Annotated in this window: 421 protein-coding genes, 2 tRNA genes, 4 pseudogenes and 1 riboswitch (2 of these 428 only partly in view); of the genes and pseudogenes, 185 read left to right on the top strand and 242 right to left on the bottom strand. The window is 67.9% G+C overall.

Annotation, left to right across the window (positions count from 1 at the left end; translation table 11 throughout):
• A protein-coding gene (locus KU887_RS30060; RefSeq protein WP_058902879.1) for a protease pro-enzyme activation domain-containing protein crosses the window boundary here: on the top strand, positions 1-309 show its end. Its footprint begins 1524 nt before the window's first position; only the last 309 of its 1833 coding nucleotides appear in the window; the start codon falls outside the window, past its left edge; the stop codon is at positions 307-309.
• A gap of 148 nt (positions 310-457) precedes the next feature.
• Here the strand turns inward: KU887_RS30060 and KU887_RS30055 are convergent, their stop codons facing one another.
• Positions 458-1108: a pyridoxamine 5'-phosphate oxidase family protein gene (locus KU887_RS30055; RefSeq protein ID WP_258256741.1), complete on the bottom strand. Its 651-nt coding sequence runs from the start codon at positions 1106-1108 to the stop codon at positions 458-460.
• 233 nt (positions 1109-1341) lie between these two features.
• On the opposite strand from KU887_RS30055, the gene KU887_RS30050 reads away from it, so the two are divergent.
• Positions 1342-2823, top strand: coding sequence for a PLP-dependent aminotransferase family protein (locus KU887_RS30050; RefSeq protein WP_258256739.1), 1482 nt, complete (start codon positions 1342-1344; stop codon positions 2821-2823).
• 7 nt (positions 2824-2830) lie between these two features.
• Here the strand turns inward: KU887_RS30050 and KU887_RS30045 are convergent, their stop codons facing one another.
• The 7 genes from KU887_RS30045 to KU887_RS30015 all read right to left on the bottom strand — a co-directional run bounded on the left by KU887_RS30045 (position 2831) and on the right by KU887_RS30015 (position 11539).
• Positions 2831-4378 carry a phospholipase D family protein gene (locus tag KU887_RS30045; RefSeq protein WP_080324271.1) on the bottom strand — a complete coding sequence of 516 codons (1548 nt, stop codon included), beginning with the start codon at positions 4376-4378 and terminating at the stop codon, positions 2831-2833.
• A gap of 314 nt (positions 4379-4692) precedes the next feature.
• Positions 4693-4771 (bottom strand) — tRNA-Ile (locus tag KU887_RS30040).
• 138 nt (positions 4772-4909) lie between these two features.
• A complete protein-coding gene (gene rpoD, locus KU887_RS30035) occupies positions 4910-7327 on the bottom strand; it encodes an RNA polymerase sigma factor RpoD (protein ID WP_077020949.1) in 2418 nt (805 codons plus the stop codon).
• Positions 7328-7415: 88 nt separating this feature from the next.
• Positions 7416-9290 (bottom strand): DNA primase, encoded by a 1875-nt coding sequence (gene dnaG / locus KU887_RS30030; protein ID WP_258256736.1) that lies wholly within the window; start codon positions 9288-9290, stop codon positions 7416-7418.
• A gap of 70 nt (positions 9291-9360) precedes the next feature.
• The gene (locus tag KU887_RS30025) at positions 9361-9807 is read right to left on the bottom strand and encodes a GatB/YqeY domain-containing protein (protein WP_006489061.1); all 447 of its coding nucleotides are present in this window, start codon (positions 9805-9807) and stop codon (positions 9361-9363) included.
• Positions 9808-10001: 194 nt separating this feature from the next.
• Positions 10002-10214 (bottom strand): 30S ribosomal protein S21, encoded by a 213-nt coding sequence (gene rpsU / locus KU887_RS30020; protein ID WP_006479415.1) that lies wholly within the window; start codon positions 10212-10214, stop codon positions 10002-10004.
• 104 nt (positions 10215-10318) lie between these two features.
• Entirely contained in the window at positions 10319-11539 is a 1221-nt protein-coding gene (locus KU887_RS30015) for an NAD(P)/FAD-dependent oxidoreductase (RefSeq protein ID WP_006496002.1), read from the bottom strand.
• 130 nt (positions 11540-11669) lie between these two features.
• Between KU887_RS30015 and tsaD the strand changes: the two genes are divergently transcribed.
• On the top strand, positions 11670-12710 hold the full coding sequence (gene tsaD, locus KU887_RS30010; RefSeq protein ID WP_006496003.1) for a tRNA (adenosine(37)-N6)-threonylcarbamoyltransferase complex transferase subunit TsaD: 1041 nt from the start codon (positions 11670-11672) through the stop codon (positions 12708-12710).
• Positions 12711-12798: 88 nt separating this feature from the next.
• Here the strand turns inward: tsaD and folE2 are convergent, their stop codons facing one another.
• From folE2 to KU887_RS29990, 4 genes are all read right to left on the bottom strand, one after another.
• Entirely contained in the window at positions 12799-13608 is an 810-nt protein-coding gene (gene folE2, locus KU887_RS30005; protein WP_006486446.1) for a GTP cyclohydrolase FolE2, read from the bottom strand.
• Positions 13609-13762: 154 nt separating this feature from the next.
• Entirely contained in the window at positions 13763-15667 is a 1905-nt protein-coding gene (gene dxs / locus KU887_RS30000) for a 1-deoxy-D-xylulose-5-phosphate synthase (protein WP_006486458.1), read from the bottom strand.
• Positions 15668-15748: 81 nt separating this feature from the next.
• Positions 15749-16633: a polyprenyl synthetase family protein gene (locus KU887_RS29995; protein ID WP_006486453.1), complete on the bottom strand. Its 885-nt coding sequence runs from the start codon at positions 16631-16633 to the stop codon at positions 15749-15751.
• On the bottom strand, positions 16630-16923 hold the full coding sequence (locus KU887_RS29990) for an exodeoxyribonuclease VII small subunit (protein WP_006479428.1): 294 nt from the start codon (positions 16921-16923) through the stop codon (positions 16630-16632). The genes KU887_RS29995 and KU887_RS29990 overlap by 4 nt, the downstream gene beginning before the upstream one ends.
• A gap of 270 nt (positions 16924-17193) precedes the next feature.
• Between KU887_RS29990 and KU887_RS29985 the strand changes: the two genes are divergently transcribed.
• Together KU887_RS29985 and KU887_RS29980 are read left to right on the top strand one after the other, a co-directional pair.
• Complete coding sequence (locus tag KU887_RS29985) at positions 17194-18300, top strand: aromatic ring-hydroxylating dioxygenase subunit alpha (RefSeq protein ID WP_006486437.1); 1107 nt, start codon at positions 17194-17196, stop codon at positions 18298-18300.
• Positions 18301-18417: 117 nt separating this feature from the next.
• Positions 18418-19287 carry a sulfurtransferase gene (locus KU887_RS29980; protein WP_006486463.1) on the top strand — a complete coding sequence of 290 codons (870 nt, stop codon included), beginning with the start codon at positions 18418-18420 and terminating at the stop codon, positions 19285-19287.
• Positions 19288-19341: 54 nt separating this feature from the next.
• Here KU887_RS29980 and KU887_RS29975 read toward each other — a convergent pair whose 3' ends face one another.
• The 3 genes from KU887_RS29975 to polA all read right to left on the bottom strand — a co-directional run bounded on the left by KU887_RS29975 (position 19342) and on the right by polA (position 24944).
• On the bottom strand, positions 19342-20217 hold the full coding sequence (locus KU887_RS29975; protein ID WP_006486435.1) for a dienelactone hydrolase family protein: 876 nt from the start codon (positions 20215-20217) through the stop codon (positions 19342-19344).
• A gap of 360 nt (positions 20218-20577) precedes the next feature.
• Positions 20578-21912, bottom strand: a complete 1335-nt coding sequence (locus tag KU887_RS29970; RefSeq protein ID WP_006486476.1) for an NAD(P)/FAD-dependent oxidoreductase — start codon at positions 21910-21912, stop codon at positions 20578-20580.
• Positions 21913-22190: 278 nt separating this feature from the next.
• Positions 22191-24944: a DNA polymerase I gene (polA, locus tag KU887_RS29965; protein ID WP_077190784.1), complete on the bottom strand. Its 2754-nt coding sequence runs from the start codon at positions 24942-24944 to the stop codon at positions 22191-22193.
• 1 nt (position 24945) lies between these two features.
• On the opposite strand from polA, the gene KU887_RS29960 reads away from it, so the two are divergent.
• Entirely contained in the window at positions 24946-25704 is a 759-nt protein-coding gene (locus KU887_RS29960) for a TIGR00730 family Rossman fold protein (protein WP_006486470.1), read from the top strand.
• A gap of 380 nt (positions 25705-26084) precedes the next feature.
• Positions 26085-26375 carry a hypothetical protein gene (locus KU887_RS29955; RefSeq protein ID WP_258256706.1) on the top strand — a complete coding sequence of 97 codons (291 nt, stop codon included), beginning with the start codon at positions 26085-26087 and terminating at the stop codon, positions 26373-26375.
• Positions 26376-26489: 114 nt separating this feature from the next.
• Here the strand turns inward: KU887_RS29955 and KU887_RS29950 are convergent, their stop codons facing one another.
• On the bottom strand, positions 26490-28016 hold the full coding sequence (locus KU887_RS29950) for an AMP nucleosidase (protein ID WP_012493190.1): 1527 nt from the start codon (positions 28014-28016) through the stop codon (positions 26490-26492).
• 129 nt (positions 28017-28145) lie between these two features.
• Between KU887_RS29950 and KU887_RS29945 the strand changes: the two genes are divergently transcribed.
• From KU887_RS29945 to KU887_RS29925, 5 genes are all read left to right on the top strand, one after another.
• Positions 28146-28541, top strand: coding sequence for a hypothetical protein (locus tag KU887_RS29945; protein ID WP_006486478.1), 396 nt, complete (start codon positions 28146-28148; stop codon positions 28539-28541).
• 97 nt (positions 28542-28638) lie between these two features.
• Positions 28639-29637, top strand: a complete 999-nt coding sequence (locus KU887_RS29940) for a homoserine kinase (protein ID WP_163125161.1) — start codon at positions 28639-28641, stop codon at positions 29635-29637.
• Complete coding sequence (locus KU887_RS29935) at positions 29628-30437, top strand: BPSS1780 family membrane protein (protein WP_006486425.1); 810 nt, start codon at positions 29628-29630, stop codon at positions 30435-30437. Before KU887_RS29940 ends, KU887_RS29935 begins: the two co-directional genes overlap by 10 nt.
• Positions 30438-30626: 189 nt before the next feature.
• Complete coding sequence (locus KU887_RS29930) at positions 30627-31079, top strand: MarR family winged helix-turn-helix transcriptional regulator (protein WP_006496011.1); 453 nt, start codon at positions 30627-30629, stop codon at positions 31077-31079.
• Between the two features lie 154 nt (positions 31080-31233).
• Complete coding sequence (locus KU887_RS29925) at positions 31234-31653, top strand: organic hydroperoxide resistance protein (RefSeq protein WP_200062395.1); 420 nt, start codon at positions 31234-31236, stop codon at positions 31651-31653.
• A gap of 109 nt (positions 31654-31762) precedes the next feature.
• Here the strand turns inward: KU887_RS29925 and KU887_RS29920 are convergent, their stop codons facing one another.
• Together KU887_RS29920 and KU887_RS29915 are read right to left on the bottom strand one after the other, a co-directional pair.
• Positions 31763-31939 (bottom strand): DUF3563 family protein, encoded by a 177-nt coding sequence (locus KU887_RS29920; protein WP_006486452.1) that lies wholly within the window; start codon positions 31937-31939, stop codon positions 31763-31765.
• A gap of 80 nt (positions 31940-32019) precedes the next feature.
• Positions 32020-33129: a PHB depolymerase family esterase gene (locus tag KU887_RS29915; RefSeq protein WP_034202635.1), complete on the bottom strand. Its 1110-nt coding sequence runs from the start codon at positions 33127-33129 to the stop codon at positions 32020-32022.
• A 258-nt stretch (positions 33130-33387) separates the two neighbouring features.
• On the opposite strand from KU887_RS29915, the gene KU887_RS29910 reads away from it, so the two are divergent.
• From KU887_RS29910 to KU887_RS29895, 4 genes are all read left to right on the top strand, one after another.
• Positions 33388-34086: a phosphatase PAP2 family protein gene (locus tag KU887_RS29910; RefSeq protein WP_058902873.1), complete on the top strand. Its 699-nt coding sequence runs from the start codon at positions 33388-33390 to the stop codon at positions 34084-34086.
• Between the two features lie 137 nt (positions 34087-34223).
• On the top strand, positions 34224-35018 hold the full coding sequence (gene modA, locus KU887_RS29905) for a molybdate ABC transporter substrate-binding protein (RefSeq protein ID WP_006486460.1): 795 nt from the start codon (positions 34224-34226) through the stop codon (positions 35016-35018).
• A 10-nt stretch (positions 35019-35028) separates the two neighbouring features.
• On the top strand, positions 35029-35706 hold the full coding sequence (gene modB, locus KU887_RS29900) for a molybdate ABC transporter permease subunit (protein WP_006486472.1): 678 nt from the start codon (positions 35029-35031) through the stop codon (positions 35704-35706).
• 64 nt (positions 35707-35770) lie between these two features.
• Entirely contained in the window at positions 35771-36472 is a 702-nt protein-coding gene (locus KU887_RS29895) for a sulfate/molybdate ABC transporter ATP-binding protein (RefSeq protein ID WP_060212585.1), read from the top strand.
• 174 nt (positions 36473-36646) lie between these two features.
• On the opposite strand, the gene KU887_RS29890 is transcribed toward KU887_RS29895, so the two are convergent.
• From KU887_RS29890 to KU887_RS29880, 3 genes are all read right to left on the bottom strand, one after another.
• Positions 36647-37483 carry a TOBE domain-containing protein gene (locus tag KU887_RS29890; protein WP_043205172.1) on the bottom strand — a complete coding sequence of 279 codons (837 nt, stop codon included), beginning with the start codon at positions 37481-37483 and terminating at the stop codon, positions 36647-36649.
• 53 nt (positions 37484-37536) lie between these two features.
• A complete protein-coding gene (locus KU887_RS29885; protein WP_059722575.1) occupies positions 37537-39162 on the bottom strand; it encodes a CHAD domain-containing protein in 1626 nt (541 codons plus the stop codon).
• A 139-nt stretch (positions 39163-39301) separates the two neighbouring features.
• Positions 39302-39685, bottom strand: coding sequence for a tautomerase family protein (locus KU887_RS29880; RefSeq protein WP_006486465.1), 384 nt, complete (start codon positions 39683-39685; stop codon positions 39302-39304).
• A 113-nt stretch (positions 39686-39798) separates the two neighbouring features.
• Here KU887_RS29880 and KU887_RS29875 point away from each other — a divergent pair, with 113 nt between their 5' ends.
• The 5 genes from KU887_RS29875 (at position 39799) to KU887_RS29855 (ending at position 44491) form a co-directional block, all read left to right on the top strand.
• Positions 39799-40656 (top strand): LysR family transcriptional regulator, encoded by an 858-nt coding sequence (locus tag KU887_RS29875; protein ID WP_012493188.1) that lies wholly within the window; start codon positions 39799-39801, stop codon positions 40654-40656.
• A 37-nt stretch (positions 40657-40693) separates the two neighbouring features.
• Positions 40694-41617 (top strand): DMT family transporter, encoded by a 924-nt coding sequence (locus tag KU887_RS29870; RefSeq protein ID WP_034202638.1) that lies wholly within the window; start codon positions 40694-40696, stop codon positions 41615-41617.
• Between the two features lie 67 nt (positions 41618-41684).
• Entirely contained in the window at positions 41685-42464 is a 780-nt protein-coding gene (locus KU887_RS29865; protein WP_006493112.1) for a sensor histidine kinase KdpD, read from the top strand.
• Positions 42465-42540: 76 nt separating this feature from the next.
• A complete protein-coding gene (locus tag KU887_RS29860) occupies positions 42541-43884 on the top strand; it encodes a hemolysin family protein (protein WP_006486244.1) in 1344 nt (447 codons plus the stop codon).
• A 22-nt stretch (positions 43885-43906) separates the two neighbouring features.
• The gene (locus tag KU887_RS29855; protein WP_034178569.1) at positions 43907-44491 is read left to right on the top strand and encodes a thiamine phosphate synthase; all 585 of its coding nucleotides are present in this window, start codon (positions 43907-43909) and stop codon (positions 44489-44491) included.
• A 69-nt stretch (positions 44492-44560) separates the two neighbouring features.
• Here the strand turns inward: KU887_RS29855 and KU887_RS29850 are convergent, their stop codons facing one another.
• Entirely contained in the window at positions 44561-46213 is a 1653-nt protein-coding gene (locus KU887_RS29850; RefSeq protein ID WP_258258457.1) for a DUF3459 domain-containing protein, read from the bottom strand.
• A gap of 318 nt (positions 46214-46531) precedes the next feature.
• Between KU887_RS29850 and KU887_RS29845 the strand changes: the two genes are divergently transcribed.
• Together KU887_RS29845 and KU887_RS29840 are read left to right on the top strand one after the other, a co-directional pair.
• Complete coding sequence (locus KU887_RS29845; protein ID WP_048988747.1) at positions 46532-47239, top strand: class I SAM-dependent methyltransferase; 708 nt, start codon at positions 46532-46534, stop codon at positions 47237-47239.
• A gap of 97 nt (positions 47240-47336) precedes the next feature.
• A complete protein-coding gene (locus tag KU887_RS29840; protein WP_012493186.1) occupies positions 47337-48005 on the top strand; it encodes a glutathione S-transferase in 669 nt (222 codons plus the stop codon).
• Between the two features lie 6 nt (positions 48006-48011).
• Here the strand turns inward: KU887_RS29840 and KU887_RS29835 are convergent, their stop codons facing one another.
• On the bottom strand, positions 48012-48665 hold the full coding sequence (locus tag KU887_RS29835) for a DUF1345 domain-containing protein (RefSeq protein WP_006486145.1): 654 nt from the start codon (positions 48663-48665) through the stop codon (positions 48012-48014).
• A 133-nt stretch (positions 48666-48798) separates the two neighbouring features.
• On the opposite strand from KU887_RS29835, the gene KU887_RS29830 reads away from it, so the two are divergent.
• A complete protein-coding gene (locus KU887_RS29830; RefSeq protein ID WP_006493108.1) occupies positions 48799-49530 on the top strand; it encodes a metallophosphoesterase in 732 nt (243 codons plus the stop codon).
• A 35-nt stretch (positions 49531-49565) separates the two neighbouring features.
• Here KU887_RS29830 and KU887_RS29825 read toward each other — a convergent pair whose 3' ends face one another.
• Together KU887_RS29825 and KU887_RS29820 are read right to left on the bottom strand one after the other, a co-directional pair.
• Positions 49566-50267, bottom strand: a complete 702-nt coding sequence (locus tag KU887_RS29825) for an RES family NAD+ phosphorylase (protein WP_006490695.1) — start codon at positions 50265-50267, stop codon at positions 49566-49568.
• Positions 50264-50683 carry an MbcA/ParS/Xre antitoxin family protein gene (locus KU887_RS29820; protein ID WP_006490694.1) on the bottom strand — a complete coding sequence of 140 codons (420 nt, stop codon included), beginning with the start codon at positions 50681-50683 and terminating at the stop codon, positions 50264-50266. Before KU887_RS29820 ends, KU887_RS29825 begins: the two co-directional genes overlap by 4 nt.
• 235 nt (positions 50684-50918) lie before the next feature.
• Here KU887_RS29820 and KU887_RS29815 point away from each other — a divergent pair, with 235 nt between their 5' ends.
• The 3 genes from KU887_RS29815 (at position 50919) to KU887_RS29805 (ending at position 53147) form a co-directional block, all read left to right on the top strand.
• The gene (locus KU887_RS29815; RefSeq protein ID WP_006490696.1) at positions 50919-51701 is read left to right on the top strand and encodes an ABC transporter substrate-binding protein; all 783 of its coding nucleotides are present in this window, start codon (positions 50919-50921) and stop codon (positions 51699-51701) included.
• Between the two features lie 197 nt (positions 51702-51898).
• On the top strand, positions 51899-52198 hold the full coding sequence (locus KU887_RS29810) for a hypothetical protein (RefSeq protein WP_171985195.1): 300 nt from the start codon (positions 51899-51901) through the stop codon (positions 52196-52198).
• Positions 52199-52763: 565 nt separating this feature from the next.
• A complete protein-coding gene (locus KU887_RS29805) occupies positions 52764-53147 on the top strand; it encodes a GtrA family protein (protein ID WP_012493184.1) in 384 nt (127 codons plus the stop codon).
• A gap of 28 nt (positions 53148-53175) precedes the next feature.
• Here the strand turns inward: KU887_RS29805 and KU887_RS29800 are convergent, their stop codons facing one another.
• Both KU887_RS29800 and KU887_RS29795 read right to left on the bottom strand, forming a co-directional pair.
• Positions 53176-54666 (bottom strand): sigma-54 dependent transcriptional regulator, encoded by a 1491-nt coding sequence (locus KU887_RS29800; RefSeq protein WP_020979476.1) that lies wholly within the window; start codon positions 54664-54666, stop codon positions 53176-53178.
• Between the two features lie 445 nt (positions 54667-55111).
• Entirely contained in the window at positions 55112-56029 is a 918-nt protein-coding gene (locus KU887_RS29795) for a metal-dependent hydrolase (protein WP_012493182.1), read from the bottom strand.
• Between the two features lie 581 nt (positions 56030-56610).
• Here KU887_RS29795 and KU887_RS29790 point away from each other — a divergent pair.
• The 3 genes from KU887_RS29790 (at position 56611) to KU887_RS29780 (ending at position 59387) form a co-directional block, all read left to right on the top strand.
• On the top strand, positions 56611-56952 hold the full coding sequence (locus KU887_RS29790; RefSeq protein WP_006479474.1) for an FKBP-type peptidyl-prolyl cis-trans isomerase: 342 nt from the start codon (positions 56611-56613) through the stop codon (positions 56950-56952).
• Positions 56953-56978: 26 nt separating this feature from the next.
• Positions 56979-57752 carry an AraC family transcriptional regulator gene (locus tag KU887_RS29785; RefSeq protein WP_006482167.1) on the top strand — a complete coding sequence of 258 codons (774 nt, stop codon included), beginning with the start codon at positions 56979-56981 and terminating at the stop codon, positions 57750-57752.
• A 126-nt stretch (positions 57753-57878) separates the two neighbouring features.
• The gene (locus tag KU887_RS29780) at positions 57879-59387 is read left to right on the top strand and encodes an MFS transporter (RefSeq protein WP_258256682.1); all 1509 of its coding nucleotides are present in this window, start codon (positions 57879-57881) and stop codon (positions 59385-59387) included.
• Positions 59388-59468: 81 nt separating this feature from the next.
• On the opposite strand, the gene KU887_RS29775 is transcribed toward KU887_RS29780, so the two are convergent.
• Positions 59469-59939: a helix-turn-helix domain-containing protein gene (locus KU887_RS29775; RefSeq protein WP_212111761.1), complete on the bottom strand. Its 471-nt coding sequence runs from the start codon at positions 59937-59939 to the stop codon at positions 59469-59471.
• Between the two features lie 154 nt (positions 59940-60093).
• On the opposite strand from KU887_RS29775, the gene KU887_RS29770 reads away from it, so the two are divergent.
• The gene (locus KU887_RS29770; RefSeq protein WP_212111750.1) at positions 60094-61329 is read left to right on the top strand and encodes an MFS transporter; all 1236 of its coding nucleotides are present in this window, start codon (positions 60094-60096) and stop codon (positions 61327-61329) included.
• Between the two features lie 338 nt (positions 61330-61667).
• Here KU887_RS29770 and KU887_RS29765 read toward each other — a convergent pair whose 3' ends face one another.
• The 10 genes from KU887_RS29765 to KU887_RS29720 form a co-directional block, all read right to left on the bottom strand.
• Positions 61668-62834 carry a glycosyltransferase family 4 protein gene (locus tag KU887_RS29765; protein ID WP_006482818.1) on the bottom strand — a complete coding sequence of 389 codons (1167 nt, stop codon included), beginning with the start codon at positions 62832-62834 and terminating at the stop codon, positions 61668-61670.
• Positions 62834-64018 (bottom strand): glycosyltransferase family 4 protein, encoded by a 1185-nt coding sequence (locus KU887_RS29760; RefSeq protein WP_258256681.1) that lies wholly within the window; start codon positions 64016-64018, stop codon positions 62834-62836. The genes KU887_RS29765 and KU887_RS29760 overlap by 1 nt, the downstream gene beginning before the upstream one ends.
• Entirely contained in the window at positions 64015-65481 is a 1467-nt protein-coding gene (locus KU887_RS29755) for an O-antigen ligase (protein ID WP_006482820.1), read from the bottom strand. Before KU887_RS29755 ends, KU887_RS29760 begins: the two co-directional genes overlap by 4 nt.
• Positions 65482-65491: 10 nt before the next feature.
• Entirely contained in the window at positions 65492-66637 is a 1146-nt protein-coding gene (locus KU887_RS29750) for a glycosyltransferase family 4 protein (protein WP_060268356.1), read from the bottom strand.
• Between the two features lie 43 nt (positions 66638-66680).
• Positions 66681-67640: a glycosyltransferase family 2 protein gene (locus tag KU887_RS29745; RefSeq protein WP_006482934.1), complete on the bottom strand. Its 960-nt coding sequence runs from the start codon at positions 67638-67640 to the stop codon at positions 66681-66683.
• A gap of 62 nt (positions 67641-67702) precedes the next feature.
• Entirely contained in the window at positions 67703-69928 is a 2226-nt protein-coding gene (locus KU887_RS29740) for a polysaccharide biosynthesis tyrosine autokinase (RefSeq protein WP_258256680.1), read from the bottom strand.
• A 50-nt stretch (positions 69929-69978) separates the two neighbouring features.
• The gene (locus KU887_RS29735; RefSeq protein WP_258258456.1) at positions 69979-71157 is read right to left on the bottom strand and encodes a polysaccharide biosynthesis/export family protein; all 1179 of its coding nucleotides are present in this window, start codon (positions 71155-71157) and stop codon (positions 69979-69981) included.
• Entirely contained in the window at positions 71151-71594 is a 444-nt protein-coding gene (locus KU887_RS29730) for a low molecular weight protein-tyrosine-phosphatase (RefSeq protein WP_006482944.1), read from the bottom strand. Before KU887_RS29730 ends, KU887_RS29735 begins: the two co-directional genes overlap by 7 nt.
• A 30-nt stretch (positions 71595-71624) precedes the next feature.
• The gene (locus KU887_RS29725; RefSeq protein WP_006497289.1) at positions 71625-73037 is read right to left on the bottom strand and encodes a UDP-glucose/GDP-mannose dehydrogenase family protein; all 1413 of its coding nucleotides are present in this window, start codon (positions 73035-73037) and stop codon (positions 71625-71627) included.
• 74 nt (positions 73038-73111) lie between these two features.
• Positions 73112-74485 carry an undecaprenyl-phosphate glucose phosphotransferase gene (locus tag KU887_RS29720; RefSeq protein ID WP_034203384.1) on the bottom strand — a complete coding sequence of 458 codons (1374 nt, stop codon included), beginning with the start codon at positions 74483-74485 and terminating at the stop codon, positions 73112-73114.
• A 431-nt stretch (positions 74486-74916) separates the two neighbouring features.
• On the opposite strand from KU887_RS29720, the gene KU887_RS29715 reads away from it, so the two are divergent.
• A complete protein-coding gene (locus KU887_RS29715; protein ID WP_034202645.1) occupies positions 74917-76473 on the top strand; it encodes a mannose-1-phosphate guanylyltransferase/mannose-6-phosphate isomerase in 1557 nt (518 codons plus the stop codon).
• A gap of 131 nt (positions 76474-76604) precedes the next feature.
• Here KU887_RS29715 and KU887_RS29710 read toward each other — a convergent pair whose 3' ends face one another.
• From KU887_RS29710 to KU887_RS29675, 8 genes are all read right to left on the bottom strand, one after another.
• Positions 76605-77546, bottom strand: a complete 942-nt coding sequence (locus tag KU887_RS29710; RefSeq protein WP_006482942.1) for a DUF6566 family protein — start codon at positions 77544-77546, stop codon at positions 76605-76607.
• Between the two features lie 735 nt (positions 77547-78281).
• A complete protein-coding gene (locus tag KU887_RS29705; RefSeq protein WP_006482947.1) occupies positions 78282-78863 on the bottom strand; it encodes a DUF3501 family protein in 582 nt (193 codons plus the stop codon).
• 29 nt (positions 78864-78892) lie between these two features.
• Entirely contained in the window at positions 78893-80230 is a 1338-nt protein-coding gene (locus tag KU887_RS29700) for a heterodisulfide reductase-related iron-sulfur binding cluster (protein ID WP_006482946.1), read from the bottom strand.
• Between the two features lie 123 nt (positions 80231-80353).
• Positions 80354-80776, bottom strand: coding sequence for a rubrerythrin family protein (locus KU887_RS29695; protein ID WP_006497294.1), 423 nt, complete (start codon positions 80774-80776; stop codon positions 80354-80356).
• A 251-nt stretch (positions 80777-81027) separates the two neighbouring features.
• Positions 81028-82296 (bottom strand): RNA polymerase sigma factor, encoded by a 1269-nt coding sequence (locus KU887_RS29690; protein WP_006482940.1) that lies wholly within the window; start codon positions 82294-82296, stop codon positions 81028-81030.
• Complete coding sequence (locus tag KU887_RS29685; RefSeq protein WP_125332125.1) at positions 82293-82709, bottom strand: VOC family protein; 417 nt, start codon at positions 82707-82709, stop codon at positions 82293-82295. Before KU887_RS29685 ends, KU887_RS29690 begins: the two co-directional genes overlap by 4 nt.
• A 25-nt stretch (positions 82710-82734) precedes the next feature.
• The gene (locus tag KU887_RS29680; RefSeq protein WP_006482945.1) at positions 82735-83154 is read right to left on the bottom strand and encodes a YciI family protein; all 420 of its coding nucleotides are present in this window, start codon (positions 83152-83154) and stop codon (positions 82735-82737) included.
• Between the two features lie 125 nt (positions 83155-83279).
• Positions 83280-83633 carry a YciI family protein gene (locus tag KU887_RS29675; RefSeq protein ID WP_006482933.1) on the bottom strand — a complete coding sequence of 118 codons (354 nt, stop codon included), beginning with the start codon at positions 83631-83633 and terminating at the stop codon, positions 83280-83282.
• A gap of 206 nt (positions 83634-83839) precedes the next feature.
• On the opposite strand from KU887_RS29675, the gene KU887_RS29670 reads away from it, so the two are divergent.
• The 4 genes from KU887_RS29670 to KU887_RS29655 all read left to right on the top strand — a co-directional run bounded on the left by KU887_RS29670 (position 83840) and on the right by KU887_RS29655 (position 88317).
• Positions 83840-85696, top strand: coding sequence for an ExeM/NucH family extracellular endonuclease (locus tag KU887_RS29670; protein WP_258258455.1), 1857 nt, complete (start codon positions 83840-83842; stop codon positions 85694-85696).
• Positions 85697-85993: 297 nt separating this feature from the next.
• Positions 85994-86380 (top strand): YqjD family protein, encoded by a 387-nt coding sequence (locus KU887_RS29665; RefSeq protein ID WP_006487804.1) that lies wholly within the window; start codon positions 85994-85996, stop codon positions 86378-86380.
• A 64-nt stretch (positions 86381-86444) separates the two neighbouring features.
• A complete protein-coding gene (locus KU887_RS29660) occupies positions 86445-87029 on the top strand; it encodes a YSC84-related protein (protein ID WP_077190794.1) in 585 nt (194 codons plus the stop codon).
• Between the two features lie 235 nt (positions 87030-87264).
• Entirely contained in the window at positions 87265-88317 is a 1053-nt protein-coding gene (locus tag KU887_RS29655; protein ID WP_058902853.1) for an AI-2E family transporter, read from the top strand.
• A gap of 46 nt (positions 88318-88363) precedes the next feature.
• Here KU887_RS29655 and KU887_RS29650 read toward each other — a convergent pair whose 3' ends face one another.
• The 7 genes from KU887_RS29650 to KU887_RS29620 form a co-directional block, all read right to left on the bottom strand.
• The gene (locus tag KU887_RS29650) at positions 88364-88876 is read right to left on the bottom strand and encodes a thioesterase (protein ID WP_258256662.1); all 513 of its coding nucleotides are present in this window, start codon (positions 88874-88876) and stop codon (positions 88364-88366) included.
• A gap of 196 nt (positions 88877-89072) precedes the next feature.
• Entirely contained in the window at positions 89073-90089 is a 1017-nt protein-coding gene (locus KU887_RS29645) for an NADP-dependent oxidoreductase (RefSeq protein ID WP_006487809.1), read from the bottom strand.
• Positions 90090-90126: 37 nt separating this feature from the next.
• Entirely contained in the window at positions 90127-90915 is a 789-nt protein-coding gene (locus KU887_RS29640; protein WP_006487835.1) for an SDR family oxidoreductase, read from the bottom strand.
• A 234-nt stretch (positions 90916-91149) separates the two neighbouring features.
• Complete coding sequence (locus KU887_RS29635; RefSeq protein WP_080331785.1) at positions 91150-91386, bottom strand: hypothetical protein; 237 nt, start codon at positions 91384-91386, stop codon at positions 91150-91152.
• A 9-nt stretch (positions 91387-91395) separates the two neighbouring features.
• On the bottom strand, positions 91396-91986 hold the full coding sequence (locus tag KU887_RS29630) for a phosphatase PAP2 family protein (protein WP_006487811.1): 591 nt from the start codon (positions 91984-91986) through the stop codon (positions 91396-91398).
• A gap of 80 nt (positions 91987-92066) precedes the next feature.
• On the bottom strand, positions 92067-93383 hold the full coding sequence (locus KU887_RS29625; protein WP_058902851.1) for an Nramp family divalent metal transporter: 1317 nt from the start codon (positions 93381-93383) through the stop codon (positions 92067-92069).
• Positions 93332-94408: a helix-turn-helix domain-containing protein gene (locus tag KU887_RS29620; protein ID WP_006487833.1), complete on the bottom strand. Its 1077-nt coding sequence runs from the start codon at positions 94406-94408 to the stop codon at positions 93332-93334. The genes KU887_RS29625 and KU887_RS29620 overlap by 52 nt, the downstream gene beginning before the upstream one ends.
• A gap of 496 nt (positions 94409-94904) precedes the next feature.
• Between KU887_RS29620 and KU887_RS29615 the strand changes: the two genes are divergently transcribed.
• Together KU887_RS29615 and KU887_RS29610 are read left to right on the top strand one after the other, a co-directional pair.
• On the top strand, positions 94905-95828 hold the full coding sequence (locus KU887_RS29615) for a LysR family transcriptional regulator (RefSeq protein ID WP_006487817.1): 924 nt from the start codon (positions 94905-94907) through the stop codon (positions 95826-95828).
• A gap of 98 nt (positions 95829-95926) precedes the next feature.
• Positions 95927-96328, top strand: a complete 402-nt coding sequence (locus KU887_RS29610) for an OsmC family protein (protein WP_058902850.1) — start codon at positions 95927-95929, stop codon at positions 96326-96328.
• 97 nt (positions 96329-96425) lie between these two features.
• Here KU887_RS29610 and KU887_RS29605 read toward each other — a convergent pair whose 3' ends face one another.
• On the bottom strand, positions 96426-97307 hold the full coding sequence (locus KU887_RS29605; protein ID WP_012493176.1) for a Dyp-type peroxidase: 882 nt from the start codon (positions 97305-97307) through the stop codon (positions 96426-96428).
• A 482-nt stretch (positions 97308-97789) separates the two neighbouring features.
• Here KU887_RS29605 and KU887_RS29600 point away from each other — a divergent pair, with 482 nt between their 5' ends.
• The 3 genes from KU887_RS29600 to KU887_RS29590 all read left to right on the top strand — a co-directional run bounded on the left by KU887_RS29600 (position 97790) and on the right by KU887_RS29590 (position 101158).
• On the top strand, positions 97790-99652 hold the full coding sequence (locus KU887_RS29600; RefSeq protein WP_163125142.1) for an ABC transporter ATP-binding protein: 1863 nt from the start codon (positions 97790-97792) through the stop codon (positions 99650-99652).
• A gap of 95 nt (positions 99653-99747) precedes the next feature.
• Positions 99748-100320 carry a GNAT family N-acetyltransferase gene (locus KU887_RS29595; RefSeq protein ID WP_006487806.1) on the top strand — a complete coding sequence of 191 codons (573 nt, stop codon included), beginning with the start codon at positions 99748-99750 and terminating at the stop codon, positions 100318-100320.
• A gap of 124 nt (positions 100321-100444) precedes the next feature.
• Complete coding sequence (locus KU887_RS29590) at positions 100445-101158, top strand: riboflavin synthase (protein WP_062909986.1); 714 nt, start codon at positions 100445-100447, stop codon at positions 101156-101158.
• Positions 101159-101176: 18 nt separating this feature from the next.
• Here the strand turns inward: KU887_RS29590 and KU887_RS29585 are convergent, their stop codons facing one another.
• The 12 genes from KU887_RS29585 to KU887_RS29530 form a co-directional block, all read right to left on the bottom strand.
• Complete coding sequence (locus KU887_RS29585) at positions 101177-101761, bottom strand: hypothetical protein (RefSeq protein WP_006497323.1); 585 nt, start codon at positions 101759-101761, stop codon at positions 101177-101179.
• An 88-nt stretch (positions 101762-101849) separates the two neighbouring features.
• On the bottom strand, positions 101850-103091 hold the full coding sequence (locus tag KU887_RS29580; RefSeq protein ID WP_006487801.1) for a voltage-gated chloride channel family protein: 1242 nt from the start codon (positions 103089-103091) through the stop codon (positions 101850-101852).
• 79 nt (positions 103092-103170) lie between these two features.
• A riboswitch (Fluoride riboswitch) is annotated at positions 103171-103274 on the bottom strand.
• Between the two features lie 79 nt (positions 103275-103353).
• Positions 103354-104373 carry a chemotaxis response regulator protein-glutamate methylesterase gene (locus KU887_RS29575; protein ID WP_006487831.1) on the bottom strand — a complete coding sequence of 340 codons (1020 nt, stop codon included), beginning with the start codon at positions 104371-104373 and terminating at the stop codon, positions 103354-103356.
• Positions 104370-106679 (bottom strand): hybrid sensor histidine kinase/response regulator, encoded by a 2310-nt coding sequence (locus tag KU887_RS29570; protein WP_006497326.1) that lies wholly within the window; start codon positions 106677-106679, stop codon positions 104370-104372. The genes KU887_RS29575 and KU887_RS29570 overlap by 4 nt, the downstream gene beginning before the upstream one ends.
• Positions 106676-107383, bottom strand: coding sequence for a chemotaxis protein CheW (locus tag KU887_RS29565; protein WP_006487850.1), 708 nt, complete (start codon positions 107381-107383; stop codon positions 106676-106678). Before KU887_RS29565 ends, KU887_RS29570 begins: the two co-directional genes overlap by 4 nt.
• A gap of 46 nt (positions 107384-107429) precedes the next feature.
• Positions 107430-108851, bottom strand: coding sequence for a protein-glutamate O-methyltransferase CheR (locus KU887_RS29560; protein ID WP_012493174.1), 1422 nt, complete (start codon positions 108849-108851; stop codon positions 107430-107432).
• On the bottom strand, positions 108848-109369 hold the full coding sequence (locus KU887_RS29555; protein WP_006490979.1) for a chemotaxis protein CheW: 522 nt from the start codon (positions 109367-109369) through the stop codon (positions 108848-108850). Before KU887_RS29555 ends, KU887_RS29560 begins: the two co-directional genes overlap by 4 nt.
• Positions 109366-111042: a methyl-accepting chemotaxis protein gene (locus tag KU887_RS29550; RefSeq protein ID WP_012493173.1), complete on the bottom strand. Its 1677-nt coding sequence runs from the start codon at positions 111040-111042 to the stop codon at positions 109366-109368. The genes KU887_RS29555 and KU887_RS29550 overlap by 4 nt, the downstream gene beginning before the upstream one ends.
• Before the next feature lie 124 nt (positions 111043-111166).
• Positions 111167-112300: a hybrid sensor histidine kinase/response regulator gene (locus tag KU887_RS29545; protein WP_006490975.1), complete on the bottom strand. Its 1134-nt coding sequence runs from the start codon at positions 112298-112300 to the stop codon at positions 111167-111169.
• Positions 112301-112776: 476 nt separating this feature from the next.
• Positions 112777-114360, bottom strand: coding sequence for a Na+/H+ antiporter (locus tag KU887_RS29540; RefSeq protein ID WP_006490983.1), 1584 nt, complete (start codon positions 114358-114360; stop codon positions 112777-112779).
• A gap of 242 nt (positions 114361-114602) precedes the next feature.
• Positions 114603-116036, bottom strand: a complete 1434-nt coding sequence (locus KU887_RS29535; protein ID WP_006490987.1) for an aldehyde dehydrogenase family protein — start codon at positions 116034-116036, stop codon at positions 114603-114605.
• A gap of 28 nt (positions 116037-116064) precedes the next feature.
• Positions 116065-117705, bottom strand: coding sequence for an acetolactate synthase large subunit (locus KU887_RS29530; protein WP_006490980.1), 1641 nt, complete (start codon positions 117703-117705; stop codon positions 116065-116067).
• A gap of 388 nt (positions 117706-118093) precedes the next feature.
• Here KU887_RS29530 and KU887_RS29525 point away from each other — a divergent pair, with 388 nt between their 5' ends.
• Together KU887_RS29525 and KU887_RS29520 are read left to right on the top strand one after the other, a co-directional pair.
• Positions 118094-118411 carry a type II toxin-antitoxin system RelE/ParE family toxin gene (locus KU887_RS29525; RefSeq protein WP_322035361.1) on the top strand — a complete coding sequence of 106 codons (318 nt, stop codon included), beginning with the start codon at positions 118094-118096 and terminating at the stop codon, positions 118409-118411.
• A 3-nt stretch (positions 118412-118414) separates the two neighbouring features.
• The gene (locus KU887_RS29520) at positions 118415-118714 is read left to right on the top strand and encodes an addiction module antidote protein (protein WP_006490972.1); all 300 of its coding nucleotides are present in this window, start codon (positions 118415-118417) and stop codon (positions 118712-118714) included.
• Positions 118715-118762: 48 nt separating this feature from the next.
• Here the strand turns inward: KU887_RS29520 and KU887_RS29515 are convergent, their stop codons facing one another.
• From KU887_RS29515 to andAc, 5 genes are all read right to left on the bottom strand, one after another.
• Entirely contained in the window at positions 118763-120049 is a 1287-nt protein-coding gene (locus KU887_RS29515; protein WP_125332129.1) for a DUF445 domain-containing protein, read from the bottom strand.
• 109 nt (positions 120050-120158) lie between these two features.
• Positions 120159-121379, bottom strand: a complete 1221-nt coding sequence (gene andAa, locus KU887_RS29510; protein WP_258256610.1) for an anthranilate 1,2-dioxygenase system ferredoxin--NAD(+) reductase — start codon at positions 121377-121379, stop codon at positions 120159-120161.
• A complete protein-coding gene (gene andAb, locus KU887_RS29505; protein ID WP_006496019.1) occupies positions 121369-121695 on the bottom strand; it encodes an anthranilate 1,2-dioxygenase ferredoxin subunit AndAb in 327 nt (108 codons plus the stop codon). The genes andAa and andAb overlap by 11 nt, the downstream gene beginning before the upstream one ends.
• 35 nt (positions 121696-121730) lie before the next feature.
• On the bottom strand, positions 121731-122207 hold the full coding sequence (gene andAd, locus KU887_RS29500; protein WP_006490977.1) for an anthranilate 1,2-dioxygenase small subunit AndAd: 477 nt from the start codon (positions 122205-122207) through the stop codon (positions 121731-121733).
• Positions 122208-122222: 15 nt separating this feature from the next.
• Positions 122223-123494, bottom strand: a complete 1272-nt coding sequence (gene andAc / locus KU887_RS29495; protein WP_077190813.1) for an anthranilate 1,2-dioxygenase large subunit AndAc — start codon at positions 123492-123494, stop codon at positions 122223-122225.
• Between the two features lie 212 nt (positions 123495-123706).
• Here andAc and andR point away from each other — a divergent pair, with 212 nt between their 5' ends.
• Positions 123707-124666, top strand: coding sequence for an anthranilate 1,2-dioxygenase regulatory protein AndR (andR, locus tag KU887_RS29490; RefSeq protein WP_034202656.1), 960 nt, complete (start codon positions 123707-123709; stop codon positions 124664-124666).
• Between the two features lie 156 nt (positions 124667-124822).
• Here andR and KU887_RS29485 read toward each other — a convergent pair whose 3' ends face one another.
• The 3 genes from KU887_RS29485 to KU887_RS29475 form a co-directional block, all read right to left on the bottom strand.
• Positions 124823-125134, bottom strand: coding sequence for a hypothetical protein (locus KU887_RS29485; protein ID WP_012493170.1), 312 nt, complete (start codon positions 125132-125134; stop codon positions 124823-124825).
• Positions 125135-125178: 44 nt separating this feature from the next.
• Entirely contained in the window at positions 125179-126855 is a 1677-nt protein-coding gene (locus KU887_RS29480) for a methyl-accepting chemotaxis protein (protein ID WP_258256601.1), read from the bottom strand.
• A gap of 165 nt (positions 126856-127020) precedes the next feature.
• On the bottom strand, positions 127021-127911 hold the full coding sequence (locus KU887_RS29475) for a LysR family transcriptional regulator (protein WP_062885376.1): 891 nt from the start codon (positions 127909-127911) through the stop codon (positions 127021-127023).
• Between the two features lie 91 nt (positions 127912-128002).
• On the opposite strand from KU887_RS29475, the gene KU887_RS29470 reads away from it, so the two are divergent.
• From KU887_RS29470 to catC, 3 genes are read left to right on the top strand one after another with little or no spacing between them, the layout of a single operon-like run.
• A complete protein-coding gene (locus tag KU887_RS29470) occupies positions 128003-129136 on the top strand; it encodes a muconate/chloromuconate family cycloisomerase (protein WP_058902842.1) in 1134 nt (377 codons plus the stop codon).
• Between the two features lie 32 nt (positions 129137-129168).
• Positions 129169-130071 (top strand): catechol 1,2-dioxygenase, encoded by a 903-nt coding sequence (catA, locus tag KU887_RS29465; RefSeq protein WP_006496024.1) that lies wholly within the window; start codon positions 129169-129171, stop codon positions 130069-130071.
• A gap of 43 nt (positions 130072-130114) precedes the next feature.
• Entirely contained in the window at positions 130115-130405 is a 291-nt protein-coding gene (gene catC, locus KU887_RS29460; protein ID WP_006484359.1) for a muconolactone Delta-isomerase, read from the top strand.
• Positions 130406-130585: 180 nt separating this feature from the next.
• Here catC and KU887_RS29455 read toward each other — a convergent pair whose 3' ends face one another.
• Positions 130586-131365, bottom strand: a complete 780-nt coding sequence (locus KU887_RS29455; protein ID WP_006496025.1) for an NAD(P)H-dependent oxidoreductase — start codon at positions 131363-131365, stop codon at positions 130586-130588.
• A gap of 86 nt (positions 131366-131451) precedes the next feature.
• On the opposite strand from KU887_RS29455, the gene KU887_RS29450 reads away from it, so the two are divergent.
• Both KU887_RS29450 and KU887_RS29445 read left to right on the top strand, forming a co-directional pair.
• Entirely contained in the window at positions 131452-132345 is an 894-nt protein-coding gene (locus KU887_RS29450; RefSeq protein WP_006484342.1) for a LysR family transcriptional regulator, read from the top strand.
• Positions 132346-132509: 164 nt separating this feature from the next.
• On the top strand, positions 132510-132914 hold the full coding sequence (locus KU887_RS29445) for a DUF2471 family protein (protein WP_006484347.1): 405 nt from the start codon (positions 132510-132512) through the stop codon (positions 132912-132914).
• A 187-nt stretch (positions 132915-133101) separates the two neighbouring features.
• Here KU887_RS29445 and KU887_RS29440 read toward each other — a convergent pair whose 3' ends face one another.
• Positions 133102-135135: an NADPH-dependent 2,4-dienoyl-CoA reductase gene (locus KU887_RS29440; RefSeq protein ID WP_006484351.1), complete on the bottom strand. Its 2034-nt coding sequence runs from the start codon at positions 135133-135135 to the stop codon at positions 133102-133104.
• A gap of 75 nt (positions 135136-135210) precedes the next feature.
• On the opposite strand from KU887_RS29440, the gene KU887_RS29435 reads away from it, so the two are divergent.
• On the top strand, positions 135211-136293 hold the full coding sequence (locus tag KU887_RS29435) for an AraC family transcriptional regulator (protein WP_258256592.1): 1083 nt from the start codon (positions 135211-135213) through the stop codon (positions 136291-136293).
• Positions 136294-136306: 13 nt separating this feature from the next.
• Here the strand turns inward: KU887_RS29435 and KU887_RS29430 are convergent, their stop codons facing one another.
• From KU887_RS29430 to KU887_RS29420, 3 genes are all read right to left on the bottom strand, one after another.
• The gene (locus KU887_RS29430; protein ID WP_058902840.1) at positions 136307-136756 is read right to left on the bottom strand and encodes an aconitase X swivel domain-containing protein; all 450 of its coding nucleotides are present in this window, start codon (positions 136754-136756) and stop codon (positions 136307-136309) included.
• Positions 136749-137996, bottom strand: coding sequence for an aconitase X (locus KU887_RS29425; RefSeq protein WP_258256590.1), 1248 nt, complete (start codon positions 137994-137996; stop codon positions 136749-136751). The genes KU887_RS29430 and KU887_RS29425 overlap by 8 nt, the downstream gene beginning before the upstream one ends.
• A gap of 202 nt (positions 137997-138198) precedes the next feature.
• Positions 138199-138627, bottom strand: a complete 429-nt coding sequence (locus KU887_RS29420; protein ID WP_006484349.1) for a MarR family winged helix-turn-helix transcriptional regulator — start codon at positions 138625-138627, stop codon at positions 138199-138201.
• Positions 138628-138719: 92 nt separating this feature from the next.
• On the opposite strand from KU887_RS29420, the gene KU887_RS29415 reads away from it, so the two are divergent.
• The 6 genes and pseudogenes from KU887_RS29415 to KU887_RS29390 all read left to right on the top strand — a co-directional run.
• Positions 138720-139640 (top strand): LysR family transcriptional regulator, encoded by a 921-nt coding sequence (locus tag KU887_RS29415; RefSeq protein WP_006491760.1) that lies wholly within the window; start codon positions 138720-138722, stop codon positions 139638-139640.
• A 109-nt stretch (positions 139641-139749) separates the two neighbouring features.
• Complete coding sequence (locus tag KU887_RS29410) at positions 139750-140181, top strand: MarR family winged helix-turn-helix transcriptional regulator (protein WP_006491751.1); 432 nt, start codon at positions 139750-139752, stop codon at positions 140179-140181.
• A gap of 64 nt (positions 140182-140245) precedes the next feature.
• Positions 140246-141340 (top strand): HlyD family secretion protein, encoded by a 1095-nt coding sequence (locus tag KU887_RS29405; RefSeq protein ID WP_034202668.1) that lies wholly within the window; start codon positions 140246-140248, stop codon positions 141338-141340.
• Positions 141341-141353: 13 nt separating this feature from the next.
• A complete protein-coding gene (locus KU887_RS29400; protein ID WP_258256586.1) occupies positions 141354-142928 on the top strand; it encodes a DHA2 family efflux MFS transporter permease subunit in 1575 nt (524 codons plus the stop codon).
• A gap of 18 nt (positions 142929-142946) precedes the next feature.
• The gene (locus KU887_RS29395) at positions 142947-144389 is read left to right on the top strand and encodes an efflux transporter outer membrane subunit (RefSeq protein ID WP_080322325.1); all 1443 of its coding nucleotides are present in this window, start codon (positions 142947-142949) and stop codon (positions 144387-144389) included.
• A 75-nt stretch (positions 144390-144464) separates the two neighbouring features.
• Positions 144465-144899: pseudogene (locus tag KU887_RS29390) on the top strand (transposase); the annotation flags it as partial.
• Between the two features lie 361 nt (positions 144900-145260).
• Here KU887_RS29390 and KU887_RS29385 read toward each other — a convergent pair.
• The 5 genes and pseudogenes from KU887_RS29385 to KU887_RS29365 form a co-directional block, all read right to left on the bottom strand.
• Positions 145261-145545, bottom strand: a complete 285-nt coding sequence (locus KU887_RS29385) for a PAAR domain-containing protein (protein WP_012338534.1) — start codon at positions 145543-145545, stop codon at positions 145261-145263.
• The gene (locus tag KU887_RS29380; protein ID WP_205672335.1) at positions 145542-146510 is read right to left on the bottom strand and encodes a DUF6708 domain-containing protein; all 969 of its coding nucleotides are present in this window, start codon (positions 146508-146510) and stop codon (positions 145542-145544) included. Before KU887_RS29380 ends, KU887_RS29385 begins: the two co-directional genes overlap by 4 nt.
• Before the next feature lie 12 nt (positions 146511-146522).
• Positions 146523-146981, bottom strand: coding sequence for a hypothetical protein (locus KU887_RS29375; RefSeq protein ID WP_233634008.1), 459 nt, complete (start codon positions 146979-146981; stop codon positions 146523-146525).
• A gap of 7 nt (positions 146982-146988) precedes the next feature.
• Positions 146989-147222, bottom strand: a pseudogene (locus KU887_RS29370) (glutathione S-transferase N-terminal domain-containing protein); the annotation flags it as partial.
• 44 nt (positions 147223-147266) lie between these two features.
• The gene (locus tag KU887_RS29365) at positions 147267-147677 is read right to left on the bottom strand and encodes a TIGR02594 family protein (protein ID WP_006496036.1); all 411 of its coding nucleotides are present in this window, start codon (positions 147675-147677) and stop codon (positions 147267-147269) included.
• 194 nt (positions 147678-147871) lie between these two features.
• Here KU887_RS29365 and KU887_RS29360 point away from each other — a divergent pair, with 194 nt between their 5' ends.
• From KU887_RS29360 to KU887_RS29350, 3 genes are all read left to right on the top strand, one after another.
• Entirely contained in the window at positions 147872-148783 is a 912-nt protein-coding gene (locus tag KU887_RS29360; protein WP_034178642.1) for a LysR substrate-binding domain-containing protein, read from the top strand.
• Positions 148784-148915: 132 nt separating this feature from the next.
• Positions 148916-150232 (top strand): MFS transporter, encoded by a 1317-nt coding sequence (locus KU887_RS29355; protein WP_258256572.1) that lies wholly within the window; start codon positions 148916-148918, stop codon positions 150230-150232.
• 12 nt (positions 150233-150244) lie between these two features.
• Complete coding sequence (locus tag KU887_RS29350; RefSeq protein WP_109342145.1) at positions 150245-151486, top strand: amidohydrolase family protein; 1242 nt, start codon at positions 150245-150247, stop codon at positions 151484-151486.
• 200 nt (positions 151487-151686) lie between these two features.
• On the opposite strand, the gene KU887_RS29345 is transcribed toward KU887_RS29350, so the two are convergent.
• Positions 151687-151983 (bottom strand): hypothetical protein, encoded by a 297-nt coding sequence (locus KU887_RS29345; protein WP_006496041.1) that lies wholly within the window; start codon positions 151981-151983, stop codon positions 151687-151689.
• A 657-nt stretch (positions 151984-152640) separates the two neighbouring features.
• On the opposite strand from KU887_RS29345, the gene KU887_RS29340 reads away from it, so the two are divergent.
• The gene (locus KU887_RS29340) at positions 152641-154389 is read left to right on the top strand and encodes a hypothetical protein (protein WP_212066393.1); all 1749 of its coding nucleotides are present in this window, start codon (positions 152641-152643) and stop codon (positions 154387-154389) included.
• A gap of 779 nt (positions 154390-155168) precedes the next feature.
• Here the strand turns inward: KU887_RS29340 and KU887_RS29335 are convergent.
• From KU887_RS29335 to KU887_RS29310, 6 genes are all read right to left on the bottom strand, one after another.
• Positions 155169-156572: a hypothetical protein gene (locus KU887_RS29335; RefSeq protein WP_212066395.1), complete on the bottom strand. Its 1404-nt coding sequence runs from the start codon at positions 156570-156572 to the stop codon at positions 155169-155171.
• A 443-nt stretch (positions 156573-157015) separates the two neighbouring features.
• Positions 157016-158878, bottom strand: coding sequence for a methyl-accepting chemotaxis protein (locus tag KU887_RS29330; protein WP_258256570.1), 1863 nt, complete (start codon positions 158876-158878; stop codon positions 157016-157018).
• A gap of 171 nt (positions 158879-159049) precedes the next feature.
• Positions 159050-159721: an OmpA family protein gene (locus KU887_RS29325; protein ID WP_258256568.1), complete on the bottom strand. Its 672-nt coding sequence runs from the start codon at positions 159719-159721 to the stop codon at positions 159050-159052.
• Positions 159722-159791: 70 nt separating this feature from the next.
• Complete coding sequence (locus KU887_RS29320) at positions 159792-160556, bottom strand: flagellar motor protein (protein WP_080322320.1); 765 nt, start codon at positions 160554-160556, stop codon at positions 159792-159794.
• A gap of 13 nt (positions 160557-160569) precedes the next feature.
• Positions 160570-161820 (bottom strand): Crp/Fnr family transcriptional regulator, encoded by a 1251-nt coding sequence (locus KU887_RS29315; RefSeq protein ID WP_034202675.1) that lies wholly within the window; start codon positions 161818-161820, stop codon positions 160570-160572.
• Between the two features lie 241 nt (positions 161821-162061).
• Positions 162062-162724, bottom strand: a complete 663-nt coding sequence (locus KU887_RS29310) for a glutathione S-transferase family protein (RefSeq protein ID WP_006496046.1) — start codon at positions 162722-162724, stop codon at positions 162062-162064.
• A gap of 289 nt (positions 162725-163013) precedes the next feature.
• Here KU887_RS29310 and KU887_RS29305 point away from each other — a divergent pair, with 289 nt between their 5' ends.
• Positions 163014-164369, top strand: coding sequence for a polyhydroxyalkanoate depolymerase (locus tag KU887_RS29305; protein ID WP_077020913.1), 1356 nt, complete (start codon positions 163014-163016; stop codon positions 164367-164369).
• Between the two features lie 107 nt (positions 164370-164476).
• On the opposite strand, the gene KU887_RS29300 is transcribed toward KU887_RS29305, so the two are convergent.
• From KU887_RS29300 to KU887_RS29265, 8 genes are all read right to left on the bottom strand, one after another.
• A complete protein-coding gene (locus KU887_RS29300; RefSeq protein WP_006496048.1) occupies positions 164477-164938 on the bottom strand; it encodes a DUF3761 domain-containing protein in 462 nt (153 codons plus the stop codon).
• A 62-nt stretch (positions 164939-165000) separates the two neighbouring features.
• Complete coding sequence (locus KU887_RS29295) at positions 165001-165138, bottom strand: HHHH-motif protein (protein WP_166677911.1); 138 nt, start codon at positions 165136-165138, stop codon at positions 165001-165003.
• Between the two features lie 294 nt (positions 165139-165432).
• Entirely contained in the window at positions 165433-165867 is a 435-nt protein-coding gene (locus KU887_RS29290) for a cupin domain-containing protein (protein WP_006488629.1), read from the bottom strand.
• A 79-nt stretch (positions 165868-165946) separates the two neighbouring features.
• Positions 165947-166927 (bottom strand): ABC transporter permease, encoded by a 981-nt coding sequence (locus tag KU887_RS29285; RefSeq protein WP_226245117.1) that lies wholly within the window; start codon positions 166925-166927, stop codon positions 165947-165949.
• A gap of 16 nt (positions 166928-166943) precedes the next feature.
• Positions 166944-167921, bottom strand: a complete 978-nt coding sequence (locus KU887_RS29280; protein WP_006488625.1) for an ABC transporter permease — start codon at positions 167919-167921, stop codon at positions 166944-166946.
• A 33-nt stretch (positions 167922-167954) separates the two neighbouring features.
• Positions 167955-169511 (bottom strand): sugar ABC transporter ATP-binding protein, encoded by a 1557-nt coding sequence (locus KU887_RS29275; RefSeq protein WP_258256564.1) that lies wholly within the window; start codon positions 169509-169511, stop codon positions 167955-167957.
• A 69-nt stretch (positions 169512-169580) separates the two neighbouring features.
• Complete coding sequence (locus KU887_RS29270) at positions 169581-170609, bottom strand: ABC transporter substrate-binding protein (protein ID WP_080403572.1); 1029 nt, start codon at positions 170607-170609, stop codon at positions 169581-169583.
• A gap of 133 nt (positions 170610-170742) precedes the next feature.
• Positions 170743-171660, bottom strand: a complete 918-nt coding sequence (locus KU887_RS29265; protein ID WP_059722512.1) for an aldose 1-epimerase — start codon at positions 171658-171660, stop codon at positions 170743-170745.
• 313 nt (positions 171661-171973) lie between these two features.
• On the opposite strand from KU887_RS29265, the gene KU887_RS29260 reads away from it, so the two are divergent.
• Both KU887_RS29260 and KU887_RS29255 read left to right on the top strand, forming a co-directional pair.
• A complete protein-coding gene (locus KU887_RS29260) occupies positions 171974-173014 on the top strand; it encodes a LacI family DNA-binding transcriptional regulator (RefSeq protein ID WP_006496055.1) in 1041 nt (346 codons plus the stop codon).
• Positions 173015-173392: 378 nt separating this feature from the next.
• Complete coding sequence (locus tag KU887_RS29255) at positions 173393-175711, top strand: PA14 domain-containing protein (RefSeq protein ID WP_258256560.1); 2319 nt, start codon at positions 173393-173395, stop codon at positions 175709-175711.
• A 77-nt stretch (positions 175712-175788) separates the two neighbouring features.
• On the opposite strand, the gene KU887_RS29250 is transcribed toward KU887_RS29255, so the two are convergent.
• The 4 genes from KU887_RS29250 to KU887_RS29235 form a co-directional block, all read right to left on the bottom strand.
• Positions 175789-176556: an ABC transporter ATP-binding protein gene (locus KU887_RS29250; RefSeq protein ID WP_006482526.1), complete on the bottom strand. Its 768-nt coding sequence runs from the start codon at positions 176554-176556 to the stop codon at positions 175789-175791.
• A 33-nt stretch (positions 176557-176589) separates the two neighbouring features.
• Complete coding sequence (locus tag KU887_RS29245) at positions 176590-177303, bottom strand: ABC transporter permease (protein WP_006482521.1); 714 nt, start codon at positions 177301-177303, stop codon at positions 176590-176592.
• Positions 177300-177989, bottom strand: a complete 690-nt coding sequence (locus KU887_RS29240; RefSeq protein ID WP_006482533.1) for an ABC transporter permease — start codon at positions 177987-177989, stop codon at positions 177300-177302. The genes KU887_RS29245 and KU887_RS29240 overlap by 4 nt, the downstream gene beginning before the upstream one ends.
• Before the next feature lie 173 nt (positions 177990-178162).
• Positions 178163-178936, bottom strand: coding sequence for an ABC transporter substrate-binding protein (locus KU887_RS29235; protein ID WP_006482536.1), 774 nt, complete (start codon positions 178934-178936; stop codon positions 178163-178165).
• Positions 178937-179461: 525 nt separating this feature from the next.
• Between KU887_RS29235 and KU887_RS29230 the strand changes: the two genes are divergently transcribed.
• The 3 genes from KU887_RS29230 (at position 179462) to hutC (ending at position 181918) form a co-directional block, all read left to right on the top strand.
• Positions 179462-179776 carry a hypothetical protein gene (locus KU887_RS29230; RefSeq protein ID WP_006496057.1) on the top strand — a complete coding sequence of 105 codons (315 nt, stop codon included), beginning with the start codon at positions 179462-179464 and terminating at the stop codon, positions 179774-179776.
• A gap of 136 nt (positions 179777-179912) precedes the next feature.
• Positions 179913-181040 carry a porin gene (locus KU887_RS29225; RefSeq protein WP_080322314.1) on the top strand — a complete coding sequence of 376 codons (1128 nt, stop codon included), beginning with the start codon at positions 179913-179915 and terminating at the stop codon, positions 181038-181040.
• A 182-nt stretch (positions 181041-181222) separates the two neighbouring features.
• Positions 181223-181918, top strand: a complete 696-nt coding sequence (gene hutC, locus KU887_RS29220) for a histidine utilization repressor (RefSeq protein ID WP_006482530.1) — start codon at positions 181223-181225, stop codon at positions 181916-181918.
• Between the two features lie 15 nt (positions 181919-181933).
• Here hutC and KU887_RS29215 read toward each other — a convergent pair whose 3' ends face one another.
• Positions 181934-183175, bottom strand: coding sequence for a glycosyltransferase (locus tag KU887_RS29215; RefSeq protein ID WP_059722508.1), 1242 nt, complete (start codon positions 183173-183175; stop codon positions 181934-181936).
• Positions 183176-183269: 94 nt separating this feature from the next.
• Here KU887_RS29215 and KU887_RS29210 point away from each other — a divergent pair, with 94 nt between their 5' ends.
• On the top strand, positions 183270-183890 hold the full coding sequence (locus KU887_RS29210; RefSeq protein ID WP_006482520.1) for a TetR/AcrR family transcriptional regulator: 621 nt from the start codon (positions 183270-183272) through the stop codon (positions 183888-183890).
• Positions 183891-184074: 184 nt separating this feature from the next.
• Positions 184075-184428, top strand: coding sequence for a hypothetical protein (locus KU887_RS29205; protein ID WP_006482519.1), 354 nt, complete (start codon positions 184075-184077; stop codon positions 184426-184428).
• A 40-nt stretch (positions 184429-184468) separates the two neighbouring features.
• Here the strand turns inward: KU887_RS29205 and KU887_RS29200 are convergent, their stop codons facing one another.
• The 4 genes from KU887_RS29200 to KU887_RS29185 form a co-directional block, all read right to left on the bottom strand.
• The gene (locus KU887_RS29200; protein ID WP_258256556.1) at positions 184469-185278 is read right to left on the bottom strand and encodes an alpha/beta fold hydrolase; all 810 of its coding nucleotides are present in this window, start codon (positions 185276-185278) and stop codon (positions 184469-184471) included.
• 109 nt (positions 185279-185387) lie between these two features.
• Positions 185388-186305, bottom strand: coding sequence for a LysR family transcriptional regulator (locus tag KU887_RS29195; protein WP_006482538.1), 918 nt, complete (start codon positions 186303-186305; stop codon positions 185388-185390).
• Positions 186306-186569: 264 nt separating this feature from the next.
• Entirely contained in the window at positions 186570-186815 is a 246-nt protein-coding gene (locus KU887_RS29190) for a DUF3717 domain-containing protein (protein WP_006482527.1), read from the bottom strand.
• Positions 186816-187078: 263 nt separating this feature from the next.
• A complete protein-coding gene (locus KU887_RS29185) occupies positions 187079-188614 on the bottom strand; it encodes an amino acid permease (RefSeq protein WP_060267776.1) in 1536 nt (511 codons plus the stop codon).
• A 586-nt stretch (positions 188615-189200) separates the two neighbouring features.
• Here KU887_RS29185 and KU887_RS29180 point away from each other — a divergent pair.
• The 4 genes from KU887_RS29180 (at position 189201) to KU887_RS29165 (ending at position 194338) form a co-directional block, all read left to right on the top strand.
• Complete coding sequence (locus tag KU887_RS29180) at positions 189201-190733, top strand: sensor domain-containing diguanylate cyclase (RefSeq protein ID WP_258256555.1); 1533 nt, start codon at positions 189201-189203, stop codon at positions 190731-190733.
• Positions 190734-190895: 162 nt separating this feature from the next.
• Positions 190896-191966, top strand: coding sequence for an FUSC family protein (locus KU887_RS29175; protein ID WP_012493157.1), 1071 nt, complete (start codon positions 190896-190898; stop codon positions 191964-191966).
• A 319-nt stretch (positions 191967-192285) separates the two neighbouring features.
• Positions 192286-193623: an argininosuccinate synthase gene (gene argG, locus KU887_RS29170; protein ID WP_006496064.1), complete on the top strand. Its 1338-nt coding sequence runs from the start codon at positions 192286-192288 to the stop codon at positions 193621-193623.
• Positions 193624-193840: 217 nt separating this feature from the next.
• The gene (locus tag KU887_RS29165; protein WP_006487487.1) at positions 193841-194338 is read left to right on the top strand and encodes a hypothetical protein; all 498 of its coding nucleotides are present in this window, start codon (positions 193841-193843) and stop codon (positions 194336-194338) included.
• 149 nt (positions 194339-194487) lie between these two features.
• On the opposite strand, the gene KU887_RS29160 is transcribed toward KU887_RS29165, so the two are convergent.
• Together KU887_RS29160 and KU887_RS29155 are read right to left on the bottom strand one after the other, a co-directional pair.
• Positions 194488-195798, bottom strand: coding sequence for an MFS transporter (locus tag KU887_RS29160; protein WP_077020905.1), 1311 nt, complete (start codon positions 195796-195798; stop codon positions 194488-194490).
• Between the two features lie 176 nt (positions 195799-195974).
• Positions 195975-197057 (bottom strand): tartrate dehydrogenase, encoded by a 1083-nt coding sequence (locus tag KU887_RS29155; RefSeq protein ID WP_058902809.1) that lies wholly within the window; start codon positions 197055-197057, stop codon positions 195975-195977.
• Positions 197058-197165: 108 nt separating this feature from the next.
• Here KU887_RS29155 and KU887_RS29150 point away from each other — a divergent pair, with 108 nt between their 5' ends.
• Positions 197166-198086, top strand: a complete 921-nt coding sequence (locus KU887_RS29150) for a LysR substrate-binding domain-containing protein (protein WP_006490478.1) — start codon at positions 197166-197168, stop codon at positions 198084-198086.
• A gap of 201 nt (positions 198087-198287) precedes the next feature.
• Here the strand turns inward: KU887_RS29150 and KU887_RS29145 are convergent, their stop codons facing one another.
• From KU887_RS29145 to KU887_RS29135, 3 genes are all read right to left on the bottom strand, one after another.
• Positions 198288-199289, bottom strand: a complete 1002-nt coding sequence (locus KU887_RS29145) for a LysR family transcriptional regulator (protein WP_258256548.1) — start codon at positions 199287-199289, stop codon at positions 198288-198290.
• Positions 199290-199389: 100 nt separating this feature from the next.
• Positions 199390-199809 carry an ATP--cob(I)alamin adenosyltransferase gene (locus KU887_RS29140; protein ID WP_006490454.1) on the bottom strand — a complete coding sequence of 140 codons (420 nt, stop codon included), beginning with the start codon at positions 199807-199809 and terminating at the stop codon, positions 199390-199392.
• Between the two features lie 120 nt (positions 199810-199929).
• Positions 199930-200730, bottom strand: coding sequence for a helix-turn-helix domain-containing protein (locus KU887_RS29135; protein WP_006490459.1), 801 nt, complete (start codon positions 200728-200730; stop codon positions 199930-199932).
• A 164-nt stretch (positions 200731-200894) separates the two neighbouring features.
• Between KU887_RS29135 and KU887_RS29130 the strand changes: the two genes are divergently transcribed.
• Both KU887_RS29130 and KU887_RS29125 read left to right on the top strand, forming a co-directional pair.
• Complete coding sequence (locus KU887_RS29130) at positions 200895-201521, top strand: LysE family translocator (protein ID WP_006490488.1); 627 nt, start codon at positions 200895-200897, stop codon at positions 201519-201521.
• A gap of 13 nt (positions 201522-201534) precedes the next feature.
• On the top strand, positions 201535-202287 hold the full coding sequence (locus KU887_RS29125; RefSeq protein ID WP_059722502.1) for a bifunctional 2-polyprenyl-6-hydroxyphenol methylase/3-demethylubiquinol 3-O-methyltransferase UbiG: 753 nt from the start codon (positions 201535-201537) through the stop codon (positions 202285-202287).
• Between the two features lie 24 nt (positions 202288-202311).
• On the opposite strand, the gene KU887_RS29120 is transcribed toward KU887_RS29125, so the two are convergent.
• The 4 genes from KU887_RS29120 to KU887_RS29105 form a co-directional block, all read right to left on the bottom strand.
• Positions 202312-203001 (bottom strand): DUF2848 domain-containing protein, encoded by a 690-nt coding sequence (locus KU887_RS29120; protein ID WP_006490484.1) that lies wholly within the window; start codon positions 202999-203001, stop codon positions 202312-202314.
• Between the two features lie 65 nt (positions 203002-203066).
• Complete coding sequence (locus KU887_RS29115; protein WP_006490483.1) at positions 203067-203453, bottom strand: hypothetical protein; 387 nt, start codon at positions 203451-203453, stop codon at positions 203067-203069.
• Positions 203454-203503: 50 nt separating this feature from the next.
• Positions 203504-204982 carry a 4-hydroxyphenylacetate 3-hydroxylase family protein gene (locus KU887_RS29110; protein WP_062910020.1) on the bottom strand — a complete coding sequence of 493 codons (1479 nt, stop codon included), beginning with the start codon at positions 204980-204982 and terminating at the stop codon, positions 203504-203506.
• Positions 204983-205018: 36 nt separating this feature from the next.
• The gene (locus KU887_RS29105) at positions 205019-205567 is read right to left on the bottom strand and encodes a flavin reductase family protein (protein WP_006496073.1); all 549 of its coding nucleotides are present in this window, start codon (positions 205565-205567) and stop codon (positions 205019-205021) included.
• A 254-nt stretch (positions 205568-205821) separates the two neighbouring features.
• Here KU887_RS29105 and KU887_RS29100 point away from each other — a divergent pair, with 254 nt between their 5' ends.
• On the top strand, positions 205822-207033 hold the full coding sequence (locus tag KU887_RS29100) for an IscS subfamily cysteine desulfurase (protein WP_258256546.1): 1212 nt from the start codon (positions 205822-205824) through the stop codon (positions 207031-207033).
• 19 nt (positions 207034-207052) lie between these two features.
• Here KU887_RS29100 and KU887_RS29095 read toward each other — a convergent pair whose 3' ends face one another.
• A complete protein-coding gene (locus tag KU887_RS29095) occupies positions 207053-207595 on the bottom strand; it encodes a MarR family winged helix-turn-helix transcriptional regulator (RefSeq protein WP_006490479.1) in 543 nt (180 codons plus the stop codon).
• Between the two features lie 128 nt (positions 207596-207723).
• Between KU887_RS29095 and KU887_RS29090 the strand changes: the two genes are divergently transcribed.
• Positions 207724-208320: a nuclear transport factor 2 family protein gene (locus KU887_RS29090; RefSeq protein ID WP_080322305.1), complete on the top strand. Its 597-nt coding sequence runs from the start codon at positions 207724-207726 to the stop codon at positions 208318-208320.
• Positions 208321-208332: 12 nt separating this feature from the next.
• Here KU887_RS29090 and KU887_RS29085 read toward each other — a convergent pair whose 3' ends face one another.
• Together KU887_RS29085 and rtcR are read right to left on the bottom strand one after the other, a co-directional pair.
• A complete protein-coding gene (locus KU887_RS29085) occupies positions 208333-208872 on the bottom strand; it encodes an SUKH-3 domain-containing protein (protein ID WP_006490472.1) in 540 nt (179 codons plus the stop codon).
• Positions 208873-208958: 86 nt separating this feature from the next.
• On the bottom strand, positions 208959-210575 hold the full coding sequence (rtcR, locus tag KU887_RS29080) for an RNA repair transcriptional activator RtcR (protein ID WP_060267754.1): 1617 nt from the start codon (positions 210573-210575) through the stop codon (positions 208959-208961).
• 338 nt (positions 210576-210913) lie between these two features.
• On the opposite strand from rtcR, the gene KU887_RS29075 reads away from it, so the two are divergent.
• The 6 genes from KU887_RS29075 to KU887_RS29050 all read left to right on the top strand — a co-directional run bounded on the left by KU887_RS29075 (position 210914) and on the right by KU887_RS29050 (position 217309).
• Positions 210914-210986 (top strand) — tRNA-Phe (locus tag KU887_RS29075).
• A 256-nt stretch (positions 210987-211242) separates the two neighbouring features.
• Entirely contained in the window at positions 211243-212382 is a 1140-nt protein-coding gene (locus KU887_RS29070) for a slipin family protein (protein WP_006496077.1), read from the top strand.
• A 61-nt stretch (positions 212383-212443) separates the two neighbouring features.
• Complete coding sequence (locus KU887_RS29065) at positions 212444-213673, top strand: RtcB family protein (RefSeq protein ID WP_034203389.1); 1230 nt, start codon at positions 212444-212446, stop codon at positions 213671-213673.
• 55 nt (positions 213674-213728) lie between these two features.
• Positions 213729-214544 (top strand): nucleotidyltransferase domain-containing protein, encoded by an 816-nt coding sequence (locus tag KU887_RS29060; protein ID WP_069353013.1) that lies wholly within the window; start codon positions 213729-213731, stop codon positions 214542-214544.
• A 258-nt stretch (positions 214545-214802) separates the two neighbouring features.
• On the top strand, positions 214803-215951 hold the full coding sequence (locus KU887_RS29055) for a DUF1176 domain-containing protein (protein ID WP_012493153.1): 1149 nt from the start codon (positions 214803-214805) through the stop codon (positions 215949-215951).
• Between the two features lie 62 nt (positions 215952-216013).
• Positions 216014-217309 (top strand): nitrite reductase, encoded by a 1296-nt coding sequence (locus KU887_RS29050; RefSeq protein ID WP_258256543.1) that lies wholly within the window; start codon positions 216014-216016, stop codon positions 217307-217309.
• A gap of 36 nt (positions 217310-217345) precedes the next feature.
• On the opposite strand, the gene KU887_RS29045 is transcribed toward KU887_RS29050, so the two are convergent.
• Complete coding sequence (locus tag KU887_RS29045; RefSeq protein WP_048988940.1) at positions 217346-218017, bottom strand: O-methyltransferase; 672 nt, start codon at positions 218015-218017, stop codon at positions 217346-217348.
• Positions 218018-218166: 149 nt separating this feature from the next.
• On the opposite strand from KU887_RS29045, the gene KU887_RS29040 reads away from it, so the two are divergent.
• Both KU887_RS29040 and KU887_RS29035 read left to right on the top strand, forming a co-directional pair.
• Positions 218167-219462, top strand: a complete 1296-nt coding sequence (locus KU887_RS29040) for an O-acetylhomoserine aminocarboxypropyltransferase/cysteine synthase family protein (RefSeq protein ID WP_034202699.1) — start codon at positions 218167-218169, stop codon at positions 219460-219462.
• 164 nt (positions 219463-219626) lie between these two features.
• A complete protein-coding gene (locus KU887_RS29035) occupies positions 219627-220349 on the top strand; it encodes a ZIP family metal transporter (protein ID WP_059722490.1) in 723 nt (240 codons plus the stop codon).
• Between the two features lie 25 nt (positions 220350-220374).
• Here the strand turns inward: KU887_RS29035 and KU887_RS29030 are convergent, their stop codons facing one another.
• Both KU887_RS29030 and KU887_RS29025 read right to left on the bottom strand, forming a co-directional pair.
• Positions 220375-220878, bottom strand: coding sequence for a hypothetical protein (locus tag KU887_RS29030; protein WP_006496083.1), 504 nt, complete (start codon positions 220876-220878; stop codon positions 220375-220377).
• 27 nt (positions 220879-220905) lie between these two features.
• On the bottom strand, positions 220906-221181 hold the full coding sequence (locus KU887_RS29025; protein ID WP_258256542.1) for a DUF4148 domain-containing protein: 276 nt from the start codon (positions 221179-221181) through the stop codon (positions 220906-220908).
• Positions 221182-221496: 315 nt separating this feature from the next.
• Here KU887_RS29025 and KU887_RS29020 point away from each other — a divergent pair, with 315 nt between their 5' ends.
• Positions 221497-222657 (top strand): porin, encoded by a 1161-nt coding sequence (locus tag KU887_RS29020; RefSeq protein WP_124633706.1) that lies wholly within the window; start codon positions 221497-221499, stop codon positions 222655-222657.
• 200 nt (positions 222658-222857) lie between these two features.
• Here the strand turns inward: KU887_RS29020 and KU887_RS29015 are convergent, their stop codons facing one another.
• The gene (locus tag KU887_RS29015; protein ID WP_226245100.1) at positions 222858-223301 is read right to left on the bottom strand and encodes a hypothetical protein; all 444 of its coding nucleotides are present in this window, start codon (positions 223299-223301) and stop codon (positions 222858-222860) included.
• A gap of 92 nt (positions 223302-223393) precedes the next feature.
• Between KU887_RS29015 and KU887_RS29010 the strand changes: the two genes are divergently transcribed.
• Entirely contained in the window at positions 223394-223681 is a 288-nt protein-coding gene (locus tag KU887_RS29010; RefSeq protein ID WP_006490475.1) for a DUF4148 domain-containing protein, read from the top strand.
• A 79-nt stretch (positions 223682-223760) separates the two neighbouring features.
• Here the strand turns inward: KU887_RS29010 and KU887_RS29005 are convergent, their stop codons facing one another.
• The 11 genes from KU887_RS29005 to KU887_RS28955 all read right to left on the bottom strand — a co-directional run bounded on the left by KU887_RS29005 (position 223761) and on the right by KU887_RS28955 (position 240066).
• A complete protein-coding gene (locus KU887_RS29005) occupies positions 223761-225185 on the bottom strand; it encodes a heavy metal sensor histidine kinase (RefSeq protein WP_059722486.1) in 1425 nt (474 codons plus the stop codon).
• On the bottom strand, positions 225182-225865 hold the full coding sequence (irlR, locus tag KU887_RS29000) for a heavy metal response regulator transcription factor IrlR (protein ID WP_006490455.1): 684 nt from the start codon (positions 225863-225865) through the stop codon (positions 225182-225184). The genes KU887_RS29005 and irlR overlap by 4 nt, the downstream gene beginning before the upstream one ends.
• Positions 225865-229077, bottom strand: a complete 3213-nt coding sequence (locus KU887_RS28995; RefSeq protein WP_258256536.1) for an efflux RND transporter permease subunit — start codon at positions 229075-229077, stop codon at positions 225865-225867. Before KU887_RS28995 ends, irlR begins: the two co-directional genes overlap by 1 nt.
• A gap of 128 nt (positions 229078-229205) precedes the next feature.
• Positions 229206-230672 carry an efflux RND transporter periplasmic adaptor subunit gene (locus KU887_RS28990; protein WP_258256534.1) on the bottom strand — a complete coding sequence of 489 codons (1467 nt, stop codon included), beginning with the start codon at positions 230670-230672 and terminating at the stop codon, positions 229206-229208.
• A 26-nt stretch (positions 230673-230698) separates the two neighbouring features.
• Complete coding sequence (locus tag KU887_RS28985; RefSeq protein ID WP_258256533.1) at positions 230699-232006, bottom strand: TolC family protein; 1308 nt, start codon at positions 232004-232006, stop codon at positions 230699-230701.
• Between the two features lie 241 nt (positions 232007-232247).
• Positions 232248-233438: a phosphotransferase enzyme family protein gene (locus tag KU887_RS28980; RefSeq protein ID WP_258256532.1), complete on the bottom strand. Its 1191-nt coding sequence runs from the start codon at positions 233436-233438 to the stop codon at positions 232248-232250.
• A 36-nt stretch (positions 233439-233474) separates the two neighbouring features.
• Positions 233475-234107, bottom strand: a complete 633-nt coding sequence (gene pnuC / locus KU887_RS28975; protein ID WP_034202705.1) for a nicotinamide riboside transporter PnuC — start codon at positions 234105-234107, stop codon at positions 233475-233477.
• A gap of 59 nt (positions 234108-234166) precedes the next feature.
• A complete protein-coding gene (locus tag KU887_RS28970; protein WP_060212705.1) occupies positions 234167-236398 on the bottom strand; it encodes a TonB-dependent siderophore receptor in 2232 nt (743 codons plus the stop codon).
• A 601-nt stretch (positions 236399-236999) separates the two neighbouring features.
• Positions 237000-237203, bottom strand: a complete 204-nt coding sequence (locus KU887_RS28965; RefSeq protein ID WP_006486164.1) for a DUF2970 domain-containing protein — start codon at positions 237201-237203, stop codon at positions 237000-237002.
• A gap of 120 nt (positions 237204-237323) precedes the next feature.
• Positions 237324-239387, bottom strand: coding sequence for a pyridoxamine 5'-phosphate oxidase family protein (locus KU887_RS28960; protein ID WP_058902788.1), 2064 nt, complete (start codon positions 239385-239387; stop codon positions 237324-237326).
• Positions 239388-239421: 34 nt separating this feature from the next.
• Positions 239422-240066, bottom strand: a complete 645-nt coding sequence (locus tag KU887_RS28955) for a glutathione S-transferase family protein (protein ID WP_006496096.1) — start codon at positions 240064-240066, stop codon at positions 239422-239424.
• Between the two features lie 126 nt (positions 240067-240192).
• Here KU887_RS28955 and KU887_RS28950 point away from each other — a divergent pair, with 126 nt between their 5' ends.
• Positions 240193-241146, top strand: a complete 954-nt coding sequence (locus KU887_RS28950) for a LysR family transcriptional regulator (protein ID WP_006486155.1) — start codon at positions 240193-240195, stop codon at positions 241144-241146.
• 15 nt (positions 241147-241161) lie between these two features.
• Here the strand turns inward: KU887_RS28950 and KU887_RS28945 are convergent, their stop codons facing one another.
• Together KU887_RS28945 and KU887_RS28940 are read right to left on the bottom strand one after the other, a co-directional pair.
• On the bottom strand, positions 241162-241647 hold the full coding sequence (locus KU887_RS28945; protein ID WP_006496097.1) for a hypothetical protein: 486 nt from the start codon (positions 241645-241647) through the stop codon (positions 241162-241164).
• 45 nt (positions 241648-241692) lie between these two features.
• Complete coding sequence (locus KU887_RS28940) at positions 241693-242346, bottom strand: TetR/AcrR family transcriptional regulator (protein ID WP_034178474.1); 654 nt, start codon at positions 242344-242346, stop codon at positions 241693-241695.
• An 88-nt stretch (positions 242347-242434) separates the two neighbouring features.
• Between KU887_RS28940 and KU887_RS28935 the strand changes: the two genes are divergently transcribed.
• From KU887_RS28935 to KU887_RS28925, 3 genes are read left to right on the top strand one after another with little or no spacing between them, the layout of a single operon-like run.
• Positions 242435-243337 carry an SDR family oxidoreductase gene (locus KU887_RS28935; RefSeq protein ID WP_258256524.1) on the top strand — a complete coding sequence of 301 codons (903 nt, stop codon included), beginning with the start codon at positions 242435-242437 and terminating at the stop codon, positions 243335-243337.
• Positions 243334-244917, top strand: coding sequence for an NAD(P)/FAD-dependent oxidoreductase (locus KU887_RS28930; RefSeq protein ID WP_258256518.1), 1584 nt, complete (start codon positions 243334-243336; stop codon positions 244915-244917). The genes KU887_RS28935 and KU887_RS28930 overlap by 4 nt, the downstream gene beginning before the upstream one ends.
• Before the next feature lie 7 nt (positions 244918-244924).
• On the top strand, positions 244925-245908 hold the full coding sequence (locus KU887_RS28925) for an alpha/beta fold hydrolase (RefSeq protein WP_258256517.1): 984 nt from the start codon (positions 244925-244927) through the stop codon (positions 245906-245908).
• Positions 245909-245980: 72 nt separating this feature from the next.
• Here the strand turns inward: KU887_RS28925 and KU887_RS28920 are convergent, their stop codons facing one another.
• Entirely contained in the window at positions 245981-246379 is a 399-nt protein-coding gene (locus KU887_RS28920; RefSeq protein WP_006486153.1) for a carboxymuconolactone decarboxylase family protein, read from the bottom strand.
• A 362-nt stretch (positions 246380-246741) separates the two neighbouring features.
• Here KU887_RS28920 and KU887_RS28915 point away from each other — a divergent pair, with 362 nt between their 5' ends.
• From KU887_RS28915 to KU887_RS28900, 4 genes are all read left to right on the top strand, one after another.
• On the top strand, positions 246742-249090 hold the full coding sequence (locus KU887_RS28915) for a collagen-like triple helix repeat-containing protein (RefSeq protein ID WP_212143718.1): 2349 nt from the start codon (positions 246742-246744) through the stop codon (positions 249088-249090).
• Between the two features lie 127 nt (positions 249091-249217).
• Positions 249218-250501 (top strand): isoprenylcysteine carboxylmethyltransferase family protein, encoded by a 1284-nt coding sequence (locus KU887_RS28910; RefSeq protein WP_258256507.1) that lies wholly within the window; start codon positions 249218-249220, stop codon positions 250499-250501.
• Between the two features lie 575 nt (positions 250502-251076).
• A complete protein-coding gene (locus tag KU887_RS28905) occupies positions 251077-251667 on the top strand; it encodes a hypothetical protein (RefSeq protein ID WP_006485515.1) in 591 nt (196 codons plus the stop codon).
• 54 nt (positions 251668-251721) lie between these two features.
• Positions 251722-252294 carry an NADPH-dependent FMN reductase gene (locus tag KU887_RS28900; RefSeq protein ID WP_059722470.1) on the top strand — a complete coding sequence of 191 codons (573 nt, stop codon included), beginning with the start codon at positions 251722-251724 and terminating at the stop codon, positions 252292-252294.
• Between the two features lie 33 nt (positions 252295-252327).
• Here the strand turns inward: KU887_RS28900 and KU887_RS28895 are convergent, their stop codons facing one another.
• From KU887_RS28895 to KU887_RS28880, 4 genes are read right to left on the bottom strand one after another with little or no spacing between them, the layout of a single operon-like run.
• Positions 252328-252957, bottom strand: a complete 630-nt coding sequence (locus tag KU887_RS28895; protein ID WP_124633537.1) for a DUF2894 domain-containing protein — start codon at positions 252955-252957, stop codon at positions 252328-252330.
• Complete coding sequence (locus tag KU887_RS28890) at positions 252954-253598, bottom strand: OmpA family protein (RefSeq protein WP_006491235.1); 645 nt, start codon at positions 253596-253598, stop codon at positions 252954-252956. The genes KU887_RS28895 and KU887_RS28890 overlap by 4 nt, the downstream gene beginning before the upstream one ends.
• A 3-nt stretch (positions 253599-253601) precedes the next feature.
• Entirely contained in the window at positions 253602-256649 is a 3048-nt protein-coding gene (locus tag KU887_RS28885) for a DUF802 domain-containing protein (protein ID WP_258256505.1), read from the bottom strand.
• Between the two features lie 10 nt (positions 256650-256659).
• Positions 256660-257457, bottom strand: a complete 798-nt coding sequence (locus KU887_RS28880) for a DUF3348 domain-containing protein (RefSeq protein WP_258256504.1) — start codon at positions 257455-257457, stop codon at positions 256660-256662.
• Here KU887_RS28880 and KU887_RS28875 point away from each other — a divergent pair.
• On the top strand, positions 257456-257770 hold the full coding sequence (locus KU887_RS28875) for a hypothetical protein (RefSeq protein WP_258256503.1): 315 nt from the start codon (positions 257456-257458) through the stop codon (positions 257768-257770). The genes KU887_RS28880 and KU887_RS28875 overlap by 2 nt on opposite strands.
• Positions 257771-257776: 6 nt before the next feature.
• Here the strand turns inward: KU887_RS28875 and KU887_RS28870 are convergent, their stop codons facing one another.
• Entirely contained in the window at positions 257777-258415 is a 639-nt protein-coding gene (locus tag KU887_RS28870) for a LysE family translocator (protein WP_012493146.1), read from the bottom strand.
• A gap of 149 nt (positions 258416-258564) precedes the next feature.
• Between KU887_RS28870 and KU887_RS28865 the strand changes: the two genes are divergently transcribed.
• The 5 genes from KU887_RS28865 (at position 258565) to KU887_RS28845 (ending at position 263299) form a co-directional block, all read left to right on the top strand.
• A complete protein-coding gene (locus KU887_RS28865; protein WP_006485921.1) occupies positions 258565-259029 on the top strand; it encodes a GNAT family N-acetyltransferase in 465 nt (154 codons plus the stop codon).
• Positions 259030-259076: 47 nt separating this feature from the next.
• A complete protein-coding gene (locus tag KU887_RS28860; RefSeq protein WP_006485913.1) occupies positions 259077-259655 on the top strand; it encodes a hypothetical protein in 579 nt (192 codons plus the stop codon).
• A gap of 169 nt (positions 259656-259824) precedes the next feature.
• Entirely contained in the window at positions 259825-261204 is a 1380-nt protein-coding gene (locus tag KU887_RS28855; RefSeq protein ID WP_006485924.1) for an FAD-containing oxidoreductase, read from the top strand.
• 79 nt (positions 261205-261283) lie between these two features.
• Positions 261284-262186: a LysR family transcriptional regulator gene (locus KU887_RS28850; RefSeq protein ID WP_062885324.1), complete on the top strand. Its 903-nt coding sequence runs from the start codon at positions 261284-261286 to the stop codon at positions 262184-262186.
• Between the two features lie 123 nt (positions 262187-262309).
• Positions 262310-263299: a zinc-dependent alcohol dehydrogenase family protein gene (locus tag KU887_RS28845; protein WP_200061612.1), complete on the top strand. Its 990-nt coding sequence runs from the start codon at positions 262310-262312 to the stop codon at positions 263297-263299.
• A 45-nt stretch (positions 263300-263344) separates the two neighbouring features.
• Here KU887_RS28845 and KU887_RS28840 read toward each other — a convergent pair whose 3' ends face one another.
• A complete protein-coding gene (locus KU887_RS28840) occupies positions 263345-264238 on the bottom strand; it encodes an SDR family oxidoreductase (protein WP_006485917.1) in 894 nt (297 codons plus the stop codon).
• Between the two features lie 95 nt (positions 264239-264333).
• Between KU887_RS28840 and KU887_RS28835 the strand changes: the two genes are divergently transcribed.
• Positions 264334-265191 carry a helix-turn-helix transcriptional regulator gene (locus tag KU887_RS28835; RefSeq protein ID WP_200061615.1) on the top strand — a complete coding sequence of 286 codons (858 nt, stop codon included), beginning with the start codon at positions 264334-264336 and terminating at the stop codon, positions 265189-265191.
• A 167-nt stretch (positions 265192-265358) separates the two neighbouring features.
• Here KU887_RS28835 and KU887_RS28830 read toward each other — a convergent pair whose 3' ends face one another.
• Positions 265359-265742, bottom strand: coding sequence for a hypothetical protein (locus KU887_RS28830; RefSeq protein WP_011548356.1), 384 nt, complete (start codon positions 265740-265742; stop codon positions 265359-265361).
• Positions 265743-265809: 67 nt separating this feature from the next.
• On the opposite strand from KU887_RS28830, the gene KU887_RS28825 reads away from it, so the two are divergent.
• Together KU887_RS28825 and KU887_RS28820 are read left to right on the top strand one after the other, a co-directional pair.
• Complete coding sequence (locus KU887_RS28825) at positions 265810-266541, top strand: GNAT family N-acetyltransferase (RefSeq protein ID WP_258256500.1); 732 nt, start codon at positions 265810-265812, stop codon at positions 266539-266541.
• 160 nt (positions 266542-266701) lie between these two features.
• Positions 266702-267649, top strand: coding sequence for a GlxA family transcriptional regulator (locus KU887_RS28820; protein WP_006485916.1), 948 nt, complete (start codon positions 266702-266704; stop codon positions 267647-267649).
• A gap of 100 nt (positions 267650-267749) precedes the next feature.
• Here the strand turns inward: KU887_RS28820 and KU887_RS28815 are convergent, their stop codons facing one another.
• From KU887_RS28815 to KU887_RS28800, 4 genes are all read right to left on the bottom strand, one after another.
• Positions 267750-268223, bottom strand: coding sequence for an SgcJ/EcaC family oxidoreductase (locus tag KU887_RS28815; protein ID WP_058902772.1), 474 nt, complete (start codon positions 268221-268223; stop codon positions 267750-267752).
• A gap of 68 nt (positions 268224-268291) precedes the next feature.
• The gene (locus KU887_RS28810) at positions 268292-269146 is read right to left on the bottom strand and encodes a DJ-1/PfpI family protein (protein ID WP_006485911.1); all 855 of its coding nucleotides are present in this window, start codon (positions 269144-269146) and stop codon (positions 268292-268294) included.
• A gap of 152 nt (positions 269147-269298) precedes the next feature.
• Positions 269299-270045: an SDR family oxidoreductase gene (locus KU887_RS28805; protein WP_006485909.1), complete on the bottom strand. Its 747-nt coding sequence runs from the start codon at positions 270043-270045 to the stop codon at positions 269299-269301.
• Between the two features lie 298 nt (positions 270046-270343).
• Positions 270344-271249 (bottom strand): IclR family transcriptional regulator, encoded by a 906-nt coding sequence (locus tag KU887_RS28800; RefSeq protein ID WP_034202722.1) that lies wholly within the window; start codon positions 271247-271249, stop codon positions 270344-270346.
• Positions 271250-271542: 293 nt separating this feature from the next.
• On the opposite strand from KU887_RS28800, the gene KU887_RS28795 reads away from it, so the two are divergent.
• The 8 genes from KU887_RS28795 (at position 271543) to KU887_RS28760 (ending at position 279898) form a co-directional block, all read left to right on the top strand.
• Positions 271543-272625 carry an ABC transporter ATP-binding protein gene (locus tag KU887_RS28795; RefSeq protein ID WP_006485925.1) on the top strand — a complete coding sequence of 361 codons (1083 nt, stop codon included), beginning with the start codon at positions 271543-271545 and terminating at the stop codon, positions 272623-272625.
• Entirely contained in the window at positions 272626-273618 is a 993-nt protein-coding gene (locus tag KU887_RS28790; protein ID WP_080322836.1) for an ABC transporter permease, read from the top strand.
• A complete protein-coding gene (locus KU887_RS28785; protein ID WP_048988333.1) occupies positions 273615-274409 on the top strand; it encodes an ABC transporter permease in 795 nt (264 codons plus the stop codon). The genes KU887_RS28790 and KU887_RS28785 overlap by 4 nt, the downstream gene beginning before the upstream one ends.
• Positions 274409-274756: a (2Fe-2S)-binding protein gene (locus KU887_RS28780; RefSeq protein ID WP_012493144.1), complete on the top strand. Its 348-nt coding sequence runs from the start codon at positions 274409-274411 to the stop codon at positions 274754-274756. Before KU887_RS28785 ends, KU887_RS28780 begins: the two co-directional genes overlap by 1 nt.
• Complete coding sequence (locus KU887_RS28775) at positions 274753-276195, top strand: NAD(P)/FAD-dependent oxidoreductase (RefSeq protein WP_200061623.1); 1443 nt, start codon at positions 274753-274755, stop codon at positions 276193-276195. The genes KU887_RS28780 and KU887_RS28775 overlap by 4 nt, the downstream gene beginning before the upstream one ends.
• On the top strand, positions 276188-277339 hold the full coding sequence (locus KU887_RS28770; RefSeq protein ID WP_200061624.1) for an FAD-binding oxidoreductase: 1152 nt from the start codon (positions 276188-276190) through the stop codon (positions 277337-277339). Before KU887_RS28775 ends, KU887_RS28770 begins: the two co-directional genes overlap by 8 nt.
• On the top strand, positions 277336-278382 hold the full coding sequence (locus KU887_RS28765; protein WP_258256483.1) for an ABC transporter substrate-binding protein: 1047 nt from the start codon (positions 277336-277338) through the stop codon (positions 278380-278382). Before KU887_RS28770 ends, KU887_RS28765 begins: the two co-directional genes overlap by 4 nt.
• A 175-nt stretch (positions 278383-278557) precedes the next feature.
• Positions 278558-279898, top strand: coding sequence for an MFS transporter (locus KU887_RS28760; RefSeq protein WP_006483609.1), 1341 nt, complete (start codon positions 278558-278560; stop codon positions 279896-279898).
• 11 nt (positions 279899-279909) lie between these two features.
• Here the strand turns inward: KU887_RS28760 and KU887_RS28755 are convergent, their stop codons facing one another.
• The gene (locus KU887_RS28755) at positions 279910-280920 is read right to left on the bottom strand and encodes a 3-hydroxybutyryl-CoA dehydrogenase (RefSeq protein WP_125332191.1); all 1011 of its coding nucleotides are present in this window, start codon (positions 280918-280920) and stop codon (positions 279910-279912) included.
• Positions 280917-282023: an NAD/NADP octopine/nopaline dehydrogenase family protein gene (locus KU887_RS28750; protein WP_006495631.1), complete on the bottom strand. Its 1107-nt coding sequence runs from the start codon at positions 282021-282023 to the stop codon at positions 280917-280919. Before KU887_RS28750 ends, KU887_RS28755 begins: the two co-directional genes overlap by 4 nt.
• Before the next feature lie 149 nt (positions 282024-282172).
• On the opposite strand from KU887_RS28750, the gene KU887_RS28745 reads away from it, so the two are divergent.
• Both KU887_RS28745 and KU887_RS28740 read left to right on the top strand, forming a co-directional pair.
• Positions 282173-283141, top strand: a complete 969-nt coding sequence (locus KU887_RS28745; RefSeq protein WP_258256477.1) for an AraC family transcriptional regulator — start codon at positions 282173-282175, stop codon at positions 283139-283141.
• Complete coding sequence (locus KU887_RS28740) at positions 283138-284175, top strand: LysR family transcriptional regulator (protein ID WP_060212741.1); 1038 nt, start codon at positions 283138-283140, stop codon at positions 284173-284175. The genes KU887_RS28745 and KU887_RS28740 overlap by 4 nt, the downstream gene beginning before the upstream one ends.
• A gap of 26 nt (positions 284176-284201) precedes the next feature.
• On the opposite strand, the gene KU887_RS28735 is transcribed toward KU887_RS28740, so the two are convergent.
• On the bottom strand, positions 284202-285320 hold the full coding sequence (locus KU887_RS28735; RefSeq protein ID WP_034202736.1) for a porin: 1119 nt from the start codon (positions 285318-285320) through the stop codon (positions 284202-284204).
• Positions 285321-285738: 418 nt separating this feature from the next.
• On the opposite strand from KU887_RS28735, the gene KU887_RS28730 reads away from it, so the two are divergent.
• Together KU887_RS28730 and KU887_RS28725 are read left to right on the top strand one after the other, a co-directional pair.
• Complete coding sequence (locus KU887_RS28730) at positions 285739-287136, top strand: MFS transporter (RefSeq protein WP_060267649.1); 1398 nt, start codon at positions 285739-285741, stop codon at positions 287134-287136.
• A 156-nt stretch (positions 287137-287292) separates the two neighbouring features.
• A complete protein-coding gene (locus KU887_RS28725; protein WP_212111456.1) occupies positions 287293-288282 on the top strand; it encodes a PDR/VanB family oxidoreductase in 990 nt (329 codons plus the stop codon).
• Between the two features lie 126 nt (positions 288283-288408).
• Here the strand turns inward: KU887_RS28725 and KU887_RS28720 are convergent, their stop codons facing one another.
• On the bottom strand, positions 288409-289326 hold the full coding sequence (locus KU887_RS28720) for a LysR family transcriptional regulator (RefSeq protein WP_062911376.1): 918 nt from the start codon (positions 289324-289326) through the stop codon (positions 288409-288411).
• Positions 289327-289466: 140 nt separating this feature from the next.
• Between KU887_RS28720 and KU887_RS28715 the strand changes: the two genes are divergently transcribed.
• From KU887_RS28715 to KU887_RS28705, 3 genes are all read left to right on the top strand, one after another.
• Positions 289467-290750: a Rieske 2Fe-2S domain-containing protein gene (locus KU887_RS28715; protein ID WP_006483596.1), complete on the top strand. Its 1284-nt coding sequence runs from the start codon at positions 289467-289469 to the stop codon at positions 290748-290750.
• Positions 290747-291250, top strand: coding sequence for an aromatic-ring-hydroxylating dioxygenase subunit beta (locus tag KU887_RS28710; RefSeq protein WP_112750750.1), 504 nt, complete (start codon positions 290747-290749; stop codon positions 291248-291250). The genes KU887_RS28715 and KU887_RS28710 overlap by 4 nt, the downstream gene beginning before the upstream one ends.
• A gap of 180 nt (positions 291251-291430) precedes the next feature.
• On the top strand, positions 291431-291817 hold the full coding sequence (locus KU887_RS28705) for a tautomerase family protein (protein ID WP_006493343.1): 387 nt from the start codon (positions 291431-291433) through the stop codon (positions 291815-291817).
• A gap of 44 nt (positions 291818-291861) precedes the next feature.
• On the opposite strand, the gene KU887_RS28700 is transcribed toward KU887_RS28705, so the two are convergent.
• On the bottom strand, positions 291862-293415 hold the full coding sequence (locus tag KU887_RS28700) for a sensor histidine kinase (protein WP_258256469.1): 1554 nt from the start codon (positions 293413-293415) through the stop codon (positions 291862-291864).
• A gap of 150 nt (positions 293416-293565) precedes the next feature.
• Between KU887_RS28700 and KU887_RS28695 the strand changes: the two genes are divergently transcribed.
• From KU887_RS28695 to KU887_RS28675, 5 genes are all read left to right on the top strand, one after another.
• Positions 293566-294759, top strand: a complete 1194-nt coding sequence (locus tag KU887_RS28695; RefSeq protein WP_006490498.1) for an acyl-CoA dehydrogenase family protein — start codon at positions 293566-293568, stop codon at positions 294757-294759.
• 102 nt (positions 294760-294861) lie between these two features.
• The gene (locus KU887_RS28690) at positions 294862-295239 is read left to right on the top strand and encodes a hypothetical protein (protein WP_006490490.1); all 378 of its coding nucleotides are present in this window, start codon (positions 294862-294864) and stop codon (positions 295237-295239) included.
• Positions 295240-295247: 8 nt separating this feature from the next.
• Positions 295248-295769 (top strand): nuclear transport factor 2 family protein, encoded by a 522-nt coding sequence (locus tag KU887_RS28685; RefSeq protein WP_205670657.1) that lies wholly within the window; start codon positions 295248-295250, stop codon positions 295767-295769.
• 31 nt (positions 295770-295800) lie between these two features.
• A complete protein-coding gene (locus KU887_RS28680) occupies positions 295801-296925 on the top strand; it encodes an amidase (protein ID WP_062885313.1) in 1125 nt (374 codons plus the stop codon).
• Between the two features lie 59 nt (positions 296926-296984).
• Positions 296985-297728 (top strand): SDR family NAD(P)-dependent oxidoreductase, encoded by a 744-nt coding sequence (locus KU887_RS28675; RefSeq protein WP_006495645.1) that lies wholly within the window; start codon positions 296985-296987, stop codon positions 297726-297728.
• Positions 297729-297740: 12 nt separating this feature from the next.
• Here the strand turns inward: KU887_RS28675 and KU887_RS28670 are convergent, their stop codons facing one another.
• A complete protein-coding gene (locus tag KU887_RS28670; RefSeq protein ID WP_006479687.1) occupies positions 297741-298373 on the bottom strand; it encodes a response regulator transcription factor in 633 nt (210 codons plus the stop codon).
• Between the two features lie 355 nt (positions 298374-298728).
• Here KU887_RS28670 and hpaC point away from each other — a divergent pair, with 355 nt between their 5' ends.
• Positions 298729-299274, top strand: coding sequence for a 4-hydroxyphenylacetate 3-monooxygenase, reductase component (gene hpaC, locus KU887_RS28665; protein ID WP_006490502.1), 546 nt, complete (start codon positions 298729-298731; stop codon positions 299272-299274).
• Positions 299275-299285: 11 nt separating this feature from the next.
• On the opposite strand, the gene KU887_RS28660 is transcribed toward hpaC, so the two are convergent.
• Positions 299286-300539 (bottom strand): YbfB/YjiJ family MFS transporter, encoded by a 1254-nt coding sequence (locus KU887_RS28660; RefSeq protein WP_058902754.1) that lies wholly within the window; start codon positions 300537-300539, stop codon positions 299286-299288.
• A gap of 121 nt (positions 300540-300660) precedes the next feature.
• Positions 300661-301209, bottom strand: a complete 549-nt coding sequence (locus KU887_RS28655; RefSeq protein ID WP_060267634.1) for an alpha/beta hydrolase — start codon at positions 301207-301209, stop codon at positions 300661-300663.
• A 115-nt stretch (positions 301210-301324) separates the two neighbouring features.
• Here KU887_RS28655 and KU887_RS28650 point away from each other — a divergent pair, with 115 nt between their 5' ends.
• The 3 genes from KU887_RS28650 to KU887_RS28640 all read left to right on the top strand — a co-directional run bounded on the left by KU887_RS28650 (position 301325) and on the right by KU887_RS28640 (position 303328).
• On the top strand, positions 301325-301780 hold the full coding sequence (locus KU887_RS28650) for an Lrp/AsnC family transcriptional regulator (RefSeq protein ID WP_006490496.1): 456 nt from the start codon (positions 301325-301327) through the stop codon (positions 301778-301780).
• Between the two features lie 413 nt (positions 301781-302193).
• Positions 302194-302316: a hypothetical protein gene (locus KU887_RS28645; protein ID WP_006479692.1), complete on the top strand. Its 123-nt coding sequence runs from the start codon at positions 302194-302196 to the stop codon at positions 302314-302316.
• Positions 302317-302374: 58 nt separating this feature from the next.
• Entirely contained in the window at positions 302375-303328 is a 954-nt protein-coding gene (locus tag KU887_RS28640; protein ID WP_058902753.1) for a hypothetical protein, read from the top strand.
• Positions 303329-303345: 17 nt separating this feature from the next.
• Here the strand turns inward: KU887_RS28640 and KU887_RS28635 are convergent, their stop codons facing one another.
• Positions 303346-303855, bottom strand: a complete 510-nt coding sequence (locus KU887_RS28635; protein WP_034202746.1) for a GNAT family N-acetyltransferase — start codon at positions 303853-303855, stop codon at positions 303346-303348.
• Positions 303856-303919: 64 nt separating this feature from the next.
• Positions 303920-304135 (bottom strand): annotated as a pseudogene (locus KU887_RS28630) (helix-turn-helix domain-containing protein); the annotation flags it as partial.
• A gap of 179 nt (positions 304136-304314) precedes the next feature.
• Here KU887_RS28630 and KU887_RS28625 point away from each other — a divergent pair.
• A complete protein-coding gene (locus KU887_RS28625; RefSeq protein WP_006490499.1) occupies positions 304315-304647 on the top strand; it encodes a type II toxin-antitoxin system RelE/ParE family toxin in 333 nt (110 codons plus the stop codon).
• A complete protein-coding gene (locus tag KU887_RS28620) occupies positions 304644-304973 on the top strand; it encodes a DNA-binding protein (protein ID WP_006479699.1) in 330 nt (109 codons plus the stop codon). The genes KU887_RS28625 and KU887_RS28620 overlap by 4 nt, the downstream gene beginning before the upstream one ends.
• Positions 304974-304997: 24 nt before the next feature.
• Here the strand turns inward: KU887_RS28620 and KU887_RS28615 are convergent, their stop codons facing one another.
• Both KU887_RS28615 and KU887_RS28610 read right to left on the bottom strand, forming a co-directional pair.
• The gene (locus KU887_RS28615; RefSeq protein ID WP_258256444.1) at positions 304998-307016 is read right to left on the bottom strand and encodes a VTT domain-containing protein; all 2019 of its coding nucleotides are present in this window, start codon (positions 307014-307016) and stop codon (positions 304998-305000) included.
• A gap of 108 nt (positions 307017-307124) precedes the next feature.
• Entirely contained in the window at positions 307125-307577 is a 453-nt protein-coding gene (locus KU887_RS28610) for a hypothetical protein (protein WP_006482104.1), read from the bottom strand.
• A gap of 325 nt (positions 307578-307902) precedes the next feature.
• Between KU887_RS28610 and KU887_RS28605 the strand changes: the two genes are divergently transcribed.
• Positions 307903-308550, top strand: coding sequence for a response regulator transcription factor (locus tag KU887_RS28605; protein ID WP_006495658.1), 648 nt, complete (start codon positions 307903-307905; stop codon positions 308548-308550).
• Positions 308547-310352 (top strand): sensor histidine kinase, encoded by a 1806-nt coding sequence (locus KU887_RS28600; protein WP_258256441.1) that lies wholly within the window; start codon positions 308547-308549, stop codon positions 310350-310352. The genes KU887_RS28605 and KU887_RS28600 overlap by 4 nt, the downstream gene beginning before the upstream one ends.
• Positions 310353-310388: 36 nt before the next feature.
• On the opposite strand, the gene KU887_RS28595 is transcribed toward KU887_RS28600, so the two are convergent.
• From KU887_RS28595 to KU887_RS28580, 4 genes are all read right to left on the bottom strand, one after another.
• Positions 310389-310688, bottom strand: coding sequence for a type II toxin-antitoxin system RelE/ParE family toxin (locus tag KU887_RS28595; RefSeq protein WP_060267626.1), 300 nt, complete (start codon positions 310686-310688; stop codon positions 310389-310391).
• Complete coding sequence (locus tag KU887_RS28590; protein WP_006482105.1) at positions 310685-310960, bottom strand: YlcI/YnfO family protein; 276 nt, start codon at positions 310958-310960, stop codon at positions 310685-310687. Before KU887_RS28590 ends, KU887_RS28595 begins: the two co-directional genes overlap by 4 nt.
• Before the next feature lie 107 nt (positions 310961-311067).
• The gene (locus tag KU887_RS28585) at positions 311068-312378 is read right to left on the bottom strand and encodes an MFS transporter (RefSeq protein WP_059722417.1); all 1311 of its coding nucleotides are present in this window, start codon (positions 312376-312378) and stop codon (positions 311068-311070) included.
• 129 nt (positions 312379-312507) lie between these two features.
• Entirely contained in the window at positions 312508-313533 is a 1026-nt protein-coding gene (locus tag KU887_RS28580; protein WP_112750757.1) for an ABC transporter substrate-binding protein, read from the bottom strand.
• A gap of 240 nt (positions 313534-313773) precedes the next feature.
• Between KU887_RS28580 and KU887_RS28575 the strand changes: the two genes are divergently transcribed.
• Positions 313774-314439, top strand: a complete 666-nt coding sequence (locus KU887_RS28575) for a response regulator transcription factor (RefSeq protein WP_006486117.1) — start codon at positions 313774-313776, stop codon at positions 314437-314439.
• Positions 314426-315850, top strand: coding sequence for a sensor histidine kinase (locus tag KU887_RS28570; protein ID WP_226245146.1), 1425 nt, complete (start codon positions 314426-314428; stop codon positions 315848-315850). The genes KU887_RS28575 and KU887_RS28570 overlap by 14 nt, the downstream gene beginning before the upstream one ends.
• 56 nt (positions 315851-315906) lie before the next feature.
• On the opposite strand, the gene KU887_RS28565 is transcribed toward KU887_RS28570, so the two are convergent.
• Positions 315907-316356 (bottom strand): hypothetical protein, encoded by a 450-nt coding sequence (locus KU887_RS28565; RefSeq protein WP_258256433.1) that lies wholly within the window; start codon positions 316354-316356, stop codon positions 315907-315909.
• Between the two features lie 43 nt (positions 316357-316399).
• A complete protein-coding gene (locus KU887_RS28560) occupies positions 316400-317086 on the bottom strand; it encodes a TetR/AcrR family transcriptional regulator (RefSeq protein ID WP_309138191.1) in 687 nt (228 codons plus the stop codon).
• Between the two features lie 67 nt (positions 317087-317153).
• Here KU887_RS28560 and KU887_RS28555 point away from each other — a divergent pair, with 67 nt between their 5' ends.
• A complete protein-coding gene (locus KU887_RS28555) occupies positions 317154-317717 on the top strand; it encodes a DinB family protein (protein WP_006486114.1) in 564 nt (187 codons plus the stop codon).
• Positions 317718-317732: 15 nt separating this feature from the next.
• Here the strand turns inward: KU887_RS28555 and KU887_RS28550 are convergent, their stop codons facing one another.
• The 4 genes from KU887_RS28550 to KU887_RS28535 are packed head-to-tail and all read right to left on the bottom strand — an operon-like array spanning position 317733 to position 322407.
• Entirely contained in the window at positions 317733-318497 is a 765-nt protein-coding gene (locus KU887_RS28550; protein WP_062885302.1) for an ABC transporter ATP-binding protein, read from the bottom strand.
• Complete coding sequence (locus tag KU887_RS28545; protein WP_034202754.1) at positions 318494-319351, bottom strand: ABC transporter ATP-binding protein; 858 nt, start codon at positions 319349-319351, stop codon at positions 318494-318496. The genes KU887_RS28550 and KU887_RS28545 overlap by 4 nt, the downstream gene beginning before the upstream one ends.
• 11 nt (positions 319352-319362) lie before the next feature.
• Positions 319363-321174 (bottom strand): ABC transporter permease, encoded by a 1812-nt coding sequence (locus tag KU887_RS28540; RefSeq protein ID WP_058902746.1) that lies wholly within the window; start codon positions 321172-321174, stop codon positions 319363-319365.
• Positions 321175-321213: 39 nt separating this feature from the next.
• Entirely contained in the window at positions 321214-322407 is a 1194-nt protein-coding gene (locus KU887_RS28535) for an ABC transporter substrate-binding protein (protein WP_048988388.1), read from the bottom strand.
• Between the two features lie 355 nt (positions 322408-322762).
• Between KU887_RS28535 and KU887_RS28530 the strand changes: the two genes are divergently transcribed.
• Genes KU887_RS28530 through KU887_RS28515 form a run of 4 tightly spaced genes read left to right on the top strand, consistent with a single transcriptional unit; the run spans position 322763 to position 326350 of the window.
• Positions 322763-323776 carry a LysR family transcriptional regulator gene (locus tag KU887_RS28530; RefSeq protein ID WP_034202756.1) on the top strand — a complete coding sequence of 338 codons (1014 nt, stop codon included), beginning with the start codon at positions 322763-322765 and terminating at the stop codon, positions 323774-323776.
• Positions 323773-325233 (top strand): NAD(P)-binding domain-containing protein, encoded by a 1461-nt coding sequence (locus KU887_RS28525; RefSeq protein WP_258256427.1) that lies wholly within the window; start codon positions 323773-323775, stop codon positions 325231-325233. The genes KU887_RS28530 and KU887_RS28525 overlap by 4 nt, the downstream gene beginning before the upstream one ends.
• A complete protein-coding gene (locus tag KU887_RS28520) occupies positions 325230-325760 on the top strand; it encodes a CMD domain-containing protein (protein ID WP_258256426.1) in 531 nt (176 codons plus the stop codon). Before KU887_RS28525 ends, KU887_RS28520 begins: the two co-directional genes overlap by 4 nt.
• Positions 325757-326350 carry a peroxidase-related enzyme gene (locus tag KU887_RS28515; protein ID WP_058902743.1) on the top strand — a complete coding sequence of 198 codons (594 nt, stop codon included), beginning with the start codon at positions 325757-325759 and terminating at the stop codon, positions 326348-326350. The genes KU887_RS28520 and KU887_RS28515 overlap by 4 nt, the downstream gene beginning before the upstream one ends.
• A gap of 35 nt (positions 326351-326385) precedes the next feature.
• Here KU887_RS28515 and KU887_RS28510 read toward each other — a convergent pair whose 3' ends face one another.
• Entirely contained in the window at positions 326386-326817 is a 432-nt protein-coding gene (locus KU887_RS28510; protein ID WP_006479718.1) for an Lrp/AsnC family transcriptional regulator, read from the bottom strand.
• Between the two features lie 294 nt (positions 326818-327111).
• On the opposite strand from KU887_RS28510, the gene KU887_RS28505 reads away from it, so the two are divergent.
• Positions 327112-328191: an ornithine cyclodeaminase gene (locus KU887_RS28505; protein WP_062885300.1), complete on the top strand. Its 1080-nt coding sequence runs from the start codon at positions 327112-327114 to the stop codon at positions 328189-328191.
• 58 nt (positions 328192-328249) lie between these two features.
• Positions 328250-329254, top strand: a complete 1005-nt coding sequence (ctlX, locus tag KU887_RS28500) for a citrulline utilization hydrolase CtlX (RefSeq protein WP_258256423.1) — start codon at positions 328250-328252, stop codon at positions 329252-329254.
• Positions 329255-329339: 85 nt separating this feature from the next.
• On the opposite strand, the gene KU887_RS28495 is transcribed toward ctlX, so the two are convergent.
• The 4 genes from KU887_RS28495 to KU887_RS28480 all read right to left on the bottom strand — a co-directional run bounded on the left by KU887_RS28495 (position 329340) and on the right by KU887_RS28480 (position 335222).
• The gene (locus tag KU887_RS28495; RefSeq protein WP_006495676.1) at positions 329340-332096 is read right to left on the bottom strand and encodes an Hsp70 family protein; all 2757 of its coding nucleotides are present in this window, start codon (positions 332094-332096) and stop codon (positions 329340-329342) included.
• A gap of 5 nt (positions 332097-332101) precedes the next feature.
• The gene (locus KU887_RS28490) at positions 332102-333943 is read right to left on the bottom strand and encodes an Hsp70 family protein (RefSeq protein ID WP_006484308.1); all 1842 of its coding nucleotides are present in this window, start codon (positions 333941-333943) and stop codon (positions 332102-332104) included.
• Positions 333940-334530 carry a DUF2760 domain-containing protein gene (locus KU887_RS28485; protein WP_012493132.1) on the bottom strand — a complete coding sequence of 197 codons (591 nt, stop codon included), beginning with the start codon at positions 334528-334530 and terminating at the stop codon, positions 333940-333942. Before KU887_RS28485 ends, KU887_RS28490 begins: the two co-directional genes overlap by 4 nt.
• Before the next feature lie 251 nt (positions 334531-334781).
• Positions 334782-335222, bottom strand: coding sequence for an Rrf2 family transcriptional regulator (locus KU887_RS28480; protein ID WP_059722406.1), 441 nt, complete (start codon positions 335220-335222; stop codon positions 334782-334784).
• A 141-nt stretch (positions 335223-335363) separates the two neighbouring features.
• On the opposite strand from KU887_RS28480, the gene KU887_RS28475 reads away from it, so the two are divergent.
• The gene (locus KU887_RS28475; protein WP_006495679.1) at positions 335364-336278 is read left to right on the top strand and encodes an NAD(P)/FAD-dependent oxidoreductase; all 915 of its coding nucleotides are present in this window, start codon (positions 335364-335366) and stop codon (positions 336276-336278) included.
• 19 nt (positions 336279-336297) lie between these two features.
• Here KU887_RS28475 and KU887_RS28470 read toward each other — a convergent pair whose 3' ends face one another.
• From KU887_RS28470 to KU887_RS28460, 3 genes are all read right to left on the bottom strand, one after another.
• The gene (locus tag KU887_RS28470; protein ID WP_034202764.1) at positions 336298-337743 is read right to left on the bottom strand and encodes an MFS transporter; all 1446 of its coding nucleotides are present in this window, start codon (positions 337741-337743) and stop codon (positions 336298-336300) included.
• Between the two features lie 15 nt (positions 337744-337758).
• Complete coding sequence (gene psrA / locus KU887_RS28465; protein WP_006495681.1) at positions 337759-338901, bottom strand: iron-containing alcohol dehydrogenase PsrA; 1143 nt, start codon at positions 338899-338901, stop codon at positions 337759-337761.
• A gap of 249 nt (positions 338902-339150) precedes the next feature.
• A complete protein-coding gene (locus tag KU887_RS28460; protein ID WP_006495682.1) occupies positions 339151-340026 on the bottom strand; it encodes a LysR substrate-binding domain-containing protein in 876 nt (291 codons plus the stop codon).
• Between the two features lie 155 nt (positions 340027-340181).
• On the opposite strand from KU887_RS28460, the gene KU887_RS28455 reads away from it, so the two are divergent.
• From KU887_RS28455 to KU887_RS28440, 4 genes are all read left to right on the top strand, one after another.
• Positions 340182-341141, top strand: coding sequence for a LysR substrate-binding domain-containing protein (locus tag KU887_RS28455; RefSeq protein WP_058902738.1), 960 nt, complete (start codon positions 340182-340184; stop codon positions 341139-341141).
• 101 nt (positions 341142-341242) lie between these two features.
• The gene (locus KU887_RS28450; protein WP_058902737.1) at positions 341243-342373 is read left to right on the top strand and encodes a DSD1 family PLP-dependent enzyme; all 1131 of its coding nucleotides are present in this window, start codon (positions 341243-341245) and stop codon (positions 342371-342373) included.
• Positions 342374-342482: 109 nt separating this feature from the next.
• Positions 342483-343454, top strand: a complete 972-nt coding sequence (locus KU887_RS28445; RefSeq protein ID WP_258258454.1) for an ornithine cyclodeaminase family protein — start codon at positions 342483-342485, stop codon at positions 343452-343454.
• Positions 343455-343478: 24 nt separating this feature from the next.
• A complete protein-coding gene (locus KU887_RS28440) occupies positions 343479-344201 on the top strand; it encodes an HAD family hydrolase (RefSeq protein WP_006495687.1) in 723 nt (240 codons plus the stop codon).
• A 60-nt stretch (positions 344202-344261) separates the two neighbouring features.
• On the opposite strand, the gene KU887_RS28435 is transcribed toward KU887_RS28440, so the two are convergent.
• Both KU887_RS28435 and KU887_RS28430 read right to left on the bottom strand, forming a co-directional pair.
• A complete protein-coding gene (locus tag KU887_RS28435) occupies positions 344262-344879 on the bottom strand; it encodes a glutathione S-transferase family protein (RefSeq protein ID WP_006488786.1) in 618 nt (205 codons plus the stop codon).
• Positions 344880-344972: 93 nt separating this feature from the next.
• Positions 344973-345341 (bottom strand): hypothetical protein, encoded by a 369-nt coding sequence (locus tag KU887_RS28430; RefSeq protein WP_006488774.1) that lies wholly within the window; start codon positions 345339-345341, stop codon positions 344973-344975.
• Positions 345342-345422: 81 nt separating this feature from the next.
• On the opposite strand from KU887_RS28430, the gene KU887_RS28425 reads away from it, so the two are divergent.
• The 3 genes and pseudogenes from KU887_RS28425 to KU887_RS28415 all read left to right on the top strand — a co-directional run.
• On the top strand, positions 345423-345890 hold the full coding sequence (locus tag KU887_RS28425; RefSeq protein WP_084751297.1) for a MarR family winged helix-turn-helix transcriptional regulator: 468 nt from the start codon (positions 345423-345425) through the stop codon (positions 345888-345890).
• 149 nt (positions 345891-346039) lie between these two features.
• Positions 346040-346801 (top strand): isocitrate lyase/phosphoenolpyruvate mutase family protein, encoded by a 762-nt coding sequence (locus KU887_RS28420; RefSeq protein ID WP_109341965.1) that lies wholly within the window; start codon positions 346040-346042, stop codon positions 346799-346801.
• Positions 346802-346829: 28 nt separating this feature from the next.
• A pseudogene (locus tag KU887_RS28415) lies at positions 346830-347027 on the top strand (transcriptional regulator); the annotation flags it as partial.
• A 7-nt stretch (positions 347028-347034) separates the two neighbouring features.
• Here KU887_RS28415 and KU887_RS28410 read toward each other — a convergent pair.
• Positions 347035-347934: a LysR family transcriptional regulator gene (locus tag KU887_RS28410; RefSeq protein WP_258256408.1), complete on the bottom strand. Its 900-nt coding sequence runs from the start codon at positions 347932-347934 to the stop codon at positions 347035-347037.
• Positions 347935-348038: 104 nt separating this feature from the next.
• Between KU887_RS28410 and KU887_RS28405 the strand changes: the two genes are divergently transcribed.
• A complete protein-coding gene (locus KU887_RS28405) occupies positions 348039-348917 on the top strand; it encodes an aldo/keto reductase family oxidoreductase (RefSeq protein ID WP_258256407.1) in 879 nt (292 codons plus the stop codon).
• A 49-nt stretch (positions 348918-348966) separates the two neighbouring features.
• On the opposite strand, the gene KU887_RS28400 is transcribed toward KU887_RS28405, so the two are convergent.
• Positions 348967-350169 (bottom strand): MFS transporter, encoded by a 1203-nt coding sequence (locus tag KU887_RS28400; RefSeq protein ID WP_006488787.1) that lies wholly within the window; start codon positions 350167-350169, stop codon positions 348967-348969.
• Positions 350170-350239: 70 nt separating this feature from the next.
• Between KU887_RS28400 and KU887_RS28395 the strand changes: the two genes are divergently transcribed.
• Entirely contained in the window at positions 350240-351289 is a 1050-nt protein-coding gene (locus tag KU887_RS28395) for an AraC family transcriptional regulator (RefSeq protein ID WP_258256404.1), read from the top strand.
• A gap of 43 nt (positions 351290-351332) precedes the next feature.
• On the opposite strand, the gene KU887_RS28390 is transcribed toward KU887_RS28395, so the two are convergent.
• Together KU887_RS28390 and KU887_RS28385 are read right to left on the bottom strand one after the other, a co-directional pair.
• Positions 351333-351497: a hypothetical protein gene (locus KU887_RS28390; protein WP_164530824.1), complete on the bottom strand. Its 165-nt coding sequence runs from the start codon at positions 351495-351497 to the stop codon at positions 351333-351335.
• A 69-nt stretch (positions 351498-351566) separates the two neighbouring features.
• Positions 351567-353483, bottom strand: coding sequence for a DUF3857 and transglutaminase domain-containing protein (locus KU887_RS28385; RefSeq protein WP_258256402.1), 1917 nt, complete (start codon positions 353481-353483; stop codon positions 351567-351569).
• A gap of 77 nt (positions 353484-353560) precedes the next feature.
• Between KU887_RS28385 and KU887_RS28380 the strand changes: the two genes are divergently transcribed.
• Complete coding sequence (locus tag KU887_RS28380) at positions 353561-353908, top strand: hypothetical protein (RefSeq protein WP_258256400.1); 348 nt, start codon at positions 353561-353563, stop codon at positions 353906-353908.
• A 267-nt stretch (positions 353909-354175) separates the two neighbouring features.
• Positions 354176-355039 (top strand): crotonase/enoyl-CoA hydratase family protein, encoded by an 864-nt coding sequence (locus tag KU887_RS28375; protein ID WP_006488766.1) that lies wholly within the window; start codon positions 354176-354178, stop codon positions 355037-355039.
• Between the two features lie 48 nt (positions 355040-355087).
• Here the strand turns inward: KU887_RS28375 and pdeR are convergent, their stop codons facing one another.
• The 4 genes from pdeR to KU887_RS28355 form a co-directional block, all read right to left on the bottom strand.
• Positions 355088-357091, bottom strand: a complete 2004-nt coding sequence (gene pdeR, locus KU887_RS28370; RefSeq protein WP_006495698.1) for a cyclic di-GMP phosphodiesterase — start codon at positions 357089-357091, stop codon at positions 355088-355090.
• A 569-nt stretch (positions 357092-357660) separates the two neighbouring features.
• Entirely contained in the window at positions 357661-361299 is a 3639-nt protein-coding gene (locus tag KU887_RS28365; RefSeq protein ID WP_258256398.1) for a hydantoinase B/oxoprolinase family protein, read from the bottom strand.
• 128 nt (positions 361300-361427) lie between these two features.
• Entirely contained in the window at positions 361428-362726 is a 1299-nt protein-coding gene (locus KU887_RS28360; RefSeq protein ID WP_058902728.1) for an MFS transporter, read from the bottom strand.
• 83 nt (positions 362727-362809) lie between these two features.
• A complete protein-coding gene (locus KU887_RS28355; protein WP_058902727.1) occupies positions 362810-363583 on the bottom strand; it encodes a putative hydro-lyase in 774 nt (257 codons plus the stop codon).
• A gap of 206 nt (positions 363584-363789) precedes the next feature.
• Between KU887_RS28355 and KU887_RS28350 the strand changes: the two genes are divergently transcribed.
• Both KU887_RS28350 and KU887_RS28345 read left to right on the top strand, forming a co-directional pair.
• Positions 363790-364722 (top strand): LysR family transcriptional regulator, encoded by a 933-nt coding sequence (locus tag KU887_RS28350; protein ID WP_006484336.1) that lies wholly within the window; start codon positions 363790-363792, stop codon positions 364720-364722.
• A 154-nt stretch (positions 364723-364876) separates the two neighbouring features.
• Complete coding sequence (locus KU887_RS28345; protein WP_258256395.1) at positions 364877-365767, top strand: hypothetical protein; 891 nt, start codon at positions 364877-364879, stop codon at positions 365765-365767.
• Positions 365768-365777: 10 nt separating this feature from the next.
• Here KU887_RS28345 and KU887_RS28340 read toward each other — a convergent pair whose 3' ends face one another.
• From KU887_RS28340 to KU887_RS28305, 8 genes are all read right to left on the bottom strand, one after another.
• The gene (locus KU887_RS28340; protein ID WP_006484329.1) at positions 365778-366104 is read right to left on the bottom strand and encodes an antibiotic biosynthesis monooxygenase; all 327 of its coding nucleotides are present in this window, start codon (positions 366102-366104) and stop codon (positions 365778-365780) included.
• Between the two features lie 63 nt (positions 366105-366167).
• Positions 366168-367154: a YkgJ family cysteine cluster protein gene (locus tag KU887_RS28335; protein WP_124550829.1), complete on the bottom strand. Its 987-nt coding sequence runs from the start codon at positions 367152-367154 to the stop codon at positions 366168-366170.
• Positions 367148-367960: a MetQ/NlpA family lipoprotein gene (locus KU887_RS28330; protein WP_006484322.1), complete on the bottom strand. Its 813-nt coding sequence runs from the start codon at positions 367958-367960 to the stop codon at positions 367148-367150. The genes KU887_RS28335 and KU887_RS28330 overlap by 7 nt, the downstream gene beginning before the upstream one ends.
• Positions 367957-369006 carry a formylglycine-generating enzyme family protein gene (locus KU887_RS28325; protein ID WP_006495704.1) on the bottom strand — a complete coding sequence of 350 codons (1050 nt, stop codon included), beginning with the start codon at positions 369004-369006 and terminating at the stop codon, positions 367957-367959. Before KU887_RS28325 ends, KU887_RS28330 begins: the two co-directional genes overlap by 4 nt.
• 16 nt (positions 369007-369022) lie before the next feature.
• Complete coding sequence (locus KU887_RS28320) at positions 369023-370993, bottom strand: arylsulfatase (RefSeq protein WP_077020833.1); 1971 nt, start codon at positions 370991-370993, stop codon at positions 369023-369025.
• A 136-nt stretch (positions 370994-371129) separates the two neighbouring features.
• Positions 371130-371849: an SDR family oxidoreductase gene (locus KU887_RS28315; RefSeq protein WP_258256392.1), complete on the bottom strand. Its 720-nt coding sequence runs from the start codon at positions 371847-371849 to the stop codon at positions 371130-371132.
• Positions 371850-372010: 161 nt separating this feature from the next.
• Positions 372011-373318, bottom strand: coding sequence for an MFS transporter (locus tag KU887_RS28310; RefSeq protein ID WP_006484317.1), 1308 nt, complete (start codon positions 373316-373318; stop codon positions 372011-372013).
• 170 nt (positions 373319-373488) lie between these two features.
• Positions 373489-374418 carry a LysR family transcriptional regulator gene (locus tag KU887_RS28305; RefSeq protein ID WP_124633562.1) on the bottom strand — a complete coding sequence of 310 codons (930 nt, stop codon included), beginning with the start codon at positions 374416-374418 and terminating at the stop codon, positions 373489-373491.
• Positions 374419-374554: 136 nt separating this feature from the next.
• Between KU887_RS28305 and KU887_RS28300 the strand changes: the two genes are divergently transcribed.
• On the top strand, positions 374555-375574 hold the full coding sequence (locus KU887_RS28300) for an NAD(P)-dependent alcohol dehydrogenase (RefSeq protein ID WP_006484330.1): 1020 nt from the start codon (positions 374555-374557) through the stop codon (positions 375572-375574).
• Positions 375575-375639: 65 nt separating this feature from the next.
• Here the strand turns inward: KU887_RS28300 and KU887_RS28295 are convergent, their stop codons facing one another.
• The 8 genes from KU887_RS28295 to KU887_RS28260 all read right to left on the bottom strand — a co-directional run bounded on the left by KU887_RS28295 (position 375640) and on the right by KU887_RS28260 (position 384753).
• Positions 375640-377955, bottom strand: a complete 2316-nt coding sequence (locus tag KU887_RS28295; RefSeq protein ID WP_006484324.1) for a TonB-dependent receptor — start codon at positions 377953-377955, stop codon at positions 375640-375642.
• A 197-nt stretch (positions 377956-378152) separates the two neighbouring features.
• Positions 378153-379370 (bottom strand): MFS transporter, encoded by a 1218-nt coding sequence (locus KU887_RS28290; protein ID WP_080332018.1) that lies wholly within the window; start codon positions 379368-379370, stop codon positions 378153-378155.
• Positions 379367-380431 carry an ABC transporter substrate-binding protein gene (locus KU887_RS28285; protein ID WP_258256391.1) on the bottom strand — a complete coding sequence of 355 codons (1065 nt, stop codon included), beginning with the start codon at positions 380429-380431 and terminating at the stop codon, positions 379367-379369. The genes KU887_RS28290 and KU887_RS28285 overlap by 4 nt, the downstream gene beginning before the upstream one ends.
• Positions 380432-380466: 35 nt before the next feature.
• Entirely contained in the window at positions 380467-380877 is a 411-nt protein-coding gene (locus KU887_RS28280) for a biopolymer transporter ExbD (RefSeq protein ID WP_006484323.1), read from the bottom strand.
• Positions 380877-381593, bottom strand: coding sequence for a MotA/TolQ/ExbB proton channel family protein (locus tag KU887_RS28275; protein WP_006484339.1), 717 nt, complete (start codon positions 381591-381593; stop codon positions 380877-380879). Before KU887_RS28275 ends, KU887_RS28280 begins: the two co-directional genes overlap by 1 nt.
• A 41-nt stretch (positions 381594-381634) precedes the next feature.
• Positions 381635-382450, bottom strand: a complete 816-nt coding sequence (locus KU887_RS28270) for an energy transducer TonB (RefSeq protein ID WP_006495713.1) — start codon at positions 382448-382450, stop codon at positions 381635-381637.
• Between the two features lie 33 nt (positions 382451-382483).
• Positions 382484-383530, bottom strand: coding sequence for an ABC transporter substrate-binding protein (locus tag KU887_RS28265; protein ID WP_006482991.1), 1047 nt, complete (start codon positions 383528-383530; stop codon positions 382484-382486).
• A gap of 50 nt (positions 383531-383580) precedes the next feature.
• Complete coding sequence (locus KU887_RS28260) at positions 383581-384753, bottom strand: LLM class flavin-dependent oxidoreductase (RefSeq protein WP_006482993.1); 1173 nt, start codon at positions 384751-384753, stop codon at positions 383581-383583.
• Positions 384754-385193: 440 nt separating this feature from the next.
• Between KU887_RS28260 and KU887_RS28255 the strand changes: the two genes are divergently transcribed.
• From KU887_RS28255 to KU887_RS28240, 4 genes are read left to right on the top strand one after another with little or no spacing between them, the layout of a single operon-like run.
• A complete protein-coding gene (locus tag KU887_RS28255) occupies positions 385194-386270 on the top strand; it encodes an ABC transporter substrate-binding protein (RefSeq protein ID WP_006495714.1) in 1077 nt (358 codons plus the stop codon).
• Between the two features lie 31 nt (positions 386271-386301).
• Positions 386302-387408, top strand: a complete 1107-nt coding sequence (locus KU887_RS28250; protein WP_069353474.1) for a PhnD/SsuA/transferrin family substrate-binding protein — start codon at positions 386302-386304, stop codon at positions 387406-387408.
• The gene (locus KU887_RS28245) at positions 387408-388226 is read left to right on the top strand and encodes an ABC transporter permease (protein ID WP_058902714.1); all 819 of its coding nucleotides are present in this window, start codon (positions 387408-387410) and stop codon (positions 388224-388226) included. The genes KU887_RS28250 and KU887_RS28245 overlap by 1 nt, the downstream gene beginning before the upstream one ends.
• A 22-nt stretch (positions 388227-388248) precedes the next feature.
• A complete protein-coding gene (locus KU887_RS28240; RefSeq protein ID WP_069353475.1) occupies positions 388249-389037 on the top strand; it encodes an ABC transporter permease in 789 nt (262 codons plus the stop codon).
• On the opposite strand, the gene KU887_RS28235 is transcribed toward KU887_RS28240, so the two are convergent.
• Both KU887_RS28235 and KU887_RS28230 read right to left on the bottom strand, forming a co-directional pair.
• Positions 389028-390155: a sigma-54-dependent Fis family transcriptional regulator gene (locus KU887_RS28235; RefSeq protein ID WP_012493122.1), complete on the bottom strand. Its 1128-nt coding sequence runs from the start codon at positions 390153-390155 to the stop codon at positions 389028-389030. The genes KU887_RS28240 and KU887_RS28235 overlap by 10 nt on opposite strands.
• A gap of 120 nt (positions 390156-390275) precedes the next feature.
• Positions 390276-390956: a class II aldolase/adducin family protein gene (locus KU887_RS28230; RefSeq protein ID WP_006491011.1), complete on the bottom strand. Its 681-nt coding sequence runs from the start codon at positions 390954-390956 to the stop codon at positions 390276-390278.
• Positions 390957-391341: 385 nt separating this feature from the next.
• On the opposite strand from KU887_RS28230, the gene KU887_RS28225 reads away from it, so the two are divergent.
• The 8 genes from KU887_RS28225 to KU887_RS28190 all read left to right on the top strand — a co-directional run bounded on the left by KU887_RS28225 (position 391342) and on the right by KU887_RS28190 (position 399053).
• A complete protein-coding gene (locus KU887_RS28225) occupies positions 391342-392625 on the top strand; it encodes a lipase family protein (protein ID WP_058903571.1) in 1284 nt (427 codons plus the stop codon).
• A gap of 142 nt (positions 392626-392767) precedes the next feature.
• Entirely contained in the window at positions 392768-393058 is a 291-nt protein-coding gene (locus KU887_RS28220; RefSeq protein ID WP_011694564.1) for a co-chaperone GroES, read from the top strand.
• A gap of 12 nt (positions 393059-393070) precedes the next feature.
• On the top strand, positions 393071-394711 hold the full coding sequence (gene groL / locus KU887_RS28215) for a chaperonin GroEL (protein WP_258256384.1): 1641 nt from the start codon (positions 393071-393073) through the stop codon (positions 394709-394711).
• 178 nt (positions 394712-394889) lie between these two features.
• On the top strand, positions 394890-395504 hold the full coding sequence (locus tag KU887_RS28210; protein ID WP_006495723.1) for a LysE family translocator: 615 nt from the start codon (positions 394890-394892) through the stop codon (positions 395502-395504).
• Positions 395505-395540: 36 nt separating this feature from the next.
• The gene (locus KU887_RS28205; protein WP_006491521.1) at positions 395541-396833 is read left to right on the top strand and encodes a hypothetical protein; all 1293 of its coding nucleotides are present in this window, start codon (positions 395541-395543) and stop codon (positions 396831-396833) included.
• A gap of 411 nt (positions 396834-397244) precedes the next feature.
• The gene (locus tag KU887_RS28200; protein WP_006491013.1) at positions 397245-397466 is read left to right on the top strand and encodes a hypothetical protein; all 222 of its coding nucleotides are present in this window, start codon (positions 397245-397247) and stop codon (positions 397464-397466) included.
• Positions 397467-397598: 132 nt separating this feature from the next.
• Positions 397599-398120, top strand: a complete 522-nt coding sequence (locus KU887_RS28195) for a PTS sugar transporter subunit IIA (protein ID WP_006491012.1) — start codon at positions 397599-397601, stop codon at positions 398118-398120.
• A gap of 48 nt (positions 398121-398168) precedes the next feature.
• Entirely contained in the window at positions 398169-399053 is an 885-nt protein-coding gene (locus KU887_RS28190) for an acetylglutamate kinase (protein WP_309138179.1), read from the top strand.
• A gap of 75 nt (positions 399054-399128) precedes the next feature.
• On the opposite strand, the gene KU887_RS28185 is transcribed toward KU887_RS28190, so the two are convergent.
• From KU887_RS28185 to KU887_RS28150, 8 genes are all read right to left on the bottom strand, one after another.
• Positions 399129-401129 carry a family 2A encapsulin nanocompartment cargo protein cysteine desulfurase gene (locus tag KU887_RS28185; protein ID WP_258256382.1) on the bottom strand — a complete coding sequence of 667 codons (2001 nt, stop codon included), beginning with the start codon at positions 401127-401129 and terminating at the stop codon, positions 399129-399131.
• Complete coding sequence (locus KU887_RS28180; protein ID WP_006479760.1) at positions 401104-402036, bottom strand: family 2A encapsulin nanocompartment shell protein; 933 nt, start codon at positions 402034-402036, stop codon at positions 401104-401106. Before KU887_RS28180 ends, KU887_RS28185 begins: the two co-directional genes overlap by 26 nt.
• A 136-nt stretch (positions 402037-402172) precedes the next feature.
• The gene (locus KU887_RS28175; RefSeq protein WP_006484517.1) at positions 402173-402394 is read right to left on the bottom strand and encodes a helix-turn-helix domain-containing protein; all 222 of its coding nucleotides are present in this window, start codon (positions 402392-402394) and stop codon (positions 402173-402175) included.
• 8 nt (positions 402395-402402) lie between these two features.
• Complete coding sequence (epsC, locus tag KU887_RS28170) at positions 402403-403341, bottom strand: serine O-acetyltransferase EpsC (protein WP_011694557.1); 939 nt, start codon at positions 403339-403341, stop codon at positions 402403-402405.
• A gap of 28 nt (positions 403342-403369) precedes the next feature.
• Positions 403370-403840, bottom strand: coding sequence for a rhodanese-like domain-containing protein (locus tag KU887_RS28165; RefSeq protein WP_059722368.1), 471 nt, complete (start codon positions 403838-403840; stop codon positions 403370-403372).
• A gap of 357 nt (positions 403841-404197) precedes the next feature.
• The gene (locus KU887_RS28160; RefSeq protein ID WP_006495731.1) at positions 404198-405598 is read right to left on the bottom strand and encodes an amidase family protein; all 1401 of its coding nucleotides are present in this window, start codon (positions 405596-405598) and stop codon (positions 404198-404200) included.
• 75 nt (positions 405599-405673) lie between these two features.
• The gene (locus KU887_RS28155) at positions 405674-406465 is read right to left on the bottom strand and encodes an alpha/beta fold hydrolase (RefSeq protein WP_006484617.1); all 792 of its coding nucleotides are present in this window, start codon (positions 406463-406465) and stop codon (positions 405674-405676) included.
• Positions 406466-406549: 84 nt separating this feature from the next.
• Entirely contained in the window at positions 406550-406897 is a 348-nt protein-coding gene (locus KU887_RS28150) for a DUF4148 domain-containing protein (protein WP_062910074.1), read from the bottom strand.
• A gap of 27 nt (positions 406898-406924) precedes the next feature.
• Between KU887_RS28150 and KU887_RS28145 the strand changes: the two genes are divergently transcribed.
• Positions 406925-407203: a hypothetical protein gene (locus KU887_RS28145; protein WP_143263640.1), complete on the top strand. Its 279-nt coding sequence runs from the start codon at positions 406925-406927 to the stop codon at positions 407201-407203.
• Here the strand turns inward: KU887_RS28145 and KU887_RS28140 are convergent.
• The 5 genes from KU887_RS28140 to KU887_RS28120 all read right to left on the bottom strand — a co-directional run bounded on the left by KU887_RS28140 (position 407184) and on the right by KU887_RS28120 (position 412267).
• The gene (locus tag KU887_RS28140; protein ID WP_012493119.1) at positions 407184-407726 is read right to left on the bottom strand and encodes a cytochrome P460 family protein; all 543 of its coding nucleotides are present in this window, start codon (positions 407724-407726) and stop codon (positions 407184-407186) included. The genes KU887_RS28145 and KU887_RS28140 overlap by 20 nt on opposite strands.
• Positions 407726-408769, bottom strand: a complete 1044-nt coding sequence (locus KU887_RS28135) for an alpha/beta fold hydrolase (RefSeq protein WP_006484595.1) — start codon at positions 408767-408769, stop codon at positions 407726-407728. The genes KU887_RS28140 and KU887_RS28135 overlap by 1 nt, the downstream gene beginning before the upstream one ends.
• Positions 408770-409025: 256 nt before the next feature.
• On the bottom strand, positions 409026-410405 hold the full coding sequence (locus tag KU887_RS28130) for a tripartite tricarboxylate transporter permease (protein ID WP_006484537.1): 1380 nt from the start codon (positions 410403-410405) through the stop codon (positions 409026-409028).
• Positions 410405-410902: a hypothetical protein gene (locus KU887_RS28125; RefSeq protein ID WP_006484516.1), complete on the bottom strand. Its 498-nt coding sequence runs from the start codon at positions 410900-410902 to the stop codon at positions 410405-410407. The genes KU887_RS28130 and KU887_RS28125 overlap by 1 nt, the downstream gene beginning before the upstream one ends.
• A gap of 78 nt (positions 410903-410980) precedes the next feature.
• Positions 410981-412267, bottom strand: a complete 1287-nt coding sequence (locus KU887_RS28120) for a hydroxymethylglutaryl-CoA reductase, degradative (RefSeq protein ID WP_077056700.1) — start codon at positions 412265-412267, stop codon at positions 410981-410983.
• 163 nt (positions 412268-412430) lie between these two features.
• Here KU887_RS28120 and KU887_RS28115 point away from each other — a divergent pair, with 163 nt between their 5' ends.
• The gene (locus KU887_RS28115; protein WP_006484635.1) at positions 412431-413816 is read left to right on the top strand and encodes a PLP-dependent aminotransferase family protein; all 1386 of its coding nucleotides are present in this window, start codon (positions 412431-412433) and stop codon (positions 413814-413816) included.
• An 89-nt stretch (positions 413817-413905) separates the two neighbouring features.
• Positions 413906-414310 (top strand): hypothetical protein, encoded by a 405-nt coding sequence (locus tag KU887_RS28110; protein ID WP_258256376.1) that lies wholly within the window; start codon positions 413906-413908, stop codon positions 414308-414310.
• Positions 414311-414427: 117 nt separating this feature from the next.
• Here the strand turns inward: KU887_RS28110 and KU887_RS28105 are convergent, their stop codons facing one another.
• Positions 414428-415705 (bottom strand): epoxide hydrolase family protein, encoded by a 1278-nt coding sequence (locus KU887_RS28105; RefSeq protein ID WP_258256375.1) that lies wholly within the window; start codon positions 415703-415705, stop codon positions 414428-414430.
• A 203-nt stretch (positions 415706-415908) separates the two neighbouring features.
• Entirely contained in the window at positions 415909-416613 is a 705-nt protein-coding gene (locus tag KU887_RS28100; protein ID WP_039354670.1) for an SDR family oxidoreductase, read from the bottom strand.
• 134 nt (positions 416614-416747) lie between these two features.
• Here KU887_RS28100 and gcvA point away from each other — a divergent pair, with 134 nt between their 5' ends.
• Entirely contained in the window at positions 416748-417638 is an 891-nt protein-coding gene (gcvA, locus tag KU887_RS28095) for a transcriptional regulator GcvA (protein ID WP_006495741.1), read from the top strand.
• A gap of 25 nt (positions 417639-417663) precedes the next feature.
• On the opposite strand, the gene KU887_RS28090 is transcribed toward gcvA, so the two are convergent.
• The 4 genes from KU887_RS28090 to KU887_RS28075 form a co-directional block, all read right to left on the bottom strand.
• Positions 417664-418251 carry a pyridoxamine 5'-phosphate oxidase family protein gene (locus tag KU887_RS28090; RefSeq protein WP_258256372.1) on the bottom strand — a complete coding sequence of 196 codons (588 nt, stop codon included), beginning with the start codon at positions 418249-418251 and terminating at the stop codon, positions 417664-417666.
• Positions 418252-418345: 94 nt separating this feature from the next.
• Entirely contained in the window at positions 418346-418537 is a 192-nt protein-coding gene (locus tag KU887_RS28085) for a hypothetical protein (RefSeq protein WP_200063268.1), read from the bottom strand.
• Positions 418538-418549: 12 nt separating this feature from the next.
• The gene (locus KU887_RS28080; protein ID WP_062885268.1) at positions 418550-419749 is read right to left on the bottom strand and encodes a PLP-dependent aminotransferase family protein; all 1200 of its coding nucleotides are present in this window, start codon (positions 419747-419749) and stop codon (positions 418550-418552) included.
• 236 nt (positions 419750-419985) lie between these two features.
• Complete coding sequence (locus KU887_RS28075) at positions 419986-422286, bottom strand: NADP-dependent malic enzyme (RefSeq protein ID WP_006484543.1); 2301 nt, start codon at positions 422284-422286, stop codon at positions 419986-419988.
• Between the two features lie 135 nt (positions 422287-422421).
• Between KU887_RS28075 and KU887_RS28070 the strand changes: the two genes are divergently transcribed.
• Positions 422422-423393 (top strand): LysR substrate-binding domain-containing protein, encoded by a 972-nt coding sequence (locus tag KU887_RS28070; protein WP_258256369.1) that lies wholly within the window; start codon positions 422422-422424, stop codon positions 423391-423393.
• A gap of 4 nt (positions 423394-423397) precedes the next feature.
• Here KU887_RS28070 and KU887_RS28065 read toward each other — a convergent pair whose 3' ends face one another.
• From KU887_RS28065 to KU887_RS28055, 3 genes are all read right to left on the bottom strand, one after another.
• A complete protein-coding gene (locus KU887_RS28065; RefSeq protein WP_125332260.1) occupies positions 423398-424075 on the bottom strand; it encodes a hypothetical protein in 678 nt (225 codons plus the stop codon).
• Positions 424075-424449 carry a VOC family protein gene (locus KU887_RS28060; RefSeq protein ID WP_048984307.1) on the bottom strand — a complete coding sequence of 125 codons (375 nt, stop codon included), beginning with the start codon at positions 424447-424449 and terminating at the stop codon, positions 424075-424077. Before KU887_RS28060 ends, KU887_RS28065 begins: the two co-directional genes overlap by 1 nt.
• Before the next feature lie 161 nt (positions 424450-424610).
• Entirely contained in the window at positions 424611-425303 is a 693-nt protein-coding gene (locus tag KU887_RS28055) for a glutathione S-transferase (protein ID WP_258256367.1), read from the bottom strand.
• Between the two features lie 145 nt (positions 425304-425448).
• Here KU887_RS28055 and KU887_RS28050 point away from each other — a divergent pair, with 145 nt between their 5' ends.
• The gene (locus KU887_RS28050; RefSeq protein ID WP_062885264.1) at positions 425449-426024 is read left to right on the top strand and encodes a TetR/AcrR family transcriptional regulator; all 576 of its coding nucleotides are present in this window, start codon (positions 425449-425451) and stop codon (positions 426022-426024) included.
• Positions 426025-426116: 92 nt separating this feature from the next.
• Here the strand turns inward: KU887_RS28050 and KU887_RS28045 are convergent, their stop codons facing one another.
• Positions 426117-426686 carry a YdeI family protein gene (locus KU887_RS28045; protein WP_062885263.1) on the bottom strand — a complete coding sequence of 190 codons (570 nt, stop codon included), beginning with the start codon at positions 426684-426686 and terminating at the stop codon, positions 426117-426119.
• 96 nt (positions 426687-426782) lie between these two features.
• Positions 426783-427910, bottom strand: a complete 1128-nt coding sequence (locus tag KU887_RS28040) for an aminotransferase class V-fold PLP-dependent enzyme (RefSeq protein WP_034202808.1) — start codon at positions 427908-427910, stop codon at positions 426783-426785.
• Between the two features lie 277 nt (positions 427911-428187).
• Between KU887_RS28040 and KU887_RS28035 the strand changes: the two genes are divergently transcribed.
• Positions 428188-429369 (top strand): serine hydrolase, encoded by a 1182-nt coding sequence (locus KU887_RS28035; RefSeq protein WP_258256364.1) that lies wholly within the window; start codon positions 428188-428190, stop codon positions 429367-429369.
• A 166-nt stretch (positions 429370-429535) separates the two neighbouring features.
• Here the strand turns inward: KU887_RS28035 and KU887_RS28030 are convergent, their stop codons facing one another.
• From KU887_RS28030 to KU887_RS28010, 5 genes are all read right to left on the bottom strand, one after another.
• The gene (locus tag KU887_RS28030; RefSeq protein ID WP_012493113.1) at positions 429536-429745 is read right to left on the bottom strand and encodes a hypothetical protein; all 210 of its coding nucleotides are present in this window, start codon (positions 429743-429745) and stop codon (positions 429536-429538) included.
• Positions 429746-429937: 192 nt separating this feature from the next.
• On the bottom strand, positions 429938-431110 hold the full coding sequence (locus KU887_RS28025; RefSeq protein WP_006484555.1) for an FAD-binding oxidoreductase: 1173 nt from the start codon (positions 431108-431110) through the stop codon (positions 429938-429940).
• A 165-nt stretch (positions 431111-431275) separates the two neighbouring features.
• Positions 431276-432427, bottom strand: coding sequence for a branched-chain amino acid ABC transporter substrate-binding protein (locus KU887_RS28020; RefSeq protein WP_006495757.1), 1152 nt, complete (start codon positions 432425-432427; stop codon positions 431276-431278).
• Positions 432428-432850: 423 nt separating this feature from the next.
• The gene (locus KU887_RS28015; RefSeq protein WP_006495758.1) at positions 432851-433042 is read right to left on the bottom strand and encodes a CsbD family protein; all 192 of its coding nucleotides are present in this window, start codon (positions 433040-433042) and stop codon (positions 432851-432853) included.
• Between the two features lie 143 nt (positions 433043-433185).
• Positions 433186-434718 carry a helix-turn-helix transcriptional regulator gene (locus tag KU887_RS28010; protein WP_048984293.1) on the bottom strand — a complete coding sequence of 511 codons (1533 nt, stop codon included), beginning with the start codon at positions 434716-434718 and terminating at the stop codon, positions 433186-433188.
• Positions 434719-435114: 396 nt separating this feature from the next.
• Between KU887_RS28010 and KU887_RS28005 the strand changes: the two genes are divergently transcribed.
• The 3 genes from KU887_RS28005 (at position 435115) to KU887_RS27995 (ending at position 435955) form a co-directional block, all read left to right on the top strand.
• On the top strand, positions 435115-435279 hold the full coding sequence (locus KU887_RS28005) for a hypothetical protein (RefSeq protein ID WP_006484627.1): 165 nt from the start codon (positions 435115-435117) through the stop codon (positions 435277-435279).
• Positions 435280-435353: 74 nt separating this feature from the next.
• A complete protein-coding gene (locus tag KU887_RS28000; RefSeq protein WP_006484592.1) occupies positions 435354-435704 on the top strand; it encodes a BON domain-containing protein in 351 nt (116 codons plus the stop codon).
• Positions 435705-435757: 53 nt separating this feature from the next.
• Positions 435758-435955, top strand: coding sequence for a CsbD family protein (locus tag KU887_RS27995; RefSeq protein ID WP_006479804.1), 198 nt, complete (start codon positions 435758-435760; stop codon positions 435953-435955).
• A gap of 239 nt (positions 435956-436194) precedes the next feature.
• On the opposite strand, the gene KU887_RS27990 is transcribed toward KU887_RS27995, so the two are convergent.
• Positions 436195-437223, bottom strand: a complete 1029-nt coding sequence (locus KU887_RS27990) for a DUF1338 domain-containing protein (RefSeq protein WP_048984289.1) — start codon at positions 437221-437223, stop codon at positions 436195-436197.
• A gap of 225 nt (positions 437224-437448) precedes the next feature.
• Here KU887_RS27990 and KU887_RS27985 point away from each other — a divergent pair, with 225 nt between their 5' ends.
• Positions 437449-438396, top strand: coding sequence for a LysR family transcriptional regulator (locus KU887_RS27985; RefSeq protein WP_006484618.1), 948 nt, complete (start codon positions 437449-437451; stop codon positions 438394-438396).
• 19 nt (positions 438397-438415) lie between these two features.
• On the opposite strand, the gene KU887_RS27980 is transcribed toward KU887_RS27985, so the two are convergent.
• Complete coding sequence (locus tag KU887_RS27980; RefSeq protein WP_258256357.1) at positions 438416-438871, bottom strand: hypothetical protein; 456 nt, start codon at positions 438869-438871, stop codon at positions 438416-438418.
• Between the two features lie 87 nt (positions 438872-438958).
• Positions 438959-441088 (bottom strand): TonB-dependent siderophore receptor, encoded by a 2130-nt coding sequence (locus KU887_RS27975; protein WP_258256356.1) that lies wholly within the window; start codon positions 441086-441088, stop codon positions 438959-438961.
• A gap of 805 nt (positions 441089-441893) precedes the next feature.
• On the opposite strand from KU887_RS27975, the gene KU887_RS27970 reads away from it, so the two are divergent.
• A complete protein-coding gene (locus tag KU887_RS27970) occupies positions 441894-443522 on the top strand; it encodes an NADP-dependent glyceraldehyde-3-phosphate dehydrogenase (RefSeq protein ID WP_059722335.1) in 1629 nt (542 codons plus the stop codon).
• A 91-nt stretch (positions 443523-443613) separates the two neighbouring features.
• Here the strand turns inward: KU887_RS27970 and KU887_RS27965 are convergent, their stop codons facing one another.
• The 3 genes from KU887_RS27965 to KU887_RS27955 all read right to left on the bottom strand — a co-directional run bounded on the left by KU887_RS27965 (position 443614) and on the right by KU887_RS27955 (position 445967).
• Entirely contained in the window at positions 443614-444657 is a 1044-nt protein-coding gene (locus KU887_RS27965; protein WP_059722333.1) for a T6SS immunity protein Tli4 family protein, read from the bottom strand.
• Between the two features lie 230 nt (positions 444658-444887).
• On the bottom strand, positions 444888-445520 hold the full coding sequence (locus tag KU887_RS27960; protein WP_006484586.1) for a LysE family translocator: 633 nt from the start codon (positions 445518-445520) through the stop codon (positions 444888-444890).
• Between the two features lie 297 nt (positions 445521-445817).
• Positions 445818-445967 (bottom strand): hypothetical protein, encoded by a 150-nt coding sequence (locus KU887_RS27955; RefSeq protein ID WP_006484525.1) that lies wholly within the window; start codon positions 445965-445967, stop codon positions 445818-445820.
• 141 nt (positions 445968-446108) lie between these two features.
• Here KU887_RS27955 and KU887_RS27950 point away from each other — a divergent pair, with 141 nt between their 5' ends.
• The 5 genes from KU887_RS27950 to KU887_RS27930 all read left to right on the top strand — a co-directional run.
• Positions 446109-446432 (top strand): hypothetical protein, encoded by a 324-nt coding sequence (locus tag KU887_RS27950; RefSeq protein ID WP_006484612.1) that lies wholly within the window; start codon positions 446109-446111, stop codon positions 446430-446432.
• A gap of 88 nt (positions 446433-446520) precedes the next feature.
• Positions 446521-446724, top strand: coding sequence for a hypothetical protein (locus KU887_RS27945; RefSeq protein ID WP_258256355.1), 204 nt, complete (start codon positions 446521-446523; stop codon positions 446722-446724).
• A gap of 82 nt (positions 446725-446806) precedes the next feature.
• Complete coding sequence (locus KU887_RS27940; RefSeq protein WP_060212864.1) at positions 446807-447292, top strand: hypothetical protein; 486 nt, start codon at positions 446807-446809, stop codon at positions 447290-447292.
• A 242-nt stretch (positions 447293-447534) separates the two neighbouring features.
• Complete coding sequence (locus KU887_RS27935) at positions 447535-449004, top strand: PepSY domain-containing protein (protein WP_258256353.1); 1470 nt, start codon at positions 447535-447537, stop codon at positions 449002-449004.
• A gap of 40 nt (positions 449005-449044) precedes the next feature.
• On the top strand, positions 449045-450573 hold the 5' portion of the coding sequence (locus KU887_RS27930; protein ID WP_258256352.1) for a TonB-dependent siderophore receptor. The gene runs 595 nt beyond the window's last position; 1529 of the gene's 2124 nt are visible here — the first part of the coding sequence; its start codon is at positions 449045-449047; the stop codon falls past the right edge of the window.

The raw sequence follows: 450573 nt of genomic DNA, 5'->3' as shown, positions 1-450573 counted from the left end.
GACACGCTGTGGGGGTCGGGCTACCTGAACAACGAAGGCGGCACGAGCCTCGCCGCACCGATCTTCACGGGCATCTGGGCGCGGCTGCAGTCGGCCAACAACAATGCGCTCGGGTTCCCCGCGTCGAGCATCTACAAGTACTTCCCGACCAACGCGGCGCTGCTGCACGACGTCACGTCCGGCAACAACGGCAGCGGCACTTACGGCTACAAGGCGAAGGCCGGCTGGGATGCGACGACGGGCTTCGGCAGCGTGAACATCTCGAAGCTGAACGCGTTCATCCAGAGCACGTCGGATTTCGCGCGTTGACGGGTCGTTGACCGAACCGGTTGCGTGAGCAGGCGCGCGACGTCTCTCACGCAACCGCGTCCGGCTACCCGCGAAGGCTGCGAAGCCGTCGCGGGTTTTCCGCATGCCGCGCCGTCTCGCCGCTCCGATGCAAGCCTCGCCGTGCCGCTCAATCGGCCCAGTTCCGGACGTAGTCCGGCACCGCCACGTTGCCGTCCGCATGGACCGGTGCGCCGCGTGTCGTCTTCAGCGGCAGGATCCCGGCCCAGACCGCCAGCCCGAGATCCTCGTCCTTGTCGGACGGCAGCGAATCGCTGATTTTCACGGCCGCTTCCGCCATCGAAATCCGCAGCACGCGGGTCGCGTCGAGTTCCTTCGAATTGCCCGGCCGCGCTTCATGCTTGCGGCCCGGCGCGATCTTGTCCATCAACGCATCCAGCGCGGCGCGCTTTTCCGCACTGCTGTCGATCACGTCGAACTGCCCGTAGATCACCGCGGATCGATAATTCATCGAATGGTTGAAGGCCGAGCGGGCCAGCACGAGGCCGTCCAGCAGCGTCATCGCGACACAAGCCTGCGCGCCGGCCGACAGTGCCTTGATCGTCCGGCTGCCGTTGGAGCCGTGGATATAGAGCGCGTCGCCCCTTCTCCAGTGCGCGGTCGGGATGCAGTGCGTGTTCTGCCCGTCGCCGAACGCGATGTGACAGACGTACGCGTCGTCCACGATGTGGTGGAGCATCGTGCGATCGTGGCTCGCCAGTTCGGACAGGCGACGAATGGTCGTACGCGAGGTGGAAGAGAGCGTGGTCTGGTCGTTCATATATCTGTACTGCGAAATTAATCGTATCGGCATCGTGCCGACTCCATGCCCGAGGCGCGATCGGGCCGCCCGTCGACAGTCGCCGGCCGAATCGAGCAAAATACGCGCGTACCGCAAGTCGCGCCGTCACTCAAAATCCGCGTGTACCGGCCTGCCCCGCGAGAACGTGAACGATACGATGCGCGCGGCGTCTTCGAAAGAACCAGCACAAGGAAAATTTCTGGAACCAGCCCATGGATCTCGCGCTGCTCATCTCGTCGCTTGCCGGACCGGACGGCGCGACCACGCATAGTCGGCAGGAAGCCCTCTACCGGAGCCTGCGCAGCATGCTGCTGGACGGACACCTGCCGCCCGGCACGCGGCTCGCGTCGACGCGCGTGCTCGCGGCCGAGCTGGGCATCGCGCGCAATTCCGCGGTCTATGCGTACGAGCGCCTGGCCGAGGAAGGCTTCGTGGCCGCCACGCGCAACGGCACGATCACGCGATGGGACGGCCGCACCGACCCGAGCGCCGGCCATGAAGACGGCTCCGCACCGGTCCGCCTGTCGGCGCGCGTGCACGGGCTGGAAAATGCCGATCCCGAGCCCGAGCGCATGCTGCCGTTCGTTCCGGGCCTGCCGTCGCTCGACGAATTTCCGGTTGCCCAGTGGCGCCGTTGCATCGAGCGCGCATGGAAGACCATCACGCCGGCCCGGCTCGCGTACGGGCCGGTCGAAGGGCTGCCCGAGCTTCGACGCGCGGTGGCCGCGTACATTCGCGTCTCGCGCGGCGTGCGCTGCGACACGGGCCGGGTATTCATCACCGACGGCACGCAGAGCAGCCTCGAACTGTGCGCGCGCATGCTCGCGAATCCCGGCGAAAACGGCTGGCTCGAGAACCCGTGCTACAACGGCGCGAGGACCGCGTTCCGCTCGACCGGCCTGAATCTCGTGCCGATCGAGGTCGATCGCGACGGCATGGCGCCGACCGACGAGCAGTGGCGCACTCTCCCGCCCCGGCTGATCTATACGACGCCGTCGCACCAGTACCCGCTCGGCGCGCTGATGAGCCCCGAGCGGCGCACGGCGCTCGTCGAGCGCGCCCGCGCCTGCGGTGCGTGGATCATCGAGGACGACTACGACAGCGAATTCCGTCACGGCGGCCAGCCGCTGCCCGCGATCCAGGGCCTGCATGCCGACGCGCCGGTGTGCTATCTCGGCACGTTCAGCAAGACGATGTTTCCGGCCCTTCGGCTCGGCTTCATGGTGGTGCCGCCGGTGCTGGTCGACCGCTTCACGAGAACGCTGCGCGAACTGGTCCATCGCGGCCATTCGGCCGACCAGCTGGCGATGGCCGAATTCATCGATACCGGCCTCTTTGCGCGGCACCTGCGGAAGATGCGGGCGCGCTACGCGGACCGGCGCAGCTGCCTCGAAGCGGCACTCGCGCGCCATCTCGGCACGTCGCTGAGCGTGCGGGAAAGCCCGGGCGGCATGCATCTCTCCGCGGATCTCGCCGCGCCGCTGCACGATACCGACGTCGCGCGGGCGGCAGCCGCGGAAGGCTTGCTGCTGCAACCGCTGAGCAGCTACTGCATCGGCGACGGCCGCCGCGGCGACGGCCGCCGGTACAACGGCTTCGTGCTCGGCTATTCAGGCCTGAGCGACGCGACGATCGAGACAGCGGCGATGCAGTTCGCGGCCGTCATCGACCGGCACCGCCGCGCGCGGCGCTGAATGCCGCTCACAGTTGCGATTCGATCGGAAACAGCCCGAGAAACCACACTTCCATCCGCCGCGCGGCGGACACCTCCGGCTCATGATCGATCTCGGTGACCTTCCCGCCATCGGTCTGAATCCACTTCAGTCGCCCTTTGCCGGCCGGATCGGTTCTCGGCTCGACACGCCAGGCGATCTGGTCGAGTCGCCCTTCCAGGTCGTTGGCGACCTGCGATGCAATCGCCGGGCTCTCGCAGTAAACGCCGATTTCCGTATTGAGGTTCAACGAGCGCGGATCGAGATTCATCGACCCGATGAAGATGCTCTTGTGATCGAACACGTAGGTCTTCGCATGTAGCGACGCGCGCGACGAGCCGATGATGACCTGCTTCGAAATGCTCTTGTCGCCCGATGGCCGGCGCTCGTAAAGCCGCACGCCGGCATTCACCAGATCGCTTCGATAGCGCCGGTAGCCGGCATGCACGGCCGCCACGTCGGTCGACGCGAGCGAATTGGTCAGCACCGTCACGCGCACGCCGCGCGCCGTCAGCGCGCGCAGCCGCTCGACGACGACCTTGCCCGGCACGAAATACGGCGACACGATCAGCAGGTCGTGCTGCGGCTGCAACGCGAGCGCACGCAACTGCGGCATCAGATGCCCGTCGCTGTCCTTTGGCGCGTGCGCGATCTTCGACGGATCGTCGTACAGCACCGTCGCATGCCCCCACGACAGCTCCGTGCCCTGCCCGTGGACGATCCGGTCGAGCCGCTGCCGGGCTTCCAGCACGTACGGATTGTCCTCCATGGCCCGCAGGTAGTCGCGCAGCCGTTCGCGCTCGCGGTCGAGCCCGCCTGGCGCCGCATCGTGGCCGACCAGCGTATCGACCGGATACGCGTACGGCGAATTCCAGAACGTGTCGAATTCGGTCGAGATGTCCTTCACGACCGGGCCGTGAACGACGACGTCGAGATCGCCGAATTCCAGCATCGACGACGCGCCGAAGTACTCGTCGCCGATATTGCGGCCGCCGACGATCGCCGCCTGGTTGTCCGCGATCATCGCCTTGTTGTGCATGCGCCGGTTGACGCGCGAGAACTCGAATACCGTGCCGAGCTTCTTGAACCGGCGCGTGGCCACCGGATTGAACAGCCGGATCTCGATGTTCGGATGCGCGCTGATCTCGAGCAGCTTGCGGTCGTCCGCGTTGGTGCCGAGATCGTCGAGCAGCGCGCGCACGCGCACGCCGCGATCGGCCGCGCGGATGACCGCATCGGCCAGTTCGTGGCCGGTCAGGTCGTCGTGCCAGATGTAGTACTGAAGGTCCAGCGAGCGGTCGGCGCGATCGGCGAGCAACACGCGGGCGTCCAGCGCATCGACCGGATCGGTCAGCAAATGAAATGCGTCCTGCCCGGGATGCGTACCGGCCTGCTGCCGGAACGCGGCGCCCAGCCGCGTATCGTCCGTATCGGTGAATGCGTGGGTCGGCGCGCGATCGGCCTGCGGCGGAAGACTGGCGCACGCGACGAGCGCCAGCGACGAGAGAATCGCACCCCACGAACGCAGCATGGTCATGATGGCCGCCCCTCACGGTCGGGCAAAGTTGGTTGGTGTTTGTTCTCGCTGCCCGATCGCGCGCGGCGCGGGTCGGCGGTCGCGCGCTCGACGGGAATCCGGTCGTGCGCGGCGGTCGCGCCACAGCATACTTCGATTGATAGCGGGACGGCACGCCCTCCGTGTTTCCCCGGTGGCGGCAATAAGACATGCGGCGCCGACGTGCACCCGTTCAACGCGTTCGACACATTCGGACCGCACACAAAGAAAAACCCGCGACGCATGATGCCATCGCGGGTTTTACGACGTTCCGCGATCGCTCGAGGAACGTAATCTGGTGGGCCCCCCGGGAGTCGAACCCGGCACCAACGAATTATGAGTTCGCTGCTCTAACCAAGCATGAGCTAGGGGCCCAGACGAGAAGCGCGGCGTGCTACACGCCACCCCGACAACGAAGCCGGGCCGGCATTGTAACAACAAAGACGACAGAGGGAACGAACGCCACCGGCATCATGCGAATACCGGCGGCGTTCGTAACGGAGACGCTGGAAATCAGTTCCCTTCGAGGAACGACTTCAGCTTGTCGGAACGGCTCGGGTGACGCAGCTTGCGCAGCGCCTTGGCCTCGATCTGACGGATCCGCTCGCGCGTGACGTCGAACTGCTTGCCGACTTCCTCGAGCGTGTGATCGGTGCTCATCTCGATACCGAAACGCATCCGCAGCACCTTCGCCTCGCGCGGCGTCAGCGAATCGAGCACGTCCTTCACGACGTCGCGCATGCTGGCATGCAGCGCGGCATCCGCCGGCGCGACCGTGTTGGTGTCCTCGATGAAGTCGCCGAGATGGGAATCGTCGTCGTCACCGATCGGCGTTTCCATCGAGATCGGCTCCTTCGCGATCTTCATGATCTTGCGGATCTTGTCTTCCGGCATCTCCATCTTCTCGGCGAGCGTTGCCGGATCCGGCTCGAGACCGGTTTCCTGCAGGATCTGCCGCGAGATGCGGTTCATCTTGTTGATCGTTTCGATCATGTGAACCGGAATACGGATCGTGCGCGCCTGGTCCGCGATCGAGCGCGTGATGGCCTGACGGATCCACCACGTCGCATAGGTCGAGAACTTGTAGCCGCGACGGTATTCGAACTTGTCCACCGCCTTCATCAGGCCGATGTTGCCTTCCTGGATCAGGTCGAGGAACTGCAGGCCGCGGTTCGTGTACTTCTTCGCGATCGAGATCACGAGACGCAGGTTGGCCTCGGTCATTTCGCGCTTCGCCTGACGTGCCTTCAGTTCGCCGGCCGCCATCTGACGGTTGGTTTCCTTCAGGTCCTTCAGCGGCAGCACGACGCGCGCCTGCAGGTCGAGCAGGCGTTGCTGCTGTTCGCGGATCGCCGGGACGTTACGCGACAGCACCGCGCTGTACGAATGGCCTTCCGCGGTGATCTTCTCGGCCCAGTCGAGATCCGTCTCGTTGCCCGGGAAGCGCGCGATGAATTCCGAGCGCGGCATGCCGCACTTGTCGACGACGATGTGCAGGATCTGACGCTCGACCTGACGCACTTCGTCCACCTGCGCACGCAGCGTGTCGCACAGGCGTTCGACGGTACGCGCGGTGAAGCGGATCGTCATCAGCTCGCTCTGGATCGTTTCCTGCGCCTTCAGGTAGGCCTTCGACTTGTAGCCTTCCTTCTCGAATGCGCGGCGCATCTTGTCGAACCACTCGCTGATCTGCGAGAACTTCTCGAGCGACGCGCGCTTGAGGGCTTCGAGCTGGGCGGCGTTCGCCGATGCCTGCGCGGCACCGTCGTCTTCCTCCTCTTCCTCTTCTTCCTCTTCCTCTTCGGCTTCCTCGTCCTCGTTCTCGATCGCTTCCGCTTCCTTCGCGGAGAAACCGTCCGTATCGGCGGCGTCCGCAGCATTCGGATCGAGCAGGCCGTCGACGAGCTCGTCGACGCGGATCTCTTCGTTCGCGACGCGTTCGGCCATCGCGAGGATGTCGGCGATCGTCGTCGGGCACGCGGAGATGGCCATCACCATGTGGCGCAGGCCGTCCTCGATCCGCTTCGCGATCTCGATTTCGCCTTCGCGCGTGAGCAGCTCGACCGTGCCCATCTCGCGCATGTACATCCGGACCGGATCGGTCGTACGGCCGAATTCCGAATCGACGGTGGACAGCGCGACTTCCGCTTCCTCTTCGACTTCATCGTCCGACGACGCGGCGGGCGCGTTGTCGTTCAGGAGCAGCGTTTCCGCGTCCGGCGCCTGCTCGTAAACCGCCACGCCCATGTCGTTGAACGTGCCGATGATGCCCTCGAGGGCTTCGGTCTCGGTGAAGTTGTCCGGCAGGTGGTCGTTGATTTCGGCATACGTCAGGAAGCCGCGCTCCTTGCCGAGCTTGATCAGCGCGCGCAGTTTCACGCGGCGCTCTTCGAGCTCCTCGGCCGTGCCCGGCGTGCTCGTCGCGAACGCTTCCTTCAGCAGCGCCTTTTCCTTGGCGCGACGATCGCGCACCTTGGATTTGCCCGGTGCAGCCGCGGCTGCGGGCTGCTCGTCGCTCTGATTTGCGTCGTCTTCGACGGATACTTCGTTCAGCTTTTTGGTCATGGAGTTCGCCGTACCGGCTATATCGACTCGCGGCTGCTGGACGACAGCCGGTTGAACCGTGGGTGCATGAGTAGTACGTACTGCCGTTTCGTCCGCGTCGGCAGTCGTGTCCCTTGCGCTTTTCGCACTTGCCCGCTTCGCCGCCGGCTTGGCCGGCCCGGAGTCGGGTCTGGCGGCAGCCCGTGTTCTGGCTGCCGGCGCCGGCGCAGCCTGAGCAGTGCCGGCCGCGGTTTTCTTTCCTGCAGGGGCTGACGTGGCTGAAGACGTTGTCCTGGTGGAAGAAGCAGACTTGGCCGCTGTGACCTTCTTGGTCGGCTCCGTCGAGCCCTTGCCTGTTGCTTTCTTTCCGCCTGTCGTCTTTGCCATCGCGATTCTCGCCTCTGCTTAGAAAACAAACCGCTGGAAACCTTATATTATAGCACGCTGGGGAGCCCTCTCTAAGCGCCCCGGCCGCCTACAGCCCGAGCCGACGCTTCATGTCGGTTCGCTGCTGGTTCAATTCCGTCAATTCGGCCAATTCCTCGGGGGTGAAGGTGGATTGCCGCGCCAGCCTGTCCAGCCGGTCGCAGCAGGCGTCATAGCGCATCTTGAGCACCGCTGCCTGCAGCTCCTCCCCCGCAATCCGCTCCTGCTCACGTTGCCGCTCGGGCACCGTCTCGTCTTCCGGATTCTGTAACAGCAAATCGCGGACGTTTTCATCATAGTCCAGAATTTCGCGGAAGATTTCCTCGTAAGTCGCCCCGTTCGAGGACGTCCTCAGGACATCCGACAGCAGCCGGAACTCCGCGCCGTCGCCCAGCGCACGCGCATGATCGACGACTTCCGCGAACAGCTCGCCGATGCGCGGCAGCGCGCGCAGGGTCGCAATCTGTTCGTCGTCGAGCTGCGATGCGACGCGCGGATGCATCACCAGCGTGCGCAGCGCGCGCTTTTCGCTGTCCGTCACGCGGCGCCGCTCGCTGCGCGCGGGCGCCTGGCGCGGCGGCGTCGCGATGCGCGTGTCGACGTCCGACAGCCCCGCGACCTCCTCGAACGGGATATCGAGGCGGTCGGCGAACATGTGCATGATCTGCGCGCGCAACGCGTTCGCGGGCAGCGCCTGCAACAGCGGCTTCGCATCGAACAGCGCCTTCGCGCGGCCTTCCGGCTGATCGAGCGCCTTGCCGGCAATCGCTTCGTTCAACAGAAATTGCGACAGCGGCATCGCGCGCTCGACCTGCTCGGAGAACGCCTCCGCGCCGAACTCGCGCACGTAGCTGTCCGGATCGTGCTCGGCCGGCAGAAAAAGGAACCGGATCGTCCGGTTGTCGCCCGCATGCGGCAGGCATGCCTCGAGCGCGCGCCTCGCCGCGCGCCGCCCGGCCGAATCGCCGTCGAAACTGAAAATGACCGTGTCGGTCTGGCGCAGCAGCTTCTGCACGTGAATCGGCGTGCACGCGGTGCCGAGCGTCGCGACCGCGTTCGGAAAGCCGAGCTGCGCGAGCGCGACGACGTCCATGTAGCCTTCGACGACCAGCACGTACTTGCGCTCGCGAATCGCGAGGCGCGCCTCGAACAGCCCGTACAGCTCGCTACCCTTGTTGAACAGCGGGGTTTCGGGCGAGTTCAGGTACTTCGGTTCGCCGCTGCCGAGCACGCGGCCGCCGAACCCGATCACCTGCCCCTTCACGTTGCGGATCGGGAACATGATCCGCTCGCGGAACCGGTCGTAGCGGCGCGCGACGCCCTGCGCGTCGGTTTTCTCGCTGACGATCACGAGCCCCGCCTCGACGAGCGACTCGTCGCGATAGTCCGGGAACGCGGCCTCAAGGTTCTGCCAGCCGTCCGGCGCATAGCCGAGCCCGAAGCGCGCGGCGATCTCGCCGGTCAGGCCCCGGTTCTTCAGGTACTGGATCGCAACGGTCGCGCCGCGCAACTGCTTGCGATAGTAGTCGCACGCCGCCGTCATCGCGTCGGACAGCGCGGTCGCCACCGATTTCGACACGGGCGCCGGATAGTCGCCGCCACCGCCGCCGCCCCCACCGCCGCGCATCGACGGCTCGTGCGGCACGGTCAGGCCGACGGACTGCGCGAGCTCCTGCACGGCCTCCGGGAACGTGAGCCCCGCATGTTCCATCAGGAAGCCGATCGCCGTGCCGTGCGCGCCGCAACCGAAGCAGTGATAGAACTGCTTGGTCGGACTGACGGTAAACGACGGGCTCTTCTCGTTATGGAACGGGCACAACCCCATGAAGTTGGCGCCGCCCTTCTTGAGCTGCACGTACCGACCCACCACGTCGACGATATCGACGCGGTTCAGCAAATCCTGCAGGAACGAATGCGGAATCACCGTGGGATCGAGCGAAAAAAGACAATACGACGCCCGGCGCACGCATCGCTGGGCGCGCCGGGAACGGGTTTTACTTCGTGAGCGCGGCCTTGACCTGCGCGGAAACGGCCGTCATGTCGGCACGGCCGGCGAGCTTGGCCTTCAGCACGCCCATCACCTTGCCCATGTCCTGCGGGCCGGCTGCGCCGGTTTGCGCGACCGCCGCCTGGACTTCGGCCGCCACTTCGGCGTCCGACAGTTGCGCGGGCATGTAGCCGCCCAGCACGGTCAGCTCGGCCTGCTCCTTCGCGACGAGATCGTCGCGGCCGGCCGCCTGGAACTGGCTGATCGAATCCTTGCGCTGCTTGATCATCTTGTCGATCACGGCCGTGATGCCCGCGTCGTCGAGCGTGACCCGGTCATCGACTTCGCGCTGCTTGATCGCGGCCATCAGCAGGCGAATCGTTGCCAGGCGCTCGCTGTCCTTCGCGCGCATCGCGGCCTTCATGTCTTCGCTGATCTGCTCTTTCAAACTCATCTTTCACCCGGGATGGAAACGTGAATCCGACGCCCGCGAACGGGCGTCAACACAAAAACCCGCTTGGGACAGTGTCTCAAGCGGGTTGCTCGAATCCGGCATCGGCGACTCGCCGCCTGATCGGTTGCGCGATCGCACCCGATCGCACGGAGTCGCCGGTGCGCCGCTCAGCGAACCGCGCGGCGCCCAATCGTTCAGTACAGCTTCTTCGGCAGCGTCTGGCTGCGAATACGCTTGTAATGACGCTTCACCGCAGCAGCCTTCTTGCGCTTGCGTTCTGCGGTCGGCTTCTCGTAAAACTCGCGCGCGCGAAGCTCGGTCAGCAGACCGTTCTTCTCGATCGTGCGCTTGAAGCGACGCATTGCAACTTCGAACGGCTCGTTCTCTTTAACGCGAATGATCGTCATGATCCGACACGAATAAAGGTTTGCAGGGAAAGACTACCGAGTATAGCAGAGCGATTGCCCAAAGGCACGGGGCCGGGCCCGCCAACCGGGCGCCGGCCGGCGCGTCAGGCGCCGCGCGCGTACTCGGCCGCGGCCTGCCCGGCCGCCGTGCCGGACGCCCATGCCCACTGGAAGTTGTAGCCGCCGAGCCAGCCCGTCACGTCCACCGCCTCGCCGACGAAGAACAGCCCCGGCACGCGCGCGCTCATCATCGTCGCCGACGACAACTCGCGCGTATCGACCCCGCCCTTCGTCACTTCGGCCTTCTTGTAGCCTTCGGTGCCATTCGGCGTCAGCGTCCAGCCGGACAGCGCGTCGCCGATCTGGCGCAGCGTCTTGTCCGGCAGGTCCGCGAGTCGCGCGTCGGCCGCGACGCGATGCGTGTCGAGCCACGCATGCGCGAGGCGCGACGGCACCCAGTCGGCGAGCAGCGAACCGATCTGACGCTTCGACGTGCGTTTCGCGTCGAGCAGGTCAGCCACCGTATCGCGCTGCGGCAGCAGGTCGACGCGAATCGGATCGCCGGGCTGCCAATAGCTCGAGATCTGCAGGATGCCCGGCCCGGACAGCCCGCGATGGGTCAGCAGCAGGTCCTCGACGAATTCGCCGCCGCGCTTCTTGTCGCCGGTCGAAACGCGCACTTCGAGCGATACGCCGGACAGCGGCGCGAACGGCGCCCAGTCCTGCGGCGCGAACGTCAGCGGCACGAGCGCCGGCCGCGTATCGACAAGTTTGTGGCCGAACTGCTTCGCGAGCCGGTAGCCGAAGTCGGTCGCGCCGATCTTCGGGATCGACAGGCCGCCGGTCGCGACGATCAGCGCGCGCGCACCGATCGGCCCCGCCTGCTGCGTGTCGAGCGTGAAGCCGTCGGATGGCGCATGGCGCACCGCGTCGACGACGACGGGCCGGCGCCACGCGATGCCGCCCGCGTCGCACTCGTGCTTCAGCACGTCGATGATCGCGTCGCTGCCGTGGTCGCAAAAAAGCTGACCCTTGTGCTTTTCGTGCCAGGTCACGTGATGGCGCTTGAGCAGCCCGAGGAAGTCGCGCGGCGTATAGCGCGCGAGCGCCGAGCGTGCGAAATGCGGATTCGACGACAGGTAGTTGTCGGGCCCGGCGTACAGGTTCGTGAAATTGCAGCGGCCGCCGCCCGAGATGCGGATTTTCTCGGCAAGCCGCGGCGCGTGATCGAGCAGCACCACGCGGCGGCCGAGCTGCCCGGCGACCGCGGCGCTCATCATGCCGGCGGCGCCCGCGCCGATCACGGCGATGTCATAGGTTTCCATGGCGCGGATTGTACCTGCCCGGCATCGGGCCCGGGCCGCCGCCAGCGGCCGCCTGCCCTCGCCTGCTATACTTTCCGGTTACGTTGACCTACCTGCGGCGCGTCCGAAACGGCGTGCCCCGCCCTCACCCATGCTCGTTCTCGGCATCGAAAGCTCCTGCGACGAAACCGGCCTCGCGCTCTACGACACGCAGCGAGGCCTGCTCGCGCACGCGCTCCATTCGCAGATCGCGATGCACCGCGACTACGGCGGCGTCGTGCCCGAGCTCGCGTCGCGCGACCACATCCGCCGCGCGCTGCCATTGCTCGAGGAAGTGATGGCCCAAAGCGGCACGCGCCGCGACGACATCGACGCGATCGCGTTCACGCAGGGCCCCGGCCTCGCCGGCGCGCTGCTGGTCGGCGCGAGCATCGCGAATGCGCTCGCGCTCGCATGGAACAAGCCGACCGTCGGCATCCATCACCTCGAAGGCCATCTGCTGTCGCCGTTGCTGGTCGACGCGCCGCCGCCGTTCCCGTTCGTCGCGCTGCTGGTGTCCGGCGGCCACACGCAGCTGATGCGCGTGACCGACGTCGGCGTGTACGAGACGCTCGGCGAAACACTCGACGACGCGGCCGGCGAAGCGTTCGACAAAACCGCGAAACTGATCGGCCTCGGCTACCCGGGCGGCCCGGAAGTATCGAAGCTCGCCGAAACGGGCACGCCGGGCGCGGTCGTGCTGCCGCGCCCGATGCTGCATTCGGGCGATCTCGACTTCAGCTTCAGCGGCCTGAAGACGGCCGTGCTCACGCAGATGAAGAAATTCGAAGCGGCGAAGCTCGACGGCGAAGCGCTCGAACGCGCGAAGGCCGACCTCGCGCGCGGCTTCGTCGATGCGGCCGTCGACGTACTCGTCGCGAAGTCGCTCGCCGCGCTGAAGAAGACGAAGCTCAAGCGCCTCGTGGTCGCGGGCGGCGTCGGCGCGAACCGCCAGTTGCGCGCGGCACTGTCGGCGGCCGCGGCCAAGCGCGGCTTCGACGTGCACTACCCCGATCTCGCGCTCTGCACCGACAATGGCGCGATGATCGCGCTCGCGGGCGCGCTGCGGCTCGGCCGCTGGCCCGAACAGGCGAATGCCGACTACGCGTTCACGGTGAAGCCGCGCTGGGATCTCGCATCGCTCGCGGGCTGACTCGCGTCACGCGCCACCACCGGCAGGAAAACAAAAAGGCCGCTCGTTCGAGCGGCCTTTTTCATTGGCGTGACAAAACGCCGCAGCGTTATGCAGCCTGCCGCTTGTCGCGCTCGATCAGCGCATACGCGCTGTGATTGTGGATCGACTCGAAGTTCTCGGCTTCGAGCACGTAGGCGACCACCCGCTCGTCCGCATCGAGACGCTGCGCGACGTCGCGCACGAGATCCTCGACGAACTTCGGGTTCTCGTATGCACGCTCGGTCACGAACTTCTCGTCCGGCCGCTTCAGCAGACCCCACAGTTCGCACGACGCCTCTTCTTCCGCGATGCGGATCAGCGCCTCGACCGGCAGATCCGCAGCCAGCTCCGCGTCGATCGTCACGTGCGAGCGCTGGTTGTGCGCGCCGTACTGCGAGATCTTCTTCGAGCACGGGCACAGGCTCGTCACCGGCACGAGCACCTTCAGGAACAGGCGCGTATCGCCGTTGCGGCTTTCGCCCGCGAGCGTCACTTCATAGTCGAGCAGGCTTTGCACGCCGGACACCGGCGCCGTCTTGTTCACGAAATACGGGAACGTGACTTCGATGCGGCCGGCCTCGGCCTCGAGCTTCTCGAGCATCGACGCGAGCATCGCGCGGAAGCGCTCGACCGTCAGCGGCGCGCGATTCTCTTCGAGCAGCGCGACGAAGCGCGACATGTGCGTGCCTTTCTGGTCGGCCGGCAGACGGACGTCGAGGTTCCAGACACCGACGGTCGGTTGCACGTCGCCGCTTTCGGTGCACACCGTCAACGGATGCCGGACCGCCTTCACGCCGACGCGCTGAATCGGGATCTGACGGGTATCCACCGTGCTCTGCACGTCGGGCATCACGAAGGCGGGATTCATCTGGTTCATCTTGTTCAATCCTTGTAAGCCGCGCGTCCGACGACGCGCATGCCGCATCATGCGGCAGCCGGAAAAGCAACATGGGCCCGCAGGCCCATGTTTTCCGCATCAATGAAGACCGGTTGCGCCAGTCGCACCGACGCCGCCCGCGGGCGGCGCCAGCTTACGCGACGCGCTTCGCCTGACCGGCGACATCGGCCGCCGGATTCAGAAAGCGTTCGCGAATCGATTTCGCGATACCCGCGCCGTCGAGGCCGCATTGCGACAGCAGCTTCGCGGGGTCGCCGTGATCGATGAACAGGTCAGGGAGGCCCAATTGTAGTACGGGTCGGATAACCCCACTCTCCATCAGGGCTTCCACGCAGGCCGAGCCCGCGCCGCCCATCACGCAGCCTTCCTCGACCGTCACGACGTAGTCGTGCGTTTCGGCGAGCTCGCGCACGAGCGCTGCGTCGACCGGCTTCACGAAGCGCATGTTCGCGACCGTTGCGTCGAGTTCCTCGGCCGCGGCGAGCGACGGTGCGACCATCGTGCCGAACGCGAGGATCGCGACGCGCTTGCCTTCCGGCTGCGACGTGCGGCGACGCACTTCACCCTTGCCGAGCGGGATCTCGGTGAATTCCTTCACCGTCGCCACGCCCGTACCCGCGCCGCGCGGATAGCGCACCGCAGTCGGGTTCGGCTGCTGCAGCGCCGTGTGCAGCATCTGGCGGCATTCGTTCTCGTCGGATGCGGCCATGATCGTCATGTTCGGGATGCAGCGCATGAACGCGAGATCGTACGCGCCCGCATGCGTCGCGCCGTCCGCGCCGACGAGGCCCGCGCGGTCGATCGCGAACACGACCGGCAGGTTCTGCAGCGCGACGTCGTGGATCAGCTGGTCGTACGCACGCTGCAGGAACGTCGAGTAGATCGCGACGACGGGCTTCAGCCCTTCAGTCGCGAGACCGCCCGCGAACGTCACCGCATGCTGCTCGGCGATGCCGACGTCGTAGTAGCGATCCTTGAAGCGCTTCTCGAACTCGACCATGCCCGAGCCTTCGCGCATCGCGGGCGTGATGCCGACCACGCGCGTATCGCGCTCGGCTTCATCGCACAGCCACTCGCCGAATACCTGCGTGTACGTCTTCTTCGCGGGCGTCGTCGACGGCTTGATGCCTTCGGCCGGGTTGAACTTGCCGGGGCCGTGATAGAGCACGGGATCCGCTTCGGCGAGCTTGTAGCCCTGGCCTTTCTTCGTCACGACGTGCAGGAACTGCGGGCCGCGCAGTTCACGGATGTTCTGCAGCGTCGGGATCAGCGAATCGAGATCGTGACCGTCGATCGGGCCGATGTAGTTGAAGCCGAACTCCTCGAACAGCGTGGCCGGCACGACCATGCCCTTCGCGTGCTCCTCGAGCTTGCGCGCGAGTTCGAGCACCGGCGGCGCGACGCTCAGCACGCGCTCGACGCCCGCGCGCGCAGCCGCATAGAAGCGGCCCGACATCAGGCGGGCGAGATGGCGATTCAGCGCGCCGACCGGCGGCGAGATCGACATGTCGTTGTCGTTGAGGATCACGAGCAGCTTCGCATCTTCCGACACGCCCGCGTTGTTCATCGCCTCGAACGCCATGCCGGCCGTCATCGCGCCGTCGCCGATCACGGCGATCGAGAAGCGGTCGTCGCCGTTCAGCTGGCTGCCGATCGCCATGCCGAGCGCCGCCGAGATCGACGTGCTCGAGTGCGCGGTGCCGAACGTGTCGTATTCGGATTCGCTGCGACGCGGGAAGCCCGAGATGCCGTCGTACTGACGCAGCGAATGCATCTGGTCGCGGCGGCCCGTCAGGATCTTGTGCGGGTAGGTCTGGTGACCCACGTCCCAGACGATGCGATCGTTCGGCGTGTTGAACACGTAGTGCAACGCGATCGTCAGCTCGACCGTCCCGAGGTTGGACGACAAATGGCCGCCCGTCTTCGACACGCTGTCGAGCACGAACGCGCGCAGTTCATCCGCGAGCGGTTGCAGTTGGCGACGATCGAGGCGGCGCAAATCCGCCGGGTCGTCGATGGTTTTCAGCAAGTCGTACATCGTCGTTCCATTGTAGGAAATCAAACGCGCCCGCATTCTTTTGCACGCACCGTAGCGTGTGCGCGGCGGCGGGCTTTCGCGTCAGCTGACCCGGTTCACTACCAGGTCGGCAAGTTCGGCCAGACGCTGTGCGCGTGCGCCGAACGGTTTCAGCGCATCGTGCGCTTCGGCGCGCAGCTGCGCTGCCAGCTCGCGCGACGCCTCGAGACCGAGGATCGATACATAGGTCGGCTTGTCGTTCGCCGCGTCCTTGCCGGCCGTCTTGCCAAGCGTCGCCGAATCGGTCGTGACGTCGAGAATGTCGTCGACGACCTGGAAGGCCAGACCCACGGCCCCCGCGTACACGTCCAGCGCAGCCATCGTTTCCGTCGAAGGCGTCTCGCCGGCCAGCGCACCCATCCGCACGGCCGCGCGCAGCAAGGCGCCCGTCTTCATCCGGTGCATCGTCTCGAGCTGTTCGCGCGTCAGCTTCAGGCCGACGCTCGCCAGGTCGATCGCCTGCCCGCCGGCCATGCCGATCGAGCCGCTCGCGAGCGCCAGCTCGCGCACGAGCGCCGCCTGCTGCACCGGCGACAGCGCGTCGGCGTCGGTCAGCGCGACGAACGCCTGCGATTGCAGCGCATCGCCGACCAGCAGCGCCGTCGGCTCGTCGTACTGCACGTGCACGGTCGGCTTGCCGCGACGCAGCGCGTCGTCGTCCATGCACGGCATGTCGTCGTGCACGAGCGAGTAGACGTGGATCATCTCCAGCGCCGCCGCCGCCGCGTTGCGTGCCGCCTCCGTCGCACCGGTCAGCTCGCCTGCTGCATGGCACAGCAGCGGGCGAACGCGTTTGCCGCCACCGAGGACCGCGTAGCGCATCGCCTCGTGAAGTTTCGCGGGCATCGCGGTTTCAGCCGGCAGATAGTGGCCGAGTGCGTCCTCGACACGGTCAAGCACGGACCGCATCCATTGTTCGAATGTCATAGATCGTCGTCTTCGCCGTCCGTGGCGGCCGTTCCGGACGAAAGCGGCTTCAGCGTCGCGCCGTCGAGCACGCGAACCTGCTGCTCCACTTTCTCGAGCTGCTGTTGGCAAAACGCAACGAGGGTCGCACCGCGGCGATACGCCGCCAGTGAATCCTCGAGGCTCAGCGCGCCGCCTTCCATCCGGGCAACCAGCGTCTCGAGTTCCGCGAGCGCCATCTCGTAATTGTCCGGCAACGGTTCGGTGCCATTGCCGGGCGGCGTGGCGCCTGGGGATGCGGTTTTCGCCATGGACGAGGGTGTCAAATTTCAAAACAAGTCGGACATTCTACGGCAAAAGAGAATTTTCCGACCTGCCGTCTTGGGCGCCCGCGCACAATCCCGGCCCCATCTTCGATGCACAGTGTGCGCCTTTCGACGGCCGCCCGACAAAAAATTGACACAAATCAGGCACTTAATCCTAGCCTTGCGAGGCGAACCGGGTATAATTCTCCGTTTCCCTAAATCGATTTTTCGATGGTTGGGTTGTTCACTGCTTTCACGCTAACACCGGGAGTGGGAATGTCCAATCTGAGCGATGCGCTTCAGTTGAAGTCGGCCCACAGCCAGCTTCCAGTCACTGCATATTTCGATGAGGCGCTACTCGAGCGCGAGATCGAAACCCTCTTCAAGAAAGGACCTCGTTACGTCGGGCACGAGTTGATGGTGCCCGAGGCGGGGGATTATTTTGCGCTGCCGTCCGAGAAGGAAGGCCGCGTGCTGGTCCGCAACCAGACGAACCAGATCGAACTGCTGTCGAACGTGTGCCGCCACCGGCAGGCGATCATGCTCAACGGGCGCGGCCACACGCAGAACATCGTGTGCCCGCTGCACCGCTGGACGTACGACCTCGAAGGCGAGCTGCTCGGCGCACCGCACTTCCCCGACAAGCCGTGCCTGAACCTCGGCAAGAGCCCGCTGCAGAACTGGCAGGGGCTGCTGTTCGAGGCCGAGGGCCGCAACGTCGCGCGCGATCTCGCCAACCTCGGCACGAAGCATCACTTCGACTTCTCCGAGTACCAGTTCGATCACGTCGAAGTGCACGAGTGCGATTACAACTGGAAGACGTTCATCGAGGTCTACCTCGAGGATTATCACGTCGTCCCGTTCCACCCGGGCCTCGGCAGCTTCGTGTCGTGCGACGATCTCAAATGGGAGTTCGGCGACTGGTACAGCGTGCAGACGGTCGGCGTGCACAACGCCCTCGCGAAACCGGGCAGCGCGACCTACCAGAAATGGCACGAGCAGGTGCTGAAGTTCCGCAACGGCGTGCCGCCGGAGTTCGGCGCGATCTGGATGGTCTACTACCCGGGCCTGATGATCGAGTGGTATCCGCACGTGCTGGTCGTGTCGTGGCTGATCCCGCGCGGGCCGCAGAAGACGACCAACATCGTCGAGTTCTATTACCCCGAGGAAATCGCGCTGTTCGAACGCGAATTCGTCGAGGCCGAGCGCGCCGCCTACATGGAGACGGCCGTCGAGGACGACGAGATCGCGATGCGGATGGACGCGGGCCGCCGTGCGCTGATGGCGCGTGGCGAGTCGCAGGTCGGCCCGTACCAGAGCCCGATGGAAGACGGGATGCAGCACTTCCACGAGTTCCTGCGCCGCCACCTCGGCGACCTCTGACAGCGGAGGCGGCGCGTTGCCGCCGCCCGGCCGCCGGCAAACGAAAAGACGGGCTTCGGCCCGTCTTTTTTTGTTTAGACTTGGAGTGTCAGGCCATTTGCACTCCAGGGAGCCGTCATGCCACACACTCATTACACCACGCTCATCTCCGCCGCCAATCTCGCCGAGCGCCTGGCCGCGGCGCCCGGCAGCGTGGCGCTGTTCGACTGCCGCTTCGATCTCGCCGATCCCGGCGCCGGCGAAGCCGCCTACGCGGCCGGCCACCTTCCCGGCGCGCAATACCTTCATCTCGACCGCGACCTGTCGGGCCGCAAGACGGGCACCAACGGCCGCCATCCGCTGCCGACCCGCGACGCGCTCGCCACGCTGCTCGCCAGCCGCGGCCTCAAGCAGGGCCAGCAGGTCGTCGCGTACGACGCGCAAGGCGGCGCCTATGCGGCGCGCCTGTGGTGGCTGCTGCGCTGGCTCGGTCACGATTCGGTCGCGGTGCTCGACGGCGGCCTGCAGGCGTGGGAAGCGGCCGGCCAGCCGCTGACGACCGACGTGCCGCAACCGGCCGCCGGCGACTTCCGCGCCGCAACGCCGCTCGAATCGACGGTCGATGCAGCGGCCGTGCTCGCAAACGTGTCGTCGGCCGCGCGCGTGGTGATCGATGCACGCGCACCGGACCGCTATCGCGGCGAGAATGAAACGATCGATCGGGTGGGCGGCCACATTCCCGGTGCGCGCAACCGCTTCTTCAAGGACAACCTGGCCGCCGACGGCCGCTTCAAGACCGGCCATGAATTGCGCGAGGCGTTCGCCACCGTACTGGCCGGCACCGAGCCAAACCGCGTGATCCTGCAATGCGGCTCCGGCGTCACCGCCTGCCACAACGCGCTGGCGCTGGAAGTGGCGGGCCTGCACGGCGCGTCGCTGTACCCGGGCTCGTGGAGCGAATGGAGCGCCGATCCGTCGCGACCGATCGCGACCGGCCCGACGCCGTAAGCGCGCGTACGGCGCGGCAGTCACGCAGCGGCGGCCTCGGCCGCCGCTTGCCGTTTACATCACGCCGAACTTGTGGAACCACTCGATCGCGCGTTTCCAGCCATCCTCGGCATCGGCCTTCACGTAGCTCGGCCGGTAGTCGGCGAAGAACGCATGGCCGGCATCCGGATACACGACGATCTCCGATTCGCGCGCGAGCTTCGAATCGCTCGCCTGGATCGCCTTGCGCATGTTCGCGAGCGACGCCTGCGTGATGTTCTGATCCTTCTCGCCGTACAGGCCGAGCACCGGCACTTTCAGCAACGACGCGTGATCGACCGGGTTGAACGGCGTCATCTCGTCGGTCTTGCCTTCGACGAACCCGTACCACGCCACCGCGGCCCGCACGTGCGGATTGTGTTCCGCATACAGCCACGCCTGGCGACCGCCCCAGCAGAACCCGGTCACGCCGAGGCGCGTCAGGTCGCCGCCGTTCTTGCCGGCCCACGCGACCGTCGCATCGAGATCCTCCGTCACCTGCCGGTCCGGCACCTTGCTGACGATGTTGTCGACCAGCGCCTGGATCGTCGGATATTTCGCCGCGTTGCCCTGTCGCGCAAACAGGTCCGGCGCGATCGCCAGATAGCCGAGCTTCGCGAAGCGCCGGCAGACGTCGGCGATATGCGCGTGCACGCCGAAGATCTCGTGAATCACGATGACGACCGGCAGGTTCGTCTTGTCGACCGGCTGCGCGCGATAAGCCGGCACGCTCGCATCGCCCGAGCGGATTTCGATGGTGTCGACGTCCAGGCCGGCGCTGTCGGTCGTGACCGTCTGCGCCGACACGGGCAGCACGGCCGCCGCGAAGGTGCCGCCGAGCGCAGCCTGCATGAACTTGCGGCGCGAGAACGGGACATGGGGGACCAGGCTGTCGACTTCGGGTTTCAACATGAATGCACTCCTCGATTGGGCGCCGCCGTCACGATCGCGGAGACGGCATGACGGGGCATCGCACCGGCGCGCGGCGCGGATGTTGCGGCGGTTGGCACCCCGCCGCAAACGAAAACCCGGACAAGATGCCCAATAATCCGTTGTCGCGTCAACTGTCAGATGTGTAAGACTCGATTACGACGCGGTGCGGCGATCGCATCGATCATCGCGCGGCAGCCTGGCGACGGCCTGCCGAATCACCGTGCGGCGGCGCGTAGCGACGATCGCCGCGCGACCGAATCCTTGCGAATCGAAAAGAAAAACGGGCGGGGAATACGCAGGACATTGCGCATTCCCCGCCCGCTCCGCACACGAGCGCGATCAGTGCAGCTTGACGCGCGGCAGCGTCGTGCGTCGCAGCCAGTGCGCAATCGTGTCGAGCATCATCCGCGGATAACCGTGCAGCGCGGCAATGTGCATCCGGTACAGCGACATGTACATGAAGCGTGCGAACAGCCCTTCGATCAGCATGTTGCCGCCGATCAACCCGCCCATCAGATTGCCGACCGCGCTGAAATGGCCGAGCGACACGAGCGAGCCCAGGTCGCGATACGTGAATTCGGGCAGCGGACGCCCTTCCAGCCGACAGCCGATCGCCTTCAGCAGGAAGCTCGCCTGCTGGTGCGCGGCCTGCGCGCGCGGCGGCACGTTGCGCTCGTTACCAGGCCATGCGCATGCCGCGCAATCGCCGAGCGCGAATATGTTGTCGTCGGTGAAGGTTTGCAGCGTGCGGCGCACGTCGAGCTGGCCCAGCTTGTTGACCTGGAGCCCATCGAGATTCGCGAGCACCGACGGCGCCTTGATGCCGGCAGCCCAGACCGTCAGGTCGGCACGCACGACCTTGCCGCTCGCCGTGTGGACGGCCCCGGGCGCCACCTCCGTCACGCGCTCGGCGAGCATCAGCCGCACGCCGATCTTTCCGAGCAATTCAGCCGTCGCCGACGAGACGCGCTCCGGCAGCGCCGGGAGGATCCGCGGCCCCGATTCGATCAGCACGATGCCGACGTCGTGCCGTGGATCGAGTTTGTGCAACCCGTAGGCCGACAACACCTGCGCGGTATTGCGCAGTTCCGCGGACAGCTCGACGCCCGTCGCGCCGCCGCCGACGATCACGACCTGGATACGCGGCTCGGCCGACTCGCCCGGCGCGGTCGGCGCCGGCGCCTGGTGCTCCGCGCGCATGCATGCCGCGATCAGCCGCTTGCGGAAGCGTTCGGCCTCCCCGACCGTGTCGAGCGCGATCGCGTTTTCCGGTGCGCCCTGCACGCCGAAGAAGTGGGTCGTGCTGCCGATCGCGATCACGAGCGTGTCGTATTCCAGCTCGCGTGCCGGCAACAGTTCCGCGCCGTCGCTGTCGTTGATCGGCGACAGCGTAACGCGCTTCGCCGCGCGGTCGAGCCCGGTCAGCTCGCCCTGCTGGAACTCGAAGCCGTGCCAGCGCGCCTGCGCCGCATATTCGAGCTCCTGCGTGAACGGGTCCATGCTGCCGGCCGCGACTTCGTGCAGCAGCGGTTTCCAGATGTGCGTCGGATTGCGGTCGACGAGCGTGACGAGCGCACGCGCGGGACGATTGCCGCGCGCGCCGTAACGGTCGCCGAGCCGCGTCGCCAGTTCCAGGCCGCCGGCACCTCCGCCTACGATGATGATCCGATGCATCCGATTCCCCCTTTGCGATTCGAAACTGCTGCCGCCGGATGAAGCAAACGCCGTGCACTCGCGCCGCCCGGTGGATTAACCGGTTCGGACATCATCGATGTGCAGTTCGAAGCACTTCGATGCATCCGATCCGGAACGCGGGGCGCGCCGCCCCGCGTCAATGACATGATTGACATGTATTGTCCGGGAGCTTGCGCGTTGACCACAAGCAAACCATCTCGATATTCAGCATCCCTGCAACAATATGCCGCGGGAAACGGGAATCGCTCGGGGGTGCGTCAGTGTGCCTCTTCCCAGTTCGCGCCGGCACCCACTTCGGCGACCAGCGGCACCTTCAGCTTCGCGACGCCGCACATCATTTCCGGCAGTTTCTCGCGCACGAGCGACAGCTCGCCTTCCGGCACCTCGAGCACCAGTTCGTCGTGCACCTGCATGATCATCCGCGATGCAAGCCCGTCGCGCGTGAGCCAGTCGTCCACCGCGATCATCGACAGCTTGATCAGGTCGGCCGCCGTGCCCTGCATCGGTGCATTGATGGCCGCGCGCTCGGCCGCCTGACGGCGCGGGCCATTGCCGCCGTTGATCTCGGGCAGCCACAGGCGGCGACCGAAAACGGTTTCGACGTAGCCCTTCTCCTTCGCGGTTGCGCGCGTGTCTTCCATGTACTGCGCGACGCCCGGATAGCGGGCGAAATAGCGGTCGATATAGAGCTTCGCCGCGTCGCGCGTGATGCCGAGGTTCGATGCGAGCCCGAACGCGCTCATCCCGTAGATGAGCCCGAAGTTGATCACCTTCGCGATCCGGCGCTGGTCGGAATTGACCTCCAGCGGCGTCACGCCGAACACCTCGGCGGCCGTCGCGCGGTGAATGTCCTCGCCCTGCGAGAACGCGCGCAACAGCGACGCGTCGCCGGAGATGTGCGCCATGATCCGCAGTTCGATCTGCGAATAGTCGGCCGATACGATCCGGTGGCCCGGCGATGCAATGAACGCCTCGCGGATGCGCCGGCCTTCGGCCGTGCGCACCGGAATGTTCTGAAGATTGGGATCGTTCGACGCCAGGCGGCCCGTGACCGCGACGGCCTGCGCATAGTTCGTATGCACGCGGCCGGTGGTGGGATTCACCATGCGCGGGAGCTTGTCGGTATAGGTCGACTTCAGCTTCGACAGCCCGCGATGCTCGAGCAGCAGCTTCGGCAGCGGGTAGTCCTCGGCCAGCTTCTGCAGCACTTCCTCGTCGGTCGACGGCGCGCCGCTCGGCGTCTTTTTCACGACCGGCAACTGCAGCTTCTCGAAGAAGATCTGCCCGATCTGCTTCGGCGAGCCGAGATTGAATTCGCCGCCCGCCAGTTCGTACGCCTGCCCCTCGAGTTCGATCAGGCGCGTCGCGATTTCGGTGCTCTGCGCGTGCAGCCGCGCATCGTCGATCAGCACGCCCGTGCGCTCCATTTTGCGCAGCACGAGCGACACCGGCATCTCGATCTCGCGGTACACGCGCTCGAGGCCCGGCTCGCGCGCGACCTGCGGATACAACGCGTGATGGAGCTGCAGCGTGATGTCCGCATCTTCGGCTGCGTATTCGGCGGCCTGCGCGAGCGCCACTTCGTCGAAACCGATCTGCTTCGCGCCCTTGCCGGCCACGTCTTCGTACTTGATCGTCTTGACGCCCAGATGACGCAGCGCGAGGCTGTCCATGTCGTGCGTGCGGTGCGATTCGACCACGTACGATTCGAGCAGCGTGTCGTGCTCGATGCCGTTCAGTTCGATGTCGTAGTTCGCGAGCACCTGTGCGTCGTACTTCAGGTGCTGGCCGACCTTCTTGCGATCGGCCGATTCGAGCCACGGCTTCAGGCGCGCGAGCACTTCGTCGAGCGGAAGCTGCTCGGGCATGTCGGGCCCGCGGTGCGCGACCGGCAGGTAGGCCGCCTTGCCCGGCTCGACCGAGAACGACAGGCCGACGAGCCGCGCGAGCATCGGATCGAGCGCGGTCGTCTCGGTGTCGAACGCGGTCAGCGCGGCCGCGTCGATCTTCGCGAACCACGCGTCGAACTGCTCCCAGGTCTGGATCGTGTCGTATTCGCGCACGACGTCGGTCGCGATCACCGGGGCCGGCTCGCCTTCCGGCGCATCGGCGCCACCGCCTTCCGCGGGTGCGTTCTCGACTTCGCGCAGCCAGGTCTTGAAGCCGTAGCGCGCGAAGATGTCGCGCAACAGCTCGCGCGCCTCGCCGTCGGTCTTCAGCGACGCTTCGATCGATTCGAGATGCGGCGCGAGATCGCATGACGTGTCGACGGTCACGAGCTTGCGGCCGAGCGGCAGGAAATCGAGCGCGCGGCGCAGGTTGTCGCCGACCACGCCCTTGATGTCGGCCGCGTGCGCGATGACGCCGTCGAGGCTTTCGTATTGCGACAGCCACTTCACGGCCGTCTTCGGCCCGCACTTCTCGACGCCCGGCACGTTGTCGACGGTGTCGCCGATCAGCGCGAGATAGTCGATGATGCGCTCGGGCGGCACGCCGAACTTCGCGAGCACGCCATCGCGGTCGAGCGTCTCGTTGGTCATCGTGTTGACGAGCGTGACGCGCTCGGTCACGAGCTGCGCGAGATCCTTGTCGCCGGTCGACACGATCACGTTCATCCCGTGCCGTTCGGCTTCGCGCGCGAGCGTGCCGATCACGTCGTCGGCCTCCACGCCTTCGACCATCAGCAGCGGCCAGCCGAGCGCGCGCACGGCGCCGTGGATCGGCTCGACCTGCAATGCGAGATCGGGCGGCATCGACGGACGGTTTGCCTTATAGTCGGCATAAAGGTCGTCGCGGAACGTCTTGCCCTTTGCATCGAACACGCAAGCGCTATACTCTGCACTGACTTCCTTGCGCATACGGCGCAGCATGTTGATGATTCCGTAGAGCGCTCCGGTCGGCTCCCCGCCAGGGCCACGCAAATCAGGCATCGCATGGTAAGCCCGATACAGATAGCTCGAACCGTCAACCAATAGCAGGGTCTTACCTTCCAGATTTCGTTCTTCAGGCATTATGAACAAGAGAAAAGTGATTCCGAGTCTGCGTTCGCTCGCAGATCAAGAACGCGCGACGGCCAAGAAGGCGCGCGCATCGTGGCAGATGTTCACGATTATGGCAGAGTTTATCGAGGCGACCGAGTACCTGTCGGAGATCCGCCCGGCTGTCAGCATCTACGGTTCTGCCCGCCTCAAACCCGATACCCCGCACTACAAGCTCGCCGCGCAGATCGCGCGCAAGCTGTCGGACGCCGGCTTCGCGGTGATCTCCGGCGGCGGCCCCGGCATCATGGAAGCCGCGAACAAGGGCGCGCACGCCGGCAAGGCGCCGTCGGTCGGCCTGAACATCGAGCTGCCGCACGAGCAGGCCGGCAACCACTATCAGGACATCTCGCTGCGCTTCCGCCACTTCTTCACGCGCAAGGTCACGTTCGTGAAGAACTCGGATGCGGTGATCGTGATGCCGGGCGGTTTCGGCACGCTCGACGAACTGTCCGAAGTGCTCACGCTGATCCAGACGAAAAAATCGCGCCTCGTGCCGATCATCCTCGTCGGCAGCGAATTCTGGCAGGGGCTGCTGCAGTGGTTCCGCGATCAACTGATTCCGATGGGCCTGATCAATCCGGAAGACATGGATCTGATGCAGGTGATCGACGACCCCGACCAGGTGCTCGACGCGGTGCTCGCGTTCTACGAGGACAGCGGCGAGGAAGAAGGTTCGGACGAGGAGGATCATCCGCCGCGCCCGGAAGAAGACCGGATGTTCTATCTGTAACCGGTCGGTGACGACAGCCGGCCGAGCGCCGGCTGTCGTGCTTTTCATGCGACGGAAGTGCGCTCCGGCGGCTCGCCGGGCGTGACTTTGTAACGCGCTGTTAATACCCGTTCACCGCCGCGCGCGGTCGAATGTCAAATCCCCGCAGCCGGCGCTGCACCATGCGGCGGGATCGGCCGCACCAGCCGGCCCCCAATGTCAAACGGCGGGCCCATCGCGTGCCTGCGCGCCGCCAATCCTCCGTAATAATCACGACTCGCCTTTTCCGTCGTGCCGCAGCACACTGCATTGTGTCGGCGCGGCGTTCCCCCGGTGGAACGGTCCCCCTCGCTTCCATCGCGTCGCGCCGGCCTATTCATCACGACACCACGGAAAAGAACATGCAACGCTCGCTGATCGCCCTCGCCTTTGCCGGCCTCGGCCTTTCGCTGTCCGGCCTCGCTCACGCCGTCAACGTCGACGTCAACATCGACACGCCCGCGCCGGTCGTCGTCGCCCCCGCGCCCGTCGTGGTCGCCCCGGCGCCGGCGATCATCGTCGGCTGGCATGGCGACCGCTACTGGGACGGCCGCCGCTACTGGGAGCGCCGCGAGTGGGAGGATCACCAGCGCTATCGCGGTCGTGGCGGCTATCACTGCCCGCCGGGACACGCGAAAAAGGGCGAGTGCTGAGCGCCTGAGCGAAGGCCCGTCGGGCCCGCACGCGGAAGCAGAAAAACGAAGGCCGCACGCGAACGAAGGTTCGCGTGCGGCCTTTGTCGTTGCGCATGCCGCTGCGCGGTGGCGTTACTGAAACGCCACTTCCGCAAAGCTCCGCAGCTTGCGGCTATGCAGCTTGTCAAGCCCGTTCGTGCGCAGGATCTCCATCGCCTTCACGCCGATCTGCAGATGCTGGTCGACCTGCCCGCGATAGAACGTGTCGGCCATGCCCGGCAGTTTCAGCTCGCCGTGCAGCGGCTTGTCCGATACGCACAGCAACGTGCCGTACGGCACCCGGAAGCGGAAGCCGTTGGCTGCGATCGTCGCGCTTTCCATGTCGAGCGCGATCGCGCGGCTCTGCGACAGCCGCTGCACGGGCTCGCGATGGTCGCGCAGTTCCCAGTTGCGGTTGTCGACGCTCGCGACCGTGCCCGTACGCATCACCCGCTTCAGTTCCGCGCCCTCCAGCCGCGTGACCTCGGCCACGCCGCGCTCGAGCGCGAGCTGCACTTCGGCCAGCGCCGGAATCGGCACCCACAGCGGCAGGTCGGCGTCGAGCACGTGATCTTCCCGCACGTAACCGTGCGCGAGCACGTAGTCGCCGAGGCGCTGCGTGTTGCGCAGGCCCGCGCAGTGACCGAGCATCACCCAAGCGTGCGGACGCAGCACCGCGATGTGATCGGTGATCGTCTTCGCGTTCGACGGGCCGACGCCGATGTTGACCATCGTGATCCCGCTGCCGTCCGCGCGCTTCAGGTGATACGCGGGCATCTGCGGCAGGCGCGGCGGCGCGGTGCCCTCGGCCGGCTCGCTGCCGAGGTTCGCGTTGTACGTGACGACGTCGCCCGGCTCGACGAACGCGCTGTACTCGCTGCGGTACGCGCGCACCTCGGGATCGTCGCTTTCGGTCATCAGCGTGCGGCCGAGCTTCACGAACTCGTCGATGTAGAACTGGTAGTTCGTGTAGAGCACGTAGTTCTGGAAATGCGTGGGCGACGTCGCCGTGTAGTGACGCAGCCGGTGCAGCGAGAAGTCGACGCGGGCCGCCGTGAACAGCGCGAGCGGATGCGGCTCGCCCGGCGCCGGCTCGAACGTGCCGTTGACGATGCGGTCATCGAGATACGACAGGTCGGGCGTGTCGAAGATGTCGCGCATCGCGAGCAGGCGGTCGCGATCGAGTTCGCCCTCGAGATGGATGCCTTCCGGAAACGCGAAATGGATCGGAATCGGCTGCGACGACACGCCGATCTCGATCTTGACATGGTGGTTCTTCGACAGCAGACGCAATTGCTCGCGGTAGTAGTTCGCGAAGAGATCGGGGCGCGTGACGGTCGTCTCGAATACGCCGGGACCCGCGACGAAGCCGTACGAGCGGCGCGAATCGACGTGCGTGTTGACGTCGGTCCGGATCCGCACGAACGGGTAGCACGCGCGCACGTGCTCGGTAATCGCTTCGTGGCGGCGATAGCGCGCGAACGCATCGCGCAGGAAGCCCGTATTCGTGTCGTAAATGGCGGACAGCCGCGCGACGGCGGCGACCGGATCGTCGAAAGCCTCGACCGACGGGCTTTCGGGCGACAGCACACGGTGCCGGCGGCTCAAATCGTTTTTCATTTTCATCACCTCGTCAGATCCGACGACATTACCACGGAACCCGGTCGCCCTTATGGCCGCCCCTGCGCACGCAGGGGCCGGATGGCGCGCAGTATTTGCTAAAATCGGTAGGTTCACTGGAGACTCATCATGAAGCCGCTCATTTTCGTCGCCGCTGCCGTCGCGTTTGCCGCCGCCGGCGTCGCTCACGCCGCCGGCGGCACGCCTGACGCCGACGCGCAGGCCCGGGCCGAGGCCAACGAAGCCGCCGGCCTGCCCGATCTCCGCAAGATCAACCGGCCGGGCGCCGAAGTCACGTCGAAAGTGGACTTCGCCGACATCCGCCGCACGCCGAGCTTCCACGAAAAGAGCAAGAACGGCACCGAAGTCACCGAGTACCGCGACCGCGGCAAGCCGGTCGAGATCGACGTGAAATCGAACTTCGGCACGCGCTACCAGATGAGCTCGACGCCCGACACGTCGCCGAAGCCGCACGATGCGGGCATCCCGATCACGCGCCTGCCGTCGCTGAACCTGCGCTACTGATTCCGTGGCGTGGCGCACCGGGCGCCGCGCCGCCCCTTCACCTGTTGTCGCGATGCACGCCGCCCGCGTGCCGACACCCTGACCTGACGCATCCCGCATGGCCGTTTTCACCGCTGTTTCCGACTCCGATCTCGCGCAATGGATGCGCCACTACGAACTGGGCGACGTGCTTGCGTTCCGCGGCATTCCGTCCGGTATCGAAAACAGCAATTTCTTCCTGACGACGACGCGCGGCGAATACGTCCTCACGATCTTCGAAAAGCTGACGGCGCAGCAGCTGCCGTTCTACCTCGACCTGATGCGCCATCTGGCCGCCCACGGCGTGCCGGTCCCGGACCCGATCCCGCGTGACGACGGCGCGCTGTTCGGCGAACTGCACGGCAAGCCGGCCGCGATCGTCACGAAGCTCGACGGCGCGGCCGAACTCGCGCCGGGGGTCGAACACTGCATCGAGGTCGGACAGATGCTCGCGCGCCTGCACCTCGCGGGCCGCGACTATCCGCGCAGCCAGCCGAACCTGCGCAGCCTGCCGTGGTGGCAGGAGAACGTACCGGCCATCGTGCCGTTCATCACGGACGCGCAACGCACGCTGCTCGAAGGCGAGCTCGCGCACCAGGCCGGCTTCTTCGCGTCGGACGACTATGCGGCGCTGCCGGCCGGGCCATGCCATTGCGACCTGTTCCGCGACAACGTGCTGTTCGCGCACGCGGCGCCCGGCACCGGTCACGACGTACGCCTCGGCGGCTTCTTCGACTTCTACTTCGCGGGCTGCGACAAGTGGCTGTTCGACGTCGCGGTGACCGTCAACGACTGGTGCGTCGACCTCGCGACCGGCGTGCTCGACGTCGCGCGCGCCGATGCGCTGCTGCGCGCGTACCAGACCGTCCGGCCGTTCACGACGGAGGAACGTCGCCACTGGAGCGACATGCTGCGCGCCGGTGCGTACCGCTTCTGGGTGTCGCGCCTGTACGATTTCTACCTGCCGCGCGCGGCCGAGATGCTCAAGCCGCACGACCCCGGCCATTTCGAACGCATCCTGCGCGAGCGTATCGCGCATACGCCCGCGCTTCCCGAGATCCAAACCGCATGCAACTGATCGAAGTGCCCGCGAAAACGGGCTATGTCTGGTTCCGTCAAGGCATCTGGCTGTTCCGCCGGAATCCGCTCGCGTTCATCACGCTGTTCTTCACGTACCTGCTCGCCATCACGCTCGTGTCGATGGTGCCGGTGATCGGCTCCGCGCTACCGCTGGTGTTCATTCCCGGCATCGCGGTCGGCTTCATGGCCGCGTGCCGCGACACCGTGGCCGGCAAGACCGTGATGCCGACGATCCTCGTCGACGGCTTTCGCTCGTACGGCACCGTCGCGACCCAGCGGCTGCTCGCGCTCGGCGTGATCTACGTCGCGTCGATGGTGCTGGTGTTCGCCGCTTCGTCGTTCGTGGACGGCGGCGCGCTGTTCCACGTGATGATGGGCGCGGCCGACGAAGCGAACACGACGCCCGAGACGCTCGCCGCGCAAGGCACGCTCGGCGCGCTGTTCTTCGCGACGCTGCTCTATCTGCCGGTCGCGATGCTGTTCTGGTTCGCGCCGGTGCTGGTCGCATGGCATGACGTCCCGCCGGCGAAGGCGCTGTTCTTCAGCGTCGTCAGCTGCTGGCGCAATCGCGGCGCGTTCGTCGTATACGGCGTGCTGTGGTTCGCCGTCGCGCTCGGCACGTCGCTCGCGCTGTCGCTGCTGCTGCAGGCGCTCGGCGCCGGCGCGTATGCGCTGACGATCATGATGCCGGTGACGATCATCATCGTCACGATGCTGTACTGCTCGTTCTACGCGACCTATCGCGGCTGCTTCGGCGTGCAGGAACCGGGCGCGCCGACGACGATGTCCGGCCGCTGAACCCGCTCTTTCGGCCGGCGCATGTCGCCCGCCGTCGCACTGTTTCGCGCCGGGTCGTCGCCCGGCGCGCTTCTTCTGCCCCCCCTTTCCCGTCTCGCTTTCCTCCAGCCGCCCCTGTTCAATCGAATCTTTTGCGCGCAAAATAATTTGCGTACAAATCGTTCGCGCATCCGCCGCGCTTCCCGAACCATGGATCGCCTGCCCCCGCTGCCCCAGACGCTCGACGAGCAATTGTGCTTCGCACTTTACGCGACTTCGCACGCGATGACGAAGGCGTACAAGCCGCTGCTCGACAAGCTGTCGCTGACCTATCCCCAATATCTCGCGATGCTCGTGCTGTGGGAGCGCGACGACATGGCCGTGAAGGACATCGCCGCGCGGCTCGACCTCGATCCCGCCACGGTCACGCCGCTGCTGAAGCGGCTGGAAGCGCTCGGCTACGTCGAGCGCGTGCGCAGCGCGGCTGACGAACGCGTCGTCAACGTGCGTGTGACGTCGGCCGGCCGTGCGCTGAAGGATCGCGCGCGCTCGGTGCCCGCCGAGCTCTTTTGCGCGATGCAGCAAACGCCCGAATTCCTGATCCGGCTGCGCGCCGATCTCCAGCAGTTGCGCGACGCATTGTCGGCGGCCAACGAACGCTGACGCGCCAAGCGCAGACGACCTCGCCCGGCGCTGCCGGGTTTTTCTCCAAAATTTCATTTGCACACTAATGATTTGTGCTCTATATTTCACTCGTGGCCGGCGACACCCGTCTGACCGGACCGCTTTTCTCCCTCTTCCCGACAGGAGCTGCACGATGAACATTCTGTACAAGACCAGCGCCACGAGCACGGGCGGCCGCGACGGCCGCGCGGTATCCGCCGACCACAAGCTGGAAGTGAAGCTGGCCGCGCCGCGCGAACTCGGCGGCACGGGCGCGGAAGGCACGAATCCGGAGCAACTGTTTGCCGCAGGTTACTCGGCCTGTTTCCTGAGTGCGATGAAATTCGTCGCGGGCCAGAACAAGCAGACGCTGCCGGCCGATACGCAGGTGACGGCGGAAGTGGGCATCGGCCCGAACGACGCTGGCGGCTTCGGGCTCGACATCGAACTGCGCGTGTCGCTGCCGGGGCTCGACACGGCCGACGCGCAGGCGCTGGTCGACAAGGCGCACCACGTGTGCCCGTACTCGAACGCCACGCGCAACAACGTGCCGGTGCGCCTGACGGTCGTCTGACGCGACGCAGGGCCAGGAAAAATACAAAAAGGGCGCGTGCGGCACATGCCGCACGCGCCCTTTTGCGCGATTCGTCGAAATGGCGGGCCGGCAGGCCCGCGTGCGCCGCTTAGCGCGCGCCGATCGAATACGGGCGGTTCAGCGCCGCGTCGCGATCGATCTTGCGCATGCGGAATTCGAGGTCGTAGATGTCGGTGGCTTCGGCCAGGTACGCGTCGGTGCGCTCTTTCGCGGCCTTTTCAGCGTTCTTGGTCAGCATCAGGAAGAGGTGGCTCAGCAGGTACATGTTCGATCTCGCTATTCAAAGGTTCTGGACTAGGGTTTTCCCGAATTATAGGGAAAACCCTAGTCTTTGACCAGCGTCGATCAAACGATGCGTCGTTCGGTCGCCACAGTGCGCTGATTGGCTTCGAAAAAGGCCCAGATCATCGCGCTTGCGTCGGGGCCGACTGCCGCATGAAACGGCACGGCTTCGTCGCCGCCGGCCCACGCGTGATCGAGCCCTTTCACATGGCACAGCCGCACCACCGGCTCGCCGTCGCGGCACACATCGGTGATCTGGGCGCCCGTGTCGCGCGTCTCGACCCGTTCGCCGCCGCGCAGCGCGCCGCGGCTGTCGGCGAGCCCGTTCAGACGCATGAACTGCACGGTCAGTTGATCGGCATTCTTTGGCGCGACGACATGATCGCCGTCGCCCTGGACGATCAGCGCGGGCATGCCCGGATACGCGCCGGCCTCGACCAGCGCATCGACCGCCGCGGCCGGGTTCTGCCGCAGGCCGCGCCGCATCACGTCCATCGCGGTGATGCCGGAATTCGCCTCGCCCAGCGCCGGCCCCGAGTGCAATGCGACCGCCGCGAAACGGTCCGGATGGTGCAGTGCAAGAAGCGACGCCAGACCGGCGCCGGCCGACAGCCCCGCCACGTAGACGCGCGACGCGTCGAAGCCGTGTTCGTCGACCAGCGCGTCGACCAGCGACACCACCGCATTCGCCTCGCCGCGCCCCGCGCGGTCGGTGTCCTCATACCAGTGCCAGCAGCCGTGCGCGTGCGCGCGCAGCGACTGTTCCGGATACAGCACCGCGAAGCCGTGCTTGTCGGCCAGCAGGTTCATCCGCGTGCCCTGCGCGAATTCGTCTACCGACTGCTGGCAACCGTGCAGCATCACGACGAGCGGCATCGCGCCGCGTCGGCGGCCGGGCGGCACGTAGAGCCCGTACGCGAGATTCTGGACGAGGCGGCCGAGCGCGGGCGCCATCGGATGCTCGCCGCGCGTCCATTCGCCCGCGGCCCACGCGGCCGCGCGCGGCCGCACGCGCGATTCGCGTGGCGGGGACAGATCGGATACGGCGGAAGAGGTGGCGGCCTCGAGTGCGTCGCGTGTGATGCGCTGCGCATCGCGCGCCGCGCGCTTGGCGGCCGGAGACAGCATGCGTTTCATGCCGCCCAGCCATACCTTGGTCAGACTTTTGGTCATCGATCGGGCTCGCAGTCAGGAAAAATAGGGGCGCCATGAAGGCACCACAACGGGTGCATCGTTCGACTTTGTGCAATGCACCATAACATTGTTTCTGGGATTTTTCCTGCGCGCCGATAGTTCCCGGCGGCGCAAAAAACGGGCCTCATGCGGACGCGGCGCTATACTGGGGTTTCGCCGCTTGTATCCGTTGTAGTCGTTCTTCCCGGCTCGCGCGTTGATTTAAGCATCCTCCCCGCCTTCGTTCGTCCCCTTCCGATGTTCGACCTGTCCTCTCACCTGTGGATCATGATCACCGCGTTCGGCGGCGCCGGCCTGACCTTGCCGCTCGCGATCACGATTGCCGTCTGGCTCGCGCTCGGCTACTCGTGGCAGCGCGCGGCCGCATGGCTCGGCGTGCTCGCGGCCGCGATCGGCGTGGTGGCGCTCACCAAGATCGCGTTCCTCGGCTGGGGCATCGGCATTCGCGCGTGGGATTTCACCGGGTTCAGCGGCCATGCGATGCTGTCGACGTCGGTGTATCCGGTCGCGATTTTCCTCGCGCTGATCCGCACGCGCACGCCGGTGCGGATCGCCGGCATCGCGCTCGGCCTGGCGGCCGGCATCGCGGTGGGCGTGTCGCGCGTCGCGCTCGACGCGCATTCGCCGTCCGAATCGATCACCGGCTGCATCGTCGGCGCGACCGCCGCGCTCGCATTCATCGCCGGCTCGTGGCGCGCGGCGCCGCACCGCTGGTCGGTGCCCGCGGTCGTCGCGAGCCTCGCGCTCGTCACCGTGGCGCTGCACGGCATCACGGTGCCGTCGCATCGCTGGGTCACGAAGGTCGCGCTGCAACTGTCGGGCCACGAGCGCCCGTTCGTCCGCGCGCGCTGGAAGGCCAACCCGAACTACCATCCCGCGTCGCAGCCGTCGTCGCTGCAGCGCACCGAATCGGCGCCGCGCACGCTTCACACGTGACCGGCAGCCCGGCCGTCACGCCCGCCCCTTTTCACGTCTGACCATTTCATGCGCACCGTCGCATGAACAGTATGTCGAGCGTTATAACCCGCCCTATATTACGATTACGGTTTCCACCCATTCGAAACGAATCCACCATGCGCTCAACCGTCCGTCCGCTTCGCCGCACCCTGCTTCGCCTGCTGCCGATCGCCACGCTTGCCGCCGGGTTCGCGTTCAGCGCGCCCGCTTCCGCCGCCGACGAACTGGTCGTGTCGGCCGCCGCCAGCCTGACGAACGCATTCAAGGCCGTCGGCGACGCGTACGAGAAGCAGCATCCGGACACCAAGGTGCTGTTCAACTTCGGCGCATCGGACGTGCTGATGCAGCAGATCGCCAAGGGCGCGCCGGCCGACGTGTTCGCGTCGGCCGACCAGAAGGCGATGGATCGCGCGGTGAACGAAAAGGTGATCGTGCCCGGCACGCGCCGCGATTTCGCGGCGAACTCGCTGGTGCTGATCGTGCCGGCGGACAGCCACGCGGCCGCGCCGACGTCGCTGAACGACCTGACCGCGCCCGGCGTGAAACGCATCGCGTACGGCGACCCGGCCTCGGTGCCGGTCGGCCGCTACACCGAGGGCGCGCTGCGCGCGGCCGGCGTGTGGGATGCGGTCAGCGCGAAGGGCGTGCTGGCCGCCAACGTGCGCCAGAGCCTCGACTACGTCGCCCGCGGCGAAGTCGACGCGGGCTTCGTGTTCGGCACCGACGCCGCGATCATGCCGGGCCGCGTGAAGGTCGCGCTGACGGTGCCGACCCGGACGGCCATCACCTACCCGATCGCCGTGGTCAAGGACAGCCGCCACGCCGCGCAGGCGCAGTCGTTCATCGATTTCGTCGCGTCGTCCCAGGGCCAGGCCGTGCTGTCGACGTTCGGCTTCAAGCCCGCCAAGTGAGCGACTCGCGATGCAAGACGCCTGGGTCCCGCTGCTGCTGTCGCTGAAGGTCGCCGGCTGGGCGACCGCGCTCGACATCGTGCTCGGCGTCGCGGCCGCGTTCGTGCTCGCGCGCTGGCGCTCGCCGTTGCGCGACGTCGTCGACTCCGTGCTGACGCTGCCGCTCGTGCTGCCGCCGACGGTGCTGGGCTATTACCTGCTCGTGCTGCTCGGCCGGCGCGGCGTGTTCGGCGCATGGCTCGACACGCTCGGCATCGAGCTGGTGTTCACGTGGCAAGGTGCGGTGATCGCGTCGATGGTCGTCGCGTTTCCGCTGATCCTGAAATCGGCGCGCGCAGCGTTCGAAGGCGTCGACCCGCATCTCGAGCGCGCCGCGCGCACGCTCGGGCTCGGCGAAGTCGCGGTGTTCTTCCGCGTGACGCTGCCGCTCGCCACGCGCGGGATTCTCGCGGGCGCGCTGCTCGCGTTCGCGCGCGCGCTCGGCGAATTCGGCGCGACGTTGATGATCGCGGGCAACCTGCCCGGCCGCACGCAGACGCTGTCGGTCGCGATCTACGCGGCCGTGCAGGCCGGCGACGACAACACGGCCAATTTCCTCGTACTGGTGACGTCGATCACCTGCGTGCTCGTGCTGCTCGCGACCGGCTGGCTCGTGCCGTCGCGCGCCCGGCGGAGCCAGCTGACATGAAGCACCTGTTCCATCCGTATCGCCGGCGCCGTCCGGCTACCGGCCTGCCGCGGCGGAGGCCCGCATGAGCCTCGTCGTCGACATCCGCAAGACCTACGCGAACGCCGAGCGGCGCTTCACGCTCGACATGTCGTTCACCGCGACGACGCAGCGCGTCGTGCTGTTCGGGCCGTCGGGCGCGGGCAAGAGCATGACGCTGCAGGCGATCGCCGGGCTGCTGACGCCCGACGCGGGCACGATCACGCTGAACGGCGAGCCGCTGTTCGACGCCGCGCGCCGCATCGACGTGCCGACCCGCGAACGCCGGGTCGCGTACCTGTTCCAGGACTACGCGCTGTTCCCGCATCTGAACGTGCGGCAGAACATCGCGTTCGGGCTCACGTCCGGGCTGCGCAACCCGCGCGCGAAGACGGTGCCGCCGGAGGTCGCGTACTGGCTGCGCGCGTTCGACCTCGAAGCGCTCGCGGGGCAATATCCGTCGCAGTTGTCAGGCGGGCAGAAGCAGCGCGTGGCGCTCGCGCGTGCGCTGGTCGCGCAGCCGCGCATCCTGCTGCTCGACGAACCGTTCGCGGCGCTCGACGGCGCGATGCGCCAGCGCATGCGCCACGAGCTCGCCGAACTGCAGGCGCGGCTCGACATCCCGATGGTGCTGATCTCGCACGACCCCGACGACGTCGCCGCGTTCGGCGACCAGGTCGTGCAGTTGAGCGAAGGACGCGTGCAGGCGAACCCGCCGCACGCCGAGTGGCCGACGCGCGTCACCTGAACGCGCGACGCCGTGGTCGTGAGCGTGGCGCCGGTCGCCACGTTGGAGCCTGAGAGAAGCCGCAGCGCGGCACATGCTGAAAGCGGACACGAAGCCGGTGCGATGCGGACGAACGCGGCACCGGCTTCGCGCCGTCACCGCACGCCGGCCACGGGAGCCGCGCGGGCGGCCGGGTCAGCCCGTCACCGCCAGGATCACGCTCGATGCCTTGAACAGCGCGATCGCCCGCCGGCCGGCGTCGAGCTGCAACGCATCGACGCTGTCGTTGGTCACGACGGCCGTCAGCGTCCCGCCGCCGTCGAGCGCGAGCGTCACCTCGCTGTTCACCGCGCCCGCCGCGACGGCGTCGACGCTGCCGTGCAGCCGGTTGCGCGCGGACACTTTCAGATCGGGCCCGCCATCGTCGACCGCGAGCACGACCCACGACGCCTTCACCAGCGCGCACGCGTCCGCCCCTTCCCGCAGCCCCAGCGCGTCGGCGCTTTCGTGCGTCAGCACGGCGACGACCGACTGTCCGCCGGGCAACGCAAGCGTCACCTCGTCGTTGACGGTGCCGCGCACGATCGACGCGACCTTGCCGAACAACTGGTTGCGCGCGCTGGTCTTCATCCCGATCCGGCCGATCAGCGCCCAGTCGACGTCGAAGCCGGCCACGGCCGCGCTCGCGGCCTCGATGAAGCGGCGATGCTCGCGCTCGATCGTGCGGAATGCGGCGATCAGCGACGTCGCGCGCGGCGTCAGCGTCGTGCCGCCACCGCCCTTGCCGCCCGTCGAACGCGCGACGAGCGGTTCGCCGGCGAGATTGTTCATCGTGTCGACCGCATCCCACGCGGCCTTGTAGCTGAGGCCGACGGCCTTCGCCGCGCGCGTGATCGAACCGGTGTCGCCGATCGCCGCGAGCAACGCGATGCGCGTCGCGCCGCCGAGCGTCTGGTCGCCGGCGCGCAGCCACAGCTCGCCGCCCAGTTCGAGCGGTTCGGCGGACGAGGAGGAATGCGGAGCGTCGGTCATCATCGGCATGCGTGCGGGAAACGGGCGGCCATTATAGGGTCGGCGCGCAGCGCTCAGCCCGGCTTGCCGTCGAGCTTCGGCGGCCGCAGGCTGGCCAGCAGCGTCTCAGCGTCGCGCGCCGCGCGCTGTTCGAGCGCGGCGCCGTAGCCGCGCACGAAACCGAGCTGATACGGCGGCGCCGCGAGTTGCTCGAGATGGTGCAGCGCAACCATCGCGTCGTTCGCTTCGCCGAGCACGCTCTGCACGCGCGTGAGCGTCTTGACCGTCTCGTTGCGCGTGCGGCGCGACGCGAGCGACGCGAAGAATTCGAGCGCGTAGCGCAGCCGCTTCGCGTCGATCCGCACCTGATGGCGTGCCGCCGTATCGAGCGACGTGAGCGACGGCGATCCATAGAGATCACCGAACAGCCGCCGCACGCGCTTGGTCGCGTGACGCCGCAGCGACGGTGCGTCGTCGTCGTCGGCCGCCGGCAGCGCGAGCGCGCTCAGCCATTCGAGCCAGCCGAGCGTCAGCCGCGCATAGCGGGCCGAATGCAGCGCCTGGCGCAGCTCGACGCGCGCGGCCATCGACTGCGCGCGGGCGGCGTCGAGCGTGCCGTCCCAGTCGCTGCCGCCGCCGTCGGCCGCGATCAGCGCGGGCAGGCTCTCGGTCGCGAACACGTCCCAATCGCGCACCGTGCCGAGCAGCGCGGCGAGCCAGCGCAGGTCGACGCCGAGCGTGTCCTTCCATTGATCGTCGGTAAAGCGCGGGAAGAAACGCATCAGCGTGCGCAGGCGGCGCAGCGCGACGCGCATCTGGTGCACGAATTCGGGATCGTCGCGCTCGAGCACGCCGCATTCGTTGCCGAGCCATTGCGCGGTGATGTCGCCGGACAGCGCGAACAACGCGGCGCGCTGCGTGCGGATGCCGGTCAGGTCGACGGACTGCGCCTTGACCAGCACGGCGGCCACCGGTCCGCCCGCACAGGTGCGGTCGATCACGCTCGTCAGTTGCACGAAGGCGGGCCACGCGCCGCTCAGTTCGCGCGCCGCGGCAAACAGCGCATGCAGCGCGGCCGTGCGCGCGGCGACGGTTTCCCAGTCGGGCGCGGCCAGGCGCAGCTCGACGTAGCGGCGCGGCGGCTCGCCTCCGCCATGCAGCGTGATGTCGTCGAGCGTCATCTCGACCACGACGCCGCTGTCGTCGGCCCAGCGCCCGCGCCGCCGCTCGCTGACGATGCGCAGCGCCGCCGCCTGGGCGCGCGCTTCGTCGGTGTCCGGTGCAACGCCGCCGGTTTCGGCAGCCGCCGCATCGGCCTCGGCCTCGGCTGCGGTACGTGTCGCGGGTATCGGCAGCGGCGTCGCGACGACGATCCCCGCGTGCTCCGCGTCGAACAGTTCACGCTGCGTGACGCCGGGAGCGAACGTCTGCGTGCGCGAGGCGACGACCCGCGTGCCGTGCGCGTTCGATTCGACCCAGGTCCACCAGTTCGCGCCGGGGCTCCGCTCGGCCTCCTCGATCTGGCACGGCTCGATCGTCACGCGCTCGTGGCCGCGCCGCATCCGGACCTGCGGGCAGATCCGCCACGCGCGCACGAGTTCGGCGCCGAACTCGCGCTGCGCGCCCCGGGCGCGGCTCGCGCCCTTGACCGGCCACCCTTCCAGCGACAGCGACAACACGATTTCCAGCACACGCGACATGGAGGCTCCTGCACATGAAGGACCGCCGGCGCATCGACCGCGCCGGCGTCGCTCGTGAAGCAGCTTCCATAGTACACGCCGCCCAAACGCGCAGGCGTCGATCCGGCCCCGCCGCCCTGTGGCAGGTCAAGCCGGCACGTCAGACCGCGTATTGCGCGATGCCGTTGCCGAACGACCAGTCCTCCTTCAGCACTTCGACCAGACTGATGAATACGTCTTCCTGCCGCACGCCGGGCTGCTGCGCGAGGTTCTCGGCGATCGTCCGGTACAGCGCCCGCTTCTGCTCGAGCGTGCGCGTGTTGTTCGCGGTGATCTGGATCATCACGAGATCGTCGCTGCGCTCGATATCGTAGTAGTGACGGCCGAACACGAAGTTCTCGGCCGCATGCTCGGTTACGACCATGAAGATGTCGTCCTCCGGCACGTTGAACGTGTGCATCAGCGCGCGGTGCACGCCGTCGACGAGGGCCCTGCGGTAGGCGGCCGGTTTGCCTTCGCGTACGGCGATACGGGTGAATGGCATGGTGCTGCTCCTGTCGGTGAGTGACGTTGAAGAACGAAAACACAGCGTCAGGTTAGGCGCGCCAACTTATAATGAACAGTCATTGATGAATATTTCATTCATTTTCATTTGAAATGAAAGTACTCGATCTCGATGCCGTCCGCGCGTTCGTGCTGGTCGCCGACCTCGCCAGCTTCACGCGCGCCGCCGATGCACTCGGCACCACCCAATCGGCCGTCAGCCTGAAGCTGAAGCGGCTGGAGGCGCATCTCGGCAAGCCGCTGCTGGCGCGCACGCCGCGCGTCGTCAAGCTGGCCGCCGACGGTGAGAATTTCCTGCCGGCCGCCCGCGCGCTGCTCGACGCGCACGAACATGCGCTCGGCGCGATCTCGACCGGCACGGTGCGCCTGTCGCTCGGCGTCAGCGAGCACGTCGCGGTGCCCGACCTGCCGGCCGTGCTCACGAGCCTGCACCGGCAGGATCCGGGCCTGTCGCTGGAAATGCATCTCGGGGCGTCGACGAGCCTGCTGCCGCAATACGACGAACGGCGGTTCGACGCGGTGATCGTCCGCCACGAGCCCGGCGAAGATCCGCCGCGCGACGACGGCACGCTGCTGTTCACCGAGCCGCTGACCTGGCTCGCCGCGCCCGACTGGGCGCCGCGCGCCGGCGAGCCGCTGCCGCTCGCGGTGCTGGCCGGCCCGTGCGGCGTGCGGGCCGCCGCGCTGCGCGCGCTCGACCGCGCGGGGCTGCCGTGGCGCGAGCGCTTCACGGGCGGCGGGGTCGCGGCGGTCACGGCCGCCGCCGCGGCAGGGCTGGCCGTGTGCCCGCTCGCGCGCCGCGTCGCGCCGCGCACGCTGGTCGACGTCGGCGCGAAATTCGGGCTGCCGCCGCTGCCGCAATCGCAGGTCGTGCTGTATTCGCGCGTACGCGACGCCCGCGCCGCGGCCGCATTGCGCAGGTTCGCCGACAGTCTTGCAATCTCGGCGTAAACTAGCGGGCTCCGCCGCAATCTCCAGACGAATTCCGATGAAGCCCGAAGCCCGCAAGCACCTCCGCGCCAACCTGCTGATGCTCGGCGCCGCCGCGATCTGGGGTTCCGCTTTCGTCGCGCAACGCCTGAGCCTCGACGTGATCGGGCCGTTCCTGTTCACGGGGCTGCGGTTCCTGCTCGGCGCGCTCGTGCTGGTGCCGCTGCTGATGGTCAATACCGCGTCGCGCGCGCAGCTCGCGGCGATCCGGCGCGAACCGGCTTTGCTGCTGCCGGGCGTCGCGCTCGGCGGGCTGCTCGCGGTGTCGATCTCGCTGCAGCAGTTCGGCCTGCAATACACGCGAATCGCCAACGCCGGCTTCATCAGCTCGCTGTACGTCGTGATCGTGCCGCTGATGGGCGTGTTCGCGCGCCACCGGATCGGCGCGGGCACGTGGTTCGGCGCGTTGCTGGCCGCGATCGGCCTGTATTTCCTCAGCATCGACGAGCACTTCTCGGTGCTCTACGGCGACTGGTTCCAGCTCGCGGGCGCCGTCATCATCGCCGCGCACGTGATGGCGGTCGGCCATCTCGCGAAACGTCACGATCCCCTCGTGCTCGCGTTCCTGCAGTTCGTCGTGTGCGGCGTCGCGTGTCTCGCGGTCGGGCTGGCCGTCGAACCGGTCAGCGTCGCGATGCTGCGCGGCGCGCTGCCGACGTTGCTGTACGGCGGGCTGCTGTCGGTCGGGGTCGGCTATACGCTGCAGGTCGTCGCGCAACGCGACGCGGCGCCCGCGCACGCGGCCGTGATCTTCAGCATGGAAGGCGTGTTCGCGGCGATCGCCGGTTGGGCCGCGCTCGGCGAAACGCTGACGCTGCGCGCGCTGGTCGGCTGCGCACTGATGCTCGCCGGCCTGCTCGCGTGCCAGTTGCTGCCGAACGGCGACGCACGGAAAAAGGACGAGGACGCGCTGCCGGCGTGACGCCCACCGTCCCTATAATGGCGATTCGCGTGACTTTCACGCCAACCGCTTCCGACAGGCCTGCTCCGTGACGTCCACTTCCGTCGATCCCGCCGCCGACCTGCTGCGCGAACGCGCAGCGCACTACGCCGCCCAGGCGGCGCTGTTCCTGCGCGACCAGGCGCTCTCCACCGCGTCGCACGACCTGCGCAGCCCGCTGAATGCGATGCACAGCTGGGCCTACGTGCTCGAGCGCCAGCTCGCCAATGCCGATCCGAACCTGCAGCGCGCGCTCGCGGGCATCCGCACCGGCATCGACCAGCAGGTCGCGCTGATCGACGGCGTGCTCGACGCGCCGCGCGCGGAAACGCGCACGCTCGCGCTCGCGCCGCGGCCGTTCGCGCTGCGTGCGCTGCTCGACGACACGATCGCGCTCGTGCGTGTCGCGCTCGCCGACGCACGCCAGGTCGCGCTCGACGCGACGCTGCCGGACGGCGAGCCGTCGCTCACGGTCGACCGCGAGCGCGTCGCGCAGGCGCTGTGGACCCTGCTGACGACGGCCGTCGAGGCCAGCGCCGCGGGCAGCCGTGTCGCGTTCGCGTGCACTCGCGACGGCGCGCAGTTCACCGCGCGCGCCACCTGCACGGTGAACGCCGACGTACTCGTCGACCCGGAACAACCGCACGCGTTCGAATCGTTCGCGCGGCGCGAAATGCTACGCGAGCGCGACGCGAAACGCAGCGCGTGGACACTCGCGCTGTGCCAGCGCGTCGCCCTGGCGCACGGCGGCACGTTCACGCACGACGTGTTCGCCGACGGCGCGACCGCCACGATCACCTTCTCGATTCCCTGCGAGGCGCCGGTGTAAGCAAGCGGTCGCCCGATACATTACGAATTCCTTTCTGGCTCTATACTGATGAGCCTGTCATAACCGGAGCGATTCTTTGTTACAGATCTTCGCGCTCATCGGCGCGTTGTTCCTGGTGGCCCTGAACGGGTTCTTCGTTGCGGCCGAATTCGGCCTCGTCAAACTCCGCGCGACGCGCGTCAAGACCCTCGCCCGCAAGCACGGCCTGCGCGGGCGCATCCTCGCCGTCGTCCACGGCCGGCTCGATGCGTATCTCTCCGCGTGCCAGCTCGGCATCACGCTCGCGTCGCTCGGCCTCGGCTGGGTCGGCGAACCGGCGTTCGCGCAACTGATCGGCCCGCTGCTCGACCTGATCGGCGTGCAGTCCGAACGCGTCGTGCATCTGATCTCGCTGGTGTTCGCGTTCTCGCTGATCTCGTTCCTGCATATCGTCGTCGGCGAACTGGCGCCGAAATCGATGGCGATCCGCCAGTCGGAGAAGGTCGGCCTGTGGGTCGCGCTGCCGCTCTACGCGTTCTACTGGGCGATGTATCCGGCGATCTGGGTGCTCAATACCAGCGCCAACGCGGTGCTGCGGCTCGCGGGGCTGTCGGCCGACCACGGCGGCGACGCGCACTATTCGACCGACGAGCTGAAGCTGATCCTGCGCAGCCGCCGCAGCGCGGCCGGCAATGCGGCCCAGCCGGCGCGCGGCACGTACAGCAACGACGAATGGAACACGCTCGCGCATTCGCTCGATTTTTCGTCGATGACCGTGTCGGACCTGATGCGGCCGGCCCATGAAATGATCGGCCTGCGGCGCGACCTGCCGCTGCCCGACAACATGGAGATCGTCGCGCGGCACCGTTTCAGCCGCTATCCGCTGTTCGAGGATGCGTCGCGCGAACAGGTGAGCGGGCTGATCCACCTGAAGGACCTGCTGCTCGCGCGTCACGCGGGCGCCGCGCTCGACGATCTGTCCGACTACGTGCGCCCGGTTCAGTACGTGAAGCCCGACACGCCGGCGCTGGAGCTGTTCCGCCGCTTCCGCAAGGGCGCCCCGCACTTCGCGCTGGTCGGCAACAAGGGCGAGAAGCCGATCGGCTTCCTGACGCTCGACAACCTGCTCGGCGCGCTGGTCGGCCAGATCCACGACGAGTTCCGCCAGGGCGATGCGGACTGGAGCCGCCTCGACGACGGCACGCTGATGGGCAAGGGCAGCCTGCCCGTCGTGTCGCTCGAGCAGGCGCTCGGCATCGACATCGACGAAGGCCGCGCGGAATCGGTCGGCGGCCTCGTGATCCAGGCGTTGAGCGACCTGCCGACCGAAGGGCAGCGCGTGTCGTTCGACCGCTTCGACGTCGTCGTGAAGAAGATGAACGGGCCGCGCATCGTGCTCGTGCGCGTCTATCCGAAGATCGCGAAAGAGGCCGACGAATGACGGCCGCACGTTGCGGCGCACGATGAACGCGCCGCTGCCGCGCTGCTGCGTGATCACGCCGGAACCGGCGTCCGCGTCGGCGGCCGATCGGGCCGCGTTCCTCGACCGGCTGTCGGCCGTGCTCGCGCGCGGCGAAACGCTCGTGCAACTGCGCGTGAAATCGCTCGACGCGGCCGCGTTCGCGGCGCTGGCCGCCGCGGCGCTCGCGCGCTGCGACGCCGCCGGTGCGCACCTGATGCTGAACGGCCCGATCGACGCAGCCGGCGTGATGCGGCTCGACGGCGCCGGCTGGCATCTGGACGGCGCCGCCTTGCGCGGCGTCACGCAGCGGCCGCTGCCGGCCGACCGGTGGGTATCCGCCGCGTGCCACTCGCAAGACGACCTGCTGCTGGCCGCACAGGCCGGCGCGGATTTCGTCACGCTGTCGCCGGTACTGCCGACGCTCAGCCACCCCGGCGCGCCGACGCTCGGCTGGGCGCGATTCGACACGCTGGCCGCCCAGGCCGCGATGCCCGTGTTCGCGCTCGGCGGCATGACGCGCGCGCATCTCGACGACGCGCGCCGTCATGGCGCGTACGGCATCGCGGGGATTCGCGGGTTCTGGTAATTCGGGGCCTGCCGGGCGCGCCGCCGGGTGCGACCGCGCGCGCTCCCGCCGCGTCACAACTTCATCGGCTCATGCATTCAGGTTCGCACGCATCCCGCGCCACGAACCGTCGTCGATGCGACGCACGTCGTGCGTCAACGCGTAGCGATTGACGTCGCCCGTCAGCCACGCGACGAGCGAATACGGCGGCAACTCGCCTTCATCGACCCGGTCGCGCGCGCGCGCCGGCGTCTCGAACACCACCCGCCCGCCCGGTGCGTCGAACGGCACCGCGTCCGGCGACAGGTTCAACGCGATCGTCAAGGTTTCGTCGTCGGCGAGCCGCCACGATGCGCACAGCGCGTCGGCATCGCCGTCGCCGTCCGCCTTCAGCGCGCGTGCGTCCTGCGGCCGGCAATCGGACAGCCTTGGCGCGATCAGCTTCGCGCGCACCGCGAGCGCCGACTGCACGAAATGCGCACGATCGACGTCGCGCGCGGTTTCGTCGAAGACCAGCGGGATCTGCGGCGTGAGCAACGACAGCGCGAGCGCGGCCAGTCCGGCCGCCTGCCCGTGATCGCCGGGGCCGCCGTCGCGCCATGCGCCATCGGACAGCACGAGCGACGTCAGCGACAGGCCGCCGTCGAAGGCCATCCCGTCCGCCGACGCGGCCAGCTGGTACGCCGCGCCGGCCGCGGTCAGCGCGCGGGCGAGCGTGTGGATCGACTGGTGCGTGGAAATGCCCTCGCGAGCCGACGTATCGCGCCCCGTGAGCCGGTGCAGCGCACGTTCGCCGCAGCCGTTCCACTGCGCGTCGAAATGGGTATCGGCCAGATGCGCGGGGTGCCGCTCGCTGCCGAGCACGAGATGGATCAGCCGGTCGGCCGGCACGGCCGCGCGCACGCGGTCCGCGATCTCGCGCAGCCACGACACGCCGATCCGGTCGGCTTCGCGCAGGCGCAGCCCGTCGCAACGGTATTCGTCGATCCAGTACAGCGCGTTGTCGCAGAAGAAATCGCACACTTCCGGATGATCGAGCGCGAGCGGCGCGGCCTGCAGCGGATCGTCGCGCGTATGGAAGAACGGCCCTGCGTAGTGGCGCAACGCATCGGTGCCGCTGCCGAAGCGCGCGTAGTCGAGCTCCAGCAGCACCGCGAGACCGTAGCCATGCGCGGCGTCGATCAGCGCCTTCAGCGCGTCGGGGCCGCCTTCGGCCGCGAGCGGCGCGAACGGCAGGCTGTCGTGCGGCGACGCGAGCAGCTCCAGCGCGGTCACGCCGAGGCGCGCGAGCTGCGGCAGGCGACGGCGCACGGCGTCGAAGCCGCCCACCGCGTGCGGGCGAATCGCGTAGAGCGCGATGTCTTCCCACGCGCGCCCGTGCCAGAACGTATTGCGCCACGTGAACGCGCGCGGATCGACGACCTCGCTGGGGCCGTTGAGCCCTTCGGGTTGCGAGCGCGACGCGGGATCGGGAATCGACACGGTATCGTCGAGCCGATAGCGGTAACGCGCACCCGCGCCGCAGTCGACGAAGACTTCGAACCAGTTCGGGCCGGCGCTCGTCATCGGCACGAGCGTCGGGCCGTAGCCGATATCGAGTTCGAGCTGGACGTGGGTGCTGCCCGGCGCCCACACGCGGAAATGCGTGCGCGGCGTCGGGCTGAGCGCGCCGCAGGGCTGCGCGCCAAACGGCAAGCAATGGATGTAGTGCTGCGCGTACGGATCGTGCGGACAATCGGACATCATGCGCTCCTCGTGCGTACCGAGCGGCATGGCCGCGCCACTGGCGCAGCGCATCGGGGCCCGGCATGCGACGGCCAGGCTGGGGAGAGAAACGAGTATGCGCCGGATTCGCCACCGCGATGCACCGTGGTCACACATTTTTAAATGCGAATCGACCCCGGCCAACCACCCGTGGAAACGGGCGACCGTCACGCGCCGGCGAGTCGGGTAGTCGGCATACCGGAATGATCGCTCGCCTTGTTGCGCCGGCCGCGCGCCCCTACGCTCTGCGTGATGCTCGCGGACACGTCGTCCGCGCACCGACCCGAGGACTCCGCCATGTCGCTTCCCGCCAGCGCCGCGAAATTCGATCCGTCACGCGCCCACGAATACGCCGAGCAATCGCGCATCGCGCTGGCCGGCTACGATGCCTGCCACGAACTCGCCGCGTGCATGCTCGCGTCAGTGATCGGGGCGGCCGATGCCCGGATTCTCGTCGCGGGCGCGGGCGGTACGGGGCAGGAAATCTGCGTCACGGCCGCGCTCGAACCGGGCTGGCGGTTCACGGCCGTCGACCCGTCCGCGCCGATGCTCGCGCTCGCGCGCTCGAACGTCGAAGCAGCGGGTTTCGGCGCGCGTACCGCGTTCGTCGAGGACGGCGTCGACGCATTGCCCGACGCGCCCGCGTTCGACGGCGCGACGCTGATCGGCGTGCTGCATCACGTGCCGGGCGACGACGCGAAAGTCGCGCTGCTGCACGCAATCGCGCGACGCCTGAAGCCCGGCGCGCCGCTCGTGCTCGCCGGCAACCATCGCCGCTACGCGGACCATCCGCGCCTGCTCGATGCGTGGCAGCAGCGCTGGCGCATGAAGGGTGCCACGCCCGACGCGGTGCGCGCGCAACTCGCGAAAATCCTGCAGGGCGCCGATCCGCCCGCATCCGAGGAAGCCGTGTTCGCGCTGCTGCGCGACGCGGGCTTCGACGCGCCGCTGCGCTTTTTCGCGAGCCTGTTCTGGGGCGCGTGGATCGCGGTGCGACGCGCGTGACGGTTCGATGCGGCCCGCGATGGCCCGCACCACGCGATTCGCGAACGCGCCGCAGGCACTCGGTATGATGTCGTTCCCGCCCCCTTCCGGCCTCGACATGCTCACCGTCCATCACCTGAACAACTCGCGTTCGCAGCGCGTGCTCTGGCTGCTCGAAGAACTGGATGTGCCATACGAGATCGTGCGCTACGCACGCGATCCGAAAACGATGCTCGCGCCGGCCGAATTGCGCGCGATCCATCCGCTCGGCAAGTCGCCCGTCGTGACCGACGACGGCCGCACGTTCGCCGAATCGGGCGCGATCATCGAATACCTGGTCGAACGCTACGGCAACGGGCGCCTCGCGCCGCCGCCCGGCTCGCCCGAGCGGCACGACTACACGTACTGGCTGCACTACGCGGAAGGGTCGGCGATGCCGCCGCTGCTGCTCAAGCTCGTCGCGCTGCGGATCGCGCATGCGCCGATGCCGTTCTTCGCGCGGCCGATCGCGCGCAAGATCGCCGCGACGCTGCAATCGGGTTTCGTCGATCCGCAGATCGATCTGCATCTCGGCCATGTCGACGGCGCGCTCGCACGCAGCGGCTGGTTCGTCGGCGACGGCTTCAGCGCGGCCGACATCCAGATGAGCTTTCCGCTCGAAGCCGCGACCGCGCGCGGCGGCGGCAGCCGGTATCCGGCGATCGCGCGCTTTCTCGACACGATCCATGCGCGGCCGGCGTACCAGCGGGCGCTGGAGCGCGGCGGCCGGTACGACCTGCTCAAGTAACCGGCGTCAGCTCAGCAGCCCCGCCGCGACGTTGATCGACAAGCCGAGCACGGCCATGTTGAAGTAGAACGACAGGATCGACTGCGCGAGCACCGAGCGCCGCGCGGAGCGGTTCGCGAGCGACACGTCGGCCGTCTGCGACGCGACCGCGAGCGTGAACGCGAAATACAGGAAATCCCAGTAATCGGGCTCCGGGTGTTGGTCCGGAAAGCGGAGCGCGCGATCGCTGCTCGGCGAGCCGTAATAGAGCCGCGCGTAGTGCAGCGTGAAGATGGTCGGGATCAGGAACCACGCGCCGAACAGCGTCGCACCCGTGATCGCGTAGTGGCTGAGCCCCGCGCTGAAGCCGACGCTCTTCGCGGTCGCGAGCTCGATCGCGATCGCCGCCACGCTCGCGACGGTCGCGAGGCACACGACGGTCAGCACGGTCGTCGCGTTTTCATCCTCGCGGATCGCGACTTCGCGCACCTTGTGATGATGCGCGGTGACCATGCGCACCCACATCAGCACGAGATACAGCCAGACCGCGCAGTCCCAGCCAATCAGTGCGCGCGCGGTCGGGCGCAGCGGAAACGGCAGCAGGACCGCGCACAGCACGCCGGCGACGAACGCCGCGACCATGCGCGGCCGGTTGCGTAATACCTGCGGATAAAGCGTCATCGTGTGATTCCGAAAGCGGATGGAAAGGATTCGGCCGGTGCGCGGGAAAGCCGCCGCGCCGGCGGGTAACGCGCCCCGATTATCGCCATTCCGTCGTCACGTGGCGATGGGCGCGAGCGCCTAAGATAAGGGGATGACTGCCCCCGCCCTGCTCTGCCGCCATCCCGCGAACCCGGCCGGCCGCGACTTCGTCGTCGGCGACCTGCACGGCTGCGTGGACGTGCTGCGCGCGCTGCTGCACGACGTCCGCTTCGATCCGGCGCGCGACCGGCTGTTCTCGGTCGGCGATCTCGTCGACCGCGGCCCGGCCTCCGACACCGCGCTCGACCTGCTCGACCGGCCGTGGTGTCACGTCGTGCGCGGCAATCACGAGGAAGTGCTGAGCCTCGTCGCGCGCGGCAAGCTGCCGCCCGACGCGTGGCGCAGGATCGGCGGCGACTGGGGCGCCGACCTGCCGCCGGAACGGCTGCGCGCGCATGCGGCGCGCGTCGACGCGCTGCCGCTCGTGCGGGTGATCGGCGACGGCCCGACGCGCTTCAACGTGCTGCACGCGGAATTCTTCGGCTCGGACGCGGAGCTCGATACCGGCAGCTATCCGCACGACGTGCGCGAGCGGCTGATCTGGGGCCGCGATCTGGTCCAGGGGCTCGCCGATCCGGCGCGGCAGGCTGGACTGTCGCTGACGTGCACCGGGCACACACCGGTGCGTGAGCCGCAACGGATCGGCGCGCAATGGTTCATCGACACGGGTGCGTTCGCGCCGGCCGGGCGGCTCACGCTCGCCGAGCCGCGCACCGGCCGCACATGGTCGATGACGCAGACCGAAGCGCGCGAACGCCACGCGGGCGACTGGCCGCTACCCTGACGCGCCGGCCGGCGCCTGCGTCCCCCACGCGAACGCTAGCCGACCTGATTCAGTTCGAACACCGCATCGACGGCCGAGCCGTTCCAGTTGTATTCGAGATAGGCCGCATGCTGGCAGTCGCGCAGCAGCGTCGTGCGGAACGCGGCGAGACACTCGCCGCGCGGATCGCGCACCGACGGATAGACGATTCCCGCGCCACCCGCGTTGCGCACCGCGCGACCGAAGGCCTGCCCCGCGCGGTAGTCGACCGGGTCCAGCAGCGCGGGATCGCGCTGCGGCCACGTGCGCACGTCGGCGACGTCGCCGTGCGCGAACACGGTATAGAGCCGCATCTGCTGGCGCATCGGCGGCTCCTTCGTCGCGGCGAGGAACAACCCGCTGTGATAGCGCGTTTCGGCAATCGCCGTGTCGCGCGAGCGGGTGCAGTAGAACACGCCGTAGCTGCCGTCCGAAAACCGGCTGCCCAGCGGATTCAGGTGCGTGAACGCGGCCATGATCGGCCCCCAGCCTTGCCCGTAGCGGCGTTCGGCGGGCGGCACGAGCTCGAGCGTGCCGACTTCGTTGCGGATGCGGTCGTTGGTCAGCGATTCGAGTGCATAGAGCGCGTCGAAATCCTCCGCGGACGCGACGCGGTCGAACAGGTTGATGGCAGGAAAACGGGTGGGAATCACGCGATAGGCCGGTGCCCAGTCGACGGTGGTCGTGGGCCACCGGGTGACGTCGGTCGGTGTCGTCACGCCCAGCCACCCCGCATCGCATCGAGATATTGGCGAACGGCCACCAGATCGCCGACGTTGCCGGCCAGCATCCGGTCGAGTGCGCGCTTGCCGCCGAACGGCGCCGCATCGTTGGGCCGCTTGACCCACGCATCGGCCGCGGCGGGCTGCGGCAACAGGATCTGCAACCCCTTGTAGATGCCGAGCAGCAGCGACAGGCGCTCGAGCGTATCGCGCGGCAGGCGCGCCGATTCCGGCGCGGCCTTCCACTTGAAGAACGTCGAGCGGCCGGGCGACCCGAGCAGCACGATCTGCTCGTCGATCGTCAGTTCCCAGTCGCGCGCGATGTTGAAAAACGCGCGCAGGCCGGCCGCCGACATCTGCGCGACCGAAGCGTGCGGCAAGGCGGAATGCGAATCGTAGGCGGGCTGTGACATGACGGTTAGTCTCGAAACGAATCTACTAACAAGATTAGTCCATTCTCGTATTTTTGCAAGGGTCGCACCCAGCGATCGCGCACGTCCATCCGACAAATCGATATTTTTTGTCCATTCTGGACTCTGATTTTATTTTCTGCGTTAATGGCCGTGCGGACCCCGCGTCACGGCGCGGATCGTGTCCGTGGAGACCGTGTCGCACAGAAACCGGATGCACCACGCCAAGGAACGCACCATGAAGAGACTGATTGCCGCTGTTTCGATCGCCCTGCTCGCGGTATCCGCAGGCCCCGCCGTCGCGAAGGACTGGACCACGATCCGCTTCGGCACCGATGCCAGCTACGCGCCGTTCGAGTCGAAGGCGCCCGACGGCAAGCTCGTCGGCTTCGACATCGACCTCGGCAACGAGATCTGCGCGCGCCTGAAGGCGAAATGCGTGTGGCTCGAGAACGATTTCGACGGGATGATTCCGGCGCTGAAGGCGAAGAAGTTCGACGCGGTGCTGTCGTCGATGTCGATCACGCCGCAACGCGCGCAGCAGATCGGCTTCACGACGAAGATCTACAACCAGCCGACGCGGCTCGTCGTGAAGAAGGGCTCGCCGCTGCTGCCGACCGCCGAATCGCTGAAGGGCAAATCGATCGGCGTCGAACAGGGCACGACGCAGGAGACGTATGCGAAGGCGTACTGGGGCAAGCAAGGCGCGAACGTCGTGTCGTACCAGAACCAGGACGGCGTGTATGCCGACCTGATCGCCGGCCGCCTCGACGCGGCGCTGCAGGATGAAGTGCAGGCCGCGATCGGGTTCCTGAAATCGCCGCGCGGCGCGAACTACACGTTCGTCGGGCCCGAGCTCGTCGACGAAAAGGTGCTCGGCATCGGCGCGGGCATCGGCTTGCGCCAGGAAGATACCGACCTGAAGGCGAAGATCGATCGCGCGATCCTCGACATGGTCAAGGACGGCACCTACAAGCGGCTCGCGTCGAAGTACTTCGACTTCGACATCTACGGCAGTTGAAAACGGCGTCGCGCGCGTACGGATACTGCTTCCGTCGCGCGCGTCCGACCGCCCCTCCCCTTGCAACCGGATGGCAACGGCATCGAGCGGTTCGCCGTTGCATCGAATGCGGGTCGTCTTGCGTCGTATGCGGCACGCGGCAGGACCCTGCATTATTGTTTGGACTGCAGATCGACTCCCTGAGACAACGACACGCCATGCGAATGGATGTCGTGCCGTTCTGGTCAATAGGCGAAGATCGGGCGTCGCGGTACCGGCGCCCGTGTGCACATGCCCATGCGGACCGGGTTCGCGTGCAGGAAAGTGCCGACCCGGCGCGGATGACCGGCAACCAGCCGGATCCGCCTCGCACCGGGCGCGGAGAGATGGCCTGTCGAGGCATGCCGGTCGGCCGCAAGCGCGACGTTCGAGCGGCGATGTCCCGAATCACGGCGATCGCGGCCAGCGGACCGCGGCGTGTGATGATCGATCATTTTTCTACCCCGTTTGCTGTCTGATGTTTGTTCCGGCAACCGGACGATGCCGATGCCCCGGCGATCAGGCGACGACGTCCCGTGCTCGCCGCGACGCGGCTGCTGCCCCGCGCGCGGCCGCCGCATCCCCGCGGACTGCGTCCTGGCCGGTACCGAAGGCTTGCGCCGCCTGACCGGACGGACCTCGCGTCGTCGACTCTCGCATGTCCCTCTTCGCAAGGACCGGGCCAGCGCTGCGCGAGCCCGGCCGGACAAGGCGATGGTCAGGCCGGCTGACGGCCGGCACGGGTGTGGCATACGGGAAGTTACGAAACTGAAACATCGGAGCCGCGGCGCGCGCCGGCCCTGCAACGGCGGGGCCTTGCGGAATAAGGCTGAACAATGGAGCGCGGAATTTTTACCGGCGACGGACCGGCCGACCGGACCGGTTCGGCGCGGCAATTCCTCCGGCGGCCGACGCGAAATGTTTCATGCGCTTTACATGCCGGCGCCGGCGACGCGTACCGTCCATCGCGCTGGACGCGGCGGCCGATCGCATGGCTATACTGCGACACCGCTTCACGCGACTTCACGCCGACCACTGCCCACGATGCTCCGTACCTTCGCCGCCGAACGTGCCAGACTGATCCGCTTCGGCGTGTCGGGCCTGGGCTCGACCGCGCTGCATGCGCTGATCGCCGCCGCGATGTTCGCGCTGTGCGACGCGACGCCCGTCGTCGCGAACGCGAGCGCGTTCGTCTGCTCGACGGCGTTCTCGTATCTCGCCAATACGCTGTGGAGTTTTTCGTCGCCGGTGACGTGGGGCAACTTCATGCGCTTTCTCGCGGTCGCGATGGCCGGCCTCGCCGTGACGATGCTGCTGGCGCACGGCACCGACGCACTCGGGCTCGCCCGCGCGTGGAGCATCGTCGCGGTCGTGCTGTGCGTGCCGCCCGTCACGTTCGTGCTGCACCGGCTGTGGACCTATCGCTGAGCCGGCCCGCACGCATCGCGCCCGCCGCTCAGCCGACCCGCTGATGCCCCGCGTCGCCCGACGGCGCGCCGTCGTGCCCGCCGCTATCGCCATTCCCGCCGCTGCCGCCGTTGTTGTCGTGATCGTTCAGCCCGTGCTCGATCATCATCCGGTAGAGCGTCACGCGTGAAATGCCGAGTTCGGCGGCGGCCTTGTTGATCCGGTGGTCGTTGCGCAGCAGCGCATTCTCGATCGCGGTGCGTTCGGCCAGCGCCCGCGCCTGTTCGAGCGTCACCGGTTCGGTTTCGCCGGGCGTATCGAGCCCGAGATCGTGCGGCGTCAGCAGCCGGCTCTCGGCCATCACGATCGCGCGCCGCACGCGGTTGATCAGTTCGCGTACATTGCCGGGCCACTCGTAGCGCCGCATCGCATCGAGCGCGGCCGACGTGAAGCCGCTGATCTTGCGGCCGCTGTCGGCCTTGAATTTCTGCAGCACGTAGTGCGCGAGGATGTCGATGTCCTTGCCGCGCGCGCGCAGCGGCGGCTCGTGAATGCGCAGCACGCACAGCCGGTGATAGAGATCCGCGCGGAAGCGCCCGGCCTCGACCGCGCCGTCGAGATCGACGTGCGTGGCCGAGATGATCCGCACGTCCACCGCGATCGATTCCTGCCCGCCGAGCCGCTCGATCTTGCCCTCTTGCAGGAAGCGCAGCAGGCTTGCCTGGCTTTCGACCGGCATGTCGCCGATCTCGTCGAGAAACAGCGTGCCGCCGTTCGCCGATTCGATCCGGCCCGCGCGCCGCTGGTTCGCGCCGGTGAACGCGCCGCGTTCATAGCCGAACAGCTCCGACTGCAGCAGGTGATGCGGAATCGCGCCGCAGTTGATCGCGACGAACGGCCCCTTGCCGCGCCCGGAGCGCTCGTGAATCGCGAGCGCCGTCAGCTCCTTGCCGGTGCCCGACTCGCCCGAGATGAACACGCTCGCGTCGGTCTTCGCGACCTTGCGGATCGTGCTGAACAGCTGCTGCATCGCCTCGCAATTGCCGATCATCCCGTGTTCGCCGATCGACGCCGCGTAGGCGGCGCCGTCGACGCGATCGAGCGCGGCCATCCCGCGCGCATGGCCGAGCACGTGCGAAATCCATTCGTACGGCAGCGGCAGCGTCACGTAATCGAAACAATAGCTGCGGATCAGTTCGCGCACGGCGGGGCCGATCGTGATGCCGGCCTGCGCGATGGAAATCCAGCCGATCGCCGGCTGGCTCAGACACATCTTCAGCGCGGGATAGTCGCGCGACGTGAAGCCGGTGAAATCGACGAGCCCCGCGGCCACGCTCACGCCGGAGGTCATGTTCTGCGCGGCGCCGGCCGTCTTCGCGACCGCGATCTCCCAGCCAAGCCCGCGCAGTTGTGCCAGCAACGGCTCGTCGGGCGTGCGCATGATCACGAACAGCTTGCGTCCGGCCTCGGGGGCGGTGACGGACACGTCCGTCATCTCGGGCGCCGCCTGCCCGTTTGCGTCGGGTGACCTTGCAACCATCGTTGTTCCCCGCTTGGCGTTGGTATCGCGCGCCGGCTCGCCGCCGCGTACGACGGACACGATCGAACCGACATATTGGCCGTATTTCCGTCCGAATAAAATCCCCCTGCGCATGAATCGCGCCGGAGGTCGACGTTGTCATGAACGGTATATCGATGCGGCCGGCCCGCGGCTAGATGGGTGTTATCCCGGTGGCGGGCGCCGCGCGCGACCGGAAAGGCCCGGCCCCGAACGCACAAAGCCGCGCCGGTGCTGGCGCACGGCGATCGTGGAGGACGCGGCGCACGCCCGATTCGTGCGCCGGCCCATGCGCGCGCAACCGGTCCGCCGGGCAGGCGGACGCCCGGGCAACCGGTTCCGGTTGATTTTCGTCAATCGTCGGAAGAAGCCGGCTGATGCACGAACGCAACATGCGCGGCGCCCCGCCGTGCGGCGGGGTGAGGGGTCAGCGGCCCGACGCGAGCGGCGCGGGCGTGTTCGCGCGGCCGCGGCCGGCCGGCGCGCCGCCGTGTTCGCCATAGGTGGCGGCCAGTGCATCGACCCGCGCGAGATGGTGGCGATTGTCGTGATCCCACGGGTGGAAGCCCGGCCGGAAAAAGCTCAGCCATTCGCCGGCGATGCGCGGGAACAGCCCGCGACGCGGCCCGTACAGGAACGCGATCATCCGCAGCATGCCGCGCACGTGATGGCCGGCGCCGCGATCGCGCCACAGCAGCGTCGCATGCATCAGGAACACGGTCGGCCAGAACGTCAGCGTCGTCAGCAGATACACGCCGATGCGGATCAGGTAGCGACGCAGCCCCGGCTTCATCGCGGCATTCCACACGTCGAACGACACGGCCTTGTGCTCGGTTTCCTCCAGCGCGTGCCAGATCCACATCTGCCGGTAGCCTTCGACCGAACCGTCGAGGCGCGTCGGGTCGCGCAGCAGCCAGTCGGCGAGCATCGCCGTGTAATGCTCGGCCGCCACCGTATGCGCGAGCTGCACCGAATGCGGCAGCTTGCGCTTCATGTAGCCGAGCACCGTCCATACGCGCTGGTCCAGCTTGCGCGCGGGTAGCCGGTTCGCCTGCATCAGCTCGTTGTATTCGATGTGCTCGCGCGTATGCATCGCTTCCTGGCCGATGAAGCCGAGCACCTGCTGCTTCAGCACGGGATCGTCGATCCGGTCGCGATAGTTGCGCACCGAATCCATGAAGAAGCGCTCGCCGGCCGGAAACAGCAGCGACAGCGCGTTGAAGAAATGGGTCACGTGCGACCCGAGGCCATGCCAGTCCTTCGCGCGTTCGACCGGCAGGTCGAAGCGCAGGTCGCGGCGCACCGGCATGATCCCGGCTGCGGTGGCGGAAGCGGCTGACTTCATGTTCATCGTTCTCCTGTTGCGGAGCCGTCCGGCGCATCGTCCGACGCGGCCGGCGCAAGCCCGGGCGGCGCATCGCGCGCCGCCAAAATCCTGACATCGACAGATGTAACGATAGGCCGCGCGCGCCGGCGCATGCAAGCCGCGCGGTAGATGCGCGCTTCCAAACAGGGCACGGTCGGAAAGACGGAAAAAACGGCGCTCGAACGACATTCGGCCGGGCCGCGATTCGAACGCGGGCGCGCGCGTCGGGGCGAGGCGCCGGATGCGGCGCGGCGCCCCGCTATCGGCCCGCAGGCCCCGTGCGGCGGGCCTTTCGCGGGATCGGGCAACGCTCGTGCAGCAGGCTGTCACGTGAGCCGTTCGCATCGATTCATACGCGCCGCGCACCGTCGCGGTGCACCCTCGCCCCCGCGGCTCGCGAAAAATTCAAACGCGCGTTCCAATTGCGTTCCGGGCGCTCACGCCGGCACGCCCCGCCACGCTGCGCCGCTCAGCGTGAAACGGCGCGAAATCCACGCGCGCCGGCCCGCTGCGCGCTCGCCTACAATAGCGGTTTCACGCAACCTCTTTCAGGAGAAATCATGTCCGTCATCACGACCGAATCGGGCCTCAAGTACGAAGACCTGACCGAAGGCACCGGCGCGGAAGCGCAAGCCGGCAAGACCGTCAGCGTCCACTACACGGGCTGGCTGACCGACGGTCAGAAATTCGATTCGAGCAAGGATCGCAACGACCCGTTCGCGTTCGTGCTCGGCGGCGGCATGGTCATCAAGGGCTGGGACGAAGGCGTGCAGGGCATGAAGGTCGGCGGCGTGCGTCGCCTGACGATCCCGCCGCAACTCGGCTACGGCCCGCGCGGCGCAGGCGGCGTGATTCCGCCGAATGCGACGCTCGTGTTCGAAGTCGAACTGCTCGACGTCTGACCCTGCACCCGGCCGTTTCCTTCCCGATGGAACGCATCGCCTCCCCCGCCATCGCGCTGCGCCGCTACGCCACGTGCGAAGCGTCGGACGTGCACGACTTCCACCAGGTCGTGCTCGGCGTCGATGGCGCGATGGTGATGGCGGTGGACGGAATCGGCCAGCGCATCGACCGGCACGCGGCCTGGCTGATTCCGGCCGGCGCGCGTCACGACTACGCGGGCCTCGGCGACAATCGCCAGCTCGTGATCGACCTGCCCGCCGCGTCGCTCGCGGTACCGCAGCGGCTGTTCGACCATGCACGGGCCGTGTCGATCGACCCGGCGCTCACGTCGCTCGTCGCGCAGGTCGCGGCGGCCGCCGCGCAACACGATGCGCCGGACGGCGACGCACGGCAGGCCGCCGCGCACCGCTTTCAGTGGCAGGCCGCGGCTCGCCTGTGCGACGCGCTGCTCGACGATGCGGGCATCGCCGCGCCTGCGTCGGGCCTCGATTTCGCGCGCATCGACCGCTGGCTGCGCGCGCGGCTCGCCGAACCGCTGCGCATCGCCGATCTCGCCGCGCACTGCGGCTACGGGATGCGGCGCTTTCATCAACTGTTCGTCGATGCATTCGGCGAAACGCCCCATCGCTACCTGCAGCGGCTGCGGCTCGACGCCGCGATCGTGCTGCTCGCCGACGGCCGGCATGCGCTCGTCGACATCGCGGGCAGCGTCGGCTTCGCGGACCAGAGCACGTTCACGCATGCGTTCACGAAGCGCTTCGGCGTGGCGCCGGGACGCTGGCGCGGCGAACGGCATTGAACGCATCGGCCTCGCTGAATACGCATCGACGCACGTAGCCAGCGGCACGCATTCGCGTCGGCATCCGTATCGACGCTTCGCGTCCCGCTGAAACATCGCCTGTCCGTCGCCGCCTACGATGGACGCATGGATACGACCACACCGTCCCCCGCTTTCCCGCCCGCGCTCGCGCGCGTCGTCGCCACCGTCAGCATCGGTTTCGTCGTCACGCAGCTCGACGTGACGATCGTCAATATCGCGCTCGCGCATCTCGCCGCCGACCTGCACCTGCCGGTCGCCGGCCTGCAATGGGTCGTCGATGCGTACACGCTCGCGTTCGCGGTGCTGATGCTGTCGGCCGGTGCGCTCGGCGACCGCTTCGGCGCGCGCCGCCTGTACGTCGCCGGCCTCCTGCTGTTCGCGCTCGCGTCGCTTGCATGCGGCGCCGCCGTCGCGCCCGCGATGCTGATCGCGGCCCGCGCGCTGCAAGGCGTCGGCGCCGCGGCCATGCTGCCGAATTCGCTCGCGCTGCTCAACGACGCGTGCCGGCACGACCCGCGCCTGCGCGCCCGCGCGGTCGGCGGGTGGACGGCGGCCGGGTCCATCGCGATCGCGGCCGGCCCGGTCGTCGGCGGCCTGCTGATTGCCGCATGGGGCTGGCGCGGCATCTTCCTCGTGAACCTGCCGCTGTGCGCGGCGGGACTCGCCGCTACGTTCGCGTGGGTGCCCGCGCGCCGCGAGCAGGCTGCCCCGGCACGCTCGGCCCGTTCGTTCGATCCGCGCGGCCAGTTCGTCGCGATCGCGATGCTGACCGCGCTGACCGGCGCCGTGATCGAATGGCGGCCGCTCGGCTTCACGCACCCGGTCGTGACCGGCGGCTTCACGCTGGCGGCGCTGGCCGCGCTCGCGTTCGTCGCGATCGAATCGCGCACGGCCACGCCGATGCTGCCGCTATCGCTGTTCCGCCACCGCACGTTCAGCGCGGCCGTGCTGTTCGGGATCTGCGTAAACCTCACGTATTACGGCACCGTGTTCATGCTCGCGCTGTACCTGCAACGCACACGCGGCCAGTCGGCGTTGCAGGCCGGGCTCGCGTTCCTGCCGCTCACCGGCGGGTTCCTGCTGTCGAATCTCGCGAGCGGACGCGTCGTCGCCCGCCACGGCCCGCGCATGCCGATGGTGGCCGGCGCGCTCGTCGCCGCGCTCGGCTACGGGTCGCTGCATGTCGTCGATGCAACGACGCCGCTCGTCATGGTGCTGGTGCCGTTCCTGCTGATTCCGTCGGGCATGGGCTTCGCGGTACCCGCGATGACGACGGCCGTGCTCGCATCGGTCGCGCCCGACCGGGCCGGCATCGCGTCGGCGGTGCTGAATACCGCACGGCAGGCCGGCGGTGCAATCGGCGTCGCGGCATTCGGTGCGCTCGCCGGCGACGGCGGTGCAGCGCAGGTCGTCAGCGGGTTGCGGATCGAAACCGCCGTGTCGGTCGCGCTGCTGCTCGCGGCCGCACTGCTCGCGACCCGTGTGCGGACCGATGCGGATCGCGGTGCCTCTCCCGCGCCTCGGGCGACGCCACCGGTCGATCGCACGCGTGCGGTCACGCGTCACCGAGGTGAGGCTGGATCAGGTAACGCCGACGAAAGAAGGTCTGCGTGAATCGACTCGCGTAGCCGGCAGTGCCGCGCTCGTGCTGTCGCGCCGAATGCCATCCGACGGCACGACCCTCGCGCATGACGCTCACCGACGCGCCGCGCCCGCTTCGTCATCGATCTTCTTCACGACCGTATCAGCCGCCTTCAAAGGCCGGCCGTCGTCGTGCCACAGCGCGAGCTTGCGGATCGCGCGCCCGGTGCCGCGATCGATCAGCACCGAATGCCGCTCGCTGCGCGCGAACAGGTTGGCCTCGCCCCACTGCCGCAGCATCACGATGACCGGAAACAGCCCCTCGCCCTTTTTGGTCAGCACGTACTCCTGATACGCGGTGCCGTCGGACGCCGGCACGACGTCGAACACGCCCGCGTCCACCAGCATCTTCAGCCGGTCGGACAGGATGTTGCTCGCGACGCCGAGGCTCGCGCGGAAATCGCCGAAGCGGCGCACGCCGTCGAACGCATCGCGCACGATCAGCAACGCCCAGCGATCGCCGACGATATCGGTCGCGCGCGCCACCGGGCACGGCGAATCCGCAAGACTTTTCTGCCTGGCCATGTTGCTCTCCGCAATCACGCCGGCCGCCTTCGCAGGCATGCCGGCCATCCGGGCACGGGCCGCTGGCCCGTCACCCAACAGGTTGCATTTTAAAACTACTTTCCCTACACTCCAAACCAGTTTCAAATTGCAACTACATTGCGTGAGGCAACCCATGGAATCGTCCTGCCATTCCGGCACCGTTGCATCGAACGCGCCAACCGGCGCGATCCATCCGGCTGAGGGCGCCCGCCTGTCGTCGGCGCGTGTCGTGCTGCTGGCCGTCTGCTGCGCGGCGAGCGTCGCGAACGTCTACTACGCGCAGCCGCTGCTCGATTCGATCGCGCAGGATTTCGGCGTATCGCTGGCCGCCGTCGGCGGCGTCGTCACCGCGACGCAGCTGGGCTGCGCGCTCGCGCTGCTGTTCGTCGTGCCGCTTGGCGACCTGCTGAACCGCAAGCGCCTGATCGCCGTGCAGCTTCTGCTGCTGACCGCGGCCTGTATCGGCGTGGCCGCCGCGTCGACACGCATCGCGCTGCTGGCGGGAATGGTGGCGGTCGGATTGCTCGGCACCGCGATGACGCAAGGACTGATCGCGTGCTCGGCCGCTCTCGCCGGCGCAGGCGAACGCGGGCGCGTGGTGGGCGCCGCGCAAGGCGGCGTCGTGGTCGGGCTGCTGGCCGCGCGCTCGCTGGCGGGTGTCGTCACCGACATCGCGGGGTGGCGGGCCGTCTATCTCGTATCGGGCGCCCTCGCGATCGCGATGCTGGTCGTGCTGTCGCGGCTGCTGCCCGCGATGCGCGAACCGCGCGAACGCATCGGTTACGCGGCGCTGCTGCGGTCGATGGTGGCGCTGCTGCGCGATGAACGTGTGTTGCGCGTGCGCGGCGCGATCGCGCTGCTGATGTTCGCGGCGTTCAGCATCTTCTGGAGCGCGCTCGTGCTGCCGCTGAGCGCGCCGCCGCACGCGATGTCGCACACGCAGATCGGTGCATTCGGCCTCGTCGGCGCACTCGGGGCGGCGGCCGCCGCCCGCGCGGGCCGGCTCGCGGATCGCGGGCGCGGCGAAGCGACGACCGGCGCCGCACTCGCGCTGCTCGCATGCGCGTGGCTGCCGCTCGCGTTCGGCAATACGTCGATCGCGCTGCTGATCGTCGGCATAGTGCTGCTCGACGTCGGCGGACAGGCCGTGCACGTCGTCAACCAGAGCATGATTCTCGGCGCGCGGCCCGACGCGCATGCGCGCCTCGTCGGCTGCTACATGCTGTTCTATTCGGCCGGCAGCGGGCTCGGTGCGATTGCGGCGACGATGATGTACGCGCGCGCCGGCTGGACCGGCGTCTGCGTGCTCGGTGCGGCGGTGAGCGTGGCCGCGCTCGGCGTGTGGGCCGCGACGCTGCGGCGTGCATGAGGCGCGACGGCCATGCTGATCGAGCGTCTGCGTGCTCTGCGTGGGGGCGAGCGTGGCCGCGTTGGGGGTGTGGGCCGCGACGCTGCGGCGCGCATGAGGCGCGACGGCCATGCTGATCGAACGGGAAACGCCGGTCCGCCCTCGGCGGGCGGCCGGCACGCGAACCGGCCGCGCACGCGCGTCGGTGGGGCTTTCGGTTCCGCTGCGATTCCGCTTCGGTTCGGCTTGGGGCACCCCCGCGGCGGAGAAGCTGGCGCGCCGGCAACGTCGCGGCGCATGTCGGTTCCGCTGCGGTTCCGCGTCGGTTCCGCTGCGGTTCGGCGGCGCGCCGCGGGCGTTCAGCCTGCTGCCTGAATCGCCTCCTCGTACACGCCGGCCACGCGGCGCGCGATCACCGCATTGTCGAAATGATCGCGTGCATAGCGCTTGCACGCGGCCTCGTCGGGCAGCGCGATCGCGCCCGACAGCGCACCGCCGAGCCCTTCCGCGATCGCGTCGGCGCCCGTCGACGGCAACACCAGATCGTTCGACAACCCGGCGACCGCCTCCGGCAGCCCGCCGACCGGCGTGACCAGCACCGGCGTGCCGGACGCCAGCGATTCGACGGTGATCAAGCCGAAGCCCTCAAGCGCGACCGTCGGCACGACGCTGACCGTCGCCGCACGATACAACGCCGCGAGATGATGATCGGGCACGAAACCGAGCAGCTTCACGTTGTCCTGCAGCCCCGCTTCGTCGATGCGCTGCTGCAGTTCCTCGCCGATCTTGCCCTTGCCGGCGATCAGCAGCAGCACGTCCGGGTGACGGCGCTTGACGAGGCCGATCGCATCGATCAGGTCCTCCAGCCCCATGCGCCGCACGAGCCGGCGCACGGCCAGCACGATCGGCCGGTCCTGCGGCAGTTGCAGCTTGTGCCGCGCCTCGGCGGGCGTGAGCGGCGTGTCGAACTGCGCGGTATCGACGCAGCCCGGGATCACACGCACGCGCGACGGATCGATCCCGTAGCGGTTCGTCAGGATCTGGCCGAATGCCTGCGACAGCACGATCAGCCGCGACGAGCGCGTATAGACGGCCTGTTCGAGATAGCGCTTCGCGCGCTGTCCGAGCGACGCGGCGCCCTCGACCTGGCTTTCGTCGGCCCACGGCCCCTGGAAGTGCGACACCTGCGGAATCCCGCGCGTCACGTCGAGCCCCGGGAACGTGTACAGCGCGAAGTGCGACGAAATCACGTCCGGCCGCGCGCTGCGGATCTCGTCGCGCAGCGCGCGCCGCGCGGCGAGCATCCGGCGCGCGAGCGGCTCCGACGCGGGACCGAAACCCTGGATCGCCCCGCCCGTGTCGTCGGCGACCTTCGGCGAGCCGGCGACGAGCCCGCGCACCTCGACGCCCGCGCCGGGCAGCGCGCCGACGAGCGAGTAGTACATCCGGTCGAGGCCGCCCGCGCGTTCGGGAAACCAGTGCATGCCGATCTGCAACGATTTGATCGGCCGGGAAGATTGGGACATCACGGTTGCTCCTGCGTGATTGCATGCTCGACCCGCTCGAAGGCGGACGGCTGCGTGGGTTGGCCGATGCGCCGGTAAAGCGCGACGTACTGGGCGCCCATGTGCGCCCAGCCGAAACGGGTCATCAGTTCGCGGGCCGCGTCGCCCATCGCGCGACAGGTGTCGCGCGATGCCGCGAGCGCGCCGATCGCCTGCGCGAGCGCGGCGGGATCGTCCGGGTCCTCCAGCACGATCCCGCATTCGCGCGTGATGATTTCCGCGCCGCCCGCCGTGCGCGCGGTGACGACCGGCAGCCCGGCCGCCATCGCCTCCAGCAGCGACAGGCTCATCGCTTCGTAGCGCGACGGAAACACATACGCGTCGACCGAGCGCATCAGCGTCGGCATGTTCTTCACGAGACCGAGGAAATGCACGCGCGAATCGATGCCGAGCGCGCGCGCTTCTTCCGGATACGGGCTGCCGGGCAGATAGCCGGCCACCGCCAGATGCACGTTCGCGGGCAGTTTCGTCAGCGCCTTCAGCACGGTGCCGAGGTTCTTGCGCGGCGTGCGCAGGTCGCCGACGAACAGCAGCAGGAACGCGTCGTCCGGCAGCTTGAATGCCGCGCGGTCGGCCTGCGCGCCCGCGAACGCGCTGCCGTCGACGCCGTTGTAGATCACGCTGATCTTGCGGCTGTCGATGCCGAGCCCGGCAATCTCGTCGGCCACCTTCTGCGACACCGCGGTAATCGCGCGCGAACGCTTGTACGCCCAGCGCTCGAGCACGGTATTCACGCGCGTATAGACGTACTGGTAAGCCGACCACAGCCCCTTGGTGGGCCCGAACGGATAGTACGGACTCTTGAACCAGCCGCCGTGCACGAAGTGCGCGGTATTCACGTCGGCCTTGATCCACGAGATGAAGCCGTTCACGTGCAGCACGTCGTATTCGCCGCGGTGCGCGCGCAGCCACGCTGCGCTTTTCACCGCGAACACCTGCTGCTTGACGAGATTCGACGGCCAGAAGCCGCCGACCTTCACCGGCACCCAGCGCACGCGCGGGTCGGCCAGCAGCTCGGGCGCGACGTGCGACGCGACCAGCGTGACCTCGTAGTTTTCGGCCAGCGCCGCGCGCGCGATTTCGTAATTGACGCGGCCCTGCCCGTCGTTATGTCGCACGACGTGCGTGACGATCGCGATTCTCAATGGTCGCCTCCCCGTGAACGCGCGGCGGCCAGCAGGCGTTGCGCCTTCTGCCAGTGCGCCGCGGCAAGTATCGAAAAAATGGCTGTGAACATCAGCAGGCCGCCGGTGCCGATCAGCGAGTTCGTGAACACGAGCATCGCGAAGGTCGACAGGCACAGGCTCAGGCATGCCGCGACGAATTTGTCCTGGCGCAACTTGAACGCCGCGCGCAGCGTGCGGCCGAACAGCATCACGACGCCGGCGAGATACAGCAGCGTGCCGGGCCAGCCGAGCACGAACGGCACGTTCATCACGCCGCTGTCGAAGCTGCCGTATTTGCCGAGTTCGCCGCTGTCGCTCGACAGCTTCGTGGACGCGCCGGTCGCGCCCATCCCTTCGCCGGCGACGTCGGTGAACGCCGTCTGCGCGAAGGTCGCGTAGAACTTGTTGCGGTCGTCGTAGCTGCGGTCGTCCTTCAGGTTCGTGATCGACTGCAGGCGCGCGCCGAGCCGGTCGGCCACCGGCCCGACGGTCAGCAGCGGCACGCACAGCCCGACCAGCACGACGCCGCTGATCAGGATCCGCATCCGCACGCGGTTGCTCGATTGCACGAGCTGGATCGCGAGCGCGATCACCCAGCCGCCCCACGTCGAGCGCACGAGACACAGCGCGAACGACACGAAGCCGGCCGCCCCGGCGAACCAGCGGATCTTCTGCGGCGCCGCGAACACGAACACCAGCGCGCCCATGATCGCGAACGCGAACGGGCCGGACGAGTTCATCGTGCTGAACACGCGCACGCCGTACGGCACCGGCTCGCCCTGCGAGCCCATGTCCGAGCCGATCATCCACAGCACGTCCCACTGCGGCATCACGAAGTACTGCACGATGCCGTACAGGCCCATCACGAGCATGCCCCACATGAACGTGGACAGCAGCACGTCGCGATACTCGGGATAGTCGCGCGCGTTGACCATGATGTGGAAGCCGATCAGCACCGGGTACACCCAGTTCGCGAGATCGTAGGTCGCGGCCATCACGCCGCTCGACACGATCCCGACGAGGTACGCATACGCGAGCCCGAACAGCATCAGCAGCACCGGGATGCCGCGCCGCTGCGCGAGCACGCGGTAATGCCTGAGCAGCCCCAGGCCGGCGATCATCGTCACCGCGAGCGGCGCCACCTGGATCAGGCTCGTCGGCGTGAACGCGCCCTTCGACCAGTCGGCCAGGCGACGCACCTCCGGGCTCAGGAACCACACCCACCACATGAAGCCGACATAGCGCGCCGGGCTCTTGAAATACAGCCAGATGCCGACCGCGATGGCCAGCACCGGGAACGCGAGCGTCAGCACCTTGCCCTGGTGGATGGCGATCAGCGCGGCGGTAAACGTCCACAGCCCGGCCTGGCCGGCCCAGTGCTTCGGCTCGGCGAACCAGCTGCGGGCGCGCGACGGCGCACGTTCGGCGGCAATCGTACTCATCGATCCGCTCTCAGCGCGACGACGGACGCGAATCCGCGAGCGGCATCGCGACGCCGGCCGCCGCGGGCGTGCGGCGCCGGCGCAGCATGTCGCGCGTGATCCGCACGTGCTGCTCGGCGAACGCCTGCGTGGTCAGGTCGCGCTCGCGCAGGCACGCGGCGGCCGCCCGCGCGCAGTCGAGCGCCGCCACCGGATCGGCGACGAAGCGATCGGCGGCCTGGCGCATCGCCTGCGCGTCGAACGCCGGCACGTAGGCGGCCGTATCGTGCGGGAAGTAGTCGCTCAGGCCGCCCACGTCGGACACGATCATCGGCTTGCCGACGGCTGCCGCCTCGAGCATCACCGTGATGCCGGACGCGTGGAAATTCGGCCGCAGCGGCACGACGATCACGTCGGCCCACGCGTACAGTTCATGCTGCTTCGCGAGCCCCGACGCGGGGCCGATCTTCACGTTCGGCGCGTGCCATTCGCGCGGCACGCGGCGGCGCGTCGCGAGCCGCACGTCGTAGCGCGCGTCGCCGCCGAACGCGGCGAGGAACGTGCGCCAGTCGCGGTCGCGGTCGTTACCGATCGCCGCGATCCGCAACGGCCGGTTCGGCGTCCATTGCTGCGGGTCGACCGGCGGGAAATCCTGCGTGTTCAGCCCGTAGTAGACGAACTCGGCGTCGCGTCCGAGATAGCGGCGGCACAGGTCGGCGTTGTCGCGGGCGAGCGTGGTCAGCGCGTCGGCGCGCGCGATCAGCTTGCGGTAGAGCCAGCGGCGCGGGCCGCCGAAGCTGCCCCACTTGTCGAACAGCCACACGCTCTGCGCGAGCAGCAGCGGGCGCTTGCCCTGCTCACCGGCGAGCTTCAGGATCAACGCGGCAGCCAGATGCTCCTGCTCGGTATGCGTCCAGATCACGTCGGTATCGAGCAACGCCGCGCGATTGCGCCACGCATGCACGACGTCGAAGCCGAGCGCCGCCTTCAGCGCGCGGCGCGCGACGCTCACGACGCGGTTTTCAGCGCCGTCCTGCGAATAGGTCAGCCGGAATTCGTCGGATTCGGCGTGGTGATAGCCGTACAGGCAGCCGATGTCGTCGCCTTTCCGGTAGGTACGCGGATCGGCGCCGTGGAACAGATGGACGTGGACTTTCGTTGCAGCCTTCGTGGTCATGCGAGCCCTCCGGAGGGGGCCGCGCGCGGTGCGCGCGGGCCGTTCAAGACGTCACCGGCGGCATCGCCGCACGGTGGGGGGCGAGATTCGTGCGGCGCGCATCGCGCGCGCCGCGGCGCACCGCGCGCCAGTGCGCGAGCACACGCTCGCGCCGGGCGCCAGGCAGCGACAGCAGCACGTGCGCGAAGCCGGGATAGACGCGCGTACCGACCAGCGTCCACCACCACCACGCGATCTCGCGCCGCAGCGGCGGCAGATGCTCGCGCAGGATCAGATGCAGGTTGTACGCGCCGTTGCTGATCGCGTTCAGCGACGCGGCATCGCGCCGGTCGTCGTCGAAGCGCTCGGCCGGGAAGTGATCGACCGCGATCGACGGGTCGTAGACGAGCTTCCAGCCTTCGCGCTGCACGTGCATGCTGAAGCCCATGTCGTTGTGCACCTGCGCGCCGGCGCCGCGCAGCCGCGTGTCGAAGCGCAGCCGTTCGATCGCCGCGCGCCGGTAGCTCATGTTGGCGCCCTTGAGCATGTCGACTTCGCGCGCGCCGCCGACGCCGAGGTGATGATTGCCGACGATCTTGCCGGACAGCGTGAGCTGGCCGACGAGCTCTCTCGATTCGTCGAGCACGCGGCCTTTCTCGTGCACCCAGTCGCGTCCGCCGACCGCGCCCACGCGCGGATCGGACAGGAACGCGGCTTCGATGCGCGCGAGCCAGTCGGGACGCGGCGCCGCATCGTCGTCGGTGATCGCGACGATGTCGCCGTTCGCCGAGTCGAGCCCCTTGTTCAGCGCGGCGACCTGCCCCGGCACGTCAACCGGCACGAGGCGCAGCGGCAGCGCGCCGCCGACCGCCGGATCGGCGAGCCGTTCGTGCGTGGCGTCGTCCTCCGGGCGCGCGACGACGATCACCTCGTCGGGCAGCCGCTGCTGCCGCTGCAGCGCCAGCAGGCAGCGCGCGAGGTCGGCGGGACGCCGATAGGTCGGAACGAGCACGGAAATTTTCATTCGAGGTTCTCCAGTCGGCCGGGTCGGCGCGCGTGGCGCCGGCCCGGTTTCGCGCGACCCGGTCACGCGCTCAGGTATTCGTGCACGGCCGCATAGCCGCGGCCGTAGCCGCGCGCCTTCGGCGGCACGCCATTGAAGATCCCGCCTTCCAGATCGACGCCCGCGGTGCGCAGGCGCTTGATCGCATCGGCGATCTCGCCTTCGGTATGCATGCCCGAGCGCAGCACGAGGAAGGTCGAGCCGGCCATGCGGCCGATGATGGTCGCGTCGGTCACCGCCAGCACCGGCGGCGAATCGATCAGCACGACGTCGTAGCGCTTGCCGAGCCCTTCGAGGTATTGCGGCAGGCGCGTCGACATCAGCAGCTCCGACGGGTTCGGCGGACGCGTGCCGGCCGCGATGAACGACAGGCCCTGCACCGGCGTCTCGCGGACCGCTTCCTCGAGCGGCGACTGATCGCTCAGCAGCTCGGACAGGCCCGGCTGCACGGTGAGACCGAAGTAGCGGTCGAGCATCCCGCGGCGCATGTCGGCGTCGATCAGCAGCACGCGCTTGCCCGAATGCGCGAGCAGCACCGCGAGGTTGACCGTCAGGAAGCTCTTGCCGATGCCCGGCGTCGGGCCGGTCAGCACGATCACGCGGTTCTTCGCGTCCATCATCGCGAACTGCATCGCGGTGCGCAGGCTGCGCATGCTCTCGACGCTGAGGTCCTTCGGACGCAGGCTCGCGAGGATCGGCCGCGCACGGCTGCCGCCCTTCTCCGCCGCCGCGTCGAGCTTCACCTGCTCGGCGCTTTGCGGCACCAGCCCGTACAGCGGCAGGTTGAACGCGCGCTCGATGCGGTCCGGGTCCTCGATGCCCTGGAACAGGTTGCGGCGCAGGAACACGACGCCCGTGCCGAGGATCAGACCGAGGAACACGGCGGCCGACAGGATCAGCACCTTCTTCGGCTTGACCGGCGCGCCCGGACGCAGCGCCGAATCGATCAGGTGGATGTTGCCGCCCGTGCCGGCCTTCTGCACCGACAGTTCCTGCACGCGGTTCAGCAGCAGCACGTAGATGTCCTCGGCGACCTTCGCGTCGCGCTGGAGCTGGACGGCCTTCACCTCGGTCGCCGGCAGGCTGCGGAAGCGGTTGCTGAACTTGTCCTTTTCGCCCTGCAGCTCCGCGAGCTGCTGCTTCGCGGCGATCACCATCGGGTGCGAATCGGTGAAGCGCTGCGCGAGCGACGCGAGCTGCAGGCGTTGCGCGGCGATCTGCTGCTCGTACTGCACGCTGCCTTCGAGGTAGACCTTCGCCTCGTCGCTCGCGTTGATCGAGCCCGACGTGCGCTGGTATTGCGTGAGCGCGGCCTCCGCGCGTTCGAGATCGGCCTTCAGGCGCGGCTCCTCGCCCTTCAGGAAGTCGAGCATCTTGGTCGCTTCGGCCTGCTTCGCGACCACGTGCTGGTTCAGGTACGACTGCGCGAGCGCGTTCGCGATCGCGGCGGTCTGGTCCGGGTCCTTGCCTTCGAGCGAGATCTGCACGACGCCGGTCTGCTTGCCCTGCTCGCTCACCTGGATGCCGGCCTGGAACCCGCTGATCGCGTCGAGATCGTTGTAGCGAACCACCGTGAATTGCGTGCCGGGGCGCGCGACGAGCTTCTGCACGAGCAGCGTCACGCCGCCGCCCTGCGCCGATTCGCCGACGCGGCCCGCCAGCAGCCGCGTGCCGTTCTCGTCGACCAGCGAATAGGTGCCGTTCGGGCCGGCCGTCAGCGTCAGCTTCTTGCCTTCGAGCGCCGGCACGACGTTGATCGTGTCGATGTCGGCGAGTTCGCCGCCCCACGCATACGATTTCAGGCCGAGCCACGGCCGCGACGGTTCGCCCGGCGTCGCGAGGCGCGCGGCGAGGCTGCCGATCACCGGCAGCGTCTTCGGCGCGACCGTGAAGTTCAGCTTGAACTGGTCGACGACCGGCGCGACGACGCCGCGGCTCTTGATGATCTCGATTTCCGCGTCGGTCGGCGCCTGCTGCGGGCCGCTGTTGATCGACGCGCCCGTCTGCGTCTGCGTGAGCGCCTGCGACGTATTGTCGTTGCCCTCGACCCGCACGTGCACGTCCGCCTGGTAGACCGGCTTCGCGATGAAGCAGTAGAGGCCGGCGAGCGCGACGACCGTCACCGCGATGCCGAGCAGCAGCCAGATGTCGTCCATGATGACCTGGAGCAACTGGCCGAGGACGACGTCCTCTTCCTCGGTCTTCGCGGTCAGGTCCGCGTAGGAGTGTTTCGCTTGCGTGTTCACCATTCGTTCCCGCTTGAGTGGTGCCGGGGGGCGGACGCCACCCCGGCGGGCTATCAGCGCGTGATTTGCCGCATGTAGAAGATCGTCTGGATCGTCGGCAGCACCTGCTGCAGCACGCGGTTGAACTGCACCGAGCTGGCCGTGCTGACGTAGACGACGTCGAGCGGTTGAAGCGGGAAGCGACTCGACAGCATCAGCGCGTCGGGCTGCGTCATGTCGAGACGGAACACTTCAGGCTTCGTCGGGTTGTCGCGCATCCCGCGCATCACGTAGATCTTGCGCGGGTTCGCATCGGTGTCGAGAATCCCGCCGCCCGCGGTCAGCGCATCGGCGATGGTCAGCCGGCCCTTGAGCATCGGCACCGTGACCGGCGTCTTGACCTCGCCCATGATGAACACGCGGCTGTCGCTGCGGTCCGGCACGTTGACGATGTCGCCCGGCTGCAGCATCACGTTCTGCTTCACTTCGCCGCGATCGAGCACGCCGTTCGCGTCGAGCGTGTACAGCTTGCCGTCGCGCGTCAGGCGCACGCGCTGCAGGTCGGCCTCGGCGGTCGAGCCGCCCGAGCGCGAGATCGCGTCGACGAGCGTGAGCGGCACGTCGCTCACCGCGAGCGGGCCCGGCTGCTTGACCTCGCCCGTCACCTGCACCTTCTGGCTGCGGAACGACAGCACGCGCACGTCGAGCTGCGGATTCTTCACGTAGCGCGCGAGGCTGGACGCCATCTCGTCGCGGATCTGCGCGACCGTCTTGCCCGCCACGCGGATGCGGCCGACGAACGGGAAGAAGATCGTGCCGTCGGCGGCGACCGTCTGGCCGTACGGATCGGCCTGGCCCGGCAGCGCGGTCGTATACGGCTGCTGCAGCGCGCCCGCGACCGATTGCGTCGTGTTGCCGCCGCTCGAGAACGACTGGCCCTGCGGCGTCGTCAGCTCCGGGTGATCCCACACGGTGACGCCGAGGATGTCCTGCGGGCCGACGCGATACGTGTACTGCGACGGATCGGTGTAACGTCCCGGCGGCAGCGGGTGATCGACCTGCGCTTTCTGCAGCTGGTCCATCACCACTTTGGCGTCGATGTAATGAACCGGATAGGTTTCGGCCGCTTCCTGCCGGCCTTCGTCCTTCAGGTTCGACGAGTCGAGGTAGTTGCCGGGCGCGGTTGCACAGGCTGACACGAAAGTCGTCAGCGCGACGGCAAGCGCCACCGGGCGCATCGGGCGTTTCAGCATAGTTTCTGTAGCCATCCTTGAACCAGACGTTCGATCAGTGAGTAGCTCTCGCGGTAGTCGGCCTCCGGGCCGCCGTGCGGGTCCGCAATCTCGGCCCCTTCCCACTTGCCGAGCAGGTGAACCTTGCCGCGCGCGAACGGATCGACCGCTTCGACGGCCGCGATCTGTCGGCGCTCGCTGACGAGAATCAGGTCGGCGTCGCGCACGATCCGGCGCGACAGCCGCCGCGAGCGGTGGGTCGTCGCATCGACGCCGCGCTCGGCCAGCAGTTGCCGCATCACCGGATCGATGCCGTCGCCGTCGTTCGCGTGCACGCCGGCCGAGTGGAACGTCGGACGCGGGCCGCCGCGCGACGCGGCGTGCGACTTGAACAGCATTTCCGCCGCCGGGCTGCGGCAGACGTTCGCGTGGCAGACGATCAGGATGTTCCGGAACATGGCGTCTCGTAACGAGTGACGGAAAGCGGGTTACGCGCTGGCGCGCGCAGCGCCCGGCACGCGGGCGGCGACTGCCTGGCGCGAGCCCGGCCGGCCGATCGGGTGGTACTCGATGCCCTGCTCGCTCATCGTCTCCGGCTCGTACAGGTTGCGGCCGTCGAAGATCACCGGCGTCTTCCACAGGCGGCCGAGCGCGACGAAGTCGGGGCTCTTGAACGCCTTCCATTCGGTGACGATCACGAGCGCGTCGGCGTCGCGCGCGGCCTGTGCCTCGTCGTCGACGAAGGTGAGGCGTTCGAGCCAGCTCGGGTGATCGGCCAGATCGAGCGCGATCACGCGGCGCGCTTCCTGCTGCGCGACCGGGTCGTACGCGGCGACGCGCGCGCCGCGCGACAGCAGCTCGGCGATCAGCTCGCGGCTCGGCGCCTCGCGCATGTCGTCGGTGTTCGGCTTGAACGCGAGGCCCCACAGCGCGAACGTGCGGCCGCTCAGGTCCTCGCCGAAGCGCGCGACGATCTTGTCGGCGAGCACGCGCTTTTGCGTCGCGTTGACCGACGACACGGCCTTCAGGATCTGCAGCGACTGGCCGTGCTCGTCGGCCGTGCGGATCAGCGCCTCGACGTCCTTCGGGAAGCACGAGCCGCCGTAGCCGCAGCCGGCGTACAGGAAGTGGTAGCCGATGCGCGGATCGGAGCCGATCCCGCGGCGCACGGCCTCGATGTCCGCGCCGAAACGGTCGGCGAGGTTCGCCAGCTCGTTCATGAACGAGATGCGCGTCGCGAGCATCGCGTTCGCCGCGTACTTCGTGAACTCGGCCGAGCGCACGTCCATGTACAGCGTGCGCTCGTGATTGCGGTTGAACGGCGCGTAGAGCTTCTTCATCAGCTCGCGGGCGCGCTCGCCCGGCACGTCGTCGTCGCAGCCGATCACGATGCGATCCGGCCGCGTGAAATCGTCGACGGCCGCGCCTTCCTTCAGGAATTCCGGATTCGACACGACCGAGAACATCTGGTCGCCGCCGCGCTTCGCGAGCTCCTCGGCGACCGCCGCGCGCACGCGCTCGGCCGTGCCGACCGGCACCGTCGACTTGTCGACGATCACCTTGAAGCCGGTCATGTAGCGGCCGATGTTGCGCGCCGCCGCGAGCACGTACTGCAGGTCGGCCGAACCGTCCTCGTCGGGCGGCGTGCCGACCGCGATGAATTGCACGTCGCCGTGCGCGACCGCGGCCTCGATGTCGGTCGAGAAGCGCAGGCGGCCCGCCGAACGGTTGCGCGCGATGACTTCCTTCAGGCCCGGCTCGTGGATCGGCACGCCGCCGTCGTTCAGGATGTCGATCTTCGCCTGGTCGACGTCGAGACAGAACACGTCGTGCCCGATGTCGGCGAGACAGGCGCCGGTGACAAGCCCTACGTAACCGCTGCCGATGATAGTCAGATTCATGATGTGTCGGACCCCTTGACCAATGATTCGAAATTCGTAAAACCGGAATGCCTGCGTGACGCAGCGCGTCGGTGTCAGTACGCGTTGCTGCCGGTGAACCCTTTCCACAGCGTCAGCACGACGATCTTGATGTCGAGCCAGAACGACCAGTTCTGCATGTAGTACAGGTCGAGCTTCACGCGGCCCATCATCTTCTCGATCTGGTCGGTTTCGCCGCGAAAGCCGTTGATCTGCGCCCACCCGGTGATGCCGGGCTTGATCCGGTAGCGGAACATGTAGCCCTTGACCAGATCCTTGTAGATGTCGTCGTGCGCGAGCGCATGCGGGCGCGGCCCCACCACCGACATCTCGCCCTTCAGCACGTTGATGAACTGCGGCAGCTCGTCGAGGCTCGTGCGGCGCAGGAACCGGCCGACCGGCGTCACGCGCGAGTCGTTCTTGGTTGCCTGCGTGACCTGCCCGGCCACTTCCTGATGCACCTTCATCGAGCGAAACTTGTAGATCTCGAACTCGTGCCCGTCGATGCCCTTGCGCTTCTGCCGAAAGAACACCGGCCCGCGCGAGGTCAGCTTGATCAGCGCCGCGATCAGCACCATCACCGGCGCGAGCGCCGTGAGCGCCGCCAGCGCGAACAGCCGGTCGAACACGAACTTCGGCAGGATCCGCACGTCGGTGATCGGCGACGCCGCGAGGTTGATCGCCGGCACGCCGAGCACCTCGACCACTTCCTGATTGAAGAACGACAGCGTGCGCACGTCCGGAATGAAGCGGATGTTCACGAAGTCGTGGCGAAACACCGTCACGATCTGGTGAATCCGGCGCTCCTCCGTGATCGGCAGCGTGAGCCACAGCTCGCTGATCGCGCGGCTGCGCACCAGCCACACCAGCGATTCGAACTGCCGCTCGATGCGCACGTCGTCGAGCGCGACTTCGCCCGGCGCCTCGCTTTCGTCGTACACGCACACCGGGTTGAAGCCGGCTTCCGGCCGCGCCCGCATCTGCGCGATCAGCCGCCGCGCCGCCGGCGTGCCGCCGACGATCGCGACCGCCTTCAGGTTGTAGCCGCCGCGGCGCAACTGCCGCAGCACGACGTGCACGCAGGCCTTCGAGCCGGCGAGCAGCGCCATCGTCACCAGCGCCCAGTAACCCAGCCACAGCCTCGACAGGTCGCCCGACTGGTGAAAGCTGAAGCTCATCAGGATGCCCGCGAGCTCGACCGCGAGCCACGCGAACGCGACACGCCCCATCAGCCCGACGAGACGTTTGCCGCGCCACGACTGGTAGATGCCGACGGCCGGAAAGAACACGACGACCAGCAGGCAGTCGAACAGCACCGTCGTGCGCTGCAGGTCGCTGAGCCCGATGCTGCCGTCGTGCAGCGCGGCCGCGATCAGCGCGCCCGTCACGACCATCGCGATATCGATGACTCTCGCCAGCACGCTCAACATGTCCGTTTCCTCTTCTTTGAACAGGCGTTTGCCGAACAGCTCCTCGTGCGACCCGTGCCGCACCTTCGATTCAAACGTTGCATGACGCTATTGAAGCGACAAGAAAATTCCCCCTCAAGCGCACAAGTATTTCGAAAAATAATCGGAAATTCTTGCCGCGATCTTTTTTAATTAAATCGGCAGGTTTTCCCGAATCGGGCAGAAACAGGGATTTTTTCAGAATCGTTACGCTTGCCGTGCACCCTTTGCGGGCGGGCACATCCGACCGGCGATCGGAATTATTTTTTATTTTTTTATTTCCAGCCGATGCCATCGAGGAAAATTCTTCCGGATGAATGCGTGGCGGATATTCGGCATTGGGTCCGGTTTTATTGTCGATTTACTTCATGCTACAACGACAGGCACTGACTTCAACCGTGGAGAGTGTCATCATGAATGCTCCGGCAGTGGCCGCCGAAACGCGCCATTCTTCTTCCGCCGCAACCGCCGTCGGCACGCCCGGCGCCGGTACGCCCGCCGTCGGTATGCGTCTCGCCGTGCAGCCCGTGATTCTTGCCGGCGGTTCCGGCACGCGCCTGTGGCCGATGTCGCGCGAGCGTTTCCCGAAACAGCTGATCGGCCTGCTCGGCGATCATTCGCTGCTGCAGTCGACCGCGCTGCGCCTCGACGGCCTGACGGCCGATCACCCGCTGAACGACGACGTGCTGATCGTATGCGGCGAGGATCATCGCTTCACGACCGCCGAACAGCTGCGTCTGACGGCCAAGCGCGCGACCATCATGCTCGAGCCGCTCGGCCGCGACACCGCGCCCGCGCTGACGCTCGCCGCGCTCCGGCTCGTCGCCGACGGCAACGATGCGGTGATGACCGTGATGCCGGCCGACCATGCGGTCGCCGACCTGCCGCGCTTTCACGCGGCCGTCGCGGCCGGCGTGCACTGCGCCGCGCAAGGCAAGATCGCGACGATGGGCATCGTGCCCAAGCACGCGGAGACCGGCTACGGCTACATCCGCGTCGGCGCGCCGCTCGGCGACGCCGGGACCGGCACCCTCGACGTGCGCCGCCTCGACCGTTTCGTCGAGAAGCCGCACCTCGAACTCGCGCAGCAGTACGTCGCGTCGGGCGAATACTGGTGGAACAGCGGCATCTTCATCGTGCGCGCGTCGGTCTGGCTGAAGGCGATCCGGCAGCTGGAACCCGCGATCTACGCAGCCTGCGAACAGGCCGTCGCCCAGGGCCGGGACGATGGCGATTTCTTCCGCGTCGATCGCGACGCGTTCGCCGCGTCGCCGTCGAACTCGATCGACTATGCGGTGATGGAGCCGCTCGCGAGCCAGCCGCAACTGTGCGAGAGCGTGGTCGTGCCGCTCGACGCGGGCTGGTCGGACGTCGGTTCGTGGGACGCGATCTGGCAGATCTCGGCGAAGGACGAGACCGGCAACGTCGGCCGCGGCCACGTGCTGTTCGAAGGCGCCGAATCGACGTTCGCGCATTCGGAAAGCCGCCTCGTCGCGTGCGTCGGCACGCAGAACCTGGTCGTCGTCGAAACGCCCGACGCCGTGCTCGTCGCGGACAAATCGCGCGTGCAGGACGTGAAGAAGATCGTCGGGCACATCAAGGCGCGACAAGGCACCGAAGCGACCGATCACCGCAAGGTCCATCGTCCGTGGGGCCACTACGACTCGGTCGACACCGGCGAGCGCTTCCAGGTGAAACGCATCGTCGTGAAGCCGGGCGCGCAACTGTCGCTGCAGATGCACCACCACCGCGCCGAACACTGGATCGTCGTGCGCGGCACCGCGCGCATCACGCGCGGCGACGAAACGTTCCTGCTGTCCGAAAACGAATCGACGTACATTCCGCTCGGCGTATCGCACCGCCTGGAGAACCCGGGCAAGATGCCGCTCGAACTGATCGAAGTGCAGTCGGGTGCGTATCTCGGCGAGGACGACATCGTCCGCTTCGACGATACCTACGGCCGGCAGTAACGCGCCATGCACCCACGGGCGCCGCTTCGACGGCGGCGCCCGGGCAATACGGACATGATGGAAAAACCGGACGGGCGCGCGGCGCGGGCATCGTGGCACACGACGGCCCGCGCGTCGCGCGGGGACGACGATCAACCGACGCGATACGCGTATTCGCGACGCTCCGACTGCACGGGATCGTTGCGGCTTTCCGACAACGCACCCGCGCGACGCTCGGCGATGAAGCGCTTGATGTCCGATTCCGCACGCGCCAGCGCCGACAAACCGGCCAGCACTTCGCCTTGCGGCTCGCGCGCCGGCGCGTCGCTCGCACCGTGGCGATCGATCCACTGACGCGCCCAGTCGAGCGCATACTGCTCGGCTTCCTCGGCATCGGTGAATCGCGGGCCGATCAGGCCCGAGCGTTCGACGCGCCGGTCGTCCTGCGAGATCTCGGCCCACGCGCGATACATCAGGTTCTGCACGGGCTGCGCGGTGCCGCTGATCGTATAGCCGCGATACTCGTCGATCTGCGGCTCGGCCGACGAGAAGCTCGCGGACGACGCCCGCGCATGGCGCAGTTCCGTGGCCGGCGCGCCGGGCACCGAGAACGACACGTCGGCGCGGCCGTCCACCTGGTCGGCCGACATCGTGCTCAACGACGCACCCTCGCCCTCCCAAACGTTTGCCTGCGCAACCGGCAATTGCCACGACTCGGGGTTTTGCCAGAACACGCCACGCAGACGATCGTTGTCGGGCACGGGCTCCGCGCGGCGAGCCGGCACGACGGCCTCCGGCGGCGGCGGAATATACGCGAACGTGCGCCCGCTGAACTGGGTCAGCACGTCGATCATCTGCAGCAGCGTGCCGTTCGCGAGCCACTCCTCGTAGCGACGACGGCACGTCGGCCCGGACGGATAGCGACCGGGCAGCTTGGACCAGGCTTCCCCGGTCGTCAGGATCCACAGCACCGCGTTGGCGACGACACGCGGTTCGGCGCGTGGACGCCCGCGACGGTTCAGCCGGATGGGTTCATCGGCGATCAGCGCTGAAAGGCGAAACCACTCTTCATCGTTAAGCTCATCGAAGAACATAGTCGATCTCTCCACGCAGCCAGGCCGGGGCTGCGATTGGCGGCGCCGTCGCGACACATCGCGTCGCGGGGCGGCCAGGTTGCACATTATGGTTATCCGGCGTTGTGCATACCGGGCGACACCGCACTTTCACGGTGCCGCGATTCCCGGCAATGGCGCACAAATCGCGGTCTCACTCCAATGTGGGAATTTTTGTGCACGAAGCATACCATCCCTAGGGTTTATCTCAATATGACAATGACTTAATGTTACGCACTGAAACAACCTGCCATGGGCGGGCAATCCATTTACGCTTGAATTTTTTTGCGAGATCTTTATGCCGATGGCTGCAAAGGCCCGTCCGGCGGGGCTCCGCAGCGTCTGAAGAATGCGCTGAAACAGGCGGTTTCGGGCTGCTCCGACCCCTGGCGGCAACACCGCCCGGAATAGCCTCAGAAAATCGGTAAATCAGGGGAAAATTCGTAACAAGATATTCACGAATCGGTAAATCATTCAAATTTCGCTGAATCAAATTATCTTCATGCACAATCTCTTTATTGTTTCTCTGCGAGTGATGAAAACACGCTGACGCCGCGCGCCCAATGTGTCCCCGCATGCAAATCCGTCACGCTTGTTACATTTTCGCGGCGAGCGCCGCACGGCCGCGCCGGACGGCGCGGGGCGCGGGTTTCCTCGGGTCGGAACGGAAAAGCGCAAGCCCGCGTGCGCGGCACGCGGCGCGGGGAGGCCCTGGCGCTAGCGCAGATCGCCGGCCAGCGACGCGGTCACGTCCGCGTCCACCCGCTGCGGCGGCATCGTGTAGGCCGGGTGATCGCAGCCGATCGACAGCGCCGCGCCGCCCTTGAGCGCCGCGCGCATCGGCGCATCGAACTCGAAGCGCACGAAGTGCACGGCCGACGTCTTCTCCGCGTTGTCGCGCTCGAGATCCTCGTCGGCGATCGCGTAGACGCTCGCGTGCCCGTCGACCCGCAGGTACACGCGATCCTCCACGCCGATCAGCCGCGCGAGCGCCGCGCGCCGTTCGATTTCATGCTCGTACTCGATCTGCATCGTCGCCTTCAGGTTGGTGCCGTCGGGCACCAGCGGCAGATACGCGTCGAGCTCCCCTTCGATGCCGGCCTCGTCGAAGATCTTCTCGATGTGCAGCATCTCCTGGATCTGATAGCGGATCGTCGTCTCGTCCTCGAACAGGAAACGCAGGTGGTTGCCAAGCGCCACCGCGCGACGGCGCTTGTACGCGACGAGCCGCGCGTGTTCGGCCTTGCGGATCTTCGCGTACGCTTCGAGCGTCAGCAGGGAGTCGCGGGTCAGCGTCATGGATGTCCTCGTGGATGGCCGGCAGCGGCTCAGATGCCGTACGCGCGGCGCAGCAGCGTCAGCGGATGCGCGAGCGGCGCGTGCGGCAGCCCCTTTTCGTCGATGCCCTGCACGATGTGATGGCCGGCGAGCGCGCAGTCGGACGACACGACGTCCGGCTGCGGCTCGGCCATCGCCTTGAACACCGGCGCGCCGATCCGCATCGCCTCCGCATGAAATGCCTTCTTCACGCCGAACGTGCCCGCGTGGCCCGAGCAACGCTCGACCACGTTCACGCGCGTATCGGGCACGAGCGACAGCGCATCGGCCGTCTTGCGGCCGATGTTCTGCACGCGCGCATGGCACGGCACGTGATACGACACGGTGCCGAGGCCGGTCTTGAAATCGGTCTTCAGCAGTCCGTCGCGATGCCGCGCGATCACGTATTCGAACGGGTCCCAGAACGCGTCGGCCACCGCGCGCACGGCTGCGTCATCAGGGAACATCAGCGGCAGCTCGCTCTTGTACATCAGCACGCAGCTCGGAATCGCGCCGATCAGCGCATAGCCGTCGCGCGCGTAGCGTTCGAGCACCGGGATGTTGACGGCCTGCTTCGCGGCGACGCCGTCGAGATTGCCCTGCTCGAGCAGCGGCATCCCGCAGCACGCTTCGCGCGCGACGAGTTCGTACGGGATCTCGTTGTGCGCGAGGATCGCGAGCAGGTCGTGGCCGATTCCCGGCTCGTTGAAGTTCACGTAGCAGGTCGCATAGATCGCGACCTTGCCGGGCGTGCGTTCGCCGTCGCGCACGGGCGGGTTGTCCGAACGTCTGGCGGCGCGCCGGAACTTGCGCGGCGCGAATTCCGGCAGCCACGCATGACGATCGACGCCGAGCGCCGCTTCGAGCGCGTGGCGCGCGGGCGGCGTGCGGTTCACCGCGTTGACCGCCTGCGTGACGACCGGAATGCCCGCGAAATGGCCGAGCGCATCGGTATTCGACAGCACCTTGTCGCGCAACGTCGCTTCGCCGCGTTTGTAACGCGCGGCCTTGCCGCGCAGCATCAGGTGCGGGAAATCGACGTTCCATGCGTGCGGCGGCACGTACGGGCATTTCGTCATGTAGCAGAGGTCGCACAGATAGCACTGGTCGACGACCTTGCCGAACGCGGCCTTCGGCACTTCCTCGATGTCGCCCGTCGGCGTGTCGTCGACCAGGTCGAACAGCGCCGGAAACGCGCCGCACAGCGACACGCAGCGCCGGCAGCCGGCGCAGATGTCGAATACACGCGTCATTTCCGCATCGATCGCGGCCTGGTCGTAGAACGCTTCGGACTGCCAGTCGAGCGGATGCCGGGTCGGCGCTTCGAGACTGCCTTCCTTGTGGGGCATGGGACGCTCCCGCGTGGCGCGCATGTGCGCAAGCGCACCGCCCGCGCGCTGCGGGCGGCGACGGAACGAACGGCCGGCTGCGGGCCGGTCGCACGGCGATGCCGTGCGGCCCGCGGCGGCTCGTCAGTCGACGAGACTGTCCAGCGCCTTCGTGTAGCGGTTCGCGTGGCTGCGTTCGGCTTTCGCGAGCGTCTCGAACCAGTTCGCGATTTCGTCGAAACCTTCGTCGCGCGCGGTCTTCGCCATGCCCGGATACATGTCGGTGTATTCGTGCGTTTCGCCGGCGATCGCCGATTCGAGATTCAGGCGCGACGAACCGAACGGCAAGCCCGTGGCCGGATCGCCGACGGCTTCCAGGTATTCGAGATGGCCGTGCGCATGGCCGGTTTCGCCTTCGGCGGTCGAGCGGAACAGCGCGGCGACGTCGTTCTGCCCCTCGACGTCGGCCTTCGAAGCGAAATACAGATAGCGTCGATTCGCCTGCGATTCGCCCGCGAATGCGGCCTTCAGGTTCTCTTCGGTTTTGCTGCCCTTGAGTTGAGCCATTTGCGCCTCCGTTCGAGTCGGCGCGGCCACGTGCGACGCCGGGCCGATCAGATATGTGGGGAACGATGCGTGCGCCGGGCGCGCATCGTGCTCTTCAATCTAGGCGCTCGCGTTCGCATCACCCAATAGGCTTTTTCAATGCGGACGATAGTGTCGGGTGCGGGGTGCGAGGCGGACGGTCGGGAAGACGGAGCGCGCGCGTCATGCGTCATGCGTCACGCGTCATGCGTCACGCGTCATACGGCAGCGCGTCACGCATCCATCGCGCGCTTGAGCAGCAATTCGCGCTCACGCTCGTTGCGCGTCAAATCCGCCGCGCGGCGGAACTCCAGCTTGGCCTCGTCGGCGCGGCCGAGCTTCGCGAGCAGATCGCCGCGCACACTCGGCAGCCAGTGATAGCGCGCGAGCGCCGGATCGTCACGCAGCACGTCGACGAGTTCGAGCGCCGCGGCCGGACCGAACGCCATGCCCACGGCCACCGCGCGATTCAGTTCGACGACCGGCGACGGCGCGACTTCGGCGAGCGCGTCATACAGCGCGACGATCTGCGCCCAGTCGGTGTCCGCCGCCTGCCGCGCCCGCGCGTGGCAAGCCGCGAGCGCGGCCTGCAGCGCATACGGCCCGCGCACGCCGCCGAGCTTCGTCGCCCGCTCCAGCGCCGCGAGGCCGCGCCGGATCAGCAACGGATCCCAGCGGCTGCGGTCCTGGTCGAGCAGCAGCACGGGCCGGCCCTGTGCATCGACGCGTGCATGCATGCGCGACGCCTGTAGCTCCATCAGCGCGACGAGCCCGAGCACTTCGCTTTCATCCGGCGCGAGCCCGGCCAGCACGCGGCCGAGCCGCAACGCCTCGTCGCAGAGCGCCGGACGCATCCAGTCGTCGCCCGCCGTCGCCGCATGGCCCTCGTTGAACACGAGGTAGATCACTTCGAGGACCGACGCGAGCCGCGCCGGCCGCGCATCGGCGGCCGGCACCTCGAACGGCACGTGCGCCGCCGCGAGCGTGCGTTTCGCGCGCACGATCCGCTGCGCGATCGTCGGCTCGGGCGTCAGGAACGCCCGGGCGATCTCGCCCGTCGTCAGCCCGCCGAGCAGCCGCAGCGTCAGCGCGACACGCGCGTCGGTCGACAGCACCGGGTGGCACGACGTGAAGATCAGCCGCAGCAGGTCGTCGCCGATGTCGTCGTCGCTCGCGTCGGCGAGCGCGTCCGCGATGTCGGGGACGACGTGCGCTTCGAGCGCGTCCATCTCGTGACCGAGCTGGTCGCGCTTCGCCGCATGAAGCGACTCCTGCCGGACCCGGTCGAGCGCGCGGCGCTTCACGGCCGTCATCAGCCAGGCGGCCGGGTTGTCGGGCACGCCGTCGACGGGCCAGTGCTCGAGCGCCGCGACGAGCGTGTCCTGCGCCAGTTCCTCGGCCACGCCGACGTCGCGCACCACGCGCGCGGCGCGCGCGATGATCTTCGGCGCCTCGATTCGCCAGACTGCCTCGATCGCACGATGCGTGGCCTCATGCGTCACGACGCCTGCCCCTGGGCGGACGCATCCAGCGGCATGGCCATCAGCTCCCACGTATGACCGTCCGGATCGGTGAACCCGTGGCCGTACATGTTCGGATACTCGCGCGGCGCCTGCGGCGCGGCCCCGCCGGCCGCCAGCGCCTTCGCGACGAGCCCGTCGACTTCGGCACGGCTGTCGCACGACAGGCACGACAACACCTGGATATGCGTGGCCGGATCGATGATCGTCTTGTCGGTGAAGGTCTGGAAAAACGACCGCACCAGCAGCATCGCGAAGATCGTGTCGCTGATCTTGATGCAGGCGGCCTGCTCGTTGGTATAGGCCGGCACGACCTCGAAGCCGAGCGCCTGGTAGAACGTCTTCGCGCGCGGCAGGTCGGCTACCGGCAGGTTGATGAAAACCATCTTGTGCATGACGGATACTCCGGTGAGGTGAGATTCAGGCGTGGCTGCGGCCGACGTGGAGATCGCGGAACCGCTCGACCGCGTCGCTCGGCGTGAGGTCGTCGAGCTCGAACAGCGGCCGCACCTCGATCTCGCAGTCGAGTTCGGCGCCGAACGGCGCGGGGAACCGGCGCGTCCATTCGAGCGCCTCGTCGCGCGAGCGCACCTGGATCAGCGTATAGCCGGCGATCAGTTCCTTCGTTTCGGCGAACGGGCCGTCGATCACCGTGCCCTTGCCGCCCGTGTAGCGCACGCGCCAGCCGTGGGCGCTCGACCGCAGGCCGTTGGCGTCGAGCAGCACGCCGGCTTTCGCCAGCTCCTCGTGATAGACCGTCATGGCCTCGACCAGCCGGTTGTCCGGCAACGCGTCGGATTCGCTGACGGCGTTCGCCCGGATCATGATCATGAATCGCATCGTTTACTCCTTGTCGTCGGTGGAAGGCGGCGCCCGTTCCGCGGCGCCTTATCCGGACGACGGGCGGAAGATGGCCCGATCGACATGCGCCACGACAAATCAGGGTAAATACCGAGTCGCGACGTTCACAGGAAGCACGGGCCGACCGCGCGCACCTCGACCGTGCACCATTGCGCGGCCGGGCACTGGCGCGCGATTTCGATCGCTTCCTCGCGCGTGTCGACGTCGACGAGGAAGAAGCCGCCGACCATCTCCTTCGCCTCGGCGAACGGGCCGTCGAGCAGGCGCGTCTCGCCGTCGCGCACCTGCACGCGCGTGCCGCGCTCGGACCGCTCGAGCGACTCGACGCCGCGCAGCACGCCGCGGGCCTTCAGCGACTCGGCGAAATCGACCATCCGCGCATAGAGCGCCTGACCTTCGTCGAGGGTGCGCTCGGCGCGCTGTTCGGTCGGTTCGACAATCAACAGCATGTAAGACATGGATTTCTCCTGTGGGGACGGGGCGCGGCGGCATGCGCCGGGCGAGCGGCACGCGGCGCCCGGTGCGAAAGCGTAACAGCCGCGAGGCGGCTTGCCGCATCGTTGGCCAATCGGTACTGGCCGGACGGCCATTTCGGCCGCAGCCTGACATTTTGCCTTCAAGATGCGGTCCCGAACTGTCGGATTTTGATCCTGTGGACCGTCTCATGTCACGCCCGCTTCCCCTGTTTGCCGTCGCGCCGTTCGTGGCGTCGTCCGTCGGGCTGTCCGTGGCCCTCTGTGCCCGGCCCGCCGCCGCGCTGCCGGTCAGCAGCGGCTGCGGCGGCGCGGCCACGGCGATCGCCGAGATCCGTCGCGCCGGCGGCCCGTCGCCGCTCGCCGGGCAAACGACGTCGATCGAAGCGGTCGTCACCGCGGCGTTCGGTGGCGCCGACGGCCTGGGCGGCTTCTTCGTCCAGCAGGCCGACGCGCAGCGGCGGCGCCGGCCGGGTATCCCGGAAGGCCTGTTCGTCTACGCACCGAACGCGCGCGCGGCGCCCGGCGATCTCGTGCATCTGACGGGCAAGGTCGACGAGCAATACGGCCGCACGCAATTCACGCTGACGGGCGGCATGGCCGTCTGCGCGCGCGGGCAGACGGTCACGCCGGCGATGCTCACGCTGCCGGTCGCGTCGCCGGCCGTCCTGGCCGCGCACGAAGCGATGCGCGTACGCCTGCCGCAAACGCTGACGGTCAGCGATACCCACGAACTCGGCCGCTACGGCAGCATCGTGCTGAGCAACGGCCGGCTGCGCACGCCGACCCAGGTCGCGCCGCCGGCCGACGCCGCCGCGCACGCCGCGGCCAACGCACTGAACCGCATCGTGCTCGACGATGGGTCGAACCGGCGCGACCCGGCGACCGTCCGCTATCCGCCGCCCGCGCTGAGCGCCGCCAACACGCTGCGCGCGGGCTATACGGTACGCGGCGTCGAAGGCGTGCTCGAATGGCGCTACGGCACCTGGCGGCTGCAGCCGGTGGCCGGCGCGGCGCCCGTCTTCGATGCCGCCGCGAACCCGCGTCGCGCGGCACCGCCCCGGCATCCCGATGCCGACGTGCGCGTCGTGTCGTTCAACGTCTTCAATTATTTCAACGGCGACGGCCATGGCGGCGGATTCGACGCGCCGGGCAACCGCGGCGCGAAAACGCCCGCCGCGTTCGCGCGGCAGGAAGCGAAGATCGTCGCGGCGTTGCGCGCGCTGCGCGCCGACGTGATCGGGCTGATGGAAATCGCGAACAACGGCCACGGCGACGCGAGCGCCATCCGGCGGCTCGCCGAGCAGCTCGGCGACGGCTGGCGCACGGTCGACCCCGGCACCGCGCGGCTGGGTCGCGACGCGATCGCGGTCGCACTGCTGTACGACAGCCGCACGGTCGAGCCGGTCGGGCGCGCCGCCACCGTCGCCCTCGGCGGCCGCCATCGCCCGCCGCTCGCGCAGACGTTCCGGCGCATCGGCGGCACGCACGCTTTCACCGTCGCGGTCAATCACCTGAAGTCGAAGAATTGCCCGCACGCGAGCGGCGCCAATCTCGACCAATCCGACGGCCAGGGCTGCTGGAATGCGGCGCGCACGCGGGCCGCCGCGCGCGTCGCCGACTGGCTCGCCACCTCGCCGACGGGCGTCGCCGCTGGCGGCGTGCTGCTGATCGGCGATCTGAACAGTTATGCGAAGGAAGACCCGGTTCGCGCGCTCGAGGCGCGCGGCTATGCGAACCTGGTGGCGCGCTTCGTCGGCGATGCTGCGTACAGCTACGTATTTCGCGGCGAAGCCGGCAATCTGGACCATGCGCTGGCCACGCCGCCGCTCGCCGCGCGCGTGAAAGCCGTGCGGTTCTGGCACATCAACGCCGACGAACCGCTCGTTCTGCAACCCGTGCCCGATTACAAAACGTCCGCGCGCCGGTCGACTTATTACGCACCCGACGCCTACCGCTCGTCGGACCACGATCCTGTCGTCATCGACGTCGCGCTGGACGACCCCGCCGCGCAACCGGCACCGGGCACAAATCGTGCGCATCGATGACGCGTCGAGTAGTGCATTTGCATCAACAACCAACCTGCAACGGCACTATTTACCTGATGCCCCTGGCGACGCCATATTTACCGGACCTTCACTGCGCCCCGCTGCTCGACACGCTGTACCGCCCCGACACGCGAAATTTTTTCAACCGCTGCGCGGCCCCGCGCGACGGGGCTCCCCGGCGATCCTGCCGACGCATTGAAAATTTGTCTCGAAACTCAATCGGATCAAGTGAATCACATCAGTTGCTGCGATTCGTCTTATCTTCAAATTGCCTGGAATCAAAGGAGGATAAACACCATGGCGCTTACCGACTCGATCGAACACAAGCTGGACCGCGGCCTGTCCGACATCCGTCGCACCGGCCGGCGCGTGGGCCGCACGACGCGCTCGGCGGCCCGCGACCTGCATGCCGACGTGACCGACGATCTGCGCGGGCTGGTCGACGAACTGGAAGATCTGCTGAAGAACGATGGCGATGGCGATATCGCCGCCCTGCGCAAGCGCGTGCAATCGCGGCTCGATGAAGCGCGCAGCGCGCTCGACTACGCGTCGGGCAGCGCGGCCGCCCGGCTGCGCGATTCGGCCGAACGCGTATCGCAGGCCGTGCACGACAACCCCTGGCAAACCGCCGGCGTCGTCGCGGGCCTCGCGTTCGTTGCGGGCCTGCTCCTTTCCCGCCGTTGAACGGGGCCGCGTGCAACGCCGCCCGCCCCGCCCGTCATCCATCTGACAACGAAGGAGAACCGCCATGCAGAAGTCCCTCGCCATGAAAGCCGCCGCCGCCGTGATGCTGGGCAGCCTCGCCCTCGCCGGCTGCACGACCACGTCCGGCAAACCCGATAGCGCCACGGCCAGCGCGTCGAAGCGTCAGTCGATCGACGCCAGCGTGAACGCCACGTTGTCGCGCCTGTATTCGACGGTGCCGGGTTCGCGCGACCTGGTCTCGAAAGCACGCGGCGTCCTCGTGTTCCCGAACGTGCTGCAGGCCGGCTTCATCGTCGGCGCCCAGTCCGGCAACGGCGCGCTGCGGGTCGGCGGCAGCACCGTCGGCTACTACAACACGTCGTCGCTGTCGGTCGGCCTGCAGGCCGGCGCGCAGTCGAAGGCGGTCGTGTTCCTGTTCATGACGCAGGATGCGCTCGACTCGTTCCGCAAGTCGGACGGCTGGTCGGCCGGCGCCGACGCATCGGTCGCGGTCGTGAAGGTCGGCGCGAACGGCGCGGTCGACTCCAACACGGCTACCGCACCGGTGGAAGTGCTGGTCCTGACCAACGCGGGCCTGATGGGCGACCTGTCGGTGAACGGCACGAAGGTCACCAAGCTCAACATCTGACGACGCGGTACGCGGCCTCGCGCCGCGTTCGCTTCCCGGCAGCGCCGCGGCCCCGGCCGCGGCGTTTTCGCATGTGTCTCACGCAGCGGCTATGATGGCGGCACCTTTGCGGGCATACTCCGCATGGGCCGCCCGGCGGCGCATTGCGCCGCGAACCCGTGACGTTCGCGAACCGATCGCGCACGGGACAACGAGATTCAATCAAACCACGCATCAATCTGCGCGAATGTCACCCATGGATAGCGGACACGACCACCAAAAATTCTTCTACTTCCTGCTGTTCGCGGTCACCGTCGGACTGTGCTGGATCCTCGCGCCGTTCTCCGGCGCCGTGTTCTGGGGCACCATTCTCGCGATCCTGTTCCAGCCCGTGCAACGCTGGCTCGCCGCGCGCTTCGGCAAGCGGCGCAACCTCGCCGCGCTCGTCACGATGTCGCTCATCATCCTGATCGTGATCCTGCCGCTCGTGTTCGTCACGGCGACGCTCGTGCAGGAAATCGCGTACGTGTACCAGGAGCTCAAGGACGCGCAGCCGAATTATTCGCAGTACTTCCACGACATCATTCACGCGCTGCCGACGTCGATCCAGAACCTGCTGCAGAAATACGGGTTGACCAACATCCCGGGCATCCAGAAGAAACTGACCGACGGCGCCGCGCAGATCAGCCAGTTCGCGGCCACCCAGGCGCTCAGCATCGGCCAGAACACGTTCCAGTTCGTCGTGAGCTTCGGCGTGATGCTGTACATGGTGTTCTTCCTGCTGCGCGACGGCGGCGAGATCGGCCGGCGCGTGCGCCGCGCGCTGCCGCTCGACGAAGAGCACAAGAACCTGCTGCTCGCGAAATTCACGACGGTCGTGCGCGCAACGGTGAAGGGCAACATCGCGGTCGCGCTCGTCCAGGGCGCGCTCGGCGGGCTGATCTTCTGGATCCTCGGGATCGAGGGCGTCGTGCTGTGGGGCGCGCTGATGGCGTTCCTGTCGCTGCTGCCCGCGATCGGCGCGAGCCTCGTCTGGGTGCCGGCCGCGCTCTACTTCCTGATGATCGGCGCGGTCTGGAAGTGCGTGATCCTCGTCGCGTTCTGCGTCGGCGTGATCGGCCTCGTCGACAACCTGCTGCGCCCGATCCTCGTCGGCAAGGACACGAAGATGCCCGACTGGGTCGTGCTGATCTCGACCCTCGGCGGAATGGCGCTGTTCGGCATCAACGGCTTCGTGATCGGGCCGCTCGTCGCCGCGCTGTTCATGGCCAGTTGGGACATCTACGCACGCTCCGAACAGGGCGAATGACGCACGTCCGGCCGCCGGCGCTCCGCACGCCTGCGGAAAGCGCCGGTCAAGGATGACGGATATGGATCAGGACGGGCGCCACGGCGCTCGTTGCTTCATCCGCCGCGACCGTCATCACGCCGCCATACGGGCCGACGCGCTGCACCCGGCCCGGCGCCAGCAGCACGCTTTGCCCGGTATGCGCATCGCGCCACGTGGCACGCACCGCCGTGCCGCTCTCGGGCGCGAACGGCGCGCCGTCGGGCCCGACCAGCGCCACCTGCGCACCGGCCAAACGCCGGCCATGCGCATCGAACCGGACCGTGGCCGTTGCTCTGCCGTCGACCGCCTGCTCCGCGTCGACGGGCACACCCGCCGGGGCATCGAGCGTCACGTCGTAGAGATCGACGAGCGAGCCGGTAAACCGGACGACGCCATCCGACGCGGGCTGCCCAGCCGCCATCGCGTTCGACGTGGCAGCCGACATCGCGAGTACGACACCGAGCCCGAACAGCATCTTCCGCACGACGCCGGCGCCTCCTGCCGTTGCCGTTGCCGACCGCTTCGCGTTGTTCCGCATGGTTCCTCCCCTCTACCGCGTCACCAGAAAAACAGGCGGCGTGACGCGTCGGTCACGCCGCCTGTGTGCTGGCAATCACTGTAGGGAGAGCGGCCCGAATAATATATGGGACAAGTCCTAAACTGCAGCCGAATTGATCGAACTCAGCGCGGCCGGCACCGCCCCGCTGCGCGGTGCGACCGAGGTCGCACGCCCGTCACGCGTGCGGATCGACGCGCAGCACGAGCTTGCCGCGATGGTCGCCGTCGAACAGGCGGTTCAGCACGTCAGGGGCGTTTTCGAGACCGTCGGCCACGGTTTCCTCGGCCTTGAGCCGGCCGTCGCGCAGCCAGCCCGCGAGCGTCTGCACGGCTTCGCGGCTCTTGCGGTAGTCGAGGATCAGAAAGCCGCGCATCGTCAATCGCTTCGAGATCAGCACGCCGACGTCGTCCGCCGCGCGGCCGCTGTTGTAGTTCGAGATCACGCCGCACAGCGCGACGCGCCCGCCGATCACCATCCGCGACAGCACCGCCCGCATCACCTCGCCGCCGACGTTCTCGAAGTTCACGTGCACGCCGTCCGGCGTCGCCGCCTTCAGTTGCTGGCGGAAATCGTCGGCCTTGTAGTCGACGGCCGCATCGAAGCCGAGCGTGTCGGTCAGGTAGCGACACTTGTCCGCGCCGCCCGCGATGCCGACCACCCGCGCGCCGTGGATCTTGCCGATCTGCCCGGCGATCGAGCCGACCGAGCCGGCCGCCGCCGACACGACGAGCGTTTCGCCCGGTTGCACCGGCGCGATATCGGTCAGCCCGTAGTACGCGGTCAGCCCGCTCATCCCGCACGCGCCGAGCAGGGTCGGCAGCGGCAGGCCCGACTGCGCGGGCAGCTTCACGAGTTGCGCGGCCTGCTCGGCCGGCACGACCGCGTAGTCCTGCCAGCCGACCAGCCCCTGCACGAGATCGCCTTCCGCGAAACCCGCATGGCGCGACGCGACCACGCGGCCGATCCCGAGCGCGCGCATCACCTCGCCGATCGCGACGGGCGGCAGGTACTGCGGCACGTCACTCATCCACACGCGGTTGGTCGGGTCCATCGACAGGTACAGCACGCGCACGAGCACCTCGCCGTCGGCGAGCGCCGGCACCGGCGTCTCGACGAGCGAAAAATGGTCGCGGCCGACCCGCCCTTCCGGGCGCGTCTTCAGCAGCAACTGGCGGTTCACGGGTGTCGACATGATGTTCTCCTCCAATCGTTGTAATTCGGGATGCGCGTCAGACCGCGCACATGCCGCCGTCGATCACGAGTTCGGCGGCCGTCACGAAACGGCTCTCGTCGGACGCGAGATACACGGCCGCATGCGCGACGTCGTCCGGCTCGCCGAGCCGGCGCAGCGGAATGCCGCGCGCGAGCTTGCGCGTCGCGTCGCGTTCGCCGAGCGACTGGAACAGCGGCTCGACGATTCCCGTGCGAATGAACGCCGGGTGAATCGAATTGCAGCGCACGTCGATCTCGCGCCGCGCGCAGTCGATCGCGATCGACTTCGTCAGCGACGCGACCGCCGCCTTCGATGCGTTGTACGCGGTGAAATCCGGCTCGACCTTGAACGCGGCGACCGACGAGATGTTGATGATCGACGCGGGATGGCTCTCGGCCAGATACGACAGCGCGTGCTTGCAGCCGAGCACGATGCTCTCGACGTTGATCGCCATCACGCGGCGCCATTCGTCCAGCTCGATTTGCGCGGGCGAGCCGATCGAGCCGACGCCCGCATTGTTGACGAGCACCGACAGAGCGCCCATCGCATCGGTCGCCTGCGCGAGCAGCGCCTGCCAGCGCGCTTCGTCGCGCACGTCCTGGGTCGCGGCGAACGCGACCGGCGTCGCGTGGCCCGCGTTGAGTTCCTGCGCGAACGCGTCGAGGACCGCCGCTTCCGCGATGTCGGTCAGGAACACGCGCGCGCCCTGCTCGACCATCCGGCGCGCGATCGCGCGGCCGAGGCCGCCGGCGGCGCCCGTGATGTATGCGCACTTGCCAGCGAGGCGCGGAGAAACGATTGTCATGTGACCTGCTCCTGTCGTGAATCGTCGTCGCGGAACGCTGCCGCGACGGGGTTTCCGTGTCGCTGCCAACCGACGTGCGCCGGTCGCCGATGCGCCGACATGACGGCGCGCCGCACGGATTCCGGGAGTATATCGAGATGAACGCGGCGCGCGCCGGACCGGCCGAGCGGCGCGCCCGCGCTCGAACGACAGCCAGCGTACGCGAATGCCGCCGATCGATGAAATGAATATTCGTTATGCCCGGTCATAGGCACCGTTCATGAGCTGAACGTACCGGCGCCCATGCGCGAACACCACGGCGCGACCGGTCGGATGGGCTGCGTCGGCTCGTCGATTATCGGGATAACGGGTGGTGCGTTCCGCGTGGGCGAGGAAGCCATCGAGAAGATGATCCGGCGTCGAATCCTGCACCTCGCCGGAAAGCGCCGGACGAACGCCGGCGGCAGGAAAGCGGGCCGCAGCGCCCGCCATCGGCAACCGTCAGAAGCCGTCGCCCGACGGCGCGCGCACGAACGCGCAGAGTTGCGGCGAATGCGTGTCGATCATCTGCTGGAACGGCGCACGGTGCCCGTACGCGATACCCGACACGAGCAACAGGCAGACCGCCGCGACGCGCGGCGAGAACGCGCGCTGCCGCACGCCGTCGTAGCCGCGCAGGAACATCAGCGCGACCAGCGCGCCGAGCACCCAGCCGACGACGACTTCCGGCACGCTGTGCGAGTGATCGAATACGCGGGCAACGGCCGTGATCGCGCCGATGGCCAGCCCGGCCGCGATGCCGGGCGCCTTGCCGTGCCGGAACGCCTGCCACAGCATCGACAGCGCGACCGTCCACACGGACGTCGACAGCATCGTATGGCCGCTGATCACGCGGAAATCGAACTGCGCAAGCTCGATGCCGCAGCCGGCATACAGGATCTTCGTGGCGCCGACGACGCCCATCCCGGCGGCCAGCAGCACGCCCCAGCGGGCGGCGAGGCGCCAGTCGGTCAGCGCGAGCCACGCCGCGCAGGTCAACGCGATCGGCAGGGTCAGCGCGGCATCGCCGATGTTGCTGATTTCACTCCACATGATGGACTTCGGAGACGATCGAAAGACCGCAGTTTACCGCAGGCACGCAACGTGCCTGTGTCAGCCTGTGACAGGCTGTATCAACCGGCGACACCGGTAATCAACAGCAGGTTCGTGCCGGTGATCACGGCGAACAGCGTCCACGCGGCCACCTGCATCCCGCGCCCGATCGCGTGCTCGCCCATCGTGCGGCGATCGCTGACCGAGCGGATCAGCGGCCACATCGCGAACGGCAATTGCAGGCTCAGCAGCACCTGGCTCCACACGAGCAGTTGCCCGACCGAGCCGTCGCCGAGCCACAGCACGCCGATCAGCGCCGGCACGAGCGCGAGCCCGCGCGTGATCAGCCGGCGCTGGTAACACGGGATCTTCGTATGCAGGAAGCCATCCATGATGACCTGGCCGGCGATCGTGCCGGTCAGCGTCGAGCTTTGACCCGACGCGAGCAGCGCGATGCCGAACAACAGCGCGGCCGCACCGCCGGCGATCGGCGTGATCAGCCGGTACGCCTGCTCGATGTCGGTCACGTTGTGCTGGCCCGTCGCATGGAATGCCGCGCCCGCGACGACGAGGATCGCCGCGTTGACGAGCATCGCGACGAACAGCGACACGCAGGTATCGATGCGCACCAGCGCCAGCGTGTCGCGGATCACGCCGCGCGCACCGCCGACGACGTGCCGCGTCTGCACGACCGACGAATGCAGATACAGGTTGTGCGGCATGATCGTCGCGCCGACGATGCCGAGCGCGAGCACGATCGCGTCCTTGCGGTCGTGACCGGGATCGCCGGGCACGAGCCCGCCGACCACCGCATGCCAGTCGGGCGGCGTGATCGCCACCTGCGCGACGAAGCAGAACGCCATCGTCGCGATCAGCCCGAGCACGATCGCCTCGATCTGCCGGAACCCCTTGCCCTGCAGGCCGAGCACGATCACCGTGTCGAGCGCGGTGAGCACGACGCCCCACGCGAGCGGCACGCCGAGCAGCAGCTTGAACGCGAGCGCGCAGCCGAGCACTTCCGCGATGTCGCACGCGATGATCGACACCTCGGCCGTGATCCACTGCACGACGCGGCCGAACCGGCCGTAGCGGTCGTAGCTGGCCTGCGCGAGATCCTTGCCCGCGACGAGACCGAGCCGCGCCGCGAGCATCTGCAGGAAGATCGCCGCGAGGCTCGAGAACGCGACGACCCACAGCAGCGAATAGCCGAACTGCGAGCCGGCCTGGATATCGGTCGCCCAGTTGCCGGGGTCCATGTAGCCGATCGCGACCAGCAGGCCGGGGCCGAAGAAACGCCTGAGCTTCTGCCAGCGCGGCGCGGCGGCGTCGATCGTGATGCTGCCCTTTACTTCCGACGGGCAGAAAGGGGCGGTGGCGGTAGTGGGGAGGAAGGGCATGGAAACCGGGAATCGAGATCGCGATCCGTCGATTTTACGGGTATCCGTCCCGTTTTATCGTGCGCGACCACGCACGCGTCGCACCCCGCTCCGTCAACGTCGCCGTCGCCGTCGCAACATGCGGCGGCTCGTCCTTCGTCCGGAACGGGCGACGCCGCGCCCTGCGCGAGGATCTTTTCCCGCTCGGCGACGCGAAACTCGGTCGGCGACATCAGCAGCCGCTGCCGAAACAGCTTCGCGAGCCGCTCGCCGCTGCCGAAGCCGGTGCGCCGCGCGACCTTGTCGGCCGGCAGCGTCGTATGGATCAGCATGTGGCACGCCCGTTCGAGCCGCACGTGCTGGACGAACTCGGTCGGCGTCACGCCGATTTCCTTCTTGAAGCGCCGCAGGAAATTGCGCTCGCTCATCGCGGCCGCCTGCGCGGCGCTCGCAATCGAGATGCGGTTCACGCTCTGCGCGCGCAGCCGTTGCGCGGACATCCGGATCGACGGGCTCGCACTCAGTTCGCGGAACGCCCACATCGACTGCGCATAGCGCTGCTCGACCGGCCGCATCATGTTGCTGGCGATCTCCTGCGCGGCGCTGTCGCCGAGGTCGACGCGGAACATGTCGAGCGCGGCGGCGAACACGTCGGTCTCGCCGGCCTGCAATTCGATCGTCGTGGTGGCGCGGCGCGCGGCCCTGCCCGGCCGCACGTCGATCGCCGACGACGGCCGTCGCGTGGCGGCGAGCGCGGGCAGATCCATCGCGTCGACGATCCAGCGCGCATGCCGGCGAATGTCGGTCAGGCGCCGCTGCAAGGCGTCGTCCCAGTTGACGGCCGCGCGCTCGCCATGAAGATGAAAGAACGCGAGCGCCCGGCGGCTGTGTTCGTCGCCGAGCGGATCGGCCGCGATGCGCACGCCGGACGACGACTGCAACAGTCCCCCGCTTTCGGAGACGTACTTCAGCTGGTAATCCGCGCTGTACGCATGCAGGCGATTCGCCAGATTGAAAGCTTCGCCGAGGCGCGCGGCCTGGGCCAACGAAAACCCCGTACTCAAATAGATAACGACCCACCGCTGATCTGCTGCATTCACTGGCCAAGCCCCCGACTTGTTCGACTTCTTCTAATACCGTCGAACTGTCAGGCTTATATTTGGTTTGAATGCGTGCGACAGGACGGCTATCCCGAAATATGAAGCGACGGCATCTTAGCCGAACGGGTAGCGCCTTTGGCGCGAAATGGCCGACGGGGACAGCATGATGGCGGATTACTACAGGCTGCTGCCCGCCGCTGGTATGCCGGCACAGAATCGCGTATGCGATGCGGTCGATTATTGCGGCCGTCATGCGCAATGACGGGTGTAATGACAGGCGTATTCGAGAGCGATGTCCATCGGCAAAACAGACGTTCGCGTATCGGCCCGAACGGCATCGACACGCATCGAACGCGCGCGATCGCCGCGCATGTCAACCGGCGCATCCGTTGCCTGCACATCCTTTAGAATCGATCGTCCTTCACCACGCCGCCCGCGCTCCGTGCCCGCCGCTCACCGTCTCGACCTGAACCTGTTTCGCGTGCTCGACGCCGTCTACGTGCACGGCGGCATCGGCGCGGCCGCCCGCGCGCTGCATCTCACGCAGCCGGCCGTCACGCATGCGCTCAACCGGCTGCGCGCGCATTTCGACGATCCGCTGTTCGTGCGCCAGGGCAACCGTGTGGTGCCGACCGAACGCACGCGGTCGATCATCGCGGACGTGCAGCTGCATTTGAAAGGCTTGCAAGGCACCGCGCGCGATCCGGCCGCCTTCGATCCCGCGACGCTCGACCTGAGCATCGCGGTCGGCATTCGCGACGTGCTCGAATCCATCGCATTGCCGCGCATCGTCGCCGCGTTCGCCGACGAAGCGCCGGGCCTGCGGCTCGTCAGCCGGCGCATCGCGGTATCCGACATCGAGCGCGAGCTCGCTTCGGGCAATCTCGACCTCGTCGTCGACCGGCGCGTACAGACCGGCCCGCGCATCGCCACCGAACACCTGCTCGACGATTCGCTCGTCGTCGCGCTGCGCCGCGATCATCCGCTCGCGCGCGACGCGCTGCGACGCAGCGACTATTTCGCGGCGCAGCATATCGCCGTGTCGTCGCTCGGCGAGCCGCAATCGCTCGACGTCCTGCTCGGCAACGACGGACGCTTCCGCGACATCCGGCTTACGTGCCAGCACTATTTCGCCGCCTGCCAGATCGCCGCGGCCGGCGACCTGCTCGTTACGCTGCCGCACACCTATGCGCTGCGCATGGCCGCGCTGCTGCCGATCGTCGTGCGACCGCTGCCGCTGCGGCTCAAGCCGTTTCCGCTGCTCGCGTACTGGCACGAATCGCGCGACACCGATCGCGCGCATCAGTGGGTGCGCGAACGCATCGCCGCGCTCGTGCGCAGCAGCGCCGGCATCGCCGACGCGTAGCAGCGCAGCAGGCGCCCGCGCGAACGGGACGGTATGCTGACGGCTGCACGCCGCCATGCGGCGCCCGCTTTCCTTGATCCGCTTACCGGAGACTTGCCATGTCGCTCATCCACGCCGCCGCCGTCCTCGATGCCGACGCGCCCAACTACGTCGTCCAGTTGCAGGCCGGCACGCATGCGCTGACCGGTGACGAAGCGCCGCGCGAAGGCGGCCAGGATCGCGGGCCGGCGCCATACGAATTCGTGCTGGCCGGGCTCGCGCAATGCACGGCCGCGACGCTGCGCATGTACATGCAGCGCAAGACGTGGCCGGCCGCGCGCATCGCCGTGCGCACCGAGCTGCATGCCGATCGCGAAGGTGTGCAATACGTGCGCCGCGTCGTCACGCTCGACGGCCCGCTCGACGATGCGCAACGCCAGCGTCTCGCGGAAATCTGCGAGAAAACCCCGGTGACGCAGTTCATCAAGCGCGGCACGCGGATCGAAACGACGCTGAACTGACGCACGCGGCGGGCCGTCCGGTCTGCCGCCTGACAAACGAAACGGGCGGGGCGCGCATCCGTGCGCGCCCCGCCCGTTCATCGATCCCGCCCGGCGCTTACAGTCCGAGCGCGGACAGGTCCAGCTTGCCGTCCTTCATCGGCGGGCACCAGAAATACGCGCCCGTCAGCGGCCGCGTGAAGCGGAACAGGCCGTCGACGATCCCGTCTTCCGCGCCGCTCATCCGGCGCATCTGCACGTCGAACGCGCGGAACGAGCAGCCGAACGCGACGAAGTAGAGGCCCGCGCGACGCGCGTCCGACCACGGCGACGAACGGCGCAGCATGAACGCCTCGGGCTCGAAGCTTTCCTGCGCGGTGCGCTTCACGTGCGCGAATTCGGGTGCGTCGTCGAGTTCCTCGTTGTCCGACCGGCGGCGCCCGATGATGTGGTCCATGTCGCCCGACGCAATGCGCTCCATCTGGTCGAAGTCGTGCAGCCACTGCTGCACCGCGACGAAGCTCGCGCCGTCGAGCCCCGCGCCCTGCCCCGTCACGATCGCCGCGGCCACCGCGTCGTCGCCTTCCGGGTTCTCGGTACCGTCCTCGTAGCCGGACAGGTCGCGATCGTTCGAATAGCGGAAGCCGTCGACGGCCTCCTGCAGCACGAACGCCGGCGCCAATGCGCGCTCGATCGCCCGCGCGCGCAGCACGATCTCGCCGCGATCGTCCGAGCGCAGCCAGACCCATACGTCGGCCGGCGTCATCGGCAGCGTGCGGTCGTTCACCGCGAACGCCGGGTAGTCGGTCAGGCCCGGCACCGGATGGCCGAGGTATGCAGCCAGCGCGTGCCCGAAACCGACGACCGTGTCGCGTCCGTCGACGATCTCGCGCAGCGCGGCCAGCGCCGCCGCGACATTGCCGTCGTTCGACATCGTGAAAGTGAGGTATCGCGCTGCCGTATCGATCGGAGCCAGGATGCCTTGCTGAACGTCGCTCATCGTTTCCTCGGGAATGGTTCGAAGTGAATCTGTACGGGCCGCCTCGTCGCGCGCCGCGGACGCGCAAGTGTAATCGATGCGCGCGCCGGCCCCGGTCTGCCAGCGCACAACGTCCGCGAAAAGGGGCCAAAACCCCGAATACTAACCGTATCGACGCTGCAACGCCGCATTCGTCGGACGTTGCAGCGTGCGCGACTGTCCTGATAGAATCCTTGCACGTCTTTTCGGCGTCCTTTCAACCGTTCACTTCAGGGAGGTGCAGATGTTCCGAATGCCAGCCACCTTCCCGAACGTGGTCCCACGGCGCAGCTGATCCAGCCCGCCGTCCGCGCCGGCTCCCGAGTTTTCCGCTGACCCGTCAGCCGCGCTTTTCCCGACAGCCCGTTTCGTTCCGCCCGCGTGTTTCGCGCGGCCCGGCTGTTGCGTTTTCGACGTTCTCCGAACCGGAAAGCCCCGTCGCGCGATGCGCCGGGCAACGATACATGACCAGAAAAACCTCCCATCTGGGCGGCCATGCATTCCAGGCCGTCTTCGGCTTCACCATTCGTTACTGGCGCAAGCAGCCGGCGCGCATCGCCGCGGTCGCGAGCCTCGCGCTGCTCGCCGCGCTCGCCGACGTCCTGACGCCGTTGTTCGCCGGCCGCCTCGTCGACGCGCTGTCGACCGGCCTGACCGACCGCGCCGCCGCGTGGCATTCGGCCCTCGCCGCGTTCGGCACGCTCGCCGCGCTCGGCATCGGCGCGACCGTGCTGCGCCAGGGCGTCTACCTGAACATCATCACGCTCACGCTGAAGATGATGAGCGAGATCGCCGCCGCGTCGTTCCACCGCGTGCAGCGCTTCTCGACCGACTGGCACGCGAACAGCTTCGCGGGCTCGACCGTGCGCAAGATCACCCGCGGGATCTGGGCGCTCGACCTGCTCAACGACACCGTGCTGATCGCGCTGCTGCCGTCGGTCACGATGCTGGTCGGCGCGACCGTGCTGCTCGGCACGCACTGGCCCGTGATGGGGCTCGTCGTCGGCGCGGGTTCGCTGCTGTACATCGCGGTGACGGTCGCGGTGTCGCTCGGCATCGTCGCGCCGGCCGCCCGGCTCGGCAACCTGTGGGATACGCGGATGGGCGGCGCGCTCGCCGACGCGGTGAGCTGCAACGCGGTCGTCAAGGCGTTCGGCGCGGAAACGCGCGAGGAAGCGCGGCTCGCGCGCGTGATCGGCAAGTGGCGGCAGCGCACGCGCCGCACGTGGGTGCGCGGCACGTTCAACGGCGGGCTGCAGGGTGCGATGCTCGTCGCGATGCAGGCCGCGATGATCGGCGTCGCGCTGCGGCTGTGGGTGAACAACGAAGCGAGCGTCGGCGACATCGCATTCGCGCTGACGATGTTCTTCATGCTGCAGGGCTATTTGCGCGACGTCGGCATGCACATCCGCAACCTGCAGCGCTCGGTAAACGACATGGAAGAACTCGTCGCGCTCGAACGCCAGCCGCTCGGCATCGACGATCGCCCCGGCGCGCCGGCGATCCGGATCGGCCAAGGCGAGATCCGCTTCGAGCACGTGACGTTCCGCTACGGCAACCATCCGGTGCCGCTGTACGACGATTTCTCGATGCGGATCGCGCCCGGCGAACGCGTGGGCCTCGTCGGCCATTCGGGGTCGGGCAAGACGACGTTCATCAAGCTGATCCAGCGCCTGTACGACGTGTCGGGCGGCCGCATCACGATCGACGGCCAGGACATCGCGCAGGTGCGGCAGGATTCGCTGCGCAGCCAGATCGCGATCGTCCAGCAGGAGCCCGTGCTGTTTCACCGCACGCTCGCGGAGAACATCGCGTATGCACGCCCCGATGCGAGGCGCGCGGACATCGAGCGCGCCGCGCGCCTGGCCAGCGCGCACGACTTCATCGTCGCACTGCCGGACGGCTATGACACGCTGGTCGGCGAACGCGGGATCAAGCTGTCGGGCGGCGAACGCCAGCGCGTCGCGATCGCGCGTGCGTTCCTCGCCGATGCGCCGATCCTGATCCTCGATGAAGCGACGTCGAGCCTCGACAGCGAAAGCGAGCTGCTGATCCAGCAGGCGATGGAGCGGCTGATGGTCGGCCGCACGACGCTCGTCGTCGCGCACCGGCTGTCGACGGTGCGCTCGCTCGACCGGCTGCTGGTGCTCGATCGCGGCAAGGTGATCGAGGAAGGCAATCACGACGCGCTGATCCGCATCGACGGCGGCATCTACCGCCGGCTGTTCGAGCGGCAGGCGCTGGAGCTGGCGAAAGGGCTCGCCGATTCGCCGCGGCGCGTGGCCGATCGCGATGCCGGGCCGTTGGGAGAGCCGGCGGAGGTTTGATGCAGGCAGGTCGTCACATGACCCGGCGACATGGCTTCAATCGCCGGGCCATGCCGGCGATCCGATTGGCGTGATCGACGCACGACGAGGAAATGATGTTTCAACCGGACGAAACCCGTATCGAATCGAATCGCCTTTCGCTCGCACCGTTTTCGGCGAACGACGCGGATGCGACGCTTGCATGCATTACGCCGTCGCTGACTCGCTATATGGGCTGGGACCCTCCGGCGAACAGGGAAAGTTTCGATCGCGTCTGGCAGACGTGGCTGCATGCACAAACCGACGGCACAGACTACGTGTTCGTGATTCGACAACGCGACGGTGGAACCTTCCTCGGCCTGGTGGGGATTCATCACGTCAAGCAGGCCATCCCGGAACTGGGCGTCTGGATCCGCGAAGATCGGCATCGCGAAGGGATCGGACGAGAGGCGGTCAGGCTCGTCGTGGAATGGGCGTGCGTGACGCTCAACGTCCGGCGCTTCAACTATCCCGTTGCCGAGGAGAACCATCCGAGCCGACGTATCGCCGAGTCCCTCGGCGGCACTGTAACGGGCCGTGGCGAGACCCCGAAATTCGTGTCGGTCGTTTATCAGATACCGGCACCGGTGACCTGCGAAAGCCCGGGCAGGCATAGGCGGCAAACTCGCGACGATCGACCTTGTTCGTAGTGATCCGGCCCATGGCGGGGACTTCCATGAAAGCGGCCTGCCGCCGTCAGACCGCCGCGGACACGCGCCCCTCCCGTGGATCACTTATCATGTCGGCCAGGCAATTCGCGACGAAAGGCAGACCATGTTTACAGGCATTGTTCAGGGTGTTGGCACCATCAACGCCATCAAGGATCACGGCGAGCTGAGGACGTTCAGCATCGCATTCCCCGAGCGGTTCACCGACGATATCGAGATCGGTGCGAGCGTGTCGGTTGACGGCGTGTGCCTGACGGTGACGACCATCCATTCGCCGGTGCTGATCGACTTCGACGTGATGCTGCCGAGCCTGCGGATCACCACGCTGGCCGACCTCACGACCGGCGCGCGCGTCAACGTCGAGCGGGCCGCGAAGGACGGCGCGGAGATCGGCGGGCATCCGCTGTCCGGTCACGTCGATTTCACGGGGACCATCATGCACATCGCATCGTCCGAGCACAACCGGATGATCCGCATCGGCGTGCCGGCCGAGTTCAAGCGCTATGTGTTCGCGAAGGGCTACATCGCGATCAACGGCTGCAGCCTCACCGTGTCGGACGTCAATCGCGACGAAGGCTGGTTCGAGGTCTGGCTGATTCCCGAAACGCGCCGCGCGACCACGTTCGATGCGAAGGGCGTCAACGACAAGGTCAACATCGAGATCGAACGCAGCACCCAGGTCGTCGTGGATACGATCCGGGAATCGGTCAAGGAGACGCTCGGCGAATTGAACGGCGTCGTCACCGCGCTGCTGGCGGAAAAAGGCATCGATATCGAGGAATTGCTGGCGCGCAACGTCGCGCGGCTGCCGAAGCAGTAACGGCGAATTTCCACCGTGCTAGGTGATCCGCTGGATCACCGAGAACCGGGTGCCGTCGGAAAACACCTCGATCCACGGCTCCGACTCCTCGAATGTCCAGAGGACGAGGTCGAGGTCCGTCAGTTCATGCCAGTCGTCGTCGGGCCACGGCATGTTCCATCCGCCCGTGACGGCCACCACCCCGCCCGTGTAGAGCGGGCATTGCGCCATCCATTCGCGCGCGTAGTCGTGCGCGGCCGCGCCCTTGAAGTTGTCGTTGAATCCCCAGTCGCGCTGCCAGCCGTGTGCGTCGAGGTACGCGCCGATCGCGGCCGAGCCGAAGCGGAACACCGCATCGACGGGCGGAAGCGACGTTGCACCGGATCGGCACAGCGGGTGATCCGAGCGGACAGGTTGCGTGGAAGTCTCCACGCGGCCGCCCGTACCGCTTTCGTCGAGATACACGTTCAGCCAGGCGCCGTCGCGCTCCACAGAGATGCACGACGCGCCGGCGTCGATCCCATGCCAGTAGCCGGTGACGGGTTCGCCGCCGGCCGCGAAGCGGTACGCGTGGCACGGCCTGGCGAGGCGCTTCGCTTCGGTCAGAAAGTCTTCCAGTGTCATTGAGCGTCCGTCAGTCGATTCTTGTACTCCGGATATCGCACGGGGCCGCCGCGCTCGAACGACTTCGCACCACGGCTGCCACCCTGCGTCACTCCGCCTCCACCTGCGCGCCCTTCCCTACCGCCACACGCTGTGCGCGATAAATCCCCGCGTGTCCCGAAAACAGATACGCGACGACACAGGCGACGATCGCATACACGCCGATATCCGCGCCGAACAGTTCGATCGCCATGATCGTCGACGCGATCGGCGTGTTCGCCGCGCCCGCGAACACCGCGACGAAGCCGAGCCCCGCGAGCACGGGCGCCGGCAGCGCCAGCACCTGGCCGAGCGCATTGCCGAGCGTCGCGCCGATGTAGAACAGCGGCGTCACCTCGCCGCCCTTGAACCCCGACGCGAGCGTGACGACGGTGAACGCGAACTTGCCCGCGAAATCGTAAAGCGGCAGCGGGCCGTGGAACGCGGCCTCGATCGTCGGGATGCCGAGACCGAGATACTGCGGCACGTTCAACACGGTCGCGGCCACGGCGACCATCAGGCCGCCGAGCACGGGCTGCAGCGGCGCATAGCGGATCACGCGGCGAAACCACGCGGTCAGCGCATGCGTCGCAAACGCGAACAGCCGCCCGACCACGCCGAACGCGATGCCCGCGACGACCGTCACGGCCAGCCCGGTCGCCGATACGGCCGGCACGAACGGAATCGCATAGGCCGTGTGATGGACGCCCCACGCGCGGCACACGACGTCCGCGACGATCGCCGACGCGACGCAGGTCAGCAGCGCGTCGTACCGCACGCGCCCGATCGCGAGCACCTCGAGCCCGAATACCGCGCCCGCGAGCGGCGTGCCGAACACCGACGCGAAACCGGCCGCGATACCGCCCATCAGCAGCACGCGGCGATGTTCGCGATCGAGACGGAACACGTGCGTGACGCGATCGGCGAGCGCGCCGCCCATCTGCACGGCCGTGCCCTCGCGGCCGGCCGAGCCGCCGAACAGGTGCGTGACGACGGTCGCGACCAGCACGAGCGGCGCCATCCGCTTCGGCACGAGCGCCTTCGGGTCGTGAATCTCGTCGATCAGCAGGTTGTTGCCGCGCGCGACCGACTGGCCGAATCGATGGTAGACCCAGCCGGTGGCGAAACCGGCGGCCGGCAGCCCCCACAGCAGCCAGGGATGCGCGACGCGCGTACCGGTCGCCCAGTCGAGCGCGATCAGGAACAGCGCGGAAGCCGTGCCGGCCAGCGCGCCGAGCAGGGCTGAAAGCGCGAGCCAGCGGCACACATAGCGCACGGTCGCGAACAGATCGGCAGAAGTCGTGAAAAACATGATTTCCAGATTCGACGGAACATCAAAACCTGGGCGGCAGAATACCGCGTGGACGGCCTGCGACCTCCTGACGACCCAGGAACACGCAGGCATCATCAGCCGGGCAAACCGGCGGTTGAGGGCCGCACCGCGCGCTACGCGCCGGCAACGACCGCAGGGAGGCATGCCATCTCCGCAGGCCGCCATTGTACGCGACGCCGCGCCACGCACGCAATGCAGGCGCCGCGCCGCCACGCAGCGACGGTGCGTGCCCGGCGCGCGGTCAGTCGCGCGGCGCGAGCGCGATCCGCGCGATCAACTGGGGCGCGATCTGTTCGAGCGGCAGGATCGCCGACGCCGCGCCGATCGCCGCCGCCGCCTTCGGCATCCCGTACACGGCGCTGGTCGCTTCGTCCTGCGCGATCGTGTAGCAGCCCTTCGCCCGCATCGCCTTCAGGCCGAGCGCGCCGTCGCGCCCCATGCCGGTCAGCAGCACGCCGAGCGCATCGCTCTGCCAGCCGTCCGCGACGCTGTTGAAGAACACGTCGATCGACGGCCGGTACGGCGTTTCGGCCGGATGCCGCGTATAGCCGAGCACGCCGCGCGGCGACAGCGTCAGATGGTCGTTGGTCGCCGCGAGCAGCACCGCGCCGGCCTCGGGCACGCTGCCCTGCCGTGCGACGCGCACCGGCAGCCGCGTATAGCCGTCGAGCCATTCGGCCATGCCGTACGCGAATGCCTGGTCGACGTGCTGGACGATCACGATCGCGGCCGGGAAATCGGCCGGCAACGCGCGCAGCAGCGCGGTGAGCGCGGTCGGCCCGCCCGCCGACGCACCGATCGCGACGAGCGTCGGCTGTCCGCGCGTGGGCGCCGGCCCCGGCGGCACGAGCGCCACGGAGCGGCTTTCGAGCAGCCGGCCGATCTGGTCGATCTTCGCGAGCAGCGCCTGCGGCGATGCGTCGGTCGACAGCCCGAGCGCGAGCGTCGGCGTGTCGACCGCATCGAGCGCGCCGGCGCCCATCGCCTCGTACACCGACGACGTGTTCGCGCTGACGCTCGCCGTCACGATCAGGATCGCGCACGGCGCGCGCGCCATGATCCGGCGCGTCGCGGCGACGCCGTCGACTTTCGGCATCACGAGATCCATCAGCACGACGTCGGGCGGATGCGCGACGCAGAAATCCACCGCCTCGTCGCCATCGGTCGCGACCCACAGCACGCGATGGTCCGCACGCAGCGCGATCACGCGGCGCAGCGCCTCCACGGCCAGCGGCAGGTCGTTGACGATGCCGATGTTCATCCGCGCGCATCTCCGATCAGGTCGTGCACGGCATCGAGCAGCGCCTCGTCGTGGAAGCTGCTCTTCGCGAGGTAGTAATCGGCGCCGGCATCGAGCCCGCGGCGGCGATCCTCGTCGCGATCCTTGTACGACACGATCATCACCGGCACGCGCTTGAGCATCGGGTCGCTCTTGATCAGCGTGACGAGTTCGATGCCGTCCATGCGCGGCATGTCGACGTCGGTCACGACGAGATCGAACGCATCGCTGCGCACCGCGTTCCAGCCTTCCATCCCGTCGACCGCGACCGTCACGTCGTAGCCGCGCTTTTCCAGCAGCTTGCGTTCGAGCTCGCGCACCGTCAGCGAATCGTCGACGACGAGCACGCGACGGCGCCGGTCGGCGAGCGCGAGTTGCGGATCGCGCGTGAGCCGCGCGAGCTGGCCGCCGCGCACGAGCTTGTCGACCGAGCGGATCAGGTCCTCGACGTCGACGATCAGCACCGGGTCGCCGTTCTCGAGCAGCGCGCCGGCCGCGATGTTCTGGATCTTGTGCAGGCGGCTGTCGAGCGGCTGCACGACGAGCATCCGCTCGCCGAGGAAGCGGTCGACCGCGACGCCGTACAGCTCGGGTTCGCCGCCGACGACCACGACCGCCGTGCTGGCGCGCGCCACGTCGGGCTCGCCCGCGTCGAGCAGCTGGTGCGCGGCGACGAGGCCCGCGCGCCGGCCGTCGAACGGAAAATGCGGCTGCCCTTCGAGCACGTCGATGTCGTCGTGCGCGAGTTCGAGCGTGCGGCGCACGTGCGCGAGCGGGAACGCATACGGCTCGCCGCCGACCTCGACGAGCAGGCTGCGGATCACCGACAGCGTGAGCGGCAACTGCAGCACGAAGCGCATGCCGGCGCCCGGCTCGTTGAAGATCCGCACCGCGCCGCGCACGCCGCGCACCATCTCCTGCACCGCGTCGAGGCCGACGCCGCGCCCCGACACGTCGGTCACCGCATCGCGCATCGAGAATCCGGGCAGCAGCAGGAATTCGAGCAATTCGGGATCGGACAGCCGCGCGGCCGTCTCGTCGTCGGTCAGGCGCTGGCGCACGACGGCCGCGCGCAGCGCGTCCATGTCGACGCCCGGCCCGTCGTCGATCACGCTGACGAGCAGCGAGCCGGCGCTGTGACGCGCCTCGAGCGTGACGCTCGCCTCGGCCGGCTTGCCGCGCGCGTGGCGCGCGTCGGGCGAATCGACGCCGTGGTCGATCGCGTTGCGCAGCAGATGGCCGAGCGGCGCGTCGAGCAGGTCGAGGATGTCGCGATCGACCTGCGTGCCTTCGCCGACGATCGAGAAACGCACCTGCTTGCCGAGCGAGCGCGCGAGATCGCGCACGATGCGCGGATACGCGCGGGTCGCGTCGCCGAACGGGCGCATCCGGCACTGCAGCGCCTCGTCGTACAGCTGCTCGGCGATATGCGTGCTGCGCCGCTCGAAGCGGTCGAATTCGTCCATGCGCTCGGCGAGCGAGCGCTGCAGGTCGTTGAGCATGTGCCGCACTTCGTTCATCGACGCGAGCATGCCGGCGTCGAGATCGTCGGCGAACTGCTCGTACATCAGGTCGAGCGAACGGGCCGCGTCGCGCTGCGCACGCTTCACGCGCAGCATCGATTCGGCGAAGGGCTTCAGCCAGCGCGATTCGACCAGCGATTCGCCGGACAGGCTCAGCAGCCGGTTCAGCGTATCGGCGCGCACGCGGCGCATCGCGCCGGCACCCGCCACGCGGCCGGCCTGGGCCGGATCGGGCACCGTGCCCGACACGGCGAGCGGCGGCACCGCGGCACTCGCGCCGACCGGCTCGTTGGCGGCGCCGTCGTGATCGCGATACGGCACGACCGACGGCGGTATCGGCGGCGGCACGGCGGCCGGCGCCTGCATCGTCTGCGCGCCGTCGGCGCCCGTCAGCGCCGCCGCGAACACGTCGATCTCGGTCTGCGATACGGGCGGCCCTTGCGGATCGCCGACGCGCACCAGCAAGTCGACGCCGGCCAGCAGCACGTCGACGTGCGTGGCCGTCAGCGCGATCGTGCCGGCCTGCGCGGCGACGAAGCATTCTTCCATCCGCCCGGCGATGTCGACGCCGAGCGGCACGCCGACGATCCGCGCGGCGCCCTTCAGCGAATGCGCGGCGCGCATGCATGCTTCCAGCGCGACGGAATCGGGCTCGCCCGATTCGAGCGCGAGCAGCCGCTCCGACAGCGCCTGGGTCTGCGTGCGCGTCTCCTCGCGATACAGTTCGAGCAGCGACAGGTGGCTCAGGTCGTCATCGCCGCTCATCGCATGCTCCGTGTCACGGCGTCGAACAGACGATCGTCGTCGAGCAGCCCCACCGACTTGCCGCGCCACGCCAGCACGCCGCGCGACAGGCCGGCGCTCGCGCGCCCGACCGTCGCGGGCACCGGCACCCAGTCGGACGCGCCGAAGCGCAGCACGCCCTCGACTTCGTCGACCGGAAACACGACCGGTTCGCCCTGGTGCGCGGCCACCAGCAGCCGCGTGAACCGGCCGTCGTCGCTGCCGCTGCCCGCCTTGCCGGCATCGAGGCCGAGCAGCGCGCCGATCGAGATCGCGATGCGCAGCGTGCCGCGGATGTTGACCACCCCGCGCACGGCCGAATTGCGGCGATGCGGCAAGGAATGGATCGGGCGCGTGCCGGCGATCTCGCGCAGCACGCCGATCGGCAGCGCGAGCCATTCGTCGGCCACCCGGAACGCGAGCGCCGCATGGCGCGTATCGCCGTCGTCGTCGCCCGCTTGCGCGGTGCCGAACGCGCTCATCCGGCGCGTGACGTCGGTCATCTCGGCCACGTCGAGCGGACGCTCGAGCAGCTTCGCCGCGTGCGACGCGTAGACCGGGCAGTTCAGGCAGCGCAGGCAGTCGTTCAGCCGCTCGCACGAGCGGTCGCCGCGCGTGCCGATCCGGTTCCAGCAATCGTCGACGTCGAGCGTCGCGTCGTCAGTGGCAGCGGCGTCGCGGTTCATGAATTCCTCTGGTCATCGCGGTGTCGATCCCGTTTCCGTCATCGTGTCAGCCGGCCGAACGCCGGGCGCGTTCGAGCAGCCATTGCGCGCCCGCACGATCGCCGCCGACGTCGAGCAGCGTCGCGAGATGCGTCAGCGCCTCGTGATGCGTGGGGCGCAGGTACAGCGCCTTGCGGTAGAAGTCGCCGGCTTCCGCGGCGCGCCCGCGCGCATCCGCGATCAGTCCGTTCAGATAAAACGCATCGGCATGCGGGCCGACGCGCGCCGAGAACTGCGCGAGCACACGCTCGGCCTCGTCGAACGCGCCCGCGTTCGCCAGCGCCTGCGCATCCTCCAGCGTCGGAGCATCGTCGAGCGCCGCCGCGATGCCGTCGTTGGCCGGGGCGGCCGTCCCGGCGGTTGCCAGCGCGAGGTCGGCCCGGGCGTCGATCGCGGCCGCCGGCACGACCGGCGGCGGCACCGCCGCGAACGGCTGACGCACGTCGCCGAGCCAGGCGGGCGGCGCGACGGCCACCACCGGGCGCGGCGCGGCGAGCGGTGCGATCGTGAAGCGCTCCGCGCCCCGATACGGCGCCGCCGCGGACAGCGGCGCGACCGGTCGCGCCGCGCCAGCCTCGGCCGCCGCGCCGGCCGGCTCGCGATGAAACGCGAACGCCAGCGGCACCCGCGCCGAGCGCATTCCGTGCCGCATCGCGACACCCGTCTCCGCCGGCCCGACGAACAGCACGCCGTCGTCGGCAAGACGCTCGTCGAGCGAGCGGATCACGCGATCCTGCGCGTCGCGGTCGAAATAGATCAGCACGTTGCGGCAGAACACGAAGTCGTAGCGAATGCCGGTATCGGCCAGCGGTTCGACGAGGTTCGCGTGACTGAACTGCACGCACGCGCGCACGCGCTCGTCGAGCAGCCAGCCGTCGCGGGTCGGCGTGAAGTAGCGCGTACGAAACTCCGTCGCCGTCCCGCGGAACGCATTGCGCCCGTAACAGCCGAGCCGCGCCTGCTCGATCGCGCGCGGGCTGAGGTCGATCGCGTCGATCGCGAAGCTGGCCGGTTCGAGCCCCGCATCCAGCAGCGCCATCGCCGCCGAATACGGCTCCTCGCCCGTCGAGCACGGCGCGCTCAGCACGCGGATCACGCGGCCAGGCATCGCGGCGAGCCGTTCGGCGGCCAGCCGCGCAAGCGTCGCGAACGCCTCGCGGTCGCGAAAGAACCACGTTTCCGGGACGACGAACAGCTCGATCAGCGCGCGCCGTTCGTCGGCCGACGCATTGAGCTGCTGCCAGTACGCGTCGAGCGCTTCCGGCGTCACGGGCGGCCGCGCGGCCGACGGCACGCGCTCGCCGTCCGCCTGCCACGCATGGATGCGATCGGTCAGCGCGCGCATCAGGAAATCGTTGCCGAGCGAATCGGGGTCGATGCCGGTCTCGCGCAGCAACCAGCCGCGAAATCGCGATTCGGACACGTTCATGCGGACTCCTCCCCGTGGCCCGGCAGGCCGTCGAACAGAGACAGGCGTGCGACGTCGTCGATCAGGTCGGACACCGACACCTGCTGCACGACGCCGTCGGGCGTGTTCGCGACCCGCCCGAGCCAGCGCGTGCGCGCGGTCGCGATGCCGCTCACGCGGAACGCCGCGCGGTCGATCCGCATCGTCTGCGTCGCGCGCTCGACGATCAGGCCGATCGTGCGTTCGCCGTCGGCGTGGCCGGCGTGACTCGCGCGACAGCGGACCATCACGAGCCGCGTCGAGCGCAGCGCCTGCGCGCGCCGCCCGAGCGCCAGCATCGGCAGGTCGATCACCGGCACCGGCTGCCCGCCGCGCATCAGCAGCCCGGCGATCCAGTCCGGCGCGCCGGGCACCGCCTTCATGACGGCGAGCGGCAGCACCTCGTCGATGCCGGCCGCGTCGAGCGCATAGCGCTCGCCGTCGAGCTCGAACATCAGGAACAGCGCGTGGGCGCCGTTCTGCGGATCGGCGCGCGTCACGCGTCGACCTTGAAGCGCGACACGCTGGTGCGCAGCTGGTTCGCGACGAGCGTCAGGTCGTCGATCGCCTGCGACGACTGGCGCAGCGATTCGGCCGTCTGCTGCGCGGCCTCCGACAGTTGCGACAGCGCCTGCGTGATCTGCTCGGCGCCGTTCGCCTGCGTCTGCATCCCTTCGTTGACCATCTGGAAGCGCGGCGCGAGCGTCTGCACCTCGGCGATGATCTGCGACAGCTGCCCGCCGACCTGCTGCACGTCGAGCATCCCGCGGCGCACTTCCTCGGAGAACTTGTCCATCCCCATCACGCCCGCCGACACGGCCGACTGGATTTCCTTGACCGTCTGCTCGATGTCGTAGGTCGCGACGGCCGTCTGGTCGGCCAGGCGGCGGATCTCGGTCGCGACGACCGCGAAGCCGCGGCCGTACTCGCCGGCCTTCTCGGCCTCGATCGCCGCGTTCAGCGACAGCAGGTTGGTCTGGTCGGCCACCTTGGTGATGGTCGCGACCACCTGGTTGATGTTCAGCGCCTTCTCGTTGAGGATCGCGAGCTTCGCGTTCACCGAGCCGGCCGCATCCATCACGCTGCGCATCGTCTCGCCCATCCGCGTGAGCCCGCTCTGGCTCACGCCCGCGAGTGTCGCCGACTGCTCGGCCACGCCGGCCACCTCGTTCATCGTGCGCAGCAGGTCGCGCGACGTCGCGAAGATCTCGCGCGAGGTCGCGCCGATCTCGGTCGTCGTCGCCGCGGTCTCGTTCGCGGTCGCCTGCTGCTCGCGCGACGTCGCGGCGATCTCGGCCACCGACGTCGTCACCTGCAGCGACGACTGCTGCGCGCGCGAGACCAGCTCGGTCAGCTCGTCGGCCATCCGGTTGAAGCCCGTCTCGAGCGTGCCGAATTCGTCGCGACGGCGCAGATCGAGGCGACGCGTCAGGTTGCCGGTACGCATCACGTCGTGCACCTCGACGAGCCGCGCCATCGGCACGGTGACCGAACGGTACAGCACGTACCCGAGCCCGAGCGCGGACAGCAGCACGAACGCCAGCGCGGTCGCGAGCACGATCTCGGTGTCCTGCACCGATTCGCGGATCAGCTTCGCGGATTGCTCGGCGAACTTGCGGTTCTCCTGCACCAGCACGTTCGCGTTGCGCACGACCTCGGTCCACGCGGGCAGCACTTTCGCGTACGCGGCGACCGCTTCCTCGTGCGACACGCGGCCCTTCTGCACCGCTTCGTTCAGCAGCGGCGCGTAATGATCGTAGGCGCCGCGGAACGCCACGAAGCGCTGCCGGTCGTCGTCGCGGAACGTCGTGTTCTGGTAGTCCACCGACAGCGACTCGATGTCCTTCAGCACGTCGGGGATCTTCGCGAGATCGCGCTGCACGGTTTCGGGTTCGGTATCGACGAAGGTCGCCTGCTGCAGCAGCGTGAACGATTCGTTGACCGAGCCGCGCAGCGTCGACGCGAGGTAGACGCCGGGCAGCGAGTCGCGCTCGATGCTGATGGCTTCGGCGTTGATCGCGCGCAGTCGCTCGTACGACACGCCGGCGGTCACCAGCATCAGCACGAACAGCACGCCGAAGCTGAGCAGGATGCGATTGCCGAGCGTCAGCCGGCCAGCGCCGATGGTCGGATGCAGGCTTTCATTGGTCGCGCGGGGCGTCACGGTGGCCATGTTCGTTATGGGCTTTCTAAATTCAGCGTTGAAAAAATCCGCGTCCGCATGCGCGCCGGGTGGCGCGCCACGAGCGCATCGGGGTCTCGCGAGCGGCGCGGCGCCGGCAGGCCGCGCCGCGAAATCACCGCTCCGCTTGCGCCGGCAGCCGAAGCGCGACCATGAAGCCGCGCGCCGTATTGCGCATCAGGATCTGGCCGCGATGCCGCGCCGCCGTCGCGCGGACGAACGCGAGCCCGAGGCCGAAGCCGCCGCGCGCCGCGCCGTGCGCGGATTCGAGCTGCACGAACGACTCGGTCGCGGCCGTGCGCTGTTCCGGCGCGATGCCCGCGCCGGCGTCCTCGACGCCGATCAGCCAGGCGCCGTCCTCGCCGCCCAGCGTGCAATGTACGTCCATCCCGGCCGGCCCGTATTTCAGCCCGTTGTCGACCAGGTTCGCGACCGCGCGCGTCAGCATCATGCGGTCGCCCATCGTCACGCACTCGGTATCGGGCACGTGCGCGATCACCCGGCAGCCGAGCCCGGCCGCCTTCTCCCACAGCTGGTCGACGGCGTCGAGCACGATCTCGTTGAGACTCACGACCTCGTGCGCGCGGCGCTCCGACTGTGCGCGGGTCAGGTGGATGAAACCGTCGGCGAGCGCGAGCGCGCGCCGCGCATGGCCGGCGATGCGCTCCATGATCGCCGGCATGTCGCCGTGTTCGGTCCGGTAGACGTCGAGCAGCGCGAGGATCGACGTCTGCGGCGAACGCATGTCGTGCGACAGGAAATCGAGCGCCTCGTCGCGCTGCCGCGACATCAGGTAAGAATTCGAGTGATAGCGGATGCGCGCGGTCAGCTCCATCGCGTCGGGGAGCTTCACCAGATAGTCGTTCGCGCCGGCGATGAACGCCTCGCGCTTGACGATCGGCTCCTCCTTCGCGGACAGCACGATGATCGGCACGCGGGCGGTGCCGGCGTCGGCGCGCCACGCGCGCACGAGATCGAGGCCGTCGATCTCCGGCATCACGAGATCCTGCAGGATGACCGTCGGCTTCACGTCGCGCGCGACCGCCATCGCCCGGTGTGCGTCGGTGCACACGTGCAGGTCGATGTCGTGCTCGCTGCGCAACGCGCGGCGGATCACCTCGCCGACGAACGGCTGGTCGTCGACCAGGAGGACCGATAACCCCGATTCGAGGTAATCCGAGGCATTATCACTGCTCGATTCTTTCATAAATACAGTTTCAAACGCCGAATCTCCAATCGATTCTTTCATAGGAGTTGTTTATCCGACTTGGACGCTATCTTATATTGGCAGTTGAAAAACCCGCCTGATTCCGCCGATTTGGCCTGTCGGCACTGCCTTGCGGGGCTTTGGACGCCGCTTGTTCCCCCGTCGACGACCGCATTACCTCCGCATTCTTTCTCTCAATAAACATAACCGGCTGATTCTAAATGAAATTAGAACACAGCATCTATCTCCTTCCGGTTTAGTTTTGCCAAATATGCAGAAAGAGACGGAAACAGTTAAATCAGATCATTTCCGGATTCGAGAGACGATAACGTTTGCGAGACCGGCGCCATGAGGTTTGCATGCGCTGCAAGGCTCGGGATCGGTCATATTGAGGGCCGGATTCAGATACTCCGAATCGGCAGGCGGGAGGGGAAAAATCGCGCGACGGGGGTGGCTCGCCCCGCGCGCGGGTCAGGGCCGGCAGGGCGCCGGCCCGTGCGATTCGCGAGCCGGGCGCCCTAGCCGCGCGCGTGCTGCGCGGATACTTCCTGCAGATCCAGGTCGCGTTCGAGCGCGTGCAGCATCTCGTCGTGGATGCGCCCCGACCGGTGCAGGCGCAACAGTTCGGCACGCCCGGCCCGGATCGCGGCCAGCACCACGTCGTAGTGCGCCATGCGCACTTCCGCCGGATACGCGGGCTCGTTCTTCGAGCGTTCGGTCAGCTCGGCGCGATACGTGTATTGCTCGAGCAGGCGCGGATGGATCACGACGCCGTTCTCGTCGCGCACGAGCGGCTGGATCGCCGCGAGCTGCGCGGCCTCGACGTACGCCCACGTCTGCGGCTCGGTCAGATGGTGCGCGGCCCGCTCGTCGCGCTGCGGCAGGCGCAGCAGCCGGATCAGCGGCCCGATCGTCGTGCCCTGCAGCAGCACGGTGACGAGGATCACCGCGAACGACGCGACCAGGATCACGTCGCGGCCAGGCAGCGCCTCGGGCAGCGACAGCGCGATCGCCAGCGTCACCACGCCGCGCATGCCGGCCCAGCTCATGATCGTCGCGGCCTTCCAGTCGGGCGCCTCGCCGCGCCGTACGACGCCGCGCACCGGCCACTTCAGCGCCTCGACCGCGTAGATCCACACGAAGCGCGACACGATCACCGCCGCCAGCACCGCGAGCACCGGCGGCACCATCGTGCCCAGCACCTGTTCGAAACCGCCGAGCCGATGGATCGCACCGCGCAGCGACAGCCCGATCAGCACGAACACCATCGCCTCGAGCAGGAACACGATGACCTGCCAGAATGCCGTGCCACGCGTGCGCACGGCCGCCGAGAACACCTCGTGCTGATGCCAGCCGACGATCATGCCGGTCGTGACGGTCGCGATCACGCCCGACACCTCGACCATTTCGCCCGCGATGTACGAAATCCAGCCGGCGATCACCGCGACGGTGATCACGAGATAGTCGTCGTCGAGCAGCTTCAGGAACCACACGACGAGCTTGCCGACCACGAAGCCGACCACCACGCCGCCGAGCCCGAGCTCCGCAAAGCGCACGACCGCGTGCTCGAGGCTGAACGCGCCGGTGAGCGCGGCCGCGACCGCGAAGCGGAACAGCACGAGGCCGGCCGCGTCGTTCAGCAGGCTCTCGCCTTCGAGCAGCACCATCAGCCGGCGCGGCAGCGCGACGCGTTCGAGCACGGCTTTCGCCGCGACCGCATCGGGCGGCGACACGATCGCGCCGAGCGCGAAACACGCGGCCCACGGCAGCGCCGGCACCACCCAGTGCACGGCGAAGCCGACCGCGAACGTCGTGAACACGACCGCGCCGATCGCCAGCATCAGGATGCCGCCGACGTTGCGCTTGAACTCTTCCCACACGGAGAAGTACGCGCCGTCCATCAGCAGCGGCGGCAGGAACACCAGCAGCACCAGCTCGGGATCGAGGTTGATCGGCGGCAGGCCGGGAATGAACGCGATGCCGATGCCGCCGATCAGCAGCGCGGCCGCGGGCGGCAGCCGCAGCCGCTTGGCGATGCATTCGAGCGCGACGATCGCGAGGAATGACAACAGAACCAGCTTGAATGCCGAGACGGGGGACATGAATCGACCTCGTGAAGAATGAATTCGCGCGTTCCGGCGTCGTACCCCGGTCGGCAGTTTCGCGCGATTACATCACGAGGCGAGGCCCGCAGTCGAGCCTGTTTCAGGCGGCCCGCGGCGCGGCACATGCAGGGCACCTGCGCGGCGCCGTGCCGCTCCACGCGCCGCCATGCAAAACGGCACGCAGGCCGGCCCGATCGCCCGCCCGCGTGCCGCCGCGGCGCCGCGCTGCCTGCCGCGCGTTACCGGCGCCGCACCACCATCAGCCGCGGCTCGGTCATGTCCTCGATCGCGTAGCGGATCCCTTCCCGGCCGAGGCCCGAATCCTTCACGCCGCCGTACGGCATGTTGTCGACGCGGAACGACGGCACGTCGTTGATCACGACGCCGCCGACCTCCAGTTCGTCCCATGCGCGGTGCGCATGCGCGAGCGAATCGGTGAACACGCCGGCCTGCAGCCCGAAGTCGCTGTCGTTCACGCGCGCGAGCGCGTCGTCGAAGCGGTCGAACTTCTCGAGGATCGCGACCGGGCCGAACGCCTCCTTGCGGTACAGGTCCTGCTCGCGCCCGACGTTCTCCAGCAGCGTCGCCTCGAACATCGCGCCGTCGACCTTGCCGCCCGCGACGATCTTCGCGCCTGCCGCGACGGCCGCATCCATCCAGCCCGACAGCCGGCGCGACTCGGATTCCGAGATCATCGGGCCGACGAACGTCGACGGATCCTTCGGATCGCCCATCTTCAGCGAACGCGTCTTCGCGATCAGCTTCTCGCGCAGCGCGTCGTAAAGATCGGCATGCACGAGGATCCGCTGCACGCCAATGCAGCTCTGGCCCGACTGGTAGTACGCGCCGAACGCGAGCCGCTCGACCACGTAGTCGAGCCGGTCGCGCTGGTCGGCATCGACGATCGCGGCCGCGTTGCCGCCGAGCTCCAGCACGACTTTCTTCTTGCCGGCCTTCTCCTTCAGCGCCCAGCCGACGGCCGGCGAGCCGGTGAACGACAGCAGCTTGAAGCGCTCGTCGGTCGTGAACAGGTCGGCGCCGTCGCGATGCGCGGGCAGCACCGAGAACGCGCCCTTCGGCAGGTCGGTCTCCGCGAGCACCTCGCCGATGATCAGCGCGCCGATCGGCGTGCGGCTCGCCGGCTTCAGCACGAACGGACAGCCGGCCGCGAGCGCGGGCGCGACCTTGTGTGCGGCGAGGTTCAGCGGGAAGTTGAACGGCGAGATGAACGAGCACGGGCCGACCGGCACGCGCTTCGTGTAGCCCGTATAGCCCTGCGCACGCGCGGAGATCTCGAGGTTGACGATCTCGCCGTCGATGCGCACCGATTCCTCGGACGCGACGCGGAACGTGTCGATCAGCCGCGTGACTTCGCCCTTCGAATCGTTGATCGGCTTGCCGGCCTCGATGCACAACGCCTCGGCCAGCTCGTCGAACCGTTCGCGAAAGCGCGCGACGCAATGATCGAGCACGGCCTGCCGCCGGTAGGCCGGCATCTCGCGCATCGGCTTCGTGGCGTCGACGGCGGCGGCGATCGCCGCATCGATCGCCTTCGCGTCGGCCAGCGCGACGCGCGTGGCGACCTTGCCGCTGAACTTGTCGGTCACCTCCAGATCGGTGTTCGCGTAGACGGCTTCGTTGGCGAGGTAGTACGGATAGGTTTCCTTCAACATGGAACGACTCCTTCCTGTGAACGGGTATTCAGAGTTGCGCCGACAGGCGCTTGATCTCGCGGTTCAGCACGCGCTCGTTGTCCGAGTAGTCGATCGGCACGTCGATCACGTGCACGCCCGGCGACGAGAAGCACTCGCGCAGCAGCGGCTCGAGATCGTCGGCCGACTCGACGCGATGCCCGTGCGCGCCGTAGCTTTGCGCGTACGACACGAAATCGGGGTTCTGCAGCGTCATCGCGAAATCGGGGAAATTCATGTTCTCCTGCTTCCAGCGGATCATCCCGAACGCGTCGTCGCGCAGGATCATCACGACGATGTCGAGCTTCAGCCGCACCGCCGTTTCGAGCTCCTGAGAATTCATCATGAAGCCGCCGTCGCCGCACACGGCGATCACCTTGCGCTGCGGATGCACGATCTTGGTCGCGATCGCCGACGGCAGGCCCGCGCCCATCGACGCGAGCGCGTTGTCGAGCAGCAGCGAGTTCGGCTCGTGCGCACGCCAGTAGCGTGCGAACCAGATCTTGTACATCCCGTTGTCGAGACAGACGATGCCGTCCACCGGCAACGCGTTGTACAGGTCGTTGACGATCCGCACCGGGTACATCGGGAACCGCGGATCGTGCTGGCCCTTTTCCAGGTGCGCGTCGAAATGCGCCTTGATCATCTTGAAGCGCTCGAAATCCCAGTGCGATTGCGGCGTCAACGCCTCCTTCATCTGCCACACCGCGTTCGCGATGTCGCCCACCACCTCGATCTGCGGGAAATAGACGGGGTCGACCTGCGCGCCGAGGAAGTTCACGTGGATCACGGTCTTGTCGTCGGTGCGCATGAAGAACGGCGGCTTCTCGATCACGTCGTGGCCGACGTTGATGATGCAATCCGCGTGCTCGATCGCGCGATGCACGAAATCGCCGTCGGACAGCGTCGCGTTGCCGAGCCACAGCGGGTGCGTCTCGTCGATCACGCCCTTGCCCATCTGCGTCGTGAAGAACGGAATGCCCGTCTTGTCGACGAACTCGAGCAGCATCTTGCAGGTGGTCTTGCGGTTGCCGCCCGCGCCGATCATCAAGAGCGGATGGCGCGCGGCCTGGATCGCGTCGACCGCGTGTGCGACCGCCTTCTCCTCGGCCACCGGCCGCCGGCTGTAGCTGCGCGGGATCGGCTTGCCGTCGCCCTCCTCGTGCGCGATGTCCTCAGGCAGTTCGAGGTGGGCGGCGCCCGGGCGCTCCTCCTCCGCACGGCGGAACGCCTCGCGCACGGCCGACGGGATGTTGCCGATCGACACGATCTGCCGCGTGAACTTCGTGAGCGGCTGCATCATGTCGACCACGTCGACGATCTGGAAGTGGCCCTGCTTGCTGGACTTGATCGGCTTCTGCCCGGTGATCATCAGCATCGGCATCCCGCCGAGCTGCGCATACGCGGCGGCCGTCACGAAGTTCGTCGCGCCCGGCCCGAGCGTCGCGAGACACACGCCGGTGCGGCCCGTGAGACGGCCGTAGGTGGCGGCCATGAACCCGGCCGCCTGCTCGTGCCGGGTCAGCACGAGCTTGATCTTCGATCGCCGCAGCGATTCGAGCAGATCGAGGTTTTCTTCTCCTGGAATGCCGAACACGTACTCGACGCCTTCGGCTTCCAGCGCCTTCACGAACAGATCCGATGCTTTCATGGGGACTCTCGGTTATGCCGCCTGCCCGGCCTACGGACACGCGGCGTTCATGACGCGCGCCGGCCTACGGCACGCGGACGCCTTACCTACTGGACACTGACCACGGCACTGCCCGCCGCGCACGACGCGATGCGTGATGCGCGGCGACGCCCCCGAACACCGGAGGACGGACGGACCCGCCCGCACGCGGCAAGCACGCGCAGGCGGCAAAGACGTTTTTGATTGTAGACGGATTCGCGCAACTCCGGCTTCGACCGGATGGCCGGCTCCGGCAGCGGAAAGATCGGCCTGACGGCAAGTCGACACCCGGTGACGCGACCGGCGGGCTGTCATGGCAACGATGTTCCATTCAACAGACATGTGAACCATGGTTGACACATTGCAATGCATGCCCTACAGTCCTCCTTCATTCGGCATCCGGACCATCGACGTCTTCGACGCCTGGTTTGCCGGCCTGCCCGATCGCCTCGCCAAACGCCGCATCCAGGCGCGCATCGACCGCCTGTCGATGGGCAATCCGGGCAACTGGAAATCCGCCGGCTCCCCCGTCGTCGAAATGCGTATCGACCACGGCCCCGGCTATCGCGTCTATGACGTGAGGCGCGGAACGATATGGGTCATCCTGCTGTGCGGCGGCGATCAATCGACGCAACAGGCCGACATCCGCGCCGCGCACGCAATGCTCGCGCACCTCGACATGGAGTGATCGATGGACAAGATCAAGACGCGGCCGTGGGATTCGGCCGAACACCTGAAAACCGAAGACGACATGGCCGACTACTTCGACGCATGCCTGCAGGAGGCCGGCGACGATCCGGCCTTCATCGCGCATGCGCTCGGCGTGATCGCCCGCGCACGCGGCATGTCGCAGGTCGCACGCGATGCGGGCCTGTCGCGCGAAGGGCTGTACAAGGCGCTGTCGCACGACGGCAATCCGAGCTTCGGCACGATCCTGAAAGTCATCAAGGCGCTCGGCCTGCAATTGCACGGCGCCAAGGCTGCCGCGTGATCCGGCGGCGCACGGCATCGCGCCGCGTGCGCAACGCCCGTGCCCGTGTCAGTGCAGCCACCCGGCCGCCCAGCGCGGCACCAGCGACACGAGATACAAGCCGAGCCCGATCAGCCCGCCAACCAGCGTGCCGTTGATGCGGATGTACTGCAGATCCTTGCCGATGTTCAGCTCGATCTGTCGCGACATCTCGCGCGCGTCCCAGTTGCGCACCGTGTCGCGAATGTGACGCATCAGGAAATCGGCGAAATCGGGCGCCATCTCGTGCACGGCCCGCTCCACATGTTCGTTGAGCGACGCGCGCAGCGCCGGGCTCTCGGCGAGCCGCGCGCCGAGCCAGCCGCCGAGCGTCGCGGCCTGCCGGTGCAGCGCCGAATCGGGGCGCGCGAGATCGGCCTTCAGCCACGCACGCAACTGGTCCCACAAGTCGCGCACGTACTCGTTGAACGCGTCGCCGTCGCGAATATAGCGCTTGATCTCGTCGCCCTTCGCGAGGAACGCGGGGTCGTGCTTCAGCCGCTCGGTCAGCCGCACGACCGTCCGGTCGAAGCGTTGCCGCAGCTCGTGCTCGGGGTCGGCCGCGACGCCTTCGAGCACGCGGCTCACCGCGCTGGCGAGCATCCGCGCGCCGTTCTCGCCGAACCATTGCGTCGGCATGATCTTCTCGACCTTCGGGTATTGCGTCTTCAGCCATTCGACGATGAAGCCCGCGATCACCTCGCGGTTCTCTTCCTTGTCGAGCACGTCGACCACCTGTTCGATCGCGTCGTCGAGCAGCGTCTGGTGGCGGCCGTCCTTCGTCAGCGTATCGAGGATCGCGCCGGCCGATTGCGACAGGTCGACCCGGTCGATCACCGCGCGGAACGCATCGTGGACGAACGACTGGATCCGCGCGTCGTCGGTCATGTCGAGCGCGAAACTCATCAGCTTCGTCACGTAGCCGCCGAGCGCGTCGGTGTTCGCCGGCTCGCCGAGCCATGCGCCGAGCTTCTGCGCGGGATCGTGCTGGCGGATCTGCGCGGCGAGCGCGTCGGGGCCGAGGAATTTCTCGCGCACGAACACCGCGAGGTTGTCGGCGATCTTGTCCTTGTTCTTCGGGATAATCTCGGTGTGGCGCGACACGAACGGGATCGGCACGCGGCGGAACAGCGCGACGACCGCGAACCAGTCGGCGAGCGCGCCGACCATCGCGGCTTCCGCGACGGCCTTGAAACCGTCGACCCACGGGCCGCGCGGCAGCACGATGGTGGTGACGAACACCGCGACGGCCGCGAGCAGCAGCCACAGCGCACGGCGCTTGCTTCGTTTCAGTTCGAGGGCTTTGTCTGGCGTCATGGAGGACGAGCGGATCGGCGATGCCGCTAATATCCCCGATTTCGCCGCAGCCGACAAATCCGCGGCCCGCGCGGGCACGCACCGCGCATACGCACCGCGCGCACCGCTGCTACATGAACGTCTTCAGGTTGACGGCCGGATCGGCCAGCTTCACCGGATCGGGCACCGCCCCTGCCCCGATCAGCCGGCGCGACGCGCCGATGTCGCGTCCGAGGTTCGCCGCGGCCACCGCGACGATCCTGCCGTCGTCGCCGAGCGCGAACACCGTGAACGGCCCGCTCGCCGGCTCGCCGCGCACGACGATCGTGCGCTCGCTGCCGAACAGCCCGAGCATCTGCAGGTTGCAGTCGTACTGATCCGACCACAGCCACGGCAGCTCGGCATAGGTCTCGTCGGCACCGAGCAGGTTCGCGGCCGCGACGGCCGGCTGGTTTTCGGCCACCTGCCACGATTCGATCCGCACATGCCGCCCGAGCAGCGGGTTGAAGTGCATCGTCACCTCGCCCGCCGCGAAGATCGCGGCGTCGGCTGTGCGGCAGCCCGCGTCGACGCGTATCCCGTTGTCGACGTCGAGCCCGGCCGCCTGCGCCAGCTCGACATTGGGCACCACGCCGATGCCGACCACGACGATGTCGGCCGGCACGTCGCCCTGATCGGTCTCGACGACCGCGCCGCCGCCCGGCGCGCGCCGGATCGCGCGCGGCAGCGTCGCCATCCGGAACAGCACGCCGCGCGCATCGTGCAATTGCCGCGCATATGCGCCGACGACTTCCGGCAGCGCGCGCTTCAGCAACCGCGGCGCCGGATCGATCACCGTCACGTCGCAGCCGAGCTGACGCGCGGCCGCCGCGACCTCGAGACCGATGAAGCCGCCGCCGAGCACCGCCACGCGGCGCCCGGGCGCCAGTTGCGCCCGCAACGCACGCGCATCGTCGACCGTGCGCACGTAATGCACCGCGACACCTTCGTCGATCGCCCCGCCGAACGTGCGCACACGCGAACCCGTCGCGAGCACGAGCTTGCCGTACGGCAACGTCGCCCCGTCGTCGAGCCGCACACGCTGCACATCGCGCTCGATCGCGTCGACGCGGGTGCCGAGCCGCAACGCGATGCGCTGCGTGTCGTACCACGCGGCATCACGGATGAACGCGCGCTGTTCGCCGCCGTCCGTCAGCAGCGCATCCTTCGACAGCGCCGGCCGGTCATACGGCAGCTCGCGCTCCGCGCCGATCATCACGATGCGCGCCGCCGCATCGCGTGCGCGCAGCGCTTCGGCCGTACGCCGCGCCGCGTGGCCGGCGCCGACGATCACGAACGGATCAGCCGACATTGACTTCCACCTGCCCGTCGACGATCCGGATCGGATAGGTCTGCACCGGCTCGGTGATCGGCGCGCATTTCGGCGCGCCGGTGCGAATGTCGATCAGCCCCTGATGCAGCGGGCACTCGACGCAGCCATCCTCCACATAGCCTTCGGACAGCCGCGCATGGCCGTGCGTGCAGAGGTCATGCATCGCGAACAGTTCGTCGCCGATCCGGAACACCGCGATCGGCTTCTGGCCGGCGACGCGCGCCGCCGGTTCGTCTTCGGAGAATTCGTCGAAAGCGCCCAGCGGATGCCATTGGGCGAGCGTTGCTTCAGTCATGTCGATTCCTTGCTTCGTCAGATCGATCAGAGCGGTCAGATCGGCGTCGCGAGCAGCGTCTGCACGCGCGACGTGTCGTAGATCACGCGCTTGGTCTTGTAGCGCAGGCCGTCGGGCGTGCGCACGACCGTGTCGTAGTACTTGCCGGCCTGATACACGTTCGATTCGCCGTTGCTGCGCGTCTGCACGACCACGTAGTTGCTCTCGGTATCGATTTCGCCGTCGCGCTCGGCGACGATCGTCAGGCCCGACGTCATGTGCCGGTACGTGTGCTCCTCGTAGATGTTCGCGTGCCGCAGCGACACCACGCGGTCGCGCAGCATCCGCTGGTTCGTGCAGTGGACGATCCCGACCGGCAGCCCGAGATCGGCGTTCTCCTTCGGCACGATTTCGTACGTGCAGTCCTCGGTGAACATCTCCGGCCAGTGTTCGAGCCGGTCGTTGTCGAGGTGCCCGATGTAGCGGTTCTGGAGCATGTAAATCTCGAACCACGTCTTCATGTCTTCCGTCATTTTCCTGCTCCCGCCTCAATAGCCCATCAGCTTCTGGTAGCCGACCCAGAACTTGCGGATCAGGCTCTCGGTGATCACCGTGTCCTGCTGGTCCGGATTGCCGCGCGACATCTCGATCACCGACGTCGCATCGGCGTCGCGCACCGTGCCGCGCTGCACGAGCTCGGTCGCTTCGGTATCTTCCATCGAGATGTAGCCGGCCGGCCCGACGAGGTTCGCCTGCTTGATGCGCAGCGCGCGCAGCTCGGGCGTGTCGTCCGCATAGCCGAAGAAGTGGAAGATCAGCTCGAAGTTGTCGGGCCCTTTCGGCAGGATCTGCCGCGCGACCAGCGTGTTGTGGATCTGCTGGATCACGAGCTGCGGGAAGATCGGCTGGATATGGTTGGTGCAATCCTCGTCGTATTCCGATACGAGATCGAGGATCGATTCGTCTTCCAGATGGAAGCCCTCGTCGAACGAACGGATGTTCTGCTGCTTGTATGCGGCCGACGTGTCGTCATTCGTCTTCGTCACCGTGATGATGCTGTGCAGCCCGTGATTCGCATCCGGAATCGAGCGCGCCTTCATGCCGACGCGGAAGATGTTGAAGGTCGTATGGAACAGGTGCAGCATGCTCGCGTGATACGGGTCCTTCACGTTCTCCATGTACAGCTTCCAGTTCGACTTCGAATACTGGCGCGTGCAGCCGAGATACTCGATCGGCTTGTGGAAGATCCGGTCGATCCACGGACGCATCTGCTCGCCCAGATACTCGGGCAGCGGCGCGACCGCGTCGCTGAAGGTCGCGAACACGAGCCCGCGATAGCTGTCGACGCGCAGCTTGCGCAGCCCGTGCTGCTTCGGATCGAAATCGGCCGGCATCCCGGTCATCCCCTTCTGGCCGCGCCGGAACGGCACGCCGAGCAGGTTGCCCTGGTTGTCGAAGCTCCACTGGTGATAGACGCACGTGTGCGAACTCGCGTTGCCGCGCGACTTGCGGCACACCTGCGCGCCGCGGTGCGCGCAGCGGTTCACCCACGCGGACAGCGTGCCGTCCTCGGCGCGCGTGACGACCACCGGCGTGTCGCCGACGAACGTGCTCTTGAAATCGCCGACGTTCGGGATCTCCGCTTCGAGCGCGACGAAGTTCCACGTCGGCCCGCGGAAGATGCGTTCCTGCTCGCGATCGTAGACCGCCCGCGAGCTGAACACCTTGTACGGCACGCGCGAGCCGTCGTCGTGCGGAAAGGTCACGTCGGATGCGTCGCCGCGCTCCGCGAAAACGACGGGCGATTCTGTCTGCTCCATGTCGGACTCCTTGTCGATCCGTTGCGTTGAATGCATGGAGCCGATTTTTGAAAAGCTAATATTCAGCGTCTATCCGGAAAGTGCGATTGCGGCGGTGCAATATCCACTTTCGGCGGATTTCTGCGCTAGCATGACGGCACACGCGACCCGTCGCACGATCGCGACCCATTCGTCGGATCGAAGCGCGCGTCGCCCTACCAAGGCTGAGGCCCATGTCCCCAACGTCGTTCGAGCCGCTCGCGCTGCGCGCGCACCGGCTGTTCGAATCCCGCGATCTCGACGAAACGCGCGAGCGGATCTCGCGCGTGATGCAGCCGCACGCGCTGCTGCCGAGCGGCCGCGTGCAGGGCGCGTCGCACATGGATTTCGTCAAGCTGGGCGGGCTCGGGATCGGCACGATCGCGTTCGGCGACGCGATGCGCGTGCAGGTCGATGCCGTCGACGGCTACTACCTGCTGATGTTCTGCCTGTCCGGCCAGGCCGAAGTGCGCGCGATGGGGCGGCAGCTCGGCGTCGACGGCCAGACCGGCGTGCTGTGCGCGCCCGGTGAACGCTTCGACGCGGTGCTGTCGGCCGATTGCGAGCAGTTCGTGCTGCGCATCGACGCGGCGACCGTCGGCTCGCTGACCGGCGACCCGCGCGCGACGCTCGACCCCGTGCTGCACGTCAGCGACGCCGCGCTCGCCGCGTGGCGTCAGCAACTGATGCTCGTCGCGCGGTCGCCCGAGCTGCTCGAACGCGCGAACGCGAACCCGCGGGTCGCGTCGCAGCTTGAGCATCTGCTGATCGACCTGCTGATCGAAGGCCATCCGCCGTCCGTGCCGCAGGCGTCGCATCGCGACCCGGCGCCGGGCTTCGTGCGGCGCGCGCAGGAGTTCGTCGATGCGCACTACGCGCAGCCGCTGCAGCTCGCCGATATCGTCCAGGCCGCCAACGTGCCCGAACGGACGCTGCGCGACGCGTTCCTGCAATTCCGCGGGATGAGCCCGATGCAATATCTGCGCGCGACGCGGCTCGACCATGCGAGGGAGTTGCTGCGTGGGTCGACATCCGAGCGACGGATCGCCGATATCGCGCTCGATTGCGGGTTTACCCACCTGGGCCGGTTCGCGATCGCGTATCGGGAGAAGTTCGGCGAATCGCCGTCGGAAACGCTCGACGCCAGGCGCTGAAGCAGCCGTCCGCACACGCACTGCCGCACGGCCGTAGGCTGCATTTCGCGCGCCGTCCTGCCGATCGCCGTTCCCACCCTTCGCGCCTTCCGCGCGTGAGCGAGGTCGCCCCAATCGACGGCCGGTCGCACTCGCGCAACGACCTCGCGTCGCGATCTACGCCGGCGGGCCGCGCCGCGGCACGGCGTTGCTCGCCGCATCCGCGGATGGCCGGCGCGCAGGGTCGAGCCGTGCCGCCGCGCACGCCAGCGCCCCTTCGATCCGTTCGAGCATCGCGCGCGTGGCCTCGCTGCGCGGGCTCGCGCGCAGCAACAGCCCCAGCCACTTCAGCCGCCGCGCGAGCATCGGCACGACCAGCGTCCGGACGATCAGCCGCTGATCCCGGTCCAACGGATCGAAACGCACGCATGCGTCGACGAGCGCATCGAGCGTGAGTACCACGTGAGCAGAACGCGTCGAGCCATTCAAGGGCCGATACTCCCGTCGCAGCAGGCTGCGAACCGTTATCCCGATCAAAACGCCTTCCAGTCGACGGCGCCGCCCGCGACAGGGGCGCTCAGCCCCGCCGCCAGCGGTTTCGTCGGTGCGACGGCGAGCGCGGATGCAGGCGCCGACGACGCCATGACCGGCGCATCGTCGGCATTCGGCGCGAGCTTGAACGCCGCCATCGCCGCCTGCAGGCGGCCGGCCTGCGCCTCGAGCGAATGCGCCGCCGCGGCCGCCTGCTCGACGAGCGCCGCGTTCTGCTGCGTCACCTGGTCCATCTGCTCGATCGCCAGATTGACCTGCCCGATCCCCTGGCTCTGCTCCCGCGACGCGGCCGCGATTTCGGCGACGATATCGGACACCTGCTTGATCGCGAGCTTCACCTGCTCCATCGTCGCGCCGACGCCCGTGGCCTGCCGCGCGCTGTCGCGGATCATCGACACCGACGCGCCGATCAGTTCCTTGATCTCCTTCGCAGCCGCCGCCGAGCGCTGCGCGAGGCTGCGCACCTCGCTCGCGACCACCGCGAAGCCGCGCCCCTGCTCGCCGGCGCGCGCGGCCTCCACCGCGGCGTTGAGCGCGAGGATGTTGGTCTGGAACGCGATGCTCTCGATGACGCCCGTGATGTCGGCAACCTGGCTGGAACTGCTGCTGATCTGCCCGATCGTCGCGACCATGCTCTGCACGGCATCGTTGCCGGCATCGGCCATGCCGGTCGCGCGCGTCGCCAGCGTATTGGCCTGCTGCGCGTTGTCGGCGTTCTGCTTCACGGTCTCGGTCAATTGCGTCATGCTCGATGCGGTTTCCTCGAGCGACGCGGCCTGCTCTTCCGTGCGGGCCGACAGATCGGCATTGCCGCTCGCGATCTGGCGCGACGCAACCCCCACCGCTTCCGCGCTGCGCTTGATGCCGCGCACCGTCGCACCGAGTTGCCGATCCATCGTCGCCAACGCACCGAGCAACCGGCCGAATTCGTCGTGCGAGTCGACGTCGATCCGGTTGTCCAGCGACCCGCCGGCGATCTCGTCGGCCACGCGCACGGCCTTGCCGAGCGGCGTCGAGATGTGCCGCATCAGGTGCGCGGATACCCACGCCGCGACCAGCACGCCGATACCGATCAGGCCGATCGCGATCCACAGGATCATGACGAAGGTCGACGCGCTGTCGTCGACGAACGACTTCGCCTGATCGATGTTCAGTGCGATGTCGTCGTCGAGCGCCTGCTTGAGCGCGCCGGCGGCGGGCGCCAGCCGGTCGATCGCCGCGGCGGCCGCGTCGCGGTCCCCGCCGCCCACCGCCGCGAGTGCCGCGTCCACGCCGGCCCGGAACCGCGGCAGCACGTCGCGAATCCGGGCCGCGATGCGGCGCTCCTTGTCGCTCGTGATCGATTGGCCGTAATAGCGGTTCCATATCGTGTCGAGACGGCGTTGCCCGGCACGCGTCTCGTCGATCCCGCTGCGAACCCGCGCGGGATCGCGCTCGGACAACACCCCGCGCATCCGAAGCTGCGTCTCGAAGGTCGCGGCGCGAATTTCCGACAATTCGCTGATCGGCAAGGTGTTGTCCGTATAAGCATCATGGACGTTCGAATTCAGTCTCGACAGACCGAACAGGCCGAACACGCCGATGGCGACCATGAGCGCGACACACGCGGCAAGCGCGAAAAAGATCCTGAACTTGATGCTTTTCCCCAATCGGCTCACGCTGCTCTCCTCCACTGTTCCAGGGCGATGCGGAACGGGAAACCCCGCGTCCAACCCTGTTTACGGAGAGCGACATGGCCGATTTATCGGCTGCCGGCAGGATAGAAAAAACCATGTGCGGCAATAATCGGCATGCGGCGATCGTTTTGTGTCGGCCGTCAGCCATCACGCCGACGGCACGATCATCTCCCGCGCAATCGCGCAGAACGCCGCCGTCGCGGCGCTTTCGCCGTGCAGCCGGCGGCTCATGATGATCGGCGACGTCGCGCCCGGCTCCGGCAGCCGCCGGTAGACCACGCCCTTCACGCGTACGCCCTCCACGCTCTCGGGCACCAGCGACACGCCGACCTGCGCGGCGACGAGCCCGAGCGCGGTCTGCAGCTCGCGCACCTCGTGCACGGCCGCCGGCACGACCGCGCCGTCGCGCAGCGCGGACAATTGCTGATCGGCGAAGCTCGGCCGCGGCGTGCTCGGGTAGACGATCATCGTCTCGTCGGCGAGATCCGCGAGCGTCAGCGGCCGGCCCGGATCGGCGAGCCGATGCCCGGCCGGCAGCGCCGCGATCAGCTTTTCCTCGATCAGCGCCTCGCGCACCAGCTGGTCGTCGTCGAAGCGCAGGCGGCCGAACCCCACGTCGATCCGCCCGCCCTTCAGCGCACCGAGCTGTTCGAGCGTGAACATTTCGATCAGCGACAGCTCGACGTCCGGCTGCGCCTCGCGAAACGCACGGATCACGTCGGGCAGCGCGCCGTACAGCGTCGACGGCACGAAACCGATCACGATCCGCTCCGACAGTTGCGCGAGCCGCCGCGTCAGCGGCCCCAGTTCGTCGGCCTGGTCGACCAGACGCTTCGCCTGCGCATGGAACACGCGCCCGGCATCGGTCAGTTTCAGCGGCCGCGCGCCGCGTTCGAACAGCGGCAACCCGATCTCCTCCTCGATCGCCTGAAGCTGGCGGCTCAGCGGCGGCTGCGTCATGTGCAGCCGCTCCGCGGCCCGCGTGATGTTCATTTCCTCGGCGACGGCGATGAAGTAACGGAGCTGACGCAATTCCATTTCATGCCTCAAAGGTATGGAAGTAGTCGGAAAGAGTGTTGGACGACGCGGGGCGGGAATTCCTACCATGTGCACCAACAGGAGGAATCGCATGATAGCAACTGCCGCCACCATCGAACGCATCGACACGCTGCTGGTCGACGTGCCGACGATCCGGCCCCACAAATTGTCGGTCGCGACGATGAATTGCCAGACCCTCGTGCTGGTCCGCGTTCGATGCACGGACGGTATCGAAGGCGTCGGCGAGGCGACGACCATCGGCGGTCTCGCGTATGGCGAGGAGAGCCCCGAAAGCATCAAGGTCAACATCGACACCTACTTCGCGCCGCTGCTGCAAGGCATGGACGCGACGCGCCCGGGCGCCGCGATCGCGCGGGCGCGCAAGCTGTTCCAGGGCAACCGTTTCGCGAAATGCGCGATCGAGACCGCGCTGTTCGACGCGCAGGCGCGGCGCCTGGGCGTACCGCTGTCCGAGCTGTTCGGCGGCCGGCGGACCGATGCGGTCGATGTCGCGTGGACGCTCGCGAGCGGTGATACCCAACGCGACATCGCGGAAGCCGAAGCGATGCTCGACGCCCGCCGCCATCGCGCGTTCAAGCTGAAGATCGGCTCGAACGCGGTCGCCGACGACGTGGCCCACGTGGTCGCGATCAAGCGCGCGCTCGGCGAGCGCGGCGACGTGCGGGTCGACGTGAACCAGGCCTGGAGCGAAACCGATGCGATCTGGGCCGGCGCGCGGCTGGCCGACGCCGGCGTGAGCCTCGTCGAGCAGCCGATCGCCGCGACCAACCGCGCGGGGCTCAAACGCCTCACGCAGCTCGCGCAGGTGCCGATCATGGCCGACGAGGCGCTGCACGGCCCCGTCGATGCGTTCGCGCTCGCGCAGGATCGCGCGGCCGACGTGTTCGCGGTGAAGATCGCGCAGTCGGGCGGCCTGCAGGGCGCGGCGAGCGTCGCGTCGATCGCCGCGGCGGCCGGCATCGAACTGTACGGCGGCACGATGCTCGAAGGCGCGGCCGGCACGATGGCGTCCGCGCAACTGTTCAGCACGTTCGACTCGCTGAAATGGGGCACCGAACTGTTCGGCCCGCTGCTGCTCACCGAGGAGATCCTCGTCGAGCCGCTGCGCTACCAGGATTTCAAGCTGCATCTGCCGGCGACGCCCGGCCTCGGCATCACCTTCGACTGGGCCCGCATCGAACGGATGCGACGCGACGCCCGCTGATCCCCACACGACAACCGACACCGGAGACACAGATGAACAAGCAAGCCATCGACGCCCTGCTGAAGACCTTCGACGACGCCGCGGAAAAGCCCGGCAACCCGCGCGTGCGCGCGATCGTCAACCGGATCGTGAAGGACATCTGCTACACGATCGAGGACTTCGACGTGCAGCCGAGCGAATTCTGGACGGCCCTGAACTACCTGAACGAAGCCGGCCGCGAATTCGGGCTGATCGCCGCGGGCCTCGGCCTCGAACGCTTCCTCGACGTGCGGATGGACGAAGCCGAGGCCAAGGCCGGCATCCAGGGCGGCACGCCGCGCACGATCGAAGGGCCGCTGTACGTCGCCGGCGCGCCCGAATCGGTCGGCCACGCGCGGCTCGACGACGGCACCGATCCGGGCCAGACGCTGATCATGCGCGGCCGCGTGCTCGGCCAGGACGGCGCGCCGCTCGCGAACGCGCTGGTCGAGGTGTGGCACGCGAACCATCTGGGCAATTACTCGTACTTCGACGCGTCGCAGCCGGCGTTCAACCTGCGCCGCTCGATCCGCACCGATGCCGAAGGCCGCTACAGCTTCCGCAGCGTGCTGCCGGTCGGCTACAGCGTGCCGCCGGGCAGCAAGACCGAGCAATTGCTCGACCAGCTCGGCCGCCACGGCCATCGTCCGGCGCACATTCACTTCTTCGTTTCGGCGGACGGTTATCGTAAGCTGACGACGCAGATCAACATCGACGGCGATCCGCACCTGTGGGACGACTTCGCGTTCGCGACGCGCGACGGGCTGATCCCGCCGGTCAAGCAGGCGGAGGGCGCGGAAGGCAAGCCGTATGGCGTCGACGGGCAGTTCGCGCTGATCGACTTCGACTTCACGCTGCTCAAGGACAAGCAGGACGTGCCGGGCAGCGAAGTCGAGCGGGCCCGCGCGCAGGCGTGAGCGCCCTTCCCGTTCGACGAATCGACAACGCAAGGAGTGCAGGATGCTGTTTCATGTGGAAATGACCGTTCGCCTGCCGGCGGACATGGATCCGGTCAAGGCGGCCACGCTGAAGGCCGAAGAAAAGGCGATGTGCCAGCGGCTGATGAACGAAGGCACGTGGCGCCATCTGTGGCGGATCGCCGGGCAGTATGCGAACGTCAGTATTTTCGACGTCGAAAGCGTACAGCAGCTGCATGACGTGCTGAGCCAGCTGCCGCTGTTTCCGTATATGGAGATGGAGGTGCGGGCGCTGTGCCGGCATCCGTCTTCGGTGCGGGACGACGATCGGTAAGCAGCGATGAATCGCGGCCGTGCCCCACGGCCGCCAAATGGCACGAGATGCCACGAGAAGCACGACCCGGGCGGCCGCCGATGTCACGCAGGCCGCCCGGGTCGTTTGCATTCCGCGTCCGGCATCTTGCGTATGGCGGCGGTTGTCCGTGCCGCCCCGCGTCGGGGTGTGCAGCAGCCGTCAGGCGGTCACGTGTGCGGCGAACCCCACCTTCCCCGGCGCGATGTCCTCCTTCAACGTCAGCGCCGGAATCTCGTAATCGCCCGCGTTCTGCCGGCGAAACGGAATCGGCGGCGTGGTCCACAGAGCGTCGAGACGCTGGCCGAGCGCCGTACAGGTTTTGTCGAAGCGCGCGGCGTTCATCTTGCCCGTCTGATAGATCACGAACGGCGGCAGCACGTCGAACCCCGGGTAATACAGCACGCCGTGCTGGATCGGAAACAGCAAGTCGTCGATCGGCCCGTTGATGCCGCGCGGGCTGTAGTGCGACTCCCACCCGCCCGTCGTGACGACGATCATCGCGCGTTTGCCGGCCAGCGAACCTTCGCCGTAGCGATCGCCCCAGTGCGTATCGGAATGCTCGCCGACGCCGTACGCAAAACCGTACGCGTACACGCGCTCGAACCAGCCCTTCATGATCGCCGGCATCGAGAACCACCACAGCGGAAACTGCAGGATCACCGCGTCGGCCCACTTCAGCTTGTCCTGCTCGCGCGCGATGTCGTCGCTTTGCGTACCCGCCGCGAACGCGCGCCGCGAATCGAGCGACGGATCGAACCGCGCGTCGGGCGCGCGATCGGTCACGTCGTTCGCGTCCAGCACCGCCTTCCAGTTCATCGCATACAGGTCGCTCACCTGCACCGCGTGGCCGGCCGCTTCGAGATGCGCGACGGCGAAATCGCGCAGCGCGCCGTTCAGCGAACGCGGTTCGGGATGGGCATACACGATCAGCACATTCATCTTCGTCACTCCGCGGATTGAATGACTGCAGGATGCGGCCTCCGACGGTATATTTGAAATGAATTCCTGATATTCCAGGTATAGCCATGAATAATCTCAGAAGGCTCGATCTGAACCTGCTCGTCACGCTGGACGTGCTGCTCGCCGAGCACAACGTCACGCGCGCGGCCGAGAAGCTGAACATGTCGCAGCCGTCGGTCAGCGTGCAGCTGCAGAAACTGCGCGACGTGTTCGGCGATCCGCTGCTGCTGCCCGGGCCGCGCGGAATGCGGCCGACCGCACGCGCGGAAGCGCTGCGCGAGCCGTTGCGCGATGCGCTCGAAGCGGTCGAGCGCGCGGTGATTCCGGCCACGCCGTTCGATCCCGCGACCGCAACGAACACGTGGCGCGTGGCCGCGACCGACTACGGCGAATCGACGATCGTGCTGCCCGCGCTGCACACGCTGCGTTCGGCCGCGCCCGGCACGCGGCTGGCCGTCGTCGAACTGGTGCCGCCACGCATCGAACAGGATGCCGAACGAAACGGCATCGACCTGGCCTTTCATACGACCGAAGGGTCGCCACCGGACATGCGGCGCCTGCCGCTGTTCGTCGAGCGCTACGTGCTGATCGGCCGCGCCGGCCACCCGAAGCTGAAGCGGCGCCCCACGCTCGCGCAGTTCGGCACGCTCGAGCACGTGATCGTGTCGCCCGACGGCGGCGGCTTCTTCGGCGTGACGGACGAAGCGCTCGCGAAGGTCGGGGCCACGCGGCGCGTCGTGCTGTCGGTGCCGCACTTCCTGTTCGTGATGTCGGCCGTCGCGAGCACCGATCTCGTCGCGATGCTGCCCGAGCGGCTGGTGCGCGACGTGCCGGCGCTGCGCGTGGTGGACGCACCGGTCGAGGTGCCCGGCTATGAAATGTCGATGCTGTGGCACGAGCGCGTGCATCGCGATCCCGCGCATCGGTGGCTGCGGGAGACGATCGCGGCGGCGGTGTAGATCGTCCGCCCGATCCATGCGATCGCCCGCATCGATCGCCGATGCGCGAAATCCTGCATTCGGGGCTTGAAACCGCGCCGAACACTGTATATATTTACAGTGCTTTTGCACCATTTGACCCGAATTCCGTCATCCACAGACGAACGGACTTTTGTGAGGCGACCATGTTCCAGGCTTCCGCATTCGATCCCGAGCAACCCGGCTTCAATCCCGTCCACTTCGAGCGCGCCGCGCAGCGGGCGGTCGTCGATCTGCAGCGTGTCGTCGGCGGCCCCGCGCAGCGGGCGCTGGGCCTGCGCCGCCGCACCCACCCGGCGGCCGTGCGCACGATGAGCTGGCAGGCGCTGCTGAACGTCGAGGAGCTGGCGTTTTCGAATGCCGGGTTCCTGAACCGCAACGATCCGACCGTCGTCGACGCGTTCATCCGGCTGCGCGACAGCCGGCTGGTCGCCGCGGACGTCGAGGAACCGGTCGACTGGCACCGCGACGACGACGATCTGCCGGCCGTCTACCTGATCGTCAAGGCAATGCTCGAAGCGGAAGCGGAAGAGCGGGCCGAAGCGGCCTGAGTCGCGCCGGTCGATCGCGGGCACGGTCTGCGGGTGCGCGCCGCCACGTTGCGTGGTGGCGCCATCGGCGCCGCGGTTCGTCATGGTTGCCGCGCCCGCGAATGGGCGCATCAGTCCGCCAACCGTCGCGCACACTGATCATCGCCACGCGACGATCATCCGAATCGACCGCCGCAACGGCCGCCCGTTACAACCGCGCCGCCAGCCGCGCACCCTGATCGATCGCACGCTTCGCATCGAGTTCGGCGGCCAGCTCCGCGCCGCCGATCAGGTGCACCGAGCGCCCGGCCGCCTGCAGCGGCGCCAGCAACGCGCGCTGCGGCTCCTGCCCCGTGCAGAGCACGATCGTATCGGCTTCGATCAGTTCGTGATCGGTGCGCTGCTCGCCGTACGACACATGCAGCCCGCGCGCGTCGATCCGTTCGTAGTTCACGCCGCCGATCATCTTCACCTGTTTCATCTTCAGCGTCGCGCGGTGAATCCAGCCGGTCGTCTTGCCGAGCCCCTTGCCGAGCGGCGCGGCCTTGCGCTGCAGCAACGTCACTTCCCGCGCGGGCGCCGACACCTGCGCCCGCGTCACGCCGCCGCGCGTCGCGGCCGGGTCGGTCACGCCCCACTCGGCCTTCCATTCGTCCAGATCGAGCGCCGGCGACTCGCCGTCCTGCACCAGATATTCGGCGACATCGAAGCCGATCCCGCCCGCGCCCACCACCGCGACCCGCCGGCCGACCGGCTGCTTGCCCGCGAGCACGTCGATATAGCTGAGCACGTTCGGCCCGTCCTGCCCCGGAATCTTCGGGTCGCGCGGCGCGACGCCGGTCGCGAGCACGATCTCGTCGTAGCCGCCCGCGATCAGGTCGCTCGCGTCGACGCGGCGGTTCAGGTGCAGCTTCACGCCGGTCAGCTCGACTTGCCGACCGAAGTAATTCAGCGCTTCGTGAAACTCTTCCTTGCCCGGAATCCGCTTCGCCATGTTGAACTGGCCGCCGATCTCGGCCGCGCCGTCGAACAGGTCGACCTGATGGCCGCGCTGCGCGAGCACCGTCGAGCACGCGAGCCCGGCCGGCCCCGCGCCGACCACCGCGATACGCTTCGGCTGCGACGCAGGCGTGTATTTCAGCTCGGTCTCGTGGCATGCACGCGGATTCAGCAGGCACGACGCAATCTTGTTCTTGAACGCATGATCGAGGCACGCCTGGTTGCAGCCGATGCAGGTATTGATCTCGTCGGCCCGGCCCTGCGCGGCCTTGACGACGAACTCGGCATCCGCGAGCAGCGGCCGCGCCATCGACACCATGTCCGCGCAGCCGTCCGCGAGAATCTGCTCGGCCACTTCGGGCCGGTTGATCCGGTTGGTCGTCACGAGCGGGATGCCCACTTCGCCCTTCATCTTCTTCGTCACCCACGCGAACGCGCCGCGCGGGACCGACGTCGCGATCGTCGGCACGCGCGCCTCGTGCCAGCCGATCCCGGTGTTGATGATCGTCGCGCCCGCGCGCTCGACCGCCTTCGCGAGCTGCACGGTTTCGCGCCAGTCGCTGCCGTCCGGAATCAGGTCGAGCATCGACAGCCGGTAGATCAGGATGAAATCGCGGCCGACCGCTTCGCGCGTGCGCTCGACGATCTCGATCGGCAGGCGGATGCGGTTCTCGTACGCACCGCCCCACTGGTCGCTGCGCTTGTTCGTATGCATCGAGATGAACTGGTTGATCAGGTAGCCCTCGGAGCCCATGATCTCGACGCCGTCGTAACCGGCTTCGCGGGCCAGCTTCGCGCAGCGCACGAACGCGCGGATCTGCCGCTCGACCCCGCGCGCGCTCAGTTCGTGCGGCGCGAACGGCGAGATCGGCGACTTGATCTTCGACGGCGCGACCGCGAACGGGTGATACCCGTAGCGGCCCGTATGCAGGATCTGCAGCGCGATCTTGCCGTCCTCCGCGTGCACGGCGCCGGTGATCTCGCGATGCCGGCGCGCGGCGGCCGACGTCATCAGCGTGCCGCCGAACGGCTTGGTCCAGCCGGCCACGTTCGGCGCGAAGCCGCCCGTCACGATCAGGCCGACCCCGCCGCGCGCGCGTTCGGCGAAATATTCGGCGAGGCGCGGCAGCGTCTTGCGGCTGTCCTCGAGGCCGGTATGCATCGAGCCCATCAGCACGCGATTCTTCAGCGTCGTGAAGCCGAGATCGAGCGGGGCGAGCAGGTGGGGAAAGGGTGTCGTCATGATGAGTCGGCCAATAAGCGATGGCTGCCATCGTAGGCGCGCGCTGCCTTGAACGTGAGGGGGCAAACAGCCATAATGCTTGTCATTTCCGGCCAAATCGACATGACTTCCCCGTCTCGCAAGGATCGCCTCGGGCTACGCCGGCCGACGATTCCGGTCGCCTATACGCGCCTGCTGCTGCAGGCGCTGGCCGCGCGCGGCGTCGACCTGGCGGCCGTGCGCGCCGGCACGGGCCTGCGCGACGCGGTGCTGGCCGAACCGGACGCGCGCGTCGCGCCGTCGCAATGGGGGCGGCTCGTGCTCAACGCGATCGAAATCGGCGGCGATCCGGGCATCGGGCTCGCGTTCGGGCTGCTGCTGAAGCCGACCGTGCACGGCTTTCTCGGCTATGCGACGTTGACCGCGCGGGACATCCGTGAAGCGCTGTCGGTCACGCAGCGCTACTTCCGGATGCGCAATCGCCAGTACCGGCTGACCTATGCGGAAGACGAACGCGGCGCGACGCTCGAGTTGCACGGCGTGCAGGCGAATCCCGTCCTCCAGCATCACGTGATGTTCGAATTCGTGCTGACCGGGCTCGCACAGAACATCTCGCAATGGTCCGGCCGCGCGTCGCCGCCGATCACGCTGCAATTCGCATGGCCGGAACCCGCGTATTTCGCGCGCTATCGCGACCAGTTGCCGCCGGTGGCATTCGGCTGCGCGGCCAACGCGCTGTGGATCGCGCGCGATGCGCTCGACTGGCCGCTACCGCTCGCCGACGAGGTCGCGCACCGGCAGGCGCTCGTGCAGGTCGAGCGCGAATATGCGCAGGTGCGGCAGGAGGAAGGCGATCTGGTCGAGCGCGTGCGCGCGGAGCTGGCGCGCGCCGCCGGCGATTATCCGGGGCCGGACACGCTCGCCGATGCGCTGCTCGTGTCGACGCGCACGCTGCGGCGCCGGCTGGAGGAAGCCGGATCGAGCTATCGGAAATTGCTCGATGAAGCGCGGTTTCGCGACGCGAAGCAGTTGCTCGCCGCGTCGGATCTTGACCTGAAGACGATCGCCGAGCGGCTGCAATTCACCGACCCGGCGAACTTCACGCGCGCGTTCCGGCGCTGGGCCGGGCAGACGCCGAGCGCGTACCGGGAAGCGGCTGCGGGAGCGGCACGCGAATGATGCGCACCGCGCGTCAGCGGCCGATATGAATCCGCGCGCCGCCGTCGCCCTCGCCCGCTTCGATCCGCACGTCGCCGGTTGAAGCGACGATCGCGTCGTACACATCGTCGCCCACGCACACCACCGGCACCGCGATCGCATACAGCTCGGCGGCCACGATCGCGCCGATCGAGATGATCAGGTCGCGCTCCTTCAACACGATCCCGACCGGCCCCGTACCGTTGCGCACCGCTTCCGCGAGCACGCTGCTGCTCGAACTCGAGCCCTTCGCGTGCGGCATCACCATCACCTTGCCGGCGAGGCTCGCGCCGGCCTGCGGATGCCCGCGGTCGACGATCCGGCCCGCGCCCGAGTCGTAGCCGCCCCAGAAGCTCAGCGGCTTGTCGAGGATGAACGGGCGCGCGCACGCGCTGCCCGGCACGAGCGTGTCGCCCGTCAAGAATGTACCCGTCGTTTCAGTCATCGAATCGCACCTTGCCTTCGTACGCGGAGCGCACGCATTCGCGCATGCTGCCGTACGCGACCGTCACGCCGATGTTCGCGGGCGCATACGACGCCCATTTCCCCGAGTTGGTCATCACCAGCCCCGACAGTTGCTTCATCACCGGCGTGATGTACGTGCAGGTATCGACGACGATCTGGATGCCGCGCGCGGCGAATTTCTCCACGAGGCCGGCTTGCTCCAGTTCCCACAGAATGAAGCGGCTCGTGTTCACGTAGAAGTCGCACGCCGGCTTGCCGTCGAACGCGTCGAGCAACGTGTCGAGCGTGCGGAATTCGGCCAGCGAAAAATGCGGCGTGCCGAGCGCGACCGCGACGAGCGCGTCGCCGGCCGCACCGTGATTCAGCGTGCGGCGAATCTCGTCGAGATCGGCCATCGCGATATCGACCGTGCGCTGCGCGGCGCGGCCGTGCAACGCGGCGTCGAGCGTCGGCGCCTCGGGCGTCACGCCGACCGCATGGAACAGCGCGACGGCCCCGCTCGACGCGGCGGCCGCGCCGAGCGCCTTGAGTTCGTCCTCGGTGGTGTCCGCCGGCAACCCGACGATCGCCGGCACGACCGCGCCCGCGACCTTGCCGACCGCCAAACCGAGCGCGGCGAAATAGATGTCGCGCGACGGCAAGCGGCTGAAATCGGGCGCATTGAACACGATCCGCGCGGCGCGGTTCGCGTCGACATGCAGCCCCGCATACGGCGCGCGCCCGGTGATCGCGGCGGCCAGATCGAGAAAATCGCCGTAGCGGCTCGTGCACGCGCCGAGCACCGAGTTCGCGAACACGATCGCATTCGACTCGGCCCACGCGATCTGCTCGCCCTTCGCCGGACGATTCTTCAGCTGATACGGCGCGCACGTGAAGCTCGATTCGCAGCCGAGTTGCAGATGCGCGTCCATCAGGCGCTGCGCATCGCGCTGGATCGTGCGGTCGCCGTGGTACAGCTCGGGATGGATCAGGTCGAGCGACCCGACGTTCAAGGTGGTCGGCACCGCGACCTTCGCGCCCGTGTCGACGAAATAGTCGACGAAGTCGAGGCTCGTCTGGCCGTGATACAGACAGCCGTCGATATGGGCGGACGTAATGTCGATCAGGTGCGGCGCGGACATCACCTGCGCGGTGCGCGCAACGATCCGCATCGCGCGGGCGACGCCGTCGCCGAAATCCCCGCGCAACATGGCGTCGTCGCGGTCACTCAACTGCAGCATCGGTTGCTCCTCGTGACGCGTACCGGCGGCGGCGCCGGTTCGTGAAATCAGTCAGAGGACTCTACAACTGGAAATAAAAACTGTCCAGATAACCATCAAACCGGACATCATTAAAACCAATTCCAGCAATCGACTACTTCCAAGCCGACCAATGGCCTGAATTTCGCGCCAGTTGATCGCCACACCGCCACGCCAGCCCCGCCTACCGTTCCGCCGTCAGGCTGAACAATTCATTGCGCAACGCCTTCGCGCGCTCGCGGCCGAACTGCGTGTCGAATTCGTCCTGCGCGGCCTGCCACGCGACTTTTGCCTGCGCGAACGTACGCTCGCCGAGCTTCGTGAGGTGCAGCGCATGCGCGCGTGCATCGTGCTCGGACGCCGCCGTCGAGACGAAACCGTCGCGCTGCAACGGCTTCAGCGCACGCAACAAGGTCGTGCGGTCCATCACGAGCATGTCGGCAAGTTCGCTCATCAGGAGGCCCGGGTGGCGCGTGAGGTTCGCCATGATCGAGAACTGGGCGGGCGTGACGCCGACCGGGGCCAGATGGCGTTCGTACAGTTGCGTGACGAAGCGCGCTGCCTGACGCAGCGCGAGACAGTTGCACGCCTGGGCAATCGAGGTGTCGTTCATGTTCGGCAATTTATATGTGCATATGCATAAAGTCAATGTACACTCCGCCGTAACAGCGGCCGGCGGCCGGCCATCGCGTCAAGGAGACCGACATGGACTACATCGACAAGCTGCGCATCTTCCGGTCGGTGGTGGAGATGCGCAGCTTCACGCGCGCCGCCGACATGCACGGCCTCGCACGGCCGGTCGTATCGCGTGCGGTCGCGGATCTGGAGGCGCGTTTCGGCAGCCGGCTGCTGCACCGGACGACCCGCCAGGTGTCGCTGACCGAAACGGCCGAGCGCATCTACGAGCGTTGCGCGGCCGTGCTCGACGAACTCGACGCGCTGGAAGTGGAAGCGCAGACGCACACGCGCGAGCCCGAAGGCCTGCTGCGCCTCGTCGCGCATACGACGGCCGCGCTGAACCGGCTCGTGCCGCTGATCGCCGGCTTCAAGCGCGCGCATCCGAACGTGCGCCTCGACGTCACGCTGACCGAGCGCCCGGTCGATCTGGTCGGCGAAGGCTACGACATCGGCATCGTCGTGCCGTACATGCTGACGAGCGAATCGACCGTCGTGCGGCTGGTCGAGCGCATTCCGGTCGTGATCGTCGCGACGCCTGCGTATCTGCAGACGCATGCGCGCCCCGAGACGCCGGCCGACCTCGCCGATCACGCGTTCGTGCCGATCTCGCCGTCGCTGCGCCGCCCGGCGCTGTCGTTCCGGGTCGACGGCGACATGCTCACCGTGCCGTTCCGTTTCGACATCTCGTCGAACAGCCCCGTGTTCAACCGCGAAATGGTGATGCACGACTTCGGCATCGGCGTCGTCCCGAAGACGCTCGTCCAGGCCGAACTCGCATCGGGCGCGCTCGTGCAGTTGCTGGAAGAAGCCGATCTCGTCGACGCGTTCGTCGAAATCAAGCTCGCGTACGCGAACCGCGCGCTGCTGCCCGCGAAGGTGAAGGCGTTCATCGACTACACGGCCGCGTACTGCGACCGCGAAGGCTGGATCGTTCCGGCGGCGGCGTGACGCCGGGCGCGCGAATGCGCGTTTCCGACGCCGATTGATACAGCCACGACACCAATCTGATCCCGCCGCGCCCCTCGCTTCGCGCCGCGTCGCCACCTAACATGTGCACATGCACAAGACCACGCTCACCGATGACGATTGCTTCGCGGTCCGGCAAGCCGCCCGGCGGATCTCGCAGTTCTACGAGCGCTACCTGTCGCGGGCGGGCGTCACGCCGTCGCAGTACAGCATCCTCGCGCTGCTGCGCGAGCGGCCCGGCCTGACGATGGCGACGCTGTCGAACGTGCTGGTGATCGAACGCACCGCGCTGTTGCGCGCGCTCAAGCCGCTCGTCGGCGCGGCGCTGGTGACGGGGCGGATCGAGCCGCCGTGCCGCGGTCAGACCTTCGCGCTGACCGCGCACGGCGAAACGAAGGTGGCCGATGCGCACGTGCACTGGCTCGCCGCGCAGGAAGCGTTCGAGCGGTGCTTCGGGTCGGTGCAGGCGGCCCGACTGAGAGACGAATTGTTCCGCATCACGCACAACCTGCCGGAACGCTAACCCTTTCCCCGATCGACGTCGTGCCGTCGATCGCTTTAATAAGTGCATATACATAGGTGAATCGATGGATACGACCCAAGACGCTGCCTCGTCACGCGAAGCAGCCACAACCGAGCGGCCCGCCAAGCAGCAACGCCGCGTACCGTGGATGCGCATCGCGGTGGGCGCCGTCGTCGTCGTGGTCGCGGCCGCCGCGCTCGACTGGCTGTTCGTGCTGCGCTTCCAGGAAAGCACCGACGACGCGTACGTCGGCGGCGACGTGACCGTGCTCGCACCGAAGGTCAACGGCTTCGTCGACAAGATCCTCGTGACCGACAACCAGCGCGTGAAGGCCGGCGACGTGCTCGTGCAGCTCGATGCGCGCGACTACGACGCGAAGCTCGCGCAGGCCAGCGCCGAAGTCGACAGCGCGCGCTCCGCCGTGACCGAACTCGAAGCGAAGCAGCAACTGCAATACGCGGTGATCGGCCAGCACGCGGCCGACAAGAACGCGTCGTCGGCCGAGCTGACGCGCGCTGCGTCGGACCGCGTGCGCTACCGCGAATTGGTGAAGTCGGACGCCGTATCGAATCAGATCGTCGAGCGCGCGGATGCCGATTACTCGAAGGCCGGCGCGGCCGTCGAACGCAGCGACGCCGCGCTGCTCGCATCGAAGCGGCAGCTCGACGTGCTCGGCGCGCAGCTCGCCGATGCGCGGGCCCGCGTGAACACCGCGCTCGCCGCGCAGCGCGTCGCGGCGCTCAACGTCGAATACACGACGATCCGCTCGCCGGTCGACGGCTACGTCGGCAACCGCACGGGGCGCGTCGGGATGCTCGCGAACGTCGGCGTGCCGCTGCTGACGGTCGTGCCGGCCTCCGGCCTGTGGATCGACGCGAACTTCAAGGAAGACCAGTTGCGCAAGATGCGCGCGGGAGACCGCGTCGACGTCGCGCTCGATGCGTCGAGCACGCGCCTGCACGGCCGCGTCGACAGCCTGGCGCCCGCGACCGGCGCCACCTTCAGCGTGCTGCCGCCCGAGAACGCGACCGGCAACTTCACGAAGATCGTCCAGCGCGTGCCGGTGCGCGTGCATCTCGATCCGCAGCCCGGTATCGAGCAGGTGCTGCGCCCCGGCCTGTCCGCGGTCGTGACCGTGCATACCGACCACCAGCACTGAGCGGGAGCCGACGATGACCACCGCGTTTTCCGGCGACCCCGCGTCGCAACCGACCAGACAGCGCGTGTTCGCGTTCGCGCTGATGTGCGTCGGCTTCTTCATGGCGACGCTCGACATCCAGATCGTCGCGTCGTCGCTGCGCGACATCGGCGGCGGGCTGTCCGCGAGCCAGGACGAACTGTCGTGGGTGCAGACCGCGTACCTGATCGCCGAGATCATCGTGATCCCGATGTCGGGCTGGCTGTCGAAGGTGATGTCGACGCGCTGGCTGTTCGCCGCGTCGGCCGTCGGCTTCACGATCACCAGCATGCTATGCGGGCTCGCGTGGGACATCAACTCGATGATCCTGTTTCGCGGGCTGCAGGGCGCGCTCGGCGCCGCGATGATCCCGACCGTGTTCACGACCGCGTTCGTGCTGTTCCCCGGCAGGCAGCGGCTGATCGCGTCGACGACCATCGGCGCGCTCGCATCGCTCGCGCCGGCGATCGGCCCCGTGATCGGTGGCTGGATCACCGATCAATGGTCGTGGCACTGGCTGTTCTACCTGAACCTCGTGCCGGGCATCGCAGTAGCCGCGCTGGTGCCGCGCTACGTGCATATCGACGCGCCCGATCTCAGCCTCATCAAGCGCGGCGACTATCTCGGCATCGTGCTGATGTCGGGCTTCCTCGGCTGCCTCGAATACGTGCTCGAGGAAGGCCCGCGCAAGAACTGGTTCGGCGACGACGCGATCGTGATCTGCGCGTGGCTCTCCGGCATCTGCGGCTTCCTGTTCATCGTGCATGCGCTGACCGCGAAAGACCCGATCGTCGACCTGCGCGCGCTCGCCGTGCGCAACTTCGGGATCGGCAGCCTGCTGTCGTTCGTGACCGGCATCGGGATTTTCGTGACCGTGTTCCTGACGCCGCTGTTTCTCGCGCAGGTGCGTGCGTTCAGCTCGCTGCAGATCGGTATCGCGCTGCTGTCGGTCGGCGCGTTCCAGTTGATCGCGCTGTGCGCGTATGCGTTTGCCGCGCGCTACGTCAGCATGCGTGCGCTGCTCGTGTTCGGGCTCATCTGCTTCGGCCTCGGCTCCTACCTGTACACGCCGATCACACACGACTGGGGCTGGCAGGAATTACTGCTGCCGCAGGCGCTGCGCGGCATCGGCCAGCAGTTCAGCGTGCCGCCGATCGTGACGATGGCGCTCGGCTCGCTGCCGCAATCGCGCCTGAAATCGGCGAGCGGGTTGTTCAACCTGATGCGCAACCTCGGCGGCGCGATCGGCATCGCGGTGAGCGCGACGATGCTCAACGACCGGCTGAATTTTCATTACCTGCGGCTGAACGAACACGTGAGCGCCGGCGAACCGCAGGTCGCATCGCTGCTCGATCGTCAGGCCGCGTACTGGGGCTCGGTGGCCGGCAATACGCTGAACACCGCTCAGGCCGGGCTCGCGAACCTGCATCGGCTGATCTATCGCGAAGCGCTGACGCTCACCTATGCGGATGCGTACTACGCGCTGTCGCTGTGCTTCGTCGTCGCACTGCTTGCCGTCGTGTTTTCCAAACCCATTACGTTGAACGCGCCGCCGCCGGACGCGCACTGAGGCCCAGGGATCATCATCATGAAGAAGCTACTCGTCGCGCTGGCCGTCAGCGCATTCGCCGCCGGGTGCGCGGTGCAGCCCGCGCAGCATCCGGCGCTGAACGACTCCGTTCAGACGCTCGCGCCCACCGCGTGGGATACCGACGTGCCGCGCGCGGACATCGATGCGGCCACCTGGTGGGCGCAGTTCCACGACCCCGTGCTCGACCGGCTGATCGCGACCGTCCTCGACGGCAACCTCGATCTGCAGGCCGCCGCCGAACGCGTGAAGCAGGCGCAGGCGCTGACCGTGCAGAAACGCGCGGTGCTGCTGCCCGAACTCGACGCGACCGCGCATGCGGCCGACGCGCGGCAGAACACGCCGCCGCCGCTCGGTTATGTGCGGCAGGCTGGGGCCGGGCTCGCGCTGAGCTGGTCGCCCGATGTGTTCGGCGGTGAACGGCTCGATTTGCTGGCCGCTCAAGCGGAGTTGGTCGGGCAAAAGCACGCGGAAGATGCGATGCGCCTCGCTCTCGCGGCCGACGCGGCATCCGCGTATGTCGATCTGCGCTGGGCGCAGCAGGAACTGAAGATCCTGCAGGACAACGCGAAGATCCGCCAGCATGCGCTCGAACTCACACGCAAGCGGCAGGCGTTCGGGCTGTCGACGGAGCTCGACGTGACACGTGCGCAGAACCAGCTCGACGCGCTCGAGGCGCGGATTCCGCCGACGCAGGCGCAGATTTCGCATCAGCTCAATCTGATCGCCGTGTATTCGGGGCGGACGCCGGAATCGGTCGATCGGCTCGTGTTGGCGCAGGCCGGGGAGATTCCCGCGCCGCCGATTGGCGCGCCGGGGACGTTGCCTTCGCAGGCGTTGTTGCGGCGGCCGGATGTGCTGACTGCCTATGCACAGGTCGAGCGGCGTGCAGCGCAGGTGGGCGTGGCGAAGGCCGAGCGGTATCCGAAGTTTTCGTTGAACCTGACAGACGGGATTCTGGCGGCTTCCTATCTCGGGCTGCCGACGTTGACCGATAACCTGTTCAGCGCGGCACTGAGTGCGACGAGCCCGATCTTCAACGCGGGGCGGATTACCGCCGATATCTCGCAGAGCGAAAGCCGGATGCGCGAGTCGGAACTCGGGTTACGGCAGACGATGCTGCAAGCGCTGCGGGAAGTCGAGGATGCGCGTGCGAATCTCGTCAGTTCCGATGAGGCGACGCGAAGGCTGGGTAGCGCATTGGCGGCTTCCGATAAAGCGCTCGGGCTGGCGAATCAGCTCTATAAGGGCGGCGCGACGGATTTTCTGGATGTGCTGTCGGCGCAGGAGGTTTATTTGCGGGATTCGGACTCGCTCAATCAGGTCAAGCGCGAACATGCGCTCGCGGCGGTGGCGTTGTATCGGTCGCTTGGGGGTGGGTGGAGCAGGAATGAGGCGGCGGGTGGACCGCGGGCGGAAACCGAAGCTGTGGCAAAGAACTAGGTGGGATCACGATGCGGGAGCCTGTCAGACTTTTAGTGTGCCGAGGTCATGAAACGATAACGGAACTAACGTCCTATGACCGATGCAACAGTGATCAAGAAAAGCAAGAATCCGAAGGCGCCGAAGGTGTTTCCCGACGAACTGACGATCAGTTGCTTGCCCAGGTTCAGGGCAAGAACGCCGAGTCGATCCTGGGGCGAATCGGGGCTTGGCCGGCCAGCTCGGGAAGCGGTTGGCCGAGCGCATGCTCGCGGCCGAGATGAGCCACCATCCGGAAGCCGGGACCGAGCAAGGCAAGGCCGGCAACCGCAATGGCACCCGCACCAAGACGTTCCTCACGCCCCAACGGCGAACTGAAGCTGGATATTCCGCATGACCGGCAGGCAACGTTCGAACGGCAATTGACCGGCAAGTATCAATGCCGGCTGCCCGGCTTCGACGATCACGTCATCAGCATGTATGCACGCGGCATGAACGCACGCTTGATTCAGGGCCATCTGCTGCGACTGAGCTTTGCGGACGTCGATTTCCTGAACCCGAATCTATCGAAGAGACCGCGGGACAAACTCGCCCGTACGTTGACCGCGGAGCAGGCTCAGGCGATTCACTCCTTTGCCGAAGCCCTACCGATAGAAATCGTATCGATGGTCATCCACTGCGAAGGTGGCCATCACGGTCATGCGCCGTCGCCTTGGCGCGCCATCGGCTATATGGCTATCAGGCGGATCGTGCATCTTTCGCACGCCAACCCTGCAATCGTCCGCATCATGATAGGAAATGACCGTACAACTCATCGCGAGCGGCAACGAGCCCGTGATTGATACGTTTCAACAACCGCGCCCGTTGCCCTGCAACAGGCAGCGACGCACCGTCATGTCTTTATTGAACCGAGAGTCTGGGACGACATCAGCTTCGGCAATGGCTCACATTTACATTGACACAAATCGTTCTCTAATGCGACCTGCTTACCCATCATCGTCATCGCACGTGGCGAGCCGTCGCTTATGATGACACCCGTCGTGCCACAGGCGGGACATTGAACCGGGGCGCCCAGATAAGCGAAAGGTTGGCCTTGCAATGAGGTCCCGGCGATACCGTCGACCACAACACCGTTGCGATCGGTCTTATCGCCCTGACGAATGAACCGTCGGCTCATGCTGTAAGGCCGTTGGACGGCGTCGCAGCATTGCACGCCCGCTCGATATCGTCCGGCCATACCGGTTCGCGGCAAGTCAGTTGGGCGAGCCAATGCAATAGGGATTGAGAGAATGCGGGAAGTGCCCCGACCGCCACCACCAGCCACACTATCGGATTGCCCGACTTAAGTAGGCCCGAGGTTCCGTCGAAATTCAACCTCAGCGAATTGCGCAGGGAGGCTCCCTTCGGCAGGAACTCGGTCACCGGGGGCAGCGAAGCGGGGCCTTCTTCCATAAATCGCCGGTAGAACTCAAAGTCCTGGTAGAGGACTTTCATGACCTCCTGTCCCCCGACGCTTCCCTCATCGGACGACAGGACAACTCGCGTTCCCATCGAGAATGTATCCTTGACCATCCCCTTGTCGTCAAGAACCAGGCAACGAACCACGCGCGGCGCCGTGCGCGTGGGGCCGCTTCTGGGCTTGCGTTCGACGTACAGGAAGGCGCTATCCCAGGGTACCGATACAACCCCGCCAGGGCCATTGTGCTTGAACGCGTAAATCATCCGGTCACGCCGGTTCAACCGGACGGGCTTGCAGGTGTAATTGAAACAGTCGCGTGTCAATGCCCAAATGCCAATTCCCGAGAAACCGAGCGCGACAAACAAGAAAAACGCAAGCACTCCATAAATGAGCCCCAGTTGTCCCCGCTGCTCGTAGATAGGAGGTACATGAGTCATCATCCAAAGAAGGGCCGCCGTGAATGCCAACGAACCGAGCCCCGGTAACATAAACGCAAAGACCCCCCAGCCCTTCTCCGAATAGTTTCCGTCTCGGACCTCTAGGCAAGTATCGCTCATCGAGAATACTGAACGCTCATCCTTAGCCGTGTCAGACGCAGGCTGTCCGATTGCGAGGCGGGCAGCCTGCTCCTCCTCGCTGACCGGCCGGTTCAGGCGGTACCACGAGAGTCCGTCAAATGCCATCTCTTTTCTCCATCACGAAAGCATTGCCGTAAATGCCTTTTGGTCTTCGGCCAGAGTGGGGAACCGCTCTTTGGCCTCTTTCAGCCCAAAAAAACATCGTTCAAGCCACTCATCCACTTCCTTACCCTTGAAGTAGTTGATGAGGATACCAATAAGGGCAGCGATAAGCAGAAGCGGCAGGGCCACGACCGCTGCAGCGGATGCCGAAAGGAATATGACAGAGTAAGCGAGAGCAAGACCGACAACCGCTGATGCGGCATCCAGGATAAACATCGTCACATTACCTTCCTTGAAATCCTGCACGGCATGATAGATGTCAATCGCAGCAGACACGAGCCCAACCACCGCGCCGCCGTACCTCCCCGCGACGTTGAGGAAACGTTCTAGTCGAAGCCAGCCTGTACCCAACTGAGCCCCAGCCTTTCCGACGGTGTCAATTGCAGCCGAACCATATTGCGCAACACTCGCCACGAGTCCACCACTCGGTGATCGCCGACGATTCCGACAGCGCGAAGTCGTCGTGCACGAGCGTCGGCACGCGTTGCGTCAGCGACGTCGCCGCATAGTCCGGCGCGAAATGCGCACGGTTGCCGAGATCGACAGTCACCAGTTCGTACGGCAGCGACTTTTCCTCGAGCGCGACGAATACCGACATCGCATAAGGGCTCGTGTATTGCGCATCCGCGTAGAGGCGGAGATTGCCGGTTTGCACTGCGGGCTCCTTGTTCTGGATTGTTGTGTGTTACCGCTGCCCGGTCATTCGGTGGCCGGCCAACGATAGCCGATCACCTCATGCAACGGATACGCAAGTTCCCGAACCTCTTCCAGCTGGTTGCCGCCAAACAGATGCACGTGTTCGGCGTCGTGCCGCAGATAGAAACCGACGTGCCCTTTCCAGCTCGTCGGATCATCCCGCGTCAGGATCGCGATGCAGCCGTAGACCGGGCGCTCCAGCGGTTTGCCCCATTCGAGCCACGAGCGCGCGAGCGCGGAGCCGGTGCCGCGGAATCCAGCGTGCGCCATGCACCAGTTCACGAACGACGAGCACCAGGAAATCTTGTCGTCGTAGCCGACCAGGTTCGTCTGGTTGTTGTATTCGACGATGCGCGGGTTGATGCTGCCCGGCGGGTGGCGGCGGATGCCGAGTTCGGCCAGCGCGACGGGCATCCAGGGTGGGTGGGCGGCTTTCACTTTGCTCTCAGGGTTCGATAGGGGTCACGTCGTTCTCGGATACGTGTCGGTATTGTTTCGCGCAATCTTCGCACGAATAGGGCGAATCCACAGCCCCGTCACGAGTGGCGATTTTCGTCAGGTCCGCCCGTATCATGGAGGCAGCGCCTCCCCTGACTCCCCTGCCCGCCATGCGCATCACGCCCCTGCCGCCCCTTCAGTGCCTCATCGCGTTCGAAGCCGCCGTGCGGCACGCGAGTTTCACGAAAGCCGCCGCCGAACTGCACCTGACCCAAAGCGCGATCAGCCGCCAGATCCAGCAGCTCGAGGAATTCCTCGGCCGCTCGCTGTTCGTGCGCGAACACCGTTCGCTGCGGCTGACGATCGCCGGCGAGCAATACGCGGCGCAAGTCCACCGTCTGCTCGTGCAATGCGCGGAAGCCACGCACGACGTCATGAAACCGTACGGCGATCTCGAACTGACGATCGCGTGCTCGTCCGGCGTCGCGCTGCTGTGGCTCACGCCGCGGCTGCCGGACTTTCGCGCCACCTATCCCAACATCAAGCTGCGCCTGATCGTGCGCGACGGCCTTGCGTCGATGTCGCCCGCGGAATTCGACGTCGGCGTCTACTACGTGCGCCAGCAGGCGCCGGCCGAATACACCGCGCGCCGGCTGTTCGACGAGGAAGTGTTCCCCGTCTGCGCGCCCGGCTATCTGGCCGGCCGCACGCTCGACGCGGCCGATCTCGCGAACGAAACGCTGCTGCGCCTCGAAGACGGCCAGCGCCAATGGATGTCGTGGTCCGAATGGTTCGACCTGAACGACGTCGACCGGCAGAAGGCGCAGCCGCAGGACATCACGATCAACTCCTATCCGCAGATCGTGCAGATGACGATACTCGGTCAGGGCGTGTCGCTCGGCTGGCGCTACATGATCGACGCCTGCATCGAAGCCGGCCTGCTCGTGCGCGTGACGGAAGCGTCCGCGAGCCACGGCGGCGGCTATTACGTGATCTCGCCGAACGACCGCGCGCAGAACCAGGCCGCCCGCCTGTTCACCCGCTGGCTGTTCGAACAAGCGGAGCAGCAAACCGGGGCCTGAATACCACGCGCCCGATCCATGCGTGCAGCGCATGCAGGCATGCGAATCTTTCGTTTCAGAAAAAATTGCAGCTGTCCTTAGCATGGGATTCACGCGGGGCAGCCGCCCCGTCTTCTGACCAAGGAAGAGACCATGCAAGGAACGCTCTCCCCGCGCGCCGCGCCTGCCGTCGATGCAGCGGCGCAACAGCGCCGCCGCGCCATCGTCGCGACCGTGATCGGCAACGGTCTCGAATGGTTCGACTTCACCGTCTACAGCTTCTTCGCGGTGATCATCGCGAAGCTGTTCTTCCCGACCGGCAACGAACTGACGTCCGTACTGCTCACCGTCGCGACGTTCGGCGTGGGCTTCTTCATGCGGCCGGTGGGCGGCATCGTGCTCGGCGTCTATGCCGACAAGGTCGGACGCAAGGCCGCGCTGTCGCTCACGATTCTGCTGATGGCGGCCGGCACCGCGCTGATCGGGATCGCGCCGACCTACGAACAGGCCGGCATCGCCGCGCCGCTCCTGATCGTCGTCGCGCGGCTGTTGCAAGGCTTCTCGGCCGGCGGCGAGATGGGCGGCGCCACCGCGTTCCTCACCGAATACGCGCCGCCAGAGAAGCGCGCGTATTACTCGAGCTGGATCCAGTCGAGCATCGGCTTCGCGGTGCTGCTCGGTGCGGCGACCGGCACGTTCGTCACGACGTCGCTCGACACGCAGGCGCTGCATAGCTGGGGCTGGCGGCTGCCGTTCCTGCTCGGGATCATCGTCGGGCCGGTCGGGTACTTCATTCGCAGCCATATCGACGAGACGCCCGCGTTCAGCGCCATCGAATCGCAGGCGAAGGAAAGCTCGCCGCTGAAGGAAGTGCTGCACACGTATCCGCGCGAGACGTTCGCGAGTTTCTCGATGGTCATCCTGTGGACGGTCTGCACCTACGTGCTGCTGTTCTACATGCCGACCTATTCCGTGCGCACGCTGCATCTGCCGCAATCGACCGGCTTCACGGCCGGCATGGTCGGCGGGCTGATGATCATGTGCTGCTCGCCGATCGTCGGGCGACTCGCCGACGCGTGGGGACGCCGCGTGTTCCTGTCCGGCTCGGCGCTCGCGATCCTCGTGCTCGCGTGGCCGATGTTCTCGTGGATCAACCATGCGCCGGGGTTCGCGTCGCTGATCGTGTTCCAGGCCGTGTTCGGCGTGCTGATCGCGGCCTATACGGGGCCGATCCTCGCGGCGTTCGCGGAGCTGTTTCCGACCAAGGTGCTGTCGACCGGGTTGTCCGTCGCGTACAACTTCGCGGTGACGATCTTCGGCGGGTTCGCGCCGTTCCTGATCACGTGGCTCATCGCCCGCACCGGCAGCGACATGGCGCCCGCGTTCTACGTGATGCTCGCGGCGGCCGTCAGTTTCGTCGGCACGCGCTTCGTGAAGGATGCGAAGCGTGCGGCCGCAACGACTCGATAAGGATTTTTGCTCATGACCATTACCGTGCTTCAAGGCGGCAACGTGCTCGACCTCGAACGAGGCGTGTTGCTCGAACATCATCATGTCGTGATCGAAGGCGAGCGGATCGTCGAAGTCACCGATCGGCCGGTGGATTTGCCGAATGCGCAGGTGATCGACGTGCGCGGCAAGACCGTGATGCCGGGGTTCATCGATTGCCATGTGCATGTGCTGGCGTCGAATGCGAATCTCGGCGCGAATGCGACGCAGCCGAATATTCTCGCGGCGATTCGGTCGCTGCCGATTCTCGATGCGATGTTGTCGCGGGGGTTTACCAGTGTGCGGGATGCGGGGGGCGCGGATTGGAGTTTGATGCAGGCCGTTGAGACGGGGCTGATTCCGGGGCCGCGGATTTTTCCGTCGGGGAAGGCGTTGTCGCAGACTGGTGGGCATGGGGATTTCCGGCCTCGTGGAGATTTGCTGGAGCCTTGCTCCTGCTGCTTCAGGACGGGGGCGATTGCGCGGGTTGTCGATGGCGTCGAAGGCGTGCGGCTCGCCGTGCGTGAGGAGATTCAGAAAGGCGCGACGCAGATCAAGATCATGGCGTCAGGCGGCGTGGCTTCGCCGACCGATCCGATCGCGAACACGCAGTATTCGGAGGATGAGATTCGGGCGATCGTCGACGAGGCCGAGGCCGCGAATACTTATGTGATGGCGCATGCGTATACGGGGCGGGCGATTGCGCGGGCTGTGAGATGCGGTGTGCGGACGATCGAGCATGGGAATCTTGTGGATGAAGCGGCTGCGGCGCTGATGCATGAGCGGGGAGCGTTTGTCGTGCCAACGCTGGTGACTTATGACGCGCTGGCGAAACATGGGGCGGAGTTTGGGATGCCGGCGGACTCCATCGCGAAGGTGGCCTCCGTGCAGCAGAAAGGACGCGAGTCGCTTGAGATCTATTCGAAAGCTGGGGTGAAGATGGGGTTCGGGTCGGACTTGCTCGGCGAGATGCATGCATTTCAGTCTGGGGAGTTTCGGATCCGGGCGGAGGTGCTTGGGAATCTGGAAGCGCTCAGGTCGGCGACGACGGTGGCGGCGGAGATTGTGAATATGACGGGGGAGCTTGGGGTGGTTGCCGTGGGAGCGATCGCCGATCTCGTCGTGCTGGATGGAAATCCGCTTGAGGATATCGGGGTTGTGGCCGATGAAGGCGCGCGGGTCGAGTATGTGTTGCAGCGGGGGGCGGTTGTGAAGCGGCGGGTTGGCGGGCAGTGATTTGACGCCATTCGGCTATTTCAGCAGGCGCGGCGCGGCCTCACGGGCCTTGCGGTCGTGACAGTTGTTGACGGTGGCTACAGGTGTGATTCGAGGCGTTCGCGGCAATGGCCGGGGCGGTGTCGCCCCGGCGGTCAAGCGCATTCGGGAAACGCCTGCGTTCCACTCGCTAGAGCCGCATCAAGCGGCCCTTGCAGACGTTACAGCGGCGGCGGTACCCAATCAGGATCGTGGTACGGCTGCTCTCGCAGCGCCAACTGGCCGTAGTCCGGAGTGATCGTGATCTGCCGGGTCACGTAGTTGGCGTTCAGATATATGCGGTCGCCCGGCTTGAATCCGAAGATCTTGAAATCAATGTCGATCGCCTGCATCCACGGCAGGTACGGCCAGCCTCGTTTGGGAAGGTCCGGGTAGTTGCGCAGGACCAGCTCAAACCTCTTCTGCATGTTGACGGGTTTGTTCTTTCTACGACGTGGCTTAGTATTGGCGTCAGCCATTTCCGACTCCTGTGTCGAGTTGGTGGTGGTCAGCGGGTCGTATGGGTTGCCGCCCATGCGGCCCGCGCTTTTTTGGTCCCTCGAGTTTCCCCTTCTTTCTCCCCTCTTCGCTGGGTCTTGTTGGGCAAGACGGCTTTCTTTCGACCATCGGGGCGGAGGGGACTGCGGTCAACTTCCGATGGCGAGAAGCAATGCTTCATGACCAGTGTAGTCGGGCTGGCATCTCAGAAATGGGGAAATGAGGGGATTGGCCGTTCGGTATAGGGATGCGCAACACAAGGCAGATGTTGCGAATTCGGCAGGTTACGTTCCCGGGTGTTCGACAAATCGCTAAACCAAAGAGAGCAGCTACGGTTGACCTTCACCGACCCAATGCCGCCGCCCGAGTCAGCTTCGCCTCTATGGCAACTTTCGAGTGCGAATTCAACCCGTCAATGCTTGAGGCTGCATAGCAGCGAGGAGTGTTGCGATGAAACGGACACGGCGGATGATCGGCCGTAGCAAACAGAAAATTGAGCAAGCGGGCACAATAAGGGCACGCTTGACCGATGGGCGGCTATTCCCTGTGTCATTCACTCGTTTGGCAAACGAGGGGAGTGTATGATTTTGCATGAATGCCTTCAGAACTAAACACAACATTTACAGCGAGATGCAGACATGACCATTCTTCGAATAAAAGTAGAAAACGTAAAAGGGGCTAAAATTCGAGATGTCGTGGCCGAAATCATCCCCAATAAACCATCCCTGTTGGTTGCGCCTAATGGCTTTGGGAAAAGCTCGATAACAGCAGCGTTCGCAAGTTTAAACCAAGCAAGGCTTAAGTTGGATGACGACCACCTTCACGAGGCCAGCAAAATCCATAAGCCGAGGTTAACTATCGAGTTGCGGGACGTCGCAGGAAAAATAAGCGTTCTGACGGCAGACGAGACGAAAAATGACATCTCCAAGGTCTTGGATGTCTATGTGATAAACAGTAGACTTAAAGCCAAAGCCGTGAAAAATAACGTTGGCGGGTTCACGACCGCGTCTGCCTCGTTAAAAATAAATGAGATTGTGCTGGTTGACAAGATTCCCCCAACCACGCACTTCGATTATGGTATCGCGGAGATCCGAAAGGCGTTCGGGAAAAATGGAAAAATTCTTACCGGAATCGATTGTATTTTAAATAATCCGACTGCAATCGACGCACTTTCTGAGGAATTCTCGACGCTGACAAAATTTTCCGGCGTCAAAACTCAAGATAAGCTTGACAATATTAGAAATGAAATTAATGCACAGGATGGAGATGCTAGCATTATTCGCAACTGGATCAAAGTTAACTGTGAAACCAAGATCAACGAAATCCCCTGCTTGAGACAGATCGCTGATATCGTGTCTCGTCATGTTCCAGAGATTAAAGAACGTATAGATAGTTTGCTTTCTGCGTATCAGTTATGCATCCTCTATGCGAGGGATCCGCAGGCCTTTAAGAAAGCCTGTGCATATACCCAATACGTTCGAGATAAAGATGTGTACAGTCAGCTCATATCATCTTTCGACACGACATGGAAGAAAGTCAAACCAAAAGAGCGTAAGGGCGCATTGATTGTCGATTTTCCTAATGCGTTACATATTTCCAATGGTCAACGCGACTCGTTGACCTTCGCGGCAATGATTCAGCGAATCAGGGGCAAGATCGGCAAGCGCGATTGCATCCTCATAATTGACGAAATCTTTGACTACCTTGATGACGGCAACCTCACGGCAGTCCAGTATTACATTTCCAATCTTATCGAGGACATGAAGAAAGATGGGAAACGAATCTACCCTATCATTTTCACGCACTTAAATCCAATTTACTTCAAGAACTATGCATTCCAAGATCAGAAGGTTCATTTTATCGACAAGAGAAGTCCCGTTATAAATGAGCACCTTAGGAAATTAATCACCAGCCGCAGCAATGATTCAATAAAGGCTGGCGTTGAGCGACACCACTTACACTTCAATCCGTCCCAAGTAGATCTCCAAAATGAGTTTGCAGCTCTTGGATTGAAAGAGAGCTGGGGGAAATCGGAAAGATTCCACGAATTTATTTTTGATGAGTGGAAAAAATATGATGAAGGTGGCGATCAGTATGATCCGTTTGCCATCTGCTGTTATGTTAGAGTAAAAATAGAAGAAATTTCATACAACAAGATCACGGATTCCGATTCTCAAAAAAAATTCCTGGACACGAACGGAACACGAAAAAAACTTGACTTCGCAGCATCCATCGGGATAAGCGTGCCGGAAGTAGCATTCTTATTGGGTGTTATATACAACGAAGGGTTGCACCTAAAACCACATGTAGATAACTCATCCCCTATTGTCGCAAAGCTCGAAAATTTGGTAATAAGAAAAATGATTTCTGATGCCACTCAATTTTGACAAATTCGCGATCACATGTTGGCAGCTCGCGCGCCACCACTGGTGAGCGGTCAAATCTGCAGAACGTCGCGGAGGCGGCCAGCGCGCCGCGCTTTTCTGTTATGACGACCGAAAGCCGAGCCGCGCACGCATTCATGTCCCGACAACGAGGCTTCTTGTCACGAGCATCGTTCCGAGTCGCGGAAACATGGCATCCGTTTGCGGACACCGCACTTGTTGGCGGTGATTGTGATAGTAGTTGCGACATCGCCCCGGCACGGTAACCGGGTGGTAAATAGATCAAGAGCACCGCACTCCCCCACTGGGGCTACTCTCTCAGTTACAACAACCGGATTCCCAATTCCGTCCGCAACCGCCACGTCGAGACCGAACACGATAAAGGGAGCATCGCCGGCAAACTCTTATAACAGCCTATTGATGGTCGGCGCAAACAGCGCGATCAACATTGATGGCATTATTTCTCATCTTTCGTTCTATCACGTTCGGGTTTAGGTAGTGGAGCACTCGACATTAGTACGGTCATCCATGCGTGACGCGCCGGCGAGAAACGCGGAGTGCGATATCTGGCGTGTCAACCTGCTGAGGATGCGGCAGATCGCCAAGTGCGATCATCGGCATTGTAGCCGCACAAGTTGAGCGACCATGGATGGCGAACGCGGACAATGGGCCGACAATCCGGTACCGATATAGTCATCGAACCTCGCACGTGATCTGCGTCGCGCCACGTGCGAGTTCCTCGATTTTAATTTCCGATAACAAATCGGAAGCCAATCGCAACATCAAAAGAGAACATTGTTAATGTCACTTGCTGTGTTTCTTCCGGCCCGGTGATCGCTACTAGTCCTGGGAATAGCAAATGTGTATCGACCATCCCCTTGAAATACCGCCTTGTAGTGCTTCCCATCCTCCGTTATCTCAAACCCCATCTTTGCTAAGGCATTCTTCATTCGAGAGTCCATATCTCGATACGCCTTAAATAAATTCTTTATCTCTGCCTCAATCTTGCGACCATTTCCAGAGGATTTGTTAACGCTCAGAAGATCAATCAAAATATGCTGCCGCCGGCTATTATCTCTCACCGCCCGCAAAGCTTCTTCAAGCGCAGAAATAATAACATCAGATATTTCATGATCAAACAGATCTTGCTCTTTACCAGAAACCACAAGACCGCGCCCCGATGGCTGACCGATTGAAGAGACACGCTTCAGCTCCGCATTAAGTCGCAAAATTTCCTGCTCAGCCTCGGCAATTTTTAGATCTTTTGCCGCTTGATCGGCATCAAACACCTGAATATACGCCTGCAACTCCGTCGACCCCTGCGCTTTCAGCAAATCATAGCGCCTTCTCGACATCGTTTCCATCAAGTGATTCCAAGTACAATTCGTTCTAACTCTTCTGTTGGAAAGAGCCAGCCGAATATCTTTCGCAATATCAATCTGAATAGCACGCCGATTTGGCGTATCTTCATCAAGATAATATACACTTCGCCCGTTACTCTCAGGCCAATAAACACCAATAGTGCCACCGAAAACATTGCTTGAATTCGTAAGAGTTTTTACTTTAAACGAGAAAACCCTACTTGGCTCAACCACAACATGAGCCATACCCGAAACAAACCTAGCCAGTTCATCCGGATTAATCAAATAATCCCCACCAAAACCTGCACTTACATACACAATCGGAAGTTTGTTATTAGCGACCCCCATCATCAAGGCGGCCGCTATGCCAGAGTCGTCCTCGCCCAAACGAAACGGCGCCTCTGTCACTGGAATCTCGCCGTCCATCCCCCCACCGAGCTCCGCGAGCACCTGGCGAATAAAATAGGGCTTTTTGGGCGGCGGAAGCCTCACTGTTGCGCTTAGCGCTTCACAAGAAATCTGAATACTCAGCAGGTTTCTATCGGCCGTCTTAAGCGAAACAATAGATGTCACCCATTCCAACCCTTTGTCTACATTAACATAACGAAGCCCGCCGATATCATACTCCCCACCTTTAGCGGCAGCTATCGTCACCCGCTCGTTACCATTCGAGTAATTCCACTCAGAATCAACGGAAACGTTAGAAAGCACATTCCGTGGTATTTTAGAGTGAGGACTCCCAGCGATCCATTTACACGCCAAATTGATTACATCATCAACCCCATTTCGAGGATCGATAGGAAATTCAGTAGAAAAATTTGCCATATTATTTTATTAAATCACTCGTTAAAAAAATCACACTTCACAAATAAATCCCAACCATTTATTCAAATGCACATCGTCCTGCGACTTGACTCCGGAGGCCAAAAAATTTGTTAACCGTGCTTGATCTAAACCATAAACTCGCCGATGTATCCGGCGTCCGATGTCTAGCGCCAACAGAGCAGGACCAGCCTCATCGTCATATCGGCAATCTTCCGCTCAATCTTTAGTGTGGAAAAGCGGTACATTGCGACACACTTCCGAACACAGCCGTAGGACGCGCCAACACGGCGTTGACTGCTGGAGGTCGTCGCCCCGGCTCTCAATATGAAATTGAGTCTCATTTTTATTAATGTCACGAGTCTCGTCCAACAAACAAAAACGGCCACCGTGACCCCACGGCAGCCGCCCTCTGAAACACTCGACGCCAAACCCCAAACCAGCCCTTACTCATCCACCTTAAAAGCCGACACGAGCTTCGTCAATTCCGCCGCCTGCTGCCTCAAACTCTCCGCCGCCGCCGCGCTTTCCTCGACCAAAGCCGCATTCTGCTGCGTCATTTGATCGAGCGACAGCACCGCATCCCCAATCTGATCGATGCCCGCGCTCTGCTCCAGGCTAGCCTCGGCAATCTCCCTCATCATCGCGCTAACGCCCTGAACCTGCGAGACAACATCACTCATCACCTTCCCCGCCTCACTAACGAGCCGCGACCCGGCACCCACCGTCCCCGCGCTATGCTCGATCAGCGATTTAATCTCCTTAGCCGCCTGCGCACTACGCTGCGCCAGATTCCGCACTTCCGAAGCGACAACAGCAAACCCACGCCCCTGCTCCCCCGCCCGCGCCGCTTCCACCGCGGCATTCAACGCCAGAATATTCGTCTGAAACGAAATACTGTCGATCATCACGATGATCTCGGAGATCCGCTGCGAAGCGTCACTGATCTGCTCCATCGTCGTCACGACCTCGCCCACCACCTGCCCGCCCCGCGCCGCCGTATCCGCCGCGCCATTGATCATCTTCGCGGCCGTCGTCGCCGTCTCGGTGTTGTTGCGCACCACGGCCGTGATCTCTTCCATCGACGAAGCCGTTCGCTCCAGGTTGCTCGACTGCCCTTCGGTGCGTTCGCTCAGATCCGCATTCCCTGAAGCAATCTGCGCCGATCCGGTCGCAATCGAAGCCGAAGCCGCACGAATCCGATGAACGAGCGTCGACAGCGACGACACGAACCGGTTGAACGCATCCGACAACTGCCCGATCTCGTCCTCGCTCTCGACCGTCATCCGGCGCGTCAAATCGCCCTGACCGCTCGCAATCTCCGACAACAACGTAGCCGCCCGACGAATCGGCGCGGCAATCGCGCGCCCCACCAGCCAGATCACGATCAACGCAACCCCAAGCCCCACCACCGCCGCAACCAGTGCCGCGCTGCGGATCGCACGCGTCACCGGCCCGAGCAGTTCGGCCTGCGGCACCTGAACGACCACATACGCATTCAACTCAGGAATAAACGACGTCGCGATGAACCGCGCGCCGCCATCACCCTCGTAGCTCAGATACGCATACGGCTTACCCGCAAGCAACGTCGACGACGCATCCCCCGGCAGCCCCGATTCATCCTTCAGAAAATGCTTGCCGTCGATCAGCGACGTATCGCGATGCATCATGATCGCGCCGTCCGGGCGCACGAGATACGCAAACCCGGTGTCACCGATCCGGTAAGCCGAGATCCCCTTCGCAAGCGCATCGACGGACAGGCTCATGCACGCCGCGCCGATCGGCACGCCGTCGAGTTCCACTCGGCTGTTGATGAACATCATGTAGCCGCCGACGGTCACCTCGCGATCCATGTTCACGTCGTACGCCTTGCCCGACGACAGGAAACTGGTCAGCCACTGATCCTTGTCGGTCACCTTCCGCTGCAAGCCGGCTTCGTTGTAGTAGTTGCCGCTCTTCACCGACACCCACTGCACGGACGCGGCCTTCTGCTCGTCCTTCACGTTCTTCGCGAGCTGAATCCAGTTGCGCGTGCCGGCGTCGGGTTCGCCGTCGGCTTCCCATTGCAGCAGGAACGCATCGCGCGCGAGAATGCGCGACGCGGCGATCGGGCCGGCCATCTGGCGCTGCACGTCGGCGCGGATACCGTTGACGGCGGTCGGCAGCTCTTCGCGGACGACGCGCTCTCGCACCGCGTTGCCGATCAGACGAACGCTGAGCCCGCTCGAAATCGCGACGAACACGAGCAGGCAACTCGTCATGCTGAGAATCAGCTTGTTCTGAATGGAAAGCTTGCGCCAGAAATGCATGGGGAACCCTCGATAACCGCTCGGTCTGAGCCAGTTTGGGTTATCGGCATGCACGCGCAGAACCACATCGTTGATTTCAAATGTCGATCATTCGAGATTCGTTATGTTGTTGATGGGCGGGCATATGCAGCCGCCTATATGTACGAGAACCATGCAAATACAACGCGCGGATCAATACGCAACGAAGATCGTGACGCGCCGGTTTCGCGCTCTTGATGCCGCATCGTCCCCCGCGACAAGCGGCTGCGTATCCGCCCGCCCGATCGCCGCCAGCCGATGCGGCGCGACACCGCGCTCGGTCAGATAACGCACCACACTCCCCGCACGCGCCGACGAAAGCTCCCAGTTCGATTCGTATTTCGCGTTCGCGATCGGCACGCTGTCGGTGTGGCCTTCGACGAGGATGTCGCCGGTTGCATGCGCGCTCAATGCCTGCGCAATCTGGTTCAGCACCGGCGACGAATCGGGCAGCAACCGCGCATCGCCGACGTTGAACAGAATCTTCGCGTCGATACCGATCTCGACGCCATGCGGCGCCTTCACCAGCGAAATGCGCCCATTCGACTTCAACGAATCGAGCAACGCGAGCCATGGCGGCGCAGGGTCGGACCTCGCGGTATCGACGGCGGCAGTCGCCGCGCCCCCAGTCTGCCGCGCAAGCGTCTGATACCGCGCATCGAGCGCGTTGTATTTCGCGAGCTGCAGCACATACAGCGCGAGAAAAAGCACCATCAGCGTCGTGATGAGATCCGCGTACGAAATCAGCCAGCGTCCGGACTGCGCGCCTTCGAGTTCGTCATCGTCGCGACCGGCAGCGGATGCGCCGTCAGTTCGAGCAGTCATGCCGTCGGGAATCCGGGTTCGTCATACGGTATAGATACAGGCTCACGCGCAAGCACGAAGCACACGGACATCACGCGAGCGATTCCGCCGCCCGCCCGCGCACATCGCCGGTCAACCGCGTCTCGATCGTATGCGGGGACTCCTTGCGCGAGATCGCGAGCAAGCCGTCGAGATACAGTTTGCGAAAGCGCATCTCGCTGTCGATCTGCGCGCGCAGCTTGCCGTACAGCGGCAAGAACACGAGGTTCGCGAACGCGAGCCCGTACAGCGTCGCGACGAACGCCACCGCGATGCCCGGCCCGAGCTGTGCCGGCTCCAGAATATGGCTCGTCACCTGCACGAGCCCGAGCACCGACCCAAGAATGCCGAACGTCGGCGCATAGCCGCCGGCCTGCTGCCACACGCGCACGGCGGCGAGGCGACTGCGTTCGTACGCATCGAGTTCGCGTTGCAACGCATCTTCGAGCACCGCGGTCGACACGCCGTTCGCCAGCAGTTCGAGCCCGCGCCGCGCAAACGGATGAATCCCGCTCACGTCCATCGATTCGAACGCGAGCAACCCGTCGAGCTTCGCGCGGTCGCCCCATTCGAGCAGGTCGGACAGGTTCTTGCGATCGACTTCGCGCGCCCGCACGAACGCGAGCCGCAACTGCTTCACCGCGTCGAAGAAGCGCGCCCACGTGTTCTGGATCATCACCGCGCCGAGCGTGCCGCCGAGCACGATCACGAGCGCCTCGAACTGGAACAGCATCGAGAAATGCCCGCCTTCCAGCGCGAACCCGGACACGATCGCCGCGCCGCCCAGCACCACCCCGACCAGGGTCAACAGATCCATACGCGCCTCCGTATCACGCATCCGACGCCGAAGTCGACGCAACGGCCGTTGCGCCCGCCGCAGGCGCCTTCGCCGCGCGTACGGCCTCCAGCACGCGCTGTTCGATCTCGTCGATCTCGACCGGATCGAGCTTGAGTTCGCGGCGCATCACCCACGACACCTCGTTGCGCCGCGCCTCGGTCATCACGGAAAACAGCTTGTCGGCCACCGCGCGATCGTCGAGGTTCGCGATCAGCTTCGCGAGGTCATAGGTATCGAACGCGCTGATCACGTCGAACAGCGTGCGCTGGTCGATCCAGACGAGATCCTCGAGCGCGCGCACGTCGCCGCCGCGGCGCGCGTTGCGGCGCGAGAAGTACGCAACGCCCTTTTGTTCGACGTAGTTCAGCACCTTCGATTTGCGGAACGCGAACACTTCTTCCGCGATCTCGCCGTTCGACAGCTTGTTGAGCAGCAGCGTCTTGTCGACGCCGATCAGCGATTCGAGATCGGCCAGTTCGATGAGTTCGAGTTCACTGTTGATCGATACGTCGAGATCGTGATCGGCGACCTGTTGCGCGCGGTCGATCACGCGGGCGGCGTCGAACGTGACGACCTGGCGCGCATCCGACGAAGCCGCGTAATCGCTTGCGCCGCCGGTGCCGTCGCCCTGCGCGGCTTCGATCGTGACGAGGTTGAGCTTCTCCATGCGCCGCAGCATCGCGAGCACGTGCGGCCGCGAATGGCCGGCAATCGCGCGGCATTTGCGAATCACTTCGGCAAGCGGCACCGAGGTTTCGGCCGCGTGCGCCTGCATCGGCCGACGTGCCCACGTGTCGCCGGATTCGCGCGCGTCGGCGCCGGCCATCAGCGACAGCACGTGCGCATACGACAGCACGCCCGGCATGAAATCGGCATGCGTATAGGTCGCCAGTTGGTCGTCCTTGCGCTTCACGCGGCGGATCATCGTTCGCACGATATGGCGCAGCAGCGCGGACACGCGCTCGATTTCTTCATCGAGCATGCCGGCCGGCACGACGGTGAGCTGACAGAACGAAAGCGCCTTCGCGGTATGCGCGCGCGGTTCGGCGGCGAGCAGCGCCGATTCGCCGAAGAATTCGCCGCGGCCGAGCGTCGCGACGATCACACGCTTGTCTTCGCAGCGCGTGGACAGCTCGACCTTGCCGTCGGTAATCAGAAAGATGACGGGCTCGCCCGCGAAGCCCTCCGAGTAGATGATTTCTCCGGGCGCCGCGGTACGCGTCCACGATTGCTGACGATTCAAGTCGATTCCCCTGCTGCGCTGGTTATTGCGGACTGCGCGTCGCACGTCTGAAGCATGCGATCGCGAGTCGTCCCCGTGACTCGTTTACGTCATCGTGCGCAACATCCTTTAGGGCATTCGTGCTCGTTTCGAACCGAAATCAAGGTAAAACGTTTGCGGATTGCGCGGGCGCATCGATCGTTCGTTTCGCCGTTTGCGCATGTAGTGAAATTGAAAGCCCACCGCGACCGCATGCGTCCGGTCAGAACTCCATGTCGAGTTCGTCGATGTCTTCGTGCTCGGCCTTCGCCGCGTCGATCCACTCGGCGACGAACGGATGCGCGAGGACGCGCATGCAGTACTCGGCGACGTCCGGTTCGAGTTTCACGTCGTAGGTCAGGAAGCGCGTGACGACCGGCGCATACATCGCGTCGGCGATGCCGATCTCGGCACCGAACAGCCAGGGGCCGCCGTACTCGGCCAGGCACTCGCGCCAGATCGTCACGATCCGCTCGATGTCGTGCTGCGCGCGCGACCAGATCCGGAAGCCGGGGAAATGGCCGCGCAGGTTCATCGGCAGCGCGGATCGCAACGCGCTGAAGCCGGAATGCATCTCGCCGCAGATCGACCGGCAATGCGCGCGTGCATGCCGGTCGTCGGGCAGCAGCCGCGCCTGCGGGCGGATCTCGTTCAGGTATTCGGCGATCGCGAGCGTATCCCACACCGCGTTGCCGTCGTGCGTCAGGCACGGCACGAGGATCGACGGCGACAGCAGCAGCAGCTCCGCGCGCGACGTCGCATCGATCGGCACGCTGATCGTCTCGAACGCGAGCCCGCTCAGCTTCGCGAGCAGCCAGCCGCGCATCGACCACGACGAGTAATTGCGGCTGCTGATGGTCAGCGTCGTCCGTGCGTTGGATTCCATGTCGCTCCCTCCTGCTGAATGTCGTTCGTGCCCCTGCACCGTAAACGGACGCGCCGCATGAACGGCCGCACCACGTCTGTGCGGTCCGTTCGCCGAACTGGCGCAACGTCGCACGGCCGCGCGGCATGCGTCGCACGCGCGACCGGCAAGGCAACGCGTCACCTTCGCGCTGCGTCATCACGTCCCGCGCGCGCCGCCGCGCTCCCGAACCGCTGCAACGCGCGTGCCAGCCTCACGCTGGCATACGGCTTGCCTCGTTCCTTGCAATGCGGCGTCACGAGCGACGGTCATGAACCTGCTTGCCTATCCGTTTTATCAATGGTCTGCGGAATGCCTGCGCCCGGCGCGTGCATGGGCCGCCGCCACCCGCGCGACGATGTCGCTGTGGCCGCCGGCGACATCGACGCCGACCGGCCGCATGATCGACGCGCTGTGCGAACTGCTCGAATGCTGCGCGTTCTCGCATCGACGGCCGCCGTTCGGAATCGCGTCGGTCGTCGTCGACGGCGACACGGTGCCGGTCGTCGAGGAAGCGGCGGCGGTCACGCCGTTCGCGACATTGCTGCATTTCCGCAAGGCGCGGCCGGTCGCGCGCCAGCCGCGCGTGCTGATCGTCGCGCCGATGTCCGGGCACTTCGCGACGCTGCTGCGCGGCACGGTACGCACGATGCTGGCCGACCACGACGTGTACATCACCGACTGGCACAACCCGCGCGACATCCCGCTGGCGGCCGGACGCTTCGGCTTCGACGAGTACGTCACGCACGTGATCGACTTCATCCGCCACATCGGCCCGGACGCGCACGTGCTGGCGATCTGCCAGCCGACCGTCGCGTCGCTGGCGGCCGTCTCGCTGATGGCGGCCGGCGGCGATCCCGCGCAGCCCGCGAGCCTCACGTTGATGGCCGGCCCGATCGACTGCCGCGTGAATCCGACGAAGGTCAACGAACTCGCGACGAGCCAGCCGATCGAATGGTTCGCGCGCAACCTGATCAGCGTGGTGCCGACGGGTTTCGTCGGCGCGCAGCGGTGCGTGTATCCGGGTTTCGTGCAGGTCGGCGCGTTCATGTCGATGAACCCGGACCGCCATGCGGCGTCGTTCGCCGATCTGTACTACGAGCGCGCGAAAGGCGACCCCGCGAAAGCCGACACGTTGCGGCACTTCTACGACGAATATTTCGCGACGGCCGACCTCACCGCGGAGTTCTATCTGGAAACGGTCGAGAAGGTGTTCCAGCAGTACGCGCTCGCGCGCGGCGAGCTCGCGGTGGGCGACACGCTGGTCGAACCGGCGGCGATTCATCGCACCGCGCTGTTGACGATCGAAGGCGAGAAGGACGATATCTGCGCGGTAGGCCAGACGGTGGCCGCGCAGGAACTGTGTTCGGGATTGCCGTCGTACCTGAAGACGCACCATGTACAGACGGGCGTCGGGCACTACGGCGTGTTCAACGGCAGCCGGTGGGAAACGCAAATCTATCCGATCGTGCGGGCGACGATCCACGACAACGAGCCGTACGATCGCACCGCGGACGCGCAAGGCGACACGCACGGCACGCACTACGTCACGCTGCGCGCGCTGCTCGATGCACGGGCATCCGGGATCGATGCGGCGACCGAAGCGCAATCGGCGCACACGCACTGAACGCGGCTAGCCACACAGTGAATCGCCCCGCCGGAGAGGCGGGGCGATGTGTGCTGCAGCATTCGGGCGACGCGCGAGCGAAACCGCTCGCGCGCCGGGCCGGCTCGTTACGAGCAGGCCTTGCCGTGCGACGCGTGGTAGCCCTTCGCCTTCGCGTCGGCTTCCGACATGTAGCTGCCGTGCTTCGTCTTGCCGTAGTACTTGTCGGTCGAGCAGTGATAGACCTTCGTGCTGTCGTTCGCCCACACCTTGCCCGCGCCGCCGCCCGGCGCCGCGGCCGTCGTGGCGGCGCTCTTCGCGCCTGCGGCGCCCGATGCCGGCGCGGCGGAAGCCGCCGTAGCCGGTGCCGCGGCCGGTGCGCTCGCCGCGGCAGCGCCCGATGCGCCGTACCACGTCTTCACGCCCTTGTGGCCCGCACATGCGCCCTTCTTCGACGCGCCCGAGTAGAACGAGCCGTCCTTGCACAGCCCGGTCGTGCCGGCCGGCGCGCTGGCCGGAACCTGCGCGAACGCACCGATCGACACACCCATGCCGGCGACCAGCGCGGCGATCAACATCGTTTTTTTCATGATCCTCTCCTGATTTGCCTGAATGACGAAAGCGTCCGGGACATCCCCGGCGACAGCGACGGTTACCGCGCCCAGCGGCACACGCGGTGATGGTGATGATCGAAGTGGCACACGCGGTGCGAATGCGCTTCGGCCAGTGCCGGCACGAGCACGGCGCAAGCCAGTGCGGTGGCCGTCAGGATCTTCGCGATGCGGTTCATGGTGAAACTCTCCCGGATAGTCAGCCGGTGATCCGGCTGGTACCTCCTTAACGCCGGGCGTCGACACGCCGTGCACCGCCCCTGCGGGCAATTGACGATCTTTGACATCGCATCGCCTGTCGACGATCGAAGCTGACGAATGTCTTTCTTTTCTTTCTGGTTCTTCAGTTTCTCGATCGTTTGGAATTCGAAGGAATGTGTCGAAGCGAAAAGCAGTGCGCGTAAATCGCGCCGACCAATAAAAAACCGCCTGAATGCAGGCGGTTCGTCTAGAACGCACACCCACTCGACCGGCTACGCACCGACCTCGCCCCACGGCGTCGGCTCCGGCACCGCGCACGGCCCGTCGACATCGATCGATTTGAAGTCGGCAGGCCCGACGATCTCCAGGTACTCCATGTCCGGCGAGTAATCGAACAGGTAGTGGACGATCCCCGGCGCCTGGTGCACGCAGTCGCCCGCCGCCACCAGTGTCTCCTGTTCGCCGTACATGAAGCGCGCCCAACCCTTCAGCATGATCACGATATGGAACTCGGCCTCGTGACGGTGCCAGCCGGTGCCCGCCTCCGGTGCATGATTGGCCCTGACGAGTTGCGCGACGACCTTGCCGTTCGTCGCGGCGGCGATACCGAGATCGCGGTACAGGAAGAAGTCGCGCAGGCCCTCGCCTTGAAAGGCGGTGTCCTGCGGCTTCACGTGGGAAAAAGCGGTGGTGGTCGGCGTGCTCATCGCGGTGCTCCTTCATCGAAAGGATCACGCGAGACAAGCATTAAGCGTTCCAGTTTGCGGCGGCACGGCACCGTGCGCGTCAGCGCTTGCGCCGCTTGCCGGTCAGCAGCGTCTGCGCGATCACCGCGAGCAGCAGGAACGCGCCGCTCGCGAGGTTCTGGTAGTACGGGCTCAACGTGCCGACCTGGTTGATCACGTTCTCGATCACGCCGAGCAGCAGCACGCCCGCGAGCGGGCCGAACAGCGTGCCGACGCCGCCCGTCAGCAGCACGCCGCCGATCACCGCCGCCGCGATCGATTGCAGCTCGTAGCTGTTGCCGGCGCCCGGCAGCCCCGAATCGAGCCGCGACGCGAGCAGCGCGCCGGCCAGCCCCGCCAGCGCCCCGCTCAGTCCGTACGTGACGACCTTGAGCCCCTCGACGTTCACGCCGAGCATGCGCGCCGCCTCCTCGTTGCCGCCGATCGCGAACACGCCCGCGCCGTAGCGCGTGTGATTCAGCACGAACGCGGCGACGAGATACGCGACGAGCACGATCCACACGAGATGGCCGACGCCGAACAGCGAGCCGTTCGCGATCGTCGCGAAGAAGCCGGGGTTCGCGATCAGCATGTCCTGGCTCGCGAGCACGAGCGACAGCCCTTTCAAGCCGAGCAATGCGGCGAGCGTGACGATGAACGGCGCCATCCGCGCGCGGGCGATCAGCCAGCCGTTCATGAGCCCGACGATCAGCCCGACGCACACCGGCGCGGCCAGCGCGGCGCCCCAGCCGTACGGCGCCGCATACGCGGCGATCACGGTGCCGAGCCCGACGAGCGAGCCGACCGACAGGTCGAACCCGCCGAGGATGATCACGAAGCTCTGCCCGATCGTGATCAGCGCGACGAACGCGGCGGCCGCGACGATATCGAGCAGGTTCGGCGCACTCAGGAAATGCGGAAACACGCGGCCGGCGATCAGGCAGACGAGCACGAGGATCGCGATCGCACCGCGCGCCTGCACGAGCCGGACGAACTGCGCGCGGCGCGCGCGGCCGGCATCCTGCGCGGTATGCGGAGTCATCGGCGCGGTCGACATGTCAGGCTCCCGAGCGTTGCAGGTACAACGCGCCGAGGATGAACGCGGCCTTCAGGATCTGCGCATACGTGTAGCTGATGTTGTTCATGATGAAGCTGGCATCGAGCAGTTGCAGGAGCAGCACGCCGAACACGGTGCCGACGATCGACACGCGCCCGCCGGACAGCGGCGTGCCGCCGATCACCGACGCGGCGATCGCATCGAGTTCGAAGTTCACGCCGACATAGTTCGGATCGCCTGCGCCGAGCCGCGCGGTGGCGAACAGGCCCGCCAGCCCGGCCAGCGCCCCGCTCGCCGCATAGACCGCCAGCAGCGTGCGCCGCACCGGCACGCCGGCGAGATGCGCGGCGTCGCGGCTCGCGCCGACGAGAATCGTGTAGCGCCCGAAGGTCGTGTTGCGCACGACGAAGAACACGACGGCCGCGCACACGAGCGCGATCAGCATCACAACCGGCAACCCGAACCACGTGCCGATGCCGACGAAGTCGAACGCATCGGACGGCGGCAGGCTCACGCGCGAGCCGCCGAGCAACGCCTGCGCCAGTCCGCGCGCGGCGACCAGCAACGCGAGCCCGGAAATCAGCGGATCGATGCCGAGCCGCGCGACGAGCCCGCCGTTGAACAGGCCAACCGCGAGCCCGATCGCAATGGCCGCCGCGAACGCCGCGCCGGTGCCGTACGGCAAGCACACGGCGATGATCGCGCTGGACAGCGCCATCACCGAGCCGACCGACAGGTCGATCCCGCGCGTGGCGATCGCGAGGTTCTGCCCGAGCGCGATCAGCACGATCGGCGCGGCCTGGAACAGCAGGCTGCGCGCGGCGAGGGGATTCGAGAAGCCGGGCGTGACGATCAGGTTGAAGACGGCGAGCGCGACGAACGCGAGATAAACGCTGTGGTCGCGCGCCTGCGCGAACAGCGAGCGGCGCGACGGGCGGCGGGCTTCATCGGGTTCGCTCATCAGGTTGGCAAGATTCACGCTGTCCTCGTCCTCGGGTCGATGTGCGGGGCGTCAGGTCTGGTTCGCGAGCAGCGCGGTCACGTCGTCGGGGCTCGCACCGCGCGTCGGCAGTTCGCCGCTCGTCGCGCCTTCATGCAGGATCACGAGCCGGTCGGCCAGCTCGAGCAGTTCTTCCATCTCCGACGACGTCGCGACCACCGCGAGCCCGTCGTCGGCGAGCCGTTTGACGAGATCGTGCACCTCGGCCTTCGCGCCGACGTCGATGCCGCGCGTCGGGTCGTCGAGCAGCAGCACCGACGGCTCGGTCGACAGGCAGCGCGCGATCAGCGCCTTCTGCTGGTTGCCGCCGGACAGCGTCGAGATCGGCGCGCCCGCATGCGACGCCTTGATGCCCAGCTCGCGGATGTAGCGCTCGACGAGCGCCTCCTGCTTGCGCACGGAGATGAAGCCGAACCGGGCGATGCGCGGCAGCACGCACACGACGATGTTCTCGCGCACCGACAGCTTCGAGAAAATGCCTTCCGAGCGGCGATCCTCGGACAGGAACGCGAGCCCCGCGCGAATCGCGCGCGCCGGGTCGGCGCCGTCGAGCGCCCTGCCGCCGACGCGCACCGCGCCGCCGTCCGGCTGCTGCGCGCCGAATACGGCCTTGAACGTTTCGGTGCGGCCCGCGCCGAGCAAACCCGCGAGCCCGACGATCTCCTTCGGCGCGACGCGGAACGACACGTCGCGCAAACGCGTGCCCCAGCGCAGCCCGTCGACGGCGAGCGCGGGCTCCCGCGTCGTGTCGGCGGCAACCGCCTCCGCCTGTTCGCGCGGGCCGTGCGCACCGACTTCGCGGCCGAGCATCGCCGCAATCAGCGCCATGCGCGGCAGCCGGTCCGGCGACTCGCTGCGCACCACCGCGCCGTCGCGCAGCACGGTGAGCCGGTCGCACATCCGGTAGCACTCCGACAGCCGATGGCTCACCAGCACGATCGCGATGCCGGTCGCGCGCAACTGCTCGACGACGCCGAACAGCACCTCGACTTCCGCACCGCTCAACGCGGAAGTCGGCTCGTCGAGAATCAGCACGCGCGCGCCGAGCGACACCCCGCGTGCGATCGACACCATCTGCTGCTGGCCGAGCCCGAGCGAGCCGACCTTGTCGGCCGGATCGACGTCGAGCCCGTAGCGCTCGACGATCTCGCGGGTGCGCGCCCGCATCGCGCGGCGGTCGATCCACGGGCCGAAGCGGCGCGGCTCGTGACCGAGGAAGATGTTCTCGGCCACGCTGCGTTCGGGAATCAGGTTGATTTCCTGGTAGACCGCGCAGATGCCCGCGCGCTGCGCGGCACGCGGGCTGTCGAACGACACGGGCACGCCGTCGACGCGGATCTCGCCCGCATCGGGCTGGTGAAAGCCGGTGAGGATCTTGATCAGCGTCGACTTGCCGGCGCCGTTCTCGCCCATCAGCCCGTGCACCTCGCCCGCGCGCAGCGACAGCGACACGCCGTTCAGCGCGCGCACGACGCCGAACGTCTTGCCGACGCCGTGCGTTTCGAGCACGACGGGTTGGCTGTGGGCGCCCGAGTCGGCGCCGGGTCCGGCGGGAAGCGTTGCGTCCATCGCGCGCCTCGCGTTCGCGGTTGAGCGGTTGAGCAGCGGTTGAGCGATTGCCGAGCGTTTGCCGGCCGATCAATAGACGAGGTTCGCTTCGAGCGAATGCTTCGCGTTCGCCTTGTCGTACAGCGCGTCATCCATGATCTGCTTCTGCGCGACCGGCTTGCCGGCGAACCATGCTTCGAGCGACTTGAACGCGAGCGGGCCGAAGCGCGGGTTCGTCTCGACGCTCGCCGCGGCCGAACCGTTCGCGATTGCGGTGACGAAGTCCTTGGTGCCGTCGATCGACACGACCGTCACGCCGCGCTGCTTGCCGGCCTGCCGCAACGCGGTCATCGCGCCGAGCGCCATCGTGTCGGCCTGCGCGTAGACGGCATTCACGTCCGGATGCGCGAGCAATACCTGCTCCATCACCTTCTGCGCTTCGGTGGCCGACCAGTTCGCGGTTTGCGACGCGACGATCTTCATGTTCGGGAATTTCTTCAGTCCGTCGGCGAAGCCGTCGGTGCGCTGGCTCTCGACGGTATTGCCGTAGCCGCCCTGGATCTCGGCGATCACGGCTTTGCCGCCCGTCGCGTCGGCGAGCGCCTGCGCGGCGCGCTGCCCCTGCCGGAAGAAGTCGGAACCGAGGAACGTGATGAAATCCTGGCACGGCGTGCCGGCCGTCTGGCGGTCGATCGTGACGACCGGAATGCCCTTCGCGCGCGCCTGCGCGAGCGCGGGCTGCAGGCCGGTCGAATCGTTCGGCGCGACGATCAGCGCCTGTGCGCCCTGGTTGATCATGCTTTCGATATCCGCGACCTGCTTCGCCTGGTTCGCGTTCGCATTCGTATACAGCAGCCGCTTGACGCCGGCCGCCTTCGCGGCGGCACGCACCGACGCGGTTTCGGTCGCGCGGAACGGGTTCTGTTCGTTCTCGGACTGCGAGAAGCCGACGACGAGATCGGTCAGCTTCACGCTGCCCGGCTTCGGATTCGTGCAGGTCTGCGCGGAACTCGCACCGACCTTCTGCGCATTGTCCTGCGCATGCGCGATCGCGACGCATCCGAGCGTCACACCCATCGTCACCACGATACGTTGCAGCTTTGCACGGCTCGGCATCATCGTCTCCAAATGTTGTGATGGCGTGATCGGCCCGCGCCCCGTCGCCTGCGGACGGCATCGGCGTCACGAATTAATATTATTACTCGATATTATCGCCTGCCCGACTCAGGATAATCCCGTATCGCCGAACCCGTCAGGCGGGGCCCGGCGTCCACCGCAACGTCGCCTGCAGCGACTCGCCCGGCGCCAGCACGCAGCCGCCGACGAGCGATGCGGGTTCCGTTGCATTGAAGCTGTCCGTCGTGTTCGTGACGGGCTCGACGCACAGCGCGTCGGCGCCCGACGGCGCGTACACGACGAGCTGGTCGAACGGCTGCTCGGCCTGCAGCACCAGTTGCCGGCCGCGCTCCGGCCAGATCACCGCGGCTTCGCGCGACCAGCCGACGAAATTGTTGTCGAGCTCGAATGCATCGACCGGCATCCCGCCGCGCAGCGCGGCGACGGCCGGGTGATCGCCGACGTGGGTAGGCAGCACGTCCGCATCGGCATGCCACATCGCGTCGACGTGCGCCTTCACGACGGTGTGCGGCGTGCGCAGGTAATACGGGTGATGGCCCATGCCGAACGGCATCGGCTGTGCGCCGAGGTTGCGCGCGGACAGCGTGATCGACAGCACGGGGCCGTCGAGCCGGATCGACTGGCGCGCCTCGTAATGGAACGGCCAGTCGCCCGCGCGGCCCGTGTCGGGGCGATGTTCGAAGCGCAGGTCGACCTGCGTTTCGTCGCGCTGCTCGACCTGCCACGGACGCAGCCAGCCGTGCCCGTGCAGCGCGTGACGATACGCATCGTCCGGGCCGGACAGGTCGATCGTGCGGCCGTCGAATTCGAACTTCGCGTCGCGGATGCGGTTGCAGTACGGAAACAGCGGGAAGCTCGCGAAGCGCAGCGGATCGCCGCTCGCGAGCGCCGCGTCGGTGGTCGGGCGAAACCAGTGCTGCGGGCCGTCCGGCGCTTCGTCGTAGTACGCGGCGATCGAGCCGCCGGCCAGCGGCGCGACGCGGACGCGGGTCGACCCGCTGGCGAGTTCGATCAGGTCGGTGTGGCGGGGCATTCCCATCGGCATCGATCATCCCGGGATGAAGCTGACGACCCCGTCGCCGGCATGCAGCATCCGGCCGCGGGCATGTGCGGCCAAGGATGGCACGGCGCCGCCCGCGTGGTCAATAATATTTGTTGATATTATTATCCGGACATCCACGCATCCGGCGGAACACGCGTAAAGCTTGATTGCCGGCCCGAATGGCCGATGTTACCGTCGGGTCAGATTGATCCGACCCGCTGTTCATCACCGACTTTATTTGCCCATCCTGCCGAGGCCGGACCGCGCTCCTACCGTGAAACGCTCTACTCAACGTCGCCCCACGATGACCGACATCGCCAAGCTTGCCGGCGTGTCGCAATCCACCGTCTCCCTCGTGCTGAACAACGCGGCGGGCACCAAGTTCTCGGACGCCACGCGCGAAAAAGTGCTGAAGATCGCGCACGAGCTCGGCTACCGGTTCCTGCCGCGCGAAGTGACGATGACGCACGGCGGCGAGCGCGACCTGATCGTCTATCTGGCCGACGAAATCTCGACGAGCCCGCACCCGGTCGTCAACATCGACGGCGCGCGCGACGCGGCGTATGCCAACGGCAAGCTGCTCGCCGTGTACTCGACGCACGGCAACGTCGACATCGAGCGCCAGGTGCTCGAATCGGTGCTCGCGATGCCGAACCTGCTCGGCGTCGTCTATGCGACCGTCTATACGCGCAAGGTCGCGCTGCCGGCCGAGCTGCTGCGCGTGCCGGCCGTGCTGCTCAACTGCTACACGACGGACAGCGGGCTGTCGTCGATCGTGCCGGCCGAAGTCGCGGGCGGCCATGCGGCGACCGAATACCTGCTGCGCGCGGGCCACCGGCGCATCGGCTACGTCAACGGCGAACCGTGGCAGGACGCCGCGAAGGACCGGCTGAAGGGCTATCGCACCGCGCTGGCCACGGCCGACATCCCGTTCGCGCCGGAACTCGTGCGCGACGGCGACTGGGGCTCCGACACCGGCTTCGAGCAGACGCTGTCGCTGCTGCGCGAGCCGAACCCGCCCACCGCGATCTTCTGCGCGAACGACCTGATGGCGATCGGCGCGATCGAGGCCGTCAAGCATCTCGGCATGCGCGTGCCCGACGACATCTCGGTGCTCGGCTACGACGACCAGGAAATCGCGCGGCATACGCACCCGCCGCTGTCGACGATCGTGCTGCCGAACTACGAGCTGGGCCGTTGGGCGGTCGAGATCCTGCTGCAGGAAGAACAGAACCGTGCGGTCGGCATGCCCGTGCGCCGCCGCGCGATCAAGCTCGACGGGCCGCTCGTCGAGCGCGGGTCGGTGCGGACCGTCGAGACTGCCGCGCAATCGGCGAGCGCGTAGGCGCGCCCCTTCCTCCTTCCGACACCCCCCTGCGACGCGGGCGGCACATTCGCCGCCCGTGCGTGCTTGCACACCCTGCCGGCCCCCTGCTTGCCCTCGGTTGCCGCCCATTCGAGGGTAAACACCATCACTAAATTATTAGTAATATTTCTCCGTCATTTCTATACTTGCGTCGGCATCGGGCAGAACCCCGGGCCACGACAGAACAACACGACGAGACGGTGACCGGAAGCGACCGCGCGCGAACCCGCCGCGCGGCCCGCTCCGTGCCGTCCGCACATCACACGCGCACCGTGCCGCGACGCTTGCCGTCCGGGCACCGCTTCATCGCATCGAGTCACCAGTCGTCCGCTTCTCCCCATTGATCCGGAGTCCAGAATGACTATCACGTCTCGTCTCAAGCCCGCCGCGCTCGCGGTCTTCGTCTTGCTCGCCTCGTGCGGCGGCGATGATTCGTCCACCCCGTCGGCATCCGCGCTTGCCGCGCATGCGTCCGTCGATGCCGCGTCCAGCGACAGTGCGGCCACGGCCAACGCCGCTGCATCCAGTGATTTCATGAACATGGGTCACGGCGGCCCGTCGCATTTCCCGAACCAGCTGGTCACGCTCGGCCTGCCGGGGCCGACGCCCGCGCTGCGCGTGTCGTCGCGCGGCGTGCCGCCGTATGCGCCGCCGCCACCGCCCGTCGCGACCGACACGCAAACGCTGACGCTCGCCGATTTCGATACGTACGGTCCGGCGTGGACGAGCGGCGGCACGAACACGATCCGGATCGACGGCACGAGCACGGACGGCGCGAAGCTCGTCACCAACGCGCGGCATCCGGCGTACGGCCACGCGTCGTACGAAGCGGACGTGACGATCGGCGCGCCGGCGCCCGGCGCGAATACCGCGAATGCGGGCTTCATCGTGCACGTGACGAACCCGTCGGTCGGCACCGATGCGCTGACGGGCTACTACATCGGGCTCGACGCGGTGCGCCACGTGGTGCAGGTCGGCCGCGAGCAGAACAACTGGACCGACTTCATCGACTACCCGGCGCCCGCGGTCGTGCCGGGCAGCACGCATCACCTGAAAGTCGTCACGCGCAACAACGCGATCGACGTGTATGTCGACGGCGCGCAGGTGATCAGCATCAACGACGCGACGAGCGGCCTGACGACCGCGCTGCGCGCGGGCGCGTTCGGGCTGCGCCGCTTCGGCGCGAGCGTCGCGTTCAGCAACGTGACCGTGAGCCGCCATCCGGACGTCGCGCCGAAAACCTACGACTTCTCGCGCGTGGTGGGCGCCGTGTACAACCCGTGGAATGCCGTCAACGCGATCGATTTCTGGCAGCACTACGATCCGGCGATCGTCGACCGCGAGCTCGACTACGCGCAGACGTACGGGATGAACACGATCACCGTGTACCTGCACTACCTGAACTGGGTCAACGATCGCGACGCGTTCCTCGCGAAGTTCGACAGCCTGCTCGAGATCGCCGCGCGCCACGGGCTGAAGGTCGCGCCGATCTTCTACGACGATTGCTGGCACGTCGATCCCGCGTACGGCCCGCAGCCCGCGCCGATCTTCGGCGTGCACAACAGCCGCTGGGTGCAGTCGCCCGGGCAGTCGGTCGAGCAGCAGTACCTGCAGCCGATCGCGGCCGGCGCGTCGACCACCTACAAGCAGAACCTGCAGCACTACATCGCCGATTTCGTGTCCGCGCACCGCAACGACCCGCGCATCCTGTACTGGGAGCCGATGAACGAGCCCGGCTGCAGCGGCAACGGCGCGCTGCAGCCGACGCGCGCGTTGATGATGAACGACGCGCGCATCGCGATCCTGAACGCGGGCGCGACGCAGCCGATCAATTCGCCGAACGTGCAGGAGCCGGAAGGCGATTACTTCTCCGACTTCCATGCGTTCCACCCGTACGCGCTCAACGCGACGACGCCCGACTACTCGCTGCCGCCGAGCCTGCTCGACAGCCTGAATTCGGAAACGCTGCAGCGCGGCTGGCCGGGCGTCCAGGCAGGCCAGACGATGGCCGGCATCGCATCCACCTACGGCGGCAAGACGGGCTTCCTGGTGTGGGAGTTGATGATCGGCCGCACGAATACGCGCTTCCACTGGGGGCAGACGGCGTCCGCCCCGGCGACCGTCGAGCCGGCGACGCCGTTCCAGGGCACGCTCTACCCCGACGGTCACCCGTGGAGCACGGCCGAGGTGCAGGCGCTCGCGAGCGCGTTCAGCTCGCGGCTGCGTGTGCTGAACGCGACGTACTACAACGACACGACGTTCACGACGCCGGTGTTCTCGTCGATCACGCCGCTGGTCGATTTCGACCTGAACACCGAGCGCGGCACCGATTCGCCCGATGCGTCGAAGGGGATGAATGCGACGAACTATGCGATCCGCTGGACCGGCGCGCTCGACATTCCGAAGGCCGACAACTACACGTTCAGCGTGACCAGCGACAACGTCGCGCGCGTGTGGATCGACGGCCGCAAGGTCATCGACAAGGAGCAGCCGGGACTCGCGACCGCGAAGGGCCGCATCCACCTGTCGCAGAAGCGGAACGTGCCGATCCGCGTCGAGTACGTGCATGCGAGCGGGCCGGCCAGCATGCATCTGCAATGGTCTAGCCCGAGTGCGGGCCGCGATAATCTCGTACAGGTCGCGCAGCGGCCGTTGACGGACGCGCTCGCGCAATAGCAGGCGTTACCCGCATCAACGCCCGTGAAGCCTGCGCGGCTTCACGGGCGTTGCGATGCAACCGGCAGACGCGTTTATTACTTCAACCGCCCCGACAGAAACTGCCCGAGCCGCTCGCTCTTCGGATTCACGAGGATCTGCTGCGGATCGCCCTCCTCCTCGATCTTCCCCTGATGCAGGAAGATCACGTGGTTCGACACGTTGCGCGCGAAGCCCATCTCGTGCGTGACGACGACCATCGTGCGCCCTTCCTCGGCGAGCTTCTGCATCACCTTCAGCACTTCGCCCACCAGTTCCGGATCGAGCGCCGACGTCGGCTCGTCGAACAGCATCACTTCCGGCTCCATCGCGAGTGCGCGCGCGATCGCGACGCGCTGCTGCTGGCCGCCCGACAGATGCGACGGATACATGCCCTCGACGCGCGGCGCGAGGCCGACCTTCTCCAGATACTTGCGCGCCCGCGCGATCGCTTCGTCCTTGCCGACCCCGAGCACGGCCATCGGCGCCTCGATCACGTTCTCGAGCACCGTCATGTGCGCCCACAGGTTGAAGTGCTGGAACACCATCGACAGCTTCGTGCGCATCCGCTGCAACTGCTTCTGGTCGGCCACGCGCAGCGACCCGTTGCGGTCGCGCGTGGTCTGGATCGGCTCGCTGCCGATCGTGATCTGCCCCGAGCAGGGCTGTTCGAGGAAGTTGATGCAGCGCAGGAACGTGCTCTTGCCGGAGCCGCTCGAGCCGATGATGCTGATCACGTCGCCGGCCTTCGCCTTCATCGACACGCCCTTCAACACCTCGTTGTCGCCGAATTTCTTGTGCAGGTTGTCAACGGTAAGCTTGTACATGCTGGGTCCTTCGTTGCGGATCTTGCGGATGCGTTAATGGCTGCGCGGCGCGAGGTACGCGAGCCAGCGCGTCTCGAGCTTGCGGAACGCCCAGATGAGCGCGAACACGACTACGGCGTACAGCACGGCTGCGATGCCGTAGGCCTGGAACGACATGTAGGTTGCCGAATTGACGTCGCGCGTGACCTTCAGGATGTCGGGCACGGTCGCGGTGAACGCGAGCGTCGTCGCATGCAGCATCAGGATCACTTCGTTGCTGTAGCTCGGCAGCGAGCGGCGCAGCGCGGACGGCAGGATGATGCGCGTATAGAGCTTGAAGCGCGACATCCCATAGGCCATCCCGGCTTCGATCTCGCCGGACGACGTCGCCTTGATCGCGCCCGCGAAGATCTCCGTCGCATACGCGCATTCGTTCAGCACGAACGCGAGCAGCGTACAGTTCATCGCGTTGCGGAAGAACGTGTCGAGCAGCACGTGGTCGTGCACGACCTGCAGGCTGTAGATGCCCGTGTAGCACATCAGCAGCTGCACGTAGAGCGGCGTGCCGCGGAACACGTACGTATAGAGCCACACGGGGCCCGAGATCCAGCGGTTCGACGACGCCCGCGCGATCGCGAGCGGCACGGCGAGCGCGAAACCGAACGCGATCGACACGACCAGCAGCCACAGCGTGATCGCGAGGCCGCTGAAGCGGTAGCCGTCGGAATAGAGATAGTTTTGCCAGTACTGGCTGACGAGTTCGATCACAGTGCGAGCCTCCGGACACCGACGGAATAACGCTTCTCGAGGTGATGCAGCACGACGTTCGACACCGTCGTGATCGCGAGGTAGATCGCGCCCGCAGCCAGCGTGAAGAAGAAGAAATCGAGCGTGCTCTTGCCGGCGTCCTGCGACGCCTTCACGACGTCGGCGAGGCCGATGATCGACACGAGCGCGGTGGCCTTCACGAGCACCTGCCAATTGTTGCCGATGCCCGGCAGCGCGAAGCGCATCATCTGCGGGAACAGGATGCGGTGAAACACGCGCCAGCCGCTCATCCCGTACGCGAAGCCGGCTTCGAGCTGGCCGCGCGGCACCGCGAGGAACGCGCCGCGGAACGTCTCGGTGAAGTACGCGCCGTAGATGAAGCCGAGCGTCACGACGCCGGCCACGAACGGGTCGATGTCGATCTGGTCCCAGCCGAGCAGGTCGGTCACGTCGTTCAGCAGGATCTGGATCCCGTAGAACAGCAGCAGCATCAGCACGAGATCGGGCACCGCGCGGATCAGCGTCGTATAGAACGTGCCGACCGACTTGAGCACGCGGTTGGCCGACAGTTTCGCGGCCGCGCCCGCGAGGCCCAGTATCAGCGACGCGGCGAGCGACAGCACCGCGAGCTTCACGGTCTCGACCGTGCCGGCCCACAGCAGCGGGCCAAATCCTTGGAAGATCATATGAGGAACCCAGAACGAGGTGGCTGGATTGTCAATAGCCATTAAGCGCGCAGCAAACGAGTTCTGCGCACGACGTGATGCAGCCTGCTCATCAAGCCGGACGCGGCCCGCGCACGGTGCGGCATCCGGCAACGCAGGCGGCGCGCCGCCATCGATGCGCGCCGCCCGCGCGGTCAGCCGCCGTAGACGTCGAACGCGAAGTACTTCTTCTCGAGCTTCTTGTAGGTGCCGTCCTTGATGATGTCGGCGATCGCGTGGTCGATCTTCGCCTTCAGGTCGGCGTCGTCCTTGCGCAGGCCGATGCCGGCGCCGTTGCCGAGCGTCTTCGGATCGTCGATGTCGCCGCCGGCGAACTGGAAGTTCGCACCGCGCGGCGTCTTCAGGAAGCCGATGTCGGCCTGCACCGCGTCCTGCAGCGCCGCGTCGAGGCGGCCCGACATCAGGTCCTGGTACACGCCGTCCTGGTTCTGGTAAGGCACGACCTGCACGCCCTTCGGCGCCCAGTACGCCTTCGCGTAGGTTTCCTGGATGGTGCCCTGCTCGACGCCGACCGACTTGCCCTTCAGCGATTCGGCCGTCGGCTGCAGGTTCGCGCCCTTCTTCGCGACGAGGCGCGTCGGCGTGTTGAACAGCTTGTCGGAGAACGCGATCTGCTCGGCGCGCGCCGGCGTCATCGACATCGACGACAGCACGCCGTCGAACTTCTTCGCCTTCAGCGCCGGGATCATCCCGTCGAAATCGTTCTCGATCCACACGCATTTCGCCTTCAGGCGGGCGCAGATCTCGTTGCCGAGGTCGACGTCGAAGCCGACGACCTTGCCGCTTGCGTCCTTCGATTCGAACGGCGGGTAGCTGGCGTCGACGCCGAAACGGATCGTCGACCAATCCTTGGCGTGGGCACCGACCGCGAGGCAGGCGAGGGCAATACTGAGCGCGAGTTTCTTCATGGCGTTCCTGTCAGAGGCGGACTGGGGCGGATTCCGGTCGGGCTGCCCGCCGTGAATCCTTCCAACCGGGTAATCGCGTGTTCCGGCGATGTTCCAAGTTGTACATACAACTTTGCCTTTTCCAGGATAGGGTCAGCAATCCGTGTTTATCTCTAATTGTCGGCGGATTAGGAGCGTCGACAGGATTTTCCTTAATTTTCATTTAATTATGGATTACGCGGGGCTGAATGGAGGCTTTCTTGCGGCGTACGGCGGCAGCTGGGCAGAGCCCGGCACCTGTCTAGACTTTGTCGGCCACCGCACCGTGTCTTCCGAACCGGCCTGACGTTCGTCCAACGACGGCGTGGCCGCCGCCGGCTCATCGTGCCCTTTCCGCCTTCGGTCACCGGCGCAGCGCGTTTACGCATCCTTTGCAGACGCGCGGCGAGTCTATACACCGTCTCGCCGCGGCGATTTCTAGAATGGGCGCCATGTCGAGAACGAGATCTCCGCCGTGCAGCGCGCGCCGCGACCGGGGATGAGCCCATGAAACCGACCAGAACCGAATCCACTGCTTCACGCCATCTGCCGCCCGCTCGCTCGCGGCGTCGCGCTCCCGCGGACACACTCGTGCTGCTGTCGATCCGCGTCGAATCGGACAACCTCGCGGTCGTGCGACGTCGCTTGCATCAGGCCGTCGGCGCCGCACTGAACTGCTACACGGCCGCGCTCGACCGCCGCACCGGGCGCGCGTGCATCGAACTCGAAGTCGCACGGTCACAGGCGTCGCCCGCGATCCTGTCGATCCTGCGCCTGCTGCCGGCCGCCGAGTTCGGCGCGATCCGCCTGTTGCAGCACTAGCGGCGTTCGTCACCGCCGCGCGTGACACGCGTCACGCACGCCCCCTTTTTCATCGATTCGCACGCACGCGTCCGCACGGATCCGCGCGGCGGATCGCCGTTCCCGTCGCAACGGGCCTTTCCAGGAAACACACGCAATGAAAAAAGCAGTCGTCGGTACCCTCTCGCTCGCATGCTTCGGCGCCGTCGCGCATGCGCAAAGCAGCGTCACGCTCTACGGGATGCTGGATGCCGGTATCGCCTATACGAACAACCAGTCGGGCAAAAGCGCGTGGCAGCAAGGCAGCGGCCTGCTGTCGAATACGGTCTTCGGGCTGAGCGGCAACGAGGATCTCGGCGGCGGCCTGCATGCGCTGTTCCGGCTCGAAAGCGGCTTCAACCTGAACAACGGCACGCAGTCCTATCGAAACACGCTGTTCGGTCGCCGCGCGTACGTCGGCCTGCAGAGCGATCGATACGGCGCGCTGACGCTCGGCCGCCAGTACGACGCCGTGGTCGACTATCTCGGCCCGCTCGCGATGGCGAACAACGGCGACGGCAACAACCTCGCGTCGCATCCGTTCGACAACGACAACCTCGACGATTCGTTCTACATCGACAACGCGGTGAAATACACGAGCCCGACACTCGCGGGCTGGCAGTTCGGCGGCCTGTACGGGTTCGGCAACGCGGCCGGCGGCTTCGCGAACAACCGCGCATACAGCGCGGGCGTGTCGTATGCGAACGGGCCGGTCAGCGTCGGCGCCGCGTACCTGCAGCTCAATCGCGGCGGCCTGACGGCCGGCGGCGCACTGTCGACCAACGACGCGCCGAACTTCCCGGCCGTCCGGCAGCGCGTGATGGGCGCCGGCGGCAGCTACGCGTTCGACCGGCTGACGATCGGCGCGGTGTGGACGCACGCGATGTTCGACGAAACGGCCGCGTCGTCGCTGCCGGGCGCGCTGAACGCGCTGCGCTTCGACAACTACGAGATCAACGCGCGCTATGCGCTGACGCCGGCGGTTTCGTTCGCCGGTGCCTATACGTTCACCGACGGCCGTTACGACGACGCAACCGGCAGCCACCGGCCGAAGTGGCACCAGGTGACGCTGATGGCCGACTACGCGCTGAGCAAGCGCACCGACGTGTATGCGGAAACCGTGTATCAGCACCAGTTCGGCGTGCCGACGGGCGCGACGCTCGGGTTCGCGAACGTCACGGGCGTCGCGGCTTCGTCGACCCGCACGCAGGTGGTCGCGACGGTCGGCATCCGGCATCGGTTCTGACCGCAAGCGAGCCGTCGCAGGCCGGCCGCTCTGTGCAATCCCGCATGGACGCGCGCCGGCCGAACAGGGATCATTCGGGGAATCCGGGCCGGCGCGCCCGCGAAACCGGTACACTCGGCGCCGGGCGCGCGCCGGATCGGCATTCGGCGGCGGCCCGCCGCCGACCCAGAAATCGTGATCCCATGACCACACCGATCTATCAGGAAATCAAGGACTTCATCCTCGCGCGCATTCATGCCGGCGAATGGGCGGAAGGCGACCAGGTGCCGTCGGAGAACGAGCTCGCACGCGAATTCAACGTCGCGCGGATGACCGTCAACCGCGCGCTGCGCGAGCTGACGGCCGAACAGGTGCTCACGCGCACGCGCGGCTCCGGCACGTATGTCGCGTCACCGAAATACGAATCGACGCTGGTCGCGATCCGCAGCATCTCCGACGAAGTCGCCGCGCGCGGCCACGGCTATCGCGCGCAGGTGCTGCAGGTCGGCGCGGCCGTCGCCGATGCGAAGCTCGCCGACGAACTGCGGCTCGACACCGGCAGCCCGATCTTCCATTCGCGCGTGCTGCATTTCGAGAACGACACGCCCGTGCAACTCGAGGAACGCTGGGTCAATCCGGCCTGCGCGCCCGAATACGCGTTGCAGGACTTCACGACGACGACGCCGAACCAGTACCTGACGCGCGTCGCGCCGCTGCAGCGCGTCGAATACCGGATCGAGGCCGCGATGCCCGATGCCGAAACGCGCCGCCACCTGACGATGGACGATCGCGAGCCGTGCCTGCTGCTGCATCGGCGCACGTGGTCGCAGGGGCTGGTCGCGTCGATCGCGAATCTGTGGCACCCGGGCAGCCGCTACCGTTTCACCGGGCATTTCTGATGCCGCGGCGCGCGCTTACCTCGCGCGCGGTCGCGCCCATCGTTCGATCGCACTGACGGCCCGCTGCAATCCCTCCTCCTGCGCGATGCGCGTGCCGAGCGCCGCCGCACGCGCCTTCGTCTCGCCGCGTTCGGCAAACGCGATCGCCCGTGCCAGCGCGGCCGCCTCCACGCGCCGCCCCGCGACCGGCGCATCCGCGACACCGAGCCGTTGCAGCCGGTTCGCCCAGAAGAACTGATCGCCCGCGAACGGCACGACCACCGACGGAATGCCGGCCCGCGCCGCCGAATGCGTGGTGCCCGACCCGCCGTGATGCATCGCCATCGCGACGCGCGGGAACAGCCAGTCGTGCGGCGTGTCGCCGATCACGCGAATGTGCGCCGGCAGCAGCGACGCATCGATGCCGCTCCAGCCCGGATAGAACAGCGCGCGCCGGCCGGCCAGCGCCTGCGTCAGCGCGGCGGCCAGCGCCGCCCGATCGAAGCCGGCCATGCTGCCGAACCCGATGTACACGGGCGGCTCGCCCGCGTCGAGAAACGCCGACAGTTCGGGCGGCGGCGTCCACGCACGCGCGTCGACCCGCCACTGGCCGCAGGCGTGCACGTTCGCCGGCCAGTCGGCCGGACTGGACAGCAGCGCCGGCGACACGCCGTACAGCATCGGATGATCGGTCCACACGTGCTTGCGCGGCGGCAATCCGCAGACGCTGGCGCGCGCCGCATTGGTCGACTTCCTGAACGCGTGCCACAGCAGCGCATTCACGAGCCGATGGCTCGTGCGATTCAGCCAGCGCGGCAGCTTCCCCGGCGGCAGGAACGGCGACGCGAATTCGGCGGTCGGCGTGATCGGGATCATGCCCGTGCCGATCGCCGGTATGCGGCGATACTCGGCGACCGACAGCCCGACGAACGACGCGAGGCCCGACACGAGCAGCGCATCGCACCCGGCCGACGCGTCCGCGACTTCTTGCATCCATGCGGCCGTGTTCGCATTCGCGATCGCCGCGAGCGCCTTCGACGTATCGTTGAAGCCGCCGCGCCCGCGCACCGCATCGGCCAGCGCGCCTTCCGGCGCGATCGCGCGACGGATATCGCCGGACAGCGGCGCCGACGGCACGCCGAGCGCGGCGGCCGAGCCGAGCGTCGCCGCGTCGGCCAGCAGCCGGACGTCGTGGCCGGCATCCAGCAGCGCGCGACCGAGCGCCGCGAGCGGACGCGTGTCGCCTTCGGTGCCGTAGGTGGCGATGACGAGTTTCATGCGGGGCTCCTCGTGCACGGCGGAAAAGGTTGGATTCAAAAAAGTGCACGTCGTATACTAATGCAATCCGCACACTTTCAGTCAATCCCCTGCCATGACGACTCCGACCGACGATCCGGGCCGCCGCGCGCGCAAACGCATCCAGATGCTCGCGCATCTCGCCGCGACCGGCGCGCGCCTGTTCGATGCGCACGGCTACGATGCCGTCACGATGGAGCAGATCGCCGCGCAGGCCGATGTCGCGAAACGCACGCTGTACAACCACTTTCCGACGAAGGAAGCCGTGCTCGCGCACTGGCTCGAAGGCGAACTCGCGCGCGATCTCGCGCATCTGCAGCACGACGTCGCGCGGCGCAAGACCTTTGCGTCGCGCATCGGCTGCGTGCTCGACGCGTCGGCCGCCTGGTGCGAGCACCATCCGGCGTACCTGCTCGCGTACCTGCGGCACCGCTTCCTGAGCATCGGCGCAGCCGAACCGGCGCGTGCGGGAGAGAACGGCAGCGACATCGCATGGGTGTGGCAGCAACTGATCGCCGCCGGGCAGCAGGCCGGCGAACTGAACGCCGCGCTGCGGGCCGATCAGCTCGCGACCTGGTTCCATCACCTGTATCTCGCGGCGATGCTGCGCTGGCTGACCGTGCCGGGGCTGTCGCTGAAACGGGAGTTTCAGTCGGTCGCGAAGCTGTTCATCGAAGGCGCGGAAGCGAAACGGTGACGCAGCCAACGCGTCGCGTGGCACACACATTGTTACAACGAACCCACACTTCGCATGCCAAATTTCCCGCGCGGCAGTATGCTGATGTCGTACGGCTGCGCACTGCGCATCGGGTAATCCCGTCGTTTGCACGCGACACGCGCCGCCGTCGCGACCGCAATCATGCGTTGCAAGGAGGGTTGTGATGGCTACCACGCATCAGCACTTCCACCTCGAACTACGGCACGCCACCGCGCCGACCTACTTCATCAGTTACCTGTTCCCTGCGTTGCTGTTCGTCTACGAACTGCTGCGCGTCGGCCAGTGGATCCGCGATCACGGGATGCAATTCGTCGCGTTCAAGCAGATGGGCTACGAGTATCTGCTGATGCTGCTGTTCGTCGGGCTGCAGATCGTCGTCGAGGCGATCTTCCTGCTCGGCGCCGCGATGCGCAAGGATCATCGCGATTTCGAGCACCGCTTGCCGAACGTGATTCTCGGCATCGGGCTTTCGATCGTACTGCTGGCGATCGATCTCGCGATCCAGCTTTCGTTCTGACCACCGGCGGGCAGGCGCCCGCCGGCGAGGGCGAGCGCGCTCAGGCGAGCGCGTCGCGCAGGCACGTCGCGACGGCGGCCAGCACGTCGTCGGTCCGCTCGCGGTGCGGCAGGTGTCCGCAGCGCGCAAGCAACAGGAACGACGACGGCCCCGCGACGCGCGCGGCGATCCGCTTCGGATGCACGTCCGACCCGTATTCGTCGTCTTCGCCGTGAATCGCGAGCGTCGCGCACTGCACGCGCGGCAGGTCGTCGTCGAGATTCCAGTCGCGAAACGCCGGCGACAGCCACGTGTCGACCCACGCGCGCAGCACCCATTCGGCCTTGTCGCCGTGATAGCGCGCGAGCCGGTCGAGTTGACCCGGCTCGTCGAACTGCCGCCCCGCGTCGCGAATGCCGGCCAGCGTGCGATCCTCGACGAACGCCTGCGCGGCGACGGTCACGAGCGCACGACACCGCTCAGGGTACGCGGCCGCACAGCCGACCGCCATCCCGCCGCCGACGCTGTGCCCGAACGCGACGAACGCGTCGACGCCGAGCTGTTCGAGTACCGCGGCGAACGCACGGTCGGCTTCGTCGCCCACGAACGTCGTGCCGAGCATGCCCGGATGCCGATCGGAACGGCCGAAACCGAGACGGTCGTACGCGATCACGTCGCGCTGCGTCGCGCGGGCGAGCTGCGCGGGGAAGTCGCGCCACAGGTCGACGCAGCCGAGCGAATCGTGCAGCAGCACGATCGGCGCGGCCGGCCCAGGCGCCGCAGGCTGCGCCGGCCCCGCACGCCAGCGTTTCGCAAAGAGACGCCCTTGCGGCGTCTCGACGGTCGTCTCCTCGGTCAGGATATCGGTCATGTGTCGGTCGTCTGCATGAAAGCGGCCGCGCGTCGGCGGCCGCATCGAATCCGCGCATGGTGGCCCGCCGGCGCGCGCAGCGTCAAGCAAGCCCCTACGGCCCGCGCGCTCATTCGGGCTGCGGCGGCAGATATTCCATCCGCGCCTCGTCGTACAGCCGGTAGATCAGCGCCTGCATCGCGCGGATGTCCTCCGATTCGTCGAGCGCGCGCATGCTCATGATGATCGGCGACACGAGGTTCGGATCGTCGAGCGGCTTGTAGCTGATGTCGTCGCGCTTGAGCCCGTACACGCTGTGCGGCACGACCGACACGCCCTCGCCCATCGCGACGAGGCCGAGCGCGATCTGCAACTCGCGCGTCTCGTAGATCCTGCGCGGCTGCAACGCGCGGTCGTGGAAGGCCGCGAGCACCTGGTCCGCATAGCTCGGACGCGGCGCCTTCGGAAAGATGATCAGCGTGTCGTTGACGAGATCGTGCAGCGACAGCACCGGTTTCGCGCTATCGAGCACGTGGCCGACCGGCAGCGCGACGATCATCCGCTCCTCGCGCAGCACGACGCGCCGCACGCTCGGGTCCTCATGGCGGATGCGCCCGAACCCGACGTCGATGCGCCCTTCCTTGAGCGCCTTGATCTGGTCCATCGTCGACATCTCGTGCAGGCTCAGCTCGACGGCCGGATATTCGCTGCGAAAGCGCCGGATGATCTTCGGCAGCATCCCGTACAGCGTCGAGCCGACGAAACCGACCGACATGCTGCGCTCGATCTTGCCGACCCGCTTCGTCATCGATTCGAGTTCGGTCGTCTGCGCGAGCAGTTGCACCGCGTGCGAATAGAAGAAGCGTCCGGCATCGGTCAGCTTCAGCGGCCGCGCGTTGCGCTCGAACAGCGGCACGCCGAGCGCCTCCTCGAGCTGCTGGATCTGCCGGCTCAGCGGCGGTTGCGCGATATGCAGCCGTTCCGCCGCCCGCGTGAAATTCCGCTCTTCGGCCACCGCGACGAAGTAGCGGAGATGTCTCAACTCCATGTTCGAATCCTCCCGGGACAGGCAACGGACGCTCACCCGGCACCGCGCGAATAGCGCCCGCACCGCTCACCCTCGCCGGCTATCCGTACCGGCCTCCTCGATCGCCTGCTTCCCGATCCCGTCACGATACCTCAGCCGGCGCCGATCCCGGCGCAAGCAGCGTCGTGCTGGCGACGACGCGCGGGGCTGCGCAAAGCAAAACGGGAAGCCGCGAGGCTTCCCGTTCGTTCACCGACGCCGCGCGGCGGCATCGTGTCGACCGCATCACCCCTCGGTCGCGTACAGCGCATCGCGCTGCTCGTGGCTCAGCGAGTCGAGCGGCACGTCCGGCAACTGATAGCAGATCATCGTGCCGTACAGCTCGGCCAGGCAGTTGCTGCCGGCGTCGAGCGCGTAGCCGTCCTCGCCGTCCGGCGCCGGCGGGTACACTTCGCGCCACGCGTTGATCGCGGCTTCGATTCGCACGATGGAAACGGGTCCGGCCTTCCGCTCGGCGGGTGATGCGCTCATGGATTCCTCTGGGTTGCGCGCTCCGCGGGCCGTGCCGGCCCGGCGGGAGCGATGAAAACGCCGGGCCGCTCGCCGGCCGCCGCGCGGCGCGCGCCGGATGCCGATCCGCGCCGCGCCTGTCGCGCCGGCCGGGCCGTGGCCCGGTAGGGTCGGGCAATATAACCGGCTTTGACCCCGTGCAGGCAAAAGCCGGGCAAAAAAAAACGGGAAGCGCGCGGCTTCCCGTTTCGTCGACCGTCGCGCGGCCGCCTGCCGCGCCGGCCTCAGCCCGCGGTTTCGCGGTTCGCCACCGGCCGCCGCTGCGCGCCGCGATTCGCGGCGATCCACGGCGCGATCTCCATGTCCTCGTAGCGCACGAACCGGCTCTTCTTCAGGAACCGGAAGCCGAGCCACACGACGACGAACAGCGGAATGCCGACATAGGTCGCGGCCACGCCGGCCCAGTCGATCCGGTTCGCGAGGAACGCCTGGTAGTCCTGGCCGAGCGCGATCACGAGGCACAGCACGAACGCGAACAGCGGGCCGAACGGGAACCACTTCGACTGGTACGGCAACTGGTCGAGCGCATACCCCTGCTTCACGTAGCCCTTGCGGAACCGGTAGTGGCTGACCGCGATGCCGAGCCACGCGATGAAGCCCGTCATCCCGGAGGTGTTCAGCAGCCACAGGTACACGGTCTTGTCGCCGTACAGCGACGTGAAGAAGCACAGCGCGCCGACGGCGGTGGTCGCGTACAGCGCGTTGCGCGGCACGCCGCCCGGCGACAGCTTCGCGAACACCTTCGGCGCGCGGCCTTCGGTCGCGAGGTTGTAGAGCATCCGCGTGGACGCGTACATGCCCGAGTTGCCGGCCGACAGCACGGCCGTCAGGATCACCGCGTTCATCACGCCCGCCGCGAAGGCCAGGCCCGCGTGACGGAACACGAGCGTGAACGGACTCACGCCGATGTCGGTCACGTCCGTCTTCAGCAGGTTCGGGTCGGTATACGGAATCAGCACGCCGATCACGAAGATCGCGAACACGTAGAACAGCAGGATGCGCCAGAACACCTGGCGCACCGCGCGCGGGATCGTCGTACGCGGGTTTTCCGATTCGCCGGCCGCGACGCCGATCAGCTCGGTGCCCTGGAACGAGAAGCCCGCGATCATCGCGACGCCCATCAGCGCCGGCAGGCCGCCCGCGAACGGTGCGTCGCCGATCGTCAGGTTGCCCCAGCCGTTGGCCGGCGCGCCCTTCAGAATGCCGAAGATCATCAGCAGCCCGACGCCGATGAACGCGACCACGGTGACGACCTTGATCAGCGCGAACCAGTATTCGGCTTCGCCGAAACCGCGCACGGTGAGCGCATTGAGCAGGAACATCACGCCGAGGAACGCCGCGCTCCACCACACGCCCGGCACGTCCGGAAACCAGTAGTGCATCACGAGCTGCGCGGCGACGAGCTCCACCGCGATCGTCACCGCCCAGTTGTACCAGTAGTTCCAGCCGAGCGCGAAGCCGAAGCCTTCATCGACGTATTTCGCGCCGTAGGTCGCGAACGAGCCCGACACCGGCATGAACGCGGCCATCTCGCCGAGGCTCGTCATCAGGAAGTAGACCATCAGGCCGATCAGCATGTACGCGACCATCGCGCCGCCGGGGCCGGCCTGCGAGATCGACGCGCCGGACGCGACGAACAGGCCCGTGCCGATCGAGCCGCCGATGGCGATCATCGTCAGGTGGCGCGCCTTCAGCGCGCGATGAAGCTTGGGTGGGTTCGCGGGCGAACCGGGTTGGTCGGAATTCGGAATTGCGGACATAAACGAGACGAACGTTGAGCGGGCCGGCATCCGTAGCCGGCGCATGCGGAATCGGAGCGCGGCGCGCGTCCTGCGATGCATTCGATGCGGCCCCGATACGCGTTGCGCGGCGGGCGCCTGCGGCGAAGCGCGGATTCTACCTGATTCGATACGGGGACAGCTGAGGTCGCCCCGCCCGCCGCCCCGCCGGAGATTTCGCGGAATCAACGGGTTGGCCGCGTCGGCGCGGCCACGGTCGCACGTCGTTGCAAAAGACCCCGATTACGAACGGGTCATTCGATATTCGTTTTTCCCCGTCACGACCTAATCCTGTCCCGATCCGCCAAATACCGCGGCAATACGCAAAATCGACCGATCAATACACCATTAATCAGACAAAAAGCCCGACACTGGTCATTGATTCAAATCAAATCGCCCGCGCGCCATGCGGTAATGATGCGTAACCGTTTCGAATCGCCGTATCCGCATGCATGTTTTGCATGCGCACGCGAAATTCAGGAATTCGCGGGATAATGACGCTTAATTCGAAATAATCCGCGCGCGGAACCGCAACGACGCGACCAGCCGCCGCCCGCCACCCCCGAGGATGAAGTCATTCCCGCTGCCCGCCACGCTGCGCCGCCATACCGCGTCGGTCGTGGCACGCATTCTGTCGCCCCGCGGCGTACTCGTGGCGGGCATCGTCCTGCTGATGTTCAGTTGGGGACTTTCCACGTCGCTATTAATCGAGGCGCGCCGCGACGCGTATGACCATGCGGTCGAAAATGCGCGCAACCTGATGCTGCTGATCGAACGCGATATCGCGCGCAATATCGAACTCTACGATTTGTCATTGCAAAACGTCGTCGACGGCGTGGCCGATCCGGAACTGATGACATTGCCGCCGCGCCAGCGCCACCGGCTGCTGTTCGACCGCGCGGCCACCGGCGCCTATCTCGGCTCCATTTTCGTGATGGATGCGCACGGCAATATCGCGATCGATTCGAGCGCATCGCCCGCGCGACAAGGCAATTTCGCCGACCGCGACTATTTCGCCGTGCACCGCGACCGGCTCGTCCCCGGCCTCTACATCAGCCGGCCGTACGCGTCGCGGCTGCGCGGCGGCGCGCTGACGATCGCGCTGAGCCGCCGGATCAACCGGCCCGACGGCACGTTCGCCGGGATCGTCGTCGGCACGCTCAGCATCGACTACTTCCGCGCGCTGCTCGACGGCCTCGCGGTCGGCCGGCACGGCAGCGCGGCGATCGTCGAGGACAACGGCACGCTCGTGTCGCGCCTGCCGTACGACACGCGGGTGGTGGGCCTCGACCTGCACGACTCGCCGCTGTTCGTCGACGCGCAGCGCAGCCGCGACGGCGAGCTGAGCGGGGTCGGCGCCATCGACGGCGTGCGGCGCGTCTATGTTTACAAGCATCTCGCCGGGCTGCCGCTGATCGTCGACGTCGCGCCCGCCGAGATCGACATCTATGCGTCGTGGCAGCACCGCGCGGTGTGGACCGTCGTGCTGATGAGCCTGTTCACGGCGTTCATCGCGTGGGGCTCGCTCGCGCTGTCGCGCGAGCTGAAGCGCCGGCAGGACGCGGAATCGAAGCTGTACCGGCTCGCGCACACCGATTCGCTGACGGGCCTCGACAACCGCGGCACGTTCGATGCGGTGCTCGCGAAGGAAGCCCAGCGCGCGTCGCGCAGCGGCCGCCCGTTGTCCGTGCTGTTCGTCGACGTCGATCACTTCAAGGCGTTCAACGACTACTACGGCCACCCGGCCGGCGACGACGTGCTGCGCCAGGTCGCGCAATCGCTGTCGCGCTGCCTGCGCCGCGACAGCGATCACGTCGCGCGCTACGGCGGCGAGGAATTCGTCGTCACGCTGCCCGACACCGACGCGCCGGGCGCGGCGACCGTCGCCGAAGGCATCCGGCGCGCGATCGCGGAGCTCGGGATCGAACACGTGAAAAGCCCGTACGGGCGCGTCACGGCCAGCATCGGCACGGCCACCGCCGCCGACGGCCGGATGAACGCCGCGACGCTGCTGCGGCGCGCCGACGAGGCGCTGTACCGCGCGAAGTCCGGCGGCCGCAACCGCGTGCTGGACGCACTGTCGAGCGCGGCCGACGCGTGACGCGAGGTGCGCCGTGACCTGACGCGGCCGCCGGCCGCCCGGCCCGTCGGCGCCGCCGTGGACAGCCCGCGCGCCTTCGGCTAGCGTTACGTCAGCTGCGCAGGCGGCGCGGCGCCGGCCCGCGCGGGCCGCCGTGCGCGTCCCGGCCCCCTCGACTCCGTCATGACCGCCCCGCTCCCGACCCGACTGCCGCCGCTCGTGCGCCACGCGCTCCGCCCGCTGCTCGACCCGTATCGCCGCTACCGGCACGCGAAGCTGATCCATGCGGCGCGCGTCGCGCTCGCGATTCTCGTGTCGATCGCGCTGTCCACCGGCCTGCGCGTGCCGCACGGCGAATGGTCGACGATCACCGTGCTGATCGTCGTCGGCGGGCTGCAACATCACGGCAACATCCGCAAGAAGGCAGCCGAGCGCGCGCTCGGCACGTCGATCGGCGCACTGGCGGGGCTCGGGCTGATCCTCCTCTACTCGTTCCTGCACGCGCCGTTCGCGATCTACCTGCTGATGGCCGTGGGGTGCGGTATCTGCGCGTATCACGCGATCGGCAAGGCCGGCTACATCGCGCTGCTGTCGGCGATCACGATGGTGATCGTCGCCGGGCACGGCGACAACGAGATCGTCGACGGCCTGTGGCGCGCGGTGAACGTGCTGGTCGGCATCGCGATCGCGCTGGCGTTCTCGTTCGCGCTGCCGCTCTATGCGACCTACTCGTGGCGCTACAAGCTCGCCGACGCGCTGCGCGCGTGCGCGGCCGTGCATGCGCGGCTCGCGGGCGACCGCCACGTGAGCGACGACGCGCACCTGAAGGAAATGGCCGCGCTGAGCGCGCTGCTCGTGCAGTTGCGCTCGCTGATGCCGTCGGTGTCGAAGGAGTGCGAGACGTCGATGGCGCAGCTCGAGGCGATCCAGCGCAGCCTGCGCCTGTGCATCGGTTATCTGGAGATCCTGTCGAGCGCGCTGCCGGCGCGCGACGACGTGGCGGCCCGCGAATACATGCGCGTCGAGATGAAGGGCGTGAACCGGCGCATCCGCGACACGCTGGTCGGGGCGAGCCGCGCGCTCAAGTTCGGCACGCCGAGCCGGCTGGCGCCGCGCCGCCGGCCGGCCGACCCGCCGCACGACGCGCCGCCGCCGCCGTTGTCCGGCTACGTGTCGATCACGGCCAAGCTGGCCGGCGAAGTCGACCAGTTGCGCGAGCGGCTGCTCGATACCGCGCGGTCCTGGAATATCTGAGGCGCCCGCTTCACGCGCCTTTCTTTCATATGCCTTTCGGCACATCGACGCGGCGCGCCGGCGACGCTGGGCACGGCCGGCCACCGATCCGGCCCCGGAAATCCGGCCCGCGGCCGGTTCGTCCGCGCGCGTGTTCGGCGGCGATGCAACGCCGCCCCGCACGGCGTTCTCCACCCGGTTAACCGCCCGTCAGGCCCGCCGCGACAGGCGCGACGCCGGTTCCGCACCAAAATCAGCCCTTGCCCCAACTTCCCGGACAGCCGATACTCGCATATTCCGCGAAATACGATCCCACCGGCTTCAATCCACGGTAATTCCTATGAGCACGATTCTCGAAAGCCTCCCGACCGGCCAGAAGGTCGGTATCGCCTTCTCCGGCGGCCTGGACACCAGCGCCGCGCTGCACTGGATGAAACTGAAGGGCGCCGTCCCGTACGCATACACGGCGAACCTCGGCCAGCCCGACGAAGACGATTACGACGCGATCCCGAAACGCGCGATCGAATACGGCGCAGCCGGCGCCCGCCTGATCGACTGCCGCGCGCAGCTCGTCGCCGAAGGCATCGCGGCGCTGCAAAGCGGCGCGTTCCATATCACGACCGCCGGCGTCACGTACTTCAACACGACGCCGATCGGCCGCGCCGTGACGGGCACGATGCTCGTCGCCGCGATGAAGGAAGACGGCGTCAACATCTGGGGCGACGGCAGCACGTACAAGGGCAACGACATCGAGCGCTTCTACCGCTACGGCCTGCTCGTGAACCCGGATCTGAAGATCTACAAGCCGTGGCTCGACCAGACGTTCATCGACGAACTCGGCGGCCGCGCCGAAATGTCCGAATTCATGAACCAGGCCGGCTTCGCGTACAAGATGTCGGCCGAGAAGGCGTATTCGACCGACTCGAACCTGCTCGGCGCGACGCACGAGGCGAAGGATCTGGAAAGCCTCGAAAGCGGCATCAAGATCGTGAACCCGATCATGGGTGTCGCGTTCTGGCGCGACGACGTGAAGATCGCCGCCGAGGAAGTGACGGTGCGCTTCGAAGCCGGCCAGCCGGTCGCGCTGAACGGCGTCGAGTTCAAGGATCAGGTCGAGCTGCTGCTCGAAGCGAACCGCATCGGCGGCCGTCACGGCCTCGGCATGAGCGACCAGATCGAGAACCGGATCATCGAGGCGAAGAGCCGCGGCATCTACGAAGCTCCGGGCCTCGCGCTGCTGTACATCGCGTACGAGCGTCTCGTCACCGGCATCCACAACGAGGACACGATCGAGCAGTACCGCGAGAACGGCCGCCGCCTCGGCCGCCTGCTGTACCAGGGCCGCTGGTTCGACCCGCAGGCGATCATGCTGCGCGAGACCGCGCAACGCTGGGTCGCCCGCGCGATCACCGGCGAAGTGAAGATCGAACTGCGCCGCGGCAACGACTACTCGATCCTGAGCACGAAGTCGCCGAACCTCACGTACCAGCCGGAACGGCTGTCGATGGAGAAGGTGGCGTCGACGTTCTCGCCGCGCGACCGGATCGGCCAGCTGACGATGCGCAACCTCGACATCACCGATACGCGCGACAAGCTGCGCGTGTATTCGCAAGTCGGGCTGCTGACGCCGGGCGAAGCGTCGGCGCTGCCGCAGATCAAGGGCGACGGCGACAAGTAAGTCGCTGCGTTCGACGCCGTGCCGCATCGCTTGCATGCGGCACGGTCGGGCAGGCTGCCGTGTGGCGCATCGTTGCGCACGCAGCCTGCCGCTTCCCCGCTCCCCGCCTGTCCGCTTTCCCTTCGTATTCGCATCCCGCCGCGTGACGCACCAACGGCACTGCGCCGCCGCGCCAGTCATGGCAAGCTGCGAGTCGTCCGATTTTCTGCGTCGACTCATGGCCCCCCTTACCGTCATCCACCTGAACGGCCCGATCAACAGCGGCAAGACGACGATCGGCCTCGCGCTCGCACGCGTGCTGCCCGACGCACGCTTCATCGACGGCGACGATCACGATGCGCCCGAAGACGCACCGTTCGACGTGCAGTGGGCGATTGCGCTCGAACGTCTCGTCACGCGGATCGCGAACGCGCGCGAACGCCATCTGGTCATCGCCTATCCGATCGGCGAAGCGGAATTCGAACGGCTGCGCGCGGCCTGCGAGGCGCGTGATGCGCGCCTGTTCGTCGTCACGCTCGCGCCGCCCGAAGCGGTCGCGGCGTCGAATCGCGGCGCGCGCGCGTTGACCGACTGGGAGCGCAACCGGATCGCGGAGATGTATCGCGAGGGCTATGCGGCGCGGCCGTTCAGCGAGATGGTGCTGGATACGTCCGCGGCGACGCCCGACGCGTGTGCGGCGCGCATCGCGCGGCAGGTCGCGGCGACGGCCTCGTAGCGACTGCGTCCGCATGCGCGTTCCGGCCCGCACGCGAACATGCGCTGACGCTGACGTTCCCACCGGCCGATCGCGCGCCACCGCGCACGAAGCCGGACGGATACGTCACGCGCCCGTCGGGCTGCCCTGCCGCGCGCACATTGCGGCGCTCACGAGTGATGCCGCACGCCCGGCACGGCCGCTTCCCGCGCCCCTTTGCGGCTCAGCATCAGCGTGACGACCGCCGACACCGCGAGCGTGCCGGCCACCACGTACAACCCCGCCGCATATCCGCCCGTCGCATGCTTGAGCCAACCGATCGCGAACGGCCCGACGAATCCGCCGAGATTGCCGATCGAATTGATCATCGCGATCCCCGCGGCCGCGCCGGCCCCCGACAGGAACGCACTGGGCATCGCCCACAGCGGCGCCTTCGCCGCACTGATCCCGATGTTGACGACGACCAGCGCGAGCACGGTCAGCAGCGCCGTATTCGCCTGCGCCGCGAACACGAACCCGATGCACGCCAGCACACATGGAATCACGACGTGCCAGGTGCGCTCGCCGGTGCGATCCGAATGTCGCGCCCACACGATCATCGCGACCACGGCGGCAATGCTGGGGATACCGGTCAGCAGGCCCGTCTGCAACGCGGTGAAGCCGAACTGCTTGACCATCAGCGGCGCCCACAGCCCGAGCGTATAGAGCCCCGCCGACGTGCCGAAGTAGATCAGCGCGAGCGCGAGCACCCGCGGATCGCGCAGGGCCTGCCACGCACCGGCCGTGTGCCCGACGTGCGTGTGGCGCGCGTCCGCTTCCGCTTTCAGCTTCGCGATCAGCCAGTCGCGCTCGTCGGCGCGCAGCCACGCGGCCTGCGACGGCGCATCGGTCAGGCGCTTCAGCACGACGAAGCCGAGCACGACCGCCGGCAGCGCTTCGACGATGTACAGCATCTGCCAGTCGGCGAGGCCGAACATCGGCGGCATCTGCATGATCGCGCCCGACAGCGGCGAGCCGATCGCGGTCGAGATCGGCGCGGCCGCCATGAACCACGCGGCGGCCACCGCGCGCTGCTTCGCGGGGAACCACAGGCTCAGGTACAGGATGATGCCGGGGAAGAAACCGGCTTCGGCCATGCCGAGCAGGAAACGCAGCACGTAGAAGCTGGTCGGCCCGGCCGCGAACGCGGACACGGCCGACACGATGCCCCACGTGATCATCACGCGCGCGATCCAGATGCGCGCGCCGACGCGGTGGAGAATCAGGTTGGACGGCACTTCGAACAGGAAGTAGCCGATGAAGAACAGGCCGCCGCCGAACCCGAACGCGGTCGGCGACAGGCCGATCGCCCGGTTCATCGTCATCGCGGCAAAGCCGACGTTGACGCGATCGAGAAAGCTGACGAAGTAAAGCAGCATCACGAACGGAATGATGCGCCACATCAGTTTCCGCGCGACGCGGGTTTCCAGATCCGCTTGCATGTGTCTCCTCCTTCGAGGTCGGGCCGTGCGCCGTCGGTCGGTGGACCGCGAGCGCCGGCCGGCGCCCGGCTCGCGTCGGATGCGCGAGTCGCGGGCAGAAAAAATGCCGAGTGAAGCGAACGGGCGGCGCGCGGCTGGCATGCGCACATGCGCGTGCCGGCCGCGCCGCGCCGCCGTCAGGCCGCCACCGCCGCGTTCGCGACGCGCTCGCAGACGGCCGCCGTCACCTGCGCGGTCGTCGCGCGGCCGCCGAGGTCGCGCGTATGCAGCGACGGGTCGGCCGTCACGGCCTCGATCGCGTGCATCACACGCGCGGCCGCTTCCGTCTCGCCGAGATGCTCGAGCAGCATCACGACCGACCAGAACGTGCCGACCGGATTCGCGAGCCCCTTGCCCATGATGTCGAATGCGGAGCCGTGGATTGGCTCGAACATCGACGGATAGCGGCGCTCGGGATCGATGTTGCCGGTCGGCGCGATGCCGAGGCTGCCCGCGAGCGCGGCGGCAAGATCGCTGAGGATGTCCGCGTGCAGGTTGGTCGCGACGATCGTGTCGAGCGACGCCGGGCGGTTGACCATGCGCGCGGTTGCCGCATCGACGAGTTCCTTGTCCCACGTCACGTCGGGAAACTCCGGTGCGATCTGCTTCGCGATCTCGTCCCACATCACCATCGCATGCCGCTGCGCATTGCTCTTCGTGATGACGGTCAGCAGCTTGCGTGGGCGCGACTGCGCGAGCCGGAATGCGAAACGCATGATGCGTTCGACGCCGGCGCGCGTGAGGATCGACACATCGGTCGCGGCCTCGATCGGATGGCCCTGGTGCACGCGGCCGCCGACGCCCGCGTATTCGCCTTCCGAGTTCTCGCGCACGATCACCCAGTTCAGGTCGTCCGGCCCGCAGCGCTTCAGCGGCGCGTCGATGCCCGGCAGGATGCGCGTCGGACGCACGTTCGCGTACTGGTCGAAGCCCTGGCAGATCTTCAGGCGCAGCCCCCACAGCGTCACGTGATCGGGCACGTCCGGGTCGCCCGCGGAGCCGAACAGGATCGCGTCCTTGCCGCGCAGCGCGTCGAGACCGTCGGCCGGCATCATCGCGCCATGCCGGCGGTAGTAATCGGCGCCCCAGTCGAAATCCTCGAACTCGAACGCGAAGCGGTCGCTGCCGCGGGCCAGCGCCTCCAGCACCTGCTTGCCAGCCGGCACCACTTCCTTGCCGATGCCGTCGCCGGGAATCGTTGCGATACGGTAGGTCTTCATGCGGACATCCTCGATTGATCGTGAGCGTGAACGCACTTTACCGAACCGGGAGTGTAGAAACCGGGGCTATACTCAAAGCATCTTTAACTTCAATTCACGAATCCCGTCATGGCGGATACCGTCCAGCCGGCCGATCTCGGCTTCTTCTCGACGCTGGCCGCGTCGGGCAGCCTGAGCGCGGCCGCGCGCGAACTCGGGCTGACCGCGGCGGCCGTCAGCAAGCGGCTCACGCAGATGGAGCGGCGCGCGGGCGTGACGCTCGTCAATCGCACGACGCGGCGAATGATGCTGACGCCCGAAGGCGACGTGTACCTCGAATACGCACGCCGGATCCTCGACCAGATGGACGAACTCGGCGAGCTGCTCGGCAGCGCGAAACAGCGACCGAAAGGCCTGCTGCGCGTGAATGCGACGCTCGGGTTCGGGCGCAGCCACGTCGGCCCGGCGATCTCGCGCTTCGTCGCGCGCTATCCGGAGGTGTCGGTGCAGTTGCAGCTGTCGGTGATGCCGCCACCGCTCACCGACGACGCGTTCGACGTGTGCATCCGCTTCGGCGAACCGCCCGACACGCGCGTCGTCGCGCGGCGGCTCGCGCCGAACCGCCGGCTGCTGTGCGCGGCCCCCGCGTATCTCGCGCGCCACGGGACGCCCGGCACGCCGCACGACCTGACGCGGCACAACTGCATCGGCATCCGGCAAGGCGACGAAGGTTACGGCGTGTGGCGCCTGACGAGCGGACGCGGCGCGGCCCGCCACACGGAAGCCGTGCGGATCAACGGCAACCTGACGACGAACGACGGCGAGATCGCGGTGAAGTGGGCACTCGACGGGCACGGCATCCTGATGCGCGCGGAATGGGATCTGCGCGACTATCTCGCCGACGGGCGGCTGGTCGTCGTGCTGCCGGATCATGAAACGCCGAGCGCCGACATCTATGCGGTGTATGCGCAGCGGCACCAGATGTCCGCGCGGATTCGCGCGTTCGTCGATTTTCTGGCGGAAGAATTGGGACGGCTGACGGCGATCTAGGGCGGCGGTTCCCTACCCGTGGCAGCGTACGGTTTCGGGTCGCGGCGTATCGCTGCACGGATGTTCACCTAGCCTACGTGGGCCATATTCCGGCGAGTTTCGTGCTGCGTCGCCCAACTATCGACATCATCCGATACGTACCGGATGGCCCGCGCGTTACGCCTCGCAACCATTTGAGGACTTGCCGTCGGCATCCCGCCGTCAGGCTGCCGCGACCAGTCCGCTGTAGCGGTCGCAGGGAGCGGCGGCATCCTGCGCCGGCCGCCACCCTACCGCCCCCGCCGCCGCCAGCCCTGTGTGTTCCTTCCCGGCCTGCACGAAACGCTCCGCGATCCAGTCGACGAACGCGCGCACGCCGGGCGACACATGCGGGCGCTTCACGTAGACGACCGACACGGCGAGCGCATCGGGTTGCCAACACGGCAGCACCTCCCGCAGCCGTCCCGCCTCGATCAGCGGCTGCGCGGCGACGCGCGTCGGCTGGATCAGTCCAAGGCCGTGCACGCCGCAGGCGAGATACGCCTGCTCGTCGTCCACGCTGACGATGCCGTCGAGCCGCACCTTGCGCACCGCGTCGTCCACCATGAACTCGAGCTCCGCCGGACGCTGGCCGAACACGTGCGATCCGCAAATCGCACGATGCGCGCCCAGATCGTCGGGTGTGCGCGGCACGCCGAAGCGGTCGAGATACGCGGGGCTCGCGCAGGTCACGCGCTCGAGCGCGCCGAGCCGGCGCGCGACGAGCGACGAATCGGGCAGCGCACCGAGCCGGACGCTGCAATCGATCGCGTCGCCGATGCGGTCGCCCGCGCGCCCGGCCACGGCGAGCCTCAGCTCCAGATCGGGATGCCGGGTATGAAATTCGCCGAGCGCCGGCAACACGATCGCGCCCGCCACCGACGCCGGCAATTCGACGCGCAGCGGCCCGCTCGGATGCAGCGCGGCGCCGCGGATGCTCGCTTCGAGCTCGTCGACGTCCGCCGTGATGCTGACGCAGCGCCGGTAATACGCGTCGCCTTCGGGCGTCGGCCGCAGCGCGCGCGTCGTGCGCACCAGCAGCGGCATGCCGAGCGCCGCTTCGAGCTCCTGCACGGTGCGCGTGGCGGTGGCGCGCGAAATGCCGAGCGCCTGCGCCGCGCGCGTAAAACTGTTCATTTCGACGATGCGCGTGAAGATGCGCATCGCGCGGATCGGATTGTCCACCGGACACCTCTGCATGGTTGCACTCTGCCGCGGCGCGCGTTCGCGCACCGTGCGTGCGTGTCGATGTCGACGCAAGCCGCGCGCCGGCGCGGCCGTCGGGTCAGGCGTTCGCCGCCGCGACGCCGGGCGCCGGTTCGGCGAGCAGCCGTTGCGCGAGCGCCAGCGCGTCGTCGCGGCTCGCCGCCGCGTTCAGCGGATACCCCCAGACCTTCTCGAAGGCACCCGAAAAGGCATTGAGCGCCACGCGCCGCGCCGCATTGGGCTCGATCGCGATCATCCCGGGAATCCATTCGCGCGACAGCGCGCGGTTGGCCTTGCTCCACTTCGCGAGCTGCTTGCGCATCTCGTGATCGTTGTCGGCGCGATCGTCGCCGGACGGCGCGTCGTCGGTCAGAAGAACGAAGCGTTCGCGGCGCGCCAGCAGCGCGTCGAGTTCGGCAAGCAGGCGGGCGGGATCGGTGTGGGTCGAGCCGCTGTAACGCAGCCAGACAAACGGGAATTCAGTCGTGACGATTTGCATGTTGGCCTCCAGATGAGAACGATTCTCATTTTATGGATCGAGACCTGATGCGTCATTTCTCATCCCGGCCAACTGCTTTTTCAATCCGGCCAACCGTGCACGGGCGCGCAGCCCGGCGGTTCAGCGTTGCCGGTCGGTCAGGAATTGCGTCGGCGGCTTGCCGGTCGCCTTGCGGAACATCGTGACGAAGCTGCTCGCGCTTTCGTAGCCGAGATCGATCGCGATCTGGTGCACGCGGCGGCCGGTCGTCAGCATCCGCAGCGACAGCGCGACGTGCAGCCGCCGGCGCCAGTCGCCCAGGCTCATGCCGAGCTCCCTCGTCGCGAGCCGCGTCAGGCTGCGCTCGCTGATGCCCGCACGCCGCGCGAGCTCGGGCAGCGGCGACTTGTCGGCCGGGTCGTCGAGCAGATGGTCGATCAGCTTGCGCAGCCGGCGGTCGGCCGGCATCGGAAGGTACAGGTCCTCGACCGGCGCCGCGACGAGTTCGTCGAGCAGCGTCGCCACCAGCCGCCCTTGCGGCCCGTCGACGTCGTACAGATTCGGGAAGCTGGCCGCCTTCAGCAGCAGTTCGCGCAGCAGCGGCGACACGCCCAGCGTGCAACAGCGCGTGGGCAGGTCGAGCGCCGCGTCGGGTTCGACCAGCACCGCGTAGAAGGTCGCGCCGGCCGAGCCGCGCGCCGCGTGCGGGACATCGCCGGGAATCCAGACCGTGCATTGCGGCGGCGCGGTCCACACGCCGCCGTCGATCTCGCAATAGACGACGCCGGTCAGCGTGTAGAGCAGCTGCGCCTGGCGATGGCTGTGCCGCTCCAGCCGCCATTCGGGCTCGACGACCGAGCCGCCGAACACGACGAGCGGACGCGGCACGTGATAGACGTCGGCGTCCGCGGCGGGATCGGTGGTCGGTGGAAGGTCGCGCATGGAACGACGGGTCGTGAAAAAAGGCCGGACGCCGGCGCGTCCTGTCGTGCTTATACCAGAAAGGCGCGGCCGCAGCCGTGCCGTTCGAGGGCGCCTGCACCCGCGCGCCGAACCGAATACAATGCGCCGATCCCCCGCCGCTGCGCGAACCTGCCGGAGCCGCCATGTTCGACCTGACCACGCTGACCACCTTCACGGCCGTCGTTCTGGGCCTGTTCCTGATCCCCGGCCCCGCCGTGCTGCTCGTGCTGAGCCGCACCGTGCAGGGCGGCCGCAAGACCGGCATCCTGACCGGCCTGGGCGTCGCGAGCGGCGACTTCGTGCATACGCTGTTCGCGGCCGTCGGGCTGTCCGCGCTGCTGATGACGTCGGCGCTCGCGTTCAACGTCGTGAAGCTGGTCGGCGCCGCGTACCTGATCTATCTCGGCGTGCGCGCGCTGCTGGAGAAACCGTCCGATCCGTCGCTGCCGCAGGTGTCGCCCGTCACGCCGCTCAAGGCGTACCTGCAGGCGATTCCCGCCGAAGTGCTGAATCCGAAAACCGCGCTGTTCTTTCTCGCGTTCATGCCGCAGTTCGTGCATCCGGAACGCGGCTCGACGTTCGTGCAGTTCGCGGTGCTCGGGCTGATCTTCGTCGTGCTCAGCTCGCTCTACACGACGCTGATCGCGTGCTCGATCCGCCCGCTCGGCCGCATCGTGAAGCGGCTCACGTGGCTCACGCGCTGGCAGGGCAAGATCATCGGCTCGATCTTCATCGCGCTCGGGCTGCGCGTGGCCGTGCAGCAGCGCTGATGCGCATGAGCGTATGACGCCCGCCGGCGCGGACCTGCTCTATACCGACCCGCGGCTCGTCGCGGTGTACGACCTGTTCAACGCCGGCGATCGGGACTTCGCGTTCTACGCCGGCGCGATCGGCGCCACCCGGCGACGCGTCCTCGATCTCGGCTGCGGCACCGGCACGTTCGCGCGACGGCTCGCGGCGGCCGGGCACGACGTCGTCGCGATCGATCCCGCGCCGGCGATGCTCGATTACGCGCGACGCCAGCCGGGCGCCGACGCCGTACGCTGGTTCGCGTGCGCGCTCGACGGCCTGCCGCCGGGCACGCCGTTCGATGCGGTCGTGATGACCGGTCACGCGTTCCAGTGCCTGCTGACCGACGACGACATCGACGCGACGCTGCGCGGCGTGCGACGCGTGCTCGCCGACGGCGGCCGCTTCCTGTTCGACACCCGCAACCCGCGCACCGAACCGTGGCGAGCATGGACGCCCGCGCAGTCGGCGCGCCGCATCGAGTCGCACGAATTCGGCATCGTCGATCTCCATCACGCGGTGCGGGCGATCGACGGCGCGATCGTGACGTTCGACACGCACTACCGCTTCCGCCGCGACGACACGCTGCTGACGAATACGAGCCGGCTGCGTTTCATCGCGCAACCTGAACTGCAGGCGCGCGTGATCGCAGCCGGATTCCCGGCGGCCGACTGGTGCGGCGACTGGGACCCCGCTCCGTTCGACGAAGCGACCAGCGCGGAGATCATCGCGATCTGCCGCGCGTGAGCGCGCGCGCGTTCTGCTGCGGCGTCAGCCCGCCACGGGCAGCGTGTCCACCGCGTACGCATGCCGGATCGTGCGGCCCAGCACCGGGTCTTCCAGCTCGACCTCGAACCGCTCGGCCGGCCGGATGCCGCCGATCGCCGCGAGCGTGCCGCACAGCATCGCGGTGCCGTCCTCGAAGCGGCCGCCATGACGCGCGAATTGCGCGAGCAGATCGTCCGGCGCGCGCATCGCGGTCACGTTGCCCTCCTGATACAGCACGCGCTCGCCGTCGATCGTCGCGTACGCGCGCAACACCAGTCGATCCCAGTGACCGGCCACGTCGTCGAGCTTCCACAGCGTGTTCGCGCACGGCTTGCCGCACATCTGCTTCGACACGGTGATGCCGTACGTCTCGACCTCGCGATCGGTGTGATCGGACGCGATGCCGACGAAGGTCTCGCCGCCGTCGCGCACCAGCACGAATTCCGCTTCGCCGCTGCTCTGCCCGCCCGCGACCTGGATCGCCGGCGACGGATCGAGGCGATCGGCGGCAACGCGGTAGAACACCGGCGTCGTCGCCGGTCGCTTGACGCCGAGTGCTTCCAGTTCGCGGATATGCTTTTCCATGGCGACCGTATCGCGGCCGGTCCAGCCCGCGATCACGAGCGTGTCGATCGCGATCGCGCGCTCGGTGCGGCCGTCGCGACCGTCGATCGCGAACGTGATGGTTTTCATCGAATGCTCCTCGTCGCGGGCCGCGCGATGCAGCGGGCCCGCTGTCTGTCATTGATCGACCGGGCTCACGCCGGATCGTAATAGTGGATCTCCAGCAGCACGCAGCCGCCGTTCGACTTGAACGGGCCGTGCCATGCGCCGGGCGGGCGCACCGCATACGTGTAGCCCTCGAACGGCGTGCCGCCGTTGCCGTGCTCGTCGTTGCCGACGGTCAAATCGCCTTCGACCAGAAACACCTCTTCCCAGTAGTCGTGCACGAACGGCTTCTGCGTATGCAGCCCCGCCGGCAGGCGCAGCAGGCGCGTGCGGCTGCCGCGCTTGCGCTCGGTGTCGAGCGCGCCGGAGAGGATCAGCTCCTGCGCGCCGGACGCCGGGTCATAGCCCTCCGGCAGCCGCCAGTCGCGCTGCATGTCCAGCGTGTGGAATTCGTCGTGAAGCTTGTTGATGGCCATCTGTCTCTCCTGGTTGCGATAGCGGGTGAAGCGGGTTTCGATGCGGGCGGTCAGGCGGCGCGCGGCGTCGACCGTTTCTGGTTCAGCGAATAGCTTCCGAGCATCGAATCGACCAGATGCGACGCGCGCTGCCAGTCGTACGTGCGATACGCATGGCCCTTCGTGACGAACGACGCGCCGGCATAGAACAGTTCGTACTGGTTGTGGCGCGACGCGAATTCGGAACCGACCGCGTCCCACGCGAGCTTGAAGAACTTCACGCGATCCTCGGACGAGCACACCGGCGACTTCTGCGTCTTCTCGATGATGCGCAGCAGGTCGGGGTTCTCGAAATCGCGCACGCTGGACGGCAGCATGATCATTCCGCCGCCGGCGAGCTCGCGCAGCGTGTTGAGTACCTTCGAATAGAGTTGCTGCGTGACGACCTGCGAGCCGTACAGCATGTTGCGGTCGGGCACGTAGAAGCCGTTGACGACCGTGCCCTTCGCTTCCATTCCGTAGACCCACGCCTCGACCATCGATGCTTCGGCCGCGAGCTGGCCCAGCGTCTCGCGCACCTGCGGGAACGCGTTCGTGCCGTTGACCTCGGAGATCTTCAGGCCGAGCCCGACGAGAAAGCGCAGCTTCGTCATCAGGCGCACCTGGCATTGATAGTTCTGGTACACGTGCGCGGGTGTCGCGTGGAACTGCTTCGCGCACATCGCGGTATTGCCGGCGACGAAGATCCGCTCCCACGGCACCTTCACGTCGTCGAAATACAGCACCGCGTCGTTCTCGTCGAAGCGGCTCGACAGCGGGTTGTCGAACACCGACGTCGCATGCTCCTCGTACGACTTGCGCGACATGATCTTCATGCCCTTCGCGTTCATCGGCACCGCGAACGACAGCGCATACATCTCGTCGCCTTCGCGCAGCGGCTGGATGCAGCTGCAGAACACCTCGTTCGCCATGATCCCGCTGGTCGCGAGCATCTTCGCGCCGCGCACCGTGATGCCTTCGGCATCCTGATCGACGATGCCGACCGCGAGGTACTTGTCCTCCTGCTCGTGCGCGGCCTTCGACTGGTTCGCCTGCGGATTCACGATCACATAGGTCAGGAACAGGTCGTTGTCGCGTGCATAACGGTAGTAGTCGCGCAGCGCGCCGGCGCGCGCCGGGTCGTATTGCTCAAACACGTCGGCGCCCATGTACATGCCGGAGAGGCACGACGCGACGTGGTCGGGCGAGCGGCCCATGAAGCCGTAATGCAGCTCCGACCACGCTTCCAGCGCGGCACGGCGCTCGACGAGTTCGTCATAGGACGTCGGCAGTTGCCAGATCCGGCTGACGCGATTGCCGGAGTCGGGCGACACGAACGTCATCTTCTCGACGTTTTCGTTCTCCGCCTGATAGTCGTACAGGCTCGCGTAGCTGCGGATCGAATTGCGGAATGCCGCGTGCGCGGTCACGTCGCCGACCGGCTGGCCGTTCAGGTAGACCTGCCGCCCGTCGCGCAGCGACGCGATGTGCTGAGTGCCGTTCTTGATCATGATGCCCTCCTGGGTGGAATGAATCGTGGGTTGCGTTCACATGGCCGACGCGTACGCGCCGTCGAGCGCGCGGTAGCGTCCGCCGAAGAAGATCAGCGGACGCCCGTCCGGGCGCGCGCGGTGCCGCATCACGCGGCCGACGAAGATCACGTGGTCGCCGCCGTCGTATTGCGCATACGGTTCGCATTCGAACGTCGCGAGTGCATCGGGTAGCAGCACGCCGCCACCGTCGCCGGCCGCGCCGCCGCGCCAGCCCCACTTGTCGCCGTTCGCTTTCGCGAAGCAGTTCGACAGGTGCTGCTGCGTCTCGTCGAGCACGTTGACCGCGTAGCCATCCGCGCCGGCCAGCTCGCCGAGGCTCAGGCTGCGACGGTCGACCGAAAACAGGATCAGCGGCGGGTCCAGCGACACCGAATTGAACGACGCGACCGTGATACCGATCGGCATCCCCTCCTTGCGCGGGGCGGTAATCACCGCGACGCCCGTCGCGAACATCGACAGTGCGGCCCGGAAGCGCCGCTGCTCGTCGGCATCCGCGCCGGTTCCGGCATGGTTCTCGCTCATCTCGTCCTCCATGGGTTGCATTGCCGGATTCCGCCGAGGAATCCGCATCAACAAAGCACCGTTAATTAGCTTTGTTATTTAGCTTTTATTAAATGTAAACACAAAGCCCGGTTCAAGATGTCGTAAACCCTGATCTTGAAAGCTTTGTTTGAAAGACAACCCTACTCGCGGGATGGATGTTGCACGGCGCGCACGAATGTCCACGTACACTGCGGCAACCGTATTCCCCGGCGCTCGCGACCCATGCGGGACGCCGCCTTCCGGAGCCTCTTTCGATGCAATCCCGTCCGATCTACATGGACTACAGCGCGACGACGCCGGTCGATCCGCGCGTGGTCGCCAAGATGGTGCCGTTCCTGCACGAGCAGTTCGGCAACCCCGCCTCACGCAGCCACGCCTACGGCTGGGATGCCGAGCACGCCGTCGAGGAAGCGCGCGCGCACGTCGCCGCGCTGCTCGGCGCCGATCCGCGCGAAATCGTGTGGACGTCCGGCGCGACCGAAGGCAACAACCTCGCGATCAAGGGCGCCGCGCACTTCTATCAAGGCAAGGGCAAGCATCTCGTGACGGTGAAGACCGAGCACAAGGCCGTGCTCGATACGTGTCGTGAACTCGAACGCCAGGGTTTCGACGTCACGTACCTCGACGTGCGCGAAGACGGCCTGCTCGACCTCGATGCGTTGCAGCAGGCGCTGCGCGCCGACACGATCCTGGTGTCGGTGATGCTCGCGAACAACGAAACGGGCGTGATCCAGCCGGCGGCCGACATCGGTGCGCTGTGCCGCGCGCGCGGCATCGTGTTTCATTGCGATGCGGTGCAGGCGGCCGGCAAGATTCCGGTGGACGTGAATGCGCTGAACGTCGACCTGCTGACGGTGACCGCGCACAAGGTGTACGGCCCGAAGGGGATCGGCGCGCTGTACGTGCGCCGCAAGCCGCGCGTGCGCCTCGAAGCGCAGATGCACGGCGGCGGCCACGAACGCGGGATGCGCTCCGGCACGCTGCCGACCCACCAGATCGTCGGGATGGGCGAAGCGTTCCGGCTGGCGAAGGAAGAAATGGCGGACGAAAGCCGCCGCGTCGGCGCGTTGCGCGACCGGCTGCTGGCCGGCCTGTCGACGCTCGACGAGGTTTACGTGAACGGCGACCTCGCGCGCCGGATTCCGCACAACCTGAACGTCAGCTTCAATTTCGTCGAAGGCGAATCGCTGATCATGGGGATCAAGGGCGTCGCGGTGTCGTCAGGCTCCGCGTGCACGTCGGCGTCGCTGGAGCCGTCGTATGTGCTGCGCGCGCTCGGCCGCAGCGACGAGCTCGCGCACAGCTCGATCCGCTTCACGCTCGGCCGCTTCACGACCGAAGCCGAGGTCGACAACGTGATCGCGCAGGTGCGCGACACGGTCGGCAGGCTGCGTGAATTGAGCCCGCTGTGGGACATGCATCTCGAAGGGGTCGACCTGGATACGATCGAGTGGGCCGCGCACTGAGCGCGGCGGCCGGCGCGCGTCAGCCTTTTTCCTGGCGCGCGATCATGTGCGCGAGATCGAGCGTCGCACGATCGCCGTTGGTGACGAGGCGGTCGATCACCGAGCAAAGCGCCTTGAACTCGGTTTTCGTCACGCCTTCGAACAGCACGTTGTTGATGCGTTGCTGCGTATCGGCGAGCGCTTTCAGCAGCTTCGAGCCGGCCGGCGTGACCGTGAGCCGCATCTTGCGCTTGTCGTCGGGGTCCGCGCGTTTGTCGATCAGGCCGAGTTTCTTCAGCTTGCCGGTCTCGATCGTGACGAACGCGCCGCTCAGGTGCAGATGATCGGCGAGGCGGTTGACGGTCACGACGTCGTCGTGCGACAGATGGGCGACCGACACGAGCAATGAATACTGGATGCCGGTGAGGCCGATCAACGAGCCGAAACCGTCGCGCACCGACAGCAGGCGCGCCGCGAACGGCAGCAGCCCGTTGATCAGGTGGCGGAATTCCGTGTCCGTGCCGTCGATCAGGCAGGCCGGGTTGGTAATGGTCAGAACGGACTCCTCTTGCTGCTTGGCCATGACGTCGACGCTCCGTGCGGTCATGCGAATTTAGCTTTGAAACGAAATTATACGGCAAAGGCACCTGCGGCCTCGGCCAGCCCGGCCGCCCGCATGCGGCCCGATTTCCCTTATCAGGAGGTTCGCGCATGCCCTTCCCGCTTCATCCCGCCACGGTTCGCGCGCTGCTCGAATGCTATCTGCGCGCGAAGGACCTGAACCAGGCCGAGCTGATCGCCGACTGCTTCGCGGCCCATGCCGGGCTGAGCTTTTCGCTCGCCAGCGACGACATCGATTTTCCGCCGCGCGTGACCGGTGTGACGGCCATTGCGCATACGCTGGTCGAGGCATTCGGCGAGCGGTTCGAGCAGTGCCGGACCTACTACGTCTGCGCGCAGCCGCCCGTCGACGGGCACGGCGTCAGCCGCATGCCGTGGCTCGTCGTGATGCGACAGAAGGACAACGGCGCACTGCGGATCGGACATGGCACGTACCGCTGGCAGTTCGCCGTCGACGGCGCAAACGACGACGTTGCGCGGGTTGCCGCGCTGCACATTCATATCGCGCGGATGGATACGATCGACGATCCGCAGTCGTTGAAACTCGCGCGGCTGCAGGCGGCGTTCGGGTATCCGTGGCTGCCGGCGCACGCGTTCGCGCGCGGGCTCGCGGACGTCGCGGCGGCGCATCCGGATTGGGCATTCCTGGCGCCGTTCGAGCAGGCGGCCGCGTCGGCCATCGACTGACGCCCCGCTGCATCACGGCGCCGCGCGCGATCCCTCATTGCCGGCCAGCAACTGCGCGGCGGTCATGACGCGCGGGTCGTCGCCCGTCAGATGCGCGCCGTAATAGGCGATCGACGCCTGCTCGTCGAGCAACAGCGGAATCGCGACCCGCCCGAGCAGCGCGCGTTCGATCGCGTCGCCGAACGTGAATCCCGCCAGATAGACGCCGTCCATCACGCAATTCGTCGTGAATACGCGGCCCTGCGCATCGACATAAAACTCGACGTAGCCGAGATCGTCCTCGGCGATTCCGATCATCGTCGTGTCGAGCGCCCGCTCCCACGCGGCAATCTGTTCATCCTGACGCTCCAGTGCGCGAAACGCGATGCCCATCGGCGCGCAGGTCTCCCCGCTGCGCCGGGCCGGCTCCGCCCCCACGATCAACGTGCCGAATTCGCGCAGGATCGTATCGCCCGGATGTTCGCCGTCGCGGGCCGATAGACGGCCGTCGGCAGGGCCGCGCCACCCGGCCGCGACAAACAGCGGCCTGACCGTCAACGGAATCTCGATCACGAAAATGCTCCTGAAGTTACCGCATACGATACGACACGCGCGAACACTCTCCGCAGCGTGGACAGCATGCGCCGCCGCGCTCGCCCTCACACACCGTCGAGCGCGCGCCGCACACCGTCCCAATCGAGCCCGAACCGCGCGAGATACTTGCGCAGGCGGTCCGCGTCGTTCGGCTGCTTCTTGCTCTGCCGCGACACCGCGAACAGCGTGCGCCCGGCTTCCGACAGGCTCACCGACGTGCGGCACACGTCGAGCACGCGTTCGAGCTGCGCACGGTCGAACAGGTCGAGTTCCGCCGCGCGCGCACCAAACACCGCGTCGACGCACGCATCGGATGCCCCCGTGCCCCCCGGCGGCGACCACGTGCGCGTCAGCCGCTCGACTTCCTGCTCGGCGAGCGCCTCGGTAATGCGCCCCGCATCGGCCAGCGTCGCCATCCGGGTGACCGACGCCGACAGCTCGCGGAAGTTGCCGGCCCACGTCGCGCGCGGCGAGGCCGCGAACGCGAGATAGCGCCGCTTCGCCTCGACGTTGAACCGCACCTGCTCGCCCTGCTCGCGACCGAACCGGTCGAGCTCGAATTCGAGGTTCGGCTCGATGTCCTCGCGGCGCTCGGCCAACCCCGGCAATTCATAGGTCCAGAGGTTGATCCGCGCATAGAGGTCCTCGCGGAACGTGCCGGCCGCCACCATCTGCCGCAGATCGCGGTGCGTGCCCGCGATCAGTTCGAAATCGCTGGTCGCCTCGACGTCCGCGCCGACCGGCAGGAAGCGCTTCTCCTCGATCGCCTTCAGCAGCATCGCCTGTTCGTCGAGCCCGAGTTCGCCGATCTCGTCGAGAAACAGCAGCCCGCCGTCCGCCGCGCGCAGCAGCCCCGCGCGCGCCGACTGCGCCCCTGTGAACGCGCCCTTCACGTGACCGAACAGCGTCGACATCGCCGCGTCGCCGCGCAGCGTCGCGCAGTTGATCTCGATGAACGGCCCCGCGAGCCGATGCCGGCCGCGCTTCAGCTCGTACACGCGCTTCGCGAGAAACGACTTGCCGGCCCCCGTCGGCCCGACCAGCAGCATCGGTGCGCGCGAACGCACCGCCACGCGCTCGAGTTGCTCGATCAGCGCATTGAAGCGCGCGTTGCGCGTCGCGATGCCGGCCTTCAGGAACGACACCGTTTCGTCGCGCTCGCGCGTGAAGCGCTGCGCGATCCGGTTGTAGCGCGACAGGTCGAGATCGATCACCGAGATCGTGCCCGGCCCGCTCGGCCCTTCGTCGGTTCGCTGCGGCGGCCCCGTCTGCACGAGGCGCGCGGGCAGGTAGCGCGCTTCCGCGAGCAGGAACCAGCAGATCTGCGCGACGTGCGTGCCGGTCGTGATGTGGATCAGGTAATCCTCGTGTTCGAGGTCGAACGGATACGCGCGTGCGTAATCGTGCAGCGTCGCATAGACCTCCTCGAAATCCCACGGATCGTGGAGCGTGACCGGCGTGAGCCGCACATCGGTGTGCGGCGACACGCGCGCGAGATCGTCCCGCACCTGGTTGGCGAGACGCGTGTAGTCCAGCGAATGCAGCAGTTCGAGCCGGTCGATCGGCAGGTCGGGCTGCTCGCACAGCGAAATCGTCGGCCGCCATTTGCGGTAACGGCGCGGCGCGCGGCCGCCTTGGTCGAGCACCGTGCCGAGAAAACCGATCGCGACGGTTTTGCGCATGTTTATCTCATGGGATAAGAAGCGATCCGATTGTATCGGATATTCATGACCGCGAGGTGCCGACAGCGTCGATGCCGGACACTGAAAAACAGACAATTCTCTTTTGACTTCAATGAGTTGCGAGATTTCAAGAAGCACCGGCCGCCCCCTGGCACGCTCCTCGCTAAATAAAAGACGCCGGATGTCCCGCTGGCCCACGAGCCAGGGTTCGACAAGCCCTGCTGGTGCGCCGCCGCCGAACCTCGTTCGTCGCGGTAGCGCATGCCGCCATGGACAGACGAAGGCAACGGGGCGCGCGCCAGGATGCCTCGCCCGGGTTCGAATCCCGGGGCGCCCATTGTTCGAAAGCTCAGCCAGGTGGAGCAGCCGGCGAAAGCCGGCCGGTGGCGGGTTCGAATCCCGCTCGAACGCTGTCCGCAAGGACGGTCTCGTATGAAGGCAGTACCCGCCGGTGCGGGCCGACAGGCCCGCCGCGCGTCGGACCGGTTGCGGTTCCGCGCGATCGGCCGGGCGGCCGCACGGCCCGCGCGAAGGCGCACGACGACGCAATGCAGCAGGCGTCGCCATGCGTTTCGACGCTGGCCGGCGCGCCGCCCGCCCGATTGCGTCGCCCCGCGATCCGCACGATGCGCGTTACCCGGCGGCCATTGAAGAAAAGGACAAAAATATGTGGAAGCGTCATGTGGTGAAAAAGAACGAACGCGCGCTGCTGATGAGCGAGGGCGATTTCGTGAAGGTGCTGGAACCGGGCGTGTTCAAGGCCTTCGATCCGTTCAAGCGCCTGTCGGTGCAGACCGCGCGTCTCGACGCGCCGCTCGCCGACGACGCGCTGGCCGACTACCTGCGTCACGACGCACCGGACGTGCTCGCGCGGTATTTCGTCGCGATGGATCTCGCCGACGACGAAGCCGGCCTGCGCTACGAAGACGACGTGCTCGTCGAGATTCTGGCGCCCGGCACGCGCCGGCTGTACTGGCGCGGCCTGACCGCGCATCGGCTGGAGCGCATCGACCTCGCGCAGGACAGCATGCTGCCTGCGGCGCTGGTGAAGCGCATCGCGCAACCGTCGCTGCGTGCGCGCGGCGTGGCGGGGCTGACGGGCGTGCTCCTGGCGCAGGTGCCGGCGTACCACGTCGGCGTGCTGAAGGTCGACGGCAAGATCGAGCGGCTGCTGGACGCGGGTGCGTCGGCGTTCTGGCGCTTCAACCGCGACGTCGCGGTCGAGCTGGTCGATCTGCGCTTGCAGGCGATCGAGGTCGGCGGGCAGGAAATCCTGACGCGCGACAAGGTCGCGCTGCGGCTGAACCTGTCGGCGACGTGGCGCTATGCGGACGTGCTGCATGCGTTCGGCCAGTTGCAGAAGCCGGTCGAACACCTGTACCGCGAGTTGCAGTTCGCGCTGCGTTCGGCGGTCGGCACGCGCTCGCTCGACGAGCTGCTGGAGGACAAGCAGTCGCTCGACGAGGTCGTGATCGCGCAGGTGCGCGCCCGTCTCGACGGTTCGGGCGTGGACGTGCGCAGCGTCGGCGTGAAGGATATCGTGCTGCCGGGCGACATGAAGACGATCCTCGCGCAGGTGGTCGAAGCGGAGAAATCCGCGCAGGCGAACGTGATTCGCCGCCGCGAGGAAACGGCGGCCACGCGTTCGCTGCTGAACACCGCGAAGGTGATGGAAGAAAACCCGACCGCACTGCGGCTCAAGGAGCTGGAAACGCTCGAGCGCGTCGCGGAACGGATCGACCGCATCTCGGTGTTCGGCGGTCTCGACCAGGTGCTGAACGGGCTCGTCAGCATCAAGGGCACGTAATGCAGGTTCCGGCGCGATGCAGATGTGTCGCGCCGGTCCCGAAATGAATCAGGTGAAGCAAATGACCGACATGGACATGGATTATCAGGTGATGGAACTGGCGAACGGCAAGCCGGTGAAAATGTGGACGCAAGGCGTCGCCGTCGAGGACGAAGCGCGCGCGCAACTGCGCAACACCGCGCAGATGCCGTTCATCTTCGGCCACGTCGCGGTGATGCCGGACGTGCACCTCGGCAAGGGCTCGACGATCGGCAGCGTGATTCCGACGAAGGGCGCGATCATCCCGGCCGCGGTCGGCGTCGACATCGGCTGCGGAATGATGGCCGCGCGCACGACGCTGACGGCGGCCGACCTGCCCGATTCGCTTGGCGGGCTGCGCAGCGCGATCGAACGCGCGGTGCCGCACGGCCGCGCGCCGGGCCGCCGCGACCCGGGCGCATGGGGCGATCGCACGCCGGCCGCCGTGACCGACGCGTGGAAATCGCTGCAGCCGGGCTTTCAGCGCATCGTCGACAAGTATCCGAAGCTGGCAAAGACGAACCACTACGCGCATCTCGGCACGCTCGGCACCGGCAACCACTTCATCGAAGTGTGCATCGACGAGGCGGACCGCGTGTGGTTCATGCTGCACAGCGGCTCACGCGGCGTCGGCAATGCGATCGGCAGCCTGTTCATCGAACTCGCGCAGGCCGACATGCGACAACACATTGCGAACCTGCCCGACCGTAATCTTGCGTACTTCACTGAAGGCAGCCAGCACTTCGACGATTACGTCGAGGCGGTCGGCTGGGCGCAGGATTACGCGCGGCGCAACCGGCAGGCGATGATGGACGCGGTGATCGGCGCGGCGCGCGGCGTGATCGGCACACCGTTCTCGGTCGACGCGCATGCGGTGAACTGCCACCACAACTACGTGCAGCGCGAACGCCACTTCGGCGAAGACGTGCTCGTCACGCGCAAGGGCGCGGTGTCCGCGCAGAAGGGGCAACTCGGGATCATTCCGGGTTCGATGGGCGCGAAGAGCTTCATCGTGCGCGGGCTCGGCAACCCGGAAAGCTTCTGCTCGTGCAGCCACGGCGCGGGCCGGACGATGAGCCGTACCGAAGCCAAGCGCCGCTTCACCGCCGACGATCAGGCGAAGGCGACGCAGGGCGTCGAATGCCGGAAGGACGCGGGCGTCGTCGACGAAATCCCGATGGCCTACAAGGACATCGACGCGGTGATGGCGGCCCAGCGCAGCCTCGTCGAAGTGGTGCATACGCTGCGCCAGGTGGTGTGCGTGAAGGGATAGCGCGGTGTGCGGCCGAGGGCCAGCGGCCGCGCACAACGAAAGGAAAACGACAACGATGAAAACCGACAACGCAATGACGACCGTGCGCAGCGCGCATCCGATCGACCCGGCGGTGCGGGCACGCGTGATGGCGGAGCTCGCGGAAGTCGAACGCCGCCATGATGTATGCGTGCTGTTCGCGTGCGAATCGGGCAGCCGCGGCTGGGGATTCGCTTCGCCGGACAGCGATTACGACGTACGCTTCGTGTACGCGCACCGGCGCGACTGGTACTTGAGCGTCGAACCGCAACGCGACGTGATCGAGCGGCCGCTCGACGACGAGCTCGACGTCAGCGGCTGGGAATTGCGCAAGGCGTTGCAACTGCTGCGACGCTCGAATCCGACGCTGCTCGAATGGCTCGACTCGCCCGTCGTGTATCGCGAAGATGCGCGCTGGGCGCCGCGGCTCAGATCGCTGGCATCGGCGTTCTTCTCGCCGGTACGCGGGCGTCATCACTACCTCGCGATGGCGAAGAAAAATTTTCGCGGCTATCTGCAGGGCGACACGGTGCGTTACAAGAAGTACCTGTACGTACTGCGTCCGCTGCTCGCGGTGCGCTGGATCGACATGGGGCTCGGCATGCCGCCGATGCGCTTCGTCGATCTCGTCGACGGGACCGTGCACGAGCCGACGGTGCGCGCGGAGCTCGATGCGCTGCTCGCGCTGAAGATGAGCGCGAACGAAGGCGAATACGGGCCGCGCCGGCCGGCGATCCACGCGCTGGTCGAGACGATGCTCGCCGATGCCGAACACGATCGCGAATACAAGCGGCCGTGGGGCGACGTGGCAATGCTCGACGCGTTCCTGCGCGACGTGGTCGACGGCCGATGAAAAGTGAACGGCGCGATGCCTGCGGGGATCGCGCCATTTTTGCATCCGCACTCGTCCGATCGATGCAGGCGAGCAACGACCGTGCCCGCGTACGACGTGTCGTCGCAACGATCGCAGCCCATCGCGGCGGTATACTCGATGCCGTTCGGCACAGCGCGCCGCCGCATGCGCCGCAGCCTTCGACCTGCCCCGCCTGCTGACGATGCGCTTGCAATCCGGCATCTTCCGCCCGTCCATCCACAGTCGATACGAACCGTCATGTCGCACCGCCTTTCGCTCGCCATCGCCGCCCTCCTCGCCGTTTCCCCGTTCGTTGCCAAGGCCCGCCCGCTCGCGCGGCCGCCGGTCGAACGCGACTTCAAGAACTGGTCGGTCGTTTGCGACAACGGCAACCGCTGCATTGCCGAAAGCCACGCGGACGATATCGATGATGCACGCACCCGCCTCATCCTGCGCGTGACGCGCGATGCCGGCCCGGACGCGCCAGCCTCGCTCGACATCTATGCGTCGGCGCCGCTGGACCTGCGCAGCGCACGCGTGGATGGTCGTCCGTTCGATGCAATGGCGGCCCGATGGCATGCGTTCGGCGGCAAACCGGCCGATGACGACGCGCACCCGTTCCGGATCCGGACCAACGATCCGGCAACGGTCGCCGCATGGCTCACCGCGTCGCGCAATGCGCAACTGCTGAGCTTCGGCGATCCGGCGTCGGCCCAAACCGCCCGCACGCCGTTGACGGGATTGAGTGCCGCGCTGCTGTTGATCGACGACACGCAGGGCCGTGTCGGCACCGTCACGGCGTTGCTGCGCCCGGGCACCCGGCCGGCGTCGGCAGTGCCCGTCGCACCGGCACTGCCCCCCGCCGTCACGCCGGCCCCGGCCGTCGCAAACCTGTCGGCCGCGGAGCAACGGCCGCTCGTCGATGCGGTGCTCGCGAAGTTCGGCGGCGACGTGAAGCAATGTGCGACCGATGTCGAAGACGAAATGCCGGCGAACGATCGCAGGAAGGCGTCGACTGCCGTGGCGGTCTCCGCCGACGAAGCGCTGGTCGCGATACCGTGCCAGACCAGCAGCCTGTATAACCACACCGACCTGTGGTATCGCGTGCGGCGAACCGCGCCCTACTCGCCGACGGCGATGAATTTCGGCGAGAACGCGAACGCCGGACTCGATTCGGCGTCGTTCGCAAACGAACTGACCGACGCCGGCTACGATCCCGCCAGCGCGACGCTGTCGAGCAAGGTCAGACTGCGCAGTGCCGGCGATTGCGGCTCGACCGCATCGTGGATCTTCGACGGCCGGCACTTCGTGCTCAGCGATATCGCCACGCACGGCACTTGCAACGGCTTGTTCGACGATCAGTGGCCACGCCTGTATCGACGGGCCGATGCGAGCGGAAGCCGCTGACGCACGTATCGCACCGAAACACGCCGGCAGACATAACCCATAACGAACCGAGGGGCCGAACCATGCATCACCCGTTCATCGCCGCGTCGCGCCACACGGCCGCGACGCGGCGTACGCGCGAGCGGCGCAGCGCGCTTGCGTTCGCGCTGATCGCCATCACCGCATTCGCGTCGACGCCGGTGCGCGCGGCAAACGCCGACGAGTCGGTCGAGATCCCGTTCTGGTCGCGTGACTGGGCCGGCACGATCGGCAACCGGCACGTCGAAGTCTCGTTGTCGCGCGTCGGCGACACGGTATCGGGCTGGTACTGCTACGCGCCATGCACGTCCGACAAACGCTATCGGCTCGCATTGAAGGGAACGCTCGACGCGCACGGTGCGACGCTGTCGGAACGGGATAGCGGCGCGAAAGCCGACGCCGATCGCGTAACGGGCAAGTGGCGCGTCGCTTCTCTCGACGATGCGGTAACCGGCACATGGACCGCACCAGACGGCAAGCGCACACTCCCTGTCTCGCTCGCGCAGAAGCACGACGGCAGAGCGTTTCCCTACGACATCCGCCTCGTCGCCGACCATCTGCCGGACGATGGCGGTTCGTGCACCGACGCGCCTGAAGTCACCGCAATCCGCCTGTACGACCACGGCCGCCTCGTCCAGACGCTAAAGACCGATTCGCGGGGCACCTGCAACCTGTTCACGCCGGATTTCGCCGACGTGAACTTCGATGGCTGGCCCGACTTGATGCTCGCGCAATCGATGGGGGCCGGTCCGAACATCCCGTACCAGACGTGGATCTTCAACCCGAAAACGCGGCGCTTCGCCGATGCGCCGCCGGGACTGCAAGACATCACGTCGCCGGATTTCGATCCGGTGCACCGGATCGTCTGGACGAGCTGGCGCGCGAGCTGCTGCGAGCACGGCGTGACGACCTACCGCTGGCAGGGCAACGACGTGAAGGAGGTCGACTCGGCGAGCAGCTACTTGCTGCCCGTGCTCGACGGAAACACGCGTCGCTATTGCTACATCGTGCCCGGCTACGGCAACGGCCATATCGAGTATCCGCAACGCATCGAGCAGACCGATACCGGGCTGCGCTCGACGCTGGGCGCGCTGAAGGACTGCGAGGCGGGCGATTCGCCTCAGATGTCGCGGGTGTATATCGACATCTGGAAGCCGGGCGCGCCGGGTGGCGCCCCGACGCTCGTGCGTACCGAAAGGGTCGCCTGGAAACGGACGTCGACGCGCGCCGGCATGAAGTTCTGCCCGGACGTGCCGTTCTACGACAACGGCCGCATCCGCCGCGTCCTGTTGCGCGACGATCCCGACCAGTGCAGCGATTCGAATCCCGACGAGAACTAGTGTGCGGCGCGCCCGCAAGGGCGCACCGGCGTCACCTCACGCGGCGCCCACGATCGAGATCGAGAACCCGTCCCAGCCCTTCTGCCCGACCGTCTGCACGGCGGTCGTCATGAGCGCCGGCTCGGCCGCGAGCCGCGCGAACCCGGCGCGCACGCCGGCCACGTCCGGCTCGCGATTGTCCGGATCGACCACGCGCCCGTTGCGCACGACGTTGTCGACGACGATCACCGTGCCGGGCCGCGACAGCTTCAGCGCCGCATCGAGATAGACGGCGTTGTTGTCCTTGTCCGCATCGATGAAGATGAAGTCGAACGGCGCCTCGCCCGTGTCGATGAGCCGCGCAAGACTGTCCTTCGCGCTGCCGACCATCACCGACACGACCTGCGCGAATCCGGCGCGCGCGATGTTCTGCGTCGCGACCTTCGCGTGTGCGGGGTTCAGCTCGAGCGTCACGAGCGCGCCGCCCGGCGGCAACGCGCGCGCCAGCCAGATCGTGCTGTAGCCGCCGAGCGTGCCGACCTCGAGAATCCGCCGCGCGCCGCGGATCGTCGCGAGCAGCTGCAACAGCTTGCCCTGGTTCGGCGCGACGTTGATCGCCGGCAGCCCGGCCGCGTCGCTCGCCGCCAGCGCGGCGTCGAGTACGGCGTCGGACGGCACGAGCGTCGCCGAGAAATACGCATCCACCTGGTTCCACCGATCCTGATCCATCGCGCTCCTTTCGTCTGCGGAAAAGGGCATTCTATGCGCCGCGCCTCCATAAGCAACCCACCATTCGTTCTAAGGGCAGCCGCGCACGTGCTCCTATAATCGCCGGACGGCAGGACCCCTCGACCTTCACAACAACAAACGGAGCACCCATGACCGATCAGGCCAAGCCGAACTGGCGCCTCGAAACCATCGCCGTGCACGGCGGTTATCGTCCCGACCCGACCACGCGCGCGGTCGCCGTCCCGATCTACCAGACCGTTGCGTACGCATTCGACGACACGCAGCACGGCGCCGACCTGTTCGACCTGAAGGTCCAGGGCAACATCTACACGCGGATCATGAACCCGACGACGGACGTGCTCGAGCAGCGGATCGCCGCGCTCGAGGGCGGCATCGGCGCGCTCGCGCTCGCGTCGGGGCAAGCCGCCGTCACGTACGCGATCCAGACGATCGCCGAAGCCGGCGACAACATCGTGTCCGCGAGTTCGCTGTATGGCGGCACCTACAACCTGTTCGCGCACACGCTGCCGCAATACGGGATCGCCACGCGTTTCGCCGACCCGCGCGACCCCGCGTCGTTCGAACCGCTGATCGATGCGCGCACGAAGGCGATCTTCGCGGAATCGGTCGGCAACCCGCTCGGCAACGTCACCGACATCGCCGCGCTCGCGGCAGTCGCGCATCGCCACGGCATCCCGCTGATCGTCGACAACACGGTGCCGTCGCCGTACCTGCTGCGACCGTTCGAGCACGGCGCGGACATCGTCGTGCACTCGCTGACGAAGTATCTCGGCGGGCACGGCACGAGCCTCGGCGGCGCGATCGTCGATTCGGGCAAGTTCCCGTGGGCCGACCACGCGGACCGCTTCAAGCGGCTGAACGAGCCGGACGTCAGCTATCACGGCGTCGTCTATACCGAAGCGTTCGGGCCGGCCGCGTATATCGGCCGCGCCCGCGTGGTGCCGCTGCGCAACATGGGCGCGGCGATCTCGCCGTTCAACGCGTTCCAGATCCTGCAGGGAATCGAGACGCTCGCGTTGCGTATCGAACGCATCAGCGACAACGCGCTGAAGATCGCGCAGCATCTCGCGCGCCACGAGCACGTCGAATGGGTGAACTATGCGGGCTTGCCCGATCATCCCGATCATCCGCTCGTCGCGCGCTACCTGTCGGGCCGCGCGCCGGGCATCCTGACGTTCGGCGTGAAGGGCGGTCGCGACGGCGGCGCGAAGTTCCAGGATGCGCTGAAGCTGTTCACGCGGCTCGTCAACATCGGCGATACGAAGTCGCTCGCGACGCACCCGGCCTCGACCACGCATCGTCAGTTGTCGCCGGCCGAACTCGCGAAGGCCGGCGTGAAGGAGGAAACGGTGCGGCTGTCGATCGGCATCGAGCATATCGACGACCTGCTCGCCGATCTCGACCAGGCGCTCGCGCAGCTTTGACCGCAACGGGCGCGCCGGCCGCTTGCCGGTGCGTCCGCATCAAACCGCTTGACTCTGGAGCGGCTTCAAGGTGTTCAATCCCCGGTTGATGCCGGGGCGATGCCCGGTGTGTACGATCGTGCGACGCAGCGCCCGCTGCGCCACGCCAACCGCCGAGAGGACTCATGACACCGACCGCGAAGCTCGCGCTGCTCACGTTACCGCCCGTGCTGGCGGCCTGTTTCGGCGCCCTCGCGGCCGCGTGGCGCGCGCCCGGCCCGAAAACGTCGAGCGTGATCCAGCATTTCACCGGCGGCATCGTGTTCGCGGCCGCCGCGCTCGAACTGCTGCCGCAGGACCGCGCACATGCGCTGTTTCCGGTCGTCGTCGGCTTCGTGCTGGGCCTTGCGCTGATGCTGGCGATCCGCGCGCTGTCGGGCGCGATCGAGACGCGCTTCGAGACGGCGCGGTTGCCGGTGAGCCTGATCATCGTCACCGCGATCGACCTCGTCGTCGACGGCCTGGTGCTCGGCATCGCCTTTTCCGCGAGCGACGAAAGCGGCATCATCCTGACCGTCGCGCTGACGCTCGAGGTGCTGTTCCTCGCGCTGTCGGTCAGCGCGGCGCTGGCCGCGGCCGGCATCGGCCGCTTGCTGTCGATCGTCGTGCCGGTCGCGCTCGCGGCGCTGCTGAGCATCGCGGCCGTGGCCGGCAATGCGGCGTTCGCCGGGCTGCCGGCGAATATCTATGCGGCGCTGCTGGGGCTCGGCACGGTCGCGCTGTTGTACCTCGTCACCGAGGAGCTGCTGGTCGAAGCGCACGAAGTGCCCGAGACACCGTTCGCGACGGCTGCGTTCTTCATCGGCTTCATCGTGTTCTTCCTGATCGAAGGATCGGTGAAAGCCTGACGCGCCGCGCTCGACGGCGCGACGGCTACCAGGTCGTCGCGCCGGTCGGATAGGTATCGACGATCCGCGTGCCGTTGACCGGCGTGACACCCGCGTTGCGCAACGCGGTCCACAGGTCGATCGCATGTTCGCGCGATTTGCGGCTGCCGTCGTCGGTCAGCACGTTCAGCGCGACCACTTCGTCGCGCGTGGTCAGTTGCAGTTGTTCCTTCAGCTTGCGTGACTGATGCGATGCGGTGCGAACGTCGCCAAGCACGATCGCCTTCGCCGCGACGGTCGACTCGTCGCCGGCATCGGCCGGCACGAACGTCAGCCGGCCGTTGGCGACTTCGCATTGCCCACGCGTGAACGTCGCAGTCCATGCGCCGGCCGGCACGGCCGCGAACTCGCAGCGCATCCGCTCGTTCGCGCGGCTGCCGGCATCGTGCGCCGCCGCGTGCGACAGCGCGCGTTCCGGCCAGCCTGCCGCCATCGCGGCCGTCGACATCAGGCATGCCGCCAGCACGATTCCCTTCGCGACATTGCGCATCGCGCTCTCCTTTCCGTCGATCAACGTTCAAAGCACCGCGAAGCGGTTGTCGCGTGCATCGACCATCGGCATCTTCTCGCCGCGATGAACGGTCGCGCGATGAATCTCCTGATTGCGCGCGACGGCGGCCGGACTCGCCGGATAGTCGTGATTCGGGCTCGGAATCACGCCGTCGTGACGCGCGCGCACCAGTTCCTGAATCACTTCCTGACGGCTCTGCGGCTGCGCGGCCACGGCTTGGGAGAACGCTGCAATCGACAGCGCGGCGGCGGCAATGACGATCATCGGACGCGGGATGTTCATGTTGGGGCTCCTTGCTGGAATGCCGTGACTGGAGCCTTCACTTTGATCCCGCGGCGGTGCGGATCCGTGATCGCCTGATGACGGTTTCGTCATCGTTCACGCATCTTTCACATCGCAGTGCGAATGAAATTCACCGCACGTTTCAGCGCGCATGACATTGCGATGACGTTTTTCTCATTTGTCCCTCACCGTCACGATCCGAACGCTTTCCAGAATCGCCACCGCAATCGCGATATTCCGGCCCGTCGCGACACAGGTTCGGCGCCGGCATCGAACGATGCACGAAACGATCATCTTGAACTTCAGGGACACACCATGAAAACTCCGGTTCGACTCGTCATGATGTCAGGGGCGCTGCTGACGACCGCGCATGCGGCGCAGGCAACGGAAGTCACGCTGTACGGCCTGTTCGATACGTCGCTGACGGTCGTGTGGAACGCCGATGCGCAGGGCAAGAACCTCGTCGGCCTCGGCAACGGCAACCTGCTCGGCAACCGCTTCGGCGTGAAAGGCGCGGAGGATCTCGGCGGCGGGCTGAAAGCGATCTTCACGCTGGAAAACGGCTTCAACCCGAACACCGGCGCGCTCGGGCAAGGCAACCGGATGTTCGGTCGGCAAGCGTTCGTCGGGCTGGAAAGCGCGCGCTGGGGGACGCTGACGCTCGGCCGCCAGTACGACGCGCTCGCCGATGTCGCGTGGCCGATCACCGGCGATTTCTACTTCGGCAGCGTGTACGCGACACCCGGCGACGTCGACAACTACGACACGTCGTCGCGCACCGACAACGCGGTGAAGTACACGTCGCCCGTGGTCGGCGGCTTCCAGTTCGTCGGCATGTACGCGCTCGGCGGTGTGGCCGGCAAGAGCGGCGCCGGCCAAACCTGGTCGGCCGGCCTGTCGTACAACCAGGGCCCGTTCGACGCGGCGGGCGGCTACTACTATGCGGCCAACCGCGCCTCGCTCGCCAACGGCGTCCGGACCGGCTGGAACGGCACGTCGGACGGCACGTTCGACGGGTCGCTGGTCAACGGCGGCTACCTCTCCGCGAAGTCGATCGGCATCGCACGCGGCGCGTTGCGCTACACCTTCGCACCGTTCACGGTCGGCATCGACTACAGCAATGCGCAGTACAAGGCCGATGCGACGTCGGCCTTTCGCGGCACGCAGAAGTACGACACCGCGCGCGGATTCTTCAACTATCAGGCAACCGCCAGCCTGCTCGTCGGCGTCGGCTACAGCTACACGAAGGCCCGCGGCGATACGAGCGCCACCTACCATCAGGTGTCCGCCGGCGCCGACTACGTGCTGTCCAAGCGCACCGATCTCTATGCGGTCGGCGCGTGGCAGCGCGCGAACGGCGAACAGCGCACGCCCGACGGCGGCACGCAGGCGGCCCAGGCGTCGATCGGCTCGTACGGCTACGGCGGCACGCGTACGCAGGGCATCCTCAATCTCGGGTTGCGCCACCGGTTCTGACTGCGACAGCCAACCCTGCGCGCTGCGTGACGAAAATTTCATGTTCCGATCAGGTTCGCGATGCGTCGCGTCGCTACGATCGGAACGGTAGCGGGCCATGCCCGTTTCCGTCCACGCAGCGGGTCGCTGCCGCACGGCACGATCACGCATTAGGCCCGGGCTCGTCGAGTACCGGGCTCTTTTTTACGCGGATCCGACGATCACGGCGCTGAATTGAGCCGCGGGTACACGCACGGATGCGTTTTCACATACAGGTTCGGATTGCCGCAGCGATGCCCGGCATAGTCGATTTGCTCGCCCGGCGTCAGATCGGCCGGCGCGGGCTTGCGCGCGGCAGCAGGGGGGGTGACCGTGGCGCCGGAACGTGTCGATGCGCAACCCGAGAACAACGGGACGATCAGGACTGCGATCAAGGCGAGGCGAATGGCGGGACGATGCAATTTTCGGTCCGGAATGAAGGTCTGAACGACGCCGTCCGCGCTCGATGCTGCTGGCGCGACCGGCACGAACGCCGCCGGCGCGGTCGGCCAGCGGCAGGCTTCATGTTCCGCTTCCCGCTCATCGCACCCATGACGCGAACATGACGGTTGCGTCATGTCGTTCGAGACCGCATGACGCGTTCTTGCCTCCGCAATCTGACGCATTTTTCATCTCGCGATCACGATCACGCACGGCTGCTTTCGCATACTGGGTCCATGGTTCGCCACCCGGCGGCCCTGAACAAGGAGAGCACTCGATGAAAACGGCAAAACTCGCAGCACTGTTCGTCACCGCCACGCTGTCGCTCGGCATGGCCACCCAGGCGGCGTTCGCCCAGACGCAACCGCAAGGCAAGTCCCGCGCGCAGGTCGTCAACGAACTGAAGCAGGCGCAGCACGACGGCGTCGTGCCGACGAGCAAGACGCAGTACCCGCCGACCGGCGAGATCGTCGCGCGCAACAAGGAACTTCACGGGATTTCGGTGCATGGCGGCGAGAAGAAGCCGCAGACCGACAATCACGACAACCTGACCGCGAAGCAATGATGACCGGCCACATGGCCGCGGGCAGCCCGCCGCGCGCGGCCCTCTTGCGGCAAACGCGCGGGCGTCGCCGCCCGCGCTGTCAGGTGCTGATGGCGGCCGGCCGTTGCGGTTCGGCCGGCCGGCGCGGAAAGCGCAGCCAGAAGGTCGTGCGGCGGCCCGGCTCGCTGTCGACGCCGCATTCGCCGCCGTGATTGTCCATAATCGACCGGACGATCGCGAGGCCGAGCCCCGTGCCGGACGCCGAATTGTGCCGCGACGGATCGACGCGATAAAAGCGCTCGAAAATCCGCCCGACATGTTCCGCGGCGATGCCGGGCCCCGTATCCGACACGGCGATCGTCGTCGCGCCGCCCTGCTCGACGCAGTCGATCGTCACGACGCTGCCGCGCGGCGCATAGGTCAGCGCATTCGACAGCAGGTTGCTCAACGCGCGCTGGTACAGCGTCAGGTCCGCATCGACCCACGCGTGGCCGTCGACCTTCACCGTCACGCCCTCGTCCTCCGCCAGCGGCTCGTAGTAGCCGGCCACGCGCTCCGCCTCCTCCGCCGCATTCAGGCGCCGCACGCTGATCGACGTGCCGGCCTGCTCCGAACGCGCGAGAAACAGCATGTCCTCGATCATCCGCGACAGCCGCTGGTATTCGTCGATGCTCGACTCGATCACGCTCCGGTATTCGTCCGCGCCGCGCGGCTGCGACAGCACGACCTGCGCGGCCGCCTGCAGGTTCGTCAGCGGCGTGCGCATGTCGTGCGCGAGGTTCGACGAGAACTGGCTCAGCCGCGTAAACGATTCGTTCAGCCGCGCGAGCATCCCGTTGAACGCGTGCTCGAGCTCCTTCAGCTCGCCTGACGTATCGAGTTCCGGCAGCGGATGCGCGAGCCGGCTCGTCGACATCTGCTCCGCGCGCGCCGCGAACCGCCGCAGCGGGCTCAGCCCGAGCGCCGCGATGCCATAGGCCATCACGGCCGCGAGCACCACGCCGAACACCTCGATCACGACGATCGTATAAGCATGCGTGCGCAACAGCAGCACGTCGGCGCTGCGATCGTACTGCACGGCGACGCGCACCACGGGCGCACCGGCGCCGGCCAGCGGCACGGTCGTCAGCAGATACTGGTGCCGCGCGGCCGGCGGCGCGACGCCGACCGGCACGCGGCCCGCGTTCATCGACATCAGCGGCGCATACGGACGAAAGCCGGGCGTGCCGACGAGGCGCGTACCGGCGGCATCGAAGATCGCGAGATCCATGTTCGGATGACCGTGCAACTGGTCGATCCAGATATCGGTGTTGCGCGCGACGTCGGCCGTCGTGCGCGCCTCGGCCAGGTGCGCCCCCAGGGCGGCGGAAATGCCGGCCATCTGCTCGGCCGCCGTCGTTTCGACGCGGTTGCTCAGCGCTTCGTACAGCGCGACGCCGCTCGACGCGAGGATCACCGACGTCGACAGGATGATCAGCGCGGTCAGGCGGCCGCGCAGCGTCCGCGGCAGCAGGCGCGCGATCATGCGGCCGCGCCGCCGCGCGCTTCGAGCACGTAGCCCATGCCGCGCACCGTGTGGATCAGCTTCGGTTCGTACGCGTCGTCGATCTTCGAGCGCAGCCGGCGGATCGCCGAATCGACGACGTTCGTGTCGCTGTTGAAATTCATGTCCCACACCTGCGACGCGATCGTCGCGCGCGGCAGGATCTCGCCTTCGCGGCGCATCAGCAGCCACAGCAGCGCGAACTCCTTCGCGGTCAGCAGGATCGTGTCGCCCTGCCGCGTGGCCTTGCGGCGCGTCAGGTCGAGTTCGAGATCGGCCACGCGCAGCGTGTTCGAGTCGCGCGGCTGGCCGCGCCGCAGGATCGACTTGATGCGTGCGGTCAGCTCGACGAAGTCGAACGGTTTCGCGAGATAGTCGTCCGCGCCAAGTTCGAGCCCCTTCACGCGATCGCCGACGTCGTCGCGCGCGGTGAGGAACAGCACGGGCGTCGACTTGCTGCGCCGCAGGTTCTGCAGCAGCGTCCAGCCGTCCTGCCCGGGCAGCATCACGTCGAGCACGAGCAGGTCGTACTCCTCCGTTTCGGCCTGGTGCTGGCCCGTGATGCCGTCCTCGACCCAGTCGACGACGTAGCCGGCCTCGGTCAGGCCCTTGCGCAGATACGCGCCCGTCTTCGGTTCATCCTCGACAATCAGAATTCGCATCACGCATTACCCTTGAAGAAACCCAGCCGGCGCAGCACGCCCGCGCCGAAGCCGCCACGCAACGCCGCGCGCCACGACACCGCATGGCTGACCCGGTACAGCACCGGCAGCACCAGCAGCGTCAGCGCCGTGGACGACAGGATACCGCCGATCACGACCGTCGCAAGCGGACGCTGCACTTCGGCGCCGGTGCCGGTCGCGAACGCCATCGGCAGGAAGCCGAGCGACGCGACCAGTGCGGTCATCAGCACGGGGCGCAGCCGCGTGAGCGCGCCGTCGTGCACCGCGGCGTCGAGCGGCATCCCTTCGTCGCGCAGGTTGCGGATGAACGAGATCATCACGAGACCGTTGAGCACGGCCACGCCGGACAGCGCGATGAAGCCGACCGCCGCCGTGATCGACAGCGGAATTCCGCGCAGCCACAGCGACACGACGCCGCCGCTCAGCGCGAACGGAATGCCGGTGAACACCAGCAGCCCGTCCTTCACGTTGTTGAACATCACGAACAGCAGCACGAACACCATGAACAGCGCGAGCGGCACGACGAGCTTCAGGCGCTCGCTCGCGCTCTGCAACTGCTCGAACTGGCCGCCCCACGACACCCAGTAGCCGGCCGGCACGCGCACGTCCTGCTGCAACTGCTCGCGCGCATCGGCGACGAACGAGCCGACGTCGCGACCGCGCACGTTCGCGCTGACCACCACCCGGCGCTTGCCGTCCTCGCGGCTGATCTGGTTCGGGCCCGGCGCCACGTCGATCGTAGCGAGCTCCGCGAGCGGCACGTACGGCGCCGCCGCGAGCGGTGCGCTGGCGCCGGCGGCCGGCGCGGGCAGCGCGATCGGCAGCCGCTTGATCGCCTCGATGTCGGAGCGCAGCTCGTCGGGCAGCCGCACGACGATGTCGAAGCGACGGTCGCCCTGGAACAGCGTGCCGGCCTTCTGCCCGCCGACAGCCGCGGCCACCGAATCCTGCAGGTCAGCCACGCTCACGCCGTAGCGCGCGAGCTTGTCGCGGTCGAGGTTGACGGTCAGCACCGGCAGGCCCGTGGTCTGCTCAACCTTCACCTCCGACGCGCCCGGCACCTTCTGCAACGCGGCCGCGATCTGCTCGCCGGTCTGGTTCAGCACGGCCATGTCGTCGCCGAAGATCTTCACGGCGACGTCGCTGCGCACGCCGGAGATCAGTTCGTTGAAGCGCAGCTGGATCGGCTGCGAGAATTCGTATGCGTTGCCCGGCAGCTCGGCGAGCGCTTCCTCGATCTCGCGCACGAGCTGGTCGCGCGGCTTCTTCGGGTCGGGCCACCGGTCGGCCGGCTTCAGCATGATGTAGCCGTCCGACAGGTTCGGCGGCATCGGGTCGGCCGCGATCTCGGCCGTGCCGGTACGGGCGAACACGCGCTCGATCTCCGGGAAGCGCGCCTTCAGCGTCTTCTCGATCGCCTTCTGCATCTCGATCGACTGCGACAGGCTCGTGCCGGGAATCCGCAGCGCGGACACGGCCAGATCGCCCTCGGTGAGGCTCGGGATGAATTCGCTGCCGAGCCGCGTCGCGAGCCCGAGCGTGACCAGCACGATCGCGCCCGCGCCGATCATCACGCGCGTCGGGCGCGTCATGAACGCGGCGAGCACCGGTTCGTACGCGCGCCGCGCCCAGCCCATCAGCCGGTTCTCCTTCTCCTCGACCCGCTCGCCGATGAACAACGCGACGGCCGCCGGAATGAACGTGACGGTCAGCACCATCGCGGCGGCGAGCGCCATCACGACGGTCGTCGCCATCGGATGGAACATCTTTCCTTCCACGCCGGTCAGCGCGAAGATCGGCAGGTACACGACCATGATGATCAGTTGCCCGAAGATCAGCGCGCGGCGCGCCTCCTGCGACGCGCCGAACACTTCGGCAAAACGCTCGTCGCGCGTGAGCGGCCGCCCGGCCGCCGACTGCGCATGCGCGAGCCGCCGCACGCAGTTCTCGACGATCACCACCGCGCCGTCGACGATGATCCCGAAGTCGAGCGCGCCGAGGCTCATCAGGTTCGCGCTCACCTTCGCGTTGACCATCCCGGTGAAGGTCATCAGCATCGACAGCGGAATCACGAGCGCGGTGATCAGCGCAGCGCGGATGTTGCCGAGGAACAGGAACAGCACGGCGATCACGAGCACCGCGCCTTCGAGCAGGTTCTTCTTCACCGTCGCGACGGCCTTCTCGACGAGCACCGTGCGGTCGTACACCGGAATCGCCTTCACGCCGGCCGGCAGCGTGCGGTTCACGTCCTCCATCTTCGCCGCGACGGCCTTCGACACCGTGCGGCTGTTCTCGCCCATCAGCATGAACACCGTGCCGAGCACGACTTCCTCGCCGTTCGACGTCGCGGCGCCGGTGCGCAGTTCGCGGCCGATGTCGACCACGCCGACGTCCTTCATCCGCACCGGCACGCCGCCGACGTTGGTCAGCACGATGTTCGCGATGTCGTCGACGGTGCGCGCCTGGCCCGGCACGCGCACCAGATACTGCTCGCCGCGCTTTTCGATGTAGCCGGCGCCGACGTTGTCGTTATTGCGCTCCAGCGCGCGCACGACGTCGGCGAGCGTCAGCCCGTACGACATCAGCTTCGCCGGATTCGGCGCGACGCGATATTCCTTCACGTAGCCGCCGATCGAGTTCACCTCGGTCACGCCGCGCACGTTGCGCAACTGCGGCCGCACGACCCAGTCCTGCAGCTCGCGCAGGTCGGCGGCCGTATAGCGCGTGCCGTCGGGCTTGCGCGAGTCGGCGTCGGCCTCGACGGTCCACAGGTAGATCTCGCCGAGGCCGGTCGAGGTCGGCCCCATCGCGGGTGCGATGCCGGCCGGCAGCTTGTCCTTCGCTTCCTGGATGCGCTCGTTGACGAGTTGCCGCGCGAAGTAGATGTCGGTGCCGTCCTTGAAGATCACGGTGACCTGCGACAGCCCGTAGCGCGAGATCGAGCGCGTCTGTTCCAGCCCGGGCAGCCCGGCCATCACGGTCTCGACCGGATACGTGATGCGCTGCTCGGCCTCGAGCGGCGAGTAGCCGGGCGCGGACGTATTGATCTGCACCTGCACGTTGGTGATGTCGGGCACGGCGTCGATCGGCAGCCGCTGGTAGCTGAACACGCCCAGCGCGGCCACGGCCGCGATCGCCAGCATCACGAGCCAGCGGTGCGCAATCGCGAAGCGGATCAGGCGCTCAAACATGTCGGGATTCCTTGAAACGAGGCACGGTCGCCCGTACCGGGCGGGCCGCGCGGCCCGTCATCCGGCGGACCGGAAAGCGGGCCGCATAGCGGGCCGCCAGTCGCGCCACGATGCACGCGTATTGCTGCTCATTCATGTTCCGCGCTCCCCTTGCCGAGTTCCGCCTTCAGCACGAAGCTGTTCGATGCCGCGTATTCCTGGCCGGGCTTGAGCCCCTTCAGCACTTCGGTCGCGCGTTCGTCGCGCCGCCCTGTTTCGACGGCCTGCGCGACGAAGCCCTTCGGCGAGCGCACGAATACCGACGGCGCGCCGTCGACGTCCTGCAGCGCGTCGCTCGCGACCGCGAGCGGCACACCCTGCTTGCCCGCGTCGACCGACACGTTCACGAACATCCCCGGCCGCCACACGCGGTCGGGGTTCGGCAGCACGACGCGCGCCGGCGCGGTGCGCGTCTGCTCGCCGAGCAGCGAACCCACGTACGCGATCGGGCCGCTCGAGCGCGATTCGAACGCGGTCGCGATCACCGTTGCGTCGCGACCGACGCGCACGTCGTTGAGCCGCTGCGCGGGCACCGCCATCTCGGCCCATACGGTCGACAGATCGGAAATCACGAACATGCTCGCGTCCGCAGCGATCGCCTCGCCGGGCGTCGCATGCTTCTCGACGATCGTGCCCGCGAACGGCGCGCGCAGTTCATACCGGTTCAGCGCGCCCGCGCCGACCGGTGCGTTCAGCGCGGCGAGCTTCTGCCGCGCGTTCTGCACGGCGATCTCGGCCTCGCGCAACTGCACCTGCGCCTGCTGATAGTCCTGCTCGGCCGAAATGCGTTCCTGCCACAACGTGCGTTCGCGCTCGTAGGTCGCGCGCGCCCCCGACAGCCGGCGCTCGGCCGTCAGCAACTCGCTGCGGCGGTCGGCCAGATCGGTGCTCGCGATCACCGCGAGCACCTGCCCCTTCGCGACGTTCTGCCCGAGCGATACCGATACCTGCTCGACGATGCCGGCCACGCGCGGCACCACGTGCGCGGTGCGATCCTCGTTGAACCTGATTTCGCCGGGAAGCTGGAACGGCGTCGCGATCTGCGCGGGGCCGGCTTTCGCGAGCGCGATCTTCGACGTCGCCAGTTGCGCGTCGGTCAGCGCGATCGCGCCGTCGGCGCGCGCGAACGGGAACGACGCGGCGTCGTTGCCGGCCTTCACGTCGATCGTCGCATCGAACACGTGCGGCTTCGCGATCGACTGCGCGGACACGAACTTCTGGCCGGCCGCGTCGAACCGCAACGGTTCGTGCGTGCGGTCGTAGCGCACCAGCGTGCCGGACACGGTCACGCCCTTGTCCACCGGCTTGCCGTCGACGAACGGATAGACGACGAGCCGCGCGTCGCCGGGCTTTTCCGTCATCACGATCTCGACGGACAGCTTGCCGCGCTTGAGTACGACACCGCCGCGCGCGCCGGCGCCGGCGGCCGGCTGCGCGACTTCGGCGGCGGTCGGCGCCGATGCGCCGCCGCCCCGAGTGACGGCGAGCGCGCCGATCACGATCCCTGCGCCGCCGAGCACGGCCGCCGCAATAACGAAGATTCTGCTGCGTGACATGATGATCCTTCAGGTAGGAGGGGCGCTTATCGCGCGACGGCCGCGAGCGGCGTGCCGACGAGGCGGCCGATATCGGCGCGGGCCGCATGGGCGCCGGCGAGCGCGCGCACGTATTGCGACTGCCCCTGGAACAGCGTGCGCTGGGCGTCGAGCACGTCGAGGATGCTGAACTTCCCGAGTTCGTAGCCGCGCGACATCGCATCGAGCGCGAGGCGCGCGGCCGGCAGGATGTCGGACTTCAGCCGCTGCGCTTCCTGCTCGGCCGCCTCGAAATTCGCGTATGCCTGCGTCAACTCCAGCCGCAGGCGGGTGCGTTCGCGATCGAGATCGGCGTTCGCGCGCTCGGCCTTGTGCGTCGCCTCGAGCAGCGCGCCCTTGTTCGTGTTGAACAGCGGAATCGGGATCGACACGCCGACCACCGCCTGGTTGTCCGGCACGCCGCCGGTGGTCACGCGCTTCACGCCGGCGCTGACCGTCACGTCCGGAATGCGCCGCGCGCGTTCGAGCGATATGGCCGCGTTCGAGCGCAGCATCTCGGCGCGCGCGACCCGCGCGAGCGGCGCATCGTCGAGTTGCGCGGTCAGCGCGGACAACGGCTCGACCGGCGGCACGGTTTCCAGGTCGCCGAGCACCGCGAGCCGGTCGTTGCGCGCCTCGCCCATCACCGCGTTCAGTTTCTCGCGCGCGACCTCGACACGGCCGCGCGCGGTCACGACTTCGATCTGCACGCCGGCCGCCGCGACCTGCGCCTTGGTCGCCTCGACCGGCGACACCTTGCCGGCCTGCGCGCGGCGCCCCGCGAGGTCCGCCGAACGCGCGGCGATCGCGGCCGACTCCTCGGTCACCTGAAGCTGGCGCTGCGCGGCGAGCAGCCCGTAGAACGCAGCGATCACGTCGGCGCGCACGGCGGCGCCCTGGTCGTCGAGCGACGCGCTGGCCGCCTCCCGGCCGTATGACGCGACGTCGAGCCGCGCGCGGCGCTTGCCGCCCAGCTCGATGGTCTGGTTGATCAGCGCGGTGGACGTGCGTTCGGCGCGACTGAAGCCTTCCTGCAGGAACGACACTTCGGGGTTCGGCCGCGCGCCGGCCTGCATCAGCGCGCCGGCCGATGCATCGACATCCGCGCGTGCGCCGCGCAGCGCCGGATTGTTCCGGGCCGCGACCGCGAGCGCGTCGGACAACGTCAACGACGACGCAGGAAGCGCATCGGACGGCGGTGCGCCGATCGGCGCGGCGGCGGCAGCCGGGGACGGCCCCGGCGACAGCGATGGCTGCGCATGAGCCGTCGCGGCCATCGCGAAAACGATGGCCACGGCGAGGTAGGGCTTGAGCATGTTCGGTTCTGCGGTAACGGTTTGCGACCGATGCTACGGACCAGCCGCAGTGCGAACATGAGGCGAAGATGATATTTCCGTCATGTGGGGCGCGGCAGCACGCACGCGTGCGACGCCCCGCGGGAACGGTGTCCCCCGTGGATGACGGGAAAATTCCGTGAGCGCGCGGCGCGATGGCCGCACGACAGCATGCGGAGGTTCGGGAATGCGGCACGCGCAGGCCGCACGCCCCGCACGTGAATCAGGTGATGCGCTGCTTCCCCCGCCGTCGCCGCACGAGCCAGTCGAGCAGTTGCCGCCCGTCGCGTTCGCCGAACCAGCGCGCGTGCCCGATCAGGTAGCCGTCGTACGCGATGTCGACGATCGCCGGCGCGTCGATGATGCAGCCGAAATACGCGACTTCCGACAGCGCGAACTCCGTATGCACGATCGGCAACAACGCGACCAGCGCCGCATACGCGTCGTCGCTTAGCGGTTCGAGCGATTCGTAGCCGTCGAGCAGCGCGTCGATCTGGTCGTATTCCACGCGCCGTGCATCGGCCGGCGCCATCCAGTCGACGGTATTGCGCTCGATCGCGAGCGCGAGATCCATCACCGCGCAGGTGCGGTCCGACAAGCCGAAATCGAGCACGGTGCGCACCTGCGCGCCGGGCCCCGCATCGGTCCACAGCAGGTTCGACGCATGCCAGTCGCCGTGCGTCCACAGCGGCGGCAACGCGGGCAGCAGCGGCACGAGGCGCGCGTGATACGGGCCGATCGCATCGGCCACGTCGCCACGCCAGTCGCGCGCGCCCAGCGCGCGCACCAGCAACGGCTGCGCGTCGACCCAGCGTTCGAGCGCGCCCGCCAGATCGGCGGACGACAGCACGCGAAAACTCGACAGCAGCGTGCGCACGGGCCGTGCGGGCGCATCGTAGCCGGCCGACGCGCGATGCAGTTCGGCCAGCGCGCGGCCGGCCGCGTACGCATGCGAAGGATGCGTGAACGGCTGCCACGACATCACGCCGCGATACGGATCGACGCCGGGCGCGAGAACATGCACCTCGTATGTCCATTCGCCCGACGCGAACGCGGTCGCACCATTGCGATCGGCCAGCACGTCCACCACCGGCATCCCGCGCTCGCGCAGATGCGCGATGAAGCGATGCTCTTCCTCAAGCCCCGCGACATCGCGCAGGCTCGCATGATGTCGCTTGACGAACAACCCGCGCCCGTCCGCCATCCGCACCAGCACCGCTGCCGCGAACTGCCGCGGGCTGTGCCACGTCAGCCGCACCGGCTCGCCCGCGCCGTCGATCCGCGCGAGCACGGCCGCCACCTCGCCGTGCGTCATCAGCGGCCAGTCGCGTTCGGCCTGCTCGCCGTCCACGCCGAATTGCGGCGGTGCGACGTCACGCGACAGGGGGCCGTCCGGCTCGAGGGGGAATGACATAACCGACGTTGCTCCGTAGTTGAATCCGTGCGTGAATCAGCGGGCGCCGCCGCCCGATGCGCGCGGGCCGCCCGCGGCTGCCCGCAATGCGGCGGCCGTGCGGCTCCAGTCGCGCCAGCCGACCACCGCCAGCCCGATGAACAGCGCATAGAGTCCGGCCGTCAGATACAGCTCCTTGAACACGAACATCCCGACATAGACGACGTTCACGACGATCCACAGCCCCCACGACGCGATGTAGCGCCGCGCGGTCCAGTATTGCGCGACGAGGCTGAACGCGGTCAGCGACGCATCGACGAACGGCAGCGCCGCATCGGTCCAGCGCGCCATCATCCCGCCGAGCAACGCGCTGCCGATGACCGCCGCGACCAGGTCGGGCAGCATCCTGAGCGGCCGTACGCCGGTGACGGGCGCGACATCGCCGGCTGGCGCCGCCTCGCCGTCGGCCTCGCTCGCGCGCTGCGCGAGCCAGCGCTGCCAGCCGTACACCTGCAGCACCGCGAACGCACCCTGCAGCAACATGTCCGAGTACAGCTTCGCGTCGAAGAAGATCCAGCCGTACAGCGCGACCGACGCGAGGCCGACCGGCCAGCACAGCATGCGCCGCTTCGCGGTCAGCCAGATCGCGAGCGCGCTGACGATCACGCCGGCGATTTCGAGTGGGGACATCGTCTGGGCTCTCCTGGTGGGCTGCCGGGGCCGCGCGTCACGCGGCCGATGCCGGTCGGTCAGAAATCATAGGTCAACGATACGCGCGCGGTGCGCGGCGCACCCGGGAACAGGTACGCATCGCCCTGCTGCTCGCCTGCGTCGCGCCAGTAGAACTTGTTGAACAGATTGTCCACCGACACGCGCAACACCGTGCGATGGCCTCCGATCTTCGTCGTATAACGCGCGCCGAGATTGAACACGAACCACGACGGCACGCGCGCGGTGCCTTCCTCGTTCGCGTTGCGCGCCGCGCTGTATTCCACGCCGCCGAGCACGTTCAGGCCCGCGACGCCCGGCACCGCGTAGTCCGCATACAGCGACGCGCGCAGCGCGGGCACGTTGATGATCTGGTGCCCTTCGTAGGCGGGCGAGCCCGAATCGACCGCGCGGGCGCGAATCGCCGCGACGCTGGCCGTCAACCCCAAGCGCTCGGTCACGCGCCCGGCCGCGCCGAGTTCGATCCCCTGGTGCCGCTGCGTGCCGCGCTGCACGAACGTGTAGGACGTGCCCGACGCATCCGGGTCGGCGAACTGGAACGGCTTGCTGATCGAGAACACGGCGGCCGTGAGGCTCAGCCGGTCGAGCCAGTCGTATTTCGCGCCGACCTCGAACTGGTGCGATTCGACGGGCGGCAGGAACGCATACGCGTTGGTCGCGCGCACCGGCGCCTGATCGCCGAGCGACAGCGCCTTGCTGTACGACGCATACAGCGACAGCACGTTCACCGGCTTGTAGACGAGCGCGACCTGCGGCAGGAACACCGAGCGGTCGGTATGCGTCGTCTCGCCGTCGAGGCTGCTCCAGCTGCGCTGCCGCAGCAGCACTTCCTTGCCGCCCGCGAGCACCTGCCAGTGTTCGCCGATGCTGATGCGATCGAGCCCGAACACGCCGTACTGCCACGCGTCGAGGCGCGGGTACGACGGCCCGGGCGAATTCGGCGACGGCGAAAAGGTCAGGTCGGGCCCGTAGACGTTCTCGCTGCCGACGTAGTCGTACACGGCGTCGGCCATGTGCACGACGCGGCGCTGCACGCTCACGCCGAGCGTCAGCTCGTGCCGCAGCGGCCCCGTCGCGAACTTGCCGGTCGTGACCGCGCGCAGATCGTCGTTGCGCCGGTATTCGCCGGGGCTGCGGAAGTCGTACACGTCGTAGTCGCCGTTCGCGCCGAAGAAGAACGGCGACGTCGCGCCGGCCGCGCAGCTTGCCGCATACGAACAGCCGTACGCGAACGCGCTGTTGTCGTCGATCATCGTGCGGCTGCGGCCCGCGGCGATATAGGCCTTCCAGTCGTCGTTGAACTGGTAGTCGAAACGCGCATTCAGGTTCAGCGCATCGGTCGTCACCGGCTTCGCCCACGGCTGCGTGCCGAGCGCCTTCGACGTCGTCTTGACCGACGGCACGACGGTGCCGCCGAGCAACTGGTAACCGGGCGCGGAACGCTGGATCCATTGCTGGAATTCGGCATTGAGCTGCAGGCTCGCGCGCGGGCTGATGTCCCAGTCGGCGGCGATCGAGCCGAACGTGCGTCGCCCGTTCGTGCCGTCGATATAGGAGTGCATGTTCTCCTTCGCCGCATTGATCCGGAACCCGAACTGATGGTCGGGGCCGAAGCGCCGGCCGAGATCGACGGCCGCCGACGTCGAGCCGCGGCTGTCGACGCCGCCCGTCACGCTCGCCACGTTCGCGGAGCGCTTGGTCACGAAGTTGATCACGCCGCCCGGCGCGACGACGCCGCTGTCGATGCCCGCGAGGCCCTTCAGGATCTCGACGCGCTCCTTGTTCTCGAGCGGCACGTTCTGCTCGCCGGACACCGTCAGCCCGTCGATCCGGATCGCGCTCGCGAGATCGACCGGAAAACCGCGGATCGCGAAGCCTTCGAAATAGCCGACCGGCGCATAGTCGTTGACCACCGACGCATCGTTGCGTACGACGTCGCTCAGACGCTTTGCCTGCTGGTCGTCGATCAGCGCGCGCGTGATCACGTTCACCGACGCCGGCGTGTCGCGCAGCGGCGCGTCGTCGAGCCCCGCGACCGACGCTTCGCGCGCGCGCAGCGGGTGGCCGCGCTCGCCGCTCACCGTGATCGCGGGCAGCGTCGCGTTGCCCGCCGCGTCGGCGCCCGGCGCGGGCGTGTCGCCCTGGGCCGCGGCCGCCTGCGCCGCGAAAAGCGTGACGCCGAGACCGACACCGAGCCCGACCTTCGCGCGCCGCCGCCGTGCGGGCGCCGCTGTTGTTCTATTCACCGTCATTGTTCTGGATGGAAACTCGCCACTCGATCTGTCGAAACCCGTTACGAAGCTGCGAAGCGTGCGCCCGCGAATGCCGCCGGACACGTGCGTCGACACGATATTCATCAGACGAACCGGACCTTGCGGCACGCAGGCGGGCCGACCGGTCGGAACAACGCAGGATGGGACATCGGATTCGGATGACGCGCCGGGAACCGACGCAGCGGCCGACGGGTTCGTCGGATGCCTGTCGGCCGGCCGGCTGCCTCGCGCGGTCGTGTCATGCGGGGGACGCTTCGAACGCCCCGGTGCGGGCGGCGGGCACTCACGTCGGCCGTTCATCGGAACGGCGGCCTGCCCGGCGCGCGACATCGCGGCGTGGCGCGCATTTTACCCCGGGCGCGGCGAAGGGCCGCGGAATCGGGCGGAACGGGAAACGGGGAAGGCGGGAACAGGGACAGGCGGTTCGGGCGGTGCGACGACGGTGGCGATGTGGTCGCGATGTGGCCGCGATGCCGGTGGTGCCGTACCGGCCACTGACATCGGCGCGATCGTGCGCCGATCAGGCGACCTCGAACCGGAGCGGCAATGGCGGCACGCTACCGGCTCACCGGCCGCTCGCTCAGAAACCCTGCATCGTCACGGTCGGATCGACGACCAGATGCACGACGCCGTAAATCACCGCGCCGACCAGCAGCGCAAGCAGGATCGCCACGAACGGGAGCAGCGTGAAGTTGGCGTTCGCGAGGTCGGTCGCGTGCGCCTTGCTGTTGCGCACGCCGAAGAAACTCCACAGGACCAGGCGGACCATGCCGAGCAGTTTCATGATGGGCTCCTTTATCGAATCGGTTGACGCTATCGTCGATCCGGACGGCATCCGAAAAAAGAAGCAGTTGCGCACGCTTTTTGCGCAGCAGGCCCTCCGCGGCCGCATGTCGCAGGTGCGTCAGCAATCCAGCACGAGCGGCGCCGTCGCGCCTTGCGCGGGCCGCGCGACGCACAGCAGCGCGCAGCCTGGTTCGACCGGCGCATCGGGCGTTTGCGCGTAGTCGATCGCGCCGGACAGCACGCGCGTCGCGCACGTGCCGCACGAACCCGAGCGGCATTCGGCCGGCACGGCCACGCGCTGCCCTTCCGCGAATTCGAGCAGCGTGCCGTCGGCGGGCGTCCATGCAGCTTCGCGCCCCGTGCGCCGGAACACGACCGGCACGCTTGCCGCCGCGGGCGCGGCAGCCTCGCGGGTCGCACTGCGCGACACGCTCGACGGCCCGAACGCCTCGAAGCGGATGCGTTCGTCCGGCACGTTCAGCGCGCGCAGCCCGTCGTACAGGTCGCGCATGAACGCCGACGGCCCGCACAGGTAGAAGTCGTAGTCGTCGAACGACAACAGCCGCTTCAGTTTCCCGATGTCGATCCGGCCGCCCCGCGCGGCCGAGCCTTCGTGAGGATGACTGTCGAACCAGTGAAGCGACACGCGTGCATCGGCGGCCGCGCTGCGCGCCAGTTCCGCCGCGAACGGCCGGTCGGCCGCTTCGCGTGCGCCATGCACGAACACGACGCGGCGCGACGGCGTGCCATCGGCCAGTGCCCGGCGCAGCATCGCGACCATCGGCGTGATGCCGATGCCGGCCGACACGAGCACGGCCGGCCGCGGACTCGCGACATCGAACGTGAAGCGGCCGCGCGGCATCTGCGCGTCGAGCGTCATGCCGGCCTGTGCGTGATCGTGCAGCCATGCCGATACGCGCCCTTCGCGCTTCACGGTGATCCGGTAATGCGCGCCGCCCGGCGCATCGGACAGCGTGTAGCTGCGAATCGCTGGCGCGTCGCTGTCCGGCAGCGGGATGCGCAACGTCAGATGCTGGCCGGCTTCGTACGCAGGCAATGCGCCGCCGTCCGCCGGCTCGAAATGAAACGACCGGATCGCACGCGCTTCGTCGACGATCTTCGCGATCCGCAGCGACCGCCATGCGGGCGCCGATGCCGGCGCGGCCGCGGACGGTACCTCCCCGGCCGTTGCCGCCGCCCCGCTCGACGCCGCCGCCATCGCCGCGAACTGCGGCGCGCGCTCGACCGCCGACCACCGGAACGGCAGCACCGCCCGCATGCGCCGCACTTCCCGCACATGGAAACGCACCACGCGCTGCGCGCCGTCGAACGACGCGACGACGGGCCCGTCCCACACGATCTCCGCGTGCGCGGCGACATACAGCAGATCGCCGCTGTCGAAATCGACGAACAGCAACCCCGCGCGCGGATCGTGCTGCAGGTTGCCGAGCGTGTTGAAGAACCGGTTGCCGCTGAAATCGGGCGTCGTCAGCGTGCGCGCGTCGTCGACGCGCACGAAGCCCGGCATCCCGCCGCGATGCGACACGTCCGCGCCGCGCGCCGCGCCCGCCCCCGCGGACGTGTTCGCGCTCGCGACGAAGAACGTATCGGCCTGCGCGAGCAGCGCGCGATCTGCGTCGCCCAGCGCATCCGACACGTCCGGCGCGACGGACGCGTCGACGTCCCGCGCGACGAAGGTCGGCTTGCGGCCCTGGATGTACTTCGCGCAATTGCCGAAGCTCTGCTCGACCGCGATCGTCAGCGCATCGCCGTCGACCGCGCGCACGACGCCGTTCACGCGATTGCGGCGGCGCGTATCGAATTCGATCCCGAGCCCGCCGAGCGGCGCGCCAACGTGCCACGCGCCGGCCAGCGGATCGCCCGGCAGCGCACGCGCCGCGATGCGCAGCGTGCGTGGGTCCGGCGACGTGACGAACCCCGGCGCGCCGGCTCGCAGCGTCGCCCACGGCTGGCCGTGCGCATCGACGCCGCCGAGCACGAAGAACGGCAGTTGCGCGAAAAACGTCCGGTGCTGGTCCGGCATGAAGCGCCGGATCCCGCGCCGGCCGGCCGCGCTCGCCGCGTCCGTCACGCCTGCGCGCTGCTGCACGGCAAGCTCGCCCGCATGAAACGGCGCGGTATCGAGTTCCCAACCCGGGACGACGGCGGTCGGCGCATTCATCGCATTCTCCTGAACAGGCGCGGTGGCAGAGGCGTCAGGCGGCAAGCAGGCCCGCGCGGGTCGTCGGCATCGCGACGAAGCCCGGCAACGCCTCGATTCGAGCGAGCCATGCGCGCACGTGCGGATACGGTTCGAGCGACACGCCGCCTTCCGGTGCGTGCGCGATGTACGTGTACGCGGCAATGTCCGCGATCGTCGGTTGCGCGCCGGCCGCGAACGGCTTGCCGGCCAGTTCGCGATCGATCACGTCGAGCACCTTCGCGGCCGTGCGCTTGGCCGCTTCCGGGTCGAGCGGCGCGCCGAACACGGTCACGAGCCGCGCGGCAGCCGGACCCGATGCGATCGGGCCGGCCGCGTACGACAGCCAGCGCTGCACGACGGCCGCGCCGACCGGGTCGTCCGGCAGCCAGTGCGCATCGCCGTAGCGCTTCGCGAGGTACACGAGGATCGCGTTCGAATCGGCGATCACGGTGCCGCCGTCGTCGATCACCGGCACCTGCCCGAGCGGATTCAATGCGAGAAACGCCGGTTCGCGCTGCGCGCCGGCCGCCAGATCGACGTCGATGGTCTTCGACGGCAACCCGAGCAGCGACAGGAACAACCGGACGCGGTGCGCGTGGCCGGACAACAGGAACGAATAGACGCGAATCGGCGAGGCAGGCTTGCTGGCGGCAGACATGGAAACACTCCGGAATCTCGCGCCGCCGGGGATCGGCGACGAACGGCTCCAGCGTAGCGCTCGCCGTTCGTCGCCAGAAGACGGATAATCGCGGAAACATTATCCGTTTCCATAGGACAATCGACGATGGCCGATCTGCGCGACGTGAACCTGAACCGGCTGGCGATCTTCGTCGCGGTGGTCGAGGCCGGCTCGCTGACGGCCGCGGCCGAGCGGCTCGGCCTCGCGAAGACGGTCGTCAGCACGCACATGCAGCGCCTCGAATCCGAGGTCGGCGCGAACCTGCTGGTGCGCACGACGCGGCGGCTGAGCGTGACCGATGCCGGACGCGTGTTCTACGACGCGTGCCGCGACATCGTGCGTGCCACCGAAGCCGCGCTCGACGCGGTGTCGTCCGACGCCGGGCCACTGCGCGGCACGCTGCGCGTGAGCGTGCCGATCGACTACGGCGCGCTGGTCGTCGCGCCGGCCGTCGTCGCGCTGCGCGACCGGCATCCGGGGCTCGATGTCGAACTGGTCGCGAACGACCGCGTGATCGATCTCGTCGCGGACAACCTCGACGTCGCGGTCCGCATCGGGCGGCTTGCCGATTCCAACTATCGCGCGGTGCAGCTCGGCACCTACGAGAAATGGCTGGTCGCGAGCCCGGCGTTCGTCGCGCGGCACGGACTGCCGCGCGACCCCGATGCGCTCGCCGCGCTGCCCTTCGTGATGTTGTCGTCGCTGCCGCGCCCGCATACGCTCGACCTCGACGATGCGCGCGGCGGCCACGCATCGGTGCGCTGCGTCGCGCCGGTCGTGTCGAACACCGCGACCGCGTGCCGCGCGATCGTGCTCGCGGGCGGCGGCTTCGGGCTGCTGACGGATTTCTCGACCGCGGACGACGTCGCCGCCGGCCGGCTCGTGCGGCTGTTGCCGGGCTGGCGTACGGCGCCGGCCGGGATTCACGCGGTGTATCCGTCGACGCGGCTGCCTTCGCCGAAGGTGCGGGCGTTCATCGATGCGATGAAGGCGAGGCTCGGGGAGACGCCTGCAACGCCACGCGCACGCCCCGGTCGGCCGAAACGCGCGAACGGCTGACCGGTCGCTCGCCCGTCACATGAACTTCACGTAGCACGCCTTTTTTTCGACTTCTTCGCGCTTGAATCCCTTTTCGCTCATGCAGGCGGTAAATTCGTCGGGGAACGGGTTCAGATTGAAGATCCGGTCCTGGATATTGGCGGGGATGCCCTGGTCCAGCTGGGCTTGCGCTTCCGCACAGGTCGCCTTCGCGAGCGACAGCCTGACGGGCTCGCCGCTGATGCGGTTGCGGATTTTTTCATACGCCCCGTCCTTGCAGGCCGATACCGCGTCCTTGAGGTGCTGCGTATAGAGGGCGTCGCGACAGACATCGCCTGTCCGGTCCGCATCCCTGAACAGCGCCCCGACCGTTTGCGATTTCCACTCGGTTTCATAGCGCGTGGTCTCGCTAAACGGCCAGCAGCCGCAGCCCGTCAGCATCAGGACGGAAACGGCCATCCCCGCCGACGTCACGCGGCGCCCCCATCGGTTGCGTGCCTGCATGATTTCCTTGTTATTCATCGACCACCATTGATGTGCGCGGCGAACGGCCCCGTCCCCGCGAATCTACGCCGCCTGCAACGTCCCCAGCAGCACCTTCCTGCAACTGGAGATCATCTGCGCCTCCGGATCGCGATAGTCGGTCAGCAGCCACGCCGCGCCGACGTTCGTCATCGCGCCCACCAGCGCGAGCCCGATCAGCCGCTGCTCGGTGCGCTCCGCCGGCGTCACGGCCTCGCGCGGCGCGCCGATCGCCATGATCAGCTTGCCGAAGTCGATCAGCATGCGCTGATACGTCATGTCGGTGTCCGCGCTCACGCCCATCACCTCGAGCAGCAGCACGCGCGCCGCGCACGGGTCGCGCAGAAACGCGAAGAACGCGGCGAGCCCCGCGTCGACGCGCTCGCGCAGTTCGCCGCCGCGCGCGGCGACCGCCTGCGCGACCGCGTCATGCAGTTGCTGCGCGTGATGCAGGTAGGTGCAGCGCAACAGATCCTCGGTGCTGTCGAACGCCGCATAGAAGTAGCGATCGTTCAGCTTCGCTTCCTGGCAGATCGACCGCACGGTCGCCTTGCGAAAACCCACCGTGCCGAACACGCGCGTCGCCGCGCGAATCAACGCGTCGCGCCGCTCGGCGGCCCGTACCTCGGGCGCCACGCCGCCGTACGACCGGCCCCTTTTTTCCGTTTCGAGTGCTTTCTCCATTCCGCTATTTGACATCAGGACACCCGAAAACTAAAGTGGTGACACACAACACCACAATAGACGCGCCGCCGGTGCAGCGCAAGCGGAACGGGAGGAACGACGGATGAAGGGATTTTCCGGCAAGGTCGCCGCGATCACGGGCGCCGGTTCGGGCATGGGCCGCAGCCTCGCGGTCGAACTGGCGCGGCGCGGCTGCGCGGTCGCGCTCGCCGACGTCAGCGAAACCGGGCTCGCCGGCACGGCGGCCCTCTGCGCGCAGCACGGCGTGCGTGTGAGCAAGCGCCGGCTCGACGTCGCCGATCGCGACGCGGTGTTCGCGTGGGCCGATTTCGTTCGCGCCGAGCACGGCAAGGTCAACCTGATCTTCAACAACGCGGGCGTGTCGCTCGCCGCCAGCGCCGAAACCGCGCGTCTCGCCGATCTCGAATGGATCGTCGGCATCAATTTCTGGGGCGTCGTGCACGGCACGCAGGCGTTCCTGCCGCCTCTGCGCGCGTCGGGCGACGGCCACGTCGTCAACACGTCGAGCCTGTTCGGGCTCGTCGCGATGCCGACGCAAAGCGCGTACAACGCAACCAAGTTCGCGGTGCGCGGCTTCACCGAGGCGCTGCGGATGGAACTCGAACTCGACGGCGCGCCGGTGAGCGCGACCTGCGTGCATCCGGGCGGCGTCGCGACGGGCATCGTCGACGCGAGCCGCGTCGATACCAGCATCCACGCGCTGACGGGCCAGGACGAAGCGACCCATCGCCGCCAGGCGAACCGCCTGATCAACGCGACGACGGCCGACGAGGCCGCGCGGCAGATCCTCGCGGGCGTCGAGCGCAATGCGCGCCGCGTGCTGGTCGGCGCCGACGCGCGCCGGCTCGACCGGATCGCGCGCCTGCTCGGCGCCGGTTACCAGTGGCTGGTGCTGCGCCACGTGCGCCGCGCACGCGCACGCAATCTCGAACGCGCGCCCGCTCCGGCCGCGCGCCCGATCACGCCGACCAAGGACCCCGCATGACCTCGACGACGACCGACCGGCGCGATGCGCCGCCCGCCCCCGGCGCCCGCCGCGACAGCGGCGACAACCGCGACCTCGACGTGCTGATCGTCGGCGCCGGCCTGTCCGGCATCGGCGCCGCGTATCACCTGAAGCAGCGCTGCCCGCATGCGAGCGTGGCGATCGTCGAGGCGCGCGACGCGATCGGCGGCACCTGGGACCTGTTCCGCTATCCGGGCGTTCGTTCGGATTCCGACATGTTCACGCTCGGCTACAGCTTCCGCCCGTGGAACAGCGACAAGGCGATCTCCGACGGACAGACGATCCTCGACTACATCCGCGACACCGCGCGCACCTACGGCATCGACAAGACGATCCGCTACGGCCAGAAGGTCGTCGCGGCCGACTGGGATTCGAATCGTGCGCGCTGGACGGTACGCATCGAGCGCACGCAGGACGGCGCGACCGACACGCTCGTCTACACCTGCCGCTTCCTGTTCATGTGCAGCGGCTACTACGACTACGACGCCGGCTACCTGCCCGACTGGGCCGGCATGGACACGTTCGAGGGCAAGCTCGTGCATCCGCAGCACTGGCCGAAGGATCTGTCGTACGCGAACCGGCGCGTGGTCGTGATCGGCAGCGGCGCGACGGCCATCACGCTCGTGCCGTCGATGGCGGCCGACGCGCAGCACGTGACGATGCTGCAGCGCTCGCCGACCTACATCGTGTCGCTGCCCGCGCGCGACAAGATCGCGAACGCGCTGCGCCGCGTGCTGCCGTCGCGGCTCGCGCACCGGCTCGTACGCGTGAAGAACGTCCTGCTGACGATGTACCTGTACAACGTGTCGCGCCGCAAGCCCGACCGGACGAAGCAATTCATCATCCGCGCGGCCAGCCGGCAGCTCGGCCCCGACTTCGACGTCGCGAAGCACCTGACGCCGCGCTACATGCCGTGGGACCAGCGCGTGTGCCTCGTGCCGAACGGCGACCTGTTCAAGGCGATCCGCGCGGGCCGCGCATCGATCGTCACCGACGAGATCGAGCGCTTCACGCCGACCGGCCTCCAGCTGAAGAGCGGCCAGCAGCTCGACGCGGACGTGATCGTCACCGCGACCGGGCTGAAGGTGAAGATGCTCGGCGGCGCGCGCGTGACGGTCGACGGCCGCGTGGTCGACTTGCCGGAGACGGTGTCGTACAAGGGCATGATGTACAGCGACGTGCCGAACCTCGCGTCGTCGTTCGGCTACACGAATGCGTCGTGGACGCTGAAGGCCGAGCTGATCGCGCGCTACGTGTGCCGGCTGCTCAACCACATGCGCGCGAACGGGTACGACACGTGCGTGCCGCGGCTCGGCGCGGGCGATCTCGGCGACGTGCCGGCCGTCAACCTGAGCTCGGGCTACATCCAGCGCGCGGCCGGCATCCTGCCGAAGCAGGGGCACCGCAAGCCATGGAAATTCCACCAGAACTACGTGCTCGATCTCGCGTCGCTGAAGTTCAGCGCGCTCGCCGATTCCGCGATGCATTTCGAGCGCCGCGCCACGACCGGCCCGGCCGCCACCGCGCCGGCCGCCGAACCCGCACTCGAAACCCGCTGAGGCCGACATGACTCCTACGCTCCATCTGATCCAGAACGTGCTGCTCGGCGTCGTCGCGGTGCTCGCCGCGCTCGCGCTGTTTTCCGCTTACGTGGCCCGGCGCGTGACCCGCGCGTTTCCACCCGAAGGCCGCTTCGTCGACATCGGCGGCGACCGCATCCACTACGTCGAATACGGCAACGGCCCGCCGATCGTGTTCGTCCACGGGCTCGCGGGGCAATGGCGCAATTTCGCGTACCTGCCGCTCACGCGGCTCGCCCAGCAGCATCGCGTGATCCTGCTCGATCGCCCGGGCGCCGGCCGGTCGCTGCGCGGCGCGGCGTCGCAGGCGAACGTGTTCGCGCAGGCCCGTACGGTCGCCGCGTTCATCGACGCGCTGAAGCTCGACAAGCCCGTGCTGGTCGGCCACTCGCTCGGCGGCGCGATCGCGCTCGCGGTCGGCCTCAACCATGCGGACCGCGTGAGCCGGCTCGCGCTGATCGCGCCGCTGTCGCACGAGCAGACCGAGCCGCCCGCGCCGTTCAAGCCGCTGATGCTGCCGTCGCCGCTCGTGCGCCGTTTCGTGTCGTGGACCTTCGCGATCCCGCTGACCATCCTGACCGGCCGCCAGGCCGTGCGCCAGGTGTTCGCGCCGGAAGACGTGCCGCGCGACTTCCCGGTCAAGGGCGGCGGCCTGCTCGGGATGCGCCCGCACGTGTTCTACGCGACGGCGACGGACCTGCTGTCGGCGCCCGTCGACCTGCCCGCGATGGAGCGTCGCTATCCGGAACTCGCGCTGCCGGTCGACGTGCTGTACGGCCGCGCCGATCCGATCCTGAACTGGCGCGAGCACGGCGAGGCGCTCGCGAAGAAATCGGCGCGCGTGCGGCTGAAGGTCGTCGAGGGCGGCCACATGCTGCCGGTCACGATTCCCGACGCGACGGCCGACTGGCTGCTCGAAGTCGCCGCCGCGCCGGCCGACACGGCCACGCAGACGGTACGCATCGCGTAGATCGCGGCAGCGAAGCGGCGCCTGATCCTGCTTCCCCGCTCCCGCCGCCGGGCAGCCGGCGCCGCGACGGAATCAGGCTTCGTCGTCGGGTATCGACAGTCCGAGATCCGACAGCACCTCGCGCGCGCTGCGAAACGCCTCGACCGCGGCCGGCGCCCCCGCGTACAGCGCGCTGTGCAGCAAGACCTCGCGAATCTCGACGAGGCTCGCGCCGTTGTTGAGCGCGCCGCGAATATGCCCCTTCAGCTCCGTGCCGCGGCCGAGCGCCGCCAGCATCGCGCACGTGCACAGGCTGCGCGTCTTCAGGTCGATCCCGCCCCGCTGCCACGTGCTGCCCCACGCATGTTCGTTCAGCCAGTTCTGCAGCGGACGCGAAAATCCGTCGAGGTCGCGCATCGCGCGCTCGACGAACGCCTCGCCCATCACGTCGATCCGCCGCGCCTTGCCGTATTCCCTGTCCTGTTCGCTCATGTCGGTGTCCTGGTGGTTGGAGTCGTGGCCGCTGTCGCGCTGCCGGCGGCCGGGGATGTCGCGCCATGTTCAGCGCGACCGCGCGTTTCGTCAAAGATGCGGCGCTCGGTTCGCGGCCGTTCGCGTCACCGGCGGCCGGACGCTACGTAACATCCTGCCGCGCGTTACGGCGCCTTACGGGAACATCGCAGCCGCGACGTTCGCGCACCGCACGTGCCTGTCGCGCGAAACCGCCTTTCCTCCGTTTAAATCGCGTCGATAGTCCCGATTTCCGCAACAAATCGCGACACCGTTTCGCCAAACATGTCGTGGCGCGGAATTTGCAGAGAAGGCCTGGACACACTTCCAATGTCGAGGCCAACATGCAGAATCTCTTCAAGAAGACGACGGTAACGATGGCCGTCTCGTCACTGCTCGCGCTGTACGGTTGCGGCTCGGTCGATGGACCGACGACCCCGCCGACGATCAAGCCGAGCACGTCCGGGACGAGCGGCACGTCGGGGACTTCGGGTACGTCGGGCGGCGGTTCGTCGGGGACTTCGGGTGGCGGTAGTTCGGGGACTTCGGGGTCGTCGGGGACTTCCGGCAGCTCGGGTACTTCCGGCACCTCGGGTACTTCCGGCACCTCGGGTACTTCCGGTACGTCGGGCACTTCCGGTACGTCGGGCACTTCCGGTACTTCGGGCACCTCCGGCACCTCGGGTACTTCCGGTACCTCGGGCACTTCTGGCACCTCGGGTACTTCCGGCACCTCGGGCACTTCCGGTACGTCGGGCACCTCCGGTACGTCGGGTACTTCCGGCACCTCGGGTACTTCCGGCACCTCGGGCACTTCCGGCACCTCGGGCACTTCCGGTACGTCGGGCACTTCCGGTACGTCGGGTACTTCCGGTACCTCGGGTACTTCCGGCACCTCGGGTACTTCCGGTACCTCGGGTACTTCCGGTACCTCGGGTACTTCCGGTACCTCGGGTACTTCCGGTACGTCGGGTACTTCCGGTACGTCGGGTACTTCCGGCACCTCGGGTACTTCCGGTACCTCGGGTACTTCCGGTACGTCGGGTACTTCCGGTACCTCGGGCACTTCTGGCACCTCGGGCACTTCCGGCACCTCGGGCACCTCCGGTACTTCGGGCACCTCCGGTACTTCGGGCACCTCCGGTACCTCGGGCACCTCCGGTACTTCGGGCACCTCCGGTACTTCGGGCACCTCCGGTACCTCGGGCACCTCCGGTACTTCGGGCACCTCCGGCACCTCGGGCACCTCCGGCACCTCGGGTACGTCCGGCACGTCGGGCACTTCCGGTACCTCGGGCACGTCCGGCACCTCAGGCACGTCCGGCACCGGCGTCACCCCGCTCGGCAACGTCCTCCAGAAATCCGGCAACCTCGTGACGGCGCTCGGCACGACGGTCGTCAACGGTGGCAGCCAGATCGGCGGCGTGCAGATCCCCGGCACGAACCCGACGACGGCCACCAGTGTCGGCAACGCGGTCGGCAGCCTCGGCAACGGCGTGCAGTCGCTCGGCAACGGCATCGCGGCCGGCCTCGGCTCGATCGGCGTGTCGGCGAACCCGCTCGGACCGACGCTCACGTCGACCACCGGCCTGCTGACGGGCGCCGGCGGCGCGGTCAACAACCTCGGCAATGCAGTGACGAGCCTCGGCACCGGTCCGCTGTCGCCGCTCGCGCCGGCGACGACCCTCGTCGGCAGCCTCGTCAACACGGTCGGCACCGCGGTCAACTCGACCGCCTCGGCGCTGAATACGGCGCTGAACAGCTCGCCGGTCCAGCAGCTCGAAACGCAGCTCGGCAAGGTGATCAACCCGATCACGAACACGCTGACCGGCGGCGTCACGACGCCCGGCGCGACGCAGACGCTCGGCGGCGTGACGCTGCTCGGCACCCCGCTCAACGGCCTGTTGAGCACGCTCGGCAACGGTCTCGCGCTTGCGGGCACGAAGGTCGGCGGCGCGACCGACAACCCGGTCGGCACGGGCCTCGGCGGCGTCGTGACGCAGCTCGGCAATACGGTGACGTCGACCGGCGGCCTCGTCCACGACAACAACGCGGGCAGCTCCAGCAGCGGCACGGGCGGCACCAACCCGCTCGCCCCGATCACCGGCCTGCTCGGCACGTTGACGGGCGGCCTCGGCGGCGGCAGCTCGAGCGGGTCGGGCGGCACCAGCGGCACGAGCGGCACCAGCAGCGGCGGCCCGCTCGCGCCGATCACCGGCCTGCTCGGCACGGTGACGGGCGCACTCGGCGGCCTCGGATCGGGCGGCACCAGCGGTACGGGCGGCACGAGCGGGACCGGCGGGACCAGCGGCACCGGTGGCGCAGGGCTCGGCGGTCTGCTCGCACCGGTCACCGGCCTCGTCAACTCGCTGACGCCGCTCGGTGCAAGCCTCACCGGCACCGTCACGACGCCGGGCGGCAACCTGTCCGGCACGCTCGGCGGCGTGCTGACGAGCGGCCCGGTCGGCACGCTCACGGGTGCGCTGGGCACGCCGGCCGGCTCGGCCGGCGCCACCGGCACGGTCAGCCCCGGCGGCGCAGCCGGCACCGTGACGACGCCGGGCGGCAGCGGCTCGGTGGTGACCGGCCTGACCGGCAGCACGGGCGGCGGCGCCGCAGGCGGCACCGGCAACCTGCTGTCGCCGGTGACCAACCTGCTCGGCGGTCTGCTGGGCGCCGGCACCAAGAAGTAAGCGGTAACGCATCACGTACCAGAACGACAGGCCAATGGCCGGGCACACATCGACAAACAGCCCGGCCGACGGCCGGCGTCACCCGCCAAGCGGGGGCGCCGGCCCTCATCCCTACGAGGATCCGATCATGAACTCCACGCTCGACGGCATCGTCGCTGCCCCGGACCGCCCACCCCGTTCCGCCACGCCGTTCCGCGCCGGCCTGCTCGGCATCACGGCCGGACTCTTCGCGCTGTGGACCACGCGCGACCACCCGGCCCTCGATGCGGCCACCCGCGCGGTCATCGCGAGCCTCGCGATCATCGGCACGATCGCGCTGCACGAACTCTTCATCTCGCGCGTCTACCTGCGCCCGAGCGCGGGGCTGTCGCGGCAGGCCGTCCGGCCGCTCGGCCTCGCGCGCGTCGCGACGCGGCTCGGCGCGCTGACGTCGATCTACGCGGGCATCGGCGCGATCTACTGGCTGCTGCCCGAATACCACGGCGCGTTCTACCTGCCGTTCTGGTCGCTGCTGCGCTCGCTCGCGCCGTACGTAATCGTCGCCGCGCCGTTCTACTTCGCGTGGATGGACCGCCACCAGCGCGAGACCGACGACGCGTACCTGCTGTGGGGCCGCTTCCTGTTTCGCCGCGAGCAGCCCGCGAGCTGGAAGCCGGTGCGCGAGATGCTGGCCGGCTGGGGCGTGAAGGCGTTCTTCCTGCCGCTGATGACCGTCTACCTGTCGAAGGATGCCGATCACCTGAGCGCGTCGCTCGCGAACGCGATGCACGCGCCGATGACGATCGCGACCTTCGTGTTCATGTACGACCTGTCGTTCACGATGGACCTGATGTTCGGCACCGTCGGCTACCTGTGCACGTTCCGCATCCTCGACAGCCACGTGCGCACCGTCGAGCCGACGACGCTCGGCTGGGTGGCCGCGCTGATCTGCTACCAGCCGTTCTGGTCGCTGATCTCGAACAACTACATCCGCTACGAAGGGTCGGTGTTCTGGGACAACTGGCTGCTGTCGGCGCCGACGCTGCGCGTGATCTGGGGCACGGTGATCATCCTGCTGCTGCTGACCTACGCGCTGTGCACGATCTCGTTCGGGCTGCGGTTCTCGAACCTCACCAACCGCGGGATCATCACGTCGGGCCCGTACCGCTTCACGAAGCACCCGGCGTACATCACGAAGAACCTGTCGTACTGGATGGTGTCGGTGCCGTTCGTCGAGCCGCTCGGCTGGCAGATCGGGCTCATGCACTGCGCGGGGCTCGTCGCGGTCAACCTGATCTACTACACGCGCGCGAAGACGGAAGAGCGTCACCTGATGCGCGATCCGGACTATCGCGCGTATGCCGAATGGATCGCGCAGCACGGCTTGTTCGCGCGGATCAGGCAGACGTTCGGCGGGCGGCAGGCGGTGTGACGGAGCGGCCGGGGCGGCCGCCATGCCGCTCCGGTCCCTCGCGTGGGTGTCGGATCGGTCGCGGACTTCGCATCCGCAACGACACTGTTGCACGCATGCTCTCCGGCGCTGGGCGATGCGCTTTCGCGTGGATCGCCCGAACGTTTGAGCGCCCCCATGCGGCCAATTGTCGCGAAACAGCGCGATTCTCCGCTTTTCGTCGCTTTTCTCCCCCAGTCCGATTGCCCGCCCCCGACGCGTCGCGTATGGTGCTGGCCGTCCGCGCACGATCCGTCGCCGGACCCCGACCGTCGTCCCGCACGACGGCCGTGCGGGCCGTGCCCGCCGCTCACCGTCTCCGCGACGCCGCCCGCCGGCGCCGCGCATTCATGAGGAAAGAGGCGTGATCCACAAAGTCCTGATCCTGTTCGCACTCTGCATCGCGGGCCTCGCCGCGATCGCCGCCGGTTTCCAGCACATCCCCAGCTGATGCGCGGCCCCGGCTCGCTTCGCCGAGCCCGGGGGCCGCTTCCCTTTCCGCTTCCCCGTTGCCATGCACTCCTTTCTCGATGCGCCCGAGACGGGCGCCTTTCGCCATGCGTATCGACGTACAGCATTCCCAGCACGACATCGACGACGAACTCGACACCCTTTATGAACGCCTCCACCAGCCGGGCCATCGCCTGCACGGCCTGCCGGGCGTCGCGCTCGGCCGCTCGGGCCTGGTCGTCCGCCATCGCGAAGCGGACGGTGAATACTTCCTGTATGTCGAGGATCTGGCCGCGCGCCAGCTCGCCGGCTACACGGTGTTCAACCGCCTGCCCGAAATCCCGCGCCGCGCGGACCGCTACCTGCGCGCGCCGCACACGCGGCTGCGCGGCTCGGCGCAACGCAAGGGCCTCGCGACGACGCTGTACCGCTGGGGGCTCGACGCGGGCCTGTGCCTGATCAGCGGCGCGCGCCAGTCGGTCGGCGCCGCGCGGTTGTGGACGGCGCTCGCGCAGCACTACCGGCACGGCTTCGTCGATGTCGAAGGCCGCGCGCTGCGCTATCTCGGCGATACCGTTGCCGACGACGTGCACGGTGCGCTGCATACGCGGCGGCTGTTGCTCGGGAGCGGCTGGGGCATCGGAGAATTCGCGCAGGCGGCCGGGATGAGCGACGCGGCCCGAACGCCGATGCGATAATCCGCCGAGCCCGCGCGACGCGCCGGCTCGACCCGCCAATCGAAACGCCCTGCGATGACCATCGATCCCCGAACCGACGTCGGCCGCCCGCTCGACATCGTCGCGCTGTGCGGCAGCCTGCGCGCGCAGTCGTACAACGCGGCACTCCTCGACGCAGCCGCGCTCGTTGCCCCGCACGGCATGCGCATCGCGCGCTTCGATCGTCTCGGCGCATTCCCGCTGTTCAATCCCGATGCCGAATACCCGACGCCCGCCGCGGTGCGCGACCTGATCGACCGCCTGAACGCGGCCGACGGCGTGCTGATCGCGAGCCCGGAATACGCGCACGGCATATCGGGCGTGATGAAGAATGCGCTGGACTGGGTCGTGGGATGCGAGGCCGTCGTGTACAAGCCGGTCGCGGTATTGAACGCGTCGCCGCGCGCGACGCATGCGGACGCGGCGCTGCGCGAAACGTTGTCGGTGATGTCGGCGCGCATCGTCGAGCCCGCCTCGATCGCGCTGCCGATTCTCGGAAGCCGGCTCGACGCGGCGGGCATCGCCGCGCATCCGCCGTTCGCATCGGCGCTCGTCGACGCATTGCACGCGCTGCGCGCGGCGATCGCCGAGTCGGCGCCAGGCCGCTAAGTACCCCGCACGCCTGACCCCTGGGGCGTCGCGTTATCGCGCCTTGGTGCGCGTCGTCTTTCTCGCCGGTTTGGCCGCCTTCGCACGCGGCGCTTCCTTCTCGGGCTGCGCGCCGCCGCCGGCGAGATCCTCGAGCCATGCGAGCGCATCGACGTACGACAGGAACTGCTGCAGATAGTCCGGCGACAGCTCGCGCATCGTCGCGAGCGAGCGGTGCACGAGGCTGTTCGAATTGAGCGGCCCGGCGTTGCGCGGCACCTGGTCGAGCGACTGGCGGTATTGCTGTTCCGTGCGGACTTTCGACCACATCGTGCGGAAGTAGTCGACCAGTTCGGGATCGAGCCCGCGCCGGTCCGCTTGCGGATCGCGCGCGAGCCCTTCGACGAGCGCGGCCAGCGCGCCGCGCGCGGGCCTGCTCGTCGCGGCTTGCCCCGTCTCGCGCGTGACTTCGGCATCGTCGTCGGCGCGCGCGACGAGCGCCGCAAACCCGTCGATCAGCGTCGCCAGCCGCGCGTCGAGCAGCGCGCGTGCCGCGCCGTCGGCCACGGCCGCGCGCCGTTCGAGCGCATCGATCCGGTGAAACCGCACGGGATCGAGCCGGTCGGCGCCCTGCTCGCGCCAGGCGTCGAGCGTCGCGCGCACCTGCGTCGCGTCGTCCGTCACTTTGCGTTGCCTCCGTTTGACGCCGACTTGCGCGGCACCGGCGCGATTTCCACGCGGCGGTTCTTCGCGCGGCCTTCATCGTCCGCATTCGAGCTGACCGGCTGTTCGGAACCGAACGCGGCCGCGAACACCGACGACGCCGGCACGCCGGCATCGATCAGCGCGCGCGTGACCGTCAACGCGCGCTTGGCCGACAGTTCCCAGTTGTCCGCGAACAGGCGGTTGCCGGCATGTACCTGCTGGTCGTCCGCGAAGCCGCTGACCATCAGGATCTCGTCACGGGTCTTCAGATAGGTGGCGAGCGGTACGGCCAGCGTCTTCAGCAAATCACGGCCCGCGGGCTGCAACTGGTCGGAGTTCAGCGCGAACAGCACGTTGCCGCTGATGCCGATGCGCCCGTTCACGAGCGTCACGCGGCCGGCCGCGAGCGGCCCGGCGAGCGCCTGTTCGAGCGACTTGCGCTGCTGCGCCTCGAGCTGGCGCGCGCGCACCGCTTCCTCGAGCTTCGACGTGAGCTGGAGCTGCATGCCGATCACGCCGACGAGGATCAGCACGAACGCGCCGAGCAGCACCGACATCAGGTCGGCGAACGCGGGCCATACCGGCGCCGATTGCGCGCCGCCGTCGATTTCGTCATGCATGCGTTACGCTCCGACAGGCGCTCGCCGGCCGGCGAGCTGCTGCAGGTCTTCGACGATCTGCTTCTGCGACATCACGCTCAGGTCGATCACTTCGCGCGCCTGCGCGACGTAGTATTCGAGCTGCTCGTCGCTGCGCGCGAGCGATTTCTCGAGCGCGGCCTCGATGCGCTGCAGATGGGTCAGCAGCTTGTCGTTCGATTCGCCGAACACCTGCACGGCCATCCCGAACGCGTCGCCGAGGCTCGCCACTTCCACGGCGCCGGCCGTGACCTGCGCGGCCACCGAATCGAGCTTGCGCGTTTCGGCCTCGACGGTGTCGTTGAAGCGCGCGCCGACGCGATCGAGCAGATCGGCCGACGTGCTGACGAGCGCGTCGATCGCGGCGCGCTGTTCGGTCGACGCGTGATTGACCGCGCCGAGCAGCGTCTCCAGCGTCGCGAGCAGGCGGCTGCGTTCCTCGAGCGTCGCGGTGTCGCGCACCATGCTGTCGGACAGGCGCTGGCGCAGCTCGGCGACGACGTCGGCCGCGGCCTTCGGCGCTTCCGACGCGGCCTGCACGAGCCGCGCGATTTCGTTGATCGTGTCGCTCGCGTGAACCTGCGCCTGTGCGGTGATGTCGCTCGCGGTGCGGGTCAGCGTGTCGCAGATGTCCTGCTGGCGCGCCGCGGCCTGCGCGCTCGTCTGCGCCCATTCGTCACGCAGCGCGGCGGCCATCGCGGCGAGCGAATCGTTCCACGCGGCGAGGCGGGCTTCGTCGCGCGCGGCCAGTTGCGATTGCAGGCCAGTGTGCGATTCGCGGATCGTCGTCAGCAGATCGTTCGAGCGTTGCTCGAACGTCGACGCCTGTGCGGCGAGATCGCGCGTCGTTTGCGCGAGGGCGTCGCAGATTTCCTGCTGGCGGCCGGCGCTGTGCACGCCTGCGCGCTGCCATTCATCGCCGAGCTTCGCGGCCATCGCGGCCAGCGAGTCGTTCCATGCGGACAGACGTTCTTCGTCGCGTGCAGCCAGTTGCGATTGCAGACCGGTGTGCGAATCGCGGATCGTCGTCAGCAGATCGTTCGAGCGTTGTTCGAACGTCGACGCCTGCGCGGCGAGGTCGCGCGTCGTTTGCGCGAGCGCGTCGCAGATTTCCTGCTGACGGCCGGCGCTGTGCACGCCTGCACGCTGCCATTCGTCGCCCAGCTTCGCGGCCATCGCGGCCAGCGAGTCGCTCCATGCGGACAGACGTTCTTCGTCGCGTGCAGCCAGTTGCGATTGCAGACCGGTGTGCGACTCGCGGATCGTCGTCAGCAGATCGGTCGAGCGTTGTTCGAATGTCGATGCCTGTGCCGCGAGGTCGCGCGTCGTTTGCGCGAGGGCGTCGCAGATTTCCTGCTGACGGCCGGCGCTGTGCACGCCAGCACGCTGCCATTCATCGCCCAGCTTCGCGGCCATCGCGGCCAGCGAATCGTTCCATGCGGACAGACGTGCTTCGTCGCGTGCAGCCAGTTGCGATTGCAGGCCGGTGTGCGACTCGCGGATCGTCGTCAGCAGATCGTTCGAGCGTTGTTCGAACGTCGACGCCTGTGCGGCGAGGTCGCGCGTCGTTTGCGCGAGCGCGTCGCAGATTTCCTGCTGACGGCCGGCGCTGTGCTCGCCCGCACGCTGCCATTCGTCGCCGAGCTTCGCGGCCATCGCAGCCAGCGAATCGTTCCATGCGGACAAGCGTGCTTCGTCGCGCGCGGCCAGTTGCGTCTGCAACCCTGCGTGCGACTCGCGCATCGCGGCGAGCGTCGCGGCCGAATGGCGCTCGAACGTCGCGGCGGCTTCGCCCAGCGCGCGCGCATGCTGGCCGGCCAGCGTCTCGCCGACCTGCTCCTGGCGCGCCAGCGCGTCGCGCCACGCGTCCGACAGGCGGCCTTCGGTCGATTCGAGGCGCGTCGCGACACCATCGAGCAGATCCGACGAACGCTGCGCGAACGTGTCGGTGAACTGGCCGAGCGTCGTCTGCAACTGCTGCGCGACGGCGTCGCCCGCGCGACGCTGTTCGTCGAGCGCGCGATTCCACACGGCCGTCACGTTGCCGGTGGTCTTCTCGAAGCCGTCCGTCAGCCCGTCGAGCTGACGCTGCACCGCGCCCGTCACGGTGTCGCGCAGCGCAGCCATCTCCTGCGCGAGCCCCGTCATCGTCGCGGCGACGACCGGCTGCAGCGCGGCGCCGGCCAGGCGCGCGCTTTCGGCGGCGCTCTCCTTCAGCGCGTCGCCGACGTTCGACGCCAGGCCCGCGTACGCCCGCTCGGTCCGGTCGAAAAACGCCTGCTGGCTTTCGAGCTGGCGATCGTGCAGCGCGGCGCTGCGCACCTCGAGCGTCGTCATCATCGTCTGCAGCCGGTCGACCAGCGCCGGCATCACGTCGGCCTGGCGCTGCAGCAGCCGGAACGATTCGTCGCGCTGGTGCGCGGACGAATGCACGCGCAGCGTCGTCGCGATCTTCGCGTCGAGCTGCTGGGCCGCATCGATCCGCTCGCGGCGCACGAGCGCGGACAGCAGCCCGAGCATCGCCGAGGTGGCCACACCGGCGATCGACGTGCCGAACGCGAACCCGAGCCCCTTCACCGGCGCGATCAGCGACGCGCGGATCGCATCGAGATCGGTCGCGCTCTCGAGCGCGGCGCCCGTGCCCTTCAGCGTGACGACCATCCCGAGCAGCGTGCCGAGCATCCCGAGCAACACCAGCAGGCCGACGAGGTAAGGCGTGAGCGCCGGGCCCGGCAGCGCGACGCGCGCGCCTTCGACCCGGGCGCGCACCGCGCCGCGCAGGCCCGGATGCAGCGTGTCGAGCCACGGGTCGAGCTTCGCGGGCGGCTCGGTCAGGCCGGCGACCGCGTGCGACAGCGTGGCGGTTGCCTGCCGGTAGCGCAGCAGTTCCCATGCGCCGGCGACGTAGCACGCGCCGATCAGCAGCGTGACGGCCGCCGCCAGCGGGTTCGACGCGACATAGCCGGCACCGATCCAGCCCACAGCGAGCAGACCGGCGACGAAGACAACGAGATCAAGGCGAATTCTGGACATAGCGTGTTGATTAGCAGGTGCGAAGGGCCGCGAGCAGCCCGTCTACCGTTTGAAACCGGACTTCGAGTTCGGCAAGCAGGATGCTTTGCATCTCGTCGCGAAACGTATCGAGCCATGCGCCGGGCACGATCGCCGCGACGGTCGGGGTGTCGGCCGCCGCCGCGCCTTCATCGGCCGCAGTGGCGGCATCGGACGCATCGGAACCGGCGGCCGCAGCAGCGGCGGATTCGGCGTCGGCCAGCGCCTGCCGCTCCGCGTCGCGCAACCGCGCGAAGCGCGTGCCGAGCAGTGCGGGCACGGCCGACAGCAGGCTGCGCTCGCGCGCGCCGAGCACGCGCTCCATGATCGTGTCGAGCGTCGCGAGCCGCGCCATCCCGGACGAGCGCGCGGCGAGCGCGACTCGCAGGCGGCCGCGCAACTGGCCGATCGCCGTTTCCATGTCCTGCTGCAGGGTCAGATAACGCTGGCGGAAGTCCGCGAAATCCGCCGTATCGGCCGCCGGAGGCGGCAGGTCGCTCGGCCGGCGCCGCGTGCGCGGCCGGTTGGCGGCCATGATCGCCTGCGCGAGGTCGTGGCGCACGCGCGCGCAGTCGCGCTCCGCGTCGTAGCCGCGCACGCCGGCCGCGACGCCCGGCGGGCTCGCGTTCAGCGCGGACGACAGCGTGATCGCGTCGGTCCAGCCGAGCCACTGGCTCAGCCGGTCGGACAGCGTTTGCCGGGATTCCGCGACGTCGGCATCGGCCAGGCGCGCGAGCAGCCGGACGAGCGTCGGACCGCTCAACGCCGGGCGCGGAGATGCTTGCACCATGCTGCAAACCGTCAAAAAAGGCAGCAGTTTACACGTCGTCGGCCGGTCGACCGCCAGAATCGGGGAAGCGGCGCGGTTCGGCGCGCCGGGTGACACACGCGAACGCCCGTCGCGCAAGGCTCGGCGTGGGATGGTGGCGGTCGGGAAACACGGTCGGCGGCGGCCGGCGAGCGGCCGCGCCATCGGGAAGCGATGCGTCGGCGGGCCGCCGACGCGTACTCGGGCGGGCGACCCGGCCGGTCTCGCCGGTTCGCGCCGACGGCCCGCGACGGCCATGACCGCCGCCGCGCGCGCCGACGCGGATCAGCAATGAAAGCGCTCAGATCCCCGCTTTCGGCGCATTCAGGATCAGCCGCAGCCCGAGCAGCGTGATCGCGCCGGCCGCGATGCGGTCGACCCACTTCTTCGCGCGCAGGTAGAGTTCGCGCGGCCGGCGCGTCGAGAAGCACAGCGCGACGAGCGTGTACCAGCCGAACTCGACCGCGAACACGAGCGGCGGCAGCACGAGATAGCACCACAGCGGCGGATGCTGCGGGAGCAGCGCCGCGAAGATGCTGCCGTACCAGATCGCCGTCTTCGGGTTGCTGAGCTGGGTCGTGAGGCCCGTCAGGAACGACTTGCGCGCGCTGCCGCCGGCCATCGCCTGCGGATCGTCCATCGCGATCGGCCGGTCGGCGCCGCGCCAGATCTTCGACGCCATGTAGATCAGGTAGGCGCCGCCCGCGACCTTGAGGCCCACATACAGCCATTCGACGGCCTGCAGCAGCGTGTACAGCCCGGCCAGCGCGACGCCGCCGAACACGATGCCGCCGATGCCCATGCCGAGCGCGGTGGCCAGCCCGTCGCGGCGCGACAGCCCGATCGAGTTGCGGGCCACCAGCACGAAGCTCGGGCCCGGAATCATCGCGCCGAGAAACAGCGCAGCCAGGATGGCGAGTACGGCAGCCGATGCGGTCATCGAAGTCTCCTTGGTCAGCGACGCCGCTGCGCCGGCGCCTGCGTGTCGTTTCCGACGGTCGAGCCGCTGATTCTGGCACGCTTCGCGCATCGCCGAAAGCGGCCGTGCGCTGCTATGCTGGCCCTCTTTCCCGTCATCACGCGCCACCCATGATCGAGATCCGCGCCGCCCGCTATCCCGACGATGCCGCCGCCGTCGAAGGGATCTTTCGCGAGTACGTCGCGAGCCCGACCGTCAGCCTTGAATTCCAGGACTACGAGCCCGAAATTGCCGCGCTGCCCGGGAAATACGCGGCGCCGCGCGGACGGCTGCTGCTCGCGTGGCGCGGCGAGCGCGTGGTCGGCTGCGCGGCGTTCCGCGAAATCGACCCGGCGACCTGCGAGATGAAGCGCGTGTACGTACGGCCCGAGGCGCGCGGGCTGAACGTCGGCCGCCAGCTCGTCGAACGGCTGCTGCACGACGCGAAGGCGGCCGGTTACGCGCGCATGTGCGTCGACGTGCTGCCCGAATTCGTCGCCGCCCGGCAACTGTATGCGTCGCTCGGCTTCACGCCCGCGCCGCCCGTCGCGTTCAATCCGGTGCCGGGCACGGACTTTCTCGGGCGCGATCTGTAACGCCGCGCGACTCCTCCCCTTTTCTCCTTTCGACCGGACCGCCCGCCATGCGCGCTCTTCGCCTTGCTGCCCTGCTGCTGCCGCTGCTCGCCGCGCTCCCGCTCGGCGCCCGCGCCGACAGCCTGCCGAAATCGATCGCCGCGCAACTGCCGGCCGGCTACCAGCCGTTGATCGCGCACGCCGGCCCCGATCTCGACAACGGGCGGCACAGCTTTCTGGTGGTCGTGCATCGCGCGGTCGATACGCGCGACCAGCCGTCGCCGCGCCCGCTGCTGATCTACGAGGAACAAGCCGACCACACGTACCGTCTCGCGGCCCGCAACGACCAGGCCGTGCTGCGCGCCAACGACGGCGGCCAATGCGATCCGTTCGATCCCGACGATGCGGGCGACAACGGCTTGGCGGTGAAGGGCCGCTATTTCACCGTGCAAAACGTCGTCGCGTGCGGGCAGCACTGGACCGACTACGTCACGTTCCGCTACGACCCGCGCACGCACGGCTGGCTCTTTTCGAGCCAGATCGTCACCGAATCGTTTCCGCTCGACGACCAGCCCGACCACGTCACCGTGACGCGCGCCGACGCGCACCGGCCGGTGTCGTTCGGGCAGTGGACGCGCAAGGACTAGACGCCGCCCGCGGCAGTGCCGTTTTTCAATACGACGCGTCGTCCGGGCGCCGCTCGCGGCCCCCGGCCAACCGGTCTACCATAGGCGCTCGTCGCCCGCGGGCGACCGCCGGCACGGCATGCGGCTTGCGCCCGCCCCTTTCCTCGTTGCACCCGCACAGGAGGACGTCATGACGCAACACTTCGATGCGATCGTCATCGGCACCGGCCAGGCCGGGCCGCCGCTCGCCGCGCGCCTCGCCGGCGCCGGAATGAAAGTCGCGATCGTCGAGCGCGGCCGCTTCGGCGGCACTTGCGTAAACACCGGCTGCATCCCGACCAAGACGCTGATCGCGAGCGCATACGCCGCGCAGCTCGCACGGCGCGCCGGCGAGTACGGCGTGTCGGTCGGCGGCCCCGTCACCGTCGACATGAAAGCCGTGAAGGCGCGCAAGGACCAGATTTCCGGCCGCTCGAACCACGGCGTCGAGCAATGGGTACGCGGCCTCGACAACACGACCGTCTTTCAGGGTCATGCCCGGTTCGAACGCCCGAACGCGGTGCGCGTGGGCGATGACGTACTCGAAGCCGAACGCATCTTCATCAACGTCGGCGGACGCGCGCAGGTGCCCGCGATGCCGGGCCTCGACTCGGTGCCGTACCTGACCAACTCGACGATGATGGACGTCGACTTCCTGCCCGATCATCTGGTGATCGTCGGCGGCAGCTACGTCGGGCTCGAATTCGGCCAGATGTACCGGCGCTTCGGCTCCAGGGTCACGATCATCGAGAAAGGCTCGCGCCTGATCCGCCGCGAGGACGAAGACGTCTCGCAGGCCGTGCGCGAGATCCTCGAAAAGGAAGGGATCGACGTGCAGCTCGACGCGAACTGCCTGAGCGCGCGCCGCGACGGCGACGGCATCGTGGTCGGCCTCGACTGCGCGGGCGGCGGCCGCGAGGTCGCGGGCTCGCACCTGCTGCTCGCGGTCGGGCGCGTGCCGAACACCGACGATCTCGGGCTCGACCGCGCGGGCGTCGACACCGACGCGCGCGGCTACATCACCGTCGACGACCAGTTGCGCACCAACGTGCCCGGCATCTGGGCGCTCGGCGACTGCAACGGGCGCGGCGCGTTCACGCACACTTCGTACAACGACTACGAGATCGTCGCGGCCAACCTGCTCGACGACGATCCGCGCAAGGTGTCCGACCGGATCATGGCCTACGCGATGTACATCGACCCGCCGCTCGGCCGCGTCGGGATGACGCTCGCGGAAGCGAAGCAGACGGGCCGCCGGCTGCTGGTCGGCACGCGCCCGATGACGCGTGTCGGCCGGGCGGTCGAGAAGGGCGAAAGCCAGGGCTTCATGAAGGTGATCGTCGACGCGGACAGCCATGCGATCCTCGGCGCGTCGATCCTCGGCGTGACCGGCGACGAAGTCGTGCACGGGATCCTCGACGTGATGACCGCCGGCGCGCCGTACACGACGATCAGCCGCGCGATGCATATCCACCCGACCGTGTCGGAGCTGGTGCCGACGCTGCTGCAGGATCTGCATCCGGTCGAATGACGCGCCGCAGGCGGGCGGCCGCGCACCGGGCGCCGGCGGTGTGCGAAGATGGCCGCTCGCCACGCCATCCGGGAACGCCATGGACCGTCTGCAAACGATGCAGATCTACGTACAGATCGTCGAACGCGGCAACTTCACGCAGGCCGCCGACGCGCTGCAGCTGCATCGGCCGGCCGTCACCAAAGCCGTGCAGCAGCTCGAACAGGAGCTCGGCGTGCGGCTGCTGAACCGCAGCACGCGCCGCGTCAGCGTGACGGCCGAAGGCGAGGCATTCCATGCGCGCTGCGTGCAGTTGCTCGGCAGCATCGACGATGCGTTCGCGTCGTTCCCGAAGCAACGCGCGGTGCCGAAGGGCCGGCTGCGGATCGACGTCGCCCTCGCGCTCGCGAAGACGGTCGTGATTCCGGCGCTGCCCGACTTCCAGCAGCGCTATCCGCAGATCGAGCTCGTGCTCGGCGCGAGCGATCAGCCGGCCGACCTGATCGGCGAAGGCATCGACTGCGTGGTGCGGGTCGGGACGCTGAAGGACTCGAGCATGGTCGCCCGCACCGTCGGCGCGGTGCCGATGGCCACATGCGCGTCGCCGGCCTATATCGCGCGCCACGGCTTGCCGCGTACGCTCGACGATCTGCGGATGCACCGCGCGGTCAACTTCTTCACCGGCCGCAACCGCCGCGTGCTCGAATGGACGTTCCGCCCGCACGGCGAAACCGTCGCGGTGAAGCTCGCGAGCAGCCTGCTCACCGACAACTCGGAAGCGCTGCTGTCGTGCGGGCTCGCGGGCCTCGGCATCGTGCACGCGTTGCGGCCCGCGCTGCAGCCGAGCATCGACTCGGGCCAGCTGGTCGAGCTGCTGCCCGGCGTGCCGGCCGTGCCGAAGCCGGTGTCGGTGCTGTACCCGAACCGCGCGCATCTGCCCGACAAGGTGCGCGCGTTCATCGACTGGCTGACCGAGCTGTTCGCACGGCGTTATCCGGCGTAGCACGGGTTCGCGTCGATTGTTATTCGTCAAATAACAATCAATGATCCGGCCGCGCGTTTATCCGGTGCGGGCGCCCGCCTACGATGCGGTTTCATCGACACCCGTTCATCGAAGGAGCGCTCCATGACCCGCATCGTCCGTTTCCACCGCATCGGCGGCCCCGAAGTCCTGCAGATCGACACCGTCGACGTGCCCGCGCCGGGCCCCGACGACATCCAGCTGCGCGTGAAGGCGATCGGCGTCAATCGCGCGGAAGTCATGTTCCGCAGCGGCGAATACACGTTCATGCCGCGCTTGCCGGCATCGCTCGGCTACGAGGCGTCGGGTATCGTCGCGGCGGTCGGCCGCAACGTGACGGCATTCGCGGAAGGCGACGCGGTGAGCGTCGTGCCGGCGTTCTCGTTCGCCGACTACGGGATGTACGGCGAGGTGGTCAACGTGCCCGCGCATGCGGTCGTCAAGCATCCGGACAGCCTGTCGTTCGAGGAGGCGGCCGCGACATGGATGATGTTCGTGACGGCCTACGGCGCGCTGATCGAACTCGGCGGGCTCGAGCGCGGCGACGCGGTGCTGATCGGCGCCGCGTCGAGCAGCGTCGGGCAGGCCGCGATCCAGGTCGCGAACCAGGTCGGCGCGGTGCCGATCGCGCTGACGCGCGGCGAATCGAAGCGCCAGGCGCTGCTCGACGCCGGCGCGCGGCACGTGATCGTCGGCAGCCCCGCCGACCTGCCGCGGCAGGTGGCGGAAATCACGGGCGGCGTCGGCGCGCGCCTCGCGTTCGATCCGGTCGGCGGCCCCGACGCGGCGAACCTGCTGCGCGCGCTGGCCACCCACGGCACGTTCTTCCAGTACGGCGCGCTCGATACGCGCAACATCCCGGTGCCGGTGATGGACCTGCTCGCGCGCCACCTGACGCTGCGCGGCTACGAGCTGTTCGAGATCACCGGCGATGCGCGGCGGCTCGAACGCGCGAAGCGCTTCATCGTCGACGGGCTCGCGGCCGGCACGCTGAAGCCGCGGATCGATCGCACGTTCGCGTTCGACGACATCGTGGACGCGCACCGCTACATGGAAGCCGGTGCGCAGGTCGGGAAGATCGTCGTCACGGTGTGAGCCGTTGTCCGAGCCGCACCCATGGCGAGCGGCGCGCGCCGCTCGTCAGCTTTCGAAATACCGCGGCCGGTCGATATCGGCCAGCAACTTCGGCTGCGTCGGCGCCCAGCCGAGCGATGCCCGCGTGCGCTCGCTGGTTGCGGGCGCATCCATCCCCGCAAATCTCGCGAACCAGCCGAAGTGCTCGCCGGCTTCCGCCGCCGACTTCGCGACGACCGGCACGTTCAGCCGCCGCCCGATCACCTCGGCGATCGCGCGGAACGGCACGCCCGTATCGTCGACCGCGTGATAGCGCGCGCCGGCTGCGCCGCGCTCGATCGCGAGCCGATACACGCGCGCCGCGTCGAGCCGGTGCACGGCCGGCCAGCGGTTCGCGCCGTCGCCGATGTACGCCGACACGCCCTTCTCCCTCGCGAACGCAATCAGGTGCGGCACGAACGCGTGATCGCCGTCGCCGTGCACGGACGGCGGCAGCCGCACGACCGACGCGTGCACGCCGCGCGCTTCGAGCGCGACCGCCGTCGCTTCGGACGCACGCGGATAATTTTCCGACACCGGCACGTGCGGATCGTCCTCCGTCGCCGCGCGGCCGGGCGCGACGAGCGCAAGGCCCGACGTGACGATCAGCGGCCGCGCCGAGCCGACGAGCGCCGCACCGATCGTCTCGATCGCGCGGCGGTCGAGTTCGCAGTTCTGCGCAAAACGCGAGAAGTCGTGATTGAATCCCGTGTGGATCACCGCATCGGCGGCTTCGGCGCCGCGCGTCAGGCTGTCGAGATCCTCCAGCGACCCGCGATGGACGTCGGCGCCGGCCGCGGCAACCGACGCCGCGGCCGCGTCGGAGCGCGCGAGCCCCAGCACCGAGTGGCCGGCGGCCACGAGTTCGGCCACGACGGCCGAGCCGACGAAGCCCGATGCTCCCGTAACAAAGACACGCATGTTCAGCACCTCCGGATGAAATGGAGGCTTACTATCTGTCGAGCGCCGCTCGCGGTGAAGTCGTGACGGTTTACCGGTAAACGAACTAACAGGATATGGCTGACGCCCCCGACAACCTGCTCGGCGCGTACCTGCGGGACCGCCGCAAAAAACTCGACCCGGCCGCGCTCGGGCTGCCGGCGACGCGCCGCCGCACGCCGGGCCTGCGGCGCGAGGAAGTCGCGCAGCGCGCGCACGTGAGCGTCGCGTGGTACACGTGGCTCGAACAGGGGCGCGGCGGCGCGCCGTCGGCCGACGTGCTCGACCGGCTCGCCCGCGCGCTGATGCTCAACGAGGCCGAACGCGAGCACCTGTTCCTGATCGGCCTCGGCCATCCGCCCGAGGTACGCTATCACGCGCCGGCCGGCGTGACGCCGCGCCTGCAGCACGTGCTCGATTCGCTCGACGCGAGCCCCGCGATCATCCGCACCGCGACGTGGGACGTCGCCGCGTGGAACGACGCGGCGGCCGCGACGCTCACCGACTATGCGACGCTCCCGCCGGCCGCGCGCAACATCCTGCGGCTGATCTTCGTCGACGCGGGCGTGCGCCATGCCCAGTCGGACTGGGAGCGCGTCGCGCGGTTCGCGGTTGGCGGGTTTCGTGCGGACGTCGCGCGCAGCGGCGCGACGCAGGCCGTGCAGGCGTTCGTCGACGAGATGCGCGCGACCAGCGCCGAATTCGACGCGATGTGGCGCGACCACGATATCCGTACGCACGAAGAAGCCACGAAGGAGATCCGCCATCCTCGAGCCGGCCGGATCGCGCTCGAACATTCGACGTTCTCGGTTACCGGCCGCCCGGACCTGAGCCTCGTGATCTTCACGCCGGCGACGCCGGCCGACCGCGCGCGGATCAGGGAACTCGTCGCGGTGCGCGAACGGGCCCGCGCAACACAGGCGCCGGCTGCGTGACCTCACTCGCTTTCCCGGGAGCCTGATTCAGGACGACACGTATCGGCGGATCACGAGGCAGACCTCGTCGTTCGATATCCACCACTGACGAACGCGCGCGAAAAACGTAAAGGGGCGTCGCGCACGCATGCGCGACGCCCCTTTGTTCGTTCACGGAAAAGCGCCGGCTACGCGGCGCGCTGCAGCAGGTCCGTGGCGAACGACTTCGCGTGCGCGACGGCTTCCTGCGCGTCGCCGAATACGCCTAACTGATCCCAGTGCTCCTCGGCCGCGTAGGTGCCTTTCACGGCGAGCGCCCGCTGGACGCTCAACTGCGCCGCGTATCGGCCGTCGTCCAGCGGCCTGGCCGTCGCGACCACCTTGTGCGGCGGGCTCGCCCGCTCGGGCTGAACCAGCTCGACAGGGCCGCTGAGCGTGCCGATGTTCATCAACTCGTTTCTGGTGTTGCAGTCCGGGCAGTAGAAGCACCAGCCGGCGCCCTCCTGATGGTGCCTGACCTGCCCGCGAGCCAGCACGGCACGACATTCAACGTTTTCGCAGATGAACGGCATCGCAGTCTCCGGAGTTGTTTGACGGAAATCCTAGCATGTCCGACGGCGGTCAACCATCGGCATCCGCATGATTGCCGTGCTGGCAGTTTCGGCTGGTTACGGAGGCCCGGTCAGGCAAGCGTCGGCGCCTTTCGCTGCGCTGCAAAATCGGCGCTTTTTCCCGCATCGGGAAGCCGCCTGCAGGACCGCGACGGTCGCCGGTTGGCCGGCGACGATGCGGCTGCTCGACATCACCCGGGATAAACTGTCAGCCCGATACCGAACCGAGAGAAGCCACATGTTGATCCGCGTTGCGACCCTGGCCGACGCCGTCCCGCTTGCCGAACTGAAACGCGATACGTTTCGCGAAACCTTTCTGCAGGACGGCTTCGGCATCGACTATCCGCCGAACGATCTGGCCGAGTACGAGGCCCGCGCCTACTCGGTTGCCGCGATCACCGAACAGCTCGGCGACCCGCAGTGCCGGACGTGGGTCGCGGAAGGCGACGACGGCACGCTGGTCGGGTATGCGCACGCGGGGCCGTGCAAGCTTCCGCACCCGGAAGTGGCGGACGGTTCAGGCGAGATCCATCAGATCTATCTGCGCCGCGGCACGCAGGGAACCGGCGCCGGACGGGCGTTGTTCGACGCCGCGCTCGAGTATCTCGCCGCGACGCGCCCCGGCCCGGTATGGCTGGGCGTGTGGTCCGGCAATGCGAAGGCCATCGCGTTCTACGAGAAGGCCGGCTTCAAGCGGGTCGGCACGTACGATTTCAAGGTCGGCGAATCGACCGATCTGGAGTTCATCTACCGTCGCTGAGCATCGCTTTCCGTCGGCATCGCATCAGCACGGCGCAAACGAATACAGTTGATCGACGGCGACGTAAACGACGGTTTTCCCTCGTTTCGAGTCAAACGACAGAATTCGAGGGTTCCCGGTAGAATTCGCCATTCCGGGGTTATCGATCAATGGCTTCGTGATGCATCGCATTGGATTTTTCGTTTGCCGTGGCTACGACGCGCTCGATCTTGGCGGCCCGCTGTCGGCCTTCAATCAGGTGGCCACGGCCGCCGGCCATACGCCCTACGCGCTTCACGTCATCTCGCCAACCGGCGGCCCGATTCCCGGCAATACCGGCCTTTCGATCGACACGAAGCCGATCGGAAGACGCGCGTTCGACACCGTCGTGTTCGTCGGCGGCGATATCGCGCCGATGCAGACCTCGGACAATATCGCCGCGGCCAAAAAACTGGCCGCCAAGGCGTCGCGGGTGGCAAGCGTGTGCACGGGCGCGTTCCTGCTTGCCGAAACCGGCTCGCTGGACGGTTTGAGAGCCGCGACGCACTGGCGATACGCGGCGCAATTGCAGTCGCGTTTCCCTCGCACGCGGGTCGACGGCGACAGCATCTATGTCGTCGATGGCCGCGTCTGGACGTCGGCGGGTATTGCCTCCGGCATCGACCTGGCGCTCGGCATGATCGAACGGGACATGAGCGCGGAGATCGCGCGCGAGGTCTCGCGGCTGCTGGTCGTTCCGTATCGGCGGCCCGGCGGGCAGTCGCAATTCTCCGCGATGTCGCAGATGGAGCCGGAATCGGATCGCATCCGCATTGCGCTGAATTTCGCCCGCGAACATCTGGCCGAAGCGTTGCCGGTCGAACGGCTCGCCGATGCCGCCAGCCTGAGCGTGCGACAGTTCGGCCGCGCGTTTCGCCGGGAAACCGGTGAAACGCCGGCGCGGGCCGTCGAGCGTTTGCGCGTCGAAGCCGCAAGGCTGCGCCTGCAGGGCGGCAGCGAACCGATCGAACAGATTGCGCTGGCGGTGGGATTCACCGATCCCGAACGGATGCGCCGAGCGTTCATCAAGCTGCACGGGCATCCGCCGCAAGCGATTCGACGCGAGAGCAGAACGAACGCAGCGCGCTGATCGAGCGCTGCCGATCAGCGCGCTGCGTGGCCCGCTTCCCGCTAACCGGCGATGGGCGCGTGGGCACGTCGCGCGTCCTTTCGCCGGACGTCGACGATCGTCAATCCTTGACCGGCGGGTAAGCGTTCCACATGTCGCGATGCAGCTTCCACACGCCGCCCTGCTTCAGAAAGACGAGCGTCTGCTTGGCGCGGATCTTCAGCTTTCCATCACCGTCGCGAACCTCCGCATCCGACACCTCCGTCACGACCCGCTCATTGCCGTAGAACTCGTAATGGCTGAACGATACGGTGCCGGGTTTCGATCCGGCATACCCGTTGGTGAAGTACTCGGTGATCGCGCGGCGGCCCGTGACTTTATCGCCTCCCGGCGGCAAGAGCGCGCCGTCGTCGGTATAGAGGCGGCCGATCGCGTCGTAATCCCCTCGCGCAAAGGCATCCGCCCATCGCGCGTTTTCGGCCTTGATGGCCGCTTCGGGCGGGCGTTGCGAACCTGCGGCGAGCGCCGGCGTCGCGAGTGCGAAAAAGGACACGCAGGCTGCAAGCGCAGCCGTACACGGATGGATCTGTCGCATCGAGTGATTTCCGAATAGGGTTTGAATTGAAGAGGCAGGCAACCCTGCACGGGTCGCCGGCAAACGTGTCAGCGAACGCCGGGGATGCGTGCGAGGCCCTTCGATGCGCCCGGCAGCTTCTTGTCGACCATCGCGACGAGTTCGGGCCGTGCATCGCTCGGATGACCGGAGTGGAACGGCGGAGCGGGATCGTATTCGATCACGAGTTGCGTGTATTCGGCGGCCGGCTGGCCGCGCAGCTTCGCCGCCACGCGCAGCGCGAAATCGATGCCCGCCGTCACGCCGCCACCGCTCATGAAGCGGCCGTTGTCGTCTTCGACGAAGCGGTCGGGAACGGGAATCGCGCCGTATTCGGCCAGCTTGTTGACGAACGCCCAATGGCACGCGCTGCGCTTGCCCTCGAGCACGCCCGTCGCGGCGAGCACGAGCGAGCCGTTGCACACCGACGTCACGTGTTTCGCCCTTTCCGCCAGACGCCGGATCTGCGCCTGATACGCCGGCCGCATCGGCGCCGACAAATCGGACCCGCCAGGCACGAGGATCACGTCGGTCTTGTCGATATCCGCCAATCGCTCGGTCTTCCCGTACACGACGCCGAATTCGAGCGTCACGTTGCCGCCATCGAGGCTCGCGTAGCGAACGTTCGTATTCGGCAGCCGGTGAAAGATTTCGCTGGGGCCCGCGAAGTCGAGCAGCGTGCCGCCGTCGTAATTGACGATCAGGATGTCGAGCGGCTCGTTCGGCGCAAGCAGCCCTGCGCTGCCTGTCGGTGTCGGCGCAGGCGCGGCGTGCCCGAGCAACGCGCTGCCGCCCAGCACGGCGCCGAGGGTGGCGGCGCTGCCGAACTTCAGGACATCGCGGCGGGAACGGCCTGCCCGTGTGAGTGGCCCGGTGGGCGCATGGTTGTCGCTACTGTCGGTCAAGATGATTGCTCCTTGCACTTCGGCCCATGGGCGAGCGCAACCCCGCCGGGCCGGATGAAATAACCGCCACGGCGAACCGCGCGGCGGACGTGAAATCGGGAGGGGAACGCGCCGGGACGACCTACCGGGCTCGGGAAACGTGACGCACGGGCTTAAAGCTGCGACGCGCCGCCATCGACGACCAGCTCGGTGCCGACGACGAACGACGATTCGTCGCTGGCGAGATAGAGCGCGGCGCAGGCGATGTCGTCCGCCGTGCCCATGCGACCCACCGGAATCGCTTCGGCGAATTCGGCCTTGCGGGCGCGCACCCATTCGGCGGGCTTGCCCCATTTCGAGAGCAGCGGTGTGTCGATCGCGCCGGGCGCGATCGCGTTGAAGCGGATCTTCCGGTCGAGAAATTCGTACGACCAGCTGCGAGCCAGCGATCGCACGGCGGCCTTCGCTGCGGCGGTCAACGAGATGCCATGCTTGCCGGTCTGCGCGACGAAGGAGGTATTGAGGATCACCGACGAACCTTCGCGCAAGTACGGCAGCGCCGCCTGAAGCGTGAACACCACGCCCTTGACGTTGACGTCCATGATGTCGTTGTAGAGCGTGTCGTCGATGTCGTCGACGGCAGACGGGAACGCCCAGCCCGCGTTGCCGAAAACGACATCGAGGCCGCCGAACGTGTCGTTGACCTCGGCTGCAATCGCGCGCATGTCGTCGAGCGACCGTACGTCGCCCTTGAGCACGATCGCATGCTCGCCAAGCTCTGCCTTCACCCGCTCGAATACGGCCTCGTCGCGCCCCGTCACCGCGACGCGCGCGCCTTCTGAAATGAACAGCTTCGCGGTGGCCAGACCAATGCCGCTGGTGCCGCCCGTGATCAATGCCGATTTGCTCTTGAGTCGCATCTTCCGTTCCTTTTCATGTCGTGATTGATCAGGCCGGATATGCGACGCGTCATTGCGTTTGTGTGCGGACTCCGGCTTGCTCGTTCATGTGAAGTATGGAACGGGACGTATATGGCTCAAAGGTCGTATAACCCTCGAAAAACGCCATTCGATCCGAACGTATCGCGCGCTCGCGGCGCCACACGCGCAAGCCCGCAAGAAAAACGAAAGCGCGCGAGTCCGCCGGACCCTGCGCGCCTTGATCGGACGTGCATGGCTTGCGCAAGCAAGCCGATGAAACGGCAACGCGCGACGCTCGCTAGACGGTTTTCCCCGATAGCCCGTGCATCGGCCGCCGCAACGCGGCGTCGAACGGATTGGTGCGCGGGCCGATCGCGTCGGCCTGGCGTCGCAGCAGTTCGACGACCATCGGCATCCGGTCGTCGCCGAGCCGCGACGCGAGCGTGCCGACGCTCAGCGCGCCGACCGGATAACCGGTGCGGTCGAGGATCGGCACCGCGACGCCGGCCATCCCGTCGAGCACGCCGCTATTGCGGCCCGCGTAGCCGAGTTGCCGCACGCGTTCGATCTCGGTGCGCAGATACACCTCGTCGAGCACGCCGTAGCCGCGAATGCGCGGCACGTTGAAGCGGATCACCTCCTCGCGTTCGGCTTCGGGCAGGAACGCGAGGATCGCGAGGCTGCCCTGTCCCACACCGAGCGCGATGCGCCCGCCGATGTCGCCGGTAAACGAGCGGATCGGAAACGGCCCTTCGCACAGGTCGAGACACACGGCGTCGAAGCCGCTCTTCACGAGCAGGAAGATCGTCTCGCCGAGGCTCGCGCACAGCCGCAGCAACGCCGGACGGCACAGCGTGCGCATGCTGCTCGGGTTGCCGGCCTGCGCGGCGAGCGCGAAGAAGTCGACGCTCAGCCGGTACAGCTTCGACTGCTCGTCCTGTTCGACCATCCCTTCGGCGATCAGCGATTGCAGGATCCGGTGCGCGGTGCCCTGCGTGAGGCCGACGGCCTTCGCAAGATGCGTGACGCGCACGCCGTCCTGCTGCATGCCGGCCAGCGCGCGCAGGATCGCGAACGCACGCTGCAGCATGCCGGTACCGGGCGCGCCGGCCGACTCGACCGCATCTGCCGCGTCGACGACGCCCTCGTCCGGGCGCGGCGTGCGCGCGGCCGGCGACGTTCCGGGCGAATGGGGTTCCTGCATGCCGGCTCTCCTCGACGATTTCATTGAACGGAATAGGGTAGCCGCCATTGTCGTCCGGTCGAAATTCCGCTGACATCCGGGTGTGCACGGGATTGACGCGTGCGTTTCGCGGCTCGGGCGCCCTTCATCCATCGGAACGATTCACCTGCGATCGGCCTGTTCGTTCCGTTCAACGGAATTTTTTCGAAATTCATCCCGTTCAGCAGAATTCGAAATTGACGCGCCGAAATATGGCTGGCTAGAGTCCGCGTCATCGGCGCACCGGCCACGCGGTGTGCGAACCGGAGCTCTCCATGTCGTTTCTCACGCTTACGGATCTGACGAAAACCTTCGGCGCGCTCACCGCCGTCGCGGACGTCAACCTGTCGGTCGAACAGGGCGAATTCGTGTCGCTGCTCGGGCCGTCCGGTTGCGGCAAGACCACCACGCTGCAGATGATCGCCGGCTTCGTCGACGTCACGCGCGGCCGCATCGCGCTCGACGGGCAGGACATCACGCACCTGAAGCCGAACCGCCGCGGGCTCGGCATCGTGTTCCAGAGCTATGCGCTGTTTCCGCACATGAGCGTCGCGGAGAACGTCGGCTTCGGCCTCGACATGCGCGGCGTCGACAAGGCCGAGCGCGCGGAGCGCATCCGCGCGGCGCTGGCGCTCGTACGGCTCGACGCGCTCGCGCACCGCTTTCCGCGCGAATTGTCGGGCGGCCAGCGGCAGCGCGTGGCGATCGCGCGCGCGGTCGTGATCGAGCCGCCCGTGCTGCTGCTCGACGAACCGATGTCGAACCTCGACGCGAAGCTGCGCGAGGAGATGCAGTTCGAGCTGCGCGCGATCCAGCGCAAGATCGGCACGACGACGATCATGGTCACGCACGATCAGTCCGAAGCGCTGTCGATCAGCGACCGCGTGGTCGTGATGGAAGCCGGCCGCATCACGCAGACCGATACGCCGTACCGCGCGTACGAGCGCCCGGAAAACCGCTTCGTGTCGCAGTTCATCGGCAAGGCGAACCTGTTGCCCGGCACGATCGTCGCGCACGACGGCGACGCGATCCGCATCGACCTCGGGCACGATCTCGCCGAGACGGGCCGCACCGCGCACCTGCCGCCGCGCGAGCGCGACATGCGCGTCGGCGACGCGGTGTCGGTCTGCATCCGTCCGGAGAAGCTGCGGCTGTGCGCGCCCGACGCCGGCCGCTTCGCCGCGACCGTCACGAGCCGGTTCTTCCTCGGCAGCCAGTGGCTGTACCGCGTCGACAGCGCGCTCGGCGAAGTGCTCGTGTGCTGCCAGAACGAAGGCGCGGAGCCGCTCGCGGAAGGCGCGCCGGTCGGCATCGACTGGCACAGCGACGCGGTGCGCGTGATGCGCCGGGAGGCCTGAATGCGACCGCCTTCCCGCCCGCTCTCGACCGACGTCGCACCGGCCGGGCTCGCGCGATCGGGTGCGCATGACGCGGTGCCGACACGCACCGCCGCGCACGCGACGCAGCCGGCCCGCACGACACGCGCGAGCTGGCGCGCCCATGCGCCGCTGTGGCTGATGTGCGCGCCCGCATTCGCACTCTTCGCCGCGCTCGTGCTCGTGCCGCTCGCGATGACCTTCGTGTTGACGTTCTACCGCTTCGACCCGGCCACCGGCCCGATCGCCGCGTTCCAGTTCGGCAACTACGCGGAAGTGCTCGGCGCGTCGTATTTCCACACGATCTTCGCGCGCACGTTCGGGATCGCCGCGCTGACCACCGCGATCTGCGTCGCGATCGGCACGCCGGAAGCGTACGTGCTGTCGAAAATGCGCGACCCGTGGCGCTCGCTGTTCCTGCTCGCGATCCTCGCGCCGCTGCTGGTGTCGGTGGTCGTGCGCGCGTTCGGCTGGAGCATGCTGCTGAACACCGGCGGGCTCGTGAACCAGGCGCTCGGGCTCGTGGGTCTCGGGCCGTACAAGCTCGAATACACGACCTTCGCGATCGTGATCGCACTGGTGCACGTGATGCTGCCGTTCATGGTGATTCCCGTGTGGACCGCGCTGCAGCGGCTCGATCCGCAGACCGAACACGCGGCGCTGTCGCTCGGCGCGTCGCCGTTCACGACGCTGCGCCGCATCGTCGTGCCGCAACTGATGCCGGGCGTGCTGTCGGGCAGCCTGATGGTGTTCGGGCTGTCGGCGAGCGCGTTCGCGATTCCGGGCCTGCTCGGCGGACGACGGCTGAAGGTCGCGGCCACGGCCGTCTACGACGAGTTCCTCGGCTCGCTGAACTGGCCGCTCGGCGCGACGATCGCGGTGCTGCTGCTCGCCGCGAACCTCGTCGTGATGCTCACTTACTACCGCGTGCTCGAACGCCGCTACGCGCGCAGCCTCGGAGGCGCATCGCGATGAGAAAGAACGGTCCCTTCGCCCTCGCCTTCCACACGCTCGTGATCCTGTTCGTGCTCGCGCCGCTCGTGATCGTCGTGCTCGTCGCGTTCACGCCCGACGAAACGCTGACGCTGCCGACCCGCGGCGTGTCGCTGCGCTGGTTCCGCGCGATCCTCGACTATCCGGACTTCGTGACCGCGTTCTTCAACAGCGTGAAGCTCGCGTTCGCGTCGGCCACGCTGTCGCTCGCGATCGGGCTGCCGGCCGGCCTCGCGATCGGCCGCGCGACGTTTCCGGGCCGCGCGTTCCTGAACGGGCTGCTGCTGTCGCCGCTCGTGATTCCCGGCCTCGTGCTCGGCATCGCGCTGCTGCGCTTCTTCGCGCTGATCGGCGCGACCGGCTCGTTCGCGTGGCTCGTGCTCGCGCACATGATCGTCATCACGCCGTTCGTGATGCGCCTCGTGCTCGCGTCGGTCGCCGGCCTCGACCGCAGCATCGAGCAGGCCGCGTGCTCGCTCGGCGCGGACCCGTGGACGATCTTCCGCCGCATCACGCTGCCGATGATCGTGCCCGGCATCACGGGCGGCTGGCTGCTCGCGTTCATCAACAGCTTCGACGAGCTGACGATGTCGATCTTCGTCACGTCGCCGCAGACGGTCACGCTGCCCGTGCGCATGTACATGTACGCGACCGAATCGATCGACCCGATGATGGCGTCGGTGTCGGCGCTCGTCATCTTCATCACCGCCGGCGCGATGCTGCTGCTCGATCGCGTGTACGGCCTGAACCGCATCCTGATCGGCCAACATTGATGACGACTCCCGTTTCCCGTTCCACTCACGTCGCGGACGACGGCGCGCAGTTCGTGCGCGTCGCCGAACGCGAACGCGCCCCCGTCGCGTTCGTGCTCGACGGCCGGCCCGCGCAGGCGCTCGCCGGCGACACCGTGCTCACCGCGATCCTGGTCGCGCAGCGTCGCGTGCGCGTCAGCGAATTCAGCGGCCAGCCGCGCGCGGGTTTCTGCCTGATCGGCGCCTGCCAGGACTGCTGGGTGCGCACGGAAGCCGGCGCACGCGTGCGCGCATGCTCGACGCCGATCGCCGACGGCATGCGGATTCTTACGGCCGCCCGGCCGGCCGCGACCGGAGACGCATCGTGAGCGCCGTACTGCAACCGGTGATCGTCGGCGCGGGGCCGGCCGGCGTGCGCGCGGCCGAGGCGCTGGTCGACGCGGGGCTGCACCCGGTCGTGATCGACGAAAACGCCCGCTGGGGCGGGCAGATCTACCGCCAACCGCCGGCCGACGCCGCCTTCGTGCGGGGCAAGCGCACGCTGTACGGTTTCGAGGCGGCGAAGGCCGACGCCGTGCACCAGACGATGGCCGCGCTGCTGCCGCAGGTCGACTACCGGCCGAACACGCTCGCGTGGTCATGCGGCGCGGGCCGCGTCGACACGCTGCAGGACGGCCGCGAAGTGACGGTGCCGTACTCGCACCTGATCGTCGCGAGCGGCGCGACCGACCGCATGCTGCCCGTGCCGGGCTGGACGCTCGCGGGCGTCTATACGCTCGGCGGCGCCCAGGTCGCGCTGAAGGCGCAGGGCTGCGCGATCGGCCGGCGCATCGTGCTCGCGGGCACGGGGCCGCTGCTTTACCTCGTCGCCTACCAGTATGCGAAGGCCGGCGCGAACGTCGCGGCCGTGCTCGACACGAGCCCCCTGCGCCGCCAGGCCGCTGCCGCGCCCGCGTTGCTGCGCATGCCATCGATCTTCGCGAAGGGGCTCTATTACCACGGCTGGCTGCGCGCGCATGGCGTCGCGATCGAAACGGGCGTCACGCTCGAGCGCGTGCTCGGCGATCAACATGTGACGGGGCTCGCATGGCGCGCCGCCGGCGACGCGGCGCAGCCCGCGCCGCCGCGCGTGCTCGATTGCGATGCGCTCGGCCTCGGCTTCGGCCTGCGTTCCGAAACGCAGCTTGCCGATCTCGCCGGCTGCCGGTTCGGTTTCGACCCGCTCAACCGCGCGTGGCTGCCCGAACGCGACGCGGCCGGGCGCACGTCGGTGCGCGGCCTCTACGTCGCCGGCGACGGCGCGGGCATCGCGGGCGCCGTCGCGGCCGAAGCGTCGGGCCGGCGTGCGGCGCTCGCGCTGCTCGACGATGCCGGCATCGCATCGCGCTCGCCGTCCGGCCAACCCGACGCGGCGGCGCTCGAACGCACGCTCGCGCGCATCGGCGCATTCCGCGCGGGCCTCGAAGCCGCGTTCGCGCCGCCGGCCGAACAGGCTGCCCGCTGCCCCGACGACACGATCGTGTGCCGCTGCGAAGAGATCGACGCGGGCACGCTGCGCCGCTGCGTGCGCGAAGGCGCGGCGACCGAATTGAACCGGCTGAAGGCGCTGACCCGCGTCGGCATGGGCCGCTGCCAGGGCCGCATGTGCGGCGACGCGGCCGCGCTCGTGCTGGCCGCCGAAACCGGCCGGCCGCTCGCCGACGTCGGCCGGTTGCGTGCGCAACCACCGGTGAAGCCGTTCCCGATCTCGGCCGCGCTCGCGGGCGACGACGTCGCGGCGATTCCCGACGAGGCGCGCGATGAGTGAGATCCGGCATTACGACGTCGCGATCGTCGGCGGCGGCCTCGTCGGCGCGTCGGCCGCGCTTGCGCTCACGCGACGCGGGCTGCGCGTCGGGCTGTTCGAACGGCGCGACTGCGGCGCGCAGGCGAGCGGCGTGAACTACGGCGGCGTACGCTGCCAGGGCCGTCCGGTCGAGCAATTGCCGCTCGCACTGCGGGCGCGGCGCATCTGGGATCGCCTGCCCGAGCTGATCCGCATCGATGGCGAATTCGTCGTGTCCGGCCACTTGCGACTCGCACGCAGCGACGCCGATCTCGATGCGCTCGACGCGTACGCCGTGCTCGCCGGCGAACACGGCTTGCCGCTGCAGGTGATGCGCGGCGAGGCGTTTCGCCGCCGCTACCCGTGGCTCGGCCGCGCGGCACTCGGCGGCTCGCTGTGCGAGACCGACGGCCATGCGAACCCGCGCATCGTGTCGCCCGCGTTCGCGCGCGCGGCCCGCGCGGCGGGCGCGGACGTGTTCGAGCACACGCCCGTCGACGCGGTCCATCACGATGGCACGCGTTTTCACTTGCAGGCGGGCGGCCGCGCGCACACCGCGACGTGGCTGATCAATTCGGCGGGCGCATGGGCGAACACGATCGCCGAACGCTTCGGCGAGGCCGTACCGATGGAGCCGATCTACCCGAACATGTGGGTGACCGAGCCGCTGCCGCCGTTCATCGCGCACAACCTCGGCGTGTATGGCGGCGGCGTGTACGCGCGGCAGGTCGCGCGCGGCAACTGCGTGATCGGCGGCGGCCGGGGCCGCGGCGACGGCGAGTTCGGCCAGTCGTCGGTCGATACGACGCGCGCGGTGATGCGCGATGCGTGCGCGCTGTTGCCCGCGCTGCGCGACGCACTGCTGATCCGCACGTGGAGCGGCGTCGAGGGCTGCACACCCGACCACAACCCGATCATCGGCGCGAGCCGCACCACACCGAATCTGCTGCATGCGTTCGGCTTTTCCGGCGGCGGCTTCCTGCTCGCGCCGGGCGTCGGCGACGTGCTCTCCGATCTCATCACCACCGGCGAAACCGCGACGCCACTCGATGCATTCTCGATCGGCCGCTTCTTCCCGCAAGCCGTGCCGACCGCCCCTTTCCGTCAAGAGGAAACCCAAAGATGAAACTGCTCGGAACGATCGCGGCGGCCGCCGCCCTCTGCATCGCAGGCGCCGGCGCGCCCGCGTTCGCGCAAACGAAGACGATCTACGTCGGCATGAACGGCGGGCCGATGGAGAAGGCCTATACGAGCCAGGTGCTGCCCGACTTCGAGAAGACGAACAACGTGAAGGTGGTGATCGTGCCCGGCACGTCGTCGGACGTGCTCGCGAAGCTGCTCGCGAACCGCAACAAGCCGCAGATCCACGTCGCGTTCCTCGACGACGGCGTGATGGCGCGCGCGGTAAGCCTCGGCGTGTGCCAGAAACTCGACGATTCGCCGGTACTGAAGGAGCTGTACCCGTTCGCGCGGATGAAGGACGACGTCGGCGCGGGCGTGCAGCTCGGGATGACCGGCATCGCGTACAACAAGAAGCTGTTCGCCGAGAAAGGCTGGGCGCCGCCGACCTCGTGGATGGATTTCGCCGATCCGAAATACAAGGGCAAGGTCGTGTTCCAGTCGGCGTCGAGCAGCACGTTCGGGCTGCACGGCTTCCTCGCGATCAACCGGCTGCTCGGCGGCAACGAGCAGAACGTCGAGCCCGGCTTCGGCAAGTGGGCGAGCACGGTCGGGCCGAACGTCGTCGAGTACATCCCGAACTCGGCGAAGATCTCCGAAATGGTGCAGACCGGCGAGGCCGGCCTGTTCCCGCTCACGCCGACCGGCGTCGGCGACCTTCAGGACAAGGGCATCCCCGTCGCGTATGCGAACCCGAAGGAAGGCCCGGTGCTGCTGCTCGTCGACCTGTGCGTGGTCGCGAACAATCCCGCTCCGCAACTCGCGCAGAAGCTCGCGCAGTTCCTGCTGTCCGCGCCCGCGCAGACGAAGGCGGCCGAGGCCGGCAAGCAGATTCCGACCAACCGCCTCGCGAAGATGCCGGCCCCGATGCAGCAGAGCCTCGGCAACGTCGACGACCTGGTGCGCAAGGTGACGGTGGTCGACTGGACCGCGATCAATGCGCGCCGCGCGCAGTGGGATACGCGGTGGAACCGGCAGATCGAGCGGTGACGGGCCCGGCGCGCGCTGGCACGGCCACGCGCGCCCCGACCATCATTTGCGGGAGTGATGACACTCCCCTTTTTCTGCGGATTTGACCGGGAAGCGGCGGGCCGACAACACTAGCCCGCAGTGCCGCATGCATCGCGAAGACGGCACGCGCCTGCCTCCCCCTTCAGAGTCCGCCATGTACCCGACCGACACCGTGCAATCCCCGGGCGCCGCTGCCGCGCCGCTCGCCGACCGGCAACTGCGCCGGATCGTCATCGCCTCCGTCGCCGGCAACGCGATGGAGTGGTACGACTTCTTCGTGTACGGCACGGCCGCGGCGCTGGTGTTCGGTCACGTGTTTTTCCCCCCCGGCGCCTCCCCGCTCGCGGGCAGCCTCGCCGCGTTCGCGGCGTTCGCGCTCGGCTTCGTCGCGCGGCCGCTCGGCGGGATCGTGTTCGGCCACGTCGGCGATCGCTACGGGCGCAAGGCGTCGCTCGTCTGGACGCTGCTGATCATGGGCGCATCGACCTTCGCGATCGGCCTGCTGCCGACCTATGCGCAGATCGGCCTGTGGGCGCCGGCCGCGCTCGTCGTGCTGCGCCTGCTGCAGGGCATCGCGTCCGGCGGCGAATGGGGCGGCGGCGTGCTGATGATCAGCGAAAACGCGCCGCCCGGGCAGCGCGGCTATTACGCGGCGTGGAGCCAGCTCGGCGTGGGCGGCGGCTTCGTGCTGTCGTCGATCGCGTTCCTCGCCGCACAGGCGCTGCCGGACGACCTGTTCCGCGCGTGGGGCTGGCGGCTGCCGTTCCTCGCGAGCATCGTCATTTTCGCGATCGGCATCTATATCCGCCGCCATCTGCCGGAAAGTCGCGACTTCGAACAGGCCGGCAAACGCGGCGCGCACACGCACTTGCCGATCGTCGAGTGCATCCGCCGCCATCCGAAGGAAATCCTGCTCGCGATGGGGCTGCGCGTGGCCGAGAACGGCGGCGCGTACATCTTCCTCGCGTTCTCGCTCGTCTACGGAAAATACCTCGGGATTCCGAATGGCACGATGCTGACCGGCGTGATGATCGCGATGATCGTCGAAATGGGCGCGATGCTCGCCTGGGGCCGGTTGTCCGACCGGATCGGCCGCAAGCCCGTGTACCTGATCGGCGCGCTGAGCCTCGTCGCGTGCGCGTTTCCGTTCTTCTGGCTGCTCGACACGCGCGTGACGCCGCTCGTGTGGCTCGCGCTGACGGTCGGCACGGCGGTGAGCCACGGCGCGATGATCGGCACGCTGCCCGCGCTCGTCGGCGAGCTGTTCAGCACCGAAGTGCGCTACTCGGGCGTCGCGCTCGGTCACGAAGTGGCGTCGATCTTCGCGGGCGGGATGTCGCCGCTGATCGCGACCGCGCTGCTCGCGCGCTATCACGCGTCGTGGCCGGTGTCGCTGTTCCTCATTGCGCTCGGCCTCGTGACCGTCGCGACGCTGTGCGTGATGCGCGAGACGCGCACCACGCCCGCCGCCGGTTCGCGCGGCGACCCGGCATGATCGCGCGCCGCTCAGCGCCCGGCGTCGCGCCGCGCGCGGTCGAACGCCGGCGCCAGCCCGAGATGGTCGAGCAGCCGCGCGAATTCGCCGAGCCGCTGCCGCATGTACGCGGGCACGTCGACCGCCGCATAGTCGTGAAAGCCGGCGCCCGTGCGCACGCCGTCGCGGCCGGCTTCCATGTTGCGCACGACGCTCGCGGCCGGCGCGAAGCGCGGGCCGATTTCGCCGGCCAGATACGTCGACGCGTAGTACAGGATGTCGCAACCGCCCCAGTCGATGAATTCGAGCAGCCCGAGCACCGCGAAACGCGGGCCGAAGCCGGTGCGGATCGCGGTGTCGATGTCCTCGGCGCTGGCCACGCCTTCCTCGACCATCCGCGCGGCCTCGTTCATCGCGAGCGCCTGGATGCGCGGCACGATATAGCCGGGCGCCGGCCCGCAGATCACCGGCTTCTTGCCCACGCGTTCGAGCAGCGCCGCGAGCCCGTCGACGACGGCCTGTTCAGTCGCCCCGCTGCGGCTGACCTCGACGAGCGGCATCAGCAGCGCCGGGTTCAGCCAGTGCGCGTTGAGCATCCGCGCCGGGTGCGCGACGTGGCGCTGCAATTCGGTGACGACGAACGTCGACGTGGTCGACGCGATCGTTGCGTGCGCATCGACGTGCTCGCCGAGCCAGCACAGCGCGTCGGCCTTTGCATCGAGCACTTCGGGCAGCGCCTCGAACACGATGTCGGCATCACGTACCGCGTCGGCCCCGCCGTCCCGCGCCACGAGCGCGATGCGCGCGACGACGGCATCGGCCTGCGCGGCGTCGATGCGGCCGAGCGCGACCTGCGCGTGCAGCGGCCGCACGATCTCGTCGCGCGTGCGGCCCTCGAATGCGCGCCACGCGTGCACGTCGCGCGGCTTGAAGTCGATCAGCGTCACGTCGAGGCCCGCGAACGCGAACACGAGCGCGATGCCCTGCCCCATGCGTCCCGCGCCGAGCACGTGAATGCGTGTCACATCGGCGGCCGCCTTCATGCCGAATACCCCGCGTCGAGCAGCGCGCGCAGCGCGTCCTTCGACAGCGCCGCGAGCCCGAGCCGCTCCAGCGTGCGGCCTTCCCCATACAGGTCGCGCACCGCGACCGCACTCGCGATGCTCAGCAGCCCTTGCGCGACGGGCGTCGGCACGCCGGCCCAACGCCCGCACGACACGATGAACGACAGCCCGAGCCGGGTGTCCTCGAGCATGTAGCGATGCGCGCGCAGATCGATCTTCTCGCGCCAGTCGCCGCTATCGGTCAGCTTGCCGTGCGCGCCGCGCCCGTACATCCACTCGTCGCCGTCGGTCGCGTAGTGATCGGCGAGCGGGAAATGCGGCGCGCGGTAGCCGAGCGCTTCGCGCACCGCGATGCGCTCGGCGTCGAGCGCGTTCGTCACGCGGCGGATCGACGGCTGCGTGCCTTCGTTGTGGATGTCCCACGCGTCGAAGTGTTCGAGCGGGCCGGCGTTCATCAGGATCAGCGGCGGATGGATCACCGGGCCCGCGTTCATCAGCGCGCCGGACAACGCATCCTCGACCGGCTCGACCGACGGATAGCCGGCGCGCAGCACGTCGAACGCCCAGCCCGCCGCATTCGCCGGCCACACGCCGGTCGGCAGGCGCGTCGCGTATGCGCTGATCACGACGTCGTTGTCGCCGTGCTTGCGCACCAGGTACGGCAGCGTGCCCGTTTCGGCGAACGCGACGCGCGAACGGTTGCCGGCATCGGCCGCCGCGCGGGCGAACACGGCACTGCCGAACGTGCCGGGCGGCAGGAACACGACCTGGCCATCCTCCAGCAGCGGCGCGGCCTGCGCGGCGAGCGCGTCGTGCGACGTGGCCGGCAGCGGCACCACGACGAGTTGCGCGCCGCGCAGCGCGGCGGCGAGATCGTCGGTCAGGCGGATCGCGCCCGGCGCATCGCCGAGCGGCACCGAACGCTTGCCGCGATAGTCGGCGACGTTCAGCACGCCAAGCTCGCGCAGCCGCGCATGCGGCTCGCGATCGCGCCGCCACCACGTCACGTCGTGGCCTTTTTCGAGCAGGTCGATGGCCGCCGCATGGCAACCGTGGCCGCCGCCCAGAACACATACCTTCATCGTTTTCTCCCGGTGATCGAGTATGTCCGAGACTACGCGGCCGCCCGCGCCGCGTCGCTTCAAAACGCGCAACGACGCGCCCGTTCGCGCAACGCAATCGCGGCGATGCGCAGGCCGCGGCGCTCCCGTATCCGCCACGAGGTCTAGGCATGGACATCGCCCTTTCCCGCCATGCGCCGAACCGGCTCGGCACGCTGCAGGCCCCCGACGAGGTCGAACGCGCGGTCGCGCACCGGCTCGGGCCGCACCGGATGGCCGCGTCCGGCTGCGATCCGTTTCACGCGGAGCTGTACGAGGTGCCGCTGCATCACGGCGCGCTGCTCGAACTCTGCTACGGCCGCGAGACACGCATCGATTTCGGCGACGATGCCGATCACTTCCTGTTCCGGCTGACGCTCGCGGGCGCATGCGAGCTGCAGGCCGGCAGCGTCGTCGCACGCGCCGGGCCCGGCGAGCTGACCGTGTCGTCGCCCGCGCTTGCGAGCCGCCTGCGCACGAGCCCCGATTGCCGCAACCTCGTGCTGCGGCTCGAACGCGACGCGCTCGAACGCAAGCTGCAGGACATGCTGCAGGCGACGCTCACGCGGCCGCTGCAATTCGACCTCGCGGCCGGCGGCACAGGCGCCGCGCTCGTGCTGCCGACCTTCGAGTACCTGTGCCGGCTCGGCGCGCAGCCGGGCGTCGGCACGGCCTCGCCGGTGTTCGGCGCCGACCTCACCGCGTGGCTGATGTCGCTGCTGCTCACGCACCTGCCGCACGCGTACAGCGACGCGCTGCTGCGCGGCACGCCGCCGCTGCCCGCGCACGTGCGCCGCGCGTGCGATCACGTCGATGCGCATCTCGGCGAACCGCTCGCGCTCGCCGCGCTGGCGGCCGTCGCGGGCGTCGCGCCGCGCACGCTGCAGCATGCGTTCCGCGCGTTCCTGCACACCACGCCGGCCGCGTACGTGCGCGAGCGTCGGCTCGCCGCCGTGCACGCGGCGCTGCAACGCGGCGACGCGCGCAGCGTGACCGACGTGCTGATCGCGCACGGCATCCATGGCTTCGGCCATTTCGCGAAGGCGTATGCGCGGCGTTACGGCCACCCGCCTTCCGTCACCGCGAGGCAGACCCGATGACGCTCTCCGCTCCCGGCCGCGCGACGGCCCCCGCCCGCCCTGAACCCGCGCCGCACGACGGCGACGCGCCCGACGGCCTGCGCGTGCAGGATCTCGATCTCAACCTGTTGAAGACGTTTCGCGCGGTGTACGAGGAGCGGCACGTCGGCCGCGCGGCGCTGCGGCTCGGCGTCACGCAGCCGTCCGTCAGCTACGCGCTCGGCCGGCTGCGGCTGATGTTCCGCGACGCGCTGTTCGTGCGCACCGGCACCGGCGTCGAGCCGACCCCGCGTGCGCAACGGCTCGCGATCTCGGTCGACAAGGCGCTCGCGATCCTGCAGGACGTGCTCGACGAAGGCTCGCGCTTCGCGCCCGACAGCACGCAGCGCGTGTTCCGCCTGCACATGAGCGATTTCGCGGCGAGCGCGTTCCTGCCGACGCTGCTCGCCGCGTTCGACCGGCGCGCGCCGGGCGCCGTGATCGAGACACTGCACGTCGACGAATGCCAGCTCAACGTCGCGCTCGAATCGGGGCGCATCGACTTCGCGCTCGGGCATTTTGCCGATGCGTCGAGCCACTTTCAGCGCACCGCGCTGCTGCACGAGCGCTGCGTGCTGCTGATGCCACGCCGCACCGCGCAGCGCGTCGGGCTGCCCGACGATTTCGTGCTCGACGGCACGGCGCCCGATGCGTTGCGCTTCGTCGCGGTCACGTCGCATCCGCAATCGATGCAACTGCTCGAACGGCACGAGCTGATGCCGCGCGTGCGCGCGGCGCTGCCCGATTTTCTGGTGGTGCCTGCCCTGCTGCAGGGCGGCGATTACGCGCTGATCCTGCCGGAGACGATCGCGATCACGTTCGCGGCACGCCAGCCGTGCGTGCTGTACGAGATCGCCGGCGCCGGCGAATGGGCCGTCAATGCGTACTGGCACCGCCGCTTCGACGCGGACCCCGGCCATCGCTGGCTGCGGGCGCTGCTGCTCGAACTGTTCAATATCGGCGAGCAGGCGCCGTTCGACGCATGGCTCGCGCCGCAGCCGCCCGCCTGCGCATAGCGGCGCACGCGGGGCCGCCGCAACGCTCAGAACGACGTGAGGATGCCCGCGACGAGCGAGCTGGCGGTCGCCCCCGGCTTCGCCACCGCGACGCCGCCGCCCGCCGCGCCGTTGACGACGAAGCGCGCATGCGCGCCGTTGCGCACCATCGCGGCGCCCGTGTACAGCACCGTGCGCTTCGACAGCGGATAGTCGAAGCGGATGCCGTACGAATCGGCGTTGCCGTCGCTGTCGGCCACCTTCCGGTAATGGCCGATGCTCAGCAGCAGCGACGCGCGCCCGATCGGCACCGTCGCGCTGAGTTCCATGATGTCGCTGTGCGGATACGCGCTCTGGCCGTCGATCGCGGTCGCCACATCGGGGCCGCCGCGATGGCGCAGGTACAGCGCGGCCACTTTCACGACGCTGAAGTCGTACGAAATCGCGCCGAGCGTGTAGTTGCCGTTCGCGGCCGGGCTCGTGCTGCCGAGCGTGGACGCCGCGACCGGACTGAACTTCTGCTGCATGTAGTCGACGTCGACCGACAAGCCGCCGCGCACGTAATTGATGCCGGCGCCGTACGTATCGCCGAGCGTCGCCGGCTGCCCGGCCGCGCCGTTGGCGCCGCGTGCAGCCATCGCGCGCAGCATGAAGCCCGCGTAGCGCGGCGACGTGTAGCGCATCGAGTTGCGCACGCGCAGGAACGCGGGCCCGACGAAATTGTTGGTCGCGTTGCCCCAGGCGAGCCCCGCGCCGAGCCCCGGCAGGCTGTACGTGACGAGCGTCGTATGCAGGATCGTGTAGAGCTCGCCGAACTGCACGCCGCCGAACGGCCCGGTGATGCCGACCCACGCTTCGCGGCCGAACAGCGCGCTGCTGTTCGACAACGCGCCGCTCGCCGCGTTGAAACCGTCCTCCAGCTTGAAGATCGTCGCATAACCGCCGCCGAGATCCTCGACGCCCTTCAGCCCCCACTGCGACGCCCACAGGTTGCCGCTGCCCATGCGCGTCACGTGGTTCGGCCCGGCGTTCGCGTATTCGATCGCGGTGTCGATGCGGCCGTAGAGCGTCACGCTCGATTGCGCGACGGCCGGCAGCGCGATGCATGCGAGCAGCGCGGCAAGCGGTACGGCAAGCCGGTCGGCCCGCCCGTTCGGATGGTTCATCTGCGTCGTCCCGTAGAAGTTGCGGCGCCTGTCGGCATCGCGCCGCTTGATGTGCAGCGCGTTCGCTTTCAGATGCGAACGTTGCCGATCAAAACCGGGCCGAGTCTAGGAACGACAATTTCGGACGTCGACGCAATGCGCTCTATAACGCTTATAGATGCGCCGCATGACGCGCGCGGGCCCCGCCGCACGCGCGCTGCACGGCGGCCCGTGCGCACGGTCTCGGTGTTTTCTTTATCCGGGTCGGTAAATGTCCGTGTGGCGCGGCTGTCACTCCGGCTATGGCGGCCGAATTTGGCCGACTACGCTGCTCTCCGATCGTGTCGATCGTGTCACCCGCACGCTTTCGCGCCGCGACGGCGCCCGGCCCGCCAGGCCGATGCCGCGCTTTTCCACCGCCCGCTCCTGGAGAACCCGCATGTCCGCATCCACGGCCCGCGCTGCCGACGGCAAGCGCTATACGTACGAATGGTATGTCGTCGTCATCTGCATGCTCGCGTACATCTTTTCGTTCGTCGACCGGCAAGTCCTCGTGCTGATGATCGAACCGATCAAGCGCGACCTGCACCTGTCCGATACGCAGTTCAGCCTGCTCAACGGCTTCGCGTTTTCGCTGTTCTATGCGGTGATGGGGCTGCCCGTCGCATATCTCGCCGACCGCTATGCGCGCCCGCGCATCATCTCGCTCGGCATCGCGCTGTGGAGCGTCGCGACCGCCGCGTGCGGGCTCAGCCAGCAATTCGTGCAGATGTTCGTCGCGCGGATGGGTGTGGGCGTCGGCGAGGCCGCGCTGTCGCCCGGCGCGTATTCGATGCTCGCCGACTACTTCCCGAAGGAGAAGCTCGGGCGCGCGGTCGCCGTGTATTCGCTCGGCTCGTTCATCGGCGGCGGCATCGCGTTCCTGATCGGCGGCTACGTGATCGCGCTGCTCAAGCATGCGAGCGCATTCACGCTGCCGGTCGTCGGACAGGTGCATGCGTGGCAGGTCACGTTCCTGATCGTCGGGCTGCCGGGCATCCTCGTCGCGCTGCTGTTCGCCGCGACCGTGCGCGATCCGCAGCGCAAGGGGCTCGCGCAGGATCGCTCGGGCGCCGTGCGGCGCGTGTCGATGCGCGATTCGCTGCGCTTCGTCGGCACGCACCGCGCGACCTTCGCGTGCCACTACCTCGGCTTCTCGTTCTACGCGATGGCGCTGTACTGCCTGCTGAGCTGGACGCCCGCGTTCTATATCCGCCGCTTCGGGATGACGGCCGTCGAAGCCGGCTATACGCTCGGCATCGTGCTGCTGGTCGCCAACACCGCCGGCGTGTTCTGCGGCGGCTGGCTCAACGACTGGCTGCTGCGGCGCGGCCGCGGCGATGCGCCGATGCGCGCCGGCGCGATCGGCGCCGCGTGCATGGCGATCCCCGCGACGCTGTTCACGCAGCTCGACAGCCTGCCCGCATCGCTCGCGATGCTGGTCGTCGCGATGTTCTTCGCGTCGTTCCCGATGCCGACCTCGACCGCCGCGATGCAGACGCTCGCGCCGAACCAGATGCGCGCGCAGATCTCCGCGTTGTTCCTGCTCGTGTCGAACCTGATCGCGCTCGGCATCGGCACGACCGTCGTCGCGCTGTTCACCGATCGCGTGTTCGGCGCACCGGCCGCGGTCGGCCATTCGATGTCGATCGTCAACGTCGCGGCGGCCACCCTGGCCGCGCTGCTGCTCGCCGTCGGCTGCCGGCACTATCGCCGCAGCCTCGACCGTGAACGCGGTCACACGTCGGCCGCGACGCCGCAGGCCGCCGGCGCTGGCGACGCGGTCGCCGCGCGCTGAACGCCGGGCACGACCGCGCGCCCGAGTATTACCCATCCGGCTGATTCAGGCATCGCTTTTTAATCGATTTGATTTATGCGATGCCCGTCCCTATTCTCGATCGCATGAAGGCGCGGGCTCTGCCGCGCCGCTTTCCTCTATCCCACGGAATTTCCCATGCAAGCGAACCGCCACCAGGTCCGGATCGACGCGCTGATCGACGCGGCGCAGGACATCCGCTGTTTCCGGGTCTCGCGCGTCGACGGCCAGCCGTTCGACGCGTACGAACCGGGCGCCCATATCGACGTCACCGCGCCGTCCGGCATCACGCGGCAATACTCGCTGTGCGGCAACCCCGACGAGCGCGGCAGCTACCTGTTCGCGGTGAAGAAGGAAGCGCGGTCGCGCGGCGGCTCGCGTTCGCTGCACGACGACGTGAGCGTCGGCGCCGAGTTGTCGATCGGCACGCCGCGCAACCTGTTTCGTCTAACCGATGACGCGAGCGAGCACGTGCTCGTCGCGGCCGGCATCGGCATCACGCCGCTGCTGTCGATGGCGTATGCGCTGCACAAGCGCGGCGCGCGTTATCGACTGCACTATTTCGCGCGCAGCCGCGACCATGCCGCCTTCGTCGACGAACTGTCGGCCGGGCCGTTCGCAGCGCACGTGACGTTCCATTACGGCGTCGAGCCCGATGCGCTCGCGGCCGCACTCGGCCGTTGCATGGAATCGATCGACCCGACGGCGCACGTCTATACGTGCGGCCCCGGGCCGTTCATGGATGCCGTCGTCGCGGCCGCGGCCACGCGAATCCCGGAAGACGCGATTCATCTCGAACGCTTCGCGGCGGAACCCGTCGCCGCGGATGCGGGCAATGCCGAAGCCGGTTCGGGCCCGGCCGGTGGCTTCGAAGTGCGCCTGCACCGCAGCGGCCAGTCGGTGCGCGTCGCCCCCGATACGTCGATCGTCGACGCACTCGCGACGATCGGCATCGAGGTCGACACGTCATGCGGCGAAGGCGTGTGCGGCACCTGCATGGTGCCGGTCATCGACGGCGAGCCCGATCATCGCGACCACTGCCTGAGCAAGGCCGAGCGCGCGAGCAATACGGTGATCTGCTGCTGCGTGTCGCGCGCACGTTCCGCCGTGCTGGTGCTCGATCTCTGACACGTCGGGCGCGCCGACATGCCGCGGCGCCGATCCAGCGACGGGCCGATGCACCGGTGCGCTGGAAGCCGATGCAGGCCGACACCGGCGCGCCCCCTCGGCCGCCCATCGCGCACCACCCGAGCGTCACTCGTCGAAGCGCTCGACGATCTCGGCGAGCAGCGCACGCATCCACGCGTTGCCTTCGTCCTCGTGGAAATGCTCGTGCCAGTGCATCGTCACCGGCGCGGGCGGCAACGTGACCGGCAGCTCATACAGGCGGAACGCGTTGTCGCGGTTCAGGATCTGCGCGAGCCGCTTCGGCAGCGTCGCATACAGATCGGTGACCGACAGCACGCTCGGCAGCGCGACGAAGTGCGGCACCTCGAGCGCGATGTTGCGGCCCACGCCCTGCGCGCGCAACGCGTCGTCGAGCGCGTGGTGGCTGTGCTCGACCGATTTCACGTTGACGTGCGCGGCGCGCACGAACTGCTCGAGGCTCAGCGCGGCAGCCGCCGGCAGCCCGCGCCGGCGCCCCGTCATGCACACGTAGGTTTCCTCGAACAGCAACTGGTGGCGCGTGCGCGGCATCAGCTCCGGCAGGTTGCCGATCGCGAAATCGAGCCGGCTCGCGCGCAGCGCCTCCTCGATCTCCTCCACCGGCAGCGGCTGCACGCTGAGCGTCACGCGCGGCGCGCGCTCGCGCAGCGCCTGGCAGATCGCCGGCAGGTACGCCATCTCGCCCGCATCCGACAGCGACAGCCGGAACGTGCGCGTGCTGGCGGCCGGATCGAAGCGCTCCGCATAGCGCAGCGCGACGCGGACCATGTCGAGCGCCTTGCCGACGATGCCGGCGAGTTCCAGCGCGACCGGCGTCGGCTGCATGCCCAAACGCGTCCGCACGAACAGCGGATCGTCGAACAGCGTGCGCAGCCGGCCGAGCGAATAGCTGACGGCCGGCTGCGACAGCGCGAGCCGCTCGCCGGCCTTCGTCAGGCTGCGTTCCTCGACGATCGCCTGGAAAACGCGCAACAGGTTCAGATCGAGATGATCGACCGACGTCATCGTGACCTCCATCATTTGCCGTATTTATTTGATCATCGATTTTAGATCAATTTGACCGATATGTAGCAGAAGACGAGACTGGTCCCTGGACGCTGCGCACGGCGCGGCCCGATTTTCGCGACTCTTTCCCCACGACGACGATGAGCGACATTGCCTACCAGACGATCGACACCCGCGCGTTGCATGGTCTCGCGCAGCCCGACCGCATCGCGCCCGCGATGTATCACGATCCCGCGCTGTTCGAAGCCGAACTCGACCGCATCTTCTACCGCACCTGGATCTGGGTCGCGCACGCCAGCGAACTGCCGAACCCGGGCGACTTCATCACGACGACGATCGGCCGCCAGCCGGTGATCGTCGTGCGCGACAAGACCGGCGAGATCAACGTGCTGCAGAACCGCTGCCGCCATCGCGGCGCGACCGTGTGCGAAGCGCACAAGGGCAACGCGAAGGGCTTCACGTGCCCGTATCACAGCTGGTCGTACGCGCTCGACGGCACGCTGCGCGCGCTGCCGTACGGCGACGGCTACGAAGGCGTGTGCGACAAAGGCGACCTGCCGCTCGTGAAGCTGCGCGTCGGCGTGTACCAGGGGCTGATCTTCGCGAGCTTCAACGATGCGATCGAACCGCTCGAGGATTTCCTCGGCGGCGCGAAGCCGTGGATCGACCTGTTCATGAAACAGGGCGCCGGCTACCCGATCAAGGCGAACGGCGAACACAAGTTCAAGTTCAAGGGCAACTGGAAGATCCAGCTCGAGAACACCACCGACCTCTATCACTTCCCGGTCGTGCACAAGTCGTGGATGAAGTCGATCGACGACGAGACGGCCGCCGCGATCACGAGCTTCATGACGAGCGAGCACGCGTTCTGCCGCGGGCTCGGCAACGGCCACAGCCTCGCGGTGCTGATGCCGGAGTTGATCGATCTCGACGAGGACGACGGCGCGCCGCTGCCCGAGCGTTTCGCGCCGCTCGCCGCGAAGCTCGCCGAGCGCCATGCGCCGGACGAAGTGCGCCGCATCGTGCGCTCGCTGATGGGCGTCGGCTTCAACCTGAACCTGTTCCCGAACCTGGCGCTGTCGATGGCGTTCTTCCGCGTGCTGCGGCCGATCTCCGCGAACGAAACGGAGATCCGCCACGTCGCGCTCGCGATGGACGGCGGCCCCGACGAAGCGAACCGCGAGCGGCTGCGCATCCACGAGCACTTCCAGGGCCCGTTCGGCTTCGGCAGCCCCGACGACGCGGAAGCCTGGGAGCGCGTGCAGCGCGGCGCGCACGCGGGCCCCGACGTACCGATCCTCGTGAATCGCGGGCTGAACCGGGAGACGACCGCCGCGAACGGCGAAAAGACCGCGCATGCGACCGACGAAACCGGCATGCGCGAGGCCTACCAGCAATGGCGCAAGATGATGGAGCAACAATGATGGACGACCGCAACGCCCTCTTTTCCGAGCAGACCTTCGCCCGCGCGGTCGAATTCGTGTGGCGCGAAGCCGAGATGCTCGACCGCCGCGACTACCGCGCGTGGCTCGACCTGTGGGACCGGGCCGGGCACTACGTGGTGCCGATCGATCCCGACACGACCGATTTCGCGGCGACGCTGAACTACGTGTTCGACGACCAGGACATGCGCGAGAAGCGCGTGCAGCGGATGGTGTCCGGCTATTCGGCGTCGGCGACCGACGCGGCGCGCACGGTGCGCACCGTGTCGCGCTTCACGCTGGAGAGCGGCAGCGCCGATACCGTCGAGCTGAAATCGGCGCAGGTCGTCGTCGCGTACAAGCGCGGCGTCGCGACGCTGTTCGCGGCCGACGTCACGCACAAGCTGCACGTCGATGGCGACGGCGAGATGCGGATCGCGGAGAAAGTCGTGCGCCTGATCGACTCGACCGAAGCGCTGAGCGCCATCGGCTTCCTGCTGTAAGCCCTGACCGGTTCAACGTCGCCAACGCAATGGTGAACCGGGCACCTTCACCTGTGAGCGGCTGCCGGTTCGCCGCCGCCAACGCAAAGGTGAGCCGGTCACCTTCACCTTTGCGCGGCCCACCGGTTCGCCATCGCCTGCGCAACGGTGAGCCGGTCACCTTCACCTTTCCGGACGACCATGCCCACACTCGAAGTTTTCCTGCCGGCCGGCCACGATGCCGCGCGCAAGGCCGAACTGATCGCCAGGCTGACCGGTGCGACCGTCGACGCGATCGGCGCACCGATCGAATCGGTGCGCGTGTTGCTCACCGAGCTGCCGGCGACGCATATCGGCCTCGGCGGCCGCAGCGCCGCGGACGGCGCGCCGCCGTCGCTGCCGGTGATCGTCGCGATCCTGATCGCCGGCCGCACCGACGAACAGAAGCGCGCGCTGATCGCCGCGCTGTCCGACGCGGGCGCGCACGTGCTCGACGCGCCGCTGCAGGCGACGCGCGTGATCATCAAGGACATTCCGAACACGGACTTCGGCATCGGCGGCCAGACCGCGCGGGCGCTGGGGCGCTGACCATGCGCCGCGCGCCGCTGCCCCGTCGTGACGCCGCGCGGCCGCTAGGCGGACGCGTCGGCGAGCGGCAGCGTCACGCGGCAGTCGAGCCCGCCGCCTGCGGCCGGGCTCGCGGCGATCCGCCCGCCGTGGCGCGTGACGATGCTCTTGCACAGCGACAACCCGATCCCGTTGCCGCCGGCCTTCGACGACGAGAAGCCGTCGAACAGCCGGTCGTGCGCGCCGGCCTCGATCCCCGGGCCATTGTCGATCGCCCGCAACTCCGCATGGCCGGCCACGTTCGCGGTGCCGAGCGTCAGCGTGCGCGGCAGGCGCTCCCAGCCGGCGAATGCCTCGATCGCATTGAACGCGAGATTCAGGATCACCTGCCCGATCAGCACGCGCTCGCAGCGGATCGGCAGCGGCGCGTCGGCCTGCACGATCGCGACCGTCACGCCGGCCTCCTTCGCGCGCAGCTCGATGAAGTACGCGACGTCCGCGAGGATGTCGCGCAGGTCGGCCCGCGCGACGACCGGCTCGCGCTTCACGATGAATTCGCGCACGCTCTTGATGATCAGCGCCGCATGCTCGGCCTGCCGGTCCGCGCTGCGCAGCCCCCAGATCGCGTCGTCGACGGCGCCGTCGCCGTTCAGCCGCCGCACCGCGCCTTCGATGAAATTGCGCACGGCCGCGAGCGGCTGGCTCAACTCGTGCGCGATCACGGTCGCCATCTCGCCCATCGCGTTGTAACGGCCCGCGTATTCGAGCATGCGCGCCTCGGCGCGCCGCGCGTCCTCGATCGCGACTTCGTCGCTCACGTCGCGGAACTGCACGAGCAGCCCGTCGAGATCGTCCTCGATCTCGACCTGCCGGCACAGGATGCGCAGCCAGCATGCCGAGCCGTCGCGCCGCACGATCCGGTAGCGTTGCGGTGCGGACGGGTGCGCCGACGGTGCGTCGCGCAACTGCGCGACGAGCCGGTCGCGATCGGTCGAGGAGCAGTAGTCGAGCACCGCGCCAAGCGGCTCGTCGGGCGCGAGCCCGAGCACGCGGCGGCCCGACTCGCTGATGAACTGCACGCCGCCGTGCGGCGTCACGACCGCGATGCCTTCGTCGAGATCCTGCATGAACTCGCGCAGCCGCGCCTCGTAGCGGCGCAACTGCTGGCGGACCGCCTCCTCCGCGCTGATGTCGCGGAACTGCACCATCACGACGTCGCGCCCGCGCAGCGGCACGTAGGTCGCGGTGGCCTCGGACAGCATGTCGACGCCGGTACGCGAGCGATAGCACCACTCGTACACCTGCGGCCCGTCGACGAGCGCACGATCCCATGCGCTCACCGCGATCTCGCGGCGGTACTTCGGCTCGGGACGCGTCATGTCCGGCGCCTTCAGCGGCAGCAGTTCCTCGACCGAAAAGCCGAGCGCGATGCACGCGGCGCGATTCGCCCACACGATTGCCCTGGTGTGCGCGTCGTGCAGCAGCACGCAGGTCGTCAGCGCGTCGAGCAGCCGGTGGAAATCGTCTTCGTCGGGAAAACTCATGATCGGATTCGGAAGAAGGCGCGCGGCGTCGCGCGGCCGGAAACCCAACATAGCACCGGCGCGCGCCGATCGCATCTGAAGATTTCTTTAGGCCGGCACGGAGCGTCACCAGTCGCGCGGCCCAACGCACCAATTGCTGCGTGTTTTCGGCGTTTCTAGACTGGTTGCATCGTCTGGCTCCCCGCAACCGACACAGAAATCGCCCCCCATCCCCAGGAGACAACCATGCCGCAAGCCGCCCTCGCCATCGAATCCGCGCCGACCTCGCCGCCCGCGGCCTCTCCCGCGGCCGGGCAGTTGTCGGCGCTCGACGCGGTGCTCGAAACGGTCGCCGCGCGCCGCGAGGAATTCGACCGGCTGTCGCACGTGCCGCGCGACGTGATCGCGCTGTTCAAGCAGGCCGGCATCTATCGCGCGGGCACGCCGCGCCGCTTCGGCGGCGATGCGCTCGCGCCGACCGCGTTCCTCGACATGATCGAACGGATCGCGACCGCCGACGGTTCGGCCGCGTGGGTCGCGAGCTTCGGCTCCGCGAACGTCTACCTCGCCGCGCTGCCGCTCGAGACCCAGGCCGAGCTGTACGCGGGCGGCCCCGACCAGGTGTTCGCGGGCGGCCTGTTCCCGGTGCAGCCCGCGCAGGACGCGCCGGGCGGCTGGCGCGTGAACGGCACGTGGAAATTCGCGAGCGGCTGCAAGGGCGCCGACTGGCTCGGCGTCGGCATCGCCGTGCCGGGTGTGCAGGACGCCGCACCGAACAAGCCGCGCACGGCCGTGTTCCGCGCCGCCGAGGTCGAGATAGTCGAGAACTGGAGCGTGGTCGGCATGCAGGGCACCGGCAGCCACGACCTGCGCGTGAACGACCGCTTCGTGCCCGAGGCGTGGACCTTCGTACGCGGCGGCGAACCGACCGTCGACGAACCGCTGTACCGCTATCCGACCGTCGCGTATGCGGCGCAGGTGCTGGCCGTCGTCAACCTCGGCCTCGCGCGTGCGGCGCTCGACGTCGTGAATCGCATGTCCGGCGGCCGCCAGACGACGACCGGCGCGCCGCGTCTGGCCGATCGCGCGTATTTCCGCATCGAGCTCGCGAAGGCCGAGGCCCAGCTGCGCTCGGCGCGCGCGTTCTTCTACGACGCGACCGACTCGGTGTGGCAATCGATCCTCGCGGGCAACCCGGTGACGCCCGACCAGGTCAGCCTGCTGCGGCTCGCGGCCACGCAGATCGCCCGCGAAGGCGCGAGCGTCGTCGAGCGCGCGTACCGCCTCGGCGGCACGGCGGCGATCTACCGGTCGCATCCGCTGCAGCGGCTGCTGCGCGATGCGATGGTCGTCACGCAACACGCGTTCCTCGCCGAAGGCAACTTTGACGGCGCGGGCGCGGTATTCACCGGCGTCGCGCCGTTTCCCGGTTATCTGTAACCTGCATCGACCGACGCTTTTGATGAACGCGCATGAAGCCGAACCGGTCGCGCCGTCGCCGGCCGGCTCATGCGCCCGCCTGATTTCTCTGGAGAACCCGATATGTCCGATTCGAATCCGCTGCCGCTGCGCGTCCTGTTCTGCTGCGGCGTGTCGCAGAATTTCTTCGACCTGCCGCGCGAGCAGATCGGCGAAGTGTGGCAGGCGTACGGCGCGATGCTCGCGGCCGTCGAAGCGATGCCCGGCGTGCGCGTGCTCGGCGTGATGGACGACGACCGCCTCGTGGTCGGCCAGGCCGACGGCGCGCCGTGGACCTTCTACATCATGGCCGACGTCGCCGATTTCGACACGACGGTCGCCGTGTGCAACCTGTACCGCACGACGCCCGTCGGCGAATACAACCTGTGGCGCTACGGCAAGATCGAGGCGCGCGTGGGCCGCGCGCTGACCGTGCCGCCGGCCGCGAAGCCCGCGGCGTGACGCGCGCGATGACCGACCTGTCCCCTGCCGCGATCGACACGCTCGTGCAGCGCGTCGCGGCGCTCGATGCCGAGCGCGCGGTGCGCGCGACGCTCACGCGCTACATGGCGCTGTGCGACGTCCCCGAGGACGCCGGCGCCGGCCCGTCGCTCGCCGACCTGTTCACGGCCGATGCCGTGTGGGAAGGCATCGGCCCGCAATACGCGCGGAAGTTCGGCCGCCTCGAAGGCCCCGCGGCGATCGTCGCGATGCTCGGCCGCTACCTGCCGCCCGATCCGCATTTCGCGGCGAACCTGCACTTCCTGACGTCGGAGTCGATCGAGATCGGCGCCGATCGCGCCAGCGCGCGCGGCCGCTGGATCATGCTGCAGGCGTCGCGCTACGCCGACGGCTCGGCCGAACTGATCGCCGCGCGGCTGACCGTCGATTTCGCGCCGGCCGCCGACGGCGCCACCTGGCTGATCCGCCATTTCCGCACCGAACGCGTGCTCGACGGCCCGTGGCCGCTCGCCGCCGCGCCACGGTCCTGATGTTTCCCGCTGCTTTCGCACGATACCGACCATGACAGGCTTCATCGACACCTTCACGCTCGGCGGCCCCGGCCCGACGATCGCGATCAAGGATACGATCGACATCGCCGGCCATCCGACCCGCGCGGCGAGCCGCGCGCTCGCCGATGCGCCGCCCGCCGCGCAGCACGCGGACGTGGTCCGCCTGCTGCTCGACGCCGGCTGGCAGATCGCCGGCAAGGCGAACATGCACGAACTCGCGTTCGGCATGACCGGCATCAACGACTACACGGGCACGCCCGTCAATCCGCAGGATGCCACGCGCATTCCCGGCGGCTCGTCGAGCGGCTCCGCGTCGCTCGTCGGGCTCGGCGCCGTCGATGCGGCGCTCGGCACCGATACCGGCGGCTCGATTCGCGGGCCGGCCGCGTGCTGCGGCGTGGCCGGGCTGAAACCGACGTTCGGCCGTGTGTCGCGGCGCGGCGTCGCGCCCGCCGACACGACGCTCGATTGCGTCGGGCCGTTCGCACGCGAGATGCGCACGCTCGTCGCGGTGATGGCCGCGATCGCGCCGGACTTCGATCGTGTGCAGGCGACGGCTGCCGCGGCAGGCTGCACGGTCGCGCAACTCGTCGTCGACGCCGACCCGGCGATCGCCGCCGCGCTCGATGCGGCCGTTCGTGCATCGGGCCTGCGCGCGCACACGGTCGTGCTCGACGAAATGCCGGCCTCGTTCGCGGCCGGGCTGACCGTGATCAATGCGGAAACGTCGCGCGCGTTCGGCCATCTGGTCGAAACGGGGCGGCTCGGCGCCGATCTCGATGCGCGACTGCGCATGGCCGCGACGACGACACCGGCCGCGCTCGCGGAAGCCGAAGCCGTGCGCGCACGCTTCACCGCGCAGGTCGACGCCGCGCTCGAACACGCGGACGTGCTGGTGCTGCCGACGCTGCCCGCGCTGCCGATCACGCTGCAGCAGGCCCGCGACGGCGTATCGGTGATCGCGATGTCGTCGCTGATCCGGCCGTTCAACCTGAGCGGCCATCCGGCGCTGAGCCTGCCGCTACCGCTCGCCGGTTCACCGCTGAAGGCCGGCTTGCAGATCGTCGGTCGCAAAGGCGCGGACGAGCGGGTCTGCGCGATCGCGGCCCACTTCGAAGCGGCGCTCGCCGCATGAACCACGATGCGGGCGCCGCTTCCATCGGCGTGCGCCCGCGAACCACGGAATTCCACACCATGTCAGATCGAGTCGTTCTCGTCACCGGCGCCGCGCGCGGGCTCGGCGCCGTCATCGCCGAACGCTTCCATGCGGCCGGCTATCGGGTCGCGCTGGCCGACATCGCCGCCGACGCCGTTCACGCGCATGCACGCGAACTCGACCCGAGCGGCGCACGCGCGATCGCGCTGCCGCTCGACGTCACGTCCAAACGCGATTTCGAAGCGGCGCGCGATGCGCTCGTCGCGCGCTGGGGCACGGTCGACGTGCTCGTCAACAACGCAGGCGCGTCGAAGGTCGTACCGGCGATGGAGATCACCGCCGAGCAGTTCGACCAGGTGATCGACGTGAACCTGCGCAGCGTGCTGTTCGGCTGCCAGGTGTTCGGCCAGTACTTCGCGCAGCGCGGCGCGGGCCGCATCGTCAACATCGCATCGCTCGCCGGGCAGAACGGCGGCTCGGCGACGGGCGCGCACTATGCGGCCGCGAAAGGCGGCACGCTGACGCTGACGAAGGTGTTCGCACGCGATCTCGCCGCGCACGGCGTAACCGTCAACGCGATCTCGCCGGGGCCGCTCGATCTGCCGATCGTGTACGAAAGCGTCGCGCCTGAAAAACTGCGTCAGGTGCTCGCGAGCCTGCCGGGCGGCAAGCTCGGGTCGGCCGGGTTCGTCGCGGATGCCGCCGTGCTGCTCGCGTCGGGCGACGCGCATTTCGCGAACGGCGCATGCTGGGACATCAACGGCGGGCTGTACATGCGCTGAACGCGCCGGGCCTCATCGCGACGATTCGCCGTCGTCGCCCCATACGACCATCACATCGCGCACCAGCGCGGCGATCGACGTCGCGCCGAGCTTCTCCTTGATGCTCGCGCGATGCACGTCGACCGTCTTCACGCTGATCGACAGATCCGACGCGATCTGCTTGCTGCCCTTGCCGTCCACGACGCCGCGCAGCACTTCCTTCTCGCGCGCGGTCAGCGCATCGAGCCGCTGGCGCAGCTCGCGGTGGCGCTGGCTCACCGCGTGCCGCTGCTGCGCGAGCCGCAGCGCACGCTGCACGCGCTCGAGCATCTGCTGCGAGTTGTACGGCTTCTCGACGAAATCGATCGCGCCGTTCTGCAACGCGCGCACCGACATCGGAATGTCGCCATGCCCGCTGACGAAGATCACCGGCAGCGTCGCGCCGCGCGCATTCAGTTCGGCCTGCACGTCGAAGCCGCTTTTCTCCGGCATCCGCACGTCGAGCACGAGGCAGGCGGGCAGGTTCACGTCGAAGCGCGCGAGAAAGTCGGCGGCGTTCGCGAATCCTTCGGACGCGATGCCGACCGATTCGAGCAGCCACGCGAGCGACGTCCGCATGCCGCTGTCGTCGTCGACGATGTATACGATCGGTGCGGGTGACGTCATCGCGGGTGTCTCGCTGAATATCGGTATCGGTATCGCACGCGCCGCGCGGGAAGCCGGTGGCCGGCATGTCGCGAGCGTCGTTCGCTGTGGGGTGTGCGGCACATCATAACGAGCCGAAAACCCGCTGCAAACCCCTGCACGTGCCGCACGAACGCGCAATCGCGGTTTTTTTCACACGCGGCGGCATGCATCTAGGTAGAACCTTTAGACGCGTTGGCGGCAACGCCATCCCGATCGCCAATCGTGCGAATGGTCGGCCGCATTTTCGCGACGTACGCTTGGGTCATCGTCGGCGATCCGGCGCCGCGCTCGCCGCGCTGCATCGTTCGCCGCTTTCGTCCAACCAGGAGCGCCCATGTCTTCCACGACCGATATCCAGCGACCGGCGCGCGTCGAACCGACCGACGCGCAGAAGGCCTTCCGCCAGGCGATGGCCCACCTCGGCGCGGCCGTCAACGTGATCACCACCGCCGGGCCGCACGGCCGCTGCGGGATCACCGCGAGCGCCGTGTGCTCCGTCACCGACGCGCCGCCGACGCTGCTCGTGTGCCTGAACCGGTCGAGCGCGATGCACGCGACCTTCGAGCGCAACCGTCAGGTCTGCATTAACGTGCTGCCGGCCGAGCACGAACTGCTCGCGCGACACTTCGCGGGGCTCACCGACCTGCCGATGGAACAGCGTTTCCAGTTGCCCGTGTGGGATCGCGGCGAACAGGACGTGCCGGTGCTGCGCGATGCGCTCGCGAGCCTGCAGGGCACGATCGCCGAGATGAAGGAAGTCGGCTCGCATTCGGTGATGTTCATCGAGGCGACGTCGATTCGCGTGCGCGACGACGGCGACAGCCTCATCTACTTCAGCCGTGCGTTTCATCGCGTGTCGCGTACCGCCTGCGTGCGGTGACGGGCGCCTGACTACGCGGACGTGCTGCGCAGCGCGCGCTGCCCGGCCGCGAATGCGGCGCCCGCGAACAGTGTCAGCGCGGAATACACTAGCCCGCGCGCGAGCCCCGCGCTGTCCGACACCCAGCCGATCGCGACCGGCCCCGCGATCTGCCCGAATGCGAAGACCGTCGTGAATGCGCTGATCCCCTTCGCCCAGCCGTCGGGCGGGAGGTTGTGCCGCACGAAGGCCGTCGTCGACGCGACCGCCGACAGGAACGTCGCGCCGAACAACAGGCCCGATGCGAATGCGGCAGCAGGATGCACGAACAGCGCGGGCATCAGCGTCGCGACGCCGAGCAGCGCGTTGAGCACGGCGAGCGCCTGGCCGCCGCGCATCCGGTCGAGCAGCCCCGACCACAGCCGCGCCGACACGACGGTCGCGATCCCGAGCATCACGTAGAACGCGGCGACCACCGTGCCGCTCATCCCCGCGCCGCGCAGCAGTGCGACGATGAACGTCATGTAGCCGATGTAGCCGACGCCGAACAGCCCGTAGCCGGCCAGCGCGAGCGCGAAGCGGGCCGGGCTCGCGCTCGCCGCCGGTTTCGCGCCGTCGGTCTGTCTGACCGGCGCCGCATGCGCATGCTCGATGCGGCGCGCGGCCGACACGGCCACCGCCGAGAACAGCACGCACGCCGTCGCGAGTGCGAACCACGCGGGCTGCCAGCCGTGCACGCGGTGCACGAGCGTGGCCGGCACGAGCAGCGACGACGCGACGATGCCCCATCCGGTGCCGCCGTAATAGAGGCCGAGCAGCAGCCCTGCGTCGCGCGGCGACGCGGACGCGAGCCGCGCGGCCAGCACACCGCCGCTGATGAAGATCAACGCGCTGCCGATACCTGTGGCCAGCCGCTGCGCCAGTAGCGCGTGCATGTCCGACGTGAGCCCGCCCGCGGCCATCAGCACGGCGGTCAGTGCGCAGCCGGCCGCGAGCAGCGTGCCCGCGCGCCAGCGCCGCGACAGCAGCGGGAATGCCAGCGCGCCGATCAGGTAGCCGGCCGCGTTCGCCGTGTTCAGCGCGCCGGCCTGCGCGAAGGTCCAGCCGAGATCGGCCTTCATCGGCGGCAGCAGCAGCGCATATGAAAAGCGTGCGAGGCCGAGCGCGATCGCGCTGCCGAGCGACAGGCAGATCGCGAGTCGCCACGCGGCCATGCGGCCGGGATCGGTTGCGCCGGCGTCCGGCCGCGAGCGGCCGGCACGCTCCGGTTGCGGCACTGCGCGCATCGGGGTGTCTCCATCGTTGTTCGATTGCGGGGCTTGCGCCGCCGTCGGTCGATCATACTTGAGCCGCCGTGAACCGGTGCGGTGGCGACAAAAACCCGACGGCCGGCGCAGACACGCACGATCACGCTCGCCCGAGCCCGGCTGCAAACGCCGTCAGCAGCGCGCGTCCTTCTTGCCATTCCCCCAACCCGGAAGCCGCGTTCAGATGGCCGCGCGCGCCGAGCTGCAGCGGCGTCGCGCCCTGTTGCGTGACCCATTCGAGCGCTCGCCCGGACGGATCGTACGGATCGTCCGCGCTCGCGATCGCCAGCACCGGCACGCGCCCGAACCGGCCGCGCGGCAGCTTCGCGAACGCGGCGGCGGCCACCGGAAAACGCGGCCCTGCCGGGTCCGGCACGGCGACGAGAAACGCGCCGCGCACCGCGCGCGCCGACGCGGCATGCCAATGCGCGAACAACAGACAGCCCAGCGAATGACCAATCACGAGCGCAGGCGCGCCGGCGTTCGCCACGGCCTCGTCCAGCGCCGCCGTCCAGTCGGCCAGGTCGGGCGCATCCCACGACGCCGGCGCGATGCGCGCGGCGCGGGGAAACGCGGCCTCCCAATGACTCTGCCAATGATCCGGTCCCGAATTGCCGATACCCGGCACGATCACGATCGCTTGCTCCATCACGCCCTCCATCAACGAAAGCCGGCAGTGTGACGGGGCGCCGGTCGGCATGGAATGGCAAGTCATCGGTTATTGAGACAAAATGCCGATGAATCAACGGTACCGGAGGACCGTCATGCCGGACGAAGCACTGGATCGCCTGGATCTTGCGATCCTCGAGGCCCTGCAGGACAACGCGCGAACGCCGCTGTCGGAAGTGGGCCGGCGCATCGGGCTGTCGCAGCCCGCGACGTCGGAGCGCGTCAAGCGGCTCGAAGAACGCGGCATCATCGCGGGCTACGGCGCACGGATCGATCCGGCGGCGCTCGGGCTGGGCATGATGGCCATCATCCGGCTGAAGACGACTCACGAGCACATCAAACCGGCGCTGCGCACGTTTGCCGACATGCCGCATGTCATCGAAGTCCATCGCATGACCGGCGACGATTGCTTTCTGCTGAAGGTGCTGGTGCCGACACCGGGCCAGCTCGAAACGCTCATCGACGCGATTGCGCGCTTCGGCGCGGTCACGACTTCGCTGGTGCTGCGCTCCGAACCGACCAAGGCGATCGGCAAGGCGTTGCTCGGATGACGCTCGCGTGCGAACCGCGCGCGGTGCGTGACATCGCGGACCGGTTCGATTGCGGATTCGAACGCCACGCGAATGCGTATGCGGCTTTCGTCAATGACATAAAACGCAGCAATCCGGACAATTGAATTCGAATTAAAAATAGCCGAATTCATTTCGTCGATCCGGATTCCGTCCTCTAAAAAAATGATGCGTGATCTGTCGCCCGTTTTATCCGGTTTTTCCAGTATGTGAAGCGCAAACGCTGCGTGTTTAGCACGTGTCGGCTAAAAACATGGCAACGCATTGCATTCGAAAATTCGTCAGACTAATATCGACGCCACTTGTCCGGGATTCACAAAATGCCGAACGAGGAGCGGCAATTTTTTGTCGCGCTTTCATGTTGAATCACTCATGTTCACCACAGGAGAATTGACATGCAGGAAACCCAGCAAATCGAATTGCTTGACTGGATGCAGGAAGATACGCACCCCGAGGCCGTCGACATGATGGTCGAGGACGCCGTGGTGCCGTTCGGCACCGCGCTCTGGCCGGTCTGAGCGGGCCACCCGTTCTCGCGGAAGGGCCTCGGCCCTTCCGCCGCTTCCGGAGATACGCATGCTGAACCTGCACCGCGCGCTCGGTTTTCACCCGGCGCTGCGCGACAAGCTGGCCCGCGGCGAATCGGGAAAACTGCTGGTCGGCTATGACACCCGCAACCGCGACATCGCGTTGCGCGCCTTTTCCGCCCTGCCCGATTCGCTCGACGCGACCACCCTCTGCCTCGAAAGCACCGCGCCCGCCGACATCGCCGTCGCGCTCGACAACGCCGACCTGTTCGTGCTGCTGTACGACTCGTCGTGCCTGCCGACGCCGTCGCCGAGCGGGCCGCCATTTCTCGCCGCGATCCGCCCCGCGATCGTCGAACACTGGAGTAAATCGGTTTTATTCAAGGATTACGGCCCGCACCTCGACGAGGCGTTCGCCGAATCGCTCGACGACATCGCCGCCCGCAACGGCCGGCTGATCGAGGCGGCCTCGCGCGCGTCGCAGATCCGCTTCATCGACGAAGCCGGCAACGCGCTGACGGGCGCGCTCGCGCCGGACCAGAAATGGACGAGCGTGGACGGCATGGGCAACCTCGACGTCGTGCCCGGCGAGATCGCGACGCACGTGACGGACCTGAACGGCACCGTCGTGTTCAGCGGCACGTTTCTCGGCACCGTGCCGTTCGCGATCAAGTACAAGGTGGCCGAGCGGCTCGCGACGCTGCATGTCGAACACAGCACGATCGTCGATTTCGACACCGACGATGCGGGCTTCCGGCGCGACTTCTCGACCTATCTGGACCGGCACGCGAATCACCGGCGGATCGAGGAATTCGGCATCGGCACGAACCTCGGCATCCGCGGCCTGTACGGCCGCAACGCGGGATTCGAGGAACGCCATCCGGGCCTGCATCTCGGCCTCGGCGGCGGCGAAAACGGCAGCCACCATCTGGACCTGATCTTCGCGCGCGGCACGCTCGCGCTCGACGAGCGGATCGTGTTCGACGGCGCGTTCGCCGTCTGACGCGGCGCGCAGGTGACTCAGGCTTCGGCGGCGGCCGCGTCGCCGAGCCACTTGAACATCACGAGGCAGTCGACGAAGCCGAGCCGCGCGTGACGGTATGCGCGCGGCAGCCGGCCGACGATCTCGAATCCCAGCTTCTGCCACAGCGCGACCGCGACCTCGTTGGTCGCGACCACCGAATTGAACTGCATCGCGAGAAAACCGCGCTCGCGCGCGACCTGCTGCGAGTGCTCGCACATCAGGCGCGCGACGCCGCGGCCGCGCGCGGCCTCGCTCACCATGTAGCCGCAGTTGCTCACGTGCTTGGCCGGCCCGGCCGCATTCGCCTTCAGGTAATACGAGCCGAGCACCACGCCGTCCTCCTCGGCGATCCACGTACAGAGCGGCGCGTCGAGCCACAGTGCGCGTGCCGCTTCGGGCGTCGGCTCGGGATCGAATGCGTAGGTTTCCTGAGCAGCGACGATGGCGCGGTAGGTCGGCCAGAAACGTGCGAAATCGTCGTCGGTCATCGGGCGGATCGTGATCATGCGGGGGGTCTCGGGAGGGTGATGTCAGCAGGCAAGGCAGGCGAACGAGCGATCGTACCGCGATTCATCGCGGGTCGCCCGTTCGCCGCGCCGCGCTGCGATACGCGCCCGGCGGCACGCCGTACCAGCGCTTGAACGCCTGCGAGAAACTGGACAGATCGCTGAAACCGAGCCGCTCGGCCACCTCCGCGAGCGACAGCCGCGCATCGGCGAGCAGCGTCTCGGCCATCGCGCCGCGCGCTCTCCGTCTCCGAGCGCATCCCCCCTCCTCACGCCATCGATACCGGCCATTTGGCCGAATCGTCGCGCGCCCGACCGGATGAAACAATGATCGTCGTCCGGGAGGTCCGCTCCATGCCCTGACAGCCGAACCATGAAGACGCTGCATGCGCGTCGGCTGTGAAGCCATTGCATGCGACCCGATTCGTTCCATTGATTTTTTGTAGCTTATAAGTTACAATGCTCTCCAAGTTCGAACTGCTTCGCTATCAGCGCGACGACGGTCGCGAGCCTTTCACCGAATGGCTGAACGCCGTGCGTGACAAGCTCGCGCAGGCACGCATCCGCGAGCGCCTGCGCCGCGTACAGACCGGCAATTTCGGCGACTGCGAGCCGGTCGGCGAAGGCGTGATCGAACTGCGCGTCCATGTCGGCGCCGGCTATCGCGTGTACTTCGGCCGGCACGGCAGCGCCCTGGTGCTGCTATTGTCAGGCGGCGACAAGGCGAGTCAATCCGACGACATCCGGCGCGCAAAGGAACACTGGTCGAACTGGAAACGGAGGCAAATGTGAACAAGCTCAAAGGCGCGGTATCGCACCACGACGCAGAGGTCGCCGAACTCGGCGCCGACCGCGAGCTCGCGGTCGCCTATCTGCGCGTCGCGATGGAGTCGCTCGACGACCCGGACAACCGCGCGGCCGGCCTGCTCGCGCTGCGCACGGTCGCGGAAGCGTATGGAGGGCTCGGCGCGGTCGCGGCCGAAGCCGGCATCAGCCGCGAATCGCTGTATCGCACGCTGTCCCCGAACGGCAACCCGACGCTGAAGACCCTGCTCGCGGTGCTCAAGACCGTCGGCCTGCGCCTGTCCGTCGTTCCCGCGCAGCCGTCGCACGCGTAAGGGGCGCACGGCACGCGCACCCCCTCACGGCCTCACCATCCACACCAGCAGCATCTCGTCCGGCGCGACCGTCACTCCCGCCGGCCGATGCGCGATCGTCGGCTCGACCGCCAGCGCCTGCGCGATCGCCGCCGCATCGTCGATCGTCGTCGTGCGCACGATCGTCATCAGCCGCGCCGGCCGGCGCAGCGTCTCGCGATACAGCGCGCCGTACCACAGCGGCCGCATGCCGAGCGCATCCTGCAGCACGTACGGATAACGCCACAGCCGCAGCACGAAACGGCTTTCCGGGTGGGCCCGGTCGATATGGACGAACACGCGCCGCGTGCTTTCGCCATGCGTATAGCGCGGCAGCACGGGCAGCGTATCCGTCGGCGCCTGCGGCAACAGCCAGCGCAGCGCGGTGGCCGGCGACCACGGCGTCGCACGCTGCCAGCCGGCCTGCGCGAGATGCCGGTCGAGCGTGTCCGACGTCGCGCTCCATTGCAGCGGCAGATATTCCTCGCGGTCGCCGCCGATCTCGGTGCGCCGCGTCGGCACGCGCTGCCAGCCGCCGCGCAGCCACTGGTCGACGGTCATCGCGACCACGTCGCCGACATGCGGACGCGCCGCGCGATCGAGCTGCCATTGCGCGGGCACCGTCCATACGCCGGCCGTCGCGAGCACGACGACGACCGCGACGAGCGCGCCTCTCGGCTGCACATGCTCGCGCACGCGCCAGTACGCATAGGCGCCGGCGAGCAACGCGAACCACGCGAGCCCGAGGCTCCATCCGCCCAGCAGGCCCGACAACCAGGTGTCGCCGACGTACAGCCGCGCGAAACCGCCGAGCACGATCCACAGCACGACCGCGGTCACGACCGGAATGCGCCACAACGCGGGCCGGTCGCGCGTGAGCAGCCAGCCGAGGCCGCTGCTCGCGAGGATCGCGAACGCGGCGTCGGCGTCGGGCAGCGCCACGTGCGGCGCGCCGGGCGGCAGGCTCGCGGGTGTCGCGCCCGGCACGCCTCCGCCGAACACCGGCACGAGCACGACGGCGACGCCGACCGTCGCGAGCCACCACGCAGCCGACAGCCAGCAGCGATGAATCATCAGCCAGACGAGAAACGCGGCCGCGACGATCAGCCCCGTGTCGTGCCCATGCAGCACGGCGAGCGCGCTCATCGCGGCGTCGACGGGCGGCGTGCGCAGGTTCTGCAGGAACGCGTACAGCGCGATGTCCGCGTGCATCAGCGGATCGTTCGCGACGACGTCCTGCACGATGCCCGCGAACAGCCACACACAGCCGATGAACAGCAGCGCGAGCACGGGCACCGCGCCCGGCAACCCGCGCAGGTACGCGATCCCGTCGTGCAGCCGCGCGCCGAACCGCGGCCAGCGGCGCGCGCAGGCATGCAGGGCTTCGGCGAGCGCACGGCACAGCAGCGGCCAGCCGCGCCGCAGCGCGATGCGCACGCCGATCCACACGAGCGCGACCAGCGCGGCGACGACCAGCAGGATCGCGGCGACCCGCACGCTGATCGCCGCGGCCAGCGCGGCCGACGCGCCGAACAGGATGCCGGGCGCGACGTGGACAGGCGCCCACACGAGCGCCGAGATCACGTTGACCGGATAGAACGACCGGCGCGGCAGCGTCGCGCAGCCGACGACGACCGGCACCACCGCACGCACCGGCGCGAGAAAACGCGCGAGCACGATGCTCTTCATGCCGTGACGCAGCACGAATTCCTCGCCGCGCGCGTAGGCGTTCGCATAGCCGAAGCGCGCCCATGCGCTGCGGATCATCCCGCGGTAATGCCGCCCGAGTTCGTAACTGATCCCGTCGCCGATCACCGCGCCGACGGCCGCGACGCCGATCGTCGCCCACGCGTCGAGCGCGCCCGCGCCGATCAGCGCGCCGGCCGCGAACATCACGGCGCCGGCCGGCACGATCGTGCCGATCAACGCGATCGCCTCCGCGCAGGCGGCCACGAACACGATCGCCAGCACGAGCAGCGGATGCGCGCCGATCGCACCGATCCACGCATGGATCGTGTCGCTCATCACACGCTCCCGAACGGTGCGGCCCGGCGCGCGAACGGCGGGCCGGCAGGGGCATTGGATACGTTCATCGCGACATGCGCACGCTCGCGCCGGTGTCGGGGTCAGGGGTCAATCGAATTCGTGTTGTCGCGCGTCGGCCTCGAGCGGCGCATCGTGGTAGCCGACCGTCGCGACCTCGTGCAGATAGCGCGCAAGAAACGCGCCGATCGAGCCGGCGGCCTCGTATTGATGCACATGCCGGAATTCGTGAGTCAGCAGGCGGCGCGTGTCCTGCCCGCGCAGCACGTACACCGCATGGCCGAGCGTGAGGCCGATCGTCCCGGGCGCGAGCAGCCCGGTGTCGCGGGCGAGCGCGGCAAGCGTCGGCGTGTCGGGAAACGGCATGCGATCGACGGCCGTCACGCGGATCCGCTCCGGTTGCGCGACGCCCACCGTGCGCGCGTCGTCGGCTTGTGCCGGCGTCAGCGGCGTGCCCCGCGCGAGCCCGCGCGCCGCCTCCGCTTCGGCCCACGCGACAGCGGCGGGCAATGCGGACGGCAGGATATCGGCAAGGTCGATCATCGCAGGACTCCTTGGTTGACGCGAGTGGCATCGGGCACCAGTTTAGTCCCGAATCGGACCGGTTCGCGGACCGGTTGCCGTGATGCCGCGCCGGCCCCGCGCGGGTGCCACGATCACCCGGGAATACCCGGATCCGGATGCGCGTCGCGCCGTACCCTTTCCCGTGAATTATTTCGTTTCAGTGCACATTCCGCGTTCAACCCTCCCGAAAATTTCTCGAACGAGTACCGTTTTCGGGTCCGGGGGCATATATTGGTCAGAAGAACGGCCGCGGCGACAACCGGACGGCAACACGCGGCGTCATCCCGAAGAGGATCGCTGGAAGATGATCAGGGTAATTCTGGCTGACGATCACGCAGTCATGCGGGACGGACTGCGTCACATCCTGGAGATGGCCGGCGGTTTCGAGATCGTCGGCGAGGCGAGCGACGGCTCGGGCACGCTCGCGCTGGCCGAGCGCACCGTCGCCGACGTGCTGCTGCTCGACCTGTCGATGCCCGCGCCGACCGGCATCGAGCTGATCCGGCTGGTCAAGCGCCAGGCGCCGTCGCTGCGCACGCTCGTGCTGACGATGCACGCGGAAACGCAGTATGCGGCGCGCGCATTCAAGGCTGGCGCCACCGGCTACCTGACGAAGGACAGTGCGACCGCCGAGCTCGTCGAAGCCGTCGGCAAGGTGGCCGCGGGCGGCATCTACGTGAGCCCGTCCGCGGCCGAAAGCCTCGCTCGCACGCTGCGCGCGCCGGCTCAGGTATTGCCGCACGAGCGACTGTCCGCGCGCGAACTCGACGTGATGCGCCGCATCGTCGCCGGCCAGACGGTCACGCAGATCGCGTTTGAACTCGCGCTGAGCGCGAAGACGGTCAGCACGTACAAGACGCGCATCCTCGACAAGATGGCGCTGCCGCACGAAGCCGCCCTGATCCGCTACGCGGTGCGCCACGATCTCGACCTCGGCGCCGACGACGCATGATGGCCGCCTTCCGCTTCCCCTCCGCACCGCTGCCGCCGCCGCCGAACGACGACGATCCGGATACGTCGCGCCTGTTCATGTCGTCGCTGCCGCCGGGCCGGCGCGAGCGGCGGCTCGCGCTCGCGACGGTGCTCGTCTCGGCCGTGATCTTCGCCGCGCTCGCACCGTTCGCCCCCCTGCCGCTCGCGCCGGGCTGGGCGTTCATTCCCGTGTACCAGTCGGCGATCGTCGTCAACGACATGGTGACGGCCGGCCTGCTGCTCGGCCAGTACGCGATCCTGCGCGAGAAGCCGCTGCTCGTGCTGGCGGGCGGCTACCTGTTCACGGCGTTCATGGCCGGCACGCACATGCTGACCTTCCCCGGCCTGTTCGCGCCGCGCGGCCTGCTCGGCGCCGGCGAACAGACCACCGCGTGGCTGTACCTGTTCTGGCACGGCGGCTTTCCGCTGTCGGTCGCCGCGTACGCGCTGCTGCGCGCAGCGTCGCGCGGGCGCGTGGCTCCGGCCCCGCAGCGCCGCGCGGCGATTCCGGTCGTTCTCTGCATCGCGGCCGCGATCGGCGCGACGGTCGCGCTCGCGCTGCTCGCGACCGCCGGCCACGACCTGTTGCCGCGCATCATGAGCGGCAACAGGATGACCGCGACGATGACGAACGCGATCACGGTCGTCTGGGGGCTGAACCTCGTCGCGCTGGTGCTGATGTGGCGGCAGCGGCGCCGCCATTCGGTGCTCGATCTGTGGGTGATGACGGTGCTTGTCGCGTGGCTGTTCGACATCGCGCTGTCGTCGATGCTGAATCACGGCCGCTTCGATCTCGGCTTCTATGCGGGGCGTGCGTACGGTCTCGTCGCGTCGGGCGTCGTGCTGTTCGCGATGCTGTTCGAGAACGGCCGGCTGCATGCGCAGACGGTGCGCGCGCTGGCCGGCGCGCGCTACCAGCATCTGCTCGTCGCGCAGAAAAGCGCGCAGTTGAACGAGGCGAACGAACGGCTCGAACAGCGCGTCGCCGCGCGCACCGCGCAACTGAGCGCGTCGAACCGCGACTTGCGACGCGAAGTCGAGGAACGCGTGCGCGCGGAGCGGGCGCTGCAGGCGTCGCGCGAGGAGTTGCGCGAGATCGCCGCGATCAGCGCCAGCGCGCGCGAAGCCGAGCAGCGCCGCATCGCGCGCGAACTGCACGACGAACTGGCGCAGACGCTCGCGACGCTGAAGAACGATCTCGAATGGCTGATCGACCGCGTGCCGCAGGACGACGCGTCGCTCGCGCGCAAGATCGCGGCGATGCATGCGCTCGCGCGCGGCGCGGTGGCCGCGACCCGCCGCATCGCGTCGGACCTGCGCCCGCTGATGCTCGACGATCTCGGCTTCGCGGCGGCGATGCAATGGCTCGTGGAGGATTTCCGGCACCGTCACGGGATCGCGTGTGCGCTGCACGTCGAGCCGCCCGAATTGCAGCTCGACGAGCCGTATGCGACGGCCGTGTTCCGCATCGCGCAGGAAGCGCTCGCGAATGTCGCCCGGCACGCGGCCGCGTCGCATGCGAACGTCGAACTCGTGTGCGGCGGCGAAGCGATCGCGCTGACGATACGCGACGACGGCGCGGGCTTCGATCCCGCGGTGCCGCGCAAGTCGAGTTCATTCGGGCTGGTGGGGTTGCGCGAGCGTGCGTATCTGGTCGGCGGCACGCTGCGGATCGCGACGACGCTCGGCGAAGGCACGACGGTGGAGGTCGAGATTCCGCGGGTGCCAACGCCTGTGGCGGTCGCGCATGGCGGGGACGGGGATTCGCGAATCAATCGCTGACCAACGCGGCAACGACAACCACCGCATCGTCACGTATCAGTGGTAATCATCTTCCCGTTGGTGTCGTACGGCTAAAATCGTAACTTGCTCGGCTGCTTCAATCTCGAACAGCAGGACATAGCCCGACGTGCCGAAGGACACGATCAGCTCGCGCAAAAATGGATTTCCGTGATCGACCTTGCGGCATGTGAACGGAAACATGCGGAGCATGGCGACACCTGGTTCGATCGCGTCCACAGCCCGCGCCGCCGCATCCACATCACGTTCGAGCAAGTATCGATACATCCGTACCAGATCCTCACGGGCCGCACGTGTATATCGGACCCGATAGATCAATCAGCCGCCTTCGCTGCACGCGCAGCCTTCAGCATACCCTCGAGTTCGGCCTGCACGTCGGCGGCATCGACGTATTCACCGGTACGACGCGCCTCGTCGCGCGATGCAAGGCCACGGGTTACAAACTCGCGTTGCAGACGGCGACGCGCGATCCCGTCGCGCAGCGCCGACTCCATGAACGCAGACAACGTCTCGTTTTCCTCAAGGACCGACTCTGCCTCCTCCCGCAATTGCGGATCGACACGCAGCGCCGGCATGGTCGCGGTTTTCATCGCACACTCCATGTATTACATATGTAATGCATGGTAGCACACTCACTTTTTCGCGTGCAGTCAGCCATTCGGCCTAACCCACGTATCCCGGGCCAAGCCGCGCCCCATCACGCCCGCGCCGCCACCATCCCCCGCTCCGAGCGCGTCCACGCGACCAGCGCGCCGACGCCGAGCAGCGCGAGGCACACGATCGGCACGATCATCGGCCCGAACGCGGTGCCCGTCACCTTGCCCGCGAACGGCATCAGGTTCTGGCTGAAGAAGCCACCGAGGTTGCCGATCGAGTTGATCGCCGCGACGCTCGCGGCCGCCCGCGCGCCGGTGAAATAGCGCGGCGGCATCGACCAGAAGCACGGATACAGCAGCGGGATGCACGCGCCGCCGAGCACGAGCGCGATGAAGCGCAGCGGCGTCGACGGCAGCACGAGGCTCAGCAGGAAGCCGAGCGCGCCCAGCGCCGCGACGATCGCGATCGTGCGCAGGATGCTCTTCGCGCGCCGCAGCTTCGACGGCAGCCACACCAGCAGCACCACCGCGAGCGCCCACGGCAGCATGCTCAGGAACCCGTTCGTCGTGCTCGACACGCCGAACGATTTCACGATCGTCGGCAGCCAGTACGTGACGCCGTACAGCGACGTCGACATCAGCATGTAGGTCGCCGCGAACAGCATCACGCGCGGATCGAGCAGCGCCTTCCACGGCCGGCCGTGCTCGGCCTGCGCCGGCTTCTCGCGCTCCAGCGCGGCCGCGACGATCTGCTTCTCGCGCTCGTCGAGGAACCGCGCTTCGCGAAACGATGCGGGCAGCACGCGGAACACGACGATCGCGACGACCACGGCCGGAATGCCCGTCGCGACGAACACCCACTGCCAGCCCGCCAGCCCCCACACGCCGTTCAGGCTCAGCAGCAGGCCGCCAACGAGCGAGCCGAGCATGTTCGCGAGCGCGCTGCCGAGCGTGAAGATGCCGAGCACCTTCGCGCGGTAGCTCTGCGGGAACCACAGCGTCAGGTAATAGATCACGCCCGGATAGAAACCGGCCTCGGCGATGCCGAGCACGAAGCGCAGCGAGCAGAACGCCGGCATCGACGTCGTGAAGCCCATCAGCACCGTGATGAGCCCCCACGTCAGCATGATCCGCGCGAGCCACACGCGTGCGCCGTAACGATGCAATGCGAGCGTGCTCGGCACCTCGAACAGCAGGTAGCCGATGAAGAACAGCGACGACGCGAGCCCGAACGCGGCTTCCGTCATCCCGAGGCTGTGCACCATCTGCAGTTTCGCGAAACCGACGTTCTGCCGGTCGATGAACGCGATCAGGAACATCACGACGAGGATGGGCAGCAGGCGCCGCGCCATCTTCGACATGATGCGCTGCTCTTCGGCGGACGCGGGGTCCAGGGTGTCGGTAGCGTTCACTTCAGGCTCCTTGCGTGAATCGGTTGCATATCGGTTGAATCGGTGAATCGGTTGAATCGGCGCCGCGCGTGACGAATGCGCCGGCGTCACAGGGTTCGATGAATGGATTCGGTTGGCCGCAGGCGTGGCTCAACCCGACCGGTAGTCGTCGAGCATCGGCGCGAACATCTCGTGCCACGCGCGCGGCTTCGCCTTGATCGTGCCGGCCAGGTACAGGAATTCGACGTAGTCCATCAGCTGGTTCGGCAGCACCGAGAAGCGCGTGTCGGGCGCGGCGAGCATCCGCATCACGTCGTCGTGCGACACGCCGACGCCCGACGACGCCGCATACAGCGCCGCCGCCGCACGCGGGTCCTGCGCGATCAGGCGATTCGCTTCGTCGAGCGCGCCGAGAAACGCGACGGCGAGCGCCGGCTCCGCATCGACGAGCCGCTTCGGCGCGAACACGACGTCGAGCGTCATCGGGCCGAGCACGTCGACCGAGCTCACCACGCGATGGATGCCCGGCTGCCGCAATTCGAGCGTCGAGAACGGCGGCGACGTGAAGTGCGCGGTCACGCCGTTCTCGCGGCGGATCAGCGCCTGCATCGCCTGCGGATGCGGCAGGTTCACGGTGATCGAATCGAGCTGCGCGAAATGCCTGGGGCCGAGCTGCCGGCTCGCGACCATCTGCAGCACGACCGCCGACAGCGACGTGCGGATGCCCGGCACCGCGATCCGGTCGGACGGCGCGAAGTCGCGCAGCGACACGAGGCCCGGCCGGTTCGCGTTGAGCGACAGCGACGTGGTCGACAGCCCGCTGATGCCGATCACCTCGACGTTCGGAATGCCGCGCGCCCGCGCCCATAGCTCGATGAAACCCGGCGCGCCGGCGCCCGCGAAATCGAGCGTGCCGGCCATCATCGCGTCGTTGACGGAATTGCCGCCGTCGAGCAGCACCCATTCGACCGCGACGTCGCGCACGCCGTGGCGCGCCGCATGCCGCTCGAACAGCCGCTGCTTCTCCATCACGAGCAGCGGCAGGTACAGCACGCCATAGCCTTTCGAGATCCGCACCGTGCGCGGCTTCGCGCGCACCAGCGCCGGCGCCCCGAGCACGCCCAGCACGCCGAGCCCGGCGGCGATCAACGCGCGGCGACGCGGCGACGTCGTCATGCACGCACCGTCGACGTGCGGCGAACGGCCAGCCGCCACGCGCGGGCCGGCGTAGCGCCGCGGCGCGCGTTCGTCGTGCCCGTGACATGCTGCATGTTGCCGTCTCCTTGAATATTTCTGGTATTAATGCCGTCCTTGCATCCTGCTTCCGGCTCGACACAGGTTATCGACCGAGTCTGAGAAAATGCTGACATCCCGGCCTCGGGAAAACCCCTAACCCCTCTACCTGCAAACGGCACCATGCGTATTCTCGTCGTGGAGGACGATGCCGAAATCGGCGCGGCGATCCGCGGCCGCCTGGCCCGGCTCGGCCACGCCGTCGATCTCGAAACCGACGGCGCGACCGCGAACGGGCTGCTGCGCGTCGAGCGTTTCGATCTCGTCGTGCTCGATGCGAATCTGCCCGGCATGGACGGCTTCACGGTCCTGCGCAACCTGCGCGCGTCGGGCAGCACGACGCCCGTGCTGCTCGTCACCGCGCGCTCGGCGATCGACGACCGTGTGAGCGGCCTGGGCCTCGGCGCCGACGACTACCTCGTGAAGCCGTTCGACTACCGCGAGCTCGACGCACGCGTGCAGGCGCTCCTGCGTCGCAACAGCGGCCACGCGAACGACGTGCTGACGCTCGGCGGCCTCGTGATCGACCGCAGCAGCCGCCTCGCGGAACTCGACGGCCAGCCGCTGTCGCTGTCGCGCCAGGAATTCGCGCTGCTCGAAATCCTCGCGAGCCGCCCGCAGCGCATCTTCTCGAAGGAAGAACTGCTGAACCAGTTGTTCAGCTTCGGCAACGAGCCGACCGCGAACGCGGTCGAGCAATACGTGACGCGCGTGCGCAGGAAGCTGCAGGGCAGCTCGGTCGAGATCCGCACCGCCCGCGGGATGGGGTATCAGATTGCCGCGCATTGACTGGTTTCCGAAGACGCTGTTCGGGCGCACGCTGCTGTTCATCGCGCTCGTCGTCGCGACCGGCGCGCTCGCGCTCGCGGCGATCGCGCGCTACTACGCGGGCGTCGCGGCCGAACGCGCGTACGACCAGTTGCTGGCGGGCGCGTCGATCCAGGTCGCGGAAAACCTCTACGTGCAAGGCGGCGTGCTCGCGCTGAATCCGCCGGTGGCCGCGCTGTCGACACTGTCGCGCTACGACCTCGTCTATTACAAGGTGGTCGATTCGCGCGGCGTCGTCGTGGCCGGCTACAACGACCTCGCGAGCCCCGCGACGCTCGCCGCCGCGAAGCAGGGCCCCGCGTTCGCGAACGCCGTCTACCAGGGGCACCGGATCCGCACCGCGACGATCGCGCGCTACATGCCCGAGGAAAGCACGCCCGGCTGGGCGCTCGTGACGGTTGCGCAGACAACCAACGCGCGCCAGCAGCTGACGAACGACATGAGCCTCAAGGTGTGGACGTTGATCCTGCTGATGAGCGTGCTCGCGGTCGGTGCGAGCGGCCTCGCGATCCGGCGCGGCCTGCGCCCGCTCGCGCAGATCGGCGCGATCATCGCCGCGCGCGACCCGGCCGACCTGCGGCCCGTGGCCGTCGATACGCCGAGCGAAATCGACGCGATCATCGGGTCGATCAATGGCCTGATGCACCGCCTCGCCGAGCGGATCAACGCGATGCAGCGCTTCATCGCCGACGCCGCGCACCAGATGCGCACGCCGCTCGCGCGGCTCGACGCGCAGATCGAGCTGCTCGACGGCGAATCCGACCCCGCGCGTCACGCGGCGCGGCTCGATGCGCTGCGCGCGACCTCGTCGGACGTCGGCCGGCTCACCGGGCAGTTGCTCAATCACGCGATGGTGATTCATCGCACCGAGGCCGTGCCGCTGCAACCGGTCGACCTCGTCGCGCTCGCGAAGGAGGTGCTGGGCCGCACGATTCCGCTCGCCGGCGAGCGCGACGTGGCCGTTGCGTTCGCGAGCGACGCGCCGCATGCGTGGATCGACGGCGATGCGATCAGCCTGCAGGAAGCATTGTCGAACGTGCTGCACAACGCGCTGCTGCATGGCCATGCGGACGACATCGTCGTGTCGGTCTCGACCCAGGGCAACGCGGATCAAGCGGTGACGCTGACCGTCACCGACAACGGGCGCGGGATACCGCGCGAGCACTGGGACGCGGCATTGCAGCCGTTCGTGCGGATCGCGCCGGACGGCAGCGAGCGGCGCACGGGGTCCGGGCTCGGGCTCGCGATCGTGCAGGAAGTGATGAAGGCGCACGGCGGGCGCGTCGGGTTCGCGTTTCCCGATGCGGGCGGGTTCGCGGTGGTGCTGACGTTTCCGCGGCCGGCGACGACGCACGCCGCACGCGACGCTTAGACAACCGCGGATCCAGCGCAGGCCCGCTCGATCGAACGCCGCCGGGCGACACGCGTTCAGTCGTCGCTGTCCCGATCGTCGCCGGTGTTGCGCTGCGCGTGTCGCGCAACCCGTTGATCCAGCGCGTCGTACTGACGGTCGCAGAACAACCGGCACAACGCATCGACGTCGACGCGCCTTCTCACGTCGATCGTCTCGACGTGCTGCTCCAGCTTTCCCTTGCCGATCCCGAAGAGCCCCTTCTTCATCCGCATGGACACCACATTCAGCTGGAAGCCGTCCGAATGCGCATCCGTCAACGCAGTCACCCACAGCTCGCGCTGATCGTCGGCCTGCTGCAGCACGAGCGCCGGCAGCGGGCCGTCCTGCGTCTCGTTCCATTCGACGTGCTGGGCCGCCCAAGGGAACGCATCGAATGCGTGAACGAACGACGCGTAGTCGGTCGCGCCCTGCTGATCGAGCTGATTGAAATCGTAGCCGACTTTCTGGATGGAACAGGTCAACATGGCGCGGCAACCCCGTGGTGTTCGAAATCAGGAGAGCGTCAATCTACCGCGAATTTCGGTATCCGTTACGATTTTTCCGGTCGGCGCATGAACGCACATTCGCCGTCGCCGAGCGGTGATCTTCGAGGTAAGTGCCGGCCAGCCTGACGAGCTCGCGCTTCAGTTTTGGATTCCCCAGCAGCCCGCGCCGCGCCGCGTTGTGCACGACACCTTCGAACGCGGACGACAGCACCTGCGCGGTCAACGTATCGGCCTTGACCGGCGCACGCCCTCGACACGCGGCAACGATCAGCGCATACCGGCGCAGATATTCCTTCTGAAATGCGTCATACGCGTCTTTCGCACCGCCCGGATCGGGGAGATCGAGCAGCGCCCGGTGCAGCGCAGGGTAATCGCGGTGCGCGGCGATCAGGTCGCCGATCAGACCTTCGAGCCGACGCCCGGCGCTCGCCTGACGGTCATGCGCGCGCTGCAGCACGGCGAGCACGTCGTCGAAATGGCGACGCCGAATCGCATCGACCAACGCGAGCTTGTTCGGGAAATACTGATACACGGAGCCGATGCTCACCCCAGCGACTTGCGCGACCTCGTTGGTCGTGAATCCGGCCCATCCGTGCTTGTCGAGAACGCGAGCCCCGGCCGTGACGATCACGTCCACCGTCGCACGCGAACGAGCCTGGCGCGGGGCTTTGCGCATCGCGGCGGCGGCATTGGAAACGCGAGTGGACATGCGGGCTCCCACTGAAAATAATGGTGACGAAGCTCACATATTAGGTGAACCCGACGAGGAAACGACCATGAGCGCGAACGCACTCCTGTCCCGCATGCTGCGCTACCAGGCATGGGCCAATGACGAAATGCTGAAGGCGATGTCGGGGCTCGACGCGGAGCGGCATGCGCAAGCACGTCATCTCGCGCTGCGGCTGATGAACCATTGCCTCGTGGTGAACCGGATATTCGCCGCGCATCTGAGCGGCGAGCGTCACGGCTTCGTGTCCGACAACACGCCTGACACGCCGGAGCCGGAAGCGCTGCGCGCGGCATTCGCCACGCTCGATCGCTGGTATCTCGACTATGTGGCAACCGCCACACCCGACATGCTGTCGGAATCGATTCCCTTTCTGTTTACCGATGGCGACAACGGATACATGACGCGCGAAGAGATGCTGACCCATGTCGTCACGCACGGCGGCTATCATCGTGGCGAAGCGGGCAGACTGATGGTTCAGGCGGCTGCGCTCTCGGCACAGGATATCGAGCTCCCGTGGGACACGTACGCGGTTCACTTGCATCGGACAGAGCCCGAGCGCAGGCTTCAAGGCAAGCTCGGCGACGCGCACTCAGCGAATGCCGGGCGATGAAACGCGCCACGCCCACTACACCGCCACCGCCTCCCCACCGAGATACGCATCGCGCACGCGCTCGTCGTCGAGCAGCGTTTTCGCGGGCCCTTCCAGCACGACGCGCCCCGTCTGCAGCACGTACCCGTAGTGCGCGATCTCCAGCGCGAGGCTCGCGTTCTGCTCGACCATGAACACCGTCACGCCTTGCCGGTTGATCGCGTCGATCAGTTCGAGCACCTTGTCGACGTAGAGCGGCGACAGTCCCATCGTCGGCTCGTCCATGCAGATCAGCTTCGGCCGCGCCATCAATGCGCGCGCCATCGCGAGCATCTGCTGCTCGCCGCCCGACAGCGTGCCCGCGCGCTGCGCAAGCCGTTCGCGCACCCGCGGAAACAGGTCGAGCACACGCTCGTAGTCGTCGGCCACCGCCGCGCGATCGCCGCGCGTGTATGCACCCATCAGCAGGTTCTCGCGCACGCTCATGTCGGCGAACAGCCGCCGCGCCTCCGGCACGGCCGCGATCCCGCGCCGCACGCGCTGCGGCGTCGCGAGCGCCGTCACGTCGTCGCCGTCGAAACGCACGACGCCGCGCTTCGGCCGCATCAGCCCGAGAATCAGCTTCATCGTCGTCGACTTGCCGCTCGCGTTACCGCCGAGCAGGCTGACGATCTGCCCGCGGCCGACTGCGAAGTTCACGTCGAAGTGCACCTGCACCGGTCCGTAGAACGTGTCGAGATGTTCGAGTTTCAGCAGCGCATCGGTCATGGTCGTATCGGGTTCCGGGGATAGTACGCTCATGCGGCCGCCTGCACGGTCCGATCGGCCGACGTGCCGCCCGCATGACGGCGGCCGAGATAGGCCTCGATCACGCGCGGATCGTGCCGCACGTCGCGCGGCGCGCCCTCGGCGATCTTCACACCGTTGTCGAGCACCATCACGCGGTCGGACACGCGCATCACGAGTTCGAGCTTGTGCTCGATCAGCAGGATCGTCAGGCCGCGCGCCTTCAGCGACTGGATCAGTTGCAGCATCTCGGCCGTCTCCGTCTCGTTCATCCCGGCCGTCGGCTCGTCGAGCAGCAGCAGGCGCGGATGCAGCGCGAGCGCGCGGCCGATCTCCACGCGCCGCCGGTTCGCATACGACAGGCTGTGCGCCGGATGATCGATGCGCGGCGTGAGCCGTTCGCCGAAGCCGGCGACGATCGCGCGCGCTTCTTCGCGCAGTTCGGCTTCCTCGCGCCGCACCGACGCGGGCCGCACGAGCGCGCGCAGCACTTCGGCGGCCGCGCCGAGCGCCGGCCAGCCCGGCCGTGCCGCGCGCAGCCGCGCATGCGCGCCGATCAGCACGTTGTCGAGCACGCTCAGGTTGCCGAACACGCGACCGTGCTGGAACGTGCGCGCGATGCCGAGCGCCGCGAGCCGTTCCGGTGCGGTGCCGGTGATGTCGCGTCCGTCGAACGTCACGCGGCCGGCGTCGGGCCGGTCGGCGCCCGCGATCAGGTTGAACAGCGTCGACTTGCCCGCGCCGTTCGGGCCGATCACGCTCAGCAGTTCGCCGTCGGCCAGCGTCAGGCTCGCGCCGTCGAGCGCGGTCACGCCGTCGAAGCGGCGCGTCAGGCCCTGCACGTCGAGCAGGGGTCGAGTGGTGATCATCGCATTCCTCCTCACACCGTGCCGAGCAGGCCCTGCGGCCGGAACCGGACGAGCAGCAGCAGCACGAGGCCGTAGATCAGCATCCGGTAGTCGGCCGCCCAGCGGAACAGCTCGGGCAGCCCGATCAGCGCGATCGCGCCGACGATGCCGCCGAGCACGTTGCCGAGCCCGCCGAGGATCACCATCGTCAGCGCGAGGATCGACACCTGCGAATCGAAGGTCTGGTGATTGATGTAGCTGTACAGATGCGCGGCAATGCCGCCGCTCACGCCCGCCGCGACGCCGCCGACCGCGAACGCGATCGCCTTGTAGCGGTTCGGCGCGATGCCGTGCGCACGCGCAGCCACATCGTCCTCGCGCACCGCGCGCAGCGTGCGGCCGAGATGCGAACGCAGCAGCCGCACCTGCACGAGCGCGAACACGACGAGCACCGCGAACGTGAACCAGTACGCGGCGCGCGCGGTGGTCGCCCACGGCAGCGGCGCGATGCCGGTGATGCCGAGCGGGCCGCGCGTCAGGCCGTCCCAGTTCAGGATCACGAGGCTCACCACTTCGCCGATGCCGAGCGTCGCGATCGACACGTAGTGCCCGCGCAGCCGGAACGCCGGATAGACGAGCAGCGTGCCGAGCACGGCGGTGATCACGCCCGCGCACGGAATCGTCACGGCCGGCGACCAGCCGAGATCCGACGACAGCAGCGCCGACGCATACGCGCCGATCACGAGCAGCGCGGCGTGGCCGAGCGAGATCTGCCCGACCGTGCCCGCGACGAGCGTGAGGCTCAGCGCGAGCAGCCCGTACAGCCACGCGTTGGTCAGCGTCTGCAACACGTACGGCGATGCGCCGAGCCACGGCAGCACGGCCGCCGCCGCGATCAGCACGACGAGCACCGGGCGCGGCACGCGCACGGCTTTCGCGGCGGCGAGGAAGGTGCCCGTCATCGGCTCGGGCGGCAGCGCGCGATTCGCGCTGAACAAGCCGTTCGGCCGCCACACGAGGAACACGATCAGCAGCCCGAACGCGAACAGGTCGCGATAGCTGGTGCCGAACAGCGCGACGCCGTAGCTTTCGACGAGACCGAGCAGCAGGCTGCCGGCGATCGCGCCCGGCACGTTGCCGAGCCCGCCGATCAGCAGCGCGACGACGCCTTTCAGCGTCGCCTGGAAACCCATCGCCGGATCGATGCTGTTGTAGTACATGCCGACCAGCAGCCCGCTCACGCCGCCGAGCGCGCACGCGATCGCGAACACGGTCTGGTTCACGCGATCGACGTCGACGCCCATCTGCAGCGCCGCGTCGCGATCCTGCGCGGTCGCGCGCACGGCCCAGCCGAGCCGCGTGAAGCGCAGGAAACCGTACAGCAGCGCGGCCGCCGCGATGCCGATACCCGCGATCAGCAGGTCGAGCGAGCCGAGCGTCGCGCCGGCGATCCGCACGTGCCAGTCGGGCAGCGGCGTCGGCACCGCGCGCGGGTCCGCGCCGAACGCGAGTTGCGCGAGCTGGTCGAGGATGAAGCTGATGCCGATCGTCGCGAGCAGCGGCGCGATGCGCGCGGCATGGCGCAGCGGCCGCAGCCCGATCCGTTCGATCGCGATGCCGAGCGCGCCGCAGCCGACCACGACCGCCGCGAGCGCGACGGGTAGCGGCAGCCCGAAGCGCGTCAGGCACAGCCAGCCGATGAATGCGCCGACCATGTACACCGAGCCGTGCGCGAAGTTGATCAGGTGCGACACGCCGAAGATCAGCGCGAGCCCGACCGCGAGCAGCGCGTAGATGTTGCCGACGATGAGGCCGTTGAGCGTGTAGTCGAGCCAGGAAGCCATTACGATGCGTCCGTCAGGTGCAGGCGGTTCAGGTCGGGTTCAGCGCGCCGCGAGCTGCGGCTTCGCGCCGTCCCACAGCGCCCACTGCCCCTGCTTCACCACCAGATACACGGTGCGCGCGCCCGCCACGCGGCGCGTCTGCGGATCGAAGCGCACCTTGCCGAAGATCACGCTCGGCACGTCGCTGATCTTCGCGAAGCCGTCGTGCGCGGCCTGGCGCGTCGTGCCGTAGCGGCGCAGCACTTCCGCCGACAGGATCAGCGCGTCGTACGCGCGCGCCACGAACGAATCGGGATCCGCGTGGAATTTCGCGCGATAGCGCTGCACGAACGCCTGCACCTCGGGGCGCGGTTCGGCCGGGAAGAAGTTCGATTCGGTGTAGACGCCTTCGACGGCCGTGCCGCCCAGTTCGAGGAACTTCGGCGAATACACGGAGCCCACCGCCGCGATCGGCAGTGCCACGCCCGACGTGCGCGCCTGACGCACGATCTGCGCGCCGTCGGCGTAATAGGAGATCAACACGATCGAATCGGGCTTCGATTCACCGATGCGCACGAGCGTCGAGCGGAAATCCTTCTCCGCCGGCTGGTAGCCTTCGGCCGCGACGACCTGCGCGCCGAGCCCCGCCACCGCCTTCGCGAAGATGTCCTTGCTGGTGCGGCCCCAGTCGGTGTTCAGGTACAGCACCGCGATCCGCTTGAAGCCGAGTTCCTTCACCGCATAGCGCGCGAGCAGCGGCTGCTCCTCGGCCTGGCTCAGCGCGGTGCTCCACAGATAATCGCCGCCCTTCGTGAAATCCGGATGCGAATTCGTGAAGCCGAACTGGATCAGTTGCCCGCGCTGGTAGATCGGCGACGCGGCCATCGACGTCGCGCTCGAGAAATCGCCGAGTTCGATCGCGATGCGCGGATCGGCGACGAACTTCTGCGCGATCGCCACCGCCTGGCGCGGGTCGCTGCGGCTGTCCTGGAAGTCGATCGCGAGCGGGCGGCCATGAATGCCGCCGCTGCCGTTGATCTCGTCGAGCGCGAGATCGAAACCGCGCTTCCACTGCTCGCCGTACTGCGCGTCCTGGCCCGTGAGCGGGCCGCTCACGCCGATCACCACCGGCTCGCCCGACACGCCGGCCGCGAGCGCGCCGCCCGTCGACAGCCCCCATGCGGCAGCGAGTGCCGCCACCGTGCCCAGCACGCGTCGCCATGCGCCGCGCGCGTCGTTCCCCGAAACGTTCATGCGTCCCCCAGCTTCAGTCAGTCGAAAAGAGTGAGGGCATGTAACCATCCGGTTCAGGACGATCCAACGAAGTTTTGCGCATATCGATATCGCATGCGGCGCGAAGCAAGCGACGCTCGCGAACGGTCGTCTGTCCGTCGCGCATCAGGCGAAGTACGGGCCTGCATCGCATCGCATTGATTCGATTGGCGTTTCGTTCTCGCGACCTCGCGCAACCGGCGCGCATACGCGCACCACCGGCCGCCGCGACGATCGCGCCCTTCGCAGTTTTCCCGCTGTCGATAGCAAAAATCATTATATGAATCACGCATGCTCGCGCTCCTACAATGCGCAAATTGCATCATCGGAACGCGTCATGGAGCTGCATCAACTCGAAGCTTTTTCCGCGGTCATGTCGGCCGGCAGCGTGACCGGCGCGGGCGAACTGCTCGGCCGCTCGCAGCCGGCCGTCACGCGGCAGATCCAGGAACTCGAGGCCGATCTCGGCTACGCGCTGTTCGACCGGCATGGTCCGCGCGTCACGCCGACGCGCCGCGCGTTCCTGCTGTACGAGGAAGTCGAACGCTCGCTGGTCGGCCTGCGTGCGATCGAGGCGCGGGCGCGCGCGCTCGGCGACGAAACCGCCGAACCCGTGCGCATCGCGGCCACGCCGTCGCTCGCGGCCACGCTCGTGCCGGCCGCGCTCGCCGCGCTGCCCGACGACGCGCATGCGCCGCACTATCAGTTGCGCAGCGAATCGGCCGAGCACGTCGTGCACGAGGTGCTGGCCGGCACGGCCGATGTCGGCGTCGTCACGCTGCCGATGGCGCATGCCGGGCTCGACGTGCACTGGATCGCGCAAACGCCGTGCGTCGCCGTGCTGCCGGCCGACGATCCGCTCGCGGCGAAACCGCGCATCGCACTGCGCGACCTCGCGCGGCGCCGTATCGTGACGGTCGCGAACCGGCATCGGCTGCGTCAGCGGATCGACGCGGCATTCGCGGCCGCGCGCGTCGATGCGCGCGTGTTCATCGAAACCAATGCGTCGCTGAATGCGGTGATGGCCGCGCGCGCGGGCATCGGGATCGGCATCGTCGATCCGGCCACGGGCGTCGCGCTGCCGGTGGACGGCGTCGTCGCACGCCCGCTCGACGTCGACATCCCGTTCGCGTTCGGCGTCGCGACGCCGGCCGGCAAGACGCGCACGGCGGCCGTCGAGGCGCTGCTCGACGCGCTGCATCGCACGACGCGCGCGCTGCTCGACGACGTGATCTTTCACGACGCCGCCGCGCACGATGCGCTGCTGCGCGGCGACCGGTTGCGCACCGAGCGGGGGTCGCGCCCCGTTCGAACGACACGTGCGCGCCGCGCGCGCCCGGAGGCCGCATGACGAGCCAGCTCGACGCACTCGAAGCGCGGCTCGCGCAGGACCTGCGCTGGCTCGACCTGCCCGCGCCGTCGTGGGTGCCGTCGCGCGAAGCGGACGGCGTGCGCGTGCTCGACGTCGCGATCGTCGGCGGCGGAATGGCCGGGCTCGCGGCTTCCGCCGAGCTGCGCCTGCTCGGCATCGACAACCAGTGCGTGATCGACCGCGCGCCGGCCGGCTACGAAGGCCCGTGGGTCACGTTCGCGCGGATGGAGACGCTGCGTTCGCCCAAGCAGCTCGCGGGCCCCGCGCTCGGCCTGCCCGCGCTGACGTTCCGCGCCTGGTTCGAAGCGCAATACGGCCGCGACGCGTGGGACGCGCTCTACAAGATCCCGCGCCCGCAATGGATGGACTACCTGCGCTGGTATCGGCGCGTGCTCGACCTGCAGGTACGCAACGACACGACGCTCGTCGCGCTGCGCCCGCGCGACGACGGGCTGCTCGCGCTCGACGTGCGCGGCAACGGCGAAGCACAGACGCTGCTCGCGCGGCACGTCGTGCTCGCGACCGGCCGCGACGGGCTCGGCGGCCCGTATGTGCCGCCCGTCGCGCAACGTGCGCCGCGCACGCGCTGGGCCCATTCGTCCGAGCCGATCGACTTCGCCGCGCTCGCGGGCAAGCGCGTCGGCGTGGTCGGCGCGGGCGCGTCCGCGTTCGACAACGCGGGCACCGCGCTGGAAGCGGGCGCCGCGCGCATCGACCTGTTCTTCCGTCGCGCGGACATTCCGCGCATCAACAAGCTGACCGGCATCGGCAGCCCGGGCCTCGTGCACGGCTACGCCGATCTCGACGACGCAACGAAGTGGCGCTTCATGCACTACGCGCTGACGTCGCAAACGCCGCCGCCGCGCGACAGCGTGCTGCGCGTCTCGCGCCACGACCATGCGCACTTTCATGCGGGCAGCCCGATCGAGACGCTCGCCGACCATGCGGACGGGCTGGAAGTAACGACGCCGCGCGGCCGCTACACGGTCGATTTCCTGATCTTCGCGACGGGTTTTCATTCGGACTGGACGACGCGCGACGAATTCGCGTCGTTCGGCGCGCACGTGCGGCGCTGGAAGGATCGCTACCAGCCGGACCCGGCGCTGCGGCTCGACGAGCTCGCCGAGTCGCCCGATCTCGGCCCCGCGTTCGCGTTCCAGGAGCGCGAGCGCGGCGCCTGCCCGGCCGTCACGCGGATTCATTGCTTCAACCATGCGGCGAGCCTGAGCCACGGCAAGCTGTCCGGCGACATCCCGGCGATCAGCGCGGGCGCGGAGCGGCTGGCACGCGGAATTGCGAGCCGGTTGTTCGATGCCGATCGCGACCGCCACTACGACGCGCTCGTCGCCTACGCGAATGCGGAGTTGCAGGGCGACGAATGGCGCGACGCCGACGCCCTCGATCACTTTGACGACGAAGGAACACCGAAACGATGACTGACTCCATCACGCCGGCCGCCGTGCCGGATACGATCGACGCGGCAGCCGGCCTGCGGGAAGGCGACGCCGTCGCCGCGCTGCGCCGCGCCCGCGACAAGGTGCTACTGCCGACGCAACTGAGCGAAGCCGCGCTGTTCGATCCCGCGTTACCCGATCTTTCGCTGATCGAGCGGCTGCACACGGCACGGTATGTCGCGCGGCAGTCGAATGCACACGCGCTGGCCGACATCTATCGGGCCCGGCTGCTCGACGCGGGCGGCACGCTCGACGACATCGAACGGGCGGATGCCGACGCGCTCGACGCACTGCCGCGCCGCCTCGGCGCGATCCTGTTGCACGCGAAGCGCCTGACGCACGCCCCGGCCGACGCGCGCGCATCCGATCTCGACGCGCTGAAATCGGCCGGGCTCACGACATCCGCGATCGTCGCGCTGTCGCAGCTCGTCGCGTTCGTCGCGTATCAGTTGCGCGTCGCCGCGGCCGCGCGGGAACTTCAGGCACGTGCCGCCAGGGAGGCCGCATGACGACGGCAGCCCACGGCTTCACGTCCGACACGCTCGGCTGGCGTGCGTGGCTCGACACGGTATCGCTCGACACGGCGACACCCGATCAGCTCGCGGTGCTCGAAGCGAGCCACCCGCAAGCGAAGACGTCCGACTATTACCTGCTGCTCGTCCACCTTCCCGACATCCTGCGGCAGCGCTCGGGCGTATTCAACGCGATCATGTACGGCCCCGGCGGGCTGTCGCGCGCGGAGCGCGAACTGGCGAGCACGGCGGTGTCGCGCGTGAACGGCTGCGTGTACTGCGCGTCGGTGCATGCGCAACGCTTCGCGCAACTCGCGAAACGCACCGATGCGATCGAGCAGGTGTTCGACGATCCGGCGACGGCCGGCACGACGGCGCGCGAACGCGCGATCGTCCGCTACGCGATCGCGTTGACCGAACGGCCCGACGCGATCGGCGAAGATGACATTGCGGCGCTCGAAGTCGAAGGGTTGACGCACGAGGAGATTCTCGACCTGTCGCACGCCATCGCGATCTTCGCGTGGGCGAACCGGTTGATGCTGACGCTCGGCGAGCCGGTGTTCCCTGCACCGGCGGCCACGGCCTGACCGCAGCGAAAGAGGTGGCGCAGGCCCCGCCCGCGTCACGCCTTGTGCGTCGACAACAAGATGCTCGTCTCGGTATTGGCGATTCCGTCGATCAGCCGGATCGCGCCGAGCACGCGATCGAAGTGTTCGAGCGAATCGGCATGCAGCTCGGCGACGAGATCCCAGCGCCCGTTCGTGCTGTGGATCGACGCGACGTTCGGATGCCCGCGCAGCACCTTCACCACCTCCGCGCCGCGATTGCCCTGCACCGCGATCGACATCAGCGCGCGAATCCGGTGCCGTTCGGCGGCCGGCTTGAGCCGTACCGTATAGCCGACGATCACGCCGTTTTTCTCGAGCCGCGTGAGGCGGTTCTGCACGGTCGCGCGCGCCACGCGCAATTCTTTCGCCAACGCGACGACGGGCAGTCGCGCGTTGTCGCGCAGCAGCGCGATGAGCTGACGGTCGACGTCGTCGAGCGTGATCATGAACGGCTTTCCTGTTGAGCGTGAACCGGCCGCCAGCGTGCCGGAGGCCACCCGTTCCGGCCAGCGTGAACTGTTCAAAGTGCCGGAAATGGCTGGCAATTTGCCAAGTCTATCGAGAAATCTGCCACTTTTGCCGTCTTTTTGTTGGCTCGACTCACGGAAATAATGACTCCATCGACCGGCCGACCCGCCGCGCCGCTGCTTTTTCAGCAAGCCCGGATTCGCGCCGACACCCCGCCCGGTCGACCAGAACGCCCGGACACCCGTACCGGCACCGAATATGGAGACAGACCGATGACTCGCTTCCTCGACGTTCCCGCCACCGCCCGCCTGATCGCCAGGACCGGCGTCACGACGTTCCTGCGCGAACTCGTCGACACGCTGCGCGCCGACTACCTGCACTGGGCCGATTTCGACAAGTCGCCGCGCGTCGCGTGCCACTCGCGCGACGGCGTGATCGAGCTGATGCCCGTCGCGAACGCGTCGCTGTTCGCGTTCAAGTATGTGAACGGCCATCCCGTCAATGCGGCGCGCGGGATGCACACGGTGATGGCGTTCGGCGCGCTCGCCGAAGTCGATACCGGCTACCCGCTGCTGCTCGCCGAACTCACGCTCACCACCGCGCTGCGCACGGCCGCGACGTCGGTCCTCGCCGCGCAGGCGCTCGCCCGGCCCGATTCGCGCACGATGGCGCTGATCGGCAACGGCGCGCAAAGCGAATTCCAGGCGATCGCGTTCCACACGCTGCTCGGCATCGACGAAATCCGCGTGTTCGACGTCGATCCGCGCGCAACCGACAAGCTCGTGCGAAATCTCGCCGCGTACCCGAAATTGCGGGTCGTGCGCGCGGCCTCGACCGCCGACGCCGTGCGCGGCGCCGACATCGTGACGACCGTCACCGCCGACAAGGCATACGCGACGATCGTCACGGCCGACATGATCGAGCCCGGCATGCATCTGAACGCCGTCGGCGGCGATTGCCCGGGCAAGACCGAACTCGAGGCGGGCGTGCTGCACGCGGGCCGCGTGTTCGTCGAATTCGAGCCGCAGTCGCGCATCGAGGGCGAGATCCAGCAGATGCCGGCCGACTTCCCCGTCACCGAGCTGTGGCGCGTGCTGCAGCGCGAGACGACCGGCCGCGAGCGAGCGGACGAAGTCACGGTGTTCGACTCGGTCGGCTTCGCGCTCGAGGATTACTCGGCGCTGCGCTACCTGTACGCGCTCGCGCAGCAGCACAACGCGGGCGTCGAGATCGCGCTGATTCCGCCGGCCGTCGATCCGAAGAACCTGTTCGCGCTGATCGACGACCCGGCCGCGATCGCGCACGGCCACGCGGCGTTCGTGACCGAAGCCGTCGCCGCGTTCGCGCGCTGACCGTCAGCGGCGGGCGGCCCCTGCGCCGCCCGTTTTCCTCCCTCCGCTCCCGCCCTTCATGAATCTCGTATCGATCCAGGCGCCGTCCGCCGTCGTGATGATCCGGCCGCACCGCTTCCTGCCGAACCCGCAGACCGCGGCCGACAACGCGTTCCAGCGCACGGCCGCAGACGGTGCGTGCGACACCTCGTCGATATCGGCCGCCGCGCGCGACGAAGTCACGGCCGCCGCGCGCACGCTCGCCGATGCGGGTGTGCGCGTGCACGTGTTCGACGACCACGGCGAGCGCGACACACCCGACTCCGTGTTCCCGAACAACTGGTTCTCGACGCATCCGGGCGGCCATGTCGCGCTGTATCCGATGCACTGCCCGAACCGTCGCCGCGAGCGGCGGGCGGACGTGATCGAGATGCTGAAGGCCGAGTACCGCGTGCAGGACGTGATCGACTACTCGGGCCTCGAATACGACGACGTGTTCCTCGAAGGCACCGGTGCGATGGTGCTCGACCACGTCGCGCGGATCGCGTACACCGCGCGCTCGCGCCGTGCCGATCCGGTCGCGCTCGAACGCTTCTGCACGCACTTCAACTTCGAGCCGATCTGCTTCGACACGGCCGACGCGAACGGCAAGCCGATCTATCACACGAACGTGATGATGAGCGTCGCGACCGAGTTCGCGATGGTCGGCCTCGACCTGATCGCCGACAGCCGCCGCCGTGGCGAGATCGCGCAACGCCTGAGCGAAACGGGGCGTGCTGTGATCGCGCTCGACCACGCGCAGATCGCGAATTTCGCGGGCAATACGCTGGAATTGTCGGGGAAGGATGGGCGCGTGCTCGCGCTGTCGCGGCGTGCGTTCGACTGCCTCACGCACGACCAGCGCGCGGTGATCGAACGCTCCGCGCGGCTGCTGCCGCTCGACGTGCCGACGATCGAGCTGGCCGGCGGGTCGGTGCGCTGCATGCTCGCGGGGATACATCTCGCGCGGCGCTCGATGGCGGCACGCGACGGCGCGGCAATCGAATCGATGGAACGGGAGCGCGAAGCGGTGTCGCACGCCTGACTGTAGCGGGTTCTGAGGTCGCGCTACCGTTGACGCGACCGGATGCTTCGACCTGCGAACGAGATCGAAGCATCCGGTCGTGCTTTCAATCGGCCAGCAACTTCAACCCCGCCGGCAGCGTTTCGCCGAATACGCGCGCCGTATCGGCTTCGTCGAACGCGATCGCTTCACGGACCATGTCGATCCACGCCGCCGATGCATTCGCGGCCGACAGGCGCTTGATGACGGCCTCGCGCGTGTCGTCCGGCAAGTCGCGCGAGCGGTCGCCCGTCATCCGCGCGATCTGCGCGGCCGCGAACGCGGCCGGCTCGACCTGCTTCCAGTCGAGCGCGAACAGCGCATCGAGCCAGCCGCCAACGATTTCCGCCGGCACGACACTGTGCGCGCTGCCGTAGAACGGCCGCCGCGCACCGATCCGCCCGAGCGCCCATGCACACAACGCGCGTTCGGCCGGCTTCTGCAGTTGCACGATCAGGCGCTCGGCGAGCTCGACCTTGCGCTCGACGGGCAACCGTTCGAGCGACGCGGACAACCGCGTCATGTCGGCCGGCCCGACCTTGGCCGGATCGAACGGCAGCTTGCGCCGCTTGTCGTCGGACGGTTCGAGGAACGCGATCGCGTCGCGCACCTGCGTCTGCGCATCGTCGTCGAGGCCGCCGGCCACGCGCCGCCACAGCGTCCACCACTCGGACCACACCTGCGCATCGGTCACGTATTGAATGCCGTCGTCGAACAGCGGCCACAGTTGCTCGATGCGCCACGCGTCGAGCGGATGACCGAATCCCGGACGCAGGCAATAGCCGGCGAGATTCAGCCACGCGCGCTCGTGATCGGCCGAGCGACGGCGCCGCCGCGCCCGTGCGAGCAATGCGTCGAACAGTTCGCGCGCGAGCGCGACGTCCCAGTCTTCGCGGGCGCCGAGCACCTGCTCGAGTTGCGCGCGCAACCGGCGCGTGTCCTTCGGCGTCACGCCCGCGGCCTTGCTGCCGAACGAGCGCTCGATCAGCTCGATCGCCTGGTCGAGCCGCGGATGCCGCGCGGACGCCGCATCGTCGCCGTGCCCCGGCGCATCGCCGCGCAACTGGAATTCGAGCCGCCAGCGGCGCGCCGCGTCGTCGGTCGCGATGCAATGCATTTCGAGCGTGCCGACCTCGGTCAGCGACGCGGTGAGCTTCACCGGCGTTTCGCGCGCGTCGCCACCCGCCTTCGCGTCGACGACCGTCGCGATCGGCGGCAGCCGCACGAAATCGCCGCCGTCGAGATCGACGAGATCGCCGGGTCGGTACTTCGTGTCGGCCACCGTCGATACGAGGTGGAACCGCACCGGCTGCCCGAGCTGCAGCGCGAACGTGCGATCGTCGAGCCGGATCTCGCGTCCCTCTTCCGCGCCGCGCGGCAGCAGGCAGACGCCGCGGGCGGCAGAATCGTCCGCACCGTCGTCGAGCACGAGGAAATAGCTGCGCGCGGAGCCGCCGCCGATGCGCGGCGCATGGCCGGCACGCGCGAGCCCGTAGGCCACCGCGCCACGCGCGACGGCCACGTCGGGATGCGCGTTGTGCAGCACGTCGAGCGGCGCGCCGCGCCACGCACCGAGCGTCTGCGCAAGCCGGCCGGCGAGCGCGCCCGCGCGGAACACGCCGCCGTTGAGCAATAGCGTGTCCGGCAGCGGGCCTTCCGCATGACGATTCAGGAACGCGGCGACGTGGCGCGTGACGGCCGCGTCGCTCGCATACGGCAAGCCGAATTCGACGATCGCCGCGCGCGCCCGGCGCGGCAGTTCGCCGGCCTCGACCTGCGGAAAGAACCCGTCGACGACGATCTGCTCGACTTCCTGCCGCGTCAGCTCGGCCGAGCGCGCGCCGCCGACGAGCTTGCTGCCCGCGCCGAGCAGCGTGACGGTGGCGGACGCCGGCGCGTCGTCGCCGAGCAGCCGCTCCTTCGCCGCGCGGCAGCGCTCGACGAGCTGCGACAGGCTCGCGGCCGACAGCCGCGTACCGGGCTCGGTCAGCCGTGACTCGACCAGGCGCGCGAGCGCGAGGTCCATGTTGTCGCCGCCGAGCATCAGGTGGTTGCCGACGCCGACGCGCGTGAAGGTCGGCTCGCCATCGTCGCCCGGCGCGACGTCGACGAGCGTGAGGTCGGTCGTGCCGCCGCCGACGTCGCAGATCAGCACGCGCCGCGCCGCGGCGAACGTCTCGCGCAACGTGTCGCGCTGGCCGTACAGCCAGTCGTAGAACGCGGCTTGCGGCTCTTCCAGCAACCGCAGCGCCGGCAGCTTCGCGCGCCGTGCGGCCTCGACGGTCAACGCGCGCGCGCCGTCGTCGAACGACGCGGGCACCGTCAGGATCACGTCCTGCCGCGCGAGCGGCGCGTCGGGAAAATGCGCGTCCCACGCGTCGCGCACATGCGCGAGATAGCTCGCGCTCGCCTCGACCGGCGACACCTTGTCGACGCCGTCGGCCGCGCCCCACGGCAGGATCGCCGCGAGCCGATCGACCGACGCGTGCGACAGCCAGCTCTTCGCGCTCGACACGAGCCGGCCCGGCACCTGCGCGCCCAGCGTGCGCGCGTAGCGGCCGATCACGGCCGGCGGCGCGCCGACCGCGCCCGCCTTCGTGTCGGCCTTCGGCTCGGCCGCCCACGGCAGCCGCAGCGCGTCCGGCGGCAGCTCGCCCGCCGCCGGGTGATAACGCACCGACGGCAGCAGCGGCTGCGCGGCCACCGCGCCGGGCCCGACGAGTTGCTCGACGTCGAACACGCGGATCGCGTCGGAACCGGCCTCGACGTACGCGACGACCGTATTGCTCGTGCCGAGGTCGATGCCGACCGTATAACGCTTCATCGCGCTCAGGCGGCGCCGCGCACGTCGAACTCGACCTTCCAGCGCTCGTTCGTGCCGCTCGGGATCGCCTCGAGTTCGAGCGTGCCGGCTTCGGTCACGCGCGCGTGCAGCTTCACCGGCACGACTTCGCCGACGGTGCGCCCTTCGGCGGGCAGCGTCGCCTGGATTTCCTCCAGCTCCTGCAGCTCTTCCGGCGACCAGTAGTCGAGCAGCGTGCCGACCTGATCCTGGCGGCGCACCGACGAGCCGAAGAAGCGGAACTGCACCGGTTCGCCGACGACGAGGCCGAACTCCTGCGGCGGCAGCGCCGCGTCCGAGCCTTCCTCCATCCCGAACGGCGCGACGCACAGCGCCTGCACCGGCGGCTCGAGCCCCGGCACCGCGGGCATCGCCGATTCGATCGCGACGTAGTACGCACGCGCCGTGCCGCCGCGAATGCGCACGCCACGGCCGCGCTTCACGTAGCCGTAGTACGCCGCGCCGCGCGCGACCGCGAGATCGAGATCGGCGCCTTCGAGCAGGCGCGCGGGCGGCGCGCCTTCGGCGGCGAGCCAGCCGTTGAGCGTGTCGAGCACGCGCTGCGTGAGCAGCGTCGACTTGAACACGCCGCCGTTGAACAGCACGGCGGTCGGATGCAGGAACGTCGCGCCCTGCGGCAGCGTGCGCTGCACGCCTTCGAGCGTGTCGAGCGCCGCGACCTGGCGGCCGAGGAACGCCGCGAGATGGCGCGTGATGCCGGCGTCCTGCGCATACGGCAGGCCGAGCTGCGTCAGGCCGACACGCGCGCGGCTCACCGGCCGCGCGGCGGCATCGACTTGCGGGAAGAAGCCTTCGAGGATCGTCTGCGTGAGTTCCGCGCGCGTCAGTTCCGTGCGGATCGAGCCGCCGATCAGCTTCGAGCCGCGGCTCGGCACGACGAGCGGCACCGCATCGGTGGTCGGGTCGGACAGCAGCGTTTCCTTGGCCGAGCGGCACGCGTAGGTCAGCGCGCGCAGTTGCCACGGATCGGCCTGCGTGCCCTGCTGCGCGAGCTTGCGTGCGACCACGTGCGCGAGGGCGAGGTCCATGTTGTCGCCGCCGAGCAGGATGTGCTCGCCGACGGCCACGCGATGCAGTTCGAGATTGCCGTCGCGCTCGACCACCGCGATCAGCGACAGGTCGGTCGTGCCGCCGCCGACGTCGACGCACAGGATCAGGTCGCCGACCTGCACCTGCTTGCGCCAGCCGCCCTCGCTCTTCTGGATCCAGCTGTACAGCGCCGCTTGCGGCTCTTCCAGCAGCGTCATCCGCGAATAACCGGCGGCACGCGCGGCTTCCGCCGTCAGTTCGCGCGCGGCCGGATCGAACGACGCGGGGATCGTGACCGTCACGTCCTGGTCGGCGAACGGCGCGTCGGGATGCGCGTGGTCCCACGCTTCGCGCAGGTGCGTCAGGTAGCGGATCGAGCTTTCCAGCGGCGACACACGGGCCACTTCCGGCGGTGCATCGCTCGGCAGGATCGCCGCGCGGCGGTCGACGCCCGGATGGCACAGCCAGCTCTTCGCGCTCGACACGAGGCGGATCGGCGTGCCGGCGCCGCGCGTGCGCGCCATCTCGCCGACCGCGAACGCGCGCGAGGCCGTCCACGGCAGCGTCAGGTCGCCCTGGGTCAGCTCGCTTTCATGCGGCAGGTAGAGGAACGACGGCAGCAGGTCGCGCGATTCCAGCGCGCCGGGCGCGGTGAGCTGCGCGATCGGCAGCACCTGCTGCACGATCTTTTCGCCATCGCTCGTGCTGCTGTCGACGTACGACAGCGCGCAATGGGTCGTCCCGAGGTCGATACCGATCGAATAGCGCGGATCGCTCACAGTTCCACCTCCGCCGGTGCGATCACCGATGCGTCGTGGCTGCCCGTCAGCTTCGGCAGGCGCACGTCGGACACGCGCCAGCCGCGATGGCTGACGGTGCCGGTAAACGGCGCGGAGCCGACCACGTTGCCCGTCACGCGCACGGCGGTCGCGTCGAAGCCGGCGGGCAGCGTCACGCGGCTGCCTTCGGCTTCGTCGCGCACCGGCACGATCGTGAAGTGTTCGCGCAGCGCGGCGCGGCAGCCGTCGTGCACGAGGCGCGCGGCCGCGCCGATATCGGCGTCCGCGTAGCCGGCGATGTCTTCCTCGACGAAATCGATGAAGCGCGCATCGCGTTGCAGCAGGCCGAGCAGTTGCAGCGCGGCCTGCGGGCTCGCTTCGCGCAGCTCGGGCGCCGGCGCCTTCACCGGCGCGGGGGCGACCGGCGCGGCAGCCGGCGCGGGGGTCGGGGCCGGCGCGACCGGGGCCGGGGCGCCGTCGCGCACGCGCAGCACGCCGGCGGCGAACTCGCGATTGCCGAGCACGGAGAAGAACGTGCCGACGGCCAGCGACAGCCGGCCGAAGAAGGACAGGTTGGATTCGGGCATGGGGTCTGGACTCCTGTGGGCTCGCAGCACGGCGAGCGTTTCTTGCCTGGGCGCCCGGCGGCGGCGTGCGGCATGCGCACCGGCGCCGCCCGGCGCGTGATTCGAACGCACCCTCGCGGGTGCGGAAAACCCGTATTTTGCCCTGTGGCGGACGAACCGGGCAGAAGTCGGGGGACAGAACACGGCGGCGCGGCGGTTTCGGCCGCGCCGGATCGCGCGTCAGATGCGATCGAGCGCGATGCTGCGACGCGTCAGCGCGACTTGCGCAGCCGCGCCGCCTTCGCTTCGAAATCGCGCGACAGCATGCCGAGCGTGACTTCGCCGAAGCGCGCGAGCAGCGACGCTTCGGCTTCCTTCAGCGTCGCCGACAGGTGCGCGTTGACGGCCTGTTCGACCAGGCATTCGGGTGCATCCTCGGGCACCAGGTCGGAAAACAGCGGCGGCTCGCCCACCGCGCGATAGACGTCGAGCAGCGTGATGTCGTCGAGCGCGACGCTCAGCGCCCAGCCGCCGCCGTGCCCCTTCTCCGACTGCACGTAGCCGCAGTCGCGCAACCCGCCGAGCAGGCGCCGCACGACGACCGGGTTCGTGCACAGCATCGTCGCGATCGTCTCCGACGTCAGCGGGCCGTCGGCCTGGTCCATGTGGATCAGCGCATGCAGCATGCGCGACAAACGGCTGTCGGTTCTCACGGGCGAGGCTCCCCTTCTCTCGAAACTTTTGAAGTTGCATGAATGATACCATCGCCCTATCATGCAACTTCTCGTGTTTCATGAGTTGGCCGCCAGCGGAGCACGTGGATCATTCACGCAGGTCCAGAAAGGAGTTGATGCATGCATTCCCATCATGAAGTGATCGTGATCGGCGGCAGCTTCGCCGGGCTGTCGGCCGCGATGCAACTGGCGCGGGCACGCCGCCGCGTGCTCGTGATCGACGCCGGTCGGCCGCGCAACCGCTTTGCCGAACACGCGCACGGCTTCTTCGGCCAGGACGGCAAGCCGCCCGCGCAGATCGTCGCCGAAGCGCGTGCGCAGCTCGCCGCGTATCCGACCGTGCAGCGCATCGACGGCGAGGCACGCACCGCCGAGCGCGACGCGGACGGGCGCTTTCACGTGACGCTGGCCGACGGCAGCCGCGCGAGCGCCGACCGGCTGATTCTCGCGACCGGCATCCGCGACGCGTTGCCCGCGCTGCCGGGGCTGGCCGAACGCTGGGGCATCAGCGTGCTGCATTGCCCGTACTGCCACGGGTACGAGGTCAGCGGCCAGCGGCTCGGCGTGCTCGCCACGCATCCGCTGTCGGTCCATCAGGCGATCCTGATTCCGGACTGGGGCCCGACGACGTGGTTCACGCAGGGCGTGGTCGAACCGAACGACGAAGAAGCCGCGTTGCTCGCCGCGCGCGGCGTGCGCATCGAGCGCTCGCCGGTCGTCGAGATCCTCGGCGATGCGCCGCGTATCGACGCGCTGCGGCTCGCCGACGGTCAGCTCGTGTCGATCGACGCACTGTTCATCGGCGCGCGCACCGACATGGCGAGCGACCTTGCGCAGCAGCTCGGCTGCGCGTTCGACGACGGGCCGCTCGGCACCGCGATTCGCGTCGACACGTGGAAGCGGACGAGCGTCGCCGGCGTATATGCGGCCGGCGACGCGTCGAGCCTGATGACCAACGCGACGTTCGCGTCGGCATCGGGTGTGGCGGCCGGCGTGGGCGCGCACCGGTCGCTGGTTTTCGGGCTGGACGCGTAGGTGGATGGGCAGCCGGGCGTCACGCCGCGCGCGGCGCGGCGTCCACCGCCGGCTGCGCGTCCCCCTCGGCGCTGCACGCTTCCAGCGAAATCCGCCGCGTCTCGCGCCCGTTGAGCCACCACAGGCCGGCCGCGAGCGGCCCCGGCAGCGCAAGCACCAGCAGCACGACCAGCGCGGCCGACGGCGAGCCCGATATTGCGTAAACATTCGTCAGCATCAGCGGCGCGATCACCGCGCCGAGCCGGCCGATCGCGACCGACACGCCGAGCCCCGTCGCGCGAATCCGCGTCGGCAGGATTTCGGACGACACCACATAGCCCGAGATGTACGCCCACGTGACGCCGAACTGGATCAGGCAGTAGCCGAACACCATGCCGGGCAATGCATGCATCGCATAGATGAAGACGATCGCCGCGACGGTGAACGTATAGCTTGCGAACAACGACGCGCGCCGCCCCCAGGCCTCGACCAGGAACGCCGCGACGATGCCGCCCGCGAGCGCCGCGGCGTTGCCGATCATGTAGTAGATCGGCATGTCCGTCGACGCCACCTTCAGGTACGGCAGCAGCACGAGCGCCATCAGCGACAGCACGCCGTACACGACGGCCGCCTGCGAGAAGTTCAGCGCGCCGGCCAGCGCGCAGCGCGCGCGATACGCGCCGAACAGTTCGCCGACGTTGCGCCAGAACGCGGGCGCCTGGTGCGCGAAGCGGGTCGGCGTGTAGCGCTTCGTCAATTGCGCGCGGTCGGCCTGCGCGCGCGGCGCGCGCGCCACGCTCGCGACGATCTGCTCGACGATCGCTTCGGCTTCCGCCACGCGCCCCTGCTGGATCAGCCAGCGCGGCGATTCCGGAATCACGCGGCGGATCCAGAAGAACACCAGCGCCATCGTCGTGCCGAGGCCGAAGCCCACGCGCCATGCCCACTCGGGCGGCAACTGGTTCAGCACCAGATACGACACGGCCGCCGACAGCAGCGCGCCGACCGGAAAACCCGACAGGATCAGCGCGTCGGTCCGGCCGCGATGGCGCGTCGGAATGAATTCGCCCATCGTCGCGGTCACCGCCGAATATTCGCCGCCGACGGCCAGCGCCGTCATCGCGCGGAAGAACAGGAACGATTCGTAGTTCCACGACAGCACGGTCGCGACGCTGAAGCACGCGTACCAGAGCAGCGTCGCGAGGAACAGGCGCTTGCGGCCATAGCGGTCGGCGAGATAGCCGAACGCGATCGCGCCCACCAGCATCCCGAACACCCAGATGCTGACCGCGAGCGAGCCCTGCGCGGCGCTCAGGTGCCAGTGCGACTTCAGCACGCCGAACACGCTGCCGATGATGTTGGTTTCGAACGAATCGAGCGCCCAGCCGACGCCGAGCGCGACCAGCATCAGCGTGTGGAAGCGGGTCCACGGCAGGTTGTCGAGACGCGTGAGCGCGTCCGTTTCGATCGGATGAGACGGTTGCATGATGAGGGCTCCTCGTCAGTGAAGCGCCCGCTCGGGCTGCTCCGGGCTGAAGTCGAAATGCGGGAAGCGCGCGCGGGTGCCGATGAAGTTGCGCCCACGTGCGCCGTCGAATGCGTGATCCACGATGCGCGCCCATTCGGGCGCGTCGATCCCGTACGCGGCCGGGTGGCTCGCGACGCCGAGCGCGTCGAGCAATGCGACGAGCTGCGCGGGGGCGGACGCCGTATCGCCGAAGATCTCGCGCAGCGCGGCGTCGCACGCGGCGTCGACGCCGAGCGCCGCCTGCATCACGGCCGGCAGGCAGAACGAGCACGCGATGCCGTGCGCGACGCCGCGCGTCAGCGTGATCGCATAGGAAATGCTGTGCGCGAGCGCGGTGTGCGTATTCGAGAACGCGAGCCCCGCGCGCAGCGCGCCGAGCGCCATGTCGCTGCGCGCGTCGAGATCGTCGGGGTGCGCATTCACGCGCCCGAGGCCGTGCATCAGTTCGCGTGCCGCCTGCACGGCAAGGCCGCGCGTGACGGGGTTCGCATGGACGTTCCAGATGCTTTCGAGCGCGTGCGACAACGCGTCGAGACCGCTGGCGAGCGTCGGCTGCATCGGCAGGCCGACCATCAGGCGCGGATCGACGATCACCGTTTCCGGAAAGAGATCGGGCCGCGACAGCGACAGCTTGCGCGCGTTGTGCGGATCCCAGACGGTCGCCCACCGCGTCACTTCGCTGCCGGTGCCGGCCGTGGTCGGGATCGCGACGATCGGCAGCGCAGGCCGCACCGGTGCGTCGCCCGTCGTGCCCGCGGCGCCGGACAGGATGCGCAGCACGCGATCGAAATCGCCGTGTTCGGCGGCGAGCACTTTCGCCGAATCGATCACCGAGCCGCCGCCGAGCGCGATCAGCACGTCCGGTTTGGCGGACAGCGCGGCGAGCCGCTCGCACGCGCGTCGCAGCATCGGCACCGACGGGTTCGCCTCGACGCAGTCGATCCGCGCGAGCGCCGGCCCGAGCTGCGCTTCGACACGGTCGGCCAGCCGCGCGAACACGGCATCGGGATACGTGACGATCGCATAGCTGCGTCCGCCGAGCGCATCGCTCAAATCCGTGAGCGCGTCGACGCCGAAGCGGATCCGCACGGGATTGTGGAAGTGCCAGTCGCTCATGCCGCCGCTCCCGCGCGACGCCGCGTATCGCACACTTGTCCGTTCACGACCCGATATTCTGCATGACGAACCAATACGAAAAACCGATCTTCCGCGCAATACATGCTCGCACCTGAATGGAATGGGGACGAGCATCAGGTTAGGCATCCGCGATGACGCGTTCATGATCGAAAATCCCGGTCATCGGCTATGGATCGACCGAATTTTTCGATCGATCGCCGCCGCATGCCGGTGCGTCGTTGCCCGCGGTCACGCGTCGAGCGGCCGGCACCGCGCGACCGCATCGAAAAACGACGCGACCAGCCGGCTGCCGCGCCGTTCGCTCAGGCAACACACGTGGATATGGGTTTCGACCGGGTCGCCGTCGATGCGCAGCGGCCGCAGCCGCTCGTCGGGCACGTATTCGGCCTTCGATACCGTGCCGACGCCGAGCCCGCGCGTGACGGCCTCGCGCAACGCCTCGCGGCTGCCGATGTCCATCGCGATGCGCGGCGTCAGGCCGGCCGCTGCCATCGCGTCTTCGAGCGCGCGGCGCGTCGTCGAGCCCGGTTCGCGCATCAGCAGCGGCTCGCCGGCCAGTTCGTGCAGCGTGATCGCGTCGCGCGTCGCGAAGCGGTGCGTCGAGCGCACGAACGCGATCACCGGAAAGCTCGCATAGCGCTGCGTGAAGTAGCGCGCGTCCTCGAACGCGCGGGCCACCACGCCGACGTCGCACACGTACTCGTCGAGATCGCGCAAGACGGTTTCCGAATTGCCGAGCGCGACCGACAGGTGCATGTGCGGATGCAGCTTGTGATACGCGTCGATCATCTCGGTGACGTGAAACGGGCCGACCGCGCCGATCTTCAGCGAGCCGCGCTGCAATGCGCCGCTGTCGCGCAGCAGCGCGGCGGCATCGCTCTCGTCGCTGCAGATGCGGCGCGCGATCGGCAGGAATTCGAGCCCGACCGCCGACAGCTCGACGCGCCGGCCGCGGCGGTGGAACAGCTCGACGCCGTGTTCGTGTTCGAGGGTCTGGATCTGCGACGTGATCGTCGTCTGGCTGGTGGACAGCGCGCGGGCGGCCGCGGTGAAACCGCCGTGCTGGACGACGGCAATGAAGCTGCGAAGCTGGGTCAGTGTCATGACGGGCGGTCGAATCGATCGGGAAATACGTGCCGAATGCCGGATGGCATCGAAAAATTCAATGTATCGGGCGAATGTGACAGGCGCGTTCCGGTCGAGCTTGTCGCCGCCCCTCGACGCCGCGTCGATGGCTTCGCCGCACGATGTGCGGTTTAATGCTCGACATCACCGGCATTAAGAGCCATGAAATGCTCGACCTCGACGACCTTCGACTCGTCCGCGCGATCGGCACGTCGCGCTCCCTGGCCGCTGCCGCCCGGCTGCTCGACCTCACGCCGCCCGCGGTCACGATTCGCCTGCAGCGGATGGAGGCACGGCTGAACGCAAGGCTCGCCGTGCGGCAGCCGAAAGGGATCGCGCTGACCGACGAAGGGCAGCGGCTGTACCAGGAAGCCGTCGGCATTCTCGAGCGCGTGGAAGCGCTGCCGGGCAGCCTCGCGGGCGACCACGGCGACGTGCAGGGCACGCTGCGCGTCGTCGCCCCGCTCGGCTTCGGCCGCAAATACGTCGCACGGATCGTGCGCGACCTGCAGCGCGCGCATCCGAAACTCGACATCTCGCTCCATCTGTCGGAAAGCCCGTTGACGAGCGCGGCGGGGGCCGACGTGGTCGTCCATGTCGGCAGCCTCAAGTCGTCGTCGTGGATCGGCTATCCGCTCGCCCCCAACGAGCGCTTCCTGTGCGCGAGCCCCGCGTACGCGCGCCGCCTCAAGGATCTGAAGCATCCGTCCGAGCTGACGCGCTACGACTGCCTGTGCCTGCGCGAGAACGACGAAGACATCCCGCGCTGGCGCTTCTCGCCCGGCAGCGGCGTCGACGGCGAATCGCGGCGGGCTACCGTCATCCGCGTCAGCGGCGCGCTGTCGTCCAACGACGGCACCGTCATCACCGAATGGGCGCTCGCCGGGCTCGGGATCGTCGAGCGCTCCGAGTGGGACGTCGCGCCGCTGCTGGCGAACGGCAAGCTCGTGCGGCTGCTGCCCGGCTGGAACCTGCCGGCCGCGCCGGTGACGGCGCTGTTGCCGTCGCGTACCGGCCGCTCCGCGCGGCAGCGGGTGTTTCTCGACGCCGCGCGGCGGTTTCTCGATCCGCCGCCGTGGCGCGGCAAGGCATGAGTGTTAAATGCGGCTTAATGGAAGATTAGCCGCGCATTAAACACGAGGCGGCCCAACCGCCCTACAGTGTCCGCATCGGCAACCACGCCATCGGACACCTCGTGAACCTTCATACGCTCAATACCCCGGCCGCCCTGATCGACGTCGGCCGCATGCAGCGCAACATCGCGCGCATGCAAACGCATCTGGACGCACTCGGCGTCCGGTTCCGGCCGCACGTCAAGACCACCAAATGCCGGCACGTCGTCGACGCGCAGATCGCGGCGGGCGCGCAAGGCATCACGGTGTCGACGCTCAGGGAAGCCGAGCAGTTCTTCGCGCACGGCATCCGCGACATCGTCTATGCGGTCGGCATGGTGCCCGCCAAACTCGCGCAGGCGCTCGCGCTGCGCCGGCAGGGCTGCGACCTGAAGATCGTCGCCGACAGCCTGCCGGCCGCGCAGGCGATCGCCGCCTTCGGGCGCGAGCACGGCGAACGGTTCGACGTATGGATCGAAGTCGACGTCGACGGCCACCGCTCGGGCATCCCGCCCGAAGCCGACCTGCTGATCGACGTCGGCCGCGCGCTGACCGGCGGCGGCATGCTGCTCGGCGGCGTGCTCGCTCATGCGGGCTCCAGCTATGAATACGACACGCCCGACGCGCTGGCCGCGATTGCCGAACAGGAGCGCAGCCGCACCGTGCGGGCCGCGGAGCGCCTGCGGGCCGCCGGGTTGCCGTGCCCGGTCGTGAGCATCGGCTCGACGCCCACCGCGCTGGCGGCGGAGCGGCTCGACGGCGTGACCGAAGTGCGCGCCGGCGTGTACGTGATGTTCGACCTCGTGATGCACAACATCGGCGTGTGCGAACAGTCCGACATCGCGCTGTCGGTGCTGACCACGGTCATCGGTCATCAGGAAAAGAAAGGCTGGGCGATCGTCGACGCGGGCTGGATGGCGATGAGCCGCGACCGCGGCACGCAGCGCCAGGCACGCGACTTCGGCTACGGGCAAATCTGCACCGAAGCCGGCGAAGTGCTCGACGACTACCTGATGAGCGCCGCCAACCAGGAACACGGGATCGTGTCGCGCGCGGGCACGCCGGATACGGACATCGCGCGGCGGTTTCCGATCGGCACGCGCCTGCGCATCCTGCCGAATCACGCGTGCGCGACCGGCGCGCAACATCCCGACTACCACGCGATCGGCGACGACGACGCCGCGCAGACGTGGCCACGCTTCTACGGGTGGTGAGCGAAGTCCGGCGCCCATGCCGCGCCATCCGCGCATTGACTATTTATCCAGTTCTGGACAAACTTTAAACACCCTCGATTCGTCTCGTGCCGGACAGGCACCCCCGACCATGCCGACCGACGCCCGCCTCCTTCTCCTCGACCGCGATGCCGTCGAGCCCGCCCTGCAAGCCGGGCAAGTGATGGCGGCCGTGCGCGAAGCCTTCGTGCTGCACAGTCAAAGGGCCGGACGCGTATTCCCGGTGGTGCGCGAGAAGCTGCATACCGGCGGCGTGTTCGGCATCAAGTCGGGCGACGTCGCCGGCCAGGATCTGCTCGGTTTCAAGGCGGCCGGGTTCTGGCCCGGCAACCGTACACGCGGCGGCGAGCCGCATCAGGCGACCGTCGCGTTGTTCGATCCGGCGACGGGCCGCCCGCTGTGCATCATGGACGGCAACGCGATCACCACCGCGCGGACCGGCGCCGCGGGCGGCCTCGGGCTGCAACAGCTCGCACGCCGCGACAGCACGCGGATCTGCGTGTTCGGCACGGGCGTGCAGGCGCGCGTGCAGCTCGACTACGCGCTCCGGCTGCTGCCGCAGCGGTGCACGGTGCAATACGTGAACGTCGGCGGCGAGCCGGACCCGGCGTTCGAATCGCACTTCGTCGAACGATGCACGATCGGCGTGGCGCGCGACCGGAACGATGCGGTCGCCCACAGCGACGTGGTGATCACGGCCACGCCCGGCGGCGGGCCGTTGTTCGACGCGGATGCGGTTCGGCCGGGCACCCACCTGACCTGCGTGGGCGCCGATACCGCGGGCAAGCGCGAACTACCGCCTGGCGTGCTGGAACGCGCGCGCATCGTCGTGGACGATCACGATCAGGCGCGCGGCATCGGCGAGTGCCAGTGGGCGCCGGATTTGCCGCGCACGGAAATCGGTGACATCCTCGCGGGTGCGGCATCGGTCGACCGTGCCGCGCACGAGATCACCGTCTTCGACATGACGGGCCTCGCGCTTCAGGACCTGACCGTCGCGCGCTTCCTGTATCGGCACGCCGTCGACAACGGCACCGGAACCGCCGTTCCGTGGCCCTGGTAACACGACTTCCCGCTTTCAACCGCCATGCGTCTCACCCAAGTTTCCGCCCTGTCGTTCGACCTCGACGACACCCTGTGGCCGTTCGGGCCGTCCGTCGTCCGGGCCGAAGCGACGCTTCGCGCATGGTTGCTCGAGCACGCGCCGAATACCGAGCGCGTGCTGCCGACGCAACAGGCGCTCAGCGCGCTCCGTGAGGAATACGAACGTTTGTATCCGGATCTCGCCAGCGACTATCGCGCGATGCGAATCGGCTCGATCCGACTGGCGCTGGAACGCGCGAACGAAGATGTCTCGCTGACCGATCGGGCCTACGACGTCTTCTATGCGGCGCGCAATCGCGTCGAGTTCTATGAAGACGCGCTGCCGGCGCTGGCGTGGTTGAGCGCCCGCTTTCCGTTGATCGCGGTCACCAACGGCAACGCGGATCTCCGGCTGACCGGCGGCGGCGAATTCTTCCGCACGACGCTCAGCGCGCGCGTATTCGGCTTCGCCAAGCCGGAACCCGAAATCTTCCATGCGGCGGCGGACGCACTCGGCGTGCGGCCGGCCGAATTGCTGCATGTGGGCGACGACTTCCACCTCGACATCGTCGGCGCGTTGAATGCGGGGCTTCAGGCCGCGTGGGTCGTGCGCGAACCTCGGGCGGGCGGGGAACCGGCTCCGCCTCAGGCGGCGACACCGCATCTCACGTTGCGCGATCTGGCGATGCTGTGTCGTGCGCTCGGCGGACCCGACACGGTCTCGTGATCGCACGCGGACGCGGCGGGTCACGCCGATGCGGCGCATGACCCGGCACCCGTTTCACTGTCACGCCGCCTTCCGCGCCTCCGCGATCCGCTGCGGCGCCTTCGGCCGCGCATACAGCCGCTCCAGATACGCGCGCAGTTGCGGGAACGGTTCGATCAGGTGGCATTCGCTCGCCCAGTCGATCAGGTAAGCCGTCACGCAATCGGCCACCGTCAGCGAATCACCGACGATGAATTCGCGCCCTTCGAGATGCTTGTCGAGAATCGCGGCCATCGTCGTGAAATCCTCGCGCGCCAGTTCGATATCGGCCGGCGAGCGTTTCTCCGGCGGATAGATGAACGTATGGCGCGTGATCCGCCACAGCGGCTGCTCGAGCTCCGTCACCGCGAACATGACCCATCGATAGGCCTCCGCCCGCAGCGCCGGCTCGACCGGCAGCAGCGCCTTCTCCGGGTACTTGTCCGCGAGATACAGCACGATCGCGGCCGACTCGGGAATCACGAGGTCGCCGTCCACCAGCACCGGCACCTTGCCGGCCGGATTCAGGCGCAGGAATTCGGGCCGCTTGTGCTCGCCCTCGAGCAGGTTGACCGACACGAATTCGAAATCCGCATCCAGTTCCTTCAGACCCCACAGCGCCCGCTGCGAGCGGGTGCCGGCAAATCCGTAAAGCTTCATCGCCCATCTCCATCCAGAATGTCGGGAAAATGTCTGCATCCGGACCACGCGCATCGCATCGGGCGACACGTCGTGTCCGGCCTCACGCGTCGCTCATGCGCCCGGAATCGCCAGCACCGGCATCACGTCGACCGACACGCCCGGGAACAGCGTGAAATGCGGATGACCTTCGAACAGCGCGGCGGCCGCCTCGTGCGATGCCGCCCGCACGACGCTGAAGCCGCTCAGCGCATTGGACGTGTCGCGGATGCCGCCGGCGTCGATGGTCTTGGTCTTGCCGAGCGGGCCGCCCAGTTCGACGATCGCGTCGCGATGGCGCTCGACCCACGCATGCCACGCGGCGATGCCGTCGCGCTCGCGCGTGCGCCGCTCGTCCTCCGGCAGCGCCATCCATGCCTTCATCGCCGGGCTGTCCCGGGTCCCGAGAAATACGGCGAGATACAACTGTTGTTGCGCACTCATGCCTTCTCCTCCGATGACGGACGCGGCGGGTTGCCGCGCCTCGACCTTGACAAGATAGGTTGATATCAACACAATTGCAACATGGCACGAAAAGAAAAGCTTCCCTTCGAAACGACGCTGATGGTGCGCGATTGCTGCCTGTGCCTGCACATGCAGCGCGCGGCGCGCAATCTGGCGCGCATCTTCGACGATGTGCTGCGCCCGCTCGACCTCACCAACGGCCAGTTTTCGCTGCTGATGTCGTTGAACCGGCCGCAACCGGCCCCGATGAAATCGGTTGCGTCGTTGCTCGCGATGGATCGCACCACGCTCACCGCGGCGCTCAAGCCGCTCGAGCGGCGCGGCCTCGTCACGATCGCGCAGGATCCGGACGACCGGCGCAGCCGCCTGCTCGAACTGACTCGGGCCGGGCACGACCTGCTGACCGAGGCGTTCCCGTTGTGGCAGCGCGCGCATGCCGAGATCGAGCGGCCGTTCGCGCCGGGCGAAGTCGACCAGTTGCGCGGCCAGTTGCGCACGCTGTCGATCGATCCGGGTTCGCGCGACTGAGGCGGCGCGCGGATCGCCCAGCGGCGGCGATCATGCGCACTTCCTGTCACGCGCTGTCAGCAGACATTGCCGGCGTCCGTCGCACCGCCCGATTCGATGGCAATATCGCTCGGCACGACAACCGATCCGGTATCCATAAGGAGACGAGCATGGGCAACAACGAGAAGGGCGCGATTTTCCGGTCGCTTCACCGCGCGGGCCAGCCGCTGGCGCTGTTCAACGTGTGGGACGCCGGCAGTGCGCGCGCGGTGGCCGACGCCGGCGCCGTCGCGCTGGCCACCGGCAGCTGGTCGGTCGCGGCAGCCAACGGTTTCGTCGACGGCGAGCAGATGCCGCGCGCGCTGATGATGGAGGTGCTGGAGCGGATCGTGCGTGCGACGGACTTGCCCGTCACCGTCGATCTCGAAAGCGGCTACGGCGAGCGGCCGGAAGATGTCGCCGAGACGATCGCGATGAGCATCCGGGCCGGCGCGATCGGCTGCAATCTCGAAGACAGTTTTCCGTCGACGGGCGAACTGCGCGACGTCGACGAAGCGGCGGCCCGTATCGCGGCGGCCCGGCAGGCGGCCGATCGCGCGGGCGTCGCCTATTTCATCAACGCGCGCACCGACGTGTTCTTCAAGGCGGCAACCGAGACGCACGACGAACGATTGCTCGACGCGACGCTGGCGCGCGCCCGCGCGTACGCGGCGGCCGGCGCCGACGGCCTGTTCGTGCCCGGCCTGCGCTCGCCGGCGCTCATTCGCGCGCTGACGGCCGCGTCGCCGCTGCCGGTGAACGTGATGCGCGTCGCGGAAACGCCGACGCTCGCGGAACTCGCGGAGTACGGCGTGGCGCGCATCAGCCACGGGCCGTATCCGTATCTGCAGGCAATGAAGACGCTGGCGGCGCTGGTCAAGCAAGGCGGCTGACGGATTCGCGGGGCGGCGGGCGGCCGCCGCGCCGCCGCTGCCGGTCACCCCGATCGGCTTTGTTCACGCAGGCGTCGTGCTGCGCTACTTCTCGCCGATCACGACGATCGGTACGCCGCAAAGCGCGGCCGCGCAGGAGCTGCGCATGGAGTGCATGTTTCCGGCCGACGACGCGACCGACGCGCGCCACCGGCAATTGCTCGACGCGCACGCGCCGGTGCGCTGACCGACGTTCAGGATGCCTTGACGAAATCGATGAACGCGCGCAACGCCGGCGGCACGAGACGCCGCCCCGGGTAATACAGAAAGGGCCCCGAGAACGGCCGCCACCACGGTTCGAGCACCGGTTCGAGCGCACCGCTTTCGAAATGCGGGCGCACCCAGTCTTCGAACAGATACAGGATCCCCGTCCCGGCGATCGCCGCGTCGACCATCAGCTCCGTCGCCCCGCCGATCTGGACCAGCAGCGGCCCGGCGGCCGGCTCGACCCGCACGACCTCGCCGTCGCGCTCGTACTCCCACGGCGGCATCGCGCCGCTGGCGAAGCGTCCGCGCAGGCACCGATGGCCAAGCAGGTCGCGCGGATGCCGCGGCCGGCCGTGCCGGTCGAGATAGCCGGGCGCCGCCGCGGTCGCGAACCGCTGGATGCGCGGGCCGATCGGCACCGCGATCATGTCCTGTTCGAGCCGTTCGTCGTAGCGGATGCCCGCGTCGCAGCCGGCCGCCAGCACGTCGACGAAATTTTCGTCGGCGGTCACTTCCAGCCGGATGTCCGGATACGCCTCGAGAAAGCGCGGCACGATCGCCGGCAACACGAGCCGCGATGCGCTGACCGGCACGTTGAGCTTCAGCGTGCCGGCCGGTCGGCCCCTGAATTCGTCGATCCCATCGAGCGCCGCCGCCACTTCGGTCAGCGCGGGCCCGAGGCGCGCGAGCAGGCGCTCGCCGGCTTCGGTGGGCACGACGCTGCGCGTCGTGCGATGCAGCAGCCGCACGCCGAGCCGCGCTTCCAGCCGGCGCACGGCCTCGCTCAGCCCCGACGCGCTGAGGCCCGTCATGCGCGCGGCGTCGCGGAATCCGCCGGCGCGCGCCACGGCCATGAACGCGTTCAGATCGCCCAGATCGGTTTGCATTGTTCGCCTTTTCGTACAACCCGTGCGAATTATGCCGGCTTATCGCGCAGACGACATGTCCCTATGCTGAACGCATTCATTCATCTCATCGACAGGAGCGCGTCATGCCCGACATTCGCCACACCGCCACCTTCAGGCTCGGAGATCGCCACGTCAGACGGATCGGCTACGGCGCGATGCAGCTCGCCGGCCCCGGTGTATTCGGCCCGCCGAAAGACCGCGACGCCGCATTGAAGGTCTTGCGCGAAGCCGTCGAATCCGGCGTCGACCATCTCGACACCAGCGACTTCTACGGCCCGCACGTGACGAACCGGCTGATTCGCGACGCGTTGCATCCATATCGCGACGATCTCGTGATCGTCACCAAGATCGGCGCGCGCCGCGGCGACGACGCGTCGTGGCTGCCCGCCTTCGCGCCCAACGAACTCGAACGGGCCGTGCACGACAACCTGCGCAACCTCGGGCTCGACGTGCTCGACGTCGTCAACCTGCGCATCATGTTCGACACGCACGGGCCGGCCGAGGGATCGATCGAAGCGCCGCTGGCCACGCTCGCCGAACTGCAACGGCGCGGGCTGGTCCGGCACATCGGCCTGAGCAACGTCACGCCCGCGCAGGTTGCAGAAGGCCGGCGGATCTGCGACATCGTCTGCGTGCAGAACCACTACAACATCGCGCATCGCGGCGACGATGCACTGATCGACACGCTGGCCCGTGACGGCATCGCGTACGTGCCGTATTTCCCGCTCGGCGGCTTCTCGCCGCTGCAGTCGTCGACGCTGTCCGACGTCGCCGCCCGCGTCGGCGCGACGCCGATGCAGGTCGCGCTTGCGTGGCTGCTGCGCCGCGCGCCGAATCTCCTGCTGATTCCCGGCACGTCGTCGGTCGCGCATCTGCGCGAGAATCTCGCGGCAGCCGATCTCGCTCTGCCGGCCGACGCGCTCGCGGCACTCGACCGCATCGCGGGCGCCAGCGCCACCTGACGCGCGGACGGTCGGTCGGCGGCCCGTACCACGCGGGCCGCCTGGCCGGTCAGGACGCGACCACGCCCACCCGCTTCGGCACGCCGGTCACGATCGTCGCGACCGCCACCGCCAGCACGATCGCCGCGCCGACGAACACGCCTGCCGCGCCGTTCGCGTCGAACACGACGCCGCCGGCGGCCGCGCCCGTCGCGATCGCGAGCTGGATCGCCGCGACGATCAGCCCGCCCGCGCTCTCCGCTTCGTCGGGCACGGTGCGCGTGACCCACGTCGACCACGCGACCGGCACGCCGCCGAACGCCATTCCCCACAACGCGACCAGCACCGCGTCGATCATCGGCGCGCGGCCGAGCACGACGAGCGCGATGCCGAGCACGACCATCAGCGCCGGCATGCCGATCAGCATCGGCCGCAGCCGGTGTTCGAGCACGCGGCCCGCGAGCGACGTGCCGACGAAGTTCGCGATGCCGTAGCCGAGCAGGATCGCCGACAGCCCGTTCACGCCGACGCCCGCGACCTGTTCGAGGAACGGCCGCAGATACGTGAAGAACGCGAAATGGCCGGTGAACACGAGGATCGTCGCGAACATCCCGAGGCCGACGGTCGGCCGGCGCAGCACGTCGATCAGCGTGCGCAGCCGCGTCGTGCCGCTCGGCGGCATCGACGGCAGCGTGAGAAGCTGCGACACGAACGCGAGGCCGCCGAGCACGGCCGCGATCAGGAACACGTTGCGCCAGCCGATCAGGTGACCGAAGTAGCTGCCCATCGGCGCGGACGCGATGGTCGCGACCGCCACGCCGCTGAAGATGATCGACAGCGCGCGCGGCACCATCGCCGTCGGCACGAGCCGCATCGCGGTGGCGGTCGCCATCGTCCAGAAGCCGCCGAGCGCGATGCCGAGCACGACGCGGCCGATCAGCAGCACGCCCAGGTTCGGCGCGAACGCGACGGCGAGATTCGATGCGACGAGCAGTACCGAGAACACCAGCAGCACGCGCCGCCGGTCGATCGTGCGCGTGAGCGCCGAGATCAGCAGGCTCGTGACGAGCGCGACCGTGGCGGTGGCCGTGACGGCCTGTCCGGCCACGCCTTCGGTCACGCCGAGGCTCTCGGCCATCGGCGTGAGCAGGCTCGCCGGCAGGAATTCGGCCGTGACGAGCCCGAACACGCCGAGCGCCATCGCGAATACCGCGCCCCAGGCCGGTTCGCGGGGGGCCGCCGTCGAGGCGGCCGAGGAGATTCCGGGATTCATGCGAGGTTCCGTGTCGGTCAGGGAAAGTACTGATGAGGGCGTATCGTAAGGAACGGCGGCAGGACGGTCTATGACATACAATCCGTTCTTGTTGATCGAACGTCCGTATCTCGATATGTCCGAGCCCCTTCTGCCCCCGACTCCCGACACGCACGACCTCGTCAGCGAGCTGCTGCTGGGGATGCGCCTGAGCGGCGTCCAGTACCGCCGCATCCAGGTCGCGCGGCCGTTCGGGCTGAATTTCGGCCATGCGCCGGGCCGCGCGCAGTTCCATTTCGTCGTGCGCGGGCCCGTGCTGCTGCGCGACGCGTCGGGCGACACGATGCGGCTCGAGGCCGGCGACGCGATCCTGTTGCCGCACGGCGGCATGCACGCGCTGGTGTCCGATCCGGATGTGCCGAGCCGCGAGATCAACGGCTTCGAGATCGCGAAGATCTGCGATACGGTCGCGTCGGTGGCGTCGGCCGGCGTGTCGCCCACGAGCTGCGCGACGAAGGAACCCGGCGCCGGCGATGCGCTGATCTTCAGCGCCTGCATGGAACTCGACCTCGGCGGCATGCAGCCGCTGGTCGGCACGATGCCCGCGTTCATGCACGTGGGCACGCTGCTCGCGCGCTACCCGGAAATCCGCCCGATGCTCGATGCGATGGAACGCGAGGCGTGCACGGCGCGCGCGGGCTTCGCGGGCATCCTCGCGCGGCTCGCGGACGTGGTCGCGGCGTTCATCGTGCGCGGCTGGGTCGAATGCGGATGCGGCGATGCGACCGGCTGGGTGCAGGCGCTGCGCGAGCCGAAGCTCGGCCGCGCGATCGTCGCGCTGCATCGCGACCCGGGCCGCAACTGGAGCGTCGCGGAGCTCGCGACCGAGGCAGGCGTGTCGCGCTCGGTGTTCGCCGAGCGCTTCCTCGCGGCCACCGGGATGACGCCCGTGCGCTACCTCACCGAGCTGCGGATGCGGCTCGCCGCGCAATGGATCGCCCGCGACCGCGAGACGATCGAAGCGGTCGCGTACCGGCTCGGCTACGGTTCGCTCGCGGCGTTCAGCCGTGCGTTCAAGCGCGTGGTCGGCAAGCCGCCGGGCGCCGTGCGCGCGGACGGCGACGTACCCGCCGAAGCGTAACGCGCGGCGCGCGGGGCCGGCGGCGGTGCCGGCCCGCAGGCCGTCACTTCAACGCGTCGAGCCGGTCGACCAGCGCCGTCGCGCACTGCACGGCGAGCGCCGCGCACTGCTCCACGTCGACGGGCGCGCCGGCCGCGACCGTACCCTGCACGATCCGGCCCAGCAATTCCTTCGAGAGTTCGGCGATCTCGTGATCCCGTTCCGTCATGATGTCCCTCCTGCGCGTCGGCGATTCCGGTGATTCGCCCGTCCGGAGCGAATGCCGTGCCCGCGCCGCTCAACGCTGCTTCGCCCGCACGACGATCTGCGTCTGCGTGTCGCGCTCGATGCGCTCGAGCGACGCGCGCAGCGCCGCGAATTCGTCCGGCGTGCAGACCTGCCGCCCGAAATCCGCGTTCATCCGCCGCGTGACCTGCACGACGCGCGCGGCCGCATCGAACACGTAATGCGACGTGAAATCGACGAAGCGGTCGTGCACGGCCGTATCGGCCGGCAGGTCGGTCACGACCACGCCCGCCGGCAACGCGATCTGGCCGGTCTCGTCGAACGCGCCGCCGATGCAGCCCCACGGCTGCGTGCGCACCGGCTCGGCCAGCCAGGTCTCGACCTGGGTCGCGATACCGCCCGTGACGCTCGACAGCGCGGGCAACGCGGTCGTGCCGTCCGGCCAGACGAAATGATCGAGCGTGCCGATGACGGTCACGTCGAACGGCCCGTCCGTCACGCGCCGGTCGCTGGTCGACAGTTGCGCGCGGCCGCGCAGGCCGCTTTGCCGCAGGCGCTCGGTCGCGAGCTGCGCGATGCGCTCGCGCGACGCGCGGCGAAACAGGTTGCGTTCGAGTTCGGCGGTCCAGCCGTCGTCCTCGACATAGGCCTGAACACGTGCGGCGCCCGGCTGCGCGGCATCGATCGAGATCCGCGCGGTGCGGGCGCGCGGCTGCGTGGCCGGCGTGCGCGACAGCACGCCCGTATCGACCAGCAGCGCCGGGCGATCCATCACGATCGGCGGCAGGTAGCCGAATGCGATGCCGGCCGTCGTCGTATCCGCGTAGAGGCCGAGATCGGGCAGCCACGTGATCGCATGATTGATCGCGCCGGCGCCGTAGCCGGGGACGGACGGCAGCGTGTACACCGAGCCCAGATTGATCAGCACCGGTTCGCTGCGAATGCCGACCGCCGCGAGCAACGCGCCGAACAGCGCGACGTGGTCCTTGCAGTCGCCGTAGCGGTTGCGCAGGATGTCGGTCACGCGATGCGGCGCGGCGGCCGTTTCGCCGAGAAACAGCCCGACGTAGCGCACGTTCGCCTGCACCCAGTCGTACAGGATGCGCGCCTTGTCGCGTGGCTCGGCGGCACCCGCCGTGAGCGCGCGCGCCAGTTGCACGACGGCCGGATCGTTCGCGCCCGGGTCGACGGCCGCGTTGCGGTAGCGCGCGGCGAACGCCGCGTAGTCGGGCAGCGTCGACACGACGAGCCGGTCGCCGTAGGTCGGATAGCCGACCGCGCCGCTCTCGATGCGATCGTACGCGCCGTGCCGGTAGTCGAACTCGTAACGCGTGCGACCGTTCGCCGTGACCGGCGGCAGCGCGACGTAGCCGCGCGCATCCGCGTACAGCGGCATGTCGGCCGGCACGTCGAAAATCAGCCGCTGGCTGTCGACCGGCTCGCGCGACGGCTCGACGGTGTAGCCGAAGTAGCCGCGATTGACCGGCTTCGTGCGGGTCTTGCGGAACGCGACGCGCGTGCTCGACCCGGCTTCGACGCCGGGAAACACGACGGTGCGCAGCAGCCCGTCCTGGAACGTCGGCGCACCGGCCGAACGCGGCTCCTGCACGTCGCGGATGCCGTCCGCGCCGACCGGATGCGCGACGCCGTCGCGGTCGATCGTCTCGGCCGCGAGCAGTTCCACCTTCTCGAGATGCTTGTCGAACCACACGTAGCGCTGCGCGACCGTGTCGATCCCGTTCGCGTCGTTCGCGCGCAGTGTCGAATCGTCGTGCTCGTCGAGCGAACCGTCGTGCTGGATCACGAATTCGTGGACGTCGCTGACGAGCGTGACGGGCGCCGTCTCGCCCGCGTCGCGAGCATCCGGCGTGTCATGTGAGTCGGGCGTGTCGGCCACGGCCATACCTGTGCCGAACGCCACGGCGCACGCAAGCAGGCAGCCGGTCCATCGGGAATAAAAACGCACCACGTCGAAGCTCTCCGCGCGTTCGTTGCCGGGCGTCAGCGCCGCGCGCCGGAGCGGGAGTCGTACCGCAGGACGCGCGCATGACAAGCCTCTCGCGCGCACTCGCACGCGCGGCCGTCGTGCGGCCCAGTGTGGGCGACGGGCCGGCGAGCGTCAAGCCGCGCCAGCGGGAAGGAGACCTCATGCCGATCGGTGACGCTTGCGCAACCGGTGACCGCGTGATGGCGTTCGCGTGGCTGCGTGTGATCCTGTTCGGCACGCTGCCAACGGTGCTGCATCCCGAACGGCGGCATCCGAAGCCGATCGAGGCCGAGCGGCCATGCGCGCCGCGCGCGCCCTCTCGCTCGCGACGAGACGAATCGCCCCCACGCCGGTCGACCCGATCCGCAACAGCGGATCGGCGTCCTGACGTCGCTTTCAGCGCGTAAGCGACCGGCGACGCCGGCGCGCCCGCTCCACTCGAGTCCCCTCCCCCACCGACCTCAACCCGTCGTCCCGCCCTTCGTCGTCACCCGCCCTTTCGTTCGAACGCAAGCCGCACGGGTTTTCCGTTCGTGCGTTGTTCCCCGCAATTCGACTTTTGTGCGCGCGCAACAATGGCGATGCCTCGCGCCAGGCGCCCCGGCGGGCAACCCGATACCCGCATGGCGCATGGCGCGACGGTCTTTAAAAACCACATCTCACGAGGACATACCATGCAACTCCAATCCCATCCGGCGTGCCGGCCGTTTTACGAAGCCGGCGAACTCTCGCAACTGACGGCCTTCTACGAAGAAGGCCGTAACGTCATGTGGATGATGCTGCGATCGGAGCCGCGGCCGTGTTTCAACCAGCAACTCGTCACCGACATCATCCATCTCGCGCGCGTCGCACGCGACTCGGGCCTCACGTTCGACTTCTGGGTGACGGGCTCGCTCGTCCCCGAGCTGTTCAACGTCGGCGGCGACCTGAGTTTCTTCGTCGACGCGATCCGCAGCGGCCGGCGCGACCAGCTGATGGCCTATGCGCGCTCGTGCATCGACGGCGTGTACGAGATCTACACGGGCTTCGGCACCGGCGCGATCTCGATCGCGATGGTCGAGGGCAGCGCGCTCGGCGGCGGCTTCGAGGCCGCGCTCGCGCATCACTACGTGCTCGCGCAGAAGGGCGTGAAACTCGGGTTCCCCGAGATCGCGTTCAACCTGTTCCCGGGCATGGGCGGCTATTCGCTGGTCGCGCGCAAGGCGAACCGCGGCCTCGCGGAATCGCTGATCGCAACCGGCGAAGCGCATGCGGCAGAGTGGTACGAAGACTGCGGGCTGATCGACGAGACGTTCGACGCCGGTGACGCGTATCTCGCGACGCGCACCTTCATCGACGTGACGAAGCCCAAGCTGAACGGCATCCGTGCGATGCTGCGCGCCCGCGAACGCGTGTTCCAGCTGTCGCGCTCGGAGCTGATGGACATCACGGAAGCGTGGGTCCATGCGGCGTTCACGATCGAGCCGAAGGACCTCGCGTACATGGAACGCCTGGTGATGCTGCAGAACCGGCGCGTGTCGAAGCTGCGCACGGTGTAATGCGACGGGCGCCGCCGACGGCCGGCGGCGCCTTGTCCGGAACGACGCTCAGGCGATCAGCCTGAGCTTTCTCGTCTCCGCGAGCCACGCCTCGAACGCCTGCGCCGGCATCGGCCGCGCGTAGTAGTAGCCCTGCGCGTGATCGACGTCGAGCTGCTTGAGGAATTCGGCTTCCGCATGCGTTTCGACGCCTTCGGCGACCACCGCGAAATTCAGCGCCTTCGCGAGCGACACGACCGAGCGCACCAGCGCCTGCGAGCGCGGATTGCGGTCGATCGCCGTGATGAAGGTGCGGTCGAGCTTGATCGCGTCGAGCGGCAGCCGCGACAACTGCGACAGCGACGAATAGCCGGTGCCGAAATCGTCGAGATGGATCTCCGCGCCGAGCTGGCGGAACTGCCGCATCAGCCCGATGGCCGCGTCCTCGTCCTCGATGAAGCAGCTCTCGGTCAGCTCGATGTCGAGCAGGCCGGGCTTGAGCCCCGCGCCGTCGAGAATCGACGCGAACTGATGCACGATGTTCATGTCCTGCAACTGCCGCGCGGACACGTTCACCGCGATCCGGATGCCGAGCCCCTTCGCCTTCCACGCGGCAGCCTGCGCGGCTGCCGTGCGCATCACCCAGCGTCCGAGCGGCGCGATCAGCCCCGACTCTTCCGCGAAACGGATGAACTCGACCGGCGCGACGAGCCCGCGATCGGGCGACTGCCAGCGGATCAGCGCCTCGACGCCGTGCACGTCGCCCGTCGCGATATCGACGACCGGCTGGTAATGCAGCACGAACTGCTCTTCCTCGAGCGCCTTGCGCAGGTTCGTGTCGAGCCACATGTACTTCGCGACCTTCTGGTTCATCTCCAGCGAGAACACGCGATACGTATGCTTGCCCTCTTCCTTCGCGACGTACATCGCGGTATCGGCGCTGCGGATCAGCGTCTCGAGCGAATCGCCGTGCTGCGGATGCATCGCGATGCCGATCGAGCAGCTCGTGTAGACCTCCATCAGCCCGAGATGGATCGGCGTGCGCAGCCGCTCGAGGATGATCTGCGCGGTCGCTTCGAGCAGCGGGCGCGTGCCCTGTTCGAACAGCACGAGGAATTCGTCGCCGCCGAGCCGCGCGAGCGTCGCGCCGGACGGCAGGCAGCCGCTGATGATCGCCGACACGTCCTGCAGCAGGCGGTCGCCGGTGATGTGCCCGTAGTGATCGTTGACGCGCTTGAAGTTGTCGAGATCGAGGAACAGGATGCCGACCTGCCCGCGCGTCTGCTCGCTCTCCGCGGCGATCGCCGCGTGGATGCGCTCGCTGATCGCATGACGGTTCGGCAGCCCGGTGAGCACGTCGGTGTTCGCGAGCTCGGTGAGCCGCTGCTGCGCGTTGCGCTCCTCGGTGATGTCGATGCCCGAGCAGATCAGGTACTGCTCGTCGACGCCGCTGCCGCTCTGCACGAACTTGTTGCGGAACTGGAACAGGCGCGGCCCGTTGACCGTGTTGATGTAGCGCTCGACCGCGAACGACTGGTTGCTCGCGAAGAAGCCCGTGATGTTGCTGCGCGACTGCGCGCCCTGCTCGGGGCTCATGAACAGCTCGAACGCGCTGCGGCCGATCACGTCGACCTCGCGCTTGCCCGTCACTTCCTCGCACAGGCGGTTGAAGCGCTGCACCATCCCGTTGCGGTCGAGGATCACGACGAGCGAATTCACTTCGGACACGACCTGCTCGGCGAACGCGAGCCCGTGCGACAGGTCGCCGGCGACGGATTCGGTATCGGAATAGGCGGACGCCGTGCCGGCCCAGTCGACCGTATTGACCTTCCTGCCGACGAGATGGAGGCTGACCGGGTTGCCGAACAGCACGATGTCGAGCACGAGGTGCGACGTGACGCCGGTCAGCGCGCGGATGCGCGCGGCCTGCTCGACCGTCAGCGCGATCGCGACGTTGGTCAGGCCGCGGACCGCGGCCAGTTCGAGCGCGTTGCTGTCGCTGCCGAGACGCCAGCAGGGGCTGCGCGTACCGACGTGCGCCTCGAGCACCGCGCTATCGTTTTCGTCATCCATGGACACGCCCCGATCCAGAAAAAACGCACAGTGTAGTCGGAGGCGAGTGGGCCGACCGCCTTCCCGGGCCGCGCCGTGCGCGTGCCCGGCAGGGCAGCCGTGATTGCCGTGACAGCGGGCCTCGTCCCGTCCTTGTTTCCAGCTAATGCGACCGGCGTTCGCGCGTGACGCGCAGGTTCTGCCTTACGAATGATGAGAGCCATCTTATCAAATGACGATGAGGATTGGCACTCACATTTAGAGCAGAGTGTCAAGGAATCGGGACTCGATTGGCAAGCCGGATTTTTCATGATTGGCAGCATGCGACGGAGCGGATGACGCGCGGCGAATCGGGGCCGGCGAGACGGCCCGGAATCCCCGTCTGGCGGGCATTTGCGGCCGATTCATGGATAAGGGGACGGATCTTCGGGGCGGCCGTCGCGGCAGGGTCGAATCACATGCCGCCATCCGGTTTTCCGCCATTTTTGATTCCGTTCGCGCGTGAATGCGCGGCTTTATTCCACAGTTCGTTGCAATAGTCTCCCCCGCGCCCGGCGCGGGACGTCCGCGCCGGGCGCCGGGTACGCGGCTCAGCCGGCCGCGCCGTAACCGCCGCCGCCCGGCGTTTCGACGACGAACACGTCGCCCGGCGCCATCTGCGCGCGACCGATGTGATCGAGCACCTCGACCGTGCCGTCCGCCCGCTCGATCGTGTTGCGGCCGAGCGCGCCGGCTTCGCCGCCCGCCGCGCCGAACGGCGCGTGGATCCGGTTGTTCGACAGGATCGACGCGGTCATCGGCTCCAGGAAGCGGATCCGTCGCACTGCGCCGTCGCCGCCGCGCCAGCGCCCGACACCGCCCGAGCCGGCGCGGATCCGGTGCGAATCGAGCCGCACCGGATAGCGCCATTCGAGCACCTCCGGATCGGTGAGCCGCGAGTTCGTCATGTGCGTCTGCACCGCGCCGACGCCCGCGAAGCCGTTGCCCGCGCCGCTACCGCCGGCGATCGTCTCGTAGTACTGGTACTGATGGTTACCGAATGTGAAGTTGTTCATCGTTCCCTGGCTCGACGCGACGCAGCCGAGCGCGCCGTACAGCGCGTTGGTAATCGCCGACGACGTCTCGACGTTGCCCGAGACGACGGCCGCCGGATACTCGGGATTGAGCATCGAGCGGGCCGGCACGATCACGGTCAGCGGCTTCAGGCAGCCGGCGTTCAGCGGAATGTCGTCGCCGACCAGCGTGCGGAACACGTACAGCACCGCGGCCATGCAGACGGCCTTCGGCGCGTTGAAATTGTTGCCGAGCTGCGCGGACGTGCCGGTGAAATCGATCTCCGCACGCCGCGCCGCGCGATCGACGCGGATCGCGACGCGAATCTCCGCGCCGTTGTCGAGCGGATAGCGGTACGCGCCGTCCTGCAGCGCGCCGATCACGCGCCGCACCGCTTCTTCCGCGTTGTCCTGCACGTGCCCCATGAACGCGAGCACGACGTCGCGGCCGAACTGCGCGACCATCCGGCGCAGTTCGTCGACGCCCTTCTGGTTCGCGGCGACCTGCGCGCGCAGGTCGGCCATGTTCTGCTCGACGTTGCGCGCCGGGTAGCGGCCGGATGCCAGCAGCGCGCGCGTCTCGGCGTCGCGCAGCACGCCGGCCGACACGAGCTGCCAGTTGTCGATCAGCACGCCTTCCTCGTCGATATGGGTCGAATCGGGCGGCATCGAGCCCGGCGTCGTGCCGCCGATGTCCGCGTGGTGGCCGCGCGAGCCGACGTAGAACAGCGGCGCGTCCGAGCCGTCCGCGAACACCGGCGTGATGACCGTCACGTCCGGCAGGTGCGTGCCGCCGTGATACGGGTCGTTCAGCATGAACACGTCGCCGTCGCGCATGCGGCCGCGGTTGCGCTCGATCACCGTGCGGATGCTTTCGCCCATCGAGCCGAGGTGCACGGGCATGTGCGGCGCGTTCGCGATCAGGTTGCCGTCGCCATCGAAGATCGCGCACGAGAAGTCGAGCCGCTCCTTGATGTTCACCGAGTACGCGGTGTTCTGCAGCCGCAGCCCCATCTGCTCGGCGATCGACATGAACAGGTTGTTGAAGATCTCGAGCCGCACCGGGTCGGCGTCGGTGCCGAGCGAGCGGCCCGTCGGCAGCGGCGTCGTGCGCGTCAGCACGAGGTTGCCCTGCGCGGTCATCGCTGCGCGCCAGCCGGGCTCGACGACGGTCGTGCCGTTCTGCTCCGCGACGATCGCCGGGCCGTCGATCGCGTCGCCGGCGCGCAGCGTGTCGCGCACGACCAGCGCCGCGTCGTGCCACCGGCCGCCGGAATAAAAGCGCACGGCCGCGTGCGCTTGCGGCGCCGCGCCCGCCTCGCGCGGCGCGAGCGGCGCGATGTCGACCGGCGCGTCCGAGCGGCCGATCGCCTCGACCGACGCCAGTTCGGCCACCAGCGGCGTGCCGGGCATCAGGAATGCGTAGCGCTGCCGGTACGCGGCCTCGAACGCCTGCTGCATCGCGGCGACGCTGCCGGCCGGCACGTCGAGCGCCGAATCGGTGCCCTGGTAGCGCAGGTGCACGCGCCGCTCGGTCGCGATCCGCTCCGGCGCCACGCCCTGTTCGAGCAGTGCGCCGATGGCCTCGTCGGCGAGCCGGTCGAGCGCCGCGTTCAGCGCCGGCAGCGATGCGTCGGACAACACGGCTTCCACCGCGCGCTCGCGCATCGCGGTCTGGTCGGCCAGCCCCATCCCGTATGCGGACAGGACGCCCGCGAGCGGATGCGCGAACACCTGCGTCATCCCGAGCGCATCGGCCACGCCGCACGCGTGCTGGCCGCCCGCGCCGCCGAACGTCGTCAGCACGTAGCGCGACACGTCGTGGCCGCGCTGCACGGAAATCTTCTTGATCGCGTTCGCCATGCTACCGATCGCGATTTCCAGGAAGCCTTCGGCGAGCGCCTCGGGCGTCTCGCGCCGGCCGGTCGCCGCGTGGATTTCATCGGCGAGCGCCGCGAACTTCGCGACCACGCCGTCGCGGTCGAGCGGCTGGTCCGCATGCGGGCCGAACACGCGCGGGAAATGATCGGGCTGGATCTTGCCGAGCATCACGTTGCAGTCGGTCACCGTCAGCGGGCCGCCGCGCCGGTACGCGGCCGGCCCCGGGTTCGCGCCGGCCGATTCGGGGCCGACGCGCAGCCGCGCGCCGTCGAAGCCGAGCACCGAGCCGCCGCCGGCCGCGACCGTGTGGATGCTCATCATCGGCGCGCGCATCCGCACGCCGGCCACCTGCGTCTCGAACTCGCGCTCGAATTCGCCGTTGTAGTGCGACACGTCGGTCGACGTGCCGCCCATGTCGAAACCGATCACCTGCTCGAAGCCGGCCGCGCGCGCCGCGCGCACCATCCCGACGATGCCGCCGGCCGGGCCCGACAGGATCGCGTCCTTGCCCTGGAACGCATCGGCGCGCGTGAGGCCGCCGCTGCTCTGCATGAACTGCAGGTTCACGCCCGGCATCTCGTGCGCGACCTGCTCGACGTAGCGGCGCAGGATCGGCGACAGGTACGCGTCGACCACGGTCGTATCGCCGCGCGACACCATCTTCATCAGCGGCGACACCTCGTGCGACACCGACACCTGCGTGAAGCCGATGCGGCGCGCGAGCTCGGCCAGCATCCGTTCGTGCGCGGTATGGCGGTAGCCGTGGATCAGCACGATCGCGAGCGCACGCACGCCGCTGTCGAACACGCGGCGCAACGACGCTTCGGCACCCTGAACATCGAGCGGCACGACCACGTCGCCATGCGCGCCGACGCGCTCGTCGATCTCGACGACCGTCTCGTACAGCGCGTCGGGCAGCACGATGTCGAGATCGAACAGGCGCGGCCGGTTCTGGTACGCGATGCGCAGCACGTCGCGAAAGCCGCGCGTCGTGGCCAGCGCGGTGCGCTCGCCCTTGCGTTCGAGCAGCGCGTTGGTCGCGACCGTCGTGCCCATCTTCACCATGTCGACCTGCGCGGGCGTGATCGGCTCGCCGGCCGCGAGGCCGAGCAGGTGGCGGATGCCGGCCACGGCCGCGTCGCGATACTGCTCGGGGTTCTCCGACAGCAGCTTGTGCGTGACGAGCGTGCCGTCGGGCCGCCGCGCGACGATGTCGGTGAACGTGCCGCCGCGGTCGATCCAGAATTGCCAGCGCGCGGCGTCGGAGGGAACGGAGGAAAGGTGTCGGTCAGTCATGGTGTCGGTCGATGCGTCGTTGAATCGAGGGACGAACGCCGCCGCACGGCGCGCGTCGCGCGCCGTGTCACGGGGTCGATGAAGGGGGAAGAAACACGCGGGGCGGGCCGCCCCGCCGCTGCCGTCGGTCAGGCGGCGTCGAGTTCGCGGCCGCGGGTCTCGGGCAGCGTCAGCGCGGCGACGATCACCACGCCGTAGGCGGCGACCGCGAAGATGCCGATGCTCATGCCGAGCCCGTATTGCTTGGACAGCGCGCCGATCAGGAACGGGAACAGCGCACCGATCGCGCGGCCCACGTTGTAGCAGAAACCCTGGCCGGAGCCGCGCACGCGGGTCGGGAACAGCTCGGTGAGGAACGCGCCCATCCCCGAGAAGATGCCCGATGCGAAGAAGCCGAGCGGAAAGCCGAGCCACAGCATCGACGCGTTGGTCAGGTTCAGCGACGTGTACGCGAAGGCGATCACCATCGAGCCGACCGCGAACAGGATGAAGTTCGGCTTGCGGCCGAGGCGGTCGGTCAGGTACGCGCTCGTCAGGTAGCCGACCCACGAGCCGAAGATGATCATCGCGAGATAGCCGCCGGTACCCATCACCGTGAGGTGCCGTTCGGTCTTCAGGAAGGTCGGCAGCCACGTCGTGATCGCGTAGTAGCCGCCCTGCGCGCCGGTCGTCAGCAATGCCGCGCGCAGCGTCGTCGTGATCAGCTTCGGCGCGAAGATCTCGGTGAGGCGCGGCGCGTCGGCCACCTTCGCCTGCGCGGCCTTCTCCTTCTCGTAGACGTCCGGCTCCTTCACGTAGCGGCGGATCGCGACGACCAGCAGCGCGGGCGCGAGCCCGACCAGGAACAGCGCGCGCCACGCCTGCTCGGCCGGCAGCACCGAGAACAGCAGCGCATACAGCAGCGCGCACAGCCCCCAGCCGATCGCCCAGCCCGACTGCACGAGGCCGACCGCCCTGCCGCGGTCGCGCGCGCGGATCACTTCGCCGATCAGCACCGCGCCGGCCGTCCATTCGCCGCCGAAGCCGAAGCCCATCAGCGCGCGCGCCGCGACCAGCTGGTGGTAGTTCTGCGCGAGCCCGCACAGCGCGGTGAACACCGCGAACCACAGCACCGTCAGCTGCAGCGTGCGCACGCGGCCGATCCGGTCGGACAGGATGCCGGCGATCCAGCCGCCGAGCGCCGACGCGAGCAGCGTGATCGTGCCGATGAAGCCCGCGTCGGCGAGCGAGATGCCCCAGGTCGCGACGAGCGTCGGGATCACGAACGACAGCATCTGCGTGTCCATCCCGTCGAGCATGTAGCCAACCTTGCAGCTCCAGAATGCGCGGCGCTCGCGCGGCTGCGCATCCGCGTACCACGAGAACAGGCCGTTGCGCTCGCGGCTCGCGGGCTCGGCGGCGGGCGCCGCGAGGGTCTTGCTTTCCATGGTGGTGCTCCTGTCGTGATGCGCCGTCAAATGGCTTGTGGTGCGGTATGTCGCGGTATGTCGCGTACGGGGTGGCCGGCCGGTCAGAACACGGCCAGCGATGCGTTCGTGATGTCGGTTATCAGCATGTGGCCGGGCGTATGCGCGATCGCGATCGGCAGCTTCGCGTCCATCAGCGCGGTTTGCGGCGTCACGCCGCACGCCCAGAACACCGGCAGCTCGCCGTCGCGGATCGTCACCGCGTCGCCGAATTCGGGCGCGTTCAAGTCGTCGATGCCCAGTTCCCGCGGGTGGCCGATATGGATCGGCGCGCCGTGCACGCCCGGGAACCGGCTCGTGATCTGCACCGCGCGGATCGCGTCGGCGCCGCGCAGCGGCCGCATCGACACGACCAGCTGGCCGCCGAAGATCCCCGCGCGGCGGTTCGCGATCGACGTGCGGTACATCGGCACGTTGCGCCCCTCCTCGACGTGGCGCAGCCCGATCCCTTCGCGGGCCAGCATGTCCTCGAACGAGAACGAGCAGCCGATCGCAAATACGACGAAATCGTCTTGCCACAGCGCTTCGAGCGACTCGACGCGCTCGGTCAGCCGGCCGTCCCTGTAGACGTTGTAGCTCGGCACGTCGGTGCGAATGTCGAGATCCTCGCCGAGCGCGGCGATCCGGAACGCGCCCGGTTCGCCGACGCCCAGCAGCGGGCAGGCCTTCGGGTTCGCCTGGCAGAAGCGCAGGAAATCGTGCGCGTACGCGTCGGGCAGGATCGCCAGGTTCGCCTGGGCAAACGGGCCGCAATGGCCGGCGGTCGGGCCGCGGAACGCGCCGCGGCGCACGGACTGGCGGAATTCGGAAGGCGTCATGATGGTCGGTCGCAGATCGGGATGGCGTGGGGATGACGGTGGTGTGTCATCGGATATGGCGAAGAATAGAAAGGAAAAAATTTTGTCGCCAACGAGTTTTTTTGCGCCTGCTGTATAGAATTTCTTAACGGATCTGCGGGTTTTCCCCGGTCCCGTTCACTTTTCGTCGCCGGCAAGCTGCGCATCCACTGCCTCGCCCGACCGCCATGAACACACGTTTTCTCGAAACCTTCGTCACGCTCGCGAAGCTGCGCAACTTCCGCACGACCGCGGCGGCGCTGCATGCGACGCCGGCCGCGATCTCGCAGCGCCTGAAGGCGCTCGAGGACGAACTGCAGACGGTACTCGTCGATCGCGACAGCCGCGCGTTCCGGCTCACGCCGAACGGCGAATACCTGCTCGGTTATGCGAAAGCCGTGGTCGAGGCGACGCAGGAACTGCAGGCCGCCGCGTCCGGCGAAAGCGCGCTGCGCGGCAAGCTGCGGCTCGGCGTGATCGAGACGGTCGTGCACAGCTGGCTGCCGCACTACATGCGGCGGCTCGCGGCCGACTATCCGCAGCTCGAGATCGATCTGACCGTCGACGTCAGCGTCGTGCTGCAGCGCCGGCTGATGGCGGGAGAACTCGACCTGATCATCCGCGTGGAAGGCAGCGACGAAGCGTCGGTCGTGTGCGACGCGCTCGCGAACTACCCGGTACGCTGGATCGCCCGCGCCGGGCTGCTGCCGAACACGCGCACCGGCCTCGCGCGGCAGGTGCTGCGCCAGCCGATCCTCACCTACGGGCGCGGCACCGCGCCCCATCGCGCACTGGAAGACATCGTCCGCACGCTCGCGCACGCGCATGGCGTGCCGCTGTCGGAGACGCGCATCACCGGATCGCCGTCGATCTCGGTGATCGTGCAGCTGGTGCGCGACGGTTTCGGCGTCGCCGCGATTCCGGTGCTGTTCGTCGATGCGCTGATCGAGCGCGGCGAAGTCGTCGAGTTGCCGCTGCAGCCGTCGCCGCCGTCGATCGTCGTGTCGATGTCGCGGCGGGCCGACGCGCCCAGGTTCGTGCACGGTGCGTCGATCGCCGCGCGCGCGGCATGTCACGAGTATTGCGAGAAGAGCACGCGGTTGCTGGTCGAAGCGCTGTGACGGCGCAGCGGAGGACGACGCACGTTCGACATCGCCGCGCGAATCGCCCACAATCGCGTTCGGCGCGTCGCCACGTCGGCCCGCGCATCGTGAATGACGGCCCGGCCATCCGCCATTCGTCGCTTCGCATGATCGTGCACAACGAGAAGGCAACATGCAGATTCGCTCCGCTTCGCCCCGCCTGAACCTCGCGCGTGTCGTGATCGTCGCGTCGTACATCGCGTCGCTGCTGCTGCCCGTCGCGGCCGAACCGCCGAATGCGGCCGGCGCGGTGAGCTGGTGGCACGGCTACACGGTGCTCGCGCTCGGCGGGCTCGCGATCCTCGACCTGCAATTCGCGTGGCTCGGCAACCCGTTGCTCGTCGTCGCGCTGCTCAGGCCAAGCCGTACCGTGTCCGCACTGCTGGCCGGGGTCGTGGTCTTTGCGCTCGGGTGGCATACGATCCCGACCGATGCGAACTACGAAACGATCCGCACGTTCGGGGCCGGGTACTACTTATGGATCGCGGCGATGGTGGGCGCCGCCGCGCTGCCGTGGATCGGCGGACGCGAACGGCAGGATGGCGTGGCGCCGAGCGTTGCGGCCGGTGCCGCGGATGGGGCCGCGCCGACCGGCACTGGCACCGGCACTGGCGCAGTCGCCGGCAGCACGGCCCGATCGAATGCCGCGCGATCGCCGACCCGACAAAACGGCTGGACCGTAGCGGCAACCGACACGCGCATCGAAGCGACCGACGGCACCGGGGCGATGCGCGGCATCGCGCTGTCCGACCTCGGCGCGATCGTGATCGAGACCAACGACCAGGGGCCGTTCGCGTCGGATGTCTGGTGGATTCTGTTCGAGACGAACCAGCAATTCGCCTGCGCCTTCCCGCAGGATGCAGAAGGCGCGAAGGCGGCGATCGACCGGCTGCTCGACCTGCCCGGCATCGATCACCGCAAGGTCATCGACGCGCAGACGTCGATCCAGAACGCGACGTTCCCGATCTGGGAGCGCAGGGCGAACGAGCCGGCCGCGCCGGGAGAAGCCGGCGCAGCGGCCTGACCGGCAACGCTTACGCTGACGCCCCTGCATGCGGCGGCGTCAGCTTGCCGTCGCCATACTCGCGAAGCACCTGCGAAATCACGACGCGATACCCGTCCAGCCAGCGCGCCTGCTTCGCCTTGGCTTCGAGATGCGCGGGATGCTGGATCAACTGCCGCAGCGCCGCCTCGGATTCCCAGTAGTAGACGTTCTGAATCAGGCCCGCCTCCGCGTTCTCCCACGTTTCCTCGCCGAGATAGCCGGGCGTCGCACGCGCCATGTCGGCGATCTGCCGGTCGAGCCGGTGGAATTCGTCGTCGTACTGCCCGGCACGAAAAATGAAGGTCGACGCGTACATGCCGCTCCATCCGAACGAGTGAAAGAGCGCCAAGTGTAAGGCACGCGCGGCGTGCCGCGATCGTCACGCGGCGAGCGGATCGGCGTCGACGCGATCGTCGAGCCATGCGTCGATGCGTGGCGCATCGTCACGCGTTCCAACCGCGGATGCGGGCATGGCCGCGAGCGCCCGTCGCGCCCGATCCAGCGCCTGCGCGAAGCCGCGCAATTCGTGCGTCGCGGGCCGGTCGGCCGCCTGCCGGCGCACGAGCGCCGCTTCGATGTTCGCGCCGATCAACGCGAGCTGGGCGTCGATGAAGTCGATGCACAGCGCGCGGCAATGCGCGGAAACCGGCGCGACGGCCAGCAGGACCGGCACGATCGACACGGTCAGGTAGCCGCCCGGCGCAAGCCGCGACAGCGCATGACGCACGTCCTGCCCGCCATCGGTCAACGACGCGAACACGGCGTCGCGCCACACCGCGCGCTCGAACACGAGCGCAGCGCGATGCGCGTCGAGCGCCGCACGGTCCGCGACCTGTCCGGCCGTCACCAGCGGAATCGAGAACACCGATTCATCGGCAGACCGCACGTGCCCCGCTTCGACGATACAGTTCGCGCCCAGCCACGCCGCATCGTCGCGCCGCGCCGCGAGCACGCGGGCCTGCAACCGGTCGGGCAGCGCCGGATCGAGCGGCACCGCGCGGCAGATCGACGGCTTGTTCGCGTGCACGCCGCAGCGGCCGTCGTCGGCGAGCGCCGCGCAGCGGCCCAGCGACGGATAGTCGTAGCCTTGCAGCGTCAGCGCGAGCCATTCGCCGTTCATGCCGCCGCCGCGATGGAACAGCCGGTCCGCCAGCGCATCGGCGGCCGCGACGTCGTCCGCATCGAGCGTCTGCTCGCGCCCGCCTGCCTGCCAGCGTTCGCCCGTTCGCCGCTTCGGCACGCGGCGGAGCGTCAATGCGCCGACGAAGCGATGCCGATGCCGGAACAGTTCGCGCAACGACAGCGTCGGCGCGCTGTTGCAGCACCGTCCGCACGCGTTGCACGCGAGCTGGTAGGTGTCTACCACGGCCGCCGCACCGAATCCTGGTAGCGCGTGAGGATGAAGCGCGCGACGTCGTCCGAGTGATACGCGGCGACGAGCTGTGCGACCCACGGCTTCGCGCGATCCGCGTCGCGCACCGTCAGCACGTTCGCATACGGCGAGCGCGCATCCTCCAGGCTGATGCTGTCGCGCGCGGGCTGCAGCCCGAAGCGGGCCGCGTCGTCGCTGTCGATCGCGACGAACGCGGCCGTGTCGAGCGCCGCGTAAAGGCGGTCGCGGCGCAGCGCGACGAATTTCAGCCCGAGCCGGTTGCCGGTGACGTCGCGCAGCGTCGCATGCAGACCGGCTTTTTCGCGCAGCGTGACCAGCGTGTCGTTCTGCAGCAGCACGAGCGCGCGCGCCATCCCGCGCCGATCGGCGGGGAGCGCGACCGTCGCGCCGGGTTGCAGTTCGTTCAGGTTCTTCAGCTTGCGCGAATAGAAGGCCATCGGCAGCGTGACGGTCGGCGCGACTTCGGTCAGCGCGACGCGCTGGCGTGCGCGAGTCGCGGCCAGCTGTTGCGCATCCTCGAAACTGGCCGCGTCGATCCGCCCGTCGGCCAGCGCCGTGTCGATGCGCGACGCATCGTCGAATTCGACGACGTCGACACCGAGCCCGCGCGCGGCAGCCACCCGCTTCACTTCGTCGAGGATCTGCGCATGCACGCCGCGCGTGACGCCGACGCGCACGGCCGGTGCAGTGGCGTCGGCAGCCATCGCCGCACCATGATGCGCGATGCCGCATGCCGCCAGCAGCCACGCCGACACGAATCGCCCGATGCCCGCCGTCATGACGCGTCCCTCAGGATCGTGCGAAACCCGATATGCGACGCGCCGAGATCGGCTTCCTGCTGTTCGCGCGACGATGCGCGATAGCGCACGCAGTAATCGCGCGAGCACAGGAACGAACCGCCCTTGATCACCATCGGCGTATCGTGCCGGCGCGTCGGCGGTGCGACGGCCGCCGTGTCGCCGTTCGTGTGCGATTGATGCGGGCCCGTGTACGCGTCCTTCGTCCATTCCCACGCATTGCCGATCATGTCGTAGAGGCGAAAACCGTTCGCCGCATAGCAGCCGACGGGCGCCAATCCCGCGTGGCCATCCTCGGCCGAGTCGAGCACCGGAAACGCGCCCTGCCAGTAGTTCGCGGCCGGCTTGCCCTGCGCATCGCGCGGCGCCGCATCGAGCGATGCGTCGTCGCGGCCGGCCTTGCCCGCGTATTCCCATTCGGCCTCGGTCGGCAAATCGCGGCCGAGCCAGTGCGCATACGCGAGCGCATCGCGCTGCGTGACGAGCGTCACCGGCAGGTTGCCGAGCCCCGTCACGTCGCTGCCGGGCCCGCGCGGATGCCGCCACGACGCGCCCTTCACCCACGACCACCATGCGAGGTCGCGCGCGTTCATCTCGTCGCGCGTCGGCACATGAAACACCGCCGCGCCGCCCTGCTGCTCGGCCTCGGTCACGTAGCCGGTGGCCTGCACGAACGCGGCGAACTGCGCGATCGTCACGTCGGTCTGGTCGATCCAGAAGCCGCCGACGCGCGTGCGGCCGTCGCCGACCGGACGCTCGTCCGCATAGCCGCGCGTGCTGCCGAACACGAACGCGCCGCCGCGCAGGTGCACCATCCCGGCCTTCGGATCGTCGCGCCATTTCGACGGCAGCCCCGAATAGCGTTCGCACTCGCGCTCCGAACCGAGCGGCGCAAGCGCGCGGCCGCGATTCAGGTCGTCGAACGCGCCGCCTGCCGGCGCCGCCGGGTTCGCATAGCCGGCCGCGAACGCGGCGGCGAACAGCGTGGCGGCCAGCGCCGCGCCGATCGTCCAGAAGCGGAACCGCATCGTGTCGCTCCCGCGCTCAATAGTAGCCGCGCGGACGCAGCGGCTCGACGCCGCCGACGTTGCTCATGTAGGCCTTCCACTGGTCGACGAGCGTGCCGATCACCGACGGATTCTGCGCGGACACGTCGGTCGTCTCGCCGCGATCCGACGCGAGGTCGTACAGCTGCCAGTGGCCGTCGAGCGGGCCGAGCGGCGGCTCGGTCCACAGCGCCTTCCAGCGGCCGTCGGCGCTGCGCAGATACGCGCGGCCGTACGCTTCGTCGCCAAACGGCGTCGTGTGCACTTCGCCCGTCGCCGAACCGGTGAGCACCGGCAGCAGCGACTGGCCCGTGACCGGATACACGTAGCGGTTGTTGTAGACGACCTTGCCCTTGTTCTGGTCGACGCCCGTCAGCGTGTTGACGAGCGGCGGCGCCGGCTGCGACGGCGGCGTGACGCCCGCGACCGCGAGGAACGTCGCCGTGTTGTCGGTCACGTGCGTGAACGCGCGCAGCGTCGGCAGCGGCTGCGACTGGCCCGGCAGGTGCACGATCGTCGGCGTCGACACGCCGCCTTCGCCCGAATAGCCCTTCGTGAGCCGGAACGGCGCCGCGCTCACTTCCGCCCAGCGCAGCCCGTACTGCAGGCGCTGCGCATTCTGCTTGCCGTTGTCAGTACCCAGCGCCGAATAGGTCGGCTCCTGTGCGTTCGCGGTGTCGGTCGCGGTCGGGTCGGCGCCGGAATCGATCGGCCAGCCTTCCGCGCCGTTGTCCGACTGGAACATGATGAACGTGTTGTCGTATTCGCCGATGTCCTTCAGGTGCTGGATCAGCAGGCCGATGTTGTAGTCGAGGTTCTCGACCATCCCCGCGTAGATCTCCATGTAGCGCGCCTGCGCCTTGCGCTCGGCCGGCGACAAGCTCGACCACAGCTTGTCGACCTTGCCGGGGCCGTAGTCGCCGTAGCCGTCCGCGGCCGAATGCACCGCGTTGACGTACTTCGCGCCGGCCGTGCCGTTGTTCGCGGTCGCGGGCGAGGCGACCGTCGTCTCGGGCAGCCCGTCGAACGGCTTGAAATCGGCCGGAATCAGGCCGAGCGCCTTCTGCCGCGCGATCCGCGCGTTGCGGATCGCATCGTAGCCGGCGTCGTACACGCCCGCATATTTGTGCAGCCACGGATCGGGCACCTGCAGCGGCCAGTGCGGCGACGTGTAGGCCGCGTACGCGAAGAACGGCTTGCCGTCCTGCTTGTTCGCATCGATGTACGAGATCAGCTTCTGCGTATAGAAATCGGTCGAATAGAACACGGCCGGGCTGCCGCCCGCGCCGCCCGGCTGCCCGGGCTGGCCCGGCTGCACGTAGCGGCCGTCTTCCGTGTAGTTCGACGAGCCGGCCGGCTCGTGCGCGAAGTGGTTCGTCGCCGCGCCGCCGAGCAGCACGTAGCTGCGCTCGAAGCCCCACTGGTCGGGCGTCTGCCCGCTGCCCGTCGTACTGCCGACGATGCCCGAGCCGATGTGCCACTTGCCCGCGATGTACGTGTGATAGCCGGCGTCCTTCAGCAGTTGCGCGAACGACAGCGCGCGATCGTTCAGGTAGCCCTCGTAGCCGGGCAGCCCGCGCCGTTCGTCGGTCGGCACGCCCATCGTGCCTTCGCCGACGAGATGGTGATCGGTGCCCGATACCAGCATCGCGCGCGTGATCGCGCAGACGGTGCCCGTGTGGTGGTTCGACAGGATGCGGCCCGATGCGACGAGCGCGTCGAGGTTCGGCGTGTTGATCTCGCCGCCGAACGCATGGATGTCGGAGTAGCCGAGATCGTCGGCCATGATGTACAGGATGTTCGGGCGCTTCGCGGCCTGGGTCGGGGTGGGCGCTGGCGTGGCGCCGGCCTGCGACGGCGGCGCATCGCTGTCGACGCCGCCGCACGATGCGAGCGACACCGCGCCGGCAATCGCGGCGCAGACGACACGGAAACGAAAGGCATGCAACGGCGAAGCGGACTTTTTCATTCTTGTTGACGCTCGATCTACGGGAGCGGCGATCTTAGCGTCGCCCGCGCAGCGCCCAAAGTCGGATTCGTCACATGCTAACGGGGTGGGGGAATATGCGACGCGTATCGTCCGCCACGCGTCGCGCCGCCGTGCATCAACTGCGCCCGCCGAGGCTGCCGCCGCCGTCCACCGCCAGCACCTGCCCGGTGACGAAACCGGCTTCGTCGGACAGGAAGAACGCGGTTGCGGCCGCGACGTCGTCGGCCGTGCCGAGCCGGCGCGCGGGAATCGTCGCGAGCACCTTGCGCTCGGCTTCGCTGCCGACCGGCCGCGTCTGGCGGAACAGCTCGGTCTCGATCGGGCCGGGCGCCACCGCGTTGACGGTCACGCCGTGCTCGGCGAGTTCGAGCGCCCACGTGCGCGTGCAGCCGACCAGCGCGTTCTTCGCGGCGGAATACGCGGTGCGGTCGAGGCTGCCGAAAATCGCGCGGCTGCAGATGTTGACGATGCGCCCGTGGCCGCGCGCCTTCATCGCATCGGCAAAATGCTGCGTGACCTGGATCGCGGCCCGCACGTTGAGATCGAACACGGTCTGCAGCGACTGGAAATCGATCTTCCCGAGCGGTTGCGGCAACACGATGCCCGCGTTGTTGACGATGCCGTCGACATGGTGGCGTTCGCCGATCCGTACGAGCGTCGCGGCGGTCTGCTCGATATCGGCGAGATCGCACGCGAGCAATTCGCCGGGGAAGTCGATGCCCTGCGCGTGCCGCGCGAGACCGACGACGCGATGGCCGCGTCGGGCGAGCGTGGTGCTGATCGCGAGGCCGATGCCGCGTGATGCGCCGGTGACGAGATAAGTGCGGGATGACATAGGCGTGCCCTTGGGAAGGAATCCGGAGGAAATGGCGCAACGCGCCTTGTGGTCACCCGGCGCGCGCGTGCTCCGCCCGATTGTGCCGCAGCGATGAGAAACGCGTACGGTCGATGCCTTCTCGTCGCGTTCGATGCGTCACCCTCACACTCGCCAGTCGCTCACCCCACCCGTCCCGCCACGACCGGCATTACGCGCCGCGACGCGATCCGCAACGCGAGCACACCACCCGCCAGCAACGCGGCCGCGACGAGCAGCAGCGCGAGATCGTACGAATGCGTGACGTCCTTGATCCGCCCCATCACCGGCGGCAGCGCGAGCCCCGCGATGTTCGCGACCGCGTTGATCAGCGCGATCGACGCGGCCGCCGTGAGGCCCGACACGTACTCGGTCGTCACGGCCCAGAACACCGGCGTCGCGGCCCAGTTGAAGCCGACCGCGAGCACCAGCAGCGCATACGCGACGGGCAGCACCGGCGTATAGATCGCCGCGATCAGCAACGCACCGGCCAGCAGCATCGGCACGCCGAGATGCAGCGCGCGTTCGCCGCCGAGATCCGAATGCCGGCCGTTCAGGTACATCGCGACGCACGCGAACAGGAACGGCAGCGCGGACAGGCTGCCGACCGCGAAGCTCGACTGTCCCGACAGACTCTTCACGAGCAGCGGCAGAAACAGCGTGAGGCCGATCGTGCCGAACGCCTGCAGCAACCAGAACGCGGCGAGCGCCCACACCTTGCCGTCGCCGAACGCACGCCGCAATGCGACGCCGTGCGACAGATGTTCGCGCGGCGCGGCGTCGCGCAGCGTCGCTTCGAGCCACGCGCGTTCGTCGGCCGGGAGCCAGCGCGCGTGCGCGGGCGTGTCCGGCAGGCGGCGCAGCACGACGAACCCGAGCAGCAACGCGGGCACGCCTTCGAGCAGGAACAGCCAGCGCCAGCCTTCGACGCCGAGCACGCCGTTCAGGTTCAGCAGCGCGCCGGACAGCGGCAGCCCGATCACCGACGCGAGCGTCGCGCCGATATAGAAGAACGACATCGCCCGCGCCCGGTCGCTCTGCGGATACCACGCGGACAGGTAGTAGATGATGCCTGGCGTGAAGCCGGCTTCGGCCGCGCCGAGCAGCAGCCGCATCGCATAGAGCTGCCCCGGCGTCTGCACCGCGCTCATCGCGGCCGCGACGATGCCCCACGTGATCATGATCCGCGCGATCCAGCGACGCGCGCCGACCCGCGCGAGGAACAGGTTGCTCGGCACCTCGAACAGGATGTAGGTCACGTAGAACAGCCCCGCGCCGAGCCCGTACATTTCGGCGCTGAGGCCGAGGTCGGCGTTCATCTGCAGCGCCGCGACCGAGATGTTCGAGCGGTCGATATACGCGACGAGGTACAGCAGCATCAGGAACGGAATCAGGCGCAGGTTCAGGCGCCGCATCGTCGCGGCGTGCAACTGCGGGGCGGTGGCGGTCATCGGCATGTCTCCTGGATCGTCTCGCGTGAGGCGCGGCGTCATGCAGGCCAGTCTAGGAGCCGCGTGAAATTCGCGTCAATTACCGGGACGTCTTCTCGATATGTGAGACGCGAGCGGGCGCGATGCGCAGCCAGCCGGGTTGTCGCGCCGTCGTCGGAACAGCGTCGCCGTCACGTACGCTCGCCGTTCGCGTCGTCGGACGCCAGCATGTGCGGAATCTCGTCGACCAGCGCATCGACGACGACCCGCACCTTCGACGGCACGTGGCGCGCCGCCGGCCGCACCGCGAACACTTCGGCGCCCGACACGCTGTCGCTGTCCATCACGAGCGCGAGGCGGCCGTCGCGCACGTACGGCGCCATCAGCCAGCACGGCAGCCACGCGAGGCCCGCGCCGGCGGCGGCCGCGTCGGCGATCGCCTGCAGGTCGTCGAACCGCAGGCGGCCGGCCGCGCGATGGTCGTGCACCGCGCCATCCGCGCCGATGATCCGCCACGGTGTCGGCTGTCCGCCGCGCGAATACGCGATGCCGACGTGCGACGCGAGTGCCTCGAGCCCCGACGGCCGGCCATGACGCGCGAGATAGTCGGGCGATGCGCAGATGCCCATGCGTTGCACGCCCAGCTTGCGGCCGACCAGCGCGCTCGTATCGGCCAGCTCGCCGATGCGCACGGCCAGGTCGAAACCGTCGTTGACGAGGTCGGCCACGCGATCGTTGAACGACATGTCGATTTCGAGCCGCGGATGGCGCTCGACGAGCCGCCGCACGACGGGCGCCACGCACTGCCGCCCGAACAGCACGGGCACGCTGATGCGCACGCGCCCGGCCGGCTCGCGGCGGCCCGCGTCGAGCGCGGCTTCCGTCTCGCCCAGTTCGGCCAGCAGCCGCCGGCACTGCTCGTAATAGACGAACCCTTCGTCGGTCAGGCCGAGCTGGCGCGTCGTGCGCTGCAGCAGCCGCGCGCCGAGCCGGAGTTCGAGCCGCGCGACGATCTTCGCGACGGCCGAGCGCGTCATGCCGAGGCGCAGCGCCGCCGCCGCGAAGCTGCCCGATTCCACCACGTCGACAAATTCGGCGACGCCTCTGAGCCGTTCGTCCATGCCGTTCCGCTCCGCTCCAATGAAATGCGATGACGGGGTTGTGTCCATGACGGCAACAATCGTTGGCCAAATTCTCGCCAATGCGTCCACCCGCGCGACACTATGATAGTCCGGACTATCTCGAAAAGGAGTCGACATGCATGCATGGCAAATCAAACCGGGCGACGGCCTGGCCGGGCTCCGGCGCGTCGACGCGGCAGCGCGCCCGGTCGGGCCGACCGACGTCGTCGTGAAGATCCACTCGGCCGCGCTGAACTATCGCGACCTGATGTTCGCGCGCGGCGACTATCTGGGTATCGGCAAGGAAGCGCTGATCCCCGTCGCCGACGGCGCCGGCGAAGTCGTCGAGACCGGCCGCGACGTCACGCGCTTCAAGCCGGGCGACCGCGTGATCAACACCTACTTCCCGCGCTGGATCGACGGGCCGCCGACGCCGCAGAAAGTCGCGGGGTCGCCCGGCGCGCAATTCGACGGCGTGCTCGCCGAACGCTTCGTGTCCGACGAAACCGCGCTGGTCGCGATTCCCGCGCATCTCGACTACGACGAAGCGGCGACGCTGTCGTGCGCGGGCATCACCGCATGGAACGCGCTGTTCGTCGACGGCGGACTGGAGCCGGGCGCGACCGTCGTGCTGCTCGGCACCGGCGGTGTGTCGATCGTCGCACTGCAGCTTGCGCAGGCCGCCGGGTTGCGCACGATCGTCACGTCGTCGAGCGACGCGAAGCTCGAACGCGCGCGTGCACTCGGTGCGGACGCAACGATCAACTATCGCGCGACGCCGGAATGGCAGCACGAGGTGCTGCGGCTCACCGACGGCGCCGGCGCGGATCTGGTCGTCGAGGTCGGCGGCCGCGATACGCTGCCGCGCTCGGTCGCCGCGACGAAAATCGGCGGCATCGTGTCGGTGATCGGCGGCCTCAGCAGCTTCGGCGGGCCGGAACTCGGGCTGCTGTCGCTGATCGGCGGCTTCCGGCGGTTGCACGGTTTCATGGTCGGCAGCCGCGCGATGCTCGACGACGTCGTGCGGCTCGTCGACGCGAAACGGATCAAGCCGGTGGTCGATCGGGTGTTCGGCTTCGACGAAGCGCCGCAGGCGTATGCGCACCTGCAATCGGGGCAGCACTTCGGCAAGGTGGTGATTCGCGTCGCCTCGTGACGCGCGCAAGGACCGCCCGCCGCGGGCCGGCGCTCCACGCGCCGGCGCCGCGGCAGGCATCGCCGTCAGATCTTCGCGGTCAGCGTGATCCCGACCGTGCGCGGATCGCCATACAGCACCGGATACGCGCCATACGACGGCAACAACTCGAGTTTCTTGTAGACCTTGTTCGTCAGGTTCGTCACGTAGCCGGTCACGATGTACTTCTGGTTCGGCGTCGTGTACGACACGTGCGCGTTCAGCACCGTATAGCCGCCCTGCCAGAGCTGCGGCATCGTCTGCCGCGTCGCGCTGAAGTACTCGCGGCTGCGGTAGTTCACGTCGCCGCCCGCCGTCAGCGTGCCGAACGACACCGGCACGCGATAGTCGACGCCCGCGTTCAGCGTCGTATGCGGCGAACGCGCGAACGAGTTGCCGACGGCCGTCGGCACGTTGCGGAATTCCGTGTAGCGCGTGTTCAGCATCCCGAGGTTCGCGAACAGGTACAGGCTGTTGACCGGCTGCGCCTTCAGCTCCAGCTCGAAACCGTCCGCGCGCCCCTGCCCGGCATTCGACAGCGTCGACACCGGCGGCCCGCCGAACGGGTTCGGCGCCAGCGCGAACACCTGGATGTCGCGATAGTCGTAGTGGAACACGCTCGCGTTGACGATCAGCCGCTTGTCGAACCATTCGCTCTTGATACCGACTTCGTAATCGCTCAGGTACTCCGGCGACACGGTCGACACCGTGCTCTGCGTATACGCGTTGCCGTTGTAGCCGCCCGAGCGGAAGCCGCGCGCATAGCGGAAATACGCGCGCACATTGCTGCTGAGCGCATATTCGGGCGTGAGGTCCCAGGTCGGCGCGCGCCAGGTGTTGGTCTGGTGCTGTTGCGCGCTGACCGCGAGCGGCGACGATACCGACGACGGCGACCACCAGCTGTTCGGATCGCTGAACGTCACGTTGCCCGTATCCTGCAGCCCGGTGAGGTTGATGGTCTTGCGCTCGATCGTGTAACGCAGCCCGCCCGTCACGTTGAAGCGGTCGGTGAACCGGTACTTGACGCTGCCGAAGATCGCCGCGCTCTGCGTGTGCTGCGTGAGGTCGGTCAGATGGTAGTACGCGGGCGACGGCGAGCCCGGCAGCCCGCCGCCGGCGCCCTGCTCGGCCAGTTGCTCGGTGAACAGGTGCGTGCCGACGATCCAGCTCAGCCGGTCGTTCTGCGGCGATTCGAGCCGGAATTCCTGCGAAAACTGCCGGCTCGACAGGCGGTCGTGCGAGCGCGCCGCATCGACCGGCGAATAGTCCTCGTCGTCCTGGTACCAGCGGTGCAGCCCCTCGAACGCGGTGATCGACGTCAGCGATACGGCCGGGTTGATGCGCCAGTGCGCGGTCAGCGACGTGCCCCACGTCGAGATGTGATCGCTCGACGGCGCATTGAGCGACACCGTATACGGATCGCTCGACCCGACGAAGCCGAACTGGTTCGTGCCGCCGCGTCCCGCGCCTTCCGCGTGCCATGCGTTGCCGCCGCCCGTATAGTTGCGGCCGTGGATGTTGAACAGGAAATCGGTATCCGACGTCGGCACGGCGAGCACCTGGAAGCGCACCGCGTTGTCGTGGAAGCCGCCGAAGCGCCCTTGCTGCACCGTGTTCGTGTAGAAGCTGTCGGCATTCTCGTGATACACCGACACGCGCGCGGCCAGCACGTCGTTCTTGCCGATCGGCCCGCCGATCGCCGCTTCCGCGAGCCGGCTGTTGTACTGGCCGAGCCCGATTTTTCCGTAGCCGCTCACGTCGAACGTCGGTTTCTGCGACGTGATGCTGAGCGCGCCGCCGACCGTATTCTTGCCCCACAGCGTGCCTTGCGGCCCGCGCAGCACTTCGATGTGGTCGAGGTCGAACAGCGGAAAGCCCTGCCCGAACACGCTGTTGATATAGACGTCGTCGAAGTACACGCCGATCGGGCTCAGCGACAGGTCCGACGGATCGTTGCTGCCCACGCCGCGCAGGAACCAGCGCGGCCGCTCACGGCCTTCGGTCGATTGCCCGGTGAAGTTCGGCACGTACTTCGTCACGTCGTTGATCACGCGCAGTTCGTTGTTCCTGATTGCATCGCCGCTCAGCGCGGTGACCGCGACCGGTACGTCCTGGATGCTTTCCTTGCGCCGGCGCGCCGTCACGGTCACCGTGCCGAGGTTCGTTTCGCGTGCGGCCGCGCCGCGGTTCGCACGCACCGCCTTCGGCGCGGCCGCGGCGGCATCGTCCGATGCCTGTTGCGCCGGTTGCGCGTCCGGCGCGCCCGCCGTCGCCGCGCCGTCCTCTGCCCACGCGGGCAACGACACGGCGCCGCCCGTCAACAGTCCCCCCAGCGCGGTGACGATTAGTTTTTTCCTGAACATCGATGAGTCATCCTGTTTGATCGGTTGAACGCACGTGCGTGCGCGACGCACGGGTTCTCTCATGCAATTCGGATGCCAGCGTCGACATGCCCGTCGCACGGGGATTGCGGCGGGCATGCCACGCCGGTGTTGCTGCATGCGCATCTGTGAACGACGTCAAACTGCTGGTCACGCAACACCGGCCGACGCCGAAATCGTCAGGACAGCTTCGCAGGCGCCGGCTGCGTCGCGTCGCGACGTCCATGCGCGAACCGCAGTGCAAGCGCGCCCAGCACGACGACAGGCAGCCAGCACAGAAACACCGCCCGCAGCCCGACGAGTGGCGCGAGCGCGCTGCCGATCAGCGGACCGCAGAACGCGCCGATCATCGACGCGAGGTTGTAGAGGCTCGACACCTGGCTCTTGTCGGCCGGATGACGGCCGAGATGCTGCATGTTCACGAGATGCAGCAGCGACGACCCGGCGCACAGCGCGGCGAGACCCGCGCCGACGGTCCATGCGTCGCGCCCGAGGCCGAGCGCGAGCAGCCCGGCCACGCCGCCCGCGACGCTCAGTGCATGGCAACGACGTTCCGTCATTCGCTGCGCGACGTGCCCGAGCCCGAACAGCGCGAGCACCGCGACGACGCCCTGCAACGTCAGCAGCGCGACGGCATGCGTCTGCGCGAGGCCGAGCGACTGGATCGCGAGCACGACCGTATAGGTGCCGACGAGTGCGCGCGTCGCGCTGTTCACCGCTTCCGCGACGAGTTGCTCGCGGATGTCGCGGCGCCACGCGAGCGCGAGCAACGTACGCAGGCTGCCGGTTCCGGTTCGATCACCACGCGGCGGCGGCGGTGCATCGCCGAGCAACGCGCGGCTGAACAACGCCATGCCGGCGAAACTCGCCGATGCCGCGCAGAACGTCGCGACCGCACCGTGTGTGCCGATCAGCCAGCTCGCCAGCCACGGCCCCGCCATCCCCGTTCCGACCGACATCGCCGCGCGATACCAGCCCGCGCGGGCCAGGCCGATCTGCGCGAGACGCGCGAGAAACACCCCGTTGATCGACACGATCCGGAACGGAATGCACAGCCCGATCAGCCCCTGCGTGAGTGCGATCAGCGGCCATGCGCCGGTGAACGGCACGACGAGATTGAGCAGCATCGGCCCCATGCTCGCGGCGAAGTACACGCGCCGTGCACCGTAGCGCGCGACCAGCAGCCCGGCCGGCAATGTCATCAGCGCGATGCCGAGCGGCTCCATCGCGGCGATGATGCCGAGCCGTGCGTCGTCGACGCCGAGCGCCAGCGCATACAGCGTCGTCGCGAGCTGCGCCATGCTGATCGTCGTGCCGCTCGCGAGCGCGAGCAGCATGAAGCCGCCGGTGAAGCGCTCGCGCCGCCATGCGTCGGCGACGCGTGCCGGCGTGCTCACCGCGACAGCGTCGCGATGCCGTCGAGCGCGCGCCGGTCGATCCATGCGCGCACGTCGAAGTCGGCGGGCAGGAACCGCCAGTCGACCAGGAAGCGCTTGAAATCGTCGAGCGCGGCGATCGACGCTTCGTCGAGATCCGTGCGCAGCCGCCGGTGGACGTTCGCGCCGTATGCGAGCCGCAGCCAGTCGTGGCCCGAGCCCGTCTCGCGACCGAGATAGCCGAGCACTTCGTGCTCGTGCTCGCGGGCCCACCCTTCGACGTCGGTCACGCGTGCGAGAAAGCGGCTGACGATATCGGGGTGGCGCTCCAGCGTCGACGCATTGACGGTCAGCGGGCGCGGCGAGCCGTTGTTGATGCGGATCTGCGGATCGGGATGAAAGCCGATGTCGATCACCGGCTGCGCGCCGATCAGGTGCGCGGTTTCGAGCCCGAGCGAACCTTTCACGTAGATCGCATCGACGTCGCCGCGCACCAGCGCGGCGGCCTCGGCCGCATAGAGCCGCCGGCTCGACAGGCTCGCGGGGTGGCTGAATGCCGCGTCGCGGGTCGCGGGCGTCGACACCGGCACGCGCAGGTTCGAGGCCGGTACGTCGACCCAGTCGACGTCGCCGGGCCCGAGCCCGTCGAGCGACAACGCACTGACAAAACCGCGCAGCGCCGCCGCGCGGAAGATGTCGATCCGCTCGCCGTCGCGGCGCGGCAGGCCGATGCGGCGCCCGCGCAGATCCTTCGGTCGCGCGAGGCCGGCTTCCGGCAACGCGACGATCGCCTGCGCCTCGTCGACCCAGGTCAGCGCGATCACGCGCGTGTCGGCGCCGGACGCGCGTGCCCACAGCGCCGGAATGCTGCCGCCCTGGCGGAACGCGTTGTCGAGCGAATGGTCGACGTGCGCGTGATGCAGTGCCGCGTGCTGGCTTTCCTGCAGCGCGCGCACGGTGATGCCGTCGCCGGCGAATTCGTGATCCAGCCAGCCGAGATGGGCGGCGATGCCGAGCGGTGTCGGCACCGGACAGCGCGTGTACCAGATCGACTGGACGTTGTGTGAAGCCGTGGTGCTCATGAATGCGTTCGCAGAAAGGAGTCGTGAAGGGCGCGTCAGCCGCGCGGCGCGGTGAGCACCGACAGTCGCGTGATGCCCGCGTGCTCGATCGCCGCCATCAGCTTCGCGACGGTGCCGTACGGCACGTGCTCGTCGGCCTGCAGGTCGAGCGCGACGTCGGGCCGGCCGGCCTTCAGCGCGGCCAGCTCGGCCGGCACCGTGTCGAGCGCGACCGCGCGCTTGTCGAGATACACGACGCCCTTGCCGTCGACGCTCACGGTGACGTTCGGCTTGCGGTCGGCCGGCGCGGTGGCGACGGTGTTCGGCAGATTCACGTGCACCGCGTTGTTCAGCAGCGGCGCGGTGACGATGAACGCGACCAGCAGCACGAGCATCACGTCGACGAGCGGCGTGATGTTGATTTCGCTGAGCACGTCATCGTTGTCGGAAGAGGACGAGAAGGCCATTATGCGAACGCCTCCTGGCGGGTGTCGTCGGAACGGCGCGCCGGGGCGGCCGCGGGCGCGGCGGCCGGCACGCGGAAGCCGGCCTTCTGCGCGAGCGTGACGAAGTCGGTCGCGAACGCGTCGAGATCGGCCGACGCAGCCTTCACGCGGCGCACGAAGAAGTTGTACGCGAGCACGGCCGGCACCGCGACCGCGATGCCGATCCCGGTCGCGACGAGCGCTTCGCCGATGGGACCGGCCACGACGTCGATGCTCGCCGACGCACTGTGCGTGATCGCGGTCAGCGCATGGATGATGCCGAACACCGTACCGAACAGCCCGACGAACGGCGCGGTGCTGCCGATCGATGCGAGCACCGCGAGCCCCGCTTCCTCGCGCCGGCGCGCGTTGTGGATCTGCTGGCGCAGATGGCGTTCGAGCAGGTCGTGACGGCTCCAGCTGTGTTCGAGATCGTGCGCGCTGCTCTCGTCGGCGCGCCGCAGCGCGTCGAAGCCCGTCGCGGCGAGCTGGCCCACCGGGCTGTTCGCGCCGTCGAGCGCGGCCGCGTCGTGGAAGCTGTTCGCGGCCCAGAATGCGCTGACGTAGCGCCGGTTGCGCGCGCTCGAACGCAGGCTCTGGATCGCCTTCACGACGATCAGCGTCCACGTGACGACGGAGAAGACGACGAGCAGCCAGAGCGCGCCCTGGACGATGAAGGTGGTCGGAATACCGTTCATGATGTGAGTTCCTTGAAAAATGTGGCGGGCGGCCCGGCGGGTCAGCCCAGCTTGAAATCGATCGGCACGTTGACCCAGCCGTCGACCGCTTCGTCGCCGCGCTTCGCGGGCACGAAGGTCCAGCGCTTCACGGCGGCCACCGCCGCGCTGTCGAGCATGCGGCGGCCGCTGCTCGTGCGGACCTCGACCGAATCCGGCGTGCCGTTCGCGAGCACGTGCACGCGCAGCACGACGCGCCCTTCCCAGCCCTGGTCCTGCGCGAACGCCGGATAGTCGGGCGCCGGGTTGCGCAGGTACGCCGCGTCGCCGATCGGCGCGGTTTCGCGCACCGGCGCGGCGGGTGCGGGCGCAGGTGCCTGAACCGGGGCGGCGGGCGCGGCGACGGCCGGGGTTGCCGGCGTTGCCGGCGCGGGTGCGGCTTCGCGCGTCGCCTGCGGCGTGGCAGCCGGCGCCGGATGCGCGACGGCCGCGCGCGGCTTCGGCGGGATTGGCGCCTGCTTCGGCGGTTTCGGCGGCACGACCGGCGGCGGCGGATGCGCGGCCTGCGGCAGCGGTTCGGGCGGCCGCGTCAATTCGACCGTCATCGGCAACGGCCGGGGCGGCTGCGCGGGCGGTGCGGCAGGCACGCGCGCGGCCAGCAGCGCAACGCCCGCATGCAGTGCCGCGACAGCCAGCGCGATCGCGGCCGCGCCGCGCCATCCGTTCGCCTGCGCCGCTCGTGTGCCCGCCTGCGCGGACGGCACGACCGACGGCGGTCGCGCCCGGGTCGCCGCCGTCACGCTCACCGTGCGCGGCGCGGCACGCGCCGCATGCCGGCGTGCGGGCGGCACGCCGTATTCGATCGTCAGCCCTGTCATGTTCGACTCCTTGCAATGACGCGCCGCGGCGCGCTACGCGACCCACGCATGGCGGTGCCGGTCGATCTGCGTGAACGGCGCCGGATCGATCCACGCGCGCGCGTCGAAATCGTGTTCGAGAAAGCCCCACTCGACGAGAAAATCCTTGAACGCGACCAGCCCGTCGATCGACGTCGGCGCGAGCCCGGTCTCGAGATGGCGGTGCACGTCCGCGCCATACGCGTAGCGCACCCACTCGTCGGATGCGCGCGTTTCGCGGCCGATATAGGCGACCGTCTCCGCCGGATGGCGCGCGGCCCAGTCGCCCGCGCCGACCACGACCGACAGGAAGCGGCTCACGAGATCGGGGCGCGCGTCGATCAGCGCGCGATCGACGGTCAGCGTGCGGGGCGTGCCGTTGCCGATCCGCACCAGCGGATCGGGATGCGCGCCGAGATCGATGACGACCTGCGCGTCGATCAGATGCACGGTTTCCAGCCCGGCCACGCCCTTCACGAACACCGCGTCGACGTCACCGCGCACGAGCGCCGCGATTTCGAGTCCGTATTCGTGCGGCCCGCGCGTGAACGATGCAGGCCCGGTGCGGCGCTCGTGCGTATCGGGCAGATCGACCCATTCGGCGTCGCCGTGGCCGAGCCCTTCCAGTTCGAGCGCGCTCAGGAAACCTTTCAGCGCGGCCGCGCGCCAGAAGTCGATGCTGATCGGATGGCGCGGCAAGCCGAGCCGCCGCCCGCGCAGGTCGCGCGCGGTGCGAATGCCGCGCTCGGGCAGCGTGACGATCGCCTGGAATTCGTTGGTCCACGACAGGCCGATCACGCGTGTATCGGCGCCGCGTGCCCGCGCCCACAGCGCGGGAATGTTGCCGCCCTGCCGGAACGAGTGCGGCAGGCTGTGATCGAAGTGCGATTCGCGCTTGTCGGCGTCGGCCGTCTCCTGCAGCGAATGCAGCGCGATGCCGTCCGGCCCGAACTCCTCGTCGAACCAGCCGCGATGCACGGCGATGCCGAGCGCGGTCGGCACCGGGCAGCGCGTGTACCAGAGTGCGTCGCAAGCCGTGGCCTGCGCAGCGAGTGTCGTCATGGTGAGTATCCTTGTCGTTGTCGTGGATGCGTGGCGGCGGGTCGCCGCGCTCAGGCGCCGGCCACGCGCAGCGCTGCCTGCGTGCCGCGCGCGTTCAGCGCGCCGTCGACGAGCGGCAACACTTCCTCGCCCACGCGGTACGCCTCTTCGAGATGCGGGTTGCTCGCGAGGATGAACGTCGATACGCCGATCTCGACGTATTCCGCGAGCCGTTCGGCCACCTGCTCGTGGCTGCCGACGATCACGCAGCCGGGGCCGCCGCGAATCTGCGACATCCCGGCCCACAGGTTCGGGCCGACGATCAGGTCGTCGAAGTGCTGCGTGTTGCCCTGGTGCAAGGCGAACTGGCGTTTCGCGCCGACCGACTCCGACGCTTCGCCGCGCCCGCCGAATCCGTTGCGCGTCGTGTCGCCCACCGTCGCGAACATCTGCCGCAGCTCAGCCCACGCCTGCTCCTCGGTCTCGCGCGCCAGGATGTCGATGCGCATGCCGAAGCGCAGGTCGCGCTCGGCGTTCTGCCGGTCGAGCGCGCGACGGGCCGCATCGATCACTTCCTTCTGTTTCGCGAGCGGCTCGCCCCAGCTCAGGTGCACGTCGCCGTGCTTCGCGGCGACCGCGAGCGCCGCGTCGCTCGCGCCGGCCAGATAGATCCGCGGCGGCTTCTGGCCGCTCAGCGGCGGCAGCAGCCCGCCCGCCTCGACGCGATAGAAGCGGCCGTCGAACGTGAACGGCGCGCCGGCCGCGACGCCCTTCACGACGTCGAGGAATTCGTCGGTACGCGCATAGCGGCTGTCGTGATCGATGAAATCGCCGTACGCGCGCTGGTCAGGGCCGCCGCCACCCGTGACGACGTTCCACTCGACGCGGCCGCGGCTGATTCGCTGCAGGCTCGCGGCCATTTGCGCCGCATAGACCGGATGCACGAAATGCGGTTGCAGCGCGATCAGCAGGCGCAGCCGGCGCGTCTCGCGCGCCAGCGCGGCCGCCACGACCCACGGCTCCTCGGTGAAACGGAAGATCGGAATCAGCGCGCCGTGGAAACCGGCGATGTCGGCCGCACGCGCGACCTGCGACAGATAGTCGATGTAGCCGAACGCGTCGTCGTCGACTTTCGGTGCGACGCGCGACGCGCGCTGGCGGTTCCATTCGCCGCGCGTATGCAGATCGTGTGCGCGCCGGCCGTCGCCGTGCATCGGCAGGCGCCACAGAAATTCAACAGCCATCGGGATTCTCCTTGTCGGCCCGTTCGGATTGCGTGCGGCACCGGCGTGCCGCGCGTATGCAGCGCTGTAAAGCACGCGGTGTGCCAACGGGCTCGCCGCGCCGCGCGCGGGGCCGCCGATGAACGCGCGCCGCGCCTTGCGGGCCGGGCGTCGGCGGCGATCGAATCACGTGCGCCGATTGCCGCCGAACCCGTCGCGACACGCACACGCGCCGCTGCTGCATCCGCCGCACCGGTGCTGCGCGCGCAACAGCGCCCGACGCGACTGTTGCTCACGCAACAGCCCGCTCGCCGGCCGCCGTGCCGCGCGTCGCCCGCCAGGCCCGCGCCGCCGGCCATACGGCCGCTTCCGTTCACTGGCCCGGAACTTGCAACGTGGAACGGCCCGCGCGGGCGACACCGCGCCTCGACCACGCTTACCCAGACAGGGGAATCTCACACATGACAGACAGGCCCGATTCGTCATCGGTCAAGCAGCAGACGTTCTGGTACGCCCGATCGCCGGTGCCGACGCCGCTCGGCATCGCCGTGCATCTCGGCTGGCTCAACGGCGAGACGTCGGCCGACGGCGTCGCGATCCGTTCGCCGCGCGGCGCCACGCGGCACGACGTGTCGTCGATCAGCGATCACACGCTCGCGCAATCGTTTCGCCAGGGCGGCAGCATCCCCGCGATGTGGGCGCGCTCGAACGACGCGCATACGCGCGTGATCGGGCTGTCGTGGGTCGACGAGTCGCAGTTGATTCTCGCGCGCCCCGAGTCGGGTATCCGCTCCGTGAAGGCGTTGCGCGGGCGCCGGATCGCGATTCCGAACCGCCCCGACGATCGCATCGACATCTTTCGCGCATCGGCGCTGCGCGGCTTCGTCAACGCGCTGAGCCTCGACGGGCTGACGCTCGGCGACGTCGAACGCGTCGACGTGCGCGCCCGCACGCTGCAAGCCGTCGGGCCGGCGCGGGCGGCGAACCTGTTCGCATCGCCGCACGGCTTTTCGAGCCGCGCGCTGTATGCGGCCGAAGCCGGCGCGCTGCTGCGCGGCGAAGTCGACGCGATCTACGTGAAGGGTTCGACGGGCCTCGAAATCGCGCAACTGATCGGCGCGCACGTCGTGATCGACATCGGCTTTCATCCGGAGCGCTCGATCCGCAACAACAACGGCACGCCGCGACCGCTGACCGTCAACGCGGACGTGCTCGCGAACCATCCCGACATCGTCGCCGGCTTCCTGAAACTCGTGGTCGCCGCCGGCGAATGGGCCGGCACGCATCCCGACGAAACCGCGCACTACGTAGCCGGCGAAACCGCGTCGTCGATCGACTGGGTGCGCGCCGCGTACGGCAACCAGTTGCACCGGCACCTCGGCGTCAACCTCGACGACGAATCGGTCGCCGCGCTCGACGAGTTCAAGACCTTCCTGCTCGACCACGGCTTTCTGGAAGCCGACTTCGACGTCGCCGACTGGATCGATCCGCGCCCGCTCGCCGACGTGCTGCAGCCCTCGCTGCAAAAACGTGCGTGAGCCCCTTTACCGTTCACTGTTCGGGACCATCATGAAACACACGCTCTGCCTTGCCTCGCTGCGCCGCCCGCTGCGCGCGCTGCTCGCCGCGCTGCCGTTGGCCGCCGCGTCGCTCACCGCCCCGGCCGCGCACGCGGAAGACGCACCCAAGGTCGTTCGAATCGCCGTCGTCGCGTATTCGAGCGGCGGCAAGACGCAATACGCGGGCGCCTCCGCATTGATCGACGCCGACAAGTCGCTCGAAAAAGCGCTCGCCGCGCGGCATGTGACGCTGCAATGGGTGCCGGTGTCGACCGCCGCGGTCGGCACGCTCGTCAACGAGGCATTCACGAACGGCAGCATCGATTTCGCCGGCTACGGCGACCTGCCGTCGGTGGTCGTCAACGCGTCGGGCACGCGCACGCGCCTGATCGTGCCGGGCGGCGTCGGCAGCAATACGTATCTGGTCGTGCCGGCCGGCTCGACCGCGAAGTCGATCGTCGACCTCAAGGGCAAGCGCATCGCGCTCAATCGCGGCCGGCCGTGGGAAGTGTCGTTCAGCAAGCTGCTCGCCGAGAACGGGCTGAAGCTGTCCGACTTCAGGATCTACAACCTCGATCCGCAGGCCGGCGCGGCAGCGGTCGCCGCCGGCCGCGTCGACGGCTTCTTCACGCTGTCCGACGCGTATTCGCTCGTCGACAAGAACGTGGGCAAGATCATCTGGTCGACCAAGCGCGCGCCCGACGACTGGAAGATGCGGGCGGAACTGTGGGCGTCCGACGATTTCGTGCGGCGCTACCCGGACATCACGCAGCTCGTCGCGACGGCCTACGTGCGCGCCGCGCACTGGATCTCGCAACCGCAGAACCGCGACGCGTACGTGAAGATCCTGAGCGCGTCCGGCCAGCCGGAAAGCGTCGTGCGCCGCGAGTACGCGGACGAAGCGACGCCGTGGAAGGAGCAATGGACGCCGCTCTTCACGCCGGCGCTGACCGGCCATTACCGCGATGTCGTCGCGTACAGCCGCCAGGCCGGGCTGACGTCCGCGCCGGTCGACGTGAACGCGCTGCTCGCGCCGACCTTCGTGTCGACCGCGCTCAAGCAGCTCGGCCTCGACGGCTACTGGCGCGCCGACGCGCCGCGCGTCGCGAGCCGCTGATGGCGACGCGCGCCCTCGCGCCGAACGGCCTGCGCGCGGCGGCTCGCCTGCCGAGCGTCGCGCGGCTCCGCGACTACGCGCTGTGGTGGATCACGCCCGTCGCATTCGCCGCGCTGTGGTGGCTCGCGAGCGCGCAGCGCTGGTTCCCGCCGCAGCTCGTCGTGCCGCCCGGCCGCCTCGCGGCGACGCTGCGCACGCTGCTCGATACCGGCGAACTGCGGGACAACCTGTCGATCACGCTGCATCGTCTTGCGCTCGGTTTCGCGATCGGCGCGACCGGCGGCGCCGCGTTCGGCGTCCTGCTCGCGCGCAGCCGGCTGTTCTCCGACTACCTGCGGCCGACCTTCGACCTGCTGCGGCAACTCCCGACGCTCACGCTGATTCCGCTGCTGATCCTGCTGATCGGCGTCGACGAGCCGTTGAAGCTCGTCGTGGTCGGCAAGGCCGTGTTCTTCCCGGTCGCGCTGGCCGCATACACGGGCGTGCACGATGCGCCGCGCGATCTCGTCGAGATGGCGCGCCACTACGGGCTCGGCCGCTTCGCGCTGCTGCGCGACGTGCTGCTGCCGGCCGCGCTGCCGCCGCTGCTGACCGGCGTACGGATCGCGCTCGCGCGTGCATGGCTCGCGCTCGTCGCGGTCGAGCTGCTCAGTGCGGACAGCGGCATCGGCCAGATGATGGAACTCGCCCGGCAGATGCTGCGGCTCGACGTGGTGCTCGTCGACGTTGCGGTCATCGGGCTGATCGGCTTCGCGCTCGACCGTTCGATCGCACTCGTGCAGCGCTACGCGTTGCGCTGGCAAACGCCCGCGCGCTGACCCCGACCGGAATCGCTTCGGAATGACCTTCGTGACCCGTACTTTCCCGTTCGCCCCGCTGCGCCGCCGCGCGCGCGGCCTCGTCGTGCCGGCGCTGCTGCTGGCCGCGTGGCAAGCCGCGTCGTCCGGCGACGCGGCCCATCAATATGCGTTCGTGCCGCTGCAGCAGGTCGGCGCCGCGTTGCTCGAACTCGCGCGCAGCGGCGAACTCGCGACCGATCTCGGCGCGAGCCTGCGCCGCACGACGCTCGGGCTCGGGTTCGGCGTCGCATTCGGGCTCGTATTCGGCGCGGCGATGGCGCGTTCGTCGCTCGCGCGCAAGCTCGGCGAGCCGGCGTTCCAGGCGCTGCGCTACGTGCCGCTGCTCGGGCTGATTCCGCTGCTGAGCCTGTGGGCCGGCACCGGCGAATTCGCGAAGGTGTTCATCATCGCGCTCGCCGCGTTCTATCCGATGACCACCGCCAGCTTCGACGGGCTGCGCCGCGTCGATCCGCGCTATGTGGAGCTCGCGCAGTCGTATCGCCTGACCCGCATCGGCCTGTGGCGCGACGTGCTGATTCCCGGCGCGTTGCCCGACCTGTTCGCGGGCGTGCTGCAGGCCGTGCCGTTCGCGTGGATCACCGCGACCAGCAGCGAGTTGCTGTTCAACACGGGCGCCGGCGTCGGCAGTCTGATGCAGAACGCGCAAGCCGGCGCGCGCGCCGACGTGCTGCTGGTGTGCGTGCTGGGCGTGACGGCGCTGGCCGTCGGCATGAGCGCGTCATGCGAGCGGATCGCGCGGCGCGCGCTGCGCTGGCGCGATTACGCCTGACGGCGCAGCCGCGCGTCGGCGGCGTCGCCGTCGCCTGCGTCGCGCGGCTTCAGGATGCCGAGTTGCGCGAGCCGGGCACGCACGATGTTGCGCGACTGGTCGAGCAGGCGCGACATCCGCAACTGGTTGTGCTCGCTGTAATCGAACACGCTGCGGTACACGGTGTCCTCGATGTGCTGCCACAACGCTGGCGTGCCGAGATCCAGCAACTCGATCACCGCACGGCGCAGCGCGTCGGTCGCCTCGGCCACGTCGCGCGCGCGACGCGGCGGCGCGGCGGCCGGGCCCGGTGCGTCTGCCGGGTCGGGGGCGAGCGACAGCGCGGAAAACTGCAGGTCGCCGACGTCGATCGCGCCGCCTGCACAGATCAGCACCGCGTGATGAATCACGTTCTCCAGTTCGCGGATGTTGCCGGGCCACGCGTGCGCATGCAGCCTGCTGCGCGCGGCGTCGGTCAGCGTCGGCGCGGCGACGCGCAGCCGCTTCGCATAGGTATCGATGAAGTGTTCGATCAGCGGCGCGATGTCGCCGGGCCGCTCGCGCAGCGGCAGCAGGCTCAGCTTCACGACGTTGAGCCGGTAGTACAGATCCTCGCGGAAATTGCCCGCGCGCACCGCGGCTTCGAGATTCACGTTGGTCGCCGCGACGAGCCGCACGTCGATCTTCACGGTCTTGCGCGACCCGACCGGCGTCACCTCGCGCTCCTGCAGCACGCGCAGCAGCTTGACCTGCGCGGACAGCGGCAGGTCGCCCACTTCGTCGAGAAACAGCGTGCCGCGATTCGCGGATTCGAACCAGCCGGGCTGGCTGTTGATTGCGCCGGTGAACGCGCCGCGCTCGTGGCCGAACAGTTCGCTTTCGATCAGCGTTTCCGAAAACGCGCCGCAATTCACCGCGACGAACGGCCCGTCGTGACGCTCGCTCAGCGAATGCACGAGGCGCGCGATCAGCTCCTTGCCGGTGCCGCTCTCGCCGGTGACGAGCACCGTCGCGTCGCTCGGCGCGACCAGCTGGATGCGTTCGAGCAGCACCCGCGATTTGGGATCGTCGAACGTCAGTGCCTTCGCACGGATCGTGATCGCGTGCGAAGTCGGGTCCGGCAAGCTGAAGATGGCCATGGCACGACCGGCGTGTTGAACGGGGAAGGTTCGACGATAGCAAGGCGCACGCCGGCCACGAACCAATTCATCGAGCTATCGGTATGACGGCGGCCGGATTGCGCCGGCCGCCGCGCGGCGTCATGCGAGGCCGGTCATCTTCCATTGCTGTTCGAGCGCGCCCGGCCCGAATTCGAGCGAGCCGCCGAGCGGTTCCGCGAGCGCCTGGAAATACGCGGCTTCCTCGAGGATCAGGATGTACTTCGACACGTCGAGGATCGACTTGCCCCAGAACGTCGCGCCGCCGTTCGCCTCGATGATCGCCGGCACGTCGGGATCGCGCCGGATCGTGTCGACGATGAAGCGCGGCTCGCCGGGGCGGCGATCGACATAGACGGGAATTTCACGCGCCCGCGTGTAGCGCGCGGCCGGCGCATAACGGATCGGCAGCGGACGATGCGCGCTCGCCCACGCACCGAGATACGGGCCGTGTACGTGAATCACCACGTCGACTTCCGGCGCCTCGCGAAATACGCCTGCGTAGCGCGGGCCGTTGCCGCCGGCGCGTGCGTCACCGTGCAGCACGTCGCCGTCGAGCGTCACGACGACCGGCTGGATCTCCTGCGACGCGGCCCACGGGCTGGGCGCCGACAGCGCGACGACGAGCTCCGTGCCCGGCACGCGCTGGAATGCCTGGAACGTGTTGGTGGCGCTGAGCGTGCGCGTTTCCTTCAGCACGCGCGCGGCTTGCGCGAATTCGCGCGTGGCGCGCTCGACGAAGGCCACGAGTTCGCCGCTGTCGATGGCTTGGGTGACGGACATGAGGGCGTTTCCTTGATCGGTTGAACGGTTGAACGGAAGGGCTCGCGTCGCCACGCCGCGACGCACGGTCGACGGATCAGCAGCAATCGTGCCAGCGCTGCGATTTGCGTATCGAGGGCCGGCCGGCGTGGCGCAGGCACGCGATGCCAGCGTTGCGCCGTGCAGCCCGCGCGTGCGCGTTTTGTTGCGGAAGCAACACCGTGCCGGCCGGGATTGCTGCGCGACACGCAGCCCGGTGCATGCGTGCGATACGGGCGGCATCGACCGATCGTCCGTCGTGCCGCGCGTTGCGTACGCAACGACCCTTCTGGTTCGAAACTTGCATCGCACTCGGCCCGCGCCCGCATTGCCCGGCGCATCCGATCTCATCGACCTCCATCCGACCATGACGCTTCTTTCCCTGCGCGGCGTCGCCGCGCGCACGCTGCTCGTATCGGCGCTCGCCGCTTCTTCCGTCGTTTCGCTCGCGGCTTCGCCCGGCCGCGTCCCGGCTCCCGACCCGTTGCAGGGCGACGGCCGCGTATCCGCGTTCTACACGTGGGACCGCGACATTCCGGCCAGGCCCGGTGTGCTGCTGCGCACCGAGCCGCTGCCCGCGACGGTCGGGCTCGCGAGCGCCGCGCGACAATTGCGCATCCTGTACGCGTCGACCGACGGCGTCGGCGGCCATGCGCCGATCGCCGTGTCGGGCGCGCTGTTCGTGCCGCGCGGCACGCCGCCGGCCGGCGGCTGGCCGATCGTCGCGTGGGCGCACGGCACGTTCGGGATGGCCGACATCTGCGCGCCGTCGTGGTTCGGCCGCTCGTATCGCGACGTGCGCTACCTGAACGCCTGGCTTCAGCAAGGGTTCGCGGTGGTCGCCACCGACTATCAGGGGCTCGGCACACCGGGCCCGAATCCGCAGCTCAACAACCGTTCGAACAGCTACACACTGCTCGACAGCGTGCGCGCGGTGCTCGGCGGCGTGCCGGGCCTCGCGAACGAGGTCGTGCTGGTCGGCCAGTCGCAAGGCGGCTCGGCCGTGATCGCGGCAGCCGGCTACGCGCCGGCCTATGCGCCCGAACTGGCGATCCGAGCGACCGTCGCGACCGGCACGATCTACAACGCGTCGCACGCCACGCTCGCGGCGCTGCCGAAGTTCGAGACGGCGTACCGGCGCGATCCCGACCGCGTCGATCCGACGCTCGCGTACCAGTTCTACTCGGTGCTGTCCGCGCAGCAGATCGATCCGTCGCTGCGGGCCGACGAGGTACTGACCGACACCGCGCTGCCGATTCTCGACCAGGCGCGCATCGGTTGCCTCGCATCGCTCGAGGACGATGCGGCGCTCGCGCACCTCACGCACGCGAACACCGTGAAGCCGGGCGGCGATGCGCGGCTGAAGGCGTGGTGGGACGACTACCTGAAATACCCGACGCTGAAGATCGCGACGCCCGTCTTCATCGGCGCGGGCGCGGACGACGGGCTGGCGCCGCTCGAACTCGCGCTCGCCAGGGACGCGTGCGCGGCGGGCACGACGGTCGAGGCGCACCTGTATGCGGGCCGCGAGCACAACGGCACCGTGAACGCGTCGCTCGCCGATTCGATTCCGTTCGTGAAACGCGTGCTGGCCGGCGAGACGATCCGCCCGGTCTGCTCGCCTGCCGCGCAGCCGGCCGTGTCGCAATAGCCGGCTCGCGGCGCTTTGCACGACGGCGCGAATGCTTGTGCAAATCCGTTATTGGATCGCGCCGCCGCCCATTTTTATACTCGTCAGCACTCTCTGCCAAAGAGTGCCAGCCAACTTCGACAGAACCGTACAGGACGAAAAAATGAGCCTACGCCCCTTGCACGATCGCGTGATCGTGAAGCGACTCGATCAGGAAACCACCACCGCGTCGGGCATCGTGATCCCCGACAGCGCCGCCGAAAAACCCGACCAGGGCGAAGTGATCGCCGTGGGCCCCGGCCGCAAGGACACGGACGGCCAGCGCATCGTGCCCGACCTGCAGGTCGGCGAGCGCGTGCTGTTCGGCAAGTACGCGGGGCAAGCCGTCAAGGTGGACGGCAACGAGTTTCTCGTGCTGCGCGAAGAAGACATCGTCGCGGTCGTCAATCAATAACGGAGCGCAATCATGGCAGCCAAGGAAATCATTTTCAGCGACATCGCACGGTCGAAGCTGACCGAAGGCGTGAACATCCTCGCGAACGCGGTGAAGGTCACGCTCGGGCCGAAAGGCCGCAACGTCGTGCTCGAACGCAGCTTCGGCGCACCCGTCGTCACGAAGGACGGCGTGTCGGTCGCGAAGGAAATCGAGCTCGCGGACAAGCTGCAGAACATCGGCGCGCAGCTCGTGAAGGAAGTCGCGTCGCGCACCAGCGACGCGGCCGGCGACGGCACGACCACGGCCACCGTGCTCGCGCAGGCGATCGTCCGCGAAGGCCAGAAATACGTGGCGGCCGGGCTCAATCCGCTCGATCTGAAGCGCGGCATCGACAAGGCCGTTGCGTCGGCCGTCGACGAATTGAAGAAGATCAGCAAGCCGACCACCACGAGCAAGGAAATCGCGCAGGTCGCGACGATCTCCGCGAACGGCGAGGAATCGATCGGCCAGCGCATCGCGGAAGCAATCGACCGGGTCGGCAAGGAAGGCGTGATCACCGTCGAGGACGGCAAGTCGCTCGCGGACGAGCTCGACGTCGTCGAAGGGCTGCAGTTCGATCGCGGCTACCTGTCGCCGTATTTCATCAACAATCCGGACAAGCAGATCGCCGAGATCGAAAGCCCGTACATCCTGCTGCACGACAAGAAGATCTCGAACATCCGCGACCTGCTGCCGGTGCTCGAACAGGTCGCCAAGTCGGGCCGGCCGCTGCTGATCATCGCGGAAGACGTCGAAGGCGAAGCGCTCGCGACGCTGGTCGTCAACAACATCCGCGGCATCCTGAAGACGGTCGCGGTCAAGGCGCCGGGCTTCGGCGATCGCCGCAAGGCGCTGCTCGAGGACATCGCGATCCTCACCGGCGGCCAGGTGATCGCCGAGGAAACGGGCCTGACGCTCGAGAAGGCCACGCTCGCCGAACTGGGGCAGGCGAAGCGCATCGAGGTCGGCAAGGAAAACACCACGGTGATCGACGGCGCGGGCGATGCGAAGAACATCGAGGCGCGCGTGAAGCAGATCCGCGTGCAGATCGACGAAGCGACGTCCGACTACGACCGCGAGAAGCTGCAGGAACGCGTCGCGAAGCTCGCGGGCGGCGTGGCGGTGATCAAGGTCGGCGGTGCGACCGAAATCGAGGTGAAGGAGAAGAAGGATCGCGTCGACGACGCGCTGCACGCCACGCGCGCGGCCGTCGAGGAAGGCGTCGTGCCGGGCGGCGGCGTCGCGCTGATCCGCGTGCGGCAGGCGATCCGCGAACTGAAAGGCGCGAACGCCGACCAGGACGCGGGCATCAAGATCGTGCTGCGCGCGCTGGAGGAACCGCTGCGCCAGATCGTCACGAATGCGGGCGAGGAAGCGAGCGTCGTCGTCGCGAAGGTCGCGGAAGGCACCGGCAACTTCGGGTACAACGCGCAGACGGGCGAGTACGGCGACCTCGTCGAATCGGGCGTGCTCGATCCGACCAAGGTCACGCGCACCGCGCTGCAGAACGCGGCGTCGGTGGCCGGGCTGCTGCTGACGACCGATGCGACCGTGTTCGAAGCGCCGAAGGATGCGGCGCCCGCTGCCGCGCCGGGCGGCCCGGGCGCGGGCGGGCCGGGGTTCGATTTCTGACGACGCAGCGTGCGCGCCGGTTCGCCGGCGTGCGCGCGGCCGGGCAGGACCCTGCAACGCGTGGCGACGAAAGTCGTCACGCGTTGTGCGCTTTGGCGCACCGCAATACGATTGCCGGCGGGCCGATTGCCGCGCTCGGGTAAGATGAAGACCCGTCCCGTCACGCCACCGCCACGCCATGTCGCCCATCGCCAACATCCTGCTGCCGCTCGCCGGCGTCCTGCTGCTGAGCGTCGCCAGTCCCGGCCCGAATTTCGTGATCGTCACGTCCACCGCCGTCGTGTCGCGCCGCGCGGGCATGATGACGGGGCTCGGCCTCGCCGCCGCGTCGGGTACTTGGGCCGCGATCGCGATCGCCGGCCTGAGCCTGCTCGTGACCCACGTCGCCTGGGTACACACCGCGCTGCGGCTGGCGGGCGCCGCCTACCTGATCTGGCTCGGCCTGAAAATGATCGTGACCGCGCGCAAGCCGTTGCCCGTTTCCGCACCGGCCGCGACGTCCGACTGGCGCGCGGCGAGAAAAGGCTACGTCGTCAGCATGACGAACCCGAAGTCCGTCGCGTTCTACGGCAGTATCTTCGCGCTGATGGTGCCGGCCCATGCGCCGGCGTGGCTCGATCTGTCGGTCGTCGTGCTGTCGGTCGCGATCTCGGCTGCGTGGTATTGCACGATGGCGCTGCTCGCGTCGCATCCGTCGGTGCGCCGGCTGCTGATCCGGCGCAAGGCCGTGCTCGATACGGCCGCCGGGCTGTTGCTGATGGGCGTGGGTGGGCGGATGCTGGCCGGACGTTGATCCGCGGCGCCCCGATCGCTTCCGTCGCTCATCATCATGCCGACCGCACACACCCTTCTGGACGACTACGAACGCCTCGGCTGGACCGGTAACGATCCGATGTCGCAGATGCTGGCACTGCGGCGCGACGAACCAGCGGCACTCGTCGATCTCGTGATCGCGTCGTTCGATCGCACGTTCGCGCATGCGACGTTCATCGACGCCGCGATCGACCTGATGGACGACATCGCGTTCGCGAACGTTGCAGCCGAAGCGTGGCGACGGGTCGTCGAAGGCGCATGGAACGCGCGACTCGCGAACGTGCTGTCCAGCGTCGCGCTACGATCGCCGCAGGTGTTTTCCGATCACTGGGACGTACTGCTCGACGTGGTCGTCCCCCGGCATTCGCCGCGCATGCATTGTGCGGAATACGCGTGGCGGGCACTCGACGCGGCCACGATCGACGCGTGGCGCCGGCGGCTTGCGCAAGCACCCGCCGTTGACGACGCGGCGCGCGCACGCGCTGTCGCACTGCTCCATTCACGACAACCAGCAGCCGTGCTCGATGCGGTGGCCCGGCTGTTTCCGGACGATCCGGAGCAAGCCGCGAACTGGCTCATGTCAGCGGGCTACACGCTGGAGCACGGCACGTTGCGCGCATTGCACGGCGATTCTCCGCTGCATATCGACTTCGGACGCGCGCTGCGTGCGCCGGCACTTCGCGACATGCCGAAGTGGAAACGCGAGATTCAGGCGAATCATCCGACCTGGCAAGCGGGCGAATCCCGTCGGTCGAACGCGCACTTCGGCGGCGTGTCGCCGCATCGATGCGGCCTGTGCCATCAGCCGTTGCATCGGCTGCTGACGCTGCCGCAACCGATCGAAGCGGGTATCGACAGCACGACGCCCGTGTCGTTCGCCACCTGCCTGGCGTGCCTCGGTTGGGAAAGCGACGGCCCGCTGTTCTACCGGCACGACGAGTCGGGTCATGCGGTCGCCCATCCCTCGCAGCGGCACGATGCCGCGATCGAGCCCGACTATCCGGCCAGCCCCTTCGTCGAATCCGACGTCGACGTTTTCGCCGCGCCCGCGCGCTGGGCCTGGCAGGAATGGGGCGAGTCGAACGGCAGGCAGAACCTCAGCCGCGTCGGCGGTCCGCCGTCGTGGGTGCAGTCCGCGTGGTATCCCGATTGCCCCGATTGCGGCCGCAAGATGCGCTTCGCCATGCAGCTCGACTCCGAGCTTCCGCAAGTCGACGGCGGCGAATGGCTGTGGGGCAGCGGCGGCGCGAACTATACGTTCTGGTGCGCGCCATGCCGGACCAGCGCGCATCTGTGGCAGTGCACGTAACGCGCGATTCACGCACCTTTACGACCTTTTTACTTGCGCCCGCGCATCCGTTCACTAAAATGGATTCGCCATCCACCACCGAGCACGCGCCATGCGCATCCGAAGTCCTCGTCCTCCGAGTTGCTTCCCCGCCTGACAGGCCGGACGCCTGCGTCTCCTTCCCGAGCCACCGTCCCGCCGACAGGCGGACGATGCGCGCCGTAGTCTTTCCCGTGCATGCTTGAACACGACGTCGATGCGGTCGTCCCGCATCGCACATCGCAATGCGTGCGACACGTTCCGCGTAACGGCACGTCATCGATCCGCCGATCCGATCCATTTATTTTGCATCACTGATTTTATTCACGGGGATTCCCGCTTCCGAAGCTGCGCACGCCCCGTCTCGATCGTCTTTCATACAGGAGCAATGGAATGATGCTGGGCTTGACGTTCTGGAAACACGTGATAGGCGCGCGAACCCCTGCTCTTTGCGAGGACCGGACGACGGCGCACGGCCGACACCGCCGGGTATCGAGAACGCTCGTGCTGGCGAGCGCCATCGTGGCGTTCGCGGCAATCGCATTCGGCGCGCCGGTCGTCGGCATTTCAGTGTTTCTGCTGACGACGCTGCCGTTCGTGCTGTCGGGAACCTGAGGGTGTCCGTATCGCGCGCAGCGGCATCGGCGCTCGATACGAGATTTTAATGCCCGGCCCCCGCGTATCTGACACCGTCTTTACGCGGGTTTGTCTAGGATTTCCCTGTCATCCCGACACGGAGAGATCCGCATGCAAACGCATCAGGCCGCCGTCGGCGGCCAATCCGGCCGCCCTCAGCAACGCGGTGGCACACCGTTCGCGACCGCGCTCGCCGACGCCTGTCCGCCGGACAATATCCTGCTCGACGTACCGGTGGAAAGCGCGATCCAGTTGTTCGATCTCGTCGCTCACCATGTCGCACGCGACAGCGGCGTATCCGCGGAACGGATCCGGGCCGAACTGATCAAACGCGAACAACTCGGCTCGACCGGCCTCGGCCAGGGCGTCGCGATTCCGCATGCGCGCGTCGACGGGATCGGCTCGGCCGTCGCGCTGTTCGTCCGCGCGCGATACCCGTTCACGTTCAACGCGCCCGACCGCAAGCCCGTGCGCGAATTCGTCGTGCTGGTTCTGCCGCACGCGGACGACCGTGCACACCTCGAACTGCTCGCCGACGCCGCGCGATGGTTCAGCGAACGCGCGATCCGGCAAGCGTCACGCGACGCACAAACGCCCGACGAGATTCGCCGACTCATGCAACGCACTGTTTGATCGAGCGTCGCGCAACGACAGGTATCCCCTTCATCCTTTCGAACGCCCATGTTCCCAGACCCTGACACTCCCACTCGACGCGTGGCCGGCTTGGCCCGCTCACTGCCGTTCATGCAGGCGCTGCACGGACAGACCGTCGTCATCGTCGACGGTGGTGCCGCCAGCGACGTCCACACGCGCTCGGCCTTCGCGCAGGCTGTCGCGCTGCTCGCGCTCACCGGCATCCATCCGATCGTGATCCAAAGCATTCCGACTGCGTCCGGCGCGCAATCGGTCCACGCGACACACGCCGCCATGGCCGGCGTCAACCATGAACTCGTGCGCCTGATCGGCAGCCACGGCGCGCGGGCAATCGGCGTCGACGGTCACGACGGCGGCCTGCTCGTCGCCCGCGCCGAATCCGGCCACGCGAACACGAGCGAGGTCGCGCGGTTCGACGTCACCGCATTGAATGCGTTTCTCGACAATGGACTGGTGCCCGTCGTGATGCCCATCGCACCAGACGACGCGGGCCGCGACTGCCTGCTGCGCCCTGAACGGCTCGGCAGCGTGCTCGCGCAACACACGTGCGCCGTCTCGTTGGTGATGATGGTCGACAAAGGGTTGCTGCGCGAACTCGGCGATCTGGCCGGGCTGTACGGCATCACGGAGCTCGAGCAATGGCTCGCCGAGCATCCGGTCGCCGATGCGGCGCCGTGCGTGCGGGACGCGCTCGATGCGCTCGCGCACGGCGTGCAGAACGTCCATCTCGCCGATATCGGGCAACCCGAATCATTGATCGACGAACTGTTGACGGACGAAGGATCGGGCGTGGTGTTCTGCCGGCGCGGCAACACCGATCTGCTGTCGGAAATCCGTCGTTACTTCGCCGATTCGGCGTGCGTGCTGCGCGACGGGTTCAGCGTCGAGCGGAAGCCGGTCGTGCGGTTTTGACCGGGCAGCACGAACACGCTTGCGGCGGCCCGCAAAGGCCGCCGCAAGCGGGCAAGCATCGACACGGCAACGACGTCAACGTCGCGCCGCCAGTCTCCTGACGACACTCACCAGCGCATCGACTTCATCGCACGTGTTGTAGAACGCGAGTGACGGCCGCACCGTGGCTTCGAGCCCGAAGCGCCGCAGGATCGGTTGCGCGCAGTGGTGCCCCGAGCGCACCGCGATGCCCTCTTCGTTCAGCGCCTGCCCGACTTCCTCGGTTTCATAGCCCTTCAGCACGAACGACAGCACGCTCGCCTTGTCGCGCGCGGTGCCGACGAGCCGCACGCCCGGCACCGGCGCGAGCACGCTCGTCGCATACGCGAGCAGATCGTGCTCGTAGCGCGCGATGTTCTCGATGCCGACGCGGTTCACGTAGTCGAGCGCCGCGCCGAGCCCCACCGCATCCGCGATGTTGCCGGTGCCGGCTTCGAAGCGGTTCGGCGGCGGCTGGAACACCGTGCGCTCGAACGTCACGTCCGCGATCATGTTGCCGCCACCCTGCCACGGCGGCATGTCGTCGAGGATCGCGCGTTTGCCGTACACGACGCCGATCCCGGTCGGCCCGTAGATCTTGTGCCCGGAGAACACGAAGAAATCCGCATCGAGCGCCTGCACGTCCACGCGCATGTGCGAGATCGACTGCGCACCGTCGACCAACACCTTCGCGCCCGCGCGATGCGCGAGCTCGACGATCTCCTTCACCGGCACGACCGTGCCGAGCGCGTTCGACACCTGCGTGACCGACACGATCTTCGTGCGATCGTTGAGCAGCTTCCGGTATTCGTCGAGCAGCACCTGCCCCGAATCGTCGACCGGAATCACGCGCAGCTTCGCACCCTTGAGCGCGGCAAGCTGCTGCCACGGCACGATGTTCGCGTGATGCTCGAGATGCGACACGACGATCTCGTCGCCTTCGCCGACGTTCTGCACGCCCCACGTCTTCGCGATCAGGTTGATCGCCTCGGTCGTGCCGCGCACGAACACGATCTCGTCGGGCGACGATGCGCCGATGAAGCGCTGCACCGTCTCCCGCGCATGCTCGTACGCATCCGTCGCGCGGCCGGCCAGTGCGTGCGCCGCGCGGTGGATGTTCGAGTTCTCGTGTGCGTAGAAGTACGCGAGTCGGTCGATCACGGCTTGCGGCTTGTGCGTCGTCGCCGCGTTGTCGAACCAGACGAGCTGCTTGCCGTTCACGCGTTCCTGCAGGATCGGGAAGTCGCGGCGGATCGCGTTCACGTCGAACGGCGGATGGGCGCCGCGATGCAGCTGACCGTGCGGCTCGGCTGCCTGCGCATCGTCGATGAAGTAGCGCGGCACGTCGGCGCCCGACGCGCGCGACGCCGGCACGTCGCGATGCACGGCCAGCAGCGCGCGCAGCGCGTCGTCTCCCGGCAACCCGAACGCTTCCGGCGACGCGAGGCCGTTCGACGGCACGACGATGTCCTGCGGCGTCGCCTGCCAGCCCTGCAGCGAACCGTCGGTGAAGTAGTACGGCGACGCCTTCGCCGCGCCTTCCGGTGCCGGCGCATTCACCTGCGGCACACCGAGCGCCGCGCCGCCGACGCGCGGCTCCAGCGCGGGCGCGATCGATACGACGTTGTCGGGCAGCCCGTTCTGCGCGGCCGCATGCGGCGCGAGCGCGGGTGCGCGGTTGCCGAGCGACAGCACGTGCGTCGGCGCGGACGGCGCGAGGTTCGCGCCCGGTACCTTGCCTTGCGGCAGCGCGAGCCCCGGTACGCCGGTGCCCGCTCCGCCCGGGCCCGCGAGCGGCGAGCCGCCCGGCACCGGGTTGCTCACCGACGCGAGAATCGGCGCCGCCGCAGGCAAGGCCGACGGCACGCCGCCGACCGCGCCGCTGCCCGCCGACAGCCCGGGCGCGGTGGTCTGCCCGGGCGGCGTCGCGAAGAACTCGGACGCGAGCCGCGCAAGCGTCGCCGGGTCGGGCAACCCGGCCGGCAGCGGCGCGTGCGGCAACGCGTGCGCGTCGCCGCCGGCCAGGCCGGAATTAACGGTAGGTGTCGGGATAGTCATGGAACTTGGCGATTTCGACGTCATCGAGGACAGCCAGCGCATCCGGCGAATGGACCGCGAGCGAGCAATACAGCGAGATCAGGTACGACGCGATCGCCTGGTTGTTGATCCCCATGAAGCGCACCGACAGGCCCGGCCCCTGCTCGCCGGCGACGCCCGGCTGATACAGGCCGACGACGCCCTGGCGCTTGTCGCCGACGCGCAGCAGCAGGATCTTGGTCTTGCCGTCCGCGACCGGCACCTTGTCCGACGGAATCAGCGGAATGCCGCGCCACGTGAGGAATTGCGAGCCGAACAGGCTGACCGTCGGCGGCGGCACGCCGCGCCGCGTGCATTCGCGGCCGAACGCGGCGATCGCGAGCGGGTGCGTGAGGAAGAATGCCGGCTCCTTCCACACCTTCGTCAGCAGCTCGTCGAGATCGTCCGGCGTCGGCGCGCCCGTCAGCGGGAAGATCCGCTGTTCGTCGGTCACGTTCGCGAGCAGCCCATAGTCGGGGTTGTTGATCAGCTGGCTTTCCTGCAGCTCCTTGATCGTCTCGATCGTCAGGCGCAGCTGCTCCTTGATCTGGTCATGAGGACTGCTGTAAAGATCGGAGATCCGTGTATGCACGTCGAGCACCGTGCTCACCGCGTTCAGGAAGTATTCGCGCGGCTGTTCCTCGTACGGCACGAAGGTCTGCGGCAGCACGCTTTCGTCCTCGAGCTGCGTGCATGCGGCGCGCACGGCTTCCGGGTTCTTCACCTGGTTCAGGCGGTAGATGCCGGCCTCGACCGGCACCCATTGCAGCAGATGGGTCAGCCAGCGCGGCGTGATCGTGGAAAGCTGGGGGACGGTCTTGGTAGCGTTCGCTAGTTGGCGGGCGGCGTGATCGCTCAGCGCGGCCGTGCCGCTTGCAACGGTCGACATGTGTGGCTCCGGGTTCTTAAGATGAAAAACGGGATTGCTTATGACGCTGGGTGATTATCGGAAGCACGCCCCTGCCGGCTCAACATGCTATAGCCGTCAGGTCGTGCAACCGAAGGGGAAACGGGGCGAAGCGACCTCAGGTGACGTACGCACCCGGCAGCAGCGTCGAGATCGACACGTCGAACGCGCGCGCGATCTTGTCGGCCGTGACGATCGACGCGATCGCCTCGCCGCGCTCGATCTCGCCGACGTACGAGCGGTTCAGCCCCGCATGCTCGGCCAGCTGCTCCTGCGACCACGTGCGCGCTTCGCGCAGCTTGCGCACGGTGGCGCCGAAGTGATGGATGAGGTCGCTCATCGCGCCTCCTAGGCGACGCGCGCCGCCGTGCGCGGCGCGGCGTTCGCTTCGCTGCGCAGCACGGCCTGCGTGACGTTTTCGCCGGCCGGCACGTCCTGCGTGAGCCACACGTTGCCGCCGATCACCGCGCCGCGCCCGATCGTCACGCGGCCGAGGATCGTTGCGCCCGCATAGATCACCACGTCGTCCTCGACGATCGGATGGCGCGCGAGCCCTTTCTCCAGATGGCCGGCCGCATCGCGCGGGAAGCGCTTCGCGCCGAGCGTGACGGCCTGGTACACGCGCACGCGCTCGCCGATGATCGCCGTCTCGCCGATCACGACGCCCGTGCCGTGGTCGATGAAGAAGCCCGCGCCGATGCGCGCGCCCGGATGAATGTCGATGCCCGTTTCCGCATGCGCCTGCTCGGCGATGATCCGCGCGAGCAGCGGCAGGCCGAGCCCGTACAGCTCATGCGCGAGCCGGTGATGAATCATCGCGAGGATGCCCGGATAGCACAGCAGCACCTCGTCGACGCTGCCGGCCGCCGGATCGCCGTGGAACGCCGCGAGCACGTCGCTGTCGAGCAGCCGGCGAATCTCCGGCAAGCGTGCGGCGAACGCCTGCACGGCCTTCGACGCGACTTCGTCGAGATTGTCGGCCGGCCCGTCGGCATTGCGGTGACGCGCCGCGTAGCGCAATTCGAGCGTCACCTGCGTGAGCAACGCATTCAGCGCCGCGTCGAGCGCGTGGGCCACGTGGAAATTCTCGCTTTCCTGCCGCAGGTCGGGCGGCCCGAGCCGCATCGGGAACAGCACGCCTTTCAACGCGCCGACGATCTGCGCGAGCGCTTCGCGCGCCGGCAAATCACGCCCGCCGGGTTCGAGCGAACGCCGCTGCTTTTCGCGCCATGCGCGACGCACCGTCTGCAGCGATTGAACGATGTCGTCGATATCGAATGCGGCCATGCTGCTTTCTCCCCGTAACCGCCGTGAATCAATCCTGCGCCCAAGGCAGGCCGCGGAAACGCCAGCCGTTTTGGCCGCCGCGATGCTGCCGCTCGTCGAGGTCGCCCTCGAAGCCTTCGAGCACATTGAAAACCTGCGTGAAACCGCCCTTCGCCGCGGCCTCGGCCGCCTGCGCCGAGCGGTTGCCGCTGCGGCACAACAGCAACACGACCGCGTCCTTGCCAGTCTTCGCTTCCAGTTCGCGCACGAAGCGCGGGTTGCGCGTCAGGCTCGTGCCGGTCGCCCACGGCACGTGCAGCGACTCCGGCACGTAGCCGACGAATTTCCGTTCCTCGGCCGTGCGCACGTCCACCAGCACGGCGTCGCCCGCCGAAAACAACGCCCAAGCGGTTTCCGGCGCCACGCCACCCGCGTAGGGCTTGCCGGTCGCCAAGGCCGCCGCGCGCGCGTCTTCGAGCGCCTGCTGCGCAGCGGTTCGTTCTTGCAGTTCAACCGTCATGACACTTCCTTGTATTCTCAGATTCGTATGAACAAAGACACCGGGAATGCGGCTGTTGCAGCTTGCGTGCTGTCTATAGCCGTCAGCGTCACTATGCGAGTGCGGTCGGGGAAGCAGAACCAATAAAAATTCATTTCCTAATCAGCGCCGCGGGGAATGCAATAACGGACGCGCGCTATCGATGCGCGGTTGATGGCGGGCGGGAAATGAAAGGCGATGACCGTTCGATGTCGTGCATCGAAGGAGTTTGAAAGGAAGGGGAAGAACGAGCAGCGCGGCATTCCGCGCGTCGTCATGGAATCCGAAATGCGCGGGCGAAGCCACCGAGCGTCGCCGGCGCATGGGTTCTTCAGGATGTCATACCACTGGATCGACCGGCACAATCGGCACCCCGCGCGCTTCAATATCGCGCCCGGCAAGCAGACACAGATCCTCGCGATGATGCGTGGCCACCACCTGCACGCCCACCGGCACGCCGTTCACGATCGATGTCGTAACGGCCAGCCCCGGCAGCCCCATCGCGGGCAGCGCGCGCAACGTGAGCTGCGCTTCCCACACGCGCTCGAACCCGTCCGGCCCTTGCCGGTCGAGATCGTCGGGGAACGGCAGTTCCGCCGAAACGGGCAACAGCAGCACCGCATAGTCGTCGAGAAACAGCCGCCACGCTCGCGTCAGCGTGGTACGCCGGACCAGCGCGCGGCTGATCACGTCGGCCGGCAGGTCGCGCACCTTGCCGCGCACGGCGGCGATCACCGCGGCCGCGCCCGGATCGCCGTCTTGCGCCACGGCGTTCGCCAGCGCGTCGAATCCGTCGCCGAGCCACAGCTGCTCCTGCAGCAGCGCGGCCTCGCGCATCGGCGGCGTATCGTCGATCTCGTCGACGGTCCAGCCGGCATCGACCAGCCGGCGCGCGGCATCGCGCAACGCGGCCTCGACTTCGGGCACGACCTCCAGGCCGCGCGGACGCACGCACAGCGCCGCGCGCTTCGGCACCTCGCGCCCGTCGAACGGCACCGCGACGTGCCACGGATCGCGCGGGTCCGGCGCGGAGAAGGCGCGTAGCGCGAGCGAGAGATCGTCGATCGTGCGCGCGATCGGCCCGGCCGTCGACATCAGTTGCGCGCCGATCGCCCGCTCGGGCGACGATGCATTGAATGCCGGCACGCGGCCGAGCGACGGCCGGATCCCGTGTACGCCGCATGCATAGGCCGGGTAGCGCACCGAGCCGCCGATGTCGGTGCCGACCGCGAGCGGGCCGATCCCTGCAGCCACGGCCGCCGCCGCGCCGCCGCTCGATCCGCCCGGCGTCAGCGACGCATTGCGCGGATTGCGCGTGTGGCCATGCACAAGATTCGCCGTGAACCAGCGCAATGCGAACGTCGGGGAATTGGTGCGGCCGAGCAGCACCCCGCCGGCCTTCCGGATGTTCGCGACCACCGGGCTGTCGGCGGGCGCGACCAGATTGCGCTGCAAACGCGTGCCGTTGGTCGTCGCAAAGCCGGCCTGATCGACGTTGATCTTCACGGTGACGGGCACGCCCGCGAGCGGCCCCGGATCGTCGCCGCGCGCGATCGCGCGATCGACTTCGTCGGCCTGCTGCCGCACGTCGTCGGGACGGTGTTCGACCACCGCGTTGATCGCCGGATTCACGGCATCGAGACGATCGAGCACCGCGTCCGCCACTTCGCGCGCGGATACGTCGCGCCGCCGCACGCGTTTCGCGAGTTCGGTCGCGGACAGTTGCCAGAGTTCGGTCATGACTTCTCCTGGTGAAAAGACATCACGATCACGCGCGGAACCGCGCCCCTCACGAAAGCGCGGCGCCGCACGCGCTCACTGCGTATCCTGCTTCGCGCGCTCGGCCGCGGCGATGATCGCGTCGGCCACGGCCTTCGGCTGGCTCAGCATCGCGACATGGCTCGCGTTCACGCGCGTGACCGTCGCGCCGATCCGCTTCGCCATCGCTTCCTGCAGCGTCGGATCGATCATCCGGTCCTGCGTCGCGACGACGAACGTCGACGGCTTCGCATGCCACGCGGCCTGCGTGACCTTCTCCGAGATGCACCCGCCATACCATGGCCCCTGGGTCGCCGCGACGAGGCGCTGCTGCGCGGGCGGCAGATCCGGCGCGAAGTCCTGCGCGATCGCCTTGTCCGACAGCCGTGCGAAACCGCCCGCGTCCTTGCGCAACTCGCCGGCCCATGCCGGCGCCGGCAGCCCCTGCGTGACGTCCGCGATCGACTGGCCGTTGTCGGGGGCGAACGCCGCGACGTACACGAGCGACTTCACCTTGTCGTCGTTGCCCGCGTCGCTGATCACGACGCCCGCCCACGAATGGCCGACCAGCACGACCGGCCCCTTCTGTTCGTCGATCGTACGCTTCGCCGCGGCCGCATCGTCGGCGAGCGAGCTCAGCGGATTCTGCACCGACACCACGTGCAGCCCGCGCGCCTCCAGCAGCGGAATCACGCGGTTCCAGCTCGATCCGTCGGCGAACGCGCCGTGCACGAGCACGACGTTGGTGCCCTTCAGGTCTTCCTTCGGCGCGGCCTGCGCCGCGACCGCACCGAACAGTCCGCCGATCATCGCGGCGGATACCAGAACGCGTTTCGTCAAACCGGCCATCGTCATGCTCCTTTGCTTGTCGTGTCGTTCAAATGAAGGACTGCAGTGAAGGCCGCGCCTGCATGCGGCAGGCGCGGCGCGGAATCACGAATGCGCGTACAGGTCGTCGGCGGCGTTGCGTGCGGCACGCGGCTGCGCGGCATCGCGATGGCCGGCCGGCGTCGACGCATCGGCCACGTTGTCGCCTTGCGACTTCGACGGGCCGTTCTGGTCCGAACGTGCGACCTGCTCGGCAGCCGCGACGGCATGCTCTGCGGCGGCGATGTCGTCCGGGTAATGCGCTTCGCTGCCGGCCGGGTTGTAGCCGGCCTTCTCGAGACGGACGAGGTCGGCGCGCACTTCGGCACGCGTGAGGCCGTGGCCGGTATCGGCGAACGACAGTGCGGGTGCGACGGCGAGAATGGCAACGGCGAGGATTCGAGCGGCTTTCATGAGATTTCTCCTTGAACGAAGTTGGGGGTGTCGATCACCTGGCATCCGGTGCGAACGCCTGGCACCGAACGTTTGCTGCATGTCGACAGTAGAACCCGCGCACGTATCCGGCATGTTTCCGAAACCGGGGCTTTCTGCATGCCAGTTTTTCAGGAGCGGCCGCAGATACAGAGCGATACAAACCCGTTTGCCGATGCGCTGCGCCGTTCCCCGCGCACCACGAAAAAAGGCGTGCCTCGCAGGGCACGCCTTTCCGTCACCTTCACCTTCACCTCGCCGTGTCACGTCACGGCGCGAGCCGCGTGAACACGTAATCGTGGTTTTTCACCCGCGCCTGATGGCATGCAAAGCATGTCTGATGCTGGCCGAGGTCGGCTGGCACGCCGTTGATGAAGCGCCCGAATCCCCAGCCGCCCGTCGCCGCATAGCGGCGCGAATCCTTCACCATCACCTGCACGGTCGTCGCCTGGCCTGGCACCGTCGCGGGCGCGAACTCGTCGGACTGCTTGCGCTTGTATGCGAGCTTCACGAGGATCGTGCCGTCCGGAAACGGCAGCGTCGCCTGTTCGAGCGCGCGGATCGCGACCGGGTTGCCGAGCACCACCCGCAGTTCGTCGAGCGGTGCGGCCTCTTCGGCCGGCGCGACCATCTCCCACTTCCGGTAGCCGGGCGGAATCGTCACGCCGTAGATCGGCGACGCGGCCGCGGCCGGTTTCGGCTGCTCCGCGAACGCGGCCGGACCGCTCGCCGACCACGCACCGGCCAGCAGCACGCCCGCGACGAGCACATGGCGCGCGCCGCGCCGCCCCATTCCCACGCGGGCCCGCATCACAGATGCTCCACTTGCAGGATCGCATCGGCGAATGCCTGCGGCGCTTCCTGCGGCAGGTTGTGGCCGATGCCGCCCGTGATGGTCCGGTGCTGGTACTTGCCGGTGAACTTCTTCGCGTACGCGGCCGGCTCCGGATGCGGCGCGCCGTTCGCGTCGCCTTCCATCGTGATCGTCGGCACGGTGATCGCGGGCCCGGCCGCGAGACGCCGCTCGATGTCGTCGTATTGCGCTTCGCCCTTCGCGAGCCCGAGCCGCCAGCGATAGTTGTGGATCACGACGGCCACGTGATCGGGATTCCGGAACGATGCGGCCGAGCGCGCATACGTCTCGTCGGAGAACTGCCACTTCGGCGACGCGAGTTGCCAGATCAGCTTGTTGAACGCATCGCGGTTCTGTGCGTAGCCGAGTTCGCCGCGCTCGGTCGTGAAGTAGAACTGATACCACCACTGGAATTCGGCCTGCGGCGGCAGCGGCTTGGCGTTCGCCGCCTGGCTGCCGATCAGGTAGCCGCTCACCGACACCAGCGCCTTCACGCGCTGCGGCCACAGCGCCGCGATGATGTCGGCCGTGCGCGCCCCCCAGTCGTAGCCGCCGAACACCGCGCGGTCGATCTTCAGCGCATCCATCAGCGCGACGATGTCGACGGCCGTCACCGCCTGCTGGCCGTTGCGCACCGTGTCGGCCGAGCGGAACGTCGTCGAGCCGTAGCCGCGCAGGTACGGCACGATCACGCGATAGCCGGCCGCGACGAGCAGCGGCGCGACGTCCGCGTAGCTGTAGATGTCGTACGGCCAGCCGTGCAGCAGGAACACGACCGGGCCCTGCTTCGGTCCGAGATCCGCATAACCGACGTTGAGCACGCCCGCGTCGATCTGGTGGATCGGGCCCAGCGACGCAGCGCCGGCCGGGCGCTTCGCCGCCGATGCATCGGGCGCCGACTGCGCATGCGCGAGCGCGCTGAAGCCGAGGTCGGCCAGGCTCAGGCTCGCCAGCGTCGAGCCCAGGATCAGGCGGCGGCGGGTGTTCACGGTATCAGGCATGACTCGTTCTCCATTGTCGATCGCTAAGGAAAGGGCCCGCGGCACGTGCGGGCAATCGGTTCTCGCCATTCGCGGCGGCAGCGCATGGCACCGCGCCGCCGTGTGAATCGCTTCACCGGTTTTATATCCGAACCATCCGGACGCTTTGTATCCCAACGTATCCGTGTGCGAACACGACACACAGCGATTCAAAAATCGCGAGAAAACGACGCTTCGGCGCGGCCGCGCGGCACTCGCGGCCCGGTACGCCGGCGTGTCAGAACAGCCTGGCGATCGCGGGCACGCTGAGCACCGCGACGTAATAGCCCATGAACTGCACGCCGGTGTTGAACGCGAACAGGCGCGACAGCATCCCGCCGAACAGGCCGATCGTCACGATCACGGCGAGCCCGAGCAGTTGCCCTTCCCACACGCCGATCACGACGATCAGCCCCGCGAAGGTCGCGATGATCGCTTCGTGGCTCAGCTTGCGCGCGACGAACGCCGCCGCGCGGTGCGCGTGGTGCATCGCGAGCGGATACGCGATCAGCGCGGCCAGCACGATCGCCAGCAGCCCGTAGCCGAGGAACGCGGGCCAGCTCATCAGCGTATGCAGGTTGTGGATCTGCCCGCTCGCCGCGTCGACCGTGAAGCGCGGCGGCGCATTGAACAGCGGCGCGGCCGGGCCGGCCGCCACCGGGCTCAGCGGCAGCCCGAACGCGATCAGCGGAATCAGCGCTTCGGCGATATAGGTGGCCTCGGTCACGCCGTTGCGCGCGGCGATCACGGTCGTCAGGCGCTGGTACGCATGACGCACGCGCGCGCCGACGATCTCGCCCATCAGCACCGTCATCGCGACCGGGCTGAACACGAACGTCGCGCTCGACACGGCGGCCGTGCCGACCGTCCACGCGACCTGCTCGCGGTCGAGCACCTTCAGCGGATTCGGGAAATAGCCGCGCCAGCTTTTCACGTCGGGCGCGAGCACGAACGTCGACGGCCCGTCGCGGCGCATGCGCCGCCGCTCGGCCGGCGACAGGATCGAGAACAGGTCGGCCACTAGCGGGCCGATCGCGATCCCGAGGAAGTAGCTGACGCTCAGCTTCACGCCGTAATGACCGGTGAGCGCCTGCAGCCCGACCACCAGCATCACGAACGGCACCAGCAGCAGCACCGATGCCCAGCGCCCCGCCGAGCAGTACGCGATGCCGACGGCCGCCGCGAGGAACACCCACGGCGCGGCCTTCGCGATCGCCGCGCCGAACGGCGCGAGCAGCGACGCGAACAGCACCGCGAGCGGCAGCGCGACGAACGCGGCGACGATCGCGCCGGAGATCATCTTGCGCAGCGCGATGTGCGGCACGCCGAGCGCGCGCAGCAGCGTCGCCTGTTGCAGCAGCGGCGCGGCCATCGTGTCGCCGGGAATGCCGAGCAGCGCGGTCGGGATCGCATGCGTGATGTGCTTGGCCACCGCGCCCGCGAGGAAGAACGTGAACACGCCGGCCGGCGGCACGCCGAGCAGCGCGACGAGCAACGTGAGCGGCGCGATCGTCGTCGTTTCGTCGGTGCCGGAGATCAGCCCGATGCCGGAGAACACGATCGCGCCGAGCAGCCCCATCGCGAACGCGGCCGGCAACGCCTGCAGCAGTGCGTCCATCAGCGGCCTCCCGCGCGTGCGCGCCCGGTCGACGCGTCGTACGACGCGAACAGGTCGAGCAGCCCGAGTTCCTCCATCTCGGCGCGCGCGCTGGCCGACAGGTCGCTCGTCGCGCCCAGTCCGCCCGATGCTTCGGCGAGTTGCCGCAAGGCGTCGTCGCGCTCGGCGCTGCCCGCCGCATGCTCGATCACCGTGCGCTTCGGCTTGAACAGCACCGCGCAGATCGTGCCGGCCAGCAGGCAGCCGCCGAGGCCGATCAGCATCGCATAAGCGCGTGCGATCGCCGCGTCGTGCACGAACGATGCGAGCGCGATGCGGCCGATCTCGAACGCGCCGAGGCTGATCGCGATGCCGAGCAGCACCGACCACGCGAGATGCTTCGTCGCCACCGTGTCGCCCCACACCTCGACGAGCGTCGCGGCCGCCGCATCGGCGCCGGCCAACGGCCGGGTGCGATGCGGCGCGGGTGCGACGGCGCTTGAACCGGTCTGTTCCATGTGTCTCCTCCTGGTTTGATATGTCGCCGGCCATGCCGGCGCGGCGCGGACTGCACACCGCGTCGATCACGCGGCGCGTCAGCCGTCGCTGCGGCCCGCGAGCAGCTCGACGGCGAAATCGGTACGCACGTCCTTCGCCGCGACCATCCGCTGCGCGATCCGGTCGATGTCGGCGCCCGTCGCGCCGGCCGCGACGGCGATGTTGCGCGCATGCAGCGCCATGTGGCCGCGCTGGATCCCTTCGGTCGCGAGCGCACGCAGCGCCCCGAGATTCTGCGCAAGCCCGACCGCGACCGCAATTTCGCCGAGTTCCTGCGCGGACGTCACGTTCATGATCTTCAATGCGAGGCGCGCGAGCGGATGCGTCTTCGTCGCGCCGCCGACGAGCCCGACCGGCATCGGCATCTCGATCGTGCCGACGAGGTCGCCGTTCGCGGCCTTCTCCCACGTCGTCAGCGACGTATAGCGGCCGCTGCGGCTCGCGTACGCATGCGCGCCGGCCTCGACCGCGCGCCAGTCGTTGCCGGTCGCGACCACCACCGGATCGATGCCGTTCATGATGCCCTTGTTGTGGGTCGCCGCGCGGTACGGATCGGTCGCCGCGAACACGTATGCGTCGATCACGCGGTCGATCACCGCTTCGCCGGCGTAATCGTCGGTCGCGAGCGTCGCGGCCGAGTACCGTACCTCCGCGCGCGCCAACCGCAGGTCGGCGAGGTTGGACAGTATCCGCAACCGTACCTGGCCGCCGGTAATCGCCTCGATGCGCGTCGCGACGGTCTCGGCCATCGTGTTGACCGTGTTCGCGCCCATCGCGTCGCGCACGTCGACGATCAGGTGCGCGACGATCATCGCGCCGCGCGGCGTGTCGGGAAACACGTGAACCTCGATGTCGCGGCAGCCGCCGCCGAGGCCGACCAGCACCTTGTCGCGACTGTTCGCGAGCGCGATCAGTTCGGCCGCATGACGCAGGATCGCGAGCCGCGCGCCGTGCGGATCGTCGACACCGACCACCTGGACCTGCGCACGCATCAGCGGGCCGCTGCTCGACGTGCGGAAGCCGCCCGCCGCGCGCGACAGCTTCGCCATGTACGATGCGGCCGCCACGATCGACGGCTCCTCGACGGCCATCGGCACGATCACGTCCCGGTCGTTGATCCGGAAGTAGCCGGCCACCGCCATCGGCAGCTCGAACGTGCCGATCACGTTCTCGATCATTCCGTTCGCGGTATCGAGCGGCAGCGCGCCCGGTCGGGCGAGCAGCGCGTGCTCGGCATCGTCGAGCCCGACGACGCGGGCCAGGTGGGACAGGCGTTGCTCGGGCGTCAGCGAGCGGAAGTTCGGCAAGGCGGAATCGATCGGCATGATGGGTTGACTGTTGCGGGGTGGCGGTATTGCCCGTCGGTGCTTGCGGCGGGCAGTGGATAGCCGAATAATAGTCACGCTGTACCCATTGAAAAGGTACAGACGGCGCAGACAGTCCCTCAACCGTACCCATGACAGTGAGCCGGCCCGACGGAAGATTCCGATGAAACAGCGTGCAAAAGCCAGCCTGTCTGGCGCGATGGCGGACAATCTCGCCAGACAGATCGAGGAAGGGGTGTTGCCGGCCGGCGCGAAACTGCCGTCGATCAGGGAATACGCTGAGGCGTCCGGCTGCTCGAAGAACACCGTGATCAGCGCGTTCGAGATGCTCGCGGCCGACGGCCTGATCGAGCCGCGCCGCGGCTCCGGCTTCTTCGTCACGCGACGTGCGGCGGCCACGCCCGACCTCGACGAGCCGAGCTCGCTCGACCGCGCGATGGACATCGTGTGGCTGATGCGCGAGCAACTGCACGTGAAGCCCGACGTGCTCAATCTCGGCGAAGGCTTCCCGCCGATCGAGTGGCTCGAGGAAACGCGGCTGAACCAGTACCAGCAGCGCATCATGCGCACGAGCGCCGCATCGCTGTTCCGCTACGGCAGCCGCTTCGGCTACCTGCCGCTGCGCCAGTCGTTGCAACAGAAGCTCGCCGGTTACGAGATCGAGGCGCCGCCCGCGCAGATCGTGCTCACGCACGGCGCGAACCAGGCGATGGACCTCGTGCTGCGCTATTTCGTGCGCCCCGGCGACACCGTGCTCGTCGACGATCCCGGCTACTACCCGTTGTTCGGCAAGCTGAAACTGAGCGGCGCGAACATCGTCGGCGTGCCGCGCGAGATCGACGGCCCCGACGTCGCGAAGCTGGCCGAGCATATCGCCGCGTACCGGCCGAAACTGTTCTTCACGCAATCGGTCGGCCACAACCCGACCGCGACCGATACGAGCGCGGCCAAGGCGCACCGCATCCTGCAGCTCGCCGACGCGCACGACCTGATCATCGTCGAGGACGATGCGCTGGCCGACCTGCGGCCGCGCTCGCTCACGCGCATCGCGACGCTCGACCAGTTGCGCCGCACGATCTATATCGGCAGTTTTTCGAAATCGGTGTCGGCCGCGCTGCGTGTCGGGTTTCTCGCGTGCAATGCGGCGCTTGCCAGCGATCTCGCCGACGTGAAGATGCTGACGCACGTCAGCAGCTCGGAATACTGCGAACGCACGCTCGATGCGATCGTCAGCGATGGCCACTTTCTCAGGCATACGAATCATCTGCAGGAGAAGCTGCGGCGTGCGACCGGCACCGCGCTCGATGCGCTCGGCCGTCTCGGCGCGGAGGTCTATCGGCCGTGCGAGCAGAACCTGTATCTGTGGGCCGCGCTGCCCGGCTGGCCGGATTCGATGTCGCTCGCGCAGGCGCTGCTGGAGCGCGGCGTGATCCTCGCGCCGGGGGCGGTGTTCTCGCCGCAGGCCGATCGTCCGTCGAAGTATTGCCGGTTCAACGTTGCGTATCTGGCGGACAAGCGGTTTGCGCAGGCGTTGCAGGCGATTGCATAGGCGCGGCATGTCGTTGGAAAAGGGAAGCAACCGTAGCCGCGCGCCGATTCGCCATCGACGTTGCGCGGTATTCATCCATTCAATTCGAGGTGATCGATTTGGCCGATATCGATGAACAAGGCATGCATTCGTTGAAACGAACCGCGAGTGGACCGCCATTCTGGCTCGCGATGATCTGGATCGTGCTCGGGCTTCCGGCTCTCGCGTTTGCGGGCTTCTTCGGCTATTCCACGGCCTCCTGCAGTTCCTTCGGCGACGCGCTGAACTGGGCGCTGTTTCTCTCGGCCTTCGCCGTGATGGCCGGCGTCATCCATCATGCGCCCAGCATGTTGATCGGACTTGTTGTCTGCGCCGCAGCTGCGTCGATTGTCCGACGTTTTCAACGAATCGAGGTGACATGGATAGGGTTCCTGGTCACGCTAACCGGCATCTACTTTGCCGCGGCGATTGTCGGGAAGCTGATGGATTCACACTGGTCGTGCAGCCTCTTTTGACAGGCACCCCATCGCCACTCTAATGCTCACGCGAGGATTCAATCCGTATCGAAACCCGGTGTTTGAAAAACGCGGGCCGCGCAACAGGCCGGCCCGCATTCATCGCACCGACCCCGCCTACACGCGCCGCAACGGCCGGAACCCGGCACGCACTTCACGCGCGAACAATTCCGGTTCCTCCCATGCCGCGAAGTGCCCGCCCTTGTCGACTTCGTTGAAGTAGATCAGGTTGTGATAACTGCGCTCGGCCCAACTGCGCGGCGCCTGATAAATCTCGCCCGGAAACACCGTGATCGCCGCCGGCAACGAGATATCCACCGCGTTGAAGTTGTTCGAGTGATCCTCCCAGTAGATCTGCGCGGCCGACGTCGCTGTATTGGTCAACCAGTACAACGAAATGTCGTCGAGAATCTCGTCGCGCGGAATCGAGCGTTCGGGCACGCCGCCGCTGTACGTCCACTGCGAGATCTTGTCGTACATCCACGCGGCCTGCCCGGACGGCGAATCCGCCAGCGCATAACCTACCGTCTGCGGCCGCGTGACCATCATCGCCGAGTAGCCGCAGTTGTCGCGATAGAACGTCGCGAGCTTCTCGTACGCGGCCTTCTCCTTCGGCGACAGCGAAGCCGGCGCGGGCGCATCGGTCGCGAGCAGCGTCGCGATATCCGGCGGTACCGTCGCCGGCATGTTCACGTGAATCCCGGCCAGACCCTGCACGCGCTGCATCGCCATCCGGTGCGAGATCACCGAGCCGCAGTCGCCGCCCTGCGACACGAAGCGCGTATAGCCGAGCCGCGCCATCAGCTCGCCCCACGCGCGCGCGATGTGATCCGAACCCCAGCCGGTCTTCGTCGGCCGGCCCGAGAAACCGAAACCCGGCAGCGACGGCACGACGACATGGAACGCATCGTCCGCGCTCGCGCCGTGCGCGGTCGGATCGGTCAGCGGGCCGATCGCCTTCAGCAGCTCGAAGATCGAACCGGGCCAGCCGTGCGTCATGATCATCGGCATCGCGTTCTCGTGCCGCGAGCGGACGTGAATGAAATGAATGTCGAGCCCGTCGATTTCCGTGATGAACATCGGGAAACCGTTCAGGCGCGCCTCGCCCTTGCGCCAGTCGTAGTCGGTGCCCCAGTAGCGCAGCAGCGCCTGCATGCGCGCGAGCCGCACGCCCTGCGATTCGTCGGCGACGGTCTCGCGGCCCGGCCAGCGCGTCGCGGCGATGCGACGGCGCAGGTCGGCCACGGCTTCATCGGGAATGTGCGCGGGGAACGGGCGTATGCCGCTCGCGCCGGTGGCCGCATGCAGCGCGGTGGGCAGCATCGCCGACACCCCGGCGGCCACGGAAGTGGCCAGCAGGTGGCGACGCATCGGGGAAAACGGTGTGGAAGACATCGTTCGGCATCTCCTTTCGTGAAGTGGAAAGTGAACATGCCGCGCGCGAGATCGCGCCCAGGCTTTCAATCCGGCGCGCCCTCGTCACGCGGCGTCGCCCATTTGAAAGGTCTGATGTATCCCGGATTTGTCTGATTTGTACGCGTTTGTAGCTGTTGCACGGCGAGCGGCCACGCCTGTATGGCTGCTCGCCGATGCGGCGCTCAGAGCGCCTTGACGATCGCGCCGTCGACGCGAATGTTCTGCCCGGTGATGTAGCCCGCGCCGTCCGACAGCAGGAACGCGACCGTCTTCGCGATCTCGCCGGTCTTGCCGAAGCGGCCGGCCGGAATGCGCGCGACGATCTCCGGCGTTTCCGGCCAGCTGTCGATGAAGCCCGGCAGCACCGCGTTCATCCGGATGTTCTCGGCCGCATAGCGTTCCGCGTAGAGGCGCGTCCATGCGCTCAGCGCAGCGCGCAGCGCCGACGACACGGGCATCGGCTGCTCGGGCGCGTCCGCCGCGAAGCTCGAGATGTTGACCACCGCGCCGCCGCCCTGCTTCTGGAAGATCGGCGTCACGCGGCGCATCACGCGCACCACGTTCAGCAGGATCAGGTCGAGGCCCGCGTGCCAGTTGTCGTCGGTGATCGCCAGCAGTTCGCCCTTCGGCGGATGGCCGGTGTTGTTCACCACCGCGTCGATCCGCCCGTAGCGCGCGACCGTTTCCTGCACGAGCCGGTCGATATCGGCTTCCTCCGTCACCGAGCCCTGGATGCCGAAGCCACCCAGTTCCTCGCCGAGCGCCACCGCGCTGCCCGACGGCGACATCAGCGCGACGCGGTAGCCGGTCGCCGCCAGTTCGCGCGCGATCGCCGCGCCCATGCCCTTGCCCGCCGCCGTGATCAGCGCCACTTTTTCTACAGTCACGATCCGCTCCTCGTTTCGATTCTGCCGCCGCGCAGCCGCCATTCGGCGCGCCATGGTGGTAATGTAGGCGCATCGATTCCAGCTGTCGAACCAGTATTTCTGCCGCCAGCCGATAGTTTTTCTACAGCCTGACGATGCCGCCACGCCCTTCCCGCCTGCCGCCGCTGAATGCGCTCCGCGCGTTCGAAGTGTCCGCGCGGCACCTCAATTTCCGCGCCGCCGCCGACGAGATCGGTGTCACGCAGGGCGCCGTCGCGCAGCAGGTGCGCCACCTCGAGGACGTGCTCGGCCTGAAGCTGTTCGAGCGCCTGCCGCGCGGCCTCGCGCTCACGCACGACGGCGCCGCGTACTTCTCCGACGTGCAGCGCGCGCTGCACGCGATCGCCGACGCGACCGACAAGCTCGTCAAGCGCCGCGCCGCGCTGACGATCAGCACGACGCCGTCGTTCGCGTCGAAGTGGCTGATCCCGCGGCTCGCGCAGTTCACCGACGCGCATCCCGACTACGACGTGCGCGTGATCGCCGATCCGCAGATCGCGACGTTCCGCCACGACGGCGTCGACCTCGCGATCCGCTACGGCAAGCCGCCGTTCGGCAAGCATCTCGCCACCCATGCGCTGTTCCCGCTCGACGTGTACGCGGTGTGCAGCCCGTCGGTGCTGACCGCGCCGGCTTCGCCGCGCGCGCTCGCTGGCCAGGTGCTGCTGCACGACGCGCACGATCTGTGGCCCGAATTCCTCGCGGCGATGCCCGAACCGGTCGACGTCGATCCGCACAAGGGGCTGCGCTTCAACCAGACGTCGCTCGCGATCGACGCGGCCGTCGCCGGTCAGGGCATCGCGCTCGCGACCGAGCCGCTCGTCGAGCGCGACATCGCTGCCGGACGGCTGTGCAAGCCGTTCGACTTCGCGTTTCCGCTGTCGATGGGGTTCTATCTCGTGTATCCGGCCGAGCGCCGCGACGACGACGCGATCGCGGTAATGCGCGCGTGGATGATCCAGGCCGCGTCGGACGGGCGGCCTTGAGCCGCGTGAGCTCGCCTGGCTGGCCTCAGGGGGCGATCCAGCGGGCTTCGTCGCCGCTGTCGTTCAAGTCGAATACCGCTCGACGATGGCCGGCGCGCGCGAGTTCGAGCCAGTCGATGCGCGTGACCGTCATGTGGATCAGGCAGAAGTTTTCGTAGCCGTCGCCGGTCGGCGCGGTACTGTCGGGATGCGCGGCTTCCGGCGACGCGACCGGCGTACCGGGCGGCAACGGTGCGCGATACAGCAGCAGCGTATGCGGACGGCTCGATTGCCAGATCGCGCGCCGCTGCGCTTCGTCGTCGCAGATCGACGCAACGCCTTCCGCGCGAATCTGCACGAGTGCATCAAGGTCATTGGCGACGATCGAGATGCGCGGATCGCGACGCAACTCCGCGACCTTCTCCGAACGTGCATCGGTATGAAACGACAGCACGCGCTCCGTGCGATTCACCTGACGCAACACGATCGTCCGAACCTTCGGCGCACCGTCGAGGCCGAGCGTCGCCGCCTGCAACATCGTGAACGGCGAGCGCTGCACGCTGACGCCGGATTCGAGGCAGGACCAGAGGCGATCATGGGTTTGCGCGAGCGATGCGGAGGTCGAGTCGGACATGGGGCGGCGGCGATCGTCGGTGTTTCGATCGCGCAAGCTTAACCGTTTGTTGCGGCGACGGCGCGCATGGGATGCGTCGCCGCCGTTGTGCCGGTCAGTTGTAGCCGAGCACGACCGGCGCCGCATCGGCAGCGTCGGGCGCCGGCTCCGCGCCGAACCGGCCGAGCACGTCGGCCACATATTGCGGCCCGGCGCTGATCTGCGACGAGCGATGCTTCGCCGGCTGCTTATACGCGGCGCTCGCCGCCGCCCCCATCGATGCCGTTTCGTTGACGGTGATATTCACGCTGATGTCTCCTCACGCGGCCAGTGCCGCACCATACGCGCGCACGAGGCGCGCGACGCCTTCCCGGATCGCATCGACGTCCGGCGCGGCGAACGACAGGCGCAGCGATGCCGCGTCGACGTTGTCCGCGAAGAACGCCTTGCCGGGCACGAACACGATCTTGTTGGCGATCGCCTGTTGCAGCAGCACGTCCGACGGCACCGCGCCAAGCCGCGCCCACACGAACATCCCGCCTTCGGGACGATGGAATTCGATCGCATCGCCGAACCCGTCGCGCAGCGCGTCGCACATCGCGTCGCATTTGCGCCGGTACGCGGCCGTGATGCGCGGCAGATGGCGTTCGAGCGCACCGTCGGCCAGATATTCGGCGGCAGTAGCCTGCGTCCACGGCGTGCTGCACAGATCGACCGTCTGCTTCGCGATCACGCAGCGCCGCGTGATCTCGGCCGGCGCGATCGTCCAGCCCACGCGCAGCCCCGGCGCGACGATCTTCGACAGGCTCGCGAAATGCACGAGCCAGTCGCGCGCGCCGTCCACTTCACCGGCCAGCGCGAGCATCGACGGCACGGCTTCGCCCGCGAAACGCAGGTCGCCGTACGGATCGTCCTCGACGATCAGGAAACGGTATTGCACCGCGAGACGCAGCAGCTTCAGCCGGCGTTCGCGCGTGAGCGTCGCGCCCGTCGGGTTCGCGAAAGTCGGGACCGTGTAGAGCAGCTTCGGCTGCGCGATCGCGCCGGACGCGAGTTGTTCGCCGAGACGATCGACGTCGAGGCCCGCGCCATCGACGGGAATCGTCACGATGCGCGCCTGCTGCAAGCGCATGGCCTGCAGCGTGGCCGGATATGCCGGCTGTTCGGTCAGCACGACGTCTCCGGGCGACACCATCACGCGCAGCAGCAGGTCGAGGCCTTGCTGCGAGCCGGTCGTGACGAGCAGTTCGGCCGGCGTGCACGCGACGCCGCGCCGCGCCATCAGCGCGATCAGTTGCTGCTTCAGTTCGGCGAGGCCGTCGGTCGGGCCGTATTGCAGGCAGCGGACGGGTTGCGCGTACGCGCGTTCGGCGGCCGCGTTCAGGCCGTCGACGTCGAACAGGTCGCTGGCCGGATAGCCGCCCGCGAAGGAAATCATGCCCGGTTCGGACAGGTACTTGAACAACTCGCGGATCGGCGAGCCGGCAGGGTTTTGGAATGAGGGCGTGAACGCGTACATGTCGTCGTGAGCTGGTGGGCGCGGACGGCCGGGATAGCCGTCGAGCGCCGGCCGCCAAGGCGCTTCTGGCGCCGCGGCGGTGAATTCGAGCCACGATTGTCGATAGTCATTAAGGGCTCGGCAAACGATATCTATGCACTAGGTCTTGCGGTTTGGTCATTAATGGTCATTTTCACTTTCTGACCGGTCCCGACAAACGAAGGGCGGCCTCAGCCGCCCCTCACAAAACCAATCAATCAGCCCGCCACACCCCGATTCGCCTCGATCACCGTCAGCGCGGCCATATTCACGATCCGCCGCACGGTCGCACTGGAAGTAAGAATATTCACCGGCGCATTAACGCCCAACAGGAACGGCCCCACCGCCACATTACTCCCCGCCTCGGTCTTGAGCAGGTTGTAAGCAATATTCCCCGCATCCACGTTCGGACAAACCAGCAAATTCGCGGCGCCCTTCAACGGCGACATCGGCAGCAACTTCGCCCGCAGCCCTTCATCGAGCGCACAGTCGCCATGCATCTCGCCATCCGCCTCGATATCCGGCGCCTGCTCCCGCACGATCTCCAGCGCCCGGCGCATCTTCACACCCGAAGCCGCGCTCCCCGACCCGAAATTCGACCGCGACAGCAGCGCGACCTTCGGTGTCAGGTTCAGCCATTCCATCTGGCGCGCCGCCGCGATCGTGAATTCCGCGATCTGCTCCGCATCGGGGTTGTCGTTCACGTGCGTATCCACCAGCGCGACCGTGCGCTGATCGAGCAACAGGATGTTCATCGCCGCGTAGGTCGACGCACCCGGCTTCTTGCCGATCACTTCATCCACGAACCGCAGGTGATTGTGATACTCGCCCACCGTCCCGCAGATCATCCCGTCCGCGTCGCCGAGCTGCACCATCATCGCGCCGATCAGCGTCAGGCGGCGGCGCATTTCCACGCGCGCCATTTCCTTCGAAATACCGTCGCGGCAGCGCAGTTCCCAATACTTCGTCCAGTACTGCGGAAAGCGCTCGTCGTATTCCGGATTGGTCACTTCGACATCCTGACCGAGTCGCAGACGCAGGCCGAATCGCTCGATGCGCGCGAGCAGCACCTCCGGACGCCCGACCAGAATCGGCCGCGCAAGCTTCTCGTCGACGATCACCTGCACCGCGCGCAGCACCCGCTCGTCTTCGCCTTCGGTGAACACGATCCGCGCCTTGCCGCCGTCACGCACGAGCTGACGCGCGGTCGCGAACAGCGGCTTCATGAATGCGCCCGAGTGGTAGACGAATTGCTGCAACTGCTCGACGTACGCATCGAGATTGGCGAGCGGACGCGTCGCCACACCGCCTTCCATCGCCGCCTTCGCCACCGCCGGCGCGATCCGCACGATCAGGCGCGGGTCGAACGGCTTCGGAATCAGGTATTGCGCGCCGAACGACACGTCGTAGGCACCGTAGGCCGCCGCGACGACTTCGTTCTGCTCTTCCTCGGCCAGCCCGGCGATCGCGTGCACCGCGGCGATTTCCATCTCGCGCGTGATCGTCGTCGCGCCCACATCGAGCGCGCCGCGGAAAATATACGGGAAGCACAGCACGTTGTTGACCTGGTTCGGGTAGTCCGAGCGGCCCGTCGCGATGACGACGTCATCGCGCGTCTCGTGCGCCAGTTCCGGGAAGATTTCCGGCGTCGGGTTGGCCAGCGCGAGAATCAGCGGCCGCGCCGCCATTTCCTTCAGCATGTCCGCCGTGAGGATGCCGCCGACCGACAGGCCGAGGAACACGTCCGCGCCGCCGATCACTTCGGCGAGTTTGCGCGCGTCGGTTTCCTGCGCGAAGCGCGACTTGGCCGGGTCCATCAGCGTGGTGCGGCCGCGATAGACGACGCCCTCGATGTCGGTCACCCACACATTTTCCACCGGCAGCCCGAGGTCGACCAGCAGGTCCAGGCACGCCAGCGCGGCCGCGCCGGCGCCCGACGTCACGACCTTCACTTCCTTGATCGACTTACCGACGACCTTCAGCCCGTTGATGAACGCGGCGGAAACGGTGATGGCCGTGCCGTGCTGATCGTCGTGGAAAACGGGAATCTTCATGCGCTCGCGCAGCTTCTGCTCGACGGTGAAGCATTCCGGCGCCTTGATGTCCTCGAGGTTGATGCCGCCGAACGTGGGTTCGAGGCCGGCGATGATGTCGACCAGCTTGTCCGGATCGGTCTCGTTGATCTCGATGTCGAACACGTCGATCCCGGCGAACTTCTTGAACAGGACGGCCTTGCCTTCCATCACCGGCTTCGACGCGAGCGGGCCGATGTTGCCGAGGCCGAGCACCGCGGTGCCGTTCGTGATCACGCCGACCAGGTTGCCGCGGCTCGTGAAGCGGTGCGCCTGCAGCGGATCGGCGGCGATCGACTCGCACACGCTCGCCACGCCGGGCGTATAGGCCAGCGCCAGATCGCGCTGGGTCACCAGCGGCTTGCTCGCGACGACCGAGATCTTCCCGGGGGTCGGAAACTCGTGGTAGTCGAACGCGGCCTGCTGCTGTGTCTCTGTCTGTTTCATGTTTTGGGTCCCGGCGTGGGCGCCAGGCCAATCCCGGCGCGATCCATGAAGGGGATTCTAGGGATCCGCCATAACGTGATGATTCTGTTTTAATATCGGCCCATCACTTTTTTTTGATGAATACATGACCAGTCAATGAATTTTGACGCAAACGACGTGGTCAGGCGGCTCGGCGCGCGTCTGAAGATCCGGCATCTGGTGCTGTTGCTGCAGATCCAGCAGCACGGATCGCTGACGCGGGTCGCCGAACACATGGCCAGCAGCCAGCCGGCCGTGACGAACGCGCTGTCCGAACTGGAAAGCATGTTCGGCACGCCGCTGTTCGAGCGCTCGTCGCGCGGCATGCGGCCCACCGCGCTCGGCGCGGTCGTGCTCGAGCGCGCGAAGGCGATGATCAAGGATCTCGACCACCTCGCCCGCGAGATGGAGGCCGTCGCCGCCGGGCATGCGGCCCATCTGCACATCGGCGTGATTCCGTTCATCTCCGGCCAGATGCTGTCGGCCGCGCTGAAGCGGCTGCAAGCGCGCATGGAGCGGCGCCTGACCGTGACGATTCACGAAGGCACCAGCGATCAGCTGCTGCTGCAACTCAAGGATCACAGTGTCGACATCGTGATCGGGCGCGCGTCGTCGGCGATCGATCTCGGGCAGGTTTCGTTCGAAGTGCTGTACCAGCAGCAGCCGCGCATGATCGCGAGCCGGCGCCTGGCGGCCAAGCTCGCTCGCACGCCGCTGGACTGGCACAAGCTGCACGCGCTCGACTGGATTCTCGGCGCGCCGCACACGCCGATGCGCGACCAGGTGACCGACCTGTTCCTGTCGGCCGGCATCGCGCCGCCCGTGCCGATCGTCGAAAGCTATTCGTCGAAGCTGATCGGCGAAATGATCGCGTCGAGCGACGAAGCCGTGTCGATCGTGCCGGCCGATATCGCGGAAGAGCTGGTGCGGATCGCCGGCGTGGCGATCGTGCCGTATTCGCTGGTGTGGACGCTGCCGCCCATCGCGCTGTTCACGCGTTCCGCCGATTCGCGGTCGCCCGCGCGCGATCTGCTCGTCGACGCGCTACGCGCGGTGTGCAAGGAGACTTACGGGGACGCACAGCGGTAACACGCTATTGGGCGGCGGCGAGGCGCCGCAGGATCTCCGGACGCTCGGCACTCAGCACGCGATCCGCGCCTTCGCCTCTGTCATAGCGTTTGCTCGTCCGGTAGGAAAAGCGCTTCGCGTATCGATTGGCGGCGGGATCGAACGTCCATGCGTCGACGTCGAAGACGTGCTTGCCGAAATGATCCTCGCCCTTTCCCCACACGTAGTCGGCCCGGACGAACAGCGGATACGGCGACACCTGCGGCACGCTCCACATCGCACGATCGGCCATCTCGGTTTCGGTGACGATCGGCATCAGGTTCTCGATCTTGCCATTCGCGCCGACACGCAGGACAGCCACGCGTTCCAGCATTCCGCTGCCGCCACCCGAGAACATTCCCGAGAAAAACACCCACGAGCCGCCCGACGCAATCGGCAGCCGTTCGGAGCGTGGATTCAGACCGAACTGGTACAGCTCCTTGGCGGAACCGGGGACAAGCTTCGGCGGCATCTCGAAACACGGCGCACGGTCGGGCAGCACGCAGAGCTTCACGCCCGACAGCGGAAGCCCGTCGGCATCGAGCTTGCCTTCGGATTGCGTGAAACGCGGGAATGCAGTTTCGCCGGAGGCTGCTTGAACGTGGGCGATGCCGACGGTCGCCACGCTCGAGATCACCGCGAGCGTTTTACCGATCCGGCGCATCACCCCTCCCCCCGATGACACACCACCTCGATATTGTGTCCATCCGGACCGGTGACGAACGCCGCGTAATAGTTCGCGTGATAATGCGGCCGCAGCCCGGGCGCGCCATTGTCTTTCGCACCAGCCTCCAGCGCCGCGCGGTAAAACGCATCGACTTGCTGCCGCGTGTCGGCCACGAATGCGATGTGGAGATGCGCCGGCTTCTCGTCGGTCTGGAACAAACACAGCGAAGGCTTGCCGGGCGCACTGATCTCTATCCCGTACGACGGCTCGCCTTCCCCGACGATCACGACGCCCAGCGGTTCAAGCGCCTTGAGGAAAAACGCCTTGCTGGCGGCGTAGTCGCTGACGCCGAATTTGACGTGGTCGAACATGGGGCTCCCCCGGATGAATGAGCTTGGGATGGACAGTGATACGGTCCTGGCGAACCGGACAGATGATACGGGAATAGCGGTGACCGAAGCCGCTCTCCGATCGTGCAATGCACTGGTTTCCCCATGCGCCCTCACACACGTCGACGCGCATCCGCGGCGGCTCAGGTCAAGGCGGCGAACACCGGCTGGCTCCTGACGCTCTCGCGCTCCCGCATGCGCGCGTACCATGCGCGAAGCGCTTCGCATTCCTCAGGAACCGGAAGCTTCACGAGCATCGCAAAGATCAGACCGCCGATGACGGTGATGTCGGCCATCGAGAACGTCGCACCCGCGACATACGGCCGGCTTTGCAGAACGGCATCGAAGTAGCGCATGCCCCTCAGCGCCTTGTCGCGCTGGCGGAACCCCCACTCCGGGTTTTGATACGTCTCGACGTCGGGGCCGAGCCCCGGCGTGCCGTGATGGAAATAGACGCTGACGGCGTCGAGCAGCTCCAGCTCGGCGCGTTTGCTCATCATGTGAATGATGCCCTTTTCGCCAGGCGTGCTGCCGGTGAGCGTGGGCGCGCCATCGAGTGCGTCGAGGTATTCGGTAATGGCCGTGCACTCGGCGATACAGGTTCCGTCGTCGAGTTCCAGCACCGGCAACGTACCCGAATAATTCTTGCCGGCGATGAACTCGGGCTTTTTATGCTCGCCCTTGTAAAGATCGACCATCACGAACTCGACGCGCGATTGCAGCCCCTTTTCGGCCAGCGCGATGCGCACGCGGGTCGGATAGGGCCCGGTCGGGAAATCGTAGACCTTCATCACGGGCAGTCGGGCTACGTCGAAATTGGCGGTACGGGAAGTCATTGCAGGCGCGCTCCATGGTCGTTTGCACTGGATCGGACGACATGAACACACGTCGCCCGCGAATCTACCTAACGTTTGTTAGGTTAACCATATAAGGTACAATCCGGAGTGTCAACACCATTTCCCGTGCGCGGAGACTGACGCAGTGACGAACGACGCGAGCTCGAACTCGAGAGAAAGAATTCTGGCAGCCGCCACGCGGCTCGCGCAGACGCACGGTTACGGCGGCTTGAACTATCGGGATCTCGCCAACGAGGTGGGGATCAAGGCCGCGAGCATCTACCACCATTTTGAAAGCAAGGCCGATCTCGGCGCGGCGGTAGCGAGGCGTTATCGGGAAGATTCAGCGGCGGCGCTGGACGACATGCTGGCCCGATCGCGCGATCCGCTGGATTGCCTGCGTCGCTATCCGGGTACCTTTCGCAAGGCGCTCGAGACCGGCAACCGCCTGTGCCTGTGCAGCTTCATGGCCGCCGAAACCGACGACCTGCCGGAAGTCGTGACGAAGGAAGTGCTGGCCTTCGCCGACGTGAACGTGGCGTGGTTGAGCAAGGTGCTGTCCGCGGCGGCAGTGGTCGGCGCTCGGGAGAGCAAACAGCGGGCGCGGGCCATCTTCGCCGCCATCGCCGGCGCTCAGCTCATCGCGCGCAGCCGTGCCGATCTCTCGCTCTACGACGCGCTGATCGACAGCTATCGTAAGGCAGGCCTTTTGCCCGCGTAGCCGTGCAGCGGCGACGCGGCTTCGGGCGACGTCGAACGTTCGCGAACGGGTGATGATCAATCGGGCGCTCCACGCCGTCAGAAGCCCGCTCTCTACGAATGAAAAGTCTCGCCCCGCTTCAGCATGTCGATGAATTCCGCGATTTTGCGCGCCCGCGTTTCCGGCTTCTTGGCGTTCTGTATCCGGAACAGGATCGCATAGCGATTACGGCTGTTCAGCGTTGCAAAAAACTTCGCGGCTTTCGGATTGGCGTCCAGCGCCGCCTGCAAGTCGTCCGGCACGATCGAGTTGCTGGCCGACGTATAGGCCGCCTCCCAGCGGCCGTCCTTCCTGGCCCTGTCGATCTCGGACAGGCCAGACGGCTGCATCCTGCCTGCGGCGATCAACGCTTCGGCCTTGTCCTTGTTGATTTTTGACCAGATGCTTTTCGCGGAACGCGGGCTAAAGCGCTGCAACCAATACTGCTCGCTCTCGGCTTTCTTTTGGCCATCGATCCAGCCGTGGCAGAGGGCGCTTTCAACCGCCTGTTCGTAGGTGACGGTTCGCTGCTCCACGCCTTTTTTCGCGAGCCGCAGCCATACTCCGGTCGACGTGCCGCCGTTTTGCCCCAACCAGCTTTCCCATTCGGCCTGACTGGCGAACGTCAGCGCGCATTCGGTCATGACACGATCCTGAATGGTTGCGTTTTCAACGACTCGAAAGCCGCCGCTCAACCAATGAGCGGCAGCCGCCGGAACACGCCATTGCGCAAAACCGCGTCAAACAATCCGGTTCAACGCATCGGCAAACCGCTTCACCGCCCCATCGATGTCATGCAGCTTGTCGAGACCGAACAACCCGAGCCGGAACGTCTTGAAGTCCGCCGGCTCGTCGCATTGCAACGGCACGCCCGCCGCGATCTGCAAACCGACATCGGCGAATTTCTGCCCGGTGCGAATACCGTCGTCGTCCGTGTAGCTGACCACGACACCCGGCGCCTCGAACCCTTTCGCGGCCACGCTTCTGAATCCCTTCTCCGTCAGCACGGCACGAACGCGCTCGCCGAGTTCGAGCTGTTCCGCCTTCACCTTGTCGAAGCCATATGCCTCGGTTTCCTTCATCACGTCGCGCAGCGTCGTGAGGCTGTCCGTGGGCATCGTCGCGTGGTACGCGAACCCGCCGCCCTCGTACGCTTCCATGATCTGCAGCCACTTGCGCAGATCGCACGCGAAGCTGGTGCTCGTCGTCGAATCGATGCGTTCCCGCGCGAGCGGGCTCAACATGACCATCGCGCAACACGGCGACGCGCTCCAGCCCTTTTGCGGCGCGCTGATCAGGATATCGACGCCGCTCGCCTGCATGTCGACCCACACGGTGCCCGACGCGATGCAATCCAGCACGAACATGCCGCCGACCGCATGCACGGCATCGGCCACCGCGCGCAGGTACGCATCGGGCAGCATCATGCCGGACGCGGTTTCGACGTGCGGCGCGAACACGAGATCGGGCTTGTGCTCGTTGATCGCGGCGACCACTTCGTCGATCGGCGCCGGCGCATAGGCGGCCTGCCTGCCCGCTTCGACCGGACGCGCCTTCAGCACCGTCGTCTCGGACGGAATGCCGCCCATGTCGAAAATCTGCGACCAGCGGAAGCTGAACCAGCCGTTGCGGATGACGAGGCACTTCCTGTTCGTCGCGAACTGCCGCGCCACGGCCTCCATGCCGAACGTCCCGCTGCCCGGAACGATCGCGACCGACTTCGCGTTGTAGACGTTTTTCAGCGTGGCGGAGATGTCGCGCATGACGCCCTGGAAGCGCTGCGACATATGGTTGACGGAGCGATCGGTGTACACCACCGAATATTCGAGGAGCCCCTCGCGGTCAACATCGGGAAGTAAACCTGGCATGCTCGCCTCCGGTGAAAGATGAACGATGAAATCAGGACAAGCAGCGTCTTCGATTCGATACTGCTCTGCACCCATGCAAATGCGTCATTTCCTCGACGAAAGCAGATTCTAACGAACGACGCCGGTCGATTGGGGCATATTTTGTCTGCTGCGGGGCCCGGTATTCGTCGACGCCGGCCCCTGCCGCGCACATCGCCCCGTTCCATGTAAGGGTTAACGACGCGTGCGGCGCGCGTCCCATAACATGTCGACCAGGCCCTTCACGACGGAATTTTCGATGACCTTCTCTCCCGCATCGTCACTGCAGTCGTCAACCGATCGCGCGCTCGCCGAGCGCATCGACGCGGTCCTGTCCCGCCAGCTCGACACGCAGCGCCTCGTCGGCGCGGTCGTCCTCGTCGCCCGCGACGGCGAACTCGTCTATCGCCGCGCGGCCGGCTTCGCGGACCGCGAATCGCGTACGCCGATGCGCGAGGACACGCTGTTCCGGCTCGCATCGGTGACGAAGCCGATCGTCTCGGCGGCCGCGATGGCGCTCGTCGCGCAACGCAAGCTGTCGCTCGACGACGACGTCACGCGCTGGCTGCCCGAATTCCGTCCGGCGCTGCCCGACGGCCGCGTGCCGACGATCACGGTGCGCCAGCTGCTCGTGCATACCGCCGGCCTCGACTATCGCTTCAACGAAACCGACGCGAACGGCCCGTATGCGCGTGCGGGCGTCTCCGACGGGCTCGATGCCGCATCGATCACGCTCGCCGACAACCTGCGCCGGATCGCGAGCGTGCCGCTGCTGTTCGCGCCCGGCACCAGCTGGAACTACTCGCTGTCGATCGACGTCATCGGCGCGCTGATCGAGGCCGTCTGCGGCGTGCCGCTCCCCGATGCGATCGATGCGCTCGTGCTGCGCCCGCTCGGCGTGTACGACACGGCGTTCGTCGCACGCGATCCCGCGCGGCTCGCGACGCCGTACGTCAACGACACGCCGCAGCCGCACCGGCTCGCCGAGAACGAGACGGTACCCATCGTCGAAGGGTTCGTCGGCGTCACGTACTCGCCGTCGCGTGCGCTGGATGCACACGCGTTCCCGTCGGGCGGCGCCGGGATGGTCGGCACCGCCGGCGACGTGCTGACGGTGCTGGACACGTTGCGCGCGGGCGGCGGCGCGATCCTGCCCGCCGAGCTGGTCGACGAGATGGGCCGCGTACAGACCGGCGATCTGGAATTGCCGGACCTGCCCGGCGCGGGCTTCGGAATCGGCTTCTCGGTGCTGCACGACCCGCAGGCGGCCGCGTCGCCGGAATCCGTCGGCACGTGGCGCTGGGGCGGCGTCTACGGTCATTCGTGGTTCGTCGACCGCGCACGCGGGCTCACCGTCGTGTCGCTGTCGAACACGCTCTACGAAGGGATGAACGGGCAGTACACGCTCGATCTGCGCGATGCGATTTATGGCGTGCGGTAGCGCGGAATGGAAAAGGCCCGGCAAAACCGGGCCAGTCTCGTTCCATGCGGCTCGGCCACTTCCTCGCGCCCGGCATGGCGAATAACGTGCGGCGAGCGCCCTGAATCGACGCAACGTCAATTCCGGCTGATCGCATCGTTATCGCACGCCGTCACGGACGTTTCCCCTACCTGGCAAGGATCACGTACAAGCCCAAGCCGGTATAAGCGATGAACAAGACCGCAGCGACGATACAGGCAATACGCCCGATCCCGCGCAGACGCGTCATACCGAAATACATCAACCCGGCACCGACAAGCAGCCACAACGGCCAATAGCTGATGCCCAAAATCAGCATCATGACCGGCCACGGTATATCGATGGCGATGTCGCTCATTCCAGCGCCCCCCGTTGCTCAAGTAGACAGTCAGTGTGTAAAAACCTCCGCGATGTTGCCACATTCCGACATCGACGACATCGGGTACGGATCAGCCTGCCGACGACAAAAAAAGGCCCGACGAAAGTCGGGCCAACGGGTTTGAGACACTAGGAGAATCCCGCCCACCCCATACCGGGCGGTCACGCCGCGCTACACGACGTTCTTTTCGACGATCGGCCGGTTTTCGAGCACGCGCGCCCAGCCGAGCGACGACAGGTCGAGCGTGTCGTAACGCCCGCCCAGAATGAGTTCGCTGACGCCGCGCCCCGTCGCGGGCCCCTGCTGCAGCCCGTGGCCGCTGTAGCCGTTCGCGAACACGACGTTGTCGAGTTCCGGGTGGTAGCCGATGATCGCGTTGTGATCGAACACGTTGTACTCGTAGTAACCGGACCAGCAATTCTCGACGCGCAGCGCCTCGAATTCCGGTACGCGATGCGCGAGCGTCGGCCAGATCACGTCGTCGAACAGGTCGTGGTCGACTTCGTCGAGCGGCAGGTCGTCCGGGTCGCGATCGGGGCTCGGCGACGTGCCGCAGATGTACGTGCGCCCTTCCGGCCGGAAATACACGCCGGTCGGATCGATCAGCAGCGGGCAATCGGCAAGCTTCGCCGGCGACGATACGTTGAAGATGCTGCGACGCCGTGCAAACACCGGAATGTCGATGCCCATCATCGACGACAGCGTGCGCGTCCATGCGCCGGCCGCGTTGACGAGCGTGTCGCACGCGTAGCGCTCGCCGTCGTCCGTCACGACATGCGTAATCTTGCGACCATCGCGCACCACGTCCTTCACGTCGGCCGGCACGTAGCGCGCGCCGAGCGCCTGCGCCTTCTTGCGCAGCGCCTGCACGAGCCCGTAGCCGTCGAACCAGCCTTCGCCGCTCACGCCGTACGCACCCGACACGAGATCGTCGACGTTCAGCCACGGAAACTTCGCGCGCAGCGCGTCGCCGTCCATCAGCCGGATATCCGCGCCGAGGCTGGTCTGCAGCGCATGGTTCTCGCGCAGCGTCGCGTCGCCGGCCGGCGTCGCGAGGAACAGGTAGCCGCCTTCGTGCAGATCGATCGACGGCCGGTTGCCGTCCACTTCGAGCCGCTCGCCGATCGTGCGCAGGAACTCGATGCCGAACAGCGACATCTCGATCGACAGCGGCGTGGAAAACTGCTGGCGAATCGACGCGGCCGACAGCGCCGACGACGATCTTGCATAGGTAGGATCGCGTTCGATGACGGTCACGGCGACCGTGGGATCGGTGGCGCGCAGGAAATACGCGATCGAGCTGCCGATCACACCACCGCCGACGATGACGACTTGAGAACTCACGACTGACTCCGGTTACACGTAAAAGGCGCAGCCAGCCGGCCGCGCCCGTTGGGTGGTTCGTGCCGCGACTCGCGCGGCGTCGCGCGGGCAGCCTTCGTGGGCGATCGCTCCGGCTATTTCAGCACGTCCGGCATCGCCGCGAAAGCCCGCTCACGCGGGTTGCATTCAGTCCGCCGACTTGGTCGTGACGGGCTGCCACGCGGCGTTCTTCACTTCATACAGCGTCGAGCTCGGGTTCTTCAGGTCGCCCGTGTTCGTGAACGCGATCGTGCCCGTGATGCCGTCGTAGCGCGTGCCCTTCAGCGCGCCGTTGAAATCGGCCGGCTTGGTCGAGTTCGCCTTCTGCATCGCGTTGATCGCGATCCACGTCGCGTCGTACGCGAACGGCGCATACGCGAGCATGTCGACGCCGTACTTCTGCTTGAATTTCGTTTCGAACAGCTTGCCCTTCGCGAGACGCGACAGCGGCTGCCCGTATTCCCACACCGACGCGCCCTCGGCCGCATTGCCGGCCAGCCGGATGAAGTTCGCGTTCATCACGCCGCCGCCCGCGAGGAACTGCGCGCGGATGCCGAGCTGGCGCATGCGCTTCACGAGCATCGCGGCCTGTGCGTCGAGGCCGCCGAAGAACACGAGATCGGCATTGGTGCTCTTGATCTTCGTGAGCTGCGCGCTGAAGTCGACGGCCTTGTCGTTCGTGAATTCGCGCGCGACGATCGTGCCGCCGTTCGCCTTCACCGACTTCTCGAATTCGTCGGCTTCGCCCTGGCCGAACGCGGTGCGATCGTCAATGATCGCGATGCGCTTCGCCTTCGTCACGCTCGCCGCATACGCACCGGCGTTGCCGGCGTTCTGCGTGTCGGTCGCGATCACGCGATACACGGTGTCGAGCCCGGCGCGCGTGATGTCGGGATTGGTCGCCGACGGCGTGATCATCGGAATGCCGGCCTTCGCGTAGATCTTCGATGCGGGCAGCGTCGTGCCCGAATTGAAGTGGCCGATCACGACGGCGACCTGTGCGTCGGCGAGCTGCTGCGCGGCCTGTACGCCGGTGCGCGGATCGCTCTGGTCGTCCTGCGACGCGATCACGAATTTCACCGGCTTGCCGCCGACCGTCGTGCGCGCGGCATTCGCTTCGTCGACCGCCATGCGCACGCCGTTCTCGATGTCCTTGCCGTAGGCGGCGCCGCCGCCCGTCAGCGGGCCGGCCACGCCGACCTTGACGATCGTCTCCTGCGCATGAGCCGCGCCCGTCTGGAACGCGAGAAGCGCGGCGGTCAGTGCAGCGCCGGAAAGCGAACGAATGCGGAACGTCATGGCAGTCCTTCTTCTGAGGGTCGGGATGCAACGCGCGAATGACGCGCGTCGGCAACCTCCTGCGCGCCGGTGACTGCTTGCACTGCCAGAGGCGCATTTCATGCGTCCGCCCGGCCGGCCAATCACCGCGGTTCCGTCTCCGAAGAACCTTTCACCGCGAAAGAGGTGAATGGATTGTGGGTAGCCAATACCCGTGCAGCAAACGAAATATCGGAACTACGTTGTGAGGATTTGTCATCAAGTTCCGGGGTCATGGCCGATCCGCGGCCCGTACGACGGGGGCCGTGGATGGAGTGCTCGTGCAGGAAATGGCGGCCGCGCCCGTGGAGAAAGGCCGGCCATGGTCATGCCGGCCACGCATCATCGCTGCGACGCCGGCCCGGCCGGCCTTCGCGACGCCCGTGGCGGGCGCCGCGTCATCGCTCAGTGGCGATCGGTGCCCGTATGCTTGCGCACCGCATCGGCCGCCTCGCCGGCCTTCTCCTGAAGCTTGCCGGCCTGCTGTTCGGCCAGGCCTTCCGCTTCGGTCTCGCGGTCGCCCGTCACCTTGCCGAGTGCTTCCTTGACCGAACCCTTGACCTGTTTGAGCTTGCCTTCGATGCGATTCCTGTCCATGGTCATCTCCTGCGATGGTTTGGGGGAGAGCCGGCGACGCCGCGCCCCTGCGCCGCACCGCCGAGTGGACAGGATCGCAATCGGACGCCGCGAGCGGCAGATGCGGATGCACCAATCGGCATGGTGCATTCGTACCGCCGCGGTCAGTCCTTGCCCTTCGCGCCGCCCTTGTCGCCGCGCGCGCCGTTCGGTTCGGCCGTGCCGACGATCCCGCGCTCGCGCGCCCACACGATCGCCTCGCCGCGGCTGTGCACGTCGAGCTTCGCGTAGATCGTCGCGACGTGATTGCGCACGGTGTTCGGCGCGAGCCCGAGGCGGCCGGCGATCTCCTTGTCGGCCAGGCCGTGGCACAGCAGGTCGAACACGTCGCGCTCGCGCGCGGTCAGGTCGGACAGCTGCGCGCCCGCATCCGGCGCATTCGCGCGCCGCACGTTCGCGAGCTTCTCGATCAGCGTACGGCTGAACCACGACGCATCCTGCATCGCGGTCTCGATCGCGTAGACGAGCTCCATCTCCGTGCGCTTGCGGTCGCTGATGTCGAGCAGCGCGACGAGCAGGCAGTCGCGTCCGTGAATCGCGACGGGGTCGGCCGACACGACGCAATCGCGCACGTCGCCGTCGCGCGTGCGGATCTGCACGTCCACGTTGCGCACGTGGCCGTCGTCGGCGAGCCGGCCTTCGATGCGCGACCACGCACCGCGTTCGGCCCACAGCCCGATCTCGTCCGCGGATTTACCAAGGAGGTCGGCCTGCGCATGGCCCGTCATCGCGGCAAACCCATCGTTCACGTCGAGCAGCTCGAAACGGTCCGCCGTGACGATCGCCATCGCGACCGGCGCCATCCGGAAGGCCGTCGCGAAGCGTTCCTCGCTTTGCATCAGCGCGCGCTCGGCCTGCTTGCGCGGCTCGAGATCCATGAACGTGAACAGCATGCACGCCTCGCCGTTCATGTCGATCGGCTGCCCGGCGACGACCACCGCCTTGGTACTGCCGTCGGCAAGCTTGAGCACGGCCTCCATCTGCGGAATCGTCGCGCCTTCGCCGAGCCGCTCGATCGCGAGCTCGCGCCGTTCGGCCTGTTCGAGCACGTCGACCTCGTACACCGAGCGGCCGAGCACGTCGTCGCGCGCGTGGCCCGTCATGTCGAGAAAGCCCTGGTTGACCTTCACGTAGCGCAAGTCGTCGAGCCGGCAGATCACGGCCGGCGCCGGGTTCGCGTTGAAGGTGCGCTCGAAGCGCTCCTCGGCGCTCGCCCATTCGGTCGCGTCGTGCAGCACGAGCGCGAGGCAGTCGGGTTCGCCGGCCGCGTTCGTCAGCACCAGGCTGCGGATGCGGTGCACCCAGCTCACCGACGCGTCGGCGGCCGATTCGACTTCGACCGTCACGTCGCTGAACTCCTCTCCGGCGATCACGCGATCCATCGGATAGTGGCCGTCGCGCACCGGATGGTTGTTCCGGTAGCGCAGCCGGAATCGCTCGCGGTATTCGGTGACGTCCGCGCCGAGCGCCTTCAGCTCGGTCACGCCATGCATCGCGAGCGCGGCCTCGTTCGCCCAGACGATCCGCTGGTCCGGCTCGATCAGGATCACGCCCTCGGTGAGTCCCGCGATGATCTGGTGCAGCTGGCGCCGGTCGGTATGCGACTTGAGCGCCTGTTCGTCTACTTGTTCGTTCATCGAATCGTTGTCCCTGTCGTCAACATGAGCGGTCAACCCGAGCGCCGGCCGGGCGCCCGTTGCAACGGCATGCCCCGGCCGGCGCGTGCGGCGATGATCGCGTGCCGCGCAACGGCGCGACACGCGCGAATGCACTATCTCGAATAGTACATTCGCATGCCGCCCGTGATCGTGCGGTGCCCCGCCGAATGGTGCGGTGCGGCCGGCGCGCCTGTCGCGCCGCGTTGCCCGGGTCGTGGTGCATGTCCCCGCCCCACCGTCTGTTCCGTCCCCGGTGCAAACGCACTAACCGATCCGGTGAATTTGCGCGATGTCCGCTCGCGTTCGCGTCGGTACGCTGGTACTGCATCGGCGCTCATGCGCTGCCCTTTCATACCGCAGAGGGAGGACACCCGGATGAAATTGCATCAGACACCCGATCCGACGCGGCCCGAACCGGCCCCGGACAATCCGCCCGAGCCGGCGCCCGGCACCGACCCGCCGGTACCGCTGCCACCCGACGTGCCGCGCCCGGACATGCCGCCGCGCGAGCCCGGCTACGACACGCCGATCGCCCGCTGAGGCACACGAACGCACGGGAACGCGCCGTGCTCACCGACTGATTGATTCAACCCGCCAATCGAAGGAGAACATCAATGAACAAGACCTCGCACCTTTCGACCCTGCTCGCCGTCAGCGCGGCCTTCCTGCTGTCCGCCGCCCCGCTCACGAACGCGCACGCCCAGGCCTCGTCGACCGACAGCGGCATGGCGAGCGAATCGAATCAGCCGGTCACCGACACGTGGATCACGACCAAGGTGAAAGGTGAGCTCGCAACCACCGACGGCGTGAAGAGCACCGACATCAGCGTGAAGACGGTCGACGGCGTCGTCACGCTCACGGGCGTGCTGCCGACGAAGGTCGCCGTGAAGAAGGCCATCGCCGTGACGCGCGCGATCAAGGGCGTGAAGCACGTCGACGCATCCGGCCTGAAGGCGAAGGCCTGAGCTACCCCGCGGCCGAGCGCCGCACTTTTCTCCCCTTACGAAAGGAGCACACCATGAACGAAGACAAGATCAAGGGCCAGTGGAAGCAGCTCACCGGCAAGCTGAAGGCCAAGTGGGGCAAGCTGACCGACGACGATCTCCAGGTCGCGGAAGGCAATCGCGATTATCTGGCCGGCAAGATCCAGGAGCGTTACGGGATCGCCCGCGACGAAGCCGAGAAGCAGTTGAAGGAATTCGACCGCGAGCTGTAACGCGCCAGTCGTCTCACCCCGCCGCGACGCGCACCGCGTCGCGGCCACGCGGAGGACAACGACATGGGCAAATATCTGATCGCATGGCTGCTCGGCGTACCGATCGGGCTGCTGGTGCTGTTTTTTCTGGTCACGCACCTCTTCTGACGCACGCGACGCCCCGTCAATGAAAACGGGCCGACGGCTGAAATCAGCCGCCGGCCCTTCTGCTTGTGCACGCGATACGTGACGCGCCGTGCTTACTTCGCCGCGTTCGCCGTCATCTTGAAGATGCCCTGCGCATTGCCCGCGTCGAAACGCAGGTCGGTCACCCAGCGCCGCGCCGCCTGGTCGAACGTGCGCTTGCGCGTGATGAATTCGTAGAACGACCCCGGCACGTTGCGCTTGACCGTGCCGCCGTCGCGGGTGCGGAATTCGCGCTCGACGGTATCCGCGCGATAGGCCGTCTGGAACACGCGGCCCGAGCGCGAGCGCTCGACCTCCGGCTTCATCGGCCGGCCCTTCGCCTTCTCGTCGTCGGACAGCTTGAACACGTCGGCGACGCGGTCGGTCGCATGGTTGAACGCATTGCCTTCGGTCGCGATCCACGCCATCTCCGCCGATTCCATCAGCAGCGTTTCGTAGTCGAGCTCGTTCGGCACATCGTGCTGGCGCGCGAACGCGCCGACGATTTCCGGCAGCAGCGCGTGCGCGGCTTCGAGCGACAGCCAGCCTTCGCGCTCGACTTCCCACAGCAGCGCGACGGCCGCCGGCGACAGCGGGTCGCGCGACGAACTGACGACGTTCGTCACCGCCTGCTGGAATTCCTTCGAGAAGCGCTCCGGATGGAGTTCGCTGACGAAAAACTGTGCGATTTCGTCCGGCGCGTCTTCATGCGCATACGCGCGGCCCGTCATGCCGAGCTTGTCGAGCGGGTAACGGCCGTTCAGGCGGAAGCCGAGCGGACGCAGGATGCGCGTGAACGCCGCCTCGCCCGGCGGCAGCGCGCCCGTGTACGGCCAGCGCACCGTGCGCAGCGCGCCGTGGTCGAAATAGACCGAGCCGCCGTTTTCGATCGCCTCGGCCGTGTACGCGCGGCCGTTCGCCGAACGCTCGAGCAGCCCTTCGAACAGCGCCATGTTCATCGCCTGCGCGATTTCCGCGCGCGTCACGACGCCGTCTTCCCATTCTTCGAGGATGGCCGGCATGTTCAGGGTCGAGAACAGGGCGTCGGTCTTCGCCTGTCCCAGCAGCTTCGTCAGCAAGCTGTCGATATTCGGATTGCGCATCAGGATTCTCGTCTCGGGGGACCCGCCGGCAAACGTGCCGGCAACTCGTCGGCCGGCCGCCCGGCGGGCGCCTGACCTTGCACGGGAAGCATTATTCAAAGGGTTGCAGCGGGGCGTAAAGCGAGATTAAATTGATATGTGATGAGTTTTTGGAATTATCGGCGGCCCTTCGCTCCCCTTCACCCCCGTGCGGCGCGGCCCTTTTTGTCGGATAAATAGAGCATCATGCGCAAATTCAAGATCCCCAACATGGGCGCGCTCGTGGCTTTCGAAGCCGCCGCCCGCCACGAGAGCTTCACGCACGCGGCCAAGGAGCTGTTCCTGACCGAAAGCGCGGTGTCGCGGCAGATCGCGACGCTGGAGGCAAGCCTCGGCGTGCGGCTGTTCGCGCGCGTGAAGCAGCGCGTCGTGCTGACGCGCGCCGGCAAACTGTACGGCACGCAGGTGCGGCGCGCGCTGGAAGCGCTCGACCGCGACACGCTGTCGATCATCGCGCACGGCAGCGGCGGCGGCTACCTGGAACTCGCGGTGCTGCCGACCTTCGCGTCGCACTGGCTGATCCCGCGCATCAAGAGCTTCTACGACCGCACGCCCGACGTGCGCGTGAACATGGGCAGCCGCACCGACCTGTTCTCGTTCGAGGACACGCACTTCGAAGCCGCGATCCACTACGGCAAGCCGACCTGGCCCGGCACGTCGTCCGACTATCTGTTCGGCGAGGAAGTCGTGCCGATTTGCTCGCCCGCGCTGCTGAACGGGCCGGTCGAGCGCGTCGAGGATCTGCTCGCGTACCCGCTGCTGCACTCGACGACGCGCCCCGGCGCGTGGGCGCAGTGGTTCGAGACGCACGGCGTCGAGGACATCCGCACGATGCAGGGCGTGCGCTACGAGCTGCATACGATGCTGATCAGCGCGGCCGCGGCCGGGCTCGGCGTCGCGCTCGTGCCGAAGTTTTTCGTCGAGGAACAGTTGCAGCAACTCGGGCTCGTCGTGCCGTGCGATGCGGCAACCGTCGGCGATTCGGCGTACTACCTCGTGTATCCGACGGAGTTCAGCCACAGCAAGCCGCTGGAATCGTTCCGCGGCTGGCTGCTCGAACAGGCGAGCGCGTATGCGGCGCCGGAACGCGACGCGCGAGACGCCGATGAAGAGGATGACGAAGACGTCGAGTAACGGCGCTGCCGCGCCGGCGTCACCGCGCGGTGGCGCCGCATGCGTGCCGCGCCGGCGCGTCGGCTGACACGACCTTCACCAGCCGCGCACGATCGGGCGTTTCCAGCCCCGGGCACGCGGTCTCCAGATCGCGGATCACGAGCGTCGCGCGCCCGTCGAACCGGCACACGCCGCGCGGCTGCGCGGCGGGCAGCCGCAGCCGGCGCCGCGCGTCGGGCTGGTTCGTGAAAACGATCACGCCTGCGCGCTGCGAGCGATCAGGCAAGTGCCGCGCCGACGCGTCGTCCTCTTCGAACCCCACGTCCGGCCCGATCGATTCGTCGCCGTAGTCGAGCGCGTAACGCCCCGACAGCGTGATCGTCCGGTCGACATGCACGGCATGGCAACCCGGCTCGGCATCCGCGGGAATGGTCTGCGCGCCGGCCGCGACCGGGCCGCACGCCAGCAACGATAAAAGCAGCGCGCGGGCGGTCATGCTGGACGCATCAAGCGCGTGGCGGCTCATGGGCAGTCGGGTGCGGGTCGTCGTGACGAAGACCCGCATTGTCGCGCACCGCGTGCGTTACATGTGCCACTTCACCGTGGCGGTCAGCGTACGCGGATCGCCGGGCATGTTGTACAGGTCCGCGTTGCCGTGCGCGGCGATGAAGTAGCGTCGATCGAACAGGTTGTCGAGCGTGAGCGTCACATCGACCTTCTTGCTGCGATAGCCGGCGCCCAGGTTGAACACCGTGAACGACGGCAGCGTGACGAGATCGCTCGCCGACGTATAGCGCGCGGACTGGAACTGCATGCCGGCCGCCGCATAGAAGCCGTACGGCAGCTCGCGCTTGAGCCACAGGTTCGCGCTGTGGCGCGGCATCAGCCCCGGCGTGTTGCTCGACACCGCCAGGCCGGCCGCCGTCGATTGCGCGGACCCGTCCACCGTGCCGTTCAGGTACGCGTAACCCGCATACACCGACCACTTCGGCGCGATCTCGCCGGTGAAGCCGAGCTCCATCCCGCGCACGTGTTGCGTGCCGATCGGCAGCGCATAGCCGGGATTCGCCGGGTCGCCGATCTGCTGGTTGGTCTGGCGCATGTCGAACAGCGCGACGCTGGCCGTCGCCTTGCCGCCGAGGTCGAAGCGCGAGCCCACTTCATACGCGGTGGTCTTCTGCGGCGCGAGCGCGGCGCCGTTCGAGAACGCGCCGGAACTGATCAGCGTGTCGGCCAGCGGCGAGAACGACTGGCTGAACGACCCGTACAGCGTGAGCCAGTCGAGCGGTTCGTAGATCAGGCCGACGCGCGGGCTCCATGCATGATCGGTGCGGTCGAGATTGACGTTCGACGACGTGTAGTCGTGGCGGATCTGGCTCAGGTAATCGAAGCGCAGGCCGGCGAGCACCTTCCAGTGTTCGGTCAGCGAGATCAGGTCCTGCGCATAGACGCCCGCGAGCCCGACGACGGTCGACGCGTTCGTCTTCGCACGCGTGCCGCCCGGCACGCCGGGCAGGACGACCGGCTGCGGATTGAACAGATCGTAGGTCGCGACCTTCGTCACGCTGTAGATCGTGTCGAACTTCTGCTGCTGCGACAGCTCCAGCCCGTACAGCAGCTCGTGACGCATGCCGAACAGCGAGGTCTTCTGCGTGAGTTCGAACAGCCCGTCGATGCCGTGATCGGTGCGCTGGCGCGTCGACTGATCGAGCGTGACGACCGGGTGCGCGGCGGTCTTGATCGGCTCGTACGTCACGTAGTTCTTCCGCTCGAGCGAGAAGTCGTACGCGCGGATCGCGCCGTGGAACGACAGCGAATCGTTGAAGCGGTGATCGAGCGACACCGTCGCGCTTTTCGCGGAGATGTCGTTGTACGAACTGTTCCCGCCGTCGGCCGACCCGTAGTACGTGTTGATCGGCACGTCGACCGGCCGGCCGCGATACGCGGGCAACCCCTGATCGGACGTGCGACGGTCGTGCAGGTAGTCGAATTCGACGTTCAGCACCGTGTCGCGGTCGAGCTTGAACTGCGCGGACGGCGCGATCGCCTGCCGGTTGAGCTGGAACCGGTCGCGGAAGCTGTTCGAATTCTCGGCCGCGCCGGTGATGCGAAAGCGCGCCGCGTCGTTCGGGTTCCAGCCGAGATCGAACTCGCCGCGCCGCTCGCCGCGCGTGCCGAGCGTCACGCCGACGTCGTTCACCGGGTTCGCCTGCGGCCGCTTCAGCACGCGATTCACGATGCCGCCCGCCGAGCCGCGCCCGTACAGCACGGCCGCCGGCCCCTTCAGCACCTCGACGCGATCGACGTTCGACAGGTCGCGGTAGTACAGCGCGTCGTCGCGAATGCCGTCGACGTACTGGTCCGTGATGCTGTTGAAGCCGCGGATCGTGATCTGGTCGCGCTGGCCGTCGCCGACCGAGAAGCCGACGCCCGGCACGTTGCGCAACGCGTCCTGCAGCGACGTCGCGTTCTGATCCTCGATCACCGCGTGCGGCACGACGTTCACGGTCTGCGGCACGTCCATCAGCGACATGTCGGTCTTGGTCGCCGCACGCGAATGGCCGCCGTCGTACGACGCATGCTCGGCGGCCGCGTTGACGGAAATCGCGGGCAGGGTCGCCGCGGCGTCGGCCGCCTGCGCAAACGAAGTGCGGGCGCCGGCCAGCGACGTGGCGATCAGAAGCGCATGGCACGCGCTCGTGTTGAGTTTCATCGTGAACGTAGAGGTGGTGAAGAAAACGGCGAACGGCCTGCGCAAGCGGCACGAAAAAAGCCGTGACATCCCGTCACGGCTCGTAATGCGGCGAAATAATAAACGAGAATGATTCGTGTTTTTAATTAATTTTCAACGTGTCGCCTGGCCACAACGTGAATACGCGACGCGCTCTGCATTCCTGACGAATTCCTTTCTGTTTCAAGCGATTGGGCGGCTCGAATCGTAATAAAAACGAAAGCATCGGATCGATCGCGTCATGCGGCGACGATCGGTAAAAGGCGGATTCGGGATACGACGGCGGAGAAGCTGGAGAGGATCACGAAGGATCGGCCAAGCTGGCGGGACTGGCGGGACGGATTCAACGGTCCGGTGCGCGCCGGACCGGGCAACCCCGACCCGGCGCTCCGGGCAGCCGACCTCGTATCGGCAGCGCGGCGGACCGACTTCTATTCTTCACTACGTCTGCTCTCAGGTTCACTGCATTTTTTTCCTCACCGCGCTGCGCCATTATCCGCTCAATTCGGCCGAAGTAAAACGTTTGCGGTTGCACCCAGGCCGTTATACCGGCGATTCGGAAACAGTCTTTCGAAATACTTACGATGCCGCTGCCGCGATTCGGTCATTGTTGCATTCGTGACGGCGTTCCTTTTTAATGGAACTGGTTCCATTCGCTGAATCGGCCACATTCCCGCGTGACGCGCCGTCGCGTGCAGGTCATGATGCCGATTCAGGATCGAGGATCATTCAGCTCAGGATTCGCATCGCCCGTCCTTCCCGGACACCCCCGTCAAACGAGACCGTCATGCCCGATTCCGCCTCCCTGCAGCACCTCTTTCCCGCCTTACAGGACATCCCCGCCGAATTCCGGCTGGCTTCGCCGATTCACCAGCGCGTGTCGCTCGTCGACGGCGAATTGCGACCGTGGGACGGCGCGACCAAGACCGTGCTGTCGCCCGTGTGCGTGCGGCAGCCGGACGGCAGCGTCGAGCAGGTCGAGATCGGCAGCTATCCGGTGATGGGCGAAACGGAAAGCGACGCGGCGCTCGACGCCGCGGTACGCGCGTACGACGCCGGCCGCGGCGAATGGCCGACGATGAAGGTCGAGCAGCGCATCGCGTGCATGCAGGATTTCATCAAGCGGATGGTCGCGCAGCGCGAACGCGTCGTGAACCTGATCATGTGGGAGATCGGCAAGAGCCTTGCCGATTCGCAGAAGGAATTCGACCGCACCGTCACGTACATGACGCAGACGATCGACGCGCTGAAGGAGCTCGACAACGCGAACTCGCGCTTCGTGATCGCGGAGGGCACGATCGGCCAGATCCGCCGCACGCCGCTCGGCGTCGTGCTGTGCATGGGCCCGTACAACTATCCGCTGAACGAAACGTTCGCGACGCTGATCCCCGCGCTGCTGATGGGCAACACCGTGGTGTTCAAGCCGCCGCAGTACGGCACGCTGCTGTTCGAGCCGCTGCTGGAAGCGTTCCGCGACGCGTTCCCGAAGGGCGTGATCAACACGATCTACGCGCCGGGCGCGGTGGTCGTGCCGCACATGCTCGCATCGGGCAAGATCAACGTGCTCGCGCTGATCGGCTCGAGCAAGGTCGCCGATCACCTGAAGAAGCAGCACCCGAAGTCGCACCGGCTGCGCGCAATCCTCGGTCTCGATGCGAAGAACGCGGCGATCGTGCTGCCCGACGCCGATCTCGACCTCACCGTGAAGGAGTGCCTGCTCGGCGCGCTGTCGTTCAACGGCCAGCGCTGTACCGCGCTGAAGATGCTGCTCGTGCATCGCTCGATCGTCGACGAATTCCTGAAGCGCTTCACCGCCGCGCTCGAACAACTGAAGATCGGCATGCCGTGGGAAAAAGGCGTCAGCATCACCCCGCTGCCCGGCATGCATCGCACCGCGTACATGACGGACGCGATCGACGACGCGAGGGCGAAGGGCGCGCAGGTCGTCAACCATCAGGGCGGCGAATTCAGCAAGACGCTGTTCTACCCGGCCGTCGTGTATCCGGTGTCCGAAGGAATGAAGCTGTACCGCGAGGAGCAGTTCGGGCCGATCATTCCGGTCGCGCCGTTCGACGACGTGGAAACCGCGCTCGACTACGTGACGACGTCGGAGCACGGCCAGCAGGTCAGCATCTTCGGTTCCGATCCGGCGCAGATCGGCGCGCTCGTCGATCCGCTCGTGAACCAGGTGTGCCGCGTGAACATCAACTGTCAGTGCCAGCGCGGGCCCGACGTGTTCCCGTTCGCCGGACGCAAGGATTCGGCCGAGGGCACGCTGTCGGTGAGCGACGCGCTGCGCGCGTTCTCGATCCGCTCGATGGTCGCGGCGAAGCAGACCGACGGCAGCAAGCAGCTGCTCGACTCGATCGTGTCGGATCACCACTCGAAGTTCATCAATACGGGCTTCATTTTCTGAAGCCGCTTCGATGCGGGGCCCCCGCCGTGCATGGCGCGGCGGGGCGTCCGGTCGAACGCATCGCCCGCGTCGCCCGCATCACCGCCGCCGGTCAGATCGCGCCCGGTCGCGCGTGCAGGCCGTTCAGCAGCGTGTCCCATGCCTGCAGCGCGCGCGCCTCATCGACCGGCGAGGTGGCCTGCGCCGGCGGCAAGTCGCTCTGCCCGGCCACGCCCAGCAGCATCTCGATCGCGGTATGCGGTTGCGCAAGCGTGGCGGGATTGCCCGGTGCGAGCAGGTAGAAGCGATAAGCCGTGACGGCGCCGTCCCGGAGCTCGAACAGCACTTCCTCGGCATCCATGCCGGCAATCGACCGTTTCCCCTCGCGCAGGAGACGATGGCTTCCGGGCAGGCGATCGAATTTCGCGCGCAACGCGGGCAGCGTACGGCTGAACGGCTGCTCGCGATCGTCGCCGAAGGCATTGCGCGACTGGATCACGAGCAGCGCCGGTCGGCCCGGCATCAACGCGAACGATTGCCTGACTTCTTCGGGGTAGGTGGACGATCCGGTCACAATCCCGCCGTCGAAGCAGAAGCCCGGTTCGGTCGGTACGACCCAGTTGTCGCGCATCCGGATGCGCCGGAACGTGTCGTCATAGACGCCCTCGACACGATCCAGCGCATCGGCGCCGATGCTGCCCGTCGTGCGGACGAGCGTGCGGTTCGCGTACAGATAGCCTTCGGTATCGAACGGCAATGTGACGGATTTCGCCGCCGCTTCGTTGAAGACGAAAACACGCGAATCCGGTACGGGGGAAAAGGCCATTTCCAGCCACGCGTGACGGGTCTTCCGATCCATCTCGACCGGATTCGCGCGCAGCCGGGTACGCATCACCTGCTCGCGAGCGGCGATCGCGGCCTGGTAGGCATCCGGCGGCACCTCGTGCGTCGTGAGCAGTTGCTCCCCGCGGTACGCGTAACGCTGACTCGAGATCTCGCTCGAAACCGGCCGATCGAACACCAGGCGGCCGATACACCACGGACGTACTTTGGACAGCAGCGGATTGCTTGTCGCCGGATCGGCGGAAAACACCGAAGTGCAGGCACACAGTCCCGCCAGCACACCGAACCAGCGCAAAAGACGAACCATCAGCATCTTCCGGTACCTCGTGCATCCTTCATGGGTTGCCCGACACTGTACCCGGAAAGACGCGGCCCTCGCCGTTGCACGGGTCGCGCAGCAGCGGGCGGTGCGAGGCCCGATGCGGGCACGTCAACCGGCACGTCGGCCACGCCGGTATCGACGGCACGCACGACGCCGTCACCGGCGCGACGATTGCGCGGGCTGACCGCCTCTCGCGGCCCGCGCAGCCGGCGCGCGACACCTCACACGTTCGTCACCAGCAGCCGCACCCCCGCCACGCCGAACACGACGGCCAGACACGCCTCCATCGCACGCCGGCCGCGCACGTACAGCCGGCGCGCACCGTCCATCGAAAACACCAGCGCATAGCCGCCGAACACCGCGCAGCCGATCGCGAGGCAGCCCGGCACGACGGCGCCGTGCGCGCCGCCCGCGCCGTTCGACGACAGCGCGACGATCGACACCCACACGAGAATCGCCTTCGGATTGGTCAGGTGCAGCATCGCGCCGCGCACGTAGAAGCGCGACAGCCGCTGCTCGCGCGCCGCGTTCGCCGATGCCGCCGGCGGCCCCGCCAGCGCCGTGCGCGCCGACTTGAACGCGAGCCACAGCAGGTACAGCCCGCCGAAGACCTTGATCGCGATCAGCAGCTTCGACCATGCGAGCAGCGCGGCCGATACGCCGAGCGCCGCCACCGTCGCCCAGAACATCGACCCTGAAATCACGCCGAGCGCGAACGCCAGCGCCGCCTTGCGACCCTGGTTCGCGGCGACCGACATGATCGCGAGATTGCTCGGCCCGGGGCTGGCCGTGCCGATGAAATAGGCCGTGTAGGCGAGCAGCAGATTGGCCGAGAAGAAGGTGTGGACGCTCATGGCGGACCTCGCGGGGATGGTTCGGAGATTGTTGGCAAACCCGCGCCGTCTGCCCATGGACAATTGTGCGGCCGATCGCTGGGCCAGTTGCGTGGTCATGCAACCGATCGCCGCACGCCGGACCGTCTCTGTTTTGAAACAACCGGCGCGTCCGCCGCCGGTTCGCGCGACGCAGCGGCACGCGTTCCCCGCGGCCGTGTCCCGTCGGCGGACGCACGGCGGGCGTGGCCGAACCGCGCGACACGCGCCGTGCCGGCCGTCCGCCGGCGGAAACGCGCGACGTGCCGGATACCTGCGTTACGTTACATCCGTGAAGCATTTCACCTCGTCGCGCCGCTGCAGGCGCCCGACGCCGCCCGCCGTGCGCGCGTAGACGCCCTCCTCGATCGCCAGCCCGATCCAGTCCCGGCGGGACTCGCCGACCGATGCGGGAGCGCGGCTCAACATTGCTCAACAATCGTCCGGCGGCGCTGGTACGGAATCTGCATTCCGTTCGGGCAGAAGCCGCGCTGGCGCGCGGACATGAATTCACCCGCGGGCGCCTCAACGGCTACGCCCGTACGATGTGCACACGCAACGAGGCCCTTCATGGATGCGCAGCCCAATTCGTCCGATACGTCGTTCCAGCTCTTCCTCGCGAAGGTGCTCGAACAGCCGCTGCCCGACTGGACCGAGAAACAGCAGATGGAACTCGAGATGGCGCGCACGCTGTCGACGCAAATGGTCACGCTCGCCGAAGACATGCGCGGCCGCACGCCCGATCTCGCGCGCTGCCTCGTGCTGCTGCGCTACGCGAAGGTGCTCGATTTCATGCTGACGTCGCTCGCCGCGCACCGCGACATTCATCCGCAGACGCTGCGCACGCTGTTCCGGCTCGCGAACCTCAAGGTCGACGATGCGTATCCGGTGTGAGCCGGCGCAACGGAGCGCGTGCCGCACACGGCCGTCGTGCCGGCGCCGGCCGTCCGCGATGCGCTCGCATGCCGGATAACCTCGCCGCATGCGCATCGGAAACCGGACATCCCGGCTGGCCGGCGAGCCCGGCCTCTTCGTGAAGCAATACGGGCGCAACGCACGGAAACACCTCGACCCGAACGACACCGAACGCGCGATGAGGCGACTGTCGCCGGCCGACCTCCCCGGTCTGCCAACCGACGACGCAACCGAAGAAGACCAATCGGGCGTGGACTCCGGTCCCGCCTGACGCAACCCGACCCACCTCGACCCACCCCGCACACACACGGCCCGCCTGCCCCTCCACGCAAACGGAGGTACAATCGCGCGCCATGAACGCACTTCGCCGCTTCCTGCTCCGGCCAGGCGTCGCACGACAGTGGCTGTGGGGGTTCCTCCTCGTGACGCTGCTGTCCCGCGCGCTGATGTCGGGCGCCGTGATGCTCGATCCGGACGGTCCGGATGCGGGCTCGGTGGTGCTGTGTTCGGGCCGCGGCCCGCTGATCGTCACCGCCGCCGCGCTGGCCGCCCGCTTCGATGCGAGCGCGCCGATCACGCCGGCCAACGATGCGCTGGCGCTCGTCGATGCACTGAAGCATGACGCGCACGCCGACAAGGCGGCGTCTTCCGGTAACGGCGACAGCCTGTGCGCATTCGGCGCCGCGCTGTTCACCGCGCTCGCATCGTTCGTGCTGCTGGTGCTGCTGTTTCCCGCGGCGGTTCCCCGACGCTTCCGCGTTCACTTCGACAGTCTTCCTTTCGTGCGATCGCTATTCGACGATCGCCCGCCCTCCCGCGCCCCTCCTCGGTTCTGCTGAACGTTCCGCCCCGTGGCGCATGCACGTCGACGTGCACGCGCGTTCACGCCGTTCGTTTCACCCGACCTGATTCACGCGTTCACCCGCCAGCCCGCATCGCGCGGGCGACGCCGCCCTGCGCATCGTCCGCGCAACGTGCCGCGCCGCCTGCCGCGGTGCGGCCTGCACGCGGGTACGACGCACGTTGACGGCCTCCGGCCTGCGCCGGTCCCGCCGCTCGACGCATACGAGGAGTTCACACCATGTCGACCACCGTCGATCGGGCCATCGCGCCCGCCCGTTCCGCCAGCGCCGGTTACCGGACGCTCTGGCGCTGGCACTTCTACGCCGGCCTGTTCGTGATGCCGTTCCTCGTGATCCTCGCGATCACGGGCACGCTGTACTGCTTCCAGCCGCAGATCGAGCCGCTGCTGTATCCGCACCGGCTGGTCGTCGAACCGCGCGCGACGCCGCGGCTCGATGCCGACACGCTGCTCGCCCGCGCCCGCACCGCGATGCCGGCCGACGCGACGCCGGTATCCGTGCAGGTCGCCACCGCGCCGGACCGCAGCGCCGAGTATGTTTTTCGGCTGCGCGACGGCAGTCGCGAGAGCGTGTACGTGAACCCGTACGACGGCCGCGTGCTCGGCACGCTGAGCGTCGAGAACCGCTTCATGCAGGTCGACCGGATGCTGCATCGCAAGCTGCTGCTCGGCAAGACCGGCGAGTGGCTGATGGAGCTCGCCGCCTGCTGGACCTTCGTGATGATCGGCACCGGCATCGCGCTGTGGTGGCCGCGCGGCGCGGCACGCGTCGGGCGCGCGCTGCGGCCCGACCTGTCGCTGCGCGGCCGGCCGCTGTGGAAGAGCCTTCATGCGACGGCCGGCATCTGGCTCGCGGCCGGCACGGTCGCGTTCATCCTGACCGGGCTGCCGTGGTCGGGCTCGTGGGGCAAGAACTTCAAGGCGCTCGCCGCGACCGTGAACCTCGGCGCGCCGGAAGGCGCGTGGGGCGGCGCGTCGGTACGCTCGACGCGCCCCGGTGCCGCCGCGACGGCCGGGCAGGCGCCTGCGCAGGCCACCGCGCCGTCCGGCCATCACCACGATTCCGGCGAATCGATGCCGGGAATGGTGATGGACGACCTGCCGTTGCCGCAAACGCCGTGGGCGGTCGGCAACGTGCCCGTGCCGCATTCGCCGTCCGCGCCGACGCCCGCGCCGCTGCCGCTGGCCCGCGCGATCGCGATCGTCGCCGGGCTCGGCGTGACGAGCGGCTACACGCTCGCGCTGCCGTCCGGCGCGGACGGCGTGTTCACCGCGTCGTACTTTCCGGCCGACCCGAAGGCCGAACGCACGATCTACATCGACCAGTACAGCGGCGCGGTCCTGAAGGACATCCGCTATGGCGACTACGGCGCGGTATCGAAAGCGGTGTCGTACGGCACGTCGCTGCACATGGGCCGCTATTTCGGCCTCGCGAACCAGATCATTTGCGCGGTGCTGTCGCTCGGGCTGGCCGCAATGGCCGTCACGGGCACCGTGATGTGGTGGAAGCGCCGCCCGGCCGGGACGCTGGGCGCACCGTCGCGCGAACGCGGCACGCCGCCGATGCGCGGCTGGATCGCCGGGCTCGTGCTGCTCGGCATCGTGTTCCCGTTGATGGGACTGACGATCGTCGCGGTCTGGCTGCTCGACCGGCTGCTGTTCGGCCGCGCCGCGCGCGCCGCGGCGTGATCGACGCAAGCGCTTCCCCCATTCGAAGGAAACCGAAACAATGAAGTTCAAATCGATGCTGCCCGCCGCCGTGCTCGCGGCGCTCTCGCCGGCCGGGCAGGCCCACGCACAGGAACGCGGCGTCGACGGTGCCGGCGCCACGCTCGCGCCGATTCGCGTCGACGCGCAGAAGGCGCCCGCCCTGACGCAACCGCTCGACACCGGCAGCCATCTCGGGCTGTCGCCGCTCGAAACGCCCGCGAGCGTCGAGCAGATCAACCGCGCGACGCTGGACACGCGCGGCGACAACTCGATCATCGACGCCGTGAGCCGCGCCGCCGGCATCAGCGCGTCGCCGCATCCCGGCAACGGCAACTCGGAGCTCGCCGCGCGCGGCTTCGTCGGCGCGTCGTCGGTCACGCAGCTCTACGACGGCGTGCGCCCGTACGGCGCGATCGGCGTCACGTTCCCGTTCGACACGTGGTCGGTCGACCACATCGACGTGTTGCGCGGCCCCGCTTCGGTGATCTACGGCGAAGGCGCGATCGGCGGCGTGGTCAACATCGTCCCGAAGAAGCCGACGCGCACGCCGATCCGCAACGAGCTGCAGGTCGGCGGCGGCACCGAAGGCACGGCGCGCGCCGCGTTCGGCAGCGGCGGCGCGGTCAACGACAAGCTGTCGTACCGCTTCGACGTCAGCGGCAACCGTTCGTCGAACTGGGTCGATCGCGGCGACTCGCGCAACCTGTCGGTGTCCGGCGCGCTGCGCTACGACGTGACGCCCGACCTGTACGTGACGGCGTCGTACGCGCAGGGCTTCATGCATCCGATGCAGTATTTCGGTGTGCCGCTCGTCGACGGTGCGCGCGATCGCGCGCTCGACAAGAAGAACTACAACGTCGGCGACGCCGACATCGCGTTCCGCGACAGCTGGGCCACCGTCTCGGCGAACTGGCAGCCGAGCGACGCGCTGAACGTAACGAGCACGCTGTACCGGATGAAGAGCAACCGTCACTGGAAGGATGCCGAGTACTACACGTACCTGCCGTCGAGCGCGCAAGTGCGGCGCAGCAGCTATACGGAAATCTTTCACGACCAGGAGCAATACGGCAACGTGACGACGGCCACCGTCGGCGGCGCGCTGCTCGGCATGCGCAACACGTTTTCGGCGGGCGTCGAGTTCAACCACACGACGTTCCAGCACGACAACAACTCGCCGTATGCGGGCACGTCGACGGTCGATCCGTTCAACTTCGATCCGGGCAGTTTCATCAACACGGCCGGCACGTTCCCGAAGTACCGCAGCCAGTCGAACCAGTACGCGCTGTTCGCGGAGAACCGGCTGGAGATCACGCCGCGCTGGTCGGTGATCGGCGGGCTGCGCTACGACCATGCGAGCGTGAACCGCGACGATCTCGTGAACGGCGGCGCATTCACGAAGGTGTTCGCGAACACCGGCTGGCGCATCGGCACCGTGTACGACGTGCGGCCCGGCCTCGCCGTGTACGGCCAGTATTCGGTCGCGGCCGATCCGGTCAGCTCGCTGCTGTCGCTCAATGCGTCGAAGGCGAACTTCACGCTCGCGACCGG

The organism is Burkholderia sp. EMB26 (assembly GCF_024730645.1).
In the GTDB taxonomy this organism is placed as follows: domain Bacteria; phylum Pseudomonadota; class Gammaproteobacteria; order Burkholderiales; family Burkholderiaceae; genus Burkholderia; species Burkholderia cenocepacia.
This window is presented reverse-complemented; position numbering and strand designations above follow the sequence as displayed.

What these genes read in the sequence shown, in the direction of transcription:
- KU887_RS30055 (WP_258256741.1), bottom strand. Translation starts at nt 1,108, where the DNA reads ATGAACGACCAGACCACGCTCTCTTCCACCTCGCGTACGACCATTCGT.
- KU887_RS30050 (WP_258256739.1), top strand. Translation starts at nt 1,342, where the DNA reads ATGGATCTCGCGCTGCTCATCTCGTCGCTTGCCGGACCGGACGGCGCG.
- KU887_RS30045 (WP_080324271.1), bottom strand. Translation starts at nt 4,378, where the DNA reads ATGACCATGCTGCGTTCGTGGGGTGCGATTCTCTCGTCGCTGGCGCTC.
- rpoD (WP_077020949.1), bottom strand. Translation starts at nt 7,327, where the DNA reads ATGGCAAAGACGACAGGCGGAAAGAAAGCAACAGGCAAGGGCTCGACG.
- KU887_RS30025 (WP_006489061.1), bottom strand. Translation starts at nt 9,807, where the DNA reads ATGAGTTTGAAAGAGCAGATCAGCGAAGACATGAAGGCCGCGATGCGC.
- rpsU (WP_006479415.1), bottom strand. Translation starts at nt 10,214, where the DNA reads ATGACGATCATTCGCGTTAAAGAGAACGAGCCGTTCGAAGTTGCAATG.
- KU887_RS30015 (WP_006496002.1), bottom strand. Translation starts at nt 11,539, where the DNA reads ATGGAAACCTATGACATCGCCGTGATCGGCGCGGGCGCCGCCGGCATG.
- tsaD (WP_006496003.1), top strand. Translation starts at nt 11,670, where the DNA reads ATGCTCGTTCTCGGCATCGAAAGCTCCTGCGACGAAACCGGCCTCGCG.
- folE2 (WP_006486446.1), bottom strand. Translation starts at nt 13,608, where the DNA reads ATGAACCAGATGAATCCCGCCTTCGTGATGCCCGACGTGCAGAGCACG.
- dxs (WP_006486458.1), bottom strand. Translation starts at nt 15,667, where the DNA reads ATGTACGACTTGCTGAAAACCATCGACGACCCGGCGGATTTGCGCCGC.
- KU887_RS29995 (WP_006486453.1), bottom strand. Translation starts at nt 16,633, where the DNA reads ATGACATTCGAACAATGGATGCGGTCCGTGCTTGACCGTGTCGAGGAC.
- KU887_RS29990 (WP_006479428.1), bottom strand. Translation starts at nt 16,923, where the DNA reads ATGGCGAAAACCGCATCCCCAGGCGCCACGCCGCCCGGCAATGGCACC.
- KU887_RS29985 (WP_006486437.1), top strand. Translation starts at nt 17,194, where the DNA reads ATGTCCAATCTGAGCGATGCGCTTCAGTTGAAGTCGGCCCACAGCCAG.
- KU887_RS29980 (WP_006486463.1), top strand. Translation starts at nt 18,418, where the DNA reads ATGCCACACACTCATTACACCACGCTCATCTCCGCCGCCAATCTCGCC.
- KU887_RS29975 (WP_006486435.1), bottom strand. Translation starts at nt 20,217, where the DNA reads ATGTTGAAACCCGAAGTCGACAGCCTGGTCCCCCATGTCCCGTTCTCG.
- KU887_RS29970 (WP_006486476.1), bottom strand. Translation starts at nt 21,912, where the DNA reads ATGCATCGGATCATCATCGTAGGCGGAGGTGCCGGCGGCCTGGAACTG.
- polA (WP_077190784.1), bottom strand. Translation starts at nt 24,944, where the DNA reads ATGCCTGAAGAACGAAATCTGGAAGGTAAGACCCTGCTATTGGTTGAC.
- KU887_RS29960 (WP_006486470.1), top strand. Translation starts at nt 24,946, where the DNA reads ATGAACAAGAGAAAAGTGATTCCGAGTCTGCGTTCGCTCGCAGATCAA.
- KU887_RS29955 (WP_258256706.1), top strand. Translation starts at nt 26,085, where the DNA reads ATGCAACGCTCGCTGATCGCCCTCGCCTTTGCCGGCCTCGGCCTTTCG.
- KU887_RS29950 (WP_012493190.1), bottom strand. Translation starts at nt 28,016, where the DNA reads ATGAAAAACGATTTGAGCCGCCGGCACCGTGTGCTGTCGCCCGAAAGC.
- KU887_RS29945 (WP_006486478.1), top strand. Translation starts at nt 28,146, where the DNA reads ATGAAGCCGCTCATTTTCGTCGCCGCTGCCGTCGCGTTTGCCGCCGCC.
- KU887_RS29940 (WP_163125161.1), top strand. Translation starts at nt 28,639, where the DNA reads ATGGCCGTTTTCACCGCTGTTTCCGACTCCGATCTCGCGCAATGGATG.
- KU887_RS29935 (WP_006486425.1), top strand. Translation starts at nt 29,628, where the DNA reads ATGCAACTGATCGAAGTGCCCGCGAAAACGGGCTATGTCTGGTTCCGT.
- KU887_RS29930 (WP_006496011.1), top strand. Translation starts at nt 30,627, where the DNA reads ATGGATCGCCTGCCCCCGCTGCCCCAGACGCTCGACGAGCAATTGTGC.
- KU887_RS29925 (WP_200062395.1), top strand. Translation starts at nt 31,234, where the DNA reads ATGAACATTCTGTACAAGACCAGCGCCACGAGCACGGGCGGCCGCGAC.
- KU887_RS29920 (WP_006486452.1), bottom strand. Translation starts at nt 31,939, where the DNA reads ATGTACCTGCTGAGCCACCTCTTCCTGATGCTGACCAAGAACGCTGAA.
- KU887_RS29915 (WP_034202635.1), bottom strand. Translation starts at nt 33,129, where the DNA reads ATGACCAAAAGTCTGACCAAGGTATGGCTGGGCGGCATGAAACGCATG.
- KU887_RS29910 (WP_058902873.1), top strand. Translation starts at nt 33,388, where the DNA reads ATGTTCGACCTGTCCTCTCACCTGTGGATCATGATCACCGCGTTCGGC.
- modA (WP_006486460.1), top strand. Translation starts at nt 34,224, where the DNA reads ATGCGCTCAACCGTCCGTCCGCTTCGCCGCACCCTGCTTCGCCTGCTG.
- modB (WP_006486472.1), top strand. Translation starts at nt 35,029, where the DNA reads ATGCAAGACGCCTGGGTCCCGCTGCTGCTGTCGCTGAAGGTCGCCGGC.
- KU887_RS29895 (WP_060212585.1), top strand. Translation starts at nt 35,771, where the DNA reads ATGAGCCTCGTCGTCGACATCCGCAAGACCTACGCGAACGCCGAGCGG.
- KU887_RS29890 (WP_043205172.1), bottom strand. Translation starts at nt 37,483, where the DNA reads ATGACCGACGCTCCGCATTCCTCCTCGTCCGCCGAACCGCTCGAACTG.
- KU887_RS29885 (WP_059722575.1), bottom strand. Translation starts at nt 39,162, where the DNA reads ATGTCGCGTGTGCTGGAAATCGTGTTGTCGCTGTCGCTGGAAGGGTGG.
- KU887_RS29880 (WP_006486465.1), bottom strand. Translation starts at nt 39,685, where the DNA reads ATGCCATTCACCCGTATCGCCGTACGCGAAGGCAAACCGGCCGCCTAC.
- KU887_RS29875 (WP_012493188.1), top strand. Translation starts at nt 39,799, where the DNA reads ATGAAAGTACTCGATCTCGATGCCGTCCGCGCGTTCGTGCTGGTCGCC.
- KU887_RS29870 (WP_034202638.1), top strand. Translation starts at nt 40,694, where the DNA reads ATGAAGCCCGAAGCCCGCAAGCACCTCCGCGCCAACCTGCTGATGCTC.
- KU887_RS29855 (WP_034178569.1), top strand. Translation starts at nt 43,907, where the DNA reads ATGAACGCGCCGCTGCCGCGCTGCTGCGTGATCACGCCGGAACCGGCG.
- KU887_RS29850 (WP_258258457.1), bottom strand. Translation starts at nt 46,213, where the DNA reads ATGTCCGATTGTCCGCACGATCCGTACGCGCAGCACTACATCCATTGC.
- KU887_RS29845 (WP_048988747.1), top strand. Translation starts at nt 46,532, where the DNA reads ATGTCGCTTCCCGCCAGCGCCGCGAAATTCGATCCGTCACGCGCCCAC.
- KU887_RS29840 (WP_012493186.1), top strand. Translation starts at nt 47,337, where the DNA reads ATGCTCACCGTCCATCACCTGAACAACTCGCGTTCGCAGCGCGTGCTC.
- KU887_RS29835 (WP_006486145.1), bottom strand. Translation starts at nt 48,665, where the DNA reads ATGACGCTTTATCCGCAGGTATTACGCAACCGGCCGCGCATGGTCGCG.
- KU887_RS29830 (WP_006493108.1), top strand. Translation starts at nt 48,799, where the DNA reads ATGACTGCCCCCGCCCTGCTCTGCCGCCATCCCGCGAACCCGGCCGGC.
- KU887_RS29820 (WP_006490694.1), bottom strand. Translation starts at nt 50,683, where the DNA reads ATGTCACAGCCCGCCTACGATTCGCATTCCGCCTTGCCGCACGCTTCG.
- KU887_RS29815 (WP_006490696.1), top strand. Translation starts at nt 50,919, where the DNA reads ATGAAGAGACTGATTGCCGCTGTTTCGATCGCCCTGCTCGCGGTATCC.
- KU887_RS29810 (WP_171985195.1), top strand. Translation starts at nt 51,899, where the DNA reads ATGCGAATGGATGTCGTGCCGTTCTGGTCAATAGGCGAAGATCGGGCG.
- KU887_RS29805 (WP_012493184.1), top strand. Translation starts at nt 52,764, where the DNA reads ATGCTCCGTACCTTCGCCGCCGAACGTGCCAGACTGATCCGCTTCGGC.
- KU887_RS29800 (WP_020979476.1), bottom strand. Translation starts at nt 54,666, where the DNA reads ATGGTTGCAAGGTCACCCGACGCAAACGGGCAGGCGGCGCCCGAGATG.
- KU887_RS29795 (WP_012493182.1), bottom strand. Translation starts at nt 56,029, where the DNA reads ATGAAGTCAGCCGCTTCCGCCACCGCAGCCGGGATCATGCCGGTGCGC.
- KU887_RS29790 (WP_006479474.1), top strand. Translation starts at nt 56,611, where the DNA reads ATGTCCGTCATCACGACCGAATCGGGCCTCAAGTACGAAGACCTGACC.
- KU887_RS29785 (WP_006482167.1), top strand. Translation starts at nt 56,979, where the DNA reads ATGGAACGCATCGCCTCCCCCGCCATCGCGCTGCGCCGCTACGCCACG.
- KU887_RS29780 (WP_258256682.1), top strand. Translation starts at nt 57,879, where the DNA reads ATGGATACGACCACACCGTCCCCCGCTTTCCCGCCCGCGCTCGCGCGC.
- KU887_RS29775 (WP_212111761.1), bottom strand. Translation starts at nt 59,939, where the DNA reads ATGGCCAGGCAGAAAAGTCTTGCGGATTCGCCGTGCCCGGTGGCGCGC.
- KU887_RS29770 (WP_212111750.1), top strand. Translation starts at nt 60,094, where the DNA reads ATGGAATCGTCCTGCCATTCCGGCACCGTTGCATCGAACGCGCCAACC.
- KU887_RS29765 (WP_006482818.1), bottom strand. Translation starts at nt 62,834, where the DNA reads ATGTCCCAATCTTCCCGGCCGATCAAATCGTTGCAGATCGGCATGCAC.
- KU887_RS29755 (WP_006482820.1), bottom strand. Translation starts at nt 65,481, where the DNA reads ATGAGTACGATTGCCGCCGAACGTGCGCCGTCGCGCGCCCGCAGCTGG.
- KU887_RS29750 (WP_060268356.1), bottom strand. Translation starts at nt 66,637, where the DNA reads ATGACCACGAAGGCTGCAACGAAAGTCCACGTCCATCTGTTCCACGGC.
- KU887_RS29745 (WP_006482934.1), bottom strand. Translation starts at nt 67,640, where the DNA reads ATGAAAATTTCCGTGCTCGTTCCGACCTATCGGCGTCCCGCCGACCTC.
- KU887_RS29740 (WP_258256680.1), bottom strand. Translation starts at nt 69,928, where the DNA reads ATGGTGAACACGCAAGCGAAACACTCCTACGCGGACCTGACCGCGAAG.
- KU887_RS29735 (WP_258258456.1), bottom strand. Translation starts at nt 71,157, where the DNA reads ATGCTGAAACGCCCGATGCGCCCGGTGGCGCTTGCCGTCGCGCTGACG.
- KU887_RS29730 (WP_006482944.1), bottom strand. Translation starts at nt 71,594, where the DNA reads ATGTTCCGGAACATCCTGATCGTCTGCCACGCGAACGTCTGCCGCAGC.
- KU887_RS29725 (WP_006497289.1), bottom strand. Translation starts at nt 73,037, where the DNA reads ATGAATCTGACTATCATCGGCAGCGGTTACGTAGGGCTTGTCACCGGC.
- KU887_RS29720 (WP_034203384.1), bottom strand. Translation starts at nt 74,485, where the DNA reads ATGTTGAGCGTGCTGGCGAGAGTCATCGATATCGCGATGGTCGTGACG.
- KU887_RS29715 (WP_034202645.1), top strand. Translation starts at nt 74,917, where the DNA reads ATGAATGCTCCGGCAGTGGCCGCCGAAACGCGCCATTCTTCTTCCGCC.
- KU887_RS29710 (WP_006482942.1), bottom strand. Translation starts at nt 77,546, where the DNA reads ATGTTCTTCGATGAGCTTAACGATGAAGAGTGGTTTCGCCTTTCAGCG.
- KU887_RS29705 (WP_006482947.1), bottom strand. Translation starts at nt 78,863, where the DNA reads ATGACGCTGACCCGCGACTCCCTGCTGACGCTCGAAGCGTACGCGAAG.
- KU887_RS29700 (WP_006482946.1), bottom strand. Translation starts at nt 80,230, where the DNA reads ATGCCCCACAAGGAAGGCAGTCTCGAAGCGCCGACCCGGCATCCGCTC.
- KU887_RS29695 (WP_006497294.1), bottom strand. Translation starts at nt 80,776, where the DNA reads ATGGCTCAACTCAAGGGCAGCAAAACCGAAGAGAACCTGAAGGCCGCA.
- KU887_RS29685 (WP_125332125.1), bottom strand. Translation starts at nt 82,709, where the DNA reads ATGCACAAGATGGTTTTCATCAACCTGCCGGTAGCCGACCTGCCGCGC.
- KU887_RS29680 (WP_006482945.1), bottom strand. Translation starts at nt 83,154, where the DNA reads ATGCGATTCATGATCATGATCCGGGCGAACGCCGTCAGCGAATCCGAC.
- KU887_RS29675 (WP_006482933.1), bottom strand. Translation starts at nt 83,633, where the DNA reads ATGTCTTACATGCTGTTGATTGTCGAACCGACCGAACAGCGCGCCGAG.
- KU887_RS29670 (WP_258258455.1), top strand. Translation starts at nt 83,840, where the DNA reads ATGTCACGCCCGCTTCCCCTGTTTGCCGTCGCGCCGTTCGTGGCGTCG.
- KU887_RS29665 (WP_006487804.1), top strand. Translation starts at nt 85,994, where the DNA reads ATGGCGCTTACCGACTCGATCGAACACAAGCTGGACCGCGGCCTGTCC.
- KU887_RS29660 (WP_077190794.1), top strand. Translation starts at nt 86,445, where the DNA reads ATGCAGAAGTCCCTCGCCATGAAAGCCGCCGCCGCCGTGATGCTGGGC.
- KU887_RS29655 (WP_058902853.1), top strand. Translation starts at nt 87,265, where the DNA reads ATGGATAGCGGACACGACCACCAAAAATTCTTCTACTTCCTGCTGTTC.
- KU887_RS29650 (WP_258256662.1), bottom strand. Translation starts at nt 88,876, where the DNA reads ATGCGGAACAACGCGAAGCGGTCGGCAACGGCAACGGCAGGAGGCGCC.
- KU887_RS29645 (WP_006487809.1), bottom strand. Translation starts at nt 90,089, where the DNA reads ATGTCGACACCCGTGAACCGCCAGTTGCTGCTGAAGACGCGCCCGGAA.
- KU887_RS29640 (WP_006487835.1), bottom strand. Translation starts at nt 90,915, where the DNA reads ATGACAATCGTTTCTCCGCGCCTCGCTGGCAAGTGCGCATACATCACG.
- KU887_RS29635 (WP_080331785.1), bottom strand. Translation starts at nt 91,386, where the DNA reads ATGGCGGGCGCTGCGGCCCGCTTTCCTGCCGCCGGCGTTCGTCCGGCG.
- KU887_RS29630 (WP_006487811.1), bottom strand. Translation starts at nt 91,986, where the DNA reads ATGTGGAGTGAAATCAGCAACATCGGCGATGCCGCGCTGACCCTGCCG.
- KU887_RS29625 (WP_058902851.1), bottom strand. Translation starts at nt 93,383, where the DNA reads ATGCCCTTCCTCCCCACTACCGCCACCGCCCCTTTCTGCCCGTCGGAA.
- KU887_RS29610 (WP_058902850.1), top strand. Translation starts at nt 95,927, where the DNA reads ATGTCGCTCATCCACGCCGCCGCCGTCCTCGATGCCGACGCGCCCAAC.
- KU887_RS29605 (WP_012493176.1), bottom strand. Translation starts at nt 97,307, where the DNA reads ATGAGCGACGTTCAGCAAGGCATCCTGGCTCCGATCGATACGGCAGCG.
- KU887_RS29600 (WP_163125142.1), top strand. Translation starts at nt 97,790, where the DNA reads ATGACCAGAAAAACCTCCCATCTGGGCGGCCATGCATTCCAGGCCGTC.
- KU887_RS29595 (WP_006487806.1), top strand. Translation starts at nt 99,748, where the DNA reads ATGTTTCAACCGGACGAAACCCGTATCGAATCGAATCGCCTTTCGCTC.
- KU887_RS29590 (WP_062909986.1), top strand. Translation starts at nt 100,445, where the DNA reads ATGTTTACAGGCATTGTTCAGGGTGTTGGCACCATCAACGCCATCAAG.
- KU887_RS29585 (WP_006497323.1), bottom strand. Translation starts at nt 101,761, where the DNA reads ATGACACTGGAAGACTTTCTGACCGAAGCGAAGCGCCTCGCCAGGCCG.
- KU887_RS29580 (WP_006487801.1), bottom strand. Translation starts at nt 103,091, where the DNA reads ATGTTTTTCACGACTTCTGCCGATCTGTTCGCGACCGTGCGCTATGTG.
- KU887_RS29575 (WP_006487831.1), bottom strand. Translation starts at nt 104,373, where the DNA reads ATGAACATCGGCATCGTCAACGACCTGCCGCTGGCCGTGGAGGCGCTG.
- KU887_RS29570 (WP_006497326.1), bottom strand. Translation starts at nt 106,679, where the DNA reads ATGAGCGGCGATGACGACCTGAGCCACCTGTCGCTGCTCGAACTGTAT.
- KU887_RS29565 (WP_006487850.1), bottom strand. Translation starts at nt 107,383, where the DNA reads ATGAACCGCGACGCCGCTGCCACTGACGACGCGACGCTCGACGTCGAC.
- KU887_RS29560 (WP_012493174.1), bottom strand. Translation starts at nt 108,851, where the DNA reads ATGAACGTGTCCGAATCGCGATTTCGCGGCTGGTTGCTGCGCGAGACC.
- KU887_RS29550 (WP_012493173.1), bottom strand. Translation starts at nt 111,042, where the DNA reads ATGGCCACCGTGACGCCCCGCGCGACCAATGAAAGCCTGCATCCGACC.
- KU887_RS29545 (WP_006490975.1), bottom strand. Translation starts at nt 112,300, where the DNA reads ATGAAAGAATCGATTGGAGATTCGGCGTTTGAAACTGTATTTATGAAA.
- KU887_RS29540 (WP_006490983.1), bottom strand. Translation starts at nt 114,360, where the DNA reads ATGTCCCCCGTCTCGGCATTCAAGCTGGTTCTGTTGTCATTCCTCGCG.
- KU887_RS29535 (WP_006490987.1), bottom strand. Translation starts at nt 116,036, where the DNA reads ATGTTGAAGGAAACCTATCCGTACTACCTCGCCAACGAAGCCGTCTAC.
- KU887_RS29530 (WP_006490980.1), bottom strand. Translation starts at nt 117,705, where the DNA reads ATGAAAGCATCGGATCTGTTCGTGAAGGCGCTGGAAGCCGAAGGCGTC.
- KU887_RS29525 (WP_322035361.1), top strand. Translation starts at nt 118,094, where the DNA reads ATGCCCTACAGTCCTCCTTCATTCGGCATCCGGACCATCGACGTCTTC.
- KU887_RS29520 (WP_006490972.1), top strand. Translation starts at nt 118,415, where the DNA reads ATGGACAAGATCAAGACGCGGCCGTGGGATTCGGCCGAACACCTGAAA.
- KU887_RS29515 (WP_125332129.1), bottom strand. Translation starts at nt 120,049, where the DNA reads ATGACGCCAGACAAAGCCCTCGAACTGAAACGAAGCAAGCGCCGTGCG.
- andAa (WP_258256610.1), bottom strand. Translation starts at nt 121,379, where the DNA reads ATGTCGGCTGATCCGTTCGTGATCGTCGGCGCCGGCCACGCGGCGCGG.
- andAb (WP_006496019.1), bottom strand. Translation starts at nt 121,695, where the DNA reads ATGACTGAAGCAACGCTCGCCCAATGGCATCCGCTGGGCGCTTTCGAC.
- andAd (WP_006490977.1), bottom strand. Translation starts at nt 122,207, where the DNA reads ATGACGGAAGACATGAAGACGTGGTTCGAGATTTACATGCTCCAGAAC.
- andAc (WP_077190813.1), bottom strand. Translation starts at nt 123,494, where the DNA reads ATGGAGCAGACAGAATCGCCCGTCGTTTTCGCGGAGCGCGGCGACGCA.
- andR (WP_034202656.1), top strand. Translation starts at nt 123,707, where the DNA reads ATGTCCCCAACGTCGTTCGAGCCGCTCGCGCTGCGCGCGCACCGGCTG.
- KU887_RS29475 (WP_062885376.1), bottom strand. Translation starts at nt 127,911, where the DNA reads ATGGAATTGCGTCAGCTCCGTTACTTCATCGCCGTCGCCGAGGAAATG.
- KU887_RS29470 (WP_058902842.1), top strand. Translation starts at nt 128,003, where the DNA reads ATGATAGCAACTGCCGCCACCATCGAACGCATCGACACGCTGCTGGTC.
- catA (WP_006496024.1), top strand. Translation starts at nt 129,169, where the DNA reads ATGAACAAGCAAGCCATCGACGCCCTGCTGAAGACCTTCGACGACGCC.
- catC (WP_006484359.1), top strand. Translation starts at nt 130,115, where the DNA reads ATGCTGTTTCATGTGGAAATGACCGTTCGCCTGCCGGCGGACATGGAT.
- KU887_RS29455 (WP_006496025.1), bottom strand. Translation starts at nt 131,365, where the DNA reads ATGAATGTGCTGATCGTGTATGCCCATCCCGAACCGCGTTCGCTGAAC.
- KU887_RS29450 (WP_006484342.1), top strand. Translation starts at nt 131,452, where the DNA reads ATGAATAATCTCAGAAGGCTCGATCTGAACCTGCTCGTCACGCTGGAC.
- KU887_RS29445 (WP_006484347.1), top strand. Translation starts at nt 132,510, where the DNA reads ATGTTCCAGGCTTCCGCATTCGATCCCGAGCAACCCGGCTTCAATCCC.
- KU887_RS29440 (WP_006484351.1), bottom strand. Translation starts at nt 135,135, where the DNA reads ATGACGACACCCTTTCCCCACCTGCTCGCCCCGCTCGATCTCGGCTTC.
- KU887_RS29435 (WP_258256592.1), top strand. Translation starts at nt 135,211, where the DNA reads ATGCTTGTCATTTCCGGCCAAATCGACATGACTTCCCCGTCTCGCAAG.
- KU887_RS29430 (WP_058902840.1), bottom strand. Translation starts at nt 136,756, where the DNA reads ATGACTGAAACGACGGGTACATTCTTGACGGGCGACACGCTCGTGCCG.
- KU887_RS29425 (WP_258256590.1), bottom strand. Translation starts at nt 137,996, where the DNA reads ATGCTGCAGTTGAGTGACCGCGACGACGCCATGTTGCGCGGGGATTTC.
- KU887_RS29420 (WP_006484349.1), bottom strand. Translation starts at nt 138,627, where the DNA reads ATGAACGACACCTCGATTGCCCAGGCGTGCAACTGTCTCGCGCTGCGT.
- KU887_RS29415 (WP_006491760.1), top strand. Translation starts at nt 138,720, where the DNA reads ATGGACTACATCGACAAGCTGCGCATCTTCCGGTCGGTGGTGGAGATG.
- KU887_RS29410 (WP_006491751.1), top strand. Translation starts at nt 139,750, where the DNA reads ATGCACAAGACCACGCTCACCGATGACGATTGCTTCGCGGTCCGGCAA.
- KU887_RS29405 (WP_034202668.1), top strand. Translation starts at nt 140,246, where the DNA reads ATGGATACGACCCAAGACGCTGCCTCGTCACGCGAAGCAGCCACAACC.
- KU887_RS29400 (WP_258256586.1), top strand. Translation starts at nt 141,354, where the DNA reads ATGACCACCGCGTTTTCCGGCGACCCCGCGTCGCAACCGACCAGACAG.
- KU887_RS29395 (WP_080322325.1), top strand. Translation starts at nt 142,947, where the DNA reads ATGAAGAAGCTACTCGTCGCGCTGGCCGTCAGCGCATTCGCCGCCGGG.
- KU887_RS29385 (WP_012338534.1), bottom strand. Translation starts at nt 145,545, where the DNA reads ATGAGCCGACGGTTCATTCGTCAGGGCGATAAGACCGATCGCAACGGT.
- KU887_RS29380 (WP_205672335.1), bottom strand. Translation starts at nt 146,510, where the DNA reads ATGGCATTTGACGGACTCTCGTGGTACCGCCTGAACCGGCCGGTCAGC.
- KU887_RS29365 (WP_006496036.1), bottom strand. Translation starts at nt 147,677, where the DNA reads ATGCCCGTCGCGCTGGCCGAACTCGGCATCCGCCGCCACCCGCCGGGC.
- KU887_RS29360 (WP_034178642.1), top strand. Translation starts at nt 147,872, where the DNA reads ATGCGCATCACGCCCCTGCCGCCCCTTCAGTGCCTCATCGCGTTCGAA.
- KU887_RS29355 (WP_258256572.1), top strand. Translation starts at nt 148,916, where the DNA reads ATGCAAGGAACGCTCTCCCCGCGCGCCGCGCCTGCCGTCGATGCAGCG.
- KU887_RS29350 (WP_109342145.1), top strand. Translation starts at nt 150,245, where the DNA reads ATGACCATTACCGTGCTTCAAGGCGGCAACGTGCTCGACCTCGAACGA.
- KU887_RS29345 (WP_006496041.1), bottom strand. Translation starts at nt 151,983, where the DNA reads ATGGCTGACGCCAATACTAAGCCACGTCGTAGAAAGAACAAACCCGTC.
- KU887_RS29340 (WP_212066393.1), top strand. Translation starts at nt 152,641, where the DNA reads ATGACCATTCTTCGAATAAAAGTAGAAAACGTAAAAGGGGCTAAAATT.
- KU887_RS29335 (WP_212066395.1), bottom strand. Translation starts at nt 156,572, where the DNA reads ATGGCAAATTTTTCTACTGAATTTCCTATCGATCCTCGAAATGGGGTT.
- KU887_RS29330 (WP_258256570.1), bottom strand. Translation starts at nt 158,878, where the DNA reads ATGCATTTCTGGCGCAAGCTTTCCATTCAGAACAAGCTGATTCTCAGC.
- KU887_RS29325 (WP_258256568.1), bottom strand. Translation starts at nt 159,721, where the DNA reads ATGACTGCTCGAACTGACGGCGCATCCGCTGCCGGTCGCGACGATGAC.
- KU887_RS29320 (WP_080322320.1), bottom strand. Translation starts at nt 160,556, where the DNA reads ATGGATCTGTTGACCCTGGTCGGGGTGGTGCTGGGCGGCGCGGCGATC.
- KU887_RS29310 (WP_006496046.1), bottom strand. Translation starts at nt 162,724, where the DNA reads ATGGAATCCAACGCACGGACGACGCTGACCATCAGCAGCCGCAATTAC.
- KU887_RS29305 (WP_077020913.1), top strand. Translation starts at nt 163,014, where the DNA reads ATGAACCTGCTTGCCTATCCGTTTTATCAATGGTCTGCGGAATGCCTG.
- KU887_RS29300 (WP_006496048.1), bottom strand. Translation starts at nt 164,938, where the DNA reads ATGAAAAAAACGATGTTGATCGCCGCGCTGGTCGCCGGCATGGGTGTG.
- KU887_RS29295 (WP_166677911.1), bottom strand. Translation starts at nt 165,138, where the DNA reads ATGAACCGCATCGCGAAGATCCTGACGGCCACCGCACTGGCTTGCGCC.
- KU887_RS29290 (WP_006488629.1), bottom strand. Translation starts at nt 165,867, where the DNA reads ATGAGCACGCCGACCACCACCGCTTTTTCCCACGTGAAGCCGCAGGAC.
- KU887_RS29285 (WP_226245117.1), bottom strand. Translation starts at nt 166,927, where the DNA reads ATGACTCCGCATACCGCGCAGGATGCCGGCCGCGCGCGCCGCGCGCAG.
- KU887_RS29275 (WP_258256564.1), bottom strand. Translation starts at nt 169,511, where the DNA reads ATGGACGCAACGCTTCCCGCCGGACCCGGCGCCGACTCGGGCGCCCAC.
- KU887_RS29270 (WP_080403572.1), bottom strand. Translation starts at nt 170,609, where the DNA reads ATGATGCCGAGCCGTGCAAAGCTGCAACGTATCGTGGTGACGATGGGT.
- KU887_RS29265 (WP_059722512.1), bottom strand. Translation starts at nt 171,660, where the DNA reads ATGCCCCGCCACACCGACCTGATCGAACTCGCCAGCGGGTCGACCCGC.
- KU887_RS29260 (WP_006496055.1), top strand. Translation starts at nt 171,974, where the DNA reads ATGACCGACATCGCCAAGCTTGCCGGCGTGTCGCAATCCACCGTCTCC.
- KU887_RS29255 (WP_258256560.1), top strand. Translation starts at nt 173,393, where the DNA reads ATGACTATCACGTCTCGTCTCAAGCCCGCCGCGCTCGCGGTCTTCGTC.
- KU887_RS29250 (WP_006482526.1), bottom strand. Translation starts at nt 176,556, where the DNA reads ATGTACAAGCTTACCGTTGACAACCTGCACAAGAAATTCGGCGACAAC.
- KU887_RS29240 (WP_006482533.1), bottom strand. Translation starts at nt 177,989, where the DNA reads ATGATCTTCCAAGGATTTGGCCCGCTGCTGTGGGCCGGCACGGTCGAG.
- KU887_RS29235 (WP_006482536.1), bottom strand. Translation starts at nt 178,936, where the DNA reads ATGAAGAAACTCGCGCTCAGTATTGCCCTCGCCTGCCTCGCGGTCGGT.
- KU887_RS29230 (WP_006496057.1), top strand. Translation starts at nt 179,462, where the DNA reads ATGAAACCGACCAGAACCGAATCCACTGCTTCACGCCATCTGCCGCCC.
- KU887_RS29225 (WP_080322314.1), top strand. Translation starts at nt 179,913, where the DNA reads ATGAAAAAAGCAGTCGTCGGTACCCTCTCGCTCGCATGCTTCGGCGCC.
- hutC (WP_006482530.1), top strand. Translation starts at nt 181,223, where the DNA reads ATGACCACACCGATCTATCAGGAAATCAAGGACTTCATCCTCGCGCGC.
- KU887_RS29215 (WP_059722508.1), bottom strand. Translation starts at nt 183,175, where the DNA reads ATGAAACTCGTCATCGCCACCTACGGCACCGAAGGCGACACGCGTCCG.
- KU887_RS29210 (WP_006482520.1), top strand. Translation starts at nt 183,270, where the DNA reads ATGACGACTCCGACCGACGATCCGGGCCGCCGCGCGCGCAAACGCATC.
- KU887_RS29205 (WP_006482519.1), top strand. Translation starts at nt 184,075, where the DNA reads ATGGCTACCACGCATCAGCACTTCCACCTCGAACTACGGCACGCCACC.
- KU887_RS29200 (WP_258256556.1), bottom strand. Translation starts at nt 185,278, where the DNA reads ATGACCGATATCCTGACCGAGGAGACGACCGTCGAGACGCCGCAAGGG.
- KU887_RS29195 (WP_006482538.1), bottom strand. Translation starts at nt 186,305, where the DNA reads ATGGAGTTGAGACATCTCCGCTACTTCGTCGCGGTGGCCGAAGAGCGG.
- KU887_RS29190 (WP_006482527.1), bottom strand. Translation starts at nt 186,815, where the DNA reads ATGAGCGCATCACCCGCCGAGCGGAAGGCCGGACCCGTTTCCATCGTG.
- KU887_RS29185 (WP_060267776.1), bottom strand. Translation starts at nt 188,614, where the DNA reads ATGTCCGCAATTCCGAATTCCGACCAACCCGGTTCGCCCGCGAACCCA.
- KU887_RS29180 (WP_258256555.1), top strand. Translation starts at nt 189,201, where the DNA reads ATGAAGTCATTCCCGCTGCCCGCCACGCTGCGCCGCCATACCGCGTCG.
- KU887_RS29175 (WP_012493157.1), top strand. Translation starts at nt 190,896, where the DNA reads ATGACCGCCCCGCTCCCGACCCGACTGCCGCCGCTCGTGCGCCACGCG.
- argG (WP_006496064.1), top strand. Translation starts at nt 192,286, where the DNA reads ATGAGCACGATTCTCGAAAGCCTCCCGACCGGCCAGAAGGTCGGTATC.
- KU887_RS29165 (WP_006487487.1), top strand. Translation starts at nt 193,841, where the DNA reads ATGGCCCCCCTTACCGTCATCCACCTGAACGGCCCGATCAACAGCGGC.
- KU887_RS29160 (WP_077020905.1), bottom strand. Translation starts at nt 195,798, where the DNA reads ATGCAAGCGGATCTGGAAACCCGCGTCGCGCGGAAACTGATGTGGCGC.
- KU887_RS29155 (WP_058902809.1), bottom strand. Translation starts at nt 197,057, where the DNA reads ATGAAGACCTACCGTATCGCAACGATTCCCGGCGACGGCATCGGCAAG.
- KU887_RS29150 (WP_006490478.1), top strand. Translation starts at nt 197,166, where the DNA reads ATGGCGGATACCGTCCAGCCGGCCGATCTCGGCTTCTTCTCGACGCTG.
- KU887_RS29140 (WP_006490454.1), bottom strand. Translation starts at nt 199,809, where the DNA reads ATGCAAATCGTCACGACTGAATTCCCGTTTGTCTGGCTGCGTTACAGC.
- KU887_RS29135 (WP_006490459.1), bottom strand. Translation starts at nt 200,730, where the DNA reads ATGCGCGACCTTCCACCGACCACCGATCCCGCCGCGGACGCCGACGTC.
- KU887_RS29130 (WP_006490488.1), top strand. Translation starts at nt 200,895, where the DNA reads ATGTTCGACCTGACCACGCTGACCACCTTCACGGCCGTCGTTCTGGGC.
- KU887_RS29125 (WP_059722502.1), top strand. Translation starts at nt 201,535, where the DNA reads ATGACGCCCGCCGGCGCGGACCTGCTCTATACCGACCCGCGGCTCGTC.
- KU887_RS29120 (WP_006490484.1), bottom strand. Translation starts at nt 203,001, where the DNA reads ATGAAAACCATCACGTTCGCGATCGACGGTCGCGACGGCCGCACCGAG.
- KU887_RS29115 (WP_006490483.1), bottom strand. Translation starts at nt 203,453, where the DNA reads ATGGCCATCAACAAGCTTCACGACGAATTCCACACGCTGGACATGCAG.
- KU887_RS29110 (WP_062910020.1), bottom strand. Translation starts at nt 204,982, where the DNA reads ATGATCAAGAACGGCACTCAGCACATCGCGTCGCTGCGCGACGGGCGG.
- KU887_RS29105 (WP_006496073.1), bottom strand. Translation starts at nt 205,567, where the DNA reads ATGCAACCCATGGAGGACGAGATGAGCGAGAACCATGCCGGAACCGGC.
- KU887_RS29100 (WP_258256546.1), top strand. Translation starts at nt 205,822, where the DNA reads ATGCAATCCCGTCCGATCTACATGGACTACAGCGCGACGACGCCGGTC.
- KU887_RS29095 (WP_006490479.1), bottom strand. Translation starts at nt 207,595, where the DNA reads ATGGCCAAGCAGCAAGAGGAGTCCGTTCTGACCATTACCAACCCGGCC.
- KU887_RS29090 (WP_080322305.1), top strand. Translation starts at nt 207,724, where the DNA reads ATGCCCTTCCCGCTTCATCCCGCCACGGTTCGCGCGCTGCTCGAATGC.
- rtcR (WP_060267754.1), bottom strand. Translation starts at nt 210,575, where the DNA reads ATGCGCAAAACCGTCGCGATCGGTTTTCTCGGCACGGTGCTCGACCAA.
- KU887_RS29070 (WP_006496077.1), top strand. Translation starts at nt 211,243, where the DNA reads ATGTGGAAGCGTCATGTGGTGAAAAAGAACGAACGCGCGCTGCTGATG.
- KU887_RS29065 (WP_034203389.1), top strand. Translation starts at nt 212,444, where the DNA reads ATGACCGACATGGACATGGATTATCAGGTGATGGAACTGGCGAACGGC.
- KU887_RS29060 (WP_069353013.1), top strand. Translation starts at nt 213,729, where the DNA reads ATGAAAACCGACAACGCAATGACGACCGTGCGCAGCGCGCATCCGATC.
- KU887_RS29055 (WP_012493153.1), top strand. Translation starts at nt 214,803, where the DNA reads ATGTCGCACCGCCTTTCGCTCGCCATCGCCGCCCTCCTCGCCGTTTCC.
- KU887_RS29050 (WP_258256543.1), top strand. Translation starts at nt 216,014, where the DNA reads ATGCATCACCCGTTCATCGCCGCGTCGCGCCACACGGCCGCGACGCGG.
- KU887_RS29045 (WP_048988940.1), bottom strand. Translation starts at nt 218,017, where the DNA reads ATGGATCAGGATCGGTGGAACCAGGTGGATGCGTATTTCTCGGCGACG.
- KU887_RS29040 (WP_034202699.1), top strand. Translation starts at nt 218,167, where the DNA reads ATGACCGATCAGGCCAAGCCGAACTGGCGCCTCGAAACCATCGCCGTG.
- KU887_RS29035 (WP_059722490.1), top strand. Translation starts at nt 219,627, where the DNA reads ATGACACCGACCGCGAAGCTCGCGCTGCTCACGTTACCGCCCGTGCTG.
- KU887_RS29030 (WP_006496083.1), bottom strand. Translation starts at nt 220,878, where the DNA reads ATGCGCAATGTCGCGAAGGGAATCGTGCTGGCGGCATGCCTGATGTCG.
- KU887_RS29025 (WP_258256542.1), bottom strand. Translation starts at nt 221,181, where the DNA reads ATGAACATCCCGCGTCCGATGATCGTCATTGCCGCCGCCGCGCTGTCG.
- KU887_RS29020 (WP_124633706.1), top strand. Translation starts at nt 221,497, where the DNA reads ATGAAAACTCCGGTTCGACTCGTCATGATGTCAGGGGCGCTGCTGACG.
- KU887_RS29015 (WP_226245100.1), bottom strand. Translation starts at nt 223,301, where the DNA reads ATGCGTCAGATTGCGGAGGCAAGAACGCGTCATGCGGTCTCGAACGAC.
- KU887_RS29010 (WP_006490475.1), top strand. Translation starts at nt 223,394, where the DNA reads ATGAAAACGGCAAAACTCGCAGCACTGTTCGTCACCGCCACGCTGTCG.
- KU887_RS29005 (WP_059722486.1), bottom strand. Translation starts at nt 225,185, where the DNA reads ATGATCGCGCGCCTGCTGCCGCGGACGCTGCGCGGCCGCCTGACCGCG.
- irlR (WP_006490455.1), bottom strand. Translation starts at nt 225,865, where the DNA reads ATGCGAATTCTGATTGTCGAGGATGAACCGAAGACGGGCGCGTATCTG.
- KU887_RS28995 (WP_258256536.1), bottom strand. Translation starts at nt 229,077, where the DNA reads ATGTTTGAGCGCCTGATCCGCTTCGCGATTGCGCACCGCTGGCTCGTG.
- KU887_RS28990 (WP_258256534.1), bottom strand. Translation starts at nt 230,672, where the DNA reads ATGTCACGCAGCAGAATCTTCGTTATTGCGGCGGCCGTGCTCGGCGGC.
- KU887_RS28985 (WP_258256533.1), bottom strand. Translation starts at nt 232,006, where the DNA reads ATGCTCAAGCCCTACCTCGCCGTGGCCATCGTTTTCGCGATGGCCGCG.
- KU887_RS28980 (WP_258256532.1), bottom strand. Translation starts at nt 233,438, where the DNA reads ATGTCATTCCCCCTCGAGCCGGACGGCCCCCTGTCGCGTGACGTCGCA.
- pnuC (WP_034202705.1), bottom strand. Translation starts at nt 234,107, where the DNA reads ATGTCCCCACTCGAAATCGCCGGCGTGATCGTCAGCGCGCTCGCGATC.
- KU887_RS28970 (WP_060212705.1), bottom strand. Translation starts at nt 236,398, where the DNA reads ATGACGGTGAATAGAACAACAGCGGCGCCCGCACGGCGGCGGCGCGCG.
- KU887_RS28965 (WP_006486164.1), bottom strand. Translation starts at nt 237,203, where the DNA reads ATGAAACTGCTCGGCATGGTCCGCCTGGTCCTGTGGAGTTTCTTCGGC.
- KU887_RS28960 (WP_058902788.1), bottom strand. Translation starts at nt 239,387, where the DNA reads ATGAATGCGCCGACCGCCGTCGTCCCGGGTTGGGAACTCGATACCGCG.
- KU887_RS28955 (WP_006496096.1), bottom strand. Translation starts at nt 240,066, where the DNA reads ATGTCTGCCGCCAGCAAGCCTGCCTCGCCGATTCGCGTCTATTCGTTC.
- KU887_RS28950 (WP_006486155.1), top strand. Translation starts at nt 240,193, where the DNA reads ATGGCCGATCTGCGCGACGTGAACCTGAACCGGCTGGCGATCTTCGTC.
- KU887_RS28945 (WP_006496097.1), bottom strand. Translation starts at nt 241,647, where the DNA reads ATGAATAACAAGGAAATCATGCAGGCACGCAACCGATGGGGGCGCCGC.
- KU887_RS28940 (WP_034178474.1), bottom strand. Translation starts at nt 242,346, where the DNA reads ATGTCAAATAGCGGAATGGAGAAAGCACTCGAAACGGAAAAAAGGGGC.
- KU887_RS28935 (WP_258256524.1), top strand. Translation starts at nt 242,435, where the DNA reads ATGAAGGGATTTTCCGGCAAGGTCGCCGCGATCACGGGCGCCGGTTCG.
- KU887_RS28930 (WP_258256518.1), top strand. Translation starts at nt 243,334, where the DNA reads ATGACCTCGACGACGACCGACCGGCGCGATGCGCCGCCCGCCCCCGGC.
- KU887_RS28925 (WP_258256517.1), top strand. Translation starts at nt 244,925, where the DNA reads ATGACTCCTACGCTCCATCTGATCCAGAACGTGCTGCTCGGCGTCGTC.
- KU887_RS28920 (WP_006486153.1), bottom strand. Translation starts at nt 246,379, where the DNA reads ATGAGCGAACAGGACAGGGAATACGGCAAGGCGCGGCGGATCGACGTG.
- KU887_RS28915 (WP_212143718.1), top strand. Translation starts at nt 246,742, where the DNA reads ATGCAGAATCTCTTCAAGAAGACGACGGTAACGATGGCCGTCTCGTCA.
- KU887_RS28910 (WP_258256507.1), top strand. Translation starts at nt 249,218, where the DNA reads ATGAACTCCACGCTCGACGGCATCGTCGCTGCCCCGGACCGCCCACCC.
- KU887_RS28905 (WP_006485515.1), top strand. Translation starts at nt 251,077, where the DNA reads ATGCGTATCGACGTACAGCATTCCCAGCACGACATCGACGACGAACTC.
- KU887_RS28900 (WP_059722470.1), top strand. Translation starts at nt 251,722, where the DNA reads ATGACCATCGATCCCCGAACCGACGTCGGCCGCCCGCTCGACATCGTC.
- KU887_RS28890 (WP_006491235.1), bottom strand. Translation starts at nt 253,598, where the DNA reads ATGCATGACGAAATCGACGGCGGCGCGCAATCGGCGCCGGTATGGCCC.
- KU887_RS28885 (WP_258256505.1), bottom strand. Translation starts at nt 256,649, where the DNA reads ATGTCCAGAATTCGCCTTGATCTCGTTGTCTTCGTCGCCGGTCTGCTC.
- KU887_RS28875 (WP_258256503.1), top strand. Translation starts at nt 257,456, where the DNA reads ATGCTGCAAACCGTCAAAAAAGGCAGCAGTTTACACGTCGTCGGCCGG.
- KU887_RS28880 (WP_258256504.1), bottom strand. Translation starts at nt 257,457, where the DNA reads ATGGTGCAAGCATCTCCGCGCCCGGCGTTGAGCGGTCCGACGCTCGTC.
- KU887_RS28870 (WP_012493146.1), bottom strand. Translation starts at nt 258,415, where the DNA reads ATGACCGCATCGGCTGCCGTACTCGCCATCCTGGCTGCGCTGTTTCTC.
- KU887_RS28865 (WP_006485921.1), top strand. Translation starts at nt 258,565, where the DNA reads ATGATCGAGATCCGCGCCGCCCGCTATCCCGACGATGCCGCCGCCGTC.
- KU887_RS28860 (WP_006485913.1), top strand. Translation starts at nt 259,077, where the DNA reads ATGCGCGCTCTTCGCCTTGCTGCCCTGCTGCTGCCGCTGCTCGCCGCG.
- KU887_RS28855 (WP_006485924.1), top strand. Translation starts at nt 259,825, where the DNA reads ATGACGCAACACTTCGATGCGATCGTCATCGGCACCGGCCAGGCCGGG.
- KU887_RS28850 (WP_062885324.1), top strand. Translation starts at nt 261,284, where the DNA reads ATGGACCGTCTGCAAACGATGCAGATCTACGTACAGATCGTCGAACGC.
- KU887_RS28845 (WP_200061612.1), top strand. Translation starts at nt 262,310, where the DNA reads ATGACCCGCATCGTCCGTTTCCACCGCATCGGCGGCCCCGAAGTCCTG.
- KU887_RS28840 (WP_006485917.1), bottom strand. Translation starts at nt 264,238, where the DNA reads ATGCGTGTCTTTGTTACGGGAGCATCGGGCTTCGTCGGCTCGGCCGTC.
- KU887_RS28835 (WP_200061615.1), top strand. Translation starts at nt 264,334, where the DNA reads ATGGCTGACGCCCCCGACAACCTGCTCGGCGCGTACCTGCGGGACCGC.
- KU887_RS28830 (WP_011548356.1), bottom strand. Translation starts at nt 265,742, where the DNA reads ATGCCGTTCATCTGCGAAAACGTTGAATGTCGTGCCGTGCTGGCTCGC.
- KU887_RS28825 (WP_258256500.1), top strand. Translation starts at nt 265,810, where the DNA reads ATGATTGCCGTGCTGGCAGTTTCGGCTGGTTACGGAGGCCCGGTCAGG.
- KU887_RS28820 (WP_006485916.1), top strand. Translation starts at nt 266,702, where the DNA reads ATGCATCGCATTGGATTTTTCGTTTGCCGTGGCTACGACGCGCTCGAT.
- KU887_RS28815 (WP_058902772.1), bottom strand. Translation starts at nt 268,223, where the DNA reads ATGCGACAGATCCATCCGTGTACGGCTGCGCTTGCAGCCTGCGTGTCC.
- KU887_RS28805 (WP_006485909.1), bottom strand. Translation starts at nt 270,045, where the DNA reads ATGCGACTCAAGAGCAAATCGGCATTGATCACGGGCGGCACCAGCGGC.
- KU887_RS28800 (WP_034202722.1), bottom strand. Translation starts at nt 271,249, where the DNA reads ATGCAGGAACCCCATTCGCCCGGAACGTCGCCGGCCGCGCGCACGCCG.
- KU887_RS28795 (WP_006485925.1), top strand. Translation starts at nt 271,543, where the DNA reads ATGTCGTTTCTCACGCTTACGGATCTGACGAAAACCTTCGGCGCGCTC.
- KU887_RS28790 (WP_080322836.1), top strand. Translation starts at nt 272,626, where the DNA reads ATGCGACCGCCTTCCCGCCCGCTCTCGACCGACGTCGCACCGGCCGGG.
- KU887_RS28785 (WP_048988333.1), top strand. Translation starts at nt 273,615, where the DNA reads ATGAGAAAGAACGGTCCCTTCGCCCTCGCCTTCCACACGCTCGTGATC.
- KU887_RS28780 (WP_012493144.1), top strand. Translation starts at nt 274,409, where the DNA reads ATGACGACTCCCGTTTCCCGTTCCACTCACGTCGCGGACGACGGCGCG.
- KU887_RS28770 (WP_200061624.1), top strand. Translation starts at nt 276,188, where the DNA reads ATGAGTGAGATCCGGCATTACGACGTCGCGATCGTCGGCGGCGGCCTC.
- KU887_RS28765 (WP_258256483.1), top strand. Translation starts at nt 277,336, where the DNA reads ATGAAACTGCTCGGAACGATCGCGGCGGCCGCCGCCCTCTGCATCGCA.
- KU887_RS28760 (WP_006483609.1), top strand. Translation starts at nt 278,558, where the DNA reads ATGTACCCGACCGACACCGTGCAATCCCCGGGCGCCGCTGCCGCGCCG.
- KU887_RS28755 (WP_125332191.1), bottom strand. Translation starts at nt 280,920, where the DNA reads ATGAAGGCGGCCGCCGATGTGACACGCATTCACGTGCTCGGCGCGGGA.
- KU887_RS28750 (WP_006495631.1), bottom strand. Translation starts at nt 282,023, where the DNA reads ATGAAGGTATGTGTTCTGGGCGGCGGCCACGGTTGCCATGCGGCGGCC.
- KU887_RS28745 (WP_258256477.1), top strand. Translation starts at nt 282,173, where the DNA reads ATGGACATCGCCCTTTCCCGCCATGCGCCGAACCGGCTCGGCACGCTG.
- KU887_RS28740 (WP_060212741.1), top strand. Translation starts at nt 283,138, where the DNA reads ATGACGCTCTCCGCTCCCGGCCGCGCGACGGCCCCCGCCCGCCCTGAA.
- KU887_RS28735 (WP_034202736.1), bottom strand. Translation starts at nt 285,320, where the DNA reads ATGAACCATCCGAACGGGCGGGCCGACCGGCTTGCCGTACCGCTTGCC.
- KU887_RS28730 (WP_060267649.1), top strand. Translation starts at nt 285,739, where the DNA reads ATGTCCGCATCCACGGCCCGCGCTGCCGACGGCAAGCGCTATACGTAC.
- KU887_RS28725 (WP_212111456.1), top strand. Translation starts at nt 287,293, where the DNA reads ATGCAAGCGAACCGCCACCAGGTCCGGATCGACGCGCTGATCGACGCG.
- KU887_RS28720 (WP_062911376.1), bottom strand. Translation starts at nt 289,326, where the DNA reads ATGACGTCGGTCGATCATCTCGATCTGAACCTGTTGCGCGTTTTCCAG.
- KU887_RS28715 (WP_006483596.1), top strand. Translation starts at nt 289,467, where the DNA reads ATGAGCGACATTGCCTACCAGACGATCGACACCCGCGCGTTGCATGGT.
- KU887_RS28710 (WP_112750750.1), top strand. Translation starts at nt 290,747, where the DNA reads ATGATGGACGACCGCAACGCCCTCTTTTCCGAGCAGACCTTCGCCCGC.
- KU887_RS28705 (WP_006493343.1), top strand. Translation starts at nt 291,431, where the DNA reads ATGCCCACACTCGAAGTTTTCCTGCCGGCCGGCCACGATGCCGCGCGC.
- KU887_RS28700 (WP_258256469.1), bottom strand. Translation starts at nt 293,415, where the DNA reads ATGCGATCGGCGCGCGCCGGTGCTATGTTGGGTTTCCGGCCGCGCGAC.
- KU887_RS28695 (WP_006490498.1), top strand. Translation starts at nt 293,566, where the DNA reads ATGCCGCAAGCCGCCCTCGCCATCGAATCCGCGCCGACCTCGCCGCCC.
- KU887_RS28690 (WP_006490490.1), top strand. Translation starts at nt 294,862, where the DNA reads ATGTCCGATTCGAATCCGCTGCCGCTGCGCGTCCTGTTCTGCTGCGGC.
- KU887_RS28685 (WP_205670657.1), top strand. Translation starts at nt 295,248, where the DNA reads ATGACCGACCTGTCCCCTGCCGCGATCGACACGCTCGTGCAGCGCGTC.
- KU887_RS28680 (WP_062885313.1), top strand. Translation starts at nt 295,801, where the DNA reads ATGACAGGCTTCATCGACACCTTCACGCTCGGCGGCCCCGGCCCGACG.
- KU887_RS28675 (WP_006495645.1), top strand. Translation starts at nt 296,985, where the DNA reads ATGTCAGATCGAGTCGTTCTCGTCACCGGCGCCGCGCGCGGGCTCGGC.
- KU887_RS28670 (WP_006479687.1), bottom strand. Translation starts at nt 298,373, where the DNA reads ATGACGTCACCCGCACCGATCGTATACATCGTCGACGACGACAGCGGC.
- hpaC (WP_006490502.1), top strand. Translation starts at nt 298,729, where the DNA reads ATGTCTTCCACGACCGATATCCAGCGACCGGCGCGCGTCGAACCGACC.
- KU887_RS28660 (WP_058902754.1), bottom strand. Translation starts at nt 300,539, where the DNA reads ATGCGCGCAGTGCCGCAACCGGAGCGTGCCGGCCGCTCGCGGCCGGAC.
- KU887_RS28655 (WP_060267634.1), bottom strand. Translation starts at nt 301,209, where the DNA reads ATGGAGCAAGCGATCGTGATCGTGCCGGGTATCGGCAATTCGGGACCG.
- KU887_RS28650 (WP_006490496.1), top strand. Translation starts at nt 301,325, where the DNA reads ATGCCGGACGAAGCACTGGATCGCCTGGATCTTGCGATCCTCGAGGCC.
- KU887_RS28645 (WP_006479692.1), top strand. Translation starts at nt 302,194, where the DNA reads ATGCAGGAAACCCAGCAAATCGAATTGCTTGACTGGATGCAGGAAGAT.
- KU887_RS28640 (WP_058902753.1), top strand. Translation starts at nt 302,375, where the DNA reads ATGCTGAACCTGCACCGCGCGCTCGGTTTTCACCCGGCGCTGCGCGAC.
- KU887_RS28635 (WP_034202746.1), bottom strand. Translation starts at nt 303,855, where the DNA reads ATGATCACGATCCGCCCGATGACCGACGACGATTTCGCACGTTTCTGG.
- KU887_RS28625 (WP_006490499.1), top strand. Translation starts at nt 304,315, where the DNA reads ATGCTCTCCAAGTTCGAACTGCTTCGCTATCAGCGCGACGACGGTCGC.
- KU887_RS28615 (WP_258256444.1), bottom strand. Translation starts at nt 307,016, where the DNA reads ATGAGCGACACGATCCATGCGTGGATCGGTGCGATCGGCGCGCATCCG.
- KU887_RS28610 (WP_006482104.1), bottom strand. Translation starts at nt 307,577, where the DNA reads ATGATCGACCTTGCCGATATCCTGCCGTCCGCATTGCCCGCCGCTGTC.
- KU887_RS28605 (WP_006495658.1), top strand. Translation starts at nt 307,903, where the DNA reads ATGATCAGGGTAATTCTGGCTGACGATCACGCAGTCATGCGGGACGGA.
- KU887_RS28600 (WP_258256441.1), top strand. Translation starts at nt 308,547, where the DNA reads ATGATGGCCGCCTTCCGCTTCCCCTCCGCACCGCTGCCGCCGCCGCCG.
- KU887_RS28590 (WP_006482105.1), bottom strand. Translation starts at nt 310,960, where the DNA reads ATGAAAACCGCGACCATGCCGGCGCTGCGTGTCGATCCGCAATTGCGG.
- KU887_RS28580 (WP_112750757.1), bottom strand. Translation starts at nt 313,533, where the DNA reads ATGACGACGTCGCCGCGTCGCCGCGCGTTGATCGCCGCCGGGCTCGGC.
- KU887_RS28575 (WP_006486117.1), top strand. Translation starts at nt 313,774, where the DNA reads ATGCGTATTCTCGTCGTGGAGGACGATGCCGAAATCGGCGCGGCGATC.
- KU887_RS28565 (WP_258256433.1), bottom strand. Translation starts at nt 316,356, where the DNA reads ATGTTGACCTGTTCCATCCAGAAAGTCGGCTACGATTTCAATCAGCTC.
- KU887_RS28560 (WP_309138191.1), bottom strand. Translation starts at nt 317,086, where the DNA reads ATGTCCACTCGCGTTTCCAATGCCGCCGCCGCGATGCGCAAAGCCCCG.
- KU887_RS28555 (WP_006486114.1), top strand. Translation starts at nt 317,154, where the DNA reads ATGAGCGCGAACGCACTCCTGTCCCGCATGCTGCGCTACCAGGCATGG.
- KU887_RS28550 (WP_062885302.1), bottom strand. Translation starts at nt 318,497, where the DNA reads ATGAGCGTACTATCCCCGGAACCCGATACGACCATGACCGATGCGCTG.
- KU887_RS28545 (WP_034202754.1), bottom strand. Translation starts at nt 319,351, where the DNA reads ATGATCACCACTCGACCCCTGCTCGACGTGCAGGGCCTGACGCGCCGC.
- KU887_RS28540 (WP_058902746.1), bottom strand. Translation starts at nt 321,174, where the DNA reads ATGGCTTCCTGGCTCGACTACACGCTCAACGGCCTCATCGTCGGCAAC.
- KU887_RS28535 (WP_048988388.1), bottom strand. Translation starts at nt 322,407, where the DNA reads ATGAACGTTTCGGGGAACGACGCGCGCGGCGCATGGCGACGCGTGCTG.
- KU887_RS28530 (WP_034202756.1), top strand. Translation starts at nt 322,763, where the DNA reads ATGGAGCTGCATCAACTCGAAGCTTTTTCCGCGGTCATGTCGGCCGGC.
- KU887_RS28525 (WP_258256427.1), top strand. Translation starts at nt 323,773, where the DNA reads ATGACGAGCCAGCTCGACGCACTCGAAGCGCGGCTCGCGCAGGACCTG.
- KU887_RS28520 (WP_258256426.1), top strand. Translation starts at nt 325,230, where the DNA reads ATGACTGACTCCATCACGCCGGCCGCCGTGCCGGATACGATCGACGCG.
- KU887_RS28515 (WP_058902743.1), top strand. Translation starts at nt 325,757, where the DNA reads ATGACGACGGCAGCCCACGGCTTCACGTCCGACACGCTCGGCTGGCGT.
- KU887_RS28510 (WP_006479718.1), bottom strand. Translation starts at nt 326,817, where the DNA reads ATGATCACGCTCGACGACGTCGACCGTCAGCTCATCGCGCTGCTGCGC.
- KU887_RS28505 (WP_062885300.1), top strand. Translation starts at nt 327,112, where the DNA reads ATGACTCGCTTCCTCGACGTTCCCGCCACCGCCCGCCTGATCGCCAGG.
- ctlX (WP_258256423.1), top strand. Translation starts at nt 328,250, where the DNA reads ATGAATCTCGTATCGATCCAGGCGCCGTCCGCCGTCGTGATGATCCGG.
- KU887_RS28495 (WP_006495676.1), bottom strand. Translation starts at nt 332,096, where the DNA reads ATGAAGCGTTATACGGTCGGCATCGACCTCGGCACGAGCAATACGGTC.
- KU887_RS28485 (WP_012493132.1), bottom strand. Translation starts at nt 334,530, where the DNA reads ATGCCCGAATCCAACCTGTCCTTCTTCGGCCGGCTGTCGCTGGCCGTC.
- KU887_RS28475 (WP_006495679.1), top strand. Translation starts at nt 335,364, where the DNA reads ATGCATTCCCATCATGAAGTGATCGTGATCGGCGGCAGCTTCGCCGGG.
- KU887_RS28470 (WP_034202764.1), bottom strand. Translation starts at nt 337,743, where the DNA reads ATGCAACCGTCTCATCCGATCGAAACGGACGCGCTCACGCGTCTCGAC.
- psrA (WP_006495681.1), bottom strand. Translation starts at nt 338,901, where the DNA reads ATGAGCGACTGGCACTTCCACAATCCCGTGCGGATCCGCTTCGGCGTC.
- KU887_RS28460 (WP_006495682.1), bottom strand. Translation starts at nt 340,026, where the DNA reads ATGACACTGACCCAGCTTCGCAGCTTCATTGCCGTCGTCCAGCACGGC.
- KU887_RS28455 (WP_058902738.1), top strand. Translation starts at nt 340,182, where the DNA reads ATGCTCGACATCACCGGCATTAAGAGCCATGAAATGCTCGACCTCGAC.
- KU887_RS28445 (WP_258258454.1), top strand. Translation starts at nt 342,483, where the DNA reads ATGCCGACCGACGCCCGCCTCCTTCTCCTCGACCGCGATGCCGTCGAG.
- KU887_RS28440 (WP_006495687.1), top strand. Translation starts at nt 343,479, where the DNA reads ATGCGTCTCACCCAAGTTTCCGCCCTGTCGTTCGACCTCGACGACACC.
- KU887_RS28435 (WP_006488786.1), bottom strand. Translation starts at nt 344,879, where the DNA reads ATGAAGCTTTACGGATTTGCCGGCACCCGCTCGCAGCGGGCGCTGTGG.
- KU887_RS28430 (WP_006488774.1), bottom strand. Translation starts at nt 345,341, where the DNA reads ATGAGTGCGCAACAACAGTTGTATCTCGCCGTATTTCTCGGGACCCGG.
- KU887_RS28425 (WP_084751297.1), top strand. Translation starts at nt 345,423, where the DNA reads ATGGCACGAAAAGAAAAGCTTCCCTTCGAAACGACGCTGATGGTGCGC.
- KU887_RS28420 (WP_109341965.1), top strand. Translation starts at nt 346,040, where the DNA reads ATGGGCAACAACGAGAAGGGCGCGATTTTCCGGTCGCTTCACCGCGCG.
- KU887_RS28410 (WP_258256408.1), bottom strand. Translation starts at nt 347,934, where the DNA reads ATGCAAACCGATCTGGGCGATCTGAACGCGTTCATGGCCGTGGCGCGC.
- KU887_RS28405 (WP_258256407.1), top strand. Translation starts at nt 348,039, where the DNA reads ATGCCCGACATTCGCCACACCGCCACCTTCAGGCTCGGAGATCGCCAC.
- KU887_RS28400 (WP_006488787.1), bottom strand. Translation starts at nt 350,169, where the DNA reads ATGAATCCCGGAATCTCCTCGGCCGCCTCGACGGCGGCCCCCCGCGAA.
- KU887_RS28395 (WP_258256404.1), top strand. Translation starts at nt 350,240, where the DNA reads ATGACATACAATCCGTTCTTGTTGATCGAACGTCCGTATCTCGATATG.
- KU887_RS28390 (WP_164530824.1), bottom strand. Translation starts at nt 351,497, where the DNA reads ATGACGGAACGGGATCACGAGATCGCCGAACTCTCGAAGGAATTGCTG.
- KU887_RS28380 (WP_258256400.1), top strand. Translation starts at nt 353,561, where the DNA reads ATGACAAGCCTCTCGCGCGCACTCGCACGCGCGGCCGTCGTGCGGCCC.
- KU887_RS28375 (WP_006488766.1), top strand. Translation starts at nt 354,176, where the DNA reads ATGCAACTCCAATCCCATCCGGCGTGCCGGCCGTTTTACGAAGCCGGC.
- pdeR (WP_006495698.1), bottom strand. Translation starts at nt 357,091, where the DNA reads ATGGATGACGAAAACGATAGCGCGGTGCTCGAGGCGCACGTCGGTACG.
- KU887_RS28365 (WP_258256398.1), bottom strand. Translation starts at nt 361,299, where the DNA reads ATGACTGACCGACACCTTTCCTCCGTTCCCTCCGACGCCGCGCGCTGG.
- KU887_RS28360 (WP_058902728.1), bottom strand. Translation starts at nt 362,726, where the DNA reads ATGGAAAGCAAGACCCTCGCGGCGCCCGCCGCCGAGCCCGCGAGCCGC.
- KU887_RS28355 (WP_058902727.1), bottom strand. Translation starts at nt 363,583, where the DNA reads ATGACGCCTTCCGAATTCCGCCAGTCCGTGCGCCGCGGCGCGTTCCGC.
- KU887_RS28350 (WP_006484336.1), top strand. Translation starts at nt 363,790, where the DNA reads ATGAACACACGTTTTCTCGAAACCTTCGTCACGCTCGCGAAGCTGCGC.
- KU887_RS28345 (WP_258256395.1), top strand. Translation starts at nt 364,877, where the DNA reads ATGCAGATTCGCTCCGCTTCGCCCCGCCTGAACCTCGCGCGTGTCGTG.
- KU887_RS28340 (WP_006484329.1), bottom strand. Translation starts at nt 366,104, where the DNA reads ATGTACGCGTCGACCTTCATTTTTCGTGCCGGGCAGTACGACGACGAA.
- KU887_RS28330 (WP_006484322.1), bottom strand. Translation starts at nt 367,960, where the DNA reads ATGACGGCGGGCATCGGGCGATTCGTGTCGGCGTGGCTGCTGGCGGCA.
- KU887_RS28325 (WP_006495704.1), bottom strand. Translation starts at nt 369,006, where the DNA reads ATGCGGTTCCGCTTCTGGACGATCGGCGCGGCGCTGGCCGCCACGCTG.
- KU887_RS28320 (WP_077020833.1), bottom strand. Translation starts at nt 370,993, where the DNA reads ATGAAAAAGTCCGCTTCGCCGTTGCATGCCTTTCGTTTCCGTGTCGTC.
- KU887_RS28315 (WP_258256392.1), bottom strand. Translation starts at nt 371,849, where the DNA reads ATGTCATCCCGCACTTATCTCGTCACCGGCGCATCACGCGGCATCGGC.
- KU887_RS28310 (WP_006484317.1), bottom strand. Translation starts at nt 373,318, where the DNA reads ATGACCGCCACCGCCCCGCAGTTGCACGCCGCGACGATGCGGCGCCTG.
- KU887_RS28305 (WP_124633562.1), bottom strand. Translation starts at nt 374,418, where the DNA reads ATGGACGAACGGCTCAGAGGCGTCGCCGAATTTGTCGACGTGGTGGAA.
- KU887_RS28300 (WP_006484330.1), top strand. Translation starts at nt 374,555, where the DNA reads ATGCATGCATGGCAAATCAAACCGGGCGACGGCCTGGCCGGGCTCCGG.
- KU887_RS28295 (WP_006484324.1), bottom strand. Translation starts at nt 377,955, where the DNA reads ATGTTCAGGAAAAAACTAATCGTCACCGCGCTGGGGGGACTGTTGACG.
- KU887_RS28285 (WP_258256391.1), bottom strand. Translation starts at nt 380,431, where the DNA reads ATGAGCACCACGGCTTCACACAACGTCCAGTCGATCTGGTACACGCGC.
- KU887_RS28280 (WP_006484323.1), bottom strand. Translation starts at nt 380,877, where the DNA reads ATGGCCTTCTCGTCCTCTTCCGACAACGATGACGTGCTCAGCGAAATC.
- KU887_RS28275 (WP_006484339.1), bottom strand. Translation starts at nt 381,593, where the DNA reads ATGAACGGTATTCCGACCACCTTCATCGTCCAGGGCGCGCTCTGGCTG.
- KU887_RS28270 (WP_006495713.1), bottom strand. Translation starts at nt 382,450, where the DNA reads ATGACAGGGCTGACGATCGAATACGGCGTGCCGCCCGCACGCCGGCAT.
- KU887_RS28265 (WP_006482991.1), bottom strand. Translation starts at nt 383,530, where the DNA reads ATGACGACACTCGCTGCGCAGGCCACGGCTTGCGACGCACTCTGGTAC.
- KU887_RS28260 (WP_006482993.1), bottom strand. Translation starts at nt 384,753, where the DNA reads ATGGCTGTTGAATTTCTGTGGCGCCTGCCGATGCACGGCGACGGCCGG.
- KU887_RS28255 (WP_006495714.1), top strand. Translation starts at nt 385,194, where the DNA reads ATGACAGACAGGCCCGATTCGTCATCGGTCAAGCAGCAGACGTTCTGG.
- KU887_RS28250 (WP_069353474.1), top strand. Translation starts at nt 386,302, where the DNA reads ATGAAACACACGCTCTGCCTTGCCTCGCTGCGCCGCCCGCTGCGCGCG.
- KU887_RS28245 (WP_058902714.1), top strand. Translation starts at nt 387,408, where the DNA reads ATGGCGACGCGCGCCCTCGCGCCGAACGGCCTGCGCGCGGCGGCTCGC.
- KU887_RS28240 (WP_069353475.1), top strand. Translation starts at nt 388,249, where the DNA reads ATGACCTTCGTGACCCGTACTTTCCCGTTCGCCCCGCTGCGCCGCCGC.
- KU887_RS28235 (WP_012493122.1), bottom strand. Translation starts at nt 390,155, where the DNA reads ATGGCCATCTTCAGCTTGCCGGACCCGACTTCGCACGCGATCACGATC.
- KU887_RS28230 (WP_006491011.1), bottom strand. Translation starts at nt 390,956, where the DNA reads ATGTCCGTCACCCAAGCCATCGACAGCGGCGAACTCGTGGCCTTCGTC.
- KU887_RS28225 (WP_058903571.1), top strand. Translation starts at nt 391,342, where the DNA reads ATGACGCTTCTTTCCCTGCGCGGCGTCGCCGCGCGCACGCTGCTCGTA.
- KU887_RS28220 (WP_011694564.1), top strand. Translation starts at nt 392,768, where the DNA reads ATGAGCCTACGCCCCTTGCACGATCGCGTGATCGTGAAGCGACTCGAT.
- groL (WP_258256384.1), top strand. Translation starts at nt 393,071, where the DNA reads ATGGCAGCCAAGGAAATCATTTTCAGCGACATCGCACGGTCGAAGCTG.
- KU887_RS28210 (WP_006495723.1), top strand. Translation starts at nt 394,890, where the DNA reads ATGTCGCCCATCGCCAACATCCTGCTGCCGCTCGCCGGCGTCCTGCTG.
- KU887_RS28205 (WP_006491521.1), top strand. Translation starts at nt 395,541, where the DNA reads ATGCCGACCGCACACACCCTTCTGGACGACTACGAACGCCTCGGCTGG.
- KU887_RS28200 (WP_006491013.1), top strand. Translation starts at nt 397,245, where the DNA reads ATGATGCTGGGCTTGACGTTCTGGAAACACGTGATAGGCGCGCGAACC.
- KU887_RS28195 (WP_006491012.1), top strand. Translation starts at nt 397,599, where the DNA reads ATGCAAACGCATCAGGCCGCCGTCGGCGGCCAATCCGGCCGCCCTCAG.
- KU887_RS28190 (WP_309138179.1), top strand. Translation starts at nt 398,169, where the DNA reads ATGTTCCCAGACCCTGACACTCCCACTCGACGCGTGGCCGGCTTGGCC.
- KU887_RS28185 (WP_258256382.1), bottom strand. Translation starts at nt 401,129, where the DNA reads ATGACTATCCCGACACCTACCGTTAATTCCGGCCTGGCCGGCGGCGAC.
- KU887_RS28180 (WP_006479760.1), bottom strand. Translation starts at nt 402,036, where the DNA reads ATGTCGACCGTTGCAAGCGGCACGGCCGCGCTGAGCGATCACGCCGCC.
- KU887_RS28175 (WP_006484517.1), bottom strand. Translation starts at nt 402,394, where the DNA reads ATGAGCGACCTCATCCATCACTTCGGCGCCACCGTGCGCAAGCTGCGC.
- epsC (WP_011694557.1), bottom strand. Translation starts at nt 403,341, where the DNA reads ATGGCCGCATTCGATATCGACGACATCGTTCAATCGCTGCAGACGGTG.
- KU887_RS28165 (WP_059722368.1), bottom strand. Translation starts at nt 403,840, where the DNA reads ATGACGGTTGAACTGCAAGAACGAACCGCTGCGCAGCAGGCGCTCGAA.
- KU887_RS28160 (WP_006495731.1), bottom strand. Translation starts at nt 405,598, where the DNA reads ATGACCGAACTCTGGCAACTGTCCGCGACCGAACTCGCGAAACGCGTG.
- KU887_RS28155 (WP_006484617.1), bottom strand. Translation starts at nt 406,465, where the DNA reads ATGGCCGGTTTGACGAAACGCGTTCTGGTATCCGCCGCGATGATCGGC.
- KU887_RS28150 (WP_062910074.1), bottom strand. Translation starts at nt 406,897, where the DNA reads ATGAAAGCCGCTCGAATCCTCGCCGTTGCCATTCTCGCCGTCGCACCC.
- KU887_RS28140 (WP_012493119.1), bottom strand. Translation starts at nt 407,726, where the DNA reads ATGCGGGCCCGCGTGGGAATGGGGCGGCGCGGCGCGCGCCATGTGCTC.
- KU887_RS28135 (WP_006484595.1), bottom strand. Translation starts at nt 408,769, where the DNA reads ATGCCTGATACCGTGAACACCCGCCGCCGCCTGATCCTGGGCTCGACG.
- KU887_RS28130 (WP_006484537.1), bottom strand. Translation starts at nt 410,405, where the DNA reads ATGGACGCACTGCTGCAGGCGTTGCCGGCCGCGTTCGCGATGGGGCTG.
- KU887_RS28125 (WP_006484516.1), bottom strand. Translation starts at nt 410,902, where the DNA reads ATGGAACAGACCGGTTCAAGCGCCGTCGCACCCGCGCCGCATCGCACC.
- KU887_RS28120 (WP_077056700.1), bottom strand. Translation starts at nt 412,267, where the DNA reads ATGCCGATCGATTCCGCCTTGCCGAACTTCCGCTCGCTGACGCCCGAG.
- KU887_RS28115 (WP_006484635.1), top strand. Translation starts at nt 412,431, where the DNA reads ATGAAACAGCGTGCAAAAGCCAGCCTGTCTGGCGCGATGGCGGACAAT.
- KU887_RS28105 (WP_258256375.1), bottom strand. Translation starts at nt 415,705, where the DNA reads ATGTCTTCCACACCGTTTTCCCCGATGCGTCGCCACCTGCTGGCCACT.
- gcvA (WP_006495741.1), top strand. Translation starts at nt 416,748, where the DNA reads ATGCCGCCACGCCCTTCCCGCCTGCCGCCGCTGAATGCGCTCCGCGCG.
- KU887_RS28090 (WP_258256372.1), bottom strand. Translation starts at nt 418,251, where the DNA reads ATGTCCGACTCGACCTCCGCATCGCTCGCGCAAACCCATGATCGCCTC.
- KU887_RS28080 (WP_062885268.1), bottom strand. Translation starts at nt 419,749, where the DNA reads ATGTACGCGTTCACGCCCTCATTCCAAAACCCTGCCGGCTCGCCGATC.
- KU887_RS28075 (WP_006484543.1), bottom strand. Translation starts at nt 422,286, where the DNA reads ATGAAACAGACAGAGACACAGCAGCAGGCCGCGTTCGACTACCACGAG.
- KU887_RS28070 (WP_258256369.1), top strand. Translation starts at nt 422,422, where the DNA reads ATGAATTTTGACGCAAACGACGTGGTCAGGCGGCTCGGCGCGCGTCTG.
- KU887_RS28065 (WP_125332260.1), bottom strand. Translation starts at nt 424,075, where the DNA reads ATGCGCCGGATCGGTAAAACGCTCGCGGTGATCTCGAGCGTGGCGACC.
- KU887_RS28060 (WP_048984307.1), bottom strand. Translation starts at nt 424,449, where the DNA reads ATGTTCGACCACGTCAAATTCGGCGTCAGCGACTACGCCGCCAGCAAG.
- KU887_RS28055 (WP_258256367.1), bottom strand. Translation starts at nt 425,303, where the DNA reads ATGACTTCCCGTACCGCCAATTTCGACGTAGCCCGACTGCCCGTGATG.
- KU887_RS28045 (WP_062885263.1), bottom strand. Translation starts at nt 426,686, where the DNA reads ATGACCGAATGCGCGCTGACGTTCGCCAGTCAGGCCGAATGGGAAAGC.
- KU887_RS28040 (WP_034202808.1), bottom strand. Translation starts at nt 427,910, where the DNA reads ATGCCAGGTTTACTTCCCGATGTTGACCGCGAGGGGCTCCTCGAATAT.
- KU887_RS28035 (WP_258256364.1), top strand. Translation starts at nt 428,188, where the DNA reads ATGACCTTCTCTCCCGCATCGTCACTGCAGTCGTCAACCGATCGCGCG.
- KU887_RS28030 (WP_012493113.1), bottom strand. Translation starts at nt 429,745, where the DNA reads ATGAGCGACATCGCCATCGATATACCGTGGCCGGTCATGATGCTGATT.
- KU887_RS28020 (WP_006495757.1), bottom strand. Translation starts at nt 432,427, where the DNA reads ATGACGTTCCGCATTCGTTCGCTTTCCGGCGCTGCACTGACCGCCGCG.
- KU887_RS28015 (WP_006495758.1), bottom strand. Translation starts at nt 433,042, where the DNA reads ATGGACAGGAATCGCATCGAAGGCAAGCTCAAACAGGTCAAGGGTTCG.
- KU887_RS28010 (WP_048984293.1), bottom strand. Translation starts at nt 434,718, where the DNA reads ATGAACGAACAAGTAGACGAACAGGCGCTCAAGTCGCATACCGACCGG.
- KU887_RS28005 (WP_006484627.1), top strand. Translation starts at nt 435,115, where the DNA reads ATGAAATTGCATCAGACACCCGATCCGACGCGGCCCGAACCGGCCCCG.
- KU887_RS28000 (WP_006484592.1), top strand. Translation starts at nt 435,354, where the DNA reads ATGAACAAGACCTCGCACCTTTCGACCCTGCTCGCCGTCAGCGCGGCC.
- KU887_RS27995 (WP_006479804.1), top strand. Translation starts at nt 435,758, where the DNA reads ATGAACGAAGACAAGATCAAGGGCCAGTGGAAGCAGCTCACCGGCAAG.
- KU887_RS27990 (WP_048984289.1), bottom strand. Translation starts at nt 437,223, where the DNA reads ATGCGCAATCCGAATATCGACAGCTTGCTGACGAAGCTGCTGGGACAG.
- KU887_RS27985 (WP_006484618.1), top strand. Translation starts at nt 437,449, where the DNA reads ATGCGCAAATTCAAGATCCCCAACATGGGCGCGCTCGTGGCTTTCGAA.
- KU887_RS27980 (WP_258256357.1), bottom strand. Translation starts at nt 438,871, where the DNA reads ATGACCGCCCGCGCGCTGCTTTTATCGTTGCTGGCGTGCGGCCCGGTC.
- KU887_RS27975 (WP_258256356.1), bottom strand. Translation starts at nt 441,088, where the DNA reads ATGAAACTCAACACGAGCGCGTGCCATGCGCTTCTGATCGCCACGTCG.
- KU887_RS27970 (WP_059722335.1), top strand. Translation starts at nt 441,894, where the DNA reads ATGCCCGATTCCGCCTCCCTGCAGCACCTCTTTCCCGCCTTACAGGAC.
- KU887_RS27965 (WP_059722333.1), bottom strand. Translation starts at nt 444,657, where the DNA reads ATGCTGATGGTTCGTCTTTTGCGCTGGTTCGGTGTGCTGGCGGGACTG.
- KU887_RS27960 (WP_006484586.1), bottom strand. Translation starts at nt 445,520, where the DNA reads ATGAGCGTCCACACCTTCTTCTCGGCCAATCTGCTGCTCGCCTACACG.
- KU887_RS27955 (WP_006484525.1), bottom strand. Translation starts at nt 445,967, where the DNA reads ATGTTGAGCCGCGCTCCCGCATCGGTCGGCGAGTCCCGCCGGGACTGG.
- KU887_RS27950 (WP_006484612.1), top strand. Translation starts at nt 446,109, where the DNA reads ATGGATGCGCAGCCCAATTCGTCCGATACGTCGTTCCAGCTCTTCCTC.
- KU887_RS27945 (WP_258256355.1), top strand. Translation starts at nt 446,521, where the DNA reads ATGCGCATCGGAAACCGGACATCCCGGCTGGCCGGCGAGCCCGGCCTC.
- KU887_RS27940 (WP_060212864.1), top strand. Translation starts at nt 446,807, where the DNA reads ATGAACGCACTTCGCCGCTTCCTGCTCCGGCCAGGCGTCGCACGACAG.
- KU887_RS27935 (WP_258256353.1), top strand. Translation starts at nt 447,535, where the DNA reads ATGTCGACCACCGTCGATCGGGCCATCGCGCCCGCCCGTTCCGCCAGC.